The 380,207-nt window shown below is 64.0% G+C and carries 379 protein-coding genes, 2 tRNA genes and 1 pseudogene (1 of these 382 cut by a window edge); 222 read left to right on the top strand and 160 right to left on the bottom strand.

The annotated features are described in order from the left end of the window. From ACO07D_RS21465 to ACO07D_RS21445, 5 genes are all read right to left on the bottom strand, one after another. Positions 1–2,005 (bottom strand): type IV secretion system protein B4 (locus ACO07D_RS21465; RefSeq protein ID WP_421704969.1); only part of this gene is annotated, 2,005 nt, incomplete at its 3' end. Further along, a complete protein-coding gene (locus tag ACO07D_RS21460) occupies positions 1,995–2,273 on the bottom strand; it encodes a type IV secretion system protein VirB3 (protein ID WP_421704968.1) in 279 nt (92 codons plus the stop codon). The genes ACO07D_RS21460 and ACO07D_RS21465, both read right to left, overlap by 11 nt. Positions 2,274–2,280: 7 nt before the next feature. Beyond that, entirely contained in the window at positions 2,281–2,571 is a 291-nt protein-coding gene (locus tag ACO07D_RS21455; protein ID WP_025060020.1) for a TrbC/VirB2 family protein, read from the bottom strand. Further along, entirely contained in the window at positions 2,571–3,149 is a 579-nt protein-coding gene (locus ACO07D_RS21450; protein WP_421704967.1) for a lytic transglycosylase domain-containing protein, read from the bottom strand. Before ACO07D_RS21450 ends, ACO07D_RS21455 begins: the two co-directional genes overlap by 1 nt. A gap of 64 nt (positions 3,150–3,213) precedes the next feature. After that, a complete protein-coding gene (locus tag ACO07D_RS21445) occupies positions 3,214–3,531 on the bottom strand; it encodes a hypothetical protein (protein ID WP_421704966.1) in 318 nt (105 codons plus the stop codon). Positions 3,532–3,733: 202 nt separating this feature from the next. Here ACO07D_RS21445 and ACO07D_RS21440 point away from each other — a divergent pair, with 202 nt between their 5' ends. Then, positions 3,734–3,991: a hypothetical protein gene (locus tag ACO07D_RS21440; protein ID WP_421704965.1), complete on the top strand. Its 258-nt coding sequence runs from the start codon at positions 3,734–3,736 to the stop codon at positions 3,989–3,991. Between the two features lie 273 nt (positions 3,992–4,264). Here the strand turns inward: ACO07D_RS21440 and ACO07D_RS21435 are convergent, their stop codons facing one another. Next, the gene (locus ACO07D_RS21435; protein ID WP_421704964.1) at positions 4,265–4,885 is read right to left on the bottom strand and encodes a TetR/AcrR family transcriptional regulator; all 621 of its coding nucleotides are present in this window, start codon (positions 4,883–4,885) and stop codon (positions 4,265–4,267) included. A 15-nt stretch (positions 4,886–4,900) separates the two neighbouring features. Between ACO07D_RS21435 and ACO07D_RS21430 the strand changes: the two genes are divergently transcribed. Then, the gene (locus ACO07D_RS21430; RefSeq protein ID WP_421704963.1) at positions 4,901–5,425 is read left to right on the top strand and encodes a hypothetical protein; all 525 of its coding nucleotides are present in this window, start codon (positions 4,901–4,903) and stop codon (positions 5,423–5,425) included. A gap of 174 nt (positions 5,426–5,599) precedes the next feature. Here the strand turns inward: ACO07D_RS21430 and ACO07D_RS21425 are convergent, their stop codons facing one another. Together ACO07D_RS21425 and ACO07D_RS21420 are read right to left on the bottom strand one after the other, a co-directional pair. Beyond that, complete coding sequence (locus ACO07D_RS21425) at positions 5,600–6,691, bottom strand: aminomethyltransferase family protein (protein ID WP_421704962.1); 1,092 nt, start codon at positions 6,689–6,691, stop codon at positions 5,600–5,602. Positions 6,692–6,703: 12 nt separating this feature from the next. Continuing rightward, the gene (locus ACO07D_RS21420; protein WP_421704961.1) at positions 6,704–8,296 is read right to left on the bottom strand and encodes a trimethylamine methyltransferase family protein; all 1,593 of its coding nucleotides are present in this window, start codon (positions 8,294–8,296) and stop codon (positions 6,704–6,706) included. Positions 8,297–8,369: 73 nt separating this feature from the next. On the opposite strand from ACO07D_RS21420, the gene ACO07D_RS21415 reads away from it, so the two are divergent. Beyond that, entirely contained in the window at positions 8,370–9,278 is a 909-nt protein-coding gene (locus tag ACO07D_RS21415) for a LysR substrate-binding domain-containing protein (protein ID WP_421704960.1), read from the top strand. Here ACO07D_RS21415 and ACO07D_RS21410 read toward each other — a convergent pair. Next, positions 9,227–10,096 carry a LysR substrate-binding domain-containing protein gene (locus ACO07D_RS21410; RefSeq protein WP_421704959.1) on the bottom strand — a complete coding sequence of 290 codons (870 nt, stop codon included), beginning with the start codon at positions 10,094–10,096 and terminating at the stop codon, positions 9,227–9,229. The genes ACO07D_RS21415 and ACO07D_RS21410 overlap by 52 nt on opposite strands. Positions 10,097–10,332: 236 nt before the next feature. Between ACO07D_RS21410 and ACO07D_RS21405 the strand changes: the two genes are divergently transcribed. Genes ACO07D_RS21405 through ACO07D_RS21380 form a run of 6 tightly spaced genes read left to right on the top strand, consistent with a single transcriptional unit; the run spans position 10,333 to position 17,758 of the window. Continuing rightward, the gene (locus ACO07D_RS21405) at positions 10,333–11,460 is read left to right on the top strand and encodes an aminomethyltransferase family protein (RefSeq protein WP_421704958.1); all 1,128 of its coding nucleotides are present in this window, start codon (positions 10,333–10,335) and stop codon (positions 11,458–11,460) included. A gap of 2 nt (positions 11,461–11,462) precedes the next feature. Beyond that, entirely contained in the window at positions 11,463–13,076 is a 1,614-nt protein-coding gene (locus ACO07D_RS21400; RefSeq protein WP_421704957.1) for a class I adenylate-forming enzyme family protein, read from the top strand. Then, positions 13,073–13,864, top strand: a complete 792-nt coding sequence (locus tag ACO07D_RS21395; protein ID WP_421704956.1) for a crotonase/enoyl-CoA hydratase family protein — start codon at positions 13,073–13,075, stop codon at positions 13,862–13,864. The genes ACO07D_RS21400 and ACO07D_RS21395 overlap by 4 nt, the downstream gene beginning before the upstream one ends. Then, positions 13,857–15,461 carry a class I adenylate-forming enzyme family protein gene (locus ACO07D_RS21390; protein ID WP_421704955.1) on the top strand — a complete coding sequence of 535 codons (1,605 nt, stop codon included), beginning with the start codon at positions 13,857–13,859 and terminating at the stop codon, positions 15,459–15,461. The genes ACO07D_RS21395 and ACO07D_RS21390 overlap by 8 nt, the downstream gene beginning before the upstream one ends. A 15-nt stretch (positions 15,462–15,476) precedes the next feature. Continuing rightward, a complete protein-coding gene (locus tag ACO07D_RS21385; protein ID WP_421704954.1) occupies positions 15,477–16,910 on the top strand; it encodes an aldehyde dehydrogenase family protein in 1,434 nt (477 codons plus the stop codon). Between the two features lie 2 nt (positions 16,911–16,912). After that, complete coding sequence (locus tag ACO07D_RS21380) at positions 16,913–17,758, top strand: crotonase/enoyl-CoA hydratase family protein (protein ID WP_421704953.1); 846 nt, start codon at positions 16,913–16,915, stop codon at positions 17,756–17,758. Positions 17,759–17,983: 225 nt separating this feature from the next. Here the strand turns inward: ACO07D_RS21380 and ACO07D_RS21375 are convergent, their stop codons facing one another. Together ACO07D_RS21375 and ACO07D_RS21370 are read right to left on the bottom strand one after the other, a co-directional pair. Continuing rightward, positions 17,984–18,184 (bottom strand): hypothetical protein, encoded by a 201-nt coding sequence (locus tag ACO07D_RS21375; RefSeq protein ID WP_421704952.1) that lies wholly within the window; start codon positions 18,182–18,184, stop codon positions 17,984–17,986. Between the two features lie 2 nt (positions 18,185–18,186). Beyond that, positions 18,187–18,399: a helix-turn-helix domain-containing protein gene (locus tag ACO07D_RS21370; RefSeq protein ID WP_421704951.1), complete on the bottom strand. Its 213-nt coding sequence runs from the start codon at positions 18,397–18,399 to the stop codon at positions 18,187–18,189. Positions 18,400–18,557: 158 nt separating this feature from the next. Here ACO07D_RS21370 and ACO07D_RS21365 point away from each other — a divergent pair, with 158 nt between their 5' ends. Beyond that, on the top strand, positions 18,558–19,199 hold the full coding sequence (locus tag ACO07D_RS21365) for a hypothetical protein (protein WP_421704950.1): 642 nt from the start codon (positions 18,558–18,560) through the stop codon (positions 19,197–19,199). A 2-nt stretch (positions 19,200–19,201) separates the two neighbouring features. Here ACO07D_RS21365 and ACO07D_RS21360 read toward each other — a convergent pair whose 3' ends face one another. After that, positions 19,202–19,507 carry a hypothetical protein gene (locus ACO07D_RS21360; RefSeq protein ID WP_050673817.1) on the bottom strand — a complete coding sequence of 102 codons (306 nt, stop codon included), beginning with the start codon at positions 19,505–19,507 and terminating at the stop codon, positions 19,202–19,204. 471 nt (positions 19,508–19,978) lie between these two features. On the opposite strand from ACO07D_RS21360, the gene ACO07D_RS21355 reads away from it, so the two are divergent. Further along, a complete protein-coding gene (locus ACO07D_RS21355; RefSeq protein WP_421704949.1) occupies positions 19,979–20,995 on the top strand; it encodes a site-specific integrase in 1,017 nt (338 codons plus the stop codon). A 62-nt stretch (positions 20,996–21,057) separates the two neighbouring features. On the opposite strand, the gene ACO07D_RS21350 is transcribed toward ACO07D_RS21355, so the two are convergent. Then, positions 21,058–21,131, bottom strand: a tRNA-Cys gene (locus ACO07D_RS21350). A 171-nt stretch (positions 21,132–21,302) separates the two neighbouring features. Between ACO07D_RS21350 and ACO07D_RS21345 the strand changes: the two genes are divergently transcribed. The 3 genes from ACO07D_RS21345 to ACO07D_RS21335 all read left to right on the top strand — a co-directional run bounded on the left by ACO07D_RS21345 (position 21,303) and on the right by ACO07D_RS21335 (position 24,496). Then, on the top strand, positions 21,303–21,956 hold the full coding sequence (locus tag ACO07D_RS21345) for a protein-L-isoaspartate O-methyltransferase family protein (protein ID WP_421704948.1): 654 nt from the start codon (positions 21,303–21,305) through the stop codon (positions 21,954–21,956). A gap of 42 nt (positions 21,957–21,998) precedes the next feature. Continuing rightward, on the top strand, positions 21,999–23,456 hold the full coding sequence (locus ACO07D_RS21340; RefSeq protein WP_421704947.1) for a TolC family outer membrane protein: 1,458 nt from the start codon (positions 21,999–22,001) through the stop codon (positions 23,454–23,456). 167 nt (positions 23,457–23,623) lie between these two features. Then, positions 23,624–24,496 (top strand): hypothetical protein, encoded by an 873-nt coding sequence (locus ACO07D_RS21335; protein WP_421704946.1) that lies wholly within the window; start codon positions 23,624–23,626, stop codon positions 24,494–24,496. Positions 24,497–24,641: 145 nt separating this feature from the next. On the opposite strand, the gene ACO07D_RS21330 is transcribed toward ACO07D_RS21335, so the two are convergent. Next, on the bottom strand, positions 24,642–26,087 hold the full coding sequence (locus tag ACO07D_RS21330; RefSeq protein WP_421704945.1) for a cobyric acid synthase: 1,446 nt from the start codon (positions 26,085–26,087) through the stop codon (positions 24,642–24,644). A gap of 125 nt (positions 26,088–26,212) precedes the next feature. Between ACO07D_RS21330 and ACO07D_RS21325 the strand changes: the two genes are divergently transcribed. Continuing rightward, a complete protein-coding gene (locus tag ACO07D_RS21325) occupies positions 26,213–27,052 on the top strand; it encodes a metalloregulator ArsR/SmtB family transcription factor (protein ID WP_421704944.1) in 840 nt (279 codons plus the stop codon). Positions 27,053–27,124: 72 nt separating this feature from the next. Beyond that, positions 27,125–27,610, top strand: a complete 486-nt coding sequence (locus ACO07D_RS21320; RefSeq protein WP_421704943.1) for a hypothetical protein — start codon at positions 27,125–27,127, stop codon at positions 27,608–27,610. A gap of 73 nt (positions 27,611–27,683) precedes the next feature. On the opposite strand, the gene ACO07D_RS21315 is transcribed toward ACO07D_RS21320, so the two are convergent. Beyond that, a complete protein-coding gene (locus tag ACO07D_RS21315) occupies positions 27,684–27,995 on the bottom strand; it encodes a DUF6280 family protein (protein WP_421704942.1) in 312 nt (103 codons plus the stop codon). A gap of 217 nt (positions 27,996–28,212) precedes the next feature. On the opposite strand from ACO07D_RS21315, the gene efp reads away from it, so the two are divergent. Then, positions 28,213–28,776, top strand: coding sequence for an elongation factor P (gene efp / locus ACO07D_RS21310; RefSeq protein WP_421704941.1), 564 nt, complete (start codon positions 28,213–28,215; stop codon positions 28,774–28,776). A gap of 221 nt (positions 28,777–28,997) precedes the next feature. On the opposite strand, the gene ACO07D_RS21305 is transcribed toward efp, so the two are convergent. From ACO07D_RS21305 to ACO07D_RS21295, 3 genes are all read right to left on the bottom strand, one after another. Then, positions 28,998–29,300: a hypothetical protein gene (locus tag ACO07D_RS21305; RefSeq protein WP_421704940.1), complete on the bottom strand. Its 303-nt coding sequence runs from the start codon at positions 29,298–29,300 to the stop codon at positions 28,998–29,000. 80 nt (positions 29,301–29,380) lie between these two features. Then, positions 29,381–30,175 carry a fructosamine kinase family protein gene (locus tag ACO07D_RS21300; RefSeq protein ID WP_421704939.1) on the bottom strand — a complete coding sequence of 265 codons (795 nt, stop codon included), beginning with the start codon at positions 30,173–30,175 and terminating at the stop codon, positions 29,381–29,383. Beyond that, complete coding sequence (locus ACO07D_RS21295; protein ID WP_421704938.1) at positions 30,163–30,891, bottom strand: YgfZ/GcvT domain-containing protein; 729 nt, start codon at positions 30,889–30,891, stop codon at positions 30,163–30,165. The genes ACO07D_RS21300 and ACO07D_RS21295 overlap by 13 nt, the downstream gene beginning before the upstream one ends. 56 nt (positions 30,892–30,947) lie before the next feature. Between ACO07D_RS21295 and ACO07D_RS21290 the strand changes: the two genes are divergently transcribed. Together ACO07D_RS21290 and ACO07D_RS21285 are read left to right on the top strand one after the other, a co-directional pair. Next, positions 30,948–31,640, top strand: a complete 693-nt coding sequence (locus tag ACO07D_RS21290) for a TIGR04283 family arsenosugar biosynthesis glycosyltransferase (RefSeq protein ID WP_421704937.1) — start codon at positions 30,948–30,950, stop codon at positions 31,638–31,640. 68 nt (positions 31,641–31,708) lie between these two features. After that, positions 31,709–32,191, top strand: a complete 483-nt coding sequence (locus ACO07D_RS21285) for a hypothetical protein (protein ID WP_421704936.1) — start codon at positions 31,709–31,711, stop codon at positions 32,189–32,191. Between the two features lie 39 nt (positions 32,192–32,230). Here ACO07D_RS21285 and ACO07D_RS21280 read toward each other — a convergent pair whose 3' ends face one another. From ACO07D_RS21280 to ACO07D_RS21270, 3 genes are all read right to left on the bottom strand, one after another. Then, positions 32,231–33,883, bottom strand: a complete 1,653-nt coding sequence (locus ACO07D_RS21280) for a tryptophan halogenase family protein (protein WP_421704935.1) — start codon at positions 33,881–33,883, stop codon at positions 32,231–32,233. 182 nt (positions 33,884–34,065) lie between these two features. Next, a complete protein-coding gene (locus tag ACO07D_RS21275; RefSeq protein ID WP_421704934.1) occupies positions 34,066–34,350 on the bottom strand; it encodes a hypothetical protein in 285 nt (94 codons plus the stop codon). A gap of 8 nt (positions 34,351–34,358) precedes the next feature. After that, the gene (locus tag ACO07D_RS21270) at positions 34,359–36,110 is read right to left on the bottom strand and encodes an ABC transporter ATP-binding protein (protein WP_421704933.1); all 1,752 of its coding nucleotides are present in this window, start codon (positions 36,108–36,110) and stop codon (positions 34,359–34,361) included. A gap of 265 nt (positions 36,111–36,375) precedes the next feature. Between ACO07D_RS21270 and ACO07D_RS21265 the strand changes: the two genes are divergently transcribed. Beyond that, positions 36,376–37,575, top strand: a complete 1,200-nt coding sequence (locus ACO07D_RS21265) for a pyridoxal-phosphate-dependent aminotransferase family protein (RefSeq protein ID WP_421704932.1) — start codon at positions 36,376–36,378, stop codon at positions 37,573–37,575. Between the two features lie 201 nt (positions 37,576–37,776). Here ACO07D_RS21265 and ACO07D_RS21260 read toward each other — a convergent pair whose 3' ends face one another. The 6 genes from ACO07D_RS21260 to ACO07D_RS21235 all read right to left on the bottom strand — a co-directional run bounded on the left by ACO07D_RS21260 (position 37,777) and on the right by ACO07D_RS21235 (position 45,679). Beyond that, entirely contained in the window at positions 37,777–38,184 is a 408-nt protein-coding gene (locus tag ACO07D_RS21260) for a hypothetical protein (protein WP_421704931.1), read from the bottom strand. Between the two features lie 337 nt (positions 38,185–38,521). Then, the gene (locus ACO07D_RS21255; RefSeq protein WP_421704930.1) at positions 38,522–38,698 is read right to left on the bottom strand and encodes a hypothetical protein; all 177 of its coding nucleotides are present in this window, start codon (positions 38,696–38,698) and stop codon (positions 38,522–38,524) included. A gap of 83 nt (positions 38,699–38,781) precedes the next feature. After that, positions 38,782–39,903 (bottom strand): pyridoxal phosphate-dependent aminotransferase, encoded by a 1,122-nt coding sequence (locus ACO07D_RS21250; protein ID WP_421704929.1) that lies wholly within the window; start codon positions 39,901–39,903, stop codon positions 38,782–38,784. 288 nt (positions 39,904–40,191) lie between these two features. Continuing rightward, positions 40,192–41,262 (bottom strand): cysteine synthase A, encoded by a 1,071-nt coding sequence (gene cysK / locus ACO07D_RS21245; RefSeq protein WP_421704928.1) that lies wholly within the window; start codon positions 41,260–41,262, stop codon positions 40,192–40,194. 210 nt (positions 41,263–41,472) lie between these two features. After that, on the bottom strand, positions 41,473–44,676 hold the full coding sequence (locus ACO07D_RS21240) for an efflux RND transporter permease subunit (protein ID WP_421704927.1): 3,204 nt from the start codon (positions 44,674–44,676) through the stop codon (positions 41,473–41,475). Further along, positions 44,669–45,679, bottom strand: coding sequence for an efflux RND transporter periplasmic adaptor subunit (locus ACO07D_RS21235; protein ID WP_421704926.1), 1,011 nt, complete (start codon positions 45,677–45,679; stop codon positions 44,669–44,671). Before ACO07D_RS21235 ends, ACO07D_RS21240 begins: the two co-directional genes overlap by 8 nt. A 235-nt stretch (positions 45,680–45,914) precedes the next feature. On the opposite strand from ACO07D_RS21235, the gene ACO07D_RS21230 reads away from it, so the two are divergent. Both ACO07D_RS21230 and ACO07D_RS21225 read left to right on the top strand, forming a co-directional pair. Continuing rightward, positions 45,915–47,549, top strand: coding sequence for a peptidoglycan-binding domain-containing protein (locus tag ACO07D_RS21230; RefSeq protein ID WP_421704925.1), 1,635 nt, complete (start codon positions 45,915–45,917; stop codon positions 47,547–47,549). 125 nt (positions 47,550–47,674) lie between these two features. Next, positions 47,675–48,943, top strand: a complete 1,269-nt coding sequence (locus tag ACO07D_RS21225) for a glycerate kinase type-2 family protein (RefSeq protein WP_421704924.1) — start codon at positions 47,675–47,677, stop codon at positions 48,941–48,943. 69 nt (positions 48,944–49,012) lie between these two features. Here ACO07D_RS21225 and ACO07D_RS21220 read toward each other — a convergent pair whose 3' ends face one another. The 4 genes from ACO07D_RS21220 to ACO07D_RS21205 form a co-directional block, all read right to left on the bottom strand. Beyond that, a complete protein-coding gene (locus ACO07D_RS21220; protein ID WP_421704923.1) occupies positions 49,013–49,510 on the bottom strand; it encodes a hypothetical protein in 498 nt (165 codons plus the stop codon). Between the two features lie 134 nt (positions 49,511–49,644). Further along, positions 49,645–50,592, bottom strand: a complete 948-nt coding sequence (locus ACO07D_RS21215) for a Gfo/Idh/MocA family oxidoreductase (protein ID WP_421704922.1) — start codon at positions 50,590–50,592, stop codon at positions 49,645–49,647. Then, positions 50,589–51,479, bottom strand: a complete 891-nt coding sequence (locus tag ACO07D_RS21210; RefSeq protein ID WP_421704921.1) for a DUF1932 domain-containing protein — start codon at positions 51,477–51,479, stop codon at positions 50,589–50,591. Before ACO07D_RS21210 ends, ACO07D_RS21215 begins: the two co-directional genes overlap by 4 nt. A 37-nt stretch (positions 51,480–51,516) precedes the next feature. Next, complete coding sequence (locus ACO07D_RS21205; protein WP_421704920.1) at positions 51,517–52,773, bottom strand: LysR family transcriptional regulator; 1,257 nt, start codon at positions 52,771–52,773, stop codon at positions 51,517–51,519. Between the two features lie 137 nt (positions 52,774–52,910). Between ACO07D_RS21205 and ACO07D_RS21200 the strand changes: the two genes are divergently transcribed. From ACO07D_RS21200 to ACO07D_RS21175, 6 genes are all read left to right on the top strand, one after another. Further along, complete coding sequence (locus tag ACO07D_RS21200) at positions 52,911–53,648, top strand: PIG-L deacetylase family protein (RefSeq protein WP_421704919.1); 738 nt, start codon at positions 52,911–52,913, stop codon at positions 53,646–53,648. Next, complete coding sequence (locus ACO07D_RS21195) at positions 53,645–54,337, top strand: 4-carboxy-4-hydroxy-2-oxoadipate aldolase/oxaloacetate decarboxylase (RefSeq protein ID WP_421704918.1); 693 nt, start codon at positions 53,645–53,647, stop codon at positions 54,335–54,337. Before ACO07D_RS21200 ends, ACO07D_RS21195 begins: the two co-directional genes overlap by 4 nt. 145 nt (positions 54,338–54,482) lie before the next feature. Further along, on the top strand, positions 54,483–55,532 hold the full coding sequence (locus tag ACO07D_RS21190; RefSeq protein ID WP_421704917.1) for a 4-oxalomesaconate tautomerase: 1,050 nt from the start codon (positions 54,483–54,485) through the stop codon (positions 55,530–55,532). After that, a complete protein-coding gene (locus ACO07D_RS21185) occupies positions 55,529–56,410 on the top strand; it encodes an amidohydrolase family protein (RefSeq protein ID WP_421704916.1) in 882 nt (293 codons plus the stop codon). Before ACO07D_RS21190 ends, ACO07D_RS21185 begins: the two co-directional genes overlap by 4 nt. Positions 56,411–56,420: 10 nt before the next feature. Beyond that, positions 56,421–56,780, top strand: a complete 360-nt coding sequence (locus tag ACO07D_RS21180) for a protocatechuate 4,5-dioxygenase subunit alpha (RefSeq protein ID WP_421704915.1) — start codon at positions 56,421–56,423, stop codon at positions 56,778–56,780. Between the two features lies 1 nt (position 56,781). Then, positions 56,782–57,627 (top strand): class III extradiol dioxygenase family protein, encoded by an 846-nt coding sequence (locus ACO07D_RS21175; protein WP_421704914.1) that lies wholly within the window; start codon positions 56,782–56,784, stop codon positions 57,625–57,627. An 80-nt stretch (positions 57,628–57,707) separates the two neighbouring features. On the opposite strand, the gene ACO07D_RS21170 is transcribed toward ACO07D_RS21175, so the two are convergent. Then, positions 57,708–58,592, bottom strand: coding sequence for a helix-turn-helix domain-containing protein (locus ACO07D_RS21170; protein WP_421704913.1), 885 nt, complete (start codon positions 58,590–58,592; stop codon positions 57,708–57,710). A 52-nt stretch (positions 58,593–58,644) separates the two neighbouring features. Between ACO07D_RS21170 and pobA the strand changes: the two genes are divergently transcribed. The 6 genes from pobA to ACO07D_RS21140 all read left to right on the top strand — a co-directional run bounded on the left by pobA (position 58,645) and on the right by ACO07D_RS21140 (position 62,436). Beyond that, entirely contained in the window at positions 58,645–59,817 is a 1,173-nt protein-coding gene (pobA, locus tag ACO07D_RS21165; protein WP_421704912.1) for a 4-hydroxybenzoate 3-monooxygenase, read from the top strand. 78 nt (positions 59,818–59,895) lie between these two features. Further along, positions 59,896–60,303, top strand: coding sequence for a universal stress protein (locus tag ACO07D_RS21160; protein WP_421704911.1), 408 nt, complete (start codon positions 59,896–59,898; stop codon positions 60,301–60,303). An 89-nt stretch (positions 60,304–60,392) separates the two neighbouring features. Beyond that, positions 60,393–60,764: a zf-TFIIB domain-containing protein gene (locus tag ACO07D_RS21155; protein WP_421704910.1), complete on the top strand. Its 372-nt coding sequence runs from the start codon at positions 60,393–60,395 to the stop codon at positions 60,762–60,764. Between the two features lie 72 nt (positions 60,765–60,836). Then, a complete protein-coding gene (locus ACO07D_RS21150) occupies positions 60,837–61,160 on the top strand; it encodes an antibiotic biosynthesis monooxygenase family protein (protein WP_421704909.1) in 324 nt (107 codons plus the stop codon). Further along, the gene (locus ACO07D_RS21145) at positions 61,157–61,972 is read left to right on the top strand and encodes a sugar phosphate isomerase/epimerase family protein (protein WP_421704908.1); all 816 of its coding nucleotides are present in this window, start codon (positions 61,157–61,159) and stop codon (positions 61,970–61,972) included. Before ACO07D_RS21150 ends, ACO07D_RS21145 begins: the two co-directional genes overlap by 4 nt. 71 nt (positions 61,973–62,043) lie before the next feature. Continuing rightward, positions 62,044–62,436, top strand: a complete 393-nt coding sequence (locus ACO07D_RS21140) for a hypothetical protein (RefSeq protein ID WP_421704907.1) — start codon at positions 62,044–62,046, stop codon at positions 62,434–62,436. Here ACO07D_RS21140 and ACO07D_RS21135 read toward each other — a convergent pair. Next, on the bottom strand, positions 62,427–62,915 hold the full coding sequence (locus ACO07D_RS21135; protein WP_421704906.1) for a YdcF family protein: 489 nt from the start codon (positions 62,913–62,915) through the stop codon (positions 62,427–62,429). The genes ACO07D_RS21140 and ACO07D_RS21135 overlap by 10 nt on opposite strands. A gap of 846 nt (positions 62,916–63,761) precedes the next feature. Continuing rightward, complete coding sequence (uvrB, locus tag ACO07D_RS21130) at positions 63,762–65,918, bottom strand: excinuclease ABC subunit UvrB (RefSeq protein ID WP_421704905.1); 2,157 nt, start codon at positions 65,916–65,918, stop codon at positions 63,762–63,764. A gap of 101 nt (positions 65,919–66,019) precedes the next feature. Between uvrB and ACO07D_RS21125 the strand changes: the two genes are divergently transcribed. The 3 genes from ACO07D_RS21125 (at position 66,020) to ACO07D_RS21115 (ending at position 68,127) form a co-directional block, all read left to right on the top strand. After that, positions 66,020–66,847: an alpha/beta fold hydrolase gene (locus tag ACO07D_RS21125; RefSeq protein ID WP_421704904.1), complete on the top strand. Its 828-nt coding sequence runs from the start codon at positions 66,020–66,022 to the stop codon at positions 66,845–66,847. A 52-nt stretch (positions 66,848–66,899) separates the two neighbouring features. Continuing rightward, complete coding sequence (locus tag ACO07D_RS21120; RefSeq protein WP_421704903.1) at positions 66,900–67,343, top strand: GNAT family N-acetyltransferase; 444 nt, start codon at positions 66,900–66,902, stop codon at positions 67,341–67,343. A 472-nt stretch (positions 67,344–67,815) separates the two neighbouring features. Further along, on the top strand, positions 67,816–68,127 hold the full coding sequence (locus tag ACO07D_RS21115) for an ETC complex I subunit (RefSeq protein WP_421704902.1): 312 nt from the start codon (positions 67,816–67,818) through the stop codon (positions 68,125–68,127). A 49-nt stretch (positions 68,128–68,176) separates the two neighbouring features. Here the strand turns inward: ACO07D_RS21115 and ACO07D_RS21110 are convergent, their stop codons facing one another. Then, positions 68,177–68,935 (bottom strand): alpha/beta fold hydrolase, encoded by a 759-nt coding sequence (locus ACO07D_RS21110; RefSeq protein WP_421704901.1) that lies wholly within the window; start codon positions 68,933–68,935, stop codon positions 68,177–68,179. Positions 68,936–69,011: 76 nt separating this feature from the next. Here ACO07D_RS21110 and ACO07D_RS21105 point away from each other — a divergent pair, with 76 nt between their 5' ends. Beyond that, positions 69,012–69,374, top strand: coding sequence for a hypothetical protein (locus ACO07D_RS21105; RefSeq protein ID WP_421704900.1), 363 nt, complete (start codon positions 69,012–69,014; stop codon positions 69,372–69,374). Here the strand turns inward: ACO07D_RS21105 and ACO07D_RS21100 are convergent. Next, positions 69,371–69,916 carry an RNA 2'-phosphotransferase gene (locus tag ACO07D_RS21100; protein ID WP_421704899.1) on the bottom strand — a complete coding sequence of 182 codons (546 nt, stop codon included), beginning with the start codon at positions 69,914–69,916 and terminating at the stop codon, positions 69,371–69,373. The two genes, ACO07D_RS21105 and ACO07D_RS21100, sit on opposite strands and share 4 nt — an antisense overlap. Positions 69,917–70,011: 95 nt before the next feature. Here ACO07D_RS21100 and ACO07D_RS21095 point away from each other — a divergent pair, with 95 nt between their 5' ends. The 3 genes from ACO07D_RS21095 (at position 70,012) to ACO07D_RS21085 (ending at position 71,659) form a co-directional block, all read left to right on the top strand. Then, entirely contained in the window at positions 70,012–70,593 is a 582-nt protein-coding gene (locus ACO07D_RS21095) for a TetR/AcrR family transcriptional regulator (RefSeq protein ID WP_421704898.1), read from the top strand. A gap of 84 nt (positions 70,594–70,677) precedes the next feature. After that, entirely contained in the window at positions 70,678–71,355 is a 678-nt protein-coding gene (locus tag ACO07D_RS21090) for a PspA/IM30 family protein (RefSeq protein ID WP_421704897.1), read from the top strand. A gap of 22 nt (positions 71,356–71,377) precedes the next feature. Beyond that, positions 71,378–71,659 (top strand): hypothetical protein, encoded by a 282-nt coding sequence (locus ACO07D_RS21085; RefSeq protein ID WP_421704896.1) that lies wholly within the window; start codon positions 71,378–71,380, stop codon positions 71,657–71,659. 30 nt (positions 71,660–71,689) lie between these two features. On the opposite strand, the gene ACO07D_RS21080 is transcribed toward ACO07D_RS21085, so the two are convergent. Then, positions 71,690–72,772, bottom strand: a complete 1,083-nt coding sequence (locus ACO07D_RS21080; protein ID WP_421704895.1) for a saccharopine dehydrogenase NADP-binding domain-containing protein — start codon at positions 72,770–72,772, stop codon at positions 71,690–71,692. Beyond that, on the bottom strand, positions 72,772–74,070 hold the full coding sequence (gene glyA / locus ACO07D_RS21075) for a serine hydroxymethyltransferase (protein ID WP_421704894.1): 1,299 nt from the start codon (positions 74,068–74,070) through the stop codon (positions 72,772–72,774). The genes ACO07D_RS21080 and glyA overlap by 1 nt, the downstream gene beginning before the upstream one ends. A gap of 162 nt (positions 74,071–74,232) precedes the next feature. On the opposite strand from glyA, the gene ACO07D_RS21070 reads away from it, so the two are divergent. Further along, positions 74,233–74,994: an NAD kinase gene (locus tag ACO07D_RS21070; protein ID WP_421704893.1), complete on the top strand. Its 762-nt coding sequence runs from the start codon at positions 74,233–74,235 to the stop codon at positions 74,992–74,994. Positions 74,995–75,093: 99 nt separating this feature from the next. Here the strand turns inward: ACO07D_RS21070 and ACO07D_RS21065 are convergent, their stop codons facing one another. The 4 genes from ACO07D_RS21065 to ACO07D_RS21050 form a co-directional block, all read right to left on the bottom strand. Continuing rightward, the gene (locus ACO07D_RS21065; RefSeq protein WP_421704892.1) at positions 75,094–76,596 is read right to left on the bottom strand and encodes a sigma-54-dependent transcriptional regulator; all 1,503 of its coding nucleotides are present in this window, start codon (positions 76,594–76,596) and stop codon (positions 75,094–75,096) included. A gap of 146 nt (positions 76,597–76,742) precedes the next feature. Continuing rightward, entirely contained in the window at positions 76,743–78,635 is a 1,893-nt protein-coding gene (locus tag ACO07D_RS21060; protein ID WP_421704891.1) for a propionyl-CoA synthetase, read from the bottom strand. 300 nt (positions 78,636–78,935) lie between these two features. Next, positions 78,936–79,634, bottom strand: coding sequence for a hypothetical protein (locus tag ACO07D_RS21055; protein WP_421704890.1), 699 nt, complete (start codon positions 79,632–79,634; stop codon positions 78,936–78,938). Positions 79,635–79,711: 77 nt separating this feature from the next. After that, positions 79,712–81,985 (bottom strand): NADP-dependent malic enzyme, encoded by a 2,274-nt coding sequence (locus ACO07D_RS21050; RefSeq protein ID WP_421704889.1) that lies wholly within the window; start codon positions 81,983–81,985, stop codon positions 79,712–79,714. A gap of 194 nt (positions 81,986–82,179) precedes the next feature. Here ACO07D_RS21050 and ACO07D_RS21045 point away from each other — a divergent pair, with 194 nt between their 5' ends. The 5 genes from ACO07D_RS21045 (at position 82,180) to ACO07D_RS21025 (ending at position 86,667) form a co-directional block, all read left to right on the top strand. After that, positions 82,180–82,572, top strand: coding sequence for a cytidine deaminase (locus ACO07D_RS21045; RefSeq protein ID WP_421704888.1), 393 nt, complete (start codon positions 82,180–82,182; stop codon positions 82,570–82,572). Continuing rightward, entirely contained in the window at positions 82,569–83,780 is a 1,212-nt protein-coding gene (locus ACO07D_RS21040; protein WP_421704887.1) for a phosphopentomutase, read from the top strand. The genes ACO07D_RS21045 and ACO07D_RS21040 overlap by 4 nt, the downstream gene beginning before the upstream one ends. Further along, complete coding sequence (locus tag ACO07D_RS21035; protein ID WP_421704886.1) at positions 83,777–84,769, top strand: adenosine deaminase; 993 nt, start codon at positions 83,777–83,779, stop codon at positions 84,767–84,769. Before ACO07D_RS21040 ends, ACO07D_RS21035 begins: the two co-directional genes overlap by 4 nt. Then, a complete protein-coding gene (gene upp / locus ACO07D_RS21030; protein WP_421704885.1) occupies positions 84,762–85,394 on the top strand; it encodes a uracil phosphoribosyltransferase in 633 nt (210 codons plus the stop codon). Before ACO07D_RS21035 ends, upp begins: the two co-directional genes overlap by 8 nt. Before the next feature lie 136 nt (positions 85,395–85,530). Further along, the gene (locus ACO07D_RS21025; protein ID WP_421704884.1) at positions 85,531–86,667 is read left to right on the top strand and encodes an SPOR domain-containing protein; all 1,137 of its coding nucleotides are present in this window, start codon (positions 85,531–85,533) and stop codon (positions 86,665–86,667) included. A 70-nt stretch (positions 86,668–86,737) separates the two neighbouring features. Here the strand turns inward: ACO07D_RS21025 and ACO07D_RS21020 are convergent, their stop codons facing one another. Next, complete coding sequence (locus ACO07D_RS21020) at positions 86,738–87,754, bottom strand: hypothetical protein (RefSeq protein WP_421704883.1); 1,017 nt, start codon at positions 87,752–87,754, stop codon at positions 86,738–86,740. 61 nt (positions 87,755–87,815) lie between these two features. Next, complete coding sequence (locus tag ACO07D_RS21015) at positions 87,816–88,769, bottom strand: DMT family transporter (protein WP_421704882.1); 954 nt, start codon at positions 88,767–88,769, stop codon at positions 87,816–87,818. A 186-nt stretch (positions 88,770–88,955) separates the two neighbouring features. Here ACO07D_RS21015 and ACO07D_RS21010 point away from each other — a divergent pair, with 186 nt between their 5' ends. From ACO07D_RS21010 to ACO07D_RS20995, 4 genes are all read left to right on the top strand, one after another. Further along, positions 88,956–90,584, top strand: a complete 1,629-nt coding sequence (locus tag ACO07D_RS21010) for a long-chain-fatty-acid--CoA ligase (protein ID WP_421704881.1) — start codon at positions 88,956–88,958, stop codon at positions 90,582–90,584. 75 nt (positions 90,585–90,659) lie between these two features. Further along, positions 90,660–91,310 (top strand): Type II secretory pathway, pullulanase PulA, encoded by a 651-nt coding sequence (locus tag ACO07D_RS21005; protein WP_421704880.1) that lies wholly within the window; start codon positions 90,660–90,662, stop codon positions 91,308–91,310. Between the two features lie 222 nt (positions 91,311–91,532). After that, complete coding sequence (locus ACO07D_RS21000; protein ID WP_421704879.1) at positions 91,533–92,216, top strand: Hint domain-containing protein; 684 nt, start codon at positions 91,533–91,535, stop codon at positions 92,214–92,216. A gap of 263 nt (positions 92,217–92,479) precedes the next feature. Then, positions 92,480–93,088: a Hint domain-containing protein gene (locus tag ACO07D_RS20995; protein ID WP_421704878.1), complete on the top strand. Its 609-nt coding sequence runs from the start codon at positions 92,480–92,482 to the stop codon at positions 93,086–93,088. 72 nt (positions 93,089–93,160) lie between these two features. Here the strand turns inward: ACO07D_RS20995 and ACO07D_RS20990 are convergent, their stop codons facing one another. After that, positions 93,161–93,376: a hypothetical protein gene (locus tag ACO07D_RS20990; RefSeq protein ID WP_421704877.1), complete on the bottom strand. Its 216-nt coding sequence runs from the start codon at positions 93,374–93,376 to the stop codon at positions 93,161–93,163. A 124-nt stretch (positions 93,377–93,500) separates the two neighbouring features. On the opposite strand from ACO07D_RS20990, the gene ACO07D_RS20985 reads away from it, so the two are divergent. Next, entirely contained in the window at positions 93,501–93,767 is a 267-nt protein-coding gene (locus ACO07D_RS20985; RefSeq protein WP_421704876.1) for a DUF2312 domain-containing protein, read from the top strand. Positions 93,768–94,239: 472 nt separating this feature from the next. Here the strand turns inward: ACO07D_RS20985 and ACO07D_RS20980 are convergent, their stop codons facing one another. From ACO07D_RS20980 to ACO07D_RS20970, 3 genes are all read right to left on the bottom strand, one after another. Further along, positions 94,240–94,905 carry a phytanoyl-CoA dioxygenase family protein gene (locus ACO07D_RS20980; protein WP_421704875.1) on the bottom strand — a complete coding sequence of 222 codons (666 nt, stop codon included), beginning with the start codon at positions 94,903–94,905 and terminating at the stop codon, positions 94,240–94,242. A gap of 31 nt (positions 94,906–94,936) precedes the next feature. After that, positions 94,937–95,314 (bottom strand): hypothetical protein, encoded by a 378-nt coding sequence (locus ACO07D_RS20975; protein ID WP_421704874.1) that lies wholly within the window; start codon positions 95,312–95,314, stop codon positions 94,937–94,939. 78 nt (positions 95,315–95,392) lie between these two features. Continuing rightward, positions 95,393–96,271 carry a hypothetical protein gene (locus ACO07D_RS20970; RefSeq protein WP_421704873.1) on the bottom strand — a complete coding sequence of 293 codons (879 nt, stop codon included), beginning with the start codon at positions 96,269–96,271 and terminating at the stop codon, positions 95,393–95,395. 106 nt (positions 96,272–96,377) lie between these two features. On the opposite strand from ACO07D_RS20970, the gene ACO07D_RS20965 reads away from it, so the two are divergent. Both ACO07D_RS20965 and ACO07D_RS20960 read left to right on the top strand, forming a co-directional pair. Then, entirely contained in the window at positions 96,378–98,048 is a 1,671-nt protein-coding gene (locus tag ACO07D_RS20965) for an ABC transporter permease (RefSeq protein ID WP_421704872.1), read from the top strand. 273 nt (positions 98,049–98,321) lie between these two features. Next, positions 98,322–101,447, top strand: coding sequence for a bifunctional diguanylate cyclase/phosphodiesterase (locus tag ACO07D_RS20960; RefSeq protein ID WP_421704871.1), 3,126 nt, complete (start codon positions 98,322–98,324; stop codon positions 101,445–101,447). Positions 101,448–101,503: 56 nt separating this feature from the next. Here ACO07D_RS20960 and ACO07D_RS20955 read toward each other — a convergent pair. Then, positions 101,504–101,579 (bottom strand) — tRNA-Thr (locus ACO07D_RS20955). 335 nt (positions 101,580–101,914) lie between these two features. Between ACO07D_RS20955 and ACO07D_RS20950 the strand changes: the two genes are divergently transcribed. The 3 genes from ACO07D_RS20950 (at position 101,915) to ACO07D_RS20940 (ending at position 105,260) form a co-directional block, all read left to right on the top strand. Further along, positions 101,915–102,568 (top strand): sugar transferase, encoded by a 654-nt coding sequence (locus tag ACO07D_RS20950; RefSeq protein WP_421704870.1) that lies wholly within the window; start codon positions 101,915–101,917, stop codon positions 102,566–102,568. 92 nt (positions 102,569–102,660) lie between these two features. Beyond that, positions 102,661–104,787: a GumC family protein gene (locus tag ACO07D_RS20945; protein ID WP_421704869.1), complete on the top strand. Its 2,127-nt coding sequence runs from the start codon at positions 102,661–102,663 to the stop codon at positions 104,785–104,787. Between the two features lie 122 nt (positions 104,788–104,909). Beyond that, complete coding sequence (locus ACO07D_RS20940) at positions 104,910–105,260, top strand: hypothetical protein (protein WP_421704868.1); 351 nt, start codon at positions 104,910–104,912, stop codon at positions 105,258–105,260. Positions 105,261–105,335: 75 nt separating this feature from the next. On the opposite strand, the gene ACO07D_RS20935 is transcribed toward ACO07D_RS20940, so the two are convergent. Together ACO07D_RS20935 and ACO07D_RS20930 are read right to left on the bottom strand one after the other, a co-directional pair. Further along, a complete protein-coding gene (locus tag ACO07D_RS20935) occupies positions 105,336–105,971 on the bottom strand; it encodes a YjbF family lipoprotein (protein WP_421704867.1) in 636 nt (211 codons plus the stop codon). A 29-nt stretch (positions 105,972–106,000) separates the two neighbouring features. Beyond that, positions 106,001–108,106, bottom strand: coding sequence for a YjbH domain-containing protein (locus ACO07D_RS20930; RefSeq protein ID WP_421704866.1), 2,106 nt, complete (start codon positions 108,104–108,106; stop codon positions 106,001–106,003). Between the two features lie 495 nt (positions 108,107–108,601). Here ACO07D_RS20930 and ACO07D_RS20925 point away from each other — a divergent pair, with 495 nt between their 5' ends. The 8 genes from ACO07D_RS20925 to ACO07D_RS20890 all read left to right on the top strand — a co-directional run bounded on the left by ACO07D_RS20925 (position 108,602) and on the right by ACO07D_RS20890 (position 116,692). After that, positions 108,602–109,114 carry a hypothetical protein gene (locus tag ACO07D_RS20925; protein ID WP_421704865.1) on the top strand — a complete coding sequence of 171 codons (513 nt, stop codon included), beginning with the start codon at positions 108,602–108,604 and terminating at the stop codon, positions 109,112–109,114. Positions 109,115–109,269: 155 nt separating this feature from the next. Further along, positions 109,270–109,836 carry a dTDP-4-dehydrorhamnose 3,5-epimerase gene (rfbC, locus tag ACO07D_RS20920; RefSeq protein ID WP_421704864.1) on the top strand — a complete coding sequence of 189 codons (567 nt, stop codon included), beginning with the start codon at positions 109,270–109,272 and terminating at the stop codon, positions 109,834–109,836. 14 nt (positions 109,837–109,850) lie between these two features. Further along, complete coding sequence (gene rfbB, locus ACO07D_RS20915; protein ID WP_421704863.1) at positions 109,851–110,891, top strand: dTDP-glucose 4,6-dehydratase; 1,041 nt, start codon at positions 109,851–109,853, stop codon at positions 110,889–110,891. Between the two features lie 9 nt (positions 110,892–110,900). Further along, complete coding sequence (gene rfbD / locus ACO07D_RS20910) at positions 110,901–111,743, top strand: dTDP-4-dehydrorhamnose reductase (RefSeq protein WP_421704862.1); 843 nt, start codon at positions 110,901–110,903, stop codon at positions 111,741–111,743. Between the two features lie 4 nt (positions 111,744–111,747). Then, on the top strand, positions 111,748–112,632 hold the full coding sequence (rfbA, locus tag ACO07D_RS20905; RefSeq protein ID WP_421704861.1) for a glucose-1-phosphate thymidylyltransferase RfbA: 885 nt from the start codon (positions 111,748–111,750) through the stop codon (positions 112,630–112,632). A gap of 162 nt (positions 112,633–112,794) precedes the next feature. Then, on the top strand, positions 112,795–114,237 hold the full coding sequence (locus ACO07D_RS20900) for a mannose-1-phosphate guanylyltransferase/mannose-6-phosphate isomerase (protein ID WP_421704860.1): 1,443 nt from the start codon (positions 112,795–112,797) through the stop codon (positions 114,235–114,237). Next, entirely contained in the window at positions 114,234–115,682 is a 1,449-nt protein-coding gene (locus ACO07D_RS20895; RefSeq protein ID WP_421704859.1) for a phosphomannomutase/phosphoglucomutase, read from the top strand. Before ACO07D_RS20900 ends, ACO07D_RS20895 begins: the two co-directional genes overlap by 4 nt. Further along, complete coding sequence (locus ACO07D_RS20890) at positions 115,679–116,692, top strand: NAD-dependent epimerase/dehydratase family protein (RefSeq protein WP_421704858.1); 1,014 nt, start codon at positions 115,679–115,681, stop codon at positions 116,690–116,692. The genes ACO07D_RS20895 and ACO07D_RS20890 overlap by 4 nt, the downstream gene beginning before the upstream one ends. A gap of 66 nt (positions 116,693–116,758) precedes the next feature. Here ACO07D_RS20890 and ACO07D_RS20885 read toward each other — a convergent pair whose 3' ends face one another. Beyond that, positions 116,759–118,516, bottom strand: a complete 1,758-nt coding sequence (locus ACO07D_RS20885; RefSeq protein ID WP_421704857.1) for a DUF2793 domain-containing protein — start codon at positions 118,514–118,516, stop codon at positions 116,759–116,761. Between the two features lie 205 nt (positions 118,517–118,721). On the opposite strand from ACO07D_RS20885, the gene ACO07D_RS20880 reads away from it, so the two are divergent. From ACO07D_RS20880 to ACO07D_RS20835, 10 genes are all read left to right on the top strand, one after another. Continuing rightward, a complete protein-coding gene (locus ACO07D_RS20880) occupies positions 118,722–119,459 on the top strand; it encodes a sugar transferase (RefSeq protein WP_421704856.1) in 738 nt (245 codons plus the stop codon). 80 nt (positions 119,460–119,539) lie between these two features. Beyond that, positions 119,540–120,256 (top strand): metallophosphoesterase, encoded by a 717-nt coding sequence (locus tag ACO07D_RS20875; protein WP_421704855.1) that lies wholly within the window; start codon positions 119,540–119,542, stop codon positions 120,254–120,256. 130 nt (positions 120,257–120,386) lie between these two features. After that, a complete protein-coding gene (locus tag ACO07D_RS20870; RefSeq protein WP_421704854.1) occupies positions 120,387–121,724 on the top strand; it encodes a polysaccharide biosynthesis/export family protein in 1,338 nt (445 codons plus the stop codon). A gap of 196 nt (positions 121,725–121,920) precedes the next feature. Then, positions 121,921–122,985 carry a LacI family DNA-binding transcriptional regulator gene (locus ACO07D_RS20865; protein ID WP_421704853.1) on the top strand — a complete coding sequence of 355 codons (1,065 nt, stop codon included), beginning with the start codon at positions 121,921–121,923 and terminating at the stop codon, positions 122,983–122,985. A gap of 70 nt (positions 122,986–123,055) precedes the next feature. After that, positions 123,056–124,411: an ABC transporter substrate-binding protein gene (locus tag ACO07D_RS20860; protein ID WP_421704852.1), complete on the top strand. Its 1,356-nt coding sequence runs from the start codon at positions 123,056–123,058 to the stop codon at positions 124,409–124,411. Positions 124,412–124,468: 57 nt separating this feature from the next. Then, a complete protein-coding gene (locus ACO07D_RS20855; RefSeq protein WP_421704851.1) occupies positions 124,469–125,701 on the top strand; it encodes a carbohydrate ABC transporter permease in 1,233 nt (410 codons plus the stop codon). Beyond that, positions 125,698–126,903 (top strand): carbohydrate ABC transporter permease, encoded by a 1,206-nt coding sequence (locus tag ACO07D_RS20850; protein ID WP_421704850.1) that lies wholly within the window; start codon positions 125,698–125,700, stop codon positions 126,901–126,903. The genes ACO07D_RS20855 and ACO07D_RS20850 overlap by 4 nt, the downstream gene beginning before the upstream one ends. Positions 126,904–126,908: 5 nt before the next feature. Further along, positions 126,909–128,165: an MGH1-like glycoside hydrolase domain-containing protein gene (locus ACO07D_RS20845; protein ID WP_421704849.1), complete on the top strand. Its 1,257-nt coding sequence runs from the start codon at positions 126,909–126,911 to the stop codon at positions 128,163–128,165. After that, the gene (locus ACO07D_RS20840; RefSeq protein WP_421704848.1) at positions 128,165–129,220 is read left to right on the top strand and encodes an ABC transporter ATP-binding protein; all 1,056 of its coding nucleotides are present in this window, start codon (positions 128,165–128,167) and stop codon (positions 129,218–129,220) included. The genes ACO07D_RS20845 and ACO07D_RS20840 overlap by 1 nt, the downstream gene beginning before the upstream one ends. A 150-nt stretch (positions 129,221–129,370) precedes the next feature. Then, the gene (locus ACO07D_RS20835) at positions 129,371–132,508 is read left to right on the top strand and encodes a methyl-accepting chemotaxis protein (protein ID WP_421704847.1); all 3,138 of its coding nucleotides are present in this window, start codon (positions 129,371–129,373) and stop codon (positions 132,506–132,508) included. 143 nt (positions 132,509–132,651) lie between these two features. Here ACO07D_RS20835 and ACO07D_RS20830 read toward each other — a convergent pair whose 3' ends face one another. Beyond that, complete coding sequence (locus ACO07D_RS20830) at positions 132,652–133,719, bottom strand: metal ABC transporter solute-binding protein, Zn/Mn family (RefSeq protein ID WP_421704846.1); 1,068 nt, start codon at positions 133,717–133,719, stop codon at positions 132,652–132,654. A 67-nt stretch (positions 133,720–133,786) separates the two neighbouring features. Here ACO07D_RS20830 and ACO07D_RS20825 point away from each other — a divergent pair, with 67 nt between their 5' ends. From ACO07D_RS20825 to ACO07D_RS20810, 4 genes are read left to right on the top strand one after another with little or no spacing between them, the layout of a single operon-like run. Next, complete coding sequence (locus ACO07D_RS20825; RefSeq protein ID WP_421704845.1) at positions 133,787–134,272, top strand: Fur family transcriptional regulator; 486 nt, start codon at positions 133,787–133,789, stop codon at positions 134,270–134,272. Continuing rightward, entirely contained in the window at positions 134,269–135,027 is a 759-nt protein-coding gene (locus ACO07D_RS20820; protein ID WP_421704844.1) for an ATP-binding cassette domain-containing protein, read from the top strand. Before ACO07D_RS20825 ends, ACO07D_RS20820 begins: the two co-directional genes overlap by 4 nt. Beyond that, positions 135,020–135,802, top strand: coding sequence for a metal ABC transporter permease (locus ACO07D_RS20815; protein ID WP_421704843.1), 783 nt, complete (start codon positions 135,020–135,022; stop codon positions 135,800–135,802). The genes ACO07D_RS20820 and ACO07D_RS20815 overlap by 8 nt, the downstream gene beginning before the upstream one ends. Positions 135,803–135,833: 31 nt before the next feature. After that, on the top strand, positions 135,834–136,691 hold the full coding sequence (locus tag ACO07D_RS20810; protein WP_421704842.1) for a phosphate acyltransferase: 858 nt from the start codon (positions 135,834–135,836) through the stop codon (positions 136,689–136,691). A gap of 77 nt (positions 136,692–136,768) precedes the next feature. Here the strand turns inward: ACO07D_RS20810 and xsc are convergent, their stop codons facing one another. The 5 genes from xsc to ACO07D_RS20785 all read right to left on the bottom strand — a co-directional run bounded on the left by xsc (position 136,769) and on the right by ACO07D_RS20785 (position 142,764). Next, positions 136,769–138,544: a sulfoacetaldehyde acetyltransferase gene (xsc, locus tag ACO07D_RS20805; protein WP_421704841.1), complete on the bottom strand. Its 1,776-nt coding sequence runs from the start codon at positions 138,542–138,544 to the stop codon at positions 136,769–136,771. A gap of 248 nt (positions 138,545–138,792) precedes the next feature. Beyond that, positions 138,793–140,265, bottom strand: coding sequence for a PLP-dependent aminotransferase family protein (locus ACO07D_RS20800; RefSeq protein WP_421704840.1), 1,473 nt, complete (start codon positions 140,263–140,265; stop codon positions 138,793–138,795). Positions 140,266–140,308: 43 nt separating this feature from the next. After that, positions 140,309–140,608 (bottom strand): hypothetical protein, encoded by a 300-nt coding sequence (locus ACO07D_RS20795; RefSeq protein ID WP_421704839.1) that lies wholly within the window; start codon positions 140,606–140,608, stop codon positions 140,309–140,311. Between the two features lie 80 nt (positions 140,609–140,688). Continuing rightward, on the bottom strand, positions 140,689–141,270 hold the full coding sequence (locus tag ACO07D_RS20790) for a GNAT family N-acetyltransferase (protein ID WP_421704838.1): 582 nt from the start codon (positions 141,268–141,270) through the stop codon (positions 140,689–140,691). Positions 141,271–141,375: 105 nt separating this feature from the next. Next, entirely contained in the window at positions 141,376–142,764 is a 1,389-nt protein-coding gene (locus ACO07D_RS20785) for an aspartate aminotransferase family protein (protein ID WP_421704837.1), read from the bottom strand. 348 nt (positions 142,765–143,112) lie between these two features. Here ACO07D_RS20785 and ACO07D_RS20780 point away from each other — a divergent pair, with 348 nt between their 5' ends. The 4 genes from ACO07D_RS20780 (at position 143,113) to ACO07D_RS20765 (ending at position 147,005) form a co-directional block, all read left to right on the top strand. After that, on the top strand, positions 143,113–144,102 hold the full coding sequence (locus tag ACO07D_RS20780) for an ABC transporter substrate-binding protein (RefSeq protein ID WP_421704836.1): 990 nt from the start codon (positions 143,113–143,115) through the stop codon (positions 144,100–144,102). 87 nt (positions 144,103–144,189) lie between these two features. Next, a complete protein-coding gene (locus tag ACO07D_RS20775) occupies positions 144,190–144,996 on the top strand; it encodes an ABC transporter ATP-binding protein (protein ID WP_421704835.1) in 807 nt (268 codons plus the stop codon). After that, entirely contained in the window at positions 144,993–146,264 is a 1,272-nt protein-coding gene (locus ACO07D_RS20770; protein WP_421704834.1) for an ABC transporter permease subunit, read from the top strand. Before ACO07D_RS20775 ends, ACO07D_RS20770 begins: the two co-directional genes overlap by 4 nt. A gap of 93 nt (positions 146,265–146,357) precedes the next feature. Further along, on the top strand, positions 146,358–147,005 hold the full coding sequence (locus tag ACO07D_RS20765; protein WP_421704833.1) for a GntR family transcriptional regulator: 648 nt from the start codon (positions 146,358–146,360) through the stop codon (positions 147,003–147,005). An 84-nt stretch (positions 147,006–147,089) separates the two neighbouring features. On the opposite strand, the gene ACO07D_RS20760 is transcribed toward ACO07D_RS20765, so the two are convergent. Then, positions 147,090–147,800, bottom strand: coding sequence for a type 1 glutamine amidotransferase (locus tag ACO07D_RS20760; protein ID WP_421704832.1), 711 nt, complete (start codon positions 147,798–147,800; stop codon positions 147,090–147,092). A gap of 84 nt (positions 147,801–147,884) precedes the next feature. On the opposite strand from ACO07D_RS20760, the gene ACO07D_RS20755 reads away from it, so the two are divergent. From ACO07D_RS20755 to ACO07D_RS20745, 3 genes are all read left to right on the top strand, one after another. Beyond that, positions 147,885–149,135, top strand: a complete 1,251-nt coding sequence (locus ACO07D_RS20755) for a cytochrome P450 (protein WP_421704831.1) — start codon at positions 147,885–147,887, stop codon at positions 149,133–149,135. A 56-nt stretch (positions 149,136–149,191) separates the two neighbouring features. Further along, on the top strand, positions 149,192–150,481 hold the full coding sequence (locus ACO07D_RS20750) for a glutamine synthetase (protein ID WP_421704830.1): 1,290 nt from the start codon (positions 149,192–149,194) through the stop codon (positions 150,479–150,481). Between the two features lie 132 nt (positions 150,482–150,613). Next, positions 150,614–150,928 (top strand): 2Fe-2S iron-sulfur cluster-binding protein, encoded by a 315-nt coding sequence (locus ACO07D_RS20745; protein WP_421704829.1) that lies wholly within the window; start codon positions 150,614–150,616, stop codon positions 150,926–150,928. A 60-nt stretch (positions 150,929–150,988) separates the two neighbouring features. Here ACO07D_RS20745 and ACO07D_RS20740 read toward each other — a convergent pair whose 3' ends face one another. Both ACO07D_RS20740 and ACO07D_RS20735 read right to left on the bottom strand, forming a co-directional pair. Continuing rightward, positions 150,989–152,341: an aspartate aminotransferase family protein gene (locus ACO07D_RS20740; protein ID WP_421704828.1), complete on the bottom strand. Its 1,353-nt coding sequence runs from the start codon at positions 152,339–152,341 to the stop codon at positions 150,989–150,991. Between the two features lies 1 nt (position 152,342). Continuing rightward, positions 152,343–153,143, bottom strand: a complete 801-nt coding sequence (locus ACO07D_RS20735) for an IclR family transcriptional regulator (RefSeq protein ID WP_421704827.1) — start codon at positions 153,141–153,143, stop codon at positions 152,343–152,345. Between the two features lie 167 nt (positions 153,144–153,310). Between ACO07D_RS20735 and ACO07D_RS20730 the strand changes: the two genes are divergently transcribed. The 10 genes and pseudogenes from ACO07D_RS20730 (at position 153,311) to ACO07D_RS20685 (ending at position 161,634) form a co-directional block, all read left to right on the top strand. After that, entirely contained in the window at positions 153,311–154,255 is a 945-nt protein-coding gene (locus ACO07D_RS20730; protein ID WP_421704826.1) for a tripartite tricarboxylate transporter substrate-binding protein, read from the top strand. 49 nt (positions 154,256–154,304) lie between these two features. After that, positions 154,305–154,991, top strand: a complete 687-nt coding sequence (locus ACO07D_RS20725) for a tripartite tricarboxylate transporter TctB family protein (protein ID WP_421704825.1) — start codon at positions 154,305–154,307, stop codon at positions 154,989–154,991. Between the two features lie 37 nt (positions 154,992–155,028). Beyond that, a pseudogene (locus tag ACO07D_RS20720) lies at positions 155,029–156,638 on the top strand (tripartite tricarboxylate transporter permease). Further along, the gene (locus ACO07D_RS20715) at positions 156,521–157,987 is read left to right on the top strand and encodes an aldehyde dehydrogenase (protein ID WP_421705081.1); all 1,467 of its coding nucleotides are present in this window, start codon (positions 156,521–156,523) and stop codon (positions 157,985–157,987) included. The pseudogene ACO07D_RS20720 and the gene ACO07D_RS20715 overlap by 118 nt, the downstream one beginning before the upstream one ends. Continuing rightward, positions 157,984–159,216, top strand: a complete 1,233-nt coding sequence (locus ACO07D_RS20710) for a Tm-1-like ATP-binding domain-containing protein (RefSeq protein WP_421704824.1) — start codon at positions 157,984–157,986, stop codon at positions 159,214–159,216. Before ACO07D_RS20715 ends, ACO07D_RS20710 begins: the two co-directional genes overlap by 4 nt. Before the next feature lie 296 nt (positions 159,217–159,512). Then, positions 159,513–159,908, top strand: coding sequence for a 5-carboxymethyl-2-hydroxymuconate isomerase (locus ACO07D_RS20705; protein ID WP_421704823.1), 396 nt, complete (start codon positions 159,513–159,515; stop codon positions 159,906–159,908). Beyond that, positions 159,905–160,342 (top strand): MarR family transcriptional regulator, encoded by a 438-nt coding sequence (locus ACO07D_RS20700; protein ID WP_421704822.1) that lies wholly within the window; start codon positions 159,905–159,907, stop codon positions 160,340–160,342. Before ACO07D_RS20705 ends, ACO07D_RS20700 begins: the two co-directional genes overlap by 4 nt. Next, on the top strand, positions 160,335–160,718 hold the full coding sequence (locus ACO07D_RS20695) for an acyl-CoA thioesterase (protein ID WP_421704821.1): 384 nt from the start codon (positions 160,335–160,337) through the stop codon (positions 160,716–160,718). The genes ACO07D_RS20700 and ACO07D_RS20695 overlap by 8 nt, the downstream gene beginning before the upstream one ends. 86 nt (positions 160,719–160,804) lie before the next feature. Next, positions 160,805–161,143, top strand: a complete 339-nt coding sequence (locus ACO07D_RS20690) for a DUF4258 domain-containing protein (protein WP_421704820.1) — start codon at positions 160,805–160,807, stop codon at positions 161,141–161,143. Beyond that, positions 161,140–161,634, top strand: coding sequence for a helix-turn-helix domain-containing protein (locus tag ACO07D_RS20685; protein ID WP_421704819.1), 495 nt, complete (start codon positions 161,140–161,142; stop codon positions 161,632–161,634). The genes ACO07D_RS20690 and ACO07D_RS20685 overlap by 4 nt, the downstream gene beginning before the upstream one ends. A 108-nt stretch (positions 161,635–161,742) precedes the next feature. Here the strand turns inward: ACO07D_RS20685 and ettA are convergent, their stop codons facing one another. Together ettA and ACO07D_RS20675 are read right to left on the bottom strand one after the other, a co-directional pair. Continuing rightward, a complete protein-coding gene (gene ettA / locus ACO07D_RS20680) occupies positions 161,743–163,398 on the bottom strand; it encodes an energy-dependent translational throttle protein EttA (protein WP_421704818.1) in 1,656 nt (551 codons plus the stop codon). Positions 163,399–163,481: 83 nt separating this feature from the next. Beyond that, positions 163,482–163,889, bottom strand: coding sequence for a lecithin retinol acyltransferase family protein (locus ACO07D_RS20675; protein ID WP_421704817.1), 408 nt, complete (start codon positions 163,887–163,889; stop codon positions 163,482–163,484). An 84-nt stretch (positions 163,890–163,973) separates the two neighbouring features. Here ACO07D_RS20675 and ACO07D_RS20670 point away from each other — a divergent pair, with 84 nt between their 5' ends. Next, positions 163,974–164,336, top strand: a complete 363-nt coding sequence (locus ACO07D_RS20670) for a helix-turn-helix domain-containing protein (protein ID WP_421704816.1) — start codon at positions 163,974–163,976, stop codon at positions 164,334–164,336. Between the two features lie 10 nt (positions 164,337–164,346). On the opposite strand, the gene ACO07D_RS20665 is transcribed toward ACO07D_RS20670, so the two are convergent. Further along, positions 164,347–165,222, bottom strand: a complete 876-nt coding sequence (locus ACO07D_RS20665) for a bifunctional helix-turn-helix transcriptional regulator/GNAT family N-acetyltransferase (protein ID WP_421704815.1) — start codon at positions 165,220–165,222, stop codon at positions 164,347–164,349. 102 nt (positions 165,223–165,324) lie between these two features. Between ACO07D_RS20665 and ACO07D_RS20660 the strand changes: the two genes are divergently transcribed. Continuing rightward, entirely contained in the window at positions 165,325–165,936 is a 612-nt protein-coding gene (locus ACO07D_RS20660) for a nicotinate-nucleotide adenylyltransferase (RefSeq protein WP_421704814.1), read from the top strand. A gap of 108 nt (positions 165,937–166,044) precedes the next feature. After that, on the top strand, positions 166,045–167,490 hold the full coding sequence (dacB, locus tag ACO07D_RS20655; protein ID WP_421704813.1) for a D-alanyl-D-alanine carboxypeptidase/D-alanyl-D-alanine endopeptidase: 1,446 nt from the start codon (positions 166,045–166,047) through the stop codon (positions 167,488–167,490). Positions 167,491–167,585: 95 nt separating this feature from the next. On the opposite strand, the gene ACO07D_RS20650 is transcribed toward dacB, so the two are convergent. From ACO07D_RS20650 to ACO07D_RS20635, 4 genes are all read right to left on the bottom strand, one after another. Beyond that, positions 167,586–168,284 carry a glutathione binding-like protein gene (locus tag ACO07D_RS20650; protein WP_421704812.1) on the bottom strand — a complete coding sequence of 233 codons (699 nt, stop codon included), beginning with the start codon at positions 168,282–168,284 and terminating at the stop codon, positions 167,586–167,588. Between the two features lie 109 nt (positions 168,285–168,393). Beyond that, positions 168,394–169,362, bottom strand: coding sequence for an NAD-dependent epimerase/dehydratase family protein (locus ACO07D_RS20645; protein ID WP_421704811.1), 969 nt, complete (start codon positions 169,360–169,362; stop codon positions 168,394–168,396). 60 nt (positions 169,363–169,422) lie between these two features. After that, positions 169,423–170,331: a hypothetical protein gene (locus tag ACO07D_RS20640; RefSeq protein ID WP_421704810.1), complete on the bottom strand. Its 909-nt coding sequence runs from the start codon at positions 170,329–170,331 to the stop codon at positions 169,423–169,425. A gap of 10 nt (positions 170,332–170,341) precedes the next feature. Further along, on the bottom strand, positions 170,342–170,767 hold the full coding sequence (locus ACO07D_RS20635) for a tellurite resistance TerB family protein (RefSeq protein ID WP_421704809.1): 426 nt from the start codon (positions 170,765–170,767) through the stop codon (positions 170,342–170,344). 216 nt (positions 170,768–170,983) lie between these two features. On the opposite strand from ACO07D_RS20635, the gene ACO07D_RS20630 reads away from it, so the two are divergent. The 3 genes from ACO07D_RS20630 (at position 170,984) to ACO07D_RS20620 (ending at position 173,711) form a co-directional block, all read left to right on the top strand. Then, complete coding sequence (locus tag ACO07D_RS20630) at positions 170,984–172,633, top strand: lysine--tRNA ligase (RefSeq protein WP_421704808.1); 1,650 nt, start codon at positions 170,984–170,986, stop codon at positions 172,631–172,633. 51 nt (positions 172,634–172,684) lie between these two features. Beyond that, positions 172,685–173,116, top strand: a complete 432-nt coding sequence (locus tag ACO07D_RS20625) for a DUF4864 domain-containing protein (RefSeq protein ID WP_421704807.1) — start codon at positions 172,685–172,687, stop codon at positions 173,114–173,116. A 202-nt stretch (positions 173,117–173,318) separates the two neighbouring features. Further along, positions 173,319–173,711, top strand: a complete 393-nt coding sequence (locus ACO07D_RS20620; protein ID WP_421704806.1) for a hypothetical protein — start codon at positions 173,319–173,321, stop codon at positions 173,709–173,711. A 163-nt stretch (positions 173,712–173,874) separates the two neighbouring features. Here the strand turns inward: ACO07D_RS20620 and ACO07D_RS20615 are convergent, their stop codons facing one another. Continuing rightward, positions 173,875–174,141, bottom strand: coding sequence for a DUF6959 family protein (locus ACO07D_RS20615; RefSeq protein WP_421704805.1), 267 nt, complete (start codon positions 174,139–174,141; stop codon positions 173,875–173,877). A 200-nt stretch (positions 174,142–174,341) separates the two neighbouring features. Between ACO07D_RS20615 and ACO07D_RS20610 the strand changes: the two genes are divergently transcribed. After that, complete coding sequence (locus ACO07D_RS20610; protein WP_421704804.1) at positions 174,342–176,633, top strand: glycosyl hydrolase family 28-related protein; 2,292 nt, start codon at positions 174,342–174,344, stop codon at positions 176,631–176,633. Between the two features lie 167 nt (positions 176,634–176,800). On the opposite strand, the gene ACO07D_RS20605 is transcribed toward ACO07D_RS20610, so the two are convergent. Then, the gene (locus tag ACO07D_RS20605) at positions 176,801–176,947 is read right to left on the bottom strand and encodes a hypothetical protein (RefSeq protein WP_421704803.1); all 147 of its coding nucleotides are present in this window, start codon (positions 176,945–176,947) and stop codon (positions 176,801–176,803) included. Between the two features lie 222 nt (positions 176,948–177,169). On the opposite strand from ACO07D_RS20605, the gene ppk2 reads away from it, so the two are divergent. Together ppk2 and ACO07D_RS20595 are read left to right on the top strand one after the other, a co-directional pair. Beyond that, positions 177,170–178,159 carry a polyphosphate kinase 2 gene (gene ppk2, locus ACO07D_RS20600; RefSeq protein WP_421704802.1) on the top strand — a complete coding sequence of 330 codons (990 nt, stop codon included), beginning with the start codon at positions 177,170–177,172 and terminating at the stop codon, positions 178,157–178,159. A gap of 147 nt (positions 178,160–178,306) precedes the next feature. Then, positions 178,307–179,551, top strand: a complete 1,245-nt coding sequence (locus ACO07D_RS20595; RefSeq protein WP_421704801.1) for a lytic murein transglycosylase — start codon at positions 178,307–178,309, stop codon at positions 179,549–179,551. A 461-nt stretch (positions 179,552–180,012) separates the two neighbouring features. Here ACO07D_RS20595 and ACO07D_RS20590 read toward each other — a convergent pair whose 3' ends face one another. After that, complete coding sequence (locus ACO07D_RS20590) at positions 180,013–180,624, bottom strand: TIGR02453 family protein (protein ID WP_421704800.1); 612 nt, start codon at positions 180,622–180,624, stop codon at positions 180,013–180,015. Between the two features lie 80 nt (positions 180,625–180,704). Here ACO07D_RS20590 and ACO07D_RS20585 point away from each other — a divergent pair, with 80 nt between their 5' ends. The 3 genes from ACO07D_RS20585 to ACO07D_RS20575 all read left to right on the top strand — a co-directional run bounded on the left by ACO07D_RS20585 (position 180,705) and on the right by ACO07D_RS20575 (position 184,152). Beyond that, entirely contained in the window at positions 180,705–181,301 is a 597-nt protein-coding gene (locus tag ACO07D_RS20585; RefSeq protein ID WP_421704799.1) for an SAM-dependent methyltransferase, read from the top strand. A 138-nt stretch (positions 181,302–181,439) separates the two neighbouring features. Beyond that, positions 181,440–182,795, top strand: a complete 1,356-nt coding sequence (locus ACO07D_RS20580; protein WP_421704798.1) for an MATE family efflux transporter — start codon at positions 181,440–181,442, stop codon at positions 182,793–182,795. A 166-nt stretch (positions 182,796–182,961) separates the two neighbouring features. Continuing rightward, the gene (locus ACO07D_RS20575) at positions 182,962–184,152 is read left to right on the top strand and encodes a CapA family protein (protein ID WP_421704797.1); all 1,191 of its coding nucleotides are present in this window, start codon (positions 182,962–182,964) and stop codon (positions 184,150–184,152) included. A gap of 28 nt (positions 184,153–184,180) precedes the next feature. Here ACO07D_RS20575 and ACO07D_RS20570 read toward each other — a convergent pair whose 3' ends face one another. From ACO07D_RS20570 to ACO07D_RS20560, 3 genes are all read right to left on the bottom strand, one after another. Further along, positions 184,181–184,471 carry a hypothetical protein gene (locus ACO07D_RS20570; RefSeq protein ID WP_421704796.1) on the bottom strand — a complete coding sequence of 97 codons (291 nt, stop codon included), beginning with the start codon at positions 184,469–184,471 and terminating at the stop codon, positions 184,181–184,183. 414 nt (positions 184,472–184,885) lie between these two features. Then, positions 184,886–185,287 (bottom strand): hypothetical protein, encoded by a 402-nt coding sequence (locus tag ACO07D_RS20565; RefSeq protein WP_421704795.1) that lies wholly within the window; start codon positions 185,285–185,287, stop codon positions 184,886–184,888. A 79-nt stretch (positions 185,288–185,366) separates the two neighbouring features. Beyond that, positions 185,367–186,569 carry a pyridoxal phosphate-dependent aminotransferase gene (locus tag ACO07D_RS20560; RefSeq protein WP_421704794.1) on the bottom strand — a complete coding sequence of 401 codons (1,203 nt, stop codon included), beginning with the start codon at positions 186,567–186,569 and terminating at the stop codon, positions 185,367–185,369. A gap of 77 nt (positions 186,570–186,646) precedes the next feature. On the opposite strand from ACO07D_RS20560, the gene ACO07D_RS20555 reads away from it, so the two are divergent. The 3 genes from ACO07D_RS20555 (at position 186,647) to ACO07D_RS20545 (ending at position 187,940) form a co-directional block, all read left to right on the top strand. After that, positions 186,647–187,039: a helix-turn-helix domain-containing protein gene (locus ACO07D_RS20555; RefSeq protein WP_421704793.1), complete on the top strand. Its 393-nt coding sequence runs from the start codon at positions 186,647–186,649 to the stop codon at positions 187,037–187,039. Continuing rightward, entirely contained in the window at positions 187,036–187,332 is a 297-nt protein-coding gene (locus ACO07D_RS20550) for a succinate dehydrogenase assembly factor 2 (protein WP_421704792.1), read from the top strand. Before ACO07D_RS20555 ends, ACO07D_RS20550 begins: the two co-directional genes overlap by 4 nt. Positions 187,333–187,442: 110 nt before the next feature. Next, a complete protein-coding gene (locus tag ACO07D_RS20545; RefSeq protein WP_421704791.1) occupies positions 187,443–187,940 on the top strand; it encodes a MarR family winged helix-turn-helix transcriptional regulator in 498 nt (165 codons plus the stop codon). Between the two features lie 47 nt (positions 187,941–187,987). Here the strand turns inward: ACO07D_RS20545 and ACO07D_RS20540 are convergent, their stop codons facing one another. The 4 genes from ACO07D_RS20540 to ACO07D_RS20525 form a co-directional block, all read right to left on the bottom strand. Next, the gene (locus tag ACO07D_RS20540) at positions 187,988–188,692 is read right to left on the bottom strand and encodes a DUF1194 domain-containing protein (RefSeq protein ID WP_421704790.1); all 705 of its coding nucleotides are present in this window, start codon (positions 188,690–188,692) and stop codon (positions 187,988–187,990) included. A 254-nt stretch (positions 188,693–188,946) separates the two neighbouring features. Then, on the bottom strand, positions 188,947–189,375 hold the full coding sequence (locus ACO07D_RS20535; protein WP_421704789.1) for a VOC family protein: 429 nt from the start codon (positions 189,373–189,375) through the stop codon (positions 188,947–188,949). A 57-nt stretch (positions 189,376–189,432) separates the two neighbouring features. Further along, the gene (locus ACO07D_RS20530) at positions 189,433–190,854 is read right to left on the bottom strand and encodes a hypothetical protein (protein WP_421704788.1); all 1,422 of its coding nucleotides are present in this window, start codon (positions 190,852–190,854) and stop codon (positions 189,433–189,435) included. Between the two features lie 7 nt (positions 190,855–190,861). Beyond that, positions 190,862–191,716 carry a hypothetical protein gene (locus ACO07D_RS20525; RefSeq protein ID WP_421704787.1) on the bottom strand — a complete coding sequence of 285 codons (855 nt, stop codon included), beginning with the start codon at positions 191,714–191,716 and terminating at the stop codon, positions 190,862–190,864. Positions 191,717–191,917: 201 nt separating this feature from the next. Here ACO07D_RS20525 and thyX point away from each other — a divergent pair, with 201 nt between their 5' ends. Beyond that, the gene (thyX, locus tag ACO07D_RS20520; protein WP_421704786.1) at positions 191,918–192,820 is read left to right on the top strand and encodes an FAD-dependent thymidylate synthase; all 903 of its coding nucleotides are present in this window, start codon (positions 191,918–191,920) and stop codon (positions 192,818–192,820) included. Positions 192,821–193,090: 270 nt separating this feature from the next. On the opposite strand, the gene ACO07D_RS20515 is transcribed toward thyX, so the two are convergent. Beyond that, positions 193,091–193,300: a cold-shock protein gene (locus tag ACO07D_RS20515; protein ID WP_421704785.1), complete on the bottom strand. Its 210-nt coding sequence runs from the start codon at positions 193,298–193,300 to the stop codon at positions 193,091–193,093. Between the two features lie 156 nt (positions 193,301–193,456). After that, the gene (locus ACO07D_RS20510; protein ID WP_421704784.1) at positions 193,457–193,663 is read right to left on the bottom strand and encodes a cold-shock protein; all 207 of its coding nucleotides are present in this window, start codon (positions 193,661–193,663) and stop codon (positions 193,457–193,459) included. Between the two features lie 157 nt (positions 193,664–193,820). Here ACO07D_RS20510 and ACO07D_RS20505 point away from each other — a divergent pair, with 157 nt between their 5' ends. Together ACO07D_RS20505 and ACO07D_RS20500 are read left to right on the top strand one after the other, a co-directional pair. Next, the gene (locus tag ACO07D_RS20505; RefSeq protein WP_421704783.1) at positions 193,821–194,156 is read left to right on the top strand and encodes an arsenate reductase family protein; all 336 of its coding nucleotides are present in this window, start codon (positions 193,821–193,823) and stop codon (positions 194,154–194,156) included. A gap of 36 nt (positions 194,157–194,192) precedes the next feature. Further along, the gene (locus ACO07D_RS20500) at positions 194,193–194,549 is read left to right on the top strand and encodes a hypothetical protein (RefSeq protein ID WP_421704782.1); all 357 of its coding nucleotides are present in this window, start codon (positions 194,193–194,195) and stop codon (positions 194,547–194,549) included. Between the two features lie 83 nt (positions 194,550–194,632). Here ACO07D_RS20500 and ACO07D_RS20495 read toward each other — a convergent pair whose 3' ends face one another. The 6 genes from ACO07D_RS20495 to ACO07D_RS20470 all read right to left on the bottom strand — a co-directional run bounded on the left by ACO07D_RS20495 (position 194,633) and on the right by ACO07D_RS20470 (position 200,468). Further along, positions 194,633–195,196 (bottom strand): DoxX family protein, encoded by a 564-nt coding sequence (locus tag ACO07D_RS20495; RefSeq protein ID WP_421704781.1) that lies wholly within the window; start codon positions 195,194–195,196, stop codon positions 194,633–194,635. Between the two features lie 4 nt (positions 195,197–195,200). Beyond that, on the bottom strand, positions 195,201–195,947 hold the full coding sequence (locus ACO07D_RS20490; RefSeq protein WP_421704780.1) for a DNA-binding domain-containing protein: 747 nt from the start codon (positions 195,945–195,947) through the stop codon (positions 195,201–195,203). Then, entirely contained in the window at positions 195,944–196,798 is an 855-nt protein-coding gene (locus tag ACO07D_RS20485) for a DUF692 domain-containing protein (RefSeq protein WP_421704779.1), read from the bottom strand. Before ACO07D_RS20485 ends, ACO07D_RS20490 begins: the two co-directional genes overlap by 4 nt. 60 nt (positions 196,799–196,858) lie before the next feature. Beyond that, positions 196,859–197,164: a DUF2282 domain-containing protein gene (locus ACO07D_RS20480; protein WP_421704778.1), complete on the bottom strand. Its 306-nt coding sequence runs from the start codon at positions 197,162–197,164 to the stop codon at positions 196,859–196,861. A 311-nt stretch (positions 197,165–197,475) separates the two neighbouring features. Beyond that, on the bottom strand, positions 197,476–199,437 hold the full coding sequence (gene thrS / locus ACO07D_RS20475) for a threonine--tRNA ligase (protein WP_421704777.1): 1,962 nt from the start codon (positions 199,435–199,437) through the stop codon (positions 197,476–197,478). A 152-nt stretch (positions 199,438–199,589) separates the two neighbouring features. After that, a complete protein-coding gene (locus tag ACO07D_RS20470) occupies positions 199,590–200,468 on the bottom strand; it encodes a branched-chain amino acid aminotransferase (protein WP_421704776.1) in 879 nt (292 codons plus the stop codon). A gap of 137 nt (positions 200,469–200,605) precedes the next feature. Here ACO07D_RS20470 and ACO07D_RS20465 point away from each other — a divergent pair, with 137 nt between their 5' ends. From ACO07D_RS20465 to ACO07D_RS20450, 4 genes are all read left to right on the top strand, one after another. After that, complete coding sequence (locus tag ACO07D_RS20465; RefSeq protein WP_421704775.1) at positions 200,606–201,079, top strand: Lrp/AsnC family transcriptional regulator; 474 nt, start codon at positions 200,606–200,608, stop codon at positions 201,077–201,079. A 244-nt stretch (positions 201,080–201,323) separates the two neighbouring features. Beyond that, positions 201,324–202,070, top strand: a complete 747-nt coding sequence (locus ACO07D_RS20460) for an alpha/beta fold hydrolase (protein ID WP_421704774.1) — start codon at positions 201,324–201,326, stop codon at positions 202,068–202,070. Beyond that, a complete protein-coding gene (locus ACO07D_RS20455; protein ID WP_421704773.1) occupies positions 202,070–203,044 on the top strand; it encodes an alpha/beta hydrolase in 975 nt (324 codons plus the stop codon). The genes ACO07D_RS20460 and ACO07D_RS20455 overlap by 1 nt, the downstream gene beginning before the upstream one ends. 70 nt (positions 203,045–203,114) lie before the next feature. Continuing rightward, positions 203,115–203,822, top strand: a complete 708-nt coding sequence (locus ACO07D_RS20450) for an alpha/beta fold hydrolase (RefSeq protein ID WP_421704772.1) — start codon at positions 203,115–203,117, stop codon at positions 203,820–203,822. Between the two features lie 247 nt (positions 203,823–204,069). On the opposite strand, the gene phaZ is transcribed toward ACO07D_RS20450, so the two are convergent. Beyond that, a complete protein-coding gene (gene phaZ / locus ACO07D_RS20445; RefSeq protein ID WP_421704771.1) occupies positions 204,070–205,353 on the bottom strand; it encodes a polyhydroxyalkanoate depolymerase in 1,284 nt (427 codons plus the stop codon). Positions 205,354–205,459: 106 nt separating this feature from the next. Between phaZ and ACO07D_RS20440 the strand changes: the two genes are divergently transcribed. The 4 genes from ACO07D_RS20440 (at position 205,460) to ACO07D_RS20425 (ending at position 209,806) form a co-directional block, all read left to right on the top strand. Continuing rightward, positions 205,460–207,259, top strand: coding sequence for a PHA/PHB synthase family protein (locus ACO07D_RS20440; protein ID WP_421704770.1), 1,800 nt, complete (start codon positions 205,460–205,462; stop codon positions 207,257–207,259). A gap of 145 nt (positions 207,260–207,404) precedes the next feature. Beyond that, complete coding sequence (locus ACO07D_RS20435) at positions 207,405–207,848, top strand: Phasin (RefSeq protein WP_421704769.1); 444 nt, start codon at positions 207,405–207,407, stop codon at positions 207,846–207,848. 232 nt (positions 207,849–208,080) lie between these two features. Next, complete coding sequence (gene phaR, locus ACO07D_RS20430) at positions 208,081–208,650, top strand: polyhydroxyalkanoate synthesis repressor PhaR (protein ID WP_421704768.1); 570 nt, start codon at positions 208,081–208,083, stop codon at positions 208,648–208,650. A gap of 202 nt (positions 208,651–208,852) precedes the next feature. After that, the gene (locus ACO07D_RS20425) at positions 208,853–209,806 is read left to right on the top strand and encodes a LysR family transcriptional regulator (protein WP_421704767.1); all 954 of its coding nucleotides are present in this window, start codon (positions 208,853–208,855) and stop codon (positions 209,804–209,806) included. Between the two features lie 54 nt (positions 209,807–209,860). On the opposite strand, the gene ACO07D_RS20420 is transcribed toward ACO07D_RS20425, so the two are convergent. The 15 genes from ACO07D_RS20420 to secG form a co-directional block, all read right to left on the bottom strand. Next, the gene (locus tag ACO07D_RS20420; RefSeq protein ID WP_421704766.1) at positions 209,861–211,078 is read right to left on the bottom strand and encodes a DegT/DnrJ/EryC1/StrS family aminotransferase; all 1,218 of its coding nucleotides are present in this window, start codon (positions 211,076–211,078) and stop codon (positions 209,861–209,863) included. Positions 211,079–211,330: 252 nt separating this feature from the next. Continuing rightward, on the bottom strand, positions 211,331–212,689 hold the full coding sequence (locus ACO07D_RS20415) for a glutamine synthetase family protein (protein WP_421704765.1): 1,359 nt from the start codon (positions 212,687–212,689) through the stop codon (positions 211,331–211,333). Further along, positions 212,689–213,369 carry a type 1 glutamine amidotransferase gene (locus ACO07D_RS20410; RefSeq protein ID WP_421704764.1) on the bottom strand — a complete coding sequence of 227 codons (681 nt, stop codon included), beginning with the start codon at positions 213,367–213,369 and terminating at the stop codon, positions 212,689–212,691. Before ACO07D_RS20410 ends, ACO07D_RS20415 begins: the two co-directional genes overlap by 1 nt. A 273-nt stretch (positions 213,370–213,642) precedes the next feature. Next, the gene (locus tag ACO07D_RS20405) at positions 213,643–214,482 is read right to left on the bottom strand and encodes an ABC transporter permease (RefSeq protein ID WP_421704763.1); all 840 of its coding nucleotides are present in this window, start codon (positions 214,480–214,482) and stop codon (positions 213,643–213,645) included. After that, positions 214,479–215,348, bottom strand: coding sequence for an ABC transporter permease (locus tag ACO07D_RS20400; protein WP_421704762.1), 870 nt, complete (start codon positions 215,346–215,348; stop codon positions 214,479–214,481). Before ACO07D_RS20400 ends, ACO07D_RS20405 begins: the two co-directional genes overlap by 4 nt. A 70-nt stretch (positions 215,349–215,418) precedes the next feature. Further along, complete coding sequence (locus tag ACO07D_RS20395) at positions 215,419–216,135, bottom strand: transporter substrate-binding domain-containing protein (RefSeq protein ID WP_421704761.1); 717 nt, start codon at positions 216,133–216,135, stop codon at positions 215,419–215,421. Between the two features lie 25 nt (positions 216,136–216,160). After that, a complete protein-coding gene (locus ACO07D_RS20390; protein WP_421704760.1) occupies positions 216,161–216,955 on the bottom strand; it encodes an ABC transporter ATP-binding protein in 795 nt (264 codons plus the stop codon). Between the two features lie 113 nt (positions 216,956–217,068). Further along, positions 217,069–217,818: a phosphate/phosphite/phosphonate ABC transporter substrate-binding protein gene (locus tag ACO07D_RS20385; protein WP_421704759.1), complete on the bottom strand. Its 750-nt coding sequence runs from the start codon at positions 217,816–217,818 to the stop codon at positions 217,069–217,071. Further along, positions 217,815–218,255, bottom strand: coding sequence for a TerB family tellurite resistance protein (locus tag ACO07D_RS20380; protein ID WP_421704758.1), 441 nt, complete (start codon positions 218,253–218,255; stop codon positions 217,815–217,817). The genes ACO07D_RS20385 and ACO07D_RS20380 overlap by 4 nt, the downstream gene beginning before the upstream one ends. A gap of 42 nt (positions 218,256–218,297) precedes the next feature. After that, positions 218,298–218,591, bottom strand: a complete 294-nt coding sequence (locus ACO07D_RS20375; RefSeq protein ID WP_421704757.1) for a DUF1330 domain-containing protein — start codon at positions 218,589–218,591, stop codon at positions 218,298–218,300. 62 nt (positions 218,592–218,653) lie between these two features. Then, positions 218,654–219,298, bottom strand: a complete 645-nt coding sequence (locus ACO07D_RS20370; RefSeq protein ID WP_421704756.1) for a hypothetical protein — start codon at positions 219,296–219,298, stop codon at positions 218,654–218,656. A 55-nt stretch (positions 219,299–219,353) separates the two neighbouring features. Beyond that, positions 219,354–219,788, bottom strand: coding sequence for a TerB family tellurite resistance protein (locus ACO07D_RS20365; protein ID WP_421704755.1), 435 nt, complete (start codon positions 219,786–219,788; stop codon positions 219,354–219,356). Positions 219,789–219,854: 66 nt separating this feature from the next. Beyond that, positions 219,855–220,520 (bottom strand): hypothetical protein, encoded by a 666-nt coding sequence (locus tag ACO07D_RS20360; protein ID WP_421704754.1) that lies wholly within the window; start codon positions 220,518–220,520, stop codon positions 219,855–219,857. After that, complete coding sequence (locus tag ACO07D_RS20355; protein WP_421704753.1) at positions 220,517–222,160, bottom strand: CTP synthase; 1,644 nt, start codon at positions 222,158–222,160, stop codon at positions 220,517–220,519. Before ACO07D_RS20355 ends, ACO07D_RS20360 begins: the two co-directional genes overlap by 4 nt. Positions 222,161–222,401: 241 nt before the next feature. Further along, positions 222,402–222,770, bottom strand: a complete 369-nt coding sequence (secG, locus tag ACO07D_RS20350; RefSeq protein WP_421704752.1) for a preprotein translocase subunit SecG — start codon at positions 222,768–222,770, stop codon at positions 222,402–222,404. Positions 222,771–222,935: 165 nt separating this feature from the next. On the opposite strand from secG, the gene ACO07D_RS20345 reads away from it, so the two are divergent. Beyond that, entirely contained in the window at positions 222,936–223,613 is a 678-nt protein-coding gene (locus ACO07D_RS20345; RefSeq protein WP_421704751.1) for a hypothetical protein, read from the top strand. Between the two features lie 110 nt (positions 223,614–223,723). Here the strand turns inward: ACO07D_RS20345 and ACO07D_RS20340 are convergent, their stop codons facing one another. Continuing rightward, complete coding sequence (locus tag ACO07D_RS20340) at positions 223,724–224,032, bottom strand: hypothetical protein (protein WP_421704750.1); 309 nt, start codon at positions 224,030–224,032, stop codon at positions 223,724–223,726. Positions 224,033–224,169: 137 nt separating this feature from the next. On the opposite strand from ACO07D_RS20340, the gene ACO07D_RS20335 reads away from it, so the two are divergent. The 3 genes from ACO07D_RS20335 to petA all read left to right on the top strand — a co-directional run bounded on the left by ACO07D_RS20335 (position 224,170) and on the right by petA (position 226,551). Beyond that, positions 224,170–225,483, top strand: coding sequence for an adenylosuccinate synthase (locus ACO07D_RS20335; protein WP_421704749.1), 1,314 nt, complete (start codon positions 224,170–224,172; stop codon positions 225,481–225,483). A gap of 19 nt (positions 225,484–225,502) precedes the next feature. Then, on the top strand, positions 225,503–225,781 hold the full coding sequence (locus ACO07D_RS20330) for a DUF2842 domain-containing protein (protein WP_421704748.1): 279 nt from the start codon (positions 225,503–225,505) through the stop codon (positions 225,779–225,781). A gap of 191 nt (positions 225,782–225,972) precedes the next feature. Beyond that, positions 225,973–226,551: a ubiquinol-cytochrome c reductase iron-sulfur subunit gene (gene petA, locus ACO07D_RS20325; RefSeq protein ID WP_421704747.1), complete on the top strand. Its 579-nt coding sequence runs from the start codon at positions 225,973–225,975 to the stop codon at positions 226,549–226,551. A 49-nt stretch (positions 226,552–226,600) separates the two neighbouring features. Here the strand turns inward: petA and ACO07D_RS20320 are convergent, their stop codons facing one another. Beyond that, positions 226,601–228,907: a hypothetical protein gene (locus ACO07D_RS20320; RefSeq protein ID WP_421704746.1), complete on the bottom strand. Its 2,307-nt coding sequence runs from the start codon at positions 228,905–228,907 to the stop codon at positions 226,601–226,603. 309 nt (positions 228,908–229,216) lie between these two features. On the opposite strand from ACO07D_RS20320, the gene ACO07D_RS20315 reads away from it, so the two are divergent. Next, positions 229,217–229,792: a thiamine diphosphokinase gene (locus tag ACO07D_RS20315; RefSeq protein ID WP_421704745.1), complete on the top strand. Its 576-nt coding sequence runs from the start codon at positions 229,217–229,219 to the stop codon at positions 229,790–229,792. On the opposite strand, the gene ACO07D_RS20310 is transcribed toward ACO07D_RS20315, so the two are convergent. The 4 genes from ACO07D_RS20310 to ACO07D_RS20295 all read right to left on the bottom strand — a co-directional run bounded on the left by ACO07D_RS20310 (position 229,765) and on the right by ACO07D_RS20295 (position 233,694). After that, the gene (locus tag ACO07D_RS20310; RefSeq protein WP_421704744.1) at positions 229,765–230,646 is read right to left on the bottom strand and encodes a DMT family transporter; all 882 of its coding nucleotides are present in this window, start codon (positions 230,644–230,646) and stop codon (positions 229,765–229,767) included. The genes ACO07D_RS20315 and ACO07D_RS20310 overlap by 28 nt on opposite strands. Positions 230,647–230,914: 268 nt before the next feature. Further along, complete coding sequence (locus ACO07D_RS20305) at positions 230,915–232,294, bottom strand: L-serine ammonia-lyase (RefSeq protein ID WP_421704743.1); 1,380 nt, start codon at positions 232,292–232,294, stop codon at positions 230,915–230,917. Positions 232,295–232,534: 240 nt separating this feature from the next. Then, complete coding sequence (locus tag ACO07D_RS20300) at positions 232,535–232,900, bottom strand: YbaN family protein (protein WP_421704742.1); 366 nt, start codon at positions 232,898–232,900, stop codon at positions 232,535–232,537. 107 nt (positions 232,901–233,007) lie between these two features. Further along, positions 233,008–233,694 (bottom strand): glutathione S-transferase family protein, encoded by a 687-nt coding sequence (locus ACO07D_RS20295; RefSeq protein ID WP_421704741.1) that lies wholly within the window; start codon positions 233,692–233,694, stop codon positions 233,008–233,010. Between the two features lie 208 nt (positions 233,695–233,902). Here ACO07D_RS20295 and ACO07D_RS20290 point away from each other — a divergent pair, with 208 nt between their 5' ends. The 8 genes from ACO07D_RS20290 (at position 233,903) to ACO07D_RS20255 (ending at position 241,849) form a co-directional block, all read left to right on the top strand. Then, the gene (locus tag ACO07D_RS20290; RefSeq protein WP_421704740.1) at positions 233,903–234,490 is read left to right on the top strand and encodes a hypothetical protein; all 588 of its coding nucleotides are present in this window, start codon (positions 233,903–233,905) and stop codon (positions 234,488–234,490) included. A gap of 157 nt (positions 234,491–234,647) precedes the next feature. Continuing rightward, positions 234,648–235,430 (top strand): ribose-5-phosphate isomerase RpiA, encoded by a 783-nt coding sequence (gene rpiA, locus ACO07D_RS20285; protein ID WP_421704739.1) that lies wholly within the window; start codon positions 234,648–234,650, stop codon positions 235,428–235,430. Positions 235,431–235,605: 175 nt separating this feature from the next. Next, positions 235,606–236,310, top strand: a complete 705-nt coding sequence (locus ACO07D_RS20280) for a metallophosphoesterase family protein (protein ID WP_421704738.1) — start codon at positions 235,606–235,608, stop codon at positions 236,308–236,310. Positions 236,311–236,506: 196 nt separating this feature from the next. Beyond that, positions 236,507–237,865: a glutathione-disulfide reductase gene (gor, locus tag ACO07D_RS20275; RefSeq protein ID WP_421704737.1), complete on the top strand. Its 1,359-nt coding sequence runs from the start codon at positions 236,507–236,509 to the stop codon at positions 237,863–237,865. An 82-nt stretch (positions 237,866–237,947) separates the two neighbouring features. Continuing rightward, positions 237,948–239,096: an FtsH protease activity modulator HflK gene (gene hflK, locus ACO07D_RS20270; RefSeq protein WP_421704736.1), complete on the top strand. Its 1,149-nt coding sequence runs from the start codon at positions 237,948–237,950 to the stop codon at positions 239,094–239,096. Beyond that, positions 239,096–239,965 carry a protease modulator HflC gene (hflC, locus tag ACO07D_RS20265; protein ID WP_421704735.1) on the top strand — a complete coding sequence of 290 codons (870 nt, stop codon included), beginning with the start codon at positions 239,096–239,098 and terminating at the stop codon, positions 239,963–239,965. Before hflK ends, hflC begins: the two co-directional genes overlap by 1 nt. Positions 239,966–239,975: 10 nt before the next feature. Beyond that, positions 239,976–240,164, top strand: coding sequence for a DUF2065 family protein (locus ACO07D_RS20260; RefSeq protein WP_421704734.1), 189 nt, complete (start codon positions 239,976–239,978; stop codon positions 240,162–240,164). Positions 240,165–240,412: 248 nt separating this feature from the next. After that, the gene (locus ACO07D_RS20255) at positions 240,413–241,849 is read left to right on the top strand and encodes a Do family serine endopeptidase (protein WP_421705080.1); all 1,437 of its coding nucleotides are present in this window, start codon (positions 240,413–240,415) and stop codon (positions 241,847–241,849) included. A gap of 153 nt (positions 241,850–242,002) precedes the next feature. Here the strand turns inward: ACO07D_RS20255 and ACO07D_RS20250 are convergent, their stop codons facing one another. Then, positions 242,003–242,203 carry a DUF1127 domain-containing protein gene (locus ACO07D_RS20250; protein WP_421704733.1) on the bottom strand — a complete coding sequence of 67 codons (201 nt, stop codon included), beginning with the start codon at positions 242,201–242,203 and terminating at the stop codon, positions 242,003–242,005. A 312-nt stretch (positions 242,204–242,515) separates the two neighbouring features. Here ACO07D_RS20250 and ruvC point away from each other — a divergent pair, with 312 nt between their 5' ends. The 9 genes from ruvC to ybgC all read left to right on the top strand — a co-directional run bounded on the left by ruvC (position 242,516) and on the right by ybgC (position 249,007). After that, positions 242,516–243,019 (top strand): crossover junction endodeoxyribonuclease RuvC, encoded by a 504-nt coding sequence (gene ruvC, locus ACO07D_RS20245; protein WP_421704732.1) that lies wholly within the window; start codon positions 242,516–242,518, stop codon positions 243,017–243,019. Further along, on the top strand, positions 243,019–243,690 hold the full coding sequence (ruvA, locus tag ACO07D_RS20240; RefSeq protein WP_421704731.1) for a Holliday junction branch migration protein RuvA: 672 nt from the start codon (positions 243,019–243,021) through the stop codon (positions 243,688–243,690). The genes ruvC and ruvA overlap by 1 nt, the downstream gene beginning before the upstream one ends. 58 nt (positions 243,691–243,748) lie before the next feature. Further along, on the top strand, positions 243,749–244,789 hold the full coding sequence (ruvB, locus tag ACO07D_RS20235) for a Holliday junction branch migration DNA helicase RuvB (RefSeq protein ID WP_421704730.1): 1,041 nt from the start codon (positions 243,749–243,751) through the stop codon (positions 244,787–244,789). A gap of 380 nt (positions 244,790–245,169) precedes the next feature. Next, positions 245,170–245,961: a hypothetical protein gene (locus ACO07D_RS20230; protein WP_421704729.1), complete on the top strand. Its 792-nt coding sequence runs from the start codon at positions 245,170–245,172 to the stop codon at positions 245,959–245,961. Positions 245,962–245,963: 2 nt separating this feature from the next. Beyond that, positions 245,964–246,809 (top strand): hypothetical protein, encoded by an 846-nt coding sequence (locus ACO07D_RS20225; protein WP_421704728.1) that lies wholly within the window; start codon positions 245,964–245,966, stop codon positions 246,807–246,809. A 179-nt stretch (positions 246,810–246,988) separates the two neighbouring features. Next, positions 246,989–247,630: a hypothetical protein gene (locus ACO07D_RS20220; RefSeq protein WP_421704727.1), complete on the top strand. Its 642-nt coding sequence runs from the start codon at positions 246,989–246,991 to the stop codon at positions 247,628–247,630. Continuing rightward, on the top strand, positions 247,630–248,058 hold the full coding sequence (locus ACO07D_RS20215; protein WP_421704726.1) for a hypothetical protein: 429 nt from the start codon (positions 247,630–247,632) through the stop codon (positions 248,056–248,058). The genes ACO07D_RS20220 and ACO07D_RS20215 overlap by 1 nt, the downstream gene beginning before the upstream one ends. Further along, a complete protein-coding gene (gene thpR / locus ACO07D_RS20210; protein WP_421704725.1) occupies positions 248,055–248,591 on the top strand; it encodes an RNA 2',3'-cyclic phosphodiesterase in 537 nt (178 codons plus the stop codon). The genes ACO07D_RS20215 and thpR overlap by 4 nt, the downstream gene beginning before the upstream one ends. 32 nt (positions 248,592–248,623) lie before the next feature. Continuing rightward, positions 248,624–249,007, top strand: coding sequence for a tol-pal system-associated acyl-CoA thioesterase (gene ybgC, locus ACO07D_RS20205; RefSeq protein WP_421704724.1), 384 nt, complete (start codon positions 248,624–248,626; stop codon positions 249,005–249,007). 171 nt (positions 249,008–249,178) lie between these two features. Here the strand turns inward: ybgC and ACO07D_RS20200 are convergent, their stop codons facing one another. Then, the gene (locus tag ACO07D_RS20200; protein ID WP_421704723.1) at positions 249,179–249,436 is read right to left on the bottom strand and encodes a hypothetical protein; all 258 of its coding nucleotides are present in this window, start codon (positions 249,434–249,436) and stop codon (positions 249,179–249,181) included. 265 nt (positions 249,437–249,701) lie between these two features. Here ACO07D_RS20200 and tolQ point away from each other — a divergent pair, with 265 nt between their 5' ends. From tolQ to ACO07D_RS20150, 10 genes are all read left to right on the top strand, one after another. Then, positions 249,702–250,397 carry a protein TolQ gene (gene tolQ / locus ACO07D_RS20195; RefSeq protein WP_421704722.1) on the top strand — a complete coding sequence of 232 codons (696 nt, stop codon included), beginning with the start codon at positions 249,702–249,704 and terminating at the stop codon, positions 250,395–250,397. Position 250,398: 1 nt separating this feature from the next. Beyond that, positions 250,399–250,869 (top strand): protein TolR, encoded by a 471-nt coding sequence (gene tolR / locus ACO07D_RS20190; RefSeq protein ID WP_421704721.1) that lies wholly within the window; start codon positions 250,399–250,401, stop codon positions 250,867–250,869. Between the two features lie 5 nt (positions 250,870–250,874). Beyond that, positions 250,875–251,888: a hypothetical protein gene (locus ACO07D_RS20185; RefSeq protein WP_421704720.1), complete on the top strand. Its 1,014-nt coding sequence runs from the start codon at positions 250,875–250,877 to the stop codon at positions 251,886–251,888. Further along, complete coding sequence (locus ACO07D_RS20180) at positions 251,888–252,283, top strand: hypothetical protein (protein ID WP_421704719.1); 396 nt, start codon at positions 251,888–251,890, stop codon at positions 252,281–252,283. Before ACO07D_RS20185 ends, ACO07D_RS20180 begins: the two co-directional genes overlap by 1 nt. A 90-nt stretch (positions 252,284–252,373) precedes the next feature. Further along, positions 252,374–253,702 (top strand): Tol-Pal system beta propeller repeat protein TolB, encoded by a 1,329-nt coding sequence (gene tolB, locus ACO07D_RS20175; protein WP_421704718.1) that lies wholly within the window; start codon positions 252,374–252,376, stop codon positions 253,700–253,702. A gap of 93 nt (positions 253,703–253,795) precedes the next feature. After that, complete coding sequence (gene pal, locus ACO07D_RS20170) at positions 253,796–254,299, top strand: peptidoglycan-associated lipoprotein Pal (protein ID WP_421704717.1); 504 nt, start codon at positions 253,796–253,798, stop codon at positions 254,297–254,299. Positions 254,300–254,343: 44 nt separating this feature from the next. Then, positions 254,344–255,168 carry a tol-pal system protein YbgF gene (gene ybgF / locus ACO07D_RS20165; protein ID WP_421704716.1) on the top strand — a complete coding sequence of 275 codons (825 nt, stop codon included), beginning with the start codon at positions 254,344–254,346 and terminating at the stop codon, positions 255,166–255,168. Continuing rightward, positions 255,165–256,424, top strand: a complete 1,260-nt coding sequence (gene tilS, locus ACO07D_RS20160) for a tRNA lysidine(34) synthetase TilS (protein WP_421704715.1) — start codon at positions 255,165–255,167, stop codon at positions 256,422–256,424. Before ybgF ends, tilS begins: the two co-directional genes overlap by 4 nt. A gap of 105 nt (positions 256,425–256,529) precedes the next feature. Continuing rightward, positions 256,530–258,458: an ATP-dependent zinc metalloprotease FtsH gene (gene ftsH, locus ACO07D_RS20155; RefSeq protein ID WP_421704714.1), complete on the top strand. Its 1,929-nt coding sequence runs from the start codon at positions 256,530–256,532 to the stop codon at positions 258,456–258,458. 104 nt (positions 258,459–258,562) lie between these two features. Beyond that, positions 258,563–259,432 carry a hypothetical protein gene (locus tag ACO07D_RS20150; RefSeq protein ID WP_421704713.1) on the top strand — a complete coding sequence of 290 codons (870 nt, stop codon included), beginning with the start codon at positions 258,563–258,565 and terminating at the stop codon, positions 259,430–259,432. A 7-nt stretch (positions 259,433–259,439) separates the two neighbouring features. Here ACO07D_RS20150 and ACO07D_RS20145 read toward each other — a convergent pair whose 3' ends face one another. Then, positions 259,440–260,261 carry a hypothetical protein gene (locus ACO07D_RS20145; protein ID WP_421704712.1) on the bottom strand — a complete coding sequence of 274 codons (822 nt, stop codon included), beginning with the start codon at positions 260,259–260,261 and terminating at the stop codon, positions 259,440–259,442. Positions 260,262–260,359: 98 nt separating this feature from the next. On the opposite strand from ACO07D_RS20145, the gene ACO07D_RS20140 reads away from it, so the two are divergent. From ACO07D_RS20140 to ACO07D_RS20110, 7 genes are all read left to right on the top strand, one after another. After that, entirely contained in the window at positions 260,360–260,950 is a 591-nt protein-coding gene (locus ACO07D_RS20140) for an MOSC domain-containing protein (protein WP_421704711.1), read from the top strand. Beyond that, positions 260,950–262,077 carry a DNA alkylation repair protein gene (locus ACO07D_RS20135; protein WP_421704710.1) on the top strand — a complete coding sequence of 376 codons (1,128 nt, stop codon included), beginning with the start codon at positions 260,950–260,952 and terminating at the stop codon, positions 262,075–262,077. Before ACO07D_RS20140 ends, ACO07D_RS20135 begins: the two co-directional genes overlap by 1 nt. A 141-nt stretch (positions 262,078–262,218) precedes the next feature. After that, entirely contained in the window at positions 262,219–263,895 is a 1,677-nt protein-coding gene (locus ACO07D_RS20130) for a formate--tetrahydrofolate ligase (protein WP_421704709.1), read from the top strand. Positions 263,896–263,984: 89 nt separating this feature from the next. Continuing rightward, positions 263,985–264,293, top strand: coding sequence for a chorismate mutase (locus tag ACO07D_RS20125; protein ID WP_421704708.1), 309 nt, complete (start codon positions 263,985–263,987; stop codon positions 264,291–264,293). Between the two features lie 27 nt (positions 264,294–264,320). After that, entirely contained in the window at positions 264,321–265,220 is a 900-nt protein-coding gene (locus ACO07D_RS20120) for a bifunctional 5,10-methylenetetrahydrofolate dehydrogenase/5,10-methenyltetrahydrofolate cyclohydrolase (RefSeq protein WP_421704707.1), read from the top strand. A 10-nt stretch (positions 265,221–265,230) separates the two neighbouring features. Further along, positions 265,231–266,133: a bifunctional methylenetetrahydrofolate dehydrogenase/methenyltetrahydrofolate cyclohydrolase FolD gene (gene folD / locus ACO07D_RS20115; RefSeq protein ID WP_421704706.1), complete on the top strand. Its 903-nt coding sequence runs from the start codon at positions 265,231–265,233 to the stop codon at positions 266,131–266,133. A gap of 118 nt (positions 266,134–266,251) precedes the next feature. After that, positions 266,252–268,675: a methyl-accepting chemotaxis protein gene (locus ACO07D_RS20110; protein WP_421704705.1), complete on the top strand. Its 2,424-nt coding sequence runs from the start codon at positions 266,252–266,254 to the stop codon at positions 268,673–268,675. 46 nt (positions 268,676–268,721) lie between these two features. Here the strand turns inward: ACO07D_RS20110 and ACO07D_RS20105 are convergent, their stop codons facing one another. The 4 genes from ACO07D_RS20105 to ACO07D_RS20090 form a co-directional block, all read right to left on the bottom strand. Continuing rightward, positions 268,722–269,513 carry a crotonase/enoyl-CoA hydratase family protein gene (locus tag ACO07D_RS20105; protein ID WP_421704704.1) on the bottom strand — a complete coding sequence of 264 codons (792 nt, stop codon included), beginning with the start codon at positions 269,511–269,513 and terminating at the stop codon, positions 268,722–268,724. A 68-nt stretch (positions 269,514–269,581) separates the two neighbouring features. Further along, entirely contained in the window at positions 269,582–270,013 is a 432-nt protein-coding gene (locus ACO07D_RS20100) for a PaaI family thioesterase (protein ID WP_421705079.1), read from the bottom strand. An 81-nt stretch (positions 270,014–270,094) separates the two neighbouring features. Further along, positions 270,095–270,757: a ligase-associated DNA damage response endonuclease PdeM gene (pdeM, locus tag ACO07D_RS20095; protein WP_421704703.1), complete on the bottom strand. Its 663-nt coding sequence runs from the start codon at positions 270,755–270,757 to the stop codon at positions 270,095–270,097. Between the two features lie 31 nt (positions 270,758–270,788). Further along, positions 270,789–273,188 (bottom strand): ligase-associated DNA damage response DEXH box helicase, encoded by a 2,400-nt coding sequence (locus tag ACO07D_RS20090; RefSeq protein ID WP_421704702.1) that lies wholly within the window; start codon positions 273,186–273,188, stop codon positions 270,789–270,791. 95 nt (positions 273,189–273,283) lie between these two features. Here ACO07D_RS20090 and ACO07D_RS20085 point away from each other — a divergent pair, with 95 nt between their 5' ends. Beyond that, positions 273,284–273,766, top strand: coding sequence for a DUF4405 domain-containing protein (locus ACO07D_RS20085; RefSeq protein ID WP_421704701.1), 483 nt, complete (start codon positions 273,284–273,286; stop codon positions 273,764–273,766). A gap of 60 nt (positions 273,767–273,826) precedes the next feature. On the opposite strand, the gene ACO07D_RS20080 is transcribed toward ACO07D_RS20085, so the two are convergent. Next, positions 273,827–275,140, bottom strand: a complete 1,314-nt coding sequence (locus ACO07D_RS20080) for an ATPase (RefSeq protein WP_421704700.1) — start codon at positions 275,138–275,140, stop codon at positions 273,827–273,829. A gap of 153 nt (positions 275,141–275,293) precedes the next feature. Here ACO07D_RS20080 and ACO07D_RS20075 point away from each other — a divergent pair, with 153 nt between their 5' ends. Beyond that, the gene (locus ACO07D_RS20075) at positions 275,294–276,886 is read left to right on the top strand and encodes a hypothetical protein (RefSeq protein ID WP_421704699.1); all 1,593 of its coding nucleotides are present in this window, start codon (positions 275,294–275,296) and stop codon (positions 276,884–276,886) included. 12 nt (positions 276,887–276,898) lie between these two features. Here ACO07D_RS20075 and ACO07D_RS20070 read toward each other — a convergent pair whose 3' ends face one another. The 13 genes from ACO07D_RS20070 to ACO07D_RS20010 all read right to left on the bottom strand — a co-directional run bounded on the left by ACO07D_RS20070 (position 276,899) and on the right by ACO07D_RS20010 (position 287,918). After that, on the bottom strand, positions 276,899–277,399 hold the full coding sequence (locus ACO07D_RS20070) for a prepilin peptidase (RefSeq protein ID WP_421704698.1): 501 nt from the start codon (positions 277,397–277,399) through the stop codon (positions 276,899–276,901). Positions 277,400–277,402: 3 nt separating this feature from the next. Beyond that, entirely contained in the window at positions 277,403–278,266 is an 864-nt protein-coding gene (locus ACO07D_RS20065) for a tetratricopeptide repeat protein (protein WP_421704697.1), read from the bottom strand. 28 nt (positions 278,267–278,294) lie between these two features. Continuing rightward, positions 278,295–278,846 (bottom strand): tetratricopeptide repeat protein, encoded by a 552-nt coding sequence (locus ACO07D_RS20060; protein WP_421705078.1) that lies wholly within the window; start codon positions 278,844–278,846, stop codon positions 278,295–278,297. 15 nt (positions 278,847–278,861) lie between these two features. After that, the gene (locus ACO07D_RS20055; protein ID WP_421704696.1) at positions 278,862–279,836 is read right to left on the bottom strand and encodes a type II secretion system F family protein; all 975 of its coding nucleotides are present in this window, start codon (positions 279,834–279,836) and stop codon (positions 278,862–278,864) included. A 12-nt stretch (positions 279,837–279,848) separates the two neighbouring features. Beyond that, positions 279,849–280,817, bottom strand: a complete 969-nt coding sequence (locus ACO07D_RS20050) for a type II secretion system F family protein (protein ID WP_421704695.1) — start codon at positions 280,815–280,817, stop codon at positions 279,849–279,851. A 5-nt stretch (positions 280,818–280,822) separates the two neighbouring features. Further along, positions 280,823–282,283, bottom strand: a complete 1,461-nt coding sequence (locus ACO07D_RS20045; protein WP_421704694.1) for a CpaF family protein — start codon at positions 282,281–282,283, stop codon at positions 280,823–280,825. A 39-nt stretch (positions 282,284–282,322) separates the two neighbouring features. Continuing rightward, entirely contained in the window at positions 282,323–283,576 is a 1,254-nt protein-coding gene (locus ACO07D_RS20040) for an AAA family ATPase (RefSeq protein WP_421704693.1), read from the bottom strand. 288 nt (positions 283,577–283,864) lie between these two features. Continuing rightward, entirely contained in the window at positions 283,865–284,542 is a 678-nt protein-coding gene (locus ACO07D_RS20035; RefSeq protein ID WP_421704692.1) for an OmpA family protein, read from the bottom strand. A 3-nt stretch (positions 284,543–284,545) separates the two neighbouring features. After that, positions 284,546–285,955: a type II and III secretion system protein family protein gene (locus ACO07D_RS20030; protein WP_421704691.1), complete on the bottom strand. Its 1,410-nt coding sequence runs from the start codon at positions 285,953–285,955 to the stop codon at positions 284,546–284,548. A gap of 213 nt (positions 285,956–286,168) precedes the next feature. Further along, entirely contained in the window at positions 286,169–287,017 is an 849-nt protein-coding gene (cpaB, locus tag ACO07D_RS20025) for a Flp pilus assembly protein CpaB (RefSeq protein WP_421704690.1), read from the bottom strand. 215 nt (positions 287,018–287,232) lie between these two features. Then, the gene (locus ACO07D_RS20020) at positions 287,233–287,424 is read right to left on the bottom strand and encodes a Flp family type IVb pilin (protein ID WP_421704689.1); all 192 of its coding nucleotides are present in this window, start codon (positions 287,422–287,424) and stop codon (positions 287,233–287,235) included. Positions 287,425–287,479: 55 nt separating this feature from the next. Further along, the gene (locus tag ACO07D_RS20015) at positions 287,480–287,671 is read right to left on the bottom strand and encodes a Flp family type IVb pilin (RefSeq protein ID WP_421704689.1); all 192 of its coding nucleotides are present in this window, start codon (positions 287,669–287,671) and stop codon (positions 287,480–287,482) included. Between the two features lie 55 nt (positions 287,672–287,726). Further along, a complete protein-coding gene (locus ACO07D_RS20010; RefSeq protein WP_421704689.1) occupies positions 287,727–287,918 on the bottom strand; it encodes a Flp family type IVb pilin in 192 nt (63 codons plus the stop codon). 352 nt (positions 287,919–288,270) lie between these two features. On the opposite strand from ACO07D_RS20010, the gene ACO07D_RS20005 reads away from it, so the two are divergent. Both ACO07D_RS20005 and ACO07D_RS20000 read left to right on the top strand, forming a co-directional pair. Next, positions 288,271–289,083, top strand: coding sequence for a transglycosylase SLT domain-containing protein (locus ACO07D_RS20005; RefSeq protein ID WP_421704688.1), 813 nt, complete (start codon positions 288,271–288,273; stop codon positions 289,081–289,083). Next, a complete protein-coding gene (locus tag ACO07D_RS20000) occupies positions 289,076–290,503 on the top strand; it encodes a UbiA family prenyltransferase (protein ID WP_421704687.1) in 1,428 nt (475 codons plus the stop codon). Before ACO07D_RS20005 ends, ACO07D_RS20000 begins: the two co-directional genes overlap by 8 nt. 102 nt (positions 290,504–290,605) lie before the next feature. Here ACO07D_RS20000 and ACO07D_RS19995 read toward each other — a convergent pair whose 3' ends face one another. The 7 genes from ACO07D_RS19995 to topA form a co-directional block, all read right to left on the bottom strand. Further along, positions 290,606–291,358 carry an SDR family oxidoreductase gene (locus tag ACO07D_RS19995; protein WP_421704686.1) on the bottom strand — a complete coding sequence of 251 codons (753 nt, stop codon included), beginning with the start codon at positions 291,356–291,358 and terminating at the stop codon, positions 290,606–290,608. Further along, positions 291,355–292,671: an FAD-binding protein gene (locus tag ACO07D_RS19990; RefSeq protein WP_421704685.1), complete on the bottom strand. Its 1,317-nt coding sequence runs from the start codon at positions 292,669–292,671 to the stop codon at positions 291,355–291,357. The genes ACO07D_RS19995 and ACO07D_RS19990 overlap by 4 nt, the downstream gene beginning before the upstream one ends. 85 nt (positions 292,672–292,756) lie before the next feature. Next, a complete protein-coding gene (locus ACO07D_RS19985; RefSeq protein ID WP_421704684.1) occupies positions 292,757–293,056 on the bottom strand; it encodes a hypothetical protein in 300 nt (99 codons plus the stop codon). Between the two features lie 212 nt (positions 293,057–293,268). Then, positions 293,269–293,895 (bottom strand): CoA transferase subunit B, encoded by a 627-nt coding sequence (locus ACO07D_RS19980; RefSeq protein WP_421704683.1) that lies wholly within the window; start codon positions 293,893–293,895, stop codon positions 293,269–293,271. 4 nt (positions 293,896–293,899) lie between these two features. Continuing rightward, positions 293,900–294,595 (bottom strand): CoA transferase subunit A, encoded by a 696-nt coding sequence (locus ACO07D_RS19975; protein ID WP_421704682.1) that lies wholly within the window; start codon positions 294,593–294,595, stop codon positions 293,900–293,902. A gap of 93 nt (positions 294,596–294,688) precedes the next feature. Further along, positions 294,689–295,114, bottom strand: coding sequence for a hypothetical protein (locus ACO07D_RS19970; protein ID WP_421704681.1), 426 nt, complete (start codon positions 295,112–295,114; stop codon positions 294,689–294,691). A 48-nt stretch (positions 295,115–295,162) separates the two neighbouring features. Next, positions 295,163–297,730 (bottom strand): type I DNA topoisomerase, encoded by a 2,568-nt coding sequence (topA, locus tag ACO07D_RS19965; protein ID WP_421704680.1) that lies wholly within the window; start codon positions 297,728–297,730, stop codon positions 295,163–295,165. A 448-nt stretch (positions 297,731–298,178) separates the two neighbouring features. On the opposite strand from topA, the gene ACO07D_RS19960 reads away from it, so the two are divergent. Together ACO07D_RS19960 and ACO07D_RS19955 are read left to right on the top strand one after the other, a co-directional pair. Then, the gene (locus ACO07D_RS19960) at positions 298,179–300,644 is read left to right on the top strand and encodes an ATP-dependent helicase (RefSeq protein WP_421704679.1); all 2,466 of its coding nucleotides are present in this window, start codon (positions 298,179–298,181) and stop codon (positions 300,642–300,644) included. A gap of 604 nt (positions 300,645–301,248) precedes the next feature. Continuing rightward, on the top strand, positions 301,249–301,761 hold the full coding sequence (locus ACO07D_RS19955) for a Hint domain-containing protein (RefSeq protein ID WP_421704678.1): 513 nt from the start codon (positions 301,249–301,251) through the stop codon (positions 301,759–301,761). Between the two features lie 399 nt (positions 301,762–302,160). Here the strand turns inward: ACO07D_RS19955 and ACO07D_RS19950 are convergent, their stop codons facing one another. Continuing rightward, positions 302,161–302,376, bottom strand: a complete 216-nt coding sequence (locus ACO07D_RS19950; RefSeq protein ID WP_421704677.1) for a DUF1127 domain-containing protein — start codon at positions 302,374–302,376, stop codon at positions 302,161–302,163. A gap of 345 nt (positions 302,377–302,721) precedes the next feature. Between ACO07D_RS19950 and ACO07D_RS19945 the strand changes: the two genes are divergently transcribed. From ACO07D_RS19945 to ACO07D_RS19895, 11 genes are all read left to right on the top strand, one after another. Further along, entirely contained in the window at positions 302,722–303,795 is a 1,074-nt protein-coding gene (locus tag ACO07D_RS19945) for a P-loop NTPase (RefSeq protein ID WP_421704676.1), read from the top strand. A gap of 697 nt (positions 303,796–304,492) precedes the next feature. Then, a complete protein-coding gene (gene mraZ, locus ACO07D_RS19940; RefSeq protein WP_421704675.1) occupies positions 304,493–304,993 on the top strand; it encodes a division/cell wall cluster transcriptional repressor MraZ in 501 nt (166 codons plus the stop codon). A 1-nt stretch (position 304,994) separates the two neighbouring features. Next, positions 304,995–305,993, top strand: a complete 999-nt coding sequence (gene rsmH / locus ACO07D_RS19935; RefSeq protein WP_421704674.1) for a 16S rRNA (cytosine(1402)-N(4))-methyltransferase RsmH — start codon at positions 304,995–304,997, stop codon at positions 305,991–305,993. After that, positions 305,993–306,334: a cell division protein FtsL gene (gene ftsL / locus ACO07D_RS19930; RefSeq protein ID WP_421704673.1), complete on the top strand. Its 342-nt coding sequence runs from the start codon at positions 305,993–305,995 to the stop codon at positions 306,332–306,334. Before rsmH ends, ftsL begins: the two co-directional genes overlap by 1 nt. Beyond that, positions 306,331–308,118 carry a peptidoglycan D,D-transpeptidase FtsI family protein gene (locus ACO07D_RS19925; protein WP_421704672.1) on the top strand — a complete coding sequence of 596 codons (1,788 nt, stop codon included), beginning with the start codon at positions 306,331–306,333 and terminating at the stop codon, positions 308,116–308,118. Before ftsL ends, ACO07D_RS19925 begins: the two co-directional genes overlap by 4 nt. Before the next feature lie 17 nt (positions 308,119–308,135). Further along, entirely contained in the window at positions 308,136–309,623 is a 1,488-nt protein-coding gene (locus ACO07D_RS19920; RefSeq protein ID WP_421704671.1) for a UDP-N-acetylmuramoyl-L-alanyl-D-glutamate--2,6-diaminopimelate ligase, read from the top strand. Next, positions 309,620–311,056, top strand: a complete 1,437-nt coding sequence (locus ACO07D_RS19915) for a UDP-N-acetylmuramoyl-tripeptide--D-alanyl-D-alanine ligase (RefSeq protein WP_421704670.1) — start codon at positions 309,620–309,622, stop codon at positions 311,054–311,056. The genes ACO07D_RS19920 and ACO07D_RS19915 overlap by 4 nt, the downstream gene beginning before the upstream one ends. Further along, a complete protein-coding gene (gene mraY, locus ACO07D_RS19910; protein ID WP_421704669.1) occupies positions 311,056–312,138 on the top strand; it encodes a phospho-N-acetylmuramoyl-pentapeptide-transferase in 1,083 nt (360 codons plus the stop codon). The genes ACO07D_RS19915 and mraY overlap by 1 nt, the downstream gene beginning before the upstream one ends. Continuing rightward, a complete protein-coding gene (locus ACO07D_RS19905) occupies positions 312,135–312,647 on the top strand; it encodes an SDR family NAD(P)-dependent oxidoreductase (RefSeq protein ID WP_421704668.1) in 513 nt (170 codons plus the stop codon). Before mraY ends, ACO07D_RS19905 begins: the two co-directional genes overlap by 4 nt. 273 nt (positions 312,648–312,920) lie before the next feature. Beyond that, complete coding sequence (gene murD, locus ACO07D_RS19900) at positions 312,921–314,330, top strand: UDP-N-acetylmuramoyl-L-alanine--D-glutamate ligase (RefSeq protein ID WP_421704667.1); 1,410 nt, start codon at positions 312,921–312,923, stop codon at positions 314,328–314,330. Between the two features lie 102 nt (positions 314,331–314,432). Further along, the gene (locus ACO07D_RS19895) at positions 314,433–315,713 is read left to right on the top strand and encodes a DUF3422 family protein (RefSeq protein WP_421704666.1); all 1,281 of its coding nucleotides are present in this window, start codon (positions 314,433–314,435) and stop codon (positions 315,711–315,713) included. On the opposite strand, the gene ACO07D_RS19890 is transcribed toward ACO07D_RS19895, so the two are convergent. The 4 genes from ACO07D_RS19890 to ACO07D_RS19875 form a co-directional block, all read right to left on the bottom strand. Beyond that, entirely contained in the window at positions 315,646–316,704 is a 1,059-nt protein-coding gene (locus tag ACO07D_RS19890; protein WP_421704665.1) for a YeeE/YedE thiosulfate transporter family protein, read from the bottom strand. The genes ACO07D_RS19895 and ACO07D_RS19890 overlap by 68 nt on opposite strands. A 211-nt stretch (positions 316,705–316,915) precedes the next feature. Next, positions 316,916–317,836 (bottom strand): ABC transporter permease, encoded by a 921-nt coding sequence (locus ACO07D_RS19885; RefSeq protein ID WP_421704664.1) that lies wholly within the window; start codon positions 317,834–317,836, stop codon positions 316,916–316,918. Beyond that, positions 317,829–318,839 carry an ABC transporter permease gene (locus ACO07D_RS19880; RefSeq protein WP_421704663.1) on the bottom strand — a complete coding sequence of 337 codons (1,011 nt, stop codon included), beginning with the start codon at positions 318,837–318,839 and terminating at the stop codon, positions 317,829–317,831. The genes ACO07D_RS19885 and ACO07D_RS19880 overlap by 8 nt, the downstream gene beginning before the upstream one ends. Before the next feature lie 65 nt (positions 318,840–318,904). Further along, positions 318,905–320,608, bottom strand: coding sequence for a peptide ABC transporter substrate-binding protein (locus ACO07D_RS19875; RefSeq protein ID WP_421704662.1), 1,704 nt, complete (start codon positions 320,606–320,608; stop codon positions 318,905–318,907). A 323-nt stretch (positions 320,609–320,931) separates the two neighbouring features. Here ACO07D_RS19875 and ACO07D_RS19870 point away from each other — a divergent pair, with 323 nt between their 5' ends. Genes ACO07D_RS19870 through ACO07D_RS19850 form a run of 5 tightly spaced genes read left to right on the top strand, consistent with a single transcriptional unit; the run spans position 320,932 to position 327,448 of the window. Further along, entirely contained in the window at positions 320,932–322,752 is a 1,821-nt protein-coding gene (locus tag ACO07D_RS19870) for a dipeptide ABC transporter ATP-binding protein (RefSeq protein ID WP_421704661.1), read from the top strand. A 37-nt stretch (positions 322,753–322,789) separates the two neighbouring features. After that, positions 322,790–323,734: an endonuclease/exonuclease/phosphatase family protein gene (locus ACO07D_RS19865; RefSeq protein WP_421704660.1), complete on the top strand. Its 945-nt coding sequence runs from the start codon at positions 322,790–322,792 to the stop codon at positions 323,732–323,734. Positions 323,735–323,750: 16 nt separating this feature from the next. Next, complete coding sequence (gene argE / locus ACO07D_RS19860; protein ID WP_421704659.1) at positions 323,751–324,911, top strand: acetylornithine deacetylase; 1,161 nt, start codon at positions 323,751–323,753, stop codon at positions 324,909–324,911. Continuing rightward, the gene (locus ACO07D_RS19855) at positions 324,908–326,254 is read left to right on the top strand and encodes an NAD(P)/FAD-dependent oxidoreductase (protein ID WP_421704658.1); all 1,347 of its coding nucleotides are present in this window, start codon (positions 324,908–324,910) and stop codon (positions 326,252–326,254) included. The genes argE and ACO07D_RS19855 overlap by 4 nt, the downstream gene beginning before the upstream one ends. A gap of 27 nt (positions 326,255–326,281) precedes the next feature. Continuing rightward, positions 326,282–327,448: a M20 aminoacylase family protein gene (locus tag ACO07D_RS19850; RefSeq protein WP_421704657.1), complete on the top strand. Its 1,167-nt coding sequence runs from the start codon at positions 326,282–326,284 to the stop codon at positions 327,446–327,448. A 68-nt stretch (positions 327,449–327,516) separates the two neighbouring features. Here ACO07D_RS19850 and ACO07D_RS19845 read toward each other — a convergent pair whose 3' ends face one another. The 6 genes from ACO07D_RS19845 to glmU all read right to left on the bottom strand — a co-directional run bounded on the left by ACO07D_RS19845 (position 327,517) and on the right by glmU (position 334,172). After that, complete coding sequence (locus ACO07D_RS19845; RefSeq protein ID WP_421704656.1) at positions 327,517–328,632, bottom strand: THUMP domain-containing class I SAM-dependent RNA methyltransferase; 1,116 nt, start codon at positions 328,630–328,632, stop codon at positions 327,517–327,519. A 4-nt stretch (positions 328,633–328,636) separates the two neighbouring features. Next, a complete protein-coding gene (moaA, locus tag ACO07D_RS19840) occupies positions 328,637–329,644 on the bottom strand; it encodes a GTP 3',8-cyclase MoaA (protein ID WP_421704655.1) in 1,008 nt (335 codons plus the stop codon). A 101-nt stretch (positions 329,645–329,745) separates the two neighbouring features. Then, positions 329,746–330,450: a DNA alkylation repair protein gene (locus ACO07D_RS19835; RefSeq protein ID WP_421704654.1), complete on the bottom strand. Its 705-nt coding sequence runs from the start codon at positions 330,448–330,450 to the stop codon at positions 329,746–329,748. Next, complete coding sequence (locus ACO07D_RS19830) at positions 330,447–330,998, bottom strand: pyridoxamine 5'-phosphate oxidase family protein (RefSeq protein WP_421704653.1); 552 nt, start codon at positions 330,996–330,998, stop codon at positions 330,447–330,449. The genes ACO07D_RS19835 and ACO07D_RS19830 overlap by 4 nt, the downstream gene beginning before the upstream one ends. A 9-nt stretch (positions 330,999–331,007) precedes the next feature. Next, positions 331,008–332,825: a glutamine--fructose-6-phosphate transaminase (isomerizing) gene (gene glmS / locus ACO07D_RS19825; RefSeq protein WP_421704652.1), complete on the bottom strand. Its 1,818-nt coding sequence runs from the start codon at positions 332,823–332,825 to the stop codon at positions 331,008–331,010. Further along, positions 332,826–334,172: a bifunctional UDP-N-acetylglucosamine diphosphorylase/glucosamine-1-phosphate N-acetyltransferase GlmU gene (glmU, locus tag ACO07D_RS19820; RefSeq protein ID WP_421704651.1), complete on the bottom strand. Its 1,347-nt coding sequence runs from the start codon at positions 334,170–334,172 to the stop codon at positions 332,826–332,828. Between the two features lie 130 nt (positions 334,173–334,302). On the opposite strand from glmU, the gene ACO07D_RS19815 reads away from it, so the two are divergent. The 3 genes from ACO07D_RS19815 (at position 334,303) to ACO07D_RS19805 (ending at position 337,564) form a co-directional block, all read left to right on the top strand. Beyond that, positions 334,303–334,983 (top strand): HAD-IA family hydrolase, encoded by a 681-nt coding sequence (locus tag ACO07D_RS19815; RefSeq protein ID WP_421704650.1) that lies wholly within the window; start codon positions 334,303–334,305, stop codon positions 334,981–334,983. 54 nt (positions 334,984–335,037) lie between these two features. After that, positions 335,038–336,231, top strand: a complete 1,194-nt coding sequence (locus ACO07D_RS19810; protein WP_421704649.1) for a DegT/DnrJ/EryC1/StrS family aminotransferase — start codon at positions 335,038–335,040, stop codon at positions 336,229–336,231. 169 nt (positions 336,232–336,400) lie between these two features. Further along, positions 336,401–337,564, top strand: coding sequence for an isovaleryl-CoA dehydrogenase (locus tag ACO07D_RS19805; RefSeq protein WP_421704648.1), 1,164 nt, complete (start codon positions 336,401–336,403; stop codon positions 337,562–337,564). A 74-nt stretch (positions 337,565–337,638) separates the two neighbouring features. Here ACO07D_RS19805 and ACO07D_RS19800 read toward each other — a convergent pair whose 3' ends face one another. From ACO07D_RS19800 to ACO07D_RS19790, 3 genes are all read right to left on the bottom strand, one after another. Continuing rightward, the gene (locus ACO07D_RS19800; protein ID WP_421704647.1) at positions 337,639–338,241 is read right to left on the bottom strand and encodes an OmpW/AlkL family protein; all 603 of its coding nucleotides are present in this window, start codon (positions 338,239–338,241) and stop codon (positions 337,639–337,641) included. Positions 338,242–338,483: 242 nt separating this feature from the next. Then, positions 338,484–338,846, bottom strand: coding sequence for a type II toxin-antitoxin system HicB family antitoxin (locus tag ACO07D_RS19795; RefSeq protein WP_421704646.1), 363 nt, complete (start codon positions 338,844–338,846; stop codon positions 338,484–338,486). Then, positions 338,843–339,100, bottom strand: coding sequence for a type II toxin-antitoxin system HicA family toxin (locus ACO07D_RS19790; RefSeq protein WP_421704645.1), 258 nt, complete (start codon positions 339,098–339,100; stop codon positions 338,843–338,845). Before ACO07D_RS19790 ends, ACO07D_RS19795 begins: the two co-directional genes overlap by 4 nt. A 153-nt stretch (positions 339,101–339,253) precedes the next feature. Here ACO07D_RS19790 and ACO07D_RS19785 point away from each other — a divergent pair, with 153 nt between their 5' ends. The 33 genes from ACO07D_RS19785 (at position 339,254) to ACO07D_RS19625 (ending at position 368,226) form a co-directional block, all read left to right on the top strand. Beyond that, entirely contained in the window at positions 339,254–340,858 is a 1,605-nt protein-coding gene (locus tag ACO07D_RS19785) for a carboxyl transferase domain-containing protein (protein WP_421704644.1), read from the top strand. A 50-nt stretch (positions 340,859–340,908) separates the two neighbouring features. Then, positions 340,909–341,406 carry a hypothetical protein gene (locus tag ACO07D_RS19780; RefSeq protein WP_421704643.1) on the top strand — a complete coding sequence of 166 codons (498 nt, stop codon included), beginning with the start codon at positions 340,909–340,911 and terminating at the stop codon, positions 341,404–341,406. Next, positions 341,406–343,340, top strand: coding sequence for an acetyl/propionyl/methylcrotonyl-CoA carboxylase subunit alpha (locus ACO07D_RS19775; RefSeq protein WP_421704642.1), 1,935 nt, complete (start codon positions 341,406–341,408; stop codon positions 343,338–343,340). Before ACO07D_RS19780 ends, ACO07D_RS19775 begins: the two co-directional genes overlap by 1 nt. Further along, positions 343,337–344,014, top strand: coding sequence for a glutathione S-transferase family protein (locus tag ACO07D_RS19770; protein ID WP_421704641.1), 678 nt, complete (start codon positions 343,337–343,339; stop codon positions 344,012–344,014). The genes ACO07D_RS19775 and ACO07D_RS19770 overlap by 4 nt, the downstream gene beginning before the upstream one ends. Before the next feature lies 1 nt (position 344,015). After that, a complete protein-coding gene (locus tag ACO07D_RS19765) occupies positions 344,016–344,873 on the top strand; it encodes a hydroxymethylglutaryl-CoA lyase (RefSeq protein WP_421704640.1) in 858 nt (285 codons plus the stop codon). Between the two features lie 2 nt (positions 344,874–344,875). After that, positions 344,876–345,658 (top strand): crotonase/enoyl-CoA hydratase family protein, encoded by a 783-nt coding sequence (locus ACO07D_RS19760; protein ID WP_421704639.1) that lies wholly within the window; start codon positions 344,876–344,878, stop codon positions 345,656–345,658. A gap of 223 nt (positions 345,659–345,881) precedes the next feature. Next, on the top strand, positions 345,882–346,190 hold the full coding sequence (locus tag ACO07D_RS19755; RefSeq protein WP_421704638.1) for a YjhX family toxin: 309 nt from the start codon (positions 345,882–345,884) through the stop codon (positions 346,188–346,190). A gap of 11 nt (positions 346,191–346,201) precedes the next feature. Next, on the top strand, positions 346,202–346,663 hold the full coding sequence (locus ACO07D_RS19750) for a helix-turn-helix domain-containing protein (RefSeq protein ID WP_421704637.1): 462 nt from the start codon (positions 346,202–346,204) through the stop codon (positions 346,661–346,663). Then, positions 346,549–347,394 carry a bis-aminopropyl spermidine synthase family protein gene (locus ACO07D_RS19745; RefSeq protein WP_421704636.1) on the top strand — a complete coding sequence of 282 codons (846 nt, stop codon included), beginning with the start codon at positions 346,549–346,551 and terminating at the stop codon, positions 347,392–347,394. Before ACO07D_RS19750 ends, ACO07D_RS19745 begins: the two co-directional genes overlap by 115 nt. Before the next feature lie 431 nt (positions 347,395–347,825). After that, on the top strand, positions 347,826–348,191 hold the full coding sequence (locus ACO07D_RS19740; protein ID WP_300518185.1) for an NADH-quinone oxidoreductase subunit A: 366 nt from the start codon (positions 347,826–347,828) through the stop codon (positions 348,189–348,191). Continuing rightward, entirely contained in the window at positions 348,182–348,715 is a 534-nt protein-coding gene (locus ACO07D_RS19735; protein ID WP_421704635.1) for a NuoB/complex I 20 kDa subunit family protein, read from the top strand. The genes ACO07D_RS19740 and ACO07D_RS19735 overlap by 10 nt, the downstream gene beginning before the upstream one ends. A 6-nt stretch (positions 348,716–348,721) precedes the next feature. After that, positions 348,722–349,342: an NADH-quinone oxidoreductase subunit C gene (locus tag ACO07D_RS19730; RefSeq protein ID WP_421704634.1), complete on the top strand. Its 621-nt coding sequence runs from the start codon at positions 348,722–348,724 to the stop codon at positions 349,340–349,342. Continuing rightward, on the top strand, positions 349,342–349,479 hold the full coding sequence (locus tag ACO07D_RS19725; RefSeq protein ID WP_421704633.1) for a hypothetical protein: 138 nt from the start codon (positions 349,342–349,344) through the stop codon (positions 349,477–349,479). The genes ACO07D_RS19730 and ACO07D_RS19725 overlap by 1 nt, the downstream gene beginning before the upstream one ends. Beyond that, the gene (locus ACO07D_RS19720) at positions 349,476–350,699 is read left to right on the top strand and encodes an NADH-quinone oxidoreductase subunit D (RefSeq protein ID WP_421704632.1); all 1,224 of its coding nucleotides are present in this window, start codon (positions 349,476–349,478) and stop codon (positions 350,697–350,699) included. The genes ACO07D_RS19725 and ACO07D_RS19720 overlap by 4 nt, the downstream gene beginning before the upstream one ends. Continuing rightward, entirely contained in the window at positions 350,696–350,992 is a 297-nt protein-coding gene (locus tag ACO07D_RS19715) for a hypothetical protein (RefSeq protein ID WP_421704631.1), read from the top strand. Before ACO07D_RS19720 ends, ACO07D_RS19715 begins: the two co-directional genes overlap by 4 nt. Before the next feature lie 177 nt (positions 350,993–351,169). Then, a complete protein-coding gene (gene nuoE, locus ACO07D_RS19710; RefSeq protein ID WP_421704630.1) occupies positions 351,170–352,279 on the top strand; it encodes an NADH-quinone oxidoreductase subunit NuoE in 1,110 nt (369 codons plus the stop codon). A 15-nt stretch (positions 352,280–352,294) separates the two neighbouring features. Continuing rightward, the gene (locus ACO07D_RS19705; protein WP_421704629.1) at positions 352,295–352,519 is read left to right on the top strand and encodes a DUF5337 domain-containing protein; all 225 of its coding nucleotides are present in this window, start codon (positions 352,295–352,297) and stop codon (positions 352,517–352,519) included. Positions 352,520–352,523: 4 nt separating this feature from the next. Further along, positions 352,524–353,819 carry an NADH-quinone oxidoreductase subunit NuoF gene (gene nuoF / locus ACO07D_RS19700; RefSeq protein WP_421704628.1) on the top strand — a complete coding sequence of 432 codons (1,296 nt, stop codon included), beginning with the start codon at positions 352,524–352,526 and terminating at the stop codon, positions 353,817–353,819. Positions 353,820–353,821: 2 nt separating this feature from the next. Further along, positions 353,822–353,956, top strand: a complete 135-nt coding sequence (locus tag ACO07D_RS19695; protein WP_421704627.1) for a hypothetical protein — start codon at positions 353,822–353,824, stop codon at positions 353,954–353,956. A 127-nt stretch (positions 353,957–354,083) separates the two neighbouring features. Then, positions 354,084–354,503, top strand: a complete 420-nt coding sequence (locus tag ACO07D_RS19690) for a DUF5333 domain-containing protein (RefSeq protein ID WP_421704626.1) — start codon at positions 354,084–354,086, stop codon at positions 354,501–354,503. Positions 354,504–354,557: 54 nt separating this feature from the next. Then, positions 354,558–356,576, top strand: a complete 2,019-nt coding sequence (gene nuoG / locus ACO07D_RS19685) for an NADH-quinone oxidoreductase subunit NuoG (RefSeq protein ID WP_421704625.1) — start codon at positions 354,558–354,560, stop codon at positions 356,574–356,576. A 6-nt stretch (positions 356,577–356,582) separates the two neighbouring features. Continuing rightward, positions 356,583–356,993 (top strand): hypothetical protein, encoded by a 411-nt coding sequence (locus tag ACO07D_RS19680; protein ID WP_421704624.1) that lies wholly within the window; start codon positions 356,583–356,585, stop codon positions 356,991–356,993. A gap of 14 nt (positions 356,994–357,007) precedes the next feature. Beyond that, positions 357,008–358,045: an NADH-quinone oxidoreductase subunit NuoH gene (nuoH, locus tag ACO07D_RS19675; protein WP_421704623.1), complete on the top strand. Its 1,038-nt coding sequence runs from the start codon at positions 357,008–357,010 to the stop codon at positions 358,043–358,045. A gap of 3 nt (positions 358,046–358,048) precedes the next feature. Beyond that, positions 358,049–358,540, top strand: coding sequence for an NADH-quinone oxidoreductase subunit NuoI (nuoI, locus tag ACO07D_RS19670; RefSeq protein ID WP_421704622.1), 492 nt, complete (start codon positions 358,049–358,051; stop codon positions 358,538–358,540). Then, the gene (locus ACO07D_RS19665) at positions 358,537–358,944 is read left to right on the top strand and encodes a carboxymuconolactone decarboxylase family protein (protein ID WP_421704621.1); all 408 of its coding nucleotides are present in this window, start codon (positions 358,537–358,539) and stop codon (positions 358,942–358,944) included. Before nuoI ends, ACO07D_RS19665 begins: the two co-directional genes overlap by 4 nt. Further along, entirely contained in the window at positions 358,941–359,555 is a 615-nt protein-coding gene (locus ACO07D_RS19660; RefSeq protein WP_421704620.1) for an NADH-quinone oxidoreductase subunit J, read from the top strand. Before ACO07D_RS19665 ends, ACO07D_RS19660 begins: the two co-directional genes overlap by 4 nt. Positions 359,556–359,629: 74 nt before the next feature. Then, positions 359,630–359,935 carry an NADH-quinone oxidoreductase subunit NuoK gene (gene nuoK, locus ACO07D_RS19655; RefSeq protein ID WP_421704619.1) on the top strand — a complete coding sequence of 102 codons (306 nt, stop codon included), beginning with the start codon at positions 359,630–359,632 and terminating at the stop codon, positions 359,933–359,935. A 7-nt stretch (positions 359,936–359,942) separates the two neighbouring features. Further along, complete coding sequence (gene nuoL, locus ACO07D_RS19650; protein ID WP_421704618.1) at positions 359,943–362,030, top strand: NADH-quinone oxidoreductase subunit L; 2,088 nt, start codon at positions 359,943–359,945, stop codon at positions 362,028–362,030. After that, entirely contained in the window at positions 362,030–363,574 is a 1,545-nt protein-coding gene (locus ACO07D_RS19645) for an NADH-quinone oxidoreductase subunit M (protein WP_421704617.1), read from the top strand. Before nuoL ends, ACO07D_RS19645 begins: the two co-directional genes overlap by 1 nt. Before the next feature lie 14 nt (positions 363,575–363,588). Next, a complete protein-coding gene (gene nuoN / locus ACO07D_RS19640) occupies positions 363,589–365,022 on the top strand; it encodes an NADH-quinone oxidoreductase subunit NuoN (RefSeq protein ID WP_421704616.1) in 1,434 nt (477 codons plus the stop codon). A gap of 19 nt (positions 365,023–365,041) precedes the next feature. Further along, positions 365,042–365,776 (top strand): biotin--[acetyl-CoA-carboxylase] ligase, encoded by a 735-nt coding sequence (locus ACO07D_RS19635; RefSeq protein WP_421704615.1) that lies wholly within the window; start codon positions 365,042–365,044, stop codon positions 365,774–365,776. A gap of 12 nt (positions 365,777–365,788) precedes the next feature. Further along, positions 365,789–366,568, top strand: a complete 780-nt coding sequence (locus ACO07D_RS19630; protein WP_421704614.1) for a type III pantothenate kinase — start codon at positions 365,789–365,791, stop codon at positions 366,566–366,568. After that, positions 366,565–368,226, top strand: coding sequence for a ribonuclease J (locus ACO07D_RS19625; protein WP_421704613.1), 1,662 nt, complete (start codon positions 366,565–366,567; stop codon positions 368,224–368,226). Before ACO07D_RS19630 ends, ACO07D_RS19625 begins: the two co-directional genes overlap by 4 nt. Positions 368,227–368,235: 9 nt before the next feature. Here the strand turns inward: ACO07D_RS19625 and ACO07D_RS19620 are convergent, their stop codons facing one another. The 8 genes from ACO07D_RS19620 to ACO07D_RS19585 all read right to left on the bottom strand — a co-directional run bounded on the left by ACO07D_RS19620 (position 368,236) and on the right by ACO07D_RS19585 (position 375,924). Further along, positions 368,236–368,556 carry a PilZ domain-containing protein gene (locus ACO07D_RS19620; protein ID WP_421704612.1) on the bottom strand — a complete coding sequence of 107 codons (321 nt, stop codon included), beginning with the start codon at positions 368,554–368,556 and terminating at the stop codon, positions 368,236–368,238. A 166-nt stretch (positions 368,557–368,722) separates the two neighbouring features. Then, positions 368,723–370,177: a DEAD/DEAH box helicase gene (locus ACO07D_RS19615; protein ID WP_421704611.1), complete on the bottom strand. Its 1,455-nt coding sequence runs from the start codon at positions 370,175–370,177 to the stop codon at positions 368,723–368,725. 189 nt (positions 370,178–370,366) lie between these two features. Next, positions 370,367–370,990: a hypothetical protein gene (locus ACO07D_RS19610; RefSeq protein WP_421704610.1), complete on the bottom strand. Its 624-nt coding sequence runs from the start codon at positions 370,988–370,990 to the stop codon at positions 370,367–370,369. Further along, entirely contained in the window at positions 370,987–371,808 is an 822-nt protein-coding gene (locus ACO07D_RS19605; RefSeq protein WP_421704609.1) for an alpha/beta hydrolase, read from the bottom strand. Before ACO07D_RS19605 ends, ACO07D_RS19610 begins: the two co-directional genes overlap by 4 nt. A gap of 56 nt (positions 371,809–371,864) precedes the next feature. After that, positions 371,865–372,305: a hypothetical protein gene (locus ACO07D_RS19600; RefSeq protein WP_421704608.1), complete on the bottom strand. Its 441-nt coding sequence runs from the start codon at positions 372,303–372,305 to the stop codon at positions 371,865–371,867. 97 nt (positions 372,306–372,402) lie between these two features. Next, complete coding sequence (locus ACO07D_RS19595; protein WP_421704607.1) at positions 372,403–373,059, bottom strand: type VI secretion system-associated protein TagO; 657 nt, start codon at positions 373,057–373,059, stop codon at positions 372,403–372,405. 80 nt (positions 373,060–373,139) lie between these two features. Beyond that, positions 373,140–374,750 carry a peptide chain release factor 3 gene (locus ACO07D_RS19590; RefSeq protein ID WP_421704606.1) on the bottom strand — a complete coding sequence of 537 codons (1,611 nt, stop codon included), beginning with the start codon at positions 374,748–374,750 and terminating at the stop codon, positions 373,140–373,142. 157 nt (positions 374,751–374,907) lie between these two features. Beyond that, positions 374,908–375,924 carry a Hint domain-containing protein gene (locus tag ACO07D_RS19585; protein WP_421704605.1) on the bottom strand — a complete coding sequence of 339 codons (1,017 nt, stop codon included), beginning with the start codon at positions 375,922–375,924 and terminating at the stop codon, positions 374,908–374,910. 315 nt (positions 375,925–376,239) lie between these two features. Between ACO07D_RS19585 and ACO07D_RS19580 the strand changes: the two genes are divergently transcribed. Next, complete coding sequence (locus ACO07D_RS19580; protein WP_421704604.1) at positions 376,240–377,019, top strand: SDR family oxidoreductase; 780 nt, start codon at positions 376,240–376,242, stop codon at positions 377,017–377,019. Positions 377,020–377,205: 186 nt separating this feature from the next. Here the strand turns inward: ACO07D_RS19580 and ACO07D_RS19575 are convergent, their stop codons facing one another. Continuing rightward, positions 377,206–377,808, bottom strand: coding sequence for an ImuA family protein (locus tag ACO07D_RS19575; protein WP_421704603.1), 603 nt, complete (start codon positions 377,806–377,808; stop codon positions 377,206–377,208). 100 nt (positions 377,809–377,908) lie between these two features. On the opposite strand from ACO07D_RS19575, the gene ACO07D_RS19570 reads away from it, so the two are divergent. Then, positions 377,909–378,952, top strand: a complete 1,044-nt coding sequence (locus tag ACO07D_RS19570) for an aldo/keto reductase (RefSeq protein WP_421704602.1) — start codon at positions 377,909–377,911, stop codon at positions 378,950–378,952. 92 nt (positions 378,953–379,044) lie between these two features. Here ACO07D_RS19570 and ACO07D_RS19565 read toward each other — a convergent pair whose 3' ends face one another. Then, complete coding sequence (locus tag ACO07D_RS19565; RefSeq protein ID WP_421704601.1) at positions 379,045–380,091, bottom strand: GlxA family transcriptional regulator; 1,047 nt, start codon at positions 380,089–380,091, stop codon at positions 379,045–379,047. On the opposite strand from ACO07D_RS19565, the gene ACO07D_RS19560 reads away from it, so the two are divergent. After that, positions 380,090–380,207 carry the 5' end (the start) of a 3-keto-5-aminohexanoate cleavage protein gene (locus ACO07D_RS19560; protein ID WP_421704600.1) on the top strand. 797 nt of this gene lie beyond the right edge of the window, so 118 of the gene's 915 nt are visible here — the first part of the coding sequence; it begins with the start codon at positions 380,090–380,092; its stop codon lies off the right edge, out of view. The two genes, ACO07D_RS19565 and ACO07D_RS19560, sit on opposite strands and share 2 nt — an antisense overlap.

Raw genomic sequence — 380,207 nt, 5'->3', positions numbered from 1 at the left:
GCGCCGTGACCAGCCAGTTACTGAGCCGATCCGCGAAATACGGGTTGTCGAGTGCTTTCCAGGCCTCATCGATGATGATCAACGTCGGCTTGCGATCCTCGATCACGCGCTCCACCCGTCGAAACAGGTAGGAGAGAACCGCCATGCGTTCCTTCTCGCTTTCGCTGTCGAGAATGCCGGTCAGATCGAACCCGACCACATCACCATCGAGCGAGAAGGTATCCTCAGCGCTTTGCCCGAAAATCCAACCGTAGCGGCCATCTGAGGTCCATTCCTGAATCCGTTCGAACAGATCCCCTTCATCTGCCCCCGCCACAAAGAGGGAGGCCAAATCCTGCCAGTTGCGCAGGGCGGCATCGCTCGCCCCGGCGTTCTGTCGCACCACCTCTTGCATGCGGTTGATCTGAACCGGGCTCAGGGGCTTGTCGGTGCGATGCAAGAGCGTGGCCAGCCAATCAGACAGCCAGGCTTGCCCGCGCCCATCGATTTCAGTGCGCAGTGGGTTGAGGCCGGTTGCTTCACCCGCCTTGATGGCGCTGTAGCGCCCGCCATTCGCGCGCACAGCCATTTCCATGCCAGCGCGATAGTCGAAAACAAAGACGCGCGCGTCGCAGCGACGGGCTTGTGTCATGAGGAACGCCGACAACACTGACTTGCCGGAGCCAGGACGGCCGAGGATCAAGGTGTGTCCGCCGGTCGGCTCTTTGTCCGGCTGCCCCGTCTCATGGTAATTGAACAGGAAGCCCGAGCGTTCAGGCGTTGGAAACAGGGTGATTGGCTCGCCCCAAGGCACTTTGCGTCCGGGCTTACCCAGTTGACCGCGATGAAGCGCGGCGAGGTCGGCAAAGTTCGTATTGGTGATAGCGGCCTTGCGGCTGCGCATCTGTCCATTGCCCGGATGCTGCGCGAAATAGTGGGTCCGCGCCGCAAAGCTCTCGTTTACAAGATTAACGCCTTCACTGGCCGCGATGTTGCGGACCTCGGCGGCGATTGCTTCCAGCTTTTCCCCGGTTTCGGCGAAAACCGTCACCGTCATGTGATGATCGCCAAAGCTGAGGCGCTTCGACTCCAGATCGTCGAGCGCGTCGACCAGTTCTTCGGCGAGGGAAATCGCGCCGTCATCGCTGGCCTTCATCAGACGCTGTTGGCGCTTGATCCGGCTGGCCATGATGTTGTTGTTGATCGGCGTGAAAGAATGGGTGACGACCATGTCGACGGGAAGATTCAGCTCATCGAACATGGTGCAGCTGGTTTTTGCCGGGTAGGTCTTGATCGCAAAACTGGTGCCAAACCGCTTGCCCGCCGTCCCATCGTCGAGCGTAAAGCCTCGCCCCTGAAACGTGACGCGCGTGTTGGCGACATCTTCGGCAATGATGCCAAAGCGGGATTTTGCGAAGAGCGGTCGCTCTTGGCCGATGTTGAGCGCCCCGAGGAAGCCAAGTAGCTCACCGGTTTCAGCTCCGAGCAGACGCGGGTTCATTTCTGCGAAGGATGAGAGCAGAAACCCGACAACTTCTTCGAGCTTGCGCAATTGCTTGGCTGTCTGGTCTTTCAGCTGTGCGATTGAGTCTGCACGTTTCAGGCGCAGCCGCGCGCCGAGGGGAGGACGTTTCAGCACCGTGAGTGTGAGTGTCTTGTCCCGCAGGCCCGCCTGCGCCATGGCCAGCTGCCAGCGGGTGTCCAGCGCTTGGGCAAACCCCTCATTGGGCACGGGCGGCAAGCCGGTTTCGATCGCTTTTGAAACCTTGTGAACGTAGAAACCGTACTCTGGCCCAATCTGCGCAATGATCGCCGCGAAGAGCGCGCGGATCTTCTCCAGATGCGCGTCATCGCAGGTCATGCTGTTGACGCCATCTAGGCGGATGCATTGGAACAGGGCATTGCCGCGCGTGCGGATCGTAACGTCATCCACGAGGCTGACATAGGGCAGCATGCTGGCCATTGGGCGCTCTTTGCGTGCCCAGTCCGGTAGCGTCGCAAGATCATCCGAGGGGTTATGGAGCATAGCTGTCCCCCGAATGGATCTTGCGATTTGGCGTCGGGGGCGTTTCCTGCAAGGCGGTGGCCATCACCTCAAGAAAGGCCGGATCCCAATTTGCCGCTTTCCACAGCGCGGGATAGGCCAGAGCAGCAATGATGATCACCGGCCAGCTTTGGACCCAAAGAAACAGCAACACAAACCCGAAGAGCCAAACCATGGCATACATGATCGGCAAGCCGATGAGCTTTGGCGGCCGGATCAGGCCCAGGAAGAGGCGCGTTTGCGTTGCCATGCCGGATTTACGCGCCCCAGATCGCGGTCACGATGGTCGGTGCAGCTGCGATGCCTGCAATGGCAACCAGCACCCAGAGGGCTTGGCGGAAATCCAGAATGCCGAAGAGCCAAGAGAGGAACACACCGATCAGGGCCAAGGTGCCGATGACAATACCCAAGGGGCCGGTGATCGTGTCGACGATACCTTGCAACAGGTTCTGCACCGGCGAGAGGTCGATGCTCTGCGCAAAGGCGGGATTGGCAATCATCAAGCTGGCCAGAGCCAGCGACAGGATCGTGCGGAATTGTATGTGCATCAGGAGGCTCCAGTCAGTCGATCACGCACCGCCAAGACGCGGCGCACGTGATTTTGGGTTTCTCGGTAGGGAGGAATGCCGCCATAGCGCGCGACCGCGTCTGGCCCCGCGTTATAGGCAGCGAGCGCGAGTTCGGGCGTGCCGAACTGCGCCAACATCATGAGATGGTAACGAGCAGAGCCATCCAGATTGGCCTGCCAATCATGGGGATCCACACCGAGCTGCGCGGCCGTTCCGGGCATCAACTGCCCGAGGCCGATCGCACCAGCTGAGCTGCGCGCATTCGGACGATAAGCGCTTTCGATCTCGATATTGGCTTGGAAGAGGGCCTGCCATTCCGTCACCGACAGCCCAGCACGGCGCAGTGCGGGGTGCCCGCCATAACGGTGTGCGGTACTTTCAAGCGCTGCAAGGATTTCGGGGCGGGGAACTGCGCGGGCGGGTGCAGGAGGGGGAGTTTCAGGCTCAGGTGCTGCGAAAACAATCAACTCTGGTGGGTTCGCGCCAATCCCATCGACGTAGCTTTGTGCGAAACCTGATTGCGGTGCCTTGGTCTCTAGATGGCCATCGGCCCGCATGGAAAGCACGAAGCCTTCAGAATAGGCGGGTGCAGCAAGGAATGCTGCGAGGACGGCAAGTGGTTTAGCCTTCGTCGTACAGGTTGTGCGAGGCGATCTTGCCTTCAAGCATCGGTATCGAGACGATCGAAACGCCAAGGCCAGCAAGGAAGCTGGATAAGCCGTTGATAGTCTTGAATTCCCTGGCAGCCATGTTGTTTCGCGCGGTGACAAGCAGGCGACGCGTCTCACCATCTGGCGAGACGCAATGCACGGTCCATACTCCGGACCACTGAGCACCTGTTCGTGTGGGCGTAACCCGGCACACAACATCCGCCGAATGACCCTCGGCAAGCAGCGTGCGCAGCCCGTCTTCACTGACAACATTGGGGGCGTCTTGCATCAAATTCATAGGATCGAGCCTTGCAGAATTATGCATTGGCCCGGCAGTCCCTCATGGACTACCGAACCGATACAATATTATAATCTTGCAATCAATAGGTGCAATTTGAGTTATTGCGCCCTTCATGCGTTGAAACAAATTTACTGCAACGGAGTGGCTGAGCCAAGATAATATGGCGCTTTTGAAACAAACATGGGCGGTTATGGTCGTTCTGAGCTGGGGTTCTGCCGCGATTGCGGGCACTTGCCTGCCGCCTGCGCCGCCCTGGATGCCGACCGACCCCGATGATGTCAGGGCCTATGCGGATCTGTTGAAGCGTGATGCGGATACGTATTTTACCGATGTCGAACGGTACTTCCGCTGCCTTGACCAGCAGCGGCGAGATGTCTTCGAGCAAGCGCGCGCGGTCACTGGAGACTATGCGCGTCTCTTGGAGCTTCTGGACGACGTGAGGTATTGAGACCCGTCCTTGCCTATTGATAGCGGCCGCTCATCAAAGCTGCGGCAAATGTCGGCAATGCGGACTTAGCTGCCTTTTGCTCACGCAGCTATTGCCGACGCAGCATTCGTTCACACGTGCCGCAACCTCATCGACGCAATGCGATTGGTGTCGCCAGACCGGTCGTTCGCGGGCGCCAGTTTCGCGCGAAACGAAACCGCGCTTTCACTGCAAATTGATTAGACCATCCAGACCGGGACGAAACGGACCTTGGACGAGTGTCCTATGTCAAGATCAGCCGCAGGCGCGCATCATGAATTCGACATGGCAATCAACGCTTTCCTTGGCGAGATTGCCTATGGCCATCTGATGCGCGAGAGCGAGAACTGTTTGGGTCAGATGATCTACCAAGACCGGTTGATCTTTGGCCGGTACCCGAGCGAAGGCTGCAAGTTCCGCTGAAATCTCTGCGCGTAGCAATTCCATGATCTTCGGAGCTGAGTTTGCCAATGATGTAACGAGGAGTATCGCCTCAGAGTCATTAGTCGCAGTTTCCAGGATCATGCGCAGACAGGCTTCCAACCGCTTACGTCCTCGCGGAACGCCAGAATGCAGGGCATCAAACCGTTCCTTCACATCCTTCGCGGCCTCTTCTGCAACTGTCGACACCAAGGCGCCTGTGTCCTCAAAGTAATTGTAAAAAGATGTGCGGCCTATGCCTGCCCGTTCGCAAACCGCCATGACCGTAACGCCCGCAACGCCTCGATTGCCAAGCTCAACTCTTGCGGCTTCCAAGAGAGCCAATCTTGTACGCCGTGCCTTTGGTGTAAGGTCTTCAAAATTCGCGTTCATCTCGGGTCTTGCAAAAATTTCATTATTGACATACCCGTCATTTTTAACTGACACAACTGTCATTTTTGAGGAGTGAACATGATTTCGTTGATCTCTCAGTTGGCAACAAGACGCGGGTTAACCGTTCTCATCATCGCCTATCTCGTGGTTTTTGGCGCAATCCTGATGACGCTTGGGCAGCTCAGGGAAGTCAGCGGCGGCTTTGGAATTCTGGATTTCGACCAAGGATATACCAGGGAAAGAGTGACGGAAGTTCTTGGAAGCTATGGTGAGCGCGGGTTCTCGCTGTACGGCCGAATCCAGCTTCTGGATATATTCAACCCAGCTCTCTACTCGCTCATCGCTGCCGTGTTTACCTACATTCTATGGAAGGGGCGCGGCGTCGATTGGCTTTGTCTTGCACCACTTCTGGGTGGGATTGGCGACTATACCGAGAATGTTACTCTGTTTCTTCTCGCGCGGGGATACCCCGACGTCTCAGATGATTTGATTGCGCTGAGTTCAACACTAAGCCTGATTAAGAATGCCCTGCTGGTTGTGGGGTTGTTGCCATTACTCGTCGGGCTCATTCGATGGGGCATTGGGCGATTGCAAAGAAGCTAGGCGACATCGAAGTCTGCCGCTCGCTATGCCTTGGACCGATTAGCGAGTTGGGCTTTCAGAATGATCTTACGCCTCATGAATGGCGGGTTAGCGCATCTGTGTTCTGCCGAAGTCAATTGCAGTGATGCGAAGGGCGATCAGAGGTTCGCCCTTCGCCGGAATGCATAGGCTGCGTCAGCTATGCGTGCGCGACTTGTCAGGATCATAGATGGGGCTGGTGGTGATTGTGGCCGTGGTTTCCAGCCCCTCGCCCGACACCGTGAGCGTGGTGCCAACCGCAAGGCCCGGTCGGACATGGGACAGGGCAAGGGATTTGCCCATACGGTGCGAATAGCAGGGGCTGTTGATGATGCCGACTTCCTGACCGTCCAACATCAGGGTTTCACCGCCTTCGACCATGTCTGGATGGTCGATGTCGAGGCAAACGTTGTTGACCTTCTCGGCACCTTTCGCCGCCATGACTGCCGCCTTGCCCCGGAAATCGCCCTTGGTTCTGCTGATGGTGAAGCCCAGCCCCACCTCCCATGGGGTGTTGTTCTCGGTCATGTCGTAGCCGTAGAACAGCAGGCCCGCTTCGATCCGCACCTTATCGAGCGCCGTGAAGGAACAGGGCATGACGCCTGCTTCGACCAGTTTGTCCCAGATGTCGGTGATCACCGAGCCGTCAGCGAAGATCTCGTAGCCACGTTCGCCGGAGTATCCGGTGCGCGAGATGCGGCAAGAATGACCGAAGAGCACCGCAGTCGCATGTTCGAAATAGGCCAGAGTGCTTAGGTCGATATCCGTATGCGCGTTGAGAATTTCCAGCGAGGCCGGCCCTTGCACCGACAGGTCGTGAAGATCGTCAGTAAACGTAACTTGAGCATCGTGCCCCTCCGCCGAAGCCTGCAAGAGCGCCATCGTGTCGCCCGAACCGTGCACGATCATCCATTCGTCACCGCCGTTGTTCGACACGATAGCGTCATCGGCGATCCCGCCTTGATCGGTGAGAACACACAGGTAAGCCGCCTTTCCCGGTGCGAGTTTGGAAAGATCGCGTGTGGTCAGGTGGTCGAGAATCGCTAGGGCGTCAGGACCGCGCACGAACACCTTCTTCAATGGCGACATATCGAACATGCCCGCGCGCTCGCGAACCGCATCGTGTTCATCATTGGGGTCGGTGTTGTAGGTCCAGGCCGTTCCCATACCATTCCAATCTTCCAGCCCAGAGCCAAGTGCGGTGTGGCGTGAGGCAAGGGCGGATGTGCGGCTAAGCTCTTCGGTCATGGGCGTTCCTTTCTAGTACCATTCGTCCGGCATCTGCGCCTTGCGCTCGGATACGAAGTCTTCGAGCGCGGCTTGGATGCCGGGTTGCATTTCGGGTTGTTGATAGTCGTTCAGCATCTGATGCCACCGCGCCGTGGCGCGCTGATCAGCGGTCAGCGCACCATTTTCAGACCAGGTCTCGAATGGGCCGGCGTCAGATATCCGTGGTTCAAAATTCGCCGTCGTGTAGTGGCGCAGCGTGTGGCTGGTCGACAGGAAATTCTCGCCCGGGCCGGTCTCATGGTAGGCGTCGCGCCCAAAGGCTTCGTCATCGGTAGCGAAACCCTGCAAAAGCTTCAGCATCGCGCCGCAATGGTCGAGGTCCATGATGAATTTCTCATAAGACATCACAAGCCCACCCTCGAGCCAGCCCGCCGCATGCCAGACCTGATGCGCACCAGAGAGCAGCGTGGACCACATCGCGCCGGTGCTGTCCTGCATGGCTTGCCCGTCCGGCGCGTTGGACGCGGTGATCTGACCCCCGCCAGAGCGCACCGGCACGCCAAGTCTTCGTCCCAGTTGTGTGAGCGCCATCGTGGTCATGTTTGCCTCGGGCGATCCGAAAGTCAGCGCGCCGGTGCGCAGGTTCATCGTCGAATGGAACGAGCCAAACACTACCGGGCAACCGGGCCGCACCAGCTGTGCCAGCGCGATGCCCACCATGGCTTCGGCCAATGTTTGTGCCGCGACGGCGGCCGGGGAAAGTGGCCCCATGGCGCCTGCAAAAATCGCAGGAGAGACGCAAACACACTGGCCCGCCTCTGCATAGATTCGCAGGGCCGAAGACATAGTGTCATCATAGATCAGCGGCGAATTGACGTTGATATTGCCCTGCATCACAGCAAAGCGATCCATGACGTCACCAAAGACGAGGCGTGCCATCTCGATACTGTCGCGCGCGCGCGAAGGCGCCGTGACAGAGCCCATGAAGGGCTTGGTCGAGAGCGTTAGATGCGCCAGCATCATGTCGAGATGGCGCTTGTTCACCGGGATATCTGTCGGCTCGACCACCGTGCCGCCGGAATGGTGCAGCGCAGGGGCACTGTAGGCCAGTTTCACGAAATTGCGGAAATCCTTCAGCGTCGCATAGCGCCGACCCTTTGCCAGATCACTGACAAAGGGAGAGCCATATCCTGGCATCAGCACAACGTTGTCGCCGCCAAGTGTCACGGTCTTGGCCGGGTCGCGGGCATGTAGTTGAAATTCGCTTGGGGCCGTGGCGCACAGCGCGCGAACATGGCCCGGCTCAAACCTTACGCGTTCACCGTCCACCTGCGCGCCCGCCTGGGCGAAGAGATCCAGCGCCGTTTGGTCCCCCCGAAACTCGACACCGATCTTGTCCAATATCCAGTTCGCCTGACTTTCGATGCAGGCCAAGGCCGTTTCATCCAGCAAATCGTATGCAGGTATCTTGCGGCCCGTGAACGGTGTGCTCTCCGAGGGCGCGTTATGACGGGAAAGACGGCCACGGCGCGCGCTGCTGCGGCGACCCTGAGGGGCTGGCATGTCTGTGATTGCGTTCAAAGTTTCCAACGCCAGCAACTCCTTTTGTGAGCCTAAACGCATATCATGTTCAAAAAAGCAGCTTGAAAATCGAAAAAATCTGTTCTCAGCGTTTAAATAAATTATACGCTACCCCATGACTGCTCGTTTCCATCACCATGATTTGCTCAGGCTATTTGCCGAGATCGCTCGCTATTCCAGCTTCTCGACGGCGGCTGCGGCACTCAATATGACAAAAGGTGCTATCAGCTATCAGATCAAAACCCTTGAGGCCGATCTAGGCGTGAGCCTGTTCCAGCGCACCACGCGCGGCGTCACTCTGACCGGTGAAGGTCTGAAACTGCTGACGATCTGCCAGAGCCGATACGACGAGATCGAAGCCGAAATTCAAATGTTAAAGGGGGTCTCGACCCTCTCTCTGACAGTTGGTGTTTCGACCTATTTCGCCGCGCGCTGGCTGTCGCCACGCCTGATGACCTTCATGCAAAGCCACCCGGACGTGCAGCTTCGCATTCAGCCGATGATCGAGTTTTCAGGGGCCGAGATGCAGGGCGTGGATTTGGCGATCAGATGGGGCAACGGGAATTGGAAAGACGGCACCGTGACACCGTTCATGCCGATGCCGTCCTTTCCGGTTGGCAATACCAATGTTGCGGGCCGGGTGGAACGGCTGGGGATCAGGGAGGCGGTCCCAGAACTAACATTGCTGCGCGATCGCGAAGACAGCAACGCCTGGTCTGAATGGTTGGAGCTTGCGGGCCTGCCGCCACAGGCGCGGCGCGACGTGTTAATCGTGCCGGATCCCAACGTGCGGGTTCAGGCGGTGATCAACGGCCAAGGTATCGCCCTGATGGATGATCTTGTGAGCGAAGAGTTGGTGGCAGGTAAGCTTCATCGGCTGTCGGAGATCGTGCTGCCAGACTATGGCTATTTCATCGTCAGGCCAGATCGGGCTACAGCGTCAGAACCGGCGACGGTGTTCTCGGATTGGCTTCAGGATGCGGTTTCAGTCCGCAACCAGTCCATGAATGACTCTGCGCCTTGAGACATCGGCTGATCCGTGAAAACGACAAAGTAACCCGCGTTATCAACTCTGACATCGGACAATCTGACAAGCGTTCCATCGCCAAATTCAGCCGCGACCAGATTATCCCACAGGGCGATCCCCTGGCCATCCACCACCGCCTGAACGCGGCTGTTTGAGTCCGGGATAGTCAAGCTGGACCGGCTGGGCGTGTAAGGCAGCCCAGCGGCTTTGTGCCAGGCCCGCCAACCGGCATCACCGGAACTGTCCCCCAAGAGCGGCAGTTGCCTGACCGCCTCGGCCAACCCAAGACGGCTCACCTGCTCAGCAACTGCGCGGTTGGCGGTTGGCACAGCAGGCAGGGACAAAAGAAGTTCGCTCTTATGGCCCTCCCAGCCGCCAATTCCCCAAAGGACTGCCATGTCAACTTTCACAGATCTCATCATGTCGACGGAGTTGAGCGGTTCGATCCGCAGGCTGATACCGGGATTGGCCTCGAAGAACCGTGTGAGCCTTGGCGACAGCCAGCGCGACGAGAAGTAGGTCAGTGCACCAATAGTCACGGCACTGGAGGCAGTGCCACGCAGGTCTTCGATTTCACGGTCGATCTGGCTCAGGGCCGTTTGGGACACATGCCACAACCTGCGCCCTTCCTCCGTCAGTTCCAGTTTTGCATGCGCGCGCTCGAACAGACGAAAGCCGAGCTCGGCTTCGAGTTTATTGATCTGGTAACTGATCGACCCTTTCGACTGATGCACCTCGTCCGCCGCTTTGGTCATCGACAGATTGCGGGCAACAGCATCAAAGGTCTTGAGAGCATCATAAGAACGAAATCGCATGTATATTGTTTAATTTTTTGGAACGACGTGTGCAAATCATTAGATTTGCGCCAAGCCCATTTGGCCAAATATCCTTAACACAATGCGTGGCATCCATCTGTCCTTGTCGAAGGTCACCCGCAGGCGTCTAACAACTCTGAACGGTGAATAATATGACAACCGACCTCTCTCACACTCGTTTCGCAGTCAAAGCCTTTCCGAACAAAGGCGAGCGCCCGCGCGAACTGACCCGAACAATGCCCCCCCATCCGCTGAGCTACATGGAGCTGCCCTATAATCCCGAATACACGCTCTACAACTCGCGCCTGACGCCGGAGAAACTCGACACGGCCACGGATGACGAGATGTATTGGGCCGTGCGCACCAATGTCATCTTTCGTCACACTGGCGAGTTGCCGATCGAGATCAGCGGACCGGATGCCGAAACTCTGTTGAACAAGGTGTTCACCCGGAGTGTCAGCAAGGTGAAACCGGGCCGCTGTTCCTATCAGTTTGCCTGCTATCATGATGGCGGCATGATCACAGACGGGGTGCTGCTGCGGCTATCCCACGACAGGTTTTGGATGGCGCAGGCCGACGGCGACTTGTTCAGCTGGTACAAGGCCCACGCCGAGGGGCTGGACGTGAAAATCCACGACCCCAATGTCTGGGTCAGCCAAATCCAGGGGCCGCGTTCGCTGGAATTGTTGGCCGCGGTACTGGACGGACCGATGCCCAATCCTTTCCGCTATTTCGATTGCGCTGAGGTCTCCATCGCGGGCCAGACCTGCTGGATCAGCCGCTCGGGCTTCACCAATGAGTTGGGTTGGGAGGTCTACCTGCTGCCCGACACCGACATCCCCGCCATCGGCGACCGGATCATGGAGGTCGGCGCGGCGTTCGGCATCTTGCTGACTGGAACGCCGGTGTTCCGGGCGCGGCGGATCGAGGCGGGGTTGCTCAATGCCGGGTCGGATTTCGGAGCCGAGACGACGCCGTTCGACGCAGGGCTTGGCGGTTTTGTCGAGTTCGACGACCGTGACTTTGTTGGCCGCAAGGCGTTGGAGGCCGCTAACCAGTCCTGCCGTACATGGGGCATGCGCGTGTCCGGCGGCGTGGCGCAGCTTGGACGCGTCATGACCATTGATGGCAAAGATGTCGGCCGTGTCTGTTCCTCGGGCTATTCGCCGTATCAGGGCTGTGGTGTTTGCATCGTGCGCATGGATGACCCTGCGCAGGGGCCCGGCACGCAGGTCGATGTGCTCTGCGCCGATGGTTCCACTCAAAAAGGCGAGCTTTGCACCCTGCCGATGTATGACGCGGACCGGCTCATTCCGCGCGGCAAGCTTGTCGACATCCCCACAAGCCCAATAGCGGCGGAATAACCATGTATGACATGAACCTCACCACCTCGCACTTCCCGGCGCAGAATGATGCGGATGTCCGCGACGTCACGGTTGGTGGGATGCTGCGAGAGGTGGCAGCCAGCCACCCGAATGCCGTGGCGATGGTGGATGTCGCGGACAGTGGTGACTGTGGCCAGTCATGGACCTATGGTGAGCTGCTGGTGCAGGCCGAGCGCTTGGCCCGCGCCCTCGCCACCCGGTTCGAAGCGGGTGACAGGGTCGTCGTCTGGGCACCCAATATCCCTCAGTGGATTTTCATGGAATATGCCTGCGGTCTTGCGGGGTTGGTTCTGGTTACAGCCAATCCGTCCTTTCAGGCCTCCGAGCTCAGGTATGTGCTGGAACAATCCGGTGCCGTCGGCCTGTTTATGGTGGACGGGTTCCGAGGCAACCCGATGGCTGAGATTGCGCGCGAGGCGACAAGCGGCAACACAGCATTGCGCGAGGTCGTCAATCTGGAAGACGAGGACGCGCTCTACGCATATGGAGAACGACCCGCCCTCCTGCCGGACGTCCAGCCGGACGATGCCGCGCAGATCCAATACACCTCGGGAACAACCGGATTTCCAAAGGGCGCGGTGCTCAGCCACAAGAACCTGGTGAACAACGCGCGTCTGTTCTGCGCACGCAAGCAGGTTGGTCCGCATTCGGTCTCGGCCAACTTCATGCCGCTGTTTCACACGGCGGGCTGTGCCACGGGCGCGCTTGGGTGCCTTCAGGCCGCGGCCAAGATGCTGTTGATCAAGCGGTTCGACGCGGATGTCTTTGCGCGATTGATCGAGGAACAAAGCGTCACAACCTGTTTTGCCGTTCCCACCATGCTGTTCAATCTGCTGGAATCGCTGGACAGAACCCAACGCGACATGTCCTCGCTTGAGGTCATCACGACGGGTGGCGCACCGGTGCCACCCGATCTGGTCCGCCGGGTGCGGGTCCGTTTGGGCTGTCACTTGCTCAGCGCTTTCGGGCAGACAGAGCACAGCCCGATGATCTGCCTGAACCCTGTCGAGGCAACGCTTGAGCAGATCGTGGAGACGGCTGGCCAACCGCTGCCACAGACCGAGGTCTCGATCCGTTCACCTGAAGATAATCGTGTGCTCCCAATAGGTGAAGTGGGCGAGATTTGCGCGCGATCCTACGCGGTGATGATCGGCTATAACGACAACCCGGAGGCTACCATCGCCGCCATCGATGGCGAAGGCTGGCTGCATACCGGCGATCTGGGCACGATGGACGCTCAGGGGTTCGTGCGGGTAACGGGCCGTGTGAAGGACATGATCATTCGCGGCGGTGAAAACCATTTCCCGGCCGAGATCGAGGCGGTTCTTGTGACTCACCCGGACGTGGCACAGGTGGCGGTCGTCGGCCTGCCGGACGAGAAATGGGGAGAGGTGATCGCGGCATTCATCCTGTCCGACCAACCGCTCGACGTGGCCGATTTGCGCACCCACTGCCGGGCGCATCTGTCCGCGCAGAAAACGCCATCGGTCTGGGTGCATGTGCCGAACTTCCCTCTGACAGGCTCCGGCAAAGTGCAGAAATTCGCCATTCGTGAGAAGTTCCTCGCAGGTAGCTACGGAGAGGTTCTGCAATGAGTGTGCGAATTGAAAAGGACGGCCCCGTCTGGACCGTGATCCATTCCCGCCCAGAGGCGCGCAATGCCATGGACCCGGAAAGCGCCAAGGCACTCTATGAGGCGTTCCGGTCGTTTGACGCGGACGATACCGCCAGTGTTGCGGTGTTCTGGGGCGAAGGCGGTGCCTTTTGTGCCGGGTGGGATTTGAAGCATGCAGCCTCTCTTGCCGGGGCCGAAGCGCTCGATCCGTTCGACTTTCCGGAGGAAGGCGACCCACCGATGGCGGCCATGGGACCCAGCCGGTTGGAGCTCGGCAAACCGGTGATCGCCGCAGTGGCAGGGCCTGCCGTGGCTGGCGGCATGGAACTGGCGCTTTGGTGCGATATTCGGGTGATGGAAGAAACCGCCTTCATGGGGGTCTACTGCCGCCGTTGGGGCATTCCGCTGATCGACGGTGGGACAGTGCGCCTGCCGCGTCTGGTGGGCGAAGGTCGCGCGATGGACCTGATCCTGACCGGTCGCCGCGTCGATGCAGACGAGGCGCTGCGGATCGGCTTGTGCGAATACGTCGTGCCTGAAGGCGACGCGCGCGCCAAGGCCGAAGCGCTGGCCCATGACATAGCCCGTTTCCCGCAAAGCTGCATGCGCGCCGATCGCCGCTCTGTGCGGGCGCAGCACGGGTTTTCGATGCGCGACGCACTTCGGCAGGAATGGCGTGGCAGCAAGGCCGAGGTCACCAAAGGCGTCGAAGGCGCAGCCCGCTTCGCCAGCGGCAAGGGTCGAGGGGGCGATTTCAGCGATGTATGAGCTGAGCCTCACCACCTCCCATGCCCCGGCCCAGTCCGACATGGAGACACGCGAGATCACCATCGGCGCATTGCTACGCGAGGTCGCTGCGGCGCGACCGGAGGCGGAGGCCTTGGTCGAAGTCAGGCGGGACGGTACAGAAGGACGCCGCTGGACCTACGCCGAACTTCTGAAAGATGCCGAGCGGCTGGCTTTGGCTCTGTCCACACGCTTTGCGCCCGGCGAACGCGTGGCCGTCTGGTCGCCCAACAGTCCCGAATGGGTCCTGATGGAATATGCCTGTGCGCTCTCCGGAGTGGTTCTGGTGACCGCGAACCCGGCCTTTCAAGCACGTGAGCTGGCCTATGTTCTGGAGCAGTCACGCGCGATTGCCCTGTTCCTTGTCGAGGAGTTCCGCGGCAATCCCATGGGCCGGATCGGGGTTGAGGTCGCGGCGAACATCCCATCGGTGCGCGAAGTCACGGACATGGAAAGCGCAGCGCTTTACGCGGAAGGGCCCCGCCCGCCTGCTTTGCCCGAAGTCGCCCCGGGCGACGCGGCGATGATCCAATATACGTCCGGCACCACCGGCTTTCCCAAAGGGGCGGTGCTGAGCCATCGCGGGCTGGTCAACAATGCACGCTTCTACGCGTCCCGCTGCGGCGCGACCAAGGCGACCACCTGGGTCAACATCATGCCGATGTTTCACACCTCGGGCTGCGGTATGGTCACCCTTGGTTGCTTGCAGGCGGGATGCCGCATGGTGCTGATCAGCCTGTTTGCTCCGGATGTTGCGCTTGACCAGTTGGAAGCGAACGGCGCGGACATCATCCTTGGCGTGCCGACCATGGTGGTGGCGCTGCTCGACGCGCAGGAAACGCGTCCGCGCGACCTGTCGGCCCTGAAACTGGTCAGCTGTGGTGGCTCGATGGTGGCCCCGGAACTGGTGCGCCGAGTGCAGAACTTGATGGGCGCCGGATTCTCGACGCTTTATGGTCAGACAGAACATTGCCCGGTGATCACTCAACACCATTTCTCAGACAGTATCGACGACATCTGTAACACGGCCGGTCAGCCTGTCGCGCAAACCGAGGTTTCGATCCGCAGCGTCGATGACAATAGCGCTGTCGCCGTTGGCAAGGTCGGGGAAATCTGTGCCCGCGGTCCCTGTGTGATGTTGGAATACAATGACAACCCCAAGGCCACGTCCGAGACGGTGGATGAAGGCGGTTGGCTACATACGGGTGATCTGGGCCGGATGGATGCGCGCGGGTATGTGACCGTGACGGGGCGGGTCAAGGAAATGATCATCCGGGGTGGCGAGAACCATTTCCCGGCCGAGATCGAGAACTGCCTGTTGGAACACGCGCAAGTGGCCGAGGTCGCCGTGGTTGGCCTGCCGGACCCGAAATGGGGCGAGGTCATCGGCGCGTTCATCCGCGGCACAGGACCACTCGACAAGGGCGCGCTGCATGCCCATTGCCGCGCAAACATGTCCCCGCAGAAAACTCCGAATGTCTGGGTGCAGGTCGAGAGCTTTCCCCTGACCGGCTCGGGCAAAATCCAGAAATTTGTTCTCCGCGACCGTTTCGTCGCCGGGGAATTCAATGAACTCTGACTGACAGGAACCGCCATGCAGGACGCAACCAGACACTATATCAACGGCCAATGGATAGCTTCGATCGACGGGCGCGAAATTGCGGTTGAGAACCCGTCCACGGAAGAGAATATCGCCACGATCACTTTGGGTGGCGTCGCTGATGCTGACGCGGCCGTCGCCGCGGCCAAGAATGCATTCCCGGCCTGGGCGGCAACAGACCCTTTGGATCGGATCGCCGCACTGGAGCGGTTGATGGAGGTTTACAAGTCGCGGGCGGAGGATATGGCACAGGCCATGAGTGCCGAAATGGGGGCACCTATCGCACTGGCAAAGACTGCACAGGTCGGTGCCGGGGCTGGGCATCTCAAGAACACCATCCGGGCGGCCAAGGCTTTTGACTTTGAACGTCCCTTGGGAGACCACGCGCCCGGCGACATGATCCTATACGAGCCGGTTGGTGTCTGCGCCCTGATCACCCCATGGAACTGGCCGATGAACCAGGTGATGCTGAAGGTCGCCCCGGCCCTGGCGGCAGGCTGCACGGTGGTGCTCAAACCCTCTGAACTCTCGCCACTCAGTGCAATTCTGCTGGCCGAGATGATCGATGCAGCGAACTTCCCGCCCGGTGTGTTCAATCTTGTGAACGGTGATGGTGCCGGTGTTGGCGCGCATCTCACCGCGCACCCGGACGTGGACATGGTCAGCTTCACCGGGTCAACCCGAGCTGGGGTCGCGATCAGCAAGGCCGCGGCAGACACCGTGAAACGCGTCAGCCTCGAACTGGGGGGCAAGGGGGCCAACATCATCTTCGCCGATGCAGATGAAAAGGCCTTCACACGCGGCGTGCGGCACTGCTTCAACAATTCGGGCCAGTCCTGCAACGCGCCGACCCGGATGCTCGTGGAGCGCTCGATATACGACCAGGCCGTTGAAGCCGCCCGAGCCGTAGCAGAGAAAACGGAGGTCGGACCAGCGGACATCGAAGGCCGCCAGATCGGCCCGGTTGTTTCTGAAACACAGTTCAACAAGATCCAGTATTTGATCAAGCGCGGCATAGAGGAACACGCCACACTGATCGCGGGTGGACTTGGCCGCCCCGACGGGCTGAACCGGGGTCACTTCGTGCGCCCTACGATCTTTGCTGATGTCACGCCGGAAATGACGATCTGGAAGGAAGAAATCTTTGGACCGGTGCTGTGTATCACGCCCTTCGATTCTGAACAGGAAGCGATCGCATTGGCCAACGATACGCCCTTTGGCCTCACGAATTATATCCAGACCCCTGACAAGTCCCGCGCCCGCCGAGTGGCGCGTCAGCTGCGGTCTGGTATGGTCGAGATGAACGGCAAATTCGGCGGTGCGGGCTCGCCTTTCGGCGGCATGAAGCAGTCGGGCAATGGCCGAGAAGGCGGTGTCTGGGGTCTTGAGGAGTTTCTGGAGGTCAAGGCCGTCAGCGATTGGGGGTAGGTATGGCAAAGGTTCTGTACGAGAAAGATGGTCGGATCGGGCGGATCACCCTGAACCGACCCGAGGTGATGAATGCCATCGACGATGACCTGCCGCGCGAACTGGCGGCGGCGGTGGCAGAGGCCGACCATGACCGAGACATCCACGTGATGGTCCTGTCCGGCGCAGGAAAGGCCTTTTGCGCAGGCTACGACCTGGCCCACTACGCCGAGGGCAATGGTCCCAACAAGGTGGTGCAGGACATGCCCTGGGACCCGATGCAGGATTTCCAGTTCATGTGGGCTAACACACAGGCCTTCATGTCGCTCTTCCGGGCAATGAAACCGGTGATCTGCAAGGTGCACGGCTTTGCCGTCGCGGGCGGCTCGGACATCGCGCTGTGTGCCGATCTCACGATCATGGGGGACACCGCGCAAATCGGTTACATGCCCACCCGCGTCTGGGGCTGCCCCACCACGGCGATGTGGGTGCACCGGCTTGGACCGGAGAAGGCCAAGCGCATGATGTTTACGGGTGACAAGATCAGCGGGGTTGAAGCCGCAGAGATGGGGCTGATATTGAAATCCGTGCCTGACGATCAGCTCGATGCCGAGGTCGAAGCGCTGGTTGCCCGGATGGCATCCGTGCCGATCAACCAATTGGCCATGCAGAAAATGGTGATCAACGCTGCAGTGGAGGAAAAGATCAACCAGACGCAGCGCCTTGCCACCGTGTTCGACGGCATCACCCGCCATTCACCTGAGGGCATGAACTTCAAAGCCCGCGTGGAGCAAGTCGGCTGGAAACAAGCGGTGCAGGAACGGGACGCCGGAACATTCGACTGGACCCGCAACAAACCCTTCGACTGATAATTCGGGTACGGCGACCGAAATCAGTGCTTCGGTTTGATTGACCAAATAGCGGTAAGGTTCCGCACAGTATGAATGCGAAGTTTCAGATTTGCTGCGGCCTGCCGGAATGGCTGCATTCTTCTCTGCCATGCAGCGAGTAAAGTTCGGCAGTGCGGCGGGGAGGCACGCTGCGCGCGCTCGCAGCAAGAAAATCGAATTCACAGGTTGGGCTCTTTCCGGCCGTTAGCTGCGTTTTCCACCAATGTCTGGTTCAGCGGGATGATCCGAACAATGTGGTGTTTTAGAATTGCCGTCATCATACAACGCAGCCTGCGTCTCGCCGTTGTCCCAGCGATACAAAAGGCCGATTTCTTCACCTGTTTTGATGCATGAAATACGGCCGATGGCTTCGGCCGTTGTGCGAACACTCGTAATTTCGGGCAATATCAGCCCCTCTTGTTTAATAACTCTTGTGGGTCGATTTCGAGAGCAAGTGCGATCCGCTCCAGAACATCGATTGATGCTGAATTTTTGGCGAGTTCGATCTCGCTGATATAGCTGCGATCTACATCCGCAGCCAAAGCTAGCTGTTCTTGGCTCAATCCTCTGGAACTTCTTAGATTCCGGACATTTAACCCTACTCGTTCCCCTAATTTCATGGCCTCTATTCGGCCAGATCACAAGAACGGCTCTACGGAATATATTCCACAAAACGCGCGCGAACATCATAAACACTATGCTCGCATATGGTGTGGAGATTGAGATTGGAGCTAGTGTATCAATAATGCAGTAATGTAGTCAGAAGGCATTTATTGATATGTGGTGCAGACTTATCAGAAATTTGAGCGCCGGAGCTGTCGTGGCTCTTCTTTCAACCGTGGCCCCGCAGGCGGCAAAGGCCTATCAGGTCGATTGCGCCATTCTGCTTTGCCTGGCTGGTGGGTGGCCCGCGTCAGCAGAATGTGCCCATGCCCGCGCCGTGTTTATCCGTCGGATCACGCCCTGGCCGATTGAGCCGCCGTTGCAAATCTGGCGCTGCCCGATGGGTGTTTCTGAGCGTGTGCCTTTGCAAAGCACGGCCCCGAAGATCTGGGAGGCCAGTAACCAAATAGATAAGACGCTCGGCCAGGTCATTCTCGCTCAGGTGGTCGAAGACGGTGCCGATATCGACATCAGTGGCTTGGAATTCGATTTCGTACGCTCGCTCCGCGTCTGGGATGTGCGGTACTACAGCCATCGCGAACGTGGCCGCGACGATGAATGTTCTGAGAGTCATAACATGCGCCTCGGGACCTACGGCACGCAGGGCGAATTCGGCTGGCAACGCACGACCCCAGCGGCCGCTCCGCAATGGGTTCTGCCGTCGCGGCGCTGTTCGTCATCAAACTGGCGTCGCGGGGTCGGTGTCGAATGGGAAGATCACGAAGGCAACCATGGATATGAGTGGGTGGCCTACTAGGGTTATTCGCCGATGTCTTTCATGCGTTCCGCGATATCGCCCGCAATGCGTTCATATAGCGCGGCTTGTTTGTCCCTTGGCGTCCCAGGCTTTGGGTTTCTTCGACGGATGCGTTTGGCGAGCCAGAACAGCATACGGGCCGCTGGATCGGATGTCGCATCCGGTTCTGCGGCCGGATACTTCTCCTCTAGGGCGACGACGATTTCCTGAGACAGGCTGCGCCGGTTCAGTGTGGCATGCGTTTCCAGACGCTTCTTGAGCGCGGCAGGAAGCAAGAGTTTGAATTGGACCAAGGCTTCTTCTTTCATGATTGCATGATGGACAATATTTGTCCTCAATGGTATGGACATTTTATGTCCTTTTGTTGAGGTGTAAATATGAAGACAACCCAGTTCAAACTTAACCTTCCAGCGGACGTGAAAGCCTGGCTCGAAGAGGAGGCTGTGCGCAACTTGCGCTCACAGGGCGCTCAGGTGGTGTCTTGTTTGCGGGCAGCCATGTCGCGGCAAGAAGCCGTGGGTGAGAGGGCTGAAAAATGAGCCCAAGCCATATTCAGCTGATTCCGACCCCAGAGCTTGCGCTTCTCTTCGGCTACAGTGAGCCGAGCGCGTCCTTCTATGACTTCTGCCGTAGGACGGGTATCGCTCCGGTGCCAGGGCGGCGCGGGTGGTATGATCCGAAACTCATTCGCGCGCGATTGGATGCTGTTCAGGGCATCAGCGCGGCAGAACGCGAGGCCACTTCGCAACCGAGCCTCGTTGCACAGCGGAGAGCGCGCCGTGCCCAGAAGTAACCTTCCCAAGGGCGTCCACCGTGTCCGGCGCAAAGTTGTGTCTGGTGTTCGCTACCATTTCTATGCCTGGCGGGGCGGCCCCAAATTTTGGGAGGGGACGGACCCGAACCCCAAAGAGCCCGAATTCTTCCATGCGTTTTCGCAGTGCGGTACGCCCGTGAGCCCGGCTGAATATCTGACGACTCACTTGGTCGACGATTTTCTGTCCAGCGCGTCCTTGCCCAAGGCTGAGCGTTCAAAGGCTGATATCCGCAAATGGCTGGAGCTGTTTCGCGAAGAATTCGGTGCAGATCCTGTCGCGATGTTCGAAGAACGCGCCTCGCGGGGCGAGGTCAATAATTGGCGCAAGAAGTGGCTCCATTCGCCCAAGCAGCACGACATGGCGGGCACCCATGCGACACGCGTTCTGAATTGGGCGGTGGAAGAGGGAAAGCTGAAAGAGCATCACTGTCACAAGCTTAAAAAGCTCTACCAATCGAACCGCACAGAAATCATCTGGACGAGTGGCGACATCGCCCAGTTCAACAAATTTGCGCCGAAATGGGTGCAGAGGATCCTGACCGCAGGATGCGAAACCGGTTTGCGGGCAGCTGATCTGGTTCAGGTCAAAATGGACCAATTCGAAGACACGCCGCACGGCAAGCGCCTTCGTTTCAGGACCAGTAAGCGCGGCCAGATCGCATATATCCCGGCCACTTCAGCCCTTGAGAAACTGATCGCAGAGACGCCGGAAGGCACCTTCACCATCGACCGGCGCGAAGCGGAGATCCCACCGTGGATCGATGGGCGCGAGAAGACTTTGTCCGATACGCGCGGGACAGCGGCGACAAGATTGCTGAATGCCGATCTGTCTTTGCGCCAAATCGCAGTTCTGATGGGGTGGTCGGTTCGCTACGCGGCGCAGGTAATCGAGCATTATGCGCAGGTAAGCCCGGACGAAAGCGATGCGGTTCTGCGCAAGCTCAATCGAGCAAAATCACTGTCTCAAGACACAAAAATGTAAACGCCCCTGTAAACGCGGGGCCTCAAACACGGCAAGGAGTGATGTAAGTGATTGTTTTTAAATGGAGGCGAGTACCGGAATCGAACCGGTGTACACGGATTTGCAATCCGCTGCGTCACCACTCCGCCAACTCGCCGCCGAAGGGTGCAGGCGGTTTAGCCCAAGGTCGTGCCGGGTGCAAGCCCTGATCGGTGCCGGATTTGCACGGATTTCGCGTGGCAATCTTGCCGCAGGGTGGGGGGCGGATGTTGCCGCCCCCGGCGATCTGTGGCAAGACAGGCTCGCTATAGCCACGGATGGATCGACCATGACTGATTTCACCGCCCGCCGTACCATGATGGTGGACACCCAGGTGCGCCCCTCGGACGTGACCAAATACCCGATCATCGACGCCATGCTGTCGGTCCCGCGCGAGGCTTTCGTGCCCGACGACAAGCGCGACGTGGCCTATGCCGGGCGTAATGTGGATCTGGGCGCGGGCCGGGTCGAGATGGAGCCGCGCACGCTCGCCAAGATGCTCGACGCGCTGGACGTGCAGAATGACGAATGCGTGCTGAACGTGGGCTGCGGCCTGGGCTATGGTGCCGCCGTTCTGGCGCGCATTGCCGATTTCGTCGTTGCGGTTGAGGAAGACGAGGCGATGGCCGGCGAGGCCGAGGCGGCCCTTTCGGCCAACGGGTTCGACAATGTCGCCGTGATGGCCGGGCCGCTTGCCGAAGGCAATGCCAAGAACGGCCCCTATGACGTGGCGCTTCTGGGCGGCGCGGTCGAACACATGCCCGAGGCGCTGCTGGACCAGCTGAAGGAAGGCGGGCGCATCGCCGCGATCTTCGCCGACGGAATGTTGGGCACCGTGCGTATCGGCTACAAGATCGACGGCGAGATCGCCTGGCGTTTCTCGTTCAACGCGGGCGCGCCGATTTTGCCCGGATTTGAGGCCCGCCGGGCCTTTGTTTTGTAAACGGGCGTTCCTATCTAGGGGAAAACGCGATTAACCAGAGGGATGGCCGACATGCTGGCAGGGCTGAAACACAAATTCGTGAAAGGCGCTGCTTCGGCCGCCCTCGTTCTGATGCCGATGGGCGCGCTGGCCGAGACGCTGACGGACGCAATGATCTCGGCCTACAAGCACTCGGGCCTTCTGGAACAGAACCGCGCGCTTCTGCGCGCCGCGGACGAGGATGTGGCGGTGGCCGTGGCCGCGTTGCGCCCGACGCTGAATTACGTGGCCAACTGGACCTATACGGATCGTTCCTCGACCTTTTCGGGCGATGACACGTTGACCGGGTCGGTTGGGCTGTCATCCTCGTTGCTGCTTTATGATTTCGGTGCCAGCAAGTTGCGTATCGATATCGCCAAGGAAACCGTTCTGGCCACCCGTGACGCGCTGACCCTGGTCGAGCAGCAGGTGTTGTTCCTGGCGGTTTCTGCCTTCATGGATGTGCGCCAGGCTGCCGACTCGATTGCGCTGCAATCAAACAATGTGCGCCTGCTGACGCAGGAGTTGCGCGCCGCCAATGACCGGTTCGAAGTAGGCGAGGTGACCCAGACCGACGTGGCCCAGGCCCAGGCCCGTCTGGCAGCAGCCCGTGCTGCCGAAGGGGCCGCCCAGGGCCAGATGGCGATTGCGCGTGAAGCCTATAAGGCGGCGACCGGCCACTATCCCGGCGCCCTGGCGACACCGCCGCGCGCGCCGATGACCGCGACAACGCTGGAGGAGGCCAAGGCCATCGCCCGCCGTACTCATCCTGACATGCTGCGCGCCCAGCGGCAGGTGACCATTGCGGACTTGGGCGTGCAACTGGCCCTCTCTTCCATGAAGCCGAGCGTGTCAGCCAGTGCCAGCACGACTTTGAACATCGGGGCTTCGCAGGGGGTGGTCACGGATGCGGCCGGGGATCCGATCATGCCGATTACGCGACATCCCAATGACTATTTCACCTCGTCCGTTGGGGTGTCGGTCAGTGGCCCGATCTATCAGGGCGGGGCCCTGTCCGCACTCTATCGCCAGGCGCTGGCCCAGGCGGAAGCGCAGCGGGCCAACCTGCATGTGGTGCGTCATACGGTCGACCAGAATGTCGGCAACGCCTGGGCGCAGCTGGCCATTGCCACCGCCCAGATCGAAGCCACCGACCGCCAGATCCGCGCCAGCCGCGTCGCCCTGCGCGGCGCCCGTGAAGAGGCCAGCCTGGGCGCGCGCACCACGCTCGACGTGCTGAACGCCGAACAGGAACTGCTGGACGCCGAAGACGCCCGCCTCACCGCCGGTGTCGACCAGTACCTGGCGGTCTATCAGTTGCTTTCCTCCATGGGGCTTTTGACCGCCGATCACCTGCGCCTGGGCATCGTGACCTATGATCCCGAGGCCTATTACAACACCGTGTCGACCGCGCCGGTGCGCCAGGTCAGCCCGCAGGGCGAGAAGCTGGATGCGGTGCTGAAGGCGTTGGGCAAGCAGTAAACCTGGCAGACCAGATCCAAGGCCCGGACCCGCTCCGGGCCTTTTTTCTTGCCTTCTCGGCAGCCAAGTGGCTGAAATCGCGAAAATTCGGGCCATCTGTTGTTCGAATCTATCCCGCCCGTTAAACTGTGTCAGAGGCGTAACGTAACAAGAAACAGGGGCAGGGCATGTCCGAAGCCGTGACCAATGCCGAGATTGAGGATGTTCTGTCCTCGATCCGCAGGCTGGTATCCGAGAATGTGGGGGAGGCACCGCAGGCCGTCGCGCCTGAGGCCGCGCCGCATGTGGACGCGCCCGCCGAGCCCCCAGTCGTCGACAAGCTGGTGCTGACCCCGGCGTTCCGCGTGCATGAAGCCGCGGCGCCAGTGGCCGAACTGCAGGACGCGCCTGAACCTCACGCTGCGCGTGAACCTGAACCCATGCTGCTCTCGGACCCGATTTCCGAGCCGATCAGCGAAGAGGTGGCGGAGGACGCGCTGACGTCCGAGGGTGACGAGGCCGAGCTGGCGGAGATGGCCTGGCCGGAGCCGGAAGAGGTGGTCGAGACCCCGCAGGTATCTGAAGTTGAAACACCTGAAAGCCTGGAAAGCCGCATTGCCGAGCTGGAAGCGGTCATCAGCGATACGCCCGGCGATTGGGAACCCGATGGCAGCGAGGTCGAGCCCGAGGAACCGCAAACCGTCGTCTTCGAACATGCCGCCTGGGCGGCGCGGGACGGCGAAGAGGTGGAAGAAGCTCAGTTCATCGAGGCCGAGGTGCCCGTCGAAGAGGCTGAGGTGATCTCGATCGCGCCCGTCGCTGAGGAGCGCGCAGAGACGGAGGCCGCGACCGATCCCGACTCGATCGAGGAAGACGCCGAGGCCCTGTTCGACGAAACATTCGATGAGGCGGTGATCGACGAAGAGGTCCTGCGCGAGATGGTGCAGAAACTCGTGCGTGAAGAGCTTCAGGGCACCGTGGGCGAACGCATCACCCGCAATGTGCGCCGCCTGGTGCGCCGCGAGATCCAGCGCGCCCTAACCCTGCGCGAGTTCGAATAACCCGCTGAACATCCACGCAATTCACGCCCGCGCCTGTCGCGGGCGTTTTCGTTTTGGACCCGTGGGGAAAGGCCGGTCGGGCTCCCACCCTGGCCATTGTCGTGGTCGAGGCGAGTGGAACGCTAACCCTCCAGCCCAATCGGCCTTATTCGGCCAGTGCCAGCAGTGCGTCTATATCCAAATGCGCCTCCATATGGGCGGCGAGCGTATCCAGCGTGTCCTCGACCTGCTGGCTGTGGCTCTCTCCCGCGTTCTCGGCGCCCAGCCCGGCCAGGTATCCCGCGCGGAAGCGATCCGAGCTGAACAGCCCGTGCAGATAGGTGCCCTGGACCAGCCCATCCGCGCTGACCGCCCCCTCGGGCCGGTCACCGACCGTGAGCCAGTTGCGCGCGCAATCCGGCCCCTGGGTGCGGCCCAGGTGGATTTCATAACCTTGCACCGCATCGCCGGTTTCAACCCAGGTCGCCTCGGTCAACGCCAGGGTCTTGGCCGGTTCCAGCACGGTTGTCACATCCAGAAGCCCCAGCCCGTCAACCGTGCCCGGCTTGCCTTCCAACCCTTCCGGATCGGCAATCTCGCGTCCCAGCATCTGGTAGCCGCCGCAGATGCCCAGCACCCGCCCGCCTCGGCGCAGATGCGCCTTAAGGTCGATGTCCCAGCCCTGTGCGCGGAAGAAATTGAGGTCGCCGATGGTGGATTTCGACCCCGGGATCAGCACCAGGCTGGCATCGGCGGGCAGGGGGCGGCCGGGCGGCACGATCTCGACCGTGACCTCCGGTTCCGCGCTCAGCGGATCGAGGTCGTCGAAATTGGCAATCCGCGCCAGCTGCGGCACCGCGACCTTGATGGCGCCTCCTGCCTGCGAGGCGATGTCCAGCACATCCTCGGCGGGCAGGCGCCAGCCGTCGGCGAACCAGGGCAGCACACCTAGAGCCGCCCAGCCGGTGCGCCTGGCGATCTCGGCGTCGCCCGCCTCGAACAGGCGCGGGTCGCCGCGGAACTTGTTGACCAGGTAGCCCTTGATGCGCCCCGCATCCTCTGGCGGCAGCACCGCCTGGGTGCCCACCAACTGCGCAATCACGCCGCCCCGATCAATGTCACCGGCCAGCACCACGGGCACGCGCGCCGCCTCGGCAAAGCCCATATTGGCAATGTCGCCGGGGCGCAGGTTGATCTCGGCGGGGCTGCCCGCGCCTTCGACCAGCACCAGGTCCACGCCCGATTTCAGCCGCTCGAAACTCTCCAACACCTTGGGCAGCAACTGCGCTTTCAGCTTGCCATATCCCAGCGCCCCGGTGGTGGCAAAGCGCTGCCCCTGCACGACGACCTGCGCGCCGGTTTCGCTCTCCGGTTTCAAAAGGACCGGGTTCATATCCGTATGCGGAGCCAGCCCGCAGGCCAGCGCCTGCAACGCCTGGGCGCGGCCGATCTCGCCACCATCCGCTGTCACGGCGGCATTGTTCGACATGTTCTGCGGCTTGAACGGTGCGACCTTCAGCCCACGGCGCACACAGGCCCGCGCCAGCCCTGCCACCAGCATCGACTTGCCGACATTCGAACCGGTGCCCTGAATCATGAGTGCTTTCGTCATATCTGTCTTGTCCGCTGCCCGGCCCGCCCACGCAAGCCCGTTTGCGACGCTCCCGCTCCGGTCTTTCACATGGGTGTTACAGAATCGGGGTTGAAATGACTCAATAGATCGAGAATACCCGATATATGAATCGCGACACCGCCATATCCGCCTTCGCCGCCCTCGGGCATGACACCCGGCTGGAGCTTACCCGCCTGTTGATCCAGGCGGGTCCCTTCGGTCTGCCTGTGGGCGAGGTCTGCGACACCCTGGGCCTCGCGCAGAGCACCGTGTCCACCCACCTCGCGACGCTGATGAATGCCGGGCTGATCCGCAATCGGCGTGAGGGGCGGGTGATCCGTTACTTCGCCGACCAGGCGGGCATTGCCGGGCTGATCGGGTTTCTCGTCGATGACTGCTGCGACGGGCGGCCCGAGCTCTGCGCACCGCTTTCTTCCCCCCGGACAAGACAGGAGCCTCCCATGTCCGATACCAAGAATGTCCTGTTTCTCTGCACCGCCAACTCGGCCCGCTCGCTGATGGCCGAGGCGATCCTGACCCGCGAGGGGATGGGCAAGTTCCGTGCCTTCTCGGCCGGGTCTGCCCCGGCGGATGCTGCGCATCCCTATACGTTGGAGCTGCTGGCGAACCTGAACCACCCGGTCGATGCGCTGGCCTCGAAAAGCTGGGATCAGTTCGGGTTGGCGGATGCGCCGCAGATGGATTTCGTCTTTACCGTCTGCGACAAGGCTGCGGCAGAAGCCTGTCCGGTCTGGCCCGGCCAGCCGATGACCGCCCATTGGGGCCTGCCGGATCCGGTTCAGGTGGAAGGGGGCGAGGCCGAGCGTCGCGTGGCCTTTTCCGAGACCTATCGCATGCTCCTGCGCCGCATCTCGATCTTCGTGAATCTGCCGATGGAGAGCCTCGACAAACTGTCGCTGCAGCGGCACCTGGACGAGATTGGCCAAAGCGACGCACAGGGGTGACTTAGGGTCAACCTTTGCGTCCATTTACAACCTGAACGACTGCTGATCATACTAAAGGTCAGGAGGCGCGCTGTGTTGAAATTCCGGTTCTGGCCTGGTGAGGCCGTCATCGTGCAAAGTTATCAGGGGCATGGCTCCCCCGAGCAGTTGCGACGGTTCTACGAGATGATTGCGCAGGAGCCCGAGTTTGACGGGCTCTGTGACATGCTGATCGATCTGCGCGGGCTGACCAGCACAAGCTGGAGCGCACAGGATGTGCTCAAGGCCTCGATGCGTCTGAACATACGGCCCGCACCCCGGCGGCGCTTGCGCTATGCGATGATTGCGCCGGGGGAGCTGGCCCTGGGCATGGCAAACATGTTCGCAGGCTTTGCGGGCGTGATTGAGGGGATGCAGGCACGCAGCTTTGTGGGCGCGCCCGAGGCCACGGCCTGGTTGGGGCTGCAACAAGCGCCTGATCACTACCTGGATACCACCGGGCTTATTCCGGTCGACATACCCGATCCCGCGCAACCCTGCGCCCCCGCAGCTGTGGCAGGCGGGGCCTCTCACCCGTAAGCGACGAAAAAAACGCGCCCTGGATGGGCGCGCTTTTCTTGCTCCGTCACCGTGGCAGCGGTGCGGGTATTCTTCAGGCGGCTTCGGCCTGGGCGCGGCGTTCGCTTTCCTCGCGCGACAGCGCCACCGAGGTGCGCACGCCTTTCGAGACGAACTCCATCAGCCCCGAAACCACACGTTCGTTCGGGTCGATGCCGGCACAGCTCAGCACCTCGCGGCCGTCCCGCGAGCGCGCCCAACGGGCGATTTGCTCGGGACCATTGCCGTATTTCTTGTCATCGGCGATCGCATCGTCCAGGGCGGCAAGCACCACGGCAGCAAACAGTTTGCGTGCGCGGTTGCCCTGTTCGTTGTTGAATGCGGTACCGTCCACAGAATCCAACATTCGGCTTCCTTTGTTTCTTATTGCTCTTGCTCTTTCCGGCGTGCGGGCCAATATGGCTTTTTCCGCGTGATTCGGTATCCCTCCCAACGCATGACTGTCATGCACCTGTTACATGACTGAACGCGGTTTCACGCCGTATATGGTCAACTTGTCAGGCAGGGCCTCACAAGATATAGGGGCTACCGATACCGGTTCAACCTTTCAGGGTGGTAAAGACATGCCCAAGATCAACGGCAACGAAATTCGTCCCGGCAACGTGCTGGAACACAACGATGGCCTCTGGGCCGCGGTCAAGGTCGATCACGTGAAACCCGGCAAGGGCGGTGCGTTTGCTCAGGTCGAGCTGAAGAACCTGCGCAACGGCTCCAAGCTCAATGAACGCTTCCGGTCTGCGGACAAGGTCGAACGTGTGCGGCTGGAGCAGAAGGATCAGCAGTTCCTCTATGAAGATGACGGCATGCTGATCTTCATGGACACCGAGACCTACGAGCAGAACCAGATCTCGGCCGAGCTGTTGGGGGAGCGTCGCCCCTTCCTGCAGGACGGCATGACCATCGTGGTCGAGTTCTACGAGGCCGAGGCGCTGAATGCGACCCTGCCGCAGAAGGTGACCTGCACCGTCGAAGAGACCGAGCCGGTCGTGAAGGGTCAGACCGCTGCCAACAGCTTCAAACCGGCGATCCTGGACAATGGCGTCAAGGTCATGGTGCCGCCCTTCGTGGGGCAAGGCGAAGCGATCATCGTGAACACCGAGACGATGGAATACGCCGAACGCGCGTAAGCGGTCGGACATTCAGGACTACGAAGCGCGCCCTTCGGGGCGCGTTTTTTGTTGTCGTGTGGAAGCAGCGGGTCAACGCAGTCGCCGCCCCGCTGCGCGGTGCGTGGTGTCATCTTCACTAGCCCCGCCGCTGCTCCCCGAATCCAAAAAAGAAAACGCGCCCCGAAGGGCGCGTTCAGCCGTCAGTGGGCTCGGTCTTTCCTGTGTCCTTGCGGAGGTGCTCAGGCGATCAGTTTCGCCGTGCAGGCCAGCGCGCAGTTCGTCGCGCGGTCGAAATCGCCATTGCAGCCATGCGGGCAGCTCCGGGTGCAGGGGCTGCGCTCTGTCGCCTGGCCGGTCTTCGGGTCCAGCACGTCGAAGGTCGGTGTGCCGTCGGGCCGCATGGCGATCCGCGCCACCGCATCCCCGGTGTCGGGATGCAGCACGGTCGCCCGGTCAGGCCCTTCGACGCGGGCCCGCCATTCCACTCCGGAACGCGGATCCGTGCGGGTGATATACCCGCCTGTCTGTTTGCTATTGCTCATGTCGCTCCCCAGTCAGCGCTATCAGGACGTTAAAATGCCGCAAATCTGAATGCGGCACTTTGACCCGGATCAAAGCACGGTCAGAATTTTAACGCGTTAAGCCGCGCCTCCAGCATGGCGTGGTAGCCTGCGCCGAACAGCGATACATGCACCAGAGCGGGCCAGAGCTGATACACGGCCCGCCGGGTCGCCCAGTCACCCCCGGGCCGTCCGTAAGTCTCCCAGAAAGCCTCATGCGGGTGGCCGAACAGCTCCAGCATCGCAAGGTCCACCTCCGCATCGCCGTGGTAGCAGGCCGGGTCGATCAGGTGGGCACGCCCGCCGCCAAACAGCACATTGCCCGTCCACAGATCGCCATGCAGCAGGGCAGGGCGGGGCTGTGCCGGGATCAGGTCGGGCAGGCGGGTGGCCACGGCCTCCACCCGCCGGGCCAGCGGGGCGGGCAGGGCGCCCGAGAGTGGCAACAGCCGCCGTTCGGCCCAGAAGGTGGCCCAATCCTCCATCCAGCCATTCGGAATCGCGACAGATCCGAAGGCATAGTCCTCGTCCCAGCCATAGCCGAACATCTCGGCCCCATGCAGAACCCGCAGCCCCTCGCCCAGAGCGCGCCAGCCTTCCGGCGTGGCCCGCGACTCGGTCAGGTATTCCAGCAGCAGCACATCGCCGCCCACGCCCAACACCCTGGGCACCGGCGCGCCAAGGTCGCCCATGGCCGTCAGCATGAAGCCCTCGCGCTCCACCATGGCCCCGCGTTTTGCGACCAGCTGCCCGCCATCCGCCAGCGTGACCAGAGCGACCTCGGATAGGTCACCACCATGCAGGGGCCGGGTGGTCTGGACCCGTTGCCCGGTTATCTCGGCGATCAGGGCGTCCATGTCACCGTTGCTTCACCTGCCTGCATCTCGCCCTCGGCCCGGTCAAAGCGCAGGTAGGCAATTGCTCGGTCGCCCGCCCGCGTATGCAGCGTGCCCACCGGCTTGCCGTCGCGGGTGATCTCGGTGCCCGGTTCGGCAGGACCCTCCACAGTGACCGTCGCGAGCCCCTTGCGCAGCTCGGTCTTGTGTTTCATCCGCGCGGTGACTTCCTGGCCGACATAGCAACCCTTGCGGAAATCCACCCCGTTCAGCCGCTCGAACCCGCTTTCCAGGATATAGCTGTCCGGCCCCAGCTCCACGCCGGTCTCGGGAATGCAATGGGCCACGCGGATCGCGTCGAAATCGGTGCCATCGCCCGCCGCGCCCGCATAAGACCGCCAGCCCAGATCGGCATGGCGCGGGTCGGGATAGGCGCCTTCCGGCACCGGCCCGGTGCCCCGCGTGACCTCAAGATCAGATCCCGCAATCTTCACATCCGCGCGCAGCTTGTACATCGACAGACGCTGCGCCAGCCCCGGCGCCAGGGCACTGTCCACATCGATCCCGATCGCATCCTCCAGCGGCACCAGGAAGAAATCTGCCAGATACTTGCCCTGCGGCGTCAACAGCGCGGCATAGACCAGCCCGTCCTTCAGGCCAGCGACATCATTGGTCACCAGCCCTTGCAGGAAATCTGCGCGGTCACGGCCGGTTACGGTCAAAACGGTGCGGGTCATCTGCTTCTCCTGTCGCCTGGAAGACAGTATATGGGATCGAACACCGGAGAGACCACATGCGCGCGCCCTTGTCCATTGTCATTCCCACCCTGAATGCGGGTGAAGAGCTGCCCGGGGCGCTGGCCTGCCTCATGTCCGGGGTCGAGGCCGGGCTGGTGCGCGAGCTGGTGGTCACGGATGGCGGGTCCACGGATGGCACCGTGGCCCTGGCCGAGGAGGTCGGCGCCGAGATGATAACCGGCTCTCCCGGACGCGGCGGCCAGATCGCGCGGGGTGTGGTCGCGTCAAAGGGCGACTGGATCCTGATCCTGCACGCCGACACCCAGCTGGGCGAGGGCTGGGTCGAAGCCACCGAACGCCTCATGGCCCGCGCCGCCAGTGGTGAAACCTGCGCCGGATACTTCCGCCTGCGCTTCCGTGCCAAGGGGATGATGGCCGGGGTCACGGCGGGCTGGGCCAACCTGCGCTCCCGGCTGTTCGGTCTGCCCTATGGCGACCAGGGGCTGGTGCTGCCCCGCGTGCTGTACGAAGAGGTCGGCGGCATGCCCGATATGCCCCTGATGGAAGACGTCGCCATCGCGCGCAGGCTGCGCGGACGGCTGGTTGCGCTGGACGCCGAAGCCGCCACCAGCGCCGCGCGCTATCAGGCGACCGGCTGGGTCCGGCGCGGTGCCCGCAACCTCTGGACCCTTGCGCGTTATATGATGGGGGCGGACCCTAAGGCCCTGGCCCGGGCCTATCGACGCTAGCGACAAGGTGTCCGGTTTTTGCACCGCCTGCGGCTGATAGGGTGGCGGCATTTGCAGGGAACCTTGTCATGACCCACCGGACCGATCTTGAAACCGCATTGCTGACATCGGATGGCGCGGCGCGGGACATGAATTTCGAAGCGCCACGCTGGGAGGGGATCGCCGCACTCCTCGAACCTCTGGAAGAGCAGCTTGTCGAGGCCAATTCCCTTGACGGGGACGGGGCACCGATTGCCACGCCAATCTGGGCCTCCATCGAAGCGGCCACCAAAGACGCGGATATGGTTCACCTGAGCTACAGGCCCAACGTCGGACCCATCCGCCAACTGCAGGTCTTCGTGTTTCGGGAAGGGGATGGATCCCCCTTTATCGAACTGACCTTCTTCCCGGAGGACGTTACGCCGGTCGAACACCTGGAAACGGCGTTTCGCGATTGGGCGCAGCGGGTTACGGACACGCTGAAAGCCCGCCGGTGTTTCTGCCGCCATGAAAACGCCTCCTGGCGCTTTGGGGATGTGGGGCCGGGCTCCGGCGTGTTTCTGGTGATCTGAGGGCACCACCGCCAAGGCAAAGCCCGTTACTGCGCCGCTTCAGAACAACCCCGGGCTGTCCGAGCCGATCTTGACCGTGGCCGGTCCGCTGGAGGCAACCTGCTGCGGCCCCTTCGCCGCGCCGACGCCTTGCAGGGGCCTGCCCTTTGCGCGGGTCGGGGTCAGCTCGCCCCGGATCGCCATCAGGCCCTGGCGGTGGTCCGAACAACTGTTCACCGCCTGTTGCAGATTGCGCGAGAACTCCATCAGGTGCTTGGCCCATGCCTCCTGGCTCAGGGCCAGGCGGCGGGTGAATTTTCCGGTGCCATAGCCGGTCTCGTACACACGTTTGCCCATCAGTACCGCCTGGTAGGTCGGGTGGTTGAACAGGTGCCCCGTCTCCAGATCCAGCGCGGTGGGGGGCTGGTGTTTCCACAGCTCCAGGTTTGCGGCCAGCCTGTCGGGCACTTCCAGCTCGGTCCGCGCGTCGATCCAGTATTGGCTGTCGGTGCGATTTCCCAGCGCATAGTGCAGGCAGATGAAATCCAACACCTCGCTATAAAGCCCATCCATGGTCTTGTTGTACCGGTCCCGGTGGGCATCGTCGAAATCGCTGTCCGGGAAATAGGTCAGCAGGCGCTGGATCCCCAGGTCGATCATGTGGATCGCGGTGGATTCCAGCGGTTCGATGAAGCCGCTGGACAGGCCGATGGCGATGCAGTTCTTCACCCAGGCATTGCGCGTGCGCCCGACCCGCATCGGGATCACGCGGGGTTCTGCGCCCTTGGGGGCGTCGCTGCCCAGATGGGCCAGGAACTCGTCCCGGGCCTCGTCATCGGTGCGATGCGCGCTGGAATAGACATAGCCGGTGCCGATCCGGTGAAACAGCGGCACGCGCCAGCTCCACCCGGCACCCAGCGCCGTCGAGGTGGTGCAGGAGGCGATCGCCTTGGGATCGGGATGCGGGATCTGCAGGGCCATCGCGCGGTCATTGCCCAGGTATTTCGAATAGTCGATGAAGGGTTCCTTCAGCGCCTTGTTGATGATCAGCCCGCGGAACCCGGTGCAATCAATCACCAGCTCGACCGGATGTCGCCCGCGCTCCTTGAGCTGAACCGCCGCCACATAGCCGCGCTCATCCAGCTCGACATCCTCCACATCGTCCAGGATGTGTTCGACCCCACGCTCGGCGCCTAGCTCGGACAGCATCTTGGCAAACTCGCCCGCGTCGAGGTGATAGGCATAGCCCGCCAGCGGATGCACCTTGCTGGTTTCGATCGAAAACGGCCCCTTGTTGGCCTGTACCAGATCGTAGTTCGCGGTAAAGGTCTGGCAGAAATCGCGCCCGCCCGAGCCGAAGGCGTGGTGGTAATGGCAGGCTTCCGAGCCATTGATCTGCACCGGCCGCCCGAACGGGTTGAGATAGTCGATCAGCTTGCCGTCCGGGCCGACATTCCACTGGCGAAACATCACGCCCAGCTTGAACGAGGCATTGCAGCGGCGAAAGAACTCCTGCAACGGGACTTGCAGCATTTTCAGGGTCGCGGGCATCTGCGGCACCGTTGCCTCGCCGACGCCGACGGTCGGAATGTTGGGTGACTCGATCAACTGGATCTTCAGCGTCTCTTCCGAGAGGCTGCGCAGCATCATCGCCGTCAGCCACCCGGCCGTGCCCCCGCCGACAATCGTGACCGTCTTGATCGGTTCCCCCATGATCCGCCCCCCTCCATTGGTGCCTAGGCTCCAGCCTAGGCCAAAGCGCGGCGGGGACGAAATCTTTGTTGCAGGCGCGGGGGCGGGCGTGTCCTTGGGGTGACTCCCCCGTTTTGCAGGGGCCACAAGCACTCAGGTTTATCTGGTTCATAAAGGGAGCACGCCTGCCGCCCTCGTCGCGATCAGCCGCGCTCTGCTCCGGCCGCGTCTGTTGCGATGACATGGACCAGCCCGAGGTCGCCCGTCGCGGTCAGGGCGTCGGTACACCAAACCCCGGTCAACCCGTCCAAAGCCACGGGAGCATCCGCCGGGTCCGCCGCCGGGATCCGCAGACCAAGGCCGGACGGGTCCGCCGCGTTATAGGCGTGTAGGGCGCCGGCAAGCGTCGGGGCGCGGGTCTGCGCCACATAGGTGCCCCCGTCGAAACCCACCACGACCGTCCACAGCCGATCCAATTGCTGCGACATCGCCCGCCTCACGTGTCCTGAAACTGCAACCGGTACAGGGCGGCATAGAGCCCGTCGCGGGTGATCAGCTCGTCATGGGTGCCCTGGTCGATCACGCGGCCCTGGTCCATGACGACGATGCTGTCGGCCTCGCGGATGGTGGACAGGCGGTGGGCGATGACCAGCGTGGTGCGGTCCTGGCTGAGCTCCTCCAGCGCGGCCTGCACCAGTTTCTCGCTCTTGGCATCCAGCGCCGAGGTCGCCTCGTCCAGCAGAAGGATCGGTGCGTCGCGCAGGATGGCGCGGGCAATGGCGATGCGCTGGCGCTGGCCGCCCGACAGGTTGGCGCCGCGCGGGCCCGCGGGCGCGTCCAGCCCGCCCTCGATCCGCGGCAGGAAATCGGCCACATGGGCGGCCTCCAGCGCGTGTTTCAACTGCGCGTCCGAGACATCGGTGCGGCCCATCAGGACATTGTCGCGCAGGCTTTCGTCGAACAGCAGCGCGTCCTGCGACACCACGGAAAAGAGCCCGCGCAGATCGTCCAGCGGCAGCTCGTTCACCGGTACGCCGCCCACGCTGACCTCGCCGCTGTCGGCATCGACCAGGCGGGTCAGCAGGTTGAAAACGGTGCTCTTGCCCGCCCCCGAGGCGCCGACCAGCGCGGTGGTCCGGCCTGCCCGGGCGGTAAAGGTCGCCCCCTGCAAGACAGGCGTTTCTCCGTATGAGAAACAGGCCGTGCCAAGCACCACATCCGCCTGATCGGCGGGCATGGGCAAGGATTTCGGCGCTGCCGGTGGCAGGATGGTCGGGCGCTCGTCAAAGATCGAGCGCAGGCGGATCAGGCTGGTGCGTGCCGCCTGCCAGGCGCCCGAGATCCGGCCCACCTTGCGCATCGGGTCGAACATCATCGCCATGGCGGTGAAAAAGGACATGAACTGCCCCACGGTCTTGTCGCCGCCCGCGACCTGGGTGCCGCCGTAATAGACCACGGCGAAGAAGCCGAAACCGGCGATGATATCGACCAGACCCGAGATCCCGCGCGCATTGGAAAAGGCGCGGATATGGGAGCGGGTAAAACCCATGACCTCGTGCTGGATGCGGTCGGTTTCGCGGTCTTCGGTGCCCGACAGTTTGATCGAGTTGATGCCGTGGAAGCTCTCGTCCAGGCGAGTGGAAATCCGCGCGGCGGCATCGCGCGCCTCCAGGGTGTAGCGGCGGATATAGCGTTGCAGGAGCGTGATCGGCCCCAGGAAGACGGGCACGGCAATGATCGCGATCAGGGTCCAGAGCCAATCGATATAGAAGGCCACCCCCAGCAACGCGAAGAGCGACACGAAATCGCGCACGGCCGAGGACAGGGTGCTTTCCCACAGGAAGGACACTGCCTGGGTGTCGCCGCGCACACGTTCGATCAGCGTGCCCGGCGGCGTGTCGCGGAAAAAGGCGCTGTCCAGCGTCAGCATGTGACGTACCAGGTCGGATTGCAGGTGGGCCGAGCTCTGCTGCCCGACCTTGACCATCAGCACGCCGTGGCCAAACCCGGTCACCGCGCGCAGCATGAACAGCCCCAGGACCGAGAAAGAGACGAACAGCAGGTCCGCCCGCGTGCCGCCCATGAAGACATCGTCGAACATCGGTTCCACGATCCGGGCGAGCACCGCCAGAGACAGGCCCTCGATCACCATCATGATCAGCGAGGCAATGAGCAGCCATTTGAACGGGTGCATGTATCCACGCCAGAGCCAGCGCAGGGTTTCGGAAGTCGGTTCAGGTGTGCTCATCGGCGGGGATCCTGTCTGGGCCCGGTTCGGGCCCGCTGTGGGCTTCACCCGGTTTACTTTCTGCGCAGCGGCACGGCAAGGGGAGGGGAGTGGCCATGGCCGGTCTGTCCCCGGGCTCCCACCCTGTCTGCCGTTGCGCGGGTTGCTGCGTGGCGCTTGCCCACCCCGCCCGGGCACAGACCAGCCATGGCCCCCGTTGCAGGCGTTGACCTTGTCGTCCCGCCGCCCTACGGCTTGCTCCTGTCAAATGTTTCTAGGAGGTCCCATGTCCCTCGCCCAAGGTCGCAGCTATCTGGCCATTCCCGGCCCCTCGGTCATGCCGGATCGCGTGCTGAACGCGATGCACCAGGCCGCGCCCAACATCTATGAGGGCGCGTTGGTCGAGATGATGCCGACATTGGTGGGCGACCTGAAAGCGGTGGCACGCACCGACGGCCACCTGGCCATCTATGTCGCCAATGGTCACGGCGCCTGGGAGGCGGCGCTTGCCAATGTGGTGGCCCCCGGCGAAAAGGTGCTGGTGCTGGCCACGGGCCGCTTCGGCCATGGCTGGGCCGAGATGGCCGAGGCGATGGGGATCGAGGCGGAGGTGTTTGATTTCGGCCGCGCCGCGCCGGTGGATGTGAACCGGGTCGAGGCGCATCTGCGCGCCGACAGCGACGGCCGGATCAAGGCGGTGCTGGCCACCCATGTGGACACCTCGACCTCCATCCGCAATGACATTGCCGCCATTCGCGCCGCCATGGATGCCGCCGGACATCCCGCGCTGTTGATGGCCGATTGCATCGCCTCGCTTGGCTGTGACCGGTTCGAGATGGACGCCTGGGGCGTCGACGTCACCGTGGCGGCCTGCCAGAAGGGGCTGATGGTGCCGCCGGGCATGGGCTTTGTCTTTTTCGACGACCGCGCCGCGACCGTGCAGGCGGAAATGGAGCGGGTTTCGAACTATTGGAACTGGGCGCCGCGGGCCCATCCGCAGGTGTTCTACCAGTATTTCGGCGGCACCGCGCCGACGCATCACCTGATGGGCCAGCGCGCCGCGCTGGATCTGATCGCCGACGAAGGCGGGATCAAGGCGGTCTGGACCCGCCATGACCACCTCGCCCGCGCCATCTGGGCCGCGATCGAGGCCTGGGGCACGGGCGGCCCGATGCGGCTGAACGTCACCGACCCTGCCCACCGCTCGCGTGCCGTGACCACGGTGCAGATCGGCGCGCCCCATGGCACCGCGCTGCGGGCTTGGGTCGAAGAGCAGGCCGGCGTGACCCTGGGCATCGGCCTGGGCATGGGAACACCCGAAGACCCCAAGTCCGACGGGGTCTTCCGCATCGGCAACATGGGCCACGTGAACGCCCATATGGTGCTGGGCGTTCTGGGCACGATCGAGGCGGGGCTGTCCGCGCTGGACATCCCCCATGGCAAAGGCGCACTGGAAGCGGCGGCGCGGGTTGTCGGACAAGGCTGATCGGGCGCTGCCCTCTCACCCCATACCGTCGCCTCCCTGGACATCCAGGTCACAGGTCTCCCCGTGTGTCGGCATGATACCCCGGGCCCTGCACCACCGGTGCCGGAAACCCCCCGCGTTGGCCAAACCCTCTGTTACGCCCGTGCGCGTGTCCCACGTCCGCCCCCCCAGCCTCCAGCGCGGCGACCGGCAGGCACCGGGTCAGAACCGGTAGACCAACCCGAACCTGGTCACGTCCAGGCTGGCGGACCATTCATTGTTCCTTGCGTTGGACATGTGGTAATACCCGACTGAAAACGAGGCATTATCCGTGATCGGCACCATGATGTCGAACCCGGTGCGAAACTGCAAAAGCTCGCGTTTTTCGAAATGGGACAGGTCGCTCTGATGCAAGGCAATCCCGGTGTAGGGCGAGATCTGGACCTCCCCGAGGTAGAAATCCTTGCGCAGCCCCAGCGAGGCAAAGGCGCCGCCGTCTTGCGATAGGGCAAAGGCCCAGATGGGCTTCAGGTTCCAGAACCATTCCTGTTCGGAATAGAAGTCGAACGAGGCAAGACCGTCCCGTCCAATCCCGTCCTTACCCCCCGCATTCTTTCCAAGTGTGACCATCCAGCTCCCGTTCGCAGCGTCTTTCGCGCGCATTTCCGCGGATGGATTTTGTGTCCCCAACGTTAGGACGATTGCACCGACATATACCGCATAGCTGACACCAAATGGCATTGGCTCACTCCCCTTCTTCCCGGGGCGTCCTCACCACGACCGCTTACTGTTCCACTACTCTCCCAACTGATCCGTCACTCTCCCTCAGACGTCCCCCTGGGTTCAGTCTGCTGAAATTGCCGAGAAAAATCAAGTTTTTGGCTTGGTTTGTCGGGTTGTGGAGGGAGGGTTGAGCCGTCTTGAAGCGTTTCGAGCCAAACCTCAGACAGGGGTAGCTCGAAACGCTTTAGCGGCGCTGTTTGCGCCGTGGAATGAAGACACTCACCAGCGCCCCGACCAGAAGCGCGGCGCCGAACCCGGCCACCGCCCAGATCACCGCAAGCCACAGGAACAGGTTCACCCCCAGCGAAACCAGCGCGGGGAGGGTGTAGTCCGGGGCGATGCCAGTGGGTCGGTTCTGCATGGTGTCAGTGTGCCACAAACGGGCGCGGCACAGGGTCACATGGCGGTGAGGGCGGGGGGAAGCGCAGAGGGGCGGCGGCTGGTTCAGCCCCCCGCGCGAGCCGCTGTCAGCGCATCGGGCAGGGCGGCTTCGAACAGGTCGAGGTCCTGCGGGCGCCCGGCCGAGATGCGGATGCAGCGGTCCTGCGGTGCGACAAAGGGCATGCGCACGAAGACGTCACGCGCGACCAGCGCGTCCAGCACCGCGCGGGCAAAACCGCCATCCGCGCCGCAATCCACCGCGACGAAATTGGTGGCCGAGGGCAGGGCGCTCAGCCCGTTCGCCTGGGCAATTGCGCCGATGCGGTCACGGGCAGCGGCCACCTGGGTGACCACGTGGTCGAGCCAGCCCTGATCCGCCAAGGCTGCCAACGCCCCCGCCTGGCTGATCCGGCACATGCCGAAATGGTTGCGCACCTTGTTGAAGGCCAGGATCAGATCGGGATGGGCGATTGCATAGCCCACCCGCGCGCCCGCCAGCCCGTAAGCCTTGGAGAAGGTGCGGAACCGAATGACCCGCCTGTCGTCAATATCCAGCGGCGGGGCGGTGTCTTCGGGTGCGAACTCGACATAGGCCTCGTCCAGCACCAGCAGGGTGCCCTCTGGCAGGGTGTTGATCATCGCCTGGACGCGGGGGGCGTCGTGCCAGCTGCCCATCGGGTTGTCGGGATTGGCGAGGTAGACGAGCTTGGCGCCGGTCTCGGCGGCACGGGTCACCAGCGCGGCGGGGTCTTCGTGATTGCCCGCGTAAACCACGGTCTCCAGCCGTCCACCGAAACCCGCCACATGGTAGTTGAAGGTTGGATAGGCCCCGGCCGAGGTCACCACCGCATCGCCCGGGCCGACCATCAGCCGCACCAGATAGCCCAGCAGCCCGTCGATGCCCTCGCCGACCATGATCGCCTCGGGCGGCACGCCGTGATGGGCACTCAGCGCCCGGCGCAGATCGTGACTTTCGGGATCGCCATACATCCAGGCCTCGGCTGCGGCCTCGCGCATCGTTTCGATGGCGGCGGGCGAGGGGCCGAAGATGTTCTCATTCGCGCCCAGCCGCGCGGCAAACTCCCGTCCCCGCGCGCGTTCCTGCGCCTCGGGCCCGACGAAGGGCACCGAGGCGGGCAGCGCTGCGGCAAGCGGGGTGAGGCGGGGGGCGGAGGTCTTGGTCATGGGCGCAGTATGCAAAAGGTTGCGGGGGGGACAAGGGGGCAATCCCGGCCTTGCGCCGCACGCCCGTCACATCGCGATCCGCCCCGTCGGCGGGGGCGCGGGCCAGACGGCCATCGAGGCCGCCCGTCCCGCCTGGGCACCGCGTCCCGGGCAGGTCACGCGCCGCGTCGGACGTTCGGCCGATGGTGGCCTGGCAACAGGGTGACTCCTAGATAAATCGTATTTCTGAAAGGAAAACCGGCCACAGAGAGATCTGCGGCCGGTCAGATGTTCGAAAAGTGAAGGTGCTTAGCCCAGCTGGGCGAAGGGTGTGGACTTGGAAATCTCCACTTCCTCCTCACTCATGCCTTCCGGGATGCCCTCGAACAGCGGGGTCGACAGGTAGCGCTCGCCGGTGTCGGGCAGCATGACCAGGATGTTCGATCCTTCCGGCGCGTCCTTTGCGACCTCCATCGCTGCGGCGAAGGTCGCGCCTGCCGAGATGCCGACGAAGATGCCTTCCTCGACCGCCAGGCGGCGCGACCAGGCGATGCCATCGGGGCCGGGGATCTTCAGCAGGCTGTCATAGCCCGACTTGTCGATCGCCTCCTGCAGCACCATCGGGATGAAGTCCGGGGTCCAGCCCTGGATCGGGTGGGGTTCGAACTCCGTATGCCCTTCGGTGGCCTGGCCCACGCCATTGCGGCCATTGACGATGCCCGAACTGACCAGCGCCGCATTGGCGGGCTCGGCCAGCACGATCTTGGTGTCGGGGCTTTCGGCGCGCAGTACACGGCTGACCCCGGACACGGTGCCGCCGGTGCCATAGCCGGTAACCCAGTAATCCAGGTTCACCCCGTTGAAATCGTTCAGGATTTCCCGCGCGGTGGTGCTTTCGTGGATATCGGCATTGTCGGCGGTTTCGAACTGGCTGGCCAGGAACCAGCCGTTCTTCTCGGCCAACTCGATCGCCTTCTTGTACATGCCGAAGCCCTTCTGCTCCTTGGGCGTCAGCACGACCTTGGCGCCCAGGAAACGCATCAACCGTCGGCGTTCGATGGAAAACGCCTCGGACATGGTGATGACCAGCGGATAGCCCTTGGCGGCGCAGACCATGGCGAGCCCGATGCCGGTATTGCCGGAGGTCGCCTCGACCACGGTCTGGCCCGGCTTCAGGCGGCCATCGCGTTCGGCGGCCTCGATGATGTTCAGGGCCAGCCGGTCCTTGACCGATCCCGCCGGGTTGAAGGCTTCGGATTTGACGAAGACGTTGACGTGTTCGGGCGCGATGCGGTTCACGCGAATGGTCGGGGTATTGCCCACGGTGTCGAGGATGCTGTCGTAACGGCGGCCGTGGCCAGTGGTCGTGCGAATGGTCATCTGAATGCCTTTCCTGCTGTGCTTGGGCGGAATCTAGTACAGCCGATCCGCCGCGAACAGGGGGGCGGATCACTCAAGGCAGGCGTTTGGGCTGTGCGGCGGGCTGCGGAACACTATTCCGTCTCTGTGCTATCTGGGGGAATTTCGCCCCTCCTCCCGGGGGTGGAAGCCGGGCAGGGGGAACGAATGTCCGCCCCGCCCGGGTTCAAATCAGGTGCGGAACACCCGGTAGATCGCCGGGATCACCAGCACGGTCAGAAGGGTGGAGCTGAGCAGCCCGAACAGCAACGAGATCGCCAGACCCTGGAAAATCGGGTCGGCCAGGATCACCACCGCGCCGATCATCGCCGCCACTGCCGTCAGCAGGATCGGTTTGAAGCGAATGGCGCCTGCCTCGATCAGGATTTCCAGCTTGTCCTTGGCCGGGTCGGCGTGACGGATGAAGTCGACCAGCAGGATCGAGTTCCTGACAATGATGCCCGCCAGCGCGATGAACCCGATCATCGAGGTGGCCGAGAAGGGTGCTGCGAACAGCCAGTGCCCGGCCATGATCCCCAGGAAGGTCAGCGGGATCGGGGTCAGGATCACCAGCGGCAGCTTGAACGATCCGAACTGCGCCACCACCAGGATGTAGATGCCCAAAAGCGCCACGCCGAAGGCCGCGCCCATGTCGCGGAAGGTGACCCATGTCACTTCCCATTCGCCGTCCCAGAGCAGGGTGACGTGGCTCTCGTCGTCAGGCTGACCGTTGAGCGAGATCACCGGCTTGGTGCCCGGGGGCCAGTCCATCCTGTCGATCTCCTTCTGCACGGCGAGCATCCCATACAAGGGCGCTTCATAGCTGCCCGCCAGCTCCGCCATCACCATCTCTGCGGCGCGGCCATTGTGGCGGAAAATGGGGTGGGAGGCGGTTTCCTCGCGCACCGAAATCACGTCACCCAGCTCCACCACACCGCGCGCGCCGGGCAGGGTGTTGGCAGGGATCGGGGTCGACAGGAAGCGTTCGTCCATCACCCGGTCGGCGCGGTCACGTTCGACCGTGATCGGGATCGGGTAACGCCCGCCGCCGCGATGCGAATATCCCACGGTCGAGCCGCCGTTCAGGATCGCGATCGTGTCGAAGACATCCTGCTCCTGCACCCCGTGGAACTCCAGCTGGTCGGTCGAGATGGTCGCGCGCAGGCGGCGTGGGGCCACGCCGAAACTGTCGTCCACATCGACCACGAAGGGCACCGCCTCGAACGCCTGGCGGATCTGAGCGGCAGCCTGGCGCCGGGTGTCTGCATCCGGGCCATAGACCTCCGCCAACAGGGTGGCGATGACCGGCGGGCCGGGGGGCGGTTCGACCGTCTTCAGCACGGTGCCCATGGGCACGTCGATTTGGGAAATACGTTCGCGGATTTCCAGAGCGATATCATGGCTTTCCCGCTCGCGGTGGTGTTTGGCCGTCAGGTTGATTTGCACGTCGCCCAGCTCCGGCGTCTGACGCAGGTAATAGTGCCGCACCAGCCCGTTGAAGTTGAAGGGCGAGGCCGCGCCCGCGTGGGTTTGCACGGAAATGACCTCGGGCAGGTCCAGCACCGCCGCCGCCACATCCTGCGCCACGCGGTCGGTCATTTCCACGCTCGCACCCTCAGGCAGGTCGATCACCACGGACAGCTCGGACTTGTTGTCGAAGGGCAGGAGTTTCACCGTCACGTCGCGGGTATAGAGCGCGCCCAGCGAGCCGAAGCTCAGCACAACCGTCACCAGCAGGAAGGTCAGCGCGGTCGCTTTCGAGCGCAGCACGGGCCGCGCCACGGCGGAGTACATGCGGCCCAGCCGACCTCCATGACCGCCGTCCTCGTGACCGTGAGCGGCGGCCTTGCCCGCCACTTTCACCATCAGCCAGGGGGTAATGATCACGGCGACGAAGAAGGAAAAGATCATCGCCGCCGAGGCATTGGCCGGGATCGGCGACATGTAGGGGCCCATCAGCCCCGACACGAACAGCATCGGCAACAGCGCCGCGACCACCGTCAGGGTGGCGACAATCGTGGGGTTGCCCACCTCCGCCACCGCGCGAATGGCTTTTGTCACGCGGTCTGCCTTGTCCTTCATAGACCAGTGGCGGTCGATGTTCTCGATCACCACGATGGCGTCGTCGACCAGGATGCCGATTGAGAAAATGAGCGCAAACAGTGACACGCGGTTCAGCGTATATCCCATGACCCAGGCGGAAAACAGCGTCAGCAGGATCGTGACCGGGATCACCACGGCGACCACGATGCTTTCCCGCCAGCCGATGGCGAAGAGCACCAGGCCGACGATGGACACGGTCGCAAGACCGAGGTGGAACAAGAGCTCATTGGCCTTTTCGTCAGCGGTCTCACCGTAGTTGCGCGTGACCTCGACCTGCATCGTGTCGGGGATCAGGCCGCCCTCCAGCGCCTCGACCCGGGTCAGGATCTGTTCGGCCACGACCACGGCGTTGGCCCCCGCGCGCTTGGCAATGGCGAGCGTGACCGCCGGGGTGCGGTGCACGTTCCCCGCCGCATCGCGCGTCACGTTCGACACGAGTTTGTCCGAGGTATCCGGCACGAAAGAGACATCCGCCACGTCGCGCACATAGACCGGGCGCCCGTCGCGGGTGGTGATCAGCAGATTGGCGATCTCTGCAGGCGCGGTCAGGCTTTCGCCCGCGATGAGCGCAATCTGTTCGCCGCCATCGCGAATGTAACCGGTTGAAAAGGCACGGTTTGCCGCGCCCACCTTGCCCGCCAGCTGTTGCAGGGTCACGCCGTGCAACGCCAGGCGTTCCGGGTCCGGCGCAATACGGATCGCCTCGGGGCTTTCGCCGACCAGATAGGTCAGGCCGACATCGCCGATCTTGGCAACCTCCACCTGCAACTCGCGCGCGACGCGGGTCAGGTCATTGGCGCTCAGGCTGTCCTCGCCGGGTTTCGGCGTCAGGGTCAGGGCGACAATCGCCACGTCATCAATTCCGCGCCCGACGATCAGAGGTTCCCCGATCCCGACCGGAATGCGGTCCATATTGGCGCGGATCTTCTCGTGGGCGCGCAGCATCGCGGCATCCATCGAGGTGCCGACCAGGTAGCGCGCGGTGACCATGGCGTAATCGTCGCGGGTCGAGCTGTAGACATGATCAATCCCGTTGATGCCCTGCACGATGGTCTCCATCGGTTCGGTCACCAGTTTCACCGCATCCTCGGCATTGAGGCCCGGAGCCTGGATGTGAATATCCACCATCGGGACCGAGATCTGCGGCTCCTCCTCGCGCGGCAGCGACACCAGCGCGACCAGACCCACGGCCAGGGCCGCGAGGATCATCAAGGGTGTCAGCGCCGACTGGATGAAGGCTTTGGTCAGCCCGCCCGCGATGCCGAGCGGGGTCTTGTGGCTTTGATCACTCATGGCCCGCAGCCCCCGCGTTTTTGGCGGGCGTGTAGCCCTGGACGATCATGTCGCCGGGTTTCAGGCCGGACACGACCTCAACCAGCGCCTCGCCCTCCACCACCTGTACCTCGCCCAGCACCACGGCGCGCTCAGTCACGTGGCCGTCTTCCTCGACGGCGACGAAATCCAGCCCCATGCGGGTCAGTACCGCGTCCTGATGCACCATCAGCGCGGCATGTTCGCCGACCGGTAGGCGCACCAGCACCCGCGCGCCAGTGAACGCTTCCGACAGCCCGTCCACCTCGACATCTGCCGTAACCCGGCCGTTTTCGATCTGCGGATAGAGCTTGGCCAGGCGGCCGGTCCGCGTTTCACCATCCTCGCCGATCAGGATCTCGGCGCCTTCTTCCAGAAAGCCCGCGTGGCGTTCGGGCACGGCAAGGCGCAGGAAGAAGCCGCCACCGCCGATCATCGCCACAGCCTCGCCCGGCATGACCACCGCGCCGGTGGTCACCGGCACCTCCAGCACCACGCCCGACAAGGGCGCCAGCACCGTGCCCTCCGCCGCCTGCTGCTCGATCACCGAGCGTTCGGCACGGGTCGCCTCGATCTGGTTCACCAGCACATCGACCTGGGTGCGCAGCGCGTCCAGCCGCTGCACGGTCGACACCCCACGTTCCACCAGGTCCTCGCCGCGTTTCAGCTCGGCTTCGGCATTGTCCAGCTGCGCGGCCAGCGCCGCCATCTGCGCATCCACCGCGTTCAGCTGCAGGGTCAGCTTGGCGTCGGTGATGGTGCCGATCACCTGTCCCATCTCCACCCGATCGCCTTCCGAGACCGCAACAGCCTCCAGCGTGCCGCCCAGCCGGGCGCGGGCCGGCACCAGGTCGCGGGCCTCGATCCGGCCGAAGACCGCTTTCCAGTCGGTCACTAGGACTTCATGCAGCGGATGGGCCTCCTCGGCGTGCAGAGTGAACGGGATCAGCGCGGCCAGAAGCGCGGCGGGCAGGGGCAGTTTCATGGCGTTTCTCCGGGATTCGCGACGGGGTTCACGGCGGGTTGAATTCGTATATCTTGTTTTTATAATATATTTCAAGACCCGTTGAAACATGCAACCCGGCCGGGTGGCGCGGGACCGGAAAGGGTAAGGGATCCTTTACCAGTGCCGGAGGCTGTACATCTGTCCAGATTGACAGGTGCGGGGCGGGGCTGGCACAATTTTTCTCAGAAATTTTTCCCATTACGAGGCGACTCACATGATTCTTTCGACCTTGAAACTTCGCCTGCCCTCATCGCTCGTCGCGCTCTGCGCCTCGGTCGCGGTGGCCGTGACGGCCGCCACGCCGGGACCCGCGCGTGCGGATCGGGGCGGAATCGTGGCCGGGGCCATCGTCGGAGCGGCGATCCTCTGTGCAGCCAATCCCAGGGCCTGCGGCGGTGGCCGCAGCGGTGGGCGCAGCGGCGGCGGTGGTGGAACCGGCGACGCCATAGCGATGAACCGTGACCAGAAGATGATGGTGCAAAGCGGCCTGCAGAACCTGGGCTTCTATACCGGTGCCATCGACGGGGCGATCGGCGCGGGCACCCGTGGCTCGATCCGCACCTATCAGACCGCCGTCGGCGCGCCTGCGACCGGCGCGCTGACCGGTGTGCAGATCAATGACCTGGTGGCGCTGTCGCCGCGCTATGTGCGTTTCCCGCTGGGCGACGTGAACCTGTTCATGGCGGATATCGCGCCGGATCTGGACCGCGATGGAGTGGCCCGGCTGCAGGCGGCGTTGAACCGCGCGGGCTATGACGCGGGGCCGGTCGATGGCGCGATGGGCGGGCGCACCAGCGATGCGATCCGGCTCTACAAGATCAACAACGGGCTGCCCGGCCCGGCGCTGCCGACGCGCCGCCTGCTGGCCCATGTCGAAGGGTTCGAGGCTCCGCTGCCCGCCGGGATCGAGATGGCCTCGATGCGCCCGCAAGGGTTTGACGGCGGTCAAGGCTACATGGCCGGGATGAACTCCGGTGCCGGTACCGGGTCCGGTGGCGGCATCGGCACGAACCTGACCGGTGGCGGCGTGCCCGTGGCCAACCCGCAGCCCGCGCCTCAACCGGCCCCGATGCCTGCGCCGGTGACCACGCAGGCCAACAAGGGCGGTCAAGGCAAGGAAACCGGCGGCGCCCCCGTCGTGGTGGCCCGCGCCGAAACCGTGGCGCCGCAGGCCCCCGCCGTGGCCCCTGTTGCGCCGGTTGCGATGGACCTGGAGTTCGACATTCTCGGCGCCAAGCTGGGCATGGACGCGGTCGCCCTGGACCAGGTGCTGAAGGTCGAACTTGGCGCTGACCTCTTGTCCGGCGAGGCCGGTGCCGATCAGTTCGGCGGCAATGCGACCCTGGCCGCCGCGCGCCAGTGGCTGCAACCCAATTGGCACGAGGCCCCGGCCGAACAGATCGTCGCCCTGTCCGACCCGGCCCGCCCGGAACTGGGTGCGCTGGCGCTGATCCGCTTGGTGCGTCTGCCCCAGAACGTGGATCAGGCCATCTTCGATCAGCACGTCCTGCCCGAGATGCTGGCCTATTATGGCGCGATCGGTCGCGTGGGTGACAGCCTCAGCTGGATTGGCAATGGCGAAGCCCGTGAGGCCGCCGCCGCCGACCCGGCCGCGCTGGCCGCCTGTGGGGACCTGAAAGTCGCCTCCGTACCGGACGCGGCCACCGGCCTTGACGGTTTGTGGAGCAAGGGCGGCGGCATCACCCTGGACAGCGCCAGCCTCGACAGCGTGTCGAATGCCTGCGGCACCGTGGTCAAGGTCAGCTTCCAGCCCGGCCTCCTGACCATCAGCCTGTGGAACGCCGATGCGCTGAACAGCACCGCCGCGATCCCGGTGATCAAGTTCTGATCCGGGCTGCACCCTGACACCGAAAGGCGCGTTCCCCGGGGCGCGCCTTTTGCTTTGCCCGGGCTTGTCCGAGGCCAAGAGGAATTGCCCTTGATAGCGCTACCCTTATCCCTAGGATGCCGCTCATGACCCAGAGCTCCCCCTCCGCCGACCGCGCCCTTCTGACCCGCCTCTTCGACGCCGCCATCGCCGCCGCCGACCCGAAACAGGCGCTGGCCGCCCATCTGCCCGCCCGCCCCAAGGGCCGCACCGTGGTGATCGGCGCGGGCAAGGGGGCGGCGCAGATGGCCGCCGCCTTCGAAGAGCTCTGGGACGGTCCCGTCGAGGGCCTGGTGGTCACCCGCTATGGCTACGGCGCGCCCACGCAGCACATCCGCGTCCTGGAGGCCGCCCACCCGGTGCCTGACGCAGCCGGTCTTGCGGCCACCCAGACGCTGTTCGACACGGTCCGCGACCTCACCTCCGACGACCTGGTGGTGGCGCTGATCTGCGGTGGCGGCTCCGCCCTGCTGCCCAGCCCGCCGGACGGGTTCACGCTCCAGGACGAACAGGCGCTGAACCGCGCTCTCCTGGCCTCCGGCGCGCCGATCTCGGCGATGAACGCGGTGCGCAAGCATTTCTCGGGCATCAAGGGCGGGCGCCTGGCCGCCGCCTGCGCACCTGCGCGTGTGGTGTCGCTGGTGGTTTCCGACGTGCCCGGCGACGATCCGGCCCAGGTGGCCTCCGGCCCCACCGTGCCCGATACAACCGACCAGGCCGCGGCCCTGGCCGCCATCGACGCCCACCGGATCGACCTGCCCGAGACGCTCCTGACCCACATCCGCAGCCACGCCGCCCCCGACCCGGCAGACCCGGGTTTCGCGGGCAACGAGGTGCATGTCATCGCCTCCGCCGCCCTGTCTCTGGAAGCCGCCGCCAAAACCGCCGAGGCTGAAGGCCTGCCCGCCGTGATCCTGTCCGACGCCATCGAAGGCGAGGCGCGTGAGGTGGCCAAGGTGCACGCGGCCATCGCACGCGAGGTGGCCTCCAAGGATCGCCCGTTTGCCAAACCCCTGGTGATCCTGTCCGGCGGCGAAACCACCGTGACCCTGCGCGGCGAGGGCGGCAAGGGCGGACGCAATACCGAGTTCCTGCTGTCCCTCGCGCTGGAGGTCGAAGGCACGGCCCTGACCGCCCTTGCCGCCGACACCGACGGGATCGACGGCTCCGAGGACAACGCCGGGGCCTTTGTCGATGGCACCACCACAGCGCGGATGCGTGTGGCAGGCGTGGACCCGGCCGGGATGCTCGCGCGCAACGACGCCTTTACCGCTTTCCAGGCGACGGGCGATCTGTTTTCCCCCGGTCCGACAGGGACGAATGTCAATGATTTCAGAGCGATCCTGATCCGCTAACGCACCGATCCCCTAAGGGTCGGGGCAGGGCCCTGTGCGCACGGCCCTTGGGGTGCTTGTCGCGAGGGATCACTTGCGCAGCTTCTCGCGCGCACGGTGCGACTTTAGCCAGGCGTTGAAATACTGTGCCGCGCGGGCCTCCCCGCCCAGACGAGACGGCGCGGTCACCGCCTGCCATTCTGTCTGATCGCCCCGCTCAAGGGACAAAGCCAGCCACAAGGGTCGCGGCCCGTGCCGATGTTCGGCCTGTCCCTGCACCCCGGCCTTGGCCACCGCCTCCAGCGGCAGCACCACCTGGCGCCATCGGCCCAGGGCGAGCTGGCGCACCTCTACTGTCCCGGCGGTGACATCCACCTCCAGCCGCAAGGGGCGCACGAAATAGAGGATCATGAACAGGCAACAGCCCATCCCCACCAGCATCGGCACCGCCATGCCCGGCGTCTCACCTCCCAGCGCCCGCACCGCGCCCGAGGCACAGATCACACCGATGAAGGCAAACAGCAGGAAGAACAGCCAGGGACGGTCGACAACAACAAGTCTCTCGGGCGTATTGGTCTGAAGGCGCATGAAAATCCGGGTCTGAAATCACTCCGACCACAGTCCCGTGCGTATCGCCGCCTGTCAAGCGCGCCCCGCCATTCGCGCGCGAATGGCCCGCCCGGCGGGGCTCGATGCCGCGCCGGGCGGGTTTGTCTGCAAACTCAGCTGGCGAAGCTCTTCTCGATCCGGTCCAGCGTCTCCATCGCGCTCACCACATCCGTGACGCAGCCATTGGGCTTGCGCCCTTCCTGAATGGCCGCCACGAACTCCCGGTCAATGAGCTCGATCCCGTTCGACGACACCGCCACGCCCGACAGGTCCACCTGGTTGTCATAGCCGTCATAGAGGTCATCGTAGCGCGCCACATAGGTGCCCTGGTCGCAGATATAGCGGAAATAGGTGCCCAGCGGCCCGTCATTGTTGAACGAAAGCGACAAGGTGCACAGCGCGCCCGAGGGCACTTTCATCCCGACTGTCATGTCCATCGCGATGCCCAGGTCCGGATGCGCAGGGCCTTGCAGCCCGAAGACCTCCGACGCGGTCTCTCCGGTCTGATACTGGAACAGGTCCACCGTGTGACAGGCGTGGTGCCACAGCAGGTGATCGGTCCAGCTGCGCGGCTCGCCCTTGGCGTTGGTGTTGGTGCGGCGGAAGAAATAGGTCTGCACGTCCATCTGCTGAATTGTCAGCTCGCCCGCGTCGATCTTCTGTTTGATCCACTGGTGCGAGGGGTTGAAGCGGCGCACTTGCCCCGCCATAGCGACCCGCCCGCTGGCCTTCTGCGCCGCGACCACGCGCTCGCTGTCCTCCAGGCTGTCGGCCATCGGGATTTCCACCAGCACGTGCTTGCCCGCCTCCAGGCAGGCCACCGCCTGATCCGCGTGCATCTGCGTGGGCGTGGACAGGATCACCGCATCCACGTCGTCACGCGCGATGCATTCCTCCAGCGTGGTGCCCGCGTGGCCGATGCTGCGCTCGGTTGCCAGCGCTTCGATCTTGGCCTTGGTCGGCCCCATGACCGAGGTCACCTCGACCCCGTCAATTGCGGCCAAAGCGTCCAGATGTTTCAACCCAAAGGCGCCATAGGCGCCCGCCACACAAATCCTCATTGGATCTTCCTTTCCTCAAGTGCAGCCAGCAGCGCATCGGCCCTGGCGCAGAAATCCTCATCCGTGGAGAGCTGACCCAGCTGCCCCACCGTCTCCGCCCAGGCCGCAGTGGCCCGGCTCATTCCGTTGTCCAGCCCCAAGGCACCCACGGTCGTGGCCACCTCGCGCATTTCAGCCGCGCGGCGCGTCCCGTGGGTCGTCATGCGTTCGAAGTTGTACGCCGCCTTCGCTGCCCAGTCCCAGCCGGGGTGCGAAGCATCGAGCGAGGCGATCACCTGATCCGCCACCCCCGCCTTCTGTGCGGCCAGCAGGCTTTCCAGGCAGAGCGCCTCGATCCCCTTCACCATGACCGAGCGCAGCATCTTCACCGCGCAGGCCTGCCCGACCTCATCGCCTGCCACGCCGGGCGACATGCCCAGCGACTGGCAGAAGGCCCGGGCGTCTTCGGCATGCGGCCCCGCCAGCAACACCGGAACCCTGTGCAGGCGCGGATGCACCGGTGCCATGATCGCCATGTCCACATAGCGCCCGCCCGCGGCTTCGATCACCTCGGACGCGGCCCGTTTCGTCTCCGGCGCGCAAGAATTGCCATCCAGGTAGAGCGTGCCCGGCGTGATATGGGCCGCTTGCGCACGGGCCGCCGCCCCCGCCTGATCCGCCGTCACCAGCGACACGAGGGGGTGCCCCGCCAGCCCCTCCGGCCCGTCACAGCCGGTGATCTGCGCGCCCGCATAATCCGCCCGTTTGCCCGCCGCATCCGGCCCATCCGTCTTGATGTCAAAGGCGCGGATTTCAAGCCCCGGCGCCTCGCGCCGCCAGCCCCGCGCAAAGGCCTGGCCCGCTTCGCCGAAGCCGATCAATGCGATATGTGCCGGGGGCTGGGTCATATCCCCTTCCTACGCGGGCGGGCGTGGAGCGGGAAATTCATTGCCCTTCCAAGCCATTCGTTTTCCCTATAGCAGTCCGCGCCGCCTCGCGGATCAAGTCCAGAAATCGCGCCTGTGTCGGGGTCGGGCTCCAGCCCCGCCGCGTGGTCAGCCCAATCGGCCGCGCGCTGCCCTCCAGCGGCACGTCCAGGGGCACCATCAGCCCCTGCGCCCGCTCCGCCCCGATCTGGTTGAGCGAAATAATGGTGACGTAATCGCCCCGCGCCAGCAGCCCCCGCACCATCACCATGGAGGACGACACCACCCGCACCGGCGTTTGCGGCAGCTCGTCAATGCGCAGCACCTGGTGCAGGTAGCTGCCCGCCGGCGTGGTGATCGGCGGGGCAATCCACGGATAGTCCAGCGTGTCCTCCAGCCGCAGGCCGGTCCGTGCGGCCAGCGGATGACCCGGCCCGACCACCAGCGCCAATGGGTCATCGAACAGCACTTCCTGCACCACATCGTCTGTCGGCACCGGATCGCGCAACGCGCCGATCAGCAGGTCCAGATCACCATGGCGCAAGCCTTTCAGCAGCTCACCATAGGGCCCATCCACATTGCGCAGCTGCACGCCCCGGCGTTCCGCCAGCAGCCGGTGCATCGCCTCCGGCAGGATTTCCGCCCGCGAGAGCGGCATCGAGCCAACCGCAATCCGTGTGCTGTCACGCCCCTTGAGCGCGGCCAGTTCCGCCTCGCCCTGCCTCAACTCGGCCGCCGCCAGTTTCACCGCCCGCGCCAGCAGCTCGCCGGGTTCCGTCAACTCGATCCCGCCACGACGTTGCGCAAACAGCGCAATGCCCGCAAGCTTCTCCAGGTCCCGCGCGGCCCGGTGGATCGATGGCTGCGAAATCCCCGCCGCCCGCGCCGCCAGGCTGAAACTGCCCGCATCCCCCACCGCCACCAGCGCGCGCAGCTGCGCCGCCGTGACGCGGGCGTGAAACCCGGGATCGGGCCGCGCCCCTTCCAGCGCCCCACGCCGCCCGGCCAGGCGCACCGCCTGTTCCGCGCCCTCCTCCAACAGGGCAAACAGTGCCTCGATCCGTGCGGCATAGAGCGTGCCGGGTTCGGTCAGGAACATGCCCTCGGGCCGCCGGTCGAAAAGCTGCGCGCCCAGGCTGCGCTCAAGCCCGGCAATCGCCTGGGTCACGGCGGGTTGCGACAGGTGCACCGCCTCGGCGCCTGCGCTGATCCCGCGTAGGCGCGCGGTTTCCCTGAAGGCTTTCAGGTGGCGAATGTTTGGAAATTCCACAGTCATGTCAGCGCCTTGTGGTCCGTCGCGGGGAGGGTGTGCAACCCCTTATAGGCATATCTTATACCACCCGGCGGGGATTGAAATGGTGCTTGGCCCGCCCCGGGCCTAATCTCGGATCAAAGCGTAGAAGAGGCCCACCCATGACCGACAGAAAAACCGCCCTCGTGATCTCTGCCCATGCCGCCGATTTCGTCTGGCGCGCGGGCGGCGCCATCGCCCTGCACCAGGAGCTGGGCTACGAGGTGACAGTCGCCTGCCTGAGCTTCGGCGAGCGCGGCGAAAGTGCCAAGCTGTGGAAGCAGGAGGGCATGACGCTGGAGCGCGTGAAAGACGCCCGTCGCGAGGAAGCCCAGGCCGCCGCCGACGCGCTGGGGGTGCGCGACATCCGCTTCCTCGACCTCGGCGACTACCCGCTGCGCCTCGATCGTGAGGCCCAGGACCAGATGGTCGATATCATTCGCGAGGTGCAGCCGAAGTGGATGATGAGCCATTCGAAATGGGATCCCTACAACACCGACCACATGAACACGACGCAGTTCGCGCTGGAATGTCGCATGATCGCCCAGGCCTGGGGGCACAATCCCGGGCAGAAGGTGCTGGGCGCGCCGCAGCTCTACCTGTTCGAGCCGCACCAGACCGAGCAGATGGGCTGGAAACCCGACACCTTTCTCGACATCACCCCGGTGTGGGAGAAGAAGAAGGCTGCGATCCACTGCATGCAGGGGCAGGAACACCTGTGGGAGTTCTACACCAACGTGGCTCGCAACCGCGCCAACCACTTCCGCCGCAACTCCGGCGGCATGGCGGGTGGGCGCAAGGCGGAATACGCGGAAGGCTTCGAAAGCATCTTCCCGCAAACCGTGGATGAGCTGGCATGAGCGTGCAACCGGGAACCACGGGCCTCGTCGTCCAGAACATCGAACGGGCCGATGCCGCCGTCGTGGATGGTTTGGCCGAGCTGGGCGTTGCCACCGTGCATGAAGCGCAAGGGCGCAAGGGGCTTCTGTCCGATTACATGCGCCCGATCTACGCCGGTGCCCGGGTGGCCGGGTCCGCCGTGACCATCCTGGCCCCGCCCTGCGACAACTGGATGATCCACGTGGCAATCGAACAGCTGCAGCCAGGGGACATCCTTGTGCTGGGCACCACCTCGCCCTCGAACGCCGGTTACTTCGGCGACCTGCTGGCGACATCCGCCCAGGCGCGTGGTTGCCGCGGGCTGGTGATCGACGCAGGCGTGCGCGATGTGGCCGACCTGACCGAGATGGCGTTCCCGGTCTGGTCCAAGGCGGTGTTTGCCCAGGGCACGATCAAGGAGACGCTGGGCTCCGTGAACGTGCCGGTGGTCTGCGCGGGCGCCCTGGTGAACCCCGGTGATGTGATCGTCGCCGACGACGACGGGGCCTGTGTCGTGCGCCGCGAGGAGGCGGCCCAGGTGCTGGAGAAAGCCCGTGCCCGTGAAGCCAATGAGGCCGCCAAACGCGCCCGGTTCGAGGCTGGTGAGCTGGGGCTGGACATCTATGACATGCGCGGGCGCCTGGCCGAGAAGGGGCTGAAATATGTCTGAGGGGTGGGGATATGTGGTTTCGAATTGCTTGCGCAATCCGAGCTTGATGAGTGGGTCGAATTGCTTGGCAATCCGACCGGGGCGAGGGGGCGCTGCCCCCTCGCGCTCCCCCGGGATACTTGTGGAAAGATGAAAGGGAAGGTCAATGTCTGACGGGGTGCGCTGCATGTGGATGCGGGGCGGGACCTCGAAGGGCGGGTATTTCCTGGCCGCGGATCTGCCCGGCGACCCGGAGGCCCGCGATGCCTTTCTGTTGTCCGCCATGGGCAGCCCGGATCCACGCCAGATCGACGGCATGGGCGGGGCGGATCCGTTAACGTCGAAAGTGGCGGTCGTTAAGACATCTGAACGTGACGGCGTGGATGTGGATTACCTGTTCCTGCAGGTCTTCGTTGATCGGCCGGTGGTCACCGACGCGCAGAACTGCGGTAATATCCTGGCCGGTGTCGCACCTTTTGCCATCGAACGCGGGTTGGTGTCGGCCAGGGACGGCGAAACTCCGGCGGTGATCTTCATGGAGAACACCGGTCAGGTGGCCGAGGTCACGGTGCAGACGCCGGGCGGCAAGGTGCGCTATGATGGCGATGCGGTGATTGACGGCGTGCCAGGGACTGCCGCGCCCGTACCGATTGCCTTTCGCGACACCGCCGGGTCGTCCTGCGGCGCGCTTCTGCCAACCGGGACTGCCCGCGATCTGGTCGCCGGGGTGGAGGTCACGATGATCGACAACGGCATGCCCTGCGTGCTGCTGCGCGCCGCCGACATGGGGATTTCCGGCGACGAGGATCCGGCGGATTTGGAAGCAGATAAGGCCCTGCGCGCCCGGCTGGAGGACATCCGCCTGGCCTGCGGTCCCCTGATGAACCTGGGAGACGTGCGCGACAAGTCCGTGCCGAAAATGACAATGATTTCAGCGCCCAAGGCGGGGGCGATTGCCACGCGGACCTTCATCCCGCACCGCTGCCACAAGGCCATCGGCGTGCTCGGCGCGGTCTCGGTCGCCACCGCCTGCCTGATACCGGGCAGCGTGGCCGAGGGGCTTGCGAAGGTGGGCGAGGGGGACACCCGTGCCCTGTCCATCGAACACCCGACCGGCGAGATGACCGTGCTCGCCACACTCGAAGGTGGCCAGGTCACACGCGCCGCAATCCTGCGCACCGCGCGCAAACTGATGGATGGAGAGGTCTTCGCATGACCCAACCCATGGACCCTGATTGGCTGGTCTTTCACCCGGCCCCGAAGAAACCGGACTTCCAGCTGCCCCCCGGCGCGGTGGACGCCCATTGCCATGTCTTCGGCCCCAGCCCGGAATTCCCCTTCGCGCCCGAGCGCAAATACACCCCCTGCAATGCGGGCAAGGACCACCTTTTTGCCCTGCGCGACCACCTGGGATTTGCCCGCAACGTGATCGTCCAGGCGACCTGCCACGGTCGTGACAACCGCGCCATGATGGACGCCTGTCGCGCCGCCGGCGACCTCGCACGCGGTGTCGCCAGCGTTGGTACCGAAGTGACCGACGCCGAACTGGTCGAGATGCACGAGGCTGGCGTGCGCGGGGTGCGATTCAACTTCGTTAAACGCCTGGTGGATGCCACGCCGAAACAGGTCTTCATGGGGATCGCCGAGCGGATCGTCAAGCTCGGCTGGCACATCGTGGTCTACTTCGAAGCCGCCGATCTGGAGGAGCTTGTGCCCTTCCTTGAAAGCCTTCCGACGACGATCGTGGTCGATCACATGGGGCGACCTGATGTCACAAAAGGAACATCTCATCCGGATTTCCAACGCTTCCTACAGATAATGCAGGACAATTCGAACATCTGGTCAAAAGTGACCTGCCCGGAGCGGCTGAGTGCCGAAGGCCCACCCTACGCCGACGTCGTGCCCTTCGCCGCCGAGGTTGTGCGGCACTTCCCCGACCGGGTGCTATGGGGCACGGACTGGCCGCACCCGAACATGAAATCACACATGCCCGACGATGGCGCCCTGGTGGACTGGATCCCCCTGATCGCACCGACGCCGGAGCTGCAACACAAGCTGCTGGTGGAAAATCCCATGCGGCTCTACTGGACCTGAGGAGGGGACGATGGATTTCGACGACTTCGACCACCACACGCCGATCGAGGGCACCACGCTCTTTGACGGCAAGATGGCGATGAAGGGCTATGCGCTGAACAAGATGTGCTATTCCTTCAATGGCGCTGAGGCCCGCCAGGCCTATCTGGACGACCCGGAGGGTTACATGGAAAGCTTCGGCCTGTCAGACGAACAGAAGCAGGCCTGTCGCGACAAGAACGTGCTGGCGATGATCGCCGCGGGCGGTAACATTTATTACCTCGCCAAGTTCGCCGGGATCTTCAAATTGTCGGTCCAGGATGTGGGCGCGCAGCAGACCGGCATGACGGTCGAGGCCTTCAAGCAGAAACTCGTGGATCAGGGGAAGTAACATGGCCAAGATCTTGGGTGGTATCACCACATCGCACATTCCCGCCGTGGGCAACGCAATCGCCAACGAGCTGCAGGACGATCCCTATTGGAAGCCGTTTTTCGACGGCTACCCGAAGATTCACGAGTGGCTTGCCGACAACAAGCCGGATGTCGTGATCAATATCTATAATGACCACGGGCTGGGCTTCTTCCTTGATAAGATGCCGACTTTTGCCATCGGGGCGGCGCATGAATACAAGAACGAGGATGAAGGCTGGGGCATTCCGCAGCTTGACCCGTTCCCCGGCGCGCCCGAGCTGAGCTGGCATATCATCGAGGGTATGGTCGAGGATGAGTTTGACATTACCTCCTGTCAGGAACTGGCGGTGGACCACGGGTTCGTCGTGCCGATGCAACTGTTCTGGCCCGGTGCGCCGCACCGCCCGGACATGCCCAAGGCGATTCCGATTTCGGCCAACACCGTGCAGCATCCGATCCCGACGCTGAACCGCGCCCTTAACTTTGGTAAATCCCTGCGCAAGGCGATTGAGTCCTTCCCCGAGGACCTGAAGGTCGTCGTGCTGGGCACTGGCGGCCTGTCGCATCAGCTTGATGGTGAACGCGCGGGGTTCATCAACAAGGAGTTCGACATGATGTGCATGGAGAAGATCGTGTCGGCGCCCGAGGAGCTGACCAAGATCTCACGTCACGAGCTGGTCCGTCAGGCCGGGGCCCAGGGGACCGAGTTCCTGATGTGGATGATGATGCGCGGTGCGTTGGGCGACAAGGTGACCGAGCTCACGCAGAACTATCACATTCCGATCTCGAACACCGGGGCGGGCACGATGCTGCTGGAATGTGCCTGAGCGGGGTTTAACATCTTTAAACATGCCTCGTTTGAAGCGTTAAACTGTTTAAATATCGGGGTCTGGAGGCGTTAAGGACTTTAACCTTTCGCCTCCAGCGCCCGGCGGAACTCCCGCGGGCTCTGCCCCGTGGCCCGCGCAAAGACCCGGCTGAAATAGGCCGGGTCATTGTATCCCAATTGGTAGCCAACCTCCTGGATGGACAGGTTCGAAAAGGCCAAGTTGCGTCGGGCTTCGCGGATGATGCGTTCCTCGATGGCGGCCGAGGCCGGTCGCCCCGTTGCCGCACGCATCACCCGGCTCAGATGGGTGGGGGTCACCGCCAGCTCTCGGGCATAGTCGGCCACGCCCAGGTGGTCGCAATAATGCTCCTCGATCAGCGCCTCGAAACGGTGTTGCAACCTCGTGTCGGGACGCAGGGTGTCCGCGGCCTTGCGGGCCAATTCCCGGGCCACCAGGCCCAGGAGCAGGGTCGACAGGCTGCGCAGGATATGCGCCCGGGCAAATCCGCGGGTCGGGTACTCGGCAAAGATGCGGCGGGTCAATATTTTGATATCATTTGTGGATTTCAGAATGGCGGGGCGGGAAAGCACCGGTCGCAACCCCTCGCCATCGCGCAGGGTCTGGTCCAGAAGTTCCGAGGCCAGCGTGACCACCCAGCCCTCCGTGCCCGGCTCGAACCGGAAGCCATGCACCACCCCGCGCGGCATGTTGACCAGGCTGCCGGGGGGCAGAGGATGCGGGGCTTCTTCGATCAGCGCCTCGCCGCTGCCACGTTCCAGCAGCAATACCTGGTGCAGCCGGGCGTGACGATGCGGCTTGAATTCCCAGTCATGTACCACCGAACGTGCTTCGATCGTTTCGCAATGCACCACGTCGGGCAGGTCGACATCCTCGCCAAAGAGGTTGAATGTTTCGATCCGGTCCATGTTCGATATATACCAGAAGTGGCTGGATGTATCCATTCAAATCTGCGCGACCCGGGCGCAGGATGGGGTCAAAGAGGAGAACAGCGCCATGAAGACGAAAGTCGGCATCATCGGAGGCGGCCCGTCCGGCCTTATGCTTAGCCAATTGCTTGATTTGAAAGGGATTGACAACGTCGTCCTGGAAAAACACACCCGCGATTACGTGCTGGGGCGCATTCGCGCCGGCGTGTTGGAGCACGGCTTTGCCGAGCTTATGCGCGAGGCGCAATGCGGGGAACGCATGGATGCCGAGGGCGAAATCCATGAGGGGTTCTATATCGCTGAAAACAATGAAAAAAAGCGCGTCGACTTGGCGGGCCATACCGGCGGGAACTCGGTCGTGGTCTATGGCCAGACCGAGCTGACCCGCGACCTCTATGATGCGCGGGCGGCAATGAACGGCAAGGTCATTCACGAGGCGCTGGACGTCAAACCCCATGATATCAATACGAAAAACCCCTATCTGACATACCGCCAGGGGGACGAAACCTTTCGCATCGACTGTGATTTCATCATCGGTGCGGACGGGTTCCACGGGGTTAGCCGCAAGTCGATCCCCAAGGACGTTCTGAAGGAATACGAGAAGGTCTATCCCTTTGGTTGGCTTGGGGTTTTGTCACGCACCAAGCCGGTTTCGCCCGAGCTGATCTATGCCAAATCCGACCGCGGTTTTGCGCTTTGTTCACTGCGCAGCCAGGTGCTCAGCCGCTACTATATCCAGGTGCCGCTGACCGACAGCACGGATGACTGGTCTGACGAAGCCTTCTGGGATGAACTCAAGGCGCGGTTGCCTGACGACGTGGCGGCCAACCTGGAAACCGGCCCCTCGATCGAGAAATCGATCGCGCCGCTCAGAAGTTTTGTCGCGGAACCAATGCGTTACGGCAACATGTTCCTGGCTGGCGACGCCGCGCACATCGTGCCGCCCACCGGCGCGCGGGGGCTGAACTCGGCGGCCAGCGACATCTATTACCTCTACCACGGGCTGGTGGATCATTACCTGAAGGGCGATGACACCGGCCTTGACAGCTACAGCGACCGTGCGCTGGCGCGGGTTTGGAAGGCACAGCGGTTCAGCTGGTGGATGACCACGCTGCTGCACAGCTTCCCGGATGCGATTCCCTATGACCGGAAGCTGCAACAGACTGATCTGGAATATCTTTTCAGCTCCGAGGCGGCGATGACCTCGCTTGCTGAAAACTACGTCGGCCTGCCGTTCTGAGGACTTGACCCATGTCATGGCGGGGCGCTCGTAGTCCCGTCAGTATGCGCCCAGAGAGACGCAAAGGGGGAAAGACCCATGTACAAGAATATCCTGGTCGCCGTGGCCCTGGACCATGACCGTGATTCCAACGAAGCTCTGAACATCGCCAAGGCGCTGGGCGAGCCGGATGCGAAGATCACCGCGCTGCATGTGATGGAAGAAGTGCCGTCCTACGTGGCGCAGTACCTGCCGGTGGGCCAGCTGGAAAGCAATGTGCACGAGTTGGAAGCGCGGCTGAAATCCGAGCTCTCCGGACGCAACGGGATCGAGGTTGCGGTGGTCTCGGGCCATGCCGGTCACACCATCGTCGACTGGGCCGCGCATCATGACATCGACTGCATCGTCGTCGCCTCGCACCGCCCGGGGCTGCAGGATTATTTCCTGGGCTCGACCGCGGCACGTGTCGTGCGCCATGCCCCTTGCGCCGTGCATGTGCACCGCTAATCTATTGAAACAGTGAAGAAAAAGGCGGGCCTTGTGGTCCGTCTTTTGTGTTCCTACATGGGGGGAAACCAGAGAAGGAGCGCTGAGGTATGAAATGTCCGATCGACCAGACCGAGCTGTTGATGACCGAGCGCCATGGGGTCGAGATCGACTATTGTCCCAAGTGTCGTGGCGTCTGGCTGGACCGGGGAGAGCTGGACAAGATCATCGAGATGTCCACGCCCGAAGTCGCCCTGGCGAACCCTGATCCGGCGCCGGAACCTGTGCGTGAACCCCCTCGCGGTGAACCCAGATACGAGGAACCGCGGTACGAGGACCGGCACCGCGAGGACCGGTATGATCGGCGCGAGGATCGCCGCGATGATCGTTATGACAACCGCGACGCGTACAAATCGGCCAAACGTTACAAGAAGAAGCGACGCAAATCCTTCCTTGAGGAAGTGTTTGACATCTTCGACTGACGGGCCCTCTGGCCTTTTGCCCGGACGGTGCTAGGCTGAACCTGCGCGAGCCAGTAGCCAGCGGAGGACCTCATGCCCGTCATCAAGAAAGACGCCGATCTTCAGACCGTCATCACCACCTATGAAGTGACCCCCGGCACCTGTGCCGACCTGTGCGAGGAAATCCGCGTGGCCTGCAACGAGTTCATCTCGAAACAGGAGGGGTTCATCGGTGCGGCCCTGCATGTGAACGACGCGCAGACGCGCATTGCCTCCTATACGCAATGGCGCACGCGGGATGAGTTCATGCGCGTTCTGCGGTCCGAGGAGATGCGGGTTTATCACCGCAAATTCAACACCTTGTCCAAGAACTTTGCGCCGGTGCTCTATGATGTCGTGATGGTCTCGGACGGATGAGTGACCTGCCGGTCATTGGCGCGCAGCTGTCGGTGCTGGATCTGGGCCGACACCGCGACTGGCTGTTTGCCAAGGACCGGGATCTTGAGCTGCCGGAATTCTGCATGGGCGACATCCTGGCCCACCCGGCCCCCTTCATCGAGATGGCGCAGAAGGCGCTCGACGGCTGGCACGGGCGGCTGGGCATTCACGGGCCTTTCGCCGGGTTCGAGCTGGACGTGAAGGACCGCGAAATCCGCCCCGTCGTGCAGCGCCGTATCGACCAGGCGCTGGATGTCTGTGAGGCGCTGGGGGCGGTGCAGATGGTGCTGCATTCGCCCTATGATCGCTGGGACGCCTGCAATCTGGACCGCACGCCCGGCGAGCGGGCGAAGCGGATCTCGGCCATCCTCGATACGCTGGAACCGGCGCTGATCCGGGCGCGGGACATCGGTGTGCAGATCGTGCTTGAGAACATCCGCGACACGGATCCGGCCGATCGTCTGGCGGTGGTCGCGGCGGCGGATACGCCCGCCCTGGCTTTGTCGGTGGACACGGGCCACGCCCATTGGGCGCATTGGGTGGACGGCGCGCCGCCAGTGGATCGCTTCATTTCCTCGGCCGGAGCTCGGCTTGGCCATGTGCACTTGCAGGACACCGATGGCTGGGCCGATCGCCATTGGCCGCTGGGCGAGGGGAACATCGTCTGGCCCGCTGTTTTCAAGGCGCTGGCGGGCTGTGATGCGCAGCCCCATCTGATCGTCGAGATCAATGAGTTCGATAAGGTCGAGGATAGCGTCGCCCATCTGGAGGCGCTGGGCCTGGCGCAGTAGCGGGCGGCTGCGTCGCATGGATTTTTCGGCCGAAATCGGCTAACATCCTGTCAGTAATTGAGGAGGAAAACATGCGGTATTTCAAAAGCATGGCAATCGCAGCGGCGTTTCTGGCCGCGATCCCCACGGCAAGCCTGGCGCAGGAGCTGATCGGCTCTTACGTGGCCTATATCGGGCGCGAGGACCTGTATAACTCCAAGGGTGCGCGGCTGTCCGAACCCTGGCAGATCATTCGCCAGGACCGGGCCAATTTCCATCGCTTCGGCATCCAGCACGCGGGCGATGAATGGGATTCGTTCTTCGGCGATCTGAACAACCGCGCGGCGATGGAGCGCATGATCATGAACGGCTACATCAACCCGGTGGCCGCGCGCGATATCGTCTCGGGCGGGGCCACGGTGGTGGTCGAGATCTGGGGCCATGGCAACACTGGCAGTTCGGTGCGCGTGGACGTCTACCGCTGAGGGCGGATGAGGTACCAGGCCAGCGCCGGAACCTCACGCAGGCACATTTTCAGGAACCGCCAGGGGCTGCGTCCCTTGAGCGGCGGGGCGGCACCCACTGCCCGCATCCCCAACCGCTTGGCCACCAGCCGTGCACGGGGCAGGTGATAGAGGTCGGTGACAATCACCACCGGCCCGGCCGGATTGTCCAGCAGAGGCTGCGAGAAGGCCAGGTTCCGGGCCGTGGAGGTCGAACGGTCCTCCAACCGAATGGCGTTTGCAGGTACGCCCAGATGCACGCAGATATCCCGGATCACTTCGGCTTCGGACGGCGGATGCCTGCCCACACCGCCCGAGGCAATGATCCCGCCGACCTGCCCGTCCAGATACAACCGCGCCCCACGCTCCGCCCGCAGGCGCAACGTGGGCGACGGCACCCCGCCCGGCCAGACGGCGGCACCAAGGATGATGGCGGTGGGTTTCGAGGCGGGTTTCGTCATGGCGCGAGGGTAGGGGGCGCAGCCGGGGAGGGCAATGCGAGAAGCCGCGCGCGCGCCCGACCTCGGGTGGGCGTCGCTACAGGTATGGGGAGTGCTTTATGGTGCCGAACACTTGCCCGGTCAATTGGGCCCAAAACGTCCCCGAAGCGCCCTCCCATCCGGGAGGTCGGGCGCTCGCGTGGCGAGCCCTCAAACTGTTACAATGAATAAAGCCCGTTTCCCTCGGTCTAGTTGGGAGGGCGGTGCTTGGTTCTACAAGTCTACCCCTTCGACGGCCTCAATATCCCACAACTTGCAGCTCTTTCTTTCCTCCGCGTCTAGGTCATGATCGCACCAAGGGTTCTCAGTTACAGGACTTTCTTCAAACTCAATTCGTATGGATACATCGGAATCTTTGCCAGGGAATACCCAGGTTTGGGATTGCCCTCTGAACACACTCTCCTTCCCATCGGCGTCGTAGTTTTTGACAACAACGGATACCCTTGTGACGATGAGGTCGTCGTTCTTGTTGTGGAGCGTGGCTTCCAAATGAGTAGGTGTAACTACGCCTCTGCCTTCCACTTTGTAGTCCGCCCGTGGCAATCCATGCTGGTGTTTTCGAATGCAAACGTCCTTTGTTTCAGTTTCAGAGAGTAGTGATGAGGCGTGTGTTTTCAGGCATGCATCGACGCCGGTAACTGAGCCAAAGTACATCTTTTCTTTTATGTTTGACAAAGGATTACACGCCGCGAGCGCGATGGAAACAGCTGCTAGAAAAGCTAATCTGGTAGCGGACAAATTTGGCACCGCGCACCCCATTCAATGAGTCTTTGGTGGCATTCTATGTCTGCGATTTCACACCGTCCACTATCTTCCTCGACGCCCCGCCCGTTGCCCCGGCTTCCCGGCCGTAGACCGCCCCTTCGGCTCCGACGCCGCCTCGACAGCCGATTGCCGCGCCAGCGGGTCGTCGGCGACGGCCAGTTCCACCGCCTCCAGCCGGTGGACCTCGTCGCGGAGCCGAGCGGCTTCTTCGAATTCCAGGTTCTCGGCCGCCTTGCGCATCTCGGCGCGCAACCCGTCCAAGTGGGCCATCAGGTTGGCGCCGACCATCGGTTTGTCGACCTTGGCGGTGACGCGGTTCATGTCGACATCGCCTTCGTAGAGCCCGGCCAGAACGTCCTCGACATTCTTCTTCACCGTCTCGGGGGTAATGCCGTGTTCGAGGTTGTAGGCCTGCTGTTTTTCACGCCGCCGGTTGGTTTCGGAGATTGCGCGTTCCATGGAACCGGTCACACGGTCGGCATACATGATCACGCGGCCTTCGGCGTTGCGCGCGGCGCGGCCGATGGTCTGGATCAGCGAGGTTTCCGAGCGCAGGAAGCCCTCCTTATCCGCGTCCAGGATCGCCACCAGCCCGCATTCCGGAATGTCCAACCCTTCGCGCAAGAGGTTGATCCCGACCAGCACGTCGAAGGCGCCCAGGCGCAAATCGCGAAGGATTTCAATGCGTTCGATCGTGTCGATGTCCGAGTGCATGTAGCGCACGCGAATGCCCTGTTCGTGCAGGTATTCGGTCAGGTCCTCGGCCATGCGTTTGGTGAGGGTCGTCACGAGCGTGCGGAAGCCGGCCTCGGAGACGTGGCGCACCTCGTCCAGCAGGTCGTCGACCTGGGTTTCGACGGGGCGGATTTCAATCACCGGGTCCAGCAGCCCAGTGGGGCGGATGATCTGTTCGGCAAAGACGCCGCCGGATTGTTCCAGCTCCCAGCCTGCGGGCGTGGCCGAAACGAAGACGGATTGCGGGCGCATGGCGTCCCATTCCTCGAACTTCAGCGGGCGGTTGTCCATGCAGCTGGGCAGGCGGAACCCGTGTTCGGCCAGGGTGAACTTGCGCCGGTAGTCGCCCCGGTACATGCCACCGATCTGCGGCACGCTGACGTGGCTTTCGTCGGCAAAGACGATGGCGTTGTCGGGGATGTATTCGAACAGGGTAGGGGGCGGTTCACCCGGCGCGCGGCCGGTCAGGTAACGCGAATAGTTCTCGATCCCGTTGCAGAACCCGCTGGCTTCGAGCATTTCCAGGTCAAAGCGGGTGCGTTGTTCCAGCCGCTGGGCCTCCAGCAGCTTGCCCTCGTCCTCGAGCTGTTTCAGACGTACGGCGAGCTCTTCCTTGATGCTGGTAATCGCCTGTTTCAGGGTCGGCGTGGGGGTGACATAGTGGCTGTTGGCATAGACGCGCACCTTTTCCAGGGTGTCCGTCTTGGCGCCGGTCAGCGTGTCGAATTCAGTAATGCCTTCAAGCTCTTCGCCGAAGAAGCTCAGCCGCCAGCCGCGGTCTTCGAGGTGGCTGGGCCAGATTTCCAGGCTGTCGCCGCGCACCCGGAACGAGCCGCGCTGGAAGGCGTTGTCGTTGCGCTTGTATTGCTGGGCGACGAGGTCCTTCATGACCGAGCGTTGATCGTATTCCTCGCCGACCAACAGGTCCTGGGTCATCGCCGTATAGGTCTCGGGCGAGCCAATGCCGTAGATGCAGCTGACCGAGGCCACGATGATCACGTCATCGCGTTCCAGCAGCGCCCGGGTGGCCGAATGGCGCATCCGGTCGATCTGTTCGTTGATCTGGCTTTCCTTCTCGATGAACGTGTCCGACCGGGGCACATAGGCCTCGGGCTGGTAATAGTCATAATAGCTGACGAAATATTCGACCGAGTTTTCCGGAAAGAAGCCCTTCATCTCGCCATAGAGCTGTGCGGCCAGCGTCTTGTTCGGGGCCAGGATGATGGCGGGGCGCTGGGTCTCTTCAATGACCTTCGCCATGGTAAAGGTCTTGCCGGTGCCGGTGGCGCCTAGCAAAACCTGGTCCTGTTCGCCCGCGTTGACCCCTGCCGTAAGTTCGGCAATCGCGGTGGGCTGGTCGCCTGCCGCCGTGAAGGGCGTGTGCATGACGAAGCGTTTACCGCCTTCCAGTTTCGGGCGGGCCTGGGGCGCGATGGTGGGCGATGTCAGCGGGCTGTCGGTCATGACTGATTCCTTCAAAGGCCCCCTAAAGATGATCGCTTTTTGTTCGCGCGCAAGGGGCTGCCGCGAGGTCACGGTGGCCTGTCCTGTCAGGGGCTGTCAGCATGGCGCGCATGACGGTCTGGAATTGGCCCGGTGCGGGCGAAAAGGCGTGGTTTTACGGGGGGAATGGTTTTCCCCTGGGCTTCTACGAGCCGCTGATGGGGCGGTTGGCGGGGCGGTTTGCGCTGTCCGGTCTGCACAACCGGGCCTGTTGGCCGGGCAGCCCCGCGCCCGGGCAAGGCGACGGCTGGCGGCGTTACGGCGCCGACCTGGCCGGGGCGATCCGGGCGGAGGGCCCGGGGGTGATCGGCATCGGCCATTCCATGGGCGCCTGTTCCATGGTCCTGGCGCAGCGGGCGGACCCGTCGCTATTTCGCGCGCTGGTGCTGGTGGAACCGGCCATCGTTTCCGCCCACGCGGTGCGGGTGGCCAAGGTGCTGCCGAAATGGGCCGGGCGCTTCGTGAAACCGGTGCGCGCGGCGCGGGATCGGCGGGACGTTTGGCCGGACAGCGCGGCCTATCTGGCCGAGATGCAGGCCCATCCCGCCTTTCGCCGTTTTGACGCCGAGGCCTGGGCCGCGGTTTCGGCCCATGGGACCGTCGCGAACGGGCAGGGGGTAGCATTGGCCTTTCCCAAGACCTGGGAGGCGCATAACTTCTTTCATGCCGAGGCGGTGTTGGCGGACATAGAAGCGCTGGATATCCCCGTGGCGGTGATCCGCGGGCGGCCCAGCTATTTCTTTCCTGAACCGATGTGGAAGGACCTGCAGCGCGTGCGGCCTGATATCGTCACGCTCGAAGATCCGGATTTCGGCCATCTTCTGCCGATCGAGGCGCCGGGATCGGCATATCACCTCATCGAAACGGCGCTGGACCGCCTGTCCGCTTGACGCTTTCCGTCCGCGCTTTGCATCAGGGGGCAACGCACCAAAGGAGAGCAGAATGGTCACCATCCGACGCGCCCAGATGAAAGATGCCCCGGCCATTGCCCGGCTGGTGGAGGCGTTGTTGACGGAGCTTTCAGGTGAAGAGGTGGCCCCTCTGGGCCCGGTCTCGCGCCAGCTCCTGGCCGGGCAGCAGGTGATCGGGCTGTTGGCCGAGGCGGACCGGCGCGCGGTCGGGGTGATGATGCTGAACCGCTGCGCCGCGATCTATGCGGGCGGGGGATTTGGCGAGATCTCCGAGCTCTATGTCGAACCTGCGTTTCGCTCGCGCGGGGTGGCAGCGGACTTGTTGAAACATGCTCGTGAAGTGGCTCGGCGCGAGGACTGGACCCGGCTGGAGGTCGGCGCCCCTGCGCAACCCGCTTGGGCGCGCACTCTTGCCTTTTACGAACGCGAAGGGTTTGCCGAGGTCGGCCCCCGCCTGCGCTGGCTGCCCGAATGAGCGGCATCTGGCCTCTCCCCATTTCTGGGGAGGTGTGTCAGGGCACGGTTGCATGGTAAACAAACCGTGCAACTGCTGCGTGGGCTGCGAGAACGCACCCCACCACGATCTTGTGCCATCTCACTGAAAACCTTAACAAAACCTTACCACTTTACGGCGACTTTTTTCTATTAAAACACAACCAAAAGTGTATTTTTCTGTTGCGCCAGATTCTTCGGCACGCTAGCGTCTAAGGGCAAGCAGCAAGACAGGCTGTCGGCCCTGACGAAACACCCACCCCACCCCTCGCTCCCTCGTCAGGTGCCGACAGCCCACTTTTCGTGACGAGTTGTCTTGCAGAAGACCAAGTAATCGGTACCTCGCCCCGGGCCTGCCCCGGGGCTTGTTTTTTATGGGGTGTCAGGCCCCTTGGGGGCTTGCGCAGCGGGGCAGGGTTTCGGATAACAGGTCAGCTTTCTAAAGGAGTCGACCCATGCGCGCCCGTATCTATCAACCCGCCCGTAACGCCATGTCCTCGGGCATGGGCAAGACGCGGGTCTGGCTGTTGGAATATGCCAATGACGAAGCGCGTGAGATCGATCCGCTGATGGGCTGGACCGGCTCGGGCGATACGCAAAGCCAGGTGCGGCTGAAGTTCGACTCGAAAGAAGCCGCGTTGGCCTATGCCGAAGCCAAGGGGATCGAAGCCACGGTGTCCGAGCCGCAGAAGCGCGCCCACAACATCCGCAAGGGTGGGTACGGCGAGAACTTCGCTACCAATCGCCGCGGCCCCTGGACCCACTGAGCGCCGCCAGATCGTAGAAAAAGCCCCGCCACCGCGGGGCTTTCTTGTTTCAACTGTTCAGGAACATGCGCGCGGCGGCTTCGAACTCGCGCGGTTTTTCGGCGTGCAACCAATGGCCGGTGCCGGGGATCTTGGCCTGTTTTGCATGCGGGAATAGCCGTTTGATCAGCGGGCGGTGTTCCGGCAGGACATAATCACTGTCGCCGCCCGCCAAAAACAGCGCCGGGCCGTCATATCGCCCGCTGACCGCCGGGAAACCGGTGATCTTTTCCATGTCGCGTTCCAGTGCATCGAGGTTCAGCATCCAGCGCTGGCCCTTCACGTCCAGCGATTGCAGCAGGAAGGCGCGCACGTCCGGTTCTGGGATCGTTGCCTCCAGCGCCGCATTGGCCGCGCCGCGCGAGGTCACAACCGACAGGTCCAGCGCGCGCATTGCGTGTATCAGGTGCACCTGGGTGTGGCTGTAGGCGACCGGCGCAATATCGGCGACCAGCACCCGGCGCACCCGGGCAGGGCTGTTCAGAGCCAGCACCATTGCTGCCTTGCCGCCCATGGAATGGCCGATCAGATCGGCCTCGCCGCCGATGGCTTCCACCACGTCGCCCAAGTCCGCGGCCAGGGCGTGGTAATCGTGGCTCTCCTCCCACCGGCTGGCGCCATGGTTGCGCATGTCCACCGTGACCACGCGGCGCTCGTCCGCCAGGCGTCGGGCAATCACGCCCCAATTGCGGCCCGACCCGTACAGGCCGTGCACGATCAGGATGGGCGGGCGGGTGGCGTCGTCGCCGAAAGTCTGCATCTCCAACATGGCCCCGACATAGCGCAGGGCGGTTGAGGCGGAAAGCCCCGTCAGCTAGGGTCCGGCCGGACAGTGAGGAAATGCGATGGATTTGGACGCGAAGGCCGAGGCGCTCGCCCAATTGATGGAGGACCGGCTGGGCCTGCGTGGCGACGGGTTCGCCGCCAAGCTCAAACGCGCCGGGCGCCGTCTGCCGCGCCGCATTCGTCGTGACGGGGCGCTGATCGTCGAGGCGCTGGCGCTGCAGGCCCACCCGAAGCTCTCGCGCCAGGTTGACGAGGCGCAGTTGACCCGCGCGCTGACCCATCTAAACCGCTACCTGCGTACCGTCGATCCCTGGGAAAGACGCAAGAGCGCCATGCTGAACTGGCTTGCCGGGCTTGCCTTCAGCCTGCTGGTGGTGGCGGGGCTGGTAATTGCCATGATGCGCTGGCGCGGGCTGATTTAACCCGCGCCTTCGGACAAGGTTAGGAATTCTGCGGGCACGTGGTCACTCAGCCAGACACCGTTTTCCGAGCGATAGAAGACGTGCCCCTCGGCCGCCATGCGTGCCGCATCCACCGTCAGCACCACCGGCTTGCCATGGCGACCGCCGACAGTGCGGGCGGTGTCCGTGTCCCCGGACAGGTGCACATGTTGGCGGCTGCCCCGGACCAGCCCCTGCGTCTGGATCGAGCCGATGTTCTTCCGCGCCGTTCCGTGATACAGCCGCTCGGGCGGGGCGATGGGTGCAAGCCCCAGGTCAACCTGCCGCGAATGCCCCTGGCGGGCGCGAATGCGTGTGCCGTCGTCAGACACTGCAATGCGCTGTTTCGGATTGGTCGCGACGATCTCGTCAATCTGCTCCCGCGTGATCGGGTCGCGGGACTTGTCCAGAATGTCATTGATCCGCGCCCAGCCCTCGGCATCCAGTTCCAGCCCGATCTCCTCGGGCTTGTGACGCAGAAGCAGCGACAGGAATTTCGACAGGGGCACAAGGTCTTTTCTCATGTCCTTTGCATGCCAGCGAGGTCGGGCGGTGAAAAGGGTTTTCTTCCGGCCCGCGTCGGGTACTGTTGAACGTGGTTCAATGGCAGGAGGGCCCGATGAGCGAAAAGACCAAAGCCCGGCGTGCGGCCCTGGGGCGGGCCCTGATTGAGGCCGCCGAGAGGCGCGTGGTGGCGGGCGGGCTCGCGTCGGTCAAGGCGCGGGATCTGGCCAAGGACGCGGGCTGTTCGCTGGGGGCGATCTATAATGTCTACCCGGACCTTCAGGCCTTGTTCATGGAGGTGAACGCGCGCACCTTTACCGAGCTTGACGCGGCGATTTCCGCGAGCCAAGAGCCGGAGGCCCCACCACGCGAGGCGCTGGTGGCCATGGCGCTGGCCTATCTGGACTACGCCGCGGCACATACCAACCGCTGGCGCGCGCTGTTCGACCTGGAACTGCCCGACGATCCCGCCCTGTCGGACTGGTACCTGACGCGTCTGCGCGGGCTCTTTGCCCATATCCATCGGGCGCTTTCGGGCCTTTGGCCGGATCGTGACGCGGAGGAGATCGAGATGATGACTCGCACGCTGTTCTCTTCGGTGCACGGGATTGTGCTGCTGGGTCTGGAAAGCCGGTTCTCCAACATTCCACCCGAAGAGGTCGGGCGCATGATCCGTGGGTTGTTGGAAAAAATATGAACGACGTTCAAGGAATCTCTTGAATGAGCTGAGCGGCTTCCTACATCTCAGTCATGAACGATGTTCACGAATGAGGAGGATGCCATGTTCCGAACCCTGATCACCCTGTTTGACGGCGCCAATGCGCGGGCCGAAGAACGCGTGCGCGAGCACTATTCGATCGAGCTGATCGAACAGAAAATCCGTGAGGCGACCCGGGGGCTGCAGTCCGCGAAGATGACGCTGGCCAGCCTGAAACAGCGCGAACGCTCCGAGGCGCGTCAAGTGGCCGAACTGGACAGCCGCATTGCCGACCTCGAAACCCGCGCCCGCGAGGCGCTGGCGGCGGGGCGGGACAACCTGGCGGGCGAGGCCGCCGAGGCCATCGCCCAGCTGGAGAACGAACGTTTGATCCGCCAGCGCACCGTTGAACGGCTGGAGACACGCACCCTGCGCCTGCAAGGCTCGATCGAGACCGCCAATCGCCGCCTGGTCGATCTGCGCCAGGGCGCCATCGCCGCCAAGGCCGCGCGGCTGGATGGTGGGGCGCATTCTGGGCTCAGCTCGACCCTCAAGGGGCAGGGCGCCATGCAGGAGGCCGAAGAGCTGGTGCGCTCCGTCCTGTCCGAGGATGACCCGTTCGAACAGGCGGAAATCCTGGCCGAGATCGACGCAAGCCTCGACAACCGCGACGTTGCCGACCGCCTGGGCGAAGCAGGCTTCGGCAGTGCCACCAAATCCACCCGCGCAGGCGTTCTGGAACGCCTGAAGGCAGACAAGTAACTGAGATCAAGGGAGAAGACCGATGCAACCGACCAAGAATGACAACTGGCTGATCATGGCAATCAACGGCGCGGGCGTGGTCGCGGCCTATGTGCTGCTGGCGCTTTCGCTGATGAAATCCCCGGACGTGCCGCTGGCGACCAAGGGCTACTGGGGCATGGGGATCGTGCTGTTGACGCTCTCGCTGATCAATCTGGTAAAATACCGTTTCGATAGTCGCATGAGCGAGGATCGCATTCGCCAGATCGAGGACGCGAAGAACGAAAAACTGCTGGAAGAATTCATCGCCGAGCCGAAACCTTGATGAAGACCGGGCCTCGCCTTCGGGCGGGGCTTATTCCGTTTGGAAGGATACGTTCAGGCGGCTCAAGGCCGCCTGGGCTTCGTCCAGCGTAAACAGGTCCAGCGCGGGCCGTGCTCCGGGTTCCACCTCGCCGCGGGCGAGCTTGTCCAAAGTGATGAGCGCCGGAATGGCAGGAATGAACGGCCCGTCGCCCGCCTCGGCCAGCAAGGTCCAGCTGCGGCTTACACCGCCCCCTTCGACCTTCACGACCATGCCGCCGCGATCCGTGCCCAGAGGCTCCATCCACCCTGCCACGCGGTGAAAAAGGTGAGTAAAACGCGCCGGGTTCGGGCCCAAACCGCGCGTGCGCAGCCAACTCAATACCGCAAGGGAATGTTGCATGAGGTCCAGCTCCAGCCCGGCGCGGAATTCAACCGTTCTGGCACCGTAGTGGTCGGGGAACAGAAGCAAGTCCGGTGCGCCGATCAAGGCCGCGCGGCGGGTCAGGTCCGGGGCAAGCTGATAGCTGCGCGGACCCGACCACCCGGGCGCCTCCTGCCAGCGGCCGTCGCGCCACAGGGTCAGGGGCGCGCCGACCTGGCCCAGGATGGCTTGCATGACCGACAGCCCGCGCGGCGCGCGGTTGCCGGGCAGGATGGCGGCTTCGATATGTTCGAGGCAGGGCAGGTCCGCCGCCAGTGCCGTGACCACCGCCGAGGACAGGGCGGGCACGGACGACACGCCAGACAGAACCGCCACGCCGCGCGCTTTGGCCCGTTCATCCAAGGTGCTGATCCCTCTGGTGAAAGTCGCATCATCGGACAGATCAAGACAGGGAATGCCCCGCTCAATCGCCGCCTCTGCCAGGCGATAGGGCGCGACGCCATAGTCCTGAAACGGCCCCGCTGCATCGACCACCATGTCGTGATTTGCCAGCGCCTCGGTCAGGTTGCCGTTGCGCTCCAGCGCCAGCGGGTGCCCGCCGTGCTCGGCACAGAACTCCTGCGCCTTGAAAAGAGAACGGCTGGTCACGGTCACGTGCCAGCCGTCCTCGATCAGCATGCGGGCCAGACGCGACCCGAAGACACCCGTCCCCCCGACGATCAACACGCGGGGGGCGGGCGCGGGTCCCATTACAGGTTCGGGTACATCGGGAAGCGGGCGCAGAGCGCGGCCACTTTGCCGCGCACGGCGGCCTCGACCTCGGCGTTGCCCTCTTCACCGTTGGCGGCCAGACCGTCGACCACTTCGACGATCAGGTCGGCAATCTCGCGGAACTCGGCCTCGCCGAAGCCGCGGGTGGTGCCCGCCGGGGTGCCCAGGCGGATGCCCGAGGTCACGGTCGGCTTTTCCGGGTCGAAGGGGATGCCGTTCTTGTTGGTGGTGATATGGGCGCGGCCCAGGGCCTTGTCGACGATGTTGCCGGTCACGCCCTTGGGACGCAGGTCAACCAGCATCACATGGGTGTCGGTGCCACCGGTAACGATGTCCAGACCGCCCTTGATCAGCTGATCGGCCAGGGCGACGGCATTGGCGCGCACCTGCTTCTGGTAGTCCTTGAACTCCGGACGCAGCGCTTCGCCGAAGGCGGCGGCCTTGCCGGCGATCACATGCATCAGCGGACCACCCTGGATGCCCGGGAAGATGGCCGAGTTGACCTTCTTCGCAATGGCTTCGTCGTTGGTCACGATCATGCCGCCGCGCGGACCGCGCAGAGTCTTGTGGGTGGTGGTGGTGGCCACGTGGGCGTGCGGGAAGGGCGAGGGGTGTTCACCCGCCGCGATCAAGCCGGCAATATGGGCCATGTCGACCATGAAGTAGGCACCGACGCTGTCCGCGATCTCGCGGAACTTGGCAAAGTCGATCTGACGCGGGATGGCCGAACCACCGGCGATGATCAGCTTGGGCTGGTGCTCGGTCGCGAGGGCCTGGATCTGGTCATAGTCGATCAGGCTGTCCTGCTGGCGCACGCCGTAATGCACCGCGTTGAACCACTTGCCCGACTGGTTCGGACGGGCGCCGTGGGTCAGGTGGCCACCGGCCGACAGGTCCATGCCCAGGATGGTGTCGCCGGGTTGGATCAGCGCCTGGAACACACCCTGGTTGGCCTGGCTGCCGGAGTTCGGCTGCACGTTGGCGAACTCACAGCCAAACAGCTGCTTGGCGCGGTCGATGGCCAGGTTCTCGGCCACGTCCACGTGCTGGCAACCGCCATAGTAGCGACGGCCCGGGTAGCCCTCGGCGTACTTGTTGGTCAGCACCGAGCCCTGCGCCTCCATCACGGCGGCGGAGACGATGTTTTCCGAGGCGATCAGCTCGATCTCGTCGCGCTGACGGCCAAGCTCGTCGGTGATGGCGCCGAACAGTTCGGGGTCACGGGTCGACAGGGATTCGGTGAAGAAACCGGGGTCGCGGGTGGTGGTCATGTGCATTTATCCTTGGGTAAGGCGACTGGATTGCCTGATTTCCTATCGGAAACAATTCTGGGCGCAAAGGGCGGAATGCGACCAACTGCCGGAAAGACGCGCCATCTCTGGCGTCTCAGGGAAACATGTGGTTGTTTCGGAAACAGGGGGCAGGACAGGAAACAGCCGATGAGTCGCAATATCGCCTTCGTGGCTTCGAACACGGATGTCTCGCGCAAGGCGCGCGCCGAACTGGTCGCGCTCTATGGCGATGTGGCCCCGGACAAGGCCGATATCATCGTGGCCCTGGGTGGCGACGGCTTCATGCTGCAGACCCTGCACGAGACGCAATCCCTACGCGCCCCGGTCTATGGCATGAACTGCGGCACGGTCGGTTTCCTGATGAACGAATACAGCCCCGAGGGGCTGATCGACCGGCTGTTTGCCGCCGAGGAGGAGGTGATCAACCCGCTGTCGATGCGCGCCGAATGCCGCGACGGGTCGGTGCATGAGGCGCTCGCGATCAACGAGGTCTCCCTGCTGCGCGCGGGTCCGCAGGCCGCGAAACTGCGCATCTCGGTTGATGGCAAGGTGCGGCTGGAGGAACTCGTGTGCGATGGCGCGCTTCTGTGTACCCCGGCCGGGTCCACCGCCTATAACTACTCGGCGCACGGGCCGATCCTGCCGATCGGGTCCGATGTGCTGGCCCTGACCGCGATGTCCGCCTTCCGCCCGCGACGCTGGCGCGGTGCGCTTTTGCCCAAGAACGCGGTGGTGCGGTTTGATGTGCTTCAGGTGGAGAAGCGCCCGGTCATGGCGGATGCGGACAGCCGGTCGGTGCGCGATGTGGTCTCGGTCGAGATCCGGTCGGAGGAGGCAATCCGCCACCGTATCCTGTTTGACCCGGGGCATGGGTTGGAAGAACGGCTGATCCGCGAACAATTTGTCTGAGCGCGCCAAGGCGAGCGAACCTGGGGCGGGGTGCCAAGATTCTTGTAAAAAGTCTTGCAAAGTTCTTCCTAAGAACTTTGGCCCGTGGAGCCTGACCGGTCAGCTGTCGCCGGTCTCGTCCCGCTGCCAGGCCTCGCGTTTGCGATAGATCGTCGACGGCGAAACGTCCAGTGCCCGGGCGGCGCGGGGGATCGAGCCGCCATGGGTGTGGATCACCGCCTCGATCACGTCGCGTTCGATCTCGGCCAAGGTGCGGCCGTGGATCGGCACATGGGTGCCCGCCTGTCCGGCCTGGGCGGCGAAGCCGCGGGTGTCGGCGGTCAGTTCCTCCGGGAGCATCCAGGCTTCGACCATCGGCGCGTCATGGTTCAGCACCACGTTCCAGATCACGTTCAACAGCTGGCGCACGTTGCCGGGCCATTTGTGGCGCAACAGAATACCCTGAGCATCCGGGGTAAAACCTGCAAAGCCGCGCCCCTCGCGGCGTGCCAGCTGTTTCAGCCGGGCCTGGGCGATGGCCAACACATCCTGCCCGCGCGCGCGCAGGGGCGGCAGGGTCAGGGTGGCCACATGCAGGCGATAGAACAGGTCGACGCGCAGCGTGCCCGCCTCCATCTCCGCATAGGGGTCGCGCGCGGTGGAACAGATCACCCGGATCCCGGCGCGCCGCTCGTCCGGCCCGCCCGGGGCCTCGCACCGCTGCAACACGCGCAGGAACTGCGCTTGCACCTGGGGGGAGAGGTTGCAGACCTCATCCAGATAGAGCGTGCCGCCCTGGGCCAGCTGCGTCAGTGTGCCCGCGCCTGCTTCGCCCTCGCCAAACAGGTCACGGTCCAGCGTCTCCGGGCGCAGGGCGGCACAATCGACCGCCACGAATTGCGCCTGCGACCTTGCGGATCGTCCATGAATGCTGCGCGCCAGCATCTCCTTGCCGGTGCCATGTTCGCCCTGGATGAACACGGTGGCATCCGACCGCGCCACCGCTTCGACCTTGCGCAGCACTGCCTCCATGCTGGGGGATGTGCCGATCAGGCTGACCGCATCCAGTTCCGCATCCCGGGCGGGCTGCGGCGCGGCGGTCGGTTGGGGCGGTGCCGCTGACGGCTCTGCCGGGGCGGCAGGTATTGCGGGGTCGGGTGGCGTGACCTGTACGCTTCTGCCGCGTGTGCCAGAGGCCGGGCGGCAGCGCCGCATCGCGCTCTCCACCGTCTTGCTCAAGCGGATGCGGCTGAACGGGGTGAACAGGCAATCGAAAGCACCGTTGCGCATTGCTTCGGCGGCGTCGTTGATTTCGTCATTGTTGGCGACCACCACGATCGTGGTCTCGGGCACCCGCACCAGCCAGTCCTTCACGTCGGACAGGGTCGAGGCGCCATCAAGCCGTAGGGGCAGGAACACCAGCTGCGGCAGCTGCGTATCGAAGATCGCGCGCGCATCATCCAGCGAGGCGGCGCGCAGAATGCGACAGCCGTGGTTCAGGAAGGGGTCATCGGGAAACAGCCAGGCCTGGTCGCGTGTACCGACGGCCAATACCTTGACCGCGCCGTCGACACTGCTGCCGTGCGGCACATGGTCGGGAATTTGGCTCGGTTCACTGTTCACCTGTATGACCTTCTTTACACACAACCCACAGCCTGCATGATTACCCGCCCGGGTTGAGCATTCTTTAATTTCAGACCGATTATATGAAAAAATCCACCCCCGGGGCAGGCCCGAGGGTGGATTTTCACCGATTGTGACGGTGGTTCTTATGCTTTCGAATAGCCCATGTCGCTCAAAGCGTCGCGAATCTCGTTCAGGATCGCGGGGTCGTCGATGGTGGCGGGCATCTTGTATTCCTTGCCATCGGCGATCGAGACCATGGTCGCGCGCAGGATCTTGCCCGACCGCGTCTTGGGCAGGCGATCGACCACGGCACACAGCTTGAAGGCCGCCACCGGGCCGATCTTTTCACGCACCAGCTTGACGCATTCGGCCGTCACTTCGCCATCGGCGCGGTCGGTGCCCGCGTTCAGGCAGACCAGACCCAGCGGCAGTTGCCCCTTCAGCTGATCGGTCACGCCGATCACCGCGCATTCGGCCACATCGGGGTGGGAGGCCAGAACCTCCTCCATCGCGCCGGTCGACAGGCGGTGGCCCGCGACGTTGATCACGTCATCAGTGCGCGCCATGATGTAGACATAGCCGTCCTCGTCCTTGTAGCCCGCGTCACCCGTCTCGTAATAGCCCGGGAAGGTGTTGAGGTAGCTCTTCTTGAAGCGTTCTTCGGCGTTCCACAGGGTCGGCAGGGTGCCCGGGGGCAGCGGCAGCTTGATGGCAATCGCGCCCAGCTCACCGGCGGGCATCGGGTGGCCGCCTTCGTCCAGGATATCGACCTGGAACCCCGGCATCGGCACCGAGGGCGAGCCCAGCTTGACCGGCAGTTCCTCAATCCCCAGCGGGTTGGCGGCGATGGCGAAGCCGGTTTCAGTCTGCCACCAGTGGTCGATCACCGGCACCTGCAGCTGCTCCTGCGCCCAGACGATGGTGTCGGGATCGGCGCGTTCACCGGCCAGGTAGACCTGTTTCAGGCAGGACAGGTCGTATTTCTTCACGAACTCGCCCTTGGGGTCTTCGCGTTTCACCGCGCGGAACGCGGTGGGGGCTGTGAAGAAGCTCTTGACTTTGTGCTCGTTGATCACCCGCCAGAAGGTGCCCGCATCCGGCGTGCCAATGGGTTTGCCTTCGAACACAATGGTGGTGTTGCCGTGAATGAGCGGCCCGTAGCAGATGTACGAATGGCCCACGACCCAACCCACGTCGGACGCCGCCCAGAACACGTCGCCCGGGTCGACGTTATAGAGGTTCTTCATGGTCCAGTTCAGCGCCACCAGGTGGCCGCCGGTGTGGCGGATGACGCCCTTGGGCTGGCCGGTGGTGCCGGAGGTATAAAGGATATAGGCGGGGTGGTTGCCTTCGACCGGGACACAATCGGCGGGGGCGACGCCCTCCTGGGCCTCGTTCCAATCGAAATCGCGACCGTCGATCAGCTCGGCGGGGTGTTCTTCGCGCTGCAGGATCAGGGTGAAGTCCGGCTTGTGGTCCGACAGCTCGATGGCGCCGTCCAGAAGCGGTTTGTAGGGCACGATCCGGCCCGGCTCGATCCCGCAGGAGGCGGCGATGATCGCCTTGGGCTGGGCATCGTCGATGCGCACGGCAAGCTCGTTCGAGGCAAAACCGCCGAAGACAACCGAATGCACCGCGCCGATGCGGGTGACAGCCAGCATGGCGATCAGCGCCTCGGCCACCATCGGCATGTAGATGATGACGCGGTCGCCCTTGGTCACGCCCTTGGCAACAAGCGCACCGGCGACCGAGGCCACGCGGTCCTTCAGCCGGGCATAGGTGATCTTTTCCTGACGGCCGGTGATCGGGCTGTCATAGATGATCGCGACCTGGTCGGCACGGCCGCCTTCCACGTGGCGGTCCACGGCGTTCCAGCAGGTGTTGACCATGCCATCGGCAAACCATTCGTAAAGCGGCGCGTTCTCGTCGAAGAGCGCCTTAGAAGGGGCCGAATCCCAATCGATGGCCTTGGCGGCCTCCATCCAGAAGGCTTCGGGGTTGGCCTGCCAGGCTGCGTAGACGTCTTTGTATGCCATGCGGTGCTTCCTCCTCAGATCGCTTGAAACGGGTGTAGCGGGGCCGAGCAGGTCGGGGCAAGAGGTCTGACCGCCCCGGCGTCAAAACGGCGCAACAATTTTGCAAGGTTCCGCTGATAGCGTCTGCAAATTTTTGCAAAGCCTTTGTTCATATGCGGGTAGAGTTTGAAATCTTCTCAGTTTGCAAATCTGCAAATCATTATTGCAAAGATGTTGCGGGGGATTCGGCAGTGGACGCCTGCCCGACACCGTCGCCCACCCACCCACCCCGACGGTGCCGGCCAGGCGTGTGGGGGGTGTTCAGAGCTGCAGGTGAATATGGTCGTCGTGACGCGCGGCATTGCAGCCCTGGAACCGCAGCTTGTCCTGCCCCGCCGCGAAGCGGTCGCGAATATGTGGTTCGACCAGCACCTTGCCCACGCGGGGATCTCGCGCGAGCCAAGCAAGCGCGCTCTGCATGCGCCCCGGGTTCGGCTGCCAGTCCGGCAGCAAGGGGGCCAGAAGCGCCATGTCCCAGCGCAACGGCCCCGCCTGCGGCCCGCAGGCCTCTGGCCCCAGGGCAAAGCCGAAGTAGCCCAGCGGAGATTTCGACCGCCCGGCGCGGTAGCGCCCCGAAGCGTCCTGCCAATAAAAGGCCAGATCCAGCTTGCGCCCGTCCGCATGGCTCAGGTGTGGCAGCAGGGGCATGCCTGCGAAGGGAAAGCCGCCGTCGAGTGTCACGGTCACGCTGCCCGGATACGCCTTGGCCATGTCGCGGGCCAGATCCCGCGCCACCTCGCGCAGTTCGGGCACCACATAGTGTCGGTTCAGAACGCAGGCAACGGGATGGCTGTGCAACTTGCCGCCCCAGCAGGGCAGGGGCACGCGCCCGCCCAGGCCGGCCAGCGGAATGGTCGCTAGCCAGAGCGCCAGATAGGCCGCGCCGAGCGCTATCCAGCGGCGCCTGAACGCCAAGGACACCAGCCAGGCCAACCCGCCCAGCTGTGTCGTGATGGTCAAAAGAAGAACAACAAGGACGTGGCCCAGAATGCGCATGCGCGCAGGCTAGGCCCTTTGCCTCGCACCCACCAGTGGGGTTAGCCGTAATGCGCCACCGGCGTGCCCGCCACGGCGGACATGTTCAGCAGGCCCCGCGCGGTGATCGAGGGGGTCACGATATGCGCCCGGTTGCCCATGCCCATCAGGATCGGCCCGACCTCCAGCCCCAGCCCCTTGGTCTTGAGGATGTTGCGCACGGCACTGGCGGCATCCGCATTGGGGAAGACCAGCACATTCGCGGGCCCGTCGAACCGGGCATCCGGGAAGATGTGGTTGCGGGTGGCCACATCCAGCGCGGCATCCACATGCATTTCGCCCTCATAGGCGAAATCGCGCGGCTCTGCGTCCAGGATCTCCAGCGCGCCGCGGGCGCGCACACCGGTGTCACAGCCATGGTTGCCGAATTGCGAATAGGAGCAGAGCGCGATTTTTGGCTCCACCCCGAAGCGACGCACATGGCGCGCGGCGGCTTCGGCGGTTTCGGCCATCTGAGCGGCGCTGGGCTCCGGATGCACATGGGTGTCGGCGATGAACAGCGGCCCGTCTTCCAGGATCATCAACGACAGCGCGGCGGTCGGGTGCAGCTCTTGGGTGCCCAGGATTTGGTTCACATAGTTCAGGTGCCATTGATACTGACCAAACGTGCCGCAGATCAGGCTGTCGGCCTCGTCGCGATGCACCATGATGGCGCCGATCGCGGTGGTGTTGGTGCGCATGATCGCCTTGGCCAGGTCGGGCGTCACACCGCGCCGGGCCATGATCTTGTGATAGGTTTGCCAATAGTCGCGATAGCGGTCGTCGCGCTCCGGGTTGACAATGTCAAAATCCACACCGGGTCTCAGCGGCAGGCCGGCGCGTTCGCAGCGTTTGGCAATCACGTCCGGGCGCCCGACCAGGATCGGCTTGTCGGTGGTTTCCTCCAGCATCGCATTGGCGGCGCGCAGCACGCGTTCATCCTCGCCCTCGGCAAAGACCACGCGGCGCTCGGCGCCCCGGGCGGCCTCGAAGACCGGACGCATGATCAGCGCGGATTTGAACACCGAACTGTCCAGCTTGGCCTTGTATTCCTCCAGCGAGGGCAGGGGGCGGGTGGCGACGCCGCTCTCCATCGCCGCCTTGGCGACGGCGCTGGCAACCACGCCCATGAGGCGTGGATCGAAGGGTTTCGGGATCAGGTAATCGGCGCCGAAGCTCAGCTGTTCGCCCTTGTAGGCGGCGGCGGCCTCAGCTGAGGTCGTGGCACGGGCCAAGGCCGCGATGCCTTCGATACAGCCCAGTTGCATCGCATCATTGATCTCGGTCGCGCCCACGTCCAGCGCGCCCCGGAAGATGAAAGGGAAACACAGCACGTTGTTGACCTGGTTGGGAAAATCGCTGCGCCCCGTGGCGATGATCGCGTCGGGGGCGACCTTGCGCACCTCCTCCGGCATGATCTCCGGCGTCGGGTTTGCCAGCGCAAAGACGACCGGCTTGTCGGCCATCTTCGCCACCATCTCGGGTTTCAATACGCCGGGGCCCGACAGGCCCAGGAACAGGTCGGCGCCCGCGATCACCTCGTCCAAAGTGGTCGGCGCGCTACCCTGCGCATAGGCGGCCTTCTGCGGCGTCATGTCCTTCTCGCGACCTTCATAAACCAGGCCCTCGATGTCACACAGCCAGACGTTTTCCCGCTTCACGCCCAGTTTCAACAGCATGTTCAGACAGGCGATGCCCGCCGCCCCGCCGCCGGTCGACACCACCTTGATATCGCCGAAATCCTTGCCCACGACCTGCAGCGCATTGGTCGCCGCCGCGCCCACGACAATCGCCGTGCCGTGCTGATCGTCGTGGAAAACCGGGATGTTCATGCGCTCGCGGCAGATTTGTTCAACGATAAAACAATCCGGCGCCTTGATGTCTTCCAGGTTCACCGCGCCAAAGCTCGGCTCCATCGCGCAGATGATATCGGCCAGCTTTTCCGGGTCGCTCTGGTCCAATTCGATGTCAAAACAGTCGATATTGGCGAATTTCTTGAACAGGACGGCCTTGCCTTCCATCACCGGCTTGGAGGCCAGCGCGCCGATATTGCCCAGGCCCAGCACAGCCGAGCCGTTGGACACCACCGCCACCAGGTTGCCACGCGCCGTGTAGCGGCTGGCGTCCGTCGGGTTGGCCTTGATCTCCATGCAGGCATCCGCCACGCCGGGGGAATAGGCCAGCGACAGGTCGCGGCCATTGGCCATCGGCTTGGTCGCGCGGATCTCCAGTTTCCCCGGTTTCGGGTGCTCGTGATAGTAGAGAGCGGGTTTCTGCGGTGTTTTCTCGTCTTTCACGGGCGGCTCCTCCGGTTGATGGTTTAAGGCTAAACCATCCATCTGACGCTGCGGCATACACCCAAAGACATACACCGATCAAGCCCGGCTGTCGCGCCTTTGCTGCCAAATGACGCTTTCGGGCGACGTTTCGGACTTGCATCCGCGGGGTGGTAGCGCCAACCTTGATCAATCAGTCAGAAATGGAGTCGCTCATGTCCCTGCTGGACGCGGCGAAACGGGCGCGCGAGAACGCCCATGCCCCCTATTCGAATTTCAAGGTCGGCGCGGCGGTCAGGACCGCCAGCGGTGATGTCTATGCCGGGTGCAACGTGGAAAACGTGGCCTATCCCGAAGGCACCTGTGCCGAGGCGGGCGCGATTGCCGCCATGGTCATGGCGGGGCAGCGCGAGATCACCGAGGCGCTGGTGATCGCCGATGCGCCCCTGCCGGTCACCCCCTGTGGCGGCTGTCGTCAGAAACTCAAGGAGTTCGCCGGACCAGACACGAAGGTCACCATGCTGACCACCGGCGGGGCCGAGCTGGTCATGACCATGGCCGAGCTTCTGCCCGGCGCTTTCACCAACGAACATCTGGACAACACATGACACGCGCTTTTCTGGTTGTCATGGACTCGGTCGGCATTGGCGGCGCGCCGGATGCGGATCGCTTCTTCAACGGTGACGTGCCCGACACCGGGTCGAACACTTTGCTGCACATCGCCCAGGCCTGCGCCGGGGGCCGCGCGGAAGAGGGACGTTCCGGCCCCCTGTTCGTGCCCAACCTTGATGCGCTGGGCCTTGGCGCGGCGTTGAAACTGGCCTCGGGTGAGGCCGCGCCGAATATGGGCGCCACGCCCTCGGGGCTCTGGGGCGCGGCCGAAGAGGTCAGCCCGGGCAAGGACACCCCGTCGGGCCATTGGGAGATCGCCGGCGTGCCCGTGCCCTGGGACTGGCACTATTTCCCCGACGCCCAGCCGTCCTTCCCACCGGATCTGACGGCGGCCATTTGCAAGGCGGCGGGTGTTGACCGCATCCTCGGCGACAAACACGCCTCGGGCACGGTGATCCTGGAGGAGCTTGGCGCCGAACACATGCGCAGCGGGCTGCCGATCGTCTATACCTCGGCGGATTCAGTGCTGCAGATCGCGGCGCATGAGGAAACCTTCGGCCTCGACCGCTTGCTTGATCTTTGCCGTGCCGTCGCCCCCATGGTGCATGACATGCGCGTGGGTCGGGTCATAGCGCGGCCCTTCGTGGGCGATGCAGACACCGGTTTCATCCGCACCACCAACCGGCGCGATTTTGCGGTGAACCCACCCGCGCCGACGCTGTGCGACTGGGCCCAGGCCGCCGGGCGCAAGGTCCATGCGGTGGGCAAGATCGGCGACATCTTTGCCCATCAGGGCATCGACGAGGTGCGCAAGGGCGCGGATGAGGCGTTGATGGAGCATCTGATCGACCTGATGGACGAGGCCAACGACGGCGACCTGGTTTTCGCCAATTTCGTCGAGTTCGACGCCAAGTTCGGCCACCGCCGCGATATCTCCGGCTATGCGCGCGCACTGGAATGGTTCGACCGCCAGCTGCCGCGCATCTTTGCCAAGGCGCGGCCCGGCGACCTGATCCTGTTCACTGCCGATCACGGCAATGACCCCAGCTGGGTCGGCACCGATCACACCCGCGAACGGGTGCCGGTTCTGATCCACGGTCTGGGCGCTGGTGAAATCGGTCCTTGCGGCTTTTCCGACATCGCCGCGAGCGTGGCCGAGCATCTTGCACTGTCTGAACGCGGGGCGGGGAGGAGTTTTCTATGAACTGGCAGGATTTTCCCAAGCTTGAGCTGCATCTGCACCTTGAAGGGGCCGCGCCACCGGCGCTGATCCGGCAGATGGCGTTTGAGAAGAAGTTGGACATTTCCAACATTTTCACCCCGGATGGTGGCTATGACTACCGGGATTTCTGGCACTTTCTCGAGGTTTACGAGGCGGCGACCTCGGTCCTGACCGGGCCGGAGGAGTTCAAGCGCCTGACGGCCGCGGTTCTGGAGGAAAGCGCCGCCCATGGGGTGATCTATACCGAGGCCTTCCTGTCCCCTGACTTCTGCGGCGGGCGCGACGTGGGCGCCTGGCGCGAATACCTGCACGCGATCCGCGAGGCGGCGGATGAGGCGCGCGCGGCCCATGGGATCGAAATGCGTGGCGTGATCACCGCCATTCGCCATTTCGGCGGCGACCTGGCCCGCGAAACCGCGCTCTGCGCGCAGGAAACGGCGGGGGATTTCATCACCGGTTTCGGCATGGGCGGCGACGAGAAAGCCGGACACCCCAAGGACTTCGCCTATGCGTTCGACATGGCGCGCGAGGCCGGTTTGCGCCTGACCACCCATGCGGGCGAATGGGGCGGCGCGGACGAGGTGCGCGCCTCGCTGGATACGCTGAAGGTCGAACGAATTGGTCACGGGGTGCAATCCATCGACGATGCTGCCCTGGTCGAACGGCTTGTGCGTGAAGGCACGGTGCTGGAGGTCTGCCCGGGCTCCAACGTCTTCCTTGGCGTCTACCCCGATCTGACCGCCCACCCGATCGAACGGCTGCGCGCAGCGGGGGTAAAGGTGACCGTCTCGACCGACGACCCGCCCTTCTTCCGTACCACGATGACCAAGGAATACGAAGATCTGGAGCGGGTCTTCGGCTGGGATGCGGCGCGGTTTACCGAGGTTAACCTGGTGGCCGCCGAGGCCGCTTTCTGCGATGAAGAGACACGCGCGGCCCTGCGCAAGACAGTGGAGAATTTTAATGTATGACCACCTGACCGTCGTCGACCACCCGCTGGTGCAACACAAGCTGAGCCTGATGCGCGAGCAGGGCACGAAAAGCGCCGTGTTCCGCCAGCTGTTGCGCGAGATCAGCCAGCTTCTGGCCTATGAGGTGACGCGCGAGCTGCCGATGACGACGCAGGAGATCGACACGCCCTTGCAGAAGATGGATGCGCCGGTGCTGGCGGGCAAGAAGCTGGCGCTGGTGTCGATCCTGCGCGCGGGCAACGGGCTGCTGGATGGGATCCTGGAGTTGATCCCGCTGGCGCGGGTGGGCTTCGTGGGCCTCTACCGCGACGAGGAAACGCTGAAACCCGTGCAGTACTATTTCAAGGTGCCCGAGGCGCTGGAGGACCGGTTGGTCATCGCCGTGGACCCGATGCTGGCCACCGGCAACAGCTCGGCGGCGGCGATTGATCTGCTGAAACAGGCGGGCGCCAAGAACATTCGTTTCCTCTGCCTGCTGGCCGCGCCCGAAGGGGTTGCGCGCATGAAGGAGGCGCATCCGGACGTGCCGATCGTCACCGCCGCGCTGGACGAGCGGCTGAATGAAAACGGCTATATCGTGCCGGGTCTGGGCGATGCCGGGGACCGCATGTTCGGGACCAAGTAAGGGTTAACCCCTTCTGACCATTTGTTAACCATTGTTGCGCGCGCTTGGACAAACCGGGCGCGCGTGGCGGATTGACCCTTTACTCGGCTAGGTAACTCCTGCATCATTCCCACCATATTTTGTGTGGGGGCACAGTATGCAGAGTTTCAAATCCACGGCCATCGCCGCAATCGCTGCCATCCTGACAACGACCAGTGCCGAGGCGCTGACGCTGGCGCAAGGCGCGCAACCGGCGGAAACGCCACCGTCCAACTATCGGGGCGACGTCTATGTCGACAGCCGCGGCTGCGCCTATGTGCGCGCCGGGGTCAGCGGGCGCACCAATTGGGTGCCGCGGGTGACGCGGGATCGCAAGGTGGTCTGCGGCCTCGCGCCGACCTTCTCGCGCCGCGCCACGGCGACGGCCACTGCGCCGGAACCGTCGCCCGCGCCTGCCCCGACCCGGACAAGCCGGGTCGCCACGCCCCGGCCTGCACCCGCGTCAACGCCCGCACCGGCGGCGGCCCCGGAAACTGCGCCGGAACCGGCCCCCGCGCCTGCAGCCACGCGCCGCGTCACCGAAGTCGAGGCCGAGGCGCCCGCCGCCAGCCTCATCCGCACCGTGCATGTGGCCTGCGCAAACCCGGGCGACGAGATGGTCGTGCCTGCCGGTCGGGTCAAGATCCGCTATACCTGTTCATCGCGTGAGCAGGTGGTGCGCAATGTGCAGCTGTCCACTGGCGAGACCCTGCGTATCATCGCCACCCGCAGCCCGCATGAATATGTGCGCAACCGTCCCCGCACGGCGCAGGCGGCCCCTGCCACGGGTGTTGCTGCGCCCGGAACTGGCCCCTCTGCCGGGCAGGCCTTGCCGGAAGGCTACCGCGCTGCCTGGGATGATGATCGGCTGAACCCGAACCGTGGCCCGCGCACCGCTGCCGGGGATGCGCAGATGGCTGCTGTCTGGGACGACAGCGTACCGATGCAGCGGGTCGAAGCCGCCCCCGGCGCGTCGACCACCTATTCCTCCATGTCGGCGCCCCGTCGCGGGGCCGAGACCGGGGCGGACGCGCGATTCATCCAGGCGGCAAGCTTTGCCGATCCCGCCAATGCACAGCGCACCGCGCAGCGCATTGCCCGCCTGGGCTTGCCCGTGCGCATGGTCAAAGTGACCCGTGGCGGCAAGGCGTTGCGGTTGGTGCAGGCCGGGCCCTTTGCGGACAGCGCCGAGCTGACCCAGGCGCTGGGCAAGGTGCGCGGCTTGGGCTTTGCGGATGCTTACGCGGTGAAATAACCCCCGCGCCACGCAAACTGAAAGCCCCGGCGGACCCGACCGACCGGGGCTTTTTCATGGGCGTGTGCGCTTACTCGCCGCAGATCGCCTGAAGGCTGATCCAGCTGCCGTCATCCATCAGAGGCCGCGCCTCGGCGACGGGCACCGGGTCGGCCTCGATCAGGTCGAGCGTGCTTTCGCCGGTCTGATCCAGCGCATAGGCATAGGGGCTGCTGCGCAGCCTGGCCTCGGCAAAGCGGGCGACAAGCTGTTCGGTCGGCACCGGGGCAGGGGCGCGGGTCACGAGGGTCTGGGCATAGGCATCCAGGGCTGCATCCGGCAATTGGCCCGAGGTCAAAAGCCGCAGGGTTGCGCCCAATCCCGCCTGGCTAAGCAGCGCACGCATCGGGTCTTCCAGATCGCGGCGCAGCGCCTCCGCCACCAGGTATCCGGCAGCCACATCCGGTTCCTCGTAATCCTCGATCACCGCACGGTTCAGCAGAAGGATGCCGCCGGGCAGATGGCTGGCGTCGGCCGGGCCGCCGGGCAGCACCATGACCTGGGCCTGACCCGGTCCCAGCACCCGACTGGCCAATCGCCCGAGCGCCGCGCGGCCCGACGGGTCTGTGCAGGGCATGCCGGTCACCCGGGTGATCCGTGACAGCAGGCGCTGCCCCACCGCGGCCCGGGTGGGTTCGGGCACCACACGGGCGGTGTAATCCGTCAGCGCGCCGGGCAGCCAGAAGATGCCAAGTGCTGCAAACCCCAGCACCCCCGCCGCCGTCAGCACGAAACGCAGCCGCCCCGGGCGCGGGGTCTGGCGAACGATGGCCGTGTGCACACGCTCCAGCGCCTCGATCATCGTGTCATCGTCAAGCTCGAGCTCTTCGTCCTCATCCGTGCCGGGGGAAAACAGCGCGGGCCGCGTGCCCGGGTTCAACCGGCGCACGGCGGGTAGCGACCAATGGGTCAGCGGATGTTCGGCCATGTCGGCAATGGTCAGCGTCGCCTCGCCCAGCGAGACGATCACGTTGCGCCGCTGTTCGCCTTCGCTCCCGCGCCACAGGCCCGGGGCTTCCAGCCGGTCATACTGTGAGAGGGCCGTCATTCTGCTCGTTCCCGCCACCCGTTTTTCTGCGCGCCATCATACAGTTGCGCGGCGGCGATTTCTAGGGGGCGAGGCCACCGCCCTGAGGCTCGGCGGTCGCATTTTCCAGCACCGGGGGCTTGGAACGTCGCGAAATCACTGCGCCGGACAGCGCGATCAGCCCCATGCCCAGCACCGCCAGGGGTGTCAGGGTCTGGCCGAACAGGATCCAGCCCCAGAAGGCGGCGAAGATCAGCAGTGAGTATTCGAAGATCGCCACCTGAGCCGCGTCGCCCAGCTGATAGCCGCGAAACAACATACCAACCGCGACCATGGACCCGACCACCTGCACGCCCAGCAAAGCCCAGCTGGTCGTGCCAGGCCAGACCAGCCCGCGCAGCAGGAACCCGTCGGGCCCGGCTGGCACCTCGACCGGGAACAGGGTGAACCACAGGGTGCCGATCAGCCCAAAGAGCCCGAGCCAGAGGAAGAAGAACAAGAGCATCGACAGGGTGCTTTCCCCCTCGCACCATTGCCGTGTGGCCAGGGCGCCGATTGCATAGAAGAAGCCCGAGGCCATCGGGACAAGGGCCACCGGGTCCAGCCCGCCCTGGAACGGCTGCAACACCAACAGCACCCCGCCGAAACCCAGAAGGGCCGCGGAAATCCGGGTTGGGCCGACGGGCTGCCCCAGAAACAGCGCGCCAATGATCATGACCCAGATCGGTGCGGTAAACAGTCCTGCGGCGACCTGGCTGACCGACATGAAGCCCAGACAGCCGAAATAGATCAGCATCGCCACCCCGGTAAAACCGCCGCGCAGGGCCACGGCCCAGAGCCGGTTTGGCCTGAGCCGCGCATAGCCCAGCGCGCTCATGGTGGCGAGGATCGCGGTCGCAAGCACGCCCCGCATCGCGTGGAACTGCCACAGCCCGGTGTCGCGTGCGATCACCGCCACCGCATTGTCGATCAGCCCCAGAAGGAACATCGCGGCAAAGACCACGCCTGCGGCCGCCATCGGATTGTCGTTGGACATATATGCTCCGTCGTCTTTGCCCATTGACCATGGGGCAGGGGATGCGCTCTTGTCTGTAGACGCCCCGTCGCGAAGGCGACATTCCAAAAGCGACACGGGCGACAAGAAAATGGGGACAGCCAGGTGGCGGCGGGCAGGAGGAGGCTCGGCGCGCCGAAGGCCACAGGACGATCGGGAGGGGAGCCCATGGGCTGGATGAAGGACGAGACCGGATTGGGCAAATGCGCGGCGAACCATGTGCCGCTGACGCCGCTGTCCCATCTGCGCCGCGCGGCCAGCGTGTTTGCCGGGCGCATGGCGCTGGTCGAGGGGGACCGTCGCTTTACCTACGCCGAATATCACGCGCGGGTGAGCCAACTGGCCTCGGCCTTGTCGAAAGCCGGTGTGGAACCGGGCGAGGTCGTCGCGACCGTCATCCCCAACACGCTTGCCCATGTCGAAGCCTGTTTCGCCATTCCCGCCTGCGGCGCCGTGCTCAACACGATCAACATCCGGCTGGATGTGGACACGGTGGCCTATATCCTCGACCACGGCGAGGCCAAGGCGGTGCTGGCGGATGCGCAGTTCCTGGGCCTGGTCGAGGCCGCGATCAAACGCATGGAAGGCCCCGCGCCGATGGTGATCGAGGTGGGCGCGGCCGAGGCAGGCCACCCGGCCAGTGGCAAATATCCGGAATACGAGGACTTCCTGGCGGGCGGCGACCCGGCATTTGACTGGATCATGCCCGAAGATGAATGGGAAAGCCTCGCGCTGAACTATACCTCTGGCACCACAGGGCGGCCCAAGGGCGTGGTCTATCACCACCGGGGCGCTTACCTGATGACCATGGGTACGCCGATCAGCTGGAACATGGGGCTTTACCCGAGATACCTGACCATTGTGCCGCTGTTTCACTGCAACAATTGGAACCACAGCTGGATGATGCCGCTGGTCGGCGGCACCATCGTCACCTGCCGCGATGTGACCGCCAAGGCGATATATGACGCCATCGCCGACCACGGCGTGACCCATTTCGGCGGTGCGCCCATTGTGCTGAACACCATCATCAACGCGCCTGAGGGTCACCGCCGCGACTTCGACCACGTGGTCGAGGTGTTCACCGCCGGGGCGCCCCCGCCTGCCGCCACGCTCGCCGCCATCGAACCGTTGGGCTTCAACGTCACCCAGGTCTACGGGCTGACTGAAACCTATGGCCATATCACGGAAACCACCTGGAATGGCCAGCTCTGGGATGACCTGCCCCAGGATGAGAAGGCGGCGATCAAGGCGCGCACCGGGGTGGCGATGCCGATGATGGAACATGTCACCGTGATGGATGAACAGATGACCCAGGTGCCGATGGACAGCCAGACGGCGGGGGAGATCATGATCCGCGGCAACTCGGTCATGAAGGGATATCTGAAGAACCCGGACGCGACCGAAGAAGCCTTTGCGGGCGGCTACTTCCATTCGGGCGACGTGGCGGTGCAGCACCCCGACGGCTACATCCAGATCACCGACCGGGCCAAGGACATCATCATCTCGGGTGGCGAGAACGTGTCTTCGGTCGAGGTCGAAGGCGTGCTGATGCACCATCCCGCTGTGTCGCTCTGTGCCGTTGTGGCCAAGCCCGATGATAAATGGGGCGAGGTGCCCTGTGCCTTTGTCGAACTCAAGGACGGGGAAACGGTGGACGAGGCCGACCTGATCGCCTTCGTGCGTGAACGGCTGGCGGGGTTCAAGACGCCCAAGCTGGTGATCTTTACCGATCTGCCCAAGACCTCGACCGGCAAGATCCAGAAGTTCGAGCTGCGCAAGACCGCGAAGGAAATGTGAGCGGCCCAAGACTTTTCAGAAAAGTCTTGGGAAAAATTTTCTGAAAATTTTTGCGCCCGCCGCTAGGGTGACACCATGATCTTGTCGCGCGGACGCAATTACCTCTTCCTCCATGCCCCCAAGACCGGGGGCACGGCGCTGTCACTGGCGTTGGAGAACCGCGCGATGAAGGATGACATCCTGCTGGGTGACACGCCCAAGGCCGTGCGCAGGCGGGGGCGGGTCAAGGGGGTGAACAGCGCCGGGCGGCTGTGGAAACATTCGATGCTCACTGACCTTTATGGGCTGATCACGCCCGAGGAGGTCGACAAGCTCTTCATCTTTACCCTCGTGCGCAACCCCTGGGACCGCATGGTCAGCTATTACCACTGGCTGCAGAGTCAGATGTTCGACCACCCGGCGGTGGAGCTGGCCAAAAGCCTCGATTTTGCCGATTTCGTCGCCCACCCGCAAACCCTCGCCGCCATGCGTTTTGCCCCCTACGGGCGCTATGTGCGCGACCGCGAGGGGCGCGAGCGCTGCAACCTGTTTCTGCGTTTGGAGCAGGTGGACGCCGACCTGGCCGCGCTGGAAGAGCACCTGGGTTTTCGCATCGGCCCGCTTCAGCGCATCAATGCCTCGCAGCGCGACCGCGACTATCGCGGCTATTATGATAACGCGACCCGCGCCCTTGTCGCCGAGGTCTGTGCCGACGACATTTCCCGCTTCGAGTACAGCTTCGATTGAACATTGCCTGCGTGAATGAGGACAATGCCCCATGTTGCCCCGGCATTGTCGTGCATTGGGCAACTCCGCCCCATTCTCGCCCCGTTTGCGTCCAACTGCGGTCCCGAGAATCAGAAAAGTTTTAATCAACTTCGATGTGACTTCGATACGGCGGGCTGCCACCCGGGATTTCACATCGAGGGGCCGGGCTGCCACCCGGTGCCGCTAAATGGGGATGAAACGATGTCGGATTTTCGTTGGAAAGACCAGACGCCTGTCGGGGAGGGCCCTGCAAAGGTCAGCCAGATGCACGGATTTGCCGCCGGGTCGATCGTGGCCACCCACCTGGGCTGGCGCCCGGTCGAGGCGCTGACCACCGGCGATTATATCCTGACCTTCGACAATGGCATGCAGCCGATCACGGCGGTGACCCGTGGGGCCTATTGGCTTGAGGCGGGCGATTGCCCCGACCACCTGCTGCCGATCGCGGTGCCCGCGGGCGTGTTGGGTAACGACCGACCAATGACGGTGCTGCCGGAACAGAGCGTCATGGTCGAAAGCGATGCGGCCGAGGAACTGCTGGACGATCCTTTCGCCCTGATCCCGGCCGAGGTGCTGCTGGGCTTCAAGGGCATCGACCGCATGCGCCCCTGGCAGGCCTTCGACGTGGTCACCCTGCATTTCGCGCAGGACCAGGTGATTTATGCCGATGGCGGGGCGCTTGTGTTCTGTCCGGCGGCGATTGCCGGCGTGGCCAGCGTGGATTTCATGTGTGACGGCTACCGCCCCATGCCCTATCGGGTGCTGGATCGGGATCGGGCCGAACTTCTGGCCGAGGTGATGGGCTGGGACGAAGATGATTTCGGCCCCAGCGTGCCCATGATGGAAACCAACAACTGGCAAAGGGCGGCGACTCACGTGGCCTGAGAGGTGATTCCCGGCGCGTGTCGGGGTGAAAATCGCGGAACAATCGCCGCTGACGGGCCATCATGGTTGACAGCGGGTTAACGACTGTTTCCGCCCCATCATCAAAATGCCGCAATCCTGCCCGGATTGGGGCCGTTGTCGAAATGATGCCACAATCTGGCCCGAAAGTGGGCGAAATCATGGCAGATTTCGGGTGCTTCCTTGTCTCATCGCCCAACGGGGCCCGGCCAGCAAGCCGGACGGATCAGATCAGGAGAGACACCATGTTCATGCATTCCAATACCGCTTTCGCCCAGGCTCAACCGGTTGACCTGGACATTCTTCTGCACACGCAAACCCGCGCGCGCGGCGGGTTGGTGGCTGGAACCCGGCTGGAAGCAGCCGATGGTTGGCGCCCGGTCGAACGGCTGATGCGCGGCGACGCAGTCTATACGCTGGACGGCGGTCTGCGCCAGATCATTGATATCAAACGCGAAGATCTGACCCCGGCGCGTCAGTTGATCGTGCCCGGCGGGGCGCTGGACAATTGCGCAGAGATGACCCTGCTGCCCGGACAGCACGTTCTGATGGAGGCCGAGATTGCCGAGGACGCCTTCGGCTCGCCCCTGGTGCTGCTGCCCGCCGCCGCGCTGGCCGGCTATCGTGGGATCCACTGGCAAGAAGGGCAGGAACGTGTCGAGATCGTGACGCTGGGCTTTGACGAGGACGAGGTGGTTTACGGCAATACCGGGGCACTCCTGCACTGCCCGTCGACCGCCCGCATGGGCGAACAAGTGACGCGCTCGAATTTCTTCACTGTTCTGGGGATGGAACAGGCCCGCGCCATGGTGGGTATCCTGTCCCATGGCGATCCCTTTGCCCTGGCAGCCTGATCGGCCAGAGGGGGAGGAAGGGGGGCGTCCCGCACGGGGCGCCTCTTTTCGTGTGGTCCGGGGGGTGTCGGCTCAGGCCAGGAAAATGCCCAGCACCACGACCATCAAGCCCAGGGTCGACAGGGCCAGCGCGCCCATGTTCAGGACCAGGGCCTTCTGCATGCGCGCCTTCAGGGCGTCGTCTTGCAGCCCGGCCTTCTTGGCCCGCATGACCTGCACCGCCGAGGCCACCAGCCCGACGAGGCCGATGATCGAGATGATCGCACCGATGATGATGAGCCAGTCCATGGGGGCCTCCGGGGTTGTGCCGTTTCCGCGGTCCTGCGCCTACCCCGTGGGGGCGCGTCGCGCAACCCCTTGAAGCCCGCGCAGGGCTTGGGTAGTCAGGGGCATTGCCCACCCGGAGGACCCCATGGACGGTATGGAAGAAGAGCACAAACCCTCGAGCTACCGTGTGACGGCCGACGAGCTGCGCCAGTTTATCGAGCGGTTCGAACGGCTGGATGCCGAGAAGAAGGACATCGCCGAGCAGCAGAAAGAGGTGATGGCCGAAGCCAAGTCGCGCGGCTATGACACCAAGGTGATGCGCAAGGTCGTCGCCCTGCGCAAACGCGACCGCGATGACATCGCCGAGGAAGAGGCGATCCTGGACATGTACAAGGAAGCGCTGGGCATGTGAGCCCGCGCCATCCATGCTGAGATCGGCCCCGTTCACCCCGGTGAGCGGGGTTTTTCGTATCTCGGGCGGGTGTCTGACACCGGTGGCGCTCCCGCCTTTTGCCTACGCCTTCGGCTTGTCAAAAGTTGGGCGTAGCGCGTTTTGCAAAGCAAAACGCGCGGAGGGCGGCAGCGGTGCCTGCACCGCGAGAGCTGCGTAGCTTGCGGAGGGCGACAGCGGGCTTTGCCCGCGAGAGCTGCGTAGCTTGCGGAGGGCGGCAGCGGGCTTCGCCCGCGAGAGCTGCGTCGCCCAGCGGAGGGCGGCAGCGGGCTTCGCCCGCGAGAGCTGCGTCGCCCAGCGGAGGGCGGCCTTGGGTTCCGGATCGGATGCGTTTGCGGCATGTGCCGGATGGGGGCTCTGCCCCCAAGTGACAAGACCTGTCCGGTCTTGTCACACCCCCGAGATATTTTTGGCAAGAAAAAGAGGGGGCGTTTCAGGTGGCCCAGTCGAGCGGTTCAGGCAGCGGTTCGGGGGCGTAGTCCACGCGTAGGGTTTGCCGCCCGGTGTTCACCGTGGCCGGGCGGGAACGGTGCAGGGTCAGCATGTTCAGCACCAGCACGTCGCCGGGCTGGGCCAAGGTCAGTTCGCTGGGGTAGCGCGCGGCTGTGGCCTCGGCCATGTCGCTGGGCACGCGGGTTTCGGTGTGGCTGCCGGGCGCGATCTCCATCGCGCCGTTTTCTTCTGTGCTGGCGTCCAGGTGGATGCGGGTGAACAGCATGCGGTTCAGCAGATCGAGCGGTGGCTCGCAATGCCAGGCATCGCCTTTCCGCGACCAGTTGGCAAAGCCTGGCAGATCGTGGCGCTCCTTCACCGCGATGATGCGGTCCTGGTGCCAGGGAACGCCCCAGTTGGCCCCGGCGGTCTTGTCGAAATTCACCACGCGCACAGGGCGCATGTTGGGCCATATCCGGTTGATTTCGCGTGAAAACGGCGCCCGGACGATGGCGGTGAAGAGCGGGCTGTCCGCAGCCACACGCGCGCCGGGGCGCCCGCCCAGCGTCGCCAGCTCGCGCAGGGTGGACAGCTCGGCGCCGGACAGGGCGCCGCGCAGCCAGAGGCGGCCCGTCCTTGCGAAGTCCTGTTGAAAATCCGCGGTCATGGGGCCTCGCATCGGGAGGGGCGATGCCCTCTCAGGTGTACTCTGCGCCCGAGAGCACGACGTTGCGCCCGCCGTCTGGCTCTTCGGAATAGGTGACGAACAGGGCATCTTGGGCCAGCAGTGGTTTCATGGCGGGCAGGCTGGCGAGGTCGGCAGAGAAGCGGATCGTACCGCCGGGCTTGCCCTTCGGCGCCGGTTCGAACTTCGGCGCGTAGACATCGCATCGCGGGACGAACTCCAGGAAGGCACGCGTCACGATGCTGCCGTCGTGCGGTGTGCCGTTCAGCACCAGCGTGGTCTTGATGACCAAGTCACTTGCGTCTGTGTCGCGCGAGACCTGTTGGCGCCACTCGATATCTTCCACACGCAGTTTCTGGATCTGGGCGGCTTGTTTGGCATTTTGTGGCATGGAACGCTCTCCTGCTGAAATTCGAACCTAAAAATCTGTTCAGGAGCACTATGGCGGGACAGGCCCGTCCTGCAAGGCCTAGGCGGTCAGCAGCGTCACCCCTGGAATGCGTTTCACCTCCAGCATGTCGTCGTCGTAGCCTGCGCTCATCTCGGCAACCAACTCGTCGGTCCAGCCGGGCAGGTCGACCTCTTCCTCGATCACGTCGTCCAGCGCGTATTTGTCCAGGAAGGCCGACAGGATGCGACGGCGCTGGATCTCGTTCTGGGCCGGGTGGGTCTTCATGTAGGCGCGCAGGCGTTTCATGCCCTCCTTGGCGGTGATCTGTCCCATGACATCCAGTCCACCCATCAGCTTGACCCCCTGATCGAGCCCCGCAACCTCGTGCAGCAGTTCCTTCCAGATCAGCGGCGTATCCTCGTTGCACCAGACGGTGATCGGGCAGTCCGGGTTTGCGTCGCGAATGGCGTGGATCACATCGGACCAGTAGAGCGCATGGGGATCGAAGCTGCCCAGGAAGGTCTTGAGGTCCACATGGCCCGACAGCCGCCGCCACAGCTCGGGCACGAGGCTCGCCGGGTTGCGCAGGGCCACGAAGAACTCGACCGGGTTATCGGGAAAGAGGTTGCGCAGCCAGGCCGTGTTGCGCGCGGCCATCGGGTAGAGCTGCCCACCTTCCATTGCCTTGCGGGGGCCGCCCAGGAAATTGTCATGCGACAGGATCAGCCGCTCGGCATCATCCACGTCCAGCATGGCATCCAGCAGCATTTCCTGCGTTTCCCGGCTGGCCGGATCGCCCGCCAGTTTCGGGACAACCTCGGACAGCAGGTTGCGGTAGCGCCCGGGACCGGGCACGATCACCCCTTCCTCGGCCAGCCGTCCCTTGTTCTTGAGAAGGGACTTCACCAACTGGTCGTCATCGGTGCAATGGGCGCCGACGTGGTAGGAGATGTGCATTCTGGGCTGTCCCCGGATCTGGCCTGTTGGCCTGTGAGTGGTCTTTGCTCGTCAGTATATGGTGCTTCTCTGGACAGGCAAACCGGTTTGGCGTAGAGCCGGGATCATGACCCAGCAAAACACTCAGGCACCGACAGCCGCCCGTGCAACCCTGCGCCTGCCCGACCGTTGGGCCATGGGCGCGTTGATGATCGCGGCGATGGTGCTGGGGCCGATCCTGGCGATCCTTTGGATGGCTTTCAACCCGGCGGAGAACATCTGGCCGCATCTGATGGCGACGACCCTGCCGCGTTACCTGGCCAATACGCTGATGCTGTGTCTTGGGGTTGGGGTCTTGTCGGCCTCGATCGGCACCGGTGCGGCCTGGCTGGTGACCATGTACCGCTTTCCGGGCTCGCAGATCCTGCAGTGGCTCTTGCTGTTTCCGCTGGCGATCCCGGCCTATGTCGGGGCCTATGCGCTGGTCGATTTCCTGGAATATGCAGGCCCCGTGCAGACCGCGATGCGCGACATGTTCGGCTGGCAGAGCGCGCGCGATTACTGGTTCCCCGAGATCCGCTCGCTGGGCGCCGCCATCGTGGTGCTGGGCGCCGCGCTGAACCCTTATGTTTTCCTGCTGGCGCGGGCTGCGTTTCGTGAACAGTCCGGCTCGACCTTCGAGGTCGCCCGCGCCCTGGGTGCCGGCCCCTTCGCGCGGTTCTGGCGCGTGGGCCTGCCGCTGGCACGCCCGGCCATCGCCGCAGGCGCCGCCATCGCGATGATGGAGACGGCGGCCGATTTCGGTGTTGTCGACTTCTTTGCCGTGCAGACCCTGACCACCGGCATTTTCTCGACCTGGCTCGAAGCGCACAACGCCGGAGGGGCTGCGCAGATCGCCCTGGTGGTGCTGGCGCTGGTGCTGCTGCTGGTGGGGCTGGAAAAACTCAGCCGCCGCCGCTCGCGCTTCTACAACCTGTCGCGCGCGCAGCGCCCGATCGAGCCGGTGCGCCTGACCGGCTTGCCCGCGCTCCTGGCTTTTCTGCTCTGCGCAGTGCCCTTTACCGTGGGGTTCATCTTGCCGATTGGTGTGATGATGAGCCATGCCTTCGCCAATCCCGAAAGCTGGTTTGAGCCAGGCCTCGCGCGTGCCCTTGCCCACACGGTGACCGTGGGCGGGATTGCCGCTGTGGTGACGGTGACCGCCGCGCTGTTCCTGGTCTACGGAGTGCGCCTGGGCCGCTCGCGGGCGGCCACGGCGATCCTGCCCTTCACCACCCTGGGCTATGCCGCGCCGGGGGCGGTGCTGGGCGTCGGGATCCTGGTGCCGCTGGCGATTGTCGACAATTGGCAGGCCGATACGATCCTGGCGCTGACCGGTTGGGATCCGGGCCTGGTGCTGACCGGCACTGCTTTTGCCCTGGTGCTGGCTTATTGCGTGCGCTTCTTCGCCATTGCCCAGGGGGCGGCGGATGCGGCGATGGGGCGGGTGTCTCCCAGCCTACCGATGGCGGCGCGCTCGCTCGGTCGCTCGGCGGGTGGCGCCCTGCGCGAGGTCTATGTGCCGCTGATCAAGGGCTCGGTCGGCACCGCGCTGCTGCTCGTCTTCGTGGACAGCGTGAAGGAGCTGCCCGCGACCCTGCTTCTGCGCCCGTTCAACTACAACACCCTGTCGACCAGGGTGTATGAGCATGCCTCGTTGGAGCGCATCGGCGATGCCTCCCCGGCGGCGCTTCTGGTCTGTTCCGTCGGGCTGGTTGCGGTGGTTATGATGGCGCGGTCCAACCGGGTGGTGACCTGAGCTGTCCCCACCGTGCACGCCGCGGGGCGGTGTCCGGGCACCCGGTGCGGCGATCTTCCAGGCGAACGGCACATGTCTGCGCGAAATGCCGGTCCGGTTACACATCGCTAATGCCTGAGAAATCAGGCGCGTTCGGACCCGCATTTGTGCACCAGGTGGTGCAAGACATGCCCCCACTGGAACCTGTCTGCAACGCATTGCCGCTGCTGGCAGGTTCGCTGTAGCCAAGCGCGATAAATCGGCTAAGCTCTCGCCATTAAGGGGAGAGCTCGTTTGCTGCGCACGCTGAATTTCAGGCTACAATTCCTGCTGGTCCTCGTGGCCCTGCCGGGTTTGGTGGCGGTGATTCTGCAAACTCTGGCGGAACGCGATATGGCGATCGAGGCCTATCGCAAGGAAAGCCACCTGGTGGCCGAGGACCTGGCCGCGACCCAGCGCGAAATCATCCAGTCGACCCGGCAGTTTCTTGAGGAACTTGCCCAGGCAGATCCGGTGCAAGATCCGTCCGATCCGGCCTGCGGCGCCTTCGTGGCAGAACTGCTGCCGTTTGAAATCGCCTATGTGAATCTGGGCGTGCCGCGCGCGGATGGGGCGCTCCTGTGCAATGCGCTGCCGATGACCCACTCGGTGAACGTTGCCGACCGCGCCTATTTCCGACGCGCGGTGGACGGGCGCATGTTCAGCGTCGGCACCTTTCAGACAGACCGCGCCGCCGGAGTGACCAGCGTGAACTTCGCCTATCCGGTCGAACCCCGGGGGGCGTCGGGCCCGGTGGCCGGTGCGGTGGTCGCGGTGGTCTCGCTGGGATGGTGGGGGCAGCGGCTGGGGGCACAGGACTTGCCCGAAGGCGCGATCGCTCTGATCCTGGACCGCGAGGGCACCATCGTTGCCCAGCATCCGCCCAGCCTGGGCGCGCTGGGCCAGAGCCTCGCTTCGTTGGACGTGCTGGGCACCCGGGCCGAAGCGGCGAAGGGCGAGCCGGTGCGCGGGCGTGACGGGGTGCGCCGCGTGGTGTCGCGCAGCGTGTTGTTCGAGGATGGCGCAGGCCATGCGGTGCGCGTTGTGATCGGCATCCCGGTCGAAGAGGCGCTCCGGCGCGCCGACGCCAATGCGCTGCTCAGGTTCCTGTTGCTCGGCGGGGCGCTGGTCCTTGTCTGGAGCATGGCCATGGGCCTTCTGACCCGTGACGTGCTGCGCCCGCTGGCAGCGCTGACCGGTGCGGTGCGCGAGTTGGAAGCGGGCCAGTCCGGCGAAGGCGAGGCGCGCATGACCGCCCGGGTGCAGGAGTTCCGCCACCTCAGCAGCCGGTTCGAGACGATGGCGGGAGCCCGGCGCGCCGCCGAGGAAAGCGAGGCGCAGCGCGCCCGCGAGCTGGAGGCGCTGCTGGACGCGGTGCCCGACCTCTATTTCCGCATGGATGCCGACACGCGCATCCTCGATTACCGCGCCTCGAACGGATCCGACCTTCTGTTGCTGCCCGAGACGTTCATGGGGCGGCGCATGGAAGAGATGCTGCCCGGCCGCGCGCTGGAGCTGTTCACGGAGAACATGGCCAGACACGCCGAAACGCGCGAGATCGTGTCCTGGGAATACCCGCTGGAAATTGACGGCCGCCCGCTGGAGTTCGAGGCCCGCGCCTGCCCGGTCAAAGGGGCGGATGAAACCATCCTCGTGGTGCGCAACATTACCGGGCGGCGGCGCGCCGAAGAGGGGCTGCGCCTGGCCGCAATGGTGTTCGAAAACTCGTCGGAAGGCATGATCGTCGTGGACCCGGATGGGCGGATCACCTCGGTCAATCCGGCGGTTTCGGAACAGACTGGCCACCGGGCGGACAAGCTGGTCGGCATGCGTTTCTCCAAGCTGGTGCCACGGGAGCATCGCGACCGGCTGGCACGTCGCTTGGCCGGGCTGACCCGGGCGCCCGGGGATCGTGAGGCGGGGGGATGGAGCGGCGAGCTGGCCTTTCGTCATGCCGAGGGCGGGCAGTTCCCGGTCTGGCTGTCGATCAACCTTGTCGAGGCCGACAGTTTCGCGCCCCGCCGTTTCGTCATCCTGTCGCGCGACATGACGGACCTTTACGAGGCGAATGAAACGATCTGGCACCAGGCGCATTTCGACAGCCTGACCGAGTTGCCCAACCGGGTCAGCCTGGCCGAGGGATTGGGACGCGCCATCGCCGAGGCCCAGGATCAGGGGGAGGAGGTCGCGTTGCTCTACCTCGACCTCGACCGGCTGAAACAGGTCAATGACCGCATGGGCCATACGGGCGGTGACCTGGTGCTGGCCGAATTGGCGGCGCGGCTGCGCGACACGGTCGAACCCGAGGATCTGGTGGCACGCCAGGGCGGGGATGAGTTCATCGTGGTGCTGACCGGGCCCGACGTCGGGCTGCGCGCTGACCGCATGGCTGAGGCTCTGGTCGCCGCCGTGTCCGCGCCCTATCCGATGGGCGGGCAGGAGGCACATATGTCCTGTTCCCTGGGCATCGCGCTGTTTCCGCAGGATGCAGGTGACGGCGAAGCGCTGCTTCAGGCCGCGGATCTGGCGATGTATTCGGCCAAGCTGGCGGGCGGGAACCGGTCGCGGCGCTACTCGGCCAAGATCGGCGAGGTGGCCCAGGACCGGCTGCACCTGATGGAGGACCTGAACGGGGCCCTGGCGCGGGATGAGTTCGAGCTGCATTTCCAGCCGATCGTCGAACTGGGCAGCGGCGCCATGGTCAAGGTCGAGGCGCTGATCCGCTGGAACCACCCGCGCCTGGGGCTGATCGGTCCGGACCGTTTCATTCCCCTGGCCGAAGAGGCGCGGCTGGTCGGCGCCATCGGCGACTGGGTGCTGGCGCGCTCCTGCGCGGCACTGCCCCGGCTGCGGCAGCGGTTCGGTGATGGGCTCAAGCTTTGTCTCAATGTCTCGCCTGTGCAACTGACCGAACCCCAGGACAGCATGGCGGGCTGGGCCGACTGCCTGGCCGAGGCCGGGCTGGAACCCGGCGCCATCGTGGCCGAGATCACCGAAAGCACCCTTCTGGGCACCAACCCCAAAGTGGCCGAGCGCCTGGGGCAGATGCGGCAGATGGGGATGCAGCTGGCGCTGGACGATTTCGGCACCGGCTATGCCACGCTGCAGCACTGCCTGAGCTATGAGTTCGATGTGCTCAAGATCGACCGCGCCTTCGTCAAGGACCTGCCCGACAAACCCGCCGCGCGTATCCTGTGCGAGACCATCCTGGACCTCGCGCGCCGCCTCGATGCCCAGGTGATTGCCGAGGGGATCGAGACCCCGGCCCAACGCCGTTTCCTGTCGGCCCACCCGGGGCTCTGCGGTCAGGGGTTCCTGTTTGCAGTTCCCCTGACGTTGGAGGAGTGCCTGACCCTGCCACGCCGCTTCCCGATTGTCTGAGACATCCCGTCCGGGCAGAGCGGATCGCCCAGGCGGGCGTTTCGGATCGGGGAGGGTGGTGCCGGCACCAGGGATCGAACCCGGGACCCCCTGATTACAAATCAGGTGCTCTGCCAGCTGAGCTATACCGGCCTGGCCCCTCCGTAACAGAGCCTGGAAAGGGCGGCAAGCGCCTTTGCGCAGGAAAGCCTTTCGCGTGTTCGTCTGCCAGCGTCCGTCACGTATCGGCCCATCCGATCCCGTCGGGGCTGCTGATTTGGGCGCTGGCGGCCTTACCCTCAAGGGTTGCACGGGCGGGATCGCCAAGCATTCGGTTTTTTATCGCAAAACCAAAATACTGTGAGAAAAGTAAAATTTAACACAATATATATGGCGCGCGTTAACACTCTGTTTACCTTTTTGAAGTTCTCCTTAAGGATGTATACCCCTGACTTGCCAGGGGCAGGCCAAAGAGGGAGGGCTTGTCGGTGGTGTTGGAAGCGAGTGTCGATTTCAGTGATATTTCGATCTCTCCGACGCCCCGCGTCGGCGGAAGCCGGGCATTCTGGGTCTGGAAACGTGGTTTCGATGTGGTGGGGGCGCTGGCCCTTCTGCCCATCGTTCTTGTGTGCATGGTGGCCCTTGTGCTGCTCAACCCGTTTCTGAACCCCGGGGCGGTGTTCTTTTCGCAGGTGCGTATGGGGCGGGGCTGCAAACCCTTCACGGCCTACAAGTTCCGCTCCATGCGCGCGGCGGGGCAGCCCGCGCGCGGGACGGAAGAGCCTCTGGAACATGACCGCATCACGCGCTTCGGGAAATTCCTGCGCAAGACCCGGATCGACGAACTGCCACAGGTCTTCAACGTGCTGCGCGGGGAAATGAGCTTGATCGGCCCGCGCCCGGATTACATCCACCATGCGCGCAGCTACCTGCGCCAGATCCCGGAATACCGCCGCCGTCACGACGTGCGCCCGGGCATCAGCGGGTACAGCCAGGTTCACCTGGGCTATGTGATCGGCACCGAGGCCACCCGCGACAAGACCCGCGGCGATCTGCATTACATCCAGAATGCGGGGTTTGCGATGGATCTGCAGCTTGTGCTGGGCACGGTCCGAACGGTCCTGACCCAGTCCGGCGCGTGATGCGGGGCGGGTGGCATACGTTGATCTGGCCCCGTCGCTGTGAAACAAGCCCTTGAGTTGAGCATTTCCAAGCGAGTTTGCACGCGATGAACATGAACAGGCAATCCAGGCAGATCGCACAGCAGGCGCCGACAGGCGAGCACGGCGCGGCCGATGACGTGGATATCCTGGCGCTCTTCCGGACCCTCTGGCGGGGCAAGTGGCTGATCCTGCTGGTCACCACCCTCTGCGTCTTTCTGGCCTGGCTCTATGCCAGCCATGGTGCGCAGCGCAAGTTCACCGCGCATTCGGTTGTCGTGTTGGAAAGCCGACAGGAAAACGTGGTGGATTTCGACAGCGTGGTCTCGGGCCTCGCCGGGGATCAGGCCAGCATCAATACCGAGGTCGCCGTGCTGCGGTCACGCGGATTGGTCGAACGGCTGGTCATTGAAGAGGATCTGACCACGGACCCCGAATTCAACCCCGCCCTGCGCCCCGCCCCCGCCATTCCGCTGGACGCCTGGAAAGACGCCCTCTTGGGCCGCGAGGCGGAGCCGCCGCTGTCCGGCCAGCCGCTGATCGACGCCACGGTGGACCGGGTCCTGGAGGCGCTGACGGTCAGGAACGAGCGGCAGAGCTATGTCTTCACCATTACCTTCGTCACCACCAAACCGGACAAATCCGCCCATCTGGCCAACCGGTTGGGTGAACTTTACATCCGCTCGCAGCTGGATGTGAAATTCGAGGCGACCGAACAGGCGACCGCCTGGCTGTCCGAGCGGGTTGGCGAGCTGAAGATCGACCTGGAAAGCGCCGAGGCCGAGGTGAAGAGCTTTACCTCAAACACCGACCTGGTCAGCGTCGAGGCGCTGGAGGGGCTCAATCGCCAGCTCAAGGAAGCGCGTGAACGGTTTGAAAACATGGGGGAAACGCGGATCGAGGTAGAGGCGCGTCTGGCCAGCCTCGAAGCCGCCCTGGCAGGCGGGGACGCTGCGCGCATGCTCGAAGTTGCCGCCGATCCCGACCTGCGTCGGGTCCATGCGCGGTCCGGCGATGGCGATCTGTTTCGGACCCGCTATGACCTCTTGTTGCAACGCGCCCGTCAGGACGTGAGCCGCGCCCGGCTGCAAGAGGAAAGCCTGCGCGACAGCGTGGCCAAGCTGAACGCCCAGTTCGAACGCCAGTCGGACGATCTGGTTGCGCTCCAGCAATTGCAGCGCGAGGCCGAGGCAAGCCGTTTGATCTATCAATACTTCCTGGGCCGCCTCAAGGAGACCGCCGTGCAGGCCGGGATCCAGGAGGCCGACAGCCGCGTCCTGTCCCATGCCGCCGTGCCGCGCCACCCCTCATCACCCCGCAAGGCGCGCCTGATGGTGCTGGCCGGGCTGGTGGGTTTCGTGCTGAGCGCGGCCGCGATCATCCTGCGCGAGGTGCTGCACACGGGCTTTCGCACCGCCGAGGAGCTGGAGGTCGCGACCGGCCACACCGTCATGGGCCAGATCCCGCGCGTGCCGGTGCGCGACACCCGCGCGGGCGTGATCAAGTACCTGGCCGACAAGCCGACCTCGGCCGCGGCGGAAGCGGTGCGCAACCTACGCACCTCGGTGCTTCTGTCCAATGTGGACGCGCCGCCGCAGGTGATCATGGTCACCTCGTCGCTGCCCGGCGAGGGCAAGACCACCGCCGCCATTGCGCTTGCGCAGAACTTTACCGGGATGGGCAAGAAGGTGCTGCTGCTCGAAGGGGACATCCGCCGCCGGGTGTTCAGCCAGTATTTCGACCTTGACGAGGCGAAGAGCGGCCTGCTGGCGGTTCTGTCCGGCGCGCGAGAGATCGGCGAGGTGGTGCAGCGCTCGGACCAGTTCGGCGCGGATGTGATCCTGGGCGAAAAGAGCACGACCAATGCGGCGGACCTGTTCTCGTCCGAGAAGTTCCGCGAATTCATGGGGCAGGTGCGCACGCTCTATGACGTGGTGATCATCGACACGCCGCCGGTGCTGGTGGTGCCCGACGCGCGGGTCATCGCCGGGGCCGCGGATGCGATCATCTATGTGGTCAATTGGGACGACACCGCGCGCAGCCAGGTGCAGAACGGCATTCGCCAGTTCGACCAGGGCGGCACGCCGGTGACCGGGCTGGCCCTGTCTCAGATCGACCCGAAGGGCATGCGCCAATATGGCTATGGCGGGCGCCACGGCGCCTATGCGGGCTATGGTGCCGATTATTACAACACCGGTTGAGTTGTGTTCCGGGCCCGCGGTGCCACTCAACCACAGGGAAAGAATTGCCAAGTCAACTCATGTCTTGGTAATGTTCTGAGGATACACAGGCCCCAGGGGCCAAAGGGAAAAGGACTGCAACAATGGCACGTTACCGGAAATTCACGGCGCAGATCACCGCCAAACTCTCCGCTGCTTTGCTGGCGGTTTCCGTCGTTTCCATGTCCGCACCCGGTGTGCTGGCCGCCGCGGATGTCAGCGAGGCCTGCAAGGCGCTGCAACAGCAGGTCGACCAGGGCGCGCGGCTCAGCAAGGCGGCGCAGGACCAGTATGACGAATGTTTCCCGATCGCGGTTGGCGGTGATGCGAAAGGCGTGACCAATATCGTGCCGGGCCTTCTGCCGATCATCGCCGGGGCCGGTGGCCTTGCCGCCGCAGCGGCCGGTCTGGGCGGCGCAGGATCGACCGGCAGCACCACGGGCGCGGGCCAGTAAGGCACCGCCCGCCCAACGGTCATCGATGACCGCCCCCGCTACGCTGCGGGGGATCGGCGGTCTGGCCGTGGCGGGTCAGTGCAAAATCGCGATCATGCCCAGCCAGTCGCCCGCCCATTGGCGCGATTGCACCAGCTGGCCATCCTGCCCGACCCAATAGAGGTTGCGCAGCTCGCCCCCTTCGCTCAGGCAGATCTCGGCCAGGAAGGTGGTCTGCGCGGTGGCGCCGCCCGGCACCGGGATCTCGCGCGCGCCACGGTTCTCGACCCGGCAGACAAAGCGTTCGGCAACCAGCCGGTCGTCCCCGTTCAGATGGCGAAAGGTGCGTTCCACCGCGCCTTCGCGCCGGGCCAGTACCATCGGAATGACCCGGGCGTGTTCGCTGGACATCAGGTCGCCGCCCAGGCCGCGGGTTGCGCTCAGGAACCCCTGGTCCAGCGTGATCAGGCTGCCGTCCGCCGACAGATACGCGCTCACGCCCTTGCGGCTTTGCACCTGATAAAGCGCGCCCTGCGCCGCGCGGGACTCGATCTGTGCAATGATGGCCGGGGCACCGGCCCGGGCCAGGGCCTCGACCCGCGCCGCCTGTACCGGATTGTGGCGCGCATCCTGTTTGAACAGCCGCTTCATCGCCGTATTGGTGCCGATCACCGCGCTATTGCCGTGCTCGATACCGCCTGTATCCGCGCAGCCCGTCAGCAACAACGCCACAGCCCCAAGAGCAAAAGTCGAAAGCCGTCTCATCGCCAGAACCGCCCCCAACGGTCGCTCAGATAGGGATCGTTGAAATCCCCCACCACGTCATAAAGCCGGTTGCGCACATCCAGCCGTGCGCCGCCGTCGCGGGTGATCATGCGCAGCGTCGTGGAATAGCCATCGCGCGAGGGATCGCCGGTCAGCCAGGCATGGGGCAGGGTGAAATAGATGCCCCGGTCAAAGGCGCCCTCGCCGAAATCGTCGAAGGGCACATCGGTCAGGGTCATATAGGCGCCGACCCGCCAGCCATTGTTGAAGCGCCTTTCCAGCTTGAAGGTCGCGCCCCAGTCGCCGGCCAGGTAACGCCCCGCGTCCACCTGCGCGAAATAGCGGTCGTTGAACCGGTAATAGCCGGACACATGGCCGGTCACCACGTCATAGTCCTGAAAGCCGAACAGGATGTCGAAATCGCGCTGGCGGGCATAGTTGACCTCGGCGCCGACGGCGTATCGTTTGCCCTCGGGCATCCACAAAAGCTCTGCCGAGGCGCCGCCGAACATGCGTTCAAGATAACCCGCCGTGACCCGGCCATAGAGGTCGCGCCCGGGGCGGAAGAAATATTCGCCGGTCAGGTGGGTGATCTCCAGATCCGACTGGCGGTCATATTCCGCCCCGTCCGACCGTACATGGGGCAGCACCGAGTCCGACTCCCGGATCGACTTGTCCAGATTTCCCAGCAGCGGCTGGCGCAGGGCGCCCGAGAAGATCAGCCCGGGGCGTGGGGTCCAGCTTGCCTCCACTTGAAGGCCGAAATCGGCGCGCACCGGCGAGTTCGGATCGAACAGGCTTGGCGACAGGTAGGGGCTGAAGCTCAGGGCAAAACGGGGCAGCGGGGCGGGCAGCGTTTCGTCCTCCGCCGGTCGCAGGTCCGCGCCATCGGCAACAACGGCCCGCGCGCGCATCTCCTCGCTGCCCTCGGCGGCCCATTCCAGTTCCTCCAGATCGGCGCGTTGCACCGTGACGGCGGTGGTCGGCATGCCCCGGGTGACCGGCACTACGGTCAATGCCTCGACCGAGGCGGGCAGGACCTGCGTCATTGCCCGCGCGCTGCGCCCGACCGCCTGGGCGGCGGAGCCATAGGTGCCGTTGACGATCCAGGCGGTGGCCGCGCCCGCCTCCAACCGCAGCGCGGTCAGCGTCATACCCTGCTCGGCCAGGGCGGCGGCCAGGGCCGCGCGCATGTCCGCCTGTCCGGCCTCGTCCTGCACCCAGGCGCTGTCCCAGCTGTCCGCCGCGCCGGTGCGCAGCGCCACCACCGGCGGTGCACCGTCGCGCCCGCCGGGCAGCACCGGGCGGGACGGGTTCAGCGCATAGGTCGCGCGCAATCCGATCTGGGTGCCATAGGCGTAGTAAAGCCCCAGGTTCCAGTTCTTCACCTGGTAATTGGCCCCGAAGTTCCAGGGGCTGTCATGGGCAAAATCGAACCGGTCGGCCTCGACCTCATAGGTGTCGCGCGAATATTCCGCGACCAGGCTCAGCCGGTCGTTCACCTGCCAGCGCAATCCGCCGAACAGCTCGGGCGTGCCGGTAAACCAGTATTCCCAGGTGTCGATGGCATCGGCGCCCTCCAGGATCGGGCGCGGGTGGCCCGCCAAACGGCCCCAGCCCAACCCGCCCGAGACGGTGACCGGGCCGATCCGCTTGGTCGCCACCAGATATTCACTGGAGTATCGCCCGGTGCCCGCGAAATCGCGCATGCCGATGGACAGCGAGGGCAGAAAGGCGCCCTCGGCCCGGATCAGGTAGTTCCAATCGAAGCTGCGGTCATAGTTGGTGTAATCCCAGAACCCGTCGCCATGGGAGGCATAGCGGAACGTGCCGGTCAGGCGCGGGCTGAACTGGAAGGTAAAGGTGTTGCGCAGCACCCCGTCCATCCCCGCCGATGTGATCGCCAGCTCGCCATCCGGCAGGGCCTCGCCGGTCGGATTGTCGATCAGGCCCGGCGTGCCGAACAGCGACATCGACGGCCCAGACCCAGGCCCCTCGGCCCGGACGCCCGTCGGCACCAGCGCCAGCAGGGCGGCCAGCGTGACCAGCGCGGTCGAGGCCAGCCCCCGGCGGGTGCGCGGGTCGGTCGGTCCTGTGAACATGCGACGTGATCCCCCCAAGGAACGCGGTCTGATACGGCTCATTTGGCGCCAGGACGGCGCCTGTGCTATGCTGCGTTCCTGGCTGTCGCCCGATTTCAGGTGGCAGCCCTGGGGTGAAACAGGCGCGACGGGGAACACTGCTATTGGTTGTTCAGCAGGTTCGCGGTCATCCTGCAAGTAGAAATGATCGCGTATCTCAGCCCATCCGGCGCCTGTGACTTCCCTGCCACCCGGCATGGGGGGCGAGGGGTGGATCATCGCATTTTCCGGCTACGTCCTGTGGGGGGACGTTTCGGTGAAATGCAGCCGGTGATGCGTGGGCGCAGCCGGGCCCGGTCACAGCGACCCGGCCCGGGCTCGCGCAGCGCAGGCCGCTAAAATCCAACCCACTTTCGTACGCTGGCTCAACCATTTGGTAGCCAAAGAATGGGACGCTCACCCTGCCGGAGGGGTCCGGCCGTCCGCAATCGCGGACCCGTTTCGAGGGGTGAAACTATGTCTGCAAGGTCCTTTTCGGGCGTGGCTTGGCCGCGCCTGCGCCATGCCATCTGCACCGGGGTTTTCTGCCTGGCGGCCCTGGCGCCATTTCTGCAATTCACGGCCGCCCATGCGGCCCAGAGCGCCGCGCGCGGGGCGGATCGGGTCATCGTTATCCGCAATGACCGCGGCGGGCTGGTGGCCAAACGCGCCGAACAGATCCGCCAGATCCGGCGCTCGGGCCAGCGGGTCGAGATCCGCGGCACGCTCTGCCTGTCCTCCTGCACCATGTATCTGGGCCTGCCGGGCACCTGCGTCAGCCCGAACACGACCTTCGGCTTTCACGGGCCGTCCCGCTCTGGCCGTCGCCTGTCGCCCGACGAGTTCGAATACTGGTCGGCGCTGATTGCCCGCCACTACCCGGCCGCCCTGCGCGACTGGTACATGGAGACCGGTCGCATGCGCATCACCAGCTACTATCGCATGTCGGGGCGCGAGCTGATCCGACTGGGCGTGCCCGCCTGCACCTGAGCGCGGATGTCCTCACTGCCCGGCATCCGTGTGCGGACTGTGATGGGCGGGTTTCGCCGCCCGATCCGCCACGACGCCATTGCAACCGAAGGGCGAAGCCCGTAACCCGGTGGCAGGGGGGCTTTCCCTCCGATCAGCAGGGAAGGGCCGTGTACATGTTGGACATCCGCGAAACCGCCTTGCCGGGCGTGCTTGTCCTGACCCCGAAACGCGTCGGGGATCATCGCGGTTTCTTTTCCGAAAGCTGGAACCGCGCGCGCATGGCCGAAGCGGGGATCGAGATCGATTGGGTCCAGGACAACCATTCCCTCTCGCATGAGGTCGGCACGGTGCGGGGCCTTCATTTCCAATCGCCACCCCATGCCCAGGCCAAGCTGGTGCGCTGCGGGCGCGGACGGCTCTTCGACGTGGCCGTGGATGTGCGTCGGGGCAGCCCCACCTATGGCCAATGGGTGGGCGAGGAACTGTCCTTCGACAACGGCCGCCAGATGCTGATCCCCGCAGGGTTCCTGCACGGGTTCGTCACCCGTGAACCGGACACCGAGGTGGTCTATAAATGCTCCGATTTCTACGCGCCGGACTGTGATGGCGCGCTGCGCTTCGATGATCCTGAGATCGGCATCGACTGGGGGCTCGCACCCGGCGACGCGGTGCTGTCCGACAAGGATCGGGACGCGCCGCGCCTTGCCGATTTCGACACGCCGTTTACCTTCGAAGACTGATCGGGGAGGGGGAGATGAAACTGATCGTGACCGGGGGCGCAGGGTTCATCGGCTCCGCCGTGGTGCGCCTGGCGGTGGCCCGTGGACACGAGGTGGTCAACCTCGACGCGCTGACCTATGCCGCCTGCCTGGAGAATGTCGCCAGCGTGGCCGATAGCCCGCTTTATTCCTTCGAACAGGCTGACATCCGCGACCGCGCCGCGCTGGATCGCATCCTGGCCACCCATCAGCCCGGCGCGATCATGCACCTGGCGGCCGAAAGCCACGTGGACCGCTCGATCGACGGGCCCGGCGACTTCATCGAGACCAATATCACCGGAACCTACAACCTGCTCGAAGCCGCCCGTGCCTATTGGGTGGGGCAGGGCAAGCCGGAGGGGTTCCGCTTCCACCATATTTCGACCGACGAGGTCTTCGGCAGCCTGGGTGACACCGGCCAGTTTACCGAGGACACACCCTACGACCCGCGCTCGCCCTATTCGGCGTCCAAGGCGGCCAGCGACCACTTGGTGCGCGCCTGGGCAGAAACCTACGGGCTGCCCGTCGTGCTGACCAACTGCTCGAACAATTACGGCCCATACCACTTCCCCGAAAAGCTGGTGCCCGTGGTGATCCTGCGCGCTCTGGCCGGTCAGCCGATCCCGGTCTATGGCGAAGGCCTGAACGTGCGCGACTGGCTCTATGTCGAGGATCACGCCGATGCGCTCCTGACCGTGCTCGAACGGGGCCAGCTCGGCCGCAGCTACAATATCGGCGGCGAGAACGAGGCGAGCAATATCGACCTGGTGCACAAGATTTGTGCCATCCTCGATGACAAGCGCCCGGGCCCCGGCGCTTACGCGGACCAGATCACCTTCGTCGCCGACCGCCCCGGCCACGACCTGCGCTATGCCATCGACCCGACGCGGATGCGCGAGGAGTTGAACTGGCGTCCCTCGGTGACGCTGGACCAGGGGCTGGAGCGCACTGTTCAGTGGTATCTGGACAACGAACCCTGGTGGCGCGCGCTTCAGGACCGTCATGGGGTGGGCGAACGGTTGGGCACCAAAGCGTAAGGGCAGAGGATGACGGTACTGGTCTTCGGCAAGACGGGGCAGGTGGCACAGGAACTGGCGCGGCTGGGGGGCGTGCGCTGTCTGGACCGCGCCCAGGCGGACCTGTCTGATCCCGCGGCCTGTGCAGCGATCATCGCGAACACCGACGCCACGGCCGTGATCAACGCCGCCGCCTATACCGCCGTCGACCGTGCCGAAGATGACGAGGCGCTGGCCACCACCATCAACGGCCACGCCCCAACCGCCATGGCCAAGGCCGCCGCCGCGCGCGGCCTGCCTTTCATCCAGATTTCAACGGATTACGTCTTTGACGGCTCCGGTGATCAGCCCTGGACACCCGACGCGCCCACACGGCCTCTGAACGCCTATGGCCGTTCGAAACTCATCGGTGAAGAAGGCGTGCGCGCCGCCCGTGGGCCGCATGTGATCCTGCGTAGCAGCTGGGTCTTCTCGGCCCATGGCACGAATTTCGTCAAGACCATGCTGCGCCTGTCGGAAAGCCGCGATCAGCTGACCGTGGTGGCCGACCAGATCGGCGGCCCCACCTGGGCGGGCGACATTGCGCGCGTCTGTCTGACCCTCGCCGAGGCGCTGACCAACGGTCACCCCGGCGGCACCTACCACCTCTCCGGCGGGCCGGACACCTCCTGGGCCGATTTTGCGCGGGGGATCTTCGCCCAGGCAGGCCGTGACACCCAGGTTACCGGCATCCCCTCGGCAGATTATCCGACCCCGGCCAAACGCCCTGCCAACTCCCGACTTGACTGCACCAGCCTCGCCCGGGACTTCACCATCCCACGCCCGGATTGGCGCGCGGGGCTGACCCATGTATTGAAAGAGTTGAAGGAGTGACCCCATGACCAAACCCCGCAAGGGCATCATCCTCGCCGGCGGCGCCGGCACCCGGCTCTATCCGATCACCATGGCGGTGTCGAAACAGCTCTTGCCGGTCTATGACAAGCCGATGGTCTATTACCCGCTGTCGGTGCTGATGCTGGCGGGCATTCGCGAGGTGGCGATCATCACCACGCCCGAGGACCAGTCGCAGTTCATCCGCCTGCTGCAGGATGGCAGCCAATGGGGCATGTCCTTTACCTATATCGAACAGCCCAGCCCGGATGGGCTCGCCCAGGCCTTTATCCTGGCCGAGGATTTCCTGGACGGCGCGCCCTCGGCCCTGGTGTTGGGCGACAACCTGTTCTTCGGTCAGGGCCTGGGGGACATGCTGCGTGCCGCCTCCGCCAAATCCGAGGGCGGCACCATCTTCGGCTACCGCATCGCCGACCCGCAGCGCTATGGCGTGCTGGAGTTCGACACCGAAGGCCGCGCGGTCTCGATCATTGAAAAGCCCGAGGTGCCGCCGTCCAGCTATGCGGTCACCGGGCTCTATTTCCTCGATGGCAAGGCGCCGGAACGCGCGCGGCAGGTCACGCCCTCGGCCCGCGGCGAGCTTGAGATCACAACGCTTTTGGAGATGTACCTGCATCGGGGCGAACTGGCGGTGGAACGCATGGGGCGCGGCTATGCCTGGCTCGACACCGGCACCCATGGCAGTCTGCTGGATGCGGGCAACTTCGTGCGCACGCTGGAAAAACGCCAGGGCCTGCAGACTGGCAGCCCCGAGGAGATCGCCTTTGACCAGGGCTGGCTCTCGCGCGAGGCGCTGCTGGAGCAGGCCGAACGCTATGCCAAGAACGATTATGGCCGTTATCTGGCCGCGTTGACCGGGTTCGTGGATTGAACACCGGCCCTGAGCGTAGGGCCAGAGCACGGGATCAGGGTCGAGGATTTCTTGTTATGCACCCGCAGGTTGCGCCTTCGCCCTTGGCTTCACCCGTCAATTCATGACAGGATGGCACGGGGTCCGCACGGGCCCCGTTTGGCAGCTTGAGGAGCCCCATTCGTGATCCATCCGGTCATCCTGTGCGGCGGTCAGGGAACCCGCCTCTGGCCCCTGTCGCGCAAGAGCTATCCCAAGCAGTTTTCCGCCCTCACCGATGGCGAAGACAGCCTGTTCCAGGCCACCGCGCGCCGCCTTTCGGGCCAGGGTTTCGCGCCTCCCGTGGTGATGACCAGCAGCGATTACCGTTTCATCGCGACCCAGCAACTGGCTGAGGCCGGGATCGACCCCGGCGCCGTGCTGATCGAACCCGCCGGGCGCAACACCGCGCCCGCGGTTCTGGCCGCCGCGCTACATTTGCTGGCGACCTGTGACGAGGATGAACCGCTGATGCTGGTCTCCCCCTCCGATCACGCCATCCCGGATGGTTTGAGCTTTCGCGCCGCCGTGTTCCAGGGCGCCAAATCCGCCCGCGCGGGCCAGCTGGTAACCTTCGGCATAATGCCTGACCGGCCGGAGACCGGCTATGGCTACCTTGAACTCGGCAGCCCGCCCGAACATCCCGGCGAAGTGGTGGAGCTTGCGCGTTTCGTCGAAAAGCCCGATCCGCAGACCGCCGAGTGCATGGTCGCCTCGGGCAATTACCTGTGGAACGCGGGGATTTTCCTCTTTTCCGCCCGTGCCATCGTCACCGCCTTCCAGACCCACGCGCCCGAGATCATCGCACCGGTTGAGGCCGCCCTCGACAAGGCGCAGCCCGACCTGGGCTTCCTGCGTCTGGCCCCCGACGCCTGGGCGGGCGCCGAGGACATCAGCCTCGACTACGCGATCATGGAGCGCGCCGCGAATATCGTCGCAGTCCCCTACGCGCGCGGATGGTCTGACCTGGGCAGCTGGGACGCGGTCTGGCGCGAGGGCGATCTGGATCAGTCCGGCACCGTCACCTCCGGCCCCGCGCGGGGGGTGGATTGCGAAAATACCCTGTTGCGCGCCGAGGATGAGAACCAGGCGTTGGTGGGGCTCGGCCTGCGCAACATCGCCGCCATCGCCATGCCCGACGCGGTGCTGGTCGCGGACCTTGATCGCGCCCAGGACGTGGGTCGGCTGGTCAAGCTCATGACCCGCGAGAAGGCCCCGCAGGCGCAGGGTTTCCCGGTCGAACATCGCCCCTGGGGCTGGTTCGAAAGCCTGGTCGCGGGTCCGCGCTTTCAAGTGAAGCGCATCGTGGTGAACCCAGGCGGGCGGCTGAGCCTGCAACGCCATCTGCACCGGTCTGAACATTGGGTCGTGGTCGAAGGCTCGGCCCGGGTGACCGTGGGGGACGAGGCGCGTCTGGTGGCCGAAAACGAAAGCATCTACGTGCCCGTCGGCACCACCCATCGCCTTGAAAATCCTGGAAAACTCCCCGTGGTGATCATCGAGGTGCAGACCGGCTCCTACCTGGGTGAGGATGACATAGAGCGCCAGGACGACATCTATGCCCGCGACCCGGAGGGCGGGGCGTGATCGACCCGCTTGGCTTCCGAGAATACGACGCGCGCTGGGCCTATCCCACGGGCATCGACCTCGATGGCATGGAGCTCCTGGGCCTCTCCCTCGGCACCCAGATGGCGCGCCATGGCAAGCGTTCGGTCGTGGTCGGCAGTGACTACCGCAGCTATTCTGAGGACGTGCGCGAGGCGCTGATCCGCGGGCTGGTGCGGGCTGGGGCGCGGGTGTTGGACATCGGCATGTCCCTCTCCCCCATGGCCTATTTCGCGCAAGGCCACCTGGGTGCCGACGCGGTCGCCATGGTCACCGCCAGCCACAATCCGAACGGCTGGACCGGGGTCAAGATGGGGCTGGACTATCCCGTCACCCACGGCCCGGAGGAGATGGCCGAACTGCGCGATATTGCCCTGAACGGGCAGGGGCGCGCGGCCCCCGGCGGCACGGTCGAACAGGTCGACGGCATCCGCGCAGCGTATCTCGATGACCTGGTCGGCACCTTCCACCTGACCCGCCCCCTGCGCGTCACCTGTGCCACCGGAAACGGCACCGCAGGCGCCTTCGCGCCGGAGCTTCTGGCCCGGATCGGCGCCGAGGTGATCCCTCTCCACACCGATCTGGACTGGGACTTCCCCAATTACAATCCCAACCCGGAAGCGCTTGAAATGCTTCATGATATGGCCGCCGCCGTGCGCACGCACCACGCCGACCTGGCGCTGGGCTTCGACGGCGACGGCGACCGCTGCGGTGTGGTGGACGAGGCGGGGGAAGAGGTCTTTGCCGACAAGGTCGGCCTGATGCTCGCCCGCGACCTGGCGCCCCTGCATCCGGGTGCCAAGCTGGTGGTGGATGTAAAATCCACCGGGCTTTACGCCACCGACCCGGTGCTGGCCGCCCATGGCGTGACCACCGAGTATTGGAAGACCGGCCACAGCCACATGAAACGCCGGGTGCGCGACACCGGCGCATTGGCAGGGTTCGAGAAATCGGGGCATTACTTCCTGGCCGACCCGATCGGCCACGGCTACGACTGCGGGCTGCGCGTGGCGGTGGAGATCTGCCGCATGCTCGACCGCAATCCGACCCGCAGCTTCGCCGACCTCGCCCGTGCCCTGGGCCAAAGCTGGTCCAGCCCCACCATGTCGCCCCATTGCCCGGACGATCAGAAATACGGTGTGGTGGACCGCATCAGCGCGCGGCTCAAATCCCTCACCCACCTCGCCGGTCGCCGCATCACCGACGTGATCACCGTCAACGGCGCGCGGGTGCAGCTCGACACCGGCGCCTGGGGCCTGATCCGCGCGTCATCGAACACGCCCAATCTTGTGGTGGTGTGTGAGAGCATGACCTCCTACGATGAGCTTTATCAGATTTTTACCGCGTTGGACTGGATCCTGCGCGACGAGCCGTCGGTCGGCGCCTATGACCAGCAGCTCGCACCGATTGAAGGGGCAGAGGCATGACACGGGTTTTCATCACCGGCACCGCGGGCTTCATCGGCTTCCACCTGGCGCGGCTGCTTTTGGACGAGGGCATGGTGGTGCACGGGTTCGACGGCATGACCGATTATTACGACGTCAGCCTGAAACAGCGCCGCCATGCGATGCTGCACCAGAAGCCGGGCTTTACCGCCACCGAGGCGATGCTGGAAGACGGCACCCGGGTGCAGGACGCGGCCGAGGCCTTCCAGCCCGACGTGATCGTGCACCTCGCCGCCCAGGCGGGCGTGCGCTACTCTCTCGAAAACCCACGCTCTTACGTGGACGCCAACCTGATCGGCACGTTCAACGTGATGGAGGCCGCGCGGCTCACCAAACCCCGCCACCTGCTGATGGCCTCGACCAGTTCGGTCTATGGCGAAAATGAAAAGATCCCCTTTGCCGAGGTGGACAAGACCGATGCGCCGCTGACCATCTATGCCGCGACCAAGAAGGCGAATGAGGCGATGGGCCATTCCTATGCCCATCTGTGGGACATTCCGACCACGATGTTTAGGTTCTTCACCGTCTACGGCCCCTGGGGGCGGCCCGACATGGCGCTCTACAAGTTCGTCGATGCGATCCTGGATGGGCGGCCGATTGACATCTACAACCACGGCGACATGTGGCGCGACTTTACCTATGTCGATGATCTGGTGCGCGCGATCCGGCTGCTGATGGACGTGGCCCCCGTGCGCCCGGACAGTGCGGCAGATATCGAGGAAGGCGACAGCCTGTCACCCTCTGCGCCCCATCGCATCGTCAATATCGGCAATTCCGACAAGGTGCGGCTGCTCGATTTCGTTGACGCCATCGAGGACGCCCTCGGCCAGAAAGCCACCCGCAACTACATGGAGATGCAGCCCGGCGACGTGCCCGCCACCTGGGCCGATGCGGAACTGCTCAAACGCCTGACAGGCTATGCGCCCCAGACCGATTTCCGCGACGGGGTCGGGCGCTTTGTCGCCTGGTTTCGCGACTATTACGGCAAGTAGGGGGATGATCGCCAAACCCGGGACGCAGGACGCGCCCCGGGTCGGTTGTGTCAGCGTCGCGCCGGGTCAGGCCTCGTTCACCTTGGTCGAAGGCGAGGCCAGCGAAATGCTGGAGGTCACGAAGTTCGACACCGGCACTTTCAGGTTGTACTTGCCCGAGGTCGACCCGGTGGTGACCCGCTGTTTCACCGCCAGCGGATCGACGCGCATCGACACGCCGGTGAACCAGACGCTGTGCCCGGTGCCGGTGTCCGGATGGCCCGACCAACCGCCCGAGCGGTTCGAGAAGTTGGGCAGCCAGAAGGGGCGCACGGCGGCGGTGCCCGGCGGGAAGTTGTCGACATTGTTGGTGCCCGACAGGTCGACCCCGCCGATGTGATCGGTGGTGCGATACCAGGTATCGGTCGTGGGCACGTAAAGCGCGGTGTAAAAGCTGTAGCGCAACGTGGTCACGCTGTCCGAGTTGGCAATCGCCGTGCCCACGGGCCAGGTGCCGCCCGCATCATCCGGGTTGCCCAGCGAGGCGGGCAGGGGCTGGTTCAGCGTCACCACATGGGTGGTCTTGTTCACCTGGCCCAGATCGAACAGCCCATATTCCACCAGGCGCGAGTAATGCGTATAGGCGCGCCCCTGGCTGTCCTTGTAGCCGAAGATCGTCACGCCACGCTGCGACGTGCCCGACGTGCTTTCGTTCCAGCCCGAGGCATCGGTCAGCGTGATCGTGGTGTCGCCGGGGCTCAGGGGCGCGGCCAGCGTGGTCATGCTGTCGGTGCCGCTGTGGCGGTAGCGCATGTAATGCTGGCTCTTGATCTCTTCGCCATCGGCGTCGAAGAAATAAAGCCCCATGTAATGGCGGTGCCGATCCTCGTTCGAATAGGCCGACCAGTCGCCCGGCGCGCCTTCCTGCATCACGTAGCTTTCCAGGCGATAGATCAGGTTCGGATCGACCGGCACCGTCTCGGTCATGCCGGTCTGGCCCGGGTAATGCCCGTCATAGCGGAAGGCGGCGGGCAGGTTCGGTGCATGGGTGGGGTCGTAGGCGAAGCCGGACGGATAGTTGTAATTCGTGCCCAAGAGGCCGGTGGCATTGGTCACCAGGCCTGGACGTTGCGAGGCGATATAGGTGGTGTTGACCAGGGGGCCGTCGCCGAACTCGGTCGGGGTCAGCCCGTCGACACCCGACGGGAAGGTGACCACGCCTGTGGCCGCATCGGCGACCAGCGATTGATTGAAGGTGCTGCCATCGGCGCTGACCTTGATCTGGAAGTCGTCGTCGCCGACCGTGCCCATCTCGGCGCGGCCCGACCAGTTGGTCTGGAACAGCAGGCTCGCGGTGTCAGTGTCAGCGGCCTTGTTCACCTTGACCTGATGGCCGTTGCCCTCATGCGTGAGCAGCGTGTTTGGCGCCGAGACTGCCAGGCGGTTGGTCGCATCCGCCGTGGTGTTGATGCCCACGTGGTCGAGGTTCTGCAGATCGCCCGCACCCCCCGCCTGGACCCAGGTTGCGCCGTCCCAGGCCTGCAGCTGGTCGACGTTCTCGACCCAGGCCAGCCAGCCGCTGTTCGGCGCCAGGAAGCTCCAGGCGGCGTCGTTCCACACGGCAATCTTGCCGTCCTCACCGGCCCAGTCACCGGTCGCACCTGCGGGCAGCAGGTAACGGTCGCCATCCGCCGGCGTGGCGGGCGGGTCGGTCTGGTCGGCGGCGATGACGCTCAGCTGCACGACACTGTCGAGGATGCGCAGCGCCTCGTTATGTGTGACATGCTTTTGCGCCTGCGATGCCTGAAGGTAAGGCAGGGAAAGTTTGGCGGAATTGTCGGACATGAAGGCCCCCGGACTGCGGATTGAAATTCCCGCAAACCATTGGCGAAAACCTTTACCAAGCGTTTACCCTACCGTGCGCAGGGTGGCGGTGCAGGGGCCGACCCATCCGCAGAACCCTGCGCAGAGATGTAAAACCGCTGGCTTTTGCCAGGGCGCACTAGGTATGAAGGGGGAACCAAACTTGCGAGGCGCATTCGGACAGGACATGGTGTCAGCCCCCAATCCCGATTTTGACCCGAAGTCCGGCGTGTTGCCCGGGACGGTGGCGCGCTCAAGCGTCAGCGCTGTTGCACGCCGTACCCTGGATGTTGTCGTGGCGCTCGCGATCCTCCTGCCGACCAGCCCGTTTTTGCTTCTGGCTGCCCTGGGGATTCGCCTCTCTTCGCCCGGCCCGGTTCTGTATCGCTCACAGCGGATCGGACAGGACGGCAAGCGGTTTGCCATCCTCAAGCTGCGCACGATGCACGCGGGCGGCCCGCGTGGCTCCTTCCTGGTGGTTCAGGATGACGCCCGTGTCTTCGCCCTGGGCTGGTTTCTGCGCAAGACCCGCATTGATGAACTGCCGCAGCTTCTGAATGTGCTGGGCGGGCAGATGTCGCTTGTCGGCCCGCGCCCCCGTGTCCCCGAGGTGATCGAGCGGTTCTATACGCCGGAAATGCGCCGCTCGCTGGCGCACCGTCCGGGCCTCACCAGCCCCGGCACGCTCTATCAACTGACGCTGGAACGCGCGCCCGGCTCGGAAACCGGCCTCTCGGACGAGGACCGCTATGGTGCCGAGCTGCTACCGCGTAAGGTCGCCATTGATCTGGACTATTTCGACCGGGCCACCCTGCGCAGCGATCTGGCTGTGATCGCCCTGACCGCGCGGTTCCTCGTGTGTCGTGCCTCCGGCCGTCCGCTGGACCTTCCTCCGGAGTTTACCGGCGACCTCCCCAAGACGTGATGCTGCGCTACCTGACGACCCTCATTTCCCGCGGGAAAGGCACCGGTCCCGGCAGCGATGGCCACGTCATATCAGCCCCCTTGGCACCGGAACGCCCGGTTCTGGCCGTGGGGGACATCCACGGCTGCGCGCGCCCCTTCACCACCCTCCTGGACCGCTACACCAGGCTGCAAGAAGATCCGCGCCTGGCCGGTCTCGCCCTCGTCCTGCTGGGTGACATGGTCGACCGTGGCCCCGACAGCCGCGCGGTGCTGATCCGCGCTCGCGATATGACCCGGGCCATGCCGGAGGATGTGATCTGCCTTACCGGCAATCACGAGCTCATGTTGCTCGACTTCATCGACGATCCCCTGGGGCGGGGCCTGCGCTGGCTGGCCTTCGGCGGGGCCGAGACACTGTCCAGTTTTGACATCCCGCCCCCCTCGCACAAGAAGGACCCCGACCGGATCATGGCAGTGGCTGACCAGCTGGAACAGGCGCTGCGTGCCGAGGGGCTGCTCGATTGGCTGCGCGTCCTGCCGGACCGCTGGTCCACTGGCAACCTCGCCTGTGTGCACGCCGCCATGGCCCCCGACCAGCCGCTGGATCGCCAAAACCGCCGCCACCTATGCTGGGGCCACCCCGACTTCGCCCGCCAACCGCGTACGGACGGGCTTTGGGTCGTGCATGGCCATACGATCTCGCCAAAGCCCATCTGCGCGGTGGGGCGCATCGCGCTGGACACCGGCGCCTTTCAGGGCGGCCCGCTGAGCGCCGCGCTGCTGACCCCGGGCCAGTGCCGGTTCCTCCAGGTCTGAAGGCCCGCACACTGGAGCCGTCACCTTCGCGCATCCATGGCGGGAAACCTCGCCTTAGAGGCGACGAATCCTTGAAACACATCGCCGTATACGAAACACAGGTTGGTACAGATGACTGGGGGATTCTGTTGTGAAACGATTTTTGCTGCCGGTGGTCCTGGGCCTTCTGACGGCTTGCGGATCGGCCTATGTGCTGCCCAAGGTGGATGTGAAGGATGACAGTGTCGATGTCATCCGCCTGACGCCCGAGGCGGTGTCGATTGCCAACGCTTCGGCCTATGTCCCGCGCGAACTGCCTGCCGTGTTCTTCCAGAACGCGGGCGCGGGCGGCGGCATGCGCGGCATCGGCGCCCTGCCGCCCGGTGCGACCGAGGCTCCGGGCCGCCCAGGTGCTGCCGAAACCCGCCTGCCGCCCGCGACCAACCCCGGTCCCTACCGCATCGGCGTGGGCGACGTGCTGCTGTTGGCCACCCCCTCCGGCGCCTCCACGGTCGAGGAACTGTCAGGCCTTCTGGCCGCCCAGAACCGCCGCCAGGGCTATACGGTTCAGGATGACGGCGCCATCGCCATCCCGGACGTTGGCCGCATCATGCTTGGCGGCATGACCCTGGAAGAGGCTGAGGCCGCGCTGTTCCAGGCCCTGGTCGAGAACCAGATCGACCCCTCCTTCAGCCTCGAAATTGCCGAGTTCAACTCGCAGCGCGTCGCCGTGGGCGGCGCGGTCGGCAAACCCACCGTGGTGCCCGTGGCCCTGGCCCCGCTGACGCTGGAACAGGCGCTGCTGGCCGCCGGTGGCATCTCCGCCGCTGACCGCGATTACGCCACCATTCGTATTTTCCGCGAGGGCACGATCTACCAGATCCCGCTCAATGCCTACCTGACCGACCCCGGGTTGCAGAAGACCCGGCTGGTGGCGGGCGACAGCCTCTTCGTCGACACCGAATACGACTACGTCAGGGCCCGGGCCTTCTTCGAGGAGCAGATCAAGCTGGGCGATTACCGCCGGGCACAGCGCAAGGCGGCGCTGGACGAGCTTGAGACCGAAGTCACCCTGCGCCGCGCCGCCCTGTCCGAGGCGCGCGCGAATTACCAGGCACGTGTTGAACTGGACGGGGTCGAACGCGACTATGTCTATCTGGTTGGCGAGGTCGAACGCGCCAGCCGGTTTGCGCTGCCCTTCGGCCATCAGGCCACCCTGGCCGATGCGCTGTTTGACCGGGCGGGCTATTCGTCCGAGACGGGGGATCCGCGCCAGATCTACGTGCTGCGCGACATGGATGGCGACGGGCAGGTGACCGCCTGGCACCTGGACGCCAGCAACGCGGCGAACTTCCTGCTGGCCACCCGGTTGGAGATGCGCCCGAATGACATCGTCTTCATCGCCGAACAGCCGATCACCAGCTGGAACCGCATGATCCGCCAGTTCGTGCCAAGCCTGATCAACGCCGGGGTTTCGGCGACGAACTGACCTTCGATCTCCGCGCTAACGGGTGTAAGGGCTCCGGAATACATCCGGGGCCTTTTGTTTTTTTATCAACATATTGCGCTACGTATCTCATGTGATCGACAGCAGGGTGCATACCTACCTCGCCGCAGTGCGGCGTATTTTCCATTTGCCGAAACCGGTTTCGGAACTGACCCTGTGAGTCGTCGGGAGGACCCAGATGACGCAATTCAGCGCTGAAAAAAACACGTTCAGACCCGCCCGCAAACGGGTGACGATCAGCCAGTTGGCGGATGCGCTAGGCCTGACCAAGGGCACGGTCAGCCGGGCGTTGAACGGCTATCCCGACATCTCGGACAGCACCCGCCAGCGGGTCGAACGCCAGGCCGAACGCATGGGCTATCGCCCGCTGGGCCAGGCGCAGGGGATCCGCACCGGGCGCACCCGCTCGCTGGGCCTGGTGCTTCAGATGAACGTGCATGACGCGCAGCGCCCGTTCCTGGCGGATTTCATCGCTGGCATCTCGCAGACCGCGGCCGAGGAAAACTGGTCGCTCTCCGTTGCCACCGCCGGGTCGGAGGCGGAAATGCTCGACGCGATGGAGCGTCTGATCGACGAGCGCAAGGCGGATGGCTTCATCCTGCCGCGCACCATGGTTGACGACGCCCGCGTGGCGCTCTGCCGGACCAACGACGTGCCCTTCGTTCTGTTCGGGCGCACCGGCGATATGACCGGCTGCGCCTGGTATGACATCCTGGGAGAGGATGCGATGGAGGAGGCGGTGTTGCGCCTTGCCTCCCTCGGCCACCGCCGCATCGGCTTCGTCAACTCCGACCTCGACTACAACTACGCAGTGCTGCGCGACGAGGGCTTTCGCACCGGCATGGCCCGCGCGGACCTGGAGCTGGACGAGGGGCTGATCCGCCACGGCTGCATGACCCCCGCGCAGGGCGAACGCGCCACGCTCGACATGCTGGATACGCCGACCCCGCCCACCGCGCTGGTCTTCGCCACCGACAATGCGGCGCTGGGCGCCTATGCCGCCTGTTCGAAACGCGGCCTCAAGGTGGGCCAGGACCTGTCGATCATTTCCTATGACGGCGCGCCGGAAAGCGGCTTTACCGATCCGCCGCTGACCACCTTCGACGTCGATACGCGGCTGGCGGGCGAACGGCTCGCAGCCCTTCTGATCGCCGCCGTGCGCGGCGCGGATCCTGAAACCCTGCGCGAGGCGGGCCATGCGCGCCTGCTGCGCCGTGGCTCGGACGGTCCCGCGCCCCTCTGAACGACCCGGTTCCCCGGCATACCCGGGCGACCCAATCAACATATGTGACTGATACCTGGGAGGACAACACATGACACGTCACACGAAAACCGCCACCCGCTTGATGTTGGGATCGGCCATGGCGCTGGGGCTTTCCGCTCTGGCCGCCCAGGCCGACATCCGCTTCTGGACCACCGAAGAACAGCCCGAACGCCTGGCCAAACAGGAGGAAATGGCCGCCGCCTTTGCCGCCGAAAGCGGGGTAAACGTCGAGGTGATCCCGGTCACCGAAAGCGAGCTTGGCACCCGCGCCACCGCCGCCTTTGCTGCCGGTGACCTGCCCGACGTGATCTATCACCCGCTGCAATACGCGCTGCCCTGGGCCGAGGCGGGCATCCTGGACACCGACGCCGCCACCGAAGTGATCGAGGCGCTGGGCGCTGCCAGCTTCGCCCCGGGCGCCATCGCCATGGCCGCGGTCGAGGACGGAACCGCTTCCGTGCCCGTCGATGGCTGGACCCAGATGATCGTCTATCGCAAGGACCTGTTCGACAGCATGGGGCTGGCGGCCCCCACCAGCTATGACGCCGTGCGCGCGGCAATTGCCAAGCTGCACAACCCGCCCGGCATGTACGGTTTCGTCGCCGCGACCAAGGTGGACGAAAACTTCATGTCCCAGGTGCTGGAGCACGTCTTCCTGTCCAACGGCGTCAGCCCCGTCGGCACTGACGGCTTCAAGCCGCTGGAAGAAGGCCCGACCATCGAAGTGCTTGAATTCTATCGCGATATCGCCAAGGCTTCGCCCCCGGGCGAGCTCTATTGGAAACAGTCGCGCGAGCTCTATTTCGCCGGTCAGGCGGCGATGATCATCTGGTCGCCCTTCATCCTCGACGAACTCGCGGGCCTGCGCGACAGCGCCCCGCCCACGATCAACGATGACCCGACCTCGCGCGATCTGGCGGGCATGACCGGCATCGTCACCACCTTCTCGGGCCCGTCCAACGCCGATGGCGCGGCCTGGGGCGATGTGCGCTACTTCGGCATCACGGCGGACGCCAATACCGACGAGGCGATGGACTTCGTGCAATATTCGATGGACGCCGGTTACACCGCGACGCTGTCGATCGCGCCCGAAGGCAAGTTCCCGGTGCGTCGCGGTAATGCCGACAGCGCCACCGCCTTTGTCGAGGCCTGGTCGATGCTGCCGGTGGGCGTGGACCGCAAGGCGCCGCTGTCCGACCTCTACGCCCAGGAAATGATTGATGAAATCGTCGGCGGGCTCGATGTGGCGCAGCGCTGGGGCGTGGCCGAGGGGCAGCTGGGGCTGGCCTCCAAGATGATCAACTCCCAGGCCATCAACCGCGTCGTGCGCCAGTTCATCGATGGCGAACTGGACGGCCCCGCCGCCGTCGCCGCGATGAATGATGAGCTGTCGAAGATCAACTGATCTTCGTCCTCCCCGAGGGGCGGGTTTCTGCCCCTCGGTTCCCAAGGATATGACCTCATGACCTCTGTCTCACCTCCCACAGGGCAGGGCCCGCTGGCCCGCCGCGAGGCGCGCCTCGCCTGGAGCCTGCTTCTGCCCACGCTGACCGCCGTCTTCCTGGTGGTCGCCCTGCCTCTGCTTGCCGTGTTCTGGATCAGCTTCAAGCCGGTGCAATTGGCCGACCTGCGTGCCCCCGTGCCGATCGTCAAGGAAAGCCTGCGCGGCCGTCCGAAAGTGGCAGGCGACGAGGGGGAATGGGAGTTCCGCCTGCGCAATTCCTCCCCCAAGGCGCTGATCTCCGGGGTGACCTTCACCGACGTGCTGCCCGAGGGGCTGACCCTGGGCGCCGTACCCGAGCCCTGCACCATCACCGGCCAGCAGCTTACCTGTGACTTCGGCGACCTGGAAGGCGGGCAGCGTCACCGGATCAGGATCCCCGTGACCCTCACCACGGACGCGCCAGACGTCGCGGCCACCGAGCCGACCGTCACCGGCAGCGCCGACAACATCCTGACAAACTTTACCTTTTCCCTGGAGAACTTCGCCCGCATCTTCGATGGGGACGAGTTCTGGCACGTGCTCTACGTGACGCTCTTCTATACGATCTTCGGCACCATCGGCGCGCTGGTCATGGGCCTCTTTGCCGCGATGCTGCTGAACAAGAGCTTCCGCGGCCAGGGCATCCTGCGTGGCCTCTACCTGTTCCCCTACGTGGCCCCGGTGATCGCCGTCGCCTTTACCTGGGTCACGCTGTTCGATCCGTTCTCGGGCTCCGCCAACGCGCTTTTGGTGCAGATGGGCGTGGTCGAGACCCCGATCAACTTCTTCGGCCAGCGCCCGCTTGCCCTGATCATGGTCACGGTGTTCGAGATCTGGCGCTATTTCCCGCTCTCCTTCCTGTTCATCCTGGCGCGGATGCAGTCGATCGATACGGACATGTACGAGGCTGCGGACATGGACGGCGCGTCACCGTTCCAGAAGTTCTGGTATCTCAGCCTGCCGATGCTGCTAGGCATCCTCTCGGTCCTGTTCCTGCTGCGCTTCATCTGGACCTTCAACAAGTTCGACGACATCTTCCTGCTCACGGGGGGCAACGCGGGAACGCGCACCCTGACGGTGAATGTCTATGAACAGGCTTTTGCCGTGTCGAACATCGGCGCAGGCGCGGCGGTGGCCGTGGTCATCTTCGCCTGTCTGATCGGCTTTTCCGTCTTCTTCTTCAAATACATGAGCCGGGAGGAAGGGCTATGAGCCTGCTGCGCCACGGATATGTCACCGCGCCCATCATCGGAGCGCTCTGGGCCTTTACCATCGCTGTCTCGGTGGGTGTCGTGCTTTCCTTCTCCACCGGCGAGGCCTTCCGCCCCTCGCTGCCCTTCTCGCTGATCTACGGCGCCCTCGGCGGGGTCGCGGCGCTGCACCTCAGCCGCTGGCCGCTGACCGGTGCGCTGACCGCGCTGGCGCTCGTGGTGGGTTTCATCGGCATCGGTCCCATCGCCACCTCGAACGGGGCAGGGGGCACGGTGCTGGCGGCCCTCCTGATGGGCCTGCTCACCGGTCTGCCGCTCGCCAAGATCCTCGGTGATCTCCACACCGGCGCGCTCACCCGCCATGAGTTCGAAGAGGCGGTCATTCGTTTCCTCACCGGCTTCGGCTACATCTTCTTCACCGCCATCGTCGGGATCCCCTTCTATGTCATGGTGATGACCAGCCTGAAATCGCAGCAGGCGCTGCTGCAGAACCCGCTCGATTTCACTCTGGAGCTGTCCAAGGGCTGGGACCTGTTCCGCAGCTATGTCGAGCTGTTCCGCGACTTCAACTTCGGCAGCTACCTATGGACCAGCTTTGTCGTCTCGGTGATGACCGTCGCGATCACGCTGGCCTTCTCGGTGCCCGGCGCCTATGCGGTCGCGCGGTTGCGCTTCCGGGGGCAGGCGATGATGGGCCGCTCGATCCTGCTCATCTACATGGTGCCGATGATCGTCTTGGCCCTGCCGATCTACATCGCCTATTCGATGACCGGCCTCAGGAACTCCATCCTCGGCATCATCCTGATCTACCCGGTCACCACCATCCCGGTCGCGCTCTACATGCTCCAGGGCTATTTCCGCGGACTTCCGGCCGAGATCGAGGAGGCAGGCCTGATGGACGGGCTGTCGCGCCTTGCGGTGATCTGGAAGATCACCCTGCCGCTCAGCCTGCCCGCGCTGGCCTCTGTCGCGCTCTACGTCTTCATGATCGCCTGGAACGAGTTCCTGCTGGCCTTCATGCTGCTGGACGATCCGTCGAAATTCACGCTCACCCGCGGGGTGGCAATGCTGAACAGCTCGGAAATTCCGCGCCAACACCTGATGGCCGGGGCGGTGATCGCCACCCTGCCGATCATGGCGCTGTTCCTGGGGCTCGAGAAATTCATGACGCGCGGCCTGACGGCCGGGGCGGTGAAAGGATGAAGGACATGGCTGATTTCTCCATGCGCGATGAAGAGGCCCGCGCGATCCTGCGCGGCAATGATCGGGGTGGCTATACGGTGCCCACCGAGGGGCTCTACCCCTATCAATGGAACTGGGACAGCGCCTTTGCCGCCTGGGGGTTTGCGAGCTTCGACATCCCCCGCGCCTGGGCCGAGCTGGAGACGCTCTTTACCGGCCAATGGGCGGACGGCATGGTGCCGCATATCCTGTTTCACCAGGCCGATCCGGGCTATTTCCCCGGCCCGGACGTCTGGGGTGGCACCGGCCCGCTGCCGTCGTCAGGTGTGTCCCAGCCGCCGGTCGCCGCCACCTTTGCGCGCAAGATCTTCGAGGCTGATCCGGAACGGGGCCTCACCCATATCCGCGTCCTCTTTCCCAAGCTCAAGGCTTGGCATCGCTGGTTCATGGACTGGCGCTCGGATGATCACGGTGCGATCTGCATTACCCACCCCTGGGAGGCCGGTCGCGACAATGCGCCCGACTGGGACGGCGCCATGGCCTCGATCGACCCCACCGGCGTGCAGCCCTATGTGCGCCGCGACACCTCGCACGTGGACCCGCACATGCGCCCGACCAAGTATGATTACGACCGCTATATCTGGCTGGTGGAACAGGGGAAATCCGTCGGCTGGGATCAGGTAAAGCTGAAGGAAATCAACCCCTTCCGCGTTGCTGACCCGACGATGAGTTTCATCCTGCTGCGCGCCAATCGCGACCTGCGGGCCATGTCCGAGCTGCTGGGCGAAGACCCGACCGAGATCGACACCTGGATCACCCGGGGCGAGGAAGGCGCCGCCAGCCTCTGGAACCCCGGCATCGCCAGCTACGACGCCCGCGACACCCGCTCCGGCGCCTGGTCCGGCTGCGTCTCCAACGCCTCCTTCCTGTGCTGGTATGGCGGCGTGAACGATACCCGCATGGCACCACAGTTCGACCGGGTCATGGACCTCTGCCGCTACGGGTTGCCCAGCCATGACCCATCCTCGCCCAAGTTCGACAGCCAACGCTACTGGCGCGGCCCGACCTGGGCCATCGTCAACACGCTCATCGGCCTGGGGCTGGAGGAGGCCGGCGAAGACGCCCGCGCCGCCCGCCTGCGCGACCACACCGCGCGCGCCATCGCCGACAACGGCTTTGCCGAATATTTCGACCCGCTGGACGGCACGCCCGCTGGCGGGGGAACCTTTACCTGGACCGCGGCCGTCTGGCTTGCCTGGGTCCGCAAAGAAGGGGGTGCCTGATGGGCTCCATCACGTTGAAATCAGCCGAGAAATGGTTCGGCGAGTTGCAGGTCATCAAGGGCGTGGACCTTGAAATCCAGGATGGCGAGTTCGTCGTCTTCGTCGGCCCGTCGGGCTGTGGCAAATCCACCCTCCTGCGCATGATCGGCGGGCTGGAAGAGACCTCGTGCGGCCAGATCCTGATCGACGGTGGGGACGTCACCGACCAGCCGCCCTCGAAACGCGGCCTGACCATGGTGTTCCAAAGCTACGCGCTTTATCCGCACATGTCCGTGCGCGACAACATGGGGTTTTCGCTGAAGACCGCCGGTGCACCCAAGGCCGAGATCGACCAGAAGGTCATGAAGGCCGCCGAGGTCCTGAAACTCGAACCCTATCTGGACCGCCGCCCCAAGGCGCTTTCCGGCGGGCAACGTCAGCGCGTCGCCATCGGCCGCTCTATCGTGCGCGACCCCACGGCGTTTCTGTTCGACGAGCCGCTGTCGAACCTCGACGCCGCCCTGCGCGTCGAAATGCGCTATGAGATCGCCAAGCTGCATCAGCGGCTCAATTCCACCATGATCTACGTCACCCATGACCAGGTCGAGGCGATGACCCTGGCCGACCGCATCGTGGTGCTGGAGTTCGGCGTGATCGCACAGGTCGGCACCCCCCGCGAGCTTTACGAGAACCCGGCGAACCTCTTCGTCGCGCAGTTCATTGGCAGCCCGAAGATGAACGTACTGCCCTGTGCCACGTCCGGCGGGCAGTTCCAGCTCGAAGGTGGGCGCAGCGGTGCGTTTGATCGCGCGGGCATGGCCACGCAGATCGGTATCCGCCCCGAACACATTGATCTGCTGTCGCCCGGCGAGGGGCACTGCGATGGCACCATCGACGTGGTCGAGTATCTGGGCGCGGACAGCTATGTTATCGTGGACGCGGGCTTGCTCGGGCAAATCACCGTACGCGCCCATGGCGATATCGACCTCAGTCCCGGCCAGCCGGTTGGCCTGGGCTTTCACGAGGGGCGGCGTCACTTCTTTGATGCACAGGGCAAGGCCCTGCCTAAAGGATAGGCCGGGCCTAAACGAAAAATTCACTTGTGGCTGCCAGTTTCGGCGCAATTGACCCATTTAGGTGGACGGGTCATCTGACTCCCATTGCTTGCCGGGATCCGGCAGGCCGGGCCTCCGTCCATCGGTCTTGTGCCAAACTGGAGATGCCTGATGCGTTTTCTCAACAAATTCCCGATTTCGGTGAAATTGCCGGTGTTCATGGTGTTCCTGGTCGCGCTGGCGGCCGGGGGGTCGGGCTTCGTGTCCTATCAATCCGAACGCCAGGCCCTGCGAACACAGGCCGAAACCCTGCTGACCACGATCCGCAGCGGGCGTGCCGACAACCTGTCCGAACAGTTCCGCCAGAACGAGGCCGACCTGCGCGTCGCCGCCTCGCGTACCGCCACGGCGCGCGCGGCGTCGAGCTTCTCGCGCGGCTGGCGTGTGATGGGCCAGGAACAGATGGAGACCCTGCAAAGGCTCTATATCACCGAAAACCCGAACCCGGTGGGGGAGAAACAGAACCTCGATTGGGCGGGTGATGACAGCACCTATTCGACCGTGCACGCCCAGGCCCATCCCGAGTTTCGCGCGCTTCAGCAGAACTACGGCTACTATGATGTCTTTCTGTTCGATACCGAAGGCAACCTGGTCTATTCGGTCTTCAAGGAGGTCGATTATGCGACCAACCTGCTGACCGGCGAATGGAAGGACAGCGGCTTGGCACGCGCCTATCGGGCGGCCAGCGAGCTGCCTGAAGACGGCATCGCGTTTGAGGATTTCGCGCCCTACGGCCCGTCCAACATGGCGCCCGCCAGCTTCCTGGCCACGCCGCTTCTGGATCGCCAGGGCAAACGTGTCGGGGTTCTGGCCTATCAGCTGCCCACCGAAACCGCCTCTCTTGTGATCAACCAGCCCAACGGCCTGGGCGAAACCGGCGAGGCCTATCTGGTCGGTCCCGACGGGCTGCTGCGGTCGAACTCGCGTTTCTCGGACGAGGTCCTGGTCGGCCTGGTTGAGGCCGGAACCGAAGCCGCCAGGCGCGCCATCGCTGGGGAGAGCGGCACGATGGACGCCATCGGGCGCAGCGGCAATCCCGTCATCGTCGCCTATCAGCCGATCGAGGTCTTCGGTCAGACCTGGGGCATCGTGGTCGAGCAGGACCAGGCCGAGGTCTTTGCCCATGCCAGCGAACTCATGCGCGGCCTGATCCGTGACGGGTTGCTGATCATCCTCGGCGTGTCCGTCCTGGCCTTCCTGTTCTCGCGCAGCCTGTCGCGCCCGCTTGATCGGCTGACCGAAACGATGGAGGCGGTCTCGAACAACAACTTCGAGGTCGAGATCCCGGCAACCGGTCGCGGGGACGAGATCGGTGGCATGGCCAATACCCTCTCGCGTTTCCGTGACAAGCTGATCGAGGCCGAAAAGGTGCAGTTTGAAAGCCGTTTCCGCGGCGCGGCCTTCTCCGGGTCATCCGCGGCGATCATGATGGTGAACAGTGACCTCGACATCATGCATGTGAATGACACGGTGAAGGGGCTGCTCGAAAAATACGAAGACGAGTTCCGCTCGGTCGTGCCCGATTTCGACAGTTCCACCGTGGTTGGACGCTGCATTGACGAATTCCACCCGACCGGTCTGCGCGAACGGGTGCGCGAGATCCTCGCCGATCCCGCGAACCTGCCCTACAAGGCCAATATCGCCCTGGGGGACGTGCGCCTGTCGCTGGATATCACTGCGGTGGATGACGAGAAGGGTGATCAGATCGGCTTCGTGGTCGAATGGCTCGACGTGTCGAAGGATTACATGAACCAGGCGCTTCTGTCCTCGATTGACGCCAACCAGGTCAAGGCCGAGTTCTCGCTCCAGGGCGAATTGATCGACGCCAATGACCTGTTCTGCCAGACCATGCATGCGGGGCTGGATACGCTGGTGGGCCGCAAGGGCACCGAGGTGTTCCGCTTCGATGACGAAATGGCGGCCGAACGCGGTGCGGTGTTTGATCGTCTGACCGCCGGGCAATCGGTCTATGGCCGGTTCGAGCTGCCGCGCCCGGATGGCAGCATCGCCGTCATCGAAGGGGGCTTTGCCCCGGTGGTGGACAATCACGGCAAGGCCCTGCGCATTGTGCTTCTTGGCAATGATGTGACCGAGGCGCGGCGGGCGATTGAGGCGGCGGAGGCGCAGCGGGCCGAGATGGAGGCGGCGCAGACCCAGGTGGTTGACGCGCTGCGCGTCGGGCTCGGGCAGCTGTCGGACGGCGATCTGACCGCGCGGATTGATGATGCGTTTTCAGCGGATTACGAACAGTTGCGGCTCGATTTCAACCAGGCGGTCGACAAGCTCCTGGGGGCGATGCGCGGGGTGATCGAGAACGCGGGCCTGATCAATGGTGAGGCGTCGGAGATCTCGAACGCCGCCGACGACCTGTCCCACCGCACCGAAAAACAGGCCGCCACGCTGGAGGAAACCGCCTCGGCGCTGGACGAGCTGACCAGCTCGGTGCGCTCGGCGGCCGATGGCGCGACCCATGCCAACGAGGTGGTGGAAGGGGCGCGCAAGAATGCCGAGGCTTCCGGTGAGGTGGTGCGCGAGGCGGTCGGCGCGATGGGCGAGATCGAAAGCTCGTCCAAGCAGATCTCGAAGATCACCGGCGTGATCGACGACATTGCCTTCCAGACCAACCTCTTGGCGCTGAACGCAGGGGTCGAGGCGGCCCGCGCGGGCGAGGCCGGGCGCGGCTTTGCGGTGGTGGCCTCCGAGGTGCGGGCGCTGGCGCAGCGCAGCTCGGACGCGGCGCGCGAGATCAATGAGCTGATCTCGGCCTCCGGCGGCCATGTGAAACGCGGGGTTGAGCTGGTTGACCAGGCCGGTTCGGCCCTGGCGGGCATCGTCGACAGCGTGACCGAGATCAGCCGCAACGTGTCGGAGATCGCCGTGTCGGCGCGCGAGCAGAGCTCCGGCCTGGCCGAGATCAACGCGGCGGTGAACCAGCTGGACCAGGTGACCCAGCAGAATGCGGCCATGTTCGAGGAAACCACGGCCGCGAGCCATGCGTTGACCCGCGAGGCGGAAACGCTGACCCAGACCATGGCGCGGTTCCGCACCGGCGAAGACATACAGGCCAGCGCCGAAGTGGTTACGCCCGCCGCCTTCACCAGCCGCCGCGACCCGGCCGAGGCCGCCCCGGCGCCCCAACCTCCGGCCCCGGTCCAGGCAATCACCGCAACCGCAACCGCCACCGCCGCTTCGGCCCCGGTCGAAGACCAGATCGAAGACGACGCCGACGACGGGTGGGACGACTTCTGACGGTGGCGGCCAGGCGAAAATGAACAAGGGCCGCGGTGGGATCACCGCGGCCCTTGTCGATCACCGGGTCGATCACGGGGTCGATCACTGGCCCCAAAAAAGAATTTTGGCGCCTCTCTCGTGACAGGGTCACCGGGGGTACATCATTTCACCGCGTTGGCGCAGTCCAGGAAAGATGTGCCGAGGGCTTCCAGCATGTTGCCATACAGTGTCTCGCCCAAGTCCTGATGGCTGCCCAGCGGGTCCAGTTCCAGCAGAACGACATCCATTCCGTCCAGCATCGCCGCGGTGGCTTTCTGGTCGAGCTGCGGTTCGCTAAACAGGCACAGTTTGCCCAGCGGCTCCAGCGTTGCGTGCAGTTCGGCAACATGGGCAGCCGACGGGCTGGCAGCATCGCTCAGTCTGACATGGCCGGTCAGCGGGACATGGAACCGCGCGGCGAAATGGCCATAGGCCTCGTGCGCGGTGACAAGAGCGGGGAATTCGGCGGATTCGAGGCGTTCTTCAAGCTCATGCAGCTGGTGTTCCAGCGCCGCCGCCGCCGCCGCCGCGTTCTCGCGATAAGTCGCGGCATGGTCCGGGTCGATCTCTGCCAGTTCTTCGGCAATGGCGGTCAGCCAGATGACGCCGTTCTCCGGGTCCAGCCAGGCATGCGGGTCCAGCCCGTCATGGCTGTGCCCATGGTCGTCATGCCCTGCGTGCTCCTCGTGATCGCCATGGTCCTCGTGATCCCCATGGTCCTCGTGGTCGCCGTGATCCTCGTGATCGGCATGGTCCTCGTGATCGCCGTGGTCTTCGTGATCACCATGATCCTCGTGGTCACCATGGTCTTCATGATCACCATGATCTTCATGGGCCTCTGCCTCACCGTCGAAATTCCGGTTCAGCGTCGCGGGCAGGTCCAGCAGCGGCATGGAGTGTTCCGGGCTCAGCCCTTCCAGCGCGCGTTCAAGCCAGGGGGTGAGCTCCGGCCCGATCCAAACAAGAAGGTCTGCCTTGTCCAGGCTGCGCGCCTGGCTCGGGCGCAGCTGCATGTGATGCGGGCTGGTGCCCTGGTCGGTCAAAAGCTCGGGGCTGCCCACGCCCTTCATCACCTGCGCTACAAGGGAGTGAACCGGCGCAATATCGGTCACGACCCGGGGCGCGTCGGCCAGCAGGGGCAGGGGCAGAAAAGCCAGCGGAAAGGCCAGCTTGAAGGCGCGTTTTGTCATCTGAGGGTCCTCGTTTTTCCGGTTGGACTGCTTGTGCTTTCGAGTGTGATGTTATATTATCACGCTCATGAAGAGGCAAGAGACAAACGCGTTCCATTCGCATGACCACACCGCCTGCTCGCGCGACGCCCTGGCCGAGGCCGAACGGGTCTGTGCCGAGAAGGGCGCGCGCCTGACACCGGTGCGTCGGCGCACGCTGGAAATCCTGTTGGAAGGGCACCGGGCGCTCGGCGCCTATGACGTGCTGGAACGCTTGTCCGCCGAAGGTTTCGGCCACCAGCCGCCGGTCGCCTATCGGGCGCTGGATTTCCTGGTTGAACACGGGCTGGTGCATCGTATCCGCCGCCTCAACGCCTTTGCCGCCTGCGCCCATCCGGGCGAAAATCACGCGCCGACTTTCCTGATTTGCCGCGCCTGCGACAGTGTGGCTGAAGCGCCCGGAGACATGATTCGCGCCGCTGCCGATGAGGCCGCCCTTGCAATGGGGTTCGAAATTGAGCGATTGAGTGTTGAAGCCCTGGGGCTGTGCCCCGCCTGCAAGGACGCTGCATGACATTGATTTCAGCTGAGAACCTCGGATTCGATCCGGGGGGAGGCCCGATTCTGCGGGGTGTGGATTTTCATATCCACCCCGGTGAGATCGTGACCATTGTCGGCCCGAACGGGTCCGGCAAGTCGACCCTGTTGCGCCTGCTCCTGGGCGTCTTGCCCGCCAGCACCGGCCGGGTTGTGCGTCAGACCGGGCTGCGCGTGGGCTATGTGCCGCAGAAATTGGCCATTGACGCGAGCCTTCCGATGTCCGTCGACCGGTTCCTGCAATTGCCCGGCCGTCATCCGGAGGCTGAACGCCGCCAGGTCATGGCCGATGTTGGTATCGAGGGGCTGGAGCGCCGGTCGCTGACTGCCCTGTCCGGCGGTCAGTTCCAGCGCGTGCTGCTGGCCCGTGCGCTGTTGACCCAGCCCGAGATTCTGGTGCTGGACGAGCCCACGCAGGGGCTGGACCAACCGGGCGAAGCCGCTTTCTATCAGTTGATTGAGCGGCTCCGGGCGGATACGGGCTGCGCGGTGTTGATGGTCAGCCATGATCTGCACGTGGTCATGGCGGCCTCGGACCGGGTCATCTGTCTGAACGGCCATGTTTGCTGCGAAGGCACGCCCCATGTGGTGCGTGAGGCGCCCGAGTATCGCGCGCTGTTCGGCCATGGGACCGGTGGTGCGCTGGCGCTGTACCAGCACGAGCATGATCACGGGCATGACAACGGACATGACCATGCCCACGCAGACGGAGAGGCCTGCGACCATGCTTGACGATTTCCTGGTTCGCGCTGCCCTGGCCGGGGTTGGCCTGGCGCTGGCCACCGGCCCCCTTGGCAGTTTCGTGGTCTGGCGCCGCATGGCCTATTTCGGCGATGCGACCGCCCATGCGGCAATTCTGGGCGTGGCCCTGGCGATGCTTTTTTCCGTGCCGGTGACGGCGGGCACGCTGTTCACTGCGCTGGCAATGGCGCTGGCGGTGGGGTTCCTGTCCACCCGTGGTCATTCGATGGATGCGGCGCTTGGGGTGCTCAGCCACGGGGCGCTGGCGCTCGGGCTGGTGGCGATCAGCTTCGTGCCCGGGGTGCGGGTCGACCTGGCCGCCTTCCTGTTTGGTGACATTCTTGCGGTGACCCGCACGGACCTTGCGGTGATCTGGGGCGGGGCGGGTCTGGTGCTGGCGCTGCTCACCTGGCGCTGGTCGCGCCTGTTGACCGCGACGCTCAGCCCGGATCTGGCGGCGGCCTCCGGCATTCGTGCGGATCGCGAGGGGCTGGTGCTGACGCTCAGCCTCGCCGTGGTGGTTGCCGTGGCCCTCAAGGTGGTCGGCGCGCTGCTGATCGCCGCCATGCTGATCATCCCGGCCTCGGCCGCGCGCAGCCTGGCGCCGACGCCGGAACGCATGGCGGTCATGGCGGTCGTGGTCGGCGCGGTTTCGGCGCTGTCCGGCTTGTGGATGTCGCTGGAAATGGACACGCCCGCAGGCCCTTCGATCGTCGTTGCCGCCGGCGTTCTCTTTGCCATCTCGACTTTGTTCCGGCGCACTTGACGGGCGGGCGTCGGGTGCCTTTCATGGCGCCATGACCGCCCTTGACACCGCCTTTGCCACCGCCCGTGCCCGCCAGGCCACCGTTGTTCTGCCGGAGAGGGACGACCCTCGCATTGCCGAGGCCGCCCGGCGGCTCGACGCCGAGGGGCTGGCCCGCGTGGTGCCCCTGCCTGAACCCTCGGGCCACCTTCTTGAGGCGCTGATGGCGTCCCGCCCGATGCGCGAAACCCTGGCCATGCGCATGCTGAAAAAGCCGCTCATCCGCGCCGCCGCCATGGTCGCGGCGGGCGATGCCGAGGTGCTGGTCGCCGGAGCCGTTGCCTCCACCCGCCGGGTGATCGAGGCCGCCTCGATCGCCGTTGGCATGGGCAAGGGGGTGACCACGCCCTCGTCCTTCTTCCTCATGACCTTCCCGGACGGGCGCGAGGTGATCTTTGCCGACTGTGCCGTCAACGTTTCCCCCACCGCCGCGCAGCTGGCCGATATTGCCCGTGCCTCCGAACGCTCCGCCCGGGCGCTCTTGGGCCGGGCCGAGGTCGCGTTTCTGTCCTTCTCCACCGGCACCTCCGGGTCAGGCGACAGTGTCGAGAAGGTGCGCCAGGCCGCGCAACTCACCGGATTTACCGGGCCAATTCAAGGGGATGCGGCGTTGAGCCCGCGGGTGGCCGCAGCCAAGGGTTTGGGCAAGGGGGACGCCAACGTGCTGATCTTTCCTGATCTCGACGCGGGCAATATCGCTTACAAACTGGGGCAGGAGCTGGGCGGGGCGCAGGCCTTGGGGCCAATCCTGCAAGGCTTTGCACGGCCCGTCTGCGACCTCAGCCGTGGGGCGACTGTCGATGACATCGTCGCCGCCACGGTGGTGTCGATCGCCCTGGGAGCGGGGTAGGGACGCCAAAATGGGCGGGCCCCCAGGGCGCAAAGGCGGGCGCGTGGGATACGCCCGCCGGGGAGGTCATGCGAGGTTCAGGCGCCTTTCTGAGGGCGCATGTCGGCGGCGTCGATGCCCGCCACCACGACCGGTTTCTTCATCGCGTCGCGACGGAAGGGTTCGCCCAGTTCCTGGTTGATCATCGCCTCGATCAGCGTGGTGATGCCGTTTTTCTGGTCGATGATCGCCTGGTTCAGCGCATCCGTCAGCTCGTCCATGGTGCGTGCAATCACGCCCTTCAGTCCACAGGCCGAGGCGATGCCTGCATAGCTGACCTGCTGGTCCAGCTCGGTGCCGACGAAGTTGTCGTCATACCAGAGCGTCGAGTTGCGCTTCTCCGCACCCCACTGGTAGTTGCGGAAAACAACCTGCGTGATCGCCGGCCATTCCTCGCGCCCGATGGCGGTCAGTTCCGTCACCGCGATGCCGAAGGCGCCGTCGCCCGAGAAGCCCACGACCGGTGTGTCCGGGCAGCCGATCTTGGCGCCAATCACCGAGGGCAGGCCATAGCCACAGGGGCCGAACAGGCCCGGTGCCAGGTATTTGCGGCCCGCTTCAAAGCTGGGATAGGCATTGCCGATCGCGCAGTTGTTGCCGATGTCCGACGAGATGATCGCCTCTTTCGGCAATGCTGCCGAGATCGCCCGCCAGGCCATGCGCGGCGACATCCATTCGGGCTTGTCGGCCCGGGCACGCTCGTTCCAGGTGGTGCCGGGGTCGTCATCCTCGTGATCCATGCTGGCCAGTTGCTGCGCCCAGGCGGATTTTGTCTGGGCGATGCGCGCCTTGCGCTCGTCGCGACCGGCGTCACCGGCGGTGTCGGACAGCTGTTCCAGGATCGAGGTCGCCACTTTCTTGGCGTCGCCGACGATGCCCACGCTGACCGGTTTGGTCAGACCGATGCGGTCGGGGTTGATGTCGACCTGAATGATCTTGGCCTCGGCGGGCCAGTAATCCATGCCATAGCCGGGAAGGGTCGAGAACGGGTTCAGGCGCGTGCCCAGGCACAGGACCACATCGGCCTGGCTGATCAGCTCCATGCCCGCTTTCGAGCCGTTGTAGCCCAGGGGCCCCGCGAACAGCGGGTGCGAGCCGGGGAAGGCGTCATTGTGTTGATAGCCGCAGCAGACCGGCGCATCCAGCCGTTCCGCCAGCGCCATCGAGGCCGGGATCGCCCCGCCGATGACCACGCCTGCGCCGTTCAGGATGACCGGGTTCTTGGCTTCGGACAGCAGTTTGGCGGCTTCGGCCACCGCATCGGCGCCGCCACCGGGGCGTTCGAAGTCGACCACGGCGGGCAGCGGCACGTCGATCACCTGGGTGAACATGTCGCGCGGCAGGTTGATCTGCGCAGGCGCCGAGTTGCGTTTCGCCTGCATGATCACGCGGTTCAGCACCTCGGGGATGCGGGCGGGGTCGCGCACCTCTTCCTGGTAGCAGACGCAGTCCGAGAACATGCGCATCTGCTCCATCTCCTGAAAGCCGCCCTGACCGATGGTCTTGTTGGCGGCCTGCGGGGTGACCAGCAGCAGCGGCGTGTGGTTCCAATAGGCGGTCTTAACGGCGGTGACAAAGTTGGTGATGCCCGGGCCGTTCTGCGCGATCATCATCGACATCTTGCCGGTCGCACGGGTGTAGCCGTCGGCCATCATCCCGCCCGAGCCCTCGTGGGCGCAGTCCCAGAAGGTAATGCCGGCCTTGGGAAAGATGTCGCTGATCGGCATGAAGGCGGAACCGATGATGCCGAAGGCATGCTCGATCCCGTGCATCTGCAGGACTTTCACGAAGGCTTCTTCAGTGGTCATTTTCATGGGGCGGTATCCCTGTCGCAGTCATGTTTTGGGGTCCCCGTTAGGGCCGGGGAAATCGACTTTCAGTTTTAGGCTTTGGCAGGGGGTTCAGATAGGGCCAGTTGTCGGGGCGACTTAAGACCAAAAGCAGATTTTGGCCTGCAACTTGCAAATGTTTAACGATTTTAAAGTTGGGGCCATGGTGCCGTTAACAAGTTTAAACAACGCGGCTCTGGCGCGTTAAACTTCTTAACGTTCTGGTCGGTGGTTCACATGCGCGGGAAGGCCCCGATCGCGTCGCGGATTCGCGCAATCCCCTCCGGGATGCGCTCCGGCGGGATCGAGCTGTAGGCGAGGCGATAGAAGTTGCGCGGGCGCCCGACACCGGCAAAGAAGGGCGCGCCCGGTTCGATCAGCACGCTTTGGCCGCGTAGCATCTCGGCCAGCTGTTCGGTGTCCACATGGCCCGGTACCCGCATCCAGAAACTCGACCCGCCAAAGGCGCCGGAGCCCGCAACATGTAGTCCGCAGTCGGCAATCGCCGCGTCCATCACCTTGCGCCTCTCGTGGTAGGCCTGGCCCATGCGCCGGATCAGCGCATCGTAATGTCCCAGCGACAGGAAATAGGCCACCGTGCGCTGAATCAGCCCTGGCGCATGGCGCAGGATGGTTGATCTCAGCGCACGTGCCTCACGAATAAATGGTTCAGAACCAACAAGATAGCCTAGTCGCAGTCCCGGGAACAGCGATTTTGAGAAACTGCCGACATAGATCACCCGCCCCTCGCGATCGAGGCTTTTCAAGGCCGGGGAAGGCGGGCCGAGGAAGGACATTTCGAACTCGTAGTCATCCTCGACAATCAGCGCATCCAGCTCGCGTGCGCGCGCCAGCAGCGCCTGGCGGCGGTCCAGCGGCATGGTCGAGGTGGTCGGGCATTGGTGGCTGGGCGTGGTGAAAATGACGTCCGTCTCATCCGGCAGCGCCTCGGGCGGCAGACCGTTGGCATCCACGCCGACCGGGGTCACATGGCAGCGGCTCTGGCTCAGAATGTCATGCAACGTGTGGTAACAGGGGTCTTCGATCGCCGCCGTGCGCCGCTGCGTCAGCAGAATCTGTGCCGTCAACCACAGCGCGTTCTGCGCCCCCAAGGTCACCAGAATCTCCTCTGGCGCGGCTTGAATTCCGCGTCTTGGCAGGATGTGGCGGGCGATGAATTCGACCAGTTCCGGGTCATCGCGGTCATAATAGTCCCGCGTCATGGCCGCATGGTCCTTCTGCCCCAGCGCCTTCAGCGCGCAGAGCCGCCAGGAGTTGTGGTCGAACAGGGTCGCGTCGGATTGGCCATAGGTGAAGGCAAACCGGTGGCGGCGCCAGTCCTGCGGCTTGTCCGGTGTGACCCGGTCGGTAAAGCGCGCGCCGATGGCGCGGTGCCAGTCGACCTTGTCCTCGCTCTTCTTGCGCGGAGGACTAAAGGCCGGGGGTTCTGGTGCATTATCAGAGACATAGAAGCCGCTGCGCCCGCGCGAGGACAGGTAGTCATTGGCCTGAAGCTCGGTATAGGCCAGCGTCACGGTGATCCGGCTGACGCCCAGATGTGCGGCTAGTTTTCGCGTTGAGGGCAGTTTTTCGCCCCGGGGCAGGCGGCCCGACAGGATCGCCTCGGCGATCATCTGCTGGATCTGCGCTTGCAGCGTGCCCTGGGCGTCTGGGTCCAGGAAAAATGTCTCTACTGGGGCGGCCATGCGCGCCAGCCTATACTGGACTTAACTGCGGCGCAATCTGGTCTTAGCGGTTCGAGTCGATCCAGCGCGACATCATGCCGGCGTCGCGAAAGCACTCGTCCGGGATGGCGCGGCGCTTGGCCCGGGCAATGCGTTCGGCATAGGCCACCTGACGCGAGGTGGCGCCGGGGCCGTGGCTGACGCGACGCGGGCGGGCCGATTTGTGCCGGTCGATCCATTCCGACAGCCGCCGCCGGTCGCCCGCCTCATCCGGCGGGATCACCACGCCCAGCCGCGCGGCGATGGCGCGGGCATAGTCGGTCTGTTTCGGGGTCGGCGGCAGTTGGGACTGGGCAGTCGGCATTTGTTCTCCTCCGTAAAGGTGTGGAACAAATATAGAACATTAACCAAATTTGTCGAGTCCCATGCCCGATCACGCCTGCGTCAGTCGCGGGGTTTTGCCAGTTGCCAAGTCAGGTTCGCCTTTACGGCGGGCCATTCGGTGGGCAGGATGGAATAGACCGCCGTGTCGCGTAAGGTCCCGTTTTCCATGGTAATATGGTTGCGCAGCACCCCGTCCAGCTTGGCGCCCAACCGTTCGATGGCGCGGCGGGATTGGTGGTTCAGGAAATGGGTGCGGAACTCGACCGCGATGCAGTCCAACTCGTCGAAGGCATGGGTGAGCAGCAGCAGTTTCGCCTCGGTGTTGAGCGGCCCGCGCTGCACGGCCTTCCGGTACCAGGTCGAGCCGATCTCGACCCGCCGGTTGGTGGCGTCGATGTTCATGTAGGTGGTCATGCCAACGGCCTTGCCGTCCGGCGTCAGCACGGCGAAGGGCAGCATGTCCGGCAGCGATAGACGCCGTTCGATCTCGGCCCCGACAGCGTCAGGCGCGGGCACGGTGGTGTACCAGAGCCGGTGCAGATCACCGTCGTGCACGGCCTCTTCCAGATCGCTGCGGTGGTCCTGGCTCAGTGGCGTCAGGGTCACGTGTTTGCCGGTCAGGGTCACGGGGGCGGGCCACATATCTTGTCTCCTTTGTCTGCCCCTAGAGACGACAAAAGGCGGACCCGGGGAAGGTCCGCCTTTTGCAAATTTTTGCAGTCCAATCGGGCCGAAACCCGAGGGCGCTTAGCCAAAGACCTTGGTCAGTGCCCGGTCCACAGAGTCACAGATCGCGTCCACGTCATCGGCACTGGCGATCAGCGCGGGGCTGAAGCAGAGCGTGTTGTTGAAGCCCGGCACGGACCGGTTGGTCGCCCCGATGATCACGCCCTGCGCGCCGCAATCGGCGACGACCTGGCCGACCAGCGCTTCGGCCACCGGGGTCTTGGTGTCGCGGTCCGACACGAGTTCGGCGCCCAGGAACAGGCCCTTGCCGCGCACGTCACCGATGACTTCGTGCTTGTCCATCAACGCCTTGAGGTTCGCCTTCATGCGATCCCCCATGACAGTGGTGTTCTCCAGAAGTCCTTCGTTTTCAATGATCTGCATGTTGACCAGGGCCGCGGCCGGACCGGCGGTGCAGCCCCCGAAGGTGGAGATGTCGCGGAAGTAGTTCAGCGGATCGGAGACATCGTCCTTGAACATCTCGAACACCCGTTCCGAGGTCACGCAGCAGGCAATGGCGGCATAGCCCGAGGCCACGCCCTTCGCCATGGTGACGAAGTCTGGCTCGATGCCATAGTGCTGGTAGCCAAACCATTCGGTGCCGGTGCGCCCGACGCCGCAGACGACCTCGTCGATGTGCAGGAGGATGTCATACTTGCGGCAGATTTCCTGCACGCGCGGCCAGTAGCCTTCCGGCGCTTCGATCACGCCGCCGCCGGCGGTCACCGGTTCCAGGCAGAGCGCGCCGATCGTGTCGGCGCCTTCGCGCAGGATGACCTCTTCGATCTGGTTCGCGGCCCAGACGCCGTAGCTGCCCTGGCTTGCGTCCCAGTCAGCCTGGGCGCGGTATTCCATGCAGTGGGGCACGCGCACGAAGCCGGGGGCGAAGGGGCCGTATTGCACGTTGCGTTCATCCTGGCCACCGGCCGACATCGCCGCCAGCGTGGAGCCGTGGTAGTCGCGCTCGCGATAGAGGATCTTGTGCTTCTTGCCGCCATAGCGCTTGTGCGCGATCTGGCGCACCATCTTGAAGGCCTTCTCGTTCGCTTCGGACCCCGAGTTGGTCTGATAAACCCGCTTCATCCCGGGCATTTTCGAGATCAGCTTCTCGGCAAACAGCGCGCCGGGGATCGACCCGGCCGAGCCCGCGAAATAGGGCAGTTTAACCAACTGGTCGCGTACCGCATCGGCGATCTCGGTGCGGCCATAGCCGACGTTCACGGTCCAGACACCGCCGGACACCGCGTCGATATATTCCTTGCCATTCTGGTCCCACACGCGCATGCCGCGGCCTTCGACAATGACGCGCGGGTCGCCGGTTTCAAACGGCTTGTGCTGGGTCAGGTGGTGCCACACATGGGCCTTGTCGGCCTCGACGACGTGGCTCAGATCATTCGGGTTGCCGTCCATGGCTCTCTCCATCCGTTGGGGCCCGGCTGTCGCAGGGCGCACTTTTCTGATCATATTTAGAGGGTGAATCGGGTCCATGAAAATAGGGCCAGTTCGTTTTCTTGGTTAGGTCCAGCTTTGACAGTTATTTTCAACGCAATTTGCATCGTGTCGTTTGCAAATGCGCCAAATTAAAGGGAAAAAGCGGATTTGTTTTGTGCAATGGCAGGTGCCAGACCCCGCCGAGAGGTTGCATAGAGAGACAAAAAACCGTTGATATACGACCACCTTGGCCTACGCTTTGGAACACAGACCGGGGCCACCCGGCGGGGCGATACCGCTCCAACTCTTTCAACACGGGAGAACCACATGACGATCAAGAACAAACTTCTGGGCGCGGCGGCAATGGTGCTGGTCGGCCAGGCAGCGATGGCCGAGGACATTACCGTGGCCTATTTCCTGGAATGGCCGATGCCCTTCCAATATGCCAAGGCCACCGGCATGTATGACGAGGCTTTGGGCGGCACCGTGACCTGGCGCGCCTTCGGGTCGGGCACCGAAATGTCCGCCGCCATGGCGTCGGGCGACGTGCAGATTGCCGTCAGCCAGGGCGTTCCGCCCTTCGTGGTCGCGGCCTCCGGCGGTCAGGACCTGCAGATCATCGACGTTGCGGTCAGCTATTCGGAGAACGACAACTGCGTCGTGGCCGAAGCGCTGGAGATCGACAAGGACAGCGCGGGCGAACTGGCCGGTCGCAAGGTCGCCGTGCCGCTGGGCACTGCGGCGCACTATGGTTTCCTGAGCCAGATGAACCACTTCGGTGTCGACATCGGTTCGCTGGACATCGTCAACATGAACCCGCCCGAAGCTGCCGCTGCGCTGGCCCAGGGTGCGGTTGACATGGCCTGTGGCTGGGGCGGCTCGCTGCGCCGCATGATGGAACATGGCAACGTGCTGCTGACCGGCGCCGAGAAGGAAGAGATCGGTATCCTGGTCTTCGACGTGACTTCGGCGCCTGCCGGCTATGTCGCTGAAAACCCGGAAACCATCGCCACCTTCCTCGAAGTCACCGCCAAGGCCAACGCCATGTGGGCCGATGCGGCCAACCAGGCCGAGATGCTGCCGGTGATTGCCAAGGATGCGGGCATGGATGAGGACGCGACCCGCGCCACCATCGACACGTTCAAGTTCCCCACCGTGGATGAACAGCTGAGCGAAGGCTGGCTGGGCGGTGGCGCGCAGGCTTTCATGAAGGGCGTGGCCGACATCTTCGTCGATGCGGGCTCGATCGACGCGGCGTTGGACAGCTATGACGCTGCGGTCAACACCGGTCCGCTGAAAGCCGCCGGCGGCATGTAAAACCTTGATTTCAAGGTGCTTGGCGGCGGGCATGGACCTGCCGCCGGGCTTCACGCACCCACTCACAACCTGAAAAGGAGGGACCGCATGGGCGGGATTTCCATCCAGGGCATCTCCATGCGCTTCGACCTGCCGAATGGCAGCCATGTTCAGGCGCTGCAAGATGTCTCTCTCGACCTGAAACCAGGCGAGCTTATGAGCGTGCTGGGCCCCTCGGGCTGCGGCAAGACAACACTTCTGAACATCGTGGCGGGCTTCTTGGCCCCGACCGAAGGGCAGATTGAACTGAACGGTCACCTGGTGACCGGACCGGACGCGGAACGCGGCATGGTGTTCCAGCAGGGTGCCCTGTTCGAATGGATGTCGGTGCGCGAAAACGTCAGTTTCGGCCCGCGCATGCGCGGCCAACGCGAGGCGGAGTGGGGCGAGCATGTCGACCACCTATTGGATGTCACCGGCCTGGGCGATTTCAAGGAAAAGAGCGTTTACGAACTGTCCGGCGGCATGCAACAGCGCGTGGCCCTGGCCCGCTGCCTGGCCAATGACCCGGACGTGATCCTGATGGACGAACCGCTGGGCGCGCTGGACGCGCTGACCCGCGAAAAGATGCAGGGCCTGGTGCTGAAGCTGTGGAAAGAGACCGGCAAGACCATCATCCTGATCACCCACTCGGTCGAAGAGGCACTGTTGCTGGGCGAACGCCTGCTGGTCATGGCGCCGCGCCCCGGCCGCATTCACAAGGAATACAACCTGCCGTTTGCCGACATGGGCGTGGACATGGACCTGCGTGAAGTGAAGAAGAACCCGGATTTCGCCGAGAAACGCGAAGAAATCCTGGGCATGATCTGGGACATGGAAGAGGAAATCATGGGTCGGTCGGAGGACGCGGCATGAGCGGGCTTCTGATCTTTGTCATCTACGTCGCGAATTTCGTCGGTGCCTTCTTTGTCGTGCGCTTCATCGTCAGCCGCATGACCGCGCGGGCGGATTTCACCTCGTTGAAAACCGTGACCTTCGGCGATGAAAGCGCGGTGCGTCCCAACCGGGCGGCCAGCGTCATCTCGGTTGTGACCATCTACCTGATCTGGGGCGCCTTTACCGGCTCGTCCTATGTGCCGCTGCACGCGCCGGGGCCCTTTGTGGGCGACACCTCCTTTACCTATACGGTGTCGGATGGCTCGCAGTCGGATGATGCCACGGTGAATGTGCGTGTCTTCAAGGTTGGCGAGGAGGTTGAGGATATCACCGCCGAGCCGGGTGACGGCTTCGCCAAGGATGACGCCGCCAATATCGGTGCCTGGCGTTCGGGGCTGATCCGCGTGGACCGCAATGACGAGCTGGGCCGTGACGAGGGCATGGTCATCACCGCCGTTGACGGTCAGCCGATCGAACCCGGTGGTGAGGTGCGCGTGGCCGATGGCACCGTGTCGATGACGCCCAAAGGCACGCTCTCCTTCGCGCCGACCACCGGCTGGCAGATGGAGCCGATCTGGCTGCCCAGCCCCGAAGCCGTGGTGGCGCGAACCATCAACGTGGCTTCGGAAGGCTATCAGAACTTCACCCTATGGGAGCACCTGGGTTACTCGCTGATGCGTGTTATCGTCGGCTTCTTCTTTGGCGCCCTGGTGGGCATTCCGCTGGGCTACGCCATGGGCCTCAGCGACTGGTTCCGCGGCTGGTTCGACCCGATTGTCGAGTTCATGCGCCCGGTGCCGCCGCTGGCCCTGATCCCGCTGGTGATCATCTGGGCGGGCATCGGTGAGGCTGGCAAGATCATCCTGTTGTTCCTGGCTGCCTTGTGGATCATGACGATCGCAGCGCGGGCCGGGGTGTCCGGGGTGAACATCACCAAGGTGCATGCGGCCTATTCGTTGGGGGCCTCCAGGTTCCAGCTGATGCGCCACGTGATTGTGCCGAACTCCCTGCCCGAGATCTTTACCGGCGCGCGTGTCGCCATGGGGGTCTGTTGGGGCACGGTCGTGGCTGCCGAACTGGTCGCCGCCGAGAAGGGCGCGGGCATGATGATCATGGTCGCCAGCCGCTTCCAGCTGACCGATATCGTGATCATGGGCATCATCCTGATCGGTATCATCGGTTACGGCATCGACATCCTGATGCGCAAGGCCGAGAACTGGCTTGTGCCCTGGAAGGGCAAGCACTAACGCGGATCAGCTATCGGGAAAACGACAGGAACCCGGGCCCTTGCGCCCGGGTTCTCTCTTGCCCGGATACGGCCGTGCGGGTTATCTGACCTCATGGCAGGGCAGACGGACACCATACTCAACACCATTCTCGAGGGCATCGACAAGGGCGAGCTGAACCCGGGCGACGCGATCGACGAGGGCGCGCTGATGGAGCGCTATGCGATCTCGCGCACGCCACTGCGCGAGGCGCTGCTCAGGCTGGAGGCGATGGGCCTGGTCGAACGTCAGCCGCGCAAGGGGGCAACCCTGTTCAAGCCGACCCTGGAAGAGTTCCTGGCGATCCTCGAAGTACACGCAAAGCTGGAAGGCCAGGCCGCCGCGCTGGCCGCGCGCCGCATGTCGCCGCGCGATGCGGAGCGGCTGGAAGAGATCGTCACCGCCTGCGAACGCCACGCCGCCGATGTGGGGGACGCGGATCCGGACGGCTATTACCAGCTGAACCTGCATTTTCACAAAGTGGTTGCGGAGGCCTCGGGCAACCCGTTCCTGCTGGACATGATCAAGATGAACGCGCGCAAGCTGCTGGCGTATTACCGCGCGCGCTATCGCTACCCGGGGGCGGTGGCGGAATCGGCGCGTGAGCATCGGGAGCTGGCGCGGCTGATCACCTCACGCCAAGCCGCGGCGGCGGAGAATTACATGGCGCGCCACGTACAATTCGACAGAGTCACCGTGATGGATCTGTTGGCGGCGATGTAGGGGCGGCCCGGCGCGGCTCCCACCCTGGTTGGGGAGGCGGTCGTGGTTAGCGTTGTGGCATCCCACCCCGCCGCACCAGGCCGGTCAGGCGCTGCGCAGAAACGCCACGATCCAACGGCCGAAGCGCCCGTTCTCGGCGGTCTGGTCCAGGGAGGCGCGGGCGGTGTCAATCACCTCGGCCGGCTTCTGATCCGCCAGTTCTTCGATCAGCGCGCCGATGAAGTGGTGGGTCATCTCGGGATGATATTGCGTGGTAAACACACGGCTGCCGATCACGAAACCACCCACAGGGCAGTCGGCGTTTGCCATCACCACCTGCGCGTCCTTGGGCAGGTCCACCACCTGTTCGATGTGGGCCGCATATTGGCGGATCGGGCCCGGGGTCATCCAAGGGGCCAGTTCGCAAACCTGCGAGGTCACCTCGGTCTCTGTTGTGCCGAAGACCCAGCCCCCCGGGTTCTGCGCCACATGCCCGCCCAGGGCCATGGCAATGGCCTGATGCCCGAAACAGGCGCCGAACAGCGGCGTGCCGCGCGCGACAATGCGGCGGATCAGGGCAAAGAGTGCCTCCAGCCAGGGGTCCACATCATGCACCGAGGCCGGGCTGCCGGTAATGATCCAGCCATCATAAATCGATTCGTCCGTGGGGAATTCGCCATCCTTTACCGAATAGACCGTGAACTCCGCATCCGGCATCAGGGGCGCCAGCAGCGCCTGCCATTTCTCGCCATCCTTCGGATGTTGCTGGGCAAATTCGCTTTCATCCGTATTGGACATGAGGATCGCAAGGTGCATCAGATTTCCCCTTTACTTGTTTAACATGTTATATAATATATTTTTGAACGCGCAAACAATACACAAAATATCAGGGAGGCGCGCATGACGGTCTGGACCCCAACCGACAGTGGGCATGAAAATCTGTACGACCACGATGTGTTTGCGCGCGGTGCGCCGCACAACACCTTCAAGCGCCTGCGGGATGAGGACCCGCTGAGCTGGACCGACTGGCCCGATGGCGAGGGCTTCTGGAACGTGGTGCGTCATGAGGATATCGCGGCGCTGAATGTGAACTATCAGCTCATGTCCTCGGCCCGTGGCATCCGCATGGAGGATCAAACCTACGAGGAATACCTGGCGCGGCGCACCTTTCAGGAAACCGATCCGCCCGAACACATGAAGACCCGGATGCGGGTGGGCAAGGCGTTCTCGCGTCCCGTCGTGGCCGGGTTCGAAGATCAGATCCGCGAGCTTTGCCACCCGATCCTGGACAAGGCGCTGGAGATGGGCAGCTTTGACGCCACCAAGGAAATCGCCCGCCAGCTGCCGATGATGATGCTGGGACGTATCATCGGCACGCCAGAGGAAGACCTGCCCTGGCTGGTCGAAAAGGGCGATGCGTTGATCGCCAACACGGACCCGGATTTCACCGATCACGTCTTGGACAAGATGCAGACCGATGAATACCGCATGATGCCCTTCAACAGCCCCGCCGGCGCCGAGCTCTTCGACTATGCCAAGCGTCTGCTGGCGGAGAAGAACCGCAAGGGCGACACGGACGGCGTGCTGCACATGATCCTGCAGCCTGACCGCGACGGTAATGTCATGCCGGAGCATGAGTTCCGCAATTTCTTCTGCCTGTTGGTGGCCGCGGGCAATGACACCACGCGCTATTCCATCGCCGGCGGGCTTCAGGCCATGGCGCATCAGCCGGAGCTGCTGGGCCAGCTGAAGTCGGGCGAGGTCTGGGACACGATGGCGGATGAGGTTATTCGCTGGGCCACGCCTGCGCTCTATTTCCGCCGAACTGCGACGCGGGATCATGAAATGCACGGCAAGACCATTCGCGAGGGCGACAAGGTGCTGCTCTGGTGGGCTTCGGCCAACCGCGACGAACGCATCTTCGCCGATCCGTTCCGCGTCGATTTCGCCCGCAGCCCGAACAAGCACATGTCTTTCGGCCAGGGCGGCCCGCACGTCTGTCTGGGCATGCATCTGGCACGGCTGGAAGTGCGCGTGCTGTTTGAGGAAATCGCAAAACGTGTCACTGTGATCGAACCCACGGGGGATCACGCATTCCTGCGCTCGAATTTCGTGGGCGGGATCAAGAGCTTGCCGGTCCGCATGGCGTGACGGCGGAACATGGCCCCGGGGAGGGGGCCACAAAAAGGGATCGTGGGAGGACAGAGATGAAAGACCGGCTGCGCGCCATGTGGTGCGACCACCTCAGCATCATGCGAGGCAAATACCTACCCAATGGCAAGATCGGCGACGGGTCCACCCGTTTCTGCCGGTCCACCTATGGCGTGCATTACGACAAGGATCTGTTGGATGCCCCCGGCGCGATGATGAAACAGGGCCTGCCGGACATGGAACTGCGCTGGAAGGCCGAGGACATTCGTGACGGCTGGGAGCGCTCGACCAAGGTGGTTCTGGGCGATCTCTATGATCACGAGGGCAACCTGCTGGACCTCGACGGGCGCGGGGCGCTGAAACGCGCCTGTGCTGCCTGGGGCGAGCTGGGGCTGACCCCGATGGTCGGGATCGAGCTGGAATGCTACGCGCTGGTCGGCAATGAGAACGGGCGTTTGGTGCCCTATGACGCGCCGGGCGGCGTGGTCTATGGCACCGGGCCGTTCACCGATCCGCTGCGGGTCTTTGATGACATCTGGGAACGCGCGGATGATCTGGGCTTCAATGTCGACATGTTCACCGCCGAATATGACAGCCCGCAGTTCGAGATGACCCTGACCTTCGACGAGGCGGTCAAGGCGGTGGATGACATCGTTCTGTTCCGCCAGATGGCGCGCGAGGTGGCTTTGGAACACGGCGTTGTCCTGACCTTCCTGCCCAAGCCGATTGCCGAGGCGGGCGGATCGGGCATGCATGTCAACTTCTCCTTCCGCAAGGACGATGGCGGCAACGCGCTGGACAATGGTCCCGTCGGTGGGCCCGAGCACATGAACGACTTGGCGCGCGGCTGCATTTCGGGCCTGATGCATCACCACCGGGGGCTCGCGGGGCTGCTGGCGCCGACCGCCAACAGTTACCAGCGCATGCAGCCGGGCATCCTGTCAGGCTACTGGCAGAACTGGGGCGGCGACCACCGCTGCGTGACCACGCGGATCTCGGGTGAGGGGGGCGCGAAGTCGCGGCTTGAACACCGGATGGCGGACGCGACCGCGAACCCCTATACGGCCACCGCGGCGGTGTTGCAGGCGGCCCTGTTGGGGGTTCGGAACACCTATGACCTTGTGCCCGCCGAAACCGGCGATGGGTTCGACAAGATCGACGCCAAACAGGGCACCGCGGTGGACCTGAAACGCGCGATGAACGATCTGGAGGCGGACACCGTCCTGGGCGACGCCGTCGGGCGCAACCTGGTCGACAACCATATCTTCATGAAACGCAAGGAAGTCATCAAGACCCGCGACCTGGAAGGCGACGGGCTCAGGGACTTCTACGTCTACTTCTTGTAATAAAGCGCTTCGACTTATTGTTTCCACTTAGCAATAAGTCGAAGCGCTCGGAACCTACCCATGGTGTGGGCGTTTCGAAATCAACTTGTGTCTCAAGTTAATCTCGAAACGCTTTAGACAGGAGAAAATCGGATGAAAGTAACTTGGGTCCTACCCCGGGGGGATGAGGTCGTGGCCGATGTGGCCGAGGGCACCAGCCTGATGGAGGCCGCGGTGGCCAACAATGTGGCGGGTGTAGATGGCGAATGCGGCGGGTCCTTGAGCTGCGCAACCTGCCATGTGCAAGTGGATGCCGATTGGCTGGGTAAGACCGGCGAGGTCGGCGAGTTCGAGGGCGTGATGCTGGACATGGTCGAAGACCGCGCGGACACCTCGCGCCTGTCCTGCCAGATCCGCATGTCCCCCGCGCTGGACGGCTTTCGCGTGGTGGTGCCCGACGCGGGCTGAGGGCGAAACAAGTTCGCCCCGCCAAAGCAGGCGGGGCGTTCATGCCGTCGTAAGGTGGGTTCAGAGCGCCGCGAAACCTGCGCGCAGGGAGGACAGGATCGTCTGCACATCCTCGGCTGTCAGCACCAGCGGCGGCGACAGGATGATGTTCGGCCCCGAAACGCGCACCATGGCGCCGGACTGATAGGCAACTTCCTGCACTGTGCCGATGCTCTTCTTGTCGATCGGCGCCTTGGTGGCGCGATCCGACACCAGCTCCATCGCGCACATGAGCCCGTGCCCGCCGCGCACGTCGCCGATCACGTCGAAGTCCCGTTGCAGGGCCAGCAGCCCTTCGTGCAGCTCGCGGCCGCGTGCGGCGGCGTTTTCCGGCACGTTCAGGCGTTTGGTTTCCGCGAGGCAGGCAATGGCGGCAGCCGCCCCGACCGGGTGACCGGAGTAGGTGTAGCCATGGCCGATGGCCGCTTTACCGGTTTCGTCCTTTTCGAAGGTCTCGGCCACATGATCGGCGATCATCACCGCGCCGAAGGGGAAGTAACCGTTGGTGATTGCCTTGGCGGTGCACATCATGTCGGGCTGCACATCCCAGTGGCGGCTGCCGGTCCAGGATCCGGTGCGGCCAAACGCGGTGATGACCTCATCGGCGATCAGCAGGATGCCGTGGCGCGAACAGATCTCGCGCACGCCGGGCATGAAGCTTTCATGCGGCGGGATCACGCCGCCCGCGCCCAGGATCGGTTCCATGATGAAACCGGCGATTGTGCCCGCGCCTTGGAAGGCGATCTCGTCCTCAAGGGCCTGCAGGCAGAGCTGGGCCAGACGCTCCGGGTCGGTTTCATTGAATGGATTGCGATAGGTATAGGGTGCCGGGATATGGAAACAGCCGGGCAGCAGCGGTTCGTATTGGGTGCGGAAATTGGCGTTTCCGTTCACGGACGCACCGCCCATATGGGTGCCGTGATAGCCCTTCTTCAGGCTCAGGAACTTGGTGCGTGCGCCTTCGCCGCGAACCTTGTGATACTGGCGCGCCAGGCGCAGGGCGGTTTCCACGGAATCACTGCCGCCGGAGGTAAAGAAGGCGCGGGTCAGCCCGTCCGGGGCGAAGAAGTCGCGCAGTTCCTCGGCCAGCTCGATCACCGCGTCATTGGTGGTGCCGCGGAAGGTGGAATAATAAGGCAGCACGTCCAGCTGGGCGGCGATGGCGTCCTTCACCGGCTGGCAGGAGAAACCCAGGTTCACGTTCCACAGACCGCCGACACCGTCGACCACCTCATGCCCGTCGACATCGGTGATCTTGACCCCCGAAGCGCCCGTCACGATGGTCGGCGGATTGTTCAGGCAATCGGCCGGGTGGGCCATCGGGTGCCAAAGCGATTTGGCGTTCTTTTCCTTCAGGAAGTTGGAATCCTTCATGTCAGCCCTCTTTCTGCAGCGGCTGCTGCGGTTCGAATGTTGGAAAAGTGGAAGGCAGGAACCCACCCATCAGGCGGGTCAAAGCCGGAACTCGTGTCATCAGCTCGTCCAGGACGCGGGCGCGCAGCACCCCGGTCATGCGGGAAACGGGGGTGGCGACGGCCACCGCACCCATCGCCTGCATGCGCGCGTCGAAGACCGGCACGGCATAGGAATGTACGTCTTCCTCAAAGCCGCCGATCGAGGTCGCATAGCCGCGCGCGCGGATCGTGGGCAGCATGGCGCGGATCGCGTTGGGGTCGGTTACGGTCTGCGGGGTGCGGGCGCGCAGGGGGGCGGAGAGCACCGTGTCGATGAAGGCGGGCGGCGAAAAGGCCAGCACCGACAGGCCGGAGCTGGTCGCGTGCAGGTCCAGGACCTCGGCATCCTCCATCATCACCATGGTGCCATGGGCGTGGGAATAGGTGTATGCGGTGGTCGCCAGGGTCTCGCCGGACAGGACTGACATATGCGCGGTTTCTCCGGTGGCGCGGCTCAGTTCCTCAAGCACCTGCTGTGCCATTTCGCGCATCGGCACCGTGTGTTCGCGCAGGGCCGCTAGGCGCAAAACAGCGGGGCCAAGGCGATACTCCCGACCGGATCCGGTCTGTTCGACGAATCCATGTGTCGCCAATTCGGTCAGCAGTCGATGCACCGTCGCCTTGTTCATGCCTGACAGGCGCGCCATGTCGGACAGCCCGATCTCGGACTGGGCGCGGCTGAAAAAGTTCAGCAGGGACAAGGCTTTGGACGTGGTGCCCATGGGGGTGTGTCTTTCCTCGGTCTGACGCAACGCGCTGTGGCGTTCCAACGATTTTACTTCACGTGTTAAAAGTGTTGACAGACTCGGCGGGGGTCTGTCAATCTGTTTTAGAACCGACGGTTTGAATAATGAACCGATACAGGTCAAGCATGATCAGGGAGGACATCATGAACAAATCGAAACTGCTGGGCGGCGCCCTTGCCTTTACCATGGCGGCCCTGGCCGGCCCCGCGCTGGCCGAATACCCCGAGAAACCGGTCAGCTTCATCGTGCCCTGGCCGCCGGGTGACCTGGAAGACGTGCTGACCCGCATGATCGCCGAAGATTTCCAGGCGGCCTATGGTGTGTCCGCCGCCGTGGTAAACAAGCCGGGCGGCGGCGGTGGCCCCTTCCCGGGTGCGATCGACGTGGCGACCGCACCGGCCGATGGCTATACGATCGGCAGCTTCGTCCCCGCCGTCCCGGTCATCGGGCATGAGATCGGCATCGACGAGCTGGCCGATGAAGTCTTTGAACCGATTGGCATTTTCCTGACCTATCCCTTCGTGATCGCCACCTCGGGCGATGCGCCCTACAGCTCGATGGAGGAGCTCGCCGCCTATGCCAAGGACAACGACGTGGCGCTGGGCCATTTCGGCGACGTGCTGACGCCCACGCAGGTGACCAAGGCCTATGCGATCAATGCGGGCTTCGAATGGGGCTCGGATGCGGCCTTTGACGCGCTGGACTGCAACACGCTGGCCTCCGGCGACGCGGATGTGATCAATACCACCTTGCAGCTGATCCTGCCGTGCCTGGACAGCGTCAAGGTGCTGACCTCGATCACCGATACGCGCATCAACCTGGTGCCGGACGCACCGACGATCGGCGAGTTGGACGAGAGCCTGAATATCGCGCTGTGGAACGGGCTGTTCGTGCACAAGGACACGCCGCAGGACGTGCGTGACAAGATCGCCGAGGTCGCTGCCAAGACGGTGATGAGCGACCGCGCCCAAGCCGTGGCGACGGAAACCGGCGCGCTGGTCTACTGGATGAATGCCGAGGATTCGGCGGCCCGGATCGAGGGCGACAAGGCCACCGGCGCCGTGATCGGCGGCATTCTGGGCAACTGATCCGAACCCAATCGGGCCGGGGCAACCCGGCCCCTTTCGAGGCAGCACCATGAGCGAGATCAAAAACGATCCCAACTATCCCAAACGGGGCCAGGTGCTGTTTGCCGCCCTGTTCCTGATCTGCGCGACCCTGCTTCTCGCAGCCATCGGCGATCAGACCAAGTGGCTGAAAGGCAAGGCCTTCTTTGCTCAACCGCGGTTCTGGCCCGGGATCGGTGTGGGCGGCATGGTGCTGTTCACCGCGCTGCATTACTGGAACCTGCCGCGCCGCGAACGGCGCATGCCGCGCTGGATCCGTGAGGCGGATTGGTTCCAATGGGCCGAGAGCCTGTTCTGGGCGGTGCTGGCCGGGGTGCTGGCCCTGACCCTGGGTCCGGTGCTGGCCGCGCCCTTCGTCTTCCTCGTCGCGACCCTGCGCATCAGCTACGTCTACCTGCACAAGATGGACTGGAAAGAGGCCAAGGTCTGGCTGTCGGTCTTTGAATGGGCGGGGTGGTTCCTGGCCTATGTGGTGCTGGTGCCGGTGCTGGGATATCTGCCGATGACCCTGGTCTTCGCACCGCTTCTGACCTGGCGCATGGGGTATCGGAGCCGCCGCATGCTCTGGGCGTCCGTGATCTTTGGCGTGCTGGTGGTGCTGATCTTCAAGGCCTTCCTGCAGGTGAAAATCCCGGGCGCGATGGTTTACGAATACCTGCCGGGCAGCATTCGCAACTTCTTCATCCTGAACCTCTGAGGGCGGCATGGACCTGATCCAAGAATTCTTCTCCCAAATGGGGGCAAGCGCGGGCATCCTGGCCCGTTGGGATGTGGTGCTGGCGCTTCTGGTGGGCTCGATCGGCGGCGTCTTGATCGGTGCGATTCCGGGCGTGGGTCCGGCGGTGGCCATCGCGATCCTGCTGCCCGCAACGTTCAGCATGGATCCGATTGTCGGGCTGACCGTGCTATTGGGTATCTATGGCTCGTCCATGTACGGAGGATCCATCCCGGCGATCCTGATCAACACGCCGGGCACGGCGGTCAACGCGCTGACCACCTATGACGGCTACCCGATGACCACCCGGGGGGAGGCGCGGCGCGCTTTGTCGCTGGCCTATTCATCCTCCTTTTTCGGCGGCATGTTCTCGGTCGCGGCCCTGATCTTCTTCGCCCCCGTGCTGGCCCAGGTGGCGCCCATGTTCGGCAGTCGCGAGATCTTCCTGGCAGCTCTTCTGGGCATCATCCTGGTGGTGGTGGCGCATCGCAAACACACGCTGATTGCGGCGGCCATGGCGTGCTTTGGCATCTGGCTGGGCACCATCGGTTTGCACCCGGCAAGCTACTCGAAACGCTATACTTTCGACCAGAGCTGGCTGTCAGGTGGGGTCAACCTGATTGTCGTGGTGCTGGGGCTCTTTGCCCTGTCACAGGCCTTCATCCTTCTGCAGGGGGACGATGAAAACGTGACCCTGAAGAAGATGAAAGGCAGCTTCTTCCAGGGCTTCCGCGAGCTTGCCCGCCACCCGCGCATCGCCGGGGTGTCGGCCACATTCGGCGTGGTCATGGGCATGATCCCGGGTGTGGGCGAGTTCACCGCGCAGTTCATGAGCTACACCTATGCCGCCAAGACCTCCAAGCGGCCCGAAGACTTCGGCCATGGCTCCAGCGAAGGCCTGATCTCGGCCGAGACCGCCAATAATGCGGTGCCCGCCGCCGCCATGGTGCCGCTTCTGGCGCTGGGCATCCCGGGCGAGGCGCTGACGGCGATGATGCTGTCGGTCTTCTACGTGCACAACGTCATTCCCGGCCCGCAGCTGTTTCAGAACGAGATGGACTTTGTCGTCGCGCTCTATATCGCGCTGGCGCTTCTGAATGTGCTGGTGGTGATCTTCCTGCTGATCGCCACGAACCAGCTGATCAAGGTGGTCAAGATCCCCAACAAGTTCCTGGTGTCTGCATCCTGATCCTGTCCTTCGTGGGCGTCTATTCCCTGCGCAATTCCTTCACCGACTGCATCCTGGCGGCGGGCTTCGGCATCCTGGGTTTCATCCTGAAACGCCTGAGCCTGCCCATTGTGCCGATCATCCTGGGCATGGTCCTGGGGGGCATCATGGAGGTCAAGCTGCGCAGTGCCATGGCGCGGGTGAAAAACCCGCTCGACTTCATTGATCGTCCCATCGCGGCGATCCTGTTTGTGATGATCCTGGGTGTGCTGGCGCTGCATGTGCGCCGCGTGCTCATGGATCGCAAGGAAAGAAAGGCCCAAGAATGGTCGAACAGTCACGCATCGACGAGCTTCGAAACCAACATGTCCCGCCGCAAGGCCTCTTTGTTGAAGGCGCGTGGCAAGCAGGTGAAGGAGAGACGCTCGACGTTCTCTCGCCGATCGACGGGGGACGACTGACCACGATTGCCCGGGCGACGGCCGGGGATGTGGATCGGGCGGTGGCCTCGGCGCGGCGCGCCTTTGACGATGGCCGCTGGTCGCGCATGGCGCCTGCCGGGCGCAAGAAGGTGCTTCACAAGCTTGCCGACCTGATCGAGAAACACGCGTTGGAACTCGCCGTTCTGGGCGTGCGCGACAATGGGACCGAGATCGGCATGGCGCTGAAGGCGGAACCCGGCTCGGCGGCGGGCACCTTCCGGTACTACGCCGAGGCGTTGGACAAGGTTTATGGCGAGATCGCCCCCACGGCGGGCAATGTGCTGGGCCTTGTGCATAAGGAGCCGGTCGGCGTGGTCGGCGCCATCGTGCCCTGGAATTTCCCGCTGATGATCGGCTCGTGGAAGCTGGCGCCCGCGCTGGCGGCGGGCAACTCGGTGGTGTTGAAACCCGCCGAAACCGCGTCCCTGACGCTGTTGCGCCTGGCGGAGCTGGCCTCCGAGGCCGGGCTGCCGGACGGGGTGTTCAACGTGGTGACCGGGCAGGGATCTGTGGCCGGTGAGGCCTTGGCCTTGTCGATGGATGTCGACGTGCTGGTCTTTACCGGTTCCGGCGGGGTTGGGCGGCGGCTGTTGGAGTATTCCGCCCGATCGAACCTGAAACGCTGTTATCTGGAGCTGGGTGGAAAGAGCCCGAATATCGTTTTCGCCGATGCGCCGGACCTGGAGCAGGCGGCGAAGGTTAGCGCGGCGGGTATCTTCCGCAATGCGGGTCAGGTCTGTGTGGCGGGGTCTCGTTTGTTGGTTCAGGAGAGTATTCACAATGAGTTTGTCGCCGCTGTCGCAAAACACGCCAGCGCAATGACGGTCGGCAACCCCTTGGATCTGAACACGAATATCGGTGCCGTGAACAACCTGCCGCAGCTAGAAGGCAACCTTGGCTTCGTTTCCAAGGCTGTCGAAGAAGGCGCAAATATCGCCCTCGGAGGCCGCCGCATCCTGGAAGAGACCGGCGGCTATTACATGGAACCCACCGTGCTGACCGGTGTCGCGCCGCAGCACAATGTCGCCCAGAACGAGGTCTTCGGTCCGGTGCTGGCCGTGACCCCGTTCAAGAGTGACGAGGAAGCCGTGCAGATCGCCAACTCCACCCAATACGGGCTGGCGGCGGGGGTCTGGACCCAGAACCTTTCCCGCGCCCATCGCATGGTGCGCGACGTGCAGGCGGGGGTCGTGCATGTGAATACCTATGGCGGATCGGACGGCACCGTGCCGCTGGGCGGGGTCAAACAGTCGGGCAATGGCCACGACAAGTCCCTGCACGCCTTCGACAAATACTTCGATCTGAAAACCGCGTGGATGCAGCTATGAGCGACAAGACGATCCTGGTCGTTGGGACCTATGACACCAAGGATGACGAGCTGAACTACCTGGCGGAGGTTATCCGCGGGCAGGGCGGCGGCGTCGCCACGATGGATATCTCGGTGCTGGGCGATCCCTCGGCGCCTTGCGATTACTCGAAACACGATGTGGCCGAGGCCGGGGGATCGTCGATCCAGATGGCCATCGACAGCGGCGATGAGAACACGGCGATGCAGATCATGGCCGAGGGCTCGGCGGCACTGGCCCTGCGCCTGTACCGCGAGGGCAAGTTCGACGGGCTGATCGTGCTAGGTGGCACCATGGGCACCGACGCGGCGCTGGACCTGTGCAAGGCGTTGCCGATTGGGGTGCCTAAATACGTGGTGTCGACTGTCAGTTTCAGCCCGCTGATCCCCCCCGAACGTCTGCCTGCCGATGTGCAGATGATCCTCTGGGCGGGCGGGCTTTATGGTCTGAATTCAATCTGCAAGGCGTCCCTGTCACAGGCCGCCGGCGCCGTGCTCGGCGCCGCCCGCGCGGTGGAAAAACCGCGCTTTGACAAGCCCTTGATTGGCATGACCTCCTTCGGGAAAACGGTGCTGCATTACATGGTCAGCCTGAAACCCGCACTCGAAGAACGCGGGTTCGAGGTCGCCGTTTTCCACGCCACCGGCATGGGTGGGCGGGCGTTTGAAAGCCTCGCCGCCGAGGGCGCCTTTGCCGCCGTCATGGACTTCGCTCCGCAGGAGCTGGGCAACCACATCATGGGCTCGTCGATCTCGGCCGGTCCCGACCGCATGACCAACGCAGGCGCCAGCGCCACGCCGCAGATCGTTTCTATCGGCTGTTATGACCTGGTGGATTTTATCGGCTGGCAGGAGGTGCCGCCGAAACTAGCCGGGCAAGAGGTGCACGCGCATAACCGCCTGCTGAGCTCTGTCATGATGGACGCCGACCAGCGCCGAGAAATGGCGCGCGCCATGTGCACGCAACTGGCCCAGGCCACCGGCCCGGTGGTGGCGCTGCTGCCCAATGAAGGCGGCAACGAATGGGACCGCCCCGGTGGCCCGCTGCATGACGCCGAGGCTTTCGAGGCCTTCAAATCCGAGCTGCGCGCCCATTGTCCGGACAACGTCACCCTGATCGAGCTGGACGCGCATATCAATGATGACGCCTTCGCGGATACCGCATTGCGGGTGTTCGACGGGTGGTTGGCGGATGGGACTGTAAAGGCGTGAAGCAGCGGGGCGGCGCCTGCATTGACCCGGCAGGCGAATTCGTTACGAATTCTGCCGGGAGCGGGCCCTGGGTGGGCGCTTGGGAACGAAAATTCAGGGCAGGCGAGTTGCCACATTCGGAACGCCGGTGCGATTTGCCACGTTGCAAAAGCGCCCTCCCGTGGGGAGGGTCGGGCGCCGCCCCGCTGCGCGGTGCGTGAATGACTTCTTCGCTGACGCTCGAAGGGCGTCCGTTATAAACCCGGTTCCCCTCGCTTTCTGAACAGGTTAATCTTCCCTCATAGACAGAGGGATACATGCCACATCTCAGTTTCGAATACAGCCAGGGGTTGGGAAATCACGCCGACCTGGATGCGCTTGCCGTGACCATGCGCGATGCGCTCATTGACACCGGCCACTGCCCCGTCGGCGGCATCCGCGTGCGCGGGTTTCGTGCCGATGTGAACGCGGTGGGCGACGATGCGGCGGAGTACCATTTCCTCGACATGATCCTGCGCTTGGGGCAGGGCCGCGACAATGCGACGCGGGGCGAGATAGCCGATCAGCTTTACGCCGCCGTCGAGGCCGCGCTACGCCCTCAGGTCAAGGACATTCCCTTCATCCTCTCGCTTGAGGTGCAGGAGATCGACAGCCAGTTCAGCCGCAAGAGCTGGTCCACCATCCACGCGGCCATCGCGGAGGCAAAGACATGAGAGAACTCGACCGGGCCCTGCCCATTGCGCTGTTGCACGCGCGCGAGGCGACCCTGAAACCGTTCCGCCAGCAGCTCGACAAGCTTGGGCTGACCGTGCAGCAATGGCGCGTCATTCGCGTGCTGGCCGAGGGGCGGCCCAAGAACGCCTCTGAACTGGCCGAGCTCTGCGTGCTCATGCCGCCGTCGCTCTCGCGCATCCTCAAGGCGCTGACCGAACGCGGGCTGATCGAGCGGGTGGACGACACCGACGCCCGCCGCCGCAAGGTGCAGATCACCGAGGCTGGGATGGAGGCCTACCACGCCCACGCTGGCCGCGCCGCCGAGATCTACAAGCGGCTCGAAGCAGGGTTCGGCGAAGAGAAGATGGAGCTTCTGCTTGACCTGCTGACCGAACTGCGCGAGGTGGCCAAGAAGGAAGCGGGCGATGAGTGAGATGCCCCGCCGACCCGAAGGCTCCGCCATCCTGCGCACCCTCGCCATGCCCGCCGACACCAACGTGGCAGGCGACATTTTTGGCGGCTGGGTCTTGAGCCAGATGGACATCGCGGGCGGCGTGCTGGCGGCAGAACGGGCAGGCGGCCGTGTGGCGACTGTGGCGATCAACGCCATGACCTTCATTGCCCCCGTGCAGGTGGGCGACGTGCTGTCGATCTACGGCGAAGTTGCGCGCGTCGGCAACACGTCGATGTCCATCGCGCTGGAGGCCTGGTCCGAACGTGACCGAGGCCGGTCGGCGACCAAGGTCACCGAAGGCGTGTTCGTGTTTGTGGCGCTGGACGAGGATGGCAACCCGGTGAAGGTGGGGTGATCACTTTTCTCGCAACAAAACGCCTAAGTATTGATTCATTTACATCTTGAACCTATCATTTTGATAGTTGATAAGGGTTTTCGACGATGCCCAACCTGGAATCAGGAACACAAAACGAATCGCCGCCAAGGCCGGAAATACTTCGGGAGCAAGTGAAGTTTCTTTCCGAAGACTCTGCTAATGTGATCATTACATACCATGCTGAGGAACGCATGTATGAGCGGGACATCACTTCGGCCATGATGTTCAAAGTGCTTCGAACAGGAATGATCAAAGGTGGGGTGGAAGAAGGGAAGAAACCGGGTGACTGGGTCGTGAAAGTCGCAGCAAACATGGTTGGAAACCGTGATGTTGGAGTTGTAACCGCGGTAGTTCAAGGCGGAAAGTTGGTGATCATCACCGTTGAGTGGGAAGACATCAGATGACTGGAAAATTCCACATTGGAGGCAAAGATTTTGCCCAAGAGCCTTATGTCTACCGGATTTCAGGTCTGGATGACGTTGTCCTGTTGAACGGCTTTTCACGTGAGGCGACCGATTACGGTGAGGGTGTGGCTATTGAGAATGTCGACAACCTGCATCGTGCAATCGCCTTGCATATTGTCTCGACGAAGAAGGCCTTGAACCCTCGCGAGTTTCGATTTCTTCGTCGTGAGATGGAGATGACACAGAACGAGCTGTCATCCGCTCTTGGCGTCGATGGTCAAACTGTTGCGCGTTATGAGAAAGGGCAAACCGGAATCACTGGTCCGGTCGACCGCTTGCTTCGCTTTCTGTTCGTGTTCAATCTCTTGCCTAAAGATATGCAAGCAGAGGTGATTGAGCGCGCACGCGAGGCGATCGAGCGTGATGAGGTGACGGAACACTCGCCTTCTTTCATTGAGGAAGAAGGTAGCTGGTTCGAAGCCTGTGCCTGAACTCTTAATTTAGATCTCCAATAGATAGGGATCTAAACTGAGATTGCGCGCGCGGGTTCCCAGACAGAAACCCGCTTTCGCGCGTAACTGTTCGGCCCTGCCGAACAGTTACCGAGTAAACTTCTTATACTTCAACCGCTTCGGCTCCAGCGCATCCGGCCCCAGGCGTCGCTTCTTGTCCTCTTCGTAATCCTCGAAGTTGCCCTCGAACCACTCCACATGGGCCTCGCCTTCGAAGGCCAGGATGTGGGTGCAGATGCGGTCGAGGAAGAAGCGGTCGTGGGAGATGACCACGGCGCAGCCGGCGAAATCGACCAGGGCGTCTTCCAGTGCACGCAGGGTTTCCACGTCCAGGTCGTTGGTGGGTTCGTCGAGCAAGAGCACGTTGCCGCCCTCTTTCAGCAGACGCGCCATGTGGACGCGGTTGCGTTCACCGCCGGACAGCAGTCCGACCTTCTTCTGCTGGTCGCCGCCCTTGAAGTTGAAGGAGGAACAATAGGCGCGCGAATTGACCTGCGCGTCGCCCAGTTCGATGATCTCGGCCCCGCCGGAGATCGCCTCCCACACGGTATCGCCATCGGCCAGGTCGTCACGCGACTGGTCCACGTAAGACAGCTGCACCGTGTCACCATAGCTGACTTCGCCCTCGTCCGGGGCCTCCTGACCGGTGAGCATCTTGAACAGGGTCGATTTACCGGCGCCGTTCGGGCCGATCACGCCGACGATGCCGCCGGGGGGCAGGCTGAAGGACAGGTCTTCGATCAGCTGCTTGTCGCCCATGTGTTTTTTGAGGTTCTCGACCTCGATCACCTTGCCACCCAGGCGCGGGCCGTTCGGGATGACGATCTGGGCGCGGGTGATCTTCTCGCGCTCGGACTGCGAGGCCAGGTCGTTATAGGCCGAGATTCGCGCCTTCGACTTCGCCTGACGGGCCTTGGCGCCCTGGCGCATCCATTCAAGTTCGCGTTCCAGCGTCTTCTGCTTGGCCTTGTCCTCGCGCGCTTCCTGCGCCAGCCGCTTGGCCTTCTGCTCCAGCCAGGCCGAGTAGTTGCCTTCGTAGGGGATGCCGCGCCCGCGATCCAGCTCCAGGATCCAGCCGGTGATGTCATCCAGGAAATAACGGTCGTGGGTGACGATCAGGATCGTGCCCTTGTAGTCGATCAGGTGCTGCTGCAACCAGGCGATGGTCTCGGCGTCCAGGTGGTTGGTCGGTTCATCGAGCAGCAGCATGTCGGGCGCTTCCAAGAGCAGCTTGCACAGCGCCACCCGGCGTTTTTCACCACCCGACAGGGTTGCGATATCCGCGTCATCCGGCGGGCAGCGCAGTGCCTCCATCGAGACGTCGATCTGCGCGTCCAGGTCCCAAAGGTTCTCGGCGTCGATCTTGTCCTGAAGCTCGGCCATCTCCTCGGCGGTCTCGTCCGAGTAGTTCATGGCCAGCTCGTTATAGCGCTCCAGGATGTCCTTCTTGGCCTTCACGCCCAGCATGACGTTTTCCCGCACGGACAGGGTTTCGTCCAGCTGCGGCTCCTGCGGCAGGTAGCCCACCTTGGCGCCCTCGGCCGCCCAGGCCTCGCCGGTGAAATCCTTGTCGAGGCCTGCCATGATCTTCATCAGCGTCGACTTACCGGCGCCGTTCACGCCGACGACACCGATCTTCACGCCCGGCAGGAAGCTCAGGCGGATGTTTTCAAAGCATTTCTTGCCACCGGGATAGGTCTTGGAGACACCATCCATGTGATAGACGTATTGATAGCTGGCCATTGGGGGGCTCCGTCGCGTGTTTCACCGTTTGGCGCTTGATAAATGAGGGGGGCGGTGGGGGCAATGGGCCTAGGTTAGGATCGTCAAAGTCGGGCAAGTTGTAAGGCAGTAAATGCACCCACTAGCAGCCCCACGATAGGCCTTTGCGATACAAGCCCCCCGGCAAGGGCACCGAAACTTGCGGCTGCAACCTGCTTAGAGGACGGCTTATTGGTGGTAGCGAGAGAAACGAAATGCTCGCAATTGAAGCTTACAGCATTGTAGGGGCGCCCGAGGAACCGCTCAGCGGTACTGATCCAGACTTGCCCCTCCGCAGAGTTCGCCGGAAACCTGTGAACAGCGAACCCAGCGGAGCCCGCAAATTCACTTAGACTTCGTTTTGTGACACCTTGATCGGCGGGGGAGTTGTCGATGACAAATCCATTTCCAGCGTAAATGCCGTAGTGGGTGACGGGGAATTTGCGAGTTTTGAGTATGGTTCCAGTTTTCATTGTGTTAGGTTCCTTGTGGAAATTCGTAGATTTTGGCATTTCCCGAAAAACGGGAATGCCTGAAAAGTATGCATATGAGGTGAGATGTCAATGCCGGAATCAAGGATCACGTTCCCCGACGCGGTTTTCGGGCAACTTCTCGCAGGGGTGAGAAAAAGACGTGGATTGGATCAGGAGGCACTTGCGGCAAGGATCGGCATGAGTCGAACGGCTTTATCGCGCCTGGAACGCGGAGACAGCAGTGCGAATCTCCCGACCATCATCAAATTGTCGGATGCTCTGGGCTTCCAATCCGTTTCCGATCTCATGGCAGAATACGAAGCAGCAGAGTGTTCCATCCGGGAACGTGGTGTAAACGTAGTTGGGAAGGATGAAGCTAAAGGGGATGGTGCATTGCTTGCGCTTGTTGGTGTGGCTGCTTTGGCTGCCCTCTTATCTGCGCGCTAAGCTTCTGCGTTCACAGCCCCTTCTCAAAAAACACATCCGGATAGGGATCATCGTTGAACCGGTCGATCTCAGCCCACCCCGCATTGCGATACAGCGTGACCGCTTCGGGCAGGGCCGAGTTCGTGTCGAGCCTCAGCGTGGTGATGCCCAGGGCCCGCGCGGCGTCCTCGGCTTCGTCCATCAGGCGGGTGGCGAGTTTCAATCCGCGCGCGGAGGGCGCGACCCAGAGGCGTTTGATTTCCGCGACCTCCCCGCCCGTGCCTTTCACGCCGACGCAGCCCAGGGGCATCCCGTCGGAGAAGGCGACCAGGAAGGTGCCGCGGGGTGGGCGCATGTCGGCGGCATCCGGGTCGCGCGACAGGTTCACGTCGAAGCCGCCGTCGAAGCGGCGGTTCAGCTCGGCGTAGTATTCCTCAAGGCAGAAGCGGGCGTGTGGGTCCTGTGGGTCCGCTTGGCGGATCTCGATCCGGTCTCGACCGAGGGCCGAGGCGACGAGGTCCATTGCCGCCAGCAGCGCCTCGGGTTTGGGGTGGCCGGCCAGGGTGGCCGCAGCCTGATCGTTGGACAGGGCCTCGTAGGCGTCGAACTCGGCCTGGCCTGCCTCGGTCAGGGCGGGCAGGCGGCGGCGGGCGTCCTCGGGGTGCGGGTCGGTGGTGACCAGCCCTTCACCCTCCAGCTGGCGCAGGAGGCGGCTCATCAACCCGCTGTCGAGCCCCAGGTAGGCGCGGACTTCCCCCACGTCTCCAATGCCTTGGCCGATGGCGTTCAACACGCGGGCGACGCCCAGGGGGCGGCCGCGGCCAAGAAAGCTCTGGTCCAGGGCGCCGGTCTGCGTGGTAACGGCGCGGTTGAAGCGGCGGATACGGGCGATTGGGTCGTGTGTCATGGTGTCTGACTTAAGTCAGACATCTTTCGGCGTCAAGGCCTCTGACAAAAGTCAGATACCCTGCTGATTGACAAGCCGCAGGCAGGGCGCGAAACAGGCGCGATGCGGTTTGACATTCCATATGCGTCCCCGGGCCAGGTGGTGGGCCTGTTGGGCGGGTCCTTTGATCCGGCCCACGGCGGCCATGTGCATGTGACGCGCGAGGCGTTGAAACGCTTTGGACTGGACCGGATCTGGTGGCTGGTCAGCCCCGGCAACCCATTGAAATCTCACGGCCCCGCGCCGATGGTGGATCGCCTGGCCCGCGCGCGCGAGATCATGCGTCATCCCCGGGTGGAGGTGACCGATCTGGAGGCACGCACCGGTACACGCTACACCGCCGAGACGTTGGAGGCACTGTTCAAACTCTACCCGGGCGTGCGTTTCATCTGGCTGATGGGAGCGGACAACCTGGCTGATTTCCACCGTTGGGAGCGCTGGGACTGGATCCTGTCGAACGTGCCCGTAGGGGTGATCGCCCGCCCCGGTGACAGGGTCGACGCGCGCACCAGCGTGGCGGCGCAGCGGTTCCGGCATGCGCGCCTGCGTGGGCGCGAGGCGGCGCTTCTGGGGCATTCGCCTGCTCCCGCGTGGTGCCTTGTGAATGTGCCGATGGTGGATCAGTCGAGCTCGGCCATCCGGGCGCGTGGTGAGTGGGGGGGAGACGCCAAATAACCTTGTCTGCCTTGGCTCTCCTGTCTTGAATCTGTTGCCCGTGCGCGGTTAAGTCCTCTTATGGAGAAGGGTATTTCAAGACGAGTTCTTTTGGGGGGGCTCGGCGTCATGCTGGCCCAACCCGGGCTGGCCAATGCGCCGATGCGATCACCGTTGCCGCTGCGCAGGCCTGCGGATTTTGCCAGGCGCACCGCGCCCACGCTGGAGGCGCTGATCGCCCAGGCGGGGCTGGGTGGCAAGGTCGGCTGCGTGGTGGCCGATGCGCGCACCGGTCAGGTGCTGGAGACGCACAACCCCCTGTTGCAGATGCCACCGGCCAGCGTCGCCAAGGCGGTCACGGCCTCCTATGCGCTGGATACGCTTGGAGCGGATCATGTGTTTTCCACCCGGCTGGTGGCGACGGGGGCGATCGAGGGCGGCAAGATCCAGGGCGAATTGGTGCTGGTCGGCGGTGGCGATCCCATGTTGGATACCAATGGGTTAGCTGCGATGGCCGCACGGCTGAAAGCCGCCGGGGTCAGCGGCGTGACCGGCAAGTTCCGCGTGCATGCCGGTGCCTTGCCTTATCAGCGGCAGATTGATCCCGGGCAGCCGGATCACCTGGGGTACAACCCGGCGATCGGCGGGCTGAACCTGAATTTCAACCGGGTGCATTTTGAATGGAAACCGGTTGGTGGGAACTACACGGTGGCGATGGACGCGCGGTCTGATCGCTATCGTCCCGCGGTGCGCATGGCGCAGATGCGTGTGGTCGACCGTGACATGCCCGTTTACACTTATGAACAGGCGCGCGACGTGGACAAATGGACCGTGGCGCGTTCGGCTCTGGGCAATGGCGGGTCGCGCTGGTTGCCGGTGAGGCGGCCGGATTTGTATGCGGGCGAAGTGTTCCAGGCATTGGCGGCGGCACAGGGCGTGCGCCTGCCCGCACCCGAGGTCAGCCGCAAGTCGCCGGTGCGCGGCCAGGTGCTGGCCCAGCAGGATAGTGCGCCGTTGTCGACCATTGCGCGTCTGATGCTGAAACACTCGAACAACCTGGTGGCTGAGGTGTTGGGTCTGAGCGCCAGCCAGGCCCGTGGCACGCGGGTGTCGAGCCTGGAGAGCTCGGCCCGCAGCATGAGCGGCTGGATGAAATCCGAGATGGCCGCGAAACGGCCAAAACTCAAGGATCACAGTGGGTTGAGCGACGCCAGTCGGATCTCGGCCAGTGACATGGTCAAGGCGCTGGTCAAGGTCGGCGCCGGGTCGGACCTGCACGGGTTGATGAAGGACATCCCGGCGCTGGACCGTCATGGGAACAAGATCGAGGGGCCTGCCCATCAGGTGCGGGCGAAGACCGGGACGTTGAATTTCGTCAGTTCTCTTGCTGGGTACGTGACGACACGCGGCGGGCGCCCCTTGGCGTTCGCGATTTTTACCGGAGACCTGGATCGGCGCGCAAAGATTGCGCGGGCGGACCGTGAACGCCCCTCGGGCGCGCGCGGATGGTCCCGTCGTTCGCGTGGATTGCAGCATCAGCTGATTACACGCTGGGCGGAGCTGCACGATGTGTGATGCGAGGGCGGCAAAATAGTGTTTGAAGTCAGTGGCTAAGCGGATGCCGTGCGCCCAGGTTCCGGGCGCACTCCTGGTTCAAACCGGCAGCCGCGTCAGGACATTGACGGCGTGTTCACCGCCTCCCGGCTGGCCGGTCGGGCAGCGCAGACCTCATACCAGCGCATGACTTCGGGAAAGTCGTCCAGGCCGATTTCGTCGCGGGCGTCATAGGCGGTGAGCATCGCGCGGATCCAGGGCCAGGCGGCAATGTCGGCGATGGTGTAGTCGCTGCCCATGATGTAGTCACGACCGGCAAGCCTTTGATTCAAAACGGACAACAAACGGCGGGCCTCGTCGCGGTAGCGCTCCAGCGGGCGTTTGTCCTCGATCTCTTTCCCGGCGAAGGCATGGAAGAAGCCGAACTGGCCCAGCATCGGGCCGAGGCCGCCCATCTGCCACATCACCCATTGCAGGGTCTCGTAGCGTTCGGGCGGGTTGATTGGCAGGAATTTCCCTGTTTTTTCAGCAAGATAGATCAGGATTGCCCCGCTTTCCCATAGTGGTAAGGGCTTGCCGTTCGGGCCATCCGGATCAATGAGCGCGGGGATCTTGTTGTTCGGGTTCAGCGACAGGAATTCTTCCGTCAACTGATCGCCCTGGCGAATGTCGACCCGGTGGGCCTCGAACTCCAACCCGGTTTCCAGCAGCATGGCGGAGACCTTGACCCCGTTCGGCGTGGGCAGGGAATAGAGCTGGAGCATCTCCGGGTGGGTGGCGGGCCAGCGTTTGGTGATGGCGAAGTCTTCGAGCATGGGAACCCCTGAATGTTAATATCTTTAAAGGAAAAACCGGGCTGGTTTTAACGACTTTAAAGATTTGCTTTGCGGAATATGGCGCAGGCCCCCGCCGGTTCAAGAGCGATCACGCGCTTTGTGATACCTGGTCGGAAATCCAGCCATAGGTCCGTGCCATACCCGCGCGCAAGTCGACGGTCGGTTCCCATCCCAGGCGTGCACGGATCAAGCGGTTATCGGAGGTACGGCCACGCACGCCTTCGGGGCCGGGCACGTTTCGGATGCGCAGGGGTTTGCCCGACAGGTCGATCACCAGCCGGGCGAGGCTGTTGATCGAGACCATTTCCTCGGACCCGATGTTTACGGGCCCCGCGAAGTCGGAGCGGGTCAGGCGGATGGTCGCCTCGACACAGTCGTCGATGAACAGGAACGACCGGGTCTGCAAACCGTCGCCCCAGATCTCGACCTCGCCGCCATCCGGAGCCTCGGCCACCTTGCGGCAGAGCGCGGCGGGGGCTTTTTCACGCCCGCCGGTCCAGGTGCCCTGGGGGCCGTAGATGTTGTGATAGCGGGCGATGCGGCAGTTGAGGTCGTGATTGCGCGCGTAGCTTTGGTAGAGCCGTTCGGAAAACAGTTTCTCCCAGCCATATTCGCTGTCGGGGTTGGCCGGGTAGGCGCTGTCTTCAACGCAGTTGGGATTTTCCGGGTCGAGCTGGTTGTGTTCGGGGTAGATACAGGCCGAAGAGGCGTAGAACAGTCGCCCGACACCGGCCCGGTGCGCGGCTTCGGCGATGTTGAGGTTGATCTGGGCGGAGTTGTGCATGACGGCGGCGTCATTGGCGCCGGTGAACAGGTAGCCCGCCCCGCCCATGTCGGCAGCGAGCTGGTAGAGCTCGTCATAGGGCTGGCGCATCAGGTCGCGCACCACGGCGGGATCGCGCAGGTCGCCCAGGATGAAATCGTCGGCGGGGCTGGGGGCGAATTCGGGTGCCTTCAGGTCGATGCCGGTGACGTGGTGGCCTTCGTCCTTCAGGCGGCGCACAAGGTGGCTGCCAATGAAGCCGCCCGCGCCGCAGACCAGAATGCGTTTCAACATGAAATCCCCCAAAACCCGCAGAGAGGGTAGGGCGTGCGGGGGGCTGGGCCAAGGAAAACCTCAGTCCGGGCGGCGATAAAGGCGGTTATAGAGCCACAGGTTCAGCCGGTTCCAGCGCCCGGTCGGCCAGAGCAGCCGTTTGCAGCGCGCAGAACAGGCGTGTTCGGTCGGGTATTTCACCGCATATCCGAGGGCCGCGTCATAGTCGCCACCGGCCCAGCGTGTCGCCCCATCCTTCGCGCGCACGGTATACATCGTATAGGGGTAGCGGCGGATGAGGTGGCCCAGGCGGGCCCGTTTGAGTTGCAGCCAGTAGATATGCTCGCACGCCCATTTCTTGCGATTTTTCAGGCGCTTGTAGAAGGCGTCCGGGTCGCGCAGCATGTCGTCCATGTAGCTGAGCACCTTGAGCAGATGGCGGCGGTTGGCAATCAGCTCGCGGTCGGTGTAGCCGCCCCAATCCTCGCCATCAGGCAGCCATATGTGGTCGTTGGGCAGGTATTTCAGCGGCACATGGGGGATCAGGTGCATGAAATCCGAACGGGTGACAACGAAACGGTCGTAGTGATTGATCACCCCGCTGTCGATCAGGCAGCGACGCAGATACCAGCGAAAGAAAATCTGGATCGCGCCGGAGCCCGGATGCTGGTAGGTTGGGTGCTTGATGCCGCCCAGCCACTGATCGGGGATTTGCAGCAGTTGCCGCCAGTTGCCGGACCAGCCTTCGACCTGTTGGATATGGTCGAAGGCGTCGCCCCAGTCGTCGGGTTCCTCGTAGGTCCAGACGTGTTTTGCGTGCGTGTAGAAGGGGTTGGAGGTATCCTCGCGCGGATTGGCCCCCACGCAGAGCGCCAGGTCCGCGTCGTTCGGGTCGAGGAAATTTCGCTTGAACAGGTCGAAGGTCAGCTCATGCGCGCGGGTTTCCGCGAGCACGATGATCAGGGTGCGCGAGCTGGATGCAGCGGGCACGGCCGTGGGGTCAGGCGGTCATGTGCCGCGCGCGGGCCCCGCGTTCGATGGCGGCGGCGTGCAGGCGGTCGATGTTCAGCTCGTATCGCATCTCTTCGAGCAGCCTGAGCTCGGGCGCGTTCAGGGCGCCATCGGCGGCGGCCACGTCGCAGGCCAGCGCGTAAGCCGTTTCGAACAGGTGTTCGGGCAGGTCGCCGCGAATGAGGCCAAACAGCGCGTCCAGCCCGTCCTCTTCCCCGAACAGGTCGAACACCGTCTGCGAGACGGTCTTGATCCGGTCCATGTCATAGTTCGCAAAGACCGGCAGGTGGTTCACGATGCTTTCGATCGTGACCAGTTCCGAGGTGCGCACGGTCTCGTCCGAGGCCGAGATGGCGATCATCATCATCACCAGGCAATCCTGCGGGCTCAGGGGATGGGGGGCTTGTTCGCTCATGGCGCGGGTCCTGTCACTTGTTCCTGCCCGCAGCATAGGCGGGCAGGGGGTGGGGTCAAGCGGCTGGTTACGGGGAGAATTGCCGTGAAATGGCGTGGAAATGGCCGGTTCGCGTTGACTCGTGCCGCGCCTGCACAATAGGACGGCAGAACCGGCCGCACGGGGTGGCCGGATCAGAAACAGCCGGTCCGGTGCGTCGGGCCGATGGAGACCCAAATGTCCGAACTGCGTGAAGCCGCGATGTCGTCCAAAGCCTGGCCGTTTGAAGAAGCCCGCCGGGTGCTCAAACGTTACCAGAAGGGCGCACCCGAGAAGGGCTACGTGCTGTTCGAGACGGGCTATGGGCCGAGCGGCCTGCCGCATATCGGCACCTTCGGCGAGGTGGCACGCACCACGATGATCCAGCGGGCGTTCGAGGTGATCTCGGACATTCCGACCAAGCTGATCTGTTTCTCGGACGACCTGGACGGCATGCGCAAGGTGCCGGGCAATGTGCCGAATGCGGAAAGCCTGCATGAACATCTGCAAAAGCCGCTGACGAGCGTCCCGGATCCGTTCGGCACGCATGAGAGCTTTGGTCACCACAACAACGCGATGCTGCGTCGGTTCCTGGACACGTTCGGGTTTGAATACGAGTTCTACTCGGCGCAGGAGTTTTATCAGTCGGGCCAGTTCGACGAGGTGTTGAAACGCGCGGTCGAGAAGTATGACGAAGTCATGGCGATCATGTTGAAGTCGCTGCGGGAAGAACGGGCAGCAACCTATTCGATCTTCTTGCCCATTCACCCCGAGACGGGGCGTGTTCTGTATGTGCCGATGAAAAAGGTCTGCGCCGAGACCTATACCGTGACCTTCGATGACGAGGACGGCAAGGAATGGACGCTACCGGTCACAGGCGGCAACGTGAAGCTTCAGTGGAAGCCGGATTTCGGTGCGCGCTGGGCGGCGCTGGGCGTTGATTTCGAGATGTATGGCAAGGAACATGCCACCAACGAGAAAATCTATGACGCGATCTGCCGAGCACTGGGTGGTCGTCAGCCGAACCACTTCAGCTATGAGCTGTTTTTGGATGAGAACGGCCAGAAGATTTCCAAGTCGTCCGGCAATGGCGTGTCGATTGACGAATGGCTGACCTATGCGTCGACCGAGAGCCTGGCCTATTTCATGTTCCTCAAGCCCAAGACCGCCAAGCGCATGCATTTCGATGTCATTCCGAAGGCGATGGATGAATATCACCAGCAGCTGAATGCCTATCACAAGCAGGATGTGAAGGCGCAGCTGAACAACCCGGTGTGGCATATCCACGGCGGCGACGTGCCGGTGTCGAACATGGTTGTGCCGTTCTCGATGCTGCTCAATCTGGCCTCGGTGGCGCATGCGCATGACAAGGACGCGCTGTGGGGCTTCATCCAGCGCTATGCGCCGGATGCCTCGCCGGAGACGCACCCGGACCTGGATGCGGCGGCGGGCTATGCGGTGAAGTATTACGAGGATTTCGTGGAACCGGCGAAGGTGTTCCGCCTGCCGACCGACCAGGAACGCGCCGCGATGGTCGACCTGGCCGCCGCCTTCCGCGATGGCGAGAAGGCGCTGGCGCTGATCGCGCAGAAGAACGCGCTGGTTGGCAACGAGGATCCGCTGCCTCAGGTCGACATGGCCTCGGACGAGTTCCTGCAATCGGTGGTTTTCGCGGTCGGCAAGATCCACGAATTCGGCAATCTGCGTGAATGGTTCCAGGCGCTTTACGAGGTGCTGCTGGGCGCCTCGCAGGGGCCGCGTTTCGGTGGGTTCGCTGCGCTCTATGGGGTCGAGGAGACCGCCCAGCTGATCGACCAGGCGCTGGATGGCGCTCTTGTGAAGTCGTAAGCCGGGGCGCGCCCCTCTTTCGTGCTACACTGCCCTCAGGGAGGGTGTGACATGAGACATGTTCTGATCGGGTCGGCCCTGTTTGGGCTGGCCCTTTTCTTTGCCGGTGCCGCTGGTCCTGCGCGGGCGGAACCGCCGGGGATCGAGGCCACCATTCGTGGCCAGATGCAGGCGTTTCGCGCCGAAGATGTCGAAGGGGCGTTTGGCTTTGCCTCGGACGGGATCCGGCGCATTTTCGAAACCCCGGAGCGCTTCGGTGCCATGGTGCGCCACGGCTATCCGATGGTCTGGGCTCCGGGCGACGTGCAGTTGTTGGAGCTACGGTTTCACGATCGGGCGCTGTGGCAGCGGGTGCAGGTGCTGGATGGCGAGGGGCTTTATCACCTGTTGGATTATCGCATGGTTAAGAGCGATGATGGCCCCGGGGCCGAGTGGCGCATTGATGCGGTTCTGTACCTGGGGTCCTCGGGGCTGGGTGTCTAAAGCGTTTGGAGTTAAACCTGAGACAGGGTTCGTTCGAAACGCAGTGCAACATACAAGCGGTTCGTGCGTTTCGAAAATAACCCGTGAGTCTGGTTATTCCCGAAACGCTTTAGGCAGGCGCGCGCCGGGTTAAGGAAGTTTCTACTTATGGGGGTGCATTCCCTTTGCGCACACATTATCTGGGGTGTGCGAGGGGTTTGATATGTCCGAACTGCATTTGGCAGGCATTCTGTGTTCCATGTTTCTGGGCGGCGAGGCGGAGGTCAGCCATGCCTATAGCGTGGGCTACGACCTGCATCGCATCCGCGTGGATTGCGAGACCGCGACCCATGTGGTCGAGGTCGGGCTGGACCGGCGTTCGTCATTGGATTCCGTGCAACAGGCGATGTTCGCCGCCTCGGTGACCGGCAAGGCGCCGGTGGTGGTCATGGTCGACACGGACGGGCGCGAGGGGCCATACGAGCTGCGCGTGCGCACGGTGGCCGAGATGGCCGGGGTGACCTACCGGGTCGTGGATGAGGATTTCCTGCTGAGCTGGCAGATGCCCGGGTCTTTGCGCGACCTGCCCCCGGTGCGGGCGCGGGTGGGGATGTAGCAGGGTTTTGTCTGCCTATCCGCGTTCGTGTTATTCAGGAATGATGGTAGGTTGCCTGGGTCCTCAGCCGGGCGGGCGGGTTTGGCCCGGCGAGGAGATCAGCCGGAACGTTGACGCGTAACGGGGCCTCCGCCGCCCTTCCGGCACCAAATTCCCCTTGAGATCAATCCGGATAGGGTAGGGGCAGGTCGTGTGCCTTGAGCGTGGCCGTGTAGTGGTCGCGCAGGGTGGTGAGCTGGTCGCGCAGTTCGGCAAGTTCCTCGGCGACCTCGGACCCGGGCGGCAGCAGGGCGTGCAAGCGCTGGGCGTCCTGGCAGAGCGCATTCAGCGTGTCGCCCTGGAGCAGAAGGCCCGGAAAGCGGCGGCCCGGATGGCGCAGGATGGCGGCGTTGGGGGTGTCCGCGTAGATTTCGACCGTGGCTTCGTACATGGCAATTCCTTTTTGAAATCAGGGCTGTTGCGCCCCACCGTACGCAGGTCTTAACGCGCGTTAACCTGCCTTTGATACCCCTTTCGTCGTTCCGCACCCGTGGGCTTTCCCCGCGCGGTGGGGAGGCCCGAGCAACCGGCTAGCCTGACAAGGCCGGCCTCCGGGTGCATGCGAGAATTTGTGACCTGAAAGGGAATTGAATGAACAAGGCAATTACCGAGGGGCTGGTCCTGATGCCCCCTGCGTTCGTTGACGGGCTGAATGTCTGGTCCACCGAAAACGGCACCGTGGGCTCGGCCACCTATGACAATGCGGTCAACGCGGCCTTTGTGCCGGCGGATCAGGATTTCGGCGGCTGCCTGGAAATCCTCAAGACCCAGACCACCACGAAAGTTCGCTGGATGGGTCAGACGCCGATCCTGCCGGGCTGTTACCTGCGTATCTCGACCAAGATCAAGGTGCTGTCGGGCAGCTTCCCGAATGTGCGTATCGCGGGCTATCCGCTGAACTCGTCGGACAACCATGTGAGCGGTCTGATCGAGGTCGGTGCTGAAACCGTGCTGGACAGCTATGGGGACGTGATCGAGGTCTCGGCCATCGTCGGCACCGGCAATCGGGGCGGCGTCGACATGGTCTGGACGCCGGAGGTCGAATACGGCCATTTCGGCCTGGACCTGACCGGGTCGAACGGCGGCGTGGTGCGGGTCGAGGATTTCACCATCGAGGACATTACCTCGGCCTTCCTGCGCGACATGATCAGCGTGGTCGACGTGCGTGATTATGGCGCCGTGGGCGACGGGGTCACCGATGACCGCGCAGCCTTCGAGGCGGCGGATAGCGCGGCAAATGGTCGTGTGGTCCTGGTGCCCAATGGCACGTTCCGCATCGCATCGAACCTGACCATCGACAGTGCAGTGCGGTTCGAGGGCACGGTCACCATGCCCGACACCGCCCGCCTGGCGCTGATCCGCAATTTCGACCTGGACACCTATATCGACGCTTTCGGCGACGAGGTTCTGGCCTTCAAGAAAGGCGTTCAGGCTCTGATGAACTATGCGGATCACGATGCGTTCGACATGTGTGGGCGCCGGGTCGAGCTGGACGGGCCGATCGATGTGCAGGCGGCGGTGAACAACCAGACCGAATTCCTGGTGCGCCGGGTCATTCGCAACGGCCAGTTCTATGCGCTGGACAGTGCGAATTGGGATCCGGATGTGGTGACCTCGAACGGCAGCTATAATGCGGCCAACCCCTATCAACTGACCAATGTGCCCAATATCGCCAACATCCAGCCGGGCAGCCAGATCACCGGCAATGGGGTCGGGCGCGAGGTCTATGTGCGCTATGTCAATGTCGGGGCGAACTCGCTGACGCTGAGCCAGCCGCTCTATGGGCCGTCGCCGACCCAGAGCTATACGTTCACCCGCTACAAATATATCCTGGATTTCAGCGGGTTCACCCAGATCAACCGCCTGACGATCTCGGATGTGGAGTTCCAGAACAACGGGCGATCGAACACGATCCTGCTGCCGCCGGCGGGCGAGAATTTCATGATCAAGGACTGTTTCGTCATCAAGCCCAAGCACAAGGGGGTGACCAGCCCGGGCCGGGGCTGTCAGGACTTCCACCTGGACCGCACGCAGTTCATCTCGAACGAACAGTCGATGGCGGCGACGGACCGGGTGTCGGTCGGGTTCAACGTGAATGCCAATGACGCCAAGATCCGCGACAACCGGTTCCAGCGCATGGGCCTGACCTCGGTCATGCATGGCGACGGGCACCTGTTCATCGGCAACCACTGGTTCCAGGGCGATGACCTGGCCAATGGTCCGACCGTGCCGGGCCTGGTGTTCACCTACGAGAACATCTCGTCGGTGATTACCGGGAACTACATCGACAACAACACGATCGAATGGACCAACGAGCATGACGCCACGCCCGATTTCGGCAGCGAATACAGCTTCAGCGGGTTGACCATTACCGGCAATATCTTCCGCGCGCTGAACGTGGCCAGCTGGCACCGGTTCCTGGTGGTCAAACCTTTCGGCTCCGGGCACCATCTGACGGATGTGCATGTGAACGGCAACACCTTCAAGGCCCTGAGCGGCACGATCGAGCGGGTCGAAGGCGTGGACGAGAGCTTTGCCGGGCTGGACTACTGGCGCTGCCGTAACGTGACCTTCGAACGCAACAGCTTCATCGGCGTGACCCAGCGCACGATCAGCCCGGTCAGCCTGGAGTTCGATCAGAACACCGATGCGACGGTCTGGACGGTGGATCCCAGCGCCTACCTGCCCTTTGGCGGCAATGCGCGCGAGGTTGTCAGCGTGGTGACCGAGGGCGAGATCAAGAATGCTGCGGGGGACACGGTCTATTACACCCCGGCGATCGTGCCGAACGCGGGCACCGAGTACAAATATGTGCAGCTGCGCTGGCCCGAGCCCGTGCGCGGCAAGGTGCGCCTTTCGGTGCGTGTCGACAATCCGGTCTGATCCGGTCCCCGAGTGTAGAAACAACAGCGCCCCGGCCATTCGGTCGGGGCGTTTTTCATCTGCCGGTGATGTCTTGCGGGGGGGGCGTCCCGGTCGGGGATCGACCCCGCCCGTGCCGCCTTGGCGCGCGTTCGCGGCGGCGTTCCGGTCCCGGTAACAGCCCGGGATCAGTCCTCTTCCCCGGTGGCGATGAGCCAACCCTGCGGCCCCGCGATCCGATCCGGCAGCACAAGGATCATTGCCTCGCGCAGGGCGATGGTCGCCATCAGGCTGATCACGATCTGGTCGGCGGTGACAGTGGCAAGATAGGTCATGGCAGGTCCTTTCCCGGTGTCCTTCGCTTGTGGCGGCGGATTTGGGCAGGATCATGACGTGACAGAGGTAAAAATTCCGTTCCGATAAGGATTTGGCGACAATCCGCCCCGTGATGGCACCACTGTTCATTCGGCAAACATGAGAATTGTCTGATATGGATCAAAGCGCCTTTGTCGTGAATTCGTTACAATGACAACAACATCGGACAAAGGAGATTTTGCATGGCCACATCCCCGTCGCGGAGCCCCGCCGCCAAGAAACCTGCCGCCGCCAATGAGGCCAAGGAGCCGGTGAAAACCGCTGCGGCTCAGCCCGCCTCAGACGCTCAGCCTGCCGCTGAGCCGCAGTTCCCCCAGGTGACCTCCGACAAGATCCGCCAAACCTTCGAAAACGGCGAATATCCCTATGAGGGCAAGATGGGTCGCAAGGATTACGAGGCCCAGAAGGCGCAGCTTCAGGCGGAGCTTTTGAAGGTGCAGAAATGGGTCGGCGAGACCGGCCAGAAGATCGTCATGCTGTTCGAGGGCCGTGATGCAGCCGGCAAGGGCGGCACGATCAAGCGGTTCATGGAGCACCTGAACCCGCGCGAGGCCCGCGTGGTCGCCCTGAACAAGCCGACCGACAGGGAAAAGGGCGAATGGTTCTTCCAGCGCTACGTCCAGCACTTGCCGACCGCCGGTGAAATGGTCTTCTATGACCGCTCCTGGTACAACCGGGCGGGCGTGGAACGTGTAATGGGCTTCTGCTCGCCCAATGAATACCTGGAGTTCATGCGCCAGACGCCGGAAGTGGAACGCATGTTGGTGCGCTCGGGCATTCGGCTTTACAAATTCTGGTTCTCGGTCACCCAGGAGGAACAGAAACGCCGCTTTGACAGCCGCAGCCAGGATCCGCTGAAACGCTGGAAACTGTCGCCGGTTGATGTCGCCTCACTGTCGAAATGGGATGACTACACCGAAGCGAAGGAGGCGATGTTCTTCTACACCGACACCGCCGACGCGCCTTGGACCATCGTCAAGTCGAATGACAAGAAACGCGCCCGCCTGGAGGCGATGCGTTATGTCCTGTCCACCCTGGATTACCCGGACAAGGACCCGCATATCGCCGCGGCGCCCGACCCGCTGATCATTGGCCATGCCAGCCAGGTGATCCACGGATCGGAACATATTCTGGGGGCAAGCCTGCACCCGGAACACCGCCGCAGCTCGTAAGCGCTGCGACAGGGGACGGAAAAGGCGTCGGGGCACCCCGGCGCCTTTTTCATGCGCGGGTGGCGGGGCTCTGCCGGGCTGGCGCTTTCTCGTTGTCTTGCCCGTAAGGGGCGTTAGGCTGAGGCCATTGGTTCAGTGGAGGGCGCCATGGGTTTGTCGGGCAGAGGTATTTCGCGCAGGGTTTTCGTCTCGGGGCTGGCGGCGGTCGGGTTGGTCGGCTGTCAGACCGGCGGGGCAGGGCCGGTGGCGCGCCCCTCGCAAGCCTGGCCCAGGGTGCCGAATGCGGGCTGGGACGCCTGGGTCGCCGGGTTTCGCGGCAGGGCGGTTGCGCGCGGCATTTCAGACCGCACCTTGAGTGCCGCCTTTCGGGGGGCGGGTTTCATCCCTGCGGTGATTGAACGCGACCGCAATCAGTTCCAGGACCGCCGCTCGCTGGAGGATTACCTGGCCATCGCCACCTCGGATGAGCGCCTGTCGATGGGCCGCGCCGCGATGTCCCGCGAGGGCCGCGTGCTGTCCCGGGTCGAGGCGCAATATGGTGTGCCCGCAGAGGTGGTGGCGGCGATTTGGGGCGTGGAGAGCCGGTTTGGCACACGGCGCGGCGAGGTGCCGGTGATCTCGGCCCTGTCGACCCTGGCCTATGACGGGCGGCGCGGGCGGTTCTTTGAAGGTCAGCTGGTGGCGGCGTTGAAGATCTTGCAGCGGGGCGACGTGAGCCCGTCCCGCATGGTCGGCAGTTGGGCCGGGGCCATGGGCCATACGCAGTTCATTCCCACCACATTCAACGCCTATGCGGTGGATTTCGATGGCGATGGGCGGCGCGATATCTGGGCCGATGACCCGACCGACGCGCTGGCCTCGGCGGCGGCCTATCTGAAGGCCTCGGGCTGGCGCGCAGGGCAGCCCTGGGCGGTGGAGGCGCGCCTGCCGGAAGGCTATTCGGGCCCGATGGGACGGCGCGCGACGCGCAGCCTGGCGGCCTGGCGCGCAGGGGGTGTGCACCCGGTCGGACGGGCGCCGTCCGGCGGTGCGGCAGGGTTGATCCAGCCCCAGGGCGCGGGCACGCCCGCTTTCTTCGTCTTTCATAATTTCAACATTCTGCTGAAATACAACGCGTCCGAGAAATACGCGCTTTCGGTCGGTCATCTGGCGGATCGCCTTTCAGGGGCTGGGCCTCTGGCGCAGAGCTTTGGCCCGGATGAACACGGGTTGACCTTGGCACAACGAAAAGCTTTGCAACGGCGTCTGGGCGCACGGGGCCATGACGCGGGCACTGCGGACGGGGTGATCGGAAAGGCCACCGAAGCCGCCATCCGCAGCTATCAACGCGTCGCGGGCCTGCCGGTGGATGGACAGCCCTCACTTACACTTTTACGACATCTGGGCGGCTAAGCTGGTTTCCGGATACCTCTCGGTCCTCTTTTTCTTGCCGAAGATACCTCGGGGGAGTCCCGGGCACCGGGACCGGGGCAGAGCCCCCTCGATGCGTCGCCAAAGGCGAGGTTCTAGAGGAGACAAGCACCGCTGCCGCCCTCCGCGCGTTTTGCTTTGCAAAACGCGCTTCCAACCTCTCGCGGGACATGGTCCCGCTGTCGGTTCCCCGCCCTTCTTGCGACAGCAAGAAGGGCTATGCCTTCTCGCGGTGCAAGCATTGCTGCCAGGGTCCGCCTGTTTCGCGCAGCGAAACAGGCTACCCCCAACCCTCGACAAGCAGCGTAGCGGCGCAGGCGAGGGGCGGGAGTACCACCGTTTACTTGGGGCGTCGTGGCCGCCCCCGGCACGGCTCCCGCCCTGGCAGACGTTGTGCCTGGGGTACGCGTCGTGGCATCCCACCCCGCCGCGCCGCGGGCGGGTCAGGCGGTCAGGATCTCGGCGAGGGCCGTGCGCACGGGTTCCATATCCTCGAACGCGCGGGTGAGGACGGGCACGGGATCGCCGCGCTCGGCCGCGCCCAGGTCATGCCAGACCAGCAGCCCCTTGCGGCGCATGAGCGCGCCCTGCGGATGGTCCTGCGGGTAGGGTGGGGGCACCCGTTTCAGCGCGGGGTCATCGAGCCGCCAGGGGGAGAGATCGACAAAGCCGTGTTCGGCCACGTGCTCCCGCCAGGCCGTCAGACCGGTCTTGGAGAACTCCATTACCCCCGCCCCCGCGCAGCAATAGTCGCGTGACAGGCCGAACATCCAGGCGGTGCCGTCCGGGGCGCTCCAGCTCAGGTGCAGGTGGGTGTTGTAGGGCGTCTTGTCCTTGGAAAAGCGCAGGTCGCGATGGATGCGGAAGAGCTTCGGTGTGACCGGTGCCCCGGCCAGCACAGACAGCGGCGCGGCGAGCTGATCCAGCAGCGCCTCGGCCGGGCGTTTCACCTGCGCCTCATAGTCGGACTTATGCGTCTGGAACCAGTCGCGGGAATTGTTCTCAGACAGCCGGGTCAGGAACCCCAGTGCCGTTTCAAGAATATCGTCGCTCATGCCCCATGATGCGACAATTCCGGCCCTTGGCAAAGCCTCCGCTGGGCCCCACCTGACAGGACATGACAGGAGGGGCACCCATGTGGGATCAGAAATACGCGACCGAGGCCTATGTCTACGGCACCGAACCCACCGGGTTCCTGCGTGCCCAGGCCGACTATCTGACCCCGGGCGCCAAGGTGCTGGCGGTGGCCGATGGTGAGGGGCGCAACTCGGTCTTTCTGGCCGAACAGGGGCTGGAAGTGACAGCCATGGACGGCTCCACCGTGGCGCTGGACAAGGCGCGCAGGCTGGCCGCTGCGCACGGTGTGGAGGTTGCCTATCACCACGGCGACATCATGCGCTGGAATTGGATGCCGGGGGCCTTTGATCTGGTGGTCGCCGTCTTCATCCAGTTTCTGGGTCCGGCGGCGCGGGCCGAGGTGTTCGAGGGCATGAAGCGCACGCTGAAACCGGGTGGGCTGATCCTGTTGCACGGCTACCGGCCCGAGCAGCTGCAATATGGTACCGGCGGGCCGCCGGTTGCGGAGTTCATGTATACGGAACAACAGCTTGCCGGGGATTTTGCCGATATGAAGATCCTGCGACTGAAAGCCTATGATAGGGAAATCCACGAGGGCATCGGACATGCGGGCATGTCCGCACTGATCGACCTGGTTGCCCGCAAACCGGGGTAAACGGGGAGGCGGAGCAACTCCGGGCCCCCGCCCGAGCGCCCCCTGGGGGTGTGAGACAACCAGCGCGCCGAAGGCGCTCTGCTTGATAGCGCAAACTTCGGGCTGGACGGAACGGCGTCCCTGTCCTACCTCTGGCTGATGAGCACTCCGATGACATATCGCGGCCACGCCCGCGCCGCCCTGGTCCTGGGCCTGCCGCTGATCGGCTCGCACCTGGCGCAATTCGCCGTGCAGGTGGTCGATACGATCATGCTGGGCTGGTACGGGGTCGAGGAACTGGCCGCCGTGGTTCTGGCCGGTACCTTCTTCTTCATCCTCTTCATCATGGGCTCGGGCTTTGCCTGGGCGGTGATGCCGATGGTGGCGGCGGCCTCGGAGGCGGGCGATGACACCCGCGTGCGGCGGGTCACGCGCATGGGCATGTGGATCTCGGTCGGGGTCGGCGCGGCGGTGCTGCCGCTTCTGTTTTTCTCGGCACCGATCCTGCGCGCCATCGGGCAGGAGCCGGAACTGGCGGAGCTGGCCCAGCAATACCTGCGCATTGCCGCCTGGGGCATGTTCCCCGCGCTGATCGTCATGGTCTTGAAAAGCTACTTGGCGGCGCTGGAGCGCACCCGCGTGGTGCTTTGGACCACGATTGCGGCGGCGGTGCTGAATGCGGTTCTGAACTACATGCTGATCTTCGGCAACTGGGGGGCGCCGGAACTGGGCGTGCGTGGCGCGGCGATTGCGTCGCTGTCCCTGCAGGTGGTCAGCGTGGTGGTTCTGGCGATCTATGCGGTGCGGGTGCTGCCGGAACATGCGCTGTTCAACCGGGTCTGGCGCCCGGATTGGGAGGCGATGGGTGAGGTCTTTCGCATGGGGCTTCAGATCGGCCTGACCAGCCTGGCGGAGGCGGGGCTGTTTTCCGCCTCGACCGTGATCATGGGCTGGATTGGCACGTTGGAGCTGGCCGCCCACGGGATCGCGATCCAGATCGTCAGCCTGTTCTTCATGGTCCATGTCGGCCTGTCCAATGCGGGCACGGTCCGGGCCGGGCGCGCGCTGGGGCGGCGCGACGAGGAGGGGCTGCGCAAGGGGGCGGTGTCGATCCTGGGCCTGTCGGTCGGCTTTGCGGTCATCGCCGTCATCATGTTCCTGGTGATCCCGAACCCGATGATCGGGCTGTTCCTGGACCCGTCCGAGCCGCTGCGCGATGAGATCCTGGTGGTTGGCCGCAGCCTGCTGGCGGTGGCCGCCCTGTTCCAGTTTGCCGATGCGGCGCAGGTCATGACGCTGGGACTTTTACGCGGGGTGCAGGACACGCGCGTGCCGATGGTGATTGCCGCGGTCAGCTACTGGGTCGTCGGCGTGCCGATGAGCTATGTCATGGGCATCCTCTGGGGCTGGGGCGGCGAGGGTGTCTGGCTCGGCCTGGTGCTGGGCCTGGTACTGGCCGGCGCGCTGATGAGCTGGCGTTTCTGGACCCGCTCGTCGCGGATTTCTCTGGGCTGAGGCCCCCGGCGCGGCTCCCACCCTGGCTGGCGGTTCGGGTGTGGTTGGTGTCGTGGCATCCCACCCGGGAAGCCTGCTTTGCAGGCTGGGGCCTGTTCGCCGCGCCGGGGGCGGGTTGACATGAGGGGCATTGCCGTGTGGCCTGTGCACAGTGATGGAGGCAGGCATGTTTCGAGCAGGTTTGGTGGCCGGGCTATTTGCCGGTCTGTGTGTTCTGGCCGGGTGTCAGGTGGAGCCGGGGGCGCAGGTTTCAGAGGTCCAACCTCAGGGACAATGCCGGGTGCAGACGCCCGCCTATCAGGCGCCCCCCTTCAATACCTGTGCCGGGTCCGGACGTGTGCAACTGGCGCTGGTTGGCGATGTGCTGTTGCATTGGCAGCTGCAACAGGCCGGATATGCCCGCGGCTTTCGCCGCATCTGGAGCCAGGCCGAACCGCTTCTGGCCGGGGCCGACATCGCCATTGCCAACCTGGAAGGCGCGGTGGCGCCGGGGCTGGGGCCGGGCGGACGGGCCATGGCGGACCCCGGCCCGGTCTATGGCACCGGAGTCTACAGCGGTTACCCGGCCTTCAACTACCACCCCATGGTGCTGTCCGAGCTGAAGGCCACCGGCGTGGATATCGTCACCACCGCGAACAATCACGCGATGGATCGCGGGCCGCGCGGGGCGGATATGACTCTGGGTGGGGTGGCAAAGGCCGGGCTGGGCGCGGTGGGCTCGATCTCCGCGGGCGCGGCGCGGGATTTCGTGCTGCGGGAACGGACCTCGCTGGGCACGCTCTCCTTCATTGCCTGTAGTTTCTCGACCAATGGCATGCCGGACCCGCATCACCAGGTGCTGGGCTGCTACGGCGCGGACCGTGCGGTGCTGCTGGACTTGGTGCGGCGCGAGGCGGCGGACCGGGCGGTGGCGGGCGTGGTGGTGCTGCCGCATTGGGGGCAGGAGTACACGTCGCAGCCGGACGCCAACCAAAGGGCGCTGGCCCGCGACCTGGTGGCGGCGGGCGCCACGGCGGTGGTCGGCACCCACCCGCATGCGGTGCAGCCCTGGGCGCTGGAGACGCGCGGCGATGGGGCGAAGGTGCCGGTGGTCTATTCGACCGGCAATTTCGTGGCCGTGCAGACTGGCATCCCCGCCCAGGTCGGGGCCATGGCTCTGCTGGAGCTGTGCAAGGCGCCCGATGGTGGGCTGGTCGCGCATCAGGGTGGCTGGGTTGCGATGCAGATGGAATTCACCCCGCAGCGCTATTGGCTCGATGTCGCCCCGGCAGGCGCCCAGGGCCGCCGTGCGATGAGCTTCGATCACCTCAGCCGCGTCGCGCCGGGGTTTTCGGCACAACCTCGGGAGTGCCGGTGAGCGTGGACAGGCGGGTCAGTTGGCGATTTTACTTGGACTTCCCCTGGGGCCCACGCAGCACCACGGTCAAGGCAATGAATACGCCGACGATGCCCCCGGCTGCCAAGGTAACGTCCGAAAATCGGCCCGTGAGCCAGAGCCAGGCGGGAATATTGACCCAATCCCCAGACTGGCGCCCCCAAGCCTGAAATTGCCCGTCCACTCGCCGATAGTCGAGAAAATGCTCTACGCTGAACAGGGCGCAGATAAGGCCGCTGACGATGGACGAAACGCCGAGCACGAAAAACAGCCGGGATGAGAAACGGAATACGAGGTCCATGGTCCCAATCTGGTGGGCATGCCACGTTGCGCAAAGGGGTGTTGGCCGGATATGTCGCTCCATGCCCTCTTTCTCTTGCCGAAAATACCTCGGGGGAGGCTGACAGGCCCGCAGGGCGTGTCGGGCGGGGGCAGAGCCCCGGGGCGCACCCGCCGCAAGCCACGAGCCTTCCGCGGTGACAAGCAGCGTTGTCGGCTCCCCACCCTTCTTGCCAGGGCAAGAAGGGCTTGGCCCAACCCTCGACAAGCCCCGCAGGGGCGCGGGCGAGGGGCGGGAGGGCCACCGGGTGGGAATGCGTCGTGGCCGCCCCCGGCACGGCTCCCACCCCAGCAGGTGTTGCGTTTGGGGCTGGTCCTGTGGCATCCCGCCCCGCCGCGCCGGGGGCGGATTGGCAACAGCTGTTCGGGGAAGGCCTTAGCCCTTCATCAGCCGGTCGGCCTTCTTGCGCACCAGAACCGTGCGTAGGTCGTGCATGGCGAGCAGCAGCGCGTCGGTGACGGCTTCCAGCTGGTCGTCTTCTGCTTTGGTCTGGGCCCAGTGGGCGGTCAGGTTCAGGTGATCGACCGTGCGCAGGATGTCGTCGACGTCCCGTTCGGCCAGCACCTGCCGCCGCGAGGCCATCCAGTCGGCAATCGCCGCCTTGTCCGCCTCGGACAGGATGCGGTCGCCGTGGGGTTTGACCTCGCCGTTCTTGATGTTCACCACCGCGATCTGGTCCATGTCGATGCGGCGCTGGCGGTTCTCGGTGTCCACGCGGAACACGAAGGCGCCGTTTTCGCGGACGCGGAAGTAGTATTCGGGCAGGTCGGCGCTCATGGTCTGGTCCGTTCTGGATCTTGTGCTTGCCCGGCAGCCTATCAGTGCCGGGCAAGTGAGGCCAGAGGGGTGGCTCTACTCAGCCGAGTTCTGCGCAGAAGGCCTGGATGCGGGTGCAGGCTTCCTTGAGGGCCTCGTCCGAGGTGGCGTAGGAGACGCGGAAGTTCGGCGACAAACCGAAAGCCGATCCGAACACAACTGCAACGCCTTTTTCTTCCAGCAGCGCCTTGGCGAAGGTTTCATCGTCTTCGATCTTGACCCCGCCAGCCGAGGTCTTGCCCAGGCAGCCCGCAATCGACGGGTAGACATAGAAAGCCCCATCCGGCACCGGGCAGGTGATGCCGTCTGCTGCGTTCAGCATCTCGACCACCAGGTCGCGGCGGCGTTGGAACACCGCCTTGTTGCCCTCGATGAAATCCTGCGGGCCATTCAGCGCTTCCACGGCCGCCCATTGGCTGACCGAACAGGGGTTCGAGGTCGATTGCGACTGGATCTTGCGCATGGCGGCGATCAGGGTCTTCGGCCCGGCGGCATAGCCGATGCGCCAGCCGGTCATGGCATAGGCTTTCGACACGCCGTTGCAGGTCAGGGTGCGGTCATACAGCCCCGGTTCGACCTGGGCGGGGGTGCAGAAGGTAAAGTCGCCATAGACCAGGTGTTCATACATGTCGTCGGTCATCACCCAGACATGAGGGTGGCGCATCAGCACATCGGTCAACGCCTTCAGCTCGTCCCAGCTGTAGCCCGTGCCGGTCGGGTTCGAGGGCGAGTTGAAGATCAGCCATTTGGTCTTGGACGTAATTGCGGCTTCCAAAGCTTCCGGCGTCATCTTGAAGGCGTCTTCGATGCCGCATTCGACCACCACGGGCTCGCCGCCCGCAAGCAGCACCATGTCCGGGTAGCTGACCCAATAGGGGGCCGGGATGATCACCTCGTCGCCCGGGTTCAGCGTGGCCATCAGCGCGTTATAGAGGATCTGCTTGCCACCGGTGCCGACGGACACCTGGGCGGGTTCGTATTTGAGGCCGTTTTCGCGTTCGAACTTGGCGCAGATCGCGGCCTTCAGCTCGGCAATGCCATCGACGGCGGTGTATTTGGTCTTGCCCGCGCCAATCGCGGCCACGGCGGCGGCTTTGACATTGTCCGGTGTGTCGAAATCGGGCTCGCCCGCGCCCAGGCCGATCACGTCCTTGCCAGCTGCCTTCAGCTCGGCCGCCAGGTTGGACACGGCAATGGTCGGCGAGGGTTTCACGCGGTCGAGTGTCGCGGAGAGGAAAGTCATGTCGGCCTCTTGTTTGTATCTGCGTCACGCTTGTCTTAGGGTGCGCCCAAACGGCGATCAAGCAGGAAGGCAGGAATATGGAAGACGACAGCTGGTATTCGAATGAAACGGCAACTTTCGGCGACCGCCTGGCCGGTGCGCGCGAATACGAGGGCATGAGCCAGGCCGAGCTTTCCCGCCGTCTGGGCGTCAAGCTGAAGACCCTGAAGGCTTGGGAAGAGGACCTGTCCGAACCCCGCGCCAACAAGCTGCAGATGCTGTCGGGCGTGTTGAATGTCTCGCTGGTCTGGCTCTTGACCGGCGAAGGCGAGGGCGTGGATGAACCCGAGACCGAGGTGGTGCTGACGCCTGAGGTGCGCGACATCCTGCTGGAGATCCGCGGGCTGAAATCGCAGATGACCGCGCAGGTGGATCGGCTGGGCAAGCTTGAAAAGGCGCTGCGCAAGAAACTGGAGGCGGGCGCGGTATGAGCGGGGCCGGTCTGTACGAAACCCCGGGTGGGGAAGGCGAAAGCCGCGAAAACCGGCTGAAACGCCTGTCCATGCGCTCGATGCGCCGGGGCATCAAGGAAATGGATATCATCCTGAAGAACTGGGCGGATGCGAGCCTGGAGGATCTGGATGAGGAGATGCTGACACTCTATGATCGGCTGCTCAGCGAAAACGACCAGGACCTTTACCAATGGGTCACCGGGCAGGTTGCCGCGCCCGACGCGTTCGCCGCGCTGATCGAGGTGATCGCCACCCACGCCGGGGCGCGCTGAGCCGACCTGGGCGCCGGGCGGCTAAAATTTTCCACAATTCTCCGGCGCATTTAACTGAATGTTCTGACTTTCGCCGCAGTCTCGCCTCAAGACAAGTTGTGGAGAGACGGATGAGTATGCATTCCCCGATCGAGCAGAGCGCAAACATGGGCTTTGTGGGACAGTACCTGGACAGCCTGGCCTTGGTGGAGCGGCTGCACCGGCTGCTTCTGGACGTGATCAAGGACGAATTCGAGCGTGTCGGCGTGTTGGAGATCAACGCGGTCCAGGCGCTTTTGCTGTTCAATATCGGTGACAACGAGGTCACGGCGGGCGAATTGAAATCGCGCGGCTACTACCAGGGCTCGAATGTCAGCTACAACCTCAAGAAACTGGTCGAGATGGGCTATATGCACCATCAACGCTGCGAGATCGATCGCCGCTCGGTGCGGGTGCGCCTGACCGAAAAGGGGCGCAACATTCGCGACGTGGTGGCGGGCCTGTTCGAACGTCACGCCGACGGGCTGCAATCGCGCGGCGTGCTGTCGGCGGCCGGGATCGAGGAAATCAACGCGGCCCTGAAGCGCGTCGAACGCTACTGGACCGACCAGATCCGCTATATTTACTGAGGCAGGTTCGGGCGTGCGGCTGTTGCGTCTTTGGCAGAGGGCGCGCCCTAGCGGGCCAACCGACCAATCGCCAGCCCTTCGGTCTCGCGCAGGAGCTTGCGCACCATGGCCCTTTCATAATCGGCAAAGCCCAAGGCGACCTCGGTAAAGGCGTCGGGGCCGCGGATCACCTTGGTCTCGAAATGCGCCCGAAGCGCCTTGATCTCATCCACCGGCACGCCGCCGTCCGGATGGTCCGAGCCGATGACCAGCGCATTGATGACAATGCCCTGCAGGGCCGGAGCGTCCCGAATGTCCTGGGGGCGTGGACCGGTGTTCGATCGCCCGTCGCCGGAAATGTCCAGGGTGCGCCGCCAGCAGCTTTCCTGGCTGTTCAAGAGCCGCGCGCCGTAGAGCATGGCGGTTCCCAGTGCCGTCGTTGGATTGGTCGCGGTGCGGGTGGTGGCGCGCAGGCGGGCAGTGACCCGGGTCAGTGCGTCCTGATCGGTGATCGCGACCCAGTCCACCAACAGGCGCTGATCCTGGGGGCCGCTCCATTCATAGATGGCCAGGCGCACCGGCAGGCCCGGTACGGACAGAAGCGCATGGCGCACATCCGGGTGTGTCAGCGCGGCGGCCAGCCCGTCCAGTTGCAGGCGATATTCCTGGGCATTGACCGATGCCGAGACATCCAGCCCCAAGGCCAGCGCCTGACGGCAGAGCAGCTCTTGCGACAGGGCGGGCAGGGGGCAGGTCAGACAGAGGAGCGCCAAGGTCCGGGCCAGGCGTCCGGTGCGGGGCTTGCAACGGTCGTGCCGGGGCAGGTGGCGCAGGGAGGCTTGCGCGACCTCCACGCCCCGGCCCTGCATACCCCGGACCTGCACGGGCGCAGCGCGTGCCCCCGCCGTGTGGAGCAACTTTGCTGCGCACCCTGCCCAAACCCTGCGGATCAGCCGGGCGGCCCAGCTTTGGTGGTGGGGCGGGCGGGCATCATCCCCCCGACCACCGCCGCCCAAGGGCGCGCGCCCTACCAGTGGCCCGTGTTCTCCATGCTTGCCCATGGTTCCTGCGGCTCCTTCGCCTCGCCCATCTGCAACAGTTCGACCGAGACATTGTCCGGCGAGCGCACGAAGGCCATGCGCCCGTCGCGCGGCGGGCGGTTGATCACCACGCCATTGTCCATGAGGTGCTGGCACATGGCATAGATATCCTCGACCTCATAGGCCAGGTGGCCGAAATGGCGGCTGTCGGAGGGCAGCCCCTCGTCGCCATCCCAGTTATACGTCAGCTCGACCGGGCAGTCCGGCTGGCCCGGCGGGGCCATGAAGATCAGCGAAAACCGCCCACCCTCATTGTCCCAACGCCGGGTCTCTTCCAGGCCCAGCAGGGAAAAGAAGCGCATCGTCGCCTCCAGATCCTTCACCCGGACCATCGTGTGCAGATATCGAATGTTCATAAGCGCAGCTCCAGTTGTTTGCGCTCACAATACCAATCTGCCCACGCAGGGAAAGGGTCAGAACTGCGAACGCACCCCAAGCGAGAAACTGGTCTGGGTGTTGGTATAGAGCGGCACGTTCGACCAGTTGCGTTCATGGCTGAGGGTCACGACCGGGGCAAAACCCAGAAACGACAGCCCGGTCAGGGTCGCATCGGCGCTCAGCCCCACCGACTGGATCGACATGGGACCCCGGCCCGGAACGTGGTTGGAAGCATCATAAAGCCGGTCCTCCAGATCAAGCCCGAGGCCAAGCTTCACGCTGTCAAACACCGGCTTGCCCAAGTCGAAGTGCACCCCGGCCAGAACCGAGCTGTAATCCTGCGTATCGACACGGCCGAAGGCCTCGCGTGTGCCCAGCGACAGGGTCAACCGACCGCTGTCCATGGGCAGGCCATAGGAGGCATGCGCGCTGTAGATCGCGGCGGAGTAGTCGTCGTTGTCCAGTCGGGACCGCGCCTGCGCGCTGAGCGAGAGATTGAGGCTGCCAGGCCCGATTTCGGGAAGATACACGCCGAACGTGGCAAACAGCGTGTCGGCGTGATCGTCGCCGCCCAGCCAGCTGTGGGACAGGGCCAGGCTCGACCGCCAGACCGGCGCGCGCCCGTCAATGCGCCACTGGTGCGACAGGCGCAATTCGACATTTGTGGTGCCAAGCTCGCTGGAGGTCAGGGTCGGCAGATCGGTATCAACATCGCGCAGCGCCTCGCGCACCTCGTCGGAGAACCGAAGCCGCGTGACTTCGGTGCGCAGGGTCAGCGTGGTTTGATGGTTCGGGCCGCGCGACAGGCGGCGGTCGGCCTGGGCGGCGGCGGTGAATTTCCAGCCCGCCAGCGCCTGGCTTGCTTGCGGGATGATGCCCACGAAGTTGGGGCCGAAGAAAGCGGAGGTCATCGTGGTCTCGCTCGACCCGCCGTTGACGTTATCCGAGGGCGTGATCGAGCCAGAAAAGGACAGGCGCAGCGGATTTTGCGCGGACACCGCCTTAAACCGGCGCGCGACGATCCGCTCCAGTGCGGGGGAGGGGGCAAGGTCCGAGGCGCGGCGCAGCCAGAGTTGCGCGGCAAGGTAGCGTTCCTGCCCGGCCAGCGCGGTCGCGCGTCCCATGGCGGCCAGGAACCGTTCCTTGGGGGCGTCGGCAACGGCCCAGGCCCGCCGGGCGGCGCTGGCCGCGGCCTTGGGATTGCCAAGCGCCAGTTCGGCGTCGGTCAGGACCAGCAGGGCAGACAGGTCTTCGGGGTCGGCTTCCAGCAGCACCAGTGCCAGCGCCCGTGCGGCGCTGATCTGGCCTTGACGCAACAGGTTGGTGGCATAGGCGCGCGCTTCTTCGGGGGCCAGGCGCATCGGTTCGCTGGTCGCCGCCAGGGGCAGCGCGCCAGACAGCGCCAAGGCCAGGGCGCCCGCCCTGGCCAATCGCCGCAGAGGGCGCCCCCGTGTCATGAGCCCGTCAGTCGACCACGATGAAGACGCCGCGCTCCATCGCGTCGACATCGGTGCTTTCGCCATTGTCACCGGTCATGATGACATAGCCGACGATTTCCTCGCCATCGGGGCCCGCGAACTTGCCGCCCCAGGTGCCGGTTTCCAGCGGGTCACCGTCGCTGTCATAGGTCGTTGTGGTGCCTTCGGCGATGGTGCCATCGGCGCCGATCGAGGTCTCGTTCAGCGCGATGCCCGGCAGGGTGCCGATCACGTTGCCGTTCATGTCCAGAAGCTCATGCCCGGAAATCGAGCCCAGGATCGCGCCATCCACGTCGAAGTCCAGGAGGTCGACGATCAGGGTCGCATTGCCGCGGGTCAGCAGAAGGTCGTTGCCCGCGTTTTCGTCCAGCACGCGAATGCCTGCGTAGTCGCCGGTATAGATCAACTCACCACGCATGATCGGCATGGCGACCGCGCCGCCATCGGTGGCAATCATCGTGCCGCCATGGCCGAACGAGGCGTAATCCCCGGTGCCCGCCGCCCCGGCGCGGGTATAGGTGCCTTCGGCATAGACCGCCATATATTGGAACTGCCCGGTTTCACCGGTGGTCTGGCTTTCATAGACGCCGAAGCCCGGCACGGTCACGATCCCGGTGTCGGCATAGCGCCCGTCGACCCCGTCGAAGGGCAGGTTGTTGATAATGATCTCGCCCGTGGTCGCGTCGAAGACGAGGTTGTTCATCTCGCCCTGGTAGATTTCATTCGAGCTGGTGGAGGCCCCGTCGTCAGTGTCCGAGCCCGGACCTGTCAGGGGATTTGTCTCATTGTCGCATGCGACCAGAGCCAGGGCGATGAGCCCCATGCCGATAAAACGCTTCATGCTGTCCTGCCTCGTGTGCTTTTTGACTGCTTTTTCTTTGGGCTTATCAATCCATTGCGCGGCGTTCTTGTCAACTTTTCAGTGAATTGGGCGGGATTTTGCACCGGGGTGTGGTTTTGCTGCCCTACGGGATATGGCGGTTCCGGTCGGGCGCCCGCCTAGATATAGTGCTGCTTACCACATCCATGCCGGAGATTCGTTATGCCCCTGACCCCCGAACAGCAAGCCGAGATCGACGAACAGCGCGCGCGGCCCAATCAGACCCTGCGGGTGGTCAGCGAGGGGATGGAAGCGCATCTCTACAAGGCGCATGAGGTGCTGGATCACGGGCTGGTGCGGGTCATCGACTATATGGGTGACGATAGCGCGATCTGCCAGGCCGCGCGGGTGAGCTACGGCAAGGGCACCAAGAGCGTGTCGAATGACGAAGGGCTCATCCGCTACCTGATGCGCCACTGGCATTCGACCCCGTTCGAGATGTGCGAGATCAAGCTGCATGTGAAACTGCCGGTCTTCGTGGCGCGCCAGTGGATCCGCCACCGCACGGCGAATGTGAACGAATACTCCGCGCGTTATTCGATCCTGGACCGCGAGTTCTATATCCCCGCCCCCGACCAGGTCGCCGCGCAGAGCGAGGTGAACAACCAGGGCCGCGGCGCTCTGCTGGAGGGCGAGGACGCCGCACGCGTGCTGGAAATCCTGAAGGCCGACAGCACCCGCGCCTATGACAATTACGAGGGCATGATCAACGACCAGGGCCTGGCACGGGAACTGGCGCGCATGAACCTGCCTGCGAATGTCTACACGCAATGGTACTGGAAGGTGGACCTGCACAACCTGTTCCACTTCCTGCGCCTGCGCGCCGACCACCACGCCCAATACGAGATCCGCGTCTATGCCGACGCTATCTGCAAGATCGTCGCCGACTGGGTGCCCGCCGCCTACAAAGCGTTCGAGGATTACCGCCTGGGTTCGGTCACCCTATCCGCGCAAATGGTCGACTGCGTGCGCCGGATCGCGGCGGGCGAAGAGGTCAGCCAGGAAGACAGCGGCATGTCGGCGCGCGAATGGCGCGAGTTTCAGGATGTGCTGAAGGGGGCGTAAGCCTGGTCAGATCGCGCCGCGCCCGTCGAGCGGATGCGAAGATGACTGTCACGCACCGCGCAGCGGCGCGGCGCCCGACCCTCCCCACGGGAGGGCGCTTTTGCAACGGATCAATCAGAACCGCCGTTCCGGATGGGACGGGCCGCATGCCCTACTTCCCGGTTCCCAAGCGCCCACCCAGGGTCGGACGCCGCCCCGCTGCGCTAAACTCCCCGGAACAAAAAAGGCCGCCCAAATGGGCGGCCTTTCGCAGTCTCGATGAGCCTAAACTCAGTCGACCAGGGTCAGGTCCACGGCCGACTGGCGGCCGTCGCGGCCTTCCTGCAGCTCGAAGCTGACCTTCTGGTTATCGGCCAGGCCGGTCAGGCCCGAGCGCTGCACGGCCGAGATGTGCACGAACACATCGTTGCCGCCGCCTTCCGGGGCGATGAAGCCGAAGCCTTTAGTTTCGTTGAACCATTTCACGGTGCCAGTGGCCATTCCGTCATTCCTTCTATTCATGTCGTCCACGGAGTTGCGACGACCTGGTAGCGCAGCGGTATCGATCCGGCTGCTTGGTAGAGGAGACGGTAGATAGTCGGTGGTACTCCCCACACATGGGCGCGCAGGATCGATATTGCAAGTTAAATAAATGTGTCAGACGACTTTCAGATCCGAGGCCAGCGGGCGGCCGTCGCGCCCCTCGCGCAATTCGTACTCGACTTTCTGGTTATCGGCGAGGCCGGTGAGGCCCGAGCGTTCGACGGCGGAAATATGGACAAAAACATCCTTGCCGCCATCCTCGGGCGCAATGAACCCGTAGCCTTTCGTCGTGTTGAACCATTTCACGGTGCCGCTGGGCATGTGAACTTCTCCCTGTCTAGTTATGCAGCCGTATCTTCAAACTTTCCGGCTGCCCCGATAGAAGGGGGCGGAGTTCGTGAATTGGCCTTATCGTGCGCGCAAGTTTGGAACGGATGGTCAGAAAAGCAAGTGAAACTATTGTGACGTGGGGGATGTGATGCGGATCTGGGGATTGAAGAGCTGTGACACCTGTCGAAAGGCGGTCAAGGAACTGACCGGAGCAGGGCATGAGCCTGACTATGTTGATGTGCGGGCGGACGGGGTTGAAGGCGCTGATCTTGAGCGGTTTTTCGCCGAGTTCGGTGAGGCTTTGGTCAATCGGCGCTCGACCACCTGGCGCGGGTTGAGCGAGGAAGACCGCGAGAGGCCCCCGGTTGAGCTGCTTTCCGCCCATCCAACCTTGATGAAGCGCCCGGTTGTGGAAGCGGGCGGTGTTCTGACCCTGGGCTGGGGCGCGAATGAGCGCGCCCAGTGGCTGGACAAATCGGTCTGAGCCCCCATCTGAGGGGAAACGAGCAGGAGTTTTATCATGCGAAACGCCGCACTTGTGCTGGGCATCATCGCCGGGATCTGGGGCATGCTGGTCGGGTTCTTCGGCTATGGCTATACCGAGTTCATCGACCATTTCGGTGAAATCCCGGACCTGGCGGAGCAGGTCGACCACCCCGAACGCATTCGCCTGTTCGGGCTGATCGCTCCGGTGCTGGCGATTGCGGGCGGGGCGATGGCGCGTTCGGTCGCGCTGGTGGGCGGCGGGCTGCTGCTGGCCTCGGCGGCTGGCATGTATTTCGCTTTCGGCTACGGTGTCTTCACCATGTTCCCGATCGCCATGGCGGGGCTGGGTGGCCTTCTGGCCCTCGCCGCCCGCCAGCCGGACCCGCACTGACCACCCCAAAAAATACACGCGGCCGGGGAGGACGCCCCCCGGCCGCGGCACTGACTTGCGCTCCTGAGCTGGAGGCGTACTCGTCACATCTCGGGTTGGTCGCGGCGCGCCAGGATGCGGTCCAGCGACAGGGGGCCTGCGCCTTTCACCACCAGCACGATCAGCGCGGTGACCCAGAACAGGCGCTGGTCCAGGATGACGCCGTCGGGCAGGCGGTCGAACCAGGCGCCCAGGGTGGCCACATGTTCGATGCCGCCATGGCCGTAGAGGTCGGTCAGGCTTTGCACCACGATGAAACCGATCATGCCGATCGACGCCAGGCGGGTGGCAAAGCCGACCAGCAAGAGCGCGGGCAGGATGAACTCGGCGAGCGTGCCTGCAGTGACCACGGCCCAGTGGAACAGCCCCAGCTGCGAGACGTCATAGCTGACCGCTTCCATCGCCTTCGGGAAGATCTGCGCATAGGCGCCCAGCGAGGGTTGCAGGATGCCGAAGATGCCGTCGCCGATCTTCAGCGTGGCGGAATGCCAGTAGTAGATCATCAGGGTGGCGAGCACGGTAAAGCGTGCCAGTGTGGGCAGCAGCCAATCGCCCTGGCGGTCGATCCTGTCAAAGATGGAATTGTGCAGGGAAATCAGAGCATTCATAAGGTCAGCCTTCCGTAATTCTTGCAATGGCGCCACCTGAGATCAGGGCGCCGAGTGTGGTGGTCAGGTCGAAGTTTGGCGCGGCGCGCTGGGCGGTGGCGAGGGCTTCGCCGAAGCTGTGTTTGGCCAGCGCTTCGATGAATTCCGCGCCGCCCGCGGGCAGCAAGGTGAGCTGCGGGTCGAGTTCGGGTCGGGTGATCAGCACGTCCTGTGCGGCGGGCGTGGGGGCAGGACCGCCCTGGTTGGTCGCCATCCAGACCGAATGGATCGGCCAGGGGGAGCGGACCACCCGCGTGGCCGGGGCAAGCTCCAGCCGTGCCGCCATCAGCCGATCCGGCGGCAGGTCTTGCAGCGCGGCGGGGTCGGCGGGCACTGCGTCGCCTGCGTGATAGCTTTCGCGCATCGCCTGTTCCAGGCGCGCGACATCGGGCAGGTAACCCAGGTGGGCGACTGGCTGAAAGCTGGACAGGAAGCCCGGGAAGGTCTCGCCATATTGCATCAGCATGGGTGAGCCGGGGGGTGATTGGCGCAGGAAGACCCCTGCCATGGCCTTGAAGAACTCGTCGCCGACCAGGGCGCGAATGGTGGGAAAGGCCTGCTCCAGTGCCTCGGTCAGGCTGACCGCGACATTGTTGCGATAGACGTCGAACCGCTTGCCGGCCCCGTCGCCGCGTGCATCAGACAGGCCGTCGGGCACGGGCTGGGCCGCGTCCATCATGGCCGCGCGGAATTGGGTCTGCGAGACGCTCATGCGGGCACCTTTTCGAGGTGGGCGGCGGCGCGGGCGGCCTCGGCTTCCAGAACGGGCCAGTCCGGCACATCCGTGTCCCATTCGATCAGGGTCGGGCGCGGTCCGCTGGCTGCGATGGTGTAGTCATAAAGCGCCCAGACCGGGTCGACCACTTCGCGCCCGTGGCTGTCGATCAGCAGGGGGCGGCCGTGGTCATCCTCGTCCTCGTCATGCCCGCCCAGGTGGATTTCCTGAACCAGGTCAAGCGGGTAGGCGTCGATATAGGCACGTGGGTCATAGCCCAGGTTGGTGGCGGAGACGAAGACGTTGTTCACATCCAGCAGCAACCCGCAGCCGGTGCGTTTGGCGATCTGGCGCAAAAAGTCGGGCTCTTCGATCGTGCTTTCCTCAAACGCCAGGTAGGAGGAGGGGTTCTCCAGCAGCATCTGGCGACCGATGGCATCCTGCAACTGGTCGATATGATCGGCGACGCGGTCCAGCGTGGACGCGGTATAGGGCAGGGGCAGCAGGTCGTTCAGGAAGGCGCCGTCATGGGTGGACCAGGCCAGGTGTTCGGAAAACACCGCCGGGTTCAGCCAGTCGACAAGGTGCTTGAGGCGGGCCAGATGGTCGCCATCCAGGGCGCCTTCGCCCCCGATGGACAGGCCAACGCCATGCACGGACATCGGGAATCTCTCGGCGAGGTGGCGCAGCTGCGCCAGCGGGCGCCCGCCGTCGCCCATGTAGTTTTCCGCGTGGATTTCCAGCCATTTGACCGATCCCGCATCACGGGTCAGATCGGCAAAATGTTGGGGTTTATAGCCAACGCCCGCCCCATTGGGCAGCGTCTTGGTCTGGGTCGTATCAAGCATGGTCTTCTCGCGGAAATAGGGGGTGTCCCCGGCCGCCAGGACGGGCCGGGGACGGTCGGATCACGACGCGGGCAGGTCGCGGTCCAGAGCTTCCAGCGAGCCCATGCGCGCGGAGCCATCGGCCATCGCGGGCAGCTCGATGTCGGCGCAGGTGCCGGCCGGGACCAGGGTCCAGGCGTTGCCCTGATAGTCGACGGTCGAGGTGCCGGCGCAGGTGGTGCCGGGGCCGGCGGCGCAGTCGTTCTGGCCCGCGAGCGAGACGCCGTAGCACTTCTCGTTGTCTTCGGCGGCGGCCGGCAGGGCGTGAGCGGTCACGGCAGCGGCAACGGCACCAGCAACGGCGAGAGTTTTCACATGGTTGGTCATTCGGACATCCTCTTGTTCGTATCCAGAAATTTGCACATCGCGTCTTGCGATGAAGAAGAGGTAGTCCGTCCAACCGATAACATGCCAATCACAGGACCGTGCTTGACGGCGCTGTTATGGGGTTGAAACAAACGATTTTGTGAATTGCGCGTGAGGGGTGGCAGGTCCTGCGGGCCCTGCAGACTTCCGGAATTTCAGAACTCCGGATTTGAGTGTGTGGGGTAAGGTCTTGAAAGAAAATAAAAACGGCCGGTGAATCTCTTCACCGGCCGATGGGAATTTTTCGCAGTGACGCGCGTGTCAGTTCACGCTCAGCCCTTCAAATCGGGCGCGGTGGCCTCTTCGGCCAGCTGCGAAACCACGTCCGCAAGGGCCAGAACCTTCGAATGTTTCTCGCCCAAACGGCGCATTGAAACAGTTCTGTCCTCGACCTCCTTCATGCCGACGGCCAGGATCACCGGAACCTTGCCCACGGAATGTTCGCGGACCTTGTAGTTGATCTTCTCGTTGCGAATGTCGGCCTCGGCACGGACACCGGCGGCGCGCAGCTCGGCCACGACCTCCTGCACGAAGTCATCCGCATCCGAGACGATCGAAGCGACCACAACCTGGCGCGGGGCGATCCAGAAGGGCAGCTTGCCCGCGTGGCTTTCGATCAGGATGCCGATGAAACGCTCGAAGCTGCCCAGCGTCGCGCGGTGCAGCATGACCGGCCGGTGCTTGGCGCCGTCTTCGCCAATATAGGTCGCATCCAGACGTTCCGGCAGCACGAAATCCACCTGAAGCGTGCCGCATTGCCAGTCGCGGCCAATGGCATCGGTCAGCACGAACTCCAGCTTCGGCCCGTAGAAAGCGCCTTCGCCCGGGTTCAGGCCCGGTTCGATCCCGGCAGCCCGGGTCGCGGCCAGCAGCGCGCTTTCGGACTTGTCCCAGACCTCGTCGGCGCCCGCGCGTTTTTCCGGGCGGTCCGAGAAGAGCACCTTGAACTCGGCAAAGCCAAGGTCGGTGTAGACCGACGACAGGAAGTCGATGAAACGCTTGGTTTCTTCCTCGATCTGATCCTCGGTGCAGAAGATATGGGCGTCATCCTGGGTAAAGCCGCGCACGCGCATGATGCCGTGCAGGGCGCCCGAGGGCTCATAGCGGTTGCAGCTGCCGAACTCGGCCATGCGCAGGGGCAGGTCGCGATAGGACTTGAGGCCCTGGTTGAAGATCTGCACGTGGCAGGGGCAGTTCATCGGTTTGAGCGCATTGACGGACTTCTCACGCGCGTGATCCTCGTCCACTTCGACGATGAACATGTGCTCCTGGTACTTGTCCCAGTGGCCGGAGGCTTCCCACAGCTTGCGGTCGACGACCTGGGGCGTGTTCACCTCGACATAGCCGCCCTTGGTCTGGGCGCGGCGCATGTAGTCCTGCAACGTGGTGTAAATGCTCCAGCCGTTCGGATGCCAGAAGATCTGGCCCGGCGCTTCCTCCTGCATGTGGAACAGGTCCATCTCGCGGCCCAGCTTGCGGTGGTCGCGTTTGGCGGCCTCTTCCAGCATCAGAAGGTGTTTCTTCAGCTCGTTCTTGTTCTGGAACGCCACGCCGTAGATACGCTGCAGCATCGGGCGGTCGCTGTCGCCACGCCAATAGGCGCCGGCGACGCTCATCAGTTTGAAGGCGTCGGCGGGCACCTGGCCGGTGTGCTGGAAATGCGGGCCGCGGCAGAGGTCCTGCCAGTCGCCATGCCAGTACATGCGAATGGGCTGGCCTTCGGGGATCATGCCGACCAGCTCGACCTTGTAGGGCTCACCGTTGGCCTCGTAATAGGCCACCGCACGGTCACGCTCCCACAGTTCCGTGGTCACCGGATCGCGGCGGTTGATGATTTCCTTCATCTTCGCTTCGATCTGGCCCAGGTCCTCGGGCGTAAAGGGCTCTTCGCGGTCGAAGTCGTAGTAGAAGCCATTATCAATGACCGGGCCGATCGTGACCTTCACGTCAGGCCAGATCTCCTGCACGGCGCGGGCCATGATATGGGCGCAGTCGTGCCGGATCAGTTCCAGCGCCTGCTCGTCGTCCTTCATGGTGTGAATGGCGATTTCGGCGTCGGCCTCGATGGGCCATTGCAGGTCCCAGTGCTGGCCGTTGACGGTGGCCGAGATGGCCTTTTTGGCCAGGGAGTTGGAAATCCCGGCTGCCACGTCTGCAGGGGTCACACCTGCGGCGAAGTCACGCGCATTGCCATCGGGAAAGGTCAGAGAGATTTGGGGGGAATCCAGGGCCATTGGCCAGTCTCCTCGTCAGTTTGGCGCCCACGGAACGCCCGGTTGCGGGTTATGTGTGGGCGCGTTTTGCGCCCAGTTGCCGCGATAGTCAAGGAGAGTGTTGCCCCGTGCGCGATTGAGGCGCGCGCGGGGCGGAATTGTCACGGGGGGTGTCAGGCGGCGCTGGCCTGCGGGGTGGACAGGGCGAAATCCCAGTAAAGCTCGCGCGTGCGTTTCGACAGTGGACCGATGCCCAGCTCGCGATCCTCGAGTTTCGAGACCGGCATGACCTTGGCGATATTGCCGGTGGCAAAGATCTCGTCGGCCCCACGGAAATCGTCCACGGTCAGGGAGGTTTCCACGACCTCGACCCCATCCGCGCGCAGAAGGCCGATCACCCGCTGGCGGGTCAAACCGTTCAGGAAGCAGCCTGTCGGCACCGGGGTAAAGACCACCCCGTCGCGGGCCAGGAAGACGTTGGTCGAGGCGGTTTCGGCCACATGCCCGTCGATATCCATCGACAGCGCGTTCGAGAAGCCGCGCGACCGGGCATAGGACATGATGCGCGCGTTATTGGCATAGAGCGATCCGGCCTTCGCCTCGGTCAGGGCCATGTCCTGGCGTGGGCGGGTATAGGGCGCGACGGTCAGCGAGAAACCTTCGATGTCGGGCATTGCCAGTTCCTCGATACAGACCGAGAAGGCGGTGGAGAAGGGGTTGGGCTCGATCAGGCCCGGCCCGCTATCACAGCTCCACATCATCGGGCGGATATAGAGCGTGGCGTCGGCCGGGAAGCGGGCCACGCCTTCACGCACGATGGCTTCGATTTCCGGGCCGGTGGTCACCGGTTCCATGTCCAGCGCCTGGGCCGAGCGCACCAGGCGGGCGCAATGCAGGTCCAGATCGGGCATGACCCCCTGGAACTTGCGCGCCCCGTCAAAGACCTGGCTGCCCAGCCAGGCGACGTGATCGGCGGCCTTGATCACGGGGATATTGCCCTCGTGCCAGCTGCCTTCGAACCAGGTGATGACGCGCCCTTTGCCGATAGCCATTTCGTGCCTCCTCTTCGCGATTGGGTTTCCCCAGTTTAACAGGCGAAGGAAAAATCTTCTTTTGAACTTTCGTCACTTTTGCTGGAATTCGAAATGAATATTTGCTTGAGTGGGTGAAAGCAAAAGGATCGTTTGTTATGCCTGATGGAGCGCAAAGCCTCAGCGATGCCGACCGCCGCATTCTGCGCGAATTGCAGAAGGACGGGCGGCAGTCGAATGCCCAGCTGGCCGAGCGGGTGGGCCTGTCGCCCAGCCAATGCTGGCAGCGGGTGCGCAAGCTGGAGGAATGCGGCGTCATTCGCGGCTATACCGCGCGGCTGGATCACGAGGCGATCGGCGTGCCGGAAACCGTGCTGTTGGAGATCGCGATGGAGCGCAACGAGGGCTTCGAGGTCGAAAAGGTCTGCGAGAAACTGGCGACCTTCCCCGAGGTGCTGGAGGTGCGCATGACCACCGGCGATTTCGACATTTTCGCCAAGGTGGTGGTGTCGGGTACACGGGGGTATGAGGCGTTCCTGAAGGAGCGGCTTTATCGGGTCGGGGGCGTGCGTCAGTCGCGGTCGGTGTTTTCGCTGAGGTGCTACAAGAACGAGACCTCGATGGTGCCCTAAGTTAGTGTATCGCCTGGAGCGGCGCAGCCGCGACGCGCCCGACCCTCCCCACGGGAGGGCGCTTTTCTGACGTCACGACATGCACAGACGTTTCGAAGGCTGTGATCGGATGCCACAACGCCCTGATGCGAATGCGCCCACCCAGGGTCGGGCGCGTCGCGGCTGCGCCGCTCTATCTTCCCCCACAGCCCCCTTTGCCTCCCCCAAAACCGCCGCTAAGGTCGCGCCAAAGGAAAGGATTACCATGTCAGCGCAATACCTCGACACCGCCCAGGGCCGCCGCATCGCTTATCACAAGACCGAAGGCCAGGGGCCGACCATCCTGTTCCTCTCTGGCCTGAAGTCGGACATGGAGGGCACCAAGGCCGTCGCGCTGGAAGCCTGGGCCAAGGCAAAGGGGCGCGCCTTCGTGCGGTTCGATTACTCGGGCCACGGGATCAGCTCGGGCGCGTTTGCCGAAGGCTCGATCGGCGACTGGCACGAGGACACGCTGGAGCTGGTCGAGAAGGTGATCGACGGGCCGATCGTCGCCGTCGGCAGCTCGATGGGCGGTTGGCAATCGCTGCTCCTGAGCCGCGCCCGCCCGAACCGGATCGCGGGGCTGGTCACCATCGCCGCCGCGCCGGATTTCACCGAGGACGGCTATTGGCAAGGGTTCAGCGATGAACAGAAATCGGCGCTGGAGCGCGATGGCTATGTCTCGATCCCGTCCGAGTATGACGAGGATTACATCATTACCAAGCGCCTGATCGAGGATGGGCGCGACCGGCTGGTGCTGCGTTCACCGCTGGTGCTGAACTTCCCGGTGCGTTTCCTGCAGGGGACCGAGGATACCGCCGTGCCGACCTCCCAGGCGATCCGCCTGTTGGAACACGCCGAGGGGCCGGACATGCGCCTGACCCTGGTCAAGGACGCGGATCACCGGTTCAGTGACGAAACCTGCCTGCGCCTGATCGAGAAGAGCGTGCAAAAAGTGCTGGAGCGCGGCTGATGCGGCTGTTGGGCAAGTTCCTTGGGCGGTTGTTGATCACGGTGATCGCCCTGGGGGCGGCCCTCTATGCCTTCGGGCCGCGTGAACCGGTCGACCTGACCGCGCCGCGCATTACCCTGGGGGCGGATCTGGACCAATGGTTGGCGGATCGCGAGGCGGTGTTTGACGACATCGTGCCAGGGACTGAAAAGCGTATCATCTGGGCTGGCGAGCCGGGGGAACGGTCGCAGGTTTCGGTGGTCTATCTGCACGGCTTTTCCGCCAGTTCCGAAGAGATCCGCCCGCTGCCCGACCAAGTGGCTGCAGCCTTGAGCGCGAACCTTTATTTTCCCCGCCTCGCAGGACATGGGCGCACGGGCGCAGCGCTGGCCGGGCCGGTGGTGAACGACTGGATCGTTGATCTGGCGGAAGCGATGGAGATCGGGCGGGCGATTGGGGATGAGGTGATCGTCATCGCGACCTCGACCGGGGGCACATTGGCCGCGCTGGGGGCTTTGGATGACGAGGTCTCGGCGCGGTTGAAAGGCATTGTCTTCCTGTCGCCGAACTTCCGCATCAAGGATCCGGCAGCGCGGCTCTTGACCCTGCCGCTGGCGCGCGATTACCTGCCGCGTCTGGCGGGGGAAATACGCTCATTCACCCCCAAGAACGCAGGCCATGCGCAGTTCTGGACCGAAAGCTACCCGACCGTGGCGCTTTTGCCGATGGCGGCAATGGTCAAGGCGGCGCGCGAGGCGGAGTATGGCGGGGTCGCGACGCCCGCCTTGTTCGTCTATTCTCCCGACGATCAGGTGATCGACGGGGCCGAGGTGGCCCGCGTGGCGGCGCGCTGGGGCGGGCCGGTGCGTGTCGAAACCGTTGCCCCGCAGGAGGGTATGGACCCGGACAACCACGTCATCGCGGGTGAGATCATGAGCCCGGCCATGACCGTGCCGCTGGGACGCCTGATCGTGGAATGGGCGTGGAAGCTGTAAGCGCGGATTGGGGCTTGCGAGCGGCGTGAAAGCGCGGCTATCTGGGGCAAAACAACACGAGGCAGGGCTGATGGAACCGCTTGTACTGGTCCCCGGAATGATGTGCGACGCGCGGGTTTTCGCACCTCAGATCAATGACTTGTCCCGTGATTTCGGGGTGCAGGTCGCGGCAATTTCGGCAGGCGAGACAATTCGCGACATGGCGCAGATGGTGCTGGACCAGGCGCCTGCGCGCTTTGCGCTGGCGGGGCATTCCATGGGCGGGATCGTCGCGATGGAGGTGCTGCGCCGGGCGCCGGAGCGGGTGAGCCGGATTGCGCTGATCTCGACCACGCCGCTGGCCGAAACGCCGGAACAGGCCGCCTGGCGCGAGCCGCATATCGTCAAGGCGCAGGCCGGGCGGTTGGACGAGGCGATGGCGGGATCGCTGCCCGCTGACAATTTCGCGCCCACCCCCGCGCGCAATGCCATCCTGCAAACCGTGATCGACATGGCCTACGGCTTTGGCGCCGACTGTTTCATCCGCCAGTCCCGTGCCCTGCAACGGCGGCCGGATGCGCAGAAAGTGTTGCGCCAGACCAAAGTGCCGACGCTGATCCTGTGCGGGGCGCATGACAAGATGACGCCGGTGAAACGGCATGAGTTCATGGCCGAGCTGATCCCGGTGGCGCGGCTGGAGGTGCTGGCGGCGGCGGGGCATATGCCGACCTTGGAGGCGCCGGAGCAGGTTACGACCGCGCTGAGGGCCTGGATGAAGGAACCGCTGACGCTGCGGTGAGGGGCTACGCGCGCCAGTGGTGTAGCCTATCTCGCACGGCGAAGCCGGGCGGCGCCCGACCCTCCCCACGGGAGGGCGCTTTTGCAACGTCTCAACCAGAATGGCCGTGTCATCTGTGGCAGTCAGGGTGCTTTAAATCCTCGTTTCCAAGCGCCCACCCAGGGTTGGGCGCCACCCGGCTTCGCCTATGTTTGGAAACAAAAAAAGGCGCCCCGCAGGACGCCTTTTCCGAAAACTCCGATCCGGCTCAGACCGCCTTCAGCTTGGCCTTCCTCTTCTTCGCAGCCTGGGCGGCGTGGCGGCCCTTGTTGGCGTCGATGAACTCCAGCACCAGCGGGCGGATGTTGCGGCGCCAGGACTTGCCGGCGAAGATGCCGTAGTGACCCGCGCCCGGCTCGCGGTGGCTGGCCTTCTTGTCGTCAGGCAGACCGGTGCAGAGCTCCAGCGCGGCGACGCATTGGCCCGGCGCGGTAATGTCATCGGCCTCGCCCTCGACGGTTTTCACGGCTACATCGGTGATCTTGCCGATATCGACCTTGTGGCCGTTCACGGTGAACTCGTTCTTGGCGATCTCGAGGTTCTTGAACACGCGTTCCACCGTCGACAGGTAAAACTCGGCGGTCATGTCCATGACGGCCAGGTATTCGTCATAGAACTTGTTGTGCTTGTCGTGGTCCGAGGCTTCGCCCTTGGCCACGCGCATCATCTGGTCGGCAAAGGCCTTGGAGTGGTTTTCCGCGTTCATCGACATGAAGCCTGCCAGCTGCAACAGGCCCGGATAGACCATGCGTCCCGCGCCCTTGTATTTGAAGCCGACGCGCTGGATGGCCATTTCCTCAAGCTGGCCCATGGTCACGCGGGCGCCGAAATCGGTCACGTCGGTGGCGGCGGCATCCGGGTTGATCGGGCCGCCGATCAGGGTCAGCGTCTGCGGCTGCGCCTCGGGGTCGATCTCGGCCAGATAAGCGGTGGCGGCGAGCGTCAGCGGCGCAGGCTGGCACACGGCGATCACGTTGATGTCCGGCCCCAGGTGTTTCATGAAATCGACAAGATAGAGCGTGTAGTCTTCGACATCGAACTTGCCTTCGGACACGGGAATATCACGCGCGTTATGCCAATCGGTCACGTAGACATCGCAATCGGGCAGCAGGCTTTTCACGGTCGAGCGCAGCAGGGTCGCGTAATGGCCCGACATCGGGGCGACCAGAAAGACGCGGCGCTCCATCGGGCCGCGGTCGTTCACGGGGAAATGGATCAGGTCGCCGAAGGGGCGTTCCACCAGCTTGTGCACGGTGACGATATGGTCGCGCCCGTCTGCGCCGGGGATGCTGTCGATGCCCCAGTCCGGTTTGCAGACCATGCGGTGGAACGAGCGTTCGGTCACCTCGCCCCAGGCGGCCATCATCTGGAAGAACGGGCCCGGGAACATCGAGGTCGCAGGGTAGGAACCCATGGCCGATGCGGTCGCACCGAGCCATTGATTCGTGTTGCGAATGGTCTCCATCAGGTCGTAGGTGGCCATGTAGCGCATTCAATTTACCCTTTGCTTTTTGGCTTGCGGCTCCGTTATGCCTTAAATTGCAAGGCATGAATGTAAGATGCTGCAAGTGCAGCAAGACTAGAGCGGAAATTTGAATATGACAACTGATCAAAAATCGCCGGGAGATGTCACGGGTGTGGACACGGACAGGTTGAGCGCCAATCTCGCCCGGATCGAAGAGTTGTCAACGCGACTTAGCCGCGCAATGGCTGACCGCAAGGGCGTGCGCCAGAGCCTGCAGGGGCCGGGGCAGGAGCTCTACATGAAGGCAATGACCGCCTACATGTCCGAGATGATGAACAACCCGGGCAAGATGCTGGAACATCAGATCCAGTGGTGGGGCAAGACGCTGAAACATGCGGTCGATGCCCAGCACGCCCTGGCCGGTGTCCATGCCCCCGAGGACGAAACTCCGAAAGACCCGCGCTTTGCCAATCCGCTGTGGGAAACCCATCCGTTCTACAACTTCATGAAACAGCAGTACCTGTTCGGCGCCGAGGCGATCGAAGGGGCCATCGATGCATTGGAGGGGTTGGATCCCACCGACAAGAAACGCTTGGACTATTTCGGTAAGCAGATCGTCGACATGCTGGCACCGACCAACTTCCTGGCCACCAACCCCGACGCGCTGGAAAAGGCGATCGAGACAGAAGGGCAGAGCCTGGTCGACGGGCTTGAGAACCTGGTGCGCGACCTGGAGGCCAATGACGGTGAGTTGCTGGTGCGCCTGGCCGATGAGGACGCCTTTGAAGTGGGCCAGAACATTGCCACCACCCCCGGCGAGGTCGTGTTCCGCAACCGCATGCTGGAGCTGATCCAATACACGCCCACCACCGAAGAGGTGCATGCCACCCCACTGATCATCTTCCCGCCCTGGATCAACAAGTTCTACATCATGGACCTGAAGGAGAAGAACAGCCTGATCAAGTGGATCGTCGATCAGGGCTTCACGCTCTTCGTGGTCAGCTGGGTGAACCCCGACCCGTCCTATGCCGACGTAGGCATGGATACTTATGTCGAAGAGGGCTATCTGGCTGCCATTGACCAGGTGAAGAAGATCACCAAGCAGAAGAAGGTCAACACGGTCGGCTACTGCATCGCCGGGACCACCCTGTCGCTGACCTTGTCTTTGATGAAAAAGCGTGGCGACAAGTCGGTGAGCTCTGCCACCTTCTTTACCACCATGACCGACTTCTCGGACCCGGGCGAAGTGGGCGTCTTCCTGGATGATGATTTCCTGGACGGGATCGAGGCCGAGGTGACCCAGAAGGGCATGTTGGACAAGTTCTTCATGTCACGCACCTTCTCGTATCTGCGCTCGAACGACCTGATCTACGGTCCGGCGATCAAGAGCTACATGCTGGGCCAGACCCCGCCGGCCTTTGATCTGCTCTACTGGAACGGCGACGGCACCAACCTGCCCGGGCGCATGACGGTGGAATACCTGCGCGGCCTGTGTCAGCACGACCGGTTCGCCAAGGGGGATTTTCCGCTGATGGGTGAAAGCCTGGCCCTGTCGGATGTCGACGTGCCGCTTTGCGCCGTGGCCTGCGAGACCGACCATATCGCCGCCTGGAAAGCTTCCTATAACGGGGTGCGTCAGATGGGATCGAAGAACAAGACCTTCATCCTGTCGCAAAGCGGCCATATCGCCGGCATCGTGAACCCGCCGTCGAAGAAGAAATACGGCCATTATACCAACGCCGATTGGCTCGATAGCCCTGAGGATTGGCAGGCAGGTGCGACCTTCCACGAAGGGTCCTGGTGGCCGCGTTGGGGCGAATGGCTGGCGGCCAAGTCGGGCAAGATGGTGCCAGCTCGCGTTCCGGGTGATTCGGGTGCGGCACCTCTCGCCCCGGCACCGGGCACCTATGTGAAGGCGCGGCCAAACCGTTGATTTTCTTGAATTCGTAAAAACTTCACATGCTGCAGCGCAGAAAAGGCTTGATTTTCTGCGCTGCAGCATACATCTTTCTCGCAGTTGCAGAACCAAACGCACGAACATAACCGGGCCGACAGGTCCGACGCACTGGAGAAGACCAATGTCGAAGACCCAAGACTACTCGAAAATGATGCAGGAAATGATGGGCGCGTTCCCCGTGGACATGTCCGCCATCCAGGATGCTTTCAAGAACCAGGCTGCCCTGGGCGAAAAGCTGGCCAAGGTGACCCTGGAAGCCGCTGACAAATCGGCCGAGATCTCGACCAAGTGGACCAAGGAAACCCTCGCCAAGATGGGTGACGTGGCTGCCGCCAAGGAAGACGCCGCCGACTACACCAAGTCGATGACCGACTTCGCTTCGGCCCAGGCCGAGCTGGCCGCCGAAAACATGGCCGCCTTCGCTGAAGTTGCCAAGAAAGTTCAGGCCGAGACCGTCGAACTGATGCTGGCCGCTGGCAAGGACATGGGCGAAGAAGCCCAGGCTGCCGTCAAGAAGGCCACCGAGGAAGTCTCGAAGGCCGCCAAGAAGGCCACCTCGAAGTAATCGAGGCGGGGCCGCGCGCCCCGACCCAGGACAGCGATCACCGGCCTCCTCCTCCATGATGGCCTGATCGCTTCCTCCCTGACAGGGGCGGATCCGCAAGGATCCGCCCTTTTGTTTTCCATACGGCTGCGTATGCGAATATTTCTGCGCAGCGCTTGCTTTCTCTTTCTGCACTGGCGTAGGCTTTCGCTGCACCGCGACAGACGGATGCAGTTGCCTTGGGGAGGGCGCAATGAGCAAAGATGACCAACCGCTGCTGATCAAACGCTATGCCAGCAGGCGGCTCTATAACACCGAGACCTCGGATTACGTGACCCTGGATGACATTGCCGGTTTCATCCGCGATGGGCGTGAGGTGCAGATCATCGACCTGAAGTCGGGCGACGACCTGACGCGGCAATACCTGTTGCAGATCATCGCCGAACATGAAAGCCGCGGCGAGAACGTGCTGCCGGTGGATGTGCTGACCGACCTGGTGCGCAGCTATACCACCCAGGCGCAGAGTGTCGTGCCGCAATTCCTGGCCGCCAGTTTCGAAATGCTGCGCGAAGGCCAGTCCAAGATGATGGAAGGCATGACCATGGGCGGCATGCCCAACCCGATGGCTAAAATGCCTGGTTTCGAAGCGATGCAGGCCCAGCAGGAGGCCTTCATGAAGGCGATGATGGGTGCCTGGCCCGGTACGGGTGGTTCTGCGGGGGGCAGCTCTGCCCCGGCGCAGGACGAGGAAAAGGCCGAGGATCTGGACGAGATCAAGAAGCAGCTGGCGGAGTTGCAGGCGAAACTCTCTGGCCTGAGCTGAGGGTTCCGCCAGCCCGTGAGGCGCTGACGCGCCCTCCTTGGCTGTCGGGGCGGGGGCCGCGCTGCGCGCGGCGTCGCTGCGCTCCATTTTTTGCTCTCGCGGCTCCCCGGGGGAGCCGCTGTCGCGGCGTTTGCAGGCAAACGCCCTGCCTCCGGCGGGGATATTTGAGGAACGATGAAAGGCAGGGGAGCGGGGTCCGGCGATGGTTGAAACGGCAGGTCGCATTACCCTGTGGGGGATCGAGGTCTTCGTCGCGGTGGCCGACGAACGCTCGATTTCCGCTGCGGCGCGGCGGCTGGGGGCGAGCGCCTCTGCGGTGTCGCAGCAACTGACCAATCTGGAAGCGGCAGTGGGCGCGAGTCTGGTGGATCGCTCGGCCCGGCCGCTGGTGCTGACGCCCGCGGGCGGGCTGTTTCGCAAACGCGCGCAGACGATCCTGAACGAGGCCGAACAGGCGCGCGCGGAACTGGCGGCGCAGGACCTGGCGGCGCTCACGCGGTTCCGGCTGGGTGTGATCGAGGATTTCGATGCCGATGTGACCCCCGCGCTTCTGACCGAGATGGCGGGCGAGCTGGCCGCCACGCGGTTCCTGCTGGAGACCGGCGCCTCGCATCGGCTGTTCGACCAGTTGGAAGCCAGGGCGCTGGACGTGGTGGTCTGCGCCGATCTGGGCGTGGCGGGTGATTGGATGGAGGTACATCCGCTGCTGGAGGAGCCCTTTGTCGCCGCCGTCCCAAAGGGGCATGGCGGCAGCTTGGAGGAGCTGCGTGTGCTGCCACTGATCCAATACACCTCGCGCCATCACATGGGGCGGCAGATCGCCGGGCACCTGGCGCAGCTGAACCTGCGGCTGGATCACCGGTTCGAGCTGGACAGCTATCATGCGATCATGGCGATGGTGGCGGCGGGCGCAGGGTGGACCATCCTGACGCCGCTGGGCTTTCTGCGCGCGCAAAGGTTCCATGAGGCGGTGGAGCTGATGCCGCTGCCGATCGCGCCGCTCACGCGCCGGATATCCCTGACTGCGCGGCGCGAGGTGCTGGGCGAGCTGCCTGCCGAGGTGGCCGGGCGGCTGAAACCGCTCTTGTCCGAGCTGATTGTCGAGCCGTCCCTGGCGCGGCTGCCCTGGCTGACCGGCGCGCTGCGGCTGTTGTAAAAAAACGCCGGACCCGTTGGGGGACCGGCGTTGGTTGTCCAGAGTATTGCGGGCTCAGGTGCCGTAGGCCAGACCTTCGCCCTTCACGTCTTCGGCGGCGGCCACCAGGGCCTCGGCGATGAAGTCCAGTTCCGGCTTTTTCAGGCGCACCGGCAGGCGGGTGTCGCAGGCGCGCATCAGCATTTCGCGGGTCTGGGGCAGGGGGCCCTGATCGCCGATGAACTGCCAGTTCCAGAAGGCGCGCGCATTGTCCTGGCTCATGCCGAAGACCTGCACCGACACGCCGCGTGCCTTGGCGGCGTCCTGGAAGGCGACGGTGTCTTCATCCGAAAAACCGACCAGGTTGAACTGGATCGAATCCGGCGCACGGGTCTCGGGCGAAAGCGGCGCGGGCACGTCGATCCAGGGCGAGGCGTTCAGAAGCTCGGCGACGTAATCGTGGTTCTTCAGCCCGTCTGTCACACGGCGTTCCAGCTCGGGGATCTGCGGACGGATCACGGCGGCGGACAGATTCGACAGGCGGGTGTTGTAGAGCGGCAGCTGGTTCTGCCAGCGGGCGAAGGCATCTGCCAGGTCGCTGCTATTCTCGCCATGCGGGGTCTTGTGTTTCTTCCAATTGTGCTCATACGCGCCGGACATGATCACGGCGCGGGCAACCAGCTCGGTGTCGTCGGTGATCAGGATGCCGCCCTCACCGGCGTTCAGCATCTTGTAGCTCTGGAAGGAAAAACAGCCGATCTTGCCGATGGTGCCAATTTTCTTGCCATGCCAGAGCGTGCCCAGCGAATGGGCTGCGTCCTCGATCACCGGGATATCGGCGGCGTCGCAGAGCGCCATGATCGCATCCATGTCCGAGGTGTGTCCGCGCATGTGCGAGATGATCACCGCACCCACATCCCCGGTCAGCTTGGCGGCGAAATCCGCCATGTCGACGCGGTAGTTGTCCTTCACGTCGACCAGCACCGGCTGGCATTCCGCGTGCACGACCGACGAAGGAACGGCGGCGAAGGTAAAGGCGGGGATCAGCACCTTGGTGTCGCGCGGCAGGTTCAGCGCTTTCAGCGACAGGAACAGCGCGGCGGAGCAGCTGGCCACGGCGAGGGCGTATTTCGCGCCCATCAGCTCGGCGAACTCGGCCTCCAGCAGGGCGACCGGCGCATCCTCGGGCGCGGTGTAGCGGAACAGATCACCGGACTGCAGAAGGCGGTCGATCTCGGCACGGGCGGCTTCGGGGATGGGTTCGGCGTCGTAGACGTTCGGCGCAAGGGTCATGTCACTGTCCTGTCTGCTCTGTGGCCACATTCGGGGTGAGAATCGGTATTTTCGGGTTATCCGAAACTCTCTTTCGGAAATTCTGTATGCGAATATGTAGGAGAAAGCGAGCGTTTTTTGCTACTGCGACGCCGCGTCGCCGCGCGGAGCCTGTTGCAAAATCGTTACAAAGCAGGGGCTTGGGTGGGGTACAAGCAAAACCCCGCCGAGTTCGGCGGGGTCTGTGGGGGGCACTGTACCGATCCGTAGGGTTCAGACGTTCAAAAGCAGGTGCTCGCGTTCCCAGGGGCTGATCACCTGCAGGAACTCTTCGTATTCGGTGCGTTTCACGATCGAATAGACGCGGGCGAATTCCGGGCCCAGCACCTCGTGCATGGCTTTCGCCTCGTCGAAGATGTCCAGCGCGCGGGAGAGGTCGCGCGGGATGTCTTCCTCGCCCTCATAAGCGTCGCCCTTGTATTGGGCACGCGGGCGTTCCTCCTGGATCAGGCCGAGGTAACCTGCGGCCAATGAGGCCGCGATGCCCAGGTAGGGGTTGCAATCCATCCCGGCGATGCGGTTTTCGACCCGCCGCGCCTTGGGGCTGGCCAGCGGCACGCGGATGCCCGTGGTGCGGTTGTCGCGGCCCCATTCCAGGTTGATGGGGGCGGCGTTGTCGCGCACGTAGCGGCGGTAGCTGTTCACATAGGGCGCCAGCACCGCGACGACGCTGGGCAGGTGGGTTTGCAGCCCGGCGATGAAGTGGAAGAAGGCGTCTGTATCGCCGCCCTGGGGGCCTGCAAAGATGTTCTCGCCGGTTTTGATGTCGAGAATCGAGTGGTGGATGTGCATGGCTGAGCCGGGCTCTTCAGCGATCGGTTTGGCCATGAACGTGGCGAAACAGTCGTGGCGCAGGGCTGCCTCGCGAATGAGGCGTTTGAAGTAGAAGACCTCGTCGGCCAGCTTGACCGGATCGCCGTGGATCAGGTTGATCTCCAACTGGCCTGCGCCGCCCTCCTGGGTAATGCCGTCGATCTCGAACCCCTGGGCCTCGGCGAAGTCATAGATGTCGTCAATGACGGGGCCGAATTCGTCCACGGCGGTCATCGAATAGGCCTGGCGCGCGGCGGCGGGGCGGCCCGACCGGCCCATCATCGGCTTGATCTTCTCGGCCGGGTCCAGGTTGCGTGCAGTCAGATAAAACTCCATCTCGGGCGCAACGACGGGCTCCCAGCCCTTGTCGCGATACATCTGCACCACCCGCTTCAACACGTTGCGCGGCGAATACTCGATCACGTCGCCGTTGCGGTCATAGGCGTCATGGATCACCTGCAGGGTCCAGTCGGCGGTCCAGGGGGCGGCAGAGGTCGTGGCCATGTCCGGTTTCAGGATCATGTCGCGTTCGATGAAGCCTTCCTCGCCAGCCGCTTCACCCCAGCCGCCGGTAATGGTCTGGTAGAAGATCGAGTCGGGCAGGTGGAAATAGTCCTGCCGGTCGAACTTGCCTGCAGGCACGGCCTTGCCGCGCGCAATGCCGGGCAGGTCCGAGATGATGCACTCCACCTCGTCCAGGCGCTTGCCATCCAGATAGGTCTGTGCCGCTTCGGGAGTGTTTTTCAGCCAGTCCGACATTATTTGCCCCTCTTTTTCAGAAACGCGGCCATGCGGGCGGCATAGGCGCCATTGTCGATCGGTTGATCCAACTTTGCGGCGGCCGCATCCAGGGTCGGCTGCGGCACCACGCCTTTGCCGCGGTGATTGATCAGCGCCTCGACGAAGGGGCTTTCGAATTCCGGGTGGGGCTGGATGGTCATGGTGCTGTCGCCGATGATCAGGGCAGCGTTGGCGCAGAAGCCGTTGGAGGCGATGACCTGGGCGCCCTCGGGCAGGGCCACGACCTGGTCCTGATGCCAGGCGTTCAGTGCCAGGGTCTCGTCGCCGAAGTCGTACTCGGTGCGGCCAACGGCCCAGCCGCCCGGGAACTTCTCGACCTTGCCGCCAAGGGCCTGGGCGATGATCTGGTGGCCGAAGCAGATGCCCACCAACGGCTGGCCCTTGGCATGGATGGCGCGGATCAGGTCCTCAAGCGGGGGGATCCAGGCGTGATCCTCGTAGACCCCGTGTTTGGAACCGGTGATGAGCCAGCCCTCGGCGGCGTCGGGGCCGTCGGGAAACTGGCCGTCGAGCACCGCATAGGTGTCGAAGGCAAAACCGTGTCCGTCCAGCAATTGCCGGAACATCTGGTCGTAGTTGCCCATCGTTGCACGGGTTTCGTCCGGGGCATGGCCGGTTTGAAGGATGCCGATCCTCATGAGTCACCAAATTTGATCAAATTTCATGGCGACCCTAGCCGAGCCGCTTTCATCGGGCAAGGGGGGAGGCAAAAATTTGCATATCCCCCGGTCCGGCTCCCACCCTTTGCAGCGTTTCGATGTGTCGCGCCCGGGTGCCACCCCACCCCGCCGGACCGGGGAAGGGGCGTTTCGGATCAAGGGTTTGTCCCTGCTCTTTATCTTGCCAAAAGAAAGTATCCCCGCCGGAGGCATGCGTCAGCGCCTGTCCAAGGGGGCGAACCCCCTGCCTTCCTACCGGATCAGGTTCGGGCGAATGCGCAGCTTGCGCTTCCTTTCGACCGGCAGGTGCCGATTCAGGCGCTTGTTGATCAACCCGTACAACCCGATCACGCACAGCGTCAGGAGGATGAAATACCCCGCCAGGATCGGATAGGGCACGAAGGGGTTGAAGGTCTTGTCGGCGAAATAGCTCGCGTAATAGAGCGCGTCGCCCTGTTGGCGCCAGGTCGGGAAGCCCGAGAAGAACACCAGCGTGGTGGCGTGAAACAGAAAGATTGCCTCGTTCGTGTAGGCAGGCCAGGCCAGGCGCAGCATGGTGGGCCAGGTGATGCGGCGAAAGCGGCTCCATCCGGTGATGCCATAGGCCTGTGCCGCCTCGATGTCACCCTTGGGCACGGATTTCAGCGCGCCGAAGAAGATCTCGCCGGAATAGGCGGCGGTGTTCAGGACCAGAACGACCAGCGCGCCGGCTTGAGCAGAGGTCAGCCAGGGCATGTAGCCCGCCTGTTTGAGCTTCAAAAACACCGCATAGGCAAAGAAGAACTGGATGAACAGCGGCGAGCCGCGAAAGACGAAGATGAACCATTCGGACGGTTTGCGCAGCCAGGCGGACCGGGCGCTCTTGCCGACCGCCACGGCGGAGGCGATGAAGAAGCCCACCAGCAGCGCCAGCACGCCGAAGTAGACATTCCAGATCATGCCGGAGCCGATCAGCGTGAACTGCTGACACAGGGTGAAATCGGTCTTTGGCAGTAGCCGCTCGGCGTGGATGGTGAACTCCCATCCCAGCAGGTTGTAATCGCCCGAGACCGAGCGCAGGGCGTAGTCCTGGATCGTCTGCCAGCAGCTCATGATGCGCCTCCCGTGGCGATCGCCTGACCGTGGGCCAGACGGCGCGAGAGCCGGTCGAAGAAGATCTCGGACACGCGGGTAAAGCAGAGGTAGAAGACCAGGAGGAAGAAGAAGAAACCCATGCGCCAGTCGCCATGCGGATAGTCCGAGAAGCGCGGGTTCACCGAGCTTCCCAGCTCACGCGCCCAATAGACGATGTCCTCGACCCCCAAAAGGAACAGAAGCGGCGTGGCCTTGATCAGGATCATCCACAGATTGCCGAGCCCGGGCATGGCATACATCCACATCTGCGGCACCAGAACGCGCCAGAAGGCTTGGCGGTGGGACATGCCATAGGCCTCAGCGGTTTCCATCTGGCCGCGTGGCACGGCGCGCATGGCTCCGAACAGCACATTTGCGGCAAAGGCGCCGAAGACGATCGAGAAGGTCAGCACCGCCAGCAGGAAGCCATAGACCTCGTGGATCCACTGTGGCGAAGTCGACAGGGGCAGTTTGGCCGCCTGACAGACGATGAAATCATTGCCCTGGCGGATCGGTTGATCCCAATCCGGACAAAGGGCCTGGTGGCGCAGGTACTCGAACCCCTGGTCCAGCGCGATCACGAAGAACATGAAGAAGGCAATGTCCGGCACGCCGCGCACGATGGCGATATAGGCCTTTCCCAGCCAGCTTAGCGGAGCGATGTGGCTGCGGGCGGACATGGCGCCCAGAAACCCGAAGGCCAGCGCGGTGGGGGCGGTGATCAAAAGCAGCACCAGCACCGTGCCGAAGGCCCCATAGAAATTGAACAGCTTGCCCGTGGTGAAGTAGCAGGCAAACCACTGGACGGTGCCCAGCGTGTCGGGATTGGCGCAGAATTCGAACATGGATTTCCATGGATTGACGCGCGCGCGGGCGTGAAGGCCCTGCGCGCGCGTCGGGTGTCAGAGGGTCAGCTTACCACTGGGAAGAGACTTCCCACTTGGCGATCAGCGTGTTCAGCGTACCGTCGTCCTTCATGGACTGGATTGCCGCATCGAACTTGCCGCGCAGATCGGCGTCGCTTTCGCGAATGCCCATGCCGACGCCACCGCCGATGGCTTCGCTGCGCTCGAGCATGACCAGGCCGTCAACACCAACATGGGTGTCCAGGAAGCTCTTGTCGGCCAGAACCGCATCGGCTTCACCGTTTTTCACGGCCGCCAGGGTTTCTTCCGGGGTGGCGTATTCGACCAGGGTCCAGCCCTGTTCGGCCACGAAACCGGCCTGGATGGTGGCGGTCTGCGCCGCGACCACGCCGCTGGCCAGGTCCACGTCAGCCGACATCGCCAGGTAGGCCGAGGGATCCGGCGGGGTGTAGGCCTGCGTGAAGTCGATGACCTCGTCACGTTCAGCGGTGATCGACATGCCGGCGATGATCGCGTCGTAGTTGCCCGAGACCAGGTTCGGGATGATCGAATCCCACTCGTTGGTGACCCAGGTGCATTCCAGCTCGGCGCGTTTGCACAGCTCGTCGCCCAGCTCGCGCTCGAACCCGTCGACTTCGCCCGCGTCGTTCAGGAAGTTCCACGGGGCATAGGCGCCCTCGGTGCCCAGGCGCACGGAATGGCCGTCGGCCAGGGCAAAGCCCGCCGTCAGCGCCAGGGCGGCGGTGGAAAGAATGAGTTTTTTCATAGTGTTCTCCCGTTTTGGTTATGGTTCAGGACGGTACGGTTGCAGATAGGAACTGCTGCAGACGCTCCGTCTTCGGATTGCCGAAGAGCTCTTGCGGCGGCCCTTCTTCTTCGATCTTCCCCTGGTGGAGGAAAACCACATGGTCGGCGACGTCGCCGGCCATGCGCATGTCGTGGGTAACGATGATCATCGTGCGCCCTTCGGCGGCCAGATCCTTGATGACCTTGACCACCTCCTGTTCCAACTCGGGGTCCAGCGCCGAGGTGGGTTCGTCGAACAGAAGTGCGCGCGGTTCCATGCAGAGCGCGCGGGCAATGGCGGCGCGCTGTTGCTGGCCGCCGGACAGTTGCGCGGGCCACATGTCGCATTTGTCGCCGATGCCGACCTTGTCCAGGTAGAACCGGGCCTTTTCCTCGACCTCGGCCCTGTCCCGCTTCATGACAGTGACCGGGGCCTCCATCACGTTTTGCAGGATGGTCATATGGGCCCACAGGTTGAACTGCTGGAACACCATCGACAGGTTGGTGCGGATGCGCGTGACCTGTTTGCGATCAGCCGGGTGGCGGTTCAGCCCCTGGCCGCGCCATTCGATCGGTTCGCCTTCGAACAGGATCTCGCCCTGCTGGCTTTCCTCCAGCAAATTCGCGCAGCGAAGCAGCGTGGATTTGCCCGAGCCCGACGAGCCGATGAGCGAGATCACGTGGCCACGCGGGGCGACCAGATCGACGCCCTTGAGCACTTCAAGCTCGCCATAGCTTTTGTGCAGGTCACGGATCTCGATGACGGGGGATTGGTCCGGGGTCTGAGCGGTATCTTTCAAGGGGCAAGCCAGCTGTTGTTTCAGGCGAAGAGTAGGGCGCAATTTCGTCGCGAATGCAACGGCGAAATCACGGTTTACGCAGGGGAATTCGGACGCTTTGGGGTCTGAAACCGTCAAAAGGTCGGCAAGGCCGGGATCGGTTGCGCAAGGTAGTCGGCGGCGGGGATATGAACCACGCCGCGCAGGTGCAACGCATCGCGATCTTCTGGCGAGAGTGCCTGGATGGCTGCCTCAACCGCGGCGCGCAGACGTTGGGCGTCCGCCCCGGTCGCGGCGACCAGTGGCAGGCCCGGTGTCGGGGCGGTGGTGGTCACCACCCGCAGCGCCTCGGCCCAAGGGTCGTGACGTTGGATCAGCGCCCAGGTCACGCTGTCGAGCGAGGCAAAGTCGGCGCGCCCCTCGGCCACCGCCTGCGCTGAGGCCCGGTGCGCACCGGTTTGAATGCAGCCAGCGGGCGCGAGCCGCTGTGCAGCCAGATGTGCCAGGGGCGCGGCCCAGCCGGATTGCGACAGCCCTTCGTTCACGGCCATGGTGCCCGCCGCCAGGGCGGCCAGATCGCGCGGATCGTCCGCGCGCGCCAGGATCGTCGAGTGGTAATAGCCGGGTGCGCAGCCCGGCAGGCCGTAGTCCGGCGTGCCGACCAGGGTGACCTTGTTGGCGAGCTGTGCGCGGAAGGGCAACCCGCAGGTCTGGGCCAGAACCAGCCCCGGGTCGGTCCACACCTGCCACAGATCGCGGTCGCGAGTGAGCTGTTCGGGCCCGTGCCCCAGCTCGGCCCGGATCGCGACCCAGAGTCGATCATTGGCCCCGGCGGTCTCGGCCCGGTCATACATGGGAAGGGCGGCGATCATGCGCTCCGTCATGTGTTTTTCTGCGCCCGCTGCCGCGCCAACGCCGAATCGCGGTCGTTCACGCCCAGCAGGTTCGCCACCATGCGCATGAGGCTGTCTTCCTCATCCGCGCGGGTGCCATCGGCCAGGACCACCGACCAGGCGGCTTGCACGACGGCGGCGCGTTCCTCATATGGCACCGCGTCCTTGATCGCGCGGGTGAAACGCACCGTGTCCGGCGCGCTTTCCTCGAATAGTTCGGCGTCATGGCGCAGTTCGGTCACCGCATCGCCGTCCAGCCCGTAGCGGGTGGCGATGATACGTTCGATCTGGGCCACCTCAACACGGGCGTAATCCCCGTCCGAGCGCGCCAGCCGCACCAGAAGGGCGGTCAGCGCCAGGCGGGCGTCATGGTCGGGGAGCGGTTCGGGCGTGTCGCCCATCAGGCGGTTCAGAAGCTGTTGGAACATGTCTTCGATATAGGTCCGTTCAGGAGCGAGGCCAAGCGGCGCTCAACCCTCATAGCCTTCGATGATCAGCACGTCGCCCTCGGACACCGGCACGCGAAAGGCCTTGGCGGCTTGGTATTCCGGGCTGTCGTAGCAGTCCTTGGCGGCCTGGTAGGAGGGGAACTCGATCACCACGTTGCGCGAGCGCGCCTGGCCCTCGCGGACCTCGAAGTCACCGCCCCGGATCAGGAACCGCGCGCCGAACTTCTCGAAGGCGACCGCATTGGCGACGATGTATTTCTTGTATTCCTCCAGGTCGTGCACATCGACGCGACCGATCCAGTATCCTTTGGGCATTGGGGGCTCCTTGTCTGTCCGGCGGATGCTGACCGGGGCGGGGTGGAATGGCAAGAGGGAAGTCAGCTGGTCGGGCTGGCCAGCCCAAAGACCAGGTTGTCTATGGCGATGCCTTGGGCGTCGGTGTTCTGGATCAGGATGCCGGCGATGTCGGTCTGCATGGCCTGACGCGCGAAGGTGAACTGGTCCTCGCCGATGGGGCCCAGGGTGAGGCGGTGGATCACGCGACCGTCGCGGGCAAGGAAGCTGACCTCGGCCAGCCCGGCCTCGCCGCCGCGCAGATCGAACCCCAGCGCGGCCTGGTCGCGGGTGAAGAGCACCGCGATGGCGCCTTCACCCACCGCTTCGGAGGCGGGGAATTTGCGTGGGCCGTGGCCCAGCAGGATGTTCGACCCAAGCAGGCGCATGACGCCCAGGGTCTCGCCCTCGCCACCGCCTTTCACCGTCAGGGGCGCGCGGGCGGTGCCGCTGATCAGGTCGTGATCGCCGTGTGCGCCGCGGGTCTGGCCGTGGAAATGTTCGCCAAACCGGGCGCCGGGCTGGTCCAGCACCGTGTCGATCCGGCTGCCCAGCCCGTAGCCAGACGGCAGGTCGTCGAAAGTCACGATTTCGGGCAGGTAGATCTGGTCGCGATCCACCAGGCAGACCGGCGCGTCGCAGGCGGCGGCGGGAAAGCTTGTCAGAGCAAGGGCGATCAGAAAACGCATGGGGAAGGGTAACGCAGAAGCGCGCCCGGCCCAAATCACGGCTGCGTTGGGCAGATCAGTTGGCGGTTCCGTGCCGCGCGGCGCCCTCGGCGGGATCCAGCCCCAAGGCGCGGGCCACCTCGGTGAGGAAGCTTTCTTCCTCGGGCTTCAGGGCGCGGTCGGCCAACCCTACCTGCCACAGCGCATCCAGAACGGCGTGGCGGTCGGGTTCGGCAACTTCGCCTTGGACCATGGCGCTGAGCGTGGGCGTATCCGGGGCGGAGGCTTCGAGTTTTTCCGAAGTGGCGCGCAGCTTGGCGGCCTCGACCGGGTTCAGCTCCAGGTGCCCAGCGATCAGCCGGTCGATCAACTGGATTTCCTCGACCGCATAATGCTGATCCGCCTTGGCCAGCCGCACGAGGAGCACGATCACCCCCAGCTTGGCGTCCAGCTCCGGCAGAGGCTGTTCGGCGGGCTGGCCCATCAGCTTCTTGAAAAACTCGGCAATCATCGCACCCTCGTTCGTTTTCGGGGAGGTTAGAGAGCGGGCGGGCAGGGCGCAAGCCTTGGGCAGTGGTCAACTGGACAGGCCCGGGATCGAGTAGATGATATCGTCTACCGCGATCCCGCCCGGGTCGGTGTTGGTGATCAAGACGCCTGCGATACCCGGGGCAGTAAATCCGAGTTCGGTGATGCCGTGATCCAATTGAACGCGATGCTGCCCGATCTCGGTGCCCTCCGCGCCATAGAAGCGCAGCCGCAGCTCGCCGGGAGCGGGGCGGCTGCCCAGAGGGTCGGCATAATCGGCGTGGATGCGCAGGCCGAAGGCGGTAACAGGGCGGCGAAACCCTATGGCCAGGCTGCCTTCGCCCAGGGCCTCAATCGCCGGGTGGCCCTTGGGACCGAGGGGAAACAGCGCGACCGATCCGAAGCCTGCGTGATAGGCGATGGCCAGGTTGCGCCCCGGGGTGCCGGGCAGGGCGGTCGGATAGGGGGTAGGGTCACCTTCGATCTGGTCGAACAGGGTGCCGCCGACGCGTTGCCCGGCGAAGGCCTCGCCCAAACGGATGTGATCGTCGGACAGCAGCCCATCAATGGAAAACCCCGGCTCGGGCCGGGGTTCGAACATTTCGAAGTTGAAGCGGCCGGACAGGGTGGCGTCCAGTGTGGCATAGTCCGCGCGCTGCACCCCGTCGGCCGAGGCCGCACCCGCCCAGAGGACAAGCGCGGCGGCACGCATCACACCAGGCGCTCCACATCCTTCGCGGCGCGCACGAAATCGGCGAAGAGCGGGTGGGGCAAGAAGGGTTTCGACTTCAGCTCCGGGTGGAACTGCACGCCGATGAACCAGGGGTGGTCCTTCCATTCGACGATCTCGGGCAGGCGGCCGTCGGGCGACATGCCCGAGAACTCAAGCCCGCAGGCCTCCAGCTGCTCGCGGTATTTCACGTCCACCTCGTAACGGTGGCGGTGGCGTTCCTCGATCGCGGTGCCGCCATAGACGCGGGCCACGTTCGAGCCTTCGGCCAGGGTTGCGTTATAGGCGCCCAGACGCATGGTGCCGCCCTTGTCGTCGCCGACCTTGCGCTTGACGGTGTAGTTGCCCTGCACCCATTCCTTGAGGTGGTAGACCACCGGTTCAAAGCGTTTGGCACCGGCCTCGTGGTCGAATTCCTCGGAGCCCGCGGCCTCGATCCCGGCCACGTTGCGGGCGGCTTCGATCACCGCCATCTGCATGCCCAGACAGATGCCCAGGTAGGGGATCTTGCGGGTGCGGGCGAACTCGGCCGCCTTGATCTTGCCTTCGGTGCCGCGTTCGCCGAAACCGCCGGGCACCAGGATGGCGTGGAAGCCCTCCAGATAGGGCGCGGCGTCCTTGTCGTCGAACTGTTCGCTGTCGACCCACTCCAGCTTGACCTTCACACGGTTGGCCATGCCGCCGTGCACCAGGGCTTCCTTGATCGACTTGTAGGCGTCTTCCAGCTGCGTGTATTTGCCGACCACGGCGACGCGCACCTCGCCCTCGGCGTTGTGGATGCGGTCTTCGACGTCGACCCAGCGGCTGAGGTCGGGCTTCGGCGCCGGGCTGATCTGGAACGCGTCCAGTACGGCCTGATCGAGACCCACGTTGTGATAGGCCATCGGTGCTTCGTAGATCGATTTCAGGTCATAGGCCGGGATGACGCTGTCCTGGCGCACGTTGCAGAACAGCGCGATCTTGCCGCGTTCCTTGTCCGGGATCGGGTGCTCGGACCGGCAGACCAGCACGTCCGGCGCGATGCCGATCGAGCGCAGTTCCTTCACCGAGTGCTGGGTCGGCTTGGTCTTCAGCTCGCCCGAGGCGGCCAGGTAGGGCAGCAGGGTCAGGTGCATGAAGATGCATTGACCGCGCGGGCGTTCCTGGCTGAACTGGCGAATGGCTTCGAAGAAAGGCAGGGCCTCGATATCGCCGACCGTGCCGCCGATCTCACACAGCATGAAATCGACCTCGTCGTCACCGATGGCGATGAAGTCCTTGATCTCATTGGTAACGTGGGGGATGACCTGGATCGTCTTGCCCAGGTAATCGCCGCGGCGTTCCTTCTCCAGCACCGTGGTGTAGATGCGGCCCGAGCTGACCGAGTCGGTGTTGCGCGCGGCGACGCCGGTGAAACGCTCGTAGTGACCCAGGTCCAGGTCGGTCTCGGCGCCATCGTCGGTGACGAAGACCTCGCCATGTTCGAACGGGCTCATCGTGCCGGGGTCGACGTTCAGGTAGGGGTCCAGCTTGCGCAGGCGGACCGAAAAGCCGCGCGCCTGCAAGAGCGCCCCGAGCGCGGCGGAGGTCAGACCCTTGCCGAGCGAAGAAACAACACCACCGGTGATGAAGATGTAACGTGCCATAAGGTTGGCTGCCCCCGTGTTCTTAGCGTGCCTGTAGCGGGTCGAAAGACCCCGGATCGGACGATTTTTTACGCCACCCGAATCCGCTTCCCACGGGACTCAAGACATAACCGGATTCGGTGTCCCGCGCAACCGAACCCGCAAGATGATGGGGCGAAGAAATCGCCCTGATCTAGGTATTGTTTGGGTGGTCCCGGGCCGCGAGTGCGGGCCGGGTCAGGTCAGATCGTCTTTGGAAAGATCAATCAGCGCGCGGCGGGGCCAGGCCGTCATCGGTCGCGGGCGGCAGCAGGCTGTCCAGGTCGACGGCGGGCGGGGTCACACCCTCGTCCGCCGGAGCGGCCTCGGAGACCGGTGCGGTGATGTCGACGACCGAGGTGTCTTCGGAGCTTTGCGCGGCGATGATGGTCAGGCCGATCGAGGTCGTCAGGAAGGCGATCGCCAGACCCCAGGTGATCTTCGACAGGGCCGTTGCGGCACCACGGGCCGACATCACGCCACCGCTGCCACCACCGATGCCAAGGCCGCCGCCTTCGGAGCGCTGCAGAAGCACGACGCCGATCAGGCCCAGGGCCAGAAGCAGGTGAACAACAAGAACGACGTTTTCCATGTGGCGGATTCCCGAGGTAACGATCTGATGGGGCTATCTAGGCGCTTGGGCGCGCGCCCGCAACCCCCTGTGTGCCGCCGCGCGGGGCCGTGCCAGACCTTGCCAAGTGCGTTTCCCCTTGGCAGAGGCGGCGCAAAAGGGCAGTTTGCGCCAAGATCCCTTTGCATGCTGGATGTCATGAAGCCCTTTTCAACTGTCCTTTTTTCCTTTGTCGTTTCGGTGCTGCCGCTCCACGCCGATCCCACTGTCTCTCTCCTGCGTGCAGATTTGCCGCGGATGGAGGCTTTTCTGGAAGCGCAACCGGACACCTCGGCCGAGCTGATTGATTTTGTCGAGCATCTGCGCCATGTGCCCGACCCTTGGCGCGCGGAGCTTGTTGCCGAGTTCCTGGGCATGGAAGACTCCACGCAGGCACGTATCGTGGCGGTCTTCACTGATATGGCCGGGGCGGAGCCGGGGATGGAGCTGGGATTCGTTCAACGCATGCAGATGCCAGACGGGGTATATGAGCTGGTCCTGGAAGAGGCCGCACTGAACGGCGCGGACCCGGAGTGGGATCTGCCCGCTTTTGAAGAGGCGCTGACCGATCTGCGCACCCGAGGAGACACCGGGGAGGAAACGCTGCAGGATTTGGCACGGGACTTCGCGCCGTTGAGCATTGCCCTTGTGCCTGCCTGGCGGGCCTTGGTGTCGTCCGAGGAACGCCTGCGCCAGTCCGGGGAACGCCTCCGCCGGTCAGAGGAAGAACTCCGCCAATCCGAAGAGCGGTTGAAGGCCATCCGAGCGGCGGTCGCCGCAGCGGATCGGGTGATAGAGTCGTTGGAAGGGCTGCCGGTAGACTAGGGCGTATCTGGAAAGGACGGGCAATCAGCCTTTTTGTACCCGATCCGAGCGGAAACAGACGACCACTCGGCCCGCACGCGGTCATACGGGCGCAATCGACATGCTATCTGTCAGGTGTCGTCCTGCCCTGGGTTCGTATCCGGCGCGATCGGGGGGATGCGGGGAGGTGCAGCTGCATTTTCAACGTCTTCGGGGTGGAATGTCGGGCTGTTCGGAGGGCGGGGTTTTAGAACAAGCCCAATGGCGAGGAACACCAGGGTAACCAGCAGACCCGGGGCCACCCAGACCAGCCCGACCAGACCCCAAAGGACTGGCGCCCATTCGCCCTCTTCTTTTCCGGCTGCATAGCCGATCACGGCAAGGATCGCGGTGACGATGGCCGCCATGAGGGCGAGCCAGAGGAAAATGCGTGAGGCCATGCGGCAAAACTCCCGTTATGCGGGTATGTTTGGGGCGGTTTTCGAGCGCTGTCCAGCCCCGTTGGGCAGAAACAGGTTCCCACCCGGCGCGCAGGCCGCTATACGGGCGCGGGTTTACCGAACACAGGAAGAAAGACATGGCCAACGTCGTCGTTGTGGGCGCCCAATGGGGTGACGAGGGAAAAGGCAAGATCGTGGACTGGCTGTCCGAACGCGCCGATGTGATCGCGCGCTTTCAGGGCGGGCATAACGCGGGCCATACGCTGGTCATCGACGGGGCGGTCTACAAGCTGCACGCGCTGCCTTCGGGCGTTGTGCGCGGCGGCAAACTGTCGGTCATCGGCAATGGCGTGGTGCTGGACCCCTGGCACCTGGTGAACGAGATCGCCACCGTGCGCGCCCAGGGCGTCGAGATTTCGCCCGAAACCCTGATGATTGCCGAAAACACCCCGCTGATCATGCCCTTCCATGGCGAGCTGGACCGGGCGCGGGAAGAGGCGGCTTCGAAGGGCACCAAGATCGGCACCACCGGGCGCGGCATTGGCCCGGCCTATGAGGACAAGGTGGGGCGCCGTGCGATCCGCGTGGCCGACCTGGCGGATGAGGCCACCCTGGAAGCCCGCGTCGACCGTGCGCTGCAGCACCATGACCCGCTGCGCAAGGGGCTGGGTGTCGAGCCGATCGACCGGGACGCGCTGATCGCCAAGCTGAAGGAGATCGCGACCGAGATCCTGCCCTATGCTGCCCCGGTCTGGAAAGTGCTGAACGAAAAGCGCAAGGCGGGCAAGCGGATCCTGTTCGAAGGGGCGCAGGGCGCTCTGTTGGACATCGATTTCGGCACCTATCCCTTTGTCACCTCGTCCAATGTGATCGCGGGCCAGGCGGCGACCGGCGTGGGGATCGGGCCGGGCTCGATCGATTACGTTCTGGGCATCGTCAAGGCCTATACCACCCGCGTGGGGGAAGGCCCGTTCCCGACCGAACTGCTGAACGCTGACGGCACCCCGGATGCGGATGGCGAGCGCCTGGGCACCCGTGGGCACGAGTTTGGCACCACCACCGGCCGTCAACGTCGCTGCGGCTGGTTCGACGCCGCCCTGGTGCGCCAGACTTGTGCGACCTCGGGCATCAAGGGCATCTGCCTGACCAAGCTCGATGTGCTGGACGGGTTCGAGACGTTGAAGATTTGCGTGGGCTATGATCTGGACGGCGAGACGCTGGACTACCTGCCCACGGCCGCCGATCAGCAGGCCCGTTGCACGCCGATCTACGAGGAAATGCCGGGCTGGTCCGAGACCACCGAAGGCGCGCGCAGCTGGAATGATCTGCCGGCCAATGCGATCAAATACGTGAAACGCGTGGAAGAGCTGATCGACTGCCCGGTCGCGCTGCTCTCGACCTCGCCGGAGCGTGAGGATACCATCCTGGTGACCGATCCTTTCGCCGACTGATCCGAGCCGAGGAGGCCTCATGGCGCTGAGCTACAAGACCCGCAAACGGCTGGCGATCCTGATCCTCGTGGTTGGGTTGCCGCTCTATATCGTGGCCGCCGTGAGCCTGGTGAACTGGCTTGACCGGCCGCATATCCTGGTTGAACTGGGCATCTATGTCGGGCTCGGCTTCCTGTGGATGTTGCCGTTCAAGAAGGTCTTCCTGGGCGTGGGCAAGGGGGATCCGGAGAAGGATCCGGACGACTATCCCCACGACCCGGCGGGCAAGTACGGCCCGCAGGGGAAGAACAAGGATTGAGCAAGGGCCCCGGTGTGGGCTCTTTTTCTTCGTGGAAACCGTCGTGATCCGAAGGTGTCGCTGGCGCGACGCTTGATGTCTCGCGGCCGTGAGGCCGCTCGGGTGGGAGCTTGGCGAAGGCGCGGCATGTCACCTCTGGCCGAAGGCGGGCGAAGATGCTGTAGTGGGCGTATTCCCTGTGAGACTTTGCCATGATCGATCCCACCCGCCGCACAATCCTGACAGTCTCGACCCTGGCCGTCGGAGCCGCCTGTGTTGCCGCAGGCCTGCGCGGTCTGGGCAGGGCGATGGCGCCGACGGCGGACGTGGTGGCGGAAAGCAGGGGAACCCGGGTTCCCCTGGCCTCCGTTCCGACAGGGGAACAAAGGATCGTGGTGGCGGGTGAGAAGCCCGTATTCCTGCGCGCCCTGTCCGATGCGCAGGTGCGGCAGTTGAGGTCGGAAGGGGATATCCACCTTCCCGACCCCTTCTCGCGAAATGCCAACCTGCCCGAGGGAAGACCAGCCGATTTTCAGGCCCGCAGCCTCACCGCTGACCGCGTCTATGTCGTACTGTGGGGCCTTTGTCCGCGACTTGGCTGCATCCCCATGGTCGGGGTCGGGGATCACGGCGGATGGTTCTGCCCCTGTGGCGGAGCGCATTACGATCTGTTGGGGCGGATCAGAAAGGGGCCGTCGCCTTGGAACATGCTGATCCCCGCTTACGAACTTGGGGCTGACAATGTGTTGACGGTGTATCCGTACGGGCGGCCTGGAGCGCCGACCATATGAAAAGGGCCCCGCTTGGGGCCCTTCTCGTGACGTTCACATGTCTCATGACTCAGGCGCTTTCGCGGCCTTCGTCCGGCTGGAAGCGGGTGGCTTCGTTCAGGACGAACTGACCGCGCTTGAGCTTGCGGATGCGGCCTTCGCGCAGGAGCTTGCCGAAGGCGCGCAGGCCCTCTTCGCGCGAGTGACCCGCTTCGGGGTCGTGGGCCAGGGCAAGCTTCATGATCTGCGGGCGCGAGAAATGCGGGCGGCCTTCGATGAAGACGGCGTGGGCCGCGGCGCATTCCAAAAGCTCGCCCATGCCGACGGCCCCTTTCTGGCGGGCGAAGCTGTCGAAGTCTATCGCGGCATCGGCCTGAGCGGCGGGCGCGGGGGCCGCCGCCGGGGTTACGGCGACCATTTCCTCGTCGCGCTCTTCGTCCAGCGCCAGATTGCCCTTGGTCACGCGGCGCGGGCGCACGGTGGCGGCGGGCGCGGCCTGTTGTTCGGGCGCGGGCGTGTCGATGCGCTGCTCGGACACCAGCATCAAGGGGGCCAGGCGACGCTGCGTGCCCTTGGCGCCACCACCACCCGGGCGGCGTGGGCGCACCACGCGGGCCAGGTCGTCGCGATAGGCTTCGGTCTCGTCACGTGAAGGGGCACCGTCGCCGGCTTCCTCGTCGGCGCGGGTGGCCTGGACGGCAGCCTTGAGATGCGCGATCGCCGAGCGGCGACGGCTGACATCCGTGCTGTCCATCTTGACGTTGGTCTCGGCCAGGATGCGGTCGACGGCGGCGTCGCTTTCGGCAAAGCCGGGCTCGTCAAAGGCCATGGGCGCAGCTTCCTGCGCGTCGGCACCGGCCTCGTCAGCCTCTTCGCCTTCTGCCGCGTCAGGATCGGCGAAGTCGCGTTCCACCTCGGCCAGTTCAGCCATCAGGTCGGCTTCTTCCTCCGGCGACAGCATGCTGTCTTCGTTGTCCTGAGCCTCGGCTTCAGTTTCGGCGGCAGGTTCGAAATCGGCACGTTTGACCTTGATGACACGGGCCATCGGGCGGCGAAGCTGCGCCGGTTCAGAGGCCTCTTCGGCCTCGTCGTCTGCCTCGGCCTCGGCGAAGACGTTCTCGTCTTCCTCCTCTTCGGCCAGTTCGGCGGGCTCGTCCTGCGCGTCTTCTTGGTCACCGTCCAGATCACCATCCAGGTCGTCACCCAGGGCGATGTCCCAGTCCTCACGCAGTTCGTCCGAGACCGGTTCTTCTTCGGCTTCATCCTCGGCCACGTCTTCTTCGACGGTGTCCTCGGCGGCAAGACCGGCCAGGACCGAGCTGATCGGATCGTCGTCTTCGGCCAACTCGTCGACGACGTCGAACTCGTCCTCGTCATAGCTGTCATCGGCCGGGGCCTCGGCGGCCATGGCACCCATCACGGCAGCAAGCGCGTCCGTGTCATCGGCGCCCTTGACCTCCTCGGGTTCCTCGGCAACCTCTTCGGCTTCGGCTTCGGCTTCGGCTTCGGCTTCGGCTTCGGCTTCGGCTTCGGCTTCGGCTTCGGCTTCGGCTTCGGCTTCGGCTTCGGCTTTGGCTTCGGCTTCGGCTTCGGCTTCGATCTCGCCGACCTCAGCCTCTTCGACGGGCTCTTCGATCTCCGCGATGTCCAGCTCCGCCTCGTCGACGATCACCTCGGCGTCATCTTCTTCGACAAGCTCTTCAACCGGCGTTTCGGGCAGGAGGGCTTCGGCGCCCTCGTCTTCCTCATCCGCAGGGGCGGGATCGGCGAACTCGGTTTCAGCGAACATCAGGGGCGCGGGGGCGGGCTGCGGCGCAGGTTCATCTGCGGGCGCGGTGGCAACCTCTTCCAATGGTTCGGCCTCCGCCTCTTCAAAGAAGGGCTGGGCCTGCTGGTCCTCGACAAAGTCGTCGGGCTCTTCGTGACCCCGATCAACCACGGCGCGGATGCGTTGCAGCTTGGCGGCAATGGAATCCGGGGGGCTGTCGGCGGGGAGGTCCGAGGCAGGGGCCTCCACCGGTTCGGCAACTTCTTCGACGACGGTGGCGGCGGCGGGCGCTTCGGCCTCTTCCGCTTGGGCAACGGGAGCAGACTGAGCCGCTTCGACGGGCGCCTGTGCCACGTCTTCCGTTCCATCGTCGTCATGCAAAAGCGTCTCGCCGGGAATCAGCGTGGCCGCGGCCGGTTTGATCCGGGGCGCGGCGGCGTCGGCCTGGCGCAGCACGACCTCGTCGTTTTCGACGCGGGCCTCCACACGTTTCTGAATCTCACGTTCCGCGATGCGATGCAGCATCTCGGCATCCGGGGTCGGCGGTTCCGCCCCGAAGTAGCGGTCATCCGCCGCCAGGTCGCGAAAATACTCCGCGATGGACTTCATCGTGTTGAACGGCTCGTCAAATCCTTCGAGCGTGCACGAAAACGTCCCGTATGAAACCGTGAGAATCTTGCTCGTACTCACCATGGTTGCCTCGCTTTCTCCCCCGATCCAGCAACAAACTGTTTACCACGCACTGGTTCGAAATTTAGAACAGAACCGGGAAAAACCCGGTATTTTTTCAAGGCGGGAATGTGTCGAGTTTCCCGGATGGAGACAATGAACGCCATGATAGCCAACTTTTTGCCATATTGCGAAAGTGTGACCCTTGTGGGTGGAGGGGATGTTAATCGCACAACCCTTGAGGAAGCGTTGATCCACGCGCCGAATCTCGTGGCGGCCGATGGCGGGGCGGATCGGGCGTTGGCGCTGGGGTTCGAGCCCTTGCGTGTGGTGGGGGATATGGATTCGGTGTCCGAGGATGCGCGGGAGGCGTTGGGCGAGGATCGGTTCCAGCAGATCGATGAGCAGGACAGCACGGATTTCGACAAGGCGTTGCGCTCGGTCGGGGCGCCCCTGGTGATCGGGGTCGGGTTCCTGGGGCGGCGGCTGGATCATGAGCTGGCCTGTCTGAACAGTCTGGTGCGTCATGCGGACCGGCCCTGTGTTTTGCTGGGCGAGAAGGACCTGTGTTTCCATCTGCCCGGCGAGTTGGCGCTGGAGCTGCCCATGGGCATGCGCCTGTCGCTGTTTCCCATGGCCGGGATGGAGGTCCGGGCCGAGGGGCTGGTGTGGTCCTTTGACGGGCTGACCATGGCGCCCTGGGACAAGGTGGGTACCTCGAATGAGGTGGCGGGGCCGGTGCGCTTGCGGGCGGATCGGTCGGGGCTGTTGGTGATGCTGCCGCGTGCGGCGCTGGCTCAGGTGGTCGAGGCGCTGCTGGCCTGACGCTCGCGCGCGATCACGTAGAGCCCGGCGGCCACGGTGATGAGGATGCCGAGGGTGGCGAGCCCGTTTGGTAGGTCACGAAACATCAGCCAGCCGATGGCGGTGGCGAAGGGGATTTCCAGGTATTGCATCGGTGCGAGCGTGGCGGCGGGGGCGTAGCGCAGGCTCCAGGTCATGAGCAGATGCGCCAGCGTGCCGACCACGCCGAGGGTCAGGATAAGGGGCCAGGTCTCGGCGGGCGGCAGGGGCGTGTCGGGGATGAACAGCAAAAGCGGCAGCAGGGCGACGGTGCCCATGAGGCCGGAGACTGCCTGCAGCGCCACGGGGTCCACGTCCTTGGCCATCTGCCTCGTGATCAGCATGAACAGGGCAAAGATCAGGGCAACCGCCATGGGTAGGAGGGCCGCAGCGCCGACCTGGATGAAGTTCGGTTGCACCACCAGGAGCGTGCCCAGGAAGCCGACCACGGCGGCGCCCAGGCGGTGCGGGCCGACGGTTTCTCCCAGCACGTATTTACCCAGCAGCAGCATGATGAAGGGCATGACGAAGGCAATCGCCACCGCATCGGCGATGGGCAGGAACTTCAGCGCGGTGAACATGCAGGCGATGCCCGCGATATGCAGCGCGGTGCGCCAGGCGGTCAGGCGCAAATCACGGCGGGACATTTTCAGACTGCGGCCGGTGGCGGCGCAGAGCGGTACGAGGATGGCGGCCTGGATGGCAAACCGCGCGGTCACCAGGGTGATCAGCGCCACGGTGCTGCCCAAGAGTTTCGCGATGCCGTCGCCCAAGGGCGCGAGCAGGCAGAAGCCGAGCATCAGGGCGATGCCGAGAAGGGGGCGATCCGTGGTCATGGCGCGACAGTGACCCGGGCGCCGCGCCCGCGCAACCCGGATCCTGCGCCTCGGCGCTACCAAGTGGGCTGCGCGTTCCGCGCAGGCTCGATACCTCGCCCCGCTTGCAGGCAAGCGGGGCTCAGGCGGGTGGGGGCCTTGAACGGGAGGGATCCATCAGCCCGGACGCCTGTGACCGGCGCCCGCCTGAGCGGCCCCGGCGGGGCCGCGAGGGATCAAGCGTCGCGTGAGCGACACCATTGGATCACGCCTGTTTCAGGCGCGGGCCTCAGCAGTTGGGCACGTTGACCGCCAGCCCACCCAGCGAGGTTTCCTTGTATTTCTCGTGCATGTCCTGGCCGGTCTCGAACATGGTGCGGATGCAGGCATCCAGTGGCACCAGGTGGGTGCCATCCCCGCGCAGGGCCAGCGAGGCGGCGGAGACCGCCTTGATCGCGCCCAGCCCGTTGCGTTCGATACAGGGCACCTGCACCAGGCCCTTGACCGGGTCGCAGGTCAGGCCCAGGTGGTGTTCCAGCGCGATTTCAGCCGCGTTTTCCACCTGTTCGGGCGTGCCGCCCATCACGGCAGTCAGACCGGCGGCGGCCATGGCCGAGGCCGAGCCGACTTCGGCCTGGCACCCGGCCTCGGCGCCGGAAATCGACGCGTTGTGCTTGACGATCCCGCCAATCGCGGAGGCGGTCAGCATGAATTCCGGAATGCGCGAGGGCACGGCGCCCGGCACGTGGTTCAGCCAGTATTTCAGCACCGCAGGCAGAACACCCGCCGCGCCGTTCGTGGGGGCGGTGACGACCTGACCGCCAGCGGCGTTCTCTTCATTGACCGCCATCGCGTAAACGCTCATCCAGTCATTGATCGTATGCGGGGCACCCAGGTTCAGCCCGCGTTCGCTCAGCAGTTCCTGGTGGATCTTGCGCGCACGGCGTTTCACGTTCAGCCCGCCGGGCAGAATGCCGTCATTCGCGAGCCCCCGTTCGATGCAATCATCCATCACCTGCCAGATCCGCTCGATCCCCTCGGCCAGCGACCCCGGCCCGCGATGCACCAGTTCATTGGCGCGTTTCATCTCGGCAATCGTCTTGCCGGAGGATTTTGCCATCGCCAGCATCTGCTCGGCGCTTTCGAAGGGGAAGGGATGGGTGGCGGCGTCCTCGGCATCCATCTGCGGCTCGGCGGCCTGTTCAGCCTCGGTCACCACGAAGCCGCCGCCGATGGAGTAATAGGTCTCGGCCACCACCACGTCGCCCTGGGCATCCGTCGCCATCAGGCGCATGCCGTTGGCATGGCCGGGCAGCGGGTGGTCGTAGTCGAAGACCAGGTCGTGTTTCGGGGTGAATTTCAGCTCGGGCAGGCCTTCGGGCTGCACCGTGCCGGTTGCCTCGATCGCAGCCAGCGCCGCCTCGGCCGCCGTGGCGTCATAGTTGTCGGGCAGGAAACCCGCGAGGCCCAGGATGGTGGCACGGTCGGTGGCGTGGCCCACGCCGGTCCAGGCCAATGACCCATGCAACGAGGCACGCAGGCCCGCGACCTCGAAGGGCGAGGCGCGCAACAGGTCCAGGAAGCGGCCCGCGGCCACCATCGGTCCCATCGTGTGGGAGGAGCTGGGACCGACCCCAACCTTGAACATGTCGAATACGGACAGGAACATGGGCTTACCTCGCTTTCGTCTAGGTCCAGACTGCGACATTCCGGCGCGGGTTGTCGTGCAGAAAGCGACCTTTTGCGGGGTGTCCTCGTCGGACGGCGTGATGCGGCGTCTTGCGGTACGGGGAGGGGATGTCGCTCCGGCACGGGCAGGGGGAGGCGTTAAGCCTGCCGCAGCGTGGCCTGTCGGTCTACGACCAGCGACGGTCTGGCGATCTGTCCGGCGATCTGTCCGGCGTGGAACTCAGCGCGCGGCCCCATCGGGCCGGGTCAGGATGAAGGCCGCGCCCGCGCCCATGAACAGGACTTGCAGCCCCAGTACCCACCAGGCTGCACCCAGGATCAGGCTGATGCATAGGACCAGCGCCATCATCGAACAGGCCAGGACCTTTGCGCCGCGCGAGATCGCGCCGTTTTCTTCCCAATTGCGGATGGCCGGACCGAAATGGGCGTGTTCGATCAGCCAGGCGCGCTTCTCGGGGCTGCCCTTGCCGAAGGCGAAGGCGGCGATCAGCAGGAAGGGCGTGGTCGGCAGCACCGGCAGGATGACCCCCACCAGCCCCAGGGCCACGGCGGCCCATCCCAAGGCTATATAGAAATACCTGCTCATGGTCTCCGTCCGCGCGACTCGTAACTCCGAGCGCTATGCTCAGGTATCTAGGGACAGATGTCCATGCGACAAGAGGCAGGGCTGACCAGCCGCGTGCCGAGACGTTATCAGAGCGCGCTGCCTTCCGGTGGTTGCGGATAGCTGGGTGCGGTCAGCGGGGTGGGGCCGAGCCCTTCGGCTGCCTGTGCCGTGGCCATTGAGGCGCGCGTCTCCAGCCGGGTCGCCAGTGCGTGCAATCGGGGCCAGCGGCCAAGGTCATACCAGGCGCAATCCTCGGCCGGGTAGAGCGCGGGCCAGCGCAGCATCACCGCAACATAGAGGTCCAGGATGGTCGGGCTTTCGGCGCAGAACCAGGGTTGGCCGCTGGCCGCCAGCGCCTCCAGCCGGTCAAGGCTGCGGGTGATGCGCGCGCGGGTCAGGCTGGCATGCCCGGCCCCGTTCTCACCGGCATAGAGATGCGGGTAGAAGAGCTGGCGCAGATCCGTGTGTAGCCCGTTGGCGCAGGCAAAGAGCCAGGACAGGAACGCGGCGCGTTCGGGTACATTCGGGGCAGGGGCCATGCGGCCGTGCCGATCCGCCAACCAGAGCAGGATCGCAGCGGTCTCGAAGATTGGCCCGTCCGGTGTCTCCAGCGCCGGGATCATGCCCATCGGGTTGACCTTGAGATAGGCCGCGCTGTGCTGCGCGCTTACCGAGCGATCGACCAGTATGGTTTCATATGGCTGACCCAGCTCCTCCAGCACCAGGCGCACGATCAGTGAGGCATTGTCGGGGGCGTAGTGCAGGCGATACATGGACGTTCCTTTGCTGTGTGGCCATCGTGGGCGCGCGCGCGCGGCGTCGCAAGCGGATCTGCGGCAGATGCCGGGGCGCGGGCGACATTACGGTACAGGAGGCAATTGGCATCTCGCGGCCTGCGCTGCCGATTATTCGGCCTCCGGACAGGAAGATTAGGAATTGATTAACCATGGGGCGCTAGGCTTTGGAAAACGGGAGGTGTCCATGCGGTATCCGATTGTTGCTGTTTTTGCCTTTTGGGGGGTGACGGGCGTCGCCCAGGGCTCTGATCTGCCCTTGGCAATGGATGAACTGGGGGACCGGATTGCCGACGCTGTGGCCCCAGACACGTTGAGCAAGCTTGAGGGTGACCCGCAGGCCTTTGCCAAGGAGGTGGCCGAGCTGATCCTTGGCTATGGCCACGACGGCAGTATCGGTGCGCAGGGGATCGAGAATTTCATCGCGCTGGAACGGGCCTATTGGCGTGCGCGAGAACTGCGCCGTTTCCTGCTGGCCGATCTGGATGGTGACGGTGACATCACCGCCGGAGAGATGAGCGTTCTGGCCGCCACGCAAAGTGCGCGGCAGCGGGGCAAATCGGTGCTGAACTTCCGGGCGGCGGATCGTGATGGCGACGGGGTGTTAGGCTGGGGTGAACAGCGCGCCAATGCCGAGGCGCTGGCGAAGACGAAACTGCCCGAGAGCGAGGCAGAACTGTTGCGCGGCCTTCTGGGGTTGGATCTGGACCGGGACGGGCGGTTGTCGCTGGAGGACCTGGATGCGCTTCTGACCGGGGCCAGCCTGTCCCGCTAGGCCTGACCCATGAGGCGCAAGCGCCTCCGCGTGCCGCGGGCGGGGCAAAATTCTTGAGAAGAATTTTGACAAGATTTTTAGCTAAAAATCTTGGCCCCCCTCGCATGGCGCGCGCTTCTTTCCTATAAGTTCCCGGTAAGTAACGGGGAGTGCTGCCATGTCCGGGGAACTGTCGCCCATCGACACCGCCAAATTCGTCGCCGCCAAACGGGCGGTGGATTTCGTCGAGGACGGCATGCGCGTGGGGCTGGGCACCGGCTCGACCGCCGCCTGGATGGTGCGCTGCCTGGGTGAACGCATCCGCGAGGAAGGGTTGAAGATCACCGGGGTTCCGACCTCGACCCGTACGGCGGAACTGGCCCGCCAGGTCGGGGTCAACGTGACCAGCCTGGACGAGGCGCGCTGGCTCGACCTGACCATCGACGGCACCGACGAATATGACGCCGACCTCTGCCTGATCAAGGGCGGGGGCGGGGCGCTTCTGCAGGAAAAGATCGTCGCTACGGCCTCGGATCAGATGGTTGTCATCGCCGATCCCACCAAGCAGGTCGAGCACCTGGGTGCCTTCCCCCTGCCGGTGGAGGTCATTCCCTTCGGCTGGCAGACCACAAAGGCGCTGCTGGAGGAAATGCTGGTGGGAATGGATGTGCTCGGCCAACGGTCGACCCTGCGCATGAACGGCGAGGCTGCCTTTGTCACCGACGAGGGCAACCATATCCTCGACTTGCACCTGCAACGCATCGCCAACCCGCGCCACCTGTCGCTGGTCCTGAACCAGATCCCCGGCGTGGTGGAAAACGGGCTGTTCATCGACATCTGCGATGTGGTGGTGATCGGCCATGGCGACGGGCGGGTCGAGGTGACGGATATCAACGAGGGCACCCACGAGGAAGATCGCATCGAGTTCGTCGATACGGACAACCTGTTTGCGGATATTTGAGGGGGCAGGAGTTTTCCTGTCGCGGGTCGATGGCGGCAATGCGAAACGATGCTGCCTTTCAATCGATGGCCAACCATACAGCTGCTTGTTTCCACGCGGTCAAGCGATGCGTTCGCTAGAAATTCTTGGGTGCGATGCTAGACATTGAATGCCGGTTCATGATGAGTTGGCCATTATGAGGATCGTCATCATCAGCGACACCCATGGAGGCCACGAGGAGCTGGGTGATCTATGCGGCGACGTCCTGATCCATTGTGGAGATGTGGAACATCTTTTCAGAAAGGATGACCAGGCCATTGAAAAGATTGATGATTGGTTTGGTCGCCAACAGTTCGATCACGTCCTCTGTACCGGCGGAAACCACGACCTGACTCTGGAGAGGCATGTGCAAGCTGGCAAGCAGCCCTTTCGCAATGCACTCTTCCTGCATGATACAGAGCTTGTGATCGACGGTATCAAGTTCTTTGGTGCCCCATGGGTTCCGCACCTCGAAAAGCACGCATTCTTTGCCGATGAGCGCGCGCTCGACGAAGCTTGGTCGAGAATTCCCAACGATGTCGATGTTCTGATCACGCACACGCCGCCAGCGGGGGTGCTCGATGTGTCGAGCCGTGGCGCGACGCTGGGCTGCAAGCTTCTTGCAAGGCGGTTGAAGGCGGTGAAACCGGTGCTCCATTGCTTTGGTCATGTGCACGCAAGCGCGGGCAGCCGGGTGCGTGGGGGCACCACCTATGTCAATGCGAGCTCGGTCAATAGTAGCTTCGAGATCGCTGTCGCTCCGTTCGAGTGTGATCTGTTGGACAAGGACTTACGGATCCACAAGGGCTTTGGGGCGGGGCTGAGGTCTTTGTGGCCGTTTCGGCATGATATCCGACGCTGAACATGTGGGACGTCAACGTTGGGCTCAACGCCGTCGTTCCCCGCACACTCTCCCCCAGGGACCCGGCCACCTGACGTCTTCGTGACCTGCTGACGCTTTCCCACCTCCCGCCCTTCCCCTGATCCGGCAAAGCCACTACATCTGGGCACAACTCGGGGATACGGTCCGGCAAACGGGCTCAGGAAAGGCGAAATACATGGCATTCGATTATGATCTTTTCGTGATTGGCGGCGGCTCGGGCGGGGTGCGCGCGGGGCGTGTGGCGGCGCAGGGCGGGGCCAAGGTGGGCCTGGCGGAGGAGTTCCGCATGGGCGGCACCTGCGTCATTCGCGGCTGTGTGCCGAAGAAGCTGATGGTCTTTGCCTCCGGCCATGGTCCGGCGATCGAGGCCGCGAAGGCCTATGGCTGGGATCATGCAGGCGGCAAGTTCAACTGGACCAAGTTCCAGCCGATGCTGCACAAGGAGCTGGAGCGGCTTGAGGGCATCTATCGCAAGAACCTGGCCGGCGCGGGGGCCGATATTTTCGATGCGCGCGCCACGCTCAAGGATGCCCATACGGTCGAACTGTCCACCGGCGAGACATTCACCGCGAAACACATCCTGGTGGCCACCGGTGGCCGCCCCTTCCTGCCCGACACGCCGGGGGCTGCGGAGCTGGGCATTACCTCGAACGAGGTGTTCAATCTCGACGCCTTCCCTGAACGCATCCTGATCGTTGGCGGCGGCTATATCGCCTGTGAATTCGCCTGTATCTTCAATGGGCTGGGTGCCCATACCGCGCAGTGGTATCGCGGCGCGCAGATCCTGCGCGGCTTTGACGACGAGGTGCGCGGCTTCCTTGCGGAACATATCAGCGAACGCGGTGTCGACCTGCATGTCGGCCTGGAAGTCGAGCGCATGGAGCGCCGCGACGGGCGTATCTGGGTCAAGGGCACGGACGGGCGCGAGGATGTGTTCGACCAGGTGCTGTTTGCCACGGGCCGGGTTCCGAACTCGGGCGGGCTGGGGCTGGAAGAGGCGGGGGTCAAGCTGGGCCGCAAGGGCGAGATCGTCGTGGACGACTACTCGCAATCCAGCGTGCCCTCGATCTATGCCGTGGGCGACGTGACCGACCGGATCAACCTGACCCCGGTGGCGATCCGCGAGGGCGCGGCCTTTGTCGAAACCGTGTTCAACGGCAACCCGACCAAGCCCGACCATGAAAACGTCGCCTCCGCCGTCTTTACCCAGCCGGAATATGGCACCGTGGGGCTGAGCGAGGAAGAAGCGCGCGCGCAGGAGCCGATCGATGTCTACTGTGCCGCCTTCCGGCCGATGCAAAAAAGCTTCATCGGCGTGGATGAACGCGTGCTGTTCAAGCTGATCGTCTCCCAGGCCACGCAGAAGGTGCTGGGCTGCCACATCGTGGCTGATGGTGCGGGCGAGATGATCCAGCTGGCCGCGGTGGCCGTGAAGATGGGGGCAACCAAGGAAGATTTTGACCGCACCGTGGCGGTGCACCCGACCATGTCGGAAGAGATCGTCTTGATGAAAACCCCGACCCGGCGCGACTGAGCGGGACCTTATCGGGTTGAATTATTCCAGCTGTGGGGCCATTTTCCACAGCATATCCGTATGTTTGAAAGGACAGGACCACATGGCCAGTGACAATGGCGGACCCTGGGGCGGCGGTGGCAACCGCGGCGGCAGCGGCTCCGGGGGAGGGCAGGGGCCCAATCGTGGCGGCGGCGGCAAGCGCCCCGGCGACGATGGCCCGCAGATCCCCGAGATCGACGAGCTGATGAAGAAAGGCCAGGAGCAGTTGCGCGTGCTCATGGGCGGCAAGGGCGGGGACGCCCGGCGTGGTGGTGGCGGTGGCCAACGCGGCGCGGGGCCCAGCTTCGGTCGCGGCTCCATCGCGCTGGTGATCCTGGCTGCTGCTGCTGTCTGGGTCTTTGCCAGCTTCTACCGCGTCGACACCTCGGAACAGTCGGTCGAACTGCTGTTCGGTGAGCGATACGGCGTCGGCGAGGAAGGCCTGAACTTCGCGCCCTGGCCGGTGGTGACCAAGGAAATCTACCCGGTGACCCAGGAAAACGTCGTGGATATCGGCATGGGGGCGGCGAACGGCCTGATGCTGACCGGGGATGAAAACATCGTCGACATCGACTTCCAGGTCGTCTGGAACATCTCGAATGTCGAGAATTTCGTCTTCAACCTGGCCGAGCCGGTGGACACGATCAGCGCGGTGTCGGAATCGGCGATGCGCGAGATTATCGCCCGGTCGAACCTGGCGCCGATCCTGAACCGTGACCGTGGCCCGATTGCTCAGGAACTGGAAGAGCTGATCCAGGCCACCCTGGACAGCTATCAATCCGGCGTGAACATCGTGCGTGTGAACTTCGACAAGGCCGACCCGCCGCGTGAAGTGATCGACAGCTTCCTTGAGGTGCAGGCCGCCGAACAGGAACGCGATACGCTGGAGAAACAGGCCGACGCCTATGCCAACCGTGTTGTCGCCGGGGCCCGGGGTGAGGCAGCTCAGCTTCTGGAAGAGGCCGAAGCCTACCGTGCCCAGGTCGTCAACGAGGCCGAAGGTGAGGCTGCGCGTTTTGTCGCCGTTTATGATGAATACGCCAAGGCGCAGGATGTGACGCGCAAACGTCTGTATCTGGAAACGCTGGAGCGGGTTCTGGGCGCAGTCGACAAGATCATCATTGATGAGGGCGCAGGTGGCACCGACGGGATCGTGCCCTACCTGCCGCTGAATGAATTGCGCACCCCCAACACCGGGAGGAACAACTGATGCGACGTTCCCAGATTCTGATCGGCGTCATCGTCGTTGCGCTGGTTGCGCTGGTCAATTCGATCTACATCGTTGATGAACGCCAGAAGGCCCTGCGCCTGTGGTTTGGTGAGGTCACGGCCGTGATCGAAGAGCCCGGGCTGAACTTCCGCGTGCCGGTGCTGCACGAGATCATCTACTACGATGATCGCATCCTGCCGCTGGACACCCAGCCGCTGGACGTGACCCCGGCTGATGACCGCCGCCTGGTGGTGGATGCCTTTGCCCGCTGGCGGATCAAGGACCCGGTCCAGTTCCGCCGCGCGGTGGGGGCCAGTGGCATCAACGGCGCGCGTTCGCGCCTGGAGCGTATCCTGAACGCCGAACTGCGTGAGGTTCTGGGTGGGGTGCCGTCCGGGGCTGTTCTGTCCGCTGACCGTGTCGTGCTGATGAACCAGATCCGCGATCAGGCCCGTGGTCAGGCGGCAAGCCTGGGCGTCGAGATCGTCGATGTGCGTATCAAACGCGCCGACCTTCCGCCGCAAAACCTTGCCGCAACCTTTGACCGCATGCGCGCCGAACGTCAGCGTGAGGCGGAAGACGAACGCGCCCGGGGCCGCGAGGCCGCGCAGCGTGTCCGCGCCCAGGCCGACCGCACCGTGGTCGAGACCACCTCGGAAGCGACCAAACAGGCCGAGATCATTCGCGGTGAAGCGGACGCCCGCCGCAACGCGATCTTCGCCGACGCCTTCGGTCGCGACCCGGAGTTCTTTGCCTTCTACCGCTCGCTGGCGGCTTACGAGCAGTCGCTGTTGGGCGAAAACTCGACCCTGGTGATCTCGCCGGACAGCGAGTTCTTCGACTACCTGAAGTCGGCAACAGTCGAGTGATGGGCGCGTAATGCTGGATACGATCCTTCTGGGCCTCGGCCTGGTTCTGATCATCGAGGGGCTGGTGTTCGCACTGGCCCCTTCGCGTCTGGACGAGCTGGTCCAGATGATGGCCGAGATGGGCCGCGACCGGCGTCGCGTCCTGGGATTGGGGGCCCTGGCGTTGGGGCTGATCCTGGTCTGGTTGTCAAAGGGCTGACGGATCAAAATTTTTCCGAAAAATTTTGCCAAGAATTTTCTGAAAATTCTTGCTCCCGCGCGGTGGCCGTGGGCTGTCGCTCCATCACAAAGCAGTGAAGCGCAATTTTCGCAAGTTTGCGTTGCAGAATGGCCTCCCTATCTAGAAACTGTCATCAGAGCCCGGGGCAATTTCCCCGCAAGAACAGTTTAAGGAGGACGCGCGTGACACCGCAGGCATTAACCATCCCGAACCCGTCCCGCCGGACCATGCAGGCCTTCGTTGCCCTGGTCATGGGCGTGGCCCTGGTCCTGGCCTCGGCCATGCAGGCCCGCGCGCGCGGGGTTCCCGAAAGCTTTGCCGACCTGGCCGAACAGGTCAGCCCGGCGGTGGTGAACATCACCACCTCGACCGTTGTCTCCCAGCCGGGCGGCGGCGGCCAGATGGTGCCCGAAGGTTCCCCCTTCGAGGATTTCTTCCGCGACTTCCTTGACCGTGATGGTCAAGGCAACGGCGACCGCGACCGTCAGCGCCGCAGCCAGGCGCTGGGCTCGGGCTTCGTGATCTCCGAAGATGGGTTCATCGTCACCAACAACCACGTGATCGAAGGCGCCGACGAAATCCTGATCGAATTCTTCAACGGCCGCGATGAGCTGCCCGCAACGGTGATCGGCACCGACCCCAACACCGACATTGCGCTGTTGAAGGTCGAAAGCGACGAACCGCTTTCCCATGTGCCCTTCGGCGACAGCGACATCATGCGCGTGGGCGACTGGGTCATGGCCATGGGCAACCCGCTGGGCCAGGGCTTTTCCGTCTCGGCCGGGATCGTGTCCGCGCGCAACCGCGAACTGTCGGGCACCTATGACGACTACATCCAGACCGATGCCGCCATCAACCGGGGCAACTCGGGTGGGCCGCTGTTCAACATGGATGGCCAGGTGATTGGCGTGAACACCGCGATCCTGTCGCCCAATGGCGGCTCGATCGGCATCGGCTTTGCCATGTCCTCGGGTGTGGTGGAACGTGTCGTCGACCAGCTGAAGGAGTTCGGCGAGACCCGCCGCGGCTGGCTTGGCGTGTCGATCCAGAACGTGACCGATGACATTGCCGAGGCCATGGGGCTGGAGAGCACCTCCGGTGCCCTGGTCACCGACGTGCCCGAAGGCCCCGCCCGCGAGGCCGGGATGGAGGTCAATGACGTGATCCTGTCCTTCGACGGCACCGATGTGGCGGACACCGGCGACCTGGTGCGCCAGGTGGGCAATGCGCCTGTCGGCAAGACCGTGCGTGTCATGGTGCTGCGTGATGGCCAGACCCAGACGTTGAAAGTCGTGCTGGGCCGCCGCGAGGATGCCCTTGCCAGCCGCACTGACGAGGGCCCTCAGGAAGAGCCGGGCGCGCCGATGCGCAAGTCCCTGTTGGGGCTCGACCTGGCCGAGATGAGCGACGAGCTGCGCGCGGAGTTGGGGCTGAACCCGGGCGACGAAGGTCTGGTCGTCATGCAGTTGGACGAAACCAGCGAGGCCTTTACCAAAGGGTTGCGTGCCGGGGATGTGATCGTTGAGGCCGGCCAGGAGAAGGTGACCACCATCGCCGAGTTCGAAGCCCGTCTTGAGGTCGCCCGCGAGGGTGGTCGCAAGTCGATCCTGCTTCTGATCCGCCGCCAGGGCGACCCGCGTTTCGTGGCGTTGGGGCTGAAGTAACTCCAGCTTGAACCGAATTTACCGGCCGTCTCGAAAGGGGCGGCCGGTTTTCTTTTGGCGGTGCCCCCCCCCGAAAAAGCAAAACCCCCGCCAATCGGCGGGGGCCAGTCACGCGGGTCGTCCGAGTTGGGCGGCCCGTTTGCTATGTCGCGCTCAGTGGATCGCGTCGATATCGGCGCGGGTAAGCCCGATGTCGTCAAGCTCGCGATCCGACAGTTTCGCCAGGGCGTTGCGGGTCATGCGCGCGTCGTTCCACGCGGCGATGGTGCCGAACAGATTGGCGATGGTATCGGACAGACGGCCCCCGAAGGAGAGACCGTCAACCGTCAGGCGGGTCGTTTCGAAAGCAGCCATTGTCGTGTCCTTTTCTGATTAGACTGGCCCATGCGTCATTGCATAAATCGCCAATTAGGGCCAAAAAATCGGGCGCACAAGCGATGGAATTGCATGTCTCTTATGCAGTTTCTGCATTGCGGAAAAATGCGACATCGCCCATGTCGCAAACGGATTTCGCGAGGCCTAAAAGCGTCGTTTTCAGATCCTGCGAAGGCGAAAACGGAACAGTTTCACCGCTGCTTCATCTTGGTGAAAAATCTTTTAAGAACTGGCGAATGTTCGCGTTTCGTGCTAACTGTGCCGGAAAAGCAACAAGAGCAGGGGCGCAACATGCGGGTTTTGGGAATCGATCCCGGGCTTCGAAACATGGGCTGGGGCGTGATCGACACCGATGGTGTGCGCATGAGCCACGTGGCCAACGGGGTGGTGCATTCGGTGGGCACCGAACTGCCCGAACGGCTTCTCTCCCTGCATGAACAGCTGAGCGCGGTGCTGACGGAATACCAGCCGGACACGGCGGCGGTGGAACAGACCTTCGTCAACAAGGACGGGGTCGGCACGCTGAAACTGGGCCAGGCCCGGGGCATTGCCCTGCTGGTGCCCGCCCAGGCCGGGCTGTCTGTCGGCGAATATGCCCCCAACAAGGTCAAGAAGACCGTGGTCGGCGTCGGCCATGCGGACAAGCGTCAGGTTGATCACATGGTGCGGTTGCAGCTGCCGGGATGCGAGATCGCCGGGCCGGACGCCGCCGATGCCCTGGCCGTGGCGCTGTGCCATGCCTATTACGCGCGCTCGGGCGGGTCTCTCGCGGCGGCATTGAAGAGGGCGGTGTGATGATCGGACGAATTGCGGGCCGTGTGGATTACAAGGCCATGGACCACGTGTTGATCGACGTGCGCGGGGTGGGGTATCTGGTCTTTGTCTCGGACCGGACCATGGCGGCGATCCCCCCTGCGGGCGAGGTCGTGGCCTTGTACACCGACCTGTTGGTGCAGGAGACCAACCTGCAGCTCTTCGGTTTTACCTCGCTGGTGGAGAAGGAATGGCATCGGCTGCTGATGTCGGTGCAGGGGATCGGCGCGAAAGCGTCGATGTCGATCCTGGGCGCGCTGGGTGCGGATGGGGTCAGCCGGGCGGTGGCGCTGGGCGACTGGGCCGCGCTGAAGGCCGCCAAGGGCGTCGGCCCCAAGACCGCGCAGCGCGTGGTGATCGAACTGAAGGACAAGGCGCCGTCGGTGATGGCGATGGCAGGTGGCGGCGACCTTGCGGTGGATCCCACCGAGGTGATCGAGGATTCACCCGCTCCTGCGCCCAAGAAGGTCGCCAAGCCGAAAGCCCCGTCCAACGCGGCGGCGCAGAGTGAGGCGCTCTCGGCCCTGGGCAACCTGGGCTACAGCCCCTCGGACGCGGCCTCCGCCGTGGCGCAGGCCCTGGGCGACGCGCCCGAGGCCGACACGCCCACGCTGATCCGCGAGGCGTTGAAACTGCTGGCGCCGAAGGGGTAGGGATGGCAGGTTTTCGATGTGAGTTTCCGGGGATCGTCCCGGCAGAAGGACCGCTCTGATGGATCAACCCGACCCCACCCTGCGCCCGGACAAGCGCCCGGAAGATGCCGACCGCGCCCTGCGGCCGCAGCAGCTGTCGGATTTCATCGGCCAGGCCGAGGCGCGGGCGAACCTGCGCGTTTTCATCGAAAGCGCGCGCAAGCGCGATGAGGCGATGGACCATGCTCTGTTTCATGGGCCGCCCGGCCTGGGTAAGACGACGCTTGCCCAGATCATGGCGCGCGAGCTGGGGGTGAACTTCCGCATGACCTCCGGCCCGGTCTTGGCCAAGGCCGGTGATCTGGCGGCGATCCTGACCAACCTGGAACGCAATGACGTGCTGTTCATTGACGAGATTCACCGGCTGAACCCGGTGGTGGAGGAAGTGCTCTATCCGGCGATGGAAGATTTTGAGCTCGACCTGGTGATTGGCGAAGGCCCGGCGGCGCGCACGGTGCGCATCGAGCTGCAGCCCTTTACGCTGGTCGGCGCGACCACGCGGTTGGGGCTCTTGACCACGCCGCTGCGGGATCGGTTCGGCATCCCGACCCGGCTGCAATTCTATACCGAGGATGAGCTGCACCAGATCGTCACCAAAAACGCGACCAAGCTGGGCGCGCCTGCGGATGACGACGGCGCGCGGGAGATTGCGCGACGTTCGCGTGGCACGCCGCGCATCGCGGGGCGGCTGCTGCGGCGGGTGCTGGACTTTGCCATTGTCGACGGCGACGGGCGGATCACGCGTGATCTGGCCGACAATGCGCTGACCCGGCTGGGGGTGGACCACCTGGGGCTGGACGGGGCCGACCGGCGTTACATGCGGCTGATGGCGGAACACTATGGCGGTGGTCCGGTGGGGATCGAGACGCTGTCGGCCGCCCTGTCCGAAAGCCGCGATGCACTGGAAGAGGTGATCGAACCCTACCTCTTGCAACAAGGCCTGATCCAGCGTACCCCGCGTGGCCGCATGTTGGCGCAGAAGGCCTGGCGCCACCTGGGGTTGGAAGCCCCGCGCGCGCCTGAGAAGGGTGGCGGGCAGGCGGGTCTGTTTGACGGGTAACCTTAGCTGGGGCTCGGCAAAGGAAGCGTCCTCGGCTTCGCCTCGGGACCGCGCGACGGCGGGGCGCTCAGGCTGCGCCTTTCGCGACTTCGGCGCGACCTGCGTCGCCGCCTTCGTGGGGCATACCTTTTCATCTATCCCCGGGGCGTCGCCCGTTCCGCGGCTGAAAGGCTCCACTGGAGCTTTTCCAAGACGCCTTGAACTCCCCGCTGGAGGCCCGAATTCAGGCTCATGCGCAGCATGAGCCACCCCCAACGCCCGCGGACGCCGTCAGGCGGCCCCGGGGGGCGGGAGGGCCACCGGACAGGGTGTCCGGGCAAGGCGCTTGACCCTGCGGCGACGGCGGGCCACCCTCGGACCTGTTCAGCCCCGGAGATTTCATGCGTCGCCTGTTTCTTGCCCTTTCCCTTGCCTTGATCACCGCGCCGCTGCGGGCCGAAGAGGTGGATCCCGATACTCCCGCCGGGCTGGCGCGCATCGTTGAAGGGGGGGATGGCGTCAAGGCCTTGGCGCTGGGGTCGCACATTGTCGACCTGCCGACCGCGCCCTGGATCGCCTTTCTGGAGGCGCGGCGGGGGGATCTTCTGCTGGTCGGTCTGTCCCAGGGGGGCAATGCCAGCAGCCCGTCCTATGTCTGGGTGCACGCCACGCCCGGCGACATTCGCGTCAGCGCGCCTTTTGGCACCCGAAATGAGCTTGTTTCGGTAAGCCATGACGCCGAGACCGTGCAGGTGCGCCTGAAGGGGGATGGGCCGGGCAAGGGGGATGTGACCTTTCTCTATGACGGGCAGACAGTGACCCGACGACAGGAGCCGCTTGCGCCGTCGGGGCAGGGGAACGCGGGTGCAGAGTACTGGGTCGGGCGCTTTGCCTTCGAGATGCTTGATGCGGCGGAGTTGCAGGCGCCCTTGCGCGAGATCATGGGGGAGGAGGCCCTGGCTGCCCTGCAAGATACGCTGCGCATGGCCCTGCCGATGCAGATCGAGGGCGACTGGGTCATCGGCGAAGGCTATGTGAAGTTCAGCGCTCTGGCAGACAACGGCTTTATCGCCATGAACCGGACCGATGGCCGCCTGCTGGTCGGGCTGCGGCGCGACGGTGGTGCGCCGCAGCTGTTTGGGGATCTGCGGGGGCCGCTGACTGGCACGATGAAAGACTGGATTGGACGATAGACATGCGACACCTCTTTGCCGCTCTCCTGAGCTTCTTGGTAACCCTGCCGGTGGCGGCACGGGCGGACCTGCCCCACGGCAGTTACAAGTTTGTCGACCTGCCCCTGGGGCGGCTTGAGGTGGCGGACGGAGAATACGTGCGCCGCCTGCTTTGGAACGGACAGCAGGTCGGGGATGAAACCGGCGATATCGAGATCAATGGCGTCTACACCGAACCGGGTGCGTCGCATTATTTTGTCCTGACTACCCATCATTCCGGTGGGAATGGTTGTTTTCCGTCGATGATGATGCTGCGCATTGGCCCGGATGGGCTGCGGCGCACGTCCATCTTCGGCACCTGCGGTGGGGTGCGGGCTTTGCGCCTGTCCGGCGGTGTCTTTGAACTGGACCAGGCCGACCAGCGGCTGTTCGTGTCTCACAAGACCTATGCCTATGACGGTGTGACCCTGACGGAAAGCGAAACGCCCATTCCGGCGCCGACAGACCAGGGGCTGGGTGGCGGGGCGGATGTGACTCGTTGGCTCGGCGCCTATCCTTGGGATGTGCTGCATGACCCCGGGGAACAGGCGCGCTTCCTGCGCATCGCCGATATGAACACCTTGGAAAGCCTGCGGGTGCATGTGGATGTTGCCAATCAGGTCGTGCAACGCGGCGACTGGCTGCTGGGCGCGGGCTGTTTCCCACATCGCTGCAACTCCCAACGCGGGTTCTGGGGCATCCGTATCTCGACCGGGGACCCTGTCATCGTCCTTCAGGAGACGGGGCGTATTGATCAGATGTATGGCGATGGGTTTGATTTGGCCGATGGCACGATCCGCCAGTTCATTGAGGAACGCCGCCCGCGTTGAGCCGGAGGGGGCAGAGTGCCTTGAGCGCCTCCCCCACCGCCGCCCCTTGCATGGGGGGGATTTGGCTTTTATGCCCTGTCAGACATTCTGCGAATGTGCTGCCGGAGTGGTTGTGAGCGCCCGCAAACGGGCGCTGTGCCTCCGGCGGGGATATTTTGGGAAAGATGAAGAGGCCCGCGATGACATCCATGCTGACACCGGACCAGATCGAGGCGCATTTCACCCGGGGCGACGGCAGCTACGGCTTTTCCCGCTGGGGGCGGCCGATCGTGCCGGTGGTCTTCGGGGTGGAGGAGGCAACGCTTGAGACCGTCAAGGGCGCGATCGAGGCGGTGGTGACCCTGGCCGGTCACAAGATGGCCGAGACCGACCCGGAGCTGGGTGCCAACCTGATGCTCTTTTTCTTCCGCGAGTGGGACGAGCTTCTGGACGTGCCCAACCTCGACAAGATGGTGCCGGACCTGCCCGCCCTGGTGGCGCGGTTGAAGGCGGGCGACGCCAGCCAGTATCGCGGCTTCCGCTTTGACGATCAGGGCGCAATCCAGGCCTGTTTCGCCTTCGTGCGCATGGGCCGTGATATGGAGAAACTGTCGGCCGAGACCATTGCGCTCACCCAGGCGGTTCTGGCGATGGCGACCTGGGCGGATGCGGCCTTTGCCACGCAAAGCCCGCTCGCGGTGTTGCCCGAAAGTGGCGAGACGGTTCTGCGCCCCGAGGTCGGCGCGTTGATCGCCGCCGCCTATGACCCGGTGCTGCCGGTGGCGGCCACGGATGCCTCCCACGCGCTCCGGCTGTTTGCGCGGATGCAGGCGGCGGGGTGATGCAGGCGGGGGCCGCCATCGCGACCTTGCTGGTCTTGGCCGGGATTGCCGGTCTGTTTGCCATGCTGGCCATCTATGTTCTCATTGAAATCACCCGTGTTCGAAAGCACCAACGCGCGCGCCACATGGGTGGGGCCATGCGCCGGGCACGCAATTGGATGCTGATGTGGGTCGTGGCCGGTTTCGCCGCCGGGCGCATGGCCAAGGGCAGCCCGTTCGCGTTTGCCTCTGCCGCGGGGGTGGCCATGATCCTGTCCCTCCTGTGTTTTGCCCTGGCTCTCTGGTCCGTGGCGCGCGGTCTGCGTCGAGACCTCGTTCAGAACGATGTGTTCACCCGCAGTGACGAGGTGGTCGCCTGGGCCTGCGGACTGGGGGCGGGCGGGTTCATTCTGTGGCAGATGCGGGACATCGTGGCTTGGGCACAATGAGGTGTTTCCTGGCCCTTCCCCTGCCAGACGAGATCCGCGAGGCCCTCGCCGATATTGCCCACGCCCTGCCTATGGGGCGCCCGGTCGCGGAAGTGAATCTGCACCTGACCCTGGCCTTTCTGGATGAAGTGACCCAATCCGACCTGGAGCGCCTGCACGAGGTTTTGGACGACCTCAGACCCCCGCCGGTCACGCTGACTCTCTCTGGCCTTGAACTCTTCGGCGGCAAGTCCCCGGCGCTGATGGCGATCCTCGCCTCGGGCGCCGAGGCGCTTCAGTCCAGGGTCGCCCGCGCCGTGGGGCAGGCAGGCATCACACTCCCCCGCCGCCGCTTCCGCGGTCACGTTACCCTGACCCGTTTCCCGCGCCGGATGGAGGCGGGCCAACTGGCAAAACTCGGCCGTTTCCTGCAATCGGAGGCCGCCACCCGCCTGCCACCCGTCGAGGTCGATCACCTCGCGCTCTACGCCTCCCACCTCCACCCGGACGGTGCGCGATATGAGGTCTTGGCGGAGTATCCTCTGGAAGGCTAGGGTGCCGCAACGAGCAGACAGAAAGGCCCCCCATGCACAGCTTCCCCATCCGCGTCTATTACGAAGACACCGACATGGCCGGGATCGTCTTCTATGCCAACTACCTGCGCTATATCGAACGGGCGCGATCGGACTGGGTGCGCCAGATGGGCATCGACCAAAGCGAGATGCGCGACGAGGGGCTGATCTTTGCAGTCCGGCGTGTGGAAGCGGACTATCTCGCCCCCGCGCGCTTTGACGACGAACTGACCGTGACCACATCCACCCGCCAGATGACCGGCGCACGGCTGGTGCTGGACCAGGTGGTCAGCCGTGGCGACGAGGTGCTGTTCGAGGCGGTGGTGACGATCGTTTGCCTGACGGTGACCGGCCAACCCGCGCGGCTTCCGGCGCATTTGCGGCAGTCGGTGCATTAGGTCAGCACCCTAGGTGCAGGGCGCGATCCCGACAGTGGCCCAACAGGCCACGGGAGGGCCACCAGCGTTGGCGAAAATTATTTGAATAATTTTGATGCCGGTGGCCTCACTTCGTTCGGAGGTCTTGGCCCCAGCACGGGGCCAAGGGCGCGAGAAGGCCGACGTTCAAAGCTATGGAAACTCCTGACGCACAAAGGCATCTAGCTCATCAAGAGAAACCACTTCACCCTCTTCAAGTGTTTCGCTCAGGCTGGCGTAGATTGTAACGCGACTTGTCTCGCGGTCATATTCGAGGAACAAGACATGCCCGCGCCAGGTCTCGACGGGTGGGCCGGGGCGCTCGAACCGACTCTGGAGAAATCGCAACAACCGCCCAGGTTCGCGTTCGAATTCATCTCGCACCCACGCTTTCATTTCTGCCGAGAGCATAACCTGTAACCTGCGTCGTCAATCTGTCTTTTCAAAGCCGCGATCCGCGGGTGGGTACATCACATAGGACTGTGCCAGATCATTCAAGAAGTGACGCGCCGGATCGGACGTTCTAGGAACTGCTCACGGCAAATATCCGCCCATTCCCCCGCCTCGCAGCGACAAAACCCCGCCCATGTCGCGCTTTTGTTGCCTTTCCCCGTGAATATGCGTTAGATTCAAACAAAATAGCTGCCCGAAGAGGTGGCGGTATAGAGGCAGAGACATGGAAACGGAAACGCTTGCAGCGGCGGCGGAGATCGATTTCTCCTTCCTTGCGCTGTTCCTTCGCGCGACATTGATGGTCAAACTGGTGATGATCCTGCTGATCATCGCCTCCTTCTGGTCCTGGGCCATCATCATCACGAAATTCATCCAGTACCGCGCGGCCAAGCGCGAGGCGGCGGCGTTTGACCGCTCGTTCTGGTCAGGCGAGCCTCTGGACGAGCTTTTCGACCAGATCGGCCCGGCGCCCGAGGGCGCGGCGCAGAAGGTCTTCTCGTCCGGGATGCTGGAGTGGCGGCGCTCGCATCGCGAAGATGGCGGGCTGATCGCCAATGCTCAGGCGCGTATCGACCGCTCGATGGATGTGGCGATAGCCAAGGAGGGCGAGAGCTTGAACAACGGGCTGTCCTTCCTGGCCACGGTCGCCGCCACCGCGCCCTTCGTGGGGCTCTTTGGCACCGTCTGGGGCATCATGAATGCTTTCGTCGAGATCGCCCAGCAGCAGAATACCAACCTGGCCGTGGTCGCCCCGGGCATTGCCGAGGCGCTGATGGCGACCGGCCTGGGCCTGCTGGCCGCGATCCCGGCGCTCATTTTCTACAACAAGCTCACCTCGGACAGCGACAATATCCTCGCGGGCTACGAGGCCTTCGCCGACGAGTTCGCCACCATCCTCAGCCGCCAGCTGGACAGCTGAGATGGGTGGCGCGGTTCAACAACAGGCCGTGCGACGCGCCCGCCGGGGCCGTCGTCGCGGCAAGCATCGCCGGGTGATGGGCGAGATCAACATCACCCCCTTTGTCGACGTCATGTTGGTGCTGCTGATCATCTTCATGGTCGCGGCGCCCCTGATGACCGTGGGCGTGCCGGTCGAGCTGCCGAAAACAGCGGCGACGACGCTTCCGACCCCGGATGAGGAACCCCTGACCGTGACCATTACCGCCGAGGGCGAGGTCATGTTGCAGACCACCGCGATCACCACCAGTGACCTGGTGCCGCGCCTGCGCGCCATTGCGGAAGAGCGCGATGACGACCGCATCTTCCTGCGCGCGGACGGGCAGGTGCCCTATGAGCTGGTCGCCCAGGTCATGGGCGCGCTCAACGCCGGTGGTTTCCACAATATCGGCCTGGTGACGGATACCGGCGGGCCGGGGCTGGATGGTGGCTGACGCCCATGCGGACGGGGTATTACATCTCTGGCGCGGGGCACGGGCTCTTGTTGCTGGTCATGCTGTTTGGCGGCGTGTTTACCTGGGAGGACGAAGAGCCCTCGATCCGGGTGACTGAGGTGTCGATCCTGACCGAGGAACAATTTGCCGCCCTGTCGGTGCCGGAGCCTGATCCCGAACCCGTCGCCCCCGTGGCCTCCCCCCCGCCGCAGCGCCGCCCCGATCCCGAACCTGCGCCGGAACCGGAACCCGAGCCTGAACCGCCCGCGCCCGAACCTGTGCCCGAACCGGCCCCAGAGGCACCGCCCGCGCCGGAAAATGTGCCGGCCCCCGCCGAACGCATTGCGCCCGAACCGACCCCGGAACCCGACCCGGCGGCCGAACCCGCGCCGGAACGCGTCGAAGCGCCGGAACCCGCGCCCGCCGAAGACGTGGCCGCCCCGCCGCCCGAACCTGTCACGCCCACCGCCCCGCCCGAGACCACCACCGCGATCCGGCCGGAGCCGCCCTCGGCCGCGCCGGAAACCAGCCCGCGCCCGCGCCGCCGCCCGACGCCGCCCACCCCGGTGGCCGAACCGGATCCCGAACCGACGCCCGAACCCGAAACACCCAGCGTTGCGGATGCCATCGACGACGCCGTGTCCGATGCGATCAGCGACGCGGTGGCCGATGCCCCCCCCGACGCCCCGCAGGGCCCGCCGCTGACCGGCGGCGAAAAGGACGCGATGCGCCTGGCCGTGTCGGCCTGCTGGAACCTTGGCGCACTGTCCACAGAGGCCTTGGCCACCGTGGTCGAAGTCGGCTTCGACATGGCGCGCGACGGCAAGCCTGACGCGGGCTCGATCGAGATGCTGTCCTACCGCAACGGCTCCGAAGCCGCCGCCAATCAGGCTTTCGCCGCCGCCCGCCGCGCGATCATCCGCTGCGGCGTGAACGGCTATGACCTGCCGGAGGAAAAATACGATCACTGGAAGCGGATCGAGATTACCTTCAACCCGGACAACATGAGGTGGCGGTGATGGTTCGGTTCGCGATCCCTGTTCTGGCGTTGAGCCTGGCCACCGCGGCGCTGGCCGAGGGCGATACCAAACCTGGCCTGTCCGGATCTGAACAGACCACCTTACTGCTGCAGGTTTCGGCCTGTTGGAACCTCGGGGCGCTGTCGACCGAGGCCTTGGCCACCGTGGTCGAGGTCGATTTCGACGTGATGCAAGATGGGAAACCGGACCTGGGGTCAATCAGGATGACCTCTTATCGCGGTGGTTCCGAAGCTGCGGCCAACCAGGCCTTCCAGGCCGCCCGCCGCGCGATCATCCGCTGCGGCGTGAACGGCTATGACCTGCCCGTGGGCAAGTATGAACACTGGCGCCACCTGCGGCTGACTTTCGATCCTGACAACATGAGGTGGCGGTGACATGACCCATCTGCCCCGCCCACCAGCCAATTCCTGCCGACGCAGTTGCGCGGCTTTTGCAATCCCACCCCTCGCGGATAAGAGGTTCGCATGAAAGTTCTCAAACTCCTGACCCTCGCGCTGGCCCTGACCGGCCTTGCCCAGAGCATCCCCTCCACCGCCCAGGCCGAACCGCTGAGGCTTGAAGTGACCGACGGGATCATCGAACCCTTGCCCTTCGCGGTGCCCAGCTTCCAGGCGGAAAACTCTGCTGCGGCGGAGATGGCGCAGAACATCGCGCGGGTGGTAGCCGCGGACCTGGCGGGCACGGGGCTGTTTCGTGAGGTGCCGTCTTCGGCCTTCATCTCGAATGTCACGAGTTTCAACAGCCCGGTGCAATATGCGGACTGGCGCGCGATCAATGTCCAGGCGCTGATCACCGGGGCGGTGTCTCAGGCGGGGGGTAAGATCACCGTGAAGTTCCGCGTCTTTGACGTGGACAACAACGCCGCTTTGGGTGAGGGGCTGCAGTTCGGCGGTTCGGAAGCCAGCTGGCGGCGTATCGCGCACAAGGTGTCGGACGTGGTCTACAGCCGCATCACCGGAGAGAGCGGCTATTTCGACAGCCGCGTGGTGTTCGTGTCGGAAACCGGGCCGAAGAATGCGCGCCGCAAGCGCCTGGCGATCATGGATTACGACGGCGCCAATGTGCAATACCTGACCGACAGCAACGCCATCGTGCTGGCACCGCGTTTCTCGCCCACCGGCGACCGGGTGCTTTACACCAGCTATGAAACCGGCTTCCCGCGCATCTATGTGCTGGACGTGGCCAGCGTTGGCCGCCGGGTGCTGGATGATCAGGAAGGCACGATGACCTTTGCGCCGCGTTTCTCGCCCGATGGGCGTACGGTGGTGTTTTCACTGTCCTCGGGCGGCAATACGGACCTTTACCGCATGAACATCGACGGCAGCGGGCGGCAGCGCCTGACCCAGGCGCCCTCGATCGAGACCGCGCCCAGCTTCTCGCCGGATGGCCAGCATATCGTTTTTGAAAGCGACCGGTCCGGCACGCCGCAGCTCTATATCATGCCCGCCACGGGCGGCGAGGCGCGGCGGATCAGCTTTGGCCCGGGCCGTTACGGCACCCCGGTCTGGTCGCCGCGTGGTGACATGGTGGCCTTTACCAAGCAGAACCAGGGCCGCTTCCACATTGGCGTCATGCGCACGGATGGCAGCGAGGAACGGCTGCTCACGGCCTCGTTCCTTGACGAAGGCCCGTCCTGGTCGCCCAATGGGCGGGTGATCATGTTCACCCGGGAAAGCCAGGGCGCATCGGGGCAGCCGGCGCTCTATTCGATCGACATTTCCGGGCGCAACCTGCGCCGGGTGACGACGCCGCAGGCGGGCTCTGACCCGGCCTGGGGGCCGTTGCAGAACTGACGTCACTGACCCAATTCCCAAGGGGCGCCGGGAATGCTAGACTGGCGCCCAAGAGCAGAAGACAGAACAGATAGACAACGACAGGACAACCCCATGAAACATCTGATGAAAGCTGTGCTTGTGGTCGGCGTGCTTGGCACGGTCGCGGCCTGTACCAACCCCGGCCGGTTCGACAACCCCGGTGCGGGCGGCGCGGGCGTGGTGCCCGGTTCGGCCTCGGACCCGACCAGCCCGGCCTATTTCCAGCAAACGGTCGGCGACCGCGTGCTGTTCGCGATTGACCAGTCGACCCTGTCGGCCGAGGCCTCGGCGGTGCTGGAGATGCAGGCGACCTGGCTGATGGACAACCCCGCCTTTACCGCGGTGATCGAAGGCCATGCGGATGAACAGGGCACCCGGGAGTACAACCTCGCCCTGGGCGCGCGTCGTGCGTCGGCGGTGCAGAATTTCCTGATCGAGCGCGGCGTCGCGCCGAACCGTCTGAAGACCGTCAGCTACGGCAAGGAACGCCCGCTGGAGATCTGTTCGGCCGAGGCCTGCTATGCCCAGAACCGCCGCGCGGTGACGGTGTTGTCGGCGGGCGTGCCGACCAGCTAAGCTGCGGCTGACACGGTAGCTCTGGGGCAAGGAAAGGACTGGACATGAAAGCGCTTCTGGGGGCCGTTCTGACGGCCGGGATCATTGCCGCCACGCCTGTGTTGGCGCAGGACCGCAGCCAGACCCTGGCCGATATCCGCCAGGAACTTTCGGTGCTTTATGTCGAGATCCAGACGCTGAAACGCGAGCTGTCCACCACCGGGGCAGCCGGTGGCGTGGTGGCCGGGGGCAATGCGACCGACCGGCTGAACGCGATCGAGGGCGAGCTGGCGCGGCTCATTGGCAAGACCGAAGAGCTGGAGTTCCGCATCAACCAGGTCGTGTCGGACGGTACCAACCGGATCGGCGACCTGGAATTCCGCCTTTGTGAGCTCGAGGAAGGCTGTGACCTGTCCCAGGCAGGCCAGGGTGGCACGCTGGGCGGTGGCGACCTGCCCACTGCACCGGTTGCCGTGGTTCCGGCCGAGCCCGACGGTGGCCAGATGGCGGTGGGCGAACAGGCCGATTTCGACGCCGCCATGGCGACCCTGTCGGAAGGCGGGTTCGAGGATGCCGCGGGCATGTTCGCGCGCTTCACCGAAACCTATCCGGGTGGGGCGCTGGCCGGCCAGGCCCATTACCACCGTGGCGAGGCGCTGGAGGCGATGGGTGAAGTGTCGGATGCGGCGCGCGCCTACCTGACTTCCTTCTCGGGCGCGCCCGATGGGGCCCGGGCGCCGGATGCGCTTTATAAACTGGGCACCAGCCTGGGGGCGCTGGGCCAGGTGCAGGAAGCCTGCGTGACGCTCGCTGAAGTGGGGGTGCGTTTCCCGGGCAGCACCGCGCAGGCCGATGCCGAAGCCGCGCGGCAGGGGTTGTCCTGCCCGTGACGACCCAGGCCTTTGAACAGTTCATTGGGGGAGCGCAGGGCCGCTCCCCTTTCGCGTCTCTGGGCCTGGCAGTTTCCGGCGGCGGGGACTCCATGGCGCTGTTGCACCTGGCCCATGCGTGGCTGAGCGCCCAGAAATCTCAGGGCGCCTTGCTGGAGCTGTCGCTTCATGCGGTGACCGTGGATCACGGGCTGCGCGAAGAGGCCAAGGCCGAGGCGGCGATGGTTGCCGAGGTCTGCGCCGGGTTGGGAGTGTCCCACGACGTGCTAACCTGGAGCTGGGACGGGCAGGGCAACCTGCAGGACGCCGCGCGCCGGGCGCGGTATGGGCTGATGGCGGATTGGGCGCGGGCGCGGGGGGTGGATGCTGTCGCCTTGGGCCATACGTTGGACGATCAGGCGGAAACCTTCCTGATGCGGCTGGCCCGCGGCTCTGGCGTCGATGGACTGGCGGCCATGCGTGCGGATTGGCAGGCGGATGGCACCCGCTGGCTGCGACCTGTCTTGGTGACAGCCCGTGCCGATCTGCGCGATTATCTGACCGCAAGGGGCGTGGCCTGGGCCGAGGATCCTTCGAACCAGGACCCGCGTTTCGACCGGGTGAAGGCGCGCCAGGCGATGGGGGCGCTGGCCGATCTGGGCCTGGACGCGCAGCGACTGGCGGATACCGCCCAGCACATGACCAACGCGCGCGAAGTGATGGAACGCCACGCAGCCCAAGCGGCCCGTCGCCTATGCCAGGTGAAGGGCGGCGGTGTCGCCTTTGACTTGGCGGGGTTGACGGATGAACCGATGGAAACCCAGCTACGCTTGTTCGCCCATGCGATGGTCTGGGTGTCGGGCGCCGACTACCGTCCGCGGCTCGATGCGCTTCAGGAGGCGATGACACTTGCCGCCTTCGGCGACCGGCGAACGCTGCATGGCTGCGTGATTGAAGGCGATCTGGAGAGGGTCGAAATTCACCGCGAATACAATGCAGTACGCCGCAAACGTGCGGCTGTGGGCGAGGTCTGGGACGGGCGCTGGGTGCTGGAGGGCCCCGACAGACAGGCGCAGGTGCGGGCATTGGGAGAGGCAATCAACGGCTGTCCTGACTGGCGCCAGACCGGGCTGCCGCGCCGTGCGCTGATGGCCTCCCCGGCCGCATTTCTGGGCGATGAATTGCGCGCCGCTCCGCTTGCCGGGCTGGCAAATGGCTGGGTTCTGACGCCTGTTCACCCGGATGATCACTTTTTCACAAGCATTTTATCGCATTGAACATGCTGGTGTGATCCCTATTTTAAGGGTAAGCCTCCCACGCCCGGCCACGGGCCAGGCAAGTTGTGCCCGCCACCGACCGGGCAAGTTTAAAGGAGATCCCCTTTGGGCAACGCGAGAAATTTCGCTTTCTGGATCGTGCTGTTTGTCATGATCCTCGCCCTGTTCCGACTGTTCTCGGACGGGCAGACCATGGCCTCAACCAACGAGGTTCCCTATTCGGAATTCATCCAGCAGGTTGATGGCGGAAATGTCGCCATGGCCGATGTGGATGGTGAGACCGTGCGGTATCGCGGCTCGGACGGTCGGGATTACTTCACCATCGTGCCTGGCAACGAAGAAGTCGTGGCCGAGGTCCTGAACCGCATGCTGGACAAGGGCGTTGAGGTCGCGGCGGAGCCGCAGGCGCAGTCGGGCTTCTTCTCGCTTCTGTCGCTGCTGTTGCCGGTGTTGATCCTGATCGGCTTCTGGTTCTTCATGATGAACCGCATGCAGGGCGGTGGCAAAGGCGGCGCGATGGGCTTTGGCAAGTCCAAGGCCAAGATGCTGACCGAACGCGAAGGCCGGGTGACCTTTGACGATGTCGCGGGCATCGACGAGGCCAAGGAAGAGCTGGAAGAGATCGTGGAATTCCTGCGCAACCCGCAGAAATTCAGCCGTCTGGGTGGCACCATTCCCAAGGGCGCTCTGCTGGTTGGCCCTCCGGGCACCGGTAAGACCCTGCTGGCCCGTGCCATTGCCGGTGAGGCGGGTGTGCCCTTCTTCACCATCTCCGGTTCCGACTTCGTGGAGATGTTCGTGGGCGTCGGCGCCAGCCGTGTGCGCGACATGTTCGAACAGGCCAAGAAAAACGCGCCCTGCATCGTCTTCATCGACGAAATCGACGCCGTCGGTCGCCATCGTGGTGCCGGTTACGGCGGTGGCAATGACGAACGCGAACAGACGCTGAACCAGCTGCTGGTCGAAATGGACGGGTTCGAGGCCAACGAGGGTGTGATCATCCTTGCCGCAACCAACCGCAAGGACGTGCTGGACCCGGCGCTGCTGCGCCCGGGCCGTTTCGACCGCCAGGTCACCGTGCCGAACCCGGACATCAAGGGCCGCGAGAAGATCCTGGGCGTGCATGCCCGCAAGGTGCCGCTGGGCCCCGACGCCGACATGCGCGTGATCGCGCGCGGCACCCCGGGCTTCTCGGGGGCAGACCTGGCCAACCTGGTGAACGAGGCAGCACTGATGGCCGCCCGAGTAGGGCGCCGCTTCGTCACCATGGAAGATTTCGAGAACGCCAAGGACAAGGTTATGATGGGCGCCGAGCGGCGCAGCATGGTCCTGACCGATGAGCAGAAGGAAAAGACTGCCTATCACGAGGCCGGTCACGCCGTGGTGGGCCTGGCCCTGCCGCAATGCGACCCGGTCTACAAGGCCACCATCATCCCGCGCGGTGGTGCGTTGGGCATGGTCGTGAGCTTGCCCGAGATCGACCGCCTGAACTGGCACAAGTCGGAATGTGAGGAAAAGCTCGCCATGACCATGGCGGGCAAGGCCGCCGAGATCATCAAGTATGGCGAAGAGAATGTCTCGAACGGTCCGGCTGGCGACATCCAACAGGCCTCGGGACTGGCCCGCGCCATGGTGATGCGCTGGGGCATGTCCGACAAGGTCGGCAATATCGACTATGCCGAGGCGCATGAGGGCTACCAGGGCAACACCGGTGGTTTCTCGGTCTCGGCGCATACGAAGGAGCTGATCGAGGAAGAGGTCAAGGGGTTCGTCCAGGAAGCCTATGACACCGCTTTCAAGATTCTGACCGAACGGGCGGATGAATGGGAAAACCTGGCCCAGGGTCTGCTCGAGTACGAGACCCTGACCGGCGAGGAAATCCAGCGCGTCATGCGTGGCGAGCCGCCGCAAAAAGGCGAGGATGAGGACAAGCCGGACGATGGCGGCAATGCCTCGGTCCTGGCGGTGCCGAAGACCAAGCCACGCGCCAAACCCGCTGGTGACGGCGGCATGGAGCCCGAGCCCACCGCCTGACTTTCGGCAAGAACTTGCATCAGACCACCCCGGCCCTCGCGCCGGGGTGGTTTTGTTTTGGGCGCTGACGTAGGGTAAGCATGCCCTCATCTGAATGTTTGGTGATGGGCCAGCTGAACCGGGGGGCGACATTGCACGACAAGGACTTCACGACCGCAGAGATTGACGCACGCATTACCTTTCATGAAGACGACCAGATCATGGAGGTCAGTTTCGCCGGTATGGAACTGGCCAGCTCCGCCCAGGTGAACCGGTTTTATGATCGTATCGAGGAACGTATCGCGGCGACCGGCGAGAAACTGTGGTTCTTTCTGGTGGATTACCGAGACGCACGGATCGACAGCGCTGCGTGGTTCGCCCATTCGCGCCGCGGCAAGGAACTGAACATGGCCCATTCCATGGGCTCGGTGCGCTTCGATGCCTCTGAAGTCACCCGCCGCCAGATCGAACAGAATGCGGGGACCGAGAACTTCGACCCCAACCTGTTTTACGACCGCGACAGTGCCGTAGGGCGGCTGCGCGAGCTGCCTTCGAAACGGGAGAAGGTGGTGGAGCGCACCCCGAACCTGACCGCCGAAGAGGTCGCCGCGCGCCTGTCCTTCTTGCCGGAGCTTCAGGTCATGGATGTCGATTTCACCGACCTGGTGCTTCAGTATTCAGGCGATGTCGATGTGCTTTATGACGTGATCGAGGAGAAGATCGGCGCGACCGGCCGGAAGTGGTATTTCCTGATCAACTACGAAGGCACGCGCATTCATTCCCCCGCCTGGGTGCGTTACGCGGCGCGCGGCAAGCGATTGAACCTCAACTGGTCGCTGGGTTCCGTGCGCTATGCGCCGGGGTCCGAGACCGAGGCCGACATCCGCCTGCGCGCCGAAAGCCAGGACTTCCGCCCCAACATCCGCAACACCCGCGCCGAGGCGCTGGAGCGCATTGCCGAGATGAAGGCGGAACAGGAGGAAGAGGTGGGGTGATACGCGGTCAGGCGGGCTGCTCTACAGCCTGCTGCGCCTCACCGCGAAACCGCACATATTCACCGCAGAGTGCGGCGAGCAGTACCAGCACGGCCAGGGCATTGATCATGGCCTTGCCCAGCATGTTCAGGGTGAACAGGGTGGGCGACATGAACTGTGGGACAACCGTGGTCAGGGCGTCCTTCAACGGGTGGTCCACGAACATGATCAGAAACCGCCCCAGGCCCAGATGGGCCAGCGTGTGCAAGATGGCGAGCCCCAGGGCAATCACCGCCATCGGCACCACCCGGCGGGCGCCATCGCGCAGCAGCGCGCGGAGGGCACTGCGGTGCCGCAGGGCAATGCCCGGAAGGATCCGGCCAAAGATCAGAACGGGCCAGAGAAAGACGGCGGTCGACAGCGTCTGCACGGCCAGTCCCAACAGGAAAAACATATGCCATCCAGGCAGGGTGTAGCTGGTAAGCCCCATGGGCAGGAAGGTTCCTGCCAGATGCAGCAGCCCAACTCCGGTCAAAACCAGGCACAGGGCCGCGCCCAGGAAGCGAAACAGCGGCTCGGCACGGATCGCGATCAGCGGGCGGGGGTAGTCGAGCGGGCGCATCAGCGTGCGGCACCAGGCGATGGCCACGACGCTCCACACCAGCGGGTCAAGAAGGAAACTGGCGGTGAACCACAGGTCTTTCACATCAACCCTGTCGTCTGGAAAAAGGTCGAAACTCAGGCGCAGGACGCTGGGGATCAGCATCACCGGCAGGGCAAACCTCAGAACAAATGCTGCGCGCAGGACCGGGGCGGCGAGGGCGCGCAGGAACAGGGTAAATCCACTCATGATCGGCTCGAAATCGTCTCCTGACAGGTTCTGACAGGTTCCGGGTTGCGGGTCCAGTGCCGGGCGGGCAGCATGGGCGGGTAGATTGGGAGTGTGTGATGCCTGCATTGATGAAAACGGATTATGTCGGAAGGATTACCTGGCTGGGGGTGGTGCGTGATCGGGACGCCAAACTGGCCAGTCAGCGCGAGGACGCGTTGCGGGTCAGTTTTGCGGGGCCCGCGTTGGAGAGCCATTCGGGCCTGACCCGGCCCAGTTGCGGGCGGGTCATGGATCAATACGAACGCGGCACGGAAATTCGCAACACGCGGCAGCTGGCGATTGTCAGCGCCGAGGAACTGGCTGAAATCGCAGCGGAAATGGGGATCGAGTCGCTTGACCCCGCTCTGGTCGGCGCGACCATGGTGGTGGAGGGTATTCCGGATTTCACCCATATCCCGCCCAGCTCGCGGCTGCAGGCCTCGACCGGCGCGACCCTGACGGTGGACATGGAAAACCGCCCCTGCGTGCTGCCCGGCCCCGGCATCGAGGCGCGCCATCCCGGCAAGGGCAAGCTGTTCAAACCCGCCGCCAAGGACCGGCGCGGCGTGACCGCCTGGGTCGAACGTGAAGGTGTGCTCAAAGTGGGGGACGAGGTGCGCCTGCATATCCCAGGCCAACGCGCTTGGATGCCGGACGGGATGGCCTGATGGAGCCGTTCAAGAACGCCTATAACCCGGAGATGGTGGCCGATATGGCGCGCCACCTGGCCGGTGCCGGACCGTTTGATGAGGCGCGGTTCACCAAGCTTGCCTGTGAAGGGTTGGAGGCGTTGGAGCTGAAGGCCCGATCGCGCCATATCTCCGCTGCGCTGGACGCCTGCTTGCCGGATGACTTCGCTGCAGCCTGCGTGCAGATGGTGGCCGCTCTGGGCCCGGAGACGGAAACCGAGGGTTGGGAACAATCCGGGCCCTCAGAGGGCATTCGCGGCTGGGCCATGCTGCCAATGGGTGAAGTCATCCAGAAACGCGGGGCAGGGGAATACGACCTGGCGATGGAGACACTGGCGGCCTTTACCAGCCGGTTTTCATCGGAGTTTGACGTGCGCCCCTTTCTGGATGCGGACCTTGAGCGTGGGCTCATCCATCTGCACCGCTGGGCCGAGGCCCCCAACCCGCACCTGCGCAGGTTGGCCAGCGAGGGCTGCCGCCCGCGCCTGCCTTGGGGGATGCAGCTCAAGGGGCTGATCACGGACCCTGCGCCGATCCTGCCGCTGCTGGAGCGCCTGCGCGACGATCCGTCGGAATATGTGCGCCGGTCGGTGGCGAACAACCTCAATGACATCGCCAAGGATCACCCGGACCTGGTGGCCGGGATCGCCGTCGACTGGTTGGACGACGCGTCAAAGGACCGCACCCGGCTGGTGCGCCACGCCTGCCGCACCCTGATCAAGGCCGGTCACCCCGGTGCTTTGGCCGCCTTCGGCTACGGTCCGCCGAAATTGGACGTGTCGTTTTCGGTCACCCCGGAGGTGGCGCACATGGGCGAGGATGTGACCCTGAGCGCAACCCTGAGAAGCCGGTCGAAAACGACGCAGAGCCTTGTCGTGGACTATGCGGTCAACTTCATGCGGGCGAACGGAAAACCTTCGCCGAAAGTGTTCAAATGGACCCAGGCCACGCTGGAGCCCGGCGCGGAAATCACCCTGAGCAAGCTGCACAAGCTGCGTGAGGTCACGACTCGTAAACACTATCCGGGGGCGCATGGTGTGGTGCTGCAGGTCAACGGGCAGGCGCTGGCGACCGGCGGGTTTACGTTGTCGCTGAACAACGCCTGACGTCTCCCTTCCGAAACCGTCAAAGCTCACGCACGACGAATTCAGGGCGGGATATGTCGGATTCCCACCTATGCCAAATCCGCATGCCGGATATACGCGAGGTCAGACTTCTGGTCCCAACTTTCCAAACAGGATCCCGCGATGAGCTATAAATCCGACATCGAAATCGCCCGCGAGGCAAAGAAGCGCCCGATCCAGGAGATCGGCGACAAGCTGGGCATTCCCGCCGAGCACCTGCTGCCCTATGGCCACGACAAGGCCAAGGTTGGTCAGGACTTCATCAAGAGCCTTGGCGACCGTGAAGACGGCAAGCTGATCCTGGTGACCGCGATCAACCCGACCCCGGCGGGCGAAGGCAAGACCACCACCACCGTGGGTCTGGGCGACGGCCTGAACCGCATCGGCAAGAACGCGATGATCTGTATTCGCGAAGCCTCGCTGGGTCCGAACTTCGGCATGAAGGGTGGCGCCGCCGGCGGTGGCTACGCTCAGGTCGTGCCGATGGAGGAAATGAACCTCCACTTCACCGGTGACTTCCACGCCATCACCTCGGCCCACTCGCTGCTGTCGGCAATGATCGACAACCACATCTATTGGGGCAACGAGCTGGAGATCGACGAGCGTCGCGTGGCCTGGCGCCGTGTCGTGGACATGAACGACCGCGCCCTGCGTGACATCGTTGTGAGCTTGGGCGGCGTGTCCAACGGTTTCCCGCGTCAGACCGGCTTTGACATCACCGTGGCCTCGGAAGTCATGGCCATCCTGTGCCTGGCCAACGACCTGGAAGACCTGCAGAAGCGCCTTGGCGACATCATCGTGGCCTACACCCGTGAACGCAAAGCGATCTACTGCCGCGACATTGGTGCCGATGGCGCCATGACCGTTCTGCTGAAGGACGCCATGCAGCCGAACCTGGTGCAGACCCTGGAAAACAACCCGGCTTTCGTGCATGGCGGCCCCTTCGCCAACATCGCGCATGGCTGTAACTCGGTCATCGCGACCAAGACCGCTCTGAAACTGGCCGACTATGTCGTGACCGAAGCCGGCTTCGGTGCTGACCTTGGTGCCGAGAAGTTCATGAACATCAAGTGCCGCAAGGCCGGTCTGGCCCCCTCGGTGGTCGTGCTGGTTGCCACCGTGCGCGCGATGAAGATGAACGGCGGTGTTGCCAAGGCCGATCTGGGCGCCGAGAACGTCGAAGCCGTGAACGCCGGTTGCGACAACCTGGGCCGTCACATCGAGAACCTGAAGAGCTTCGGCGTGCCGGTCGTGGTTGCCATCAACCACTTCGTCAACGACACCGACGCCGAGGTTGCTGCGGTCAAGGAATACGTGGACGGCCACGGTGCCGAAGCCATCGTGTCGCGTCACTGGGAACTGGGTTCCGAAGGTTCTGCCGACCTGGCCACCCGCGTGGCCGAGATTGCCGACGCCGACGTAGCTGCCTTTGCGCCGATCTACCCGGACGACATGTCGCTGTTCGAAAAGATCGAGACCGTCGCCAAGCGCATCTACCGCGCTGACGAGGTTCTGGCCGACGCCAAGGTGCGCAACCAGCTGCGTGACTGGGAAGAAGCCGGTTACGGCGACCTGCCGGTCTGCATGGCGAAGACCCAGTACTCGTTCTCGACCGACCCGACCCTGCGCGGCGCGCCCACCGGCCATTCGGTCCCGGTGCGTGAAGTTCGCCTGTCGGCCGGTGCCGGCTTCATCGTTGTCGTCTGCGGCGACATCATGACCATGCCGGGCCTGCCCCGTCAGCCCGCCGCCCTATCGATCGGTCTGAACGCGGAAGGCGACGTCGAAGGCCTGTTCTAAGGTCTGCTGACCCCGGGGGCTGCGACCCCCCGGGGCATTGCACATGGATCGGATGCGGGGTAGGGCAAGGCACCCGTAAGGAGGCTGACATGCTCGACCCCGCAATCTGTTCCGACATGACGGCGCTGCGCGCCAATATTGACGCTCTGGACCGGGAATTGGTCCGCCTGTTGCGTCTGCGCGCAGCCCATATCGACCGGGCAATCGAGTTGAAGCGGGCCAATGGCTGGCCGGCCCGCATCCCGACCCGGGTCGAGGACGTGGTCACCAAGGTGCGCGCGGAAAGCGCCGCCTGTGGGCTGGACCCGGACCTGACGGAAACCCTCTGGCGCCAGCTGATCGACTGGTCGATCGACCGCGAAGCCCGCGTCATCGGCCCTGATACCAAGCCCGCGTAAGGCCCGTGTAAGGAACTACAAGAAAAAATGCAGATGAGCGCGACCATCATCGACGGCAAGGCCATTGCGGCCCGGATGAAAGAGGAGGTCGCGGCGGATGCAGCGGCCCTCGCCGAAAAGGGTTGGCAGCCGAAACTCGTCTCGGTCAGTGTTGGCGATACCGCCGCGGCCGAGCTTTATGTACGCAACCAGCAACGTAGCGCCGAAAGCGCCGGGGTCGAGTTTGAGGCCCGTAATTATCCGGGTGAGACGTCGCTGGAGCAGCTGACCGGCATCATCCAGGGTCTGAACGCCGACCCGCGCGTGAACGGCATCATCATCCAGCGCCCGCTGCCCGACCATATTCCTGTGAAGACCCTGCAGAAACTCGTGCATCCGCTGAAAGATGTAGAAGGCATGCACCCGGCCTCGATCGGCAATATTGTCTACAACGACCTTGCACTGGGCCCCTGTACCGCTGTTGCTGCCGTGGAAATCCTGAAGACCCTGCCGCTGGATATCGAAGGTCTGAACGTAACCGTTATCGGTCACTCGGAAATCGTCGGCAAACCCATCGCCTTCCTGCTGATGGGCCTGGGCGCCACCGTGACCGTGTGTCACCACATGACCCGCTCGGTCGCGATGCATAGCCGCGCCGCTGATGCGGTTTTCGTGGCGGTGGGTAAGCCCGGCCTGGTGACGGGCGAAATGCTGAAACCCGGGGGCGTGGTGATCGACATCGGTATCAACCGTGTCGAAACCCCGGACGGGCCCAAGACCGTGGGCGACGCCGATTTCGACAGCTGCTCGAAAGTGGCGGGGTGGATCACCCCGGTGCCTGGCGGCGTCGGCCCGGTGACCGTCGCCACCTTGATGAAGAACGCCGTGCTGGCCACGGAAATGCAGATGAACCACTACCGGGACATTTTCGCCCGGGACGAAATGTGAGGAGACAGACATGAGCGCCACCATCATCGACGGCAAGGCCTTCGCGGCCGGTGTCCGTGAGAAAGTCGCAGGCCATGTGGCCCGGCTGACGGAAGAAAACGACATCACCCCGGGCCTGGCCGTGGTTCTGGTGGGCGAAGATCCGGCCAGCCAGGTCTATGTCCGATCCAAGGGCAAGCAGACCGTCGAGGTCGGCATGAACTCGTTCGAACACAAGCTGGACGCCGAGACCTCGGAAGAGGATCTGCTGGCGCTGATCGACCAGTTGAACAACGACCCGGCGGTGCATGGCATCCTGGTCCAGCTGCCGCTGCCCGGCCACCTGAACGAAGACCTGGTGATCAACTCGATTGATCCGGCCAAGGATGTGGACGGGTTCCATATTTCGAACGTGGGTCTTCTGGGCACCGGTCAGAAGTCCATGGTGCCCTGCACCCCGCTGGGCTGCCTGATGATGCTGCGTGACCATCACGGGTCGCTGTCGGGTCTGAACGCCGTGGTCGTGGGCCGCTCGAACATCGTCGGCAAGCCGATGGCGAACCTCTTGCTGCGTGACAGCTGCACCGTGACCATCGCGCACTCGCGCACCAAGGACATCGAAGAGGTCTGCAAGCAGGCCGACATCCTGGTTGCCGCCGTGGGGCGGCCCGAGATGATCACCGGCGACTGGGTCAAGCCCGGCGCGACCGTGATCGACGTGGGCATCAACCGCATCGACGCGCCCGAGAAAGGTGAAGGCAAGACCCGACTGGTCGGCGACGTGCATTTCGAAAGTGCCGCCGCCGTGGCCGGTGCCATCACCCCCGTTCCGGGTGGCGTGGGCCCGATGACCATCGCCTGCCTGCTGGCCAACACCCTGACCGCCTGCTGCCGTGCCAACGGGCTGGCAGAACCCGAGGGCCTGACCGCCTGATCGCGACCAAACGTCGCGGCGAACCCCTTTGTTTCATGGGGTTCGTCGCACCACCGCTAACCGCCCGTTCATCTCTCTGACGTAGACAGGACCCGAAGGAAATATCGGGGACAGAGACATGAAGCGGGCGCTTTCGGTCAGTACTCTTGCAAAATACATCGTCATTCTGATTGCCGGGACTGGGGTCTTCCTGTCTGCGGCATCGACCTATCTGTTCTTCCTGGCGTCAGGCAGCCAGGAAGCATGGCGCAGCTACCAGCACGCTTCCGCTACGCGGGCACGGGCGGTGAATTCCGTCGTGTCCGCATTGGGGTACGGTGGCATGATCCACCAGTTCAAGAATTACGTGTTGCGCCAGGATGCAACGCGCGTGCGAAAGGTGGAATCGGCTGCTGGCGGCGTGCTCGGTGCGCTCGACAATCTCGAAGCGATGGGTGGCACAGCCGAAGAGATCGCCGCCGTTGCGGAAATCCGCGACGTGGTCACGAATTACCTGTCCGCACTCGAAAGCGCCGAGGGGCTGGTTGCGTTGGGGGTCACGGCCAAGGAACTGGACGGACAGGTCAAGATCGACGATGGCCCTGCGTTGGTGGCGCTCAACTTGATGTTCGAACGGGTGCAGGCCGATGATCTGGGTGGGGCGGCCACAAAAAGCGTACATCTGGTCGAGCTGCGTCGCGCCCTGGGCTATGGTGGCATGATCCACCAGTTCAAGAACTATGTGCTACGCCAGGACGAGGCACGTGTGGCCAAGGTTCAGGCCGATATGGCAGCGGCGCGCGACGCCCTGGCGGCCTATGAGACCTTTCCGCTGGACACCCGTGAACGCACCGCCCTGGCCGATATCGCCGGGGTCATTGACGCCTACGACGCCGGGCTGGGCAAGGTGCAGGGGCTTGCGCGCAATGGCGCTTCGCCGGAAGAAATCGACAGCGTGGTCAAGGTCTCTGACGGTCCGGCGCTTGATGGGATGCGCATGCTGGAACGCGTGGTATCCGAGGAAACCGCCCAGGCGCGGGGCCAGTTGGAGGAAAAGCTGTCGATGACCCGGCTCCTGACCCTGCTGGCGGCGATCTGGGTGATCGTCTCGTCGATCATTGCCTCTGTGATCTGTGCGCGGGTGGTGTTGTTCATGATCGCCAAACCCGCGCAGAGGATTGCGCATGAAATCAATAAGCTGGCCGAGGGGGATACGGAGATCGACGTGGAGCGCATGGTGCAGGACACGGAGATCGGCGCGATTGCAAAATCAGCCCTGGCCTTCCGTCAAAACATCCTCGACACCCGCCGGATGGAGGCCGAGAAACGCGAGGCTGACCAGCGCGAGAAGGAGCTTCTGGAACGCAATGTCGCGGCCGAACGCGAGGCGCGGGAAGAGGCTGCACGTACCGCAGAAGCCGAACGCAAACAGCTTGCCGAGTTCGAGGCGGTGCAGAGCAGCATCAGTACGGTCATGTCCGAAGCCATTCGCGGAAACTTTGCGGCCCGGGCCGACACACGGGTCAGCGACCCCAACCTTCACGCTCTTGTCGAGGCCGTGAACAGCCTTCTTGGGGGCGTGGAAGAGAGCCTGGAAAGCGCAGGTGACGTGCTCAAGGACCTCGCGCGGGGCAACCTGCGCACCCGGATGGACGGGGAGTATGAAGGCGTCTTTGCCGAACTTCAGGGCAACATGAACCAGACCCTGGAAACCCTGGAGGTCATGGTTGAGGAGATCTCGAAAAGCGGTCAGACCGTGTCGCAGAAATCGGACGAGATTCAGGCTTCGGCGGATGATCTGGCCCGGCGCACGGAAAAGAGTGCCGCAGGGCTGGAAGAAGCCGCTGCGGCCCTGGAAGAGATCAGTGCGACCGTGCAATCCGTGTCGGAAAACATCGCCAGCGCCAGCAGTTCGGCCACCTCGGCCGAAGAGAATGCACGCGCCAGTGCCGTGGTGGCGGAACGCGCGGTATCGTCGCTGGACGAGGCGTCGCAGACCACCCGCAACATCAACCGTATTGTTGGTGTGATCGAGGATATTTCGTTCCAGATCAACCTGTTGGCTCTTAATGCTGGGGTCGAGGCGGCCCGAGCCGGTGAAAGCGGGCGTGGCTTCGCCGTGGTCGCGTCCGAGGTGCGCGCGCTGGCGCAGCGCTCTGCCGATGCGGTGGGTGAAATATCTACGGTCATCGCTGACAGCACCCAGGCGGTGGACAAGAGCGTGGCGATGGTGGCCGAGGCGATGCAGGCGGTCAGCGAAGTGACCGAGGCAATCGTCACGATCTCGAAGCAGACCGCCGAGGCTTCAGATGCGGTTGATCAACAGGCGATCGGCATTTCCGAGGTCAATGCGGTGATCAGCGAGTTGGACGGGACCACCCAGGTCAACGCGGCCATGTTCGAACAGGTCACGGCCTCCAGCCACACCCTTCGCAGCGAGGCGAATATGCTGGATCACGCCCTGGCCCGGTTCAACGCCAGTGGCGCCGAGGTCGAGGCAGATGCGCAATGGGTGCGCGCGCAATCCGAACCTGCCGTTCCCCCAAAGGCTGTACAGGGCTGATCTGCTTCGGGGTCGGCTTTGCTAGAGCGACCGGTGCTAGACGACGTCAATCGCGGAATACCGGCGGTCGTTTCTGCATCCCGGCCATGACGGCTTCCATCTGGTTGGGCTGGCCGACCAGGGCCTCCTGCGCTGCGCTTTCGGCGATTAGCGTGCCCTCGATGCTGGTGAGCTCGGTTTCCGTGATCAGAGCCTTTGCCGCCCGCACAGCATCGGGGGACCGCGCGGCGATCTCGGTGGCCAGACTCTGGGCGCGCAGCAGGGGGTCTTCGGCCAGCTCGGTCACAAAGCCCCAGGCCTGGGCGTCGTCCGCCGCGAATTGCTCCGCCGTGTATGTCAGGCGGCGAATGACATCCCCGCGTGCCAGGCGGCGCATCAGCACCATGCCGCCCATGTCGGGCACCAGGCCCCAGCGCCCCTCCATGATCGAGAAACGTGTCTGTGGGGCGGCCACCCGTATGTCGGCGCCCAGCATGATCTGGAACCCGCCCCCGAATGCGTAGCCGTGAACGGCTGCAATCACCGGTTGCGGCAGCTCGGCCCAAGCCATCGCAGTGGCCTGAAACAGGTTCGAGGCGCCATGGGTGCGGGTCTGAAATCCGGCCTCGCCCGCCACCTTGGCCAGCACCGGCATGGCGGCCACATCGAGCCCGGCACAGAAGGCTTCGCCCGCGCCGGTCAGAACCACGGCGCGAATATCGCGTCGGTCCTTCAGGTTTTCCGCCGCCGCGACGATGCCTTCGATCATTGGCAGGTCCAGCGCGTTGCGCTTGTCCGGGCGTGACAGGGTCACAGTGGCCACCTGGCCGGTCTCAGAAATGGTCACGCGGTCGCTCATCGGGGCCTCCTTGTTTGCATCGAGTAAAACGGGTTGCGGGGTGAAACCCAAGCCTCACGTCACGGCAGTCAACCAGGTGTCGTCAGGGGAACCGGCACCATCGTGCCCAGCAGCACGGCGATCTGCTTGCGGGTCTCGCCGGTCACCGCCCAGACCTCGGATTGCACGGTGATTAGGCGGCGGCCGGGGCGGATCACCCGCCCCTCGGCCAGAAGGTACTCGCCAACGGCCGGGGCCAGAAGGTTGATCTTGATCTCGGAGGTCACGACCTCGCTGTCGAGCCCCATGCAGGTCAGTGCCGCATAACCCGCCGCGCTGTCGCCGACCGAAAAGGTCAGCCCGGCATGGCCGAACCCCTGCTGCTGACGTGCGCCCGGCGGGATTGACGAACGGATGGTGCACCGCCCTTCGCCGAGCGCAATGACCTTGGCGCCCAGGGTCTCCATCATGCTCTGCTTGGCGAAACTTGCGCGCACGCGGGTGTCGATTGCCGGGTCCAGGGTCATGGGCGCCTCCTTTTCCCAAGCGGTAGCAGGGGGCTGGGTGGGGACAAAGCGTGACGTCCCGTTTCTTTTGTCGATTCAGCGCGGCATCGGGATCACATGCGGGGTGGTGCCGGTCAGTATGGCGCGCGCGTCAGAGCGCATCAGCCGGGTCAGCGCCGCGTCATCTGAGCGCAGCCCACCGGTATAGGTGCCGTAAGCGGGCAGGATCACCCGGTCGCTGTCGACCAGCGCGCAGGCACGGGTGACCGACCGACCGCGCAGGCGCACCCGCGCCTTGGGGTGGTAATGTCCCGAAATCTCGCCTGCCGCGCCGGGCCGGGCGATGTGGCGGAAAGAAAGCGGCGGGCTGTGCAGCTCGGCCAGGTGGGTGCCGCCGAATTCGACCGGGCCGGGATCGTGGTTGCCTTCGATCCAGACCCAACGCCGTCCGGCCATGAGGCGGGCGAGCCATAGCGCCTCGTCTTCGGGCAGGCCCCGCGCGGCATCCAGGTCGTCGAAACTGTCACCCAGGCAGACCACGCTGCGCGCGCCGGTGGCCTCGATGTCGGCCTCCAGCCGGGCCAACGTGTCGCGGGTCTCATAGGGGGGCAGCATGTCGCCGCCGCGCCGCGCCATGCGTTCGGATTTGCCCAGATGCAGGTCCGAGACGCAGAGCAACCGGGCCTCGCCCCACAACAGCGCGCCGGAGCCCAGCAGGGTCAATTCGGTGCCGGCAAAGATGAAAGAGCGCCCGTTCATGATGTGTGCCTGCCGCGCCCGAACGAGAAAATCAAGCCAAACCCGCGGCCTGCATCAGGCTTTCGGCCTCGGCGGCCAGAAGCGCTTCGGCCCCGGCGCCCTCGACTGGAACCTTGCCGACCTCCAGGAACAGGGGCGCGGCGAAGGGCGGCACGCGGTCCAGCACCACGTGATCGACGCGCGCGCGGGTGCGTTCCAGCATCTCCTCGATCCGGGCAAAGCCGATCAGCCCGCGCATCGCCTCGTCACGGGTGATACGCAGCATCAGGTGGTCCGGGTCGTACTTGCGCAGCGTGTCGTAAAGGATGTCCGAGCTGAAGGTCGCCTGGCGCCCGGTCTTTCGCTTGCCCGGCAGGTTGCGGGTGATCAGCCCGGCGATGGTGGCGGTGGCGCGAAAACCGCGTTTCATCAGCGCGTTTTCGGCAAGCCATCCGTCGAGCCCGTCGCGTAGCCCCTCCGGCTCCAGCAGGGAGGCGGGGTCGCCCATTGGCTCGATCGACCAGATCAGCGTGGCGTAGTCGGTAGCGACGAAGCCCAGGGGGCCAAGTCCGGCCTCCTCCATCCTTCGGGTTAGCAGCAACCCCAGGGTCTGCATCGCATTCTTGCCGACAAAGCCGTAAACGCAGCTGTGTGCCCGGCCTTCATATTCGAAGCTTTCGACCAGGATGCGGCCGGGGCGGGGCAGTTGCGAGCTGGATTTCTGCAAGGAAATCCAGTCTCTTGTGTGGTCGGGTAGGGCGGAGGTGTCGCCGTGCAGCAGCTCGAGAATACGTGCGGAGAGCTGCGTTGAGGTCGAGAATTTTGTCCCCATGAACACCGCGACCTTGGGTTTTCGGCCGCGGTCGCGGCTGACCTGAACCTCCATCTCGCGCAGGGTTTCGAACCGCACGATCTGGCCGCCGATCAGGAATGTGTCGCCGGGCACGAGCGAGGCGGCGAAACCTTCCTCGACCTCGCCAAGCGGCTTTCCCCCGCGGCCCTTCATGCGAACCTTCAGCGTGTCGGTGTCCTGGATCGTGCCGATGTTCATGCGCACCTGTTGGGCGTGGCGCGGGTCGCGCAGCTGCCAGAGCCCGTCGGGGCGTTGTTGCAGTCGCTTCCATTGAGCATAGGCTTTCAGCGCATAGCCGCCGGTGGCCACGAAATCGAGACAGTCGTCGAACTCCGCGCGGGTCAGCCCAGCGTAGGCGCCAGCGCTGCGTATTTCCTGGAACAGCTGAGCTGCGTCGAAGGGTGCGGCGCAGGCGGTGATCATGATGTGCTGGCACAACACGTCGCGCGGGCCGGGGCCGCGCGGGTCGCCGTCCAGGTCATGCGCCAGGGCGGCCTCGATCGCGGCCTGACATTCGATGACTTCCCAGCGATTTGCAGGCAATAACAAGGCCTTGGAGGGGGCGTTGTAGCGGTGGTTCGCTCGCCCGATCCGTTGCACCAGACGCTTGACGTTCTTGGGCGTGCCCACCTGGATCACAAGGTCCACATCGCCCCAGTCGAGCCCCAGGTCCAGCGATCCGGTGCAGACGATGGCGCGCAGCTGACCCGCGACCATCGCCGCCTCGACTTTCTCGCGGGCGTTGCGGGACAGGGAGCCATGGTGGATCCCGATGGGCAGATTGTCGGTGTTTTCCAGCCATAGGTGGTGAAAGAAGATCTCGGCCTGGGCGCGGGTGTTGTGAAAGATCAGCGTGGTCTTGTGCTGCCGCACCTGTTCCAGCACCTCGGCCATCGCGTATTTGCCGCCGCCACCGGACCAGGGTGGCGGGGCTTCGGTACGCAGCATGGCGATGTCCGGATCCGGGCCGGGATCGGCGGTGAGGATGTCGCAAGGTGCGGGGTGAGGCGCGAAATAGTTTGCCAGGGCGGGCGGGTCCTCGACCGTGGCGGACAGGCCGACGCGGCGAAGGTCTGGGCGCAGCGCGGCCAGCCGGGTGAGGCAGAGCATCAGCTGATCGCCGCGTTTACTCTCCGCCAGCGCATGCAGCTCGTCCACCACCACCCGTTTCAGCCCGGCAAAAATGTGCGGGGCATCTTCGTAGGACAGAAGCAGCGCGAGGCTTTCCGGCGTGGTCAGCAGGATATGCGGCGGATCGGCGCGCTGGGCCTTCTTGCGGGTTTGCGAGGTGTCGCCGGACCGGTCCTCGACCCGCACCGGCAGGCCCATATCCTCGATCGGGCGCGTCAGATTGCGACGCATGTCGGCGGCCAGGGCCTTGAGCGGCGAAATGTATAAAGTGTGCAACCCCTGGACCGGATTATCGGCCAACTCGACCAGCGAAGGCAGGAAACCTGCAAGCGTCTTGCCGCCGCCTGTGGGTGCAATCAGCATCAGGGCAGGGTCGGCAGCGCGCTCCAGCATCGTGATTTGATGCGGATGCGGCTGCCAGCCACGGGCAGCGAACCAGTCGGAAAATCGGGTTGGCAGGGCGCTCATGCGGGGACTGTAGCGCGGGGCGAAAAAAAACGCACGAGCGGGCGACGGAACCGGTGTGGATATCCGTTCATCTGGAAAGAGTGATGGAGATGACAATGAAATCCCTGCGCAGATGGGCCACGCCCCTGACCATCGCCAGTTTCCTGATCATGGGAGTGACCGGCACGCTGATGTTCTTTCACCTGGAAACCACGCTGGGCAAGGTGGTGCATGAATGGGCCGGCTGGGCCATGCTGCTGGGTGTCGGCGCGCATCTGGCGCTGAACTGGCGCCCCTTTACCACTTATCTGAAACGTCCGCTGGCGATGGGGATCATGGGCGTCGGCACAGCGCTGCTGGTGATGACTTTTCTGCCCTTGGGGCCAGAGGGCGGCAACCCGATGATGGCCGTCGTTCAGGCTGTGGAACAGGCCGACATGGAGACGGTCATCGCCCTGTCCGGCCAGGAGCTGGACGCTGGGCTGACCGCGTTGAAGGAGGCAGGCTTTGAGGCCGAAGCGGGCCAGAGCATTCGCGACCTGGCAGAAGGGGACCGCGGCGTACAGATGCAGATGATCCAAACCTTGTTCACGCGCTGAGATTTAGCGGGTGAACAGGTGAGGCGGCGCCTCGGTGCGCGTGGGCGCCGCCTCGTTTTGTCAGTGTTCGATATGCTCTTCGCGCACAAACATATTGGCCCAGGCGCGGTCGATCAGCTCGGGGCTCATCTGGCGCGGAATGCCCTCGAACTCGCAAATGGCGATCATCTGGTCGATCAGGAAGATCGGCTGGTAGTTCGCATAGATATTGTCGATGGTCGGGTATTTCTTCTTGAGAAGATGCACCAGAGCGGCCTCGTCCAGCGGCATCTTCCTCTTGCGCGCGACCATGGCGAAGATCTTCAGGTAATCTTCCTGGGTCGGCCCGTCGATCTTGATCTTGAAGAAGATCCGGCGCAGCGCCGCCTTATCGAAGATCTCGTTCGGGTGGAAGTTGGTCGAGAAGATGACCAGCGTGTCGAAGGGCACCTCGAATTTTTCGCCGGACTGAAGCGCCAGGATGTCCTTGCTTTCTTCCAGGGGCACGATCCAGCGGTTGATCAGCGCCTGGGGCGGTTCGGCCTGGCGGCCAAGGTCGTCGACGATGAAGACGCCGCCGGTGGATTTCAGCTGCAGGGGTGCCTGGTAGGTGCGTGAGGTGGCATTGTAGACAAGGTCGAGCATGTCCAGTGACAGCTCGCCCCCGGTGATCACAGTAGGCCGCTCGCAAAGCACATAGCGGCGGTCGTATTTCATCGAGCTGCGGCGCAGGGAGTTGCCGTCGTCCACCTGTTCCTCGGCCGAGCTGTGCACGATCGGGTCATAGACCGTAATCACCTGGCCAGAGTACTCGATGGCGCGGGGCACGTAGATCTTGTCGCCGAGCGCGTCGCGAATACCGTTTGAAATCGAGGATTTCCCGTTGCCCGGCGGGCCATACATCAGGATCGAGCGGCCCGAGCCCACCGCAGGCCCGAGGTGATCCAGGAGGTCATCGGGCAGGACCAGGTGACCCATGGCGCCGGTCAGCTGACCGCGGGTCATGGTGATGTTGCGGATCGACTGGCGTTTGACCTGTTTGCCGTATTCCTCCATCGGGATCGGCATTGCGCCGTAATATTCCGACTGCGACAGCGCGTCCAGCGCGCGGGCCTTGCCGGTATCGGTCAGCTGGTAGCCCATTTCGTTCGAGGTGGCGCCAGCGTGCAGCGTGCCCATCGCCTCGATCAGCCCCTGATCGCGGCTCATATCGATGAGTTCCTGCACCACCCGGCTGGGCAGGCAGAGCACCCTTTCCAATTCGGACACGAGGTCCAAGTTCATGCGAAACATCGTCTTCAGCAGGATGTCGCGCATCATCACGATGCTGAGCCCGGTATCGGACAGGTTGCGCGCGGGGGGAGGCGCGGGCACGGCGGCCGTCTGCATATTCATCTGATCTGCTCTTTTTGATGCCTGATTTTTTCCGTGATTCTACCCTTCATGGGCCATCTGGACAACAAAAACCGCTGGCAGGGCTTTTCCGAGGCTTAGTCTGCGCCGATAGTGTTGCCAGACGGTTAACGGGACAGGGTGCGAGGGCTGGCAATGGAACGACCGAATGCGGTGATCCTGGCGGGGGGGCTGTGCGCGCTGTTTATCCTGCTGGCGGGGGCGTCGGTTGCGCCCGGAGCACTGTTCGTGGGCAAGCACGAAGGCGACACGTTCCATATGGTCGATGTGCTGATGCGCATGGCGAGCGGTGAGCGGCCACATCTGGATTTCGTCACCCCGATCGGTATTGGTGCCTTTGCTCCCATCCTGTTGTTCCTGAAAGCAGGTTTCGGCGTGGGACAGGCGATGATCCTGGGTCAGGTGCTGGTTGCGGCCCTGGCGTTTCCAGCGGTCTGGTGGGTCGCCTCCAGCCGGTTTTCCGGGGGCTGGGCCGCGGGTTTCGGGGCCGTTGTCCTGGTGCTGTTCCTGGGGTTGGTGCATGGCACGACGGAGCCCAGTGTCAGCATGTCGATGCATTACAATCGCTGGGCCTGGGCGGCGGCCTTCCTGGTGTTGGCCACGGCGCTGTTGCCAAACCGGGGGAATGACCATCCGGTGGCGGATGGTCTGGTGATCGGGCTGGGCCTGTCGCTGATGGCGCTGACCAAGGTGACTTTCTTTGCCGCTTTCGCACTGCCCGTGCTTGCGGCCCTGTTGGCCCGTGGCGCGCTGCGCAGCCTTGGCGTTGCGGTTGCGGCGGGGCTGGTTGTAGCGCTGGCCGTCACCGGGCTGATGAGCATCGAGTTCTGGATGGCCTGGATCGGAGATCTGCAGCAGGTTTCGGCCAGCCCGGTGCGCCCGCAGCCAGGCATGAGCCTGGGCCAGGTGATCAGCGCACCCTCGCATATGGCGGGCACGCTGGTGCTGATCTTTGCGGTGGTTCTGCTGCGCCAAGGGGAACGTCCTGCGGAGGGGCTGCTTTTGCTGCTGCTGGCGCCCGGGTTCCTCTATGTCACCTGGCAGAATGCCGAAAATGATCCGCAATGGCTGATGTTGCTGGGCTTTCTGCTGTTTGCCCTGGTGCCGCCGCGGGAGTTACATAATGTGCTGGGATGGAATGTGACTGCCGGGATTGGATACCTTGGCATGGCGGCCATCGTCCTGGCCGCGCCCAGTTTCATCAATATGGGCTGGAGCGCGTTTCGCCATCTGAATACGGACCGCGCGGCTTACATGCCGATGCTGCCGGGGGGGGAGGCGCATGAGGACCTGCAGGTTGCCAAGTTGCGCAACCTGGATGTGGGTGCCTCGGTGCCCCTAGGCGTGCCTGGCGCGCCGGAGCGGGTCGAGGCCGTGTCGGTGAATGGCGAGGCGCTGCCGCTCTGCACGTTGGGCCTGGGCATGAGCCAGTGGGTGGCGACGATCTCGGACCAGCTGCGCGAGAGCGGCTTGGCGCGGGATCAGCAGATCTTTACCACCGACGTGTTGAACGTGACCTGGCTGAACGGGGCAGGGGAGCCGCTGGTAGGCGGCGCGCCCTGGTATTACGGCGGGCTCAGCGGGTTCGAGAATGCCGATCTGGTGCTGGTGCCGCTTTGCCCGATTGCGTCGCGCATGCGCAAGCTGATGCTGACCGAGATCGAGGCGGCGGGCGCGCAGTTGACCGAGATTGATCGCACCGATCTCTACATCCTCTATCGCAAGTGAAAACGGCCGGGGTTACCGGCCGTAGATCACCACGATCAAAAGATAAAACAGGATGATGCCTGAGATCACCAACCCCATCGGGAAGTCCTTGCGCTCCCAACTGTGCCAATCGGGCATGCGGGCGCGCAGGGCGGGGGTGTGAAGCACGGCCCGGTGCAGGGTAAAACCCGCCAGCAGGGTGGCCGTGGTCAGGATGATGATCAGCGGTAGATCCTGACGGTCGAACAGAGGAGCCGCCGCTGCGGCGTATTTCGCGTCACCCGCGCCCATCGCACCGGCGGCGAAGAACACATAGCAGATGGCCAGGATCACCGGCGCGTTGATCAGGCGAAACAGCCAGTCCATTGCGGGCATGGCCAGGAAGCCCAGTGGGATCGTGGTGATCAGCAGGGCCAGGACGGCCAGGTTCGGGATCTTCATACGCGCCAGATCGCTCCAAGCGGCCCAGATCGCGATCGGCAATACGACGGGCAGGAACCACCAGCCCGTCGAGGCCATCTGTACGGTGATCATCGCTCAGCCCGCGCTCACGCCGCCTTCCAACGCACGCAGGGCGCGCACGGCGGCTTCGAAATGCTGCGGATGGGTGTCGATGGCTTCTTTCAGCAGTGCACTGCCGGTCTGCACGTCGCCCTGTTTGATCGCCGACAGGGCCAGCGTGTGCAGAAGCTGCGCGCGCTCGGTCTGGGTCATCGCGATGATGGGCAGATCGTATTTGCGCTGCGCGCCGCGTGCCAGGACCAGGTTGTTCTTGGCGGTGAAGAGCTTGTCGTCATAGGTCAGCGCCTCGGTGAACAGCCGTTCGGCGCCCGCGAAATCGCCACGGGTCAGCTTGGAATAACCCCAGTTGTTCAACACGCCCGAGGGTTTGGTGGTCAGGCTGACGGCAGTTTCATAGAAACTGTCGGCGCGGTCCCATTCCTCGTTGCTGTCGGCGACCATGGCTTCAAGGCGGTAGCGCTTGTAGGTCTCGAAGGTGGGCGGGATCGTATCCAGCACCCGTTCCGCCTTGGCCCAGTCGCCAGCGCGGATATGGGCGTCGGCCAGGTCGACGCGATCCTCGTCGGTCGCCTCGTCGCTGTCGAGGATCTCGGCAAAGACCCGGGCCGCTTCGGGCGCCTTGCGGGCGCGGACCAGCGCCTTGCCCAATCCACGTTTCAGGTCGATCCGATCAGGCTGCGACTTGGAGGCACGGCGGAAATAGGCCACGGCCTCATCCGGGTCGCCCACGGTCAACATGATGTCGTTCAGATTGGCCTCGTCGATCACATTCACATCGGCGATCGCACGGGTGACCTCGGCATCGCTGCCGGGGCGCTGGCAGCCCGACAGGGCCACCGCTCCGCCAAGGCAGAGCGTTACAAGAATGGGATGGCGCATTTTGCGTCCTCTTACTGCTCGAACCCGCTTATGGCGTCGACAGAAGGAGGTAGTCCCCGGCCCCCCGGCGCACCAGTGCGAAATTTTCGTTTGTAGCCGGAGCATAGCCCGGATTTTCCACTTTGGCGAGCGCGTGGCGCAAATTCTCGCGAATTTCGGCAGATTGGCCACTATCGAGCCCGAAGGCGATGCGGAACACGCGCGCGGCCTCGGCCTCTTCGCCCTGTTCCATCAGCACGACGCCGAGGTTGTTCCAGGCAGGCGCAAAGCTGTCGTCCTTCTCAACCGCGCGGCGCAACATCTTTTCCGCCTGACCCAGGCGGCCCAGCATCAGGTTCGCCGAGCCCACGGCAGACAGCACATCGACGGTGGTGCTATGGTCCGCAGCCGAGCGCAGGTAGCTTTTCAGCGCCAGTTCATATTCGCCCGCCGCCATCAGGCGGTGGCCGACGATCAGCCCATCGACGCTTTCCTCGCCGCGCGGTACGCCAGAAGGCGCAAAGGGGCTGCCGTCATTCGGCAACCCCGTATTCGCACATCCCGCCAGCAGTGCCAGCGTGCATGTTAGTCCCACCCGTATGATGTTGACACCTCTTTAGAAATTGGCGTTCTGCAACGTCTGGTAAATCTCGAAGACCGACGGGCCGATCAGAATGATCAACAGCGGCGGCACGGTCAGCATCATAGTGGCAAGAGTCATCTTGGTGGGCAAGGTGTTTGCCTTCTCTTCGGCGCGCATGACGCGTTTGTCGCGCATTTCGCCGGCGTAGACCCGCAGCGCTTCGGCGATTGAGGTACCGAAGCTGGTCGATTGGATCAGCACGGTGACAAAGCTGGCCACGTCCGGCACGCCGGCCCGTTCGGCCATGTCGCGCAGCACCTGGATACGATCCTTACCGGCCTTCATCTCATGCGCGACGATCTCGAACTCGTCGGCCAGCGCCGGGTAGCCCGCGCGGATTTCGCGTGCCACGCGGATGATGGATTGGTCGAGCGACTGACCGGCCTCGACGCAGACCAGCATCATGTCCAGTGCGTCGGGGAAACCGTTGGTGATCTGTTCCTTGCGTTCCTCGACACGACGGGTCACCCAGTATTTGGGCAGGTAATAACCCGCGCCGCCGGGGATCAGTACCGACAGGATCATCTTTTGGGTCGAGACCTCTGCACCGGTGTTCTTTTGCAGGAAGACATAGCCGATGCCCAGCACGAGGAAGCCCAACCCAAGCGCGAACTGCGCGAAGTGGAACGTGCGCACCGCGTCCTTGCCGGGATATCCCGCCTGCAGGAGCTTGAGGCGCATGGCCGAGTATTCCTCTTCGTCCTGGGGTTCCAGGAAGCCCGAGAATTTCTCAAGCTTGTCATGTCCTTGCGCCGAACGCAGGGCCATCTTCGGGTCGGCCGCCGGGCGCTCGTTCGACTTTTTGAGTTTGTCGAGCGGGTCTTCTTCCTTGTTCATCAGAATGGGCAGGGCGCCCAGCACCAGGAACAGGCCCAGGATACCCACAGCCAGGACCGGCCCCAGCGGGCCCATCATGTCCGTCAGCATGGTGTTGATCTGTTCAAGCATCGGTAAGCCTCCTCAGACCTTGATGTTCACAAGCGCGCGCATCACGAAGACGTTTGCCACCAGGAAGCCGGCCACAACCAGGCAGGCGGGGATGAAGACGGCGGTTTCCTTCACGTCGTCGTAATAGTTCGGCTGGATCACGTTGATCATCACCAAAGCCACTAGCGGGAAGCCCGACAGGAAGGTGCCGGACCATTTGGCCTCGGCAGTGATGGCTTTCACGCGGCGAAACAGCTTGAAACGCGCCCGGATCACCTTGGCCAGACCATCAAGGATCTCGGCCAGGTTGCCGCCGGAGGTCTGCTGGATCGTCACAGCCACGGCGAGGAAGCGCAGATCCTGCATATCCATGCGTTCGGCCAGCGATTTCAGCGCCTCGCCCACATCGCGCCCATAAGCGCTTTCATCCGCGATCACGCCCATCTCGGATCCCAGCGGGTCGGGCACCTCCTTCGCGACGATCTGGATCGCCGAGCTGAACGGGTGGCCGACGCGCAAGCTGCGCACCATCAGCTCCACCGCATCCGGCAGCTGTTCCTCGATCATCGACAGGCGTTTCTTGGCGGTGTTGTTGATCCAGACATAGACGGCGCCCACACCCATCGCGATCGACACGGCGATGCGCACGGGCAGGCCGGCCTCGGTCCCGACGGTCAGGCCGACATAGGCGACCCCCATCAGCCCGACCATGACCATGATCAGCTGGTTGGGCGAAAAGGCGATATTGGCCTTCTGTGCCTTCAGCGCCAGCAGCGAATAGAGCGGAATGCCCTTCGCGTTCATGTGCTGCGACATTTCCTTGCGCAGCTGCTCCAGCACCTGTTCGCGGCCCGCACCTTTTTCGAGCATGTCGAGGCGGCGATTCACACGGCTGTTCAGGCTGATCGACTTGCCGAACACCATCAGGTAGACGGCGTTCACCAGGACGAGCACGGCCACGAAGATCAGGCCATAGATGAGCGGTTCTGCGGAAATGACCATGTCTGTTACTCCGCTGCGACAGGTTCGAAGATCGAATGGGGCAGGTCATAGCCCCACTGACGGAACCGGTCCGAGAAATGCGACCGCACGCCGGTCGCGGTAAAGCGCCCGATGATCTTGCCATCGGGTTGCAGGCCCAGGCGTTCGTAGCGGAACACCTCCTGCATCGAAATGACCTCGCCTTCCATGCCGGTGATCTCGGTGATCGAGGTCATGCGGCGGCTGCCGTCCTGCAGGCGGCTGGCCTGCACGAACAGGTTCACAGCGGACGAGATCTGGTTGCGCACCGCTTTCAGCGGCATCTCGATCCCGGCCATGGCGACCATGTTTTCCAGACGCGAAACCGCATCGCGGGCAGAGTTCGCGTGGATCGTCGTCATCGACCCGTCGTGGCCGGTGTTCATGGCCTGCAGCATGTCGATGACTTCCTCGCCGCGCGTCTCACCGACGATGATGCGGTCAGGGCGCATACGCAGGGCGTTCTTCAGACAGTCGCGCTGCGACACGGCGCCCTTGCCCTCGACGTTCGCTGGGCGGCTTTCCATCCGGCCCACGTGGGTCTGTTGCAGCTGAAGTTCCGCAGTGTCCTCGATCGTCAGGATGCGTTCGCTGTCGTCGATGAAGGAGGACAGGGCGTTCAGCGTGGTGGTCTTACCGGAACCGGTACCGCCCGAGACGATGACATTCAGGCGCGTGGCGACGGCGGCCTGTAGATAGGCGGCCATTTCCTCGGTAAAGGCGCCGAAGCTCACCAGGTCATCAACGCCCAGCTTGTCCTTCTTGAACTTACGAATGGAAACAAGCGAGCCATCCACGGCAATCGGCGGCACCATGGCGTTGAAACGCGAGCCATCGGCCAGGCGGGCGTCCACATGGGGGTTGGATTCATCGACACGGCGACCCACGGCCGACACGATCTTGTCGATGATGCGCAAGAGGTGGCGTTCGTCTTTGAAGGTCGTGTCGGTCAGTTGCAGCTTGCCCGCGCGTTCGACGAAGACCTGCTGCGGGCCGTTCACCAGAATATCGTTGACGCTGTCGTCTTTCAGCAGCGGTTCCAACGGACCAAGGCCTGTGACCTCGTCGTAAAGCTCGCTGTTCAGGGTCTGGCGTTCCTCGCGGTTCAGAACCACACCCATGCTTTCCAGCGCCTCGTTCGAGATCGCGGTGATCTCGGCGCGCAAGTCCTTTTCAGTGGCGCTTTCCAGCGCGGCCAGGTTGAGGTTGTCCAGCAGCTCCTTGTGCAGCTCGACCTTGATGTCACTCAGCCGCTCCTTGCGCTTGCGTTCCTTGTCCTGGGGCGTGACGCGCGCGGCGACACGTTCGGTGCCGGATTTGCGCACGGCCTTCGGGGTCGGTTGTGGCTTGGGGGCCGCTGCGGGCTTACCGCCTTCGACCGCTTGCAGGTTGGGCGTGCCCGCCTGGGCGGGTTTCTGGGCTCCGGGCTTTTTGTAACGTGAGAACAAGGGCTTGCCTCCGATCTACAGGGCCGTGTCAGCGGCGGTTCATTGGGCCGCGATAGCGGCGGATTTGTTCAGCTCGTGCACCGAGGCGGCGAGCTTTTGGATTTCCTTGCGCAGCGGGTTCTTGGTGGCGGTTTCGGCCAGCGGCACACCGTGGTCACCTGCCTGCACGATCGGCTTGCCGCCGTCGGGCAGCTGCAGCTCGATGGTGATGTCCAGGCTTTCGGCCAGACGCTTCACCCGGGCCTTGCCGGTCAGGTCGGTGAACTTCGGCGCGCGATTGAGCACGTAGCGCAGTTTTGAGAACGGCAGTTCCTCGCTCTTCAACGCGCGGATCATGCGCAGGGTGTTCTGCGCGGATCGCATGTCCAACTCCAGTGTCGCGAAATAGACATGGGCGTGCTGGAGAACGGTTTCGGTCCACTGCACCACGGTCGAGGGCATGTCGATCACGACATAGTCGAAGTTGGTGCGCGCGAAGTTGATCACCCGGTCGATGTCATCGGCGCTGACCAGGTCCAGCGGCAGCATGTCTGCGGGTGCGGTCAGCACCTGCATGCGGTCGTTGAAGGTCAGCATCGCCTGCATGAAGCTTTCATGATCCAGCATCTCGGTGTCCGAGAGCATCTCGTACACGGCCTCGCGGCGGGGCAGATCCAGGAAGGTCGAGATTGAGCCGAATTGCAGGTCCAGATCCAACAGGCAGACCCGCGGCGGGTTGTCCTTTTCGATGGTGGCCAGTTCCCAGGCCAGGTTCACGGCGAGCGTGGTCGAGCCGGTGCCGCCGGCCATGCCGTGCACGGGCAGCACCACGCCTTCCCGGTCGCCGGTGGCCTTCAACGTGGTTTCCATGCCCTCGGGCACTTCGGGTTGGGTGGGCTCCGGCTCTGGCGCACGCAGCCGTTCGATGGCGTCATGCAGCGCACCTTCCGGCAGGGGGTAGGGCACGAATTCCTCGGCCCCCATCTTCAACAGCTGGTGCAGCGCGATCGGGCTAACCTCTTCGGCGATGACGATCACCTTGATGCTCTTGTCCGTCGCATGTTTGATGATGTCGGCGACCAGGGCCAAATTCCCCTCGTCCTCATCGTCCATCGCGATGGCCACGAATTCCAATGCATCCGCGTCCGGCTGGCCGAAGAAGGTGATCGCGTCTTCCAACGCCAGATCGCCCCAGGTCTCGCCCAGTTCGGCTTCCATATCCTCAATCAACAGATCGAAATTCTGCACGTCCCGAGAGATCGTGCAGGCCACGATCGGTGCGGGTTCCGGTTGCAGTGCCACACTGCCACTCATTGCCTCGTTCCTTCTCATTTCGACCCGAACGACGTGCCGGATTGCTCTTGCCGGTCACTGTGCGGGCCCCGCGCGACTCGATACACACGCGGACTGCTCCCAATGCCTGCAAGAATTGACAGTCAAGTTTGGCAAGATTGGGGCTAAAAAATCGTAATTATGCGTTCTTTTGAGACGGTCCGGGCCGGATAGAGGCGCTGTTTCCGGAAAGAAAACGCTTAAAATTGCATGAAAAAGGGGGCCGAAGCGCTGCTTCGACCCCCAATTCGGGCAGGATCGGGCCTGAGTTTACCAGGTCTCGGTCGTGTTGATGATCTCCGGACCACGCACGGCGGGCAGGTTCGGTTCGGTCGCGCTTTCCACATACTCACGGTAGACCGCCTGGGCATATTTGCCGTTCAGCACGGTTCCGTTGTTTGCGTTCAGGGCGAAGACCTCGGTCACTGTGCGGCGGTTGCGGCGTTCGCGGTCCTGGGTGGCGATCAGCGGCTGGGTTTCACCATGGCTGACCACGGCTTCAAGACGACGGCGGTCGATGCCATGGGACACCAGGTAGTTCACCACAGCGCGAGCGCGGCGCAGGCCAAGTCGCTTGTTATAGGCGTTCGAGCCAACCAGGTCGGTGTGGCCGTAGACGCGGAACTTCACCTCGGGGAACTGGCGGATCCAATGGGCCTGTTGACGCAGGATGGTCTGCGCCTCGGCGTCCAGAACCGCGCTATTGAAAGCGAAGTTAACCGTGTCGCGGGTTTCGCGCGAGAAGCGTTCGCCCATTGCGATCAGGAAGCTGCGGTCGCCGGATTGCAGCCCGGTGTTGTTCAGCGTGGCGTCGCCGAAATATCCCTCATCCAGGAAGGCGCCAGCCTCCTGGGTCCAGGAATTCAGCGGGCCAACGTCCCCGCAACCGGCCAAGAGGGCGATCACCGAGGTTGCGGCGAGGAGGGTTTTGATACGGGTGCGTGCCATGTCTCAGTCCTCCATCACGTAGCCGTAGGAACCACCGAAGTCCTGCTGGGCGACCTCACCGGCCGCGCCCGTGGTCGGGCGGTTCGGTGCGGCGGTCTGGCCAAACAGGAACAGCTGGCTTTCGGTCGGCGGGCGGACCCGGTCGGTCGGAAGCGCCAGGGCCTCGCCGCGGGTCGGGGTGACCAGGTGCGGGGTGATGATGATCACCAGTTCGCTCTGTTCACGGGTGTATTCGGCACTGCGGAACAGGGCGCCCAGGACCGGGATGTCGCCCAGCCAGGGCACCTGACCGTTCAGATCCTGGAAATCGTCCTGCAACAGACCGGCAATGGCGAAGCTTTCGCCGTCGCGCATCTCGACCGTGGTCGACGCCTGCCGGGTGCGGAAGGCTGCGACGCTGATGCCATTGTTGTTGAACGAGTTCGTGGCGTCGATGCCCGACACCGATGCATCCAGTTTCAGGTTGATAACATCGCCGTCGACCACACGCGGGGTGAAGGTCAGCTCGATGCCGAAGGGTTTGTATTCGATGGTCACATCGCCTTCGTTGCCGACCACCGGGATCGGGTATTCGCCACCGGCCAGGAAGCTTGCCTGTTGCCCCGACAGGGCGGTCAGGTTCGGCTCGGCCAGGGTGCGCACGACGCCTTTGCTTTCAAGGGCTTCCAGCAGGACCGCGACCTCGAAGGCGCCGGCGTTAAAGCCAATGGCCAGGCCGCCTTCCATGCCGGCCGTCACTTCGATCGGGTTGCCGATACCGTTGTCGCCGTCCAGCCAGGTGCCAGTTTCGGCGTTGACGCCAACGCTGTTGCCGCCCTGGATGTCAACCGATCCGTTCAGTGCCTTGCGCACCGAGCGGCTCATCTCGGCGAAACGCACCTTCAGCATGACCTGCTGGGTGCCGCCGACGCTCATCAGGTTGGACACGCGTTCCGGCGCATACCGTTCGGCCAGGTCCAGTGCGCGGTCGAGTTTCGCGATGGAGCTGACGACGCCTGACAGCACGATGCCGTCGTTGGCGGTGCGCACCTCGATCTGTTCGCCGGGAAGGATCTGGCGCAGCCGTTCCTTGAACTCGGCAATGTCCGGCGCGACCTGCACCTCGACATTGGTGATCAACCGCCCATCGGGGCTGAGCAACGTCATCGTGGTGCGGCCGGGCGTCTTGCCCAGCACATAGATCGTGCGGTCCGACAGGGTCGAAATATCCGCGATCCCGGGGTTTGCAATGGAAATCTCCGCAAATGGCGTGTCGCTTTCCACAACAACGGCCCGGTTCATCGGAACCTGCAGGGCTGCGGTTGCTTCGCCACGCATGACGCGAAGGGTTTCGGCCTGCGCGCCCGCAGGGGCGAACGCAATGCCAAGGGTCAGGCCCACAAGGGCCGCCTTCAAGAACTTGTCGATTTTCATGTGATCCTGCCTCTCCGATCACGCCTCAATTTCGGGTCTTATTGCCCATATTGGACGCAACACTGCGTCAGATTTCGAATTTTTGCAAGAATCAATACCTTGCGGGGTGGATTTCATGTGGGCGCGGTGCAACACCGCTATATCTGGACATGCAAACGGCCACCCGCGCTAGGTCGGGTGGCCGCTGTTCACTGTCTCTGGATCCGAACCTGATCAGTTGGTGCAGGGGATCTCGGTTTTGATGCGTTCGGTGCCGCGGGTCTGGAAGATATAGCAGGCCTGTTCAGGGGCCGCTTCGACCACCTCAGCCTCTTCGGTAATGCCCAGGAGCATGTTCTGGTCGATCTCGACCGCGCTGGACACCGTATCGTCGCGCGCGCCGACCAGAGCCAGGCTGAGTTTGCCCGAGCTTTGCGCCTGGGCCAAGGCTGCGACCTGGCGCGGCGTGGCCTCGACCGTAACCGTGCGGGCAATGGTCGGCGAGGACCGGTCGCCATCGGCGGTCTGGTCAATCGCGATCAGGGGCAGGGAGGCCTCGATCAACTTGGTCACATCGGTGCGTCCCTCGCTCCCGGCGCGGCCAGTCCAATAGACGTCCACACGGTCCCCCGGACGCAGGAAGCCCGACACGCCCGAAGCGACGTCGACCTTGATGGCAAAGGCGCGCATGCCCGCGGAGAGCCGCGCGCTGACGCCAGCATCGGCGCCGGGTTCGGTGACTTTCACCGCCAGCACCGCCTCGTCCTTTTCCATCGCGCGCAGAACGGTGCGGAATTCGTCCTTGCCGACAGGGAACAGGTCTTCGGTTTTCTGGAAGGCGCCTTCCGGGATCGCATCCTCGGGCCATTTGACCACGCGCACATCTTCGGCGGTCACCTGGTCGCCATAGCGCAGTGCCTTGGTCAGTACCAGCACCTCGACTGTCTTGACCATCTGCGCGCGGGCGCGTTCAGCTGCGGAAAGCCGGGCCTGGTAGGCCCCCATCTGGTTTTTCGCAAGGTAGACCGCGCCGCCAGCCAGGGCCACGCCCAACACCAGCACCAATCCGAAAATCAATCGCATGTCCTGTCCTTTCCCTTACATGACCGGGCAATCTCCGGCCGTTTACACTCGTCGTCCCGTCCACACTTGCGTGCAATTGCGGCAGAATTGGGGACAAAGGAAGAAAACCGATGGAATTCTCCACGCGGGCCGGGCAGGGCGGCCCGGTATCCGCTTACAAAAGCAGGGCGCGCCGGGATCCGGCGCGCCCCTTGTTCAGGTCAGGTCACCGTGGCTTACGAGCCGGTGTGATCCATGATGTCCATGCCTTCCAGCTCGCTCGAGATGGTGCCGGCCAGGTTGGTGGTGCCGGTCGAAACCGAGGTCAGCACGGCGATGCCCAGACCCACGATGGCGGCGGTCAGAACGACCCAGTCCACGGTCACGGCGCCGGATTCGTCTTTGAAGAATTTGTTGAACAGTTTCATTGTCTTGTCTCCGTTAAGCGTATCGCTTGATATTCTTGATCAGATCACGCGGGTCTTACGAGCCGGTGTGATCCATGATGTCCATGCCTTCCAGCTCGCTCGAGATGGTGCCGGCCAGGTTGGTGGTGCCGGTCGAAACCGAGGTCAGCACGGCGATGCCCAGACCCACGATGGCGGCGGTCAGAACGACCCAGTCCACGGTCACGGCGCCGGATTCGTCTTTGAAGAATTTGTTGAACAGTTTCATTGTCTTGTCTCCGTTAAGCGTATCGCTTGATATTCTTGATCAGATCACGCGGGTCTTACGAGCCGGTGTGATCCATGATGTCCATGCCTTCCAGCTCGCTCGAGATGGTGCCGGCCAGGTTGGTGGTGCCGGTCGAGACCGAGGTCAGCACGGCGATGCCCAGGCCCACGATGGCGGCGGTCAGCACGACCCAGTCAACGGTCACGGCGCCGGATTCGTCTTTGAAGAATTTGTTGAACAGTTTCATCTTGTGTCCCTCCGATGGGTGTTCAGTCTGTGTCAGTTTTCACCGAGCTCATCATGAACCGCCTGTGAACCGGTCCGTTTGCTGCTTGGCATGGGGATATATGGCCCTTTGATTGGGGCAGGATTTGGGCGGCTTTCGTACGTTTTTGGGCAAGTTACTAAAATCGAATGAATTCGACTTAGTGTATTGAAAATAAACGATTTAAAAATTAACGCGCCTTAATCTTTCTTGCAAAATCAGGGTGAAGAGTTGGTTAACGTCTGCGCGAAACGCAGGAAAAACTGGCCCTTTCGGCCCGAGTCTGCGATGTTTTCGCAAAACGATAGACCCGAGGCAGACGAGCGAGGCGCGCATGCGTCGCTTTCTTCATATGTATTTGATCTCATCCCTGCTGGGGGCGGTGCCGGCTATGGCCGAAGGGCCTGCGCCTTGGCCCGAGTTCACCTTCAAACGTGTCGGCGTGCCGACGCCTGGCCAAAGCGGCCCGCGCATCACAGTGCAAGTGGATCCGGCGACACCCACCCCGGCGCCCGAGGCAGCCACCGAGGCGGATGTGCCTGCGGCTGCAGCGACCGGGTGGGAATGGTTCTGGACCACCGTGCGCGCCGAGGCTGATCAGGGCGGGGCGGAGAACATGGCCCGCGCGATGGAGGCCCTGGACGCGCGTGACGGGTTGCCGCAGCCACGTTTGCAACACCTGCAGGACATTGCCGCCGTCCATGGGGCCGAGATCCTGAAAGCCACCGTCGGCACCGATGTCAGCCCGGCGCTGGTTGTCGCGCTGATTGCGGTGGAAAGCTCGGGCCGGGTGACGGCGGAAAGCGGCAAGGGTGCGCAGGGTTTGATGCAACTGATCCCCGACACCGCTGCACGCTTCGGGGTCGAAGACGCCACCGATCCCGCGCAGAATATCGCGGGTGGGGTGAAATACCTGTCCTGGCTGATTAACCATTTCGACCGCGACGTGATCCTGGCGCTTGCGGGCTACAACGCGGGCGAGAACGCGGTGGGCGATCACGGCGGCGTGCCGCCGTACGCCGAGACCCGCGCATACGTGCCGAAGGTCCTGGCCGCCTGGCAAGTCGCACGCGGTCTCTGCCTAACTCGACCGGAGCTGATCACTGACGGCTGCGTCTTTGCGGTGCGGGAGGCAACGAATGGCTGACAAGACCCCGCTGGTGCTGGATGTCGACGGCACCTTCCTGCGCACCGATATGCTGGTGGAGAGCTTTTGGGCGGGCATGGGCAAGCACCCGATTGCCACGATCGCCGCCTCACTGCGGCACCTGGGCGACCGGCCCCGCCTGAAGGCGGAACTGGCGCGCATCGGCCAACCCCGCACCGATCTGATGCCGGTCCACGCCGAGATCGCCGAACTGGCGCAGATCGCGCGCAACGAAGGGCGGGAGGTGGTTTTCGCCTCTGCGTCAGACCGCGAGCTGGTCGAACGGCTCGCCGTGGATCATGGGCTGGAAGGGAAGGTGTTCGGCTCCGAAAACGGCACCAACCTCAAGGGAACGGCCAAAGCAGAAGCGCTGGTCGCGGCCTATGGCGAAGGTGGGTTCGATTACGCCGGTAACGAGCCGGTGGACCGTGCAATCTGGGAACGCGCGGACACGGCCATCGTCGTGGGGGACGAGAGTTCGGCCAAGGCCATGGCGGCGGCGGGCAAGCCGGTGCAAAGCTTCGACGGCACCTGGCGCTGGCGCGATCTTGCGCGCGCGCTGCGTCCGCATCAATGGGTCAAGAACATCCTTCTGCTGCTGCCGATGTTGGCGGCCCATGATTTCACCTGGGCCACGCTGGGTATGGTCGTGCTTGGCATGATCTGCTTCTCGGCCGCCGCCTCGTCGATCTATGTGGCCAACGATCTGCTGGATCTGGAGGCAGACCGACTACACGCGACCAAACGCTTCCGCCCTTTCGCCAGCGGGGCGGTGCCTTTGCTGGTCGGCATGGGGGCAGGGGCAGCCGCCGGGTTGGTGGCGCTGCTGGGGTCGGCCCTGTTGGGGCCGCAGATGTTGTTCATTACCGCGCTCTACATGCTGCTGTCGCTGGCTTATTCGCTGCGCCTGAAACGGCTGCGCTGGGTCGATATTGCGATCCTCGCAGCGCTGTACACGCTACGTGTGGTGGCGGGCGCCACTGTGACGGGGCTTGGCGTGTCCGCCTTCCTGATCGGCTTCATCTTTCCCGCCTTCGCTGCGCTGGGCGCAGTGAAACGCCTGACCGAGGTGACCCGTGCACGCAATGACGAACGCCTGCCGGGGCGCGGCTACGCCCGTGCGGATCGTTCGAAATTGCTGAACCTGGCGCTTATCGGCGTGATGGGCGCGGTTCTGTCCTTCCTCGCCTACGGGTTTTCGCCTCAGGCCATTGCTCTCTACCCGTCGCGCCTGTTCCTTTGGGCGGCGGCGGTGCCAATGATGCTCTGGCTCATCCGAATGGTGCGGTTGGGATACGAGGGGCGGCAGGATTACGACCCGATCCTGTTTGCCATGCGCGACAAACGCGGGATCGGGCTTTTGCTGATGTGCCTGGCGGCGATGTTCTTTGCCTCGGGCATGTGGGAGAGCGTGTTCTGAGGGTGCGCGCGCGGCGGCCCGCCTTTCCCCGGCACAGCGCCCACCCACCCGCCCCGCTGCGCCGGGGAAAGGCGGGCGGGGTGATCTCTGGCGCTTGGCGGCTTAGATCGACAGTCTCTTGAACACCGGTTCCGGGATCAGGCGGATGATCAGCATGATCCAGCGCCAGAAGAAGGGGGTGTAGATCACGTTGCGCTTCTTGGCGACGGCCTTGAGGATGTCGCGCGCCACCGCGTCTGGGGAGGCGACGAGGAACATGCCCTCGATCCCCCAGGTCATCGCTGTGTCGACGAAGCCGGGCTTGACCGTGATCACATGTCCACCCGCGCGGGTCAGGCGGTTCCTGAGTCCCGACAGGTAGGTTGCGAAGCCCGCCTTGGCGGCGCCGTAGACATAATTGCCGATCCGTCCGCGGTCGCCCGCGACCGATCCGACGCCGACGATGGTGCCCGCGCCGCGCGCCTCGATCTCAGGGGCGAGCAATTGCAGGACATGGGCGGGGCCGGTGAAACTGTCCTTCACCGTGCCCTCGATCAGGGTGGGATCGGTGTCGATGGCGCTCTGATCGGGCATGGAGCCCACGAAGACGGCGGCGTTCAACACCCCGGGCTCGGATCGGGCGCGGTCGATGAGGGCGGCGAACCCTGCCGGTTTGCGGGCGTCGAAGGGGATGGCCTCGGCCTTGGCGCCCCGGGCGGTCAGGTCGGCGGCGGTGGCGTTCAGGTCGTCCATGTCGCGCCCCGCAAGCAGCACGGTTGCGCCCTCGGCGGCGACAGCGCGGGCGAAGGCACGCGCCATGGAGCTGGTGGCACCGAGGATGATCCAGGTTTGATCCAGGGTCTGGCTGTCGCTCATGTTGCGTTCCTCAGGTTCAGGCGGCGGGTCATGTCGGTCTCGAACGCGCCATCGGGGTCGGCCTTGGCGACTTCGGCCGCCCAATCGGCATGTTCGGGATACATCGCCTTGATTGCCTCACCATGCGCGAGGGCGTCCTTGGCAAGGTACAGCCGCCCGCCCGCCTGGCGGCAGAGCTGTTCGAGCTGTTCCGCCAGCGGAATGACGCCTTCGCGTGCAGGCAGGTCCACGGCGAGCGTATAGCCCTCCGTCGGGAAGGAAAGGTGACCGGCACGCCCCGGTCCCAGCCGTTTGATCACGGCGAGCGGCGAGGCCAGATGGGCCTCGGCAATCTCGGCCAGGATTTCGCGCAGGGCGGCGACCTGGTCCAGCGGCACGACGCATTGGAACTGGTGGAAGCCGCGTTTGCCATAGAGCCGGTTCCAGTCGTGGATCATGTCCAGCGGGAAGAAGAAATCGTCGATCCGGCGAATGCGGGTGCGCCCTTCGCCCGGCGGGATGCGCCCGTAATAGGCGGCGTTGAACAGGCGCACGATGGGGGCCGAGAGGGCAAAGCCCGGCGCGTCCATCGGCACCTTGCGGCTGTGCGATTGCGGCGGGGTGTCGCCACGGGTCAGCTGCGCTTCCTCCAGCACACCGCGGCCCAGGTGGGCGCCGGTGGCGGCGGCGTCGATCCAGCCGACCACATAGTCGGACTGACTGCCGTCCAGCGCGCGAATGAAATCCTCGAAACACTCGATACGGCGTTCCTTGACCTCCAGCACGGTGCCGGGGCAGGGCTTGAGCTGCAGTTTCATCTGCGCGATCACGCCGGTTTGACCGAGCCCCCCCATGGTGGCGCGAAACAGCGCCTTGTTGCGCTTGGGCGTGGCCACCACGCGCTTGTCGCCCTGCAGAAGCGTCACGGAGAGCACGTGCTGCCCGAAAGAGCCTGCCACATGGTGGTTCTTGCCATGCACATCCATCGCTGCGCAGCCGCCCAGGGTGGCAAAGCCGGTGCCGGGCAGGACGGCAGGCAGCCAACCCTGCGGCGCGGTCACGCGGGCCAGGTCTCCGATGGTCAGCCCCGCTTCGGCTTCCAGCACACCGGTGGTCTTGTCGAAGCTCAGAATGCGATCCATCCGCGTCATGCGGATCGCCTTGCCACCATCGTTCAGGCTTGCATCACCATAACAGCGATGGTTGCCGAAGGCAGGTGCCGGGGTCTCGGCTACCAGCTCCGCCAAGGCACGCATCCGCTCCGGCCGCGCCATGGCCCCCGAGGCCGTCTTGACCCGCCCCCAGCCCGCATAATCCATGTCCTTGAACCGCATGTCCTGCCCCCGAAATACGTCGCCACCGATGTGGCAGAGGATTGGGGCGACAATATGAAAGTGGTGGGGGAATGTGAATGGGGGATCAGCGACGTGCCGAGCTTTGCCGCAGGAGGCGGGTCAAGAGGTCGCGCAGGGGGCGCAGGTCAAAAGCGCGATCCTCGGGGACGACGGGGGCGAAACCGGCCTCCAGAAGCAAGACACTGCCAAGCCCGAGGGCGAGCATCCCCAACAGTCCAGGCCAGCCGGCAAGGTACATGCCCAGCTGTGTTGTCAGCATCAGGAGCACACTAACCAGCACCCCGAACAACCAGCGTCCCCGCACGGCCAGTCTCACCAGCGTGCCGCATTCGGGGCATTCCCCCTGGCCCAGAAACAGTGCCATGCGCAATCTGTGCGTGAAGGAAAAGGTGCGACGCGAACAATTAGGACAGGGTTTCAAAAGGGCAGTTCCGTTCAATTGGGGCGTGCAAAGGAGATAGGTATTTCTTCAGGGGTTGAGAAGGGGCTGGGTTGAGGACACCGCCGCCGCTCCCCCCGCGCCCCAAACAAAAAGGGCCCCCGGATGGGAGCCCTCTCTGATCTCTGTCGCATCGTTCAGACGATGGTTGCCTCGGTCTTTTCGATCACTTCCTCGCGGGTCACGCCCGGGGCAAGCTCGACGATGTGCAGCCCCTTGTGCTCCACTTCGAAGACGCAGAGGTCGGTGATGATCATGTCCACCACGCCCTTGCCGGTCAGCGGCAGGGTACATTCCTTCAGCACCTTGGTGTCGCCGTGCTTGTTGCAATGGTCCATGACCACGATCACGCGGCCCACACCGGCGACCAGGTCCATCGCGCCGCCCATGCCCTTCACCAGCTTGCCGGGGATCATCCAGTTCGCCAGATCGCCGTTCTCGGCCACTTCCATCGCGCCCAGGATCGCCATGGCGATCTTGCCGCCGCGGATCATGCCGAAGCTCATCGAGCTATCGAAATAGGCGGTCTGGGGCAGTTCGGTGATGGTCTGCTTGCCGGCGTTGATCAGGTCGGCGTCGATCTCGTCCTCGGTCGGGAAGGGGCCCATGCCCAGCATGCCGTTTTCCGACTGCAGGGTCACGGTCATGCCCTCGGGGATGTAGTTCGAGACCAGGGTCGGAATGCCGATCCCCAGGTTCACATACATGCCGTCTTCCAGCTCCTGCGCCGCGCGGGCGGCCATTTGATTACGATCCCATGCCATGGTCTCAGCCCTCCCGAGTGGTGCGTTGTTCGATGCGCTTCTCGTGCTCGCCCTGGATGATGCGATGCACGTAGATGCCGGGCAGGTGGATCGCGTCGGGGTCCAGGCTGCCGGTGGGCACGATTTCTTCGACCTCGACCACGCAGGTCTTGCCGCACATGGCGGCCGGCGGGTTGAAGTTGCGCGCGGTCTTGCGGAAGATCAGGTTGCCGGTCTCGTCCGCCTTCCAGGCCTTGACGATCGACAGGTCGGCGAAGATGCCTTCTTCGAGGATGTACTCCTCGCCGTTGAAGGTTTTCACTTCCTTGCCCTCGGCGATCACGGTGCCGACGCCGGTCTTGGTGTAGAAACCGGGGATGCCGTGCCCGGCGGCACGCATGCGTTCGGCCAGGGTGCCCTGCGGGTTGAATTCCAGTTCCAGCTCGCCCGAGAGGTACTGGCGCATGAACTCGGCGTTCTCGCCCACGTAGGAGCTGATCATCTTCTTGACCTGCTTGGTCTGAAGCAGGATGCCGATGCCAAACTCGTCCACGCCCGCATTATTTGAAGCGAAGGTCAGATCCTTGGTGCCCGCATCGCGAATGGCGGCGAGCAGCAGCTCGGGGATGCCGCACAGGCCGAAGCCCCCGGCGGCGATCAGCATGCCGTCCTGCAGAAGCCCGTCCAGGGCCTCGGCGGCGGAGCCGTATACCTTGTTCATGAAAGTGTCCTCACGTCAGTTCCGCGCCATTTCTGGCGTGGGCACGTTGTGGAGTCAATGAAATGGGCCCGTTGGGTCCGGGGGATGGTATTTCTACCTATCCGGGGTCAGCGCGGCGCGGGTGATCGGAAGCGGGTCGACGAAGAGAGGCTCCGGCGGTGTGGCGGCCAGGGTGATGTCCTGCCATTCGGGGATCAGGTTCAGCATAGCGGGCAGGCCGATCCCGGCGGGGTAGGTGGCCTGCTGCCAGGTGATCAGGCCAAGGAGGGCGAGCGCCAGGTTCAACCGCCGCGCCCTGCGCCAGTGCCAGGCAAGCGCCAGGTGGGCGAGCACGGGCAGGGCGAGCATCAGGAGATGTGGCGCGGGCAGGCGATCCGCCAGCAGCACACTGTGTCCGACGGACGTCTCGAAACACCAGACCACGTAGAAGGTCATCAGCGCGGCAAATCCCACCGTCACCGTCGCTGGCCAGAGCCACGGGCGCATGTCGCGCGGAAGGATGGGCAGGGCATCGGACATGCCTCCACCCTGTCACCTCATGCTTAACAGGGGATTAAGCCCAGCCTGTCACGCCTCGTCGGCGGCCTTCTTGGTGGTCTTCCTGGCGGCCGTTTTCTTCGGTGCGGCCTTCTTGCGCGTGGGCTTCTTCTTGGCCGCCTTTTCGGCGATCCAGCCCACGGCCATTTCCATGGTCACGTCCTCGGGTTTCACATCCTTGGGGATGGTCGCGTTGACCTTTTCCCATTTCACGTAGGGCCCATAGCGGCCTTCCATGACATTGACCGGTCCGCCGCTTTCCGGGTGATCTCCCAGTTCCTTCAAAGGTTTAGCCGCCGTTCCGCCGCCACGGCGGCCGGGGTTGGCGCGTTTCTCGGCCAGCATTTCAACCGCGCGGTTCATGCCGATCTCGAACACATCCGCCGGGTCCTTGAGGTTCACATAGACCGGTTTGGCGTCCTCAGGCCCCTGGTGCATGATGTAAGGCCCAAAGCGACCGAAGTTCGACTTGACCTCGCCACCTTCCGGGTGGGCACCAACAAGACGCGGCAGGGACAGGAGCGTCAGCGCCTTCTCAAGCGTCATCTCGTCCTTGTCCCAGCCCTTGGGCAGGGAGGCGCGCGGCGGTTTCTTGTTTTCGGGCGTGGGTTCGCCGCGCTGCACATAGGGCCCGAAGCGACCGGATTTCAGCCAGATTTCGTCACCTGCATCCTCGCCCAGCACACGTTCGTCACCCTCGGCGCCTTCCCCGGCGATCGGACGGGTGTAGTTGCATTCGGGGTAGTTGCCGCAGCCCACGAAGCCGCCGGTGCGCGACGTTTTCAGGTGCAACTGTCCGGTGCCGCATTTCGGGCAAATGCGCGGGTCCGATCCGTCCTCACGCGGCGGGTAAAGCTGTGGGGCCAGCGCCTCGTCGAGCTTGTCCAGCACTTCCGAGATGCGCAGCTCGGACGTCTCGCCAATTGCGGCCGAGAAGTCGCGCCAGAAGCGGCTGAGCACGTCCTTGTAGCCCATGTCGCCCGCCGAGATTTCGTCCAGCTCCTCTTCCAGGTTCGCGGTGAACTCATAGCCCACGTATTTGCGAAAGAAATTCATCAGGAAGATGGTGACGATGCGCCCCTTGTCCTCGGGGAACAGGCGGTTCTTGTCCTTGCGGACATATTCGCGGTCCTGGATCGTGGTGATGACGCTGGCGTAGGTCGAGGGGCGGCCGATGCCCAGCTCTTCCATGCGTTTGACCAGGGTGGCTTCGGTATAACGGGGCGGCGGTTGGGTGAAATGCTGCTCCGGCGAAACCGAGCGCTTGTCGGCCTTCTCGCCTTCCATCAGCTGCGGCAAGCGCTTGTCGTCGTCATCGACCACGGCGTCGTCGCGGCCTTCTTCGTAAACCTTCAGGAAGCCGTCGAACAGAACCACCTGACCGGTGGCGCGCAGCACGACCTCGCCGTCGCCAGAGGCGATATCGACCGAGGTACGCTCCAGCCGCGCCGAGGCCATTTGCGAGGCCAGGGTACGTTTCCAGATCAGGTCATAGAGCTTGCGCTGATCGGGCTCCAAACGCGCCAGATCATTGGCGGCCACGGTCATGTCCGTCGGGCGGATACATTCGTGCGCTTCCTGCGCGTTCTTGGCCTTGTTCTTGTAGATGCGGGGGCTGTCGGGCACGAATTCTGCGCCGTAACGATCCTTGATCGCGTCACGCGCGGCGGCCACGGCCTCCGGCGCCATGTCGATACCGTCGGTCCGCATATAGGTGATGTAGCCAGCTTCGTAGAGGCGCTGGGCGGTGCTCATCGTCTGACGTGCGCCGAAACCAAACTTGCGGCTGGCTTCCTGCTGCAGGGTCGAGGTCATGAAAGGCGGTGAGGGGTTGCGGGTCGCCGGTTTCGCCTCGACCGACTGCACGGTCAGATCGCGCGAGGAAATCGCCTGCACCGCCATTTCGGCGGCGGTCGAGTTCTCCAGGTCGTAGCGTTCCAGCTTCTTGCCGGACAGATGCGTCAGCCGCGCCTCGTATTCCTGGCCCCGGGGCGAGGTCAGCAGCGCCTTCACCGACCAGTACTCACGGGCGTTGAAGGCTTCGATTTCCTGTTCACGTTCGACGATCAGGCGCAGGCAGACCGATTGCACGCGGCCCGCCGAGCGCGCGCCGGGCAGTTTGCGCCACAGCACCGGGCTCAGGTTGAAGCCGACCAGATAGTCGAGCGCGCGGCGCGCCAGGTAGGCGTCGACCAGGTCCTGATCCACGTCGCGCGGGTTCTGCATCGCTTCGGTGACGGCGGATTTGGTGATCGCGTTGAAGACCACGCGGCTGACCGGCGTGTCCTTCTTCACCGCGCGCCGCTTGCGCAGCGCTTCTTCCAGGTGCCAGGAGATCGCCTCGCCCTCGCGGTCGGGGTCGGTCGCGAGGATCAGGTTGTTGTCGTCCTTCAGCGCGTCGGCGATGGCCTTGACGTGCTTGCGCGAGTCGTAGCCGACCTCCCAGGTCATGTCGAACCCGTTGTCCGTATCGACCGAACCATCCTTGGCGGGCAGGTCGCGCACGTGGCCGTAGGAGGCCAGCACCGTATAATCCTTGCCGAGGTACTTGTTGATGGTTTTGGCCTTGGCCGGGCTTTCTACAACGACGACGGGCATACGGTTCCTCTCGACTCACATGGTCCCGGTTCGCGCGCCGGGCGTTCTGACCGGCTAGATGGGTCGGGAGGGGGCAGCTTGTCAATGGCCGCACTCCTTATAATAGGGGGCATATGAGCGCGCCCCCGTAGGGGGCGGGATTTTGTGCGGGATTTTTGGGAAGGAGGGAACAGATGTGGAACGTGCTCTTCCCCTGCGCGCCGCGCGTTGCTAAGAAGAGCCTATGAACAGCACCAAGAATGACAAACTTTTTGACACATCTAGCGAAGACTGGACGGGAGCTGAAAAGAATCAGCCGAAGCGTCGAGGAGCTGCGGGTCTTGGCACTGCGCGGCGATCGGGCACCGATCAAGAGGTTGTCGATCTGGATAACGACCTAAATGATGAGTCAGATAACTGGACGGGATCGTCGAATCTGCCGCTGGCGCAGGGCGTGACGGGGGTGGCGATGGGCGCGCGATCTGCCCCCGATGACGACGACCTGATTGATGCGGGCGATTCCCGTGTGCCCCTGTCCCAACGCGCGATGGGCATGGTGCCTGGGCGCGCAGATTTTCCCTACCTCGACGACCTGAACGAAGCGCAACGCGAAGCGGTCGAGGCATTGGACGGGCCGGTCCTGATGCTGGCAGGGGCGGGCACGGGCAAGACAAAGGCGCTGACCACGCGCATTGCGCATCTCTTGCACACGCGCCGCGCCCAGACGAATGAGATCCTGGCCGTCACCTTTACCAACAAGGCTGCGCGCGAGATGAAGGAACGGGTGGCACGCAACCTGGGCGGCCCGGTCGAGGGCATGCCCTGGATGGGCACCTTCCACTCTATCTGTGTGAAACTGCTGCGCCGCCACGCTGAACTGGTCGGGCTGAAATCGAATTTCACCATCCTCGACACGGACGACCAGAACCGGCTGCTGAAGCAGCTGATCATCGCCAGCAATATCGACGAGAAGCGCTGGCCTACGCGGCTTCTGTCCGGGATCATTGATGGCTGGAAGAACCGCGCCTGGACGCCTGAGAACGTGCCGACCAGTGAGGCTGCGGCCTTCAACAACCGTGGCACGGAACTCTACGCCCAGTACCAGACCCGGCTGAAAGAGCTGAACGCGACCGACTTCGGTGACCTGCTGTTGCATATGGTCACGATCTTCCAGAACTACCCGGATATTCTGCAACGTTATCAAAGCTGGTTCCGCTATATCCTGGTCGACGAGTATCAGGATACGAACACGGCGCAGTATCTCTGGTTGCGGCTGCTGGCACAGGCGCACAAGAACATCTGCTGCGTGGGCGATGATGACCAGTCGATCTATGGCTGGCGCGGCGCCGAGGTCGGCAATATCCTCAAGTTCGAAAAGGATTTTCCCGGCGCGAAGGTGGTGCGGCTGGAGCAGAATTACCGCTCCACGCCCCACATTCTGGCCGCCGCCTCCGGCGTCATTCGCGGCAATGAGGACCGGCTGGGCAAAGAGCTTTGGACCCAGAAGGAAGGTGGCGAAAAGGTCCGCCTGATCGGCCACTGGGATGGCGAGGAAGAGGCGCGCTGGGTTGGCGAAGAGCTGGAGGCCCTGCAACGCGGCACCCGGGGGATCGACCCGAAATCTCTGGACGACATGGCGATCCTCGTGCGTGCGAGCCACCAGATGCGCGCCTTCGAGGACCGCTTCCTAACCATCGGTTTGCCGTACCGCGTCATCGGCGGCCCGCGGTTCTATGAACGCATGGAGATCCGCGATGCCATGGCCTATTTCCGCCTGGCCGTGTCCCAAGACGACGACCTGGCGTTCGAACGCATCGTCAACACGCCGCGCCGGGGGCTGGGCGACAAGGCGGTGCAGACGATCCAGGTGACCGCGCGGCAAAACGGCGTCTCGCTGGTCGAAGGCGCGCGCATCTGTGCCTCGGAAGGGCTGATCAAGGGCAAGGGTGGCAAATCACTCGGGCAACTGGTGCAGCAGCTCGACCGCTGGGCGGCTATCGTGCACCTGCACGCGCAGCCTGCGACGGATGAGGATGCGGTGGTGGACGACGAGGGCACGTTGACGCTGAACCTTGGTGATCTGCCTGCGGACCTGCCCAAGACCCATGTCGAACTGGCCGAGGTGATCCTGGACGAAAGCGGCTACACCGCCATGTGGCAGAATGACAAGACACCGGAGGCGCCGGGGCGGCTGGAGAACCTCAAGGAACTGGTCAAGGCCCTGGAAAGTTTCGAGAATCTGCAAGGATTCCTGGAGCATGTCAGCCTGATCATGGACAATGACACCGAGGAGGCGGAGGAGAAGGTCACCATCATGACCCTGCACGCCGCCAAGGGTCTGGAATACCCCGCGGTCTTCCTGCCGGGGTGGGAGGATGGGCTGTTCCCCTCGCAGCGTTCGATGGATGAAACCGGCCTCAAGGGGCTGGAGGAAGAACGCCGCCTGGCCTATGTGGGCATTACCCGGGCCGAGGAGGTCTGCACCATCTCCTTTGCGCAGAACCGCCTGGTCTATGGCCAGTGGCAAAGCCAGCTGCCCTCGCGGTTCATCGACGAACTGCCAGAGGAACATGTCGAGGTGCTGCGCTCGTCGTCCGGGCTCTATAATAGCATGCCCGGCGGCGCGCCCTCGCAGCTTGAAGAACGCGCGCATCGGGCGGATGCCTACAATTCGCCGGGCTGGAAACGCATGGCCGCCCAGGGCCGCCTGCGTGCAAAGCCCGCCCCAAACGAGGGGCGCAACGTGGTGATCGACCTGGAGGCGGTCAGCGCTTTCAGCACCGGCGACCGCGTATTCCATACCAAATTCGGCTACGGCACCATCATGGGGATCGAGGGCGACAAGCTGGATATCGAATTCGACAAGGCCGGGTCCAAGAAGGTCGTGGCAAAATTCATCGTGCCTGCGGACAAGGCCGGGGACGTGCCCTTCTGAACTCCCGTGTTGGGTGAGTAACCTCTTAAAATGTCTGGCAATTCCAGTTTGAAATAAACTGGTTCTTAGCGGTTTTTGCCGATGCTGTCCCCAGCAAGTGGGGATGCGCAGATGGCAATCGACGCCGTAGACAGCCAGTTTGGCGTGGCCACCGGGGGAAATGTGAACACCTCCGGTGGGTCCAGTACATTTGATGGGCCGCCAACGGACACGACCGGGTTAAGCGTGACGCCGAATGTCGGCGATCCGGATCCTTACCAGTTCAATCCCGGCGAAACCTACGACCTGGAATACACCGACCCGTCCGGCAATACCGTGACCCTCGATGGTGCGGAGGTGCTGCGCTCGGACACCTACAGCAACGGTGTGAATGTCGTTGTGTTCGAGGGCCAGGATCAGGATGGCAACACCGTGCATGTCTGCTGGGCGCCGGACTATGACCTTGAGACGTGGTATGACAATGCAGCGGCACAAGGCACGCCGCGTTTTCACACGGCTGATCGCAATGCAAACACCTATGGCCATATCTGCCTGGCCGCCGAGACCCTGATTGAAACCCCGCGCGGGGCGGTGCGGTTGGGCGAACTGACTCGGGGGGGGCAAGGTGCTGACCGTCGATGGCGGGGCACAGCCGGTGACCTGGATCGGAGGCAGGAAGGTGGTCGGGATCGGCCCGGCTGCCCCTGTGCTCTTCGCGCCCGGCGCCATCGGCAACCGCCGTCCGTTGCGCCTGTCCGGTCAGCATCGGGTGTTGCTGGCCCATCCGATGGCACAATTGCTCTATGACAGTTCCGAAGTGCTGGTGCCTGCCAAATCTCTGATCAATGGCGACACGATCCGCTGGGCGCCTTGCCCACAGGTCTCTTGGATGAACCTGACCACCCCCGCGCACGCCCTGATCCGGGCCGAAGGCGCGCCGGTGGAAACGCTCTGGCTGGGCGAGGTCGCGCGCAATGTGCTGGGCGAGGCGGGGCAGATCACCGCCAACTATCCCGAGCTGTCGGGAGCCGGGCAGCCCGACCAGCTGTCCGCCCGCCCGATGCAGGAGGCGGTGGAACTGCTGTCCCTGGTCGAGGGGCGCGATCCGCGCCCTGATCGTGAGCTGGCACTGCTGTAATCCCAATATCCGAAAACAAAAAACGGCGACGCCCGGGAGGAGGTGGGCGCCGCCGTTCTTCTGTGCCGCCGCGCCCAGGGAGGAGGAGAGGGCGCTACGGCTATCCCGCAATGACCCAGGGAGGAGGAGAGGGCCTTGCGGTATCTGGTGAGCGGCGGGGCCAGGGAGGAGGAGAGGCCCCGCCGCCAATCCGAACAGCCCAGGGAGGAGGAGAGGGCCTTCGGTATCCGGTACGGCGGGATCAGGGAGGAGGAGATCCCGCCGCCAGTGTCAGACATCCCAGGGAGGAGGAGAGGGAGGTCCGATCTGAATTCTGTGCGGCGGGACCAGGGAGGAGGAGAGGTCCCGCCGACAATCACGGGCGTTTCAGGGAGGAGGAGGAAACGCCCGATCCTTGTGTTACTTCCCGTAGGCGGCGTGCCAGGCGATGTGCCGGATCTCGCTGCGGGTGATGCCCAGATCCGCCAGTTCGCGGCCGGACAATTCGTTCAGTTCACGCACGGTCTGGGTGAACAGCTTGCGCTGGGCCCGGACCTCTTGCAGGTGCGACCACCAGGCGCTCAGCCGGTCGGTCAGCTGAGCCTGGGCGGCGTTGAGTTCAGTTGCGTAAGCCATTGGCTCTCTCGTTTCTGTGTCGGTTGCGCCGGGGCGCAGAAGTTCTGTTTGCGCTAGCGTGCTGCGCTGTTGAGAAGAAAATGGGGGCTATGCTGCAGATGCACAATCCCGGAAAAGAGAAATGCTGCTATGCAGAAAATGCATGCCTGCTGCTGACCTAAGGTCACGTGATTTCAGCGGGTTAACCCTGTCGCTTTTTGCGCATGATCTGCCGCAATTCGCTGCGGTCCGCCCGGAATTCGGGCAGGTTGCCTCGGGCATTTGGTCGCGCGGGCTTGTCCTTGCCGCAAAAGGGGGCAAGTAATGGCGCACGAACAGGCAGCTATATTTGGCACGGAGAAAAGCATGACCCGCACGAACGACTCGATCATGGATGTCCTGGCGACGGTGTCGTTGCCCGATGGGGGCGACCTGGCCTCGCGCGACATGATTCGAGCGCTGAAAATCGAAGGCGGCCACGTCAGCTTCGTGATCGAAGCGCCCAGCCCCGAGATCGCCGCGCGGATGGAGCCGCAGCGTCACGCCGCCGAGGCCGCCGTGGCCGCGATGGATGGGGTCGAGAAGGTGACCGTGATCCTGACCGCCCATGGCGCGGCCCCCGCGAAACAGCCGCCGCAGCTGAAGGTGGGCGGGCATGCCAAGCCCCAGGCCGGGCCCGAAGCGGTCGCTGGTGTGACCAACATTCTGGCCGTGGCCTCGGGCAAGGGCGGGGTGGGCAAGTCCACCCTGACCTCGAACCTGGCCGTGGCGCTGGCGAAACAGGGCCGCAAGGTCGGCATTCTGGACGCCGATATTCTGGGCCCGTCGCAGCCCCGCATGATGGGCAATGACAACAAGCCGCGCACCACGCCGGACGGCAAGGCGATGGTTCCGGTCGAGGCACATGGCGTCAAGATGATCTCGATCGGCCTGCTGATCGATCCGGATCAATCGGTGGTCTGGCGCGGTCCCATGCTGATCGGCGCGTTGCAGCAGCTCCTGTTCCAGGTCGACTGGGCGCCGCTGGATGTGCTGATCGTCGACCTTCCGCCGGGCACCGGGGATGTGCAGCTGACGCTGAGCCAGAAAACCAACATGACCGGTGCGCTGGTCGTGTCCACGCCGCAGGACGTGGCGCTGCTGGATGCCAAGAAGGCGATCGACATGTTCAACAAGGTCGACGTGCCGGTGCTGGGTCTCATTGAGAACATGTCCACCTATGTCTGTCCCAGCTGTGGGCACGAGGCGCATCTGTTCGGCCATGGCGGCGTGCGCGCCGAGGCCGACGCGCTGGGCCTGCCCTTCATGGGCGAGATCCCCCTGGCGCTGGACGTGCGTCTGGCCGGGGACGCGGGCACGCCGATTGCCGCCGGTGACGGTGCTGTGGCCGAGGCCTACGCCAAACTGGCCGCAGACTTGGTGGCGCAGGGCGTCGCCTGACCCCACCTTCCCATATGATCCCAGAAACCCCGGCCTCTGCGCCGGGGTTTTTCTTTGCCGAGGCCCCGGAGTGGGAAAGCATGGGACGGGCCATGGGATTTCATGGGTCGGGAGGGGTGTTTTGCCCGAATCGGCGGGTAGGATCGTATGGGATGGACCCGAAAACCGGTGGAATTCGGTGGGGAAACCATGGGAAATTCGAGTGAATGTCGAATCTACCGGGAAAAAGTGGGAAATTTCTGCACCGATTTCACCTGTCTATATCTGGTGTGTACTTCTGCTGTTCTCCGCTAGGTGTTCCCATTTGTTCACAAAAGTTCCAACAAAATCTTGCGCTTGCGGCACGAGTTGGGCAAGGTAGGGCAAGAAATTCCCATAAAAAGGTATTGCGTCCCATGAATTCCCGGCGTATCCCTTGATTACACGATGAAGACGGGAACGAAAAAAACGGGGCACCCCCAAGACCCCAAATAAAACGACACTCCCAAGTCAGGTTTCATACAGGCATCCGCCTTCATCGAACCAAGAGATCCGGCGCGCTCGCGAGCAGACATCCCCCCAGGTGGCGCGCGCAGCTGGACACCCGGAAACGGGACGAGGGCGGCGGATTGGGCATGTGGCAGCAGCTCAATCCGTCGTTTTCGTTTCAGGGCTCCGAAATGGGCCGGAATGAGGACAGAACGAAGGAGCCGCGCAAGTGGCACGACGGTTCAGAGGTGAAAGCCACCATAAGGTGGACACGAAGGGCAGGGTCTCGATCCCCGCCCTCTTTCGCCGTGTTCTCGAGGCTGGTGACCCCGATCACCGCGAGGGCGACAACCCCAACCTGGTGATCGTCTATGGCGACCATCGCCGCAATTACCTGGAATGTTACACGGTCGAGGCGATCGACGAGGTGGACGAGCAGATTGCTGCCCTGCCGCGTGGATCCATCGAGCGCCGCATGCTGGAACGCCTGTTCAACGGGCAGTCCTTCCCCACCACCGTGGATGAGACCGGCCGCCTGGTGCTGCCTGCAAAGCTGCGCCAGAAGATCGGGCTGGAGAAGGAAGCCTTCTTCATCGCCACCGGCGACACGTTCCAGATCTGGAAGCCCGAGACCTATGATGAGGTCGAGCTGAAACGCACCGAGGAATGGCTGGACGAAATGCCTGATGATTTCGATCCGCTGACCCTGTTGAACGGAGCGGGGGGCTAAGATGGCGGGCGCGGCTGAGACCGGCGACCGTCCCCACATCCCAGTCTTGTTGCGCCCTCTTCTGAAGGCAGTCGCACCCGTGACCGGCATCTGGGCCGATGGCACCTTTGGCGCGGGCGGTTATACGCGCGGCCTGCTGGCCGAGGGCGCGGATGTGGTTGTGGGCATTGACCGCGACCCGCTGGTGTTCGACATGGCCGCCGACTGGGCCGGAGACTATGGCGAGAGGCTGCGGCTGGAGCAGGGCACGTTTTCCGACCTCGACAAGCTGGCGGGCGAACCGCTGGACGGCGTGGTGCTGGACCTGGGCGTGAGTTCGATGCAGCTGGACCTGGCCGAACGGGGGTTCTCCTTCATGAAGGACGGGCCGCTGGACATGCGCATGAGCCAGTCGGGGCCGTCGGCGGCGGATATCGTCAATCATGCCTCGGAAGCGGAGCTCGCTGACATCCTGTTTCAATATGGCGAAGAGCGCGCCTCGCGTCGGATTGCCAAGGCGATTGTCGCCGCGCGTGCGGAGCAACTCTTTGAAACCACGCTGCAATTGGCCAGTGTGATCGAAAAATGCCTGCCGCGGTCAAAACCGGGGCAAAGTCACCCGGCAACCCGCAGTTTCCAGGCGATCCGCATCGCGGTGAATGATGAGTTCGGCCAGCTGATCGCCGGGCTCGAGGCTGCCGAACGCGCCCTGAAACCGGGCGGCAAGCTGGCCGTGGTCACCTTCCATTCGATGGAGGACCGCGTGGTCAAACGCTTCCTCCAGGCGCGGTCCTCCGTGGGCGGGGGCGGGTCGCGTTACGCCCCGCAAGGCCAGGACGAAATCCCCGCCTTCCACCTGACGCCGAAGAAGGCCATCGGCCCGGACGAGCAGGAACTGGAGGAAAACCCCCGCGCGCGCAGCTCGCGCCTGCGTGTGGCAACCCGGACCGAAGCCCCCGCCGAGGCAACCGACCGCAAGAAACTGGGCCTTCCCGGCCTTGCCCTCAAGGGAACGAGTTGATGCGTACCTTTCTGTATCTCACATCCGCTTTGATCGTCATGGGTCTGGCCTATTGGGCCTATTCCGAGAATTACCGCACCCAGGACAGCCTGGCCGAGGTCGAGCGCCTACAGCGTGAAATCGGCCAGATGCGCGAGGAATTGGCGGTGCTGCGCGCCGAATGGGCCTATCTGAACCGCCCCGATCGGCTGCGGGACCTGGTCGAGCTGAACTTTGACCGGCTGGGCCTTCTGCCGCTGACGCCCGAACAGTTTGCCCGCGTGGATCAGATCGCCTTCCCGACCGAGGGCGGCATCGACCTGTCCAACTCCATCGACGTGATCGGGGAGATTGCCCAATGACCCGCATTCCCCTGCGCCCGCTGGCCCGTATCCTGGACGCCCGCGAGAAGGGCGAAAACCCCGACGTGATCGAGCGCGAGAACCTGCGTCGCCGCCATGACGAGATGCGCGACAAGGCACGTCTGCGGGCCGAGGGCCGTTTGCTGGTGCTGGCGGGCCTGTTCCTCTGCGCCTTCCTGGTCGTGGGCGGGCGCATGGCGATGCTGTCGGGTTCGGAGCCGTCCGAACCGCGCGCACAGGCGCCAGGGGCCCGCATTGCGATGGCGCGTGCCGACATTGTCGATCGCCAGGGCCGCGTGCTGGCGACGAACCTCGCCACCTATGCGCTTTATGCCCAGCCGCCGATGATGGTGGACCCGGCGCGTGCGGCCACGGAGCTGGCCTCGATCTTTCCGGACCTCAAGGCAGAAGAGCTGTTGGAGGATTTCACGGGGTCCCGCAAGTTCCTGTGGATCAAGCGAAAAATCAGCCCCGAGCAGAAACAGGCGGTGCACGATATCGGCGAGCCGGGCCTTCTGTTCGGCCCGCGCGAGATGCGGCTTTATCCGAACGGTCGCCTGGCCGCGCATGTGCTGGGGGGGGCGTCCTTCGGCAAGGAAGGCGTGAATGCGGCCGAGGTGATCGGTGTTGCCGGGGTGGAACGCCGCTTTGACGACTACCTGCGCGACCCGGCCAATGGTGACGCGCCCCTGATGCTGTCCATTGACCTGACCGTGCAGGCGGCGGTTGAACGGGTGCTTTATGGTGGCATGCGCATGATGAACGCCAAGGGGGCTGCCGCCGTCTTGATGGATGTGCACACCGGCGAGGTCATTTCCATGGCCTCCTTGCCCGACTTCGACCCGAACAACCGCCCGCGTCCCCTGACCGAAGGCGATCGGGGCGACGATCCGCTGTTCAACCGCGCGGTGCAGGGGGTCTATGAACTGGGCTCCGTCTTCAAGATCTTTACCGCCGCCCAGGCGTTGGAACTGGGCCTGGCGAATGCCGGGACCGAGATCGAGGTGCAAAGCTCGCTGCGTTGGGGCAAGCATACGATCCGCGAGTTTCGCAACAAGAACTACGGCCCGCGCCTGTCGGTGACGGACATTATCGTGAAAAGCTCCAACGTGGGCACGGCGCGGTTGGCCATGCAGATCGGGGTCGAGCGCCAACAGGCGTTCCTGCGCGACCTGGGCTTGCTGGAGGCGACGCCGGTCGAACTGACCGAAGCGCCCGGGGCCAAGCCGCTCTTGCCGCCCAATTGGTCCGAGCTGTCGGCGATGACGATCTCCTACGGTCACGGGCTCAGCTCTTCGCCCCTGCATCTGGCAGCGGCCTATTCCAGCCTCCTGAATGGCGGCACCCGGGTGCAGCCGACCCTGATCCGTCCCACCCATTACACGCCCGGCGAACGTGTCGTGCGGCCCGAGGTTTCGGCTGCCGCCCGTGACATGCTGCGCGCTGTTGTGGCCCGGGGTACCGCCAGTTTCGGCGAAGTGCCCGGCTACGCCGTGGGTGGGAAAACCGGCACCGCCGACAAGCCGCGCCCGCAGGGCGGCTATTACGACGAGAAGGTCATCGCCACCTTTGCCAGCGTCTTCCCGGCCCATGATCCGAAATATGTGCTGGTCGTGACCCTGGACGAGCCCGAAGAGACCTCGGGCTCGGAACCGCGCCGCACCGCCGGCTGGACCGCCGTTCCGGTCGCAGCGGAGATCATTCGTCGCGTCGCTCCGCTTATGGGGCTGAAACCGGAGATTGCACCTCTCTCCCCGACCGGGGTAACACTCACCTCGAACTGAACCGAGAGGGCGAGCATATGGCAGGACGTGACCCGAAATCCCTGGCCGATCTGGGGCTGAGCGCCCGGGGCGGGCAGGAGGCGCAGGTGACCGGCCTGTCGGTGGACAGCCGCACCGTGAAACCGGGCCATCTGTTTGCCGCCCTGCCCGGCGTGCGTGTGCATGGGGCCGAGTTCATCACCTACGCGCTGCGCATGGGGGCAGGGGCGATCCTGACCGACCTGGAAGGGGCCGAGATCGCGCGCGAGGAACTGGCGGGCAGTGACGCGGCCATCGTCGTGACCGAAGACCCGCGCATGGCGCTCGCCTACGCTGCTGCGCTTTGGTACGGCGCCCAGCCCGAGCTGATGATCGCGGTGACCGGCACAAACGGCAAGACCTCGGTCGCCAGCTTTACCCGCCAGATCTGGACCCTCCTGGGCCATGACGCCGCCAATATCGGCACGACCGGGGTCGAAGGGGCGTTCTGTGCGCCGATGACCCATACCACGCCCGAACCGATCACCCTGCACCGCGTGCTGGCCGAAATGGCCGGGTCCGGCGTGACCCATGCGGCGATGGAGGCCTCGTCGCACGGACTGGCGCAGCGTCGTTTGGACGGGGTGCGCCTGCACGCGGCGGCCTTCACGAATTTCACCCAGGACCATTTGGATTACCACGCCACCTTCCAGGAGTATTTCGAGGCCAAGGCGGGGCTGTTTACCCGTGTGTTGCCTGATGACGGCGTGGCGGTGATCAATACCGACGATCCGCGCGGGGTCGAGCTGGTGGCGATGGCCGAGGCGCGCGGGCAGAACCTGATCCGTGTCGGTGGCGGCGAGGAGGCCGAGCTGCGCCTCCTGGGCCACCGCTATGATGCCACCGGGCAGGACTTGCGCTTTTCCTGGCTGGGGCAGACCCAGCTGGTGCGGCTGAACCTGATCGGCGGGTTCCAGGCACAAAATGTGCTGACCGCCGCCGGGCTGGCAATTGCCTGTGGGGCCGAACCCACCAGCGTGTTCGAGTGCCTGGAAGACCTGGAAACCGTGCGCGGCCGAATGGAGCTTGCGGCCACCCGCGACAATGGCGCGGCGGTGTTTGTCGACTATGCCCACACGCCGGACGCGGTGGAAACCGCGCTGAAAGCGATGCGCCCGCATGTGCTGGGCCGCCTGATCGTCGTGCTGGGCGCGGGCGGGGATCGCGACACGACGAAACGCCCGCTGATGGGCAAGGCGGCGGCGGAGAACGCCGATGTGGTTTTCGTGACCGATGACAACCCGCGCTCGGAAGACCCCGCCGCGATCCGCGCCATGGTGATGGAGGGCTGCCCGAATGCCAACAACGTGGGCGACCGGGCCGAAGCAATCCTGCGCGGGGTGGATGCTCTTGGGCCGGGTGACGCGCTGCTGATCGCGGGCAAGGGGCATGAAAGCGGGCAGGTGATCGGCGATGATGTGTTGCCCTTTGATGATGTGGAGCAGGCAAGCGTGGCCGTGGCCGCGTTGGAAGGGCGGCTGACATGAGCTTGTGGACCGCGAAAGAAGCCGCGGCAGCGACCGGCGGCGAGGCGCGGAGTGACTGGGGCGTGGAGGGCGTGTCGATTGACACCCGAACGATCCGGCCCGGCGATCTCTTCGTTGCCTTGAAAGACATTCGTGACGGGCATGACTTCGTGGCTCAAGCGCTGGAGAAGGGCGCGGGCGCGGCCATTGTTTCGCGCATTCCCGATGGTGTGGCGCCAGACGCGCCGCTGTTGATCGTCGATGACGTGCTGCCCGCTCTGGAACGGTTGGGCGCTGCGGCCCGTGCCCGCACAGATGCGCGCGTGGTGGCCGTGACCGGTTCGGTCGGCAAGACCTCGACCAAGGAAATGCTGCGCACGGTTCTGGCGGCCCAGGGGCGTACACATGCCGCCGAGGCCAGCTACAACAACCATTGGGGCGTGCCCCTGACCCTGGCGCGCATGCCCGCCGAAACCGAGTTCGCCGTGATCGAGATCGGAATGAACCACCCGGGCGAAATCGGTCCTCTGGCGCAGATGGCACGGCCCCATGTGGGCATGGTCACCACCGTCGCGGCCGCGCACCTGGAAGCATTTGAGAATATTGATGGAATTGCCCGCGAGAAGGGGGCGATCTTCGACGGGTTGGAGCCGGGCGGGGTGGCCGTTGTCAACGGCGATCTGGAGACGACGCGGATCCTGATTGACGCAGCGGGAAGAGCCAAAACGATCCGCTTCGGGGAAGGCCCGGAGAATGACGCGCGGCTGACCCATGTCGAGCTGACCGATGACGCCACCATCTGCAAGGCGGCCATGGGCGGGAACGAACACCTGTTCCGCATCGCCTCTCCGGGTCGGCATTTCGCGATGAACGCGCTGGCGGTGCTGGCGGCGGTTGATGCCCTGGGCGGCGACGTGACACTGGCCGCACGCGACATGGTGCGTTGGCAGCCGCCCGGCGGGCGCGGCACGCGCGAAGAGGTTGTGCTGGACCCGGTCGAAGGGTTCTCGGTTCAACTGATCGACGACGCCTTCAACGCCAACCCGACCTCGCTTGCGGCCTCGCTGGAGGTGCTGGCGGCGGCGACCCCGACGGACAGCGTCGGCCGCGTCTCCAAGGGGCGGCGCATTGCCATCCTAGGGGACATGCTTGAACTGGGGACTGAGGAGATTGCGCTGCACGCGGGCATTGCAGACCTGACGCATATCGCGGCGCTGGACCGCGTATATTGCGTCGGCCCACGCATGAAGGCGCTGTGGGATCGGTTGGACGCCGACCGGCAAGGCGACTGGGTCGAAACCGCGGACGAGGCCGTGGCCCGGGTGCATTCCTGGGTGGACGCTGGCGATATCGTGCTGGTGAAGGGCTCGAAGGGGTCGAAGGTCAGCCGCGCGGTTGACGCCATCCGCAAATTGGGCCATGCGCGGGGCCTTAACCAAGAGGGGCAAGAGTAATGCTGTATTGGCTGACCGAGTTTTCGGACGGTGGCGACCTGTTCAACCTGTTTCGCTACATCACCTTCCGGGCGGGCGGCGCGTTCTTTACCGCGCTGATCTTCGGGTTCATCTTCGGCAAGCCCCTGATCAACATCCTGCGCAAGCGTCAGGGCAAGGGCCAGCCGATCCGTGAGGACGGGCCGCAGAGCCATATGGTGAAACAGGGCACGCCGACCATGGGTGGCTTGCTGATCCTTTCCGCCCTGCTGGTGGCGACGCTCCTCTGGGCGCGCTGGGACAATCCTTACGTCTGGATAACCCTCTTCGTGACCTATTCCTTCGGGCTGATCGGCTTTGCCGATGACTATGCCAAGGTGTCGAAAGCCACCACCGCGGGCGTGCCTGGGCGGGTGCGGTTTGGCCTGGGCCTGGTGATTGCCGGGATCGCGGGCTACTGGGCCAGCGTGGTGCACCCCGAGGGGCTGCAATTCCAGCTGGCGCTGCCGGTGTTCAAGGACACGCTGTGGAACTTCGGCCTGTTCTTTATCCCCTTCGTGATGATCGTGATTGTGGGCTCGGCCAATGCGGTGAACCTGACCGACGGTCTGGACGGGCTGGCGATCATGCCTGTGATGATCGCGGCGGGCACCCTGGGCGTCATCGCCTATGCCGTGGGCCGCGTCGACTTTACCGAATATCTGGACGTGCATTACGTGCCCGGCACCGGGGAGCTCTTCATCTTTACCGCCGCCCTGATCGGCGGGGGCTTGGGCTTCCTGTGGTACAACGCGCCGCCTGCCGCTGTGTTCATGGGCGACACCGGGTCGCTGGCCCTGGGGGGCGCGCTTGGCGCCATTGCGGTGGCCACCAAACACGAGATCGTGCTGGCCATCGTTGGCGGGCTGTTCGTGGTCGAGGCGCTGTCGGTGATCATTCAGGTGCTCTATTTCAAGAAGACCGGAAAACGCGTTTTCCTGATGGCGCCGATCCACCACCATTTCGAGCACAAGGGCTGGCAGGAGCCGCAGATCGTCATCCGCTTCTGGATCATCTCGCTGATCCTGGCGCTGATCGGGCTGGCCACGCTGAAGGTGCGATGACCCGGCGCGCCCTGGTGACCGGCGGCAATCGCGGCATCGGCCGCGCCATTGCCGAGGGGCTGGTGGCACGCGGGCTGGAGGTAATGATCGGCTGCCGGGATGCGGAAAGCGGTGTCGCCGTGGCCGAAGAGATCGGGGCCGAGCTCATCTTCTGCGACCTGTCGGAACCGGCCTGCCTACCGCCGGAGGCGGCGAACCTGGACGTGCTGGTGAACAATGCGGGCGTGCTGTTCGACGCCCCGCTTCTGTCGCGCAAGGCCAGGTTCGACGAGACCCTGCAGGTCATGGTCCATGCCCCCTACGCGCTGATCCGCCTGGCGGCGCCCTGGATGCGTCAACAGGGCTACGGGCGCATCGTCAACCTGTCCTCCGGATGGGGCAGCTTCGACGAAGGGCTTGAAGGGCCGGGCGCATACGGGATCGCCAAGGCGGCCTTGAACGCGCTGACCGTGGCCGCGGCGCGCGAGCTGCCAGATAACGTCAAGGTCAACGCCATGTGCCCTGGCTGAGTGCGCACGCGCATGGGCGGGTCCGCGGCAACGCGCAGCCCCGAGGAAGGGGCCGAAACCGCGCTCTGGTTGGCCACTTTGCCGGACAATGGCCCCACAGGTGGGTTCTTCCGCGACATGGCCCCTATCGCCTGGTAGGGCAACAAGGCCGCGGAGGCGCTGCCCCGCCTTCGGCCGCCCCGAGATATTTCTGGCAAGCAAAAGAACAGGTGGCTGTGACTTCCCCCGTGACTTGATTTGGGCTAGCACCGTTGGGAAGAGCAGGAGGTGCGCATGATCCCGGTGCAAGGTTTTGAGGGCCTGAAAGTGGCCGTGTTGGGGCTGGGCCGGTCCGGTTTGGCGGCGGCCAAGGCGCTGGAGGCCGGGGGCGCCGAGGCGCTGTGCTGGGATGATGGGCAGGAGGCGCGGGCGCGGGCCGAGCAGGCTGGGCTGACCCTGCATGACCTGACCAGGGGCAATGCCTGGGAGGGCGTGGCCGCGCTGATCGCCAGCCCCGGTATTCCGCATCTTTATCCGGAACCCAACAAGCTCATCGCGCGCGCCATGGCCGAGGGCGTGCCAGTGGACAATGACATCGGGCTCTTCTTTCGCAGCTTCGCCACCCGGGATTGGGATGGGTTCGACACCTTGCCGCGCGTGGTGGCGGTGACCGGGTCGAATGGAAAGTCGACCACCTCGGCGCTGATCCATCATGTGCTGGAGCATGCGGGCCGTGCGACGCAGCTTGCGGGCAATATCGGGCGCGGCGTGCTGGATATCGAACCGGCCGTGGATGGCGAGGTGGTGGTGCTGGAGCTGTCCTCCTACCAGACCGATCTGGCGCGCGCGCTGACCCCGGATGTGGCGGTGTTTACCAACCTCTCGCCCGATCACCTGGATCGCCACGGCGGCATGGGCGGCTATTTCGCGGCCAAACGCAGGTTGTTTGCCGAGGGCGGGCCGGATCGGGCGGTGATCGGCGTGGATGAGGCCGAGGGTGTCTACCTGGCTGGGCAGTTGACCGAGGGGCCGACCGATGATCGCGTGATCCGAGTCAGCGTCGATCGCAAACTGACCGGGCCGGGCTGGCAGGTCTTTGCGCGCAAGGGTTTCCTGTCGGAATACCGCAAGGGGCGACAGGTGGGGTCGGTCGACTTGCGCGGGGTCAAGGGGCTGCCGGGCAGCCACAACCATCAGAACGCCTGTTGTGCCTATGCGGTCTGTCGCACGCTGGGCCTGGCACCGCGCGTCATCGAAGCGGCGTTTCACGACTTCAAGGGTCTGCCGCATCGCAGCCAGCTGGTGGGCGAGGCGGATGGTGTGGCCTGGGTCAATGACTCGAAGGCCACCAATGTTGACGCCGCCGCCGCCGCCCTGGGTGCGTTCAAGAACATTCGCTGGATCGCGGGCGGGCTGGGCAAGGACGGTGGGATCGAGGAGCTCTCCGGCCAGCTCGGCAATGTTGCCAAGGCCTATTTGATCGGTCATTCGGCGCGGGAGTTTGCGCTGCAGCTGGGGGACACCCCATACGAGATCTGCGAGACCATGGAGCGCGCAGTGGCCCGGGCAGGGGGCGAGGCTCAGCCCGGTGACACCGTGTTGCTGGCCCCTGCGGCGGCCTCGTTCGACCAATATCCGGACTTCGAGAAACGGGGCGAGGACTTTACCCGCCTCGTTCAGGTGCGGATCGGCGAGACCGCGTAACTTTCGGAAACATCAGCCGCTTTCACGCGGGGATTTGTCGCGATTGTCGGGGTTGATGCGTTCCCGCATGGCGTTAACCTTGCGCGAAACAAGGAGCGCGCGATGCCCCAGATCCCGGACCACCCCCTGCGCTATGCGCTGGCCAATGAGCTGCATGCGCGGCCTTTTCCGTCGCTGAAGGCGCCGTGTTTCGCTGCCTATGTGGCGGTGAAGCGCGAACATGACGCCGCCGGGCGGGATCGCGAGGCGGATCGGGCGCATCTGATTGCACTTCTGGATCGCCACGGTGCGCCGCATCCGCAGCCGGGCGCCACGCATTATTCGGGCAAGATCGGGCGCCATCAGCTGAAATGGGAAAGCCACACGGAATTCGTGACCTATACGCTCTTTGGCGAGGGGGTGATGGCGCGCGCTTTCGATCCTGCCGCCTTCGACGTCTTTCCCGAGGATTGGCTGGCCGAGGCGCCGGGTGTGCGGGTCTCCTCGGCGCTGATCCGTGTCGAGGAACAGCGGGACGAGGAGGATATCAGCGCACGCCTCTCCGAATGGTTCGTGCCGGAAAGCCTGGCGGCCTCCTGGGTGCTGGACCGCGAGGCGCTGGTGGCCGGTGATTTCCGTATCGACCAGGCTGGGCACATGCGCTTTGCCATCTTTACCGCGCCGGGGATTGGCAAGCGGCGAGTCGGGCGCATCGTGCAGCGCATCTGCGAGATCGAGACCTACAAGTCCATGTCGATGCTGGGGCTTGCGCGTGCGCGCAGCCTGTCGGGGCGGCTGGGCGAGGTGGACGGTGAACTCAGTCGCCTTGTGGGCGCCATGGGTGGGCAGGGCGCGGCGGATGCCACCCTGGACGAGCTTCTGTCGATCAGTGCCGAGCTTGAGGATCTGATGGCGCAGTCCAGTTTCCGCTTTGGTGCGACCGGGGCCTATGAAGCGATCGTGAACCAGCGCATTGCCGTCCTGCGTGAGGAAAGGTTCGGCGGGCGCCAGACATGGGCCGAGTTCATGACCCGCCGGTTCGACCCGGCCATGCGGACGGTGAAGGCGGCGGAGCGGCAGCTGGCCAGCATGTCGGAACGGGCAAAACGGGCGGGCGACTTGCTGCGGACCCGGGTCGATGTCGAACGCTCCGCGCAGAACCAGGCGCTGTTGGAAAGCATGGACCGGCGTGCAGACCTGGCGCTCAGGCTGCAACAGACGGTCGAAGGTCTGTCGGTCGTGGCGATCAGCTATTACGCGCTGAACTTGGCGGGATATTTCCTCTACCCCGCTGCCAGGGCGCTTGGCCTGTCCAAGGAGCTGACCTTTGCCGCGCTCAGCCTGCCAGTTGTGGCTCTGGTGTGGCTGATGGTGCGGCGGATCCGGAAGTCGATGGGTCACTGAGCAGGCGGCCGGTGGCCCAGCCGCCCAGCATGATGGTCCCCAGGCCCAGGATGGCCGCTGCCGACAGGGTCGAGACGCCGGACAGGCCCGCACCGACGGTGCAGCCGCCCGCCAGCACCCCGCCCATGCCCATCAGCGCGCCGCCTGCCAGATAGCGGCCGGTCTGGGCCGGGCTTTCGAAGCTCTGCCATTGGAACCGACCCGACAGGATCGCCAGCAGGGCCGCGCCCGCGAGCGTGCCGCCCAGCAGTCCGATGCCGAAACCGGCGGGCACGGCGGAGGAGGCGATGCTCCAGAACAGGCTGTCGGCCAGCGGGCGGGTAAAGGACAGGCTGTCCATCGCGATCGGGTCGAACTCGTCAAACAGCACGAAGCCTGTGCCAACCCAGCCGACCGGGATCAGTAGGCCGATCAAAGCGGCGGCCAGCAGGTGCCCCTTGGGCGCACGGACGCGCCAGGCGAGGGTGGCGATCAGAACGGCCACGACGAAGGCCCAGGCCAGGCCCGGGCCCGGAAGGGTCGGGGTGGGCACGGTGACGGAGGACAGGCCGGTGCGCAGCGGGGCCAGCAGGCCTTTCATTGTGGCATGGGCGAAGATGGCGACGACCAGCAGGACAGACAGCGCGCGCAGGTTGCCCGACCCGGTCAGCACCGTCAGGCGCGAGATACAGCCGCGCGTCAGCGCCATGCCTGCGCCGAACATGAGGCCGCCCAGGGTGATGGCCAGGACGGGGAGGGAGGCGGCGTGCAGGCGATGCTCTTCCAGAGCGATCAGATCCCGCGGCAGCAGCTGCATGGCCAGCAGGGCGACGGCCAAGGCCACCAGCCATGTGGCCAGGGCCGCATGGCGATCTGCCCCCGGAACAAGGCCCCGGCGCAGGCAGAAGCGCGAGACCTCGGCCAGGGCGCCAAATGCCAGGCCCAGGGCCAGGCCGAACCAGATGGAGGCCTGGCGGGGTGTCAGGGTTTCAAAGCCGAAAGTTTCGAACATGGAATTGCTCCGCACTGGAATTTTGGTCCCAATGGCCGGAAAAATTCACACAAGCAAGCATGTGAATGTGTGATTCTGTTGTGGGCGGCGGAACAATGTTCCGCTCTGGGGCTTGCTCTGGAAACACCCTCCTGCATCGAACCCAGATAGCAAAACGGCGCCCCAAGGGGCGCCGCCTGTGGCCGAAGCCGTTCTTTTCTGCGCCGCGCGATCAACGCCCGCGAATGCGCGGATCCAGCGCATCGCGCAGCCCGTCGCCGATGTAGTTCACGCTGAGCACGGTCAGCGAGATCGCCGCACCGGGCCAGAGCACGCGCTCGGGGTGGATCTGCACGAAGTTCACCGCGTCGTTCAGAAGCTTGCCCCAGGTCGGATAGTCCGAGGGGAAGCCCAGGCCCAGGAAGGACAGGGCGCTTTCGGTGATGATCGCATTGGCGATGCCCAGGGTGGCCGAGACCATGATCGGGCTGACCACATTGGGCAGGATATGCCGGTTGATCATGCGCCGTGGCGTGGTGCCGATCGACCGGGCGGCCATGATGAATTCCTGTTCCTTCAGGGCCAGCACATCGCCCCGCACGATCCGTGCGGTCTGCATCCAGCTGGTAATGCCGATGACGAAGACGATCAGCAGGAACACGCCCATCTCCGGCCCCAGCCAGGCGCGCAGCGTGTCGCGCCAGAGCATGATGATCACCAGCAGAAGCGGCAGCAGGGGCAGGGCCAGGAACAGGTCGGTCAGACGCATCAGGAACCCGTCCAGCCGCTTGAAATAGCCCGCCAGCACGCCGACCAGCGTGCCTAGGACCAGCGCCAGGAACATGGCCGTCACGCCGACCAGAAGCGAGACGCGCCCGCCCTGCAGCATGGCCGCAAACGTGTCGCGGCCCAGCTGGTCCGTGCCCATCGGATGGGCCCAGCTTGGTCCCTGGTTGCGCGACAGGATATCGGGGGCAGCCGGATCCAGGGTCCAGACCCACGGGCCGACAGTGACCAGAAGCGAGACGGTCAGGAAGAACCCCATGCCGATCATCGCACCCGGATGGCTGCGGAACTGCAACCACACGTCGCGCCATTGGCTCTGGATCGGTTGTGTCGGTTCGGCTTCGACGAGGATGTTTGTCTCAGTCATAGCGGATCCTCGGGTCAAGAATGCCGTAGAGGATGTCTGCGACAAGGTTGAAGATCACGATCAGCACCGCGAAGATGAAGGTCAGCGTCTGCACCAGCGGGATATCGGCGCCTTGAATGCCAATGATCAGCAACTGGCCGAGGCCGTTCACCTTGAACACCTGCTCGGTGATGATGGCACCGCCGAAGACCTGCGGCACGCCCAGGGCGATCACGGTCACGACCGGGATGAGCGAGTTACGCAGCACATGGATCAGCAGAACCGTGCGTTCCTTCACGCCCTTGGCGCGGGCCGTACGCACATAGTCCTGATTCAGGTTGTCCAGCATCGAGGCGCGCATGAACCGGCTGATCTGCGCCGCGTTGTAAAGCGCGAGCACGAAGACCGGCATGGCCATCTGGCGGATCTGGAACACGAAACTGTCCCAATCGGTGACCTGGTGCGTGGTGTCATAGATCGACGGGAACCAGCCCAGCCAGACAGCGAAGATGACGATCATCAACACGCCGGTAAAGAAGGTGGGCACGGAAAAGCCGACCATCGAGACGAAGGTGCCGAACTGGTCGAACCAGCTGTATTGCTTATAGGCCGAGATCACGCCGATCGGGATCGCGATCAGGATGCCCACCACATAGGACATGCCCACGACCCAGAGGGTCTGGGGCAGGCGCTCGACGATCAGGTCGACCACAGGCGAACGTGTGGCCCAGCTCTGTACCCGCAGGCGCTCGCCGGTGCCGATGGTAATGTCGAACCATTGTTCGATCACGTTCAGGGGCTCGTTGATGAAGAACTGCACGCACCATTTGAAGTAGCGCACGTGGATCGGCTGGCCCAGTCCAAGGCTCTCGCGGATCTTCTCGCGCACTTCGGGCGGGATGGTCATGGGCAGGTTCCCGGTGGGATCGTTCGGCGCCATGTCCAGAAGAAGGAAGATGATGAAGCTGATGAACAGAAGCACCGGGATGGTGAACATCAGCCGCCGGAGGGTATACGTCAGCATGAGCGGGGTCCGTCATGTAAGTGACCCGCCCCCGGTCAGGGGACGGGTCGAAGGGCAGGGGTGGTTCAGTTCGCGCGGGTCCAGTCGGCGATGTTCCACAGCTCGCTGTCCCAGGAGTTCATCCGAACGCCTTCCAGCGTGTTCGAATGGGCCGAGACGTCGCCACGGTGAACCAGCGGGATCATCGCGCCCGCCTGCATCAGCATGTCGTTCATCTCCTTGGCGATCACCGCGCGCTCTTCCAGCGCGGCGGTCTGGGCCATCTTGGCGACCAGGGCGTCATAGGCCGGGTCACAGTAACGCGGCATGTTCGACCCCAGCCAGTTGTTGGACGGCATCGGGATTTCGTCGCAGGCCCAGTTGCCCATGTAGGCTTCCGGGTCGGTGCCCGCGAAGTTGTTCGTGTACATCTCGATGTCGGCGAACAGCTTCTGATAGGTGTCCGGGCTGGACTGGTCGCCGCCGAAGAAGACACCGGCGTCGATGTTCTTCAGCTCGGTTTCCACACCGATTTCCGCCCACCAGGCCTTCAGCAGCGCCTGAGTGTCCTGACGCACCGCGTTGGTCGAGGTCTGATAGAGGATCGACAGGCGCACACCATCCTTGGCGCGAATGCCGTCACCGCCCTTGACCCAACCGGCTTCGTCCAGGATCTGGTTCGCCATGGCGATGTCCTGGGTCAGGCATTCGTCATTGGCGGTCGAGGCATAGATGGCCGGGGCCGGCAGAACGTTGCAGGTCGGCTTGCCCGCAGCGCCATAGCCCACTTCCGATACGATGCCGCGGTCGATCGCCAGCGACAGGGCGCGGCGCACGGCTGGATCGGTCAGATAGGGATGCGGCCCACCTTCCAGGGTCGAGCGTTTGTCACCCAGCGCCGGGTCCGGGTTCGACAGGTTCACCATCAGGCGTTCCACCGACGTGCCGAAGGAGCTGACCACCTGGCCGCGTCCAGCTTGGGCCATCTGGGCCAGGATCGTCGGGTCGATCTGCAGGTTCCAGGCGTAGTCGAACTCGCCGGTTTCCAGCACCGCACGCGCGGCGGCTGCAGCATCCCCGCCGCCCTTGAAGGTCACGGTGGCGAAGGCCGGTTTCGCCGCATCACGGTAATGCGGGTTCGCCTCAAGCGAGATCACGTCATTGGCCTTGAACTCAGTCACGCGGAACGGGCCGGTGCCATGCGGGCCGAAGTTGGCGGCGGTGCATTCCGGGGCCTTGGCGCCCAGGCAGTCGGCAAACTGTGCGGCCTGGATGATCGGGCTTTCAACGCCCACGAAGGCCGAATAGGGGAAGGGCTTGGGCGTGGTGAAGGTAACCTTCACGGTCAGATCGTCCAGCGCTTCGACCGACTGAACGCCGTCGAACTTGGTTTCCTGCTGGCAGCCGCCTTCGGGATGCATGCAGTATTCGGCGGTAAAGACCACGTCATGGGCGGTGAAATCGGTGCCGTCCGACCATTTGATGCCCGGCAGCAGTTTCCAGGTGATCGAGGTCAGATCCTCGGCCACGCCACCATTGGCCACGGTCGGGATTTCCTCGACCAGCCAAGGCAGCATATTGCCGTTTTCATCGTAGCGCGCCAGCGGTTCGATCACCATCGAGGCGGCCTCGGTGTCCTTGGTCCCGCCCGACAGGAACGGGTTCAGGATCGACGCGGCCTGCCAATAGATGATGTTCAGGTGGCCGTCGGACCCGCGTTCAGCCTGAGCGGCCAAAGGGGTCAGCGCCACAGCGGCAGCGGCCCCCAGAAGGGCTGTCTTGAATTTCATGCTACACTCCTTGTTGGACACTTGCGTGTCTTTCTCTCCCCGAAAAAATCGAGTTTTTTCAGTTTTTTGCCCGAAGGAACGTTCAGCTTGTTGTTGGGTGTTTTCACCCTTTTCTTGCGATCCGTCCCCGTCGGACCTGCCCGTCACTCAAACACGTTTTCGCAAAAAAGCAACCCTTTGATCAAAAATTACGCAGGGGAATGGGCGCAGGACCTGTTTGCGCCAACGGTGGATTTGACAATTCTGCCGCCCCGGCGATAGCGTGCCCGGCAATGAGGCGTCCAGAACGCCCGCCATAATGATAAATCAGGGGAGGGGTGACCATGTTGGATCAGCCCATTGCCGCGATCCGCAATCTGCGCGTGGAATTTCAGACCAAGGACGGCCCGGTCACGGGTGTCGAGGATGTCAGTTTCGAGGTGATGCCGGGCGAAACCGTCTGCATCGTTGGTGAATCCGGCTCCGGCAAGTCGGTCTCGTCGCTGTCGCTGATGCGCCTGGTGGAGTTCGGCGGCGGCGAGATTGCCGACGGCAAGCTCCTGTTTGACCGCAAGGGCGGCGGGGTCATGGACCTGCGCGACAGCGATCAGGATTCGATGCGCACGATTCGCGGCAACGAGATCGGTATGATCTTCCAGGAGCCGATGACCGCGCTCAATCCGACCTTCACGGTCGGCTGGCAGCTGACCGAAGGCCTGCGCCTTCACGAAGGCCTTTCCCGTAAGGAGGCCGACGCCCGCGCCATTGAGCTGCTCAAACAGGTGCGCATCCCGGAACCCGAACGACGCCTTAAGCAATACCCGCACGAGTTGTCTGGCGGCATGCGCCAGCGCGTGGTGATCGCCATGGCCATGGCCTGCAAACCGCGCCTCTTGATCGCCGATGAACCGACCACCGCGCTCGATGTCACGATCCAGGCCGAAATCCTGGCCCTGATGGACCGGCTGAAACGCGAGACCGGCACGGCGGTGATGTTCATTACCCATGACATGGCCGTGGTCGCGCAGATGGCCGACCGCGTGGTCGTCATGTTCCGCGGCAACAAGGTCGAGGAAGGCACTGTCGAACAGATCTTCGCCGATCCGCAGCACGATTACACCAAAGCTCTGCTGGCGGCGGTGCCGAAATTGGGCGACATGACCGGCAAGGCGGCGCCCGAGCCGATGAAGCTGCTGGGCGTTGAACAGCATTACACCGCGCCGATTCCCGGTTCGGACGAGGTGCTGTTGGAGGTGAAGAACCTGACCACGCGCTTCCCCGTGAAGGGCGGGTTCTTCCGCCGTACGGTGGCGAATGTGCACGCGGTTGAGGACGTGTCCTTCAAGCTCAACAAGGGCCGTACCCTGTCGCTGGTGGGCGAATCGGGCTGCGGCAAATCCTCTGCCGGGCGGTCGATCCTGCGTCTGGTCGAGCCGCTTTCGGGGCAGGTGACCCTGGACGGTGTGGATGTGCTGGCGCTTTCACAGACCGAGCTGCAAAAGGCGCGGCGCGACATGCAGATGGTGTTTCAGGACCCGTTCGCCTCGCTGAACCCGCAGATGACGCTGGTCGATCAGGTGGCCGAACCGCTGCGCAACTACAACATCGCCTCGGGCGGGGAGCTGCAGGATCGCGTGGCGACCCTGTTTGACCGTGTGGAGCTGCCGCGCAGCTTCCTGCGCCGCTTCCCGCATGAACTGTCAGGTGGGCAACGCCAGCGCGTCGCCATCGCCCGCGCGCTTGCCCTGAACCCGAAACTGATCGTCGCGGATGAGGCCGTTTCGGCGCTGGACGTATCGGTGCAGGCGCAGGTTCTGAACCTGATGATGGAGCTGCAGGCCGAACTGAACCTGAGCTACCTGTTCATCTCTCACGACATGGCGGTGGTCGAACGGGTCAGCCATGATGTCGGCGTCATGTATCTGGGCCGCATCGTCGAAATGGGCCCGCGCGCTGCGGTGTTCGAGAACCCTCAGCACCCCTATACCCAGGCTTTGATGAGCGCGGTGCCGATTGCCGACCCAACCCGGCGCAAATCGGAAAAGGACTTGAATTTCAAGCCGATCCCGTCGCCTATTCACCCGATTGGCTATACGCCGGGCCCCTCTGAATACAAGGAAGTCACCCCGGGCCATTTCGTGATGACCTCCGACAGCGGGTACTGATCATGACCGGGGGCGCCTATCCACGCGACGGGCTCCGATGAGCGGCGGGCGGCAGATCCGGCGCGGCATTCTCGCGCTGCTGGTGGGGCTCTCTGCCCTATGGCTTTCTGCCTGCACTGCCCCACACCCGGATCCGGGTACGCCAGGCCAGCCTCTGCCACCCCGCGCCGCCGAGACGCTGCGCATCGCCTCCTATAACGTGCATTTCATCCGCGCCGATCTGGCCGAGGGGCCGTGGTCGCTAGCCGATTGGGAGGGGCGCAAACACGGGCTGGACGCGGCTTTCAAGGCGCTGGACGCGGACCTGATCGGTTTTCAGGAACTGGCCACCATCCCCGAACGGGGTCGTGCGGGCGAAAACCTGGCGCTGGCCTGGCTCAGCGCGCGCAACCCGGGCTACGGCGTGGCCGCGGCCGGGGACGGGGCGGATTTTCCCTCCGGCCAGGCGGTGTTCTATCGCCGCGACCGGCTGCGCCTTCTGGACCAGGGCTGGTTCCACTGCGATCAGCCGGGGCAAAGCGAGGATAGCCGCATCGACCGGCTGCTGCGCGCGCGCCAGGGTTGGGCCTACTATTGCACATGGGCGAGGTTTGCCACGCGGGACGGGCAGCGGTTCCAGGTCTACAATGTGCATTTTCACCACGCCGATCAGGACCGCCAACGCCAGGCCGCGCGCGAGGTCAGCGACCGGGTCGCCCCAATGCTGGAACGGGGGCAAATGGTCTTCGTCCTGGGCGATACCAATGCGCTGTCCGGCTGGCGCACGGTGCAGATCCTGCGCCGGTCCGGCCTGTCGATCCGCGAGGCGATCGGCGCCAGTTTCCACTTCAACACCGGCACCCATCTGTTCGGTGCGATTGACCGCATCGCTCACAGCCCCCAAATCGAACAGGTGGGCGGCCCCTGGCTGATCGACCGACAATTCGAGGGCGCCTGGCCCTCGGACCACTATCCTCTGGTAGGCGATTACCGTCTGCCCTGATGCTGAAAGAGCCCTTATGAAACAAATGCTTGGCCCACGAGAAATCTTGGACAAACTGGTCAGTTTCCCGACCGTATCCGACGTGTCGAACCTGGATCTGATCGACTGGGTCGAGGATTACCTCGCCTCCCATGGGGTGCGCGCGCACCGGGTCTATTCGGACGACGGCACCAAGGCGAACCTTTATGCCAATGTCGGGCCCGAGGTCGAAGGCGGCGTGGTCCTGTCGGGCCACACGGACGTGGTGCCGGTCGCCGGTCAGGCCTGGGACACGGACCCGTTCGAGGTGATCGAGAAGGACGGTAAGCTTTACGGGCGCGGTACCTGCGACATGAAGGGCTTCGATGCCCTGGCTTTGGCTGCCGTGCCGCTGGCGCTGGAGGCGGGGATCAAACGCCCGCTGCAGATCGCGCTCAGCTATGATGAGGAGGTTGGCTGCGTCGGCGCCCCCCGCATGATCCGCGAGATGGCCGAGCGTCTGCCACGCGCCTCCGCCGCCATCATTGGCGAGCCGTCCGAAATGCAGGTGGTCACCGGCCACAAGGGCGGGCTGGGGCTGGAAACCCACGTGCGCGGACATGAGGTGCACAGCTCGATCATGCACACGGGCGTCTCGGCGGTGCATGAAGCCGCGCGGCTGATCGACTGGGCCAACCGCATGAATGACAAGGTGGCCCGTGCCGACAAGGATCCCATCGCCGCCATGTTCGACCCGCCCTGGACCACCTCCCACGTGGGCGAGGTGCATGGCGGCACGGCCAACAATATCACCGCCAAGGACTGTATCTTTACCATGGCCTTCCGCTGCGTGCCGACCGAGGAGCCCGAGACCTGGCGCGCGCTCTACATGGACGAGGTGCGCCGCATCGAGGCCGCCATGCAGGCGGTGCATCCGGATGCCCGGATCGACGTGAATGACCGTTTCGCCGTGCCAGGTCTACGCCCCGAAGAAGACGGTGCGGCTGAGCTGCTGGCGCGGCAGTTGACCGGCGACAATGCCTCCCACGTGGTCAGCTACGCGACCGAAGCCGGACAGTTCCAGGATGGCGGCTATTCCGCCGTGGTCTGTGGTCCGGGCAATATCGAACAGGCCCACCAGCCCAACGAGTTCATCACCGTGAAGGAGTTCAACCGCGGCTGGGCCTTTCTGCAGAAACTGATCGAGCATTTGCGATGAAGCCCTTCCCGATCTCTGTCGCGCAACCTATCCAACACGCAGCGGAATTGCCTGAGGCCTGTGATGTTGCGGTGATCGGCGGCGGCGTAATCGGGGTGACCACCGCGCTTTACCTCGCGCGGGCGGGCAAGCGGGTGGTTTTGCTCGAAAAGGGCCGTATCGCCGCCGAACAATCCAGCCGCAACTGGGGCTGGATCCGGGTGCAGGGGCGCGACCCGGCCGAGATCCCGATCATGCTGGAGGCGCGCGGGCTCTGGCGCGAATTGGCCGACCAGGTGGACACCGATATCGGGCTGAAACGCACCGGCGTGGCCTATCTGGCCGACAGTGACCGGGACGTGGAGGATTTTGAGGGCTGGATGCCCAATGCGCTTGCCCATGACCTGGACACACGCATGCTCGGCCGTCGGGAAACGTCCGAGTTGATCCCGGGGGCGGCGCGTAATTGGCCCGGCGCGCTCTGGACCTCAATGGACATGCGGGCCGAACCCTTCGTGGCGGTGCCCGCCCTGGCGCGGCTGGCCGCGCAGGAGGGCGCGCTGATCCGCGAGGACTGCGCGGTGCGCGGGTTGGATATCGAGGCGGGGCAGGTCACCGGCGTGATCACGGAAGCCGGGCGGGTCAAGGCCGAACAGGTGGTGCTGGCGGGCGGTGCCTGGTCCTCGCTGCTGTTGCGCCGCCACGGAGTGTCGATCCCCCAGCTGTCCGTGCGCGCTACCGTGGCGCAAACCGCGCCAATGCCCGAGGTTTTTGCCGGCGGGGCGGTCGATGGTCGACTGGCCTTCCGGCGCCGTTTGAGCGGCGGTTATACCTTGGCCGCCTCGGGCTTTCACGAGCTCTTCCTGGGGCCGGATGCCTTCCGTGTGTTCAAGCAGTTCCTGCCGCAGCTCCTGGCCGACCCGCTGGGCACGCGGTACCTGCCGATGTCGCCACGGGGATATCCCGATGCCTGGCGCACGCCCCGCCGCTGGGCGCTGGACGACCCCAGCCCGTTCGAGGCGATGCGCGTGCTGAACCCGGCCCCGAACGCGGGTAAGGTCCGCAAGATGGCGCGCGATTTTTCGGCGACATTCCCGCAACTTGGACCGACCGAGATTGTCTGCGCCTGGGCGGGCATGATCGACGTCATGCCCGATGTGGTGCCGGTGGTGGACCGGGTCGACGCGCTGCCGGGGCTGATCGCCTGCACCGGCATGTGCGGCCACGGCTTCGGCATTGGCCCCGCCTTTGGCCGCATCACCGCAGACCTCGCGCGCGGGCTCGATCCGCGCCATGACCTGGGCCGTTTCCGGCTGAGCCGTTTTTCAGACGGCTCGAAACTGGAACTCGGCCCCAACCTTTGAAGACAAGACACGAACAGGAGAGAGAAAATGCCGATCAAGAACCGTTTTGCCGAGCTGTTACCGGAGATCACCGAGTGGCGGCGTGACATCCATGCCCATCCGGAGCTGTTGTTCGACACCCATCGCACCTCGGCCCTGGTCGAAGAAAGGCTGCGCGAGTTTGGTGCGGATGAAATCGTGACCGGCATCGGCCGCACCGGTGTGGTGGGCGTGATCAAGGGCAAGTCCGATAGCTCTGGCAAGGTCATCGGGCTGCGCGCGGACATGGATGCGTTGCCGATCTTTGAGGCGACCGGGGTGGAGTATGCCTCGACCGTCGAGGGCAAGATGCATGCCTGCGGCCATGATGGGCATACGGCGATGTTGCTGGGGGCCGCGAAATACCTGGCCGAGACGCGCAATTTCGACGGCACCTGCGTCGTGATCTTTCAGCCCGCCGAGGAAGGCGGCGGTGGCGGCAAGGAGATGGTCGATGACGGCATGATGGAGCGGTTCGGCATCCAGGAAGTTTACGGCATGCACAACATGCCCGGCCTGCCGTTGGGCGAGTTTGCAATCCGCCCCGGCGCCTTCTTCGCCGCTGCGGACCAGTTCGAAATTCATGTCGAAGGCAAGGGTGGCCACGCCGCCAAGCCGCATGAAACGATCGACACGACGCTGGTCGCCGCCCATATCGTCATCGCCCTGCAATCCATCGCCAGCCGCAATGTCGACCCGCTGCATCCGGTTGTGGTCTCGACCTGCACTTTCCGCACCGAAAGCGAGGCCCATAACGTGATCCCGCAGCATGTGCTGCTGAAGGGTACGGTGCGCAGCCATGATGCGGGCGTGCGCGACCTGGCCGAAGAGAACCTGAAGGCGCTGGCGGAAAGCACCGCGGCGGCCTTTGGCGCCACCGCGCGGGTGGATTTCCAGCGTGGCTATCCAGTGATGGTGAACTCGGACGAACAGACCGCCTTTGCCGCCGATGTGGCTGCCAAGGTGACCGGCAAGGAGACCCAGGAAGTGCCGCCGATCATGGGCGGCGAGGATTTCGCCTATATGCTGGAGAGCCGCCCCGGCGCTTATATCCTGGTCGGCAATGGCGATACCGCCGCCGTGCACCACCCGGAATACAACTTCGACGACAATGCCATTCCGGCGGGCTGCTCCTGGTGGGCGGAGATCATCGAAAGCCGCATGCCGACGGCGTAGACCCGCAAGGTAGGATTGGGGGGCTAGCCCCCCAAACCCCCCAGGATATTTTGGGAAAGATGAAAGGGTTAAGGCAGGGGATCGGTCCGGTGGAGCGTGATCTTAAGCCCGCCATGGGCCACGGGCGGCGTGGTGGGCAGGAAGGGCAGGCCGGTGGCCTTGGCGAGCCCTCCGTCTGAGGTCACGATGCCGACGCGCCAGCCGGAGAACCGCTCCATCAGGGTCTTGCCCAGCGAGCCGTAGAGGCCGAAGAGCAGTTTGCGATTGCCGATCCGCGCGCCGTAGGGCGGGTTGACGATGACCAGGCCGGGCGGACCGTCGGGCGGTTCGATGTCAGAGACGGCTTTCTCGGCGAAACTGACCCAATCACCCACGCCCGCGCGGGTGGCGTTGTCGGTCGCCATCTTCACCGCCCCTGCGTTGCGGTCGGAGCCGTAGAAGCGATGGGTCGGCGCGGTCGCCTGCGTGGTGGTCTTCATCGCCGCCCAGGCGTCGGCGTCGAAGGTTGCTAGGTCCTCGAAGGCAAAGTGGCGGGCACGGCCAGGTTCGAGCCCTGCGGCAATCTCTCCCGCTTCGATCACGAAGGTGCCCGAGCCGCACATCGGGTCCAGCACCGGTTCATCGCCCCGGTAGCCACATTGGCGCAGGAAGAGCGCGGCGAGTGTTTCGCGCATCGGCGCCTTGCCCATCGCCTGTTTATGCCCGCGCTTGTGCAGGCTTTCGCCCGACGCATCGACCGAGAAGGTGCAGAGGTCATCCTCGATGCGCACCTTCAGCTGGATGCGGGCCTTTTCGGCCTCCTTGACGATCGGGGCGCCGAGGGTGTCGGCGATCGCCTTTTCCACCCGCTGCACGGCGGCGCCGGCGTGGTAGATGCGCGAGCGTTTACAGGTCGCCTCGACCTTGATCGGCACGTCGGGGCACAGGAACTCGCCCCAGGGAAACTTGCGCGACCGTTTGTCCAGCTGCGCCGGGTGCATGGCGCGGAAACTGCCCACGCGCACCAGCACGCGGGTGGCACCGCGTAAGGAAAGGTTGGCGCGCCAGACCTCGGGCCAGTCCCCCCGCACGGTGACGCCACCGCGCGAGACCTCGGGCAGGGCGAAGCCCTTTTCGCGTGCCTCTTCTGCCAGGAGCTGTTCCAGCCCCGGGGGCACGACCAGGAAGATGTCGAGTTCTGACAAGGTGTTAGCCGCCGGTGTGGTTCATGTGGCGGATGGTCTGACCTTGCACCTCTTGGCGCGAGTAGTCGAAATCATGGCCCTTGGGCTTGATGCCGATGGCAGTGCGGATGGCGTTGGCCAGGTGGTCATCGCAGTCGCTTGCACGCAGGGGCGCACGCAGGTCGGACATGCCGTCATGGCCCAGGCAGGTGTAAAGCTGGCCGGTGCAGCTGAGTCGCACGCGGTTGCAGCTTTCGCAGAAATTATGGGTCATCGGAGTGATGAAGCCGACCTTCTGTCCACTTTCCTCCAACCGCACATAGCGGGCGGGGCCGCCGGAGCGTTCCGCCAGGTCCGTCAGGGTAAAGCGTTCCGCCAGACGCGCGCGCAGGTCCTTCAGCGACCAGAACTGGTCCAGGCGGTTTTCCTCGCCCATGTCGCCCATCGGCATGACCTCGATGAAGGTCAGGTCCATGTCGCGTTCGGCGCACCAGTCGATGATCTGGTCGAGCTCGGGTTCGTTGAACCCCTTCAGCGCCACCGCGTTGATCTTGACGCGCAGCCCGGCCTTTTGCGCCGCATCAATGCCGCGCAGCACCTGGGGCAGGCGGCCCCAGCGGGTGATCTTGGCAAATTTTTCTTCATCCAGCGTGTCGAGCGAGATGTTCACCCGGCGCACCCCCGCCGCATAAAGGTCATCCGAGAACCTATGCAGCTGCGAACCATTGGTGGTCAGGGTCAGCTCGCGCAGCGCCCCGCTGTTCAGGTGCCGCGACATGGCGTCGAAGAAGGTCATGATGCCCTTGCGCACCAGGGGTTCGCCCCCGGTGATGCGCAGTTTCTCCACGCCCAGCCCGATGAAGGTGGTGCACAGACGGTCCAGTTCCTCAAGCGAGAGCAGGTCGCGCTTGGGCAGGAAGGTCATGTTTTCGGACATGCAATAGGTGCAGCGGAAATCGCAGCGGTCCGTGACGGACAGCCGCAGATAAGTAACGGCCCGGTTGAACGGGTCGATGAGAGGCGCGTTTTCCATGGGGGGAATTTACGCCTGTGGGCAGGGCGCCGCAAGGGCTGCGACGACGTGCCACCGCCTTGTGAATATGCAGGATTCGCGATGAAGGGCCCGGACGCGGATCACGCCTCGGGTGTCTTCTTCTTCGGCGGGAAGACGTACTTTTCCGCTTCCTTGCGGGCAAAGGGTTTCAGCCGCTTGCCATGTGCCTTCAGGAAGGCGCGCGCGCGGTCCGGGTCGTGCTTCGACAGATCGCGCACCCACCAGGCGATGGCCTTCTGGATGAACCAGTCGCCGTCCTCCACATAGCCCTCGCACCAACCCAGCACGCGGTCGCGCACCGCTTCTTCTTCGGGTTTGGGGAAGTTCTGCTTGGTCCAGGGCAGGGTGATCACCAAGGCCGCGCGGCGGGTCCACATGTGGTCGCTTTTTGTCCAGGCCTCGACCTCGTCGATGCGGGACGGATCGGCAACCAGGCGTTTCTGCCCAGCCATGCAGGCGTGATCGGCGATGGCCCAGCTGTCGAAATCCGGCAACCACGACGCGATCAGCGACCAGGCCGCGTCATCGGGGCGGATGCGGGCCTGGGTCAAGAGCTTGGCGGCGGCCAGGCGGGCCTCGAAGATGTCGGTGGTCCAGAGCGCTTGGGCCAGGGCCACACGCTCGTCCACGGACAGCGCCGCGCGCCAGGCCTTGGTCAGGTCATTGATCGCCGGGTTCGGAACGCCCAGAACCTCGCGGCTCTGCTTGTGATATTCCGCCTGGCCTTCTGCGCGGCCGGGTACGATTTCGGCGCGCAGGGCGGCCAGGGCGTCATCAAGTGTCATTCGTCTTCTCCGAACAGGGCGGTGGGCAGCCCGTCGATTGTGGTCAGGTTGCGGTCGCGTTGATAATCTTCAAGCGCGGCATCGTCCCGTTGAGCGGTCCAGCCCTTCAACGTGTCGCGTTCGCCCGCGAACTCCATGTAGGGCACCGCGTATCCGCAGGAGCTCTGCACCATCTCGACCGTCATGTCAAAGACCTGCCGTGCGCCACGAGGGGCGTCCCAGAGCGCCGAAAGCTCGGCCCAATCCGCATCGCGCGCGTGGACCGTGCGCGCAGAGCCATAGGCGCGCAGGATCAGCGGTTGGCGTTCAAAGCCGCACCACATCAGCGTCATGCGATTGGCCTCGCGCAGGTGACCGGCGGTCTCGTTGCCCGACCCGGTGAAGTTCAGCCAGGCAATGCGGTTCGGCCCCAGCACGCGCAGGCTGTCCATACCCTTGGGCGAGACATTGACCCGCCCCTCGGGCGCGGCAGAGCCCACGAAGAACATGTGTTGGGCTTCGATGAAGCGGCGATGCGGGTCCTCGATCCGGGGGAACTGTGTGGCCATGGGGTGAGCTTATTCCACCGTCACCGACTTGGCCAGATTGCGCGGCTGGTCCACGTCGGTGCCCTTGGCAATCGCCGTGTGATAGGCGATCAGCTGCGCGGGCACGGCATAGAGGATCGGCTGGATCAGCTCCGGCGCGTCGGGCAGGGTCAGGCATTCCCAGGCCCCCTCGGCGGCGCGGTCACCCTTCTTGGCGTCGGACACCAGCAGCACGCGGCCGCCACGGGCCATGACCTCCTGCATGTTGGATACGGTCTTGTCGAACAGCCCGTCGCGCGGCGCCATGACCACGGTGGGGGTTTCCTTGTCGACCAGCGCGATGGGGCCGTGTTTCAGCTCTCCGGACGCATAGCCTTCGGCGTGTATATAGCTGATTTCCTTGAGTTTCAATGCGCCTTCCAGGGCCATCGGGAACATCTGTCCCCGGCCCAGGAACAGCACGTCACGGGCCAGGGCCAGCTTGCGGGCGACCTTGGCGACGGCCTCGTCGATGGTCAGCGCATGGGACATGAGACCGGGCAGCTGGCGCAGCTCGGCAAGGCGGGTGGCAAGTTCCGCACCGTCCATGTGGCCACGTTCATGCGCCGCCTTCAGCGCCATGATGGCGAAGGTGGTCAGCTGGCAGGTAAAGGCCTTGGTCGAGGCGACCGAGACTTCGACACCCGCGTGGATTTCAACCGCCACGTCGCTTTCGCGGGCGATCGAGCTTTCGGGCACGTTGATCAGCGCCACGGTGCGGTCGGCCTTGCCAGTGGTGTAGCGCAGGGCGGCCAGCGTGTCGGCGGTCTCGCCCGATTGGCTGACGAAGACGCCCACGGTGCGCGGGGCAAAGGGCGCCTCGCGGTAGCGGAACTCGCTGGCGACGTCGATGTCGACGGGCAGGCGGGCGTAGCGTTCGAACCAGTACTTTGCGGTCAGACCGGCGTAGAAGGCCGTGCCGCAGGCGACGATCGACAGGCGGTCCACATCGGCGAAGTTGAAGCCCAGGTCCATCGCGATCTGCCCGTCGCGTACATAGGCGTTCACCACCTCGCCCACCACGGTGGGCTGCTGGGCAATTTCCTTTGCCATGAAGTGTTTATGCCCGTCCTTCTCGATCCGGGCCTGGTCCAGGCGCACCTGTTTCTTGGGCCGGTTGGCAAGGCGTCCCATCTTATCGAAGATCTCGGCTCCTTGGCGGGTGATCACGGCCCAGTCGCCTTCCTCCAGATAGGTGATCTGGTCGGTCATCGGCGCCAGCGCGATGGCGTCCGAACCCACGAACATCTCACCCTCGCCATGGCCGATTGCCAGCGGCGAGCCCTTGCGGGCGGCAATCATCAGGTCGTGTTCGCCGTCGAACAGGAAACACAACGCAAAGGCTCCGTCGAGCCGTTTCAGGGTTTCTGCCACGGCTTCGGACGGGCTCATCCCCTTGTCCAGCAGGCTGCTGGTCAGGAGCGCGACGGTTTCGGTGTCGGTTTCCGTGACAAAGGAAATGCCGTCTTCGGCCAGTTCCTCGCGCAGCTCGCGGAAGTTCTCGATAATGCCGTTATGAACGACCGACACGCGGCCCGCGCGGTGCGGATGGGCGTTGTCGGTGGTCGGCGCGCCATGGGTGGCCCAGCGGGTGTGGCCGATCCCGGCCTTGCCCCGCAGCGGGTCATGCACCAGCAGGTCCGACAGGTTCACCAGCTTGCCCACCGCGCGGCGGCGGTCCAGGTTTCCCTCGCCATTGATGGTGGCAATGCCGGCGCTGTCATAGCCGCGATATTCCAGGCGCTTCAGGCTTTCGACCAGGATGGGGGCGACCTCGTGGTTGCCCAGAACACCAACGATTCCACACATTTACTTGCCTTTCTTCGCCTTGAGCGCACGCAGGCGTGCAAAGAACTTCACTGCCAGACCCGGCTTGTTCACCTGTTCGGCGCGGGCGATTGCCATGGCACCTGCGGGCACGTCCTTGGTGATCACCGCGCCGGTGGTGGTCATCGCCTCGTCGCCCACGGTCACGGGCGCGACCAGCATCGTGTCCGAGCCGATGAAGGCCCGCGCGCCGATGGTGGTGCGGTGTTTCATCACGCCATCGTAGTTGCAGGTAATGGTACCCGCGCCCAGGTTGGCCGCTTCGCCCACCGTGGCATCACCCACGTAGGAGAGGTGATTGACCTTCGCCCCTTCACCGATCTGCGCGTTCTTGATTTCCACGAAATTGCCGATCTTGGCGCCGTTTGCGAGCTCCGTTCCCGGACGCAGGCGGGCGTAGGGGCCGACAATGGCGTCCTTGGACACGTGGCAGTCCTCAAGGTGCGAAAAGGCCCGGATACGCGCGCCGCTTTCCACCGTCACACCGGGGGCAAAGACCACGTTGGGCTCCACCACAGCATCGCGCCCAATCACCGTATCTGCCGAGAAATGCACGGTGTCCGGCGCTTGCAGCAGCGCGCCGTCCTCCATCGCCTGGTGACGGGCGCGGATCTGGAAAATCCGTTCTGCCTCAACCAGTTCCATGCGGGTGTTGATGCCCAGGGTCTCACCCTCGTCGCAGGTGACGGCGGTGGCGGTCAGCCCACGGGCATTTGCCACGGCGACCACATCGGGCAGGTAGTATTCGCCCGCCGCGTTGTCGTTGTTCACGCCGTCCAGCAGCTCCATCAGAGTTGCCGCATCCGCGCAAACAACCCCACTGTTACAGAGACTTATGGTGCGTTCCTCATCTGAAGCGTCTTTGAATTCCACGATGCGTGCCAGGCGGTTGCCCTCCATCACCAACCGCCCATAGCGGCCCGGGTCGGCGGCCTCAAACCCCAGCACGACCACGTCTGCGGTCTTGCGCGCTTCAACGAGGCGGGCCAGCGTCTCTTCCCCGGTAAAGGGCGTGTCACCATAGAGCACCACTGCATCGCCCTCGACCCCCTCCAGCGCGGCGCGGGCCTGGAGTACGGCATGGCCGGTGCCCAGTTGCTCCTCCTGTACCACGACGGTGACCTCGGGGTCGATGTCGCGCGCGGCCTTCTCGACCAGCTCCGCACCATGGCCCGCGACGATCACCGTGCGGGTCGGCTCCAGCGCGCGGCCATGGGTCCAGGCGTGGGTAAACAGCGGCGCGCCACCCAGCTCGTGCATGACCTTGGGAAGGTCGCTTTCCATGCGGGTGCCTTTGCCCGCCGCAAGAATGATTAGGGCTGTGGACATGATCTGCTCTTCAATTTCGTTCGGGCTCGTTTTAACCCTAATGCCATTACCCGCAAGGGGCGGGGCATCAATTTCCCTTTCGACCTGTAACACGGGGCGGCGGGGCTTTGCCGAAAAGGGGCCTGCGGGTATGAGCAAGAGAACGGTGATTTTCGATCTGGACGGGACCTTGGCGGATACGTCCGGGGATCTGATCGCGGCGGCGAATGCCTGTTTTCGCGTGCTGGGCCATGGCGACCTGCTGGACCCGGTGGCGGATGCCGCGACGGCGTTTCGTGGCGGGCGGGCGATGCTGCGGCTGGGGTTCACGCGCCTGGGCGCGGGCAAGGGTGTTGAGGTCGAGGCTGAGGTTGATCGCGAGTTTCCCAACCTTCTGGCGGCCTATGAGGCGGATATCGACCGGCACACCGTGCTCTACCCGGGATGCGTGGCGGCGGTCGAGCGGTTGCGCGGGGCGGGCTATGCGGTCGGCATCTGCACCAACAAGCCCGAGGGCCTGGCCGAGACCCTGATGACCCGCCTAGGCGTGCGCGACCTTTTTGCCTCGCTGGTGGGGGCGGACACCTTGCCAACCCGCAAACCCGATCCTGCGCCCTATGTGGCGGCGGTGGAACGGGCCGGGGGCGTGGTGTCGCGGTCCGTGCTGATCGGTGACACGGAAACCGACCGCAATACTTCGCGCGCGGTGGGTGTGCCGTCCGTGTTGGTCACCTTCGGACCGGATGGGCGCGGGGTCGAAGCCCTGGCGCCCGAAGCGCTGTTGGACCATTACGACGATCTGGACTGGGTGGTGCGCGGGTTGATCGGCTGAGGCGTTTCGGCTTTTCCTTTGACCTTCCGGTCGCGCGCGCCCAGTCTGCGCGCCATGACTGAGCGATTCACAGGGTCTTTCACCCAGCAGGAGCCGATCCCGGACGAGGGGATCGAAGCGGCCCTCCGTGTCATGCAGGGCGGGCGGCTGCACCGGTACAATACGCTGGGCGACGAGCTGTCCGAGGCCGCGCTGCTTGAACAGGAATTTGCGGCCCTGATGGGCTCGAATTACGCGCTGGCGGTGGCCTCGGGCGGTTACGCCATTGCCACCGCTCTGCGCGCGGTCGGGGTGGGGCCGGGCGACAAGGTGCTGACAAATGCCTTTACCCTGGCGCCGGTGCCGGGGGCGATTGCCTCGGTTGGTGCGGTGCCGGTGTTCGTTGGCGTGACCGAGGCGCTGGTGATCGACCTGGATGATCTGGCCGCGAAACTGGATCAGGCCGATGTGCTGCTCCTGTCGCATATGCGCGGGCATATCTGTGACATGGAGGCGCTGATGGCGCTCTGTGACGGGGCCGGGGTCAAGGTGATTGAGGATTGTGCCCACACGATGGGCGCGCGCTGGAACGGGGTTCTGTCCGGGCGTCATGGGGTCATGGCGGCCTACTCGACCCAGACCTACAAGCACGCGAATTCCGGTGAGGGCGGGCTGCTGATTTCGGATGACCCGGAGCTGATGGCCCGCGCGGTGATGCTGTCGGGCAGCTACATGCTCTATGAACGTCACCTGGCCGCGCCGGAGCCGGAAGTGTTCGAACAGGTCAAATACGTGACCCCCAATATCTCGGGCCGCATGGACAATCTGCGTGCCGCCGTGCTGCGCCCGCAGTTGGCGAAACTGTGGGAGCAGTGCGACGCCTGGAATGCGCGCTACCGCGTGGTCGAGGAGGGGCTGCGTGACATACCCGGCCTGACCGTGATCGAACGGCCTCAAGCGGAGGACTATGTCATGTCCTCCTTCCAGTTCCTGCTTCTGGATTGGAGCGCCGCGGCGGTGAACGATGTGGTGCGCCGTTGTGCGGACAGGGGCGTCGAGCTGAAATGGTTCGGCGGTGCCGAGCCCAACGGGTTCACCTCGCGCTATGACAGCTGGCGCTATGCGCCGTCCGAACCCATGCCCGCCAGTGACCGGGTTCTGAAAGGCATCCTGGACCTGCGCCTGCCCTTGACCTTCTCGCTTGACGACTGCGCCCTGATCGCGCGGATCATCCGGGCCGAGGTCGGTACAGTGTTTCAGGGCGGTTGAAACCTGCTGCCCGGCGGTGCCGCTGGGCGGAACTTCCACTTCGGCGAAATCTCGCGACGTGGCGTCCTTATTGACCCGAATCGTGCCTGTGCCTTACGAACTGAACAAGCGTTCAATAATGCCGATCATGCCCTCGGCAGCTAGAAATACCGCCCAGAGGAGAGGCCCCATGTTCAATCACACGATGAATTTCGACCTTGGTGAAGACGTCAACGCGCTGCGCGAGATGGTGCATCGTTTTGCCCAGGATCGCATCAAGCCTATTGCGGCCGAGGTGGACGCGCAGAACGAATTCCCCAACGAGCTGTGGAAGGAGTTCGGTGATCTGGGCCTTTTGGGCGTGACCACACCCGAGGAATATGGCGGGTCGGACATGTCCTACCTGGCCCATGTGGTGGCCGTGGAAGAAATCGCCCGCGCCTCGGCCTCGGTCTCGCTCTCCTACGGCGCGCATTCGAACCTCTGCGTGAACCAGATCCGCCGCAACGCCACCCCGGAGCAGGCCGCCAAATACCTGCCGGGCCTGTGTTCGGGCGAAAAGGTCGGTGCCCTGGCCATGTCCGAGGCGGGCGCGGGCTCGGACGTCGTGTCGATGAAGCTGAAGGCGGAAAAGCGCAACGGATACTATGTGCTGAACGGCACCAAGTTCTGGATCACCAACGGCCCGGACGCCGATGTGCTGGTGGTTTACGCGAAGACCGACCCCGACGCGGGTCCCAAGGGCATCACCACCTTCATCATCGAAAAGGACATGGTTGGTTTTTCGACCAGCCCGCATTTCGACAAGCTGGGCATGCGTGGATCCAACACCGCCGAGCTGATCTTCGAAGATGTCGAGGTGCCGTTTGAAAATGTGCTGGGCGAGGAAGGCAAAGGCGTCGCCGTGCTGATGTCCGGTCTAGATTACGAACGTGTGGTGCTCTCGGGCATCGGCACCGGCATCATGGCCGCCTGCCTGGACGAGATCATGCCCTACATGGCGCAGCGCAAGCAGTTCGGCAAACCGATCGGGGATTTCCAGCTGATGCAGGCGAAGATCGCCGACATGTATACCGCGATGAACTCGGCCCGCGCTTATGTCTATGAGGTCGCCAAGGCCTGTGATCGTGGCGAGGTCACCCGCCAGGACGCGGCAGCCTGTGTGCTCTATGCCTCCGAGGAGGCGATGAAAGTCGCCCACCAGGCGGTGCAGGCGATGGGCGGCATGGGTTTCATGAACGAAAGCCCCGTCAGCCGCATCTTCCGCGACGCCAAGCTGATGGAGATCGGCGCGGGCACCTCGGAAATCCGTCGCATGCTGATCGGCCGCGAGCTGATGTCGGCGATGAAGTAAGAAAAACCCGCGCGACCGAGGGGATCGCGCGGGCAACAAACGGGGAGGCCAGGCCCTCCCGCAGTTTGCAAGGATCAGAAGCGGTGAACGTAACCCACGTTGAACACGAACGGATCGATATGGGCGGTGCCGATGGAGGCGCCGTCCAGGAAGACCTCGCTGTCGATGTCCATGTAGCGCACCTCAAGGCGCATCGCGCCGGTGTCGCTGATCTGGTAATCGACGCCCGCAGCTGCGGCCAGGCCCCAGCTGTTCTTGAGGCGCAGATCGCCCCCGGCGATGTCATCCTCGAAGAACACGGTGTAGTTCACGCCCAGGCCGACAAATGGGGTCAGCGCGCCACCGGTCGGGAAGTGGTACTTCAGCGACACGGTGGGCGGCAGGTGCTTGGTCGTGGCCGAGGCAACACCATCCAGGTAAATGTTGTGCGAGAACGGCGTGGCCGCCAGGATCTCGATGCCCAGGTTGTCACGGATGAAGTACTCGGCGGTCAGCGACAGCTGGGTGTTCTCGCTGATCGTGGCCTCGGCTGCATTGACCGTGCCGTTGTCGGATTTCGGGGCCACGCTGGCAAAGCCCAGGCCGATGGTGAAATCCCCGGCGGATTGCGCAGCCACGGGGCCTGCGAGGGCGACAAAGGCGACGGACATCGCGAGCTTGGCGGACAGGTGTTTCATATCTTTCCCTATTCTAAGTTTTGTGGGGAAAGCGTCGTTGCAGGTGCAACGACGTTCTCTGATCCAGATCAAATTGGTAACAGTTTGGTAACGGCCTGTTGGTGCGAAAGCCCAATGAAAACAGGGGTATTCCACTGATGCATACCAGAATTGTGATTTTCGCATATAGAGGCGCAAATATATTGAGGGGCCGCCTAAGGCTAACTGCCCGAGGGGAACTCGCAAAGCGCGACGGGGTGGTCTCAGGCGTCCCGAATACGCCGTGTCCCGCTTTCAAGGATTTCGCGAGCGGCTTTGGCCAGAGTGGTGTCCATCCATTGGTTGATGGAGCTTGCGCTGGCGGCCGCTGCGTCGGAAATCAGACGGTGATGCTCGGGCGTGGTTCGGAACGCCAGTTTGCCGGAGTAGGGCTTTTCCGGCTCCTCACCATCCTCAGCACACCAGTCCAGGTAGTCGTCAACACTTTCGTGGAATGCCTTTGGCAGTTCTTCGGCGGTGCGCGCCTGAAAGGTAATCACGTCGCGAATACCCAGAACTTCACCATGGAAGAGCAGGGCATCTTCGTCGAAAGAAACCGTCGCGTTGTATCCCTTATAGGGTTTCATGGACTTATTCCTGCTTCTGTCAAAAAGCGACGCACGGATCGCACCGCGTCCTTGACAATGGTGGGTTGTGGGTGGGGCTCATGGAAGACCATACGCCGCCCGTTCAGTGAGACGCGGACTCTGGAGCCCGATCCCTGTTTGATTTCCGCGCCTAGCGCGAGAAAGAGGTTTTCAACGTCCGTCCAGCGGATATCCGCACGAACAGGAGTGGCGAAGATTGCCGCAAGAGTGCGGGCTTGCTTTGAAGAAACCATCAAGGTGTCCTTTTCCGTCCAGTCTAAGCGTGGGCATGTGTTCTTCTCCTTGATCTACTTCTTCTACTTCTGGCTTCGCAGGGACTGCTCCACTCGCACCTGCGACTGGAAGATTTATAGTATCAAAAAACGATATCGTCAAGAGGTGGCGCTATGAAACTAAAATCCCAAGCCATGCCCGGCTCGGACGCCTGGAAGGCAAACCGCGAGGGGCATCTGGAAGCTCTGGAAACCATTCGTGAGGCGGCGGCCAAGGCCGCAGCGGGCGGGGGCGAACGATCCCGTGACCGGCACCTCAGCCGAGGCAAGATGCTGCCCCGCGACCGGGTCGCGAACCTACTGGACCCGGGTAGCCCGTTCCTGGAGGTTGGCGCCACCGCCGCCCACGGCATGTACGGTGATGCCGCGCCCTGCGCGGGTGTGATCGCGGGCATCGGTCAGGTGAAGGGCCAAGAGGTCATGGTGGTCTGCAACGACGCCACGGTCAAAGGCGGCACCTACTACCCGATGACCGTCAAGAAACACCTGCGCGCGCAGGAGATTGCCGAGGAGAACAACCTTCCCTGCATCTACCTGGTCGACAGTGGCGGGGCGAACCTGCCCAACCAGGATGAGGTCTTCCCGGATCGCGACCATTTCGGGCGCATCTTTTACAATCAGGCGCGGATGTCGGCGAAGGGCATTCCGCAGATTGCCGTCGTAATGGGGTCCTGCACCGCCGGTGGGGCCTATGTGCCCGCCATGTCGGACGTGACCATCATCGTGAAAGAGCAGGGAACGATCTTCCTCGCGGGCCCTCCGCTGGTGAAGGCCGCGACCGGCGAGGTCGTCTCGGCCGAGGACCTGGGCGGCGGCGACGTGCATACGCGCTTGTCCGGTGTAGCGGACTATTTGGCCGAGGATGACGCCCACGCCCTGGCGCTGGCCCGTCGCGCGGTGGAAAGCCTGAACCGCGAAAAACCCTTCACCGTGAAATGGCAGGAACCCGAAGAGCCGCTATATGACGCCGAGGAACTGCTGGGCGTGGTGCCCGCCGACCTGCGCACGCCCTACGATATCCGCGAGGTGATCATGCGCGTGGTGGATGGCTCGCGGTTCGACGAGTTCAAACCGCGCTTTGGCGAAACCATGGTCACCGGGTTCGCCCATCTGAAGGGCTGCCCGGTGGGGATCATCGCCAACAACGGCGTGATCTTCTCGGAAGCCGCGCAGAAGGGTGCGCATTTCGTCGAGCTGTGCAGCCAGCGAAATATCCCGCTGATTTTCCTGCAGAATATCACGGGCTTCATGGTCGGGCGCAAATATGAAAACGAGGGCATCGCCCGTCACGGAGCCAAGATGGTGACGGCTGTGGCGACCACCAATGTGCCGAAAGTGACCATGGTCGTCGGCGGATCCTACGGTGCCGGCAACTACGGCATGGCGGGCCGCGCCTATCAGCCGCGTTTCATGTGGTCCTGGCCCAACTCGCGGATTTCCGTGATGGGCGGCGAACAGGCCGCAGGCGTTCTGGCGACCGTCAAACGCGACGGGATCGAACGCAAGGGCGGCACTTGGTCGGCGGAAGAGGAAGCCGCCTTCAAACAGCCCACCATCGACATGTTCGAGGAACAAAGCCACCCGCTCTATGCCTCTGCCCGCCTGTGGGATGACGGCGTGATCGACCCGCGCAAAACCCGCGACGTGCTGTTCCTGTCGCTGTCGGCAGCGCTGAACGCTCCGATCGAGCCGACCAAGTTCGGCGTGTTCCGGATGTGATGGGGATGTCCTTCCTTGCACTCAGGGACCGTTGCTTGGCCATCGGCGCGTTGATCCTCGCCATGGCTGTGCAACCGGTCATGGCAGACATGTGGTCTCCGGTGCTGGCCTGGAGGTGCGACACGGAGGCCAAGCATATGGCGATTTACGACGTGTGGGTCGATGCAAACGAAGAATGGCCTCAGACGCGTGATGGCTTCTATGTTCCGATGCAAGATATCCGGGACGACGAACGCGCGGTCGTACCAGCGTTTTCGTGTGACCTGGGAGAGGCCGGTCACTTTGAAGTCCTACGAACCGAGCTGAATATTCCCAAGCCTAGAGGGATGTGCGGAGCTCAATATCATTCGCAGTACCAACTGCTCAAGGACGGCGAGCTGCGTGTGATCTTCTCTATCGGGTGCTTTGGCGGCGTCTTCGTCGAAGCGCATCAAAACGGTGGTCAAATCTGCGCTCTGAAAGATACCGATGGCGCGTGCCAAAGACTAAGCGCAGACAAACTCATCAAGCTCAACCTATTCGGCAAGTTCGAAGAAAGGCAGCAATAATGTTCAACAAGATCCTGATTGCAAACCGGGGCGAGATTGCCTGCCGGGTCATGGAAACCGCGCGCAAGCTGGGGGTCGCCACGGTGGCGGTCTATTCCGACGCGGATGCAGGCGCCAAACATGTGATGATGGCGGATGAGGCCGTCCACATCGGCCCGCCGCAGCCTGCGGAAAGCTATCTGCGGGGCGACGCGATCATTGCCGCCGCCAAGGCCACGGGCGCGCAGGGCATTCACCCCGGCTATGGCTTCCTGTCGGAAAACCCCGATTTCGTCGAAGCGGTCGAGGCTGCGGGCCTGACCTTTATCGGCCCCTCGGCCAGTGCGATCCGCGCCATGGGGCTGAAGGACGCCGCCAAGAAGCTGATGGTCGAGGCGGGCGTGCCCGTCGTGCCGGGTTATCACGGTGAAAACCAGGACGCCGCTTACCTGGCGGATCAGGCTGACCAGATCGGCTACCCGGTGCTGATCAAGGCGGTCGCGGGCGGCGGCGGCAAGGGTATGCGCCGCGTGGATGACCCCGCTGATTTCGCCGATGCGCTGGCTTCGGCCCAGGGCGAGGCGCGGACGGCCTTCGGCAACGCCGATGTGCTGATCGAGAAGTATATCCTCAGCCCCCGTCATATCGAGGTGCAGGTCTTTGGTGACGGCACCCATGCGGTGCATCTGTTCGAACGGGACTGTTCGCTGCAACGCCGCCACCAGAAGGTGATCGAGGAAGCCCCTGCGCCGGGCATGACCGCCGAGGTGCGCGAGGCCATGGGCATGGCCGGTGTGCGTGCCGCCGAGGCGATCGGATATAAGGGCGCGGGCACGGTGGAGTTCATTGTGGACGGCGCGAACGGCCTTCGCCCTGACGGGTTCTGGTTCATGGAGATGAACACGCGACTGCAGGTGGAACATCCGGTCACGGAAGAGATCACCGGCGTTGATCTGGTCGAATGGCAGCTGCGGGTTGCCAGCGGTGAAGGCCTGCCGAAACAGCAGGGTGAACTGTCGATCAACGGCCACGCGTTTGAGGCACGGCTGTATGCGGAAGACGTGCCCAAGGGCTTCCTGCCCGCGACCGGCACGCTCACGCACCTGCGGTTCCCGGAAGGCGCGCGGGCTGACAGTGGTGTGCGTTCGGGCGACACGATCAGCCCCTTCTATGATCCGATGATTGCCAAGCTGACGGTCCATGCGGCGACCCGCGCGGCGGCGCTGCAACGGCTGACCTCTGCGCTGGAACATTGCGAGGTGGCCGGGTCTGTCACCAACCTGGGTTTCCTGGGCGCTCTGGCACGGCATGAGGGTTTCGCGGCGGGCGATGTGGACACCGGTTTGATCGAACGCGACCTGGACGCGCTGATTGCCGAAGCCGGCCCGACGCTCAGCGATATCGGTGCCGCCGCGCTCTCAGCGCTGGACCTGCTGAAGCCGAAGGGCTCGGGCTTTACCCTCTGGGGGGGGCTGAACCATTTCGTGACCCTGAGCCATGGTGACGACCAGTTCGACGTGGTCGTCACCACCTACAGCGCCGATCACCATGTGATCACCCTGGGCGAGGACAGCGTTGAGGCCACCCGCATTGATGGCCAGTGGAAGCTTGGCGGCGACCGCGGCCCGCGTGTGGCGAAGGCGGGCAACGTCGTGACCGTGTTCACCGGCTCGGGGCTTGAGTTCCACGTGGCCGATCCGCTGGATCGCGATGCGGGCGCCGGTTCGGGTGCAGGCGTGATCGAGGCGCCGATGCCGGGTCTGGTCAAGGCCGTCTTCGCTGAGGCCGGACAGGACGTGAAACAGGGCGACCGCCTGGCGATCCTGGAGGCGATGAAGATGGAACACTCGCTGGAAGCCGCGCGCGACGGCGTGGTGGCCGAGGTGCTTTGCGCCGGTGGGGATCAGGTCGAAGCCGGTGCGCCGCTGATCCGTCTGGAGGATGAAGAGGAATGAGCGCTTTCAAGCTGCATCACGTGCAATACGGGCGCTCGTTCCGGGTGCTCTGGTTGATCGAGGAGGCCGGTCTGGAGGACAAGATCGGCCCGCTCGAAGTTGTCGAATATCAGATCGGCACGGCCGAGATGCGCGAAGGGGGCTTGCCCCGCGTCTCCCCCGCCGTGCGCATTCCGGCGATTGAAATCGGCGACATGGCGATGAGCGAAAGCCCCGCCATCGTTGAATATCTGGTGGAAACCTACGCCCCCGAATTGGGCGTGGCCCCGGGGGCGGCGGAGCGCACGGACTATCTGCAATGGATCCACTATTCGGAAACCATGGCGAGCCTGATCGAGCAGCTGAACCTGCAAATGGTCTTCCTGCGTCCGCCCGCAAAGCCCAGCCCAATTGTCATCAAGCTGAACGTTGCCCGCCTGCGGGCGACGCTGAAGGGGGTGGAAGCACGTCTTGAAGGGCGCGACTGGCTGCTGGATCGCGGCTTTTCCGCTGCTGATATCATGATGGGCTTCAACCTCTTCGCCGCGCCCTTCTATCTAAAGCTGGACGAGTTCCCGAACATTCGCGGCTATATCGACCGCATGGAAGCGATGCCCTCGCACCAGCGCACCGTGGCGCGTGAGGGGGAACAGCGCTTCTACGCGCAGGATTTCTACCCGGTACCGGAGGAATAAGATGGCGGAATACGTCGAGATTTTCGAAGTCGGCCCGCGCGACGGGTTGCAGAACGAAAAGCGCCAGATCCCGACGGCGGAAAAGATCGCCCTTGTGGATACGTTGTCCGGCGCCGGGTTCAAGCGGATCGAGATCGCCAGTTTCGTCAGCCCGAAATGGGTGCCGCAGATGGCCGATAGCGCGGATGTGCTGGCGGGGATCAATCGCCGCGAGGGCATCTCCTATGCCGCGCTCACGCCGAACCTGCGTGGCTTCGAAGGGGCGGTGGCCGCCAAGGCCGACGAGATCGCGATTTTCGGTTCGGCCTCGGAAGGGTTCTCGAAGGCCAATATCAACGCCACCATCGCCGAAAGCCTGGAGCGTTTCGCGCCGGTGGCCGAGGCAGCCAAGGCGGCGGGCCTGCCGATGCGGGGCTACGTCTCCTGCGTGACGGATTGTCCTTACGATGGGCCGACCCCGCCCGAGAAGGTCGCCTGGGTCGCCGAGCAGCTGATCGCGATGGGCTGCTACGAGGTCAGCTTGGGTGACACGATCGGCCAAGCCACGCCCGACAGCATCGGCGCCATGCTGGACGCGGTGCTCGAGGTGGCCGAACCTGAGATGTTCGCGGGGCATTATCACGACACCTCGGGCCGGGCGCTGGCCAATATCGAGGTCTCGCTGGAGAAGGGCCTTCGTGTCTTCGATGCCGCCGTGGGCGGCCTGGGTGGTTGCCCCTATGCGCCGGGCGCCAAGGGCAATGTTGCGACCGAGGCGGTGCACGACCGCGTCACCGCGCTGGGCTATGACACGGGGCTGGATCGCGCCGTGCTGGATGAGGCCGCCGAAATGGCGCGCCGCATGCGTCAGGAGGGATGAGTATGTATGAAACGATCGACATCCAGGTCGATAACCGTGGCGTTGCCACGCTGACGCTGGACCGCGCCGACAAGCACAACGCGCTCTCGGCGCAGATGATTGCCGAGCTGACCGAGGCGGCGGGCAAGCTGGGCGCCGACCCGGCGGTGCGCGTGGTGATCCTGACCGGGGCTGGCAAGAGCTTCTGTGCCGGGGGCGACCTCAGATGGATGCAGGACCAGATGGCGGCGGATGCCGACACGCGGTTCGTCGAGGCCAAGAAACTGGCCATGATGCTGAATGCCTTGAATGAAATGCCGAAACCGCTGATCGGCCGCGTGCAGGGCCAGGCCTTTGGTGGCGGGGTCGGCATGGCCTGCGTCTGCGACGTGGCCATCGGTGTGGACAGCGCCAAGTTCGGCCTGACCGAGACCCGCCTGGGTCTGATCCCGGCCACCATCGGACCTTACGTGTTGGCCCGCCTGGGCGAGGCGATGGCGCGCCGCGTCTTCATGTCCGCGCGCATCTTCGGCGCCGAGGAGGCGGTGACCCTGGGGCTTCTCGCCAAGGCGGTGTCTGCCGAGGATCTGGATGCGGCCGTGGAAGCCGAGGTCAAACCCTACCTCAACTGTGCCCCAGGCGCGGTGGCGGAGGCCAAGCGCTTTACCCGCTGGCTTGGCATGCCGATCACCGAAGAGGTGGTTGACCAGACCATTCGTGGCCTTGTCGAGCGTTGGGAGAGCGACGAGGCGCAGGAGGGCATCGGCGCCTTCTTCGACAAGCGCAAGCCGGGCTGGGCGGGCTAAGCCACAAGGCACAGTCCATTGCGACTGTGGCCCCGGTGCTAGCCCGTGCCTACTTTTTGGGGTTGGGTGCTTGCGAATTTCTCCGCCACCGCCTATCTCACGGCTCTGACGAGCGGCATGACCGCTCGCAAGATGGAGATTTTATGTTCGAGTCCCGGTCGGGTACCCGTTCCTGATCCGCAACGGATCCGGGAACAGCTGAAACACCAAAGGCCCCTCACGCGTGACGCTGAGCGGCCTCGTTTCCGTACCTTTCCGAAGATCGAGACATCTCTTGAATATCTCAAAGCAAGAACAGCGCGTTCTGCACGAACTCGCGCTGGGCGGTGAGATCCGCTACCAACGCGCCGACAATGGCAAAGTCACCTCCATCACCTGCTTTTCGCGGGACGGGCATGTCCTGACCAACTGCACGCTTCAGGTTTTCCAGGGCCTGAAGAAGAAGCGCCTTGTCCGCTCGCAAAAAAGCGGTCCCTACCGCATCTCGAAACTGGGCGTCACCCTGGTGCGCGCGCAGATGAACCAGCGTTGAGGGGGCGGGCCATGACACGGAGCGAACACCCGTCCCGCCCGCCCTTGGGCAGCACGCTGTTGGAAGAGGTTGCGGCCAATGTCACCCTGCGCGAGGGCGCGCCAGGGGTGGCCGCCTTCCTGCGCGCGGTTGCGCGGCAGGATGGGGCGCCCTTGAAGACACTGGCGCGCAGGCTCGGCTGGCCGGTTCCGGTTGCCGCGGCGGTGCGCCGGGAGCTGGAGACACGCGGGTATCTGACGCGCCGGGGCGGGGTATGGCTGACCGCGCTCGGACGGCGCTATGCCTCTGACATACTTGATCATTCCGCCTCCTCTGCCGCCTTCTGTCCAACCTGCAACGGGGCGGGTTGCAGGACCCGGTGCCCGAACTTGTCCGCGCCTTGGAGCGCCTTCTGGAACGCGCACCGGGGGTGCGAGTCGAATTGGATCAGGCCCCATGCACGGCACAGACCGCATTGCGCCGTGCCGCCCTGATGCATGATCGGGGCGCGCTGGAGGGGCGTGATATCCTTCTCTTGGGGGATGACGATAGCCTGTCTCTGGCGATCCCGCTCTACCTGGCGCATCAGGGGCGCAACCGTACGGTGGACAATATCACCGTGCTGGAGCTGGACCCCGGGCGGATTGCCTTTCTGGAACAGACCTGTGCAGCGATCGGCGCGCGGGTCACGGTCATCCCGCATGACCTGCGCGATCCCCTGCCGCAGGCGCTGTGCGGGCGGTTTGACAGTTTCCAGACCGATCCCCCCTATACGGTCGCGGGGGCTGCGCTGTTTCTCACCCGCGCCGCCGAGGCGCTGCGCTCGGGGCCGGGCAGCCTGGGGTTTCTGTCCTATGGGCAGCCCGCCACGGTCGACCAGTTCGCCCTGTTTCGCGAGGTCCACAGTCTGGGCTTCGCGGTGAAATCGGTGCACCGGGATTTCAACGCCTACCACGGGGCGTCGATCCTGGGTTCGACCGGGCAGATGATCGAACTGGAAGGCCTGTTTGCCACGCCGCCCCAACAGGCGGGCCGGTTTACGGGCGGCATATATACGGCGGAGAAGACAGCGCGCAGGCGCGGGTATCGCTGCACCAGGTGTCGCCGGAAGCTGGTGCTTGGCGAGGCAGGGGTGGCGCGCACCATCGGGGCGCTCAAGGCGGCGGGTTGCCCGGACTGTGGCGGTCACCTGTTCAACCGCTGGTCGCCGGATGCGGGGCCGTGACAATGGGGGCTCGCGAACACCCTGACGGCGAATCCGGGTGACATTCTGACCGCAGACGGCAGAGGCAGGGCGGGGGTGTTGGACGCAATAACCCTGCCCATGCGTCGCAGCCTCCCTCCCGGCGGGCACAGGACGGGCACGCCGGGGCGGGGTGTGGTGAGTCTTGCGAGGATTTCAAGGGCTGGGCGTGAAAATCGGGTTTTGGAACGATTTTTCTGCGAAATTCGACGCCTGCGGCGGGCGGGTGACCGCGCTTTGGGCGGTGGGAAAAGGCATTGTAAACAGTGGTATACAACGGCAAACAAGTCATTGTGTCGCATAGTTATTCCAATATTGGAATGCTTGCCCCATTCGGTTGACCCTAGGGGGTTCGAGGAGTAAACCGACGAAAGCTAGCGACATGCGGCCCACCCGCATCAAAGGAGCCACACGTGGAAGAACTTCTTCGGGAATACCTCCCAATTATCGTTTTCATGGGACTGGCCATCCTGATCGGCCTCGTCTTCATCATTGCCGCTGCCCTCCTGGCTGTGCGCAACCCGGACCCCGAAAAACTCAGCGCCTATGAATGTGGCTTCAACGCCTTTGACGACGCGCGGATGAAATTCGACGTCCGGTTCTACCTGGTGTCCATCCTTTTCATCATCTTCGACCTGGAAATCGCCTTCCTGTTCCCCTGGGCCGTGGCCTTCAAGGACGTCGGCGTGATCGGCTTCTGGTCGATGATGGTATTCCTGGCGGTGCTGACCATCGGTTTCGCCTATGAATGGAAGAAAGGGGCCCTGGAATGGGAGTGATGACCGGAGCGAACACCGCGGGCGGCGATCGCGAACACGCCACGCGGCTTCTGAACGATCAACTGGCCGACAAGGGCTTTCTGCTGACCACCACCGACGACCTGATCAACTGGGCGCGCACCGGGTCGCTGCACTGGATGACCTTCGGTCTGGCCTGCTGCGCGGTCGAGATGATGCATGCCTCGATGCCGCGCTATGACCTCGAGCGCTACGGGATCGCGCCGCGCGCCTCCCCGCGTCAGTCGGACGTGATGATCGTCGCGGGCACGCTGACCAACAAGATGGCCCCGGCCCTGCGCAAGGTCTATGACCAGATGCCCGAGCCGCGCTATGTGATCTCGATGGGCAGCTGCGCCAATGGTGGCGGTTACTACCACTATTCCTACAGTGTCGTGCGCGGCTGTGACCGTGTCGTGCCCGTGGACATCTATGTCCCCGGCTGCCCGCCCTCGGCCGAGGCGCTGTGCTACGGCATCCTGCAGCTGCAACGCAAAATCCGCCGTACCGGCACGATCGTGAGGTAAGCGAAAATGAGCGAAGCCCAGAACGCCAGCCTGAACGAACTCGGCGCGCTGATCGAAGCGAAACGCCCCGATTGCGTGCTCTCGTGGGAGGTCGCCTTTGGCGAGCTCAACGTGACGGTGCCGCTGAGCGGTCTTCCGGCCTTTGTCGAGTTCCTGAAGACCGACAAGAGCTGCCGGTTCTCGACCCTGGTCGACATCACGGCGGTCGATTACCCGGAGCGCGAGGCGCGGTTCGACGTGGTCTACCACTTCCTGTCGATGTATCAGAACCAGCGCATCCGCGTGAAAGTCGCGGTGCGTGAAGAGGACATGGTGCCCTCGATCATTGACGTGCACCCCTCGGCCAACTGGTTCGAACGCGAAGTCTTCGACATGTTCGGCATCCTGTTCACCGGCCACCCGGACCTGCGCCGCATCCTGACGGATTACGGCTTCCGTGGGCACCCGCTGCGCAAGGACTTCCCGACCACCGGTTACACCGAGGTGCGCTATGACGAGGTCGAGAAACGCATCGTCTATGAACCCGTGTCGCTGACCCAGGACTACCGCCAATTCGACTTCATGTCGCCTTGGGAGGGTGCCGAATACATCCTGCCCGGGGATGACAAGGCGGAAGAGGTGAAGTGATGGAGCTGCCGGTCGCATTCATCGAGTTGTTGACGGCGACGGTCATGCTGTTTGGGGCCATGCCCCTTTTTAAAAACTGCCGTGTTTCACCTGAAAGTGTGAATATCAACGGAAAGTATTGGGGAAAGCGCCAATGATGGACGGAACCAACGGCTTCAACGACGCCGAGACCGGCGAACAGAAGATCCGCAACTTCAACATCAACTTCGGGCCTCAGCACCCGGCCGCACACGGCGTGCTGCGCATGGTGCTGGAGTTGGATGGCGAGATCGTGGAACGTGCCGATCCGCATATCGGCCTTCTGCACCGCGGCACCGAAAAGCTGATGGAAAGCCGGACCTACCTGCAGAACATTCCCTATTTCGACCGGTTGGACTACGTGGCGCCGATGAACCAGGAACATGCCTGGTGTCTGGCCATTGAAAAGCTGACCGGCACCGAGGTGCCGCGCCGGGGCCAGCTGATCCGCGTGCTCTATTCGGAAATCGGCCGTATCCTGAACCACCTCTTGAACGTCACCACCCAGGCGATGGACGTCGGCGCGCTGACCCCGCCGCTCTGGGGGTTCGAACAGCGCGAAGACCTGATGATCTTCTACGAACGGGCCTGTGGCGCGCGCCTGCACGCGAACTACTTCCGTCCGGGCGGGGTGCATCAGGACCTGCCGCCCGATCTGATCGACGACATTGAAGCCTGGGCACACAAGTTCCCGGCCGCTCTGGATGACATCGACGACCTGCTGACCGAAAACCGAATCTTCAAGCAGCGCAACGCCGATATCGGCATTGTCACCGAAGAAGACATCCTGAACTGGGGCTTCTCGGGCGTGATGGTGCGTGGTTCGGGCCTGGCCTGGGATCTGCGTCGCAGCCAGCCCTACGAGTGCTATGACGAGTTCGATTTCCAGATCGCCATCGGCAAGAACGGCGACTGCTATGACCGCTATCTGGTCCGCATGGCCGAGATGCGCGAGTCGACGAAAATCATCCTTCAGGCGATCGAAAAACTGCGTGCGCCGGAGGGGCAGGGCGATGTGATGGCCCGTGGCAAACTTTCGCCGCCCAAGCGCGGTGACATGAAAATGTCCATGGAAAGCCTTATTCATCACTTCAAATTGTATTCTGAAGGGTTCCACGTGCGCGCGGGTGAAGTCTACGCGGCCGTTGAGGCGCCCAAAGGAGAGTTTGGCGTTTATCTGGTCGCGGACGGCTCCAATAAGCCCTACCGCGCGAAGATCCGTGCGCCCGGGTATCTTCATCTCCAGGCCATGGATCACGTCGCTGGCGGCCACCAACTGGCGGACGTCGCGGCGATCATTGGAACCATGGACATCGTGTTTGGAGAGATCGACAGATGAATATGAAGACCCTGAAGACCGCAACCGCCCTTCTCGTGTTCGGCGCCGGTATGGCGCAGGCCGTGGATATGCCTTCGGGCGTGACCCAGGATGACGTGGACAACTTCATCCAGGCAATGTTGGAAAACAACTGCCTGGTGACCACGGATGCCGACGGGGACGCCATCGAAGGTGCCACCGGCTTTAACGAGGAGAAACTGGAAATCATCGTGGGCTACCTGATCGAACAGGGTCAGGTCACCGGCGTCGAAGCTGGCGAAGGCATTCGTCTGGTGAACGAGGCCTGCGACTAAACATGCGCCGTGGGGGCAGCATCGCGGGGCGTGAGCCCCGAAGGCAGTCTCCGCACTGCGCGGAACGGGCGGCCCGGGAGAGCCGGGCCCTCCGTTTCGTGGCAGGCGCTTACGAAACCTTGGCCGCCCGTCCCGGGCGCGCCTGACTTTGGTAAGAGAAGAGGTCGAGACAGTCTGATGCTGCGCCGCCTGCACCACGAACAGCCAGAAAGCTTCGCTTTCACGCCCGCCAACCAGGCCTGGGCTGAAGCACAGATCACCAAATACCCGGAAGGCCGCCAGGCTTCGGCGGTCATTCCGCTGTTGTGGCGCGCCCAGGAGCAGGAAGGCTGGCTGACCAAGCCCGCGATCGAATATGTGGCGGACATGCTGGACATGGCCAATATCCGCGTGTTCGAAGTGGCCTCGTTCTACTTCATGTTCCAGCTGCAACCGGTTGGTTCCGTGGCCCATATCCAGATTTGCGGTACGACCTCCTGCATGATCTGCGGCGCCGAGGACCTGATCGCGGTCTGCCGCGAAAAGATCGCCGACAAGCCCCATGTGGTGTCGGCCGATGGCAAGTTCAGCTGGGAAGAGGTCGAATGCCTTGGCTCCTGCACCAACGCGCCGATGGCCCAGATCGGCAAGGATTATTACGAAGACCTGACCGCCGAGAGCTTTGCCAAGCTGATCGACGAGATGGCCGCCGGAAACGTTCCGGTGCCCGGTCCGCAGAACGGCCGCTACGGCGCCGAGCCGCTGTCGGGCCTGACCTCGCTGACCGAATACGAAAGCGGCAAGACGCAGTACAACGCGTCCGTGCAGCTGGCCGCCGACATCGGCGATACGATCAAACGAATCGACGGCACCGAAGTGCCGCTGCTGACGCCCTGGCAGGGCAAGTCAACCGCGAAAGCAGCCAGCAAACCGGCTGCCAAAGCCGCCGCCAAGCCCAAGAAAGCCGCCGCGCCCAAGGCGAAACCCGCCGAGGCGCCCGCCGCTGCCGAAGGCGAGGCCGCACCGAAAAAGCCGCGCACCCTGAAAGCGCCGCGCAAGGCCGGCGCCGACGACCTCAAACAGCTCAAGGGCGTGGGCCCCAAGCTGGAAGAGAAGCTGAACAACCTTGGGTTCTGGCACTTCGACCAGATCGCCAAATGGACCGAGGCCGAAGTGGCCTGGGTCGACGACAACCTGTCCTTCAAGGGCCGTATCCAGCGCGACGGCTGGATCGAGCAGGCCAAGACGCTCGCGGAAGGTGGCGAGACGGCCTTCTCGAAAAAGGTCAAGAAGGGCGACGTGTACTAAACGATGGCTGGGGGCATGAGCATCGATCCGAAACAAGATACCGCCAGACAGGGCAGGGTGGCCGCCGTGGTTATCGCTGCCACTGGCGTGTTGTGGATCGGCTCGACCTTCGCCGGGTCGCAACTGGGGTGGTCTCACCGGACCCTTGCCCTGTTCGACCTTGCCGCGCTGGCAGGCTTTGCCTGGGCGCTGATTGCAATTTACCGGATCTGGCGCGCGCGTCAGAATGACGAGGGATGATGGAATGCTGAAGGATCAGGATCGGATCTTTACCAACCTTTACGGCATGCACGACCGCACCCTGGCGGGCGCGAAGGCGCGCGGCCATTGGGACGGCACCGCCGGGATCATTCAGAAGGGCCGCGACTGGATCGTGGACCAGATGAAGGCCTCGGGCCTGCGTGGCCGCGGCGGCGCGGGCTTCCCGACTGGCCTCAAGTGGTCCTTCATGCCCAAGGAAAGCGACGGGCGCCCGGCCTATCTGGTGGTGAACGCAGACGAATCCGAGCCCGGCACCTGCAAGGACCGCGAAATCATGCGCCACGATCCGCATACGCTGATCGAAGGCTGCCTGATCGCCTCCTTCGCGATGGGCGCGCATGCCTGCTACATCTACATTCGCGGCGAATACATCCGCGAGCGTGAGGCGCTGCAGGCCGCCATCGACGAGGCCTATGACGCGGGCCTTTTGGGCAAGAACGCGGCCGGCTCCGACTGGGATTTCGACCTCTACCTGCACCACGGCGCCGGCGCCTATATCTGCGGCGAGGAAACGGCCCTGATCGAAAGCCTTGAAGGCAAGAAGGGCATGCCGCGCATGAAGCCGCCCTTCCCGGCAGGCGCGGGTCTCTATGGTTGTCCGACCACGGTGAACAACGTGGAAAGCATCGCTGTCGTGCCGACCGTCCTGCGTCGTGGCGCGGATTGGTTCGCCAGCTTCGGCCGCCCGAACAACGCGGGCACCAAGCTCTTTGGCATCTCGGGTCACGTGAACAACCCCTGCGTGGTCGAAGAGGCGATGAGCATCTCGTTTGAAGAGCTGATCGAGAAACATTGCGGCGGCATTCGCGGCGGCTGGGACAACCTGCTGGCGGTGATCCCCGGCGGCTCGTCGGTTCCTTGCGTGCGTGGCGAGAACATGCGAGACGCGATCATGGATTTCGATGCGCTGCGCGATGTGGGCTCGTCGTTGGGCACCGCCGCGGTCATCGTCATGGACAAGCAGACTGATATCATCAAGGCGATCTGGCGTTTGTCGAAATTCTACAAGCACGAAAGCTGTGGCCAGTGTACGCCTTGTCGTGAAGGCACCGGCTGGATGATGCGCGTGATGGACCGCCTGGTGAAGGGTGAAGCCGAGCTGGAAGAGATCGACATGCTGTTCGATGTGACCAAACAGGTCGAAGGCCACACGATCTGCGCCCTGGGCGACGCCTCGGCCTGGCCGATCCAGGGTCTGATCCGCAACTTCCGCGAAGAGATCGAAGACCGCATCAAGGCGCAGAAATCGGGCCGCATGGGCGCGATGGCGGCGGAATAACAATGGGAGACGAAACCAGGCACGACGATGAAGTGATCGAACAGGGCGAAGTTCCCAAGGGCGTCAAGCTGGCGTTGTGGGGGGCGGCGGCCTTCATGGTTCTGATCGGCTTTACAGCCTGGGTTATGTACGGCTGATGATTGGGCACGGTGCACATATCCAAACCCCTTGGGAACATGGCGAAAAGTCGCCGTGGGCCGGGGTCGGTTATTGCATAACAGCCGGGGGCCTCCCCACCTCCTTTCTATCGAAAGGAGACTTCTGATGAGTAAAACGCGTAACACCCTTCTTCTGGCGGGCCTCCTGGTCGCCACAGCCGCCCCGGCTGCCACGGCCACGGATTACACCGCCCTGCGCGAGGACGCCCATGTGCATGAGCGTCTGTTGACCGCCTCCAAGGCCTATCTGATCGAAAAGGCCTGTCCGACGATCGAGCGGCGCAAGCTCTACCTGCTGGGACAGGTGATGAAACTGCAAAGCTATGCCCGCGGGCTGGGCTACACGAACAAGGAAATCTCGGCCTATGTCGATGACAAGACCGAACAGGCACGGTTCCGTGCCCTTGCCGAACCCTGGATCGCCGAACGCGGCGGTGTGAAGGGCGACGCGGACAGCTACTGCGCGGTAGGCCGCGCCGAGATCGAGAACAACACCCCGGTCGGGGCGATGATGCGCCTGGACTGAGGAAAGACAAGCATACGGGGGCGCAATGCCCCCGTGGAACGAAAAGGAAGCGGGATGAGCGACCTGAAAAAGATCGTCATTGACGACACGGAAATCGAGGTGGACGGCGCGATGACGCTGATCCAGGCGTGCGAGGAAGCGGGCGTGGAAATCCCGCGCTTCTGCTATCACGAGCGCCTGTCGATTGCGGGCAACTGCCGCATGTGCCTGGTCGAAGTGGTTGGCGGTCCGCCGAAGCCCACCGCCTCCTGCGCGATGCAGGTGCGCGACCTGCGCCCGGGGCCGGAAGGCCAGCCCCCGGTCGTCAAGACCAACTCGCCGATGGTCAAGAAGGCCCGCGAAGGCGTGATGGAGTTCATGCTGATCAACCACCCGCTGGACTGCCCGATCTGCGACCAGGGCGGCGAATGCGACCTGCAGGACCAGGCCATGGCCTATGGCCTGTCGGGCTCGCGTTTCAAGGAAGGCAAGCGTGCGGTCGATGATCTGAACCTCGGCCCGCTTGTGTCCACCGCGATGACACGCTGCATCTCCTGCACCCGCTGTGTGCGTTTTACCACCGAGGTCGCGGGCATTACCCAGATGGGCCAGACCGGCCGTGGCGAGGATGCCGAGATCACCAGCTATCTGAACCAGACGCTGGACAGCAACATGCAGGGCAACATCATCGACCTCTGCCCGGTTGGTGCGCTGACCTCCAAGCCCTATGCCTTTACCGCCCGTCCTTGGGAGCTGACCAAGACCGAAACCATCGACGTGATGGACGCGCTTGGCTCGAACATCCGCGTGGACACCAAGGGGCGCGAGGTCAAACGCATCCTGCCGCGCAACCATGATGGCGTGAACGAGGAATGGATTTCCGACAAGACCCGTTTCGTCTGGGACGGGCTGCGTCGCCAGCGCCTGGACCGTCCTTACGTGCGCGTTGATGGCAAGCTTAAGCCGACATCCTGGGGCGAGGCTCTGGCCGCCGCTGCTGCGGGCATGAAGGGCAAGAAGGTCGCGGGGCTGGTCGGCGATCTGGTTTCGACCGAGGCCGCCTTTGCGCTGAAACAGCTGGTCGAGGGCCTGGGCGGGAGTGTCGAATGCCGCACCGATGACGCCAAGCTGCCGGAAGCGAACCGCTCGGGTTACCTGGGCACGGCCACCATCGAAGACATTGATAATGCCGAGCTTATCCAGCTGATCGGCACCAACCCGCGCGACGAGGCGCCGGTGCTGAACGCGCGGATCCGCAAGGCCTGGCTGAAGGGCGCCGAGGTCGGTCTGATCGGCGAAGCCGTGGACCTGACCTATGACTACCACCATGTCGGCACCGACCGTCAGGCCCTGTTGGACCTGGCCGATGCCGATCACGCGGGCGCCAAGGACAAGCGCTCGGTCGTGATCGTGGGCATGGGCGCCCTGCGCGAGGCCGATGGCGCCGCCGTCTTGAGCCAGGCGATGAAACTGGCCGAGGGTTCGGACAGCAAGCTGATGGTGCTGCACACCGCCGCCGCCCGCGTGGGCGCGCTGGACGCCGGTGTGGTGACCGAGGGCGGCATCACCGCCGCCATGGACGGGGCCGAGGTCGTCTATAACCTGGGTGCAGACGAGGTCGAGATCTCCAAGGGTGCTTTCGTGATCTACCAGGGCTCGCATGGCGACCGTGGCGCACACCGCGCCGACGTGATCCTGCCGGGGGCCGCCTATACGGAAGAGGGCGGGCTGTTCGTCAACACCGAAGGCCGCCCACAGCTGGCGCAGCGCGCCGCCTTCCCGCCGGGTGAAGCCAAGGAAAACTGGGCCATCCTGCGCGCCCTTTCGGCGGAGCTCGACGCGACCCAGCCCTGGGACAACCAGGCCGGTCTGCGCCGCGCCCTGGTCGAGGCCGTGCCACACCTGGGCAAGCTCGATCAGATTGCCGAGAACGAATGGACCCGCGAGCCGCTGAAGAAGCCCGCCAAGGCGACCTTTGTCAACGCGATCAAGGACTTCTACCTGACCAACCCGATCGCCCGGGCCTCCGAGGTGATGGCGGAACTGTCCGCCAACGCCAAGGCGCGCGCGGAAACGAAAGTGGCGGCGGAGTAAGACAGCATGCGCAAGATTCCCGCATACGTGCTGACGGTGACGGCCCTGGCCGCCCTGTCGGCCTGTGTGCAGCCGGGCACGGGGCAGGGGGGCGAGGAAATGCCCTTCACCCCCGCCTACCAGGGGATCGAAACGCGGCTTCTGGACGGCGACCTGGTGTCGTTCCAGGTCGAGATGACGGGCGCACGCGACAACAATGATGTCGCCGCCTACGGAGAATGTGCGGCAGCGCAATATGCGCTGATCCGCGGTTATGGTTTCGCGCGCCATGTGCGCACGAATGTGGACAAGAACGGTGGCGTTTGGCTGGGGGATGCGGTTTACACCATCTCGGCGGCGCTGCCCCGCGGATTGAAGACGATCGACGCCGAGGTCACCGTCCAGAATTGCGCGGAAAACGGGATACCGACGGTCTGAGGGCATAGGGAAACATGGTTGAATTCTTCACGACAACAAATCTGGGCATCTTCCTGCTCATCGTGCTCCAGTCCCTTGCGGTCGTCGTGCCGCTTCTGGTGGCGCTGGCCTTCCTGCTGTGGGGTGACCGCAAGATCTGGGCGGCCGTGCAGCTGCGCAAGGGCCCCAACGTGGTGGGCGCCTTCGGCCTCATGCAGTCCTTCGCGGACTTCGTGAAATACGTGCTGAAGGAAATCGTCGTGCCTGCTGGCGCGGACCGTTTCGTCTTCTTCCTGGCGCCGATGCTGTCGCTGGTCCTGGCGATGACCGCCTGGGCGGTGATCCCGTTCAACGACGGCTGGGTCGTGGCCGATCTGAACGTGGCAATCCTGTTCGTCTTCGCCGTGTCTTCGCTGGAGGTCTACGGCGTGATCATGGGCGGCTGGGCCTCGAACTCGAAATACCCGTTCCTGGGCTCGCTGCGCTCTGCCGCGCAGATGATCTCCTACGAGGTGTCGATCGGCCTGATCATCATCGGCGTGGTGATCTCGTCCGGCTCGCTGAACTTCGGTGACATCGTCATGGCGCAGGACGGCGCGGGCATCTTCAGCTGGTACTGGCTGCCCCATTTCCCGATGGTTTTCCTGTTCCTGATCTCGTCTCTGGCGGAAACCAACCGCCCGCCGTTTGACCTGCCGGAAGCGGAATCGGAACTGGTTGCCGGGTATCAGGTGGAATACTCGTCCACGCCCTTCCTCTTGTTCATGGTCGGCGAATACGTGGCCATCGTGCTGATGTGCACGCTGATTTCGCTCTTGTTCTTCGGCGGCTGGCTGTCGCCGATCGAGGCGCTGCCGGACGGTATCTTCTGGCTCTGCCTGAAGATCGTGTTCTTCTTCTTCGTCTTCTCGATGGTGAAGGCCATCACGCCGCGCTACCGCTATGACCAGCTGATGCGCATTGGTTGGAAAGTCTTCCTGCCGCTCAGCCTGGCCTGGGTCGTGCTGGTCGCCTTCTTCGCTCAATATCAACTCTTCTGGGGCGCCTATGCCCGCTGGACCGTGGGGGGCTGACGCATGGCTTTCGACTACGCACGTGCAACCAAGTACTTCCTGCTGAACGACTTCATCGTCGGCTTCAAACTGGGCCTGAAATACTTCTTCAAGCCCAAGGCCACGCTGATGTATCCGCATGAAAAGGGCCCGCTGAGCCCGCGTTTCCGCGGTGAACACGCCCTGCGCCGTTACCCGAACGGCGAGGAGCGCTGCATCGCCTGTAAACTGTGCGAGGCGATCTGCCCCGCCCAGGCGATCACCATCGACGCCGAACCGCGCGAGGACGGCTCGCGCCGCACCACGCGCTACGACATCGACATGACGAAATGCATCTACTGCGGTTTCTGCCAGGAAGCCTGCCCGGTGGATGCCATCGTCGAGGGGCCGAATTTCGAGTTTGCCACCGAAACCCGCGAGGAGCTGTTCTATGACAAGGAGAAACTCCTTGAGAACGGCGAGCGCTGGGAAGCCGAGATTGCCCGCAACCTCGAACTGGATGCGCCGTACCGATGAGTGATTTCACCAAGATCTACGCGCAGATGATGGAGCAGGGGCAGGACATGCTCCGCGCCTTCAACCCTGCGCTGGAGACCTTCCGCGCGGATGGCTTTGACAAGCTCATGCCGACCATGCCCAAGGACATGATGGACATGATGTTCGGCACGGCCTTCAACAAGGATGGTCTGGACGCCAAGACGCGCATGCTGATCACCCTGGCGGGGCTGGTTGTGCTGGGCGCGCAGGCGGGGCCGCAGATCAAGGTGACCGTGCGCCATGCCCTCGAGGCGGGCGCGACCGAAAAAGAGATCGCCGAGGTGATCTATCAGATGTCCATGCTGGGCGGCCTTCCGGCGATGAACCGGGCGCTGGAACTTGCGCAGGCCGTGTTTGACGAAAACGAGGAGGACGACGCATGAGCGTTGCCGATTTCGCCTTTTACATTTTTGCCATCACGACGGTGGCGGCGGGTTTCTGCACCGTGGTGTCGAAGAACCCCGTGCATTCGGTCCTGTGGCTGATCACCTCCTTCCTGGGGGCGGCCGGGCTGTTCGTCCTGCTGGGCGCCGAGTTCCTGGCGATGCTCCTGCTGATCGTCTACGTCGGTGCGGTGGCGGTGCTGTTCCTGTTCGTCGTGATGATGCTGGACGTGGACTTTGCCGAGCTCAAGGCGGGCATGGCCCAGTCGGTGCCGCTGGCCCTGCTGATCGGGGTGATCCTGCTGTTGCAAATCGGTGCCGTGATCGGTGTCTGGCAGTTCTCGGACGGGGCCGAGGCCGCGCGTGCGGCGATCACGCCTGCGATTGATGAGACACACAACACCATGGCGCTGGGGCAGGTGCTCTATGACGACTACATCCTGCTGTTCCAGCTGGCGGGTCTGATCCTGCTGGTGGCGATGATCGGGGCGATCGTGCTGACGCTGCGCCACCGCACCCATGTCAAACGCCAGAACGTGGTCGCACAGATGCATCGCGACCCGGCCCAGGCGCTGGAAATGCTGGACGTGAAACCGGGGCAGGGGCTGTAAGGCCCCCCTGGAACGAAATTCCGGCCCGTCCGTCGCAGAAACGGACAGATCGGAGAACGAGGGACGAAAGAGAAATGGTAGGACTTGAACATTACCTGGGCGTGGGGGCGGCGTTGTTCGTCATCGGCGTCTTCGGGCTTTTCCTGAACCGCAAGAACATCATCATCCTGCTCATGTCGATCGAGCTGATGCTGCTGTCCGTCAACATCAACCTGGTGGCCTTTTCGAGCTACCTGGGCGACTTGGTGGGGCAGGTGTTCACCCTGTTCATCCTGACCGTCGCGGCCGCCGAGGCGGCGATCGGTCTGGCGATCCTCGTCAGCTTCTTCCGCAACCGTGGCACCATCGCGGTTGAAGATGTCAACGTGATGAAAGGCTGAGGCGACCATGGCGACCATCATCCTCTTCGCCCCGCTCATCGGCGCGCTGATCGCTGGCTTCGGCCACCGCGTGATCGGCGACAAGGGCGCGCAATATGTGACCACCGGCCTGTTGTTCCTCGCGGCCGCGCTGTCCTGGATTACCTTCCTGGGCCTGGGTCACGAGACGCAGATCATCCCGATCCTCGACTGGGTCGAATCCGGCCAGTTGCAGGTCGACTGGGCCATTCGCCTGGACCGCCTGACCGCGATCATGCTGATCGTCGTGACCACGGTCTCGTCGCTGGTGCACCTTTATTCCATGGGCTACATGGCCCATGACCCGCAGTTCGAAGGCGTCAGCTACCGTCCCCGCTTCTTCGCCTATCTGAGCTTCTTCACCTTTGCCATGCTGATGCTGGTGACCGCCGACAACCTTCTGCAGATGTTCTTCGGCTGGGAGGGCGTGGGTGTCGCGTCGTACCTGCTGATCGGCTTCTACTACAAGAAACCCTCGGCCAATGCCGCCGCGATCAAGGCCTTCGTGGTCAACCGTGTCGGTGACTTCGGCTTTGCGCTCGGGATCTTCGGCCTGTTCTGGCTGACTGGCTCGATCCGCTTTGACGAGATCTTTGCCGCTGCCCCGCAGCTGGCCGAGACCGAGCTGCAATTCCTGTGGCGCGACTGGAACGCGGCCAACCTGCTGGCCTTCCTGCTGTTCGTCGGTGCGATGGGCAAATCGGCGCAGCTGTTCCTGCACACCTGGCTGCCGGACGCGATGGAAGGCCCGACCCCGGTGTCGGCGCTGATCCACGCGGCGACCATGGTCACCGCCGGTGTCTTCCTGGTCTGCCGCATGTCGCCGCTGATGGAATACGCGCCCGAGGCGACGACCTTCATCACCTACCTGGGCGCGATGACCGCCTTTGTCGCCGCGACCATCGGCCTGGTGCAGAACGACATCAAGCGCGTGATCGCCTATTCGACCATGTCCCAGCTGGGCTACATGTTCGTGGCCGCCGGTGTCGGCGTCTATTCGGTCGCCATGTTCCACCTGTTCACCCACGCCTTCTTCAAGGCGATGCTGTTCCTGGGGGCCGGTTCGGTCATCCACGGCATGCATCACGAGCAGGACATGCGCAACTATGGCAACCTGCGCAAGAAGCTGCCCTATACGTTCTGGGCGATGATGATCGGCACGCTGGCCATCACCGGTGTCGGCATCCCGCTGACGCACTTCGGTTTCGCCGGTTTCCTGTCGAAGGACGCGATCATTGAAAGCGCCTATGCGGGCACGCAAGGGGGCTTCGCCTTCTGGGCGCTGGTCATCGCGGCGCTGTTCACCAGCTTCTACAGCTGGCGCCTGATGTTCCTGACCTTCTACGGCGAGCAGCGTGGCGACAAACACACGCATGAGCACGCCCATGAAAGCCCCGCCGTGATGACGATCCCGCTGGGCGTCCTGGCCCTGGGCTCGGTCTTTGCCGGTATGATCTGGTACGGGTCGTTCTTTGGTGACCATGACCAGGTGAACGACTTCTTCGGCATCCCGCACCACGCTGAAGCGACTGCGGACGGCCACGCGCCTGCTGCGGATGATCACGGCGATGACCATGCGGCTCCGGCTGACGATCACGCCGCCCCGATGGCCCATGCAGAGGCGCCTGCTGGCGCGATCTTCATGCACCCGGACAACCACGTGATGGACGAGGCGCACCATGCCCCGAAATGGGTCAAGGTCAGCCCCTTCGTCGCGATGATCCTGGGCTTTGTCACGGCCTTCTGGTTCTACATCGTGAACCCGAGCCTGCCAAAGCGCCTGGCCGACACGGTTCCGCATGTCCATCAGTTCCTGCTGAACAAGTGGTACTTTGACGAGATCTACGACTTCCTCTTCGTCAAACCCGCCTTCAAGATCGGCCAGTTCCTGTGGAAACGCGGGGATGGCAAGACGATCGACGGCTTCCTCAACGGCGTGGCGATGGGCATCGTGCCCTGGTTCACCCGCATGGCGGGCCGGGCGCAGTCGGGCTACGTCTTTACCTACGCCTTCGCGATGGTCCTTGGGATCGTTGCTCTCATCTCCATCATGACCCTCTTTGGGGGCGCGCACTAATGAACGACCATCTCCTCTCACTGATCACTTTCCTGCCGCTGATTGCGGCGGCTGTTCTGGCGCTGTTCCTTCGCGGAGATGACGCGGCTGCACAGCTCAACGCAAAGCGGGTGGCCTTGCTGGCCACCAGCGGCACCTTCCTGGCCTCGCTCTTCATCTTTGCGGAGTTTGATCCCGCCAACACCGGCTACCAGCTGGTCGAGGATTATGACTGGATCATGGGGCTGAAATACAAGATGGGCGTCGATGGGATCTCGGTCCTGTTCGTGATGCTCACCACCTTCATGATGCCGCTGACCATCGCGGCCTCCTGGGGCGTCACCTCCCGGGTCAAGGAGTACATGATCGCCTTCCTGCTTCTTGAAACGCTCATGCTTGGCGTGTTCATGGCGCTGGACCTGATCCTGTTCTATCTGTTCTTCGAGGCAGGTCTGATCCCGATGTTCCTGATCATCGGCATCTGGGGCGGCAAGGATCGCATCTACGCGTCCTTCAAGTTCTTCCTCTATACCTTCCTGGGCTCGGTCCTGATGCTGGTCGCCATGATCTACATGGCCTTCGAGGTCGGCACCGATTTCGAAGCGCTCGCGGGGCATAGTTTCGGGTCCGAGACCTTCTCGATCCTCGGCATTCAGATCGTGGGTGGGGCACAGACGCTGTTGTTCCTGGCCTTCTTTGCCAGCTTTGCCGTGAAGATGCCGATGTGGCCGGTGCACACCTGGCTGCCGGACGCGCACGTGCAGGCGCCGACCGCCGGTTCGGTCGTTCTGGCCGCGATCCTCTTGAAGATGGGCGGCTACGGCTTCCTGCGCTTCTCGCTGCCGATGTTCCCGGTGGGTGTGGATGTGATGGCCAACTTCGTGCTGTGGATCTCGGTCATCGCCATCGTCTACACCTCGCTGGTCGCGCTGGTGCAGGAGGACATGAAGAAGCTGATCGCCTATTCCTCGGTCGCGCACATGGGTTATGTCACCGCTGGTATCTTTTCGCTGAACCAGCAGGGGGTCGACGGGGCGATCTTCCAGATGCTGTCGCACGGCTTCATCTCGGGCGCGCTCTTCCTTTGCGTCGGCGTGATCTATGACCGCATGCACACCCGCGAGATCGACGCCTACGGTGGCCTCGTGAACCGGATGCCGGCCTATGCGCTGATTTTCATGTTCTTCACCATGGCGAACGTGGGCCTGCCGGGCACCTCGGGCTTCGTTGGTGAGTTCCTGACCCTGGTCGGCATGTTCAAGGCCAACACCTGGATCGCCCTGGTGGCCGCGTCGGGTGTGATCTTCTCGGCCGCTTACGCGCTCTACCTCTACCGCCGCGTGGTATTCGGGGATCTGATCAAGGAAAGCCTGAAGACGATCCAGGAGATGAACACCCGCGAAAAGGCGATCTTCGCCCCGCTGGTGGTCATGACCCTGCTGCTGGGGGTCTACCCGGCGCTGGTCACCGACATCATCGGCCCCTCGGTCGAGGCGCTTCTGAACAACTATCACGCCGCCATTCCCGCAGCCGACGCTGCGGATGTGGCCATGGCTTCGCACTAAGGGGGGCGCATTAGATGAGCTCTGACATTCAAATCGTCCTGCCCGAGATCCTGCTCTCGGTCTATGCGATGGCCGCGCTTCTGGGTGCCGTTTACACCGGCAAGGACCGGATGGCCGCGCCGCTGACCTGGCTGACCGCGCTGGTCATGGCCCTTCTGGCCGTGATGATCGCCGGCGGCGAGGGGGCCCGCGAGGGTTTCAACGGCATGGTCGTCGACGACGCCTATGCGCGTTTCGCCAAGGTCGCAATCCTGCTGGCCGCCGGTGCGGTCATGGTGGTCGGCATGGACGCCATGGCGAAACGCGGCCTGTTGAAGTTCGAATACCCGATCCTGATCGCCCTGTCGGTCGTCGGCATGATGGTCATGGTCTCTGCCGGGGACCTGATCGCGCTCTACATGGGTCTGGAACTGCAGTCGCTGGCGCTCTACGTCGTTGCCTCGCTGAACCGCGACAGCGTGAAGTCGACCGAAGCCGGCATGAAATACTTCGTGCTGGGCGCGCTGTCGTCTGGCCTGATGCTCTACGGTGCCTCGCTGGTCTACGGCTACTCGGGCACCACCCTGTTCGGTGGCATCATCGAGGCTGCCAATGACGGCCACGTGGGCATGGGCCTGTTGATCGGCCTGACCTTCGTCCTGTCCGGCATGGCCTTCAAGGTCTCTGCCGTGCCCTTCCACATGTGGACGCCTGATGTCTACGAAGGCGCGCCGACCCCGATCACCGCCTTCTTCGCCACCGCGCCGAAACTGGCGGCGATGGGCCTGTTTGCCCGCGTCATGTTCGACGCCTTCGGCAACGCGGTCGCCGACTGGCAGCAGGTCGTGGCCTTCCTGGCGCTGCTGTCGATGTTCCTGGGCGCCGTGGCCGCCATCGGCCAGACCAACATCAAGCGCCTGATGGCCTATTCGTCCATTGCGCATATGGGCTTTGCCCTGCTGGGCCTGGCGGCTGGCACCGAGTTCGGCGTGCAGGCGATGCTGATCTACATGGCGATCTACTTGACCATGAATGTCGGCACCTTCGCCTTCATCCTGTCGATGGAGCGTGACGGCAAGCCGGTCACCGACATCGCCTCGCTGAAGCTCTATTCGCGTGCGGAACCGATGAAGGCCGTGGCCATGCTGATCCTGATGTTCAGCCTGGCGGGCGTGCCGCCGATGGTCGGCTTCTTCGGCAAATACGCCGTCTTGAACGCCGCCGTGCAGTCGGGCCTGACCTGGCTGGCCGTGGCTGGTGTGATCGCCTCGGTGATCGGGGCCTTCTATTACCTGCGCATCGTCTTCTTCATGTACTTCGGTGACGAAGGCGAAGGCGTGCAGACCCCGATGGCGCCCGCTGCCTGGGCCGCCCTGATGGGCTCGGCCGCGATCATGGTGCTGGGCGCGATCAACCTCTTTGGCATCGAAGGTGCGGCCGCCGCCGCCGCCGCCGCCCTTGTCAACTGAGTGGCCCGCTGATTGGCCCGTGGGCACTGGCCGGCGCGTGCTGGCCAGTGTCGATAGCACCAATGCGGAAGCGGCGCGCATTGCGCCCACGCTCATGGGGCCGGAGTGGATCCTGGCCCATGAACAGACCGCAGGCCGTGGTCGCCGTGGCCGCGCCTGGGTGAACCCGCCCGGCAATTTCATGGCCACGCTGGTCATGCGCCCGTCCGAGCCGCCCGCCCAGGTGGCCCTGCGCAGCTTCGTCGCCTCCCTGGCCCTGTTCGACGCCTTCGTCGCCGCCACCGGCCGCGCGCAGAGCTTTGCGCTGAAATGGCCCAATGACGTGCTTATGAACGGCGGCAAGGTCGCGGGCATCCTCTTGGAAAGCGCCGGTATGGGCGCTGGCGTCAGCCATATCGCCATCGGCATCGGCGTGAACCTGGTGGCTGCGCCGCCGCGCGATCAGGTCGAACCCGGTGCTGTCACCCCGGTCAGCCTGATGGATGAGACCGGCGCGCGCGTGACACCCGAGGAATTCCTCGACCTGCTTGCCCCCGCCTATGCGCGGTGGGAACACAGTTTCACGACCTACGGTTTCGCCCCGATCCGCGAAGCCTGGTTGGCCCGCGCCGCCAAACTGGGCGAGACGATCACCGCACGCACCGGGGCCACAGAGACCCAAGGCGTGTTCGAGACAGTGGACGAAGAGGGCAACCTTGTTCTATCCACCCCCAAGGGCCGCCAGGTGATCCCGGCGGCGGATATCTTTTTCTGAGCGGGGGCCACCATGCTTCTGGCCATTGATTGCGGCAATACCAACACCGTCTTCTCGATCTGGGATGGCGAGAAATTCCTGTGCACCCTGCGCACTTCGACCCACCATGCGCGCACGGCGGATGCCTATTTCACCTGGTTCTCGACCCTGATCAACCACTACGGGATCGAGCTGGATATCACCGACGTGATCATCTCGACGACAGTGCCGCGCGTCGTGTTCAACCTGCGTGTCTTTGCCGACCGGTTCTTCGGCTGCCGCCCCGTGGTGGTGGGCAAGCCCGAATGCGCCCTGCCGCATGAGCCGCGGGTGGACATTGGCACCGCCGTTGGCCCGGACCGGCTGGTGAACACCGCAGGCGCCTATGATCGCCACGGCGGCGACCTGATCGTGGTTGATTTCGGCACTGCCACCACTTTCGACGTGGTCGCCAAGGATGGCGCCTATATAGGCGGGGTGATCGCGCCGGGGGTGAACCTGTCGCTCGAAGCGCTGCACATGGCCGCCGCAGCACTGCCCCATGTCGATATCTCGAAACCGCAGAGTGTCATCGGCACCAACACGGTCGCCTGCATGCAGTCTGGCGTGTTCTGGGGCTATGTGGGTCTGGTGCGCGAGATCAGCGCGCGCATCAAGGAAGAGCGCGCGCGTCCGATGAAAGTCATTGCCACCGGCGGGCTGGCGCCTCTGTTCGACCAGACCGCCGACCTGTTTGACGCCTTTGAAGAGGACCTGACCATGCACGGTCTGGTCGTCATCCACGATTACAACAAGGAGCACGGCCCCGCATGAGCGCCGAACGCCTGATCTATCTTCCCCTCGGCGGTGCCGGGGAAATTGGCATGAATGCCTATGTCTATGGTTGGGGGGCGCCGGGCAAGGAACGGCTGATCCTGGTCGACCTGGGCGTGACCTTCCCGGACATGGACACCACGCCCGGCGTGAACCTGATCATGCCGGACGTGACCTGGCTGGAGCAGAACGCTGACCGGCTGGAGGCGATCTTCGTCACCCACGCGCATGAAGACCACGTCGGCGCCGTGGGGCGCCTGCATTCCAAGCTGCGCGCGCCGATCTATGCCCGCCCCTTTACCCGCTACCACGCGCAGCGCAAGATGGAAGAGGCGGGGCAGGACCCCGATCAGGTCATCGCCGCGCAGGTCTTTCCCGAGGTCATCAATGCAGGCCCCTTCAAGGTCTCCTTCCTGCCGCTGTCGCATTCGATCCCCGAAAGCGCGGGGCTGGTGATCGACACGCCCGCCGGGCGTCTGGTGCACACCGGCGACTTCAAACTGGATGAAAACCCGGTGCTGGGCGACAAGTTCGACGAGGCGCTGTGGCGCGAGGTCGCCAGCCCGCGCATCAAGGCGCTGATCTGCGATTCAACCAATGTGTTCAGCCCCCATGATGGCCGGTCCGAAAGCGAGGTCGGCCCGGAGCTGGTCAAGCTGATCGAGGGTGCCGAACGTATGGTGGTCGCGACCACCTTTGCCTCCAACGTGGCGCGGGTGAAACAGCTGGCCGAGGCGGGCAAGGCCGCGGGGCGCTCCGTCTGCCTTCTGGGCCGCGCTATGCGCCGCATGATCCAGGCCGGGATCGAGACCGGCGTGCTGGCCGATTTCCCCACCACCGTCACCGCCGAGGATGCCCGCGACATCCCGCGCGAGAACCTGATGCTGATCGTGACCGGCAGCCAGGGCGAACGCCGCGCGGCGTCGGCGCAACTGGCGCGGGGCAAATACCTGGGGCTCACCATGGCCGAAGGCGACATGTTCCTGTTCAGCTCGAAAACCATTCCGGGCAATGAGCGCGGTGTGATCCGCATCATGAACGCCTTTTCCGAAATGGGTGTGGATGTGGTCGCAGAAAACGACCGCTACCACGTGTCGGGCCACGCCAACCGCCCGGATCTGGAGCGGGTGCACCAGATCCTGAACCCGGAAATCGTCATTCCCATGCACGGCGAACATCGTCACCTGCGCGAACACGCGCGGCTGGCCGAGGCGGGCGGGCGTGCCGCGATGGTGGTGGTGAATGGCGCGGTCTGCGACCTGACCGGGGTCAAGCCGCATGTCGTGGAACATGTCGAAGCCGACCGGGTCTATCTGGACGGCGATATCCTGATTGGCGCACTGGACGGGGTGGTGCGCGACCGCATCCGCCTGGCATTGAACGGCCATGTAATCGTCAACGTGATCCTGGACGGCGAAGAGCCGCTGGGCGACCCCTGGGTCGAGCTCATGGGCCTGCCCGTGGTTGGCAACTCCAAGGCGCCCCTGGTTGAGGTGTTGGAGGAAGACCTGGGTCAGTTCCTCATGCGCGCGGGCCGCAAGACCCTGCGCGACGAGGATCGGCTGGAAGATGAGCTGAAGAAGATCGCCCGCAAGACGACCAATGATGAGCTTGGCCGCAAGCCCGAGGTCACCGTGGTGGTCAGCCGGTTGGAGTAGGGCGGGGCGTTACCCCAACCCCTCCACGAACTGCGCAATGAATCCCGCCGTCACCCGGCGGGCCAGTTTCACATTGTCATAGGTGGCCGCAAAGACATCCCCGTCAATGCGCCGGGGCGTGACCTGCAACGCGGGCAGGTCTTGCAGCTGCACAGCGGTCACCGGCCCGTCCAGCGCCTGCAGGGCGCCGGGCTCGGTGCGGCAACGCAGGCCGACGAAGGAAATATCCTCAAGCCGGGCGGGCAGGGAGCTGTCCCCCGAGATCAGTGTGACCGTGCCTTTCACGGGGATGCGATGACGGTCGCGGCGGTCTTGTAAAATCTTATTCATGCGAAACAACCTTTCCAAAACTGGAGAGTTGCCTGTCAGCCTTCGGCAAAAGGCCTAACAAAGGATTTCCGACCGGGTATTTTTTCTGAATAGGGCGATTTTCTGCTGGCTCAGCACAAAAAAAGGCCCCGCAGGGGGCCTTTGATGTGTCTTCAGTCTTTCGAGTTCAGCTCGCGCGGCGCTCGTCGAAGCTCTTGGCGATGAAATCGGGCACGTGATCGCCCATGCCGGGCACGCCATTGCCGCCCTGTTTGCCACCGCGTCCACGCGGACCTCCACGACCGCGCGACGGCTGTTTGGGCTCCTGCACACGCGGTTCGTCGCGCTTGGGCTCCTGCTTGGCCTCCTGCGGGGCAGCTTCCTGTGCCTCGGCCGGCTTGTCCTCGGACTTGCGGCCACGCCCGCGGCTGCGTGCGGGCTTGGGTTTTTCCTCGCCAGTCTCCTCAGGCTTGGTGCGCTTGCGCTCCGCCGGTTTGACCGGGTTCTCGACCCGCGGGATTTCCTTTTCGATCAGCCGTTCGACCGCATCCAGGTTCTTTTCATCGCGCGGCTCGCAGATCATCACCGCCTTGCCGTCACGCCCCGCCCGGCCGGTGCGGCCAATGCGGTGCACGTAGTCCTCGGCGTGACCCGGCACGTCGAAGTTGAACACGTGGCTGACGTTCGGAATGTCCAGGCCACGGGCGGCAACGTCCGAGGCGCAGAGGAAGCGAATGGTGCCGTCCCGGAAACCTTGCAGCACCTCCATGCGCTTGGACTGGTCCAGGTCGCCATGGATCGGTTCGGCATTGTAGCCGTATTTCTTCAAGGATTTCGCGGTGATATCCACATCCGTCTTGCGGTTGCAGAAGATGATCGCGTTGGTGCAGGCCTCGCCCTCACGTTCGATGACACCGCGCAGAACCGTGCGTTTCTCCGACGCGGCGCGGTCGCGGCGCGAGGGTTTGAACATCACCAATTCCTGGGTGATCGTCTCGGACGTGGTGGCCTGGCGGGCCACTTCGATCCGTTCCGGGTTCGACAGGAAGGTGTTGGTGATCCGCTCGATCTCGGGCGCCATGGTGGCCGAGAAGAACAGGGTCTGGCGGGTAAACGGCGTGAGGCCGAAGATCTTTTCGATATCGGGGATGAAGCCCATGTCCAGCATGCGGTCGGCCTCGTCCACCACCATGACCTTCACATCGGACAGGATCAGCTTGCCGCGTTCGAAATGGTCCAACAGGCGGCCGGGGGTGGCGATCAGAACGTCGACGCCCTTGTCAATCAGCTGGTCCTGTTCCTTGAAAGACACACCGCCGATCAAGAGCGCCTTGGTCAGTTTCACGTGCTTGGCGTAGGTGTCGAAGTTCTCCGCCACCTGGGCGGCGAGTTCGCGGGTGGGGCACAGCACCAGCGAACGCGGCATACGCGCCCGGGCCCGGCCGCGCGCCAGCATGGAGATCATCGGCAGGGTGAACCCGGCGGTCTTGCCGGTGCCCGTCTGGGCAATGCCCAGAACGTCGCGTCCCTCCAATGCGGGCGGGATGGCGCCGGCCTGGATCGGTGTCGGAGTTTCGTAGCCGGTTTCTTCAACGGCTTTCAAGACTTTGGGGCTGAGCTTCAGGTCAGAGAATTTGGTCATTATGATCCGTAGGTTACGGACCGTCTTTGGCCCGTGCATCTGCGAAGGATGGGCCCGGATGGCCTTGGCGCAGCAGCAGCGCCCCTTCAGGTGCCCGATGGGTAGCGAAAAACGCGGGGCGGGTCAATGACATGGCCGGAATTGGCGCAAAACGTTGGGGTGCGGGCGGGTTCGGGCCGGAAATGTGGCTCAGATACCGCAGCTTGGGTGCAGTTCCGGGCGGAACCCGGCGGCGAGTACCGCAAGGCTGGGGCGCGGGGTCAGCACGGTGACCGGGCCGGTGGGGCGTGGCTCGGCTGGGCCATAGCCTTCGGGCGTGTAGTGGTAACAGCTGTTCTGCCAGAGCAGCGCCGGGGTGCCCCGATGCAGGATCATGGAACCGTTCGGCAAGCTGCCCGCCGGGGCCTCATGGGTGATCTGCTGGCGAGATCGCGTCACGCGAGCGGCGTGCAGGGCCTTGTCCATCTCGAAATGCCCCGCCGTCTCTCCGGTCGCCTTGGCCCAGGCGGCTTTGTAGGCGGCATAGGCTTGGGGGCGACAATAGGCGCAGGGGCGGTGTCCGGCGGCCAGGCCGACTGCTTCGTCCAGGAAGAACAAGGGCGTCCAGCCGCGCGCGGGCAGGGGGCCGTGATAGCGCCCGCGCGGATGGGTCAGCGTGCAAATGATCCAGTGCTTGTGCTTCCAACGCGAGGTGCCCAGACGCCCGCCTTGTAGCTCCAGGATGCCGCGATTGCCGGTGAACAGCCCGCGCGCGGGGTGGGCGGTGATCTCGCCGGTGGGCAGGACGCGATTCTGCAGCGGGCGCCGGGTCATGAGCCGCCCCAGAAGCCGATTTCCTGCAGGAACGCCTCGACCGCCTCGGTATAGGGGCCTTTCGCGCCGAGCCCTGCGTTGATCGCCAGGTGGTTCAGCGGCTGCGGCAAGACACGGGCGGCTCCGCCCCGCGCGGTCACGGCCTGGGCAAAACCGTGGGACGCAGGGCAGGCGGGGCCGCGTTTCTGTGAACAGACCAGTAAAAGAGGCCCGACGCCCCGTTGCAATCGGGCGAGTGGCGACGCGGCCTGCCAGATCGCCGGATCGGGGCCGAAGGCCTGTTGATACAGCCGCGAGGGCTGGTTCTGCATCAGTGTCTCGACATCATAGGCCGCCGTGTCCAGAGCAACTGTGCCCAGCCAGGGCCGCGCGCCTTCGCGGGCAGGATCGGCCGCAAGCAGCGCCACCAGATGCGCGCCCGCCGAATGGCCCATGAGCACAATGCGTTCCGGATCGCCACCCCAGGCTTTCGCGGACCGTTGTACCAGCGCCAGTGCCGCCGCCATGTCCTGAACCTGGGTGTCCGGCATGACCTCCGGCACCAGCCGGTAGTTGACAGAGACGAAGATCGCCCCCAGCCCGGTCCAATAGGCGGCCTTTCGTCGCCAGACCGGCAGGGTGCGCTTGTCCCCACCGACCCAGCCGCCGCCATGCACCATGACCACCAATGGCGCATTCGCGCGATGTTCGGGCAGATAGGCATCCAGCTTCTGCAAGGGACCCGCGCCATAGGGCTGATTACGCCAAAGCTCATAGGCCTGAACCGGGGAGGGCGCCGACAGGCACAGGGTTAGGCAGAACAGAAGAAAGCGGGGCATTGGATTTGCGGGCTCCGGCTAAGGCAGGAGTTTGTTTTGCCTGCTTTCAGAGAGGGTCAGTTCGCAACGACCCGCGCATGGCGCATCACCGCGCTCTGCCAGGTATCCGGGTCGGTCACGGCCTCCAGATCGCCGACCAGCGACAGGCGGGTGCCCTCGTCAAAAGTGGAAATAGGTTCGTCCAGCTCGACCATCAATGTGATCCCGTGGTCGGCCTGGCCACAGAAGGGGCAACTCCCCATGTCGCTGACCAGCATGACCTGACGCACCGAGGCCCCGGCCTCCATCGGCATCGCATAGCCCGAGATCCGGAAGTCCGAAATGCCCTGTTCCAGCTGCTCAGGAAAGCTCTTGCGCACCTCGTACCGGGTTTCGGTGACGATTTCTTCAATCTCGACGGCGGACAGAAGCGCCCAGGGGTCTGTCTCGCCAAAGGCAGGGCCTGCCGCGCCTGCCATAGCCACATAAAGCGCCGCGATGGAGGGTTGGTGGTTCATGTCTCGCACCTCGTTCTGGTTGCATGAAGCATGCCCCAAACCCTTTCCGGCGCAAAGGAAAACCCACAGCCAGGGCGTGATTTCGCTCAAAATGCGCCTAGAGCTGCCAGCCGCAGACCTCCATGACGGGGGCCAGCGCCTCGGTCAAACCCGTGGTGTCGAAGATCGCGGTAACCGGGCTTTCATTATAAGGCGTGACCTGGGCCACAAACCTGTCGGCCTTTGCCATGTCTCGGATAAGCGCGATCGGCGTGCCGGGGGCAAAGGTGGCCTTGCTGTCGGTGGACAGACCCCAATTCTGCGTGGCTGCCGGGTTATCGCCGACACGGATGGTCACCCGTTTGTATTCATTGCGATAGTCACCGTCGTTGCCCAGATAGTCGCGCCAGGCGACATACATTTCGGTCCGGTTTGACTGACAGCGGATGATCATCGTGACCTTGTTGCCCCAGCGGTCGCTGCCCTGATCGGCATCCAGCGCCAGAACCACGGTCTGGCTGTCATCCAGCGGATTGCTGCTGCGCTGCACCTCCCATTTGCCGATGGCTGGCGCCGTGACGCCTGTCGCCACTGGCTGAGGCCCGTCCAGATCCAGCGCCTTGGCCAGGTCGTCGTAACACTGGAGGCGTTCCAGCATGCCGTCGATCACCGCGCATTGCGCGATCTCACGGCGTGGGTCGCTGTCCTGAGGCTGAGTTTGGGCCAACGCCATGGCGGGCAGGGCGATCATGGCAAGGACGGGAAACAGGCGCATGGAAACCTCCGGGTGGTGCAATCCCCGGAGGTTTTATCTGTGCGCAGCTCTCCGTCAAGGCGACATCATGCCCCGTGTCATTACCCGTGCATTTCCTTGGTTGCCGACAGGGTCAGCTCGGGCATGTCGCGTTCGATCCGGTCGATGTCCCATTGCAGGCGCGTCATGTAGACCACGTCGCCATCGTGATCGTGTGCGATGTGCTGCTTGTTCGTGTTGACGAACTTGTCGACCTCGGGTTTCGGGCCGGTGACCCAGCGCGCCGAGGTGAACTGTGTCTGCTCGAACCGCACCGGCAGGCCGTATTCCAGCTCGATCCGGCTGGCCAGAACCTCGAACTGCAGCGCGCCGACCACGCCGACGATGAAGCCCGAGCCCAGGTTCGGTTTGAACACCTTGGCAGCACCTTCCTCGGCAAACTGCATCAGCGCCTTTTCCAGGTGCTTGGCCTTCATCGGGTCGCCCGCGCGGCAGGCCTGCAAGAGTTCCGGCGCGAAGCTGGGGATGCCGGTCACGCGCAGCGCCTCGCCCTCGGTCAGCGTGTCGCCGATGCGCAGCTGCCCGTGGTTCGGAATGCCGATGATATCACCCGCCCAGGCCTCTTCCGCCAACTCGCGGTCCGAGGCCAGGAACAGAACCGGGTTCGACACGGCCATCGGTTTCTTGGTGCGCACATGGGTCAGTTTCATGCCGCGTTTGAAATGCCCCGACGCCAGGCGTACGAAAGCCACCCGGTCGCGGTGTTTCGGGTCCATGTTGGCCTGAACCTTGAAGACAAAGCCCGCGACCTTCTTTTCCTCCGGCCCCACCTGGCGCGGATCGGCTGATTGCGGCTGCGGCTCTGGGCCGTAGTTGGCGATGCCCTGCATCAGCTCCTGCACACCGAACGAGTTGATCGCCGAGCCGAACCAGATCGGCGTCATATGCCCTTCCAGCACCGCCTGCGGGTCGAGCTTGGGCAGCAGTTCGCGCGCCATCTCGACCTCTTCCAGGAACTGTTCCAGCAGGTGTTCGGGCACGTGCTTGGCCAGGTTCGGATCATCCAACCCGTTGATTTCAATGGACTCCGCCACGACGTTGCGGTCGGCGCGATCCATCAGCTCCAGCCTGTCATTCAACAGGTCATAACAGCCCATGAACTCGCGACCCACACCAATGGGCCAGGAGGCCGGGGTCACGTCGATCGCCAGGTTCTCCTGGATCTCGTCGATGATCTCAAAGGTCTCGCGGCTTTCGCGGTCCATCTTGTTACAGAAGGTCAGGATCGGCAGGTCACGCAGCCGACAAACCTCGAACAGTTTCTGCGTCTGGCTCTCCACCCCCTTGGCGCCGTCGATCACCATCACCGCGGCATCCACGGCGGTCAGCGTGCGATAGGTATCTTCCGAGAAATCCGAGTGGCCGGGCGTGTCCACCAGGTTGAAGCGATACTGCCCGAAATCAAAGGACATGGCCGAGGCGGACACGGAAATCCCCCGGTCCTGCTCCATCTTCATGAAGTCCGACCGCGTGCGCCGCGCCTCGCCCTTGGCGCGCACCTGGCCCGCCATCTGGATCGCACCCCCGTACAGCAGGAACTTTTCCGTCAGCGTCGTCTTGCCAGCATCCGGGTGCGAGATGATGGCAAAGGTGCGCCGCCGAGCGATCTCGGCGGGCAGGTCAGGGCGGTTCGGGTGGGCAATATCCAACATGGGCGCGATATACCGGGCCAGAGCCGCCCCCGCAACTTCCCTCTTTTTCTTGCTGAAAATATCTCGGGGGACGCGCGCAGCGCGGGGGGCAGAGCCCCCAATCACACAATCAAGCGTCGCGCAGCGACACCGCTTGGCAGCGCCCTAACGCGCCGCCCTATCTCGCAACTGACGCCCGGCGCAGCAGATCCACCGCGTCCTTCGCCACCAGATCCGCTTCGCGCAGCTCACGCGCGCCCAGGCTGGCCTTGGTGTCTTCCTGCAACCGGCGGGTCACCTCGTCGGGCAGGGCGGGGCGGGTGGCGCCGTCGACGAACAGGCTTTCCGAGGCAATGCCCTCGGCATAGATCACCTCGTGCTTGTCGAAGAGCAGCTGGTAATATTCCACGAAGCCGCCTTCGGACTGCACCACCGAGCTTCCGTTGACCAGCAGGCGTGCCTTGACCAGCACCTCTTTCTTGCCCGCGCCCATGGCGTCCACCCGCTGATAGATGAACAGCCGGTGGTTCGGGCTGACGGTCAGGTCGTGTTGATTGTTCAAGGCGCCCGCTTCGATGCGAATGGGCGCGAAGGCGCCGGTCGCGCGCACGGTCTGGTGGCCGATCCAGCGCACCGCCTGCGGGCCGCTGTCGCGGGTCAGCACCCGGTCGCCGGGCTGAAGATCTTCGATCGGCACCTGGCGCCCGTCTGCCATGGTGATGCGGGTTCCTTGCGTGAAGGAGACACAGGCGCTTTCGGCCAGCTTCTCGCGCGCCCGTTCGGTGTCCACGGTGACCAGCGTATAGCCCGCCTTGGCTTCCAGCGGGCTCAGCGGGTGCAGGTAAATCTCGGCAATTGCGCCGTCCGGGTCCACCTCGACCAAGACCAGCGCCTCGTCATGGGATCCGTTCGGCCCCATGAAGGTGACCAGGCAGTCCAGGAACAGTCGTGCGCCGGGGTGGCCCAGCTCGCTGCCGGCGCCGATCACGAACTCGCCGGTGGCCTCAACCGTGGCCACGGCCAGGCGGCGGCTCGCCGCTGCGGCATCAAGCTCATATACGTCTTCCATGACCAGGTCGGAGGCATCGGCAATCGGATCCCCCTCGTTTACCCCGTGGCGCACGCGAAACGCCTCGGCCGGATAGACCACCAGCGACTGCACGGGCAGGGGGGAAGAAAGATCGAAAAAAGACATGGCAGCACCCCAAATTCAGTCAAAACTCCGGCTGTACACCCGACCCCGCCCCCACGGAGACCCGGACTTCATCCCTTCAACCGGTGTTATGAAAATATCGGACCTGTCCCATTCTGGTCAATGAATGCTTACGGATAAGGTTACGATTTGACGGGAGTTTTTGGTTAACTGTTTCCCCTCCGGGCGGTAATGCGTCGCCGATCCGGTTTTGTTCACATGTTATGCGGTTGCGGGGCTTGCAGGCTGGTCCGGGCTGCGGTTGGGTTAATTGCCATTAACCGGGGATTCGCCCCGACAGTCATGAGGAGATGGGCCATGGATCTGGGGTTGAAGGGAAAACGGGCGCTGGTCTGTGCCTCGTCGAAAGGGCTGGGGCTGGGCTGCGCCCGGGCGCTGGCCGAAGCGGGCGCCGATCTGGTGATGAACGCACGCGGTTCGGACGCGCTGGAGGCCTCGGCGGCCGAGATCCGCAACGCCTTCGGCGTCGATGTGGTGACCGTGGCGGCCGATGTGACCTCTGAGGAAGGTCGTGCCAAGGTGCTGGAAGCGGCCCGGGGCGTCGACATCCTGGTCAATAACGCAGGCGGCCCGCCGCCGGGTCTGTGGACCGACTGGGAGCGGGACGATTTTATCGCCGCGCTGGACGCCAACATGCTGACGCCGATCGCCCTGATCAAGGCGCTGGTGCCCGACATGATGGAGCGTGGCTGGGGTCGGGTGGTGAACATCACCAGCCAGGCCGTGAAGGCGCCAATTCCCGTGCTGGGCCTGTCAAACTCGGCCCGCGCAGGGCTGACCGGCTATGTCGCGGGAACGTCGCGGCAGATCGCGGGTTCGGGGGTGACGATCAACAACCTCTTGCCGGGCATTCACGCCACCGACCGCGCCGTGTCGCTGGACACGGGCGTCAGCAAGGCGCAGGGCATTTCCATCGACGAGGCGCGCGCGGCGCGCGAGGCGACCATTCCCGCCGGGCGCTATGGCACCATCGAGGAATTCGGTGCCACCTGCGCCTTCCTCTGCTCGCAGCACGCGGGGTTCATCGTCGGGCAGAACATCCTGCTGGACGGCGGCGGAGTGAATTCGACGCTGTAGATACAGGCCGCCGGGCCTCCCCGGTCCGGCTCCCCCCCCTTGGCGGGCCCCTGTCCAGCCTGAAGCGCGTGGCACCCCACCCCGCCGGACCGGGGAGGGAACTCGCAGTCAAGAATGGCGAGGGTCAGTGCGGGAGCACGGCCCGACGCCGTCTGGCTGCCGCGACGCCGATGAGGCGGCGCAATCTTACTCCACCGTCTCCACTCGCCTTGGCGGGGCCAGGGCAAACCCGTCCCCCTTCATCCGCACCGACCAGTCGCGCGGTGGGTCTTGCCGGTGACGCAGCCGGGTCAGGCGCCAGGCTTCGCGCTCGGGGGCATGATCCGGGGTCATCTGCCAGCGGCTCTCGGCCCCTTGCGCCGCGCCTTCGGGGGTCAGGATCAGCCCTAGGGCTTGGCCTCCGCCGGTCTCGGCCGCCAGCTGCATGCGCCGCACCGGGGTCAGGCCGGGTGGGCCGGGCAGGTCGCCCACCACCAAGGGCACCACGCCCGCGCGCAGTACCTCTTCCAGCGTCCAGAGGATATCCTCAGCCCGGTTCGCCCGAACGAAGGTGACGCGCCCGGGATCCAGGAACCGCACCATGCCGGGCCCGTGTGGTTGCCCCGGCGCCCAGTCGGGCAGCACCCAGAACACCGGCCCTGTCATGCCGCCCGCCACCATCATCGCCAGGGTCTGGCGCGCAGGGCCGATCAGTTCGTGCACCCGACCGCGCGTCAGGCGCAGCCCGTCCAGGAAGGGCTGACCATGCGCCGCGTGATGCGGGCGTCGGGTGAGGGGGGGGTGATGCATGATCTCATCCTATAATGTTCGCCTAATGTTCTCAATCTGAAAATCACCTTGCCACGCCCGGTCCAATCGGCAATCTGTTGCAGAACAAGGAGATACGCGCATGAAAATGAACACGCTTGCCGACGGCGCCCTGGAGGTCAGCGCGCTGAGCCTGGGCTCGATGACCTGGGGCTCGACCAATACGCCCGCCGAGGGCCACGCCCAGATCGACATGGCGCTGGACTACGGCGTCACCTTCATCGACACCGCCGAGATGTACCCGGTGAACCCGATCAGCGCGGACACCGTGGGGCGTACGGAAAGCGTGATCGGCGACTGGTTGGAGCGCACCGGGCGGCGCGGTGACGTGGTGATTGCCACCAAGGTCTCGGGCGCCAATGGCGGTTTCGTGCGCGAGGGGCGGGGCTATGATGGGGCGACGATCCGGCAGACGGTGGATGCCTCCCTGAAACGTCTCAAGACCGATTTTATTGATATTTATCAGACACATTGGCCAAATCGCGGCAGCTACATGTTCCGCCAGAACTGGACCTATGACCCGTCGAAACAGAACCGCGAGGAAACGCAAGCGCATATGCGCGATGTGCTTGAGGCGATGGCGGATGTGGTCAAGGCCGGGAAGGTGCGCCATTTCGGCCTGTCCAATGAAAGCGCCTGGGGCACCTCGGAATGGCTGCGTCTGGCGCGGGAAATGGGGGCGCCGGAGGTGGTGTCGATCCAGAACGAATACAACCTCCTGTGCCGCATGGCCGACACCGACCTGGCGGAGCTTTGTGTCAACGAAGGTGTTGGTATCCTTGCCTTTTCTCCGCTCGCGGCCGGGCTTCTGACCGGCAAGTACCAGGGCGACGTGATCCCCGAGGGCTCGCGCCGGGTGGGGCAGCCGGAACTGGGCGGCCGGGTCAGCCCGCGTGCCTTTCCCGCCGTTGCGGCCTACCTGGAAATCGCGCAGCGCCACGGGCTTGATCCGATCCATATGGCGCTGGCCTTCTGCGTCTCGCGGCCCTTCATGGGGTCGACGATTTTCGGGGCCTCCTCGCTGCAACAGCTGGAGCGGATTCTGGCCGGGCAGGACCTGGTTTTGAGCGACGAGGTGATGGCGGAGATCACCCAGGCGCACCGCGCCCATGCGATGCCGTATTGAGCTGTGCTTTAAAGAGTTTAACGGAGAAATCGGGGTAGGTTTAACATCTTTAACGGCCTGAACCGGGCAAGTTTAAAGTTGTTAAAGCCCCTCTAGCGCCGCCTCAGCGCGCTCACCGACATGCCATGGGCCTGTTTAAAGGCCCGGGCGAAAGCGGCCTGCGAGCCGAACCCGGTGGCCAGCGCGATCTGCGCCACTGGCTGCGCGGTGTCCAACGCCAGGCGGCGTGCCTCGGCCAGACGCAGGTTCAGGAAGAAGGCGCCGGGGGTGGTGCCCAGAGCGGTGCGAAACCGCGTCTCCAGCGTGCGCGGGGACAGGCCGACCATGGCGGCGATGCGGGCGGCGGCGGGGGGCTCGTCCAGGTGCGATTCCATGATGCGGATCGCCTCCGCCACTTTCGGTGCGCGGGCGCGTAGACGGGCGGGAGAGGCGAGGCTCTGCGGGGCATCGCCTCCGTGCACCGGATCATAGATGAAGGCGGAGGCCACGCGCATCGCCAAGGCCTCGCCATGGCGCGCGCGCATCAGGTGCAACATCATGTCGAGCGCCGGTGAGGCCCCACCGGTCGTCACCACCCGTCCGTCGATCACGTACCGGTCGCGCAGGACTTCGACCTCGGTAAAACGCTGGGCGAAGCTTTCCAGATCCTCCCAATGGGTGGTCGCCTTGTGCCCGTCGAGCAGCCCCGCGCGGGCCAAGACCCAAGGTCCGCCATCCACCCCCGCAAGGGTCCGCACCCGGGCCGAGATCCGACGCAGGGTGGACAGAAGCGGCGCAGTGCTTTGTTCCTCAAGGAAAAAACCGGCGACGACGAAAAGCGCGTCCAGCTCCGGCGCGTCCGAAATGGCGATCCCCGGCACCGGAATGCCCGAGGTGAGGCTGACCGGCGCGCCGGTGGGCGTCATCAACTGCCAACGAAACAGCTCGCGATCCGCCCGCCGATTCGCCGCGCGCATCGGGTCCAGCACCGCCGCGAGCGACAGGGTGTTGCATTGGTCCAGAACCAGCACGCCGATGGTCAGCGGCGCGGGGTCTGGCATGAAGATATTTGCGCTTTTCATCAATTTGGCAGCGTAATTCGCAAAGCAGCCCCCGTCCAGCGCGGCTTTCATGGTGCTAAGCGAGAGGAGAGACGCCATGCCCCTGACCATGAACCGTGAGGTTTTCATCACCGCCGCCGTGACCGGATCGGGCGGGTCCCAGGACCGCAGCCCGCATGTGCCGCGCAGCCCGGAACAGATTGCCAATGCCGCGA

The sequence above is a fragment of the Aliiroseovarius sp. genome, assembly GCF_965228805.1.
Lineage (GTDB): Bacteria > Pseudomonadota > Alphaproteobacteria > Rhodobacterales > Rhodobacteraceae > JASBTN01.
Note: the sequence above shows the minus strand (reverse complement) of the source record. Positions and strands in the feature narration are given on the sequence as shown.

Bases quoted from the DNA above. Each gene is read 5' to 3' on its own strand.
- ACO07D_RS19960 (WP_421704679.1), top strand. From the start codon at position 298,179: ATGGGCGCGCGATCTGCCCCCGATGACGACGACCTGATTGATGCGGGC.
- rpiA (WP_421704739.1), top strand. From the start codon at position 234,648: ATGTCCGGGGAACTGTCGCCCATCGACACCGCCAAATTCGTCGCCGCC.
- ACO07D_RS20515 (WP_421704785.1), bottom strand. From the start codon at position 193,300: ATGGCCACTGGCACCGTGAAATGGTTCAACGAAACTAAAGGCTTCGGC.
- upp (WP_421704885.1), top strand. From the start codon at position 84,762: ATGTATGACCACCTGACCGTCGTCGACCACCCGCTGGTGCAACACAAG.
- ACO07D_RS20755 (WP_421704831.1), top strand. From the start codon at position 147,885: ATGACGGTCTGGACCCCAACCGACAGTGGGCATGAAAATCTGTACGAC.
- ACO07D_RS21090 (WP_421704897.1), top strand. From the start codon at position 70,678: ATGTTCCGAACCCTGATCACCCTGTTTGACGGCGCCAATGCGCGGGCC.
- pal (WP_421704717.1), top strand. From the start codon at position 253,796: ATGAAACATCTGATGAAAGCTGTGCTTGTGGTCGGCGTGCTTGGCACG.
- ACO07D_RS20200 (WP_421704723.1), bottom strand. From the start codon at position 249,436: ATGCTCTCGGCAGAAATGAAAGCGTGGGTGCGAGATGAATTCGAACGC.
- ACO07D_RS20485 (WP_421704779.1), bottom strand. From the start codon at position 196,798: ATGCTTGATACGACCCAGACCAAGACGCTGCCCAATGGGGCGGGCGTT.
- mraY (WP_421704669.1), top strand. From the start codon at position 311,056: ATGCTGTATTGGCTGACCGAGTTTTCGGACGGTGGCGACCTGTTCAAC.
- ACO07D_RS20660 (WP_421704814.1), top strand. From the start codon at position 165,325: ATGCGGTTTGACATTCCATATGCGTCCCCGGGCCAGGTGGTGGGCCTG.
- ACO07D_RS20575 (WP_421704797.1), top strand. From the start codon at position 182,962: ATGTTTCGAGCAGGTTTGGTGGCCGGGCTATTTGCCGGTCTGTGTGTT.
- ACO07D_RS21410 (WP_421704959.1), bottom strand. From the start codon at position 10,096: ATGCGATTTCGTTCTTATGATGCTCTCAAGACCTTTGATGCTGTTGCC.
- ACO07D_RS21415 (WP_421704960.1), top strand. From the start codon at position 8,370: ATGACTGCTCGTTTCCATCACCATGATTTGCTCAGGCTATTTGCCGAG.
- ACO07D_RS20380 (WP_421704758.1), bottom strand. From the start codon at position 218,255: ATGTTCCAACAGCTTCTGAACCGCCTGATGGGCGACACGCCCGAACCG.
- gor (WP_421704737.1), top strand. From the start codon at position 236,507: ATGGCATTCGATTATGATCTTTTCGTGATTGGCGGCGGCTCGGGCGGG.
- ACO07D_RS21365 (WP_421704950.1), top strand. From the start codon at position 18,558: ATGTGGTGCAGACTTATCAGAAATTTGAGCGCCGGAGCTGTCGTGGCT.
- ACO07D_RS21095 (WP_421704898.1), top strand. From the start codon at position 70,012: ATGAGCGAAAAGACCAAAGCCCGGCGTGCGGCCCTGGGGCGGGCCCTG.
- ACO07D_RS20800 (WP_421704840.1), bottom strand. From the start codon at position 140,265: ATGGCCGCCCCAGTAGAGACATTTTTCCTGGACCCAGACGCCCAGGGC.
- ACO07D_RS20885 (WP_421704857.1), bottom strand. From the start codon at position 118,516: ATGTCCGACAATTCCGCCAAACTTTCCCTGCCTTACCTTCAGGCATCG.
- ACO07D_RS20370 (WP_421704756.1), bottom strand. From the start codon at position 219,298: ATGCGTTTTCTGATCGCCCTTGCTCTGACAAGCTTTCCCGCCGCCGCC.
- ACO07D_RS20675 (WP_421704817.1), bottom strand. From the start codon at position 163,889: ATGAAAACTGGAACCATACTCAAAACTCGCAAATTCCCCGTCACCCAC.
- ACO07D_RS21305 (WP_421704940.1), bottom strand. From the start codon at position 29,300: ATGAGCAATAGCAAACAGACAGGCGGGTATATCACCCGCACGGATCCG.
- ACO07D_RS19705 (WP_421704629.1), top strand. From the start codon at position 352,295: ATGAGCATCGATCCGAAACAAGATACCGCCAGACAGGGCAGGGTGGCC.
- ACO07D_RS19970 (WP_421704681.1), bottom strand. From the start codon at position 295,114: ATGTCCGATGCCCTGCCCATCCTTCCGCGCGACATGCGCCCGTGGCTC.
- xsc (WP_421704841.1), bottom strand. From the start codon at position 138,544: ATGAAAATGACCACTGAAGAAGCCTTCGTGAAAGTCCTGCAGATGCAC.
- ACO07D_RS21230 (WP_421704925.1), top strand. From the start codon at position 45,915: ATGATTCTTTCGACCTTGAAACTTCGCCTGCCCTCATCGCTCGTCGCG.
- ACO07D_RS20975 (WP_421704874.1), bottom strand. From the start codon at position 95,314: ATGCCACAAAATGCCAAACAAGCCGCCCAGATCCAGAAACTGCGTGTG.
- ACO07D_RS20300 (WP_421704742.1), bottom strand. From the start codon at position 232,900: ATGAGCAGGTATTTCTATATAGCCTTGGGATGGGCCGCCGTGGCCCTG.
- ACO07D_RS19765 (WP_421704640.1), top strand. From the start codon at position 344,016: ATGGCGGAATACGTCGAGATTTTCGAAGTCGGCCCGCGCGACGGGTTG.
- ACO07D_RS21135 (WP_421704906.1), bottom strand. From the start codon at position 62,915: ATGACGAAACCCGCCTCGAAACCCACCGCCATCATCCTTGGTGCCGCC.
- ACO07D_RS20840 (WP_421704848.1), top strand. From the start codon at position 128,165: ATGGGCTCCATCACGTTGAAATCAGCCGAGAAATGGTTCGGCGAGTTG.
- secG (WP_421704752.1), bottom strand. From the start codon at position 222,770: ATGGAAAACGTCGTTCTTGTTGTTCACCTGCTTCTGGCCCTGGGCCTG.
- ACO07D_RS20830 (WP_421704846.1), bottom strand. From the start codon at position 133,719: ATGACAAAACGCGCCTTCAAGCTGGCCTTTCCGCTGGCTTTTCTGCCC.
- ACO07D_RS20550 (WP_421704792.1), top strand. From the start codon at position 187,036: ATGAGCGGGGCCGGTCTGTACGAAACCCCGGGTGGGGAAGGCGAAAGC.
- ACO07D_RS21000 (WP_421704879.1), top strand. From the start codon at position 91,533: ATGTCGGATTTTCGTTGGAAAGACCAGACGCCTGTCGGGGAGGGCCCT.
- ACO07D_RS20665 (WP_421704815.1), bottom strand. From the start codon at position 165,222: ATGACACACGACCCAATCGCCCGTATCCGCCGCTTCAACCGCGCCGTT.
- ACO07D_RS19565 (WP_421704601.1), bottom strand. From the start codon at position 380,091: ATGGCGTCTCTCCTCTCGCTTAGCACCATGAAAGCCGCGCTGGACGGG.
- ACO07D_RS21140 (WP_421704907.1), top strand. From the start codon at position 62,044: ATGCGGTATTTCAAAAGCATGGCAATCGCAGCGGCGTTTCTGGCCGCG.
- ACO07D_RS20030 (WP_421704691.1), bottom strand. From the start codon at position 285,955: ATGAAAATCGACAAGTTCTTGAAGGCGGCCCTTGTGGGCCTGACCCTT.
- ACO07D_RS20345 (WP_421704751.1), top strand. From the start codon at position 222,936: ATGCTGGATGTCATGAAGCCCTTTTCAACTGTCCTTTTTTCCTTTGTC.
- ACO07D_RS20650 (WP_421704812.1), bottom strand. From the start codon at position 168,284: ATGCTCGAAGACTTCGCCATCACCAAACGCTGGCCCGCCACCCACCCG.
- ACO07D_RS19625 (WP_421704613.1), top strand. From the start codon at position 366,565: ATGAGCGCCGAACGCCTGATCTATCTTCCCCTCGGCGGTGCCGGGGAA.
- ACO07D_RS19690 (WP_421704626.1), top strand. From the start codon at position 354,084: ATGAGTAAAACGCGTAACACCCTTCTTCTGGCGGGCCTCCTGGTCGCC.
- ACO07D_RS19785 (WP_421704644.1), top strand. From the start codon at position 339,254: ATGAAACTAAAATCCCAAGCCATGCCCGGCTCGGACGCCTGGAAGGCA.
- ACO07D_RS21280 (WP_421704935.1), bottom strand. From the start codon at position 33,883: ATGGGGGAACCGATCAAGACGGTCACGATTGTCGGCGGGGGCACGGCC.
- ACO07D_RS21275 (WP_421704934.1), bottom strand. From the start codon at position 34,350: ATGTCGCAGCAATTGGATCGGCTGTGGACGGTCGTGGTGGGTTTCGAC.
- ACO07D_RS19915 (WP_421704670.1), top strand. From the start codon at position 309,620: ATGAGCTTGTGGACCGCGAAAGAAGCCGCGGCAGCGACCGGCGGCGAG.
- ACO07D_RS19990 (WP_421704685.1), bottom strand. From the start codon at position 292,671: ATGCGGTTCAAGGACATGGATTATGCGGGCTGGGGGCGGGTCAAGACG.
- ACO07D_RS21405 (WP_421704958.1), top strand. From the start codon at position 10,333: ATGCCCCCCCATCCGCTGAGCTACATGGAGCTGCCCTATAATCCCGAA.
- ACO07D_RS20490 (WP_421704780.1), bottom strand. From the start codon at position 195,947: ATGAGCGTCTCGCAGACCCAATTCCGCGCGGCCATGATGGACGCGGCC.
- ACO07D_RS20760 (WP_421704832.1), bottom strand. From the start codon at position 147,800: ATGCACCTTGCGATCCTCATGTCCAATACGGATGAAAGCGAATTTGCC.
- ACO07D_RS20440 (WP_421704770.1), top strand. From the start codon at position 205,460: ATGACAACTGATCAAAAATCGCCGGGAGATGTCACGGGTGTGGACACG.
- ACO07D_RS20220 (WP_421704727.1), top strand. From the start codon at position 246,989: ATGACATCCATGCTGACACCGGACCAGATCGAGGCGCATTTCACCCGG.
- ACO07D_RS21195 (WP_421704918.1), top strand. From the start codon at position 53,645: ATGAGCGTGCAACCGGGAACCACGGGCCTCGTCGTCCAGAACATCGAA.
- tolB (WP_421704718.1), top strand. From the start codon at position 252,374: ATGAAAGTTCTCAAACTCCTGACCCTCGCGCTGGCCCTGACCGGCCTT.
- ACO07D_RS20580 (WP_421704798.1), top strand. From the start codon at position 181,440: ATGAGCACTCCGATGACATATCGCGGCCACGCCCGCGCCGCCCTGGTC.
- ACO07D_RS20330 (WP_421704748.1), top strand. From the start codon at position 225,503: ATGGCGCTGAGCTACAAGACCCGCAAACGGCTGGCGATCCTGATCCTC.
- nuoF (WP_421704628.1), top strand. From the start codon at position 352,524: ATGCTGAAGGATCAGGATCGGATCTTTACCAACCTTTACGGCATGCAC.
- ACO07D_RS19830 (WP_421704653.1), bottom strand. From the start codon at position 330,998: ATGGCCACACAGTTCCCCCGGATCGAGGACCCGCATCGCCGCTTCATC.
- ACO07D_RS21200 (WP_421704919.1), top strand. From the start codon at position 52,911: ATGACCGACAGAAAAACCGCCCTCGTGATCTCTGCCCATGCCGCCGAT.
- ACO07D_RS20185 (WP_421704720.1), top strand. From the start codon at position 250,875: ATGCGGACGGGGTATTACATCTCTGGCGCGGGGCACGGGCTCTTGTTG.
- ACO07D_RS20995 (WP_421704878.1), top strand. From the start codon at position 92,480: ATGTTCATGCATTCCAATACCGCTTTCGCCCAGGCTCAACCGGTTGAC.
- ACO07D_RS20395 (WP_421704761.1), bottom strand. From the start codon at position 216,135: ATGAAAAAACTCATTCTTTCCACCGCCGCCCTGGCGCTGACGGCGGGC.
- ACO07D_RS20670 (WP_421704816.1), top strand. From the start codon at position 163,974: ATGTCAATGCCGGAATCAAGGATCACGTTCCCCGACGCGGTTTTCGGG.
- moaA (WP_421704655.1), bottom strand. From the start codon at position 329,644: ATGGAAAACGCGCCTCTCATCGACCCGTTCAACCGGGCCGTTACTTAT.
- ACO07D_RS21285 (WP_421704936.1), top strand. From the start codon at position 31,709: ATGACCCACCGGACCGATCTTGAAACCGCATTGCTGACATCGGATGGC.
- ACO07D_RS19985 (WP_421704684.1), bottom strand. From the start codon at position 293,056: ATGGCACTGTTTCTGGGCCAGGGGGAATGCCCCGAATGCGGCACGCTG.
- ACO07D_RS19730 (WP_421704634.1), top strand. From the start codon at position 348,722: ATGAGCGAAGCCCAGAACGCCAGCCTGAACGAACTCGGCGCGCTGATC.
- ACO07D_RS19850 (WP_421704657.1), top strand. From the start codon at position 326,282: ATGCCGATCAAGAACCGTTTTGCCGAGCTGTTACCGGAGATCACCGAG.
- ACO07D_RS20055 (WP_421704696.1), bottom strand. From the start codon at position 279,836: ATGCTTGAACAGATCAACACCATGCTGACGGACATGATGGGCCCGCTG.
- ACO07D_RS20450 (WP_421704772.1), top strand. From the start codon at position 203,115: ATGGAACCGCTTGTACTGGTCCCCGGAATGATGTGCGACGCGCGGGTT.
- ACO07D_RS20705 (WP_421704823.1), top strand. From the start codon at position 159,513: ATGCCACATCTCAGTTTCGAATACAGCCAGGGGTTGGGAAATCACGCC.
- ACO07D_RS21390 (WP_421704955.1), top strand. From the start codon at position 13,857: ATGTATGAGCTGAGCCTCACCACCTCCCATGCCCCGGCCCAGTCCGAC.
- rfbD (WP_421704862.1), top strand. From the start codon at position 110,901: ATGACGGTACTGGTCTTCGGCAAGACGGGGCAGGTGGCACAGGAACTG.
- petA (WP_421704747.1), top strand. From the start codon at position 225,973: ATGATCGATCCCACCCGCCGCACAATCCTGACAGTCTCGACCCTGGCC.
- ACO07D_RS21020 (WP_421704883.1), bottom strand. From the start codon at position 87,754: ATGACGGCCCTCTCACAGTATGACCGGCTGGAAGCCCCGGGCCTGTGG.
- ACO07D_RS21265 (WP_421704932.1), top strand. From the start codon at position 36,376: ATGTCCCTCGCCCAAGGTCGCAGCTATCTGGCCATTCCCGGCCCCTCG.
- ACO07D_RS19660 (WP_421704620.1), top strand. From the start codon at position 358,941: ATGAGCGTTGCCGATTTCGCCTTTTACATTTTTGCCATCACGACGGTG.
- ettA (WP_421704818.1), bottom strand. From the start codon at position 163,398: ATGGCCAGCTATCAATACGTCTATCACATGGATGGTGTCTCCAAGACC.
- ACO07D_RS21360 (WP_050673817.1), bottom strand. From the start codon at position 19,507: ATGAAAGAAGAAGCCTTGGTCCAATTCAAACTCTTGCTTCCTGCCGCG.
- thrS (WP_421704777.1), bottom strand. From the start codon at position 199,437: ATGGCCCTGGATTCCCCCCAAATCTCTCTGACCTTTCCCGATGGCAAT.
- ACO07D_RS20555 (WP_421704793.1), top strand. From the start codon at position 186,647: ATGGAAGACGACAGCTGGTATTCGAATGAAACGGCAACTTTCGGCGAC.
- ACO07D_RS20785 (WP_421704837.1), bottom strand. From the start codon at position 142,764: ATGGACGGCAACCCGAATGATCTGAGCCACGTCGTCGAGGCCGACAAG.
- ACO07D_RS21400 (WP_421704957.1), top strand. From the start codon at position 11,463: ATGTATGACATGAACCTCACCACCTCGCACTTCCCGGCGCAGAATGAT.
- ACO07D_RS21105 (WP_421704900.1), top strand. From the start codon at position 69,012: ATGGATTTGGACGCGAAGGCCGAGGCGCTCGCCCAATTGATGGAGGAC.
- ACO07D_RS19665 (WP_421704621.1), top strand. From the start codon at position 358,537: ATGAGTGATTTCACCAAGATCTACGCGCAGATGATGGAGCAGGGGCAG.
- ACO07D_RS19815 (WP_421704650.1), top strand. From the start codon at position 334,303: ATGAGCAAGAGAACGGTGATTTTCGATCTGGACGGGACCTTGGCGGAT.
- dacB (WP_421704813.1), top strand. From the start codon at position 166,045: ATGCTGGCCCAACCCGGGCTGGCCAATGCGCCGATGCGATCACCGTTG.
- ACO07D_RS20970 (WP_421704873.1), bottom strand. From the start codon at position 96,271: ATGCACATCTCCTACCACGTCGGCGCCCATTGCACCGATGACGACCAG.
- ACO07D_RS20890 (WP_421704858.1), top strand. From the start codon at position 115,679: ATGACACGGGTTTTCATCACCGGCACCGCGGGCTTCATCGGCTTCCAC.
- ACO07D_RS20595 (WP_421704801.1), top strand. From the start codon at position 178,307: ATGGGTTTGTCGGGCAGAGGTATTTCGCGCAGGGTTTTCGTCTCGGGG.
- ACO07D_RS21290 (WP_421704937.1), top strand. From the start codon at position 30,948: ATGCGCGCGCCCTTGTCCATTGTCATTCCCACCCTGAATGCGGGTGAA.
- ACO07D_RS20250 (WP_421704733.1), bottom strand. From the start codon at position 242,203: ATGGCTGCTTTCGAAACGACCCGCCTGACGGTTGACGGTCTCTCCTTC.
- ACO07D_RS20735 (WP_421704827.1), bottom strand. From the start codon at position 153,143: ATGGGCACCACGTCCAAAGCCTTGTCCCTGCTGAACTTTTTCAGCCGC.
- ACO07D_RS20700 (WP_421704822.1), top strand. From the start codon at position 159,905: ATGAGAGAACTCGACCGGGCCCTGCCCATTGCGCTGTTGCACGCGCGC.
- ACO07D_RS19590 (WP_421704606.1), bottom strand. From the start codon at position 374,750: ATGTTGGATATTGCCCACCCGAACCGCCCTGACCTGCCCGCCGAGATC.
- ACO07D_RS21445 (WP_421704966.1), bottom strand. From the start codon at position 3,531: ATGCAAGACGCCCCCAATGTTGTCAGTGAAGACGGGCTGCGCACGCTG.
- ACO07D_RS19680 (WP_421704624.1), top strand. From the start codon at position 356,583: ATGCGCAAGATTCCCGCATACGTGCTGACGGTGACGGCCCTGGCCGCC.
- ACO07D_RS20505 (WP_421704783.1), top strand. From the start codon at position 193,821: ATGCGGATCTGGGGATTGAAGAGCTGTGACACCTGTCGAAAGGCGGTC.
- ACO07D_RS21150 (WP_421704909.1), top strand. From the start codon at position 60,837: ATGCCCGTCATCAAGAAAGACGCCGATCTTCAGACCGTCATCACCACC.
- phaZ (WP_421704771.1), bottom strand. From the start codon at position 205,353: ATGCGCTACATGGCCACCTACGACCTGATGGAGACCATTCGCAACACG.
- ACO07D_RS20525 (WP_421704787.1), bottom strand. From the start codon at position 191,716: ATGAAGCGTTTTATCGGCATGGGGCTCATCGCCCTGGCTCTGGTCGCA.
- ACO07D_RS20480 (WP_421704778.1), bottom strand. From the start codon at position 197,164: ATGACCAACCATGTGAAAACTCTCGCCGTTGCTGGTGCCGTTGCCGCT.
- ACO07D_RS20645 (WP_421704811.1), bottom strand. From the start codon at position 169,362: ATGTTGAAACGCATTCTGGTCTGCGGCGCGGGCGGCTTCATTGGCAGC.
- ACO07D_RS20255 (WP_421705080.1), top strand. From the start codon at position 240,413: ATGCAGGCCTTCGTTGCCCTGGTCATGGGCGTGGCCCTGGTCCTGGCC.
- ACO07D_RS20035 (WP_421704692.1), bottom strand. From the start codon at position 284,542: ATGGCACGCACCCGTATCAAAACCCTCCTCGCCGCAACCTCGGTGATC.
- ACO07D_RS20405 (WP_421704763.1), bottom strand. From the start codon at position 214,482: ATGAGCTGCTGGCAGACGATCCAGGACTACGCCCTGCGCTCGGTCTCG.
- ACO07D_RS21315 (WP_421704942.1), bottom strand. From the start codon at position 27,995: ATGTTGGATTCTGTGGACGGTACCGCATTCAACAACGAACAGGGCAAC.
- ACO07D_RS20925 (WP_421704865.1), top strand. From the start codon at position 108,602: ATGTCTGCAAGGTCCTTTTCGGGCGTGGCTTGGCCGCGCCTGCGCCAT.
- ACO07D_RS21395 (WP_421704956.1), top strand. From the start codon at position 13,073: ATGAGTGTGCGAATTGAAAAGGACGGCCCCGTCTGGACCGTGATCCAT.
- ACO07D_RS20410 (WP_421704764.1), bottom strand. From the start codon at position 213,369: ATGAGGATCGGCATCCTTCAAACCGGCCATGCCCCGGACGAAACCCGT.
- ACO07D_RS19605 (WP_421704609.1), bottom strand. From the start codon at position 371,808: ATGCCCCGCTTTCTTCTGTTCTGCCTAACCCTGTGCCTGTCGGCGCCC.
- ACO07D_RS20005 (WP_421704688.1), top strand. From the start codon at position 288,271: ATGCGTCGCTTTCTTCATATGTATTTGATCTCATCCCTGCTGGGGGCG.
- ACO07D_RS20335 (WP_421704749.1), top strand. From the start codon at position 224,170: ATGGCCAACGTCGTCGTTGTGGGCGCCCAATGGGGTGACGAGGGAAAA.
- ACO07D_RS20940 (WP_421704868.1), top strand. From the start codon at position 104,910: ATGGCACGTTACCGGAAATTCACGGCGCAGATCACCGCCAAACTCTCC.
- ACO07D_RS20215 (WP_421704726.1), top strand. From the start codon at position 247,630: ATGCAGGCGGGGGCCGCCATCGCGACCTTGCTGGTCTTGGCCGGGATT.
- ACO07D_RS20075 (WP_421704699.1), top strand. From the start codon at position 275,294: ATGGAACGACCGAATGCGGTGATCCTGGCGGGGGGGCTGTGCGCGCTG.
- ACO07D_RS21460 (WP_421704968.1), bottom strand. From the start codon at position 2,273: ATGGCAACGCAAACGCGCCTCTTCCTGGGCCTGATCCGGCCGCCAAAG.
- ACO07D_RS20040 (WP_421704693.1), bottom strand. From the start codon at position 283,576: ATGAGTGGCAGTGTGGCACTGCAACCGGAACCCGCACCGATCGTGGCC.
- ACO07D_RS19995 (WP_421704686.1), bottom strand. From the start codon at position 291,358: ATGAGCGACAGCCAGACCCTGGATCAAACCTGGATCATCCTCGGTGCC.
- ACO07D_RS20845 (WP_421704849.1), top strand. From the start codon at position 126,909: ATGGCTGATTTCTCCATGCGCGATGAAGAGGCCCGCGCGATCCTGCGC.
- ACO07D_RS21330 (WP_421704945.1), bottom strand. From the start codon at position 26,087: ATGACGAAAGCACTCATGATTCAGGGCACCGGTTCGAATGTCGGCAAG.
- ACO07D_RS21040 (WP_421704887.1), top strand. From the start codon at position 82,569: ATGACACGCGCTTTTCTGGTTGTCATGGACTCGGTCGGCATTGGCGGC.
- ACO07D_RS21045 (WP_421704888.1), top strand. From the start codon at position 82,180: ATGTCCCTGCTGGACGCGGCGAAACGGGCGCGCGAGAACGCCCATGCC.
- ACO07D_RS20420 (WP_421704766.1), bottom strand. From the start codon at position 211,078: ATGACCCTTGCGCCGAACGTCTACGACGCCGAACCCATCCCCGAAGCC.
- ACO07D_RS19695 (WP_421704627.1), top strand. From the start codon at position 353,822: ATGGGAGACGAAACCAGGCACGACGATGAAGTGATCGAACAGGGCGAA.
- ACO07D_RS21260 (WP_421704931.1), bottom strand. From the start codon at position 38,184: ATGGTCACACTTGGAAAGAATGCGGGGGGTAAGGACGGGATTGGACGG.
- ACO07D_RS21255 (WP_421704930.1), bottom strand. From the start codon at position 38,698: ATGCAGAACCGACCCACTGGCATCGCCCCGGACTACACCCTCCCCGCG.
- glyA (WP_421704894.1), bottom strand. From the start codon at position 74,070: ATGCACATGACCACCACCCGCGACCCCGGTTTCTTCACCGAATCCCTG.
- ACO07D_RS19770 (WP_421704641.1), top strand. From the start codon at position 343,337: ATGAGCGCTTTCAAGCTGCATCACGTGCAATACGGGCGCTCGTTCCGG.
- ACO07D_RS19610 (WP_421704610.1), bottom strand. From the start codon at position 370,990: ATGACCCGGCGCCCGCTGCAGAATCGCGTCCTGCCCACCGGCGAGATC.
- ACO07D_RS19805 (WP_421704648.1), top strand. From the start codon at position 336,401: ATGTTCAATCACACGATGAATTTCGACCTTGGTGAAGACGTCAACGCG.
- ACO07D_RS20620 (WP_421704806.1), top strand. From the start codon at position 173,319: ATGTCCGAACTGCATTTGGCAGGCATTCTGTGTTCCATGTTTCTGGGC.
- ACO07D_RS20745 (WP_421704829.1), top strand. From the start codon at position 150,614: ATGAAAGTAACTTGGGTCCTACCCCGGGGGGATGAGGTCGTGGCCGAT.
- ACO07D_RS20850 (WP_421704850.1), top strand. From the start codon at position 125,698: ATGAGCCTGCTGCGCCACGGATATGTCACCGCGCCCATCATCGGAGCG.
- ACO07D_RS21385 (WP_421704954.1), top strand. From the start codon at position 15,477: ATGCAGGACGCAACCAGACACTATATCAACGGCCAATGGATAGCTTCG.
- ACO07D_RS20585 (WP_421704799.1), top strand. From the start codon at position 180,705: ATGTGGGATCAGAAATACGCGACCGAGGCCTATGTCTACGGCACCGAA.
- ACO07D_RS21005 (WP_421704880.1), top strand. From the start codon at position 90,660: ATGATCTTGTCGCGCGGACGCAATTACCTCTTCCTCCATGCCCCCAAG.
- ACO07D_RS21160 (WP_421704911.1), top strand. From the start codon at position 59,896: ATGTACAAGAATATCCTGGTCGCCGTGGCCCTGGACCATGACCGTGAT.
- ACO07D_RS20810 (WP_421704842.1), top strand. From the start codon at position 135,834: ATGACCGCCCTTGACACCGCCTTTGCCACCGCCCGTGCCCGCCAGGCC.
- ACO07D_RS21455 (WP_025060020.1), bottom strand. From the start codon at position 2,571: ATGCACATACAATTCCGCACGATCCTGTCGCTGGCTCTGGCCAGCTTG.
- ACO07D_RS21215 (WP_421704922.1), bottom strand. From the start codon at position 50,592: ATGAGGATTTGTGTGGCGGGCGCCTATGGCGCCTTTGGGTTGAAACAT.
- ACO07D_RS19760 (WP_421704639.1), top strand. From the start codon at position 344,876: ATGTATGAAACGATCGACATCCAGGTCGATAACCGTGGCGTTGCCACG.
- ybgC (WP_421704724.1), top strand. From the start codon at position 248,624: ATGCACAGCTTCCCCATCCGCGTCTATTACGAAGACACCGACATGGCC.
- ACO07D_RS21190 (WP_421704917.1), top strand. From the start codon at position 54,483: ATGTCTGACGGGGTGCGCTGCATGTGGATGCGGGGCGGGACCTCGAAG.
- ACO07D_RS19920 (WP_421704671.1), top strand. From the start codon at position 308,136: ATGGCAGGACGTGACCCGAAATCCCTGGCCGATCTGGGGCTGAGCGCC.
- ACO07D_RS19870 (WP_421704661.1), top strand. From the start codon at position 320,932: ATGTTGGATCAGCCCATTGCCGCGATCCGCAATCTGCGCGTGGAATTT.
- ACO07D_RS20470 (WP_421704776.1), bottom strand. From the start codon at position 200,468: ATGGCTATCGGCAAAGGGCGCGTCATCACCTGGTTCGAAGGCAGCTGG.
- ACO07D_RS21250 (WP_421704929.1), bottom strand. From the start codon at position 39,903: ATGACCAAGACCTCCGCCCCCCGCCTCACCCCGCTTGCCGCAGCGCTG.
- ACO07D_RS19720 (WP_421704632.1), top strand. From the start codon at position 349,476: ATGATGGACGGAACCAACGGCTTCAACGACGCCGAGACCGGCGAACAG.
- ACO07D_RS20120 (WP_421704707.1), top strand. From the start codon at position 264,321: ATGCAGATGAGCGCGACCATCATCGACGGCAAGGCCATTGCGGCCCGG.
- ACO07D_RS20015 (WP_421704689.1), bottom strand. From the start codon at position 287,671: ATGAAACTGTTCAACAAATTCTTCAAAGACGAATCCGGCGCCGTGACC.
- ACO07D_RS21155 (WP_421704910.1), top strand. From the start codon at position 60,393: ATGAAATGTCCGATCGACCAGACCGAGCTGTTGATGACCGAGCGCCAT.
- ACO07D_RS19885 (WP_421704664.1), bottom strand. From the start codon at position 317,836: ATGACTGAGACAAACATCCTCGTCGAAGCCGAACCGACACAACCGATC.
- ACO07D_RS19925 (WP_421704672.1), top strand. From the start codon at position 306,331: ATGACCCGCATTCCCCTGCGCCCGCTGGCCCGTATCCTGGACGCCCGC.
- pdeM (WP_421704703.1), bottom strand. From the start codon at position 270,757: ATGAACGGGCGCTCTTTCATCTTTGCCGGCACCGAATTGACCCTGCTG.
- ACO07D_RS21210 (WP_421704921.1), bottom strand. From the start codon at position 51,479: ATGACCCAGCCCCCGGCACATATCGCATTGATCGGCTTCGGCGAAGCG.
- ACO07D_RS21220 (WP_421704923.1), bottom strand. From the start codon at position 49,510: ATGCGCCTTCAGACCAATACGCCCGAGAGACTTGTTGTTGTCGACCGT.
- nuoL (WP_421704618.1), top strand. From the start codon at position 359,943: ATGGCGACCATCATCCTCTTCGCCCCGCTCATCGGCGCGCTGATCGCT.
- ACO07D_RS20125 (WP_421704708.1), top strand. From the start codon at position 263,985: ATGCTCGACCCCGCAATCTGTTCCGACATGACGGCGCTGCGCGCCAAT.
- ACO07D_RS20365 (WP_421704755.1), bottom strand. From the start codon at position 219,788: ATGATTGCCGAGTTTTTCAAGAAGCTGATGGGCCAGCCCGCCGAACAG.
- ACO07D_RS21270 (WP_421704933.1), bottom strand. From the start codon at position 36,110: ATGAGCACACCTGAACCGACTTCCGAAACCCTGCGCTGGCTCTGGCGT.
- ACO07D_RS20695 (WP_421704821.1), top strand. From the start codon at position 160,335: ATGAGTGAGATGCCCCGCCGACCCGAAGGCTCCGCCATCCTGCGCACC.
- nuoI (WP_421704622.1), top strand. From the start codon at position 358,049: ATGGCTTTCGACTACGCACGTGCAACCAAGTACTTCCTGCTGAACGAC.
- ACO07D_RS21060 (WP_421704891.1), bottom strand. From the start codon at position 78,635: ATGGCATACAAAGACGTCTACGCAGCCTGGCAGGCCAACCCCGAAGCC.
- ACO07D_RS19895 (WP_421704666.1), top strand. From the start codon at position 314,433: ATGCCCCAGATCCCGGACCACCCCCTGCGCTATGCGCTGGCCAATGAG.
- ACO07D_RS20355 (WP_421704753.1), bottom strand. From the start codon at position 222,160: ATGGCACGTTACATCTTCATCACCGGTGGTGTTGTTTCTTCGCTCGGC.
- ruvA (WP_421704731.1), top strand. From the start codon at position 243,019: ATGATCGGACGAATTGCGGGCCGTGTGGATTACAAGGCCATGGACCAC.
- glmU (WP_421704651.1), bottom strand. From the start codon at position 334,172: ATGTCCACAGCCCTAATCATTCTTGCGGCGGGCAAAGGCACCCGCATG.
- ACO07D_RS20290 (WP_421704740.1), top strand. From the start codon at position 233,903: ATGCGGTATCCGATTGTTGCTGTTTTTGCCTTTTGGGGGGTGACGGGC.
- hflK (WP_421704736.1), top strand. From the start codon at position 237,948: ATGGCCAGTGACAATGGCGGACCCTGGGGCGGCGGTGGCAACCGCGGC.
- ACO07D_RS20135 (WP_421704710.1), top strand. From the start codon at position 260,950: ATGGAGCCGTTCAAGAACGCCTATAACCCGGAGATGGTGGCCGATATG.
- ACO07D_RS19735 (WP_421704635.1), top strand. From the start codon at position 348,182: ATGGGAGTGATGACCGGAGCGAACACCGCGGGCGGCGATCGCGAACAC.
- nuoH (WP_421704623.1), top strand. From the start codon at position 357,008: ATGGTTGAATTCTTCACGACAACAAATCTGGGCATCTTCCTGCTCATC.
- ACO07D_RS21300 (WP_421704939.1), bottom strand. From the start codon at position 30,175: ATGGACGCCCTGATCGCCGAGATAACCGGGCAACGGGTCCAGACCACC.
- ACO07D_RS20140 (WP_421704711.1), top strand. From the start codon at position 260,360: ATGCCTGCATTGATGAAAACGGATTATGTCGGAAGGATTACCTGGCTG.
- ACO07D_RS20985 (WP_421704876.1), top strand. From the start codon at position 93,501: ATGGACGGTATGGAAGAAGAGCACAAACCCTCGAGCTACCGTGTGACG.
- ACO07D_RS20180 (WP_421704719.1), top strand. From the start codon at position 251,888: ATGGTTCGGTTCGCGATCCCTGTTCTGGCGTTGAGCCTGGCCACCGCG.
- ACO07D_RS20730 (WP_421704826.1), top strand. From the start codon at position 153,311: ATGAACAAATCGAAACTGCTGGGCGGCGCCCTTGCCTTTACCATGGCG.
- ACO07D_RS20860 (WP_421704852.1), top strand. From the start codon at position 123,056: ATGACACGTCACACGAAAACCGCCACCCGCTTGATGTTGGGATCGGCC.
- ACO07D_RS19980 (WP_421704683.1), bottom strand. From the start codon at position 293,895: ATGGCATGGGATCGTAATCAAATGGCCGCCCGCGCGGCGCAGGAGCTG.
- ACO07D_RS20855 (WP_421704851.1), top strand. From the start codon at position 124,469: ATGACCTCTGTCTCACCTCCCACAGGGCAGGGCCCGCTGGCCCGCCGC.
- ACO07D_RS20545 (WP_421704791.1), top strand. From the start codon at position 187,443: ATGAGTATGCATTCCCCGATCGAGCAGAGCGCAAACATGGGCTTTGTG.
- rfbC (WP_421704864.1), top strand. From the start codon at position 109,270: ATGTTGGACATCCGCGAAACCGCCTTGCCGGGCGTGCTTGTCCTGACC.
- ACO07D_RS20280 (WP_421704738.1), top strand. From the start codon at position 235,606: ATGAGGATCGTCATCATCAGCGACACCCATGGAGGCCACGAGGAGCTG.
- ACO07D_RS20570 (WP_421704796.1), bottom strand. From the start codon at position 184,471: ATGGACCTCGTATTCCGTTTCTCATCCCGGCTGTTTTTCGTGCTCGGC.
- thpR (WP_421704725.1), top strand. From the start codon at position 248,055: ATGAGGTGTTTCCTGGCCCTTCCCCTGCCAGACGAGATCCGCGAGGCC.
- ACO07D_RS19715 (WP_421704631.1), top strand. From the start codon at position 350,696: ATGAATATGAAGACCCTGAAGACCGCAACCGCCCTTCTCGTGTTCGGC.
- ACO07D_RS20435 (WP_421704769.1), top strand. From the start codon at position 207,405: ATGTCGAAGACCCAAGACTACTCGAAAATGATGCAGGAAATGATGGGC.
- tolQ (WP_421704722.1), top strand. From the start codon at position 249,702: ATGGAAACGGAAACGCTTGCAGCGGCGGCGGAGATCGATTTCTCCTTC.
- topA (WP_421704680.1), bottom strand. From the start codon at position 297,730: ATGCCCGTCGTCGTTGTAGAAAGCCCGGCCAAGGCCAAAACCATCAAC.
- ACO07D_RS20560 (WP_421704794.1), bottom strand. From the start codon at position 186,569: ATGACTTTCCTCTCCGCGACACTCGACCGCGTGAAACCCTCGCCGACC.
- uvrB (WP_421704905.1), bottom strand. From the start codon at position 65,918: ATGACCGACAGCCCGCTGACATCGCCCACCATCGCGCCCCAGGCCCGC.
- ACO07D_RS20130 (WP_421704709.1), top strand. From the start codon at position 262,219: ATGAGCTATAAATCCGACATCGAAATCGCCCGCGAGGCAAAGAAGCGC.
- ACO07D_RS19810 (WP_421704649.1), top strand. From the start codon at position 335,038: ATGACTGAGCGATTCACAGGGTCTTTCACCCAGCAGGAGCCGATCCCG.
- ACO07D_RS20980 (WP_421704875.1), bottom strand. From the start codon at position 94,905: ATGACCGCGGATTTTCAACAGGACTTCGCAAGGACGGGCCGCCTCTGG.
- ruvC (WP_421704732.1), top strand. From the start codon at position 242,516: ATGCGGGTTTTGGGAATCGATCCCGGGCTTCGAAACATGGGCTGGGGC.
- ACO07D_RS21180 (WP_421704915.1), top strand. From the start codon at position 56,421: ATGGATTTCGACGACTTCGACCACCACACGCCGATCGAGGGCACCACG.
- ACO07D_RS20110 (WP_421704705.1), top strand. From the start codon at position 266,252: ATGAAGCGGGCGCTTTCGGTCAGTACTCTTGCAAAATACATCGTCATT.
- ACO07D_RS21430 (WP_421704963.1), top strand. From the start codon at position 4,901: ATGATTTCGTTGATCTCTCAGTTGGCAACAAGACGCGGGTTAACCGTT.
- ACO07D_RS19790 (WP_421704645.1), bottom strand. From the start codon at position 339,100: ATGGTTTCTTCAAAGCAAGCCCGCACTCTTGCGGCAATCTTCGCCACT.
- ACO07D_RS20605 (WP_421704803.1), bottom strand. From the start codon at position 176,947: ATGACCTATCTTGCCACTGTCACCGCCGACCAGATCGTGATCAGCCTG.
- ACO07D_RS20990 (WP_421704877.1), bottom strand. From the start codon at position 93,376: ATGGACTGGCTCATCATCATCGGTGCGATCATCTCGATCATCGGCCTC.
- ACO07D_RS19865 (WP_421704660.1), top strand. From the start codon at position 322,790: ATGAGCGGCGGGCGGCAGATCCGGCGCGGCATTCTCGCGCTGCTGGTG.
- ACO07D_RS19905 (WP_421704668.1), top strand. From the start codon at position 312,135: ATGACCCGGCGCGCCCTGGTGACCGGCGGCAATCGCGGCATCGGCCGC.
- ACO07D_RS20815 (WP_421704843.1), top strand. From the start codon at position 135,020: ATGCTTGACGATTTCCTGGTTCGCGCTGCCCTGGCCGGGGTTGGCCTG.
- ACO07D_RS20495 (WP_421704781.1), bottom strand. From the start codon at position 195,196: ATGAATGCTCTGATTTCCCTGCACAATTCCATCTTTGACAGGATCGAC.
- ACO07D_RS20510 (WP_421704784.1), bottom strand. From the start codon at position 193,663: ATGCCCAGCGGCACCGTGAAATGGTTCAACACGACGAAAGGCTACGGG.
- ACO07D_RS19620 (WP_421704612.1), bottom strand. From the start codon at position 368,556: ATGAATAAGATTTTACAAGACCGCCGCGACCGTCATCGCATCCCCGTG.
- ACO07D_RS20000 (WP_421704687.1), top strand. From the start codon at position 289,076: ATGGCTGACAAGACCCCGCTGGTGCTGGATGTCGACGGCACCTTCCTG.
- ACO07D_RS21440 (WP_421704965.1), top strand. From the start codon at position 3,734: ATGGTCGTTCTGAGCTGGGGTTCTGCCGCGATTGCGGGCACTTGCCTG.
- ACO07D_RS20930 (WP_421704866.1), bottom strand. From the start codon at position 108,106: ATGTTCACAGGACCGACCGACCCGCGCACCCGCCGGGGGCTGGCCTCG.
- ACO07D_RS19630 (WP_421704614.1), top strand. From the start codon at position 365,789: ATGCTTCTGGCCATTGATTGCGGCAATACCAACACCGTCTTCTCGATC.
- ACO07D_RS20230 (WP_421704729.1), top strand. From the start codon at position 245,170: ATGCGTCGCCTGTTTCTTGCCCTTTCCCTTGCCTTGATCACCGCGCCG.
- ACO07D_RS21175 (WP_421704914.1), top strand. From the start codon at position 56,782: ATGGCCAAGATCTTGGGTGGTATCACCACATCGCACATTCCCGCCGTG.
- ACO07D_RS21345 (WP_421704948.1), top strand. From the start codon at position 21,303: ATGACTGATTTCACCGCCCGCCGTACCATGATGGTGGACACCCAGGTG.
- ACO07D_RS20535 (WP_421704789.1), bottom strand. From the start codon at position 189,375: ATGAACATTCGATATCTGCACACGATGGTCCGGGTGAAGGATCTGGAG.
- ACO07D_RS20740 (WP_421704828.1), bottom strand. From the start codon at position 152,341: ATGAAGGATTCCAACTTCCTGAAGGAAAAGAACGCCAAATCGCTTTGG.
- ACO07D_RS20945 (WP_421704869.1), top strand. From the start codon at position 102,661: ATGAACAGGCAATCCAGGCAGATCGCACAGCAGGCGCCGACAGGCGAG.
- ACO07D_RS19975 (WP_421704682.1), bottom strand. From the start codon at position 294,595: ATGAACAAGGTATACGGCTCCGCCGCCGAGGCCCTGGACGGGCTTCTG.
- ACO07D_RS21015 (WP_421704882.1), bottom strand. From the start codon at position 88,769: ATGTCCAACGACAATCCGATGGCGGCCGCAGGCGTGGTCTTTGCCGCG.
- ACO07D_RS20780 (WP_421704836.1), top strand. From the start codon at position 143,113: ATGACGATCAAGAACAAACTTCTGGGCGCGGCGGCAATGGTGCTGGTC.
- cysK (WP_421704928.1), bottom strand. From the start codon at position 41,262: ATGACCATTCGCACGACCACTGGCCACGGCCGCCGTTACGACAGCATC.
- ACO07D_RS20425 (WP_421704767.1), top strand. From the start codon at position 208,853: ATGGTTGAAACGGCAGGTCGCATTACCCTGTGGGGGATCGAGGTCTTC.
- nuoE (WP_421704630.1), top strand. From the start codon at position 351,170: ATGCTGCGCCGCCTGCACCACGAACAGCCAGAAAGCTTCGCTTTCACG.
- ACO07D_RS19645 (WP_421704617.1), top strand. From the start codon at position 362,030: ATGAACGACCATCTCCTCTCACTGATCACTTTCCTGCCGCTGATTGCG.
- ACO07D_RS21335 (WP_421704946.1), top strand. From the start codon at position 23,624: ATGTCCGAAGCCGTGACCAATGCCGAGATTGAGGATGTTCTGTCCTCG.
- ACO07D_RS21225 (WP_421704924.1), top strand. From the start codon at position 47,675: ATGACCCAGAGCTCCCCCTCCGCCGACCGCGCCCTTCTGACCCGCCTC.
- ACO07D_RS21125 (WP_421704904.1), top strand. From the start codon at position 66,020: ATGGCGCGCATGACGGTCTGGAATTGGCCCGGTGCGGGCGAAAAGGCG.
- folD (WP_421704706.1), top strand. From the start codon at position 265,231: ATGAGCGCCACCATCATCGACGGCAAGGCCTTCGCGGCCGGTGTCCGT.
- pobA (WP_421704912.1), top strand. From the start codon at position 58,645: ATGAAGACGAAAGTCGGCATCATCGGAGGCGGCCCGTCCGGCCTTATG.
- ACO07D_RS21035 (WP_421704886.1), top strand. From the start codon at position 83,777: ATGAACTGGCAGGATTTTCCCAAGCTTGAGCTGCATCTGCACCTTGAA.
- ACO07D_RS21145 (WP_421704908.1), top strand. From the start codon at position 61,157: ATGAGTGACCTGCCGGTCATTGGCGCGCAGCTGTCGGTGCTGGATCTG.
- ACO07D_RS20825 (WP_421704845.1), top strand. From the start codon at position 133,787: ATGAAGAGGCAAGAGACAAACGCGTTCCATTCGCATGACCACACCGCC.
- ACO07D_RS21205 (WP_421704920.1), bottom strand. From the start codon at position 52,773: ATGACTGTGGAATTTCCAAACATTCGCCACCTGAAAGCCTTCAGGGAA.
- ACO07D_RS20710 (WP_421704824.1), top strand. From the start codon at position 157,984: ATGAGCGACAAGACGATCCTGGTCGTTGGGACCTATGACACCAAGGAT.
- ACO07D_RS20105 (WP_421704704.1), bottom strand. From the start codon at position 269,513: ATGAGCGACCGCGTGACCATTTCTGAGACCGGCCAGGTGGCCACTGTG.
- ACO07D_RS20065 (WP_421704697.1), bottom strand. From the start codon at position 278,266: ATGCGCCATCCCATTCTTGTAACGCTCTGCCTTGGCGGAGCGGTGGCC.
- ACO07D_RS20590 (WP_421704800.1), bottom strand. From the start codon at position 180,624: ATGAGCGACGATATTCTTGAAACGGCACTGGGGTTCCTGACCCGGCTG.
- ACO07D_RS19580 (WP_421704604.1), top strand. From the start codon at position 376,240: ATGGATCTGGGGTTGAAGGGAAAACGGGCGCTGGTCTGTGCCTCGTCG.
- tolR (WP_421704721.1), top strand. From the start codon at position 250,399: ATGGGTGGCGCGGTTCAACAACAGGCCGTGCGACGCGCCCGCCGGGGC.
- ACO07D_RS20305 (WP_421704743.1), bottom strand. From the start codon at position 232,294: ATGTTCCTGTCCGTATTCGACATGTTCAAGGTTGGGGTCGGTCCCAGC.
- ACO07D_RS21110 (WP_421704901.1), bottom strand. From the start codon at position 68,935: ATGTTGGAGATGCAGACTTTCGGCGACGACGCCACCCGCCCGCCCATC.
- ACO07D_RS21325 (WP_421704944.1), top strand. From the start codon at position 26,213: ATGAATCGCGACACCGCCATATCCGCCTTCGCCGCCCTCGGGCATGAC.
- ACO07D_RS20020 (WP_421704689.1), bottom strand. From the start codon at position 287,424: ATGAAACTGTTCAACAAATTCTTCAAAGACGAATCCGGCGCCGTGACC.
- ACO07D_RS20500 (WP_421704782.1), top strand. From the start codon at position 194,193: ATGCGAAACGCCGCACTTGTGCTGGGCATCATCGCCGGGATCTGGGGC.
- ACO07D_RS20295 (WP_421704741.1), bottom strand. From the start codon at position 233,694: ATGTATCGCCTGCACTACGCCCCCGACAATGCCTCACTGATCGTGCGC.
- ACO07D_RS20635 (WP_421704809.1), bottom strand. From the start codon at position 170,767: ATGAGCGAACAAGCCCCCCATCCCCTGAGCCCGCAGGATTGCCTGGTG.
- ACO07D_RS19880 (WP_421704663.1), bottom strand. From the start codon at position 318,839: ATGCTGACGTATACCCTCCGGCGGCTGATGTTCACCATCCCGGTGCTT.
- ACO07D_RS20750 (WP_421704830.1), top strand. From the start codon at position 149,192: ATGAAAGACCGGCTGCGCGCCATGTGGTGCGACCACCTCAGCATCATG.
- ACO07D_RS21025 (WP_421704884.1), top strand. From the start codon at position 85,531: ATGCAGAGTTTCAAATCCACGGCCATCGCCGCAATCGCTGCCATCCTG.
- nuoN (WP_421704616.1), top strand. From the start codon at position 363,589: ATGAGCTCTGACATTCAAATCGTCCTGCCCGAGATCCTGCTCTCGGTC.
- ACO07D_RS20400 (WP_421704762.1), bottom strand. From the start codon at position 215,348: ATGTTCGAATTCTGCGCCAATCCCGACACGCTGGGCACCGTCCAGTGG.
- ACO07D_RS19595 (WP_421704607.1), bottom strand. From the start codon at position 373,059: ATGCGCCTGTTTCCCGTCCTTGCCATGATCGCCCTGCCCGCCATGGCG.
- ACO07D_RS21070 (WP_421704893.1), top strand. From the start codon at position 74,233: ATGAGTCGCAATATCGCCTTCGTGGCTTCGAACACGGATGTCTCGCGC.
- ACO07D_RS19725 (WP_421704633.1), top strand. From the start codon at position 349,342: ATGGAGCTGCCGGTCGCATTCATCGAGTTGTTGACGGCGACGGTCATG.
- ACO07D_RS21420 (WP_421704961.1), bottom strand. From the start codon at position 8,296: ATGCGTTTAGGCTCACAAAAGGAGTTGCTGGCGTTGGAAACTTTGAAC.
- argE (WP_421704659.1), top strand. From the start codon at position 323,751: ATGAAACAAATGCTTGGCCCACGAGAAATCTTGGACAAACTGGTCAGT.
- ACO07D_RS21380 (WP_421704953.1), top strand. From the start codon at position 16,913: ATGGCAAAGGTTCTGTACGAGAAAGATGGTCGGATCGGGCGGATCACC.
- ACO07D_RS20320 (WP_421704746.1), bottom strand. From the start codon at position 228,907: ATGAAGTCCATCGCGGAGTATTTTCGCGACCTGGCGGCGGATGACCGC.
- ACO07D_RS21085 (WP_421704896.1), top strand. From the start codon at position 71,378: ATGCAACCGACCAAGAATGACAACTGGCTGATCATGGCAATCAACGGC.
- ACO07D_RS20260 (WP_421704734.1), top strand. From the start codon at position 239,976: ATGCTGGATACGATCCTTCTGGGCCTCGGCCTGGTTCTGATCATCGAG.
- ACO07D_RS21115 (WP_421704902.1), top strand. From the start codon at position 67,816: ATGCGCGCCCGTATCTATCAACCCGCCCGTAACGCCATGTCCTCGGGC.
- ACO07D_RS20050 (WP_421704695.1), bottom strand. From the start codon at position 280,817: ATGGTCATTTCCGCAGAACCGCTCATCTATGGCCTGATCTTCGTGGCC.
- ACO07D_RS21120 (WP_421704903.1), top strand. From the start codon at position 66,900: ATGGTCACCATCCGACGCGCCCAGATGAAAGATGCCCCGGCCATTGCC.
- ACO07D_RS20775 (WP_421704835.1), top strand. From the start codon at position 144,190: ATGGGCGGGATTTCCATCCAGGGCATCTCCATGCGCTTCGACCTGCCG.
- ACO07D_RS20685 (WP_421704819.1), top strand. From the start codon at position 161,140: ATGACTGGAAAATTCCACATTGGAGGCAAAGATTTTGCCCAAGAGCCT.
- ACO07D_RS20630 (WP_421704808.1), top strand. From the start codon at position 170,984: ATGTCCGAACTGCGTGAAGCCGCGATGTCGTCCAAAGCCTGGCCGTTT.
- ACO07D_RS20820 (WP_421704844.1), top strand. From the start codon at position 134,269: ATGACATTGATTTCAGCTGAGAACCTCGGATTCGATCCGGGGGGAGGC.
- rsmH (WP_421704674.1), top strand. From the start codon at position 304,995: ATGGCGGGCGCGGCTGAGACCGGCGACCGTCCCCACATCCCAGTCTTG.
- ACO07D_RS20375 (WP_421704757.1), bottom strand. From the start codon at position 218,591: ATGCCCAAAGGATACTGGATCGGTCGCGTCGATGTGCACGACCTGGAG.
- ACO07D_RS20070 (WP_421704698.1), bottom strand. From the start codon at position 277,399: ATGATCACCGTACAGATGGCCTCGACGGGCTGGTGGTTCCTGCCCGTC.
- ACO07D_RS19890 (WP_421704665.1), bottom strand. From the start codon at position 316,704: ATGTTCGAAACTTTCGGCTTTGAAACCCTGACACCCCGCCAGGCCTCC.
- ACO07D_RS21100 (WP_421704899.1), bottom strand. From the start codon at position 69,916: ATGAGAAAAGACCTTGTGCCCCTGTCGAAATTCCTGTCGCTGCTTCTG.
- ACO07D_RS21185 (WP_421704916.1), top strand. From the start codon at position 55,529: ATGACCCAACCCATGGACCCTGATTGGCTGGTCTTTCACCCGGCCCCG.
- ACO07D_RS20565 (WP_421704795.1), bottom strand. From the start codon at position 185,287: ATGAGCGCCGACCTGCCCGAATACTACTTCCGCGTCCGCGAAAACGGC.
- ACO07D_RS20340 (WP_421704750.1), bottom strand. From the start codon at position 224,032: ATGGCCTCACGCATTTTCCTCTGGCTCGCCCTCATGGCGGCCATCGTC.
- ybgF (WP_421704716.1), top strand. From the start codon at position 254,344: ATGAAAGCGCTTCTGGGGGCCGTTCTGACGGCCGGGATCATTGCCGCC.
- ACO07D_RS21435 (WP_421704964.1), bottom strand. From the start codon at position 4,885: ATGACAGTTGTGTCAGTTAAAAATGACGGGTATGTCAATAATGAAATT.
- ACO07D_RS20690 (WP_421704820.1), top strand. From the start codon at position 160,805: ATGCCCAACCTGGAATCAGGAACACAAAACGAATCGCCGCCAAGGCCG.
- ACO07D_RS20460 (WP_421704774.1), top strand. From the start codon at position 201,324: ATGTCAGCGCAATACCTCGACACCGCCCAGGGCCGCCGCATCGCTTAT.
- ACO07D_RS20385 (WP_421704759.1), bottom strand. From the start codon at position 217,818: ATGACGGAGCGCATGATCGCCGCCCTTCCCATGTATGACCGGGCCGAG.
- murD (WP_421704667.1), top strand. From the start codon at position 312,921: ATGATCCCGGTGCAAGGTTTTGAGGGCCTGAAAGTGGCCGTGTTGGGG.
- ACO07D_RS20465 (WP_421704775.1), top strand. From the start codon at position 200,606: ATGCCTGATGGAGCGCAAAGCCTCAGCGATGCCGACCGCCGCATTCTG.
- ACO07D_RS20615 (WP_421704805.1), bottom strand. From the start codon at position 174,141: ATGTACGAAGCCACGGTCGAAATCTACGCGGACACCCCCAACGCCGCC.
- nuoK (WP_421704619.1), top strand. From the start codon at position 359,630: ATGGTAGGACTTGAACATTACCTGGGCGTGGGGGCGGCGTTGTTCGTC.
- ACO07D_RS20625 (WP_421704807.1), top strand. From the start codon at position 172,685: ATGAGACATGTTCTGATCGGGTCGGCCCTGTTTGGGCTGGCCCTTTTC.
- ACO07D_RS19750 (WP_421704637.1), top strand. From the start codon at position 346,202: ATGACACGGAGCGAACACCCGTCCCGCCCGCCCTTGGGCAGCACGCTG.
- ACO07D_RS20310 (WP_421704744.1), bottom strand. From the start codon at position 230,646: ATGACCACGGATCGCCCCCTTCTCGGCATCGCCCTGATGCTCGGCTTC.
- nuoG (WP_421704625.1), top strand. From the start codon at position 354,558: ATGAGCGACCTGAAAAAGATCGTCATTGACGACACGGAAATCGAGGTG.
- ACO07D_RS20080 (WP_421704700.1), bottom strand. From the start codon at position 275,140: ATGAATATGCAGACGGCCGCCGTGCCCGCGCCTCCCCCCGCGCGCAAC.
- ftsL (WP_421704673.1), top strand. From the start codon at position 305,993: ATGCGTACCTTTCTGTATCTCACATCCGCTTTGATCGTCATGGGTCTG.
- ACO07D_RS21340 (WP_421704947.1), top strand. From the start codon at position 21,999: ATGGCCGACATGCTGGCAGGGCTGAAACACAAATTCGTGAAAGGCGCT.
- ACO07D_RS21425 (WP_421704962.1), bottom strand. From the start codon at position 6,691: ATGACCGAAGAGCTTAGCCGCACATCCGCCCTTGCCTCACGCCACACC.
- ACO07D_RS20880 (WP_421704856.1), top strand. From the start codon at position 118,722: ATGGTGTCAGCCCCCAATCCCGATTTTGACCCGAAGTCCGGCGTGTTG.
- ACO07D_RS20415 (WP_421704765.1), bottom strand. From the start codon at position 212,689: ATGTCGGACTGGCTGAAAAACACTCCCGAAGCGGCACAGACCTATCTG.
- ACO07D_RS21170 (WP_421704913.1), bottom strand. From the start codon at position 58,592: ATGGATACATCCAGCCACTTCTGGTATATATCGAACATGGACCGGATC.
- ACO07D_RS19835 (WP_421704654.1), bottom strand. From the start codon at position 330,450: ATGACACTTGATGACGCCCTGGCCGCCCTGCGCGCCGAAATCGTACCC.
- ACO07D_RS20010 (WP_421704689.1), bottom strand. From the start codon at position 287,918: ATGAAACTGTTCAACAAATTCTTCAAAGACGAATCCGGCGCCGTGACC.
- ACO07D_RS19795 (WP_421704646.1), bottom strand. From the start codon at position 338,846: ATGAAACCCTATAAGGGATACAACGCGACGGTTTCTTTCGACGAAGAT.
- ACO07D_RS19800 (WP_421704647.1), bottom strand. From the start codon at position 338,241: ATGAAACACCTGTCCGCCAAGCTCGCGATGTCCGTCGCCTTTGTCGCC.
- phaR (WP_421704768.1), top strand. From the start codon at position 208,081: ATGAGCAAAGATGACCAACCGCTGCTGATCAAACGCTATGCCAGCAGG.
- ACO07D_RS19950 (WP_421704677.1), bottom strand. From the start codon at position 302,376: ATGGCTTACGCAACTGAACTCAACGCCGCCCAGGCTCAGCTGACCGAC.
- ACO07D_RS20610 (WP_421704804.1), top strand. From the start codon at position 174,342: ATGAACAAGGCAATTACCGAGGGGCTGGTCCTGATGCCCCCTGCGTTC.
- ACO07D_RS20150 (WP_421704713.1), top strand. From the start codon at position 258,563: ATGGGCCAGCTGAACCGGGGGGCGACATTGCACGACAAGGACTTCACG.
- ACO07D_RS21080 (WP_421704895.1), bottom strand. From the start codon at position 72,772: ATGGGACCCGCGCCCGCCCCCCGCGTGTTGATCGTCGGGGGGACGGGT.
- ACO07D_RS20085 (WP_421704701.1), top strand. From the start codon at position 273,284: ATGAAATCCCTGCGCAGATGGGCCACGCCCCTGACCATCGCCAGTTTC.
- ppk2 (WP_421704802.1), top strand. From the start codon at position 177,170: ATGGCCACATCCCCGTCGCGGAGCCCCGCCGCCAAGAAACCTGCCGCC.
- cpaB (WP_421704690.1), bottom strand. From the start codon at position 287,017: ATGCGATTGATTTTCGGATTGGTGCTGGTGTTGGGCGTGGCCCTGGCT.
- ACO07D_RS21010 (WP_421704881.1), top strand. From the start codon at position 88,956: ATGGGCTGGATGAAGGACGAGACCGGATTGGGCAAATGCGCGGCGAAC.
- ACO07D_RS19615 (WP_421704611.1), bottom strand. From the start codon at position 370,177: ATGACCAAATTCTCTGACCTGAAGCTCAGCCCCAAAGTCTTGAAAGCC.
- ACO07D_RS19875 (WP_421704662.1), bottom strand. From the start codon at position 320,608: ATGAAATTCAAGACAGCCCTTCTGGGGGCCGCTGCCGCTGTGGCGCTG.
- ACO07D_RS20795 (WP_421704839.1), bottom strand. From the start codon at position 140,608: ATGCCGACTGCCCAGTCCCAACTGCCGCCGACCCCGAAACAGACCGAC.
- ACO07D_RS20225 (WP_421704728.1), top strand. From the start codon at position 245,964: ATGCGACACCTCTTTGCCGCTCTCCTGAGCTTCTTGGTAACCCTGCCG.
- ruvB (WP_421704730.1), top strand. From the start codon at position 243,749: ATGGATCAACCCGACCCCACCCTGCGCCCGGACAAGCGCCCGGAAGAT.
- ACO07D_RS21240 (WP_421704927.1), bottom strand. From the start codon at position 44,676: ATGAGTGATCAAAGCCACAAGACCCCGCTCGGCATCGCGGGCGGGCTG.
- rfbA (WP_421704861.1), top strand. From the start codon at position 111,748: ATGACCAAACCCCGCAAGGGCATCATCCTCGCCGGCGGCGCCGGCACC.
- ACO07D_RS19945 (WP_421704676.1), top strand. From the start codon at position 302,722: ATGACCCGCACGAACGACTCGATCATGGATGTCCTGGCGACGGTGTCG.
- ACO07D_RS21295 (WP_421704938.1), bottom strand. From the start codon at position 30,891: ATGACCCGCACCGTTTTGACCGTAACCGGCCGTGACCGCGCAGATTTC.
- ACO07D_RS20965 (WP_421704872.1), top strand. From the start codon at position 96,378: ATGACCCAGCAAAACACTCAGGCACCGACAGCCGCCCGTGCAACCCTG.
- ACO07D_RS19600 (WP_421704608.1), bottom strand. From the start codon at position 372,305: ATGAACCACCAACCCTCCATCGCGGCGCTTTATGTGGCTATGGCAGGC.
- ACO07D_RS21450 (WP_421704967.1), bottom strand. From the start codon at position 3,149: ATGCGGGCCGATGGCCATCTAGAGACCAAGGCACCGCAATCAGGTTTC.
- ACO07D_RS20455 (WP_421704773.1), top strand. From the start codon at position 202,070: ATGCGGCTGTTGGGCAAGTTCCTTGGGCGGTTGTTGATCACGGTGATC.
- ACO07D_RS19570 (WP_421704602.1), top strand. From the start codon at position 377,909: ATGAAAATGAACACGCTTGCCGACGGCGCCCTGGAGGTCAGCGCGCTG.
- glmS (WP_421704652.1), bottom strand. From the start codon at position 332,825: ATGTGTGGAATCGTTGGTGTTCTGGGCAACCACGAGGTCGCCCCCATC.
- ACO07D_RS21235 (WP_421704926.1), bottom strand. From the start codon at position 45,679: ATGAAACTGCCCCTGCCCGCCGCGCTTCTGGCCGCGCTGATCCCGTTC.
- ACO07D_RS20865 (WP_421704853.1), top strand. From the start codon at position 121,921: ATGACGCAATTCAGCGCTGAAAAAAACACGTTCAGACCCGCCCGCAAA.
- ACO07D_RS19775 (WP_421704642.1), top strand. From the start codon at position 341,406: ATGTTCAACAAGATCCTGATTGCAAACCGGGGCGAGATTGCCTGCCGG.
- ACO07D_RS20725 (WP_421704825.1), top strand. From the start codon at position 154,305: ATGAGCGAGATCAAAAACGATCCCAACTATCCCAAACGGGGCCAGGTG.
- ACO07D_RS21370 (WP_421704951.1), bottom strand. From the start codon at position 18,399: ATGAAATTAGGGGAACGAGTAGGGTTAAATGTCCGGAATCTAAGAAGT.
- ACO07D_RS20790 (WP_421704838.1), bottom strand. From the start codon at position 141,270: ATGTGGCCCGCCCCCGTGACCCTGACCGGCAAACACGTGACCCTGACG.
- ACO07D_RS19585 (WP_421704605.1), bottom strand. From the start codon at position 375,924: ATGTCTTTTTTCGATCTTTCTTCCCCCCTGCCCGTGCAGTCGCTGGTG.
- ACO07D_RS20765 (WP_421704833.1), top strand. From the start codon at position 146,358: ATGGCAGGGCAGACGGACACCATACTCAACACCATTCTCGAGGGCATC.
- ACO07D_RS20145 (WP_421704712.1), bottom strand. From the start codon at position 260,261: ATGAGTGGATTTACCCTGTTCCTGCGCGCCCTCGCCGCCCCGGTCCTG.
- ACO07D_RS20090 (WP_421704702.1), bottom strand. From the start codon at position 273,188: ATGAGCGCCCTGCCAACCCGATTTTCCGACTGGTTCGCTGCCCGTGGC.
- efp (WP_421704941.1), top strand. From the start codon at position 28,213: ATGCCCAAGATCAACGGCAACGAAATTCGTCCCGGCAACGTGCTGGAA.
- rfbB (WP_421704863.1), top strand. From the start codon at position 109,851: ATGAAACTGATCGTGACCGGGGGCGCAGGGTTCATCGGCTCCGCCGTG.
- thyX (WP_421704786.1), top strand. From the start codon at position 191,918: ATGCCCCTGACCCCCGAACAGCAAGCCGAGATCGACGAACAGCGCGCG.
- hflC (WP_421704735.1), top strand. From the start codon at position 239,096: ATGCGACGTTCCCAGATTCTGATCGGCGTCATCGTCGTTGCGCTGGTT.
- ACO07D_RS19855 (WP_421704658.1), top strand. From the start codon at position 324,908: ATGAAGCCCTTCCCGATCTCTGTCGCGCAACCTATCCAACACGCAGCG.
- ACO07D_RS20770 (WP_421704834.1), top strand. From the start codon at position 144,993: ATGAGCGGGCTTCTGATCTTTGTCATCTACGTCGCGAATTTCGTCGGT.
- ACO07D_RS19575 (WP_421704603.1), bottom strand. From the start codon at position 377,808: ATGCATCACCCCCCCCTCACCCGACGCCCGCATCACGCGGCGCATGGT.
- ACO07D_RS20835 (WP_421704847.1), top strand. From the start codon at position 129,371: ATGCGTTTTCTCAACAAATTCCCGATTTCGGTGAAATTGCCGGTGTTC.
- ACO07D_RS20530 (WP_421704788.1), bottom strand. From the start codon at position 190,854: ATGACACGGGGGCGCCCTCTGCGGCGATTGGCCAGGGCGGGCGCCCTG.